Below are 448,400 nucleotides of genomic sequence, written 5' to 3'. Positions count from 1 at the left end.
CGGCGAGCCAGCCGATCGAGGGGCCGAGCGCGAGGCCGGTGGCCTCGATCGTCCCTTCCTCCTCGAGTTCGTCCAGCAACTCGAGGACGTCGGGTGTGATCTCCTCGACGTCGGCGTTATGGAGCTGGAGCACGTCGACCGACTCGAGCCCGAGTCGATCGAGGCTCTTGTGGACGGCCTCGCGGAGATAGTCGGCGTCCATCTCCTTCGGGAGTTCCCCGTGGCCGGCCTGCGGGTTGTCGTAGAAGTCGTAGCCGACCTTGGTCGCGATCGTGACCTCGTCGCGGATCTCGCTCAGCGCTTTCCCGACCAGTTCCTCGCTGCGGCCGTGACCGTAGACGTCGCCGGTATCGAAGTAGGTAATTCCCTGATCGACGGCGTACTGGAGCATCTCGATCGCGTCGTCTTCCGAGCGGTCGCCCCACCAGTCGGTGCCGACGGTCCACGCGCCGAAACCGATCTCACTGACCTCGACTCCGGAGTCGCCGAGTTCGCTGTGTTGCATGGACGACCCTTCGAAGCGGGGAAACTTATGGCGTGCGGAACGCTCGAGCAGCGGCCCGAACGGGTTCGGGATTTCGGCCGCCGGCTCGAGTCGAACCGCTCTTGGGGCTCGACTGACACGTTCGTGTATGGCCGACTCTCGCGTCCGGAACCCCACCCTGATCCTGCTGGCGGTCCTCCTCGTTATCGTTCCGTTCGGGCTCCTCGCCGCGAGGGCGCTCGCGTTCCCCGTCGACCAGGTCACGGTCGGCGCGGTCGTCGGCGGGGGCCTGCTGGTGATCGGCGCGCTCGCGCTGCCCGCGTTGCTTCTCTCCGGCTGGCAGTCCGAGCAGGAATGAGACCGACGACGCGCCGTGGATCCACTCGCGACCCGACCGTGACGGTGCCCTGCTCCCGCACGCCAGCGGGTCCGGCAACCGCATCCGGACAACCGAACCCCTATCAACTCGGCGGGTAATATCTCGAGGTATGACAAAGCGGTACGTGTCGCTCCCCGAGGAGGCGGAAGCGGGGATGCGTGAGTTCATCGACGAGGTCGATCGACGGCTCTCGGGCGACGAGGACACCTGCTCGGTCGTCGAGGACGTCCTGATCGACCTCTCGGGCGACCGCGAGGCCTACGAACGCTGGCAGCGCGGCGAGTCGGTCTCGGCGGCCGAGCGCGTCCGCCTCCAGAGCTACGATCCCTGTAACACGACCCTCGAGAGCGAGTACTACGCCGAGAAAGACGAGGAACAGTTCCGCCGCTCGAAACACCTCCAGTGGCTCTGGCGGCAGTTCGACAGTCTGCCGATCGCGGACAACGTCGAGTTCGCGCTGCGATTCCGACGGATGCTCGCCGACCACCTGTTCGAGGACTGCGGCGACGGCTGTCGCTTTTTCAAGGGTATCTCGTTTACCTACGGCCACAACATCACGATCGGGGACAACACGGTCATCCACGACGATGTCCATTTGGACGACCGCGGGAAACTCACGATCGGCGACCGCGTCTCGATCTCCGACGGCGTCCACATCTACAGCCACGACCACGACGTCGTCGACCAGACCGAGGTTCGCAACTACCACACCATCGTCGAGGACGACGTCCGGCTCACCTACGACGCGATGGTCCGCGCCGGCTGCAAGGTCGGCGAAAACGCCATCGTCGGCGCGCGCGGGATCGTTCAACACGACATCCCCGCCCACCACATCGCGATCGGAATGCCCGCCAAGAGCGTCAAGATCAAACCCGGCTGGGAGGACACCGCCACGCCGATCGACGACGCCGGCACCAACCGGCAGGAACAGCGCCACCGCGAATATGACCTCCCCGACGACCTCGAGGTCTTCGACGAGTTCCAGCGCGACCTGCAACAGCCGTAGCGTCGCTTCGTCTCGAACTGCCCGCACTCCGGCGAGCGGCGAGCGCCGATCGAATCCTTCTGTGACAGTCCTCGAGCGTCCCATCAGAGCCGTTGCAAGTGCAGGCTAGTCGCTCAGTAGTCGGCCGCCAGTGCGTTGCTGTGGTGACTCTCTATGCCACGGTGTAGGACCTGCGGTAATCCCGTTTCGTACGATTTCGCTCGCGCACACGGTGAGGACGGAGCCGTCGACTGGTGTCCGCGGTGTCAGAACGGGCGGTAGGACCGGTCGGTGAAAACGGAACGGCGCGAATCGGACTGCGCTATCGGTCGGTCAGCAGCCGCCGGAGGATGTCCCCGTAGGCGGGCCGGGTGATGAGGACCCCGATGAGCACGCCGAGGATGGTGATGATGGCGAACCCTTGGAGGTCGCCGAGGCTCATGACCGCGAGCGGCGAGAGCGCGATGATCGTCGTCGCCGCGGCGGCCCCGATGACCCAGAAGGCCTTGCGGAACCGCGACTGGAACACCCGCTCCGAACTGACGTCGCCTTCGTCCATCACCTCGTCGGCGATGATCACGAGGTCGTCGACCCCCGTCCCGACGACGGCGATGAACCCGGCGACGTGGGAGAGGTCTATCGGCATGCGTATCAGCGCGGTGAAGCCGAGCAGGATCACGACCTCCGCCACCGCCGTGAGGATCATCGGTAGGGCGACGCGCGTGTCCGTGTACCGGGAGTAGACGACGCCGCTGACGGTGACCACCGAGAGCAGCCCGATCAGCAGCGAGTACTGCTTGAACTGATCGGCGTGGGACGGCTGGATCGAGTAGACCTGATTGTTGTCCATGTCGAGCGGCGCGCGCAGGCTCCCGGCTCGGAGGTTGACCGAGAGCGACTGGGCGTCCTGCTGGTTCTGTGCGCCCATCTGGAAGGTCGGGTTGTCTACCCACGTCCCTTCCCGCATGTTGGTCGCGAGTCCGTTACCGCGCCGATCGCCCATGCTGTGGGCGTCGACGACTTCGTCGTCAACGACGGTCAGCAGACAGTACTGTTCGCCCTCGTGATCGAAGCTGATGGTTTCGCCGTCACCGCGGAGGTTACACATTCCGACCCCCTCGCTGGTGAATCCGAGATCGTTCATCTGCTGTTGGAACCCGGGTGCGGCGTCCTCACTGACTTGGATCGGGACCACGTATCCCGACCCTTCCTGCCGCTGTTCCGGCGGGTCGACGTTGACGATATCTTCGCCCGTCAGTACCGTCTCGTTCGTTTGGTTCGTCTGATTCCCGCTGTCATCCGGGTAGTAGGCTCTCACCTCGACCTGTCCGCGATCGGAGAGGATATCGCGGAGTTCGCTGGCACCCATGTTGGGTACTTCCACGACGATGTAGTGGTCGCCCTCGAGCGTCGACGACTCGTAGGCCGTCCCGCCCGAGAGGCCGGCCGCGTTGATCTTCGACTGGAGCGTACTGATCATGCTGTCGCGGGTCTCTTGGGTGACGCCCGGGCGAATGTCGTCCTCGGTCGCGTCGACGTCCGTCGCCTGCAACGCCGCGGCGAACTCGGCTTCGGTCACGTTCCCGTCGAACACTTCCGCGGTGACGGTCCCGTCGTCCTGGACGTTGATGTTGGAGTCGGCCGGGTCGAGGTCGAGTTCCTCGCGGACCGTCGCGTCGACCTCGTCGAGTCGATCCTGATCGATCTGCCCGTTGTCGCTGACAGCGCCGGTCTCGATGTCCTCGGCGGTCAGCCCGTCGACCGGGGCCCGCATTCGGGTCCCGCCCTCGAGGCTGAGACCGAACTCGAGGTTGGTGGGACCGTCGTCGATGCTGTCGTCGGCGAGGCTGTCGTCGGCGACGATCCCGCCGGGGATGAAGAGCGCGACGGCGGAGAAGCCGACGAACACCACGAGCAGGAGGACCCGCCAGTTGTGCTTGATCGCGTCGATCGGATTCATGAGCGCACCCCCTCGAATTTGTACCAGCGAAGCAGGCTCAGGTTCAACATGTAGGTGTTCAGCAGGTCGGTCGCGAGGCCGACGAACAGGATGATCCCGATCGAGGCCAAGAGGTCGATACCGAACAGGTACGCCGCGACGCCCATGACGAGCATCGCGGCCATCGATGTCACTGTCATCGTGACGCCGGTCCGCATCGCGCGGTACGTGCTCTCGTAGAAGTCACCGCTGCGGCGCAGAACGTGATTGTTTAACAGGATGTCGGAGTCGACCGAGTATCCGATCAACATCAGTAGGCCGGCGACGGTGCCGAGCGAGAGCGGGATCCCGGCGAGTCGCATGAACGCGAGCGGGATCACGAGGTCGGAAAACGCCGAGAGGACGATCGCGATCGACGGGACGAACGTCCGAAAGAGGAGGAAGGCGATCGCGCTCATCCCGACGAACGCGACGGCGAGTCCGATCATGGCCGTGCGCTGGCTCTGCTGGCCGAAACTCGCCGACGTGGACGAGACCGACTGGACGATCTCGGCGTCGCCGTCCTGTTCCAGTCCGTTCTCATCGTCCGTGGCCTGATCCTCCAAGGCCTGCGCGTCGGTCGAGGAGAACCGGACGATGTACTGATTGTCGCCGCCCGTTCCCGTGACGGATTCGGGTTGTTCGTCGAACGCCGCCGGAATGTCGCCTTCCGGCGTCGTCGTCTGGACGGTCAGCTCCGAACCGCCGGCGAAGTCCATCCCGAGCGGCACTGGCGTGCCGTACACGAGAAACGAGCCGCTGAGGACGAGCAGTGCAACCGCGAGAACCGCGAGCGGAACCGCCGCGAGCTGACGGTTACTGTACCGGGTGTAATCGATCTCCGGTACGTCGAAATACGCCATATACCGGACTACTCGAAGCGCCCCGAGGTAAGCCTTCTCAATTTCGGAAACGTGGTCGTTCGTCACACTCTGTCATTCTGATTTCCGGGATTGCTGCCCGCTCGAATCCTCCGAGTCACGCTTCGCGATGAATGATCGCCAGTCCTTGCGATCGCCGATCAGTCCGGCAGATAGCGAACGCTCAACACGCCGTCCTCGGCCGAGCGTCGCACTTCCACGCGGACCGCCTCGAGCCGGGCCGCTCGAGCGATGGTCTCCTCGTCGTCGAGAACGTCCTGTGCTGCGGATTCAACCTCACCGTCGGGGATCCGGAAGACGTGGAGTTCGCCCGTTCCGGCGCGTTCCTCTTGGACGAGGTCGCCGAGTTCGGCCTCGGCCGCCAGTTCCTTCTCGTGTGTGGTCGGCTCGAGGTCGCTGTCGACCAGTTCGATCGTCCGCCTGTCCTCGATGTCGACGACTTCCCACGCGACTTCCAGTGGCGGCTCCGGCGCGACGGTCGCCTCGAGAACGTCGTGGACCTCGAGGCCGGGGTTCGACGCGAGGGTGTGGACTTGTGCGGTCTCGGCGTCGCGGACGACGGCCGACTCGGCCTCGGCGTGGGTGACGACGAAGGTGCCGGTCTTTTCGGTCATGGGCGCTCGTAGGCGGGGGATCGGTTTCGGGGTTTCGGCTTCTACCTGTCCTCCGTGCCGCCGACTCCGTCACGGAACGCATTTATCGCAGGCGGTTGCGCCCTTCCGTATGAACGTCGACATCGGGAACGCACTCGAGTCGGTCGCGTCGCCGGGCGTCTCGCGGGACTCCCTCGAGCGCTTGGACGAGCAGGTCGCGGCCGCCCACGAGCGCATCGAGACGGGAATGGCGAACGGGGAACACGGCTACGAGGCACTGAACCTCCCCGAGCGAACCGATCCCGACGAAATCCGGGCGGCGGTCGAGCCGGTCGCGGACGCCGACGCGCTGCTCACCGTCGGGATCGGCGGCAGTTCGCTCGGCGCGGCGACGATCACGAACGCGCTTGATTCGGACACCGAGACGGTCTTTCTGGACAACGTCGATCCCGAATGGGTCTCGAGCCACCTCGAGCGACTGCCCCTCGAGCGCACGGCGATCAACGTGGTCTCGCGGTCGGGGACGACGGCGGAGACGCTGGCGAACTTCCTCGTCGTCCGCGACGCCTTCGAGTCGGCGGACGTCGACTGGACCGAGCGGACCATCGTCACCACCGGCGAGTCCGGCCCGCTTCGCGACCTCGCGAACCGTCACGATCTGCCGTCGCTGAAAGTTCCCGACGGCGTCCCCGGTCGCTTCTCGGCGCTGTCGGCGGTCGGCATGGTCGCCGCGGCCGTCTGCGGCCACGACCTCGAGGCGCTGCTCGCGGGTGCCGCCGCCGAAGCCGAGACGCTGTCCGGGTCGCTGTTCGACTGCCCCGCCTACGCCTACGGCGCGACGACGTACGCGCTGGACCAGCGCGGTGCCGGGGTAAACGCCGTGATGCCCTACGCGGAATCGCTCGAGACGTACGCGGAGTGGTTCGCCCAGCTGTGGGCCGAGAGTCTGGGGAAAGACGACCTCGGCCAGACCCCTGTGCGAGCGCTCGGCGTCACTGATCAGCACTCGCAACTGCAACTCTATCGCGCGGGCCCGCGTGACAAGCTCGTCACCTTCGTGACGACCGAGGACGGCGCGGACCGGCCGATCCCGGCCACCGACGTCGAGGACCTCGCGTATCTGGGCGACGCGACGCTCGGGGAACTGCTCGAGGCCGAGTTCGAAGCGACGGAAGCGAGCCTCGCGGCCGCCGGCCGACCGAACGTCCGCGTCGAACTCGAGCGCGTCGACGAGTACGAACTCGGCGGGCTGCTCTACGGCATGGAGGCCGCCTGCGTGCTCGCGGGCGAGCTTTCCGGCGTGAACACCTTCGAACAGCCGGCCGTCGAGTGGGCCAAGAAGGCCACCCGGGGCCTGCTCGGCGGCGGCGAGTTCGAGGAAGCGAACGCGGTCGCCGAAAAGACGGAGCTTCGAGTCGAGCGGTAGGCCGAGACGCTCGCGGTCGGCGGCGGCGCTCGAGCGACGGCCGTCGGACCGCCCTCGTCGTTCCCGCCTCGAAATTTGTATGAGCCCTCGCACGAATATCGACGTATGACCGAGACTGCACGGACCGACGACGCCGCCCCGGTCGCGTCCGGCGTGGTTCCCGGAATCGGGACCGTCCTCGCGGGAATCACGATGGTCGCCATGTTCGTCCCCGTTCGCCGCGGCGTCGACGACCCGGTCGTCTGGGCCGGCGCAGCGTTCGCCGTCGCCGCCGTCCTCGCGTTTCTGGCCCAACGCCACGGCTTTCTCGAGGGACGAATCGCCGGCCTCGTGGCCGCCGGCTCGAGCGTCGCCGTCGTGTTATTCGCCGGCTACGCGTTGAATCAGGGGGTGACAGCACCGACCGGCGTGCCGACGGTTACGCTGTCGATCCCGATCGTCTTCGTCGCGTTCCTCACGGCGGGACTCACCGCCGCCGCCGGGGTCGCGGATTACTACGGAATCGGTAGTATCGGGCTCAAGGAACGGAGTCTACAGGTCGTGATGCTGTCGGCCGTCGGTCTCGCGGGCCTCCTCATCACGCCGGTCGTTGTCAGCATCCTCGCGGTTCCGGTCCGCCCGCTGCTCGAGCCGATCTCCCAGATCGAAAGCACCGTCTTTACGCAGGTGTGCATGGCGATCGGAACGATGCTCGTCGCGGGTGCCTATCTCTCGGTGACCGACCGCGACCTGTCCTTTATCGACGTGCATCGACCGACGCTGCGGGACATCGGCTGGATGATCGGCGGACTGGTAGTCCTCTTCGGGGCGCTCTTTCTGATCTCTTTTGTCATGGAGTCGACCGGCGTGGAAAGCGCCGACCACTCGACGACCCAGCGGGCCCAAGAGAGCCCCGATCTAATGCTGGTACTGGTCCCGCTGGCCATCCTGATCATCGGCCCGTTCGAGGAACTGCTCTACCGGAACGTGATCCAGAAGTCGCTGTACGACACGTTTTCGCGGCCGGGTGCCGTCGCCGTGGCAAGCGTCATCTTCGCGGCGGTCCACGTGCTCGCGTACGCCACCGCCGGACTGGGCGCGGTGATCGCCAGTCTGGGGACCATCTTCGGGCTCGCGATCGTCCTCGGGACCATCTACGAGCGGACGGACAACCTCCTCGTCCCGGCGCTGATCCACGGTGCCTACAACGCGATCCTCTTCGCGAACCTCTACTTCGTCTACGGCTGAGGACTCTCGACCGGCGGCTGACTGAGTCGTAACCGACTGCGACAGAAACGATCGCGGACCGCGACCGCGGGCTACGACGGGTTCTTCCGTGCCAGTTCTGACCCACAGATCGGGCACCGATCTTTCTCCTCGTCGAACTCGCGACCGCAGCCCTGACACTGATACTTCCAGTGGCGCTGTTCGTCGATCCCCTCTCGGGCGATCACTTCGACCCCGACGTTGAGTTTCTCCGCGACGTTTTGCATCGCGTAGTCGTCGGTCACGAGGGTGGCGTCGAGTTCGAAACTCGCCGCAACGAGGCGAATGTCCGTTTCCGAGAGAACGTCGAGGTCACCGGATTCCCGGGCCGCGCGCTCGACTTTCTCGGTGGTGTCCTCGTTGGGAATGTGGATGTGCATCCCGGAGCCTTCCATCGCGTCGTAGCGATAGGCGCTCTCGTCTTCCAGTTCCTCGCGGACCAGCGGGATAGTTGCAGTCTGTTCTGTCGTATGGAAGTCGTGGATAAAAGCGGAGGAGTCGAGAACGTACATACCGTTAGCGCTGGACGACGATGTAGTCTTTCACCGCTTGGACGCGGTTGACGGGAACGAGAAACCGACCGGCGTCGTCGCTGTCGAAGTCGACTGCGCGGCGGGAGAGTTCCTCGTCGGGCTCGATAACGAGATCGTGGAGTTTGCCGGATTTCAGATCCATCGTGATGTTGTAGAGCAATCCGAGCTCGGTGCCGTCGGACCCCATGACGGACTTCCCCGAGAGGTTTTCAGCGAGTATATCGCTCATGCATCCCCGTACTTACTAATCGGTATTAAAGACCACGGGGAACGCGCACGGACGACGGAATCCCGGCCCCGCCGAAACGGACCGACCTGTGGCAGTCGTGACCGCGGCTCCCGCCCCAGCGTTCGGAACGCGGATGACGATGGGTTTAACTACGGCGCTACGGACGATTTAGGTAAGACCTTCTCGGGTGGTTCATCATGTCGGACACGGATACACGCGACCCCACATCTCTCAGAACGCCGATCGTCGCCGTCCTCGGACACGTCGATCACGGCAAGACCAGTCTCCTCGATAAGATCCGCGGCTCCGCGGTCATCGAGGGCGAAGCAGGCGCGATCACCCAGCACATCGGCGCGACCGCCGTCCCGCTGGACATTATCTCCACGATCGCGGGCGATCTCGTCGACCCGGACGATTTCGACCTCCCCGGCCTCCTCTTCATCGACACGCCGGGTCACCACTCCTTTACCACGCTGCGATCCCGCGGGGGCGCGCTGGCCGACATCGCCATCCTCGTCGTCGACGTCAACGACGGCTTCCAGCCCCAGACGCTCGAGGCCTTAGACATCCTCCGGCGGTCCGAAACCCCGTTCATCGTCGCGGCGAACAAGATCGACACCGTCCCGGGCTGGAACGCAAACGAGGACTCGCCGATCAACGACACCTACGAGTCCCAGTCCGATCGCGTCCGCGAACGGCTCGACGAGAGCCTCTACGAGATCATCGGCAACCTCTCGGACGAGGGCTTCTCCGCCGATCTGTACTGGCGGGTCCAGAACTTCCAGCGTAACGTCGGCGTCGTCCCCGTCTCGGCGATGACCGGCGAGGGCGTTCCCGACCTCCTGACCGTCATGATGGGCCTCTCCCAGCGCTACATGAAAGAGGAGATGGAGATCGACGTCGCCGGCCCCGGCGTCGGGACCGTCCTCGAGGTCAAAGAGGAGAAAGGGTTCGGGACGACGATCGACACCGTGCTCTACGACGGGACGATCCGCTCGGACGATCAGATCGTCGTCGGGGGCCAAAACGAGCCGATCGTCACCGACGTGCGCGCGCTGCTCCAGCCGCGACCCCTCGCGGAAATCCGCACCGAGAGCCGCTTCGAAAAGGTCGACGAAGTGTCGGCCGCCTCGGGGATCAAGGTCGCCGCGCCGGAACTCGCCGACGCCATGGCCGGCGCGCCGGTCCGGGTCGTCCGCGACCGCGACCTCGACGAGGTCATCGCGGAAGTGCAGGCCGAACTCGCGGACATCGCCGTCGACACCGCCGAGGAGGGCGTCGTCGTCAAGGCCGACACCCTCGGCAGCCTCGAGGCGATGGCCGACGCCTTGGACGACGCGGAGGTGCCGATCGTTCGGGCCGAAGTCGGCGACGTCGCGCCGCGGGACGTCTCCGTCGCCTCGACGGCCGACGACGGCAAACAGAAGGCCATCCTCGGGTTCAACGTCGACGTCCTCGACGACGCCGAGCAGCGCGCGGGGATCGAGGACGTGACCATCTTCACCGACGAGGTCATCTACCAACTCATCGAGGAGTACGAGGAGTACGTCGAGGGGATCGAGCAGGCCCAGCAGGACACCATCCTCGATAACATCACGCGACCCGCTCGGTTCCGCATCCTGCCGGATCACACCTTCCGCCAGAACGACCCCGCGGTCGTCGGCGTCGAGGTGAACTCCGGGACGGTCCAGAACAACGCGAACGTCGTCAAGTTCGAGGGCAACGAGCCCGACCGCGTCGGGCAGGTCAAGGGGATTCAAGAGCAGGGCGAGGACGTCGACGAAGCCCGCGCGGGCAACCGCGTCTCGGTCGCCATCGACGGCCCCACCGTCGGCCGCCAGATCGAGGAGGACGACGAACTCTGGATCGAGATCCCCGAGAAGCACGCGAAGATCTTAGAGCAGGAACTCGCGAGCGAGATCCCCGGCGACGAACTCGAGGCGCTGAACATGTACCTCGACAAGCAGCGCAGCCGGGACCCCTTCTGGGGGAAGTAGTATTTTTGCGTAATCGATTGTGGTTCGAATTCAATACTTTTGGCGATCGTTCAGTTATTTTCCTCTTTTTTGATATATGGGTAATTCCTTCGATCCATACTCTTCGTGGCACGCCCGGGTTCGTCTAATGACCCCGCCGGTCAAAGATGGGTTACGGGGAAGGTTATCAAAGGTCCTCAGGGGTGCATTTAACCTACATGCGTAGAGATTTTATGCAGATACCAACCCCTCCATTCCCATAACACAGGTACGATAATTCGTAAATATCCATTCCTTGGACATTTATATGCTTGATGTGTGACCAACTAAATGATGAGCCAGCACGAGGCCCAAACAAGAACAAGGTTAGCTTCTGCCCATCTAGATACAGAAGATCTCAGAAGATTGGAAGAAATTTTACACAACGCTGGCCAAATACGATCCGAAGAGATTGAAGTCGAGTGGGGGGACTATAATAGAAAATATGATAGCCTGGACCAATTTCTCAGTGAACCTCGTAAACCTAATTTCATTTATAAATATGAGTGGACGATTTTTTATGAAGACCAATACCTTTCTATAGATTCTCTAAGTTCTCGGTGGTTCCACACGAGAACAAGTGCCTATATAAGTGGAAATGAGAACTGGGTTCGGCAAATGGAACAGGACCTTTCAGGATTCTACAGTCGCGGAGGATCTCGTATCAGAACGTTTCTTGGTTCCTTCAAGGTTATAGCAATACTAAGTGCTATTCTGGCTATACTTCAATTAAGTGCAACAGCAGTAGTCGACTCACCATACTCCACGGCACTCTCCGCCTTCCAAATAATTGCAGTAGCAACCCTCTGGTTTGGGGTTCAACCCGCCTACCCATATTCTGCACTAGAATTTTCGGAGAAATCTGCGTTTACCACATCAAAAAAGATCCTTGCACTAGCATACTCGGCAGTTCTATTCTTTGGCTCTCTTGCCACTATCTACCTTGCACTAAACCAACTCTGAAAATTTCCAATATATAAACAGGTGCGATTTTTAACCCGAGGCTTGGGCTGATTTTACCTGCGATCCATCGACTCTCCAGGTCGCCTCGAGATCGCGGTCACCGACGGTGACGTGGAGATCGCTCATACGCGCAATTACGACCGGTCGACACTTCCCGGTGACGACCGCGGCAGGGTATCAGACCGCGGTCTCGACGCCGCTCGAGTCACGGCTCCGTTGCTCGTTCGCGGGCGCGCTCGAGTCGGCCCGGCGAGTTCCGGTATGAGAGTTACCACACAGCAGGTCGTAGGTGGTGTATGCTCGTCCAGCTCCGCCAGTACAAGCACGAGGAGGTCCAGTTCGACGACAACAGGACGACCGGCGAGTCCCAGACCGAAGACACGGTCAACCCGGAGGCGGAGGACTACTTCGGGGAAGAGATGGACGATCTCGACGTCGAGACGTGGGACACCGTCGAGCACGAGGACGATCCGATCCAGCGCCGCTCGCTCACGATCGACGGCGTCACCGCCGTCTCGGTCCCGCGGGAGCCGACCGACGAGGACGATCCGGATCTCCCCGGACAGACGCTTCAGTTGCGCATGGGCGGCGGGATCGAAAACATCGCACAGGCCGAAATCGTCGAGGTACAGGACCTCGAGGTCGAGGAAGAGGCGGCCGAGGGCAAGGCGTCGCAGGACGGCGAATCCTACGGCAAGGAATCGATGGACGACGAGCCGTAGGGCGTCCGCTCGAGGCGGCGTCCCTTTTTGGACGAACGTCGACTCGAGGAGGCGGTCGTCGAGGGAACCCGAACCGGCGGGGGATGACAACCTCTGTCGGAGTCGATGCAGTCCCGAAATCGTTTTCAAGCGGTCGCGCGCACACTCGGTATGCCGACGGAATCGGACACTCATTATGACCCCTCGCTGGGGAACAAGTTCATCTTCGTCACCGGCGGCGTCATGTCGGGACTCGGCAAGGGGATTACGGCCGCGAGCACCGGCCGACTCCTCAAAAACGCCGGGTTCGACGTCACCGCGGTGAAGATCGATCCGTACCTGAACGTCGACGCGGGGACGATGAACCCCTACCAGCACGGGGAGGTGTACGTCCTCGAGGACGGCGGCGAGGTCGACCTCGATCTCGGGAACTACGAGCGGTTCCTCGATATCGACATGACCTCGGACCACAACATCACCACGGGGAAGACCTACCAGCACGTCATCGAGAAGGAGCGTGCGGGCGACTATCTGGGCAAGACGGTCCAGATCATCCCCCACATCACCGACGACATCAAACGGCGCATTCGCGAGGCCGCCGAAGGCACCGATGTCTGTATCATCGAAGTCGGCGGCACCGTCGGGGACATCGAGGGGATGCCCTACCTCGAAGCCCTGCGCCAGTTCGCCCACGAGGAACCCGAGGAGAACGTCCTCTTTACCCACGTCACCCTCGTTCCCTATTCGAAAAACGGCGAGCAGAAGACCAAGCCGACCCAGCACTCGGTCAAGGAGGTCCGCTCGATCGGCCTCCAGCCCGACGTGATCGTCGGCCGCTGCGAGGACCGACTCGACCCCGAAACCAAAGAGAAGATCGCGCTGTTCTGTGACATTCCCACCGAAGCGGTGTTCTCGAATCCCGACGTCGAGGACGTCTATCACGTCCCGCTGATGGTCGAAGACGAGGGGCTCGACCAGTACGTCCTCGAGCGCTTCGGCCTCGCCGACGAGGCGCTGCCGCCCGAGGAACGAACCAACGACTGGCGCGAGATCGTCACCACCGAGAAAGACGGCGAGATCGACATCGCGCTGGTCGGTAAGTACGACTTGGAGGACGCGTACATGTCGATCCACGAGTCGCTGAAACACGCCGGCTTCGAGGCCGGCAGCGACGTGAACGTCCACTGGGTGGCCGCCGACGAACTGAGCGACGGCTACGACGGCCAACTCGAGGGCATGGACGGGGTCATCGTCCCCGGCGGTTTCGGCATGCGCGGCTCCGAAGGGAAGATCCGGGCAGTCCAGTACGCCCGCGAGAACGACGTTCCCTTCCTCGGGCTCTGTCTGGGCTTCCAGATGGCCGTCGTCGAGTACGCCCGGAACGTGCTCGGTCTCGAGGGCGCACACTCCGCCGAGATGGAAGAGGACACGCCGCACCCGGTCATCGACATCCTGCCCGAACAGTACGAGGTCGAGGACATGGGCGGCACGATGCGCCTCGGCGAGCACACGACCGTGATCGAACCCGAGACGCTGGCCTACGAGCTCTACGGTGACACGTCCTGTTCCGAGCGCCACCGCCACCGCTACGAGGTCAACCCCGAGTACTTCGACCAGTTCGAAGACGAGCCGCTCGTCTTCTCCGGGACCGCGGGCAACCGGATGGAGATCCTCGAACTCGAGGATCATCCCTTCTTCGTCGGGACGCAGTTCCATCCCGAGTACACGTCCCGACCCGGACAGCCGAGTCCGCCGTTCCTCGGATTGGTCGAGGCCGTCCTCGAGCGGACCGAAACCGGAACCGAGACCGACGGCGAGGCCGCGGATACCGACGCCGACGCAGAAACCGAGGTAACCCACTGATGGTAGACACCGAGACGTTCGTCCCAGACGCAGTCGCAGAGATCGACGAGGAAATCGACGACGCAAACGCCGTCATCGCCCTCTCGGGCGGTGTCGACTCTTCCGTCGCCGCCGCGCTGGCCTACGAGGCCATCGGCGACCGCCTCACGCCGGTCTACGTCGACACCGGCCTGATGCGGAAAGGCGAGACCGACCAGATCCGCGAGACCTTCGACTACATGGACTCGCTGCGGATCGTCGACGCGAAAGACCGGTTCCTCGAGGCCCTCGAAGGCGTCACCGACCCCGAGGAGAAGCGGTCGGTCATCGGCGAGCAGTTCATCCGGGAGTTCGAGCGCGAGGCGAAAGACGCGGACGCCGACTTCCTCGTCCAGGGGACGATCTACCCCGACCGCATCGAGAGCGAGGGCGGGATTAAGTCCCACCACAACGTCGGCGGTCTCCCCGAGGTCGTCGACTTCGAAGGAATTGTCGAACCAGTTCGGGACCTCTACAAGGACGAGGTCCGCGAGGTCGCCCGCCACCTCGGCCTCGACGAACTCGTCGCCGAGCGGATGCCGTTCCCCGGTCCCGGCCTCGCCGTGCGGATCATCGGCGAGATCACCGAGGAGAAACTGGCGGTGGCCCGCGAGGCCAACCACGTCGTCGAGGAGGAACTCGAGGAGTACGAGCCGTGGCAGGCGCTCGCGGCCGTCATCGGCAAGGCGACGGGTGTCAAGGGCGACAACCGCGTCCACGGCTGGGTCGTCTCCGTGCGCTCGGTCGAGTCCCGCGACGGGATGACCGCCCGCGCACAGGAGATCGACTGGGAGACCCTCCAGCGGATCCAGTCCCGAATCACGGGTGCCCACGAGAACGTCGCCCGCGTCGTCTACGACGTGACCCACAAACCGCCCGCGACCATCGAGTACGAATGAGCACCACTACGACCGCAGTCGTCGCCGGTTCCGACGAGGACGGCATCGCAGCGGCGCTCGAGGCCGAGGGCGTCGACGTGACCCGGCTCGAGGGCGTCATCTCGCGCCCGCAACTCGAGGAGGCGGGCGTCGTCGCCGCCGACCTGTACGTGCTGACCGATATCGGACAGGCGACGACGATCCCGATCGTCTGCGACCTGAACGAGGACGTCCGGACCGTCGTCTACGCCCGGCGGACCGTCCCCGAGTTCGTCAAGGGACAACTCGACATCGCGATCGACCCGCAGCTGATGGACGCGAGCGTCGTCGCCGACGAACTCGTCGCGTGATGCTAACGGCTCGCTGACTGCGACAGTTGTCGGTTTCCGGTGTCGAGTTCCGACCTGGATTCGACTATTTATTGCGCACATTGATAGCTGATGGCAATGGGGGCGGTATGAACTTTCTCGAGCGGCATTTCGGCGGAATAAATTCGGATTGAATCCGGCGGAATTCGGCGTAAGAGCGGTATACCATCACCCTCGTTCAAGTGGCAGCCGCCGCTACGTGGCAATGGAGGTCGACGGGCAGACCCCACCGATGGCACCCACCCCACCACCTGCACCCGCGACTTCCAGCAACCCCACCACAGCACCCTTCCCACCACTGCCAACCGATTCTCGCTGACGCGGGCCCACCCCCACCGGCTCGCGTCGCACCCTGCGATTCTGGCATCGGGGCGCGGCGGTTTCCGCCGCGTCCCGGGGATGACCCATCCCCTTTTGACGCGTCGCGACGGCTGGTAGCCGTAGCTCGGCACTTCGCGACCGACGGATTCGTTCTCGATAGTATCTCGGCGCGGAGTCGGCTACGGCGCGAACCGGTCCAGAACCGGGATCTCCTCGAGTCGCTCCTCGTCGAGCAGGTCCCAGTCGATGCCGGCCGGCTGCTCGTTCCCCTCGGGTCGCACTGTCCGCTCGGGCGTGACCACCAGGTCCATCGCGACGTCGTGGGCCCCGATCGCGACGGCGTCGTCGATCACCTGCCGTTCGTGGACCGTCGTCGCGACCGGCGTCGACTCGTCGACGAGCCCGAGTTCCCTGAGCACGGCGTACTCGAGGTCGCTGTAGCCCTCGCCCTTGCCGATCCGCCCGCCGTCTTCGGTGACCGCAACGCTGCCGGAAACGATCAGATCGACGCGATCGATCTCGTCCGGCCCGACCTGCTCGCCGTATTTCGAGGAGCCGGACACGGTCGTCGCGTCGTCGTAGTCCTCGAGTTCGTCGGGGTCGAGTTTCAGGAAACACTTCTCGTCCCGGAGCCGCGGGACGGCCATGTAGACCGTCTTGCCCTCGCGCAGTGCGCGCCGCCTGACCGGCAACTGCGGCGCGTCGGGATTGGCCTTGATCGTCGTCGCGTCCGTCCACGCCGGCTGCTCGGCCAGCCGATCGGCTGCCTCGCTCGCCCCCGCGAAATTGGGGATCCGGCCGTGGGGCGGGAACGGAAACCGGGCCTCGCCGCTCTCCTCTAGATCGTCCCAGACGCGCTCGCGGATCGATTCCTTCTCGACGCGATCGGCGCCGTCGCCGTCCCCCTCACTGTCGCCGCTTCCATCGGCGGAGCCCACGTCAGGCACCTCCGTCGGCCGCGTCGGCTTCGGTCGGGTCGCCGTTCGCCGTCTCTCCCGCTTCGTCGTCCGGTTCATCCTCGGTTGCGAGGTCGATGATCAACGGTGCTTCGGGGAGGATGATCTCCCCGAGCGCGAGCCGGACCGCGTCGGCGTGGCCGGGCAGACAGAAGACCGGCGTGCCGTCGGCGACGCCGGCGAGCGTACGCGCGGCGACGACTTTCGTCCCCACTTCCTCGTAGGCCAGCGCGGTGAACAGTTCGCCGAAGGCACTCAGTTCCTTCTCTAACAGCGGTTCGACGGCCTCGACGGTGATATCGCTCGGCTCGACGCTGGTCGCGCCGGCGGTGATCACGATATCGACGTCGTCCCGGTCGATCAGTCGCGAGACGATCGACTGGACCTTGTCGTGATCCGCGCCGACGTGTTCTCGCACCGTGATCTCGTCCCCGCTCTCCTCGAGCACCTCGGTGAGCACTTCGCCGGCCGCGTCGGTCTCGAGCGAGTTGCTCGAGGAGATCGTGACGACGCCGGTACAGAGCGTTCCGTCGCCCCCGTCGGCCCCGTCAGCGTCGCTGGCGTCCGTCTCGTTCATACGTCGTCTTCGAAAGCCGGCGGGTAAAAGCTACGCACGCGTCACGCCCCGGGACCCGGGCTCGGCCCCGGCCCCGGATCCCGGTCGCGGCCCGGGCTCGAGTCGGCGTCGTGCATCGGGTCCGAATCCGGCGACTCGGTCTCGAGGCCATCGATGAGCGACTCGAGGGTCTCGATGTGGTCCTCGAACAGTCGCTCGCCGCGCTCGGTGAGCCGGTAGGTCGTCCGGGCCGTTCCGTCGACGAGTTCCGTATCGACGGCGACGCAGTCCGCGTCTTTCATGCGATCGATGTGGCTGGCGAGGTTCCCTTCGGTGACCTCGAGCGCCGCGGTGAGGTCGGTAAATCCCGTCTCGCCGTTGGCGTAGAGGTGCGCGAAGATACGAAGTCGCGTGGGCTGGTGAACGAGTTTGTCGAATTCCATCTTAATAGCGTGAGAGGACGGCGTAGGTTCCAATGTGGTGCAGTGCGATCCCGGCTCCGAGAGCGGCGTACTCCCAGCCCTCGAGGTGGGGGACGTACGGAATCGCCGCGGAGAGGGCCATGATCCACGCGCCGCCGCCGATGAACGCGTACCGATCGACGGCCCTGATATCGTACGCGGCGAGCAACTGGCCCATGAGGACGTAGCCGACGCCGACGACGGCCCCGGCCGAGACGAGCGCCAGACGGACCGCGTTCGTCGCGTCGAGCGCGTCGAACACCGGGCGGAGTCCGACGATCAGAACGCCGAGACCGGCCAGTACGGCGAGGAACCAGTGCTGCTGGCTCGGCAGCCCCGTGGTCGGCGGTTCGTAGCTCGACTTGAAGCGTCGCTTCGCGAGTTCACAGCAGCCGATCACGCCGGCGAACGCGACGGCGATCCACGGCCGGAACCCCTCGCGGAGCCAGAACTGGACGACGGCGAAGACGATCCCGGTACAGATCCCCTCGACGATCCAGAACCGCCACCAGTAGGGATGCTCCGACGCGAGCCCCATCGCTCCCTTGATCTCCTCGAGGTCGGTCCGGAGCGCGTCCGCGTCGACGTCCTCGGATAGCTCTCGGCTCATCGTGGATCGGCGGCGGTCGTTGTCGACTCACCGTTCGTGTAGTACGTAAAGAGGTCGGTGTAGGTCGGGTCGACGATCTCGAGGGCTGCCTGATCGATCCCCGCAGCGTCCGCGATCGCGTCGCGAATCGATCCGCTGTCCGCAGTGGCTTCTTCGTACCGCTGTGGGACGAAGCCGCGAACGTTCCCGGCCACCGCGAACGGGGCTCCGTCGACGGCGTCCGCGAGGGCGCTCGCGTTCGACGCGCTCGTCTCGAGGACGGGCGGGACCGACGCCAACAGTTCGTCGGGCGGTCCCGTCGCGACGATCCGGCCGTCGGCGAGGAAGGCGATCCGATCGGCGATGTCCGCGTTCATCGGCCGGTGGCTGGCGACGACGATCGTCTTCCCCGCGTCGCGTTTCTCGCGAAACAGTTCGTGGATCGTCGGGATCGTCGCGAGATCCAGCGCCGCGGTCGGCTCGTCGAACAGGTACAGCGGCGCGTCGATACTGGCGGCGATCGCGAACTCGAGTTTCCGGACCATCCCGCCCGAGTAGTCCGCGACGGATTTCTCGAGGTCGTCGGCGATCCCCAGCCGCTCGACGTGGTCGCGCCACTCGTCGGTGAACTGCGGGTGCAGCCGGCGGTAGAAGTCGACGTTCTCGCGGCCGGTGAGATCCTCGAGTGCGAGCGCGTCCTGCAGGAGGAAACTCGTCGTGTCCGAGCGGGCCGTCGCCGGTTCGCCGAACACCTCGACGCTGCCCGCGGACGGCGTTTGGCTGCCGGCGAGACAGGAGAGCAACACCGACTTCCCGACGCCGTTTGGCCCCATCAGGACGAGGAGTTCGCCGTCCTCGACCGTGAGATCGACGCCCTCGAGGACGCCCGCTTCGCCGAAGGACTTGCTGACACCGCTGACGGTCGCGACCGGATCGCTCACGGCAGCCACCCCTGATCGTAGAGCGTTCGGTTCACGAGCATCGTTCCGGCGACGATCGCGAGAACGGTGTACGCGGCGAGCAGTGCGAGGAACGCCGGCCCGGTCGGCATCGCGGGCGGTGCGACGCCGAGTTCGGTCCAATTCTCGGCCGGGACGAGGTGGGAGACGAGCAGCCGCGTCGGGAGCGTGTTCGGGAGGAAGTTCAGTACCGGCCCGTCGATCGGCGACTGTGCCGGAACGGTCCCGTTGAGCCCGGTGAGGACGAACGCTCCGACGGCGACGAGCGTAGTCGTCAGCGACGCGACTCGCTCGTTGCCGGCGACGACGACGAACGGGATCGCGACGACCATCCAGAACAGACAGGTCAACGCGCCGGCAGCGAGGGCGATCGGCACCGATTCGGGGCCGCGGAGCCCGTAGGACGCGCCGGTCGCCAGTCCGGCGGCGATCGTCGCGGCGAACGCGCCCCCCGCGAGGACGAGCCCGGCGGCCATTCGGCCGGCCAGTTCGGCCGACGGGGCGATCGGCATCGAGCGATAGGCCACGTAGCGTCGGTCCTCGAGGTCGGTCGCGAGCTGATTGCCGAACAGATACAGACAGACGAACATCGATCCGAGAACGCCGGTCCCGATGGAGACGCTCGCATTAGCCACCGGCGACATCTCCGCTCCCTGCGTCGCCTGAAGCAAATACATGATCGCTGGGAACGCGATCACCCACGTCAGCATGAGCCAACTATTCCGGACCTCCCGGAGGCTCCGGCGAGCGAACGCACCGGCCTGCTCGAGCCAGACGCGCCGACCCCCGGTCGATCTCCGTTTGGTGCCGCGCGTCTCCCGCGTATCGATTGCCATCGTCTCGCGTCGTCCCGACGGCGGCCTGACAGATAATCCTTTGCACCGCAAAGTCACTTTGCAGTATAAAGTGAGGTTCCCGCCGGCCGTCACATGCTGGTAGCCCAACTGTTATGGACGCCGTTTCCGTTGGCTCGGTATATGCAGGCAGTCCAATTCGCGGAGCACGGCGACACGGACGTCATCGAGTACGGCGAGTACCCCGACCCCGAGGTCGGCCGGGACGAGGTCTTGGTCGACATCAAGGCGGCCGCGCTCAACCACCTCGATATCTGGACGCGCCGCGGGATGCCGGGGATCGACCTCGAGATGCCCCACGTGCCGGGCAGCGACGCGGCCGGCGTCGTCGAGGAGGTCGGCGAGGACGTGACCCGTTTCGAACCGGGTGATCGCGTCGCGCTCTCGGCCGGCGTCGGCGACCTGCGGATGGACGATCCGACCCTCGATCCGAAGTTCCATATCATCGGCGAGCACGTCCAGGGCGTCCACTCCGAGTACGCCGCCGTCCCCGAGGACAACCTGCTTCCCGTCCCCGAGGGCGTCGACTGGTCGGTCGCCGGCTCCAGTTGCCTCGTGTTCCAGACCGCCTGGCGGATGCTCATCGAACGCGCCGACCTCGAGGCCGGCGAGTCGGTGCTCGTCCTGGGGGCAAGCGGCGGGGTCGGCCACGCCGCCTTACAAATCGCCGACTACGCGGGCGCAGAGGTGTACGCGACGGGGAGCACGGAGGAGAAACTCGAGTACGCCGAGGAACACGGCGCGGACCACGTCTGTAACTACGAGGAGGAGGACTTCGCGGACTGGGTCTTGGAGGAGACCGACGGCCGCGGGGTCGACGTCGTCGTCGAGCACGTCGGCGCGCCGACGTGGCGGAACTCGCTGAAGAGCCTGACCAAGGGCGGGCGGCTCGTGACCTGTGGCGGCACCGGCGGCGGCAACCCCGAGACGGACATTCCCCGCATCTTCTGGGAACAGCTCACGATCATCGGGTCGACGATGGCCACGCCAGATCAGGTCGACGACGTGATGGAACTCGTCTGGGACGGTACCTTCGAGCCCGCGATCCGCGAGGAGCTGCCGATGAGCGAGACGGCACGCGCTCACGAGATCATCGAGAACCGCGACGGATTCGGCAAGGTCGTCGTCCGCCCGGACAGCGAACTCTAGGCCGACGACCGAGACGGTCGCCACGCCTTCGGCTCGAAACTGTCAGGGGAGGCAACCGTGAGGGCTTTCACGACGCGCTCGAAACCCCCAGTAGTGACCTCGAGCGACGACGGCGGTTACGTCCACGATCCAGCGACGTTCGACGCCGACGCGGACGGCGAAGGGGGAGCCGACGGGCCGGCGGCGGCCGGCCCCGACGAGGAACCGGCCCACCCGTCGACGGCCGACCGCGAGTTCGACTGGCGCGGCTGGACCCTCGTCGGCGTGCTGATCGTCGCGTTTCTCGTCGCTCCGACCGCGATCTACCTCGTCCCGCCGGGCGCAGAGGGGTATCGCTTTGCGCTGCTAATTTTGCCGCTCGCACCCGCCGTCTTGCTCGCGATTACGGCCGTCTGGGCGACGACGCGGCCCTGAAGACGAGTCTCTGCGGCGCTTCCTACTCTCTCGTCGATCGGCGCGAAAAGAAATCGCTTCGTTACGCTTGCGCGTCCGCTTCGCAGACGTCCTCGAGCAGGTCGAGGACGGCCGATCCGTCGTCGACATCCCGGGCGGGCGTCTCCTCCCGGTCGACGTACGCGGCGAGCTCGGTATAGATTCGATCGGCCTGCGAGCCGGTGAGTCGTTCCGTTCCGTCGCCCGCCTCGAGCGTCTCGATTCCCTCGAGTACCCACTCGGGCGGCGTTCCGTCCGCGTCGAGGGCCTCGTCGAGGCGGTTCGACAGGACGTGGTGGACGACCCATTGTTCGTCTCTGGAGAGCGTGACTTCGTACGTCTCGGTTTCCGGTTGTGAGGAGCTCATTTCGTCAGACGGGACCGGGTTCGTCGGTCCTCACCCATCGCTACGAACAGCGGCATAATAAGCCTTGTTACCGCATGCCATAGTTGCTGGATTCGATCGCCGGTGTCGATCGCACGAATCCGCACGGGACTCGAAGCCGATCGATCGTCCGTGTCGGGGCTGTGGACAGTCAGTCGCTCGATCAAAAGCTACTAACAGAATCGCGACCAGTGAACACACAGAGCGACGCTGATGGACTTCGCGACGTTATCCGGGGAAATCGCGACCGGCCGCATCGGGCACGCGCTCTCGCGGCTCGTTCCCGCGACGCCGATCTGGGAGCGCGAGTGGGACGTCTGCTGTGTCCTCGACGGCTGCCGGCTCGATCTCATGCGCGAGGCCGCCGCGGCCGGCCACGAGACGCTTCCCGACCCCGACTCGGTGGGTTCGCTGTGGTCGGTCGGCTCCCAATCCGCCGAGTGGATGGACCGGACCTTCGCCCCCGAACACCGCGAGGCGATGGCCCGGACCGCCTACGTGACGGGCAACCCCTTCTCCTCGCAGTCCTGCGAGCACATCCTCGTCACCTCCGACGAGGTGCTCCCGCTCACGGCCGACGATTTCGGCGTCTTCCACGAGGCGTGGCGCGAGGAGTGGGTCGACGACGACATCTCGACGATCCCGCCCGAGCCGCTGACCGACGCGGCGATCGCGATCTGGCGCAACCGCGAGGAACTGGGCGTCGACCGCGTGCTGGTCCACTACATGCAGCCCCACGCGCCCTTCCGGTCGCGGCCGGGCTGGTTCTTCGGCTCGGCCGATATCGAGCACTGGGGGCAGTTCACCGACGGGGAGGACGACGACGAGGAGGTCGATCTCGCGGACCTCGAGCCGGCCGAACGCGAGGCCCTCGAGGCGCTGGCGGAGGCCGAAGCCGAGAGCGACGAGGACGAGACGGACTCGATGAACGATCCGTGGATGCGCCTGCGCGACGGCGATCTCTCCTTCGAAGCGGTCTGGGACGCCTACCTGGACAACCTCGAGTGGGTGTTAGACGACCTCGCGCGCCTGCTCGGGAACTGCGACGGGCGGGTCGCGATGACCAGCGACCACGGGAACGGGCTCGGCGAATTCGGCGTCTGGTCGCACCCGCCCGGAACGCCGGTCCCCGCGCTCCGGCGGGTCCCGTGGGCGGTCCGCGACGGACGGGATACCGGAACCTGCGATCCCGCGCTCCCCGAGGAGATCCGCGAGGGACGCGGGGCGGGAGCGGGCGATTCCGACAGCGGTGACGAGATCGAATCGCGCCTCGAGGCGCTGGGCTACCGGTGACGAGCACTCTTCGAGACGCGATCTACGCCCTTCGCAAGGCGCGGCTGGGCCTCGAGCGCCGGCGACTCGATTACGGCGCGGAGACCGACGAGCGAGCCGAGCGGCTGGCCGCGGTGCTCCCGGCATCCGTTTCCGAACTGCGGGACTACGAACGGGAGTACGACGACCTCGAGTGGTTTCACGACAGCTACGCCGACCGCGTCGAAGAGATTCACGAGGCCGGCGTCGCCACTGACACGACCCACTGGCGCGACGGCGCGACCCTCTACGTGGTCTGTCGCGCGCTCGAGGTCGAGACCGCGGTCGAAACCGGCGTGCTGTTCGGCTCGTTCGACGCGCATATTCTGGCTGCGATGGCGGAAAACGGTGGTGGGACGCTGCACGCGGTGGACCTGCCCGGCGGGCCGCCCGGTCCCTTCGAGTACGGCCATCTAATTCCGGATCGCTGTCGCGACCGCTGGCGGCTTCATCGGGGGGACGCGCGTGAGGTGCTGCCGGCCCTGCTCGAGCGCGTCGGGCCGCTCGATCTGTTCTTGCACGATTCGGACCACCGGCTGCCCCACATGCGCTTCGAGTACGAGACGGCGCTGTCGCGGCTCGAGCCCGGCGGGGTCCTCGCGAGTCACGACGTGCGGCTCTCGCGGCTGTTCGATCGATTCACCGACGCGAACGGGCTCCAGTCGTGCGTGGTCTGTGATACGGGGATCGCGCGGCGGCCGCGCTAGCGTTCGTCTCGACTCTCCGTCTGGTCCGCTCGCTCCGCTCGAGCGGTCCTCTCGCCCGCCGCGTCGCCGTGCTCCCCGCGCAGGTCACAGAGGACCGCGAGGCGTTCGGCGCGCTGGATGAGCAGCGCGCGCCCGGCACCCGTCAGCCGGTAGGCGGGGAGTCGGCCGGGCAGTCCCTCGCGCCTCGCGACGAGGTTGCGGGCGACGAGCGCGCGCAGGGTCGGCTCGAGCCGGGCGCGACTGACCGTCGGATACCGGCGCTCGAGCGTCGCGATGATCCCCGCGGGAGACCGCGGGCGGTCGTCGCGCTCACAGCGGGCGACGGCCTCGAGACAGTCCCGTTGGAACCCGGTGAGGTCGACCCACGCGCGCCGGCCGTCGGTTATTGGGTCGTCTGGGGGCGATGCGTCTGCTCGAGCGGGAGGTTCAAGGTCCCGCGAATCGTCGTCGTGCATGGCTTTCGGTGGAGTACGGAAGCCACGCGGGCCGGTGTTCTGGCACCGGGTCCGCATTCTCTCTCGAGGACCAAATCGGGTAGATGTGGGTCCGTTCTGCTTCCGTTGACCCAGACAAAGATCGGATACTACTTAAAATTGATTACGGTACCGTAATTCAGAAATACGGTATCGTATTCACTTGATGACAATAATGGTTCTAGCACGAGTATTAGCATCTAATCGTGTCGATTCGAGAACGACCAAGTTGGATGTCGCGTGAAGATTTCCGTATCCTCGAAGCGTTAGGTGACCCCGAGATTCTCACAATACAATCGCCTGCGATAATCGCTTACAACCTCGATCTGACCCGTCCCCATGTCTCAAATCGTCTTTCTCAGTTCACACAGCATGGTCTCGTAGAAAAAATAGAGGATGGACGATATCAGATATCGGACCGAGGTCGCGCGTATCTTGAAGGCGAACTGGCTGCAGGAGAATTCGAATCCAACAAGAAATTCTCATAAACCACCGTCGATTCCCTGCTTATGAATTCGCTCGAGTCATCCAAGATCTCTCACTCTTCAGCCAAATCTGCTGAATGGTGAACACGGCCCTAAAGTCCTGGTTTTGACTCATTGAACGGTTCGTTTCGGACCAAATCGACAGAACGTATCGGTCCCTCGGAGAGGAATGGCGGATTCAGTGTGGACCGGTCTGGGATATGGACACGTCGAGACGCGGTTTGTGTGCATATTCCCAATGTGGATCCTATTGACGTGTAATCCTATATGGAAGCATCCGAAATGACCATGATAAAAGCATGGGAACAGTCAAAAAATATATAAATATTATACATCTATTTGAATATTTTAACTCCTGAATTATCAGGCTTCGTCTTGTATACTCTGTGGTCGATATTACTTGTGTCAACATTTTCAGGATGAATAGCGTACACTGTCGGTCCTAAAGAAGACATACCTGCTGCGTACCCTTTCTCTTCCATGTTTTTTATAATACGTTCTGAAGTAGGTTGCAGACTAATTTCTCTTCGTTTGAATCCCCATCTTTGAATTTTTTTGGTAGAGTCCCTAAAGGCGTTAAAATCACCCTCTAAAATTGAGGGTAGGAGTTTCATCAGGATTATTCGAGCTACCTTTTCTACTTCTTTTTCCGGGATGGGACAAAATTCATCGAAAATCGACACCTCCTTGGAACCATGTGCCCCTTCACCTTTTGGTAGAATTAAAGCGATCTCCCAATCTGGGAAGTCCAATCGAGAAGTAACTGGCGGTGGAGAAGCAGGTGAGTTTGACGATGGGAGAAAGTTGCCTTTCTCCTCTGATGAATGTCCACCATCTAGGATAAATCCTCCTCCTTCAAATGCAGCTGTTCCTATGCCAGATGTCCCTCCTCGGCCAGTTATCTTCGCAATAGTATTAATAGAGAGCTCTGCATCATTTAGCTCCGAAACTGCGATTCCACCTGCAATAGCAGCTTGTGTACCAGAACCCAGACCAACGTGTTGGGGGATCGCTTCTTCTATCTCGATGGAAACAGGACTTCCATTAAGATATTTTTGTACAGCCTTTGCTCCTTCTTTGATTCGATTCGATAGTGGTCCATTAACACAAAAGTTCCTTGATTTGTTCACATTTAGCGTAATAGAAGGACTATTCAGTGCTAATCCTATTCCACCATCGATACGCCCTAATTCACCGTTCATATCTATCAGACCAAAATGTAGACGGCTTACCGTTTCTATTTTCATTTTGTATCCTCATAATCTGTTGCTCAAGATTTAAGTGTTCAGGGAATAATTGTTGTCAGAGACAGCGACTGCGGTGTCCTATAACTCATCCAGCATGAATGAGAACATTCCTATTCTATTTGTTACGACAAGCAAACGAAAGTACGACCATTTAGCTTATTTGGGAGAACGAGAGGATATCGACGTATATCATGTCCCAAAGGAATATGAAGAACTTCAACGAGATAATCTCGATCATCTCCTATTTGATGCGATACAAAGAGAAGAGCTCGATCAAATCCGTGATTCGTTTTTCCTTATTGAACAAACATCAGTCTTCTTTGATGCATATGATGATGATCAGGGATATCCTGGGCAGTTCTTTAAAAGGTGGTGGAAGAACAATTCTGAAGCAAAACTGAAATCAGAACTTAGTAAGGAACGTGGTGTCCGCATTGAATCAGGTCTCGCTCTGAATATTCCTCAACATGACCCTCTCATATTCATAAATGAACAGACAGGTCGTGTGAGTTTTGATGGAGAAATACGTGATGGGAATGAAGAATATTCTTGGTTGAGCGCCGAGGATTTCAATCTATATTTCATCCCAGATGGAGCTACCAAGGTCTATAATGAAATGACAGTTGAAGAATCGCTCCAGTATGACTTCCGAAAGCCCAATCTTGACAGAATATGTCCTCGGATTAAGGAATATAGTTCCATTTTGAATGCCGAAATATCAATGGAATATTTGAAAGAAGAAGCCGAAAAACATGGTACCGTAGATAAGGATAAATCGTCCCGCCAATCACGCCTTGATTTCGACTATAATACATGATCCTTTGTATAGTCGGTCCAACGTGTGCTGGAAAGACTACCTCATCTAAGTATATTTCTTCTAATAAGGATATAGAGTACGTAGAGGCTAGTGACTACGTAAGGCAGTATTTTTCTGACATGGATGATAGAGAAAAATCACGTGACCGATCAAATGAAGAAGAAGGGCTGACTGAGCTTGTATCTGATAAATTTGAAGAAAGGGGAAAGGCCTTTTTTGCGAAAATGGTCTGGGAAGACATCAGAGACGTGAATTCGGACCAAATACTCATTTCCGGATTCAGAACAGTAGAAGAAGTTGAATACATACGGTCGGTGAATAGTAGCGTGATATGTGTAGGAATTCACTCAGATAGTAGAACACGGTATCAGAGGTACCTAGAAAGAGAGGAAGAAAGCAAGAAGACCTATAAAGAATTCATCCAAAAGGATTTTATTGAATATGAATTTGGGATTGCTGGACTCCTTTCAAGTAAGTGTGATTTCATAATTATGAATGATGGTCCTATGGAACATCTTTATGAAGAAGTCGATGGGAAGATAATTGCCCCGTATATAGAATAGCGGTTAGAACGATTCTATTACATTAATATGCGCATCTGGAACGTCTAATATTCGGTATATTACATCATCTATTTTGTCCCAATCTTTCTGAGAGACTAGTCTTATCATCTCGTCTCTTTGTTCGGCAGTATATATACTAGGGTCAATTACAGGGATCTGTTTTAGGTCCCGTTTCATTTGTCGCCAGTAGCCTGTGCGAATCTCCGGCATAGAGGATTTAAGCAAATATCGGAACACGGATGAATTTAGATAGCCGATCAGAAGCTCTAGATCTCCCTCATAATATATCGAGTAACAGGTGTTATGAGAAATGGATCCCTCAACAATAGCAAAACGATTATCAGAGGTTACATCTGGTGTGATAATTCGTCTCTTGGTTTCTTGATTATAATCAATCGTATCGTGAGTTTCGTACCACCGCTTATTTCGTTCTCGCACACAGTATCTGTCTTCCAATTTACTCTTATATTTTGATAGATAGCTCTTTGTTTTCGGATATTCGCTGATATTTACGACAGATTTATCATGTCGATAGGGATTAATTATATAAGAATCGTCCCAAGAGGTACTTCCTTTTTGCACATCACGTCCGCGAATGACTGGTACTAAGATATCATCTTCCAGTTTATTCGCTGTCTGTTTATTTATTATAAATACATCATCAGCTGCTGTTGCTATCCCTGCGCGAATGTCAATTGGAAGCTTATCAAACCTAATTAACTTGTCTTCGAGGGCGGATTTTACCTTCTTGATCTCTGGTTTCTGTAAATCCCACGCGCTTTGATCAAGATCCGATTGATTATATTCTACGCAATCCATACCATTGTCAAAATGCACCAAATCTTGGTCAAATACACTAATTTCCGAAAGGTCATCAGTTTCGGCCGTGCAGTAGTAGAAGGAGTTATCAACCTGATAACGAGGGAATGATTTATCTTCCTTTTCAAAAATAGTTATTACTGGATAAGCATCAACTTTCGGAAATGGGTCATCTTCCAAATCAATTAGCGCTTTGATATGGGTGTCAGATAATATTTTGGATCGAAGTGGTTCTCCGTAATCTGCTCGGAAAAAGCGGTCTGGCGTCACAAAGCCGAATTTACCACCGTTATTTAAGAGATCGATCCCACGTTCAAAGAACACCGAATAGAGATCGTATTTGCCTTTGGCAGTTTCATATTCTGACCGGTAAATGTCGTCAATTTCAGGCTTAATTTCGCTATTCTTTATATAGGGGGGGTTTCCAACAATAAAATCAAATCCATCAATACCATAGTTAAATGTGGGGAGGAGAGAGTTATCATTATAGAATTTGAGTTCAAGAACAGGATCATTCTGGTCTAGCAACTCTATTTCTTCGATAAGTTCATCAATGACAACCTGTGCAGTCCGCCATATGGCGATAGAATTTAAATCCGACGCATAGACGTTCTCTGTAATCGTATTTACGATAGTCTCTGCGTCCTCTGGATTAGAGGGATCTAGTCCTTTTTCAATTAATCTTGAACGGATCCTTCGAACAATTTCTCTGATAAATGAACCCGTTCCGCAGGATAGATCTATAATAGTTCTATCTTCAATATTAGCTTCCTTATTGAATCCAATATTATCAAGAATAAATGTTACAATTTCAACCGGTGTATAGACATCCCCGACGCCTTTAATCGGATGACCCTGATAACCGTCTAAGTCATCCAATTTCGGAGGATTGTTCTTCACCTCCTCAATAAGGTCTTTAGTCACTTCAAACTTATCTGGGTTCTCGCCAAACTGAAACTCGTTACTCATCTATTTCTCGACTATATTTTTCCCAGTGTTCCTCAAAGTTTCTTTTATAGCCCTCTGCGAGCGACTTATTAACATTCGATAGAAAGGTAGTAGTATTCCTACTTGGTTGTTTGGCAAAGTATGGGCCTGTGAAGACCTTATCATCGACTCTGAAGTAGTTTACGGGTAAGCCTCTATAATATCTTACTTCTAGATTGTCAATATCTCTGCCAATGAATTCTTCTGAAGAATCACGGATTTGTTCCTCAAGATTGGCATAATCAGAATCCGCCTCTCCATACCAGTCACATACTTCTGAGTCAGGGTCAAGAAGCAACAACTTTATTTCTACACCTTGTCTCCCTAACTCTTCTAACTCGTTCCCTAAGTCAGTTTGGAAGCGGCGCAATGAAATTGCTTGTATGTGGAGACACCCAGTACAGTCTAAGAGATAATTTCTATATCTCTCCTTATCAGCTCTACCTTCTTGAATATCTAAGAGGCCCCATTCGTCGACAATACGAACAGCTTCTTCATACCTCTTCTCCTTTCTCATATAAAAGTAATAAACAAATCCAACAAGCCCACTAGCAAGCACTGCAGAACTAATAGAACCTAGTGATGACCAAAGTTGGTTATTCGGATTAAGCACATGTATTACGAATATTACAGATCCAGCGAGAATTAATAGTGCGTTCCCAACTAAATAATTCTTCATCGATTCTGGAATCCTATCTAAAGACACTAACAGGCGATACTAATTTCTACATATTAATTACTTTTGTATTGTATGTTTGATGATTGGTCGCAACTGCTCAATGCTAGCTATGAATAGTTATCATCAAACCATTAAGAATCCCGTATAGGAAGAACAATTGGTTGAGCTGAGTTACTTTCCAAGGTTTTCACTATCTCCTTGAGAAAGGTGTCCTCTTACTTCCGCTGTCGCGGTGCAGGCGGTGTATTTTGATGATGTGGCTTTCGACACACAGGACTTATACGACCGAACCAGTCATTCAGATAGCGGATCAGTAAACAGATCTGCTGCCTCCGACAGCCCCGACAACGCATCGGCAGCCAGCACCGCGGCCCCGCCGGTCCACGTCGGCCGCTCGCCGGGCCAGAACGCCTCGTCCTCGAACTGGTAGCCCGTCCAGAAGACCCCCTCGTCGTCGGTCCACTGGAACAGCCACTCGTAGATCTCACGCGCACGCTCCACCCGCCCCACTGCGGCAAGTGAAACCACGAGTTCGCAGGACTCGGCGACGGTCACCCACGGCTCGTCCGCGACGCAGCGACAGCCCAACCCGTCCTCGAGGAACCGATCCATCCCGTCCTCGAGCCGGTCCCGCGCCGGGTCGCCGGTGATCACGCCACAGAGGACGGGATAGAACCAGTCCATCGCGTAGCGGGACTTGCTCTCCCACGTGCGGTCGAACCGGTCGGGTCGCTCGCGGATCGCCTCGCCGAGTCGGGTGCGGGCCTCGAGCCACCGGTCTCGAGGGGCGTCGCGCTCGAGTTCGGCCGCGATGGCGGCCCCGCAGGCCAGACTCTTGTAGAGCGAGGCACAGCCGGCGATCAGGGCGTCCTCGTAGACTGCGCCGTCCGCGCCGACGGTCCAGTAGATCTCACCGGTCGGGGCCTGCTGGCGACACGCGAATTCGAGGGCGTCCCGAACCGTGGGCCACAGCGACTCGAGAAAGTCCCGGTCGCCGGTACACAGGTAGTGGTGCCAGACGCCGACGGCGACGTAGGCGCTGCGGTGGGTCTCCTTGCGCGGCTCGTCGCCGTCGTGGGCACCCTCCTCGCCGTCGGCGTCGCCGTAGGTCGCCCACAGCGCGCCGTCGTCGTGTTGGGCGTCGGCGATCCAGCGGTACGCGCGCGCGGCGGCCTCGCGGCGGCCGGCGACCGACAGCGCCATCGCGCTCTCGACGTGATCCCACGGGTCCGCCGGCCCGTCGGGGTACCAGAGCACGAGCCCGTCTGATCGCTGGACGCGCTCGATGTAGTCCACCGCGGGCTCGAGCCCCCAGTCCGAAAGCGACGCCCGCGGCGAGCCGTCGCTCACGCCTGCCCCTCCAACTCGAAGTAGTAGACGACGCTCTTGCCCAGCGCGGGATCGAGCGCCCGCTCGAGCAGTCGCACCGGCCGCGGCGACTCGAGCACGTCCCACTCGAGGAAGCGGTCGTAGGCCCGCAGGGGCAGCGGCGGGTCGCCGCGCTCGTCGCGGTCCCACCAGAGACACTTCAGCCACCAGTACGGCGAGTGTAACGCGTGGGCGAAGTGACTATCAACTCGCCGGAACCCGCGCCGTTCGACGGCGGCCCGCAGCTCCTCGCGGTCGAAGATGCGGACGTGACCGCCCTCGACCTCGTGGTACTCGTTGGACAGCGCCCAGCAGACCCGTTCGGGACCCTCCCGCGGGACGCTGACCGCGAGCGTTCCCCCCGGCGCACAGACCCGCCGGAGTTCGTCGATCGCGGACTCGTAGTCGGGGAGGTGCTCTAACACCTCGGTACAGCAGACGACGTCGAACGCGCCGTCCTCGAAGGGGAGTCGGAGCGCGTCTCCCGAGAGAAACGTGACCGGCACGTCCGACTCCGGGGCGATGTACTCCTCGTAGTCTTCTCGGGCCGCTTCCAGATTCGACCGCTCGAGGTCGAGGCCGACGACCTCCGCGACGTTCTCGAGGGCGGCGGCGTGGACGTGTCGGCCTTCACCACAGCCCACGTCGAGGACGCGCATGCCCGGCGTCAGCGTCAGCCGGTCGAAATCGATCGTCTCCATCTCAGGTCCCGTTCCCCTGCGTTTCGATCGCGTCGCGGTACGTTCGAACCGTCTCTCGGGCTGCTCGTTCCCAGTCGAACTCCTCGACGATTCGCTCCCGGCCCCGCTCGCCGAGTCGCCGGCGGCGCTCGTCGTCCGCGAGCAGGTCGCGGATCGCCTCGGCCAGCGCGTCGGCGTCGCCCGGTTCGACGAGGACGCCGGCGTCGCCGACCACCTCCGGCAGCCCGCCGCCGGTGGTCGCCACCACCGGCACGCCACAGGAGAGCGCCTCGCCCGCGGGGAGGCCGAAGCCCTCGTAGATCGAGGGGACGACCGCCACGTCGGCGGTCCCGTAGAGGTCGACCATCCGCTCGTAGCTGATCTCGCTGTGGGTCTCGATCGCGTCTTCGATGCCCAGTTCCGAGACGAGTCGGTCGCAGTCGCCGCCCTCGTCGAACTCGCCGACGACGACGAGTTCGGCGTCGATCGAGTCCCGAACGGCCGCGAACGCCTCGAGCAGGTGCCGAGCCCCCTTCAGCGGGACATCGGCGCTGACCGTCGTCATCACGCGCAGTTGCTCGGCGTCGCGGTCGACGGGCTCGAACAGGTCGGTGTCGATGCCGTTGTGGACGACGCGGATCGAGTCGGGATCGGCACCGAAGTCGGCGACGGTGCGGCGTTTGGCCGACTCGGAGACGGTCAGCACGTGGGGCAGCTCCTGTACGACCTCGCGTTGCATCCGGAGGAATCGGTACCAGCGCCGGATCAGCAGCCGCTCGCTCCAGTCGTCGGCCGCGGCGAGGGCGGCGTCGCGGTCGACGGTGATCGGGTGGTGAACCGTCGCCACGACGGGGTGGCCCCGCTCGCGGAGCGTGTGGAGGCCGTGACAGAGCGACTGGTTGTCGTGGATCACGTCGTACTCGGGATCGCGCTCCTCGAAGTAGTCGACGACCTGCCGGCCGAAGACGTAGGGGTCGGGAAAACCGCCGGTGAGCGCGCTCAGCCACTCGTACAGCGCGAGCGGGTCGCGGAGATAGGACGCCTCGAACTGCCCTAGCCGATCGAGTTCGTCGACGATGTTCTCGCCGGGCAGTTTCACCAGCCCCACGTCGTCGTCGAGTTCGGGGTAGGGTTTCCCCGAAATCACGTCGACGGAGTGGCCGAGATCGGTCAGCGCCCGACTCAGGTATTTCACGTAGACGCCCTGTCCACCCGAATAGGGGTTGGAGCGATAACTCAGGAGACAGATATCGAGCGGACCGTCGGGACGACGCTCCGCCTCGAGTGACGGCTTCGACTCCGTCGTTCCCGCGGCGGTCGTTCCCGTCGCCGACGCGGACGAGGAAATCACACTCCCCGGGAGAAGCCGTCTCAGCGTACCAGTGACCATCGCAGTCTATCCGTCACGTGTAGGCACTCCCCTATAAACCTCCCGCTCGTGTACTGTTTCTTGATAGTGTTCGATCTCGAGACGTGGTCGGCTCGGACGGCGGATGCCGGACCCGAAGACGCCGGTTCCGTCCTCGAGTGCGCCTCTCGCTCGAATCTATCAAAAGCGATGGAAGCCGTTTCCGGGCTGGATAGTTCGACGTCGAGTCAGATCCCGGACTGGTTCGGTGTCGAGGCGGCTCTCGCGGCGCTCGTTATCGAGCGTCTCGACGCATGGCAATCTCGAACCACGGACAGAGTCGGAGCTGTCGGTACCACTCCGGGTTCGAGTGGAGTCGCTCGTAGGGGACCCACATCAGACCGGCGACCTCCTCCTCGTTGGGATCGAGGCTGCGGTCGGAGAGGGTCAGTTGCAAGACGGCACAGACCTCGTGTTCGACGCCCGCGTTCTCGAAGTAGCGCTTGTACTCGAAGCGGTCGGTCAGTTCCAGATCGTCGTACTGGTCGGGGGTGATCCCCAGTTCCTCCTCGAGACGTTCTCGGGTCGCCTCCTCCTGACTCTGGCCCTCGACGGGGTGGGAGGCGACGGTGCCGTCCCAGTAGGTCCCCCAGAGGCGCTTGCCCGGCGCTCGCTGGGCGAGCAGGACGTTCCCCTCGCCGTCGAAGACGAGCGAGGTGAACGCGCGGTGGCGGATCCCGTCGCCCGTGTGGGCGTCGAGTCGGTTGACTAACTCGAGTTCGGTGTCGTCGGCGTCGACGGCGATTACGTCCTGTCCCGCGTTCTCGTGTTGCAGGTCCTCCTCCGGCGTGCTCATACCTCCACAATTACGACGGCTCTTGAAACCAGTATCGTCTCGGCGCGGCTGTTTCGAATCGATAGCGTCGGTGACGCTACCGATTCGTCGGCCCCTCGAACGGCCACAGTTCTCCCCCGTCCGGATCCGGCTGATAGTCCTCGCCGACGGGGATCGTCAGCGTCTCCGCGTCCGTCTCGAGGTGTAGCGTTTCGGTTTCGAGCATCTCGCCGTCGAGACTGTACTCAACTGAGTCCTCGCGGCTCTCGATCGCGAGCGACGGCGTTCGCCGCCGGACGATATGCGTGCTGTCCTGTCCGAACAGTCCCTCCAACGCCGCCCCGCCGACCAGATTCGTCGCCGCGGCGTCCTCGACGATCGTGACCTCGAGCAGGCCGTCCTCGACGTGGGCCTGTGCGGTCCGTGCGCCGGTAAAGCGCCGACAGTTGCCGATGAGGACGAACAGCGCCTCGCCCTCCCACGCCCGCGCCGTCTCGCCGTCCGGCCCCGGGGCCGTCTCCACCCGGAGCGGGAGCGAGTCGAACTCGCCGACCGTCTCGAGCGTGTTCTTCACGTACGCGAGCACGCCCAACTCCGCCTTGCTCTCCGCGGACGTCTCGCCGCTCGCCTCGGCGGTGATCCCGCCGACACAGGAGTTGACGAAGGCCCGGCCGTTCGCCGTCGCGATATCGATCGCTCGTCGCTGGCCCTCCTCGATCACCGTAAAGCCGTGTTCGATCCCCCGAATTCCGATGTTCGTCGCGAAGTTGTTACCCGTTCCCGCCGGGACGACCGCGACGGTCGTCGTCTCGAGTTCGTCCGCCGCGGCCACGCCGTTGACGACGGCGTTGAGGGTGCCGTCGCCGCCGGCCGCCGCGACGAGGTCGGCGTCGGGTGCGGCCTCGCGGGCGAATCGCGTCGCGTCGCCGCCTTCCGCCGTTCTACGAATTTCGAACCCGCGCTCGTCGGCGAGTTCGACGACGGTGTCGACGTGGTCCCCGCTGCCGCTGACGGGATTGAGAACGAGAAGGCGGTCGCTCGACTCCGCGGATGCCATACTGCAGTGCATGCCGGCCGCACGCAAAAGGGTCTGCCCGGCGTTTGCACGACCATGTACGCTGTCGACCTCCACGCGCACACGCGATTCTTCCACGGTCGGCGATCGCTCGGCGACCGGTTCGACCCGCTCGGTGTCAGACTGCTCGCCGAAGCGGCCGACCGGCGCGGCCTCGACGGCGTCGCGACGACCAACCACGATTACTACACGGCGTTCGATCCGTCTCCCGATGTCGAGACGCTGCCGGGGATCGAGATCACGACCGATCAGGGCCACGTCCTCGTCGTCGGGCCGGATCCGCCGGCGGCGACGAAACCCGGGGCGCTCTCCCCCGAGGAGGCGGTCGCGCTGGCCCACGACCGCGACTGCGCCGCGATCGTCGCCCACCCGTTCCGGAACAGTACGGTGCGGGAACTCGAGGACGTGCCCTTCGACGCGATCGAAGTCAACGGCAAACACCCCCGTTCGCGGCCGCTGGTCGAACAGTTGGCCGAGGAACGCGATCTCCCGCTGGTCGGCGGCAGCGACGCCCACTACCCCTTCGAGGTGGGCCGGGCGTACACGGTCGTCGAGGCCGACCGGCTCACGCCCGAGTCGATCGTCGACGCGATCCGCGGTGGCGACGTCAACGCGCGCGTTTCCGAGTCGGGATTCGACCGCCTGCTCCGACGCGGCTACCGGGCGATCCACGAGCGCAAGCACGTGATCGACGCGATCGAGCGGCCGACGCCCGGCGTGGGAACGCCGCCGGGCGAGGAAGAGACCGAAGCCGATTGAGAGACCGGACTCGCTCGGCTCCGGCGACGACTGGCGCTCAACCTAGCCGAGTTCCTCGTCCAGAATGAGCCGCGTCTTCGTGCTCACGACCTCCTCCTGATCGCGGGCTTTCGTGATGAGATCGTTGACCCCGCGCGTGTCCGCGGCGTCGACCACGAGGACCACGTCCTGCTCGCCCGAGACCATCCAGACGAAGTCGACCTCGTCCCACTCGGCCATCCGCTCGGAGACCCCTTTGGTGTCGACGTCGACCGCGACGCTGATCTCGAGCATCGCTTGGACGTTGCCGGTCCGGGTCGAGATGGTAAAGCGTTCGAGGATGTCGTCGTCCATCATGCGCTCGACGCGGTTGCGGACGGTCCCCTCGCTGGTTCCAACCTCGTCGGCGATCTCGGTGTACGGCGTCCGGGAGTCTCGCCGGAGGATATCGAGGATCTGTCGGTCCAGGTCGTCCATGGAGATGCGTACCTACGTGTGACCCGCACTTACCGATTACGAAAATCGTAACTGAGCTTCGAAGACAACACTTATGATGGTCCATCCGATACGTAGATCGTAATGACGGAAGCCTACGTCGCACTGGAAGGCGGTCACGTACTCGAGGGACGTGGCCGTGCAGAAGGGACGGCTCGCGGTGAACTCGTTTTCACAACAGCGTATACCGGTTACGAGGAGAGTCTGACCGACCCCTCCTACGAGGAGCAGATCCTGACCTTCTCGTACCCGCTGATCGGCAACTACGGCGTCCGCGAGGAGCGGTTCGAGGACGACCGCGTCCACCCGCGTGCCGTGCTCGCGAAGGAACTCACCGAGGACGTCGTCGACTGGCTCGAGGGCGAAGGCGTCCCGGCCGTCGACCACCTCGACACGCGGGAGGTCGTCACCGACATCCGCGACGGCGGTGCGATGAAGTGCGGCATCGCCGTCGGCGAGGATGTCACCGAGGACGACGCGCTCGAGCAACTCGAGCAGTGCAAGGCCATGAGCGACCACACCGATATCGGCGCACAGGTCAGCGTCGACGAACCCGAGGTTCACGGCGAGGACAACGACGGCGAGACCGTCGCCCTGATCGACTGCGGCGCGAAGGGCTCGATCGTCGACTCGCTGCTCGCCCGCGACGCGACGGTCCACGTGTTCCCCTACGACGCGAGCGTCGACGCCGTCGAGGCCGTCGACCCCGACATCCTCTTTATCTCGAACGGCCCCGGCGATCCGGTCAACTTCGAAGGAGCGATCGGCCTCGTCGAGGCGTTCGTCGAGGACACGCCCGTCGCCGGCATCTGTCTCGGCCAGCAGATCGTCGCCGAGGCGCTCGGCGGCACCACCGAGAAGATGACCTTCGGTCACCGCGGCGTCAACCAGCCCGTCCTCGACCTCGAGTCCGGGCAGGTCGTCATGACCACCCAGAACCACGGCTACACGGTCGCCGAGCCGGGTGAGCACCTCGAGGTCACCCAGATCAACGTCAACGACGACACGCCGGAAGGGATCGACGGCATCGAGTACGACGTCATCACCCGCCAGTACCACCCCGAAGCGAACCCCGGCCCCGAAGACACCCTCGACTTCTTCGACGACGTGCTCGCTATGGCTTCCGAGCGAGCGGACACGCAGGCGGTTCCCGCCGACGACTGAACGTCGCCACTGACCGCCGACTGCAGCCGTTTTCCTATCCGTTTTGCTGCAACTGATCGACACCGGTAGCGCCGGTTCCGGTTCCATCTCGAGACGGAACCGTCCCCTGCCCGAGTCGATCCCTGGTCCGACGAGATGGCCGCCCGCGAGGCGGGCTGATCGCCGCTCGAGGTTGCGTTCCGCGCTTGCCGTCTCAGAAGTCGCCAGTAATGATGTTCGCGACGCGCTCGCGGTCGAACAGCGTCGCATCTGCGAACGCGTCGGGGTAGATGTCTTTCGCGGCACGTTCGGTCTGGTAAAAGTTGATGATCGGTCCCTGGTCGAGGTAGCCGCCGTTGTACACGGCTCCGTCCTGGACCGCCGTCACTTCGCTCGCGGCGGGATCCTCCCGCAGCGGTTCGATGATCGACTCCCGGAACGCCGACTCGGAGACGCCCTCCTGTCCGCGGACCAGTAGCACGTCGGGATCGACCTCGATGATCGTCTCGAGGTCGACCGTGCCCCCGTCGCCGGTGTAGTGGCCCACGTCGCTGGCCACGAGCGCGTCGGTCAGGCCGAGATCGCGCCACTGCTTGGTGCTGACCCCGCCGTCGTCGAACCGGTAGGGATGAAACTCCGTCGGCGGCAGGTCGGCCGGATAGACGAGCATCGCGTTCGGTCGCTCCTCGGCCGGCAGTCGCTCGTCGATCGTCGCGAGCATCTCGTCGTGGAGGTCGACGAACGCCTCGTAGCGCTCTCGTGCCTGGAAGACTTCGGCCATCAGCTCGAAGGCCTCGTAGAGGTCGTAGTACCGGTAGTCGTGCCACTCGTCGCTGCGTCGCCGGATGAAGTTGCCGAAGAAGGGGCCGAGGGCCGTTTCGATCTCCTCGACGTCGGACTCACTCCAGCCGTACCAGTTGCGCAACTGGTTCGGCTCCATGAAGTGGGCCTCGGCTTCCAGCTCGTAGAACAGTTCCTTATCGACGCCGTTGTCGTTCAGCTGCCGAACCGCGGACTCGTCGAACTCCACGCCCGGAAGCTCGTCGTAGGCCTCCGTCGCGTATCGATCGTGCCCCTGAATCCCGAGCGTCTGACCGCCGCCGAGCGCGAACCCCATGTCCGCGTAACTCGGCAGCAACGCCGTCCACTCCTCGGGCGGTTCGTCGAACTCGACGGCTCCCATCGGTTCCATCGAGACCGTGTACGGGCCGTCGCTCGAGTCGTTCGAGTCACTGGGTCCGTCGTCACTGACACACCCCGCCAAGAGCGCGCCGCCGATAGCCGCTCCGGTCCCCACCAATTGCCGCCGCGTTGTCTCAGTCCGTCGCATACCCACCATGTTTTAGGCTAGCCTAAAAACTATACCGGTTCGGTCGGGCGTAGTTCTGCTGAATTGACGTGAAGAGTCGTCTCAGTTCCCGTACCGGTCCGACTGCGATAGCGAACCGAGCATGAGGGTGACACCGGCGTCGGGTCGGCGATCGCGTTCGCAGTCCGCAATCCGCCCCGGTCTCAGAAGTCCCCGGTAACGATGTTCGCGACGCGCTCGCGGTCGAACAGCGTCGCGTCCGCGAACGCGTCGGGATAGATGTCGTTCGCAGCGCGTTCGGTATGGTAGAAGTTGATGATCGGTCCCTGATCGAGGTAGCCGGCATTATAGACGGCCTCGTCTCGGACGGCTTGGACCTCGCTCGCGACTGGGTCGTCCTGTAGCGGCTCGAGGACCGCTTCCTGAAACTCCGAGTCGGACTCACCGCCGTGATTGCGCACCAGCAACACCTCGGGATCGATGTCGAGGAGCGTCTCCAGATCGAGTGTCCCCCTGTCGGTGTAGCTGTAGTGACCCACGTCGGTCGCGGCGAGCGCATCCGTCAGTCCGAGATCGCGCCACTGTTTGGTGCTGATCCCGCCGTCGTCGAATCGGAAGGGGAAGAACTCGAGGCCCGAGCCGCTGGCCGGGTAGAGGAGCATCGCGGTCGGTCGCTCCTCGGCCGGCGGCAGTCGCTCGTCGATCGTCGCGAGCATTTCGTCGTGGAGGGCGACGTACGCCTCGTAACGCGCTCGTGCCTGGAACACCTCGGCCATCAACTCGAGGGCCTCGTAGAGATCGTAGTAGCGGTAATCGTGCCACTCGTCACTGTGGCGGCGAATGAAGTTGCCAAAGAAGGGCCCGATCTCGTCTCGTACTTTGTCGACATCGGACTGATCCCAATCGTACCAGTGTGTCAATATGTGTGGATCGATGAAATGGGCGTCGGCGTTCATCTCGTAGAACAGTTCCGTGTCGACGCCGCCTTCGGTCAGTTCCACGACGTCGTCCTCGTCGAACTCGATGCCGGGAAGTTCCTCGTACGCGTCGGTCCCGAACCGATCGCGGTCCTGAATCCCGAGTGTCTGCCCGCCGCCGAGTGCAAATCCCATGTCCGCGTACGTCGGCAGCAACGCGGTCCACTCCTCGGGCGGGCCGTCGAATTCGACCTCGCCCATCGGCGCGATCGAGACCGTGTACGTCTCGCCGCTCGAGGTGTCCGTGCCGCCGCCGCTGATACACCCCGCGAGGAGCATCCCGCCGGTGACGGCCCCCGAACCGATGAATTGCCGCCGCGTCGTTTCGCTCGATCTCATCGCCCTCAGATTTTTAGGCCGACCTAAAAACAATATCGGTTGCTGGGTCGTTGCGCCGATCGGCGTCCAACCCTGTGTCGCCGCCGTCGGAACCGTCGTCAGTCAGCTACGCTCCGTCGGTGACGATCTCGGCCACGCGCTCGCGGTCGAACAATCGTTCGTCCTCGGGTATCTCGGGGTAGGACTCGCCGTCCTCGTAGCCGGGCCACTCGCCGAACTGCTCGGGGTAGAGCTGCTTGGCCGTCATCTCGAGTTGGAACAGGTTCATGATCGGACCCTGATACCGCATGCCGCTGGCGACGACCCGGTCGTTCTCGACCGCGGTCAGGTCGCTGCCCGCGGGGTGGGACGCCAGTCGCTCGCGAATGTCGTCGATGGCGTACTGCGACGTGATCCCCCAGATGTGGAGGATGACGTCGGGATCGGCCTCGAGCATCGTTTCGTAGCCGATGTTGCCCCAATCGTCGTCCGGCCAGTCGACGTCTTCGAGCGCGTCGTGTGCGCCGAGCGGTCGCGTTTCGGCCTGCCAGAAGCCGGGCGTGTTGAGGTGGTAGGTGTAGAAGACGCCGTCCCCGAGCGTGACCCGCGCGACCGTGGGCCGTTCGCTCTCGGGGGGCAGGTTCGACTCGATGTGTGATCGGGTTTCCTCGTAGACCTCGTTGAGCGCCTCGTACCGCTCCGCTTCCTGAAAGACGGCCGCGACCTTCTCGAAGAGTTCCCAGAGCGTGTAGTACTCGTAGCTGTCCGCGTAGGCCTCGGCCGGCTCGCTGTGCACGCCGCTGTGGTAGCTGCCGATCCACGGGCCGACCGTCTCGGCGATCTCGTCGATGTCTCCCTCGCTCCAGTCGGGCTGGGTCGTCAGAACGTAGGAGGGATCGAGGAAGTGAACGTCGCTCTCCGCGTTGTAGAGCTGTTCTTTCGTCACGCCGCCGTCGAGCGGGTTCTCGAGGCCGTCCCACTCGAACTCGCTGACGCCCTCGAGCCGGTCGTAGAACTTGTTCATCGTGGTCCCCGACATCTCCGGGGCGAAGAGCGTCTGGACCGCGTCGCCGTGGCCGAGCGCGACCGCCATGTCGGCGTACTGCGTGAACGTGACGAAGGCGTTCTCCGGGACGCTGTCGAACTCGACATCCCCCATCGGTGCCATCGACACCGTATACGAATCACCTTCCCCCGAGTCGTCGCCGGTTCCGTCGAGACAGCCGGCCAGCGCCGCGCTCCCGACTGCGACTCCCGTTCCGAGGAATCCCCGTCGCGTTCGATCGAACTGCTGCGGTCTGTCCATACGCTTTAGGCTCCCCTAACAATTCAAAAAGCGTTCGGTTTAGGCTGGCCAAAACCATCTCGAACTGATACGGTGCGACCGCGAAGCGTCCGCTTTTCCGATCGGCGCGGTCACTCGGCGAACGCGTACGTCACCGTCGCGCTGGCGCTCACGCTGACCGGGTCCGCCTCGATCTCCGTGGGCGGCGCTGCGTCGTCCGCCGCGTCGCCGCTGGTGACGCTCTCCTGTACCGTCCGGACCTGTACGTCGCCGGTCGTTACCGCCGTCGTCCCCTCGAGCGTGACCTCGCGGTTATCGGCGATATGGGACGCCTCCTCGTCGGCGTTTGCGAGCGCGGCGTCGATCGCGTCTTTCCGCAGCGATGAGCGCGTCTCCTCCTGGAGCGTGAAGCTCACCCGGCCGATGTCGTCGGCACCGGCCTCGATCGACGCGTCGATGACCTCGCCGACGCGGTCGACGTCGGTGACCGTCACCTCGAAGGAGTGGGATCCCTCGAATCCCTCCGCGTCTCGCCCGCGTCTCGGGTGAACCCGGTAGCGTCCTTCCTCGATGTTCTCCTCGGGGATGCCGAGTTCGTCGAACGTCCCGCGAAGCCGCTCGGCACCCGTCGCCAGTTCGTCGGTTACGGCGTCGGCGCTCTCGCCCGTGGCCTGCACACCGACGCTGACGATCGCCCGGTCCGGGTCCGCGTCGACCTCGCCGCTCGCGCTGACCGTGATTTCGCCGGCGGCCGCGTTCGTGGCGGCGTCCGAGTCCGGCTCCGCGGAGTCGTTACTACTGAGAGGGTTGCCCGCACAACCCGCGATCGCCGCTGTCAGGCCGATACTCGAGGCCGCGAGGAACTGTCGTCGATCCATGGAGAATCGACTAGCGGGAACGGAAAAAAGCCCACCCCAAGCTCAAAGGGATCTTTCACTCTCGAGTCGCCGATTCGCCGGCAGCCTGCCCGAAGACGTTCGGGGAAACTGGGAGTGCGGTCCCGGCGGTCGAAGACGATAATGGACGGAACCGTCGAACCCGCGGCCGAGATCGATGCCGTCGAGAGCGTCGACGAACTGATCGGCGAGACGCCCCTGATTCGACTGGACGGCTTCGCCGACAACTGCTTCGGAAAGATCGAGTCGCACAACCCCTACTCGGTCAAGGACCGCATCGCGCGGGCGATCCTCGACGCCGCCGAGGAAGACGGCGCGCTCGAGCCCGGCGGCACCGTCGTCGAATCGACCAGCGGCAACACGGGGATCGGGCTGGCGGCCGTCGCCGCCGCGCGCGGCTACGACTGCGTGCTGACGATGCCGTCCTCGATGTCGACGGAGCGCCGGCAACTCCTGCGGGCGTTAGGGGCCGACCTCGAGTTGACGCCCGCCGAGGACGGGATGGGCGGCGCGAACGAGCGCGCCGCGGAACTCGCCGCCGACCGGGAGGACGCGATCCTGGCCCGGCAGTTCGAGAACGAGGCCAACCCCGCGGCCCACCGGGAGACGACGGGACCGGAGATCTGGGCGGCGACCGACGGCCGAGTCGACGCGGTCGTCGCGGGCGTCGGCACCGGCGGGACGATCACCGGTATTTCGGAGTACGTCAAAGAGGAGCGGGGAAAGAGCGAGTTCACGTCGGTCGCGGTCGAACCCGCCGAGTCGCCGACCCTCTCGACTCTCAGCACCGCGAGCCACGACATTCAGGGGATCGGTCCCGGCTTCGTTCCGGACATCCTCCGGACCGATCTCGTCGACGAGACCCGCGCCGTCGAGGCGAGCGAAGCGAAAGCTGCGGCCCGAAAACTGGGCCGCAACGAGGGAGTGCTAGTCGGCATCTCCTCGGGTGCCGCACTGGCTGCCGCCGCCGACTACGCGACCGCCAACCCGGACGACCTGACCGTCGTCGTCCTCCCCGACACCGGTGAACGCTACCTCTCGACTGACCTCTACGAGTTCGACTAAGTCGACGCGAGCGAACCGCTCGATATCACCGCCTCCCGAACCTCCCGACGGCGGTGATAGTCACCGCAGTCCTGACTCTCTCCGTTCCGGAAATCGGGGAATATCCAAGTGTCTCGAGAACGTACCACATGGTGATGGAGCTCTGGGGCTGGCTCATCGGCTACGTCGCGTTGTTCGCCCTGTTACACCTGTTACTGTACTACCTGTACGTCCGGCGTGACGACGAGGACAGCGACCGCGCGCCGTCGTTCGCTGATCCGGATCGTGCGAGCATGCGATCCTCGCCCGGTCCCGACCGCTATCCGCGCGCACCCGACGATATCGGCGACACGGATCGGGTGGACGAGGACCGCGAACCGGACCTCGAGGGGGAGACGATCCGGTGTCCCCACTGCGGCGCGCGAAACGAGGCCGATCAGACGTTTACGTACTGCTGGAACTGTATCTCGGGACTGCGGCAGTGACGGCGGCTCGAGCCCCGGCGACGAGAACCGAGCACTGCCGGCCGTGGCTCTCGACCGGAAATCGAAGCGACGCTGCGTCGCTCCGTCCCGCCTGCTCGACACTTCCTTTGCACACGGTTCGTTCCATTTGTAGAGAAATATAGCCCGATTGATCGCTATCTGCGTTCGATCTGACTAGTTCGACCAGTAATGAACGATTACGCTTTTGGTCTCCAAACAGAGAGTGGTAGGAGACGACCGCAATGTATGGACACGCTCCCCGCGCCTCGCAGTCTCGCTCTCCATCCCTGTATCGCGCCTCGCACGACCCGCACGGGCCGGCGACGCTCAGTACGACCGTCGTTCACGCGCTCGCGGACTGTCTGGGCGTCGACGTGACCGACAGCCGTATCTCGCTGTACGACACCGTCGATCCGGATGCACTAGACGCTCTCTTCCGGCCGCGCCACGACGGCTCGCCGCGAACCGGCGGGACGCTCTCGTTCGTCGTCGAGGGCCACCGCGTGACCGTCCACGGGGACGGCGAGATCCTGATCGAACCGCCCGCGCAGCGCTGACACCCCGGGTCCTGTTCTTACTCGAGTCGTGCGCTCGCCGCGAAAAATCGTCAGTCGCTACGCCGAGAGGTCCGTCACGAGTCGCTCGAGGTGGTCGACGCCGACGACGGCGACGACGTCGCCCGGCTCCGATCGGATCGCCTCGAGTCGCTCGACCATGCAGTGTTCGCGCGTGTCGTCCCGGTACGTGAGCGCGCTGCCGTCCGTCTCGACGCTGCCGAGCAGCGCCTGCACGCCGGCGACGTGCGAGCGCTCGTGGGCGGCCTGTTGCTCCGGCGAGTCGTCCGGCTCGCAGTCGTACTCGACTTGCTCTCCGGGAACGACGGTCATCGAGGTCGCGTGGGTTAGCGTCGCGGCGACCCGGCAGGCGAGCGCCTCGCGGGTCGCGCCGCCGACGCTCGAGAGGACGCGCCGGGCCGTCGCGGGCGAGACGCGGTCGGCGACCAACCGCGCCACGAGCCGTCGGAGGAACGACCAGTTCGGCGCGTCGATCCCGACGTGGTCCGCGTCGGGGGCGGCGCGGATCGCCGCGCTCATCTCGCCGCCGAACCGCGGCGGCGTCGGGTCGGCGGCGTCGCCGTCGCGGGCGTAGACGCGGTACAGCGGCATCGCGACGGGCGGCAGTTCGAGGGCGAGGGTCTCCGGGCCGACGCGCTCGAGGACGCGCTCGACGCGGGCGATGCTGGCGGGGTGGTCGTGGACGACGCCGAGGAGAACGAGGTCGCCGGCGTCGCCGGCGAGCCGGCGACAGAACTGGGGCGTGATCCGCGGGTCGTCGAACGATTCGGGAAAGGACGGGGACTCGTCCATTGCTCGAGTGGTAATACGAGACTACCGGCATAACCCTTCTGTTGTGTTGACTCGGTTCCGAGTCAGGGTTCGGCCGGCGGTTCGCCGCCAATTGAGAACCGTTGCGGCCGCACAAATCGTTCGTTATCCCGACGACGAACTTGCCCGCTCGGCGAGAAAACGGACTTCCATCGCGCTGACCGAATCGAGCACGGGAGCATCCAATATAAACGCACCGTCCGGACGTTCGATTGGGAACGAGTGACGATCGAATACCGACGGCGATAATCGTCGCCACCATCGCTCACTACGGTGGTTTTCGTCGTCAAATCGCGTTCCCGATCGTCACTGTGGTCGAAGCGATTGGGAAAGTTTTATGTAGAATCACAATCAATCATCCGCTCGACTATGAGTCAGCGAATGCAGCAGGGGCAGCCGATGATCGTAATGAGCGAGGACTCCCAGCGCGTCAAGGACAAGGACGCGCAGGATTACAACATCAGCGCCGCCCGTGCGGTCGCTGAAGCCGTCCAGTCCACGCTCGGCCCGAAGGGCATGGACAAGATGCTCGTCGACTCCATGGGATCGGTGACGATCACCAACGACGGCGTCACCATCCTCAAGGAGATGGATATCGACAACCCGACGGCCGAGATGATCATCGAGGTCGCCGAAACGCAGGAAGACGAGGCCGGCGACGGCACCACGACCGCCGTCGCGATCGCCGGTGAACTCCTCAAGAACGCCGAGGACCTCCTCGAGCAGGACATTCACCCGACGGCGATCATCAAGGGCTTCCACCTCGCGAGCGAGCAGGCCCGCGAGGAGATCGACGACATCGCGACCGATATCGACACCAGCGACGAGGACCTCCTCAAGAAGACGGCCGAAACCTCGATGACCGGCAAGGGCACCGAGGTCAACAAGGAGCACCTCGCCCAGCTGATCGTCGAGGCCATCCGACAGGTCACCGTCGAGGACGAGAACGGCGACAACGTCGTCGACCTCGAGTTCCTCAACATCGAGACTCAGACCGGCCGCAGCGCCGGCGAATCCGACCTCCTCGAGGGCGGCATCGTCGACAAGGACCCCGTCCACGACAACATGCCCCGCTCGGCGACTGACGCCGACATCCTCCTCCTGAACGAGGCCATCGAGGTCGAGGAGACCGACGTCGACACCGAGGTTTCGGTCACCGACCCCGACCAGCTCCAGAAGTTCCTCGACCGCGAGGAGAAACAGCTCCGCGAGAAGGTCGACAAAATCGCCGACCTCGGCGCTGACGTCGTCTTCTGCCAGAAGGGCATCGACGACCTCGCACAGCACTACCTCGCCAAGGAAGGCATCCTCGCCGTTCGCCGCGCCAAGAAGTCCGACCTCGAGTTCCTCTCGGAAGTCGTCGGCGCGTCGATCGTCTCCGACCTCGAGGGCGCGACCGAGGCCGACCTCGGCTTCGGCGATGTCACCCGCGACGAGGAAGACGAACTGTTCTACGTCGAGGGCGAGGACGCCCACGGCGTCACCCTCCTGCTCCGCGGCTCGACCGACCACGTCGTCGACGAACTCGAGCGCGGCGTCAACGACGCGCTCGACGTCGTCGCACAGACAGTCTCCGACGGCCGCGTCCTCGCGGGCGGCGGCGCAATCGAAGTCGAACTCGCCTCGCGCCTGCGAGACTTCGCCGACTCCGTCTCCGGCCGCGAGCAGCTGGCCGTCGAGGCCTTCGCCGACTCGCTCGAGCTCGTCCCGCGCGTCCTCGCCGGCAACGCGGGTCTCGACTCGATCGACACGCTGGTCGACCTGCGTGCGGCCCACGACGACGGCGACATCACGGCCGGCCTGAACGTCTTCTCGGGCGACGTCGAGGACACCTTCGAGGCCGGCGTCGTCGAACCGGCCCACGCCAAGGAACAGGCCGTTACCTCCGCTGCTGAGGCCGCAAACCTCGTGCTCAAAATCGACGACATCATCTCCGCCGGCGACCTGTCGACCGACAAGGGCGACGACGAGGGCGGCCCCGGCGGTGCGCCCGGCGGCATGGGCGGCATGGGCGGTGGCATGGGCGGCATGATGTGAGACTAAATTTTGCCGAGGGCGCGGCTTCGCCGCGCCCGCAGAGCAAAATTTAGTATAAAAGCACTCCTCGCTCCCGACGGTCGCTCGTCGGCCCGAACGCTTCGCGTTCGGTGAACGGCGTCGTTCGGGTTCTCTGAACCGCTCACTCGCCGATGCTCAGCCGAGAGTGGATCAACGGGCAGTAATTCGCTCTGAGTGAGGAGTTTTCTCTCGAGTCCGGCTCACTGTCTTTCTATTAGCTCCCTAAGAGCGTGTCATAGAATCCATCTCATAATATCTCACAGCCCGGATCGTTTCCTCGCTCGTAGTTGGTGATGGCAACGACGAGTCGTAGACAGAGCGCAACAAATACTTCTGTTCGTGCGTGAACGTGGCCTTGGGGCGGACGTGCCCGAGGTCGCAGTCCTTGACCGCGTCGTTGGTTCGTTCGACGCCTATCCGGTTGTTGTACGTCTCGTCCAAGATAGATTGCTTCAACTGAACGCCCTCGCTATGTTCCTCGATGCGATCTTCGACCCTGTACCCGATGTCTTTCGGGTCGTCAGTGTTTCGTGGATTGTACGGAGCGATTGGCACGACCCCTGCGGCCAGCAGGTGGTCGTGCCAATCGAGGACATCGTAGGCGCTGTCTCCCAGCATCCAGACCGCCGTCTCTTGAGATGCTTGCTTGGATTGGGTGAATTCTGCTGCAATTGGGATCTTTGAACCGGTTGAGACGATTGTACAACCGAAGCCGTAGTAGTAGTACTCCTCGGCTGTTGGGTCGTAGTTCCACGATGCAGCGTCGTTGTACTGGATCCCTTCGACGTGGGTTGAATCGATAGAGTATGTTGAGTCGAGCAGGCCGCGGACAGCGGCCTGCTCGACGAGCCTGCCGAAGACATCATCAACAATGTGTTCGAGGTCGGTGAGAAAGCGATCAATCCTGTCTCTAGATGGCGGTTTGTCGAGTCCGCAGTAACCAGACAAGGCCGTTCTGAAGTTCTCGTGTAACTGGGCGCGTACCGTAGACATCCTCGTAGTAGCAGTGCAGAAAGCCACGAAAGAGATCTGGTGGCTGATGCACTCGTATTCGCCCCCGGTAGGCGGGGGCGAACACGTCGTACTCCAGCAGAAACTCGAACGCAAGATGATCAAACAGCGGTTCTGTCTCGGTAGCCGCCGCATCCAAGAAGTCGTCTACCGAAGCTACGTCTTGCAGGGCGTTGGTACTGCTGGACACAGTTTCCAAACCCTGCGGCCTCCCACGGGAGGCTTTCCATGATATGGTCTAGTAGCATAATGGTAAGTTTTATACACAGTAAAGTACAAAATATTTATGAATTCATGAATGAAGGCTATAACGACATCAATAGGCGTAGTGTTCTCAAATCAGCTAGCGGTCTTATGGGTGGCAGTCTCATGGCTGGCTCCGCCGCTGCGGCAAAGGACAAGAAGCCGATTGGCAATCAGGAATCCAACAAGTTCGAAAAACTCACAGATTCGATCACGGTCGCCAACGGTAAGGCAAAAGTGAAAGGTCAGGTGAACGCACCTGGGAAGGAAAAAGCGAAACGTCGGACATCTGGGAAGGAAAAAGTTGAGATCTCTGCTAACGGGAAATCGCTCACATTCACTGCCCAAAAAATTGTTAAACAAATGAATGAGGGTGTAGAAAAAGGATACTGGAAAATAAAAAAGAGTGCCGGCGAACTTGACGTTGATCTAACCGAAAAAGGGCGTAGTAAATTTTTCAAGAGTGACAATAATCGCAAAGGTGGGGTCCAGATCCAAAGCCACTGTAATGGGAAATCAGAGATTGACGGCGACGTGGGCTATCTTGATGACGACGCTGTCGATGAGATTCAATGGGGAAGCGCATTAGCTGCCGGCACCTTCACTGTCGCTACTGCGATCGCCGCCTATTTTGGAGCAACTGCATTGGCGCCGATTGTGATGGCAATAGCGGCCGTCCTCGCGTCGTCGACTGCGATCTATATCGGTTTGACTAATGAAGGATGTGGTATTAAAATTGGGACTGAGTCAGAAATCATATCTTCACAGCATTGTGACTGCTAAGACTGGTACTTCCCAACCGACGTAATCCGCTGAATCGTATCGACGAGTTGATCATGAGAAAGTCTGCGTCTGGATGTGTTCAGCATCCGTTTACAGCCGTCGTCCGACCGCGAAAGGGTGGGCGCGACCTGCCCGAACAGTTCACATTCCAGACGTTCTGTGGCTGGATTCGCCACGAACTAGAAGCAGAGGTAGCGCGGCGGTGGAAGATCGAGACGAACGTATCGGCGTTCCGACGCGTACGCTCCGGTCGCGGGCTGACGGCCAGCCCGCGACCTTGGGCCGGCGAGTCTTCAGTAACAGCACTCATCAGAAACCGCTTCAACTCCCTCCTTCACGCTGAGGTCAACACTCAGTTTTCAGCATACCTAAACACTTTATATACCCCACATCAAAATCAAATATGAAATATAATACCGAAAACTCGGTAGTTTCACCGGATGAATTGGGTCCTCGATTCGGCGTGCTCGTCGGCAGCTACGTAGCCGCGCTGATTGCGCCGACGCTTACTCTGTTCACTGTGGAGTATTTGGGCTTGCGCAGCAAAGTGCTTGCATTCGCCGTTCTAGGAACGATCGGTATTACTATCTGTTCTGGGACGGCATTCCTAACAACCGACAACGGACAAATAGCCTCTTGGCTGAACTCAGGTTGGGTAGTCTGGCTCCTCCCGCTTTTCGGACTCGTTCCAATGATAGCTTACCATTTTAGTGTCGTTGAGGTGGTCGCTTTCTATCTCATCGACCCAGCTTCCATCCCCGTGTCAAGTCTCGTCGGTGCGACTGGGTTCCTACTCGGGATTGTCGCAGCTGTGGCAGGTGAGATTGCCATACTCACGGCTCGTAATCGGGTTGCGTCTTCCGCTATCGCATCCGAGAACGTCCTGATAGAATGGACTACCAGGTGGCCGCGGGCTCACAGAATAAAAGTGCAGATATTCACCATGGTCACTGGATTGGTCCCAGTTGGACTACTTTCATTTTGGCTTCCTCCACATCTGACTGTGTTAGCTGCTCTCATTGTCGTCGTCACAGTATCTGGTACAACAAACACACTGCTGTCTGATAGAGCGTATAAGCTTACTCCGGGTGGGTTAGAGCAGCGTCGGAGTGGAAGTGGAAAATTGGTAACCTGGCACCAATTTATACCAAAGTCACAGATGAAATATGTTACAGTATCGGAGAACGATGTGATATTACATCGATCAGGTCTTTTACCGAGTATTCGATTCGATCGAAACGATCTCCGGTTTGATGACGAAGAAATCATCAACAATCTCGAAGAATACCTTAATGGACGAGAATAAGGTAACACAGATTCGTCCCATAGCGTGATAACCCTGCCTCATGGAGCGTCTTCTTGCCCTATCCTTTCGCCTCGTCGTCGCTATCACAAACTACGAACGCGGAGACAATCCGGGAAGCACGATCATCACGATGTGAGAAGGGTTCTATGACACCCTCCCTTAATCTTACCTCGTTTCGTGGCAAGCTGGCAATTCTTTCGTCCGAGACAGATAGGACGACTATGTCGTCACAAACGACCTTCTGCTGGTCGCTGTTTACCTCCGGTATCGTCACACTCGTCCTGAAGGCGCTCCCCGGCGACTCGCTGTGGTGGGGGCTCGCGCTCCTCGCCGTCGGGCTGGTGTTGCTGTACTACCGGTAGCCGCGACAGTGCTATTGCGGACCTAACGGTCAATACCGTCAGTTGCCGAAATCATGGCGGCTTTCCGTTTCGAACCGAAACGCCCTCGCCAGTGAGTACCACCGAAGACGAAACGCCGTTCGATGCCTACCGTGAACACGTCGAGCGACCGCTGTGGCGACTCTTTCAGGAATACGCGCCCGATCGAGTCGGCTGGTTCACCTCAGGGATGCTCGCTAACTTCGTCGCTCGGATGGCGAGTCTCGTTCCGCCGCTGTTGCTGGGGACCGCCATCGACGCGATCTTCACCGGCAACGGCGCGTTCGAGTTGCCGATCGTGCCGAACGCGTGGCTGCCGACCGCACAGATGGCCCAGTTCTGGTTCTCCATCACCGCCATCGCCGTCTCGTTTCTCGTCGTCGCGCTCTTCACGTGGATCTACGGCGTCACCGCCAACCTGTTCGCCCACGGCGTGATGCACGCGGTCCGGGTCGACTCCTTCGAGAAAATGCAACGGTTGGACATGACCTTCTTCGACGACAAGGAGACGGGCGAGGTCATGGCGGTGCTGAACAACGATACCCAGAACCTCGAGATGTTTCTGGACAACGCCCTGATGAACTCTGCGCGGCTGCTGGTGATGGTCGGCGGGATCGCGGGCGTCCTCTTCTATCTCAACTGGCAGTTAGCGCTCGTCACCCTCGTCGCGATCCCGGCGATGGTCGGCTTTACGATCTGGTTCATGCGCGCCGTCGAACCCCGGTACGCCCGCCAGCGCTCCGCGGTCGGGTGGCTCAACACCCGCCTCGAGAACAGCCTCTCCGGCGTCGGCCTGACGAAGACGACCAACAGCGAGAGCTACGAGATCGACCGCGTCCGGCAGGCCTCGCGCCGACTCTACGAGGATACGATGGCCGTGCTCCGGCTCTCGTACTTCTACCGGCCCGGCATGGAACTGCTCGCCGGACTGGCCTTCGCCGGGACCTTCCTCGTCGGGGGGCTCTGGCTCGCGACGGGGACCGCACCCGGCCCGCTCACCGGCACCCTCTCGGTCGGCGACTTCGTTGTCTTCCTCTTCATGACCCAGCGGATCGTCGCCCCGCTCGCCGAGGTGTCGAACATCGTCGACCAGTACGAGAACGCCAAGGCCTCGAGCGAGCGCGTCTTCGGCCTGATGGACATCCCGGTCCACGTCGCGGACCCGGCGGAGCCGACGGCCATCGAACCCGTCGAGGGCCGCGTCGAGTACGAGGACGTCACCTTCGGGTACGAGACGAGCGCCGCGCGAAGCGCCGAAAGTGCCGACGCGACCGCGTTCGAGGAGCCCGTTCTCGAGGACGTCTCCTTCGAGGCCGAACCGGGCGAAACGGTCGCGTTCGTCGGCCCGACGGGAGCCGGGAAATCGACGCTACTCAAACTCCTGCTCCGACTATACGACGTACAGACGGGATCGGTCCGGATCGACGGCCACGACGTTCGGGACGTGGCCCTCGCCGACCTCCGCTCGGCGGTCGGCTACGTGAGTCAGGACACGTTCCTCTTCGACGGCACCGTCGCCGATAACGTCCGCTACGGTCACTTCGACGCGTCCGACGAGGCCGTTCGAGAGGCCGCGAAGGCCGCTCGAGCCCACGAGTTCATCACCGACCTCTCGGAGGGCTACGAAACCCGCGTCGGCGAGGAGGGGGTCAAGCTCTCGGGCGGCCAGCGCCAGCGGATCGCGCTCGCCCGCGCCGTCCTCACCGATCCCGCGGTGTTGATCCTCGACGAGGCGACCAGCGCCGTCGACACCAAGACCGAACTGCAGATCCAGCGCTCGATCGACCGGCTCACAGAAGATCGAACGACGCTCGTCATCGCCCACCGCCTCTCGACGATCCGGGACGCCGATACCATCCTCGTGCTCGAGGACGGCGAAATCGTCGAGCGGGGAACCCACGAGGCGCTACTCGAGGCCGACGGCGAGTACGCGACGCTGTGGACGGCCCAAGCCGGGGACCGCGAGGCGGCGGCCGACGCGCTGGTCGACGGGAACGACTGACGGGCCGATCTCGACCGCCCGACGGATCGTCGGCTCGTCGGTCATTAGAATGTCGTCACTCGCGTAGTCCCGAAAAAGGTCGTTCGAACGGATCGCGTTTCAGTCGTCCGTGACCTCGAGTTCGAACTGCTCGTTCTCGGAAACGGCGTTGAGAACGACGCTCGTGTTCGAGGCCTTGATGTCGGGGTCGGTCAGCAGCTGTTTGATCTGGTCGTTCATCCCGTCGGTGTCCTCGAACTTCCCGATGGCGATCACGTCGTAGTCGCCGGTGACCTCGTAGACGCTGGTCATCTGGCGGTGCTCGCGCAGCGTTTCGGTGACGTCGGGGAGCGCGTTCCCTTCGACCTGCAACTGGATGACGGCGGTCACGTCGTACCCGACCGCGTCGTAATCGATCTTCGGTGTGTAGCCCTCGATCACGCCATCCTCCTCGAGATCGGAGAGGTGATTCGAGACGGTCGTCACGGAGACGTCGAGGTCTTCGGCGAGGCTGCGCAGACTCGCTCGGCCGTCGCCGAGAAGTGCATTCACTAGTTTTGCATCGAGATTTTCGTACGTCATCACATCTATCCTCTCACTGAGCCCTTTAGAACTTTACGAATATGCAGTTTATCAGTGGTGAGAGAAGATTTGCTTAGAACAGCAGTGTTTTAGTAGACGGGTTACGAGGATACGACGACGAGAAAGATGACAAGCGGCAACCTCACTGACACCGAACAGGCGGTATTGGACGAGATCGAGGAGCAAGACGTCGACTTCCTCCGACTGCAGTTTACCGACATTCTCGGCACGGTCAAGAACGTCTCCGTGCCGGCCCGGCAGGCCGAGAAGGCGTTCACCGAAGGCATCTACTTCGACGGTTCTTCTATCGAAGGCTTCGTTCGCATTCAGGAGTCGGACATGCGGCTCAAGCCCGACCCGGACACCTTCGCAGTGCTCCCGTGGCGCCAGAAAGAGGAGAGCGCCGCCGCCCGAATGATCTGTGACGTCTACGATACGTCCACGGGCGAGCCCTTCGAGGGCGACCCGCGCCGCGTGCTCAAGAACGCGCTCGATCGCGCCGACGAGATGGGCTATACCGTCAACGCCGCGCCCGAGCCGGAGTTCTTCCTCTTCGAGGAGGACGAGGACGGCCGCGCGACGACCAAGACCAACGACGCCGGCGGCTACTTCGACCTCGCGCCGAAAGACCTCGCCAGCGACGTTCGCCGCGACATCATCTACGGTCTCGAGGAGATGGGCTTCGAGGTCGAGGCCAGCCACCACGAGGTCGCCGAGGGCCAACACGAGATCAACTTCACCTACGACGACGCGCTCACGACGGCGGACAACGTCGGCACGTTCCGCACCGTCGTCCGCGCCATCGCCGCCCAGCACGACCTGCATGCGACGTTCATGCCGAAACCGATCCCGCGCATCAACGGCTCGGGCATGCACACGCACCTCTCGCTGTTCACCGAGGACGGCGAGAACGCGTTCCACGACGAGGACGACGAGTTCGACCTGAGCGACGAGGCCCACTCGTTCCTCGCCGGAATCCTCGAGCACGCGCCGGCGATCACGGCGATCTCGAACCCCACCGTCAACAGCTACAAGCGACTGGTGCCCGGCTACGAGGCACCCGTCTACGTCGCATGGTCCGACCGCAACCGCTCGGCGCTGATCCGCAAACCGGCGGCTCGCACGCCGTCCGCCTCGCGCGTCGAGGCTCGCTTCCCCGACCCGTCCTGTAACCCGTATCTCGCCTTCGCCGCGCTCATCCACGCCGGACTCGACGGGATCGAGAACGATCTCGACTGCCCCGACCCGGTCCGGGAGAACATCTACGAGTTCGACGAGGAGAAACGCGAAGAATACGGCATCGACACGCTGCCGTCGAACCTCGGCGAGGCCGTCGAGGCCCTCGAGGAGGACGAAGTCATCTACGACGCGCTCGGCGACCACGTCGCGCCGAAGTTCGTCGAAGCCAAAGAACAGGAGTTCGAGGACTACCTCGTCGACGTTTCCGACTGGGAACTCGACCGCTACCTCGAGACGTTCTAAGCCGATAGCCGCCACCGGGCGGTTCCGATATTTTTCTCTCTCTGTCAGTCGTCACTCGACAGGTCGTGTTCGTGGCCCTCGAGCGCCAGCGTTTCGGGATCGAGCGTGTAGTATCGCTCCCACGCTGGGGCGAGACTGACGACGCGAGTGTCAGCGATCTCGGCCTCGCGGTGGCGATGGTGATGGCCGACCAGACAGAGGTCGGGCGAGATCGCCTCGAGCAGGTCGTCGATATACTCGCAGCCGGGATCGTAGCCGTAGGACAGCAGGCCGTTCGGCGCTTCGTGCGTGAGAAAGACGTCGATGTCCTCGAGATCGGTGGCTCGGTCGACGTCCTCGTGAGTGAAGTGGCGTCGTCGGTCACCAGAGAGTTCGCCCCGAGACAGATCGTACTTCGTCGGGGCAAAGTTACCGGAGAGACCGGCCACGCGCAGGCCGTCGACCGTCGCCGCCGTGCTCGCGAGGAGGTGGACGTTGGACGTTGTTTGGAGATCGTCGCCCGCCCGTAGCGCCTCGATCACGTCGAAGTCCTCGTTGTTGCCCGCGATGAACCACGTCGGTGCCGGCAGGTCGTATCGCTCGAGGTCGCCGAGCTGGAGCACCCGATCGGGCTCGAGGGTTCGGTAGAGCTCGAGCAGGGTGTCACACCGGTCGGGTTCGGACGCGTGGGCGTCGCCGAGGACGAGCATGGGTGCACGTAGGAACCCGATCCGGATAGTGTCGGTGCCGGACTCCGCCGGATCGGTCGGTTTCGATCGCGAGAGGTGGTCGCTGCCGTGTCGACCGAGCCGCGACCGACACATTCAGGGTCGTGATTTAGACGTGCCGCCCTCGGAGTCCCCGCTATGGCCGACACGCCAGATATCAATACAGTCGGAACGGAAGACGACTACACGCACGTCCGGTTTCGCGATCCCGATCGGGACGACGAGATACGAACCCCGGATTGGGCGGAGCAGCCGGCGGAGTCGGTCTCCGAAGGCAGCGAGGTTCGCACCGGAACGGTCGGCGGGGAGGACGACTGGGAAGTCACCAGCGTCCTGATCGACAAGCACGTCGGCGAGGACAAAGCGAAAGAGCAGGCCCGCGAGATCGTCGACAAGATCGAGTCCTGATCGGCGTCCGATTGACCTCCGATCGTCTCGGCCCCTCGAACCGAAACTCGCCGTGATCCGGCTTACGCTTCGGCCTGCTCGATCCAGTCCTCGGCCTGCTCCTCCGAGATATCGGCGGCCTCGGCGACGGCCTCGGGACCGGCGCGCGTGAGGTCGTCGATCGTCGCGATGCCGGCCTCCGAGAGCTGGTCGCGGGTGTCGGCGTCGATTCCCTCGACCGATTCGAGGGTGTGCTCCGGATCGGTTTCGATCTTCGTGTGCGGTTCGTCGGTCCCCTGTACCGGGATCTCCTGGGTGACCGCCTCCGCCTGCTCCTCGAGTTGCTGCTGGAACCGCTCGACCTGTTCGGCCTGCCGTTCGAGGAGCTCCTCGACGTCACCGGTCTGGCGCTCGAGTTGGTCCTCGAGTTGATCCTGCAGCTCCTGGGTCTGGTCGAGTTGCTCGCGGAGTTGCCCCGAGAGTTCGTCGACGTTCTGGACCGTCTGGTCCTCGACGGCCTCCGTGATCTCGAGGAGCTGGGCTGTCTGTTCGTCGAGGGTATCGACGAACTCTCCCGAGAGCTCGTCGGCGGAGTCGACGCCCCGCTCGAGTTCTCGCTCGAGCGCCTCGTAAACCTCCGCATGAGTCGTTTTCAGCTGCTCGAAGGTCTCGTCGATGGTCCGGTGGGCCTCGGGATCGTCGTCGCTCGGAAGCATCGCCGCCGTCGCGCTGAGGTAGCCGTGCGTCGCCGCCTGCGCGAGCTCGAGTTGCTGGCGCTGAAGCGACTCCTGACCTTTGAGCCCGGTCAGGGCCATCGTGTCGACGTTTCGTTGGGTGGCCATTCCCTGCTTGAACAGCTGCTGGCTCTGTTTGACTGCGGTTCGCTGGACGTCGAACATCGCACGGATCGGGGATTCTGACTGGCTCATTTCAATGAGGAGTTCGACTCGATCAGGGATAAGTCCCGAGCTTGCAAACCATTAGATGGCTTTGAATGGTATCAGGTGGTGTTGAAATCGGAAAGCCGGTTAGTTTCGGCTCGGGCAATCGTCGCTCGCTGGTGACCCTCGTCCGCGACGAGTATGCGACCTCGATTGAGTCGTTTCTCGTGGGGTTCTCGGGACGTTACGCCACTCGAGGCAACGGGTCGAGGAAAGGAGTCGTGGACTCACTGGTCCGGAAAAGCGGAAGACGTGGCGGCTCGAGCGCGACCTACGCTTGCTGGGTCGCCGATCCGATCTCGAAGATTTCCCGGTAGAGGCTCTCGGCGAGGCGGTCGATGTTCGCCTCGGCCTCGCTGGCGTCGATCGTATCGCCGATGCCCCGCCACTCGACGGACAGCCGAGCGATCGGGACCAGTGCGATGCCGCCGATGACGATCTCGCCGTCGGGGGTGTGGACTCGCCACTCGGTCTGCATACCGTTCGAGGACCGCGTGACGTCCTCGATCTGCCCACCGGCCGCAGCCCACCGCTCGACGAGATCGTCGGTGAGTCGGCGAAGCTTCCGTTCGCCGAGCAGGTGGAGCGCGACGCCGCACCCGGTCAGCAGCGCGAACGCGGCGCCCGCCATCGGGAGCCCGCCGTAGGGAACGTTTATCGACGCCGCGAGACCGGCCGTCACGGCGACCAGTCCGAGCACTCGCGCGTCGACCGCGCTCGGTACCGTGCCGCTCCAGGTCGTCCCCGTAGCGCGGGACGACTGCTCGAGTTGCATATCGACTGGACCTCGCGGCGAGACCCGGGTAGTCGTTTGCCTGTCCCAGTTTTGCGTTTATATGCTCGCCTCGAGACTCACTCGTCCTCGAGTAACGCCTCGTCGCCGTGGGTCTCCCGCAGGGCCGCGAGATCGTCTCGTGTGCCTCGAGTCACGGTGAGCCGACCGGGCCGGCAGGAACCTACTGATAGTCCGGCAGCCGGTCGGACCGATCCGACCCCGTGACGAACGGCAGTTCGGTGCGGGTCGCGGCCACCTCTTCGCCGCCGACCCGAACCGTCAACTCGTCGCTCTCGAGGTCGTAGTCGACGATCGCGAGCGCGATGACGTCGCCGAGCATCGGGCTCTCTCCCGCACGGGTTATCTCACCGACCGAGGCGTCGCCGTCGAAGACGGCCGCGCCGGACTCGGGAACCGGCCGATCCCCGCTCTCGTCGTCTCCGTCGCCCCCTCTCTCCCCCTCGAGGGTGAGCCCGACGAGTCGCCGACTCGGCTGGCCGCGATTCTCGACCCGGGAGACGACCTCCTGTCCGACGTAACAGCCCTTCTCGAAGTCGAGGGCGTTGCGCAGGCCGAGCACGTTCGGCAGCGTCCCCTCGAGTTCGGTGTGAAAGAGCGGCGAGCCGGCCTCGAGCGCGAGGCTCTCGAACGCCTGATAGCCGAATGGAGCGGCGTTGAGACCCTGATTGAGCAGCGTGTCGTGGACCGCCGCGGCGTCGTCGGCGCTACAGATCACTTCGTAGCTCTCCTCGCCGGTGAGCGCGTCGGTGCGGATGACCGAGACGCCCTCGTCACCCATCGTCCCGCGGACGAACGAGTAGCGCTCGTCGGGCGAGCCGGCACCGTTGAGCACGCTCGCGATCTTTTCGGTGGCCTGCGGGCCGTGGATTCCGAAGACCGCGTAGTCGTCGGTCGCGACGCGGATATCGACGTCCTGAATGAACACCTTCTCGGACCACTCCTCGGCGAGGGGCTCGGCGGTCTCGGGCTGGGTGAAAAGCAGGAGTCGCTCGCCCGCGTTGTAGACGTAGAGTTCGACGTCGATCCCGCCTTGGGGGTCGAGCACGAGCGCGTAACACCCCTGCCCGTCCTCGGTCGGGACTCGGTTCGAGACGACGTTATCGACGTACTCGACGCGGTCGTCGCCCTCCACGACGATCACGCCGTAGGCCGCCTCGAGCAGCCCGACGCCGTTGCGGACCGCCCGGTGGGTTCGCTCCGGTCGGCCGTAGTGTTCGACGACTCGCCGGTCGGCGCGCTCGCCGAAGGTGGCCCCGTGATCCTCGTGGATGGACTCGATGACGCTCATGCCTACTCCCTGGGGCCTGAGCGTATCAGGCGTTTCGATTCAAAAAGGGATCCGCTCGCGGAGCCACTCCCCGATCGACTGCTCCCCGTCCTCGTCTTCCGGCTCGTCGGGAACGACCCGCTCGGCGGGCTTGATGACCGTCTCCGAGCCCGAGTCGACGACGATCAGGTCGTCCTCCTTGAGCGTCGACAGGGCCTCCTCGAGCTCGTCGATGTCGACCTCGACGGCCGCGCGGAGCTCGAAGACGGTCATCCCGTCGTCGGCGCGATCGACCAGCGCATCGAGTACCGCCACCTCCGTCCGCTCCCGGTTCCGGTACTCCCGCTTTGCTCTCATCTGTGTTTCCATTCGACCACATGGGATTTGACGTTTGCCGTTCCCCCCACGCTGTGCGGTCGCGGGTCCACGAGACCCATCGGATCGTCTCGAGCAGGCGCTCCTCGAATTGCAGACTCGAGTCAGCCGCCCGACCGGACCGCTCGCGTGACTGTCACGGAACTGTGACTAACAGGCAGCACGTTTTTTATGGGATGGCTCGGTACGGTGGGACAATGGTCCTGCGATGTTCGCTGCTCGGACACGACTTCGGCGAGTCCGAAGTCGAACGCGAGCGCGAAGAACGGGGCAGTGAAGTCGTCGTAACCGTCCAGGAGTACGAAGAGTGTGTCCGCTGTGGCGAGCGATCCGTCATCAGCGAGAACACCGAAGTGACCAGCCTCACCGCTGGGACGGACGCCGGCGACTCGTTGCCCGACGAGCCCGAAACCGAACCGCCCGAATCAACAGCCGACACCGATGCCGCCCCCGCCGGCGAAACCGACGCGGACGCCGGATTCATCGATGCCGATGCGGACGACGGCATCGACCTGTCCGACGGTGACGACGCCGAATTCATCGACGCCGACGACACCGCCTCCGACGCCGACGAGACGGATGCACCGCGGCCGGAGCCGTCCCCGGACGCGGCGGACGCCGATATGCCGGCGGCCGACGCCGACACGGACGCCGACGAGGACGCGGACGATATCGACCTCCCGACCGACGAGAACGGCGATCCCGTCACGGACGACGGCGAAATCCTCGAGGACGACGAGGCGTCGCCCGACCGTGATCGAGACCGCGACCACGGCGAGTGGCCCGACTCGAGCGATGTCGGTCCGCCGGTCGGCGCGGAATCGACGCCGGCCGACTGGCCCGACGACGCGGCCGATACCGATTCCGAGGCCGAACCCGCCGGTGGAGCCGCGGACCCCGATCCGGCCGAGATCGACGACGATGCCGTCGTCCTCGATGACGACGGACCGACGAGTACCGTCGGTGCCAGCGGCGACGGCGCCGCCGCGGCCACGACCGACGCGCGATCGGTGACGGCGGAGCCCCCAACTGACGATCGAAGCGACGCCGACCCCGCCGCCGACGCCGATTCGGGAACCGGCATCGAGCGAGCCACGTCCGCGCCGACCCCCGCCGAGAGCGGCGGTGCGCCCGCCGACGACGTTCCGACCGAGTTCTACTGCCCGCGGTGTGACTACGTCGCCGCCGGCGACCGCGGTTCGCTTCGCACCGGCGATATCTGCCCCGACTGCCGGAAGGGCTATCTCAGCGAGCGCGAGCGACAGCGGTAACTCGACCGGGACGGCTCCGAATCTCGTTTTCTCCGCCGCTTGCCGTCCACCGACCGAACACGATTCGACCGATCGAGCAGCCATTGCTGGTCTCGCGTCGATCCGACTCTGCCCGTCATCTCGCGATATTTCCGGTCTCCGCGCTCGAGGACCCATCAGACACCCGAAACGTCGGGTATGAAAAGAGGTAAACACTCCCCCGTGTTTCTTCGAGCCATGAAGGAGTACAAGATGCGTCGCGGCGAATATCTCGAGGAGCGAATTCCCGACATGGAGTCGACCGTCGAGGACTACTTCGGTCCCATCACCGAAACGGAGGAGTACAAGGGCAGCGACCTCTTCGTCATCGGCGAGCCCGACAACCCCGTCTTCGAGAAGGTCGTCGTCGGGACCGTCGAGTACTCCGGCAAGAAGGACAAACTCGCCGTCGAGTTCTACGAGCGCGACCCCACCGAACTCGGCCCCGACGAACTCGAGGCCGCCGGCGAGGCCGTCGACGCGAAAAACGACTTCCTGCTCGAGGCGACCGGTCGCGACGCTAAGTCCCGTCGCGACTCGATGAAGCGGACGGTCGAAGACGATCCGGACCACGATTTCGACTAACGACCTTTTACGCTGCGGTCTATCGCGAGCGGAGCGCGTAGCGCCCCGCTCGCGATGTCCCTCGGCAAAAGGTCGATCAAAAGCACTCCTCCCTCCGTTTCGGCTCGCATAGCGAGCCTTCACATCGGTCGTCGGCCCGCTCGCTTCGCTCGCGGCGGGTTCGGTGGAGGGCCTGCCCTTCCCCGCTGAGCGGACGTTACACGTCCGCGAGGTCGTCGGCGCGAAGCGCCGACTGCTCGGAAGAGCTTGCTCTTCCGTTGGGTCAGCCGACTCACCGCGGATGCGGTGAGCCGGCTTCTGGGCCACGGCCTGCTGTGGACTGCGAACGGCTTCGAAACGGCTTTTATCGCAGCGTCGAATCTCTCGGCCGATGGAAGCACAGGCGTTTCTCGCCGCGACGCTGGCCGCCCACGTCGGGTTCGCGATCTTCGTGACTGCTCACGCGTTCATGACCGAGCGCGACGCCGGCAAGTGGCCGTTCGTAACGCTCGCGTTCGGCTTGGCCGGGATCGCCGCCTACTTCTTCTACGACGAGTCGGCGGACTCGAGTCCCTGAGTTCAGTCACCGACTGCGGCGCCGTCTTCGCCGTCGCCACCGCCGTGTGAGCCGTCGGCCCAGACGCCCTCCGTGAGGTCGATCCCGTCGGTCCACTTGCCGACGACGGAAGCGACGGCGAGGTCGCCAGTGACGTTGTTCGTCGTCGCGATCCGGCCGAGGATCGGGTCGACGCCCGCGACGAAGCCGACGATCTCGAGGGGGAGTCCGACGGCGTTCAGAATGACGGTCAGCATGATGAGTCCCGCACCGGGGACCCCGGCAGTGCCGATACTGATCAGGATCACGGTCGCGAGGACGATCAACTGATCGCCGAGGCCGAGCGAAACGCCGACCATGTTCGCGGCGAAGACCACCGTGACGGCCTGTCTGATCGCTGCACCGTCCATGTTGATCGTCGCCCCGAGCGGGAGGCCGAAGCCGTAGACCGACTCGTCGATCCGCAGGTTCCGTTCGGCGTCGGTGATCGTCACTGGCAGCGTCCCGCTCGAGGAGCGGATCGTAAAGGCCGTCAGCATCGCGTCTTTCGCGCCGTCGAGAAACGAAAGCGCCGACTGGCCGAGGATGCCGACGGTCATCAGGCCCAGATAGGTGACTGCCATGTGGATCGCGATGCCGATCGCGATCACCCCGACGAGCGCGCCGAGTTGCACGATCGCACCGAGCCCCTCGGTCCCGATCGCGGCGGCCATGAGTGCGAAGACGCCGACGACCCCGTACTCCATGACGCCCCAGACGATCTTGAACAGCGCCTGCGTGCCGGCGTCGATAAACGCGAAGAAGCCGTCGATCGCGTCCTCGATCGGCTCTTCCGTCGTCGACTCGCGGACGATCGTCAACGCCAATCCGAAGACGACGACGACGAAGATCGTCGCCAGAATCTCACCGTTGACCATCGCGGCCAGCGGATTCTCGGGGACGATACCGAGGACGACCTCGGAGACGGTCGGTGGCTCGGCCTGCTGGGCCTCGCCACCGGTGAACTCCACGGCCGTTCCGGGGTCGAACAGGTTCGCGACCGCGAGGCCGATCAGGGCCGCGATCGTCGTCGTCGCGGCGTAGAGCGCGACGGTCAGGCCGCCGACCTTCCCGAGCTTCGACGGCGTTAGCTCGCGCATCCCTCCGAGCAGCGTAAAGACGATCAACGGGATGATCAGCATCTCGAGCAACCGCAAGAAGAGGTCACCCAGCGGGCTGAGAACGGCGGCGCGTTCGCCGGCGATGGCCCCGAGTGCGGTCCCGAGGACGAACGCGACCGCGATACGGTAGATGATCGGAATCGATCGATACTGCCCCCACGCTCGTCGCGGTAACGACGTCTGTGCCGTACTCATCGACCCACCCTATGAACGGGACCGATCAACCCGTGTCGTTACCGGTGAGACTGTCCCACTCCTATGACGGTCCGGCGTGACGGGGGCGAGGACGGGACCCGGCCTCAGGCCAGGAAGACGTGTCGCGGTCGGTCCGCGAGGACGTCCCGCCCGAACTCGACGGTCTCCGAGAAGGCGTCGCTCCGGAAGAACGCCATGGCGTCCTCGCGGGCGTCCCAGCGGCTGGCGATGAACATGTCGTTCTCGTCCTCGCGGTTGACCAGCAGATCGGTCTTGCGGTGGCCGTCCATGTCGGCGAGAATCTCGCCGACGTCGTCGAACGTTCCGACGAAGTCACCGCGGTGTTCGGGTTTGACGGTGTAGAACATCCCCATCGTCCCCCACGAGTCGCCCTCGTCGTCGCCGGCCTGTCGGACGATTTCGGGTAACTCGGCGAGGAACCCGGCCGCCGTGTCCGCGGCGCGTGCGGTGTCCCAAAGGCTGACGACCGCCGTCTCGGCGTCGCCGTCGTGCGGTTCGTAGACCGCCGTCTTCACGTGGGTGTCGTAGTGGTCGAAGTTCTCCCGGTAGCCGTCGACCTCCGCGAACAGCTCGTCGGGATCGGCGTCCGAGTAGAGGACGACCGCGTGGACGTCCTCGCCGTGGGGCTGGCCCGCGTAGATGCCCTCGTCCTCGAGTTCGTCGCGGATGTCGCCCTCCTCGTCGCCGTGGCCCGACCCCGAGTCGTCGCCGTGGTGGTGCCCGCCGGAGCCGCCGTGGTGGTGGCCCTCGGCGTCACCGCCGGCGTGGGGGTGAGCCTCGTCGCCCTCGGCCGGCACTCGCTCGCCGGCGAGGAAGGCCCCGAGGTCTTCCGGCGGGAACCGCCGCGCCGAGAGGAACCGGCCGAACTCGGCGAAGCGAGAGCTCGAGGGGTCGAAGCGCATCTCGTAGAGCAGTTCCTTCACGTCGGTCGGGTCGTCGCCGAACAGGGTGACGCCCCACTCGAAGTCGTCGAGGCCGATGCTGCCGGTGATGATCTGGTTGACTCGGCCGGCGTAGTCCCGACCGATGTCCCCGTGCGAGGAGAGGTGTTCGGCCCGTTCGTCGAACGGGAGATCGTACCAGTTGTCCTCGGGGCCGCGGCGCTTGTCCATCGGGTAGAAGCTCACGAACTCGCTGTCGGGGAGTTCGGGCTCAAGCCGGGACTGGATGTAGCGCTCGAGGCCGGCGTCCTCGACCTCGCTGTCCTCGTCGAAGAAGTCCTGGGACATGTAGCCCGAGACCTCCGTCACCGAGAGATAGGAGTCGGCGCGCTCGGTGAACTCGGCGAGTGCCGTGTGTTCGAACCGCCGCTCGAGCGCGTCGATGTCGCCGAGGGTGGGGCGGAGGTGGAGGACGAGCAGGTCGGCCTTGTGGCCGAGGACGGCGAACGTCGCCGAGTCGCCCTCCTCGGCGTCGTCGACGGCCTCGCTGGCCGCGAGGTAGTCGATGCCCTCGTCGATCGCCTGCGAGCGTCGCCGCTCGGGGGCCGCGCGCCACGCGTCCCAGTCGATCGACCGGAAGTCGTGCAGAACGTACCAGCCTTCCTCCGTCTGTGGCGGTCGCCGTCGTTCCATGCGCGTGGGTTGGGTCGGGGACGCTAAGAAGGGCCGGGTTTCGGCTCGATTCTCCCCGCCGTCGCCGCGTCGGTCCCCGCCGAGAGCGCGCCGAATTCGCAGCCCTCGGCAACCAGTTCGACGGTTTCGACCGCGACCGAAACGCTTTACGTCCACCCGTTTAACTCTCGAGATATATGCGGAAAAGCGGGCCGCCGAAAGGACTCATCGCCTATCTCGTCCTCGAACTCCTCGAGGAGAAACCGCGCTACGGCTACGAGATCCTCAAGGAGATCCGCGACATCAGCGGCGGCCACTGGGAACCCTCCTACGGCTCGGTCTACCCGATCCTCTACAAGTTCGAGGAGAAGGGATGGGCCGAGCGCATCGAGCGCGCGGACGAACCCGATCGGAAGTACTTCGAACTCACCGCCGAGGGGCAGGCGGAACTCGAGGAGCGCCGCGAGAGCGGATCGGAGAAGGCTCGGGATTTCGCCGACGTGATCCTCGGCTTCTTCCACGTCTACGCGGCGTTCTCGACGGACGACCGGTTCGAAATCCCGGAGATGGACGGCGAGTGGCACTTCGACGAGGAGTTCAGCCGCTGGGTCGTCGAACAGGTCGTCCGCCACTACGAACACTACTTCGATACCGAGTTCGACCGGATCGACGAGACGGCTGAGGAGTTCTACGAGCGCCACGGCGTCGACACGGACGACTGACCTGACAGACCGACCGCTCTACAGGTGCGTAGGGACGGGTTCGGACGACCGGACTAGTTCTGCCGCGCTCGGACCGAGAAAGCGTACCGGATACAGCACAAAAACACCGGCCTCGAGCCGGATTCCGGTTCGGGGTCGATCAGTTCCCGAGCAGTTGCGGCCCGAACAGCAAGAGCAGGAAGCTCACGAGCATCGTCACCCCGATCGCGGTCGTCACCAGTCGGACCATTCCGCGGGTCGCGTCGACCGGTAACCGGGAGACGATCGCCTCGGTGCTCGTCCGGAGGATGTGGCCGCCGTCGAGGGGGAACGCCGGAATACAGTTGAAGAAGCCGAGCTGGACGTTGATCCAGCCGGTCCAGAACAGCAGGTTCGCGAGGACGAAGACGGTCCCGTCTCCGAACGCGCCGAGCATCCCCTGTGCTTCATAGAAGTTCTGAATGCCACCCGTGAAGCCGGCGAAATTGAACGGCATCGCACCGCTGACGCCGATGACTGGCAGCATCAGCGAGATCGCGATCTTTCCGAGGAAGGTGTCGGTGATCGGCCCGAACCGCGTCTCGCCGTCACCGCCCAGCAGTCCCAGATACTCGTCTGCGGGATAGAGCTGGACGCCGAGATCGCTCACTTCGATCCCGGACATCCCCCGGCTCCCCTGAATCCCGAGGAATCCGGTGTCCGATCGGGGATGCTCGCCGAGGGTCACGTTGTACTCCTCGCGTTCGTCGCCGAAGTAACCAGCCACCTCGACCTGCTGGTCGGGTTCGCTGTCCTCGAGCAGGGCGGCGAGGTCGTCGTACTCGTGGATTCGCTCGCCGTCGAAGCGGGTGATGACGAAGGTCTCGTCGGTCGGGCCGGTTTCGCGCTCGAGCGGGCCGTCGTCGGCGACCGAGACCGCCGCGCCGATCGTCACCTCGCGCTCGACCCGCTCGCCGTCGTTTCCGGGATCGATCGTCAGCGTGACTCGCTCGCTGTCACCGACGGCGTCTTCGAAGCCGCGTTCGGTCGCGACCTGCTGACCGTCGACCGCGCGGATCTTGTCGCCGGCGGCGAGTTCCGTCGGTCCGTTCTCCATCGCCGCGGTCACGAGCAGCGACCGATCGACGGGCACCGTTTCCTCGCCGTTGAGTTCGACGGAGACCTGCTCACCACCGGTCGCCTCGAGCCGATCCGCGAGGTCGTCGTTCCCTTCGACTGCGGTGCCGTTGATCGCCGTTATGCGATCGTTCGGTTCGATTCCGGCGTCCGCGGCCGGGGAGTCCTCCGCGACGCCGCCGACGGCGGCCCCGGGCGCGACGCCGATCGCGCCGACGATCGGCCCGAACAGCAGGGCGAAGGCCAGCAGCGTGACCGCGAAGTTGTTCGTGACGCCGGCGGCGAACATCCGCGTCTGGCCGCCCCGGGAGGCCGATTTACTGCTCTCGTGGTCGGGCTCGACGAACGCGCCGACGGGGAGGATAGCGAGCATCGCAACCCCCATCGAGTCGATATCGATATCCTCGACGCGACAGAGTAGCCCGTGGCCGCCCTCGTGGACGACGAGCCCGACGAGCAGCCCGAAGACGATGCCGGGCGTGGCCGACAGCGGCAGAAAGTCGTTGACGCCGGGGATGACGAGAACGTTGTGGGGTTGTCTCGCGGCTGAACTCGCCGGTTGGGGCGAGGAAAGCGCGACCATCGCCACGCGGATCAGCACCGCGAACATGCTGATCATCACGACGAGCGCGATGCCGACGCCGAAGTTCGACCACGCTCGCCAGAAGCGCTTCGGCCGCGCGAGTCGATCGAGAAGCGCCCGCCCGCGTTTCGTGTGGAACGTGAGAATCGGTCCCTGGGTTCCGATATAGTCGGGAAGATACCCGCCGTTTCGGAGCCCGACGACCGCGAGCCAGTAGAGGAGGAGCCCGATCAGAACCCACGTGAGGAGTTCCGAGCCGTAGATTGCGGGTGGCGAGACGACAGCGAAGGAACCGTGATCCATCGTTACTCTCTCCGGGCGGCGTTCTCAAATGGCTTTTGTCTATCGGGCCGGTCGCGGTCAGCGTTCCCGCCGGAGTCGCCCGACGACGAACTCCCGGTCGACCTTCGCGAGGAACGGCCCGAGCTTCGGCCCCTGCTCTTCGTCGAAGAACAGTCGGTAGCCCGCCGCGAAGAAGTCGCCGACGTCGACGTCGTGGCGCCGCGCCGTCTCGTAGATCTCGCCCTGAATTTCCTCGGGATCGTGGCCCTCATCGATGAAATCGGCGAGGTCGGCCAGCGCGGCCTCGGTGTCCGCGTCGAAGTCGTGCTCCGGGATCTCGGTGCGTTTGAGTTCATAATCGAACTCGTTGCCGGTCCGGCGCGCCCAGTTACGCGCCTGCTCGACGCGCTCGAGGGCTCCCTCGACGGCCCACTCCGGGGCGTCCTCGGGGATGTGGCCCTCTCGTCGGGCGATCTCCTCGCGCAGGTCGGGGTCGTCGGTCATCCCGAGAACCGCGGCGAAGGTGTAGGGGAGCCGAATCCGCTCCTCGCGCGGTTCATCTACGACGAACGGGTAAACCCGCTCGGCGAAGGCCTGCTCGTCCTCGCTCGCGTCGACCTCGCCGAAGTAGGTCGCCTCGAGCCGGTCGAACTCGTCGACTAACTGGTCTAACCGTTCGATGCTGAAGTCCCGCGCCTTCGCGGGGTCTTTCGCGAAGAAGTAACGCAGGACCTCGGGCTCTAAGAGTTCGAGCACGTCCGAGACCAGAATCACGTTCCCCTCCGAGGAGGAGAACGGCTCGCCCTCGAGGGTGAACCACTCGTAGACCATCGGGACCGGTGGCTCGATCTCGAGGACGTTGCGGGCGACGTCTTGGCCGCTGGGCCAGGAGCCCTCGGCGTGGTCCTTGCCGAAGGGCTCGAAGTCGACGCCGAGCAGTTGCCACTGGGCGGGCCACTCGAAGCGCCACGGGAGCTTGCCCTCGCGCAGCGTCGCAGTGCCCTCGTGGCCACAGCCGTCGATCGTCTGGTCGCCGGCGTCCATGTCGGTACACTCGTAGTCGACGGTCGGCGGCTCGTTCTCGAGATCGACGCTCGTCACGGTCTCGGTGATCTTGCCACACTCCGCACAGATCGGGTTGAACGGCACGTACTCGCCGTTCGCGTCGACCTTGTCCTGATACTGTGAGAGGACCTCGCGAGCCCGATCCCGGTGCTCGAGGACGAAGCGAGTCACGTCCTCGAACTCGCCGGACTCGTACAGTTCCGTGTTCGAGACCAGATCGATCGGCACGTCGACGGCGTCGGCGCTGTCTTGGATAATGGTCGCGAAGTGGTCGCCGTAGGAGTCACAGCAGCCGAAGGGGTCCGGAATGTCCGTGTAGGGCGCGCCGAGGTTGCGGCCGAGCGCGCCGGCGTCGACCTCGCCGAGATCGACGAGGTTCCCCTCGAGGTCACAGAGCGTGCGGGGCAGTCCGCGGAGCGGGTCGCGATCGTCGGCGGTGAAGACCTGCCGGACCTCGTGGCCCCGGTCGCGAAGCACCTCGGCGACGAAGTAGCCGCGCATGATCTCGTTGACGTTGCCGAGGTGGGGCACCCCCGAGGGCGAGATACCGCCCTTGACGACGATCGGCTCCTCGGGGTTTCGGTCCTCGATGCGGTCAGCGACGGTATCCGCCCAGAACGCGTGGCGCGTCTCGCTGGCTTCCTCGCTCTGGAGCGTGTAGGGACTGATCGCGTCCGACTCCGTCGCGTCCGCCCCGTCTCCGTCGACGTCCGCGTCGCCGTCGGCACTCATTGCTCGTCGCTCGCCCAGTAGGTCGGTTCCGCGCCGGCGCTCTCGGGGACGATGTCGGTCCCCTCGTGGTCGCCGTGGCGAACCGCGCGGGCGATCCGGTCGGGGTCCGTGCCGTCGAGCACGATCGTTCGCATCCCCGAGCGCTCGATGATCTTCGCCGCCAGCAGGTCCACGGGCGCGGAGGCGCCGGCGTTCATCTCGAGGCCGGCGATGGCGTCGACCAGGTCCGCGGCCGAGAGGCGGTCGTACTTGGTCGCGTCGTCGTCCTCGTTGGGATCGGCGCTGTAGACGCCGGGAACGCTCGTGGCGTAGACGAGCAGGTCGGCGTCGATGTACTCCGCCAGCGCGGCCCCGACGGCGTCGGTCGTCTGGGCCGGCGCGACGCCGCCCATGAGACAGATGTCGTCCCGACGGAGCGCCTCGCTCGCCTCCTCGTAGTCGAGTGCCGGGGCGGTCACGGACTCCTCGCTCAGTGCGGCGATCAGCAGCCGGGCGTTGAGTCGCGTCACGTCGATCCCCAACTGATCGAGTTCGATTTCGTTCGCCCCGAGGTCTCGAGCGGCCTCGATGTACTCGCGAGCGACGCCGCCGCCCCCGACGACGGCCCCGATCCGACACCCTTCGGCGATGAGGTCTTCGATGACGGCAGCGTGCTCGGCCACCCGGTCCGCCCCGGGCTCCGGGACGAGGACGCTTCCGCCGATAGAGACGACCACTTTCATACTACACCGGTGTAGCGGAGTTGCTATCTTAAGGGTTGTCAACTGCCCGGACGGCGTGGTGACACACCCCTCGAGCGACTGTCGAGGACTCTCCCGTCACGGCGAAATCGCGTCTCGATCTCACCCCTCGAGCGAGAGGACCAGCGCGTCACCGTCGCGGTCGAACTCGGTCCCGAACGGAGCCGATAGCGCTCGCATCCGCTCGCGGGACCACGCGGCCGCTTCCGGGCCCGCCTCGCGGACCGCACAGTCCTCGATTTCGGTCGGGTGCAGCCGGAGTTCGGTCGGCCGGCCGTCGGGCGTCACCGCGAGGACGAACAGGAAGCTTCGATCGTTGTGCAACTCCTCGTCGACCCGGTAGTCGTCGACGAAGTCGCCCGCGTCGTAGATGATCGGGCGGCCCTCGTGGACCTCGATCCCCTGAAAGACGTGGGCGCTGTGGCCGTGGACGATATCGACGCCCGCCTCGACCAGCCAGCGGCCGAACTCGCGGAACGCCGCGGGCGGCTCGGTGACCATGTTCGGCCCCCAGTGCAGCGAGGCGACCAGCAGATCCGGATTCGTCTCGCGTGCGCGCTCGAGGGCCTCCCCAACGCGCCGGCGCGTCTCCGGGACGTCGGTCTCGTCCCGAGTGCGCGAGTCTCGTCGTGCCTCGTCGATTTCGATCCGAGCCGTGCCCGGCGATTCCTCGTCGGCGGCGTACTCCGGCGTGTTGTCCGTCAGCGAGACGACCGCGACCTCGAGTCCGCCGTTGCCGTCCGTCTCCGAACGGGCGCCGCCCCCCTCGGAGCCGCCGATCGTCCGTACCGCCGGCTCGAGCGCTTCGTCGATCGTCTCCCCCGCACCCGTACGGGCGATCCCGGCCTCGTCGAGCGCCTCGAGCGTATCGCGTAGCGCCACTTCCTCGTAGTCCAGTACGTGATTGTTCGCCAGCGCACAGACGTCGACGCCCGCGCGCTCGAGGGCAGGGATCGCCCAGTCGGGATCCGCTCGGAAGTGAAACGGGCGGCGGGTGCGCTGCCACTCGCGCCCGCGCGTCGAGAGCACGCACTCGAGGTTGATCACCAGCCCGTCCAGTTCGCGCAGTCGCTCGAGGACGGTGCCCCACACTGCATCGACGGACCGACTGCGCTGGCGGTCATCGACCAGCCGTCCGAGCATCACGTCGCCCGTGAAGCCGATTCGGATGGACATAGGTGAGCGTTCGTGGCGCACGTGCAAAATCCCGGGTCACGGTCGGCGAGCCGTTCTCCGGCAGCGATGGCCGACCACCGACGAAACCGCGGGACTGGACGGCTGTGCGCGGTGCCGACTGCGTGGAGCGGCGCGCGGTACCGGCCGGGGCTGGAGATGCGCGGTAGCAGGTGTGACTGAAGACGTACGGTAGCGGATGGGTCTGGAGATGTGCGGTGCTGGGTGGGGGCGGTGTGCGGTGCCGGGTGGGACTGAAAGGGGCGCGCTGGGCGGGCGTCTCGCGCCCGCCCAGCGCGGGGCTTTCTCGGCGACAGCTACAAAGTCCGACCTGCCCATAGCTCGACCATGCACGTACTCGGTGTTCGCGAGGCGGGGGCCGACGGCGACGCGCTCGAGTCGGTCGTCGATCGGGTCGTCGACCGGCTCTCCGAACGGGGGCGCGTCGGTGTCATCAGATACGACGCGACGATCGCGGACGGAACGCACGCGCGCGAATCGACCACGCTCGGGGGCGACGTCACCTACGACCTCGGCGTCGACGGCGACTGGACCGCCTCTGGGACGGGACTGTCCGTCGGAGAGGCACTCGACAGGCTGGCGACCGACTGCGAGTACGCCGTCGTGATCGGCGCGCCGACGCTCCGGTATCCCTCGATCGTCGTCGGCTCGAGCGCCGGCGACCGAGAGTCCGACGAGAGCGCCCTCGCGACCGTTCGCGGTCCCGCCGATCTCGAGCTCGAGGAGCTCGTGACGAGCCTCGAGTCGACCGAGCCCCACGAGACCCTCGAGTCGCTGGTGGCACGTCTCAAGCGATCACCGCGGGCCGACCGCGCGGGCGCGATCGCGACGTTTACCGGCCGCGTTCGGGCGAAAGACAGCGCGGACGACGCGCGCACCCAGTACCTCGAGTTCGAGAAGTACGAGGGCGTCGCCGACGAGCGGATGGCGGCCCTCGAAACGGATCTCGAGACTCGAGACGACGTGTTCGCCGTCGAACTCTATCACCGGACGGGGATCGTCGAGGACGGCGAGGACATCGTCTTCGTCGTCGTGCTCGCGGGTCATCGCGAGGAAGCGTTCCGAACCGTCGAAGACGGGATCAACCGCCTGAAAGACGAGGTCCCGCTGTTCAAGAAGGAAGTAACAGTCGAGGACGAATTCTGGGTCCACGAACAATCCTGACCGTTACATTCGTTCGCCGACCGCTCTGAAATAGCGGAACGGTCGGGAAAGAGGATATTGTATCGGTCATGGTGGTCGAAACAGCGATAATGAGTTAGAGGCAGTTTTAAAACGTCTCGAGCAACCTGAGGAAACTATTAATAGTCATCTAAGGCAGAATAAAACGTCTATTACCCCCCAGATCGTTGAACACAAGCGAAATGCCACTAACGATCCTCCCTTTATAACAGATATCCCCGTCAAGGAGGTGATGTCGATGAGCACGACAGCCCAACCCTCCACGGAAAGCAAGGAACGCCGCCTCAAAAGCTACCTTCGCGACCGAGCCGAAGATGGCGAACTGTACTTCAAAGGCAAGTTCATCGCAGACGATGTCGGTATGTCCCCCAAAGAGATCGGCGCGCTGATGGTCAAGCTCTCGGATTCGGTCAGCGACCTCGAGATCGAGAAGTGGTCGTACACGAGCGCCACCACGTGGCGTGTCGCCCCCGCCTGAGTTCCGCCCAGTTAGTGCGAGCGAACCGCCCGGACGACTGTCCCCGCATCCTCCCCGGACCCGTGCCGGCGCGTCGTCGACGCCATCCGGCACGATCCACCCTGCAGCACTCTCGTCGACGAGACGCCGTCCCCTCTTCCAGTAGCAGTGGATCACGCGCTCCAGTAGCGCCGCTTCGCTATCGTGCCACCGTTCTCGAGTCGCCGACGCCGTCTCCTCGAACTCGGGAAACGGCCGCCCCTGCCGACGGCAGTCGATTTATACCCGGTGACGATGAACCTCCGGTGATGGAGGACATCGATCGGTCCGGATTCGGCACGGCGGGGCCCAGCGGGCCCTCGTCCGAGGACGGGCCGCCGATCGATCGCATCGAGTCAGTGTTTGCGGTCTACGAGGTGCAACGAGAGGACGGCCGGCTGATATACTACGGCGACCCGTTGATCCGGCCGGAGCGAGTGATCGGCGAACTCTGGTCTGACTTCCGCGAGCGCGGCTACGACGCCGACCTCGAGGTCCGCCACGGCGAGTACGTGCTCGTCGCCGAGCCGACCAGCGTCGGGATAAACGGGATCCCGTGGACGAACGTCTTCTTGCTACTGGCGACGATCGGGTCGACGCTGTTCGTCGGGGCGTGGTGGTGGTACCCCTCGCTCGATCCGTTCGCGAACCCGATCGATATCGCCCACGCGTGGCCGTTCTCGCTGGCGATCCTCGGCGTGCTCGGCGTCCACGAGATGGGCCACTACGTCATGAGCCGGTATCATCAGGTCGACGCCTCCCTCCCCTACTTCATCCCGGTGCCGACGCTCATCGGGACGATGGGGGCGGTCATCAGGATGAAGGGACGAATGCCCGACCGCAAGGCGCTGTTCGACATCGGCGTCGCCGGCCCGCTCGCGGGGCTGGTCGCAACGGTCGTCGCGACCGTGATCGGGCTTCACCTGCCGCCCGTGACCGTCGATCCCGCTCTGCTCCAGAACCCCGACGCGGTTCGGATCGAACTGGGCTATCCCCCGCTGCTCGAGTTGCTCGCGGCCGGGTTCGACCAGCCGCTGTACAGGGACGATCCGGCGACGGGGGTGAACCCGGTCGTCATCGGCGCGTGGGTCGGGATGTTCGTCACGTTCCTCAACCTGATCCCGGTCGGCCAACTCGACGGCGGCCACATCCTCCGCGCGATGGCCGGCGAGTTCCAGGAGACGATCGCGGCGATCGTCCCGGGCGCGCTGTTCGCCCTCGCCGGCTACCTCTACTACGTCCAGAATCACAGCGTGAACACGGTTTTCGTCTGGATCCTCTGGGGGCTGTTGACGACGGTGTTCGCGTCGGTGGGTCCGGCGACGCCGATGCGAGACGAGCGGTTGGGTCCCGGGCGAGTCCTCCTCGGAATCCTCACCTTCGGGGTCGGCCTGCTCTGTTTCATGCCGATCCCGGTCATGATCATCGAGTGATCGACGCGCGGGCACGACTCGCTTTTCGTTTCCGGCCTTTCCACTCGGCTTCGTGCCTACCCGTGCGTATAGCCCCGATCCGCGAGCGACTCGCCGTCCATCGTGACGCCGTCGCCGGCGTCGCGGACGGACCCGATCGCCGCAAGCGGGACATCGGTCGCGTCCCGAGCCGCGGGAAGCGCCTCCTCGGGGAGCGTCGCGACGAGTTCGAAGTCCTCGCCGAAGGTCGTCGCGAGCTCGAGCGCCTCGTCGTCGTCATCGGCGACATCGCGGACGGCGTCGGCGATCGGTACGCGGTCGGACTCGATCGCAAACCCGCAGTCGCTGGCCTCGGCGAGCTGGTGGAGCGAGCGGGCAAGCCCGTCGCTCGAGTCCATCATCGCGGTCGCGTGCGGGGCGAGTCCCTGCCCGGCGGCGATCCGGGGCTCGAACCGAAACAGGTCGTTCGCCCGGTCCACGGCTCCGCGATCGAACAGGCGAAGCGCGGCCGCGCTCCGGCCGAGCGTGCCGGTAACGCAGATCACGTCACCGGGACGAGCGCCGCTTCGCGGAACGGGATCGTCGGTCCGGCCGATCGCGGTCGTCGAGACGGTGAACTCGTCGTGACCGTCGAGGTCACCGCCGACGTACTCGGTCCCGACCCGCTCGCAGACGTCGCTCGCGCCCCGAACGAACGCGAGCAGCTCCTCGCGGTCGAACGTCGGCGCGGCGTAGGCGGCGACCGCGGCCGTGGCCGGCGCACCCATCGCCGCCACGTCCGACAGGGACGCGCCGACAGCCCGCCACCCGGCCGTGTAGCGGCTCGTTCCGTCCGGGAAATCGGTTCGATCGTGGAGCATGTCCGTCGTCACGACCAGCCCGTCGACGACCGCCGCATCGTCGCCGGCCGCCGCGAGTTCGTCCGACAGGAGCCGCAGGGCGGCGCGTTCGTCCATACCCCCCGTTTCGACTCGAGGGCGAAAAACGGTCCGGGCCGGCGCGGGGCTGCCGAGATACGATGGTCTTAAATGCCGCGGACGGAAATCACACGCCAATGGCTACGATGTACGACGTTCCGGCGGACGACCTCATCGAGGCGCTCGCCGACGATCTCGCGGATCGACTCGAGGAACCGGAGTGGGGCAAATTCGCCAAGAGCGGCGTCGCGAACGAACTCCCGCCCGAACAGGACGACTTCTGGGCCACCCGCGCCGCGAGTCTCCTGCGCAAGGTCGCCGACCGCGGCCCCGTCGGCGTCGAACGACTCTCGACGGAGTACGGCGGCGCGAAGGGCGGCTCCAACCGCTACCAGGTCGCGCCCGACAAGCGCGCCGACGGCTCGAAGAACCTGATCCGAACGATCCTCCAGCAACTCGAGGAGGAGGACCTCGTCGAGACCGCCGAGGGTGAGGGTCGCCGAATCACCCCCGAGGGCCGCAGCCTGCTCGACGACACCGCCGGCAGCGTCCTCGAAGACCTCGACCGACCGGAACTCGAGCGCTACGCGTAAGTTGGAAACCCGTTTTCGCGTCGGTTTCACCCCCCAGAGCAACGCTTCCGTCGTCCGTAATCATTTTCCCGCGCGCCGAACAAGTAGGGTACAACGATGAGTGGCTCACCGGACGAAGAAAAACTCGAGGAGCTCCGACAGAAGAAAATGGAGCAGCTACAGGACCGCGCCGAATCCCAGGGCGAGGGCGGACAGGAGGCCGCACAGCAACAGGCCGAAGCCCAGAAGAAGGCCGTGTTGCGCCAGCACCTGACCGACGACGCCCGCAAGCGGCTCAACACCGTCAAGATGAGCAAACCCCAGTTCGGCGAGCAGGTCGAGCGACAGGTCGTCAGTCTCGCCCGCAGCGGTCGCATTCAGGGGAAAATCGACGACGACAAGATGAAACAGCTCCTCAAGGAGCTGAAACCCGACTCGCAGAGCTTCGACATCCAGCGACGGTAATGGAGCTCGGACTGCTCTACAGCGGCGGCAAGGATTCGACGCTCGCCGCGCTCTTGCTCGAGGAGTTTTACGACGTGACGCTGCTGACGGCTCACTTCGGCATCAGCGACGACTGGAAACACGCCCGGGAGACGGCCGACGCCGCCGGTTTCGAGTTCGAACGACTCGAGTGCGACCGCGCGGTCGCCGAGGACGCCGTCGACCGGATTCGCGAGGACGGCTTCCCGCGAAACGGCATTCAGCTGGTCCACCAGCACGCCCTGGAGCGCCTCGCAGCCCGGGAGTTCGACGCCATCGCGGACGGGACGCGGCGCGACGATCGCGTCCCGACGGTGTCGCGAGCGCAGGCCCAGAGCCTCGAGGATCGCCACGGGGTCGACTACATCGCACCGCTGTCTGGCTTTGGCCGATCGGCCGTCGACCGGCTCGTCGAGTCGCGACTGGACGTGATCGTCGGGCCGAGCGAGGAGATCGACAGGGCCGATTACGAGGCCGAACTGCGGACGCTGCTCGCCGAAGAAGACGGTCCCGGAGCGATCGCGGAGTGCTTCCCCGATCACGATCAGACGTACGTGACGAAAGTACGCTGACACGACCGCAGTGACGACGATCGGCTAGCCGCCGGTCGGCCGGGTCGATCGACCGGTCGACTCCCGTTCTCAGCCGCCGCGGGTGAACTCGAACCGGGCCCCGCCGGCCTCGCTTTCGGTGATTGCGACCTGCCAGCCGTGCGCGTCGGCGACGGCGCGGACGATCGCGAGGCCGAGTCCCGACCCCTCCTCGGAGGTCGAGTACCCCTGCTCGAGGACCTCCTCGCGCTCGTCTTCGGGGATGCCGGGACCGTCGTCGGCGACGAAGAAACCGCCGTCGCAGGGGCCGACGCGGATGTGGACGTCCTCGCGGCCGTGTTCGATGGCGTTCCGAAAGAGGTTCTCGAAGAGCTGTTTCGCCCGGAGCGGGTCGACCTGCAGCGTCCGGTCGCCGACGGTCTCGTAAGTGGCCGCGTCCGTTTCGACGACCGTCCACGCGTCGCTCGCGAGTTCGACCAGCGGCACGTCGTAGGGGTCCTCGACCTGCGTGCCGCTCCGGGCGACCGAGAGGGTCTCCTCGATCAGTTCGTCCATCCGGGTGAGCGCCGCGTCGACTTCCTGTAGGTGCTCCGGGTCGCCGCTCGTAAACGCCGCGCGAAGCCGCCCCTGAGCGACGCTGAGCGGGTTTCGAAGGTCGTGGCTGACGACGCTCGCGAACTCCTCTAAGCGCGCACTCTGGCGCTCGGCTTCGCGGACGGCGGCCCGCTGTTGGATCTCGTAGATACCGGCGACGGTCCCCGCGCCGACCCCGACGGTTCCGCCCATCAGGAGCAGGTACAGCGGCGCTCTGGCACCGGTCCCCTCGAGATACAGCACGTAGAGGTGAAGCGCCGTCACGAGTACCGCGGCGAGGAAGCCGCCGAGTCCGTAGCCGAAGACGGTGAGTCGATCCCGCATCGACACGTCTCGGGACACCAGCCAGCGGTCGGCGGAGACGACCGCCGTGGCGGCCACGAGCGGAAAGACGCTCTCGAGGAGCGCTCGCGTCGAGGCGTGCTCGAGGGCGAGGCGAGCGCCGATGATCGCCGCGAGGAAGAGGCCGAGTGCGGACAGCGGCGACACCGGCAGTTGCTCGCCGATCTCCGCGACCCAATCGTCCTCGTCGGCCACGCGTTGCACAGTGACTCCTTGGCGCAGGTCGCTATCAATTTACGGGACGGTCTCAGGGCGGGGGGTATCGAACTAACGGGACCGGGTGCTGAACCAAACGTCCGACGGTCGACGCTCGCGGCGGCCGTGTCGGAACGAAAGGATAGAAGTTCGCCGTCCCCGAACGAGTTCCCATGTACGACCGGATCAAGGGCTTTCGTGACTTCTACCCCGGCGAGATGTCCGCACGGCGGGCGACCATCGACGTCTTAGAGGAGACCGCCCGCGAGTACGGGTTCCGGGAGATCGGAACGCCGGCCTTAGAGCGCGCGGAGCTGTGGACCGACAAGAGCGGCGACGACATCGTCGACGAACTCTACTCGTTCGAGGACCGGAGCGGCCGCCACGTCACGATGACCCCCGAACTGACGCCGACCGTCGCCCGGATGGTCGTCGCGAAACAACAGGAGCTGTCGAAGCCGATCAAGTGGGTCTCGACGCGCCCGTTCTGGCGCTACGAGCAGGTCCAGCAGGGCCGCTACCGCGAGTTCTACCAGACCAACGTCGACATCTTCGGCTCCTCGGAGCCGGAGGCCGACGCCGAGATTCTGGCGTGGGCCGCCGACGCGCTGACGAACCTCGGGCTCACCGGCGAACACTTCGAATTCCGCATTTCCCACCGCGATATCCTCGGCGGCGTCCTCGAGAGCTACGAGGCCGAGGTCGACACCGAGGCGGCGATCCGCGCGGTCGACAAGTCCGATAAGATTTCCCAAGCCGAGTACCACGACCTGCTGATCGACGCGGGGCTCACCGCCGAGCAGGCCGCCGAGTTCGACGACCTCATCGCCGAGGGCGACCTCGAGGCGGTCGAATCGTTCGCCGACACCGAGCGCGTGACGGCGGCGGTCGAAAACCTCCAGAACGTGCTCGCCGCCGCCGAGGACTTCGGCGCCCGCGAGTACTGTACGATCTCCCTCGAGACGGCCCGCGGACTGGACTACTACACGGGCGTCGTCTTCGAGTGCTTCGACTCGGCCGGCGAGGTCTCGCGGTCGATCTTCGGCGGCGGCCGCTACGACGACCTGATCGAAGGCTTCGGCGGGCAGCCGACGCCCGCGGTCGGCGTCGCGCCGGGACACGCGACGCTGCCGCTCCTGTTGCAGCGGGCGGGCGTCTGGCCCGAGGAGGAAGTGACGACCGACTACTACGTCCTGCAGGTCGGCGAGACGCGGTCGGAAGCGTCCCGGATCTCTCGAGCGCTCCGTGATCGGGGACACGTCGTCGAGACCGATGTCGCCGGTCGCTCGTTCGGCGCGCAACTTGACTACGCCGACTCGATCAACGCCGAGACGGTCGTCATCGTCGGCGAGCAGGATCTGGCGAACGACGAGGTGACGATCAAGGACATGGACTCGGGCGACCAGACGCAGGTGCCGGTCGACGAGTTCCCGGGCGACCGCGAACGGCCGACGTTCGAGGATCTGGCCTGAGCGGATCGACCGGCGACGCCGCGCGAGCGACTCCGCCGTTCGCTCTTCTTCTTAAAGTCCCTCCATCGCGTGGGGGTTTCGACGCTGCTCCCGGTAAACGGGAATTGAGGCCGGTATTAACGTTCGAGAGCGCCAATCCTCAATCGAAAGGTGACCACCAATGTCCACTAACGACGCCACCGTCCAATGGCTCGGCAGGCGGGAAGAGTTCGAGTACGCCGATTCGGTCGCCGGCTACACGCTGGTGGCGGTGCGGCTGCTCGTCGGGTACTGGTTCCTCCACTCGGGCTGGGGGAAGTTCGCGTTCGTCGCCGGGGAGCCGTTCAACGCCGCGGGCTACCTGCAAAACGCCCAGTCGCCGATCGCCGGCCTCTTCGAGGTCGTCGCCGGCACGCCGTGGCTGCTCGAGCTCACGAACGTGATGATCCCCGTCGGCGAGTTCCTCATCGGACTGGGGCTCGTCTTGGGCGCGCTCGTTCGGCTGGCCGCCTTCTTCGGTGGCGTCCTGATGGTGCTGTTCTACCTCGGGAACGCCGACTGGGCGAACGGCTACGTCAACGGCGACCTGCTCGGGTTCGTCATGTTCGTGATCGTCGGCGTCTTCGCCGCGGGCCGCATCCTCGGCGTCGACGCCTCCCTCGAGGGAACCGAGTTCGTCCGCCGCCGGCCGTGGCTGCGATACCTCCTCGGCTGACCGCGGGCGGCTCGGGACCCGTTACCGCTCTCGTTTTTTCGGCGGTTCGCGCCGTTTCGCCGCGTCGCTCGTTCGGTCGTCAGCAGCGCCCGTTCGTTCATCGCGGGGCCGTGTCCGTTCGTCTGCATCGCTCGAGGGGCTGGCTCGCTCGTCCGCCGGGAACCGGTCGTCTGCGTCACGGCGTTCGACCGGCGAGTGCCCGGTCTCGACGAAGTGGTCGATCATCGCCCGACTGAGTTCGCTCGCGTCGGCTCGGTCGACTCGGTACCGCCACTCACACTCGCCGCAGTACGCGCTCGGCACGCGTGGACCGTCGAACGGGGATCTAATGAACGGTGGGGTTCACACCGCGGTGTCTTATGTAGGGCCGCTTGCCGTCGGGGCCGCGTGCAGGTCCCACCCTTAACTTCGGCGGCGATGTACCACGGTCGATGGCCGACGCTGACGCCGACACCCGACCGAACGTCCTCTTCGTGCTCACCGATCAGGAGCGATACGACTGCAGCGCACCCGAGGGGCCGCCGGTCGAGACGCCGGCGATCGATCGGCTCTCGAGCGAGGGCGTTCGATTCGAGCGGGCGTGTACCCCGATCAGCATCTGCTCGAGCGCTCGAGCCTCGCTGCTGACCGGCCAGTTTCCCCACGGCCACGGGATGCTGAACAACTGCCACGAGCCGGACGCGATCCGGGCGAATCTCCCGGCCGACATGCCGACGTTCTCGGAGGAACTCGTCGCCGCCGGCTACGACCTCACCTATACGGGCAAGTGGCACGCCGGCCGCGATCAGACGCCCGCCGATTTCGGCTTCTCGTATCTCGGCGGCAGCGACAAACACCACGACGATATCGACGCAGCGTTTCGCGAGTATCGCGAAGACCGAGGGACGCCCGTCGGCGAGGCCGACCTCGAGGCGGAAATCTACACCGGTGACGACCCGAGAGACGGGGACGAGGGAACGTTCGTCGCCGCGAAAACGCCGGTCGACGTCGAGGACACGCGGGCCTACTTCCTCGCCGAGCGGACGATCGACGCGATCGATGACCACGCCGAGGGCGACGGTGACACCCCGTTCTTCCACCGGGCGGACTTCTACGGCCCCCACCACCCCTACGTCGTCCCGGAGCCGTACGCCTCGATGTACGATCCCGACGAAATCGAGCCGCCAGCGAGCTACGCCGAGACCTACGACGGGAAGCCCCGGGTTCACGAGAACTACCTCGCCTATCGCGGCGTCGCCGACTTCGAGTGGGAGCTCTGGGCCGAAGCGATCGCGAAGTACTGGGGGTTCGTCACGCTGATCGACCACCAACTCGAGCGGATCCTCGATGCCCTCGCGGAGCACGGTTTGGCCGATGAGACGGCCGTGATCCACGCGTCGGACCACGGTGACTTCGCCGGGAGCCACCGCCAGTTCAACAAGGGACCGCTGATGTACGACGATACCTACCGGATCCCGCTGCAGGTCCGCTGGCCGGGCGTGGCCGACGCCGGAGCGCGCAGCGAGACCCCGGTTCACCTGCACGATCTGGCGGCGACCTTCCTCGAGATGGCCGACGTTCCGGCCCCGGACAGCTTCGATTCCCAGAGCCTCGTGCCCTTGCTCGAGAACGGTGGCGAGCCGCCCGCGGACCTCGACTGGCGGGAGTCGACGTTTGCCCAGTACCACGGCGACGAGTTCGGCCTCTACAGCCAGCGGATGGTTCGCACGGAGAACTACAAGTACGTCTACAACGGCCCCGATATCGACGAACTGTACGACCTCGCGGCCGATCCCGCCGAACTGCGGAACCTCGTCGACCACCCCGAATACGAGGAGATACGACGGGACATGCGAACTCGATTGATCGACTGGATGGACGAGACCGAGGACCCGAACCGCGTGTGGGTAACCGACGTACTCGAGAACGGATCCTAATCCCGGTTACGGAGCCGGTGGCGGACGACAGAGAGACGCCCGTCGTCGCTAGACCTTGTCTAGCCCGAGCGACCGGATTCCCGTGATCGTGACGAGGACGACGAGCGAAAGGACCACTGCCAGCCCGACGACGTTCGTAACGATGCCGACGTGGGGAAACTGAGGAATCAGTGCGGAGACATCGAAGAAGTGCCGGACCGCAGCCCGGAGCACGAGGTAGACCAGAGCGCCGATTCCGACGCCCTCGAGCACGAAGATGAGGATATAGTAGTTCTTCATGATACGAAATTCCGGGACGGGGTTAGTAATTGTCACGGCCAGCTGTCATCTGTCGGAACCGTTGGCGTCCCGCCGGACGGCGAACGGAAGCGTACGTTTACGGTGTCGAAGCCGATACGTCCGTCCATGATCGCCGCCACCGACGGACCGGAGGGGAGCCGATGACGAGAGACGACGACCAGTCGCCCGCCGATCTCCGCGAGGAGGCTGCCAGAGCCGACGAGATTGCTGACGCCCTCGAGGACCTCCTCGCGGAACTGCGCGACGAGGAGATTAAGGACTCGCGGCTCGAGGGGCTGTTCGACGAGGCGAGTTCGAGCAATCCGAACATCTGGAACACCGTCACGGCGTTCATCGATGTCGAAGACGGCGAGGCGGTCGTCACTGACGAATCGAAGTTGGCACAGGGCAGTTGGGCACCGGAGATCGTCGAGGGCTGTGACGCGATGATCACGGTCGATATCGAGTACGGCATGATGCCGGACGACTTCACGTACATCGTCGGCAAGAAGTTGAGCCAGCGGATCGAGGAGTTCCGGGAGCAGGCAAACGAGGCGCGACAGCAAGCCGAGGACCTCGAGGACGAATCGGCTGACTGACCGCCGGCTCCGGTCAGTCGAGGACGAGTTCTTCTCGCTCGAATCGCTCTTGGTCACCCGTCCGCCAGCGCCACGACCCCACCCCGAGCGGCTCGAGCGAGACGATCAGATACGAGCGATCGGGCCACGTCGCCTGCGCCGCGTCGGTCGCGCTCGGCCGCGGCGGGCCGCGGGGATGGGAGTGATAGAAGCCGACGATCTCCTCACCGCGGTCCTCGAGTCGGTCGAAGATCGCCAACTGCTCCTCGGGATCGATTTCGTACCGCGTCCGCGGCGTCTCGGCGACGTTTTCGGCCGGGTACTGCGACCGCACGCGACTCCGGCCCTCGGGCTCGTACTCGCCGCCGAGGACGCCACAGATTTCCGCGGGCCGGCCCCCGCGGGCGCGCTCGAGGATCGCCTCGCGGATCGCGGTCGGGAGGGCGATCACGGGCTCGAGTCGACCTCGGCTCGCGCGTCGGAGTCGAGTGGTTCGCGCCCTGTCTCGGGCGTCTCGAGGGCCTCGAGTTCTCCGAACGGAACTGCGACGTCCGGATCCGGGCCGTCGAATCGGTCGGGAGACACGATCGGTGCCAGCGCCTCGAGCGTGTCCACCAGCCGCGGGCCGGGCCGATTGAGGTACTGGTCGCCGTCCATCGCCCAGACGCGGCCCTCGCGGACCGCCGTCAGTTCGTCCCAGCCGTCGCGGTCGGTCAGGTCGGTCCGGTTCGCCGCGGTCTGCTCGAGGTCGAAGCCACAGGGCGCGGCGATCACGATTTCCGGGTCGTACGCGCGGATGTCGTCCCACTCGCGGGGGCTCGAGGCCTCGCCGATGTCGGCCAGCCCGTACTCGCCGCCGGCCCAGTCGACCAGTTCGGCGGTCCAGTGGCCCGCGATCATGACGGGATCGGTCCAATCGAAGATCGCCACGCGCGGGCGGTCCTCGGCGGTGCGGTCGGCGGTCCGCTCTCGGACCGTTTCGATTCGGGCCTCGAGATCCCGTCGAACCGCTCGAGCCCGATCCTCGCACCCGACTGCGCGGCCGATTCGCTCGAGATCGTCCAGGACGTCCGCGACGCTGTGGGGGTCCGTCGGGACGATTTCGGGATCGGCGTCGATCCGGTCGACTGCGTCCTCGATCACCGCCACGTCGACCGCACAGACATCGCACATCCCCTGCGTGACGATTACGTCCGGCTCGAGCCCGTCGAGCGTCTCGACGTCGACCTCGTAGAGGCCGCCCTCGGTGTCGGCCGTCTCGAGCACCTGCTGGTCGATCTCGCCGCTCGAGCCAGCGGCATCGATCGGCGAACTGGTGACGGCGGGTGCGGACGCGGCGCTCGGCGGGTAGTCGCACTCGTGGGAGACGCCGACCGGCTCGAGACCGAGCGCGGCGACCGTCTCGGTGGCCGAGGGGAGCGTCGTGACGATTCGCATGGCTCCTCGTAGGGGGCGGGCGACCAAAAACGGCGGCCTCGAGATCGGGATTCATCGACGGCCGTTCAGACGAATGTCTACCCATAGTTTTAATCATCTTATAGAAATAGTGTTTTATATGAATGTTTTAATTCAAATCGCTGCCCTCGGAACGGTACTACTCGGAGTGGCCTACATCAGTATTCCGCGAAAAATGCACAGCTATAGTTTACACTACGTACTCAGCGACACATTGTCCGTAACCGAAGTCTGGCTCTATCGATTACTTGGAATCGGACTCATTGTAATCGGACTACCGCGACTACTGTGAGACAGTACCCTGCAACAACTCTCCCGTCAGTATTCCTGCAACGTGTGCTGGCTCCCAATATCGCTACTCGGGCGAGATATCCGACAGCGTCGCCTCGAGTTCCCGAACGCCCTCCTTCTCGGTGCGGTCGGGATTCGCCAGTACTCGTACGGGTTGCTCGCCGAGCGAGACGAAGCCGAGATCGAGCCGCTCGGCCGTTTCGCGCAGCCCGAGGCCGGCGTCGGCGTCGCCGGCGATGACCTTCCGGGCGGGGCTCTCGTGGGCGCGCAGGCCGAGATCGAAGCCGTCGATCGCGTCGACGATCTCGCGGCGATCCGATCCGCGGTCTTCGGCGAGGTCGGCCACCGCAGCGCCGAGACTCGAGCGCAGGCCGGAGTCAGTCGTCCGATTGACGAATCGCAGGTCGCGATCGATCAGGTCCTCGAGGCCCTCGATCTCGTCGGGGTTGCCGGGCCGGACGACCAGTCCCCACTCGCGAGTCCACTGGCCGAGTACCGTTGCGTCGCCCGTGTCTCGCTCGATCGGGCCCGCGGCGACGGCCACGTCGGGGACGCCGTCGCGGAGCCGCCGCAGCCCGGGTCTGCTGCCGACCGAGAGGTAGCGCGGGTTCTCGAGGCCGTCGAGTACTCGCGAAAACGTCGGGTCGTCCTCGCCGACGCCGAACAGCGTCGGCGGCCGGACGTCCGGCGAGAACAACGTCACCGTGAGGCGTTCGCCCGCCTCGAGGTAGTCAGTCTCGGGGCCGACCTCCACGACGCCGTCGGCGTCGGCGAGGCTGGTCGTCGCGCCGCTGCCCTTGTCGACGGGGTAGACGAGCGGTTCGCCGTTTCCGTCTTCAACCAACCCGACGGGCATGAGCCGGTGGCGACCCTCCTCGTAGCGCTCCTGCCGGGCGAGCCGTCCGGAGACGGTAGCGGCCGCCGGTTCCGGTCTCCCGGCGGCCTCGCGGATCGCCGGCGCGACGAAGGTTCGGAAGACCATCATCGCGGAGACGGGGTAGCCGGGGAGTCCGACGTACGCGGAGTCGTCCAGCCGGCCGATCAGCATCGGCTTCCCGGGCTTGACGCTCACGCCGTGGAGCAGCAACTCGCCTTCCTCCTCGATGACTCGGTAGATGACGTCGACCGCGCTCGCGCTAGTCGATCCCGAGGAGAGCACGAGGTCGCACTCGTCGGCCGCGGTCCGGAGGATCCGTTCCATTTCGTCCTGTTCGTCGTCGGCGTGGGGGTAGAGGACGGCCTCTCCGCCCGCGTCTTCGACCCCCGCGGCGATGGTGTAGCTGTTGACGTCGTAGATCTCGCCGCGCTCGCTCTCGAGGTCGTCGCCCGGCCGCACGAGTTCGTCGCCGGTCGAGACGATTCCCACGCGCGGTTTCGCCCGGACCGGCACCTCGTCGATCCCGAGCGCGGACAACAGCCCGATGTCGCGGGGCGTGATCGTCGTTCCGGGCCCGAGCGCGCGCTCGCCCGCAGCCACGTCCGCGCCGGCGAACATGACGTTGTCGCCGGGGGCGACCGCCGTGCGGACCAGGACCTCGTCGCCCCCCGCATCCGTATCGGTCCGTTCCACGGGTACCATCGCGTCCGCGCCGTCGGGCATCACTGCGCCCGTGGATATTTCGACGGCCTGTCCATCCTCGAGCGCCACGTCGGGCTTCTCGCCGGCGTGGACCTCGCCGACGATGTCGAGCCGAGCGGGATCGGCCTCGTCCGCACCGAACGTGTCCCGCGCGCGCAGCGCGTAGCCGTCCAGACTCGCCCGGTCGAAGCCGGGCACGTCGAGTTCGGCGTCGAGTCGGGCCACGAGCACCCGGCCGCGCGCGTCCTCGAGCGGGACGCGCTCGATACCGCCCTCGAGGGCCAGCGAGTCGATCGCTGCGCGGGCCTCGTCGGGGGTCGCGAGATCGCGGAACTCCTTGCGGTTCATACCGGCCCTTCGGCCGCCGCGGCTAAAAACGTCGGTCGATTCGGGCTGTCGTCCGCAGCCGCGGACCACGCTCCGCCCCCTCTCGCCATCATGTGTCATGTTCTCGTACGACAATAATTAAGCGTCCGCCCGGAGAGGTGCGAGCCATGTCACGGCTGTCCGAGACCGACCGCGAGCGCATCGCCGATCTCTTCGATCGCCACCTCGAGGTCGGCCTCCATCACGGCGCACAGCTGGCCGTCTACGTCGACGGCGAGTCCGTGATCGACCTCGCGGGCGGCGTCGCAGCGCCCGACGGCCCCGCGGAGACCCGCGAGACGCGACACGTCCTCTTCTCGAGTACGAAACCCTACGCCGGGGTCACGTTGCACTCGCTCGTCGAGGAGGGGGAACTCGCGTACGACGACCGCGTGGTCGACCACTGGCCCGAGTTCGCCGACGGGGGAACCGAGAAGGCCGAGATAACGGTGCGACAGGTTCTCAGTCACACGTCGGGGCTCAACCGGGGCGAGATCGACGACCGGCCCGACCTGTGGGGCGACTGGGACGCCGTCGTCGAACACCTCGAGGCGATGGAGCCCAATTTCCCGCCGGGCGAAGTCCCGGCCTACCACGCGCTCACCTTCGGCTGGCTCGTCGGCGAACTCGTCCGCCGCGTGTCGGGCACGCCAATCGAGGAGGCCGCTCGAGAGCGGGTCTTCGATCCGCTCGGACTGGACGACACCGGGATCGGCCTGCGGGAGGACGAAGACGACGCCGTCGCGACGCTGGTCGGCTTCGACCCGTTCGACCGCTGTCGTGACCCCGGCGAGGGCCTCGGGGACAACGCCGAGGTCGCCGCGCCGTTCAATTCCGAGGAGATCCACCGCGCCGTGATCCCCGCCGCCAACGGCATCGGGACCGCCGGGGACATGGCCCGGTTCTACGCCTGTCTCGCCAACGGCGGCGAACTCGAGGGCTCCCGAATTCTCGAGCCGGAGACCGTCGAGGAGATGACGACGGTACAGGCCGAGACGGAGTCCGACGGCACGATCGGCCGGGAAGCCCGGTTCGCGCTCGGCTTCTGGAAGGGCGGCACCACGGTCGCGCCGTACGGCTCGCTCTCCCCCGACCGCGCGTTCGGCCACGCCGGCCTCGGGAGCAGCGTCGGCTGGGCCGACCCCGCGGCGAACATCGGGTTTGCCTACGTGACGAACGGCGTGCGGGAGGGCTCCTACGAACACGTCGCCCGCGTGAACGCGCTGGCCGACGCGGTTCGGCAGGCGCTCGGGTGATCCAAACGCCGTCTCCCCTTCCCCGAGTACGCTGACCAAACGGTGATACGTCACCCGTTCCTACCCCGACTATGGCGGATTTCGGGACGGCCGCACTGCGCTTCATTCAACTGTACGGCCCGATCGCACTGTTGGTCTTTACGTTCCTCGAGACATCGATGCTCTTCCCGTTCTTTCCGAGCGAGGTCGTCGTCCCGGCCGCGGCCGCGCTGTTGATCGTCGATCCGATTTCGTTTCTCGTCTTCGTCGCGGCGGCGGCCGTCGGCGGGACCGTCGGAGCTTTCGTCCCGTTCTACGCGTTTCGCGGCCCCGGCTCGCGCGGACTCGGCCGCCTTCGCGAGCGGATCAACGTCTCCGAGGACGCGACCGAACGCGGCCGGCAGTGGTTCCGCCGCTGGGGACAGTCGTCGGTCTTCTGGGGCCGATTCCTGCCGGCGTTGCGATCCGTCGTCTCCATCCCGGCGGCGCTCGCCGGCATGTCGCCGGTCCGGTTCGGCGTCTACACGGCGGCCGGCACCGTCCTGTTCTACGCGGCCGTCGGCGCGGTCGTCTACTACGGGCGGCAGCGATCGCTCTTCGCCGCCGCCGGCTCCGTCGCCGCCGAGCGGCCGGTCCTCACTGCAGTATTCGCTGTCGTCGCCCTCGTAGCGGGGCTCCTACTCGTCACGCGACACCGACGAAAAGAACGAAGCTACTAGCTCAGGCGTTCGGTTCCCAGTCCTCGACGGCGACCGTTTCGCCGGCCGAAATCCCCTCGCGGTCGTCGTCGACGACCACCCAGCCGTCGGCCAGCGCGACGCTCGAGAGGACGCCCGACCCGCTGGTTCGCGTCGGAATCGCCGTGAAATTCGGCTCGTCGCCGCCCGGTTCCACCCCGTCGCCGTCGCGTTCCTCGAGTCGCACCCGTGCGAACGTCCGCGTGCCGGGCTCGCTCGGGATCTTGCGCTCGAGTCGGGCCCGCGTAGTCGGGTGGGGGTCGGAGGTCGTTCCCTCGAGCCAGCGCAGGACCGGCCGGACGAACTGGACGGCGTTGACGATACAGGCGACGGGATACCCCGGCAGTGCGAGGACGGGCGTCTCCTCGACGATTCCGAGACAGACGGGGTGGCCGGGTTTGAGGCCGACGCCGTGGACGAGCACCTCGCCGAGATCGTCGATCACCTCGGGTAAGAGGTCGCGTTCCCCGACGCTCGAGCCGCCGGTCGTGACGATCACGTCCTTCGTCAGATCCCGCTGGATCGCCACGCGAAGCGACTCGGGGTCGTCGGTGACGACGTCGCGGTAGGTCGCGCGAGCGCCCCAGCGCTGGGCCAGCCGCGAGACGGTGAGCCCGTTGGTTTCGACCACCTCGCCGGGGTCGGGGTCGCCCGCGACGAGTTCCTCGCCCGTCGGAATCACGCCGACCGTGGGCTGTCGGGCGACCGCGACGCGGCCGTAGCCCGCCGACCGCAACAGTCCCAGATCCGACGGCCGGAGCCGGTGGCCCGCGTCGTAGAGGTGTTGGCCCTCTTCGATGTCCTCGCCGACGGGCGCGACGTTTTCCCCCTCCGCGATCGCGTCCTCGACCTCGAGTTCGCCCGCCGACTCGAGTTCGGTGACCCGCTCGATCATGACGACGCCGTCGGCGCCCTCGGGGAGCGCGCTACCGGTGTGGACCCGCGCGGCCGTCCCGGGGTCGATGCGGTCGGCCGTGGCGTGCTCGCCGCCGGCCTCGGCCGGTTCGGCGATGCGCAACACCTCCGGCGACCGGTCGCTGGCCCCGAACGTGTCCGCGGCCCGAACGGCGTAGCCGTCCATCGCCGCCCGCTCGTAGTGGGGCACGTCTCGAGCGGACGTGACGGGGGCGGCGAGGACGCGGCCGTCCGCGCGGTCGACGTCGACGGTCTCGGTCCCGCAGGGGACGTCCGCGTCGGCGTCGCCACTCCCCTCGACTGCGTCCCGCAGGATCCGGCGCGCCTCGTCGACCGGCGTCCGAACCTTGAACCCGGCTTCCGTCCGCTCTCGGTCGGCACCTTCCATACCCTGAATCGGGTCGTCGGAGGGCAAAAGCGTGGGGGAACCCGTCGCCGACCGCGCGACTCGAGGGGCCAGCTTGGGGTGGCGCGCGCTGTCGGCCGTCTGAGCGCTAGCGAAGGCGGCCGATGACATTGCGCGAGGGATGAGCGAACGGAGTGAGCGAATCGGTTGGGGAGGGCGTGGCTCCTCCGTGTTGCCACGATAGCAGGACGCTGCCTTTTCCGGACGATTACGCTATCCCTTCCGCATGTATGGAATTATCTGCCCAGAGTTGACGTGATGGGTGAGAGCGTGCTGCTATCGTGGCAACAGGGTATTTCCTTATCCCTCGTACGAGTTCGGATCGCCGCGACCGCGGCCTTTTTCGTATCGGCGTTCGAACCAGTATCTATGTCAGCGCTCCGCGACGCGTTGCGGGACCTCTCCGATGACGTCTTTTTCGATCTGCTCGAGAGCGAGGACGCCTACCTGCTCGTGCTCGACGTGCCCGGCGTCTCCGCCGAGTCGCTCAACCTCGCGATCGAAGAGGGAGAGATATCCATCGACGCCCACCGCGACAAAGAGCCCACGGGTGACTACCGCTACCTCGAGGAGAACCGCTCGCTCTTTCTCGACGTCGACCTCCCGCTGCCCGACGACGCCTCCGACGCCGGGGCCGAGGCGACGGTCAACCGCGGCGTCCTCGAGGTGACGCTCCCGAAACGCGGCGCGGGTGAGGAGACGACGATCGATATCGTCGACGAGGACGCCTAACGCGGGGTGACCGAGGCTGGCCTCCCTCCGCGCCTATAAGCGGTTCGTCGTCGTCGCGTGGCAGTTCCTCCCGCTGTTGCTCGCCTACGCCCGCGACCGACGGCGCTTCCTGCTGTTCGGCCGGCGCCGGCAGGTCGATTCCGAGACGCACCGCCACCGGGCCGAGGTGTTGCTCGAGTCGCTGCTGACTCTCGGGCCGACCTTCATCAAACTCGGCCAATTGCTGTCGACCCGCCCGGACGTGCTCCCGCCGGCGTACATCGACGTGCTCGCGTCGCTGCAAGACGACGTGCCGCCGGCCCCCTGGCCCGGGGCGAAACGGGTGCTCGAGGCGGAACTCGGTCCCGTCGACGAGCGCTTCGCGGAATTCGACACCGAGCCGATCAGCGGCGCGAGTCTGGGACAGGTCTATCGGGCCCGCCTCGAGCCCGACGCCGAGACGGGAGACGGTGACGGCGTCGACGGCGATGCAGCGGCGACCCCTGCCGACGGCGAGCGGAGCCGCGACGTCGCCGTGAAGGTCCGCCGACCGGACATCGAGGCCCTCGTTCGGGCCGATCTGCGCGTCATCAAGTGGTCACTACCGATCTTGCTGTACTTCGTCGACGACGCCCGGTCGTTCTCGCTCGAGAACCTGGCCGAGGAGTTCTCGAAGACCATCCGCGAGGAGATGGACTACGAGCGCGAGGCCGAGATGCTCGCCGAGATCAGGGGCAACTTCGCGGGCGACGATCGCTTCATGATCCCCGACGTGATCGAGAGCCACTCCGGCCCGCGCGTGCTCACGATGGAGTACGTCGAGGGGACGAAGATAAACGATGTCGAGGAACTCGAGCGTAAGGGGATCGACCGGACCACGATCGCGGAGAACTTGGAGCGGTCGTACCTGCAGATGATCATGGACGACGGGGTCTTCCACGCCGATCCGCATCCGGGCAACCTCGCGGTGACCGACGACGGGCGGATCGTCTTCTACGACTTCGGGATGTCCGGTCGGGTCGATCCGTTCGTCCAAGAGAAGATCGTCGACTTCTACATCGCCGTCGCCAACCAAGATATCGACGGCATCCTCGACGCGCTCGTCGAGATCGGCACGCTGTCCCCCGACGCCGACCGCGGCGTGATGGCCGAGGTGATGGAGATCGCCATTCAAGACGCCCGCGGCGAGGACGTCGAGCAGTACCGCGTCAACCAGATCGTCGGCCAGATCGAGGACTCGATCTACGAGTTCCCGCTCCGGCTCCCGAAGAACCTCGCGCTCGTGTTGCGTGTCGCGACCGTGGTCGAAGGCGTCTGTGTCACGTTAGACGAGGACTTCGACTTCATCTCGGTCGCGACCGACTACCTGACCGAGCAGGGGTATCGCGAGGAGTCGATCCGGCAGTACATAGACGAGACGGGCCGACAGCTCCGTCGGACCGGTGAGTCGCTGACCAGACTCGCACCCAAGGCCGAGCGGGCGCTCGACCGGCTCGACCGCGACGACCTCCACGTCCGCATCGGCGTCGAGGACTCGGCGGACGTCTTCGAAGACCTCGCCAAACGGCTGGTCTACGGCATGTTGCTCACGATGTCGCTGTTCTCGATGGGCGTCCTCTACGCGCTCGAGGCACCGAGAGCGTCGGTCGTCGCGGCGGTCTTTGCGGTGTTCGTGACGATCCAGCTCTACCGATCCTTCCGCTCGCCGACATCGATCGGGACGCGACCGCAGTTCACGCGACAAAACCTGCGCCAGCGCCGCGACGAGTGATGACATACAGTTCATCGGCGACTGAATATCGCCTCGAGCGGAGTATCCATTCCATTACAATGTCCGATGTGCCGGTTCGGACGGGTAATGCCGACAGTACTGCTCGCGAATCCCAACGCCGAGGTCGTCAGTCGGGACGAGCGCCGGTGGATCCTCTGTGGAACGCACGCACACGAACTCCGCGCGGAGATCGACGCCGGAGCGGATTTCGAGGCGATCAAAGCACTCCACGACTCGCTGCCCGGTGAGGGAACGATCATCGTCCTCTCATCTCGCGCGGACGAGCCGACGATACGCGCCCACCGCGGCATCACGTCGGCCTACGAGGTGTTCTACTGCCTCGACTCGAGCGGCGAGCCCGTCCTCACCGACCTGTTCCGGAACGCCCTCGCCCGACTCGAGCCCGCCGATCGGACGGTTCCGGACCGGGCGAAGGCCGACCACCTGCTCTACCGGACGACGCCGATCGACTCCTACGTCGAGCGGATCCACCGCCTCGGCCACGGCGAGACGCTCACGTGGACGCCCGGAGAGACCACGCCCCGAACCGAACTGACGGAGACGCTCGAGCCCGAGCCCGATCTCTCTCCTACGAGCGCACACGACCGGCTCGACGAGGTGTTGTCGGCGGTCTGTGCCCCGATCGCGGACGACGCCTCGCTCATGCTCTCCGGCGGCGTCGATTCGACCGTCCTCGAGCCCTACCTGACGAACCCGACCGAGAGCGTCACCGGCGCCTTCGACACGCCCGAACTCGAGTTCGAACGGGAGTACGCCGACCGGGCGAACGACCTCGTCGAGACCGACCGCGAGGTCGTCGAAATGTCTGAATCCTCGTACCTCGAGCGTCTCGAGGTGGCCGTCGACGCGCTGGGGATGCCGCCCCACCAGCTCCAGACGCCGACGTTCGACGGGATCTACCGCGAGTTTGAGGGCTCCGACACGCTCGTCAGCGGACAGGTCGCGGACGCCGTCTTCGGCCTCGGCGGCTCGCTCGAGGTCGCTCGCAAAGTCTGGATGACACGCCATCTCGGGTACGTCCCGCCGGTCGTGGCGAAACTGCAGCAACACCGGGACGTGCTCGAGCGACTCCGCCGACATCCGTCCGATCCCGACGGGCAGGGACTCCAGTTCGCGGTCTACACGGACGTGCCCTCCGTCGTCGAGACGATCGGTCGCCGACAGTACGAGCGACGACAGCGCGAGCGCTACGAGTACGCGATGGACCGCGTTCCCGACGCCGGCGGGGACAGCTACGCACAGCACGTCCACGTCGGGCAGTGGATCGACTTCTTCTGTGAAGACGCCGTCACCGTCTGGCGGCAGGCCGGCCTCGCGCGAGGCTGTGAGATGTACACCCCGTTCGCGGGCAAGGCCGTCGCCGAACTCGCGCTCGGGCTCTCCTCGCCCGAACGGTACGTCCGCGACGGCGAGCCCAAACACGTCCCGAAGCGACTGCTCGGCGAGTGGTACCCCGAGTACGACCGGAGCAAGCCGAAGGGCAACGGCAACTTCCCGGCCGATCGCTTCCTCTCGACGGGGCCGCTCGCGTCCGTCTTCGACCGCTACGAGGTCCCGGAGTTCGCACCGGACATCTCCGGCGAAATCGTCGACCACTCGCCCGGCCTCGCGTGGAATCTGGCCGGCTACGCCGTCTGGCGCGACCGCGTCCTCCGAGCGGACGACCTCGAGCCGGTCTCTCATACTCGGACCGTGTCGGTGCCCTCGAGCGCACCCCGGTCCCCGGGAGAGACGGTCTAAATCGCGGTGGCCCCGAGCTTCTTTCCACGCCGGGATCGAACGGCCGGTATGGAGTACGAGGCAATCGCCGACCTGCCGCTGACGATCGAGGGGGTATCGACCGACCGCCTCGAGCGCGAGACCTCGAGCGAGTTTACCCGCGTCACGACGGAGGTTTCGCTTACCGGGCCAGCACCGGACGGCGACGGGACGGTGACCGGCCGCGGCGAGGACGTGACCTACGAAACCGAAGACCACGACCGGTTGGCGGAGTCAGGGCTGCCCGACCTGACCGGCGAGTGGACGATCGACTCGTTTTCCGCGCGGCTCGCCGACTGCGATCTCTTTCCGGGCGGTGCGCCCGACCGCGAGGTCTTTCGAAACTATCGGCGGTGGAGCCTCGAGAGCGCCGCGCTGGACCTCGCGCTCCGGCAAGCGGAGACCGACCTCGAGAGCGAACTGGGGCGCACGTCCGATCCCGTCCGGTTCGTCGCCAGCACCCGACTCGGCGAGCCGCCGACGACCGACCGGCTCGAGTCGCTGCGCGAGCGGGTGCCCGACCTCGAGTTCAAGCTCGATCCCATCCCGGCGTGGGACGCGGAGCTGGTGGCCGCCATCGGCGAGACCGTCGGGACTGACGCGGTCCGCATCCTCGATCTGAAGGGGCGGTACGAGGGAACCGAGGTGGACGTGCCGGCCGATCCGGACCTGTACGAGCGGGTGCTCGAGGCATTCCCCGAGGCCGTGATCGAGGACCCGGCGCTGACCGACGAGACGCGGCCGCTCTTCGAGGACTCCGCCGTGCGATCCCGCGTCTCGTGGGACGCCCCGATCCACGGGATCGCGGACATCGAGGCGCTGCCGTGGGAGCCCGACTGGCTGAATATCAAACCCTCGCGCTTCGGCTCGCTCGAGTCGCTGTGCGAGACGATCGCCTACTGCGACGAGCGCGACGTGCGACTGTACGGCGGCGGCCAGTTCGAACTCGGCGTCGGCCGCGGCCAGATCCAGCGGCTGGCGTCGCTTTGCTATCCCGACGGACCGAACGACGTGGCGCCGCGGGCGTACAACGACCCCGATGTCGGAGACGGCTTACCGCGGAGTCCGCTGGAGCCGTCGACGGAGTCCGTCGGATTCCGCTGAGAACGGTCGCGCCGGGTCTCTACTGGCGTCTGGTTCAAAAGGGGGGCTTGGAGTATCGGAACGGTGACTCGAGTGACTCGTCGGTGCCGCCGGCGTCGATACCGTCGTACGTAGCCAGTAGACTTTCGGGTTTCGGACTGTTTCGAAGAAGTCCGGGGTGGACTGGATGGATGTGAGTTCTGCGGTCCAGCCTGGATGTGAGTTTTTTACCCGGACATTCGTCCGGTTGCAGCCTCCAGATGAAAAGGATGAGGGTTTCGTCAATCTGCGAATCGCTGCACTGAGCCGAGTCGGATCGGCGCCTGAACCGGCCCTGTTAGCACATCGAACGCACGCCAGCGGCCATTCCAAACGGTTTATGCACGTCGATTGATTACGCCGGGACATGGCGAAACAGCAGACCGAAGTTCGCGAACTCCAGGAAGGAAGCTACGTCATGATCGACGACACGCCGTGTAAGATCAACGCCTACTCGACGGCGAAGCCGGGCAAACACGGCAGCGCCAAGGCTCGTGTCGAGGCCGAAGGCGTCTTCGACGGCAAGAAGCGCTCGCTCTCCCAGCCGGTCGACGCGAAGATCTGGGTCCCGATCATCGAGCGGAAAAACGGACAGGTCGTCTCCGTCGACGGCAACGACATGCAGGTCATGGACCTCGAGACCTACGAGACGATCACGATGCGCATCCCCGACGACATCGATGTCTCCCCCGACGAGAACATCGAGTACCTCGAGATGGAAGACCAGCGAAAGATCGTCTGATGTTTCCCGGGGCGACCGACGACGGCGAGGCGACCGACACGGCGGATCGACCGACCCGTGACGGCGCGAACTTCGTGGTCGTCGGTGCGCCCCTGGACGCAACGACGACCTTTCAGCCGGGGACCCGATTCGGGCCCCGACGGATCCGTTCTCTCGCCGAACCGTTCGACGATTACGACTCCCGAACGGACCAGCACTTTTCGACCCTCGGCGTCGCCGATCGCGGCGACGTTCGGGCGTGGAACGACGTTCCGGAGTACCTCGAGTACCTTGCGAGCACCCTGCGGGAAGCCGTCTGGAACGACGCCGTCCCGCTGGTGCTGGGGGGCGAACACACCGTCTCCCTCGCGGGCGTCCGCGCGGTCGAACCCGAGGTGTTCGTCTGTCTCGATGCCCACCTCGACCTGTACGACGCCTACGACGGGAATCCGCTCTCCCACGCCGCCGTCACCCGGCGCATCCTTGAGGACGTCGACAGTGTCGAGGAGGTCGTTCTCCTCGGGGCTCGCACCGGCAGCGAAACCGAGTGGGAGCGCGCCGCTGCGGACGACGTGACCGTCGTTCCGCCCGAGGCGGTGGGCGAGTGGTCGCCCGGCGACCGACTCGCGGACCGCGAGGTCTACCTGAGCGTCGACATCGACGCCGCCGACCCCGGATACGCGCCGGGAACCGGGACGATGGAGCCGTTCGGCCTCGAGCCCCGCGAACTCCGCGACGTGGTGCGATCGGTCGCACCCCACGCGAGCGGGTTCGACGTTGTCGAGGTCAACGACCGCGACGACGGCCAGACGGCCGCGCTGGCCGCGAAACTGGTTCGGGAGTTCGTCTTTTCGCACGCGGACGGGTGACATCGGCTCGTTCTTCGGCGGTGTACTGCCGTGGCGCGTGCTGAGCGACAGGTCGTCAGTGCGAGCGGTGACTGAAAGGAACCGCGAGTCGAGGGCGACCTGTCGCACAACCCCACGCGAGGGATGAGCGAACGCCGGTAGGCGTGAGCGAATCGGCTGGGGAGGGCGTGGCGATCCCCTGTTGCCACGATAGCAGAACAGCCTTTCCGGACTATCGTCTCCCCACGAACTCGAGTCCCCTCGGAGAGCGTACACCCTTTTCACGCTCCGAGCGAACCCCCAACCATGATCGAGGCGACGCTGTGTTTCCCGCTGCGAGACGGCGGTGACGCTGCGGCCGACCGCGAGGTGCTGCTCATCGAGAAACGCCGCGGGCTCGGCGAGGGCTGGTACAACGGTCCCGGCGGCAAGTGCGAACCCGGCGAGACGCCCCGGGACTGTGCGATCCGCGAAACCGAGGAAGAGGTCGGCCTCGAGGTCTCGGACCTCGAGAAGGCGGGCGAACTCCGATTCCTGCTCGACGGCGAGGTACACACCTTCTGTCACGTCTACCGCACCCGCTCGTTCGCCGGCGAGCCCAGCGTCTCCGAGGAGGCGTACCCGGAGTGGGTTCCCGTCGATGACGTGCCCTACGACCGGATGTGGGACGACGATCACCTGTGGCTGCCGGGCGTGCTCGAGGGGAAAACCGTCGCCGGCGAGTTCCGATTCGAGGGCGGCGAACCGCTCGACGAAGCCGAGTTCGTCGATCACGACCTCGAGTGGGACGTCTCGTTCTGATCGGTCGGTCGCTCCCGCTCGATTTACGATTCGATCACCGAGTTACGGCTTCAGTACGACCTTCCCGGAACTCTTCCGGGCTTCGATGTACTGGTGGGCGTCGGCCGCGTCCTCGAGCGCGAACGACTCGCCCAGAATGATCTCGAGGTCGCCGCCCGCGAGTCCCTCGGTCAACTCGGGGACGGCCTGCATGACTCGCGACGGATCGTGCATGGAGGCCTGCCCGAGGTGGAACCCTTTGACCGTCTTGTTCTCGAAGAGCAGGCGCTGGTTGCTCACTTCGGCGGGGACGCCGCTTGCCACGCCGTAGGTGACCATCCGGCCGAAGTGGGTCATCGCGTCGAGGCTGCGCTCGAAGACGTCGTCGCCGACGCTCTCGAGGACGAGATCGACGCCCTCGCCGTCGGTTTCGGCCTCGACGACCTCGCGGAAGTCAGTCTCGGTGTAGTTGATCGGGTGGTCACAGCCCAGATCGGCCGCGAGGTCGAGTTTTTCCCGCGTGCTCGCGGTGCCGAAGACTTCAGCGCCGGCGTTCGACGCCAGTTGGACGGCCGCGGTGCCGACCCCGCCGGCTGCGGCCTGAACGAGGACGGATTCGCCCTCCTCGAGGCCGCCCCACTCGAAGAGACACGCGTGGGCGGTGAGGAACTGGACGGGGAACCCGGCCGCCTCGTCGAAGCTCATCGCCTCTGGGATCGGGAAGAGCAGGTCCGCGGCGGCGGTGACGTACTCGGCGTAGCCGCCGGTGTCGAGCATGCCGACGACGCGGTCGCCTTCCGAGAGGTCCTCGACGCCGTCGCCGACCGCGTCGACCGTTCCCGCGGCTTCCATGCCGGGGACGTAGGGGGCGTCGGGGCCGTCCGGATAGTGGCCGCGCCGTTGCATGATGTCCGCGAAGTTGATCCCGGCCGACTCGATGTCGATTCGAACCTCGCCCGCGTCAGGTTCGGGGGTCGGCACGTCGACCACGGAGAGTTCGTCGCTGTCGCCGTAGGACTCGACTTCGATCGCTTTCATATCGGAATTATACCGGCGTGACTCGCATAAAGGTGTGAGAACCGGGGGAAACAGATGTTTCGTTTATAGTTTCCCGCCGCGGTGGTTCCGGCTCATGACAACGTGGCCCCTGCGATCGACTCGCGAGTCGGCGTTCGGCCTTCGCATGGTTTAAGCCCGCGCTGACTGCATGTCGTACTAATGAGCGACGAGAGTCAAGAACTCGGCATCACCGAGTCGAAATCGCACAAGCCCGGCGAGTGGTACGCCGAAGTCGTCCAGAAGGCCGACATCGCGGACTACGCGCCGATGGGCGGCTTCATCGTCACCAAACCCCGCGGCTACGCCCTCTGGGAGGCCATTCAGGACTCGCTGGACGGCTGGTTCAAGGAGACCGGCGTCGACAACGTCTACTTCCCGATGTTCATCCCCGAGAGCTTCTTAGAGCGGGAGAAAGACATCGTCGAAGGCTTCGACCCCGAGGTCGCGTGGGTGACCCAGGGCGGCCACGAGGAACTCGAGGAGCGACTGGCCGTTCGCCCGACCAGCGAATCGATCATCGCGCCCTTCATGGCCGACTGGACCCGCAGCCACCGCGACCTGCCGATGCGGCTCAATCAGTGGTGTTCGGTGGTTCGGTGGGAGGCCACGGAGACGAAGCCGTTCTTCCGGACGAAGGAGTTCATGTGGCAGGAGGGCCACACCGCCCACGCGAGCGACGAGGGCGCGTGGGACGAGGTCTGGACCCGACTCGGCCAGTACGAAGAACTCTACGAGGACGTGCTCGCGATTCCCGTGCTGCGGGGCAAAAAGCCCGAACACGACAAGTTCCCCGGTGCAGACACCACGACGACCGTCGAGGCACTGATGCCCGACGGCAAGTCCGTGCAGGGCGCGACCAGCCACAACCTCGGGCAGAGCTTCGCCGAGGCGTTCGACATCACCTTCGCCGACGAGGACGAGGAGGAACAGACGGCCTACACCACCTCGTGGGGCCTCTCGTGGCGCGCGCTGGGCGCGCTCATCATGACCCACTCCGACGATCAGGGGCTCGTGCTCCCGCCGACGGTCGCGCCCACGCAGGTCGTCATCGTCCCCATCTGGCAGGAAGACACCAAAGACGACGTCCTCGAGTACTCCGAGGAGATCGCCGACGACCTCGAGACGGCCGGCTTCCGCGTCGAACTCGACGACCGCGACGAGCGCAATCCCGGCTTCAAGTTCAACGAACACGAACTCAACGGCGTTCCCCTCCGGTTGGAGATCGGCCCCCACGAGGTCGAGGACGAGGAGGTCACGCTGGTCCACCGGCCGGATAACGCCGAAGCGGTCGAGGACCGCGACGAAATCGTCGACGCGGTCGACGAGCACCTCGAGGACATCTACGACAAGCTCTACGAGGCGGCCGAGGAGAACTTAGAAGAGAACGTCCGCGAAGCTCACAGCCCGGAGGACATCCTCGGAACGATCGGCAAACACGGCGGCTACGTGAAGACGCCGTGGTGTGGCGACGAGGCCTGCGAGGAGGCCATCAAGGAGAAGATCGCCGCCGAGATCGTCATGCAACCCCTCGAGGACGAAGGGGGATCGACGGCCGGCGAGGTGCCCGAACCCGACGCCGACGAGTGTGGCGTCTGTGGCGACCCCGCCGACGAGATCGCGTACTTCGCGAAGTCCTACTGAGCGGACGATTTTCGTCGCCGAACCGTGCGTGCCGTCGCTGCCGTTCGCGGTTCGACTCGAGGCATATCGACCGCCGACCGTGAGTGACTGTTTCACCTGAACCTAACTCTTTAACCCGAGATTGCTTAGCCCGGAAGACTAACTAGAAGCATGTGGTGTTCACTCTGGTGGGTGAACACTACGTGCCTCTGACATTTCCCCGTCGACGGGAAGTCGATCTTTCCGGACGGGGGTTTCGTCCAGTGACGCGGCCGACGGACGTTCTCGGTCGGCGACGAGTATCCGAGCAGCCGACAGTCCCGCGTCTGGTGATTAAGGGTTTCCCCACACCTTATACTAATATATATGTGTTAATAATACACTTAGCCATAATGGGTTAGCCTCTTATAGTTGTTCTCGCTAAGGGTGTGTATGACACAGCCACAGATAGCGCCATCCACCGAGCGTTCACAGGGGCTCGCTGACCCTGCGGACGCACGGTCGAACTGCGGCGTCGGCGTCGTCATGGACCTCGATGGGGATGGGGGCCACGATGTCGTCGCCGACGGACTCGAACTCCTTCGCAACCTCGAGCACCGCGGGACGACCGGTGCGGAGAAAAACACCGGCGACGGGGCCGGCATCATGCTCCAGACGTCCGATTCGTTCTTCGAGAGCGTTCTCGACGCCTCCCTACCTGAGACCTATGCCGTCGGCTCGCTCTTTCTGCCGCAGGATACCGCGGCTCGCGAGGAACTCGTCTCGCTCGTCGAGGAGACGTTCGACACCTACGACCTCGGCGTCCTCGAGTGGCGGGACGTTCCGACGGACAACGACGATCTCGGCCAGACGGCCGTCGACTCGGAACCCGACGTCTGGCAGGTCGTCGTTACGCCCGACGACGACATCTCCGGCGACGACTTCGACCGTCGCCTCTACGTCGCCCGACGCGCTCTCGAGAACGCGGTCGAAGACGCGGATATCGAGCACAAAGAGCGCTTCTACGTCGTCTCGCTGGACTCGAAGACTGTCGTCTACAAGGGGCTCCTGAAGGGCGTTCAGGTCCCGTCTTACTATCCCGACCTCACCGACGAGCGACTCGAGTCGACGTTCGTGATGGTCCACGAGCGGTTCTCGACCAACACGCTCGGCGCGTGGCACCTCGCTCACCCCTACCGGAACATCATCCACAACGGCGAGTTCAACACCATTCAGGGCAACATCAACTGGATGCGGGCCCGCGAGACCGACATCGAGAGCGACGTGCTCGACGACCTCGAGGCGGTCAAACCGATCATCGACGACCCCGAGCAGTCCGACACGGCGAGCGTCGACAACGCGCTCGAACTGCTGATGCAGGACGGCCGCGACTTAGAGCACGCCCTGCGGATGCTCGTCCCCGAAGCGTGGCGCGGCGACGACGCGATGGACCCCGATCGGAAAGATTGGTACGACTTCCACGCCTCGCTGGTCGAACCGTGGGACGGCCCCGCGCTCGTCGCGGCGACCGACGGCGAACGCGTCGGCGCGGTACTGGACCGCAACGGCCTTCGCCCCTGCCGGTATGACGTGACGACCGACAACCGCCTCATCATGGCCAGCGAGGCCGGCGCGCTCGAGACCGAACCCGAAAATATCGAGGAGCGCGGCCGCCTCCAGCCCGGCCAGCTGTTCCTCGCCGACCCCGAGGAAGGCCGCGTCATTCCGGACGAGGAGGTCTTCGATGACCTCACCGACGACCGCTACGGCGAGTGGGTCGCTCAGGAGCAGGTCCACCTCGACGATATCCGGACCACGGACGACCGATCGCCCCAGCAGCCCGTCGACGGCCTCCGCGACTACCAGGCCTCGTTCGGCTACACTCACGACGAGCTCGAGAACCTGATCGAGCCGATGACTCAGAAGGGGAAAGACCCCGTCGGTTCGATGGGCGACGACACGCCGCTGTCGGTGCTCACCGAGTTCAACCGGCCGCTGTTCTCCTACTTCAAGCAGCTGTTCGCACAGGTGACCAACCCGCCGCTCGACTACATCCGCGAGGAACTGGTCACCTCGATGGAGAGCCGGCTGGGCTTCCAGCGCAACCTGCTCGACGAGTCGCCCGAACACGCCCGCCAGCTCGTGCTCGACTCGCCGATCCTGACCGACGCCGAACTCGAGTCGGTTCGTGACTGCTCGGCTAACGGCATTACGGCGACGACGATCGACATCACCTACGAGCCCGAAAGCGAGGAGCTCGGTACCGACCTCGAGGCCGCACTCGAGCGCGTACGAGCGGACGCCGTCGAGGCCATCGAGGCCGGAACCGATGTGATCATCCTCTCCGACCGACGCGTCGACGAGGATCGGGTCGCGATCCCGAGCCTGCTGGCGACCGGTGGCGTTCACCACCACCTCGTCCGCAACGGGCTGCGAAACCACGTCGGGCTCGTCGTCGAGTCCGCCGACCCGCGTACCGTCCACCACTTCGCGACGCTGGTCGGCTACGGTGCCGGCGCGGTCAACCCCTACCTCGCTTACCAGACCATCGAGGACATCACCGCCGGCCCCGACGGTGCCGACACCGAGGTCGCCATCGACGCCTACGTCGGCGCGGTCGAGGACGGCCTGCTGAAGATCATGGCCAAGATGGGTATCTCGACGGTCGAGAGCTATCAAGGCGCCCAGATCTTCGAGGCCGTCGGGCTCGACAGCGGACTCGTCGCGGAGTACTTCGAGGGCACCGAGAACCGTACCGAAGGGATCGGCCTCGCCGAGATCGAGGAAGACCTCCGCGAGCGCCACGCGGCCGCCTTCGACCACGCCGACGGCGAGGAGTCGGACCTCGACCGCCACGGCGAGTTCGAACACCGCTCGGACGGGATCCACCACCAGTGGAACCCGGATACCGTCGGCGCGCTCCAGCAGGCCGTCCGCTCGAACGATTACGAGCGCTACGGGGAGTTCGCCGAGAAAATCAACGACCAGCAACAGAACCTCCAGACCCTGCGCGGGCTGCTCGAGTTCGAATCGGATCGCGACCCGGTTCCGGTCGAGGACGTCGAGCCGATCAAGGACATCGTCGAGCGGTTCTCGACCGCGGCGATGAGCCTCGGAAGCCTCTCGCCGGAGGCCCACGAGAACAACTCGATCGCGATGAACCGGCTGGGCGGCAAGAGCAATTCGGGAGAGGGTGGCGAACCGCCGGAGCGGTTCAACACCGAACGCGAGTGTAACGTCAAGCAAGTGGCCTCGGGTCGCTTCGGCGTCACTTCGACGTACCTCTCGAACGCCGACGAGCTACAGATCAAGATGGCTCAGGGTTCCAAGCCCGGCGAGGGCGGCCACCTCCCCGGCTCGAAGGTCAACGAGATGATCGCCCACGTGCGCAAGTCCACGCCGGGCGTCGGGCTGATCTCGCCGCCGCCGCTGCACGACATCTACTCGATCGAGGACCTCAAGCAGCTGATCTTCGATCTGAAAGCGGCCAACGAAGCGGCGGACATCAACGTCAAACTCGTCAGCGAGGCCGGCATCGGCACGGTCGCCGCCGGCGTCGCGAAGGCCAACGCCGACGTGGTCCACATCTCGGGCCACTCCGGCGGGACGGGCGCCTCGCCGCGCACCTCGATCAAGAACGCCGGCCTCCCGTGGGAACTCGGCCTCGCTGAGGCGAACCAGATGCTCTGTGCGACCGGCCTCCGCGACCGCATCCGCGTCTCCACCGACGGCGGGCTCAAGACCGGTCGCGACGTCGCCGTCGCCGCCCTGCTGGGAGCCGAGGAGTACATCTTCGGCACCGGGTCGCTGGTCACCAGCGGCTGCGTGATGGCTCGGCAGTGTCACAAGAACACCTGCCCGGTCGGGGTCGCTACCCAGCGCGAGGACCTGCGCAAGCGGTTCCCCGGCGAGCCCGAACACGTCATCAACTACATGACCTTCATCGCGCAGGAACTGCGCGAGATCATGGCCGAACTCGGCTTCGAGACCGTCGACGAGATGATCGGACAGGTCGACGTCCTCGAGCAACGCGACGACGTCGACCACCCGAAGGCTCGCAACGTCGACCTCTCGGAGGTCCTCGCGGACCCCGGCAGCGACGTTCGCCGGAAGATCCGCGAGCAGGACCACGAACTCGAGGAGCAACTCGACCGGGACCTCATCGAGGCCGCGGCCGACGCGATCGAGGACCAAGAGCCGGTCAGCCTCGAGGCCGAGGTCACGAACGTCGACCGCACCGTCGGCGCGATGCTCTCGAACCGCATCACCAGCCGCTACGGCGAGCCCGGGCTGCCCGAGGACACGATCACCCTCGACGTGGACGGGACCGCCGGCCAGAGCTTCGGCGCGTTCCTCGCAAGCGGCGTCTCGATGCACTTAGACGGCAGCGCAAACGACTACGTCGGCAAGGGGCTCTCGGGCGGCAAACTGACGATCCGAACGCCCGAAACCGCGGCCTACGATCCGACTGAGAACGTCTCGATCGGCAACGTCGCGCTCTACGGCGCGACCGACGGCCAACTGTACGTCAACGGCGTCGCCGGCGAGCGCTTCGCGGTGCGCAACTCCGGTGCCAAGGCCGTCGTCGAGGGCGTCGGCGACCACGGCTGCGAGTACATGACCGGCGGCGTCGTCGCCGTCCTCGGCGAGACCGGGACGAACTTCGCGGCCGGCATGTCCGGCGGCGTCGCCTACGTCTACGACCCCGACGACGACTTCGAGGCGAAGGCCAACACCGGCATGGTCTCGCTCCACGACGAACTCGAGGAGAAAGACGAGCGGATGCTGCGCCGCCTCGTCGAGAACCACGTCGCCTACACCGGCTCCGAGCGCGGGCAACTGCTGCTCGCAAACTGGGAGCGCGCCCTCGAGGCCTTCGTGAAGGTCATGCCCGAGGCCTACTACGAAGCGATCACCGAGCAGGGCAGCGACGACGTCCGCAACGAACTGCCCGGCGCGCCCGAGGCGACCGCTGAGGCCGAATCAGCCAATTTCGCAGCGAGCGACGACTAACGCGGCCGTCGGCGTCGACGCCCCGCTTTTTCTCGCGATTCGATTCCGATTCGCTTCCGATTGGTCCGCTGCCGAGACCGCACAGTACCTACTCGAGGACACCGCCCGCGTCGACCGCGGCCTCCCGAATCGCCGCCGCGTCCGGCGCTGCGAGCAGGTGCGTCTCGCAGTCGCAGTCCGAGGCGCCGAACGCGGGCACCAGGTCGCCGGGCAGCGACGCCGCCAGTTCGCACTCCCGGTCGGTGTCGGGGAACGTGATGGCGGCCTCGAGGCGCGTCTCGCCGTGCCCGAGCAAGTAGTCGATATGCCAGTGGCGCGTCTCGTGCTCGCCCGCGGCGAGTTCGCGGTGGCGGTCTCGCGAGCGCAGCGAGGGAGACCTCGTCAGAGCGTGCTCTGACGGCGGTCGACGCGACCGAAGCCGCCGGGGCCGAACGCGCTGCCGACGTAGGCGTACGCGCCGGCGGGGAACTCGCGGTCGCCCAGCGCGCCGACCTCGATCGATGTCGATCGGGCCACGTCGATGACGAGGACGTACGTGCCGCTCATATCGGCCGATCGGACGGCGGCGGAAAAACGAGTGTGTTTTCGGCTCGCAGCGACGGTTCCGCTCTCGCTCGCGGCGTTAGCTCGACCAGTCCTCGTCGCGGGCCCGATCCTCGTCCGCGGTGGGATCGCGTTCGTGGACGTGGCGACGGTTGCTCATGTCCTCGTCCTGTCGTTGCTGATTTCGGTCGCCGCTCGAGCCTCGGTCCGATTCGCGGGACTCCGTCCAGTCACCCTGCTCGGATCGCCGTCCCCGTTGTTCGTACTCGAGTCCGCCACCGGATTGTTGCTCTCGGTTCATGCGTCCGCCGGAGCGATCGTCGGTATCGCCGTACTCGCCGCCGCGGTCGTACTGCTGGGTGTCCCCGAAGTCACGCTGCGATCGACCTCCTCGCTGGTCGCCGCCGCGGTCGCGCTGCATCCCCGATTCGTGGCCTTCGCTCCGCTGGTGGCGACCGTACTCGGGCTGGCCCTGCTGGTACTGGCTGCCGTGTTGCTCGCCGCCCCGCCGGGACTGGTTCTGCTGTCCCTCGCCTCGAATTCCGCTCTGCTGGCCGCGGTGGTGGCGGTCCTGTTGGCCCTGCATGCGTCCCGTCGCATCGGACTGGGTATCCCGGTTCTCGTGCCAGCGCTGCTGGGCACCCATCCGTTCCTCGCCGCGCTGTGTGCCCTGTTGGCTCCGATCGGACTGGCCGCTGCGCTGTTGTCCCTGCTGTCCGCGATGGCCGTGCATGTCACCCTGTCGCTGCTGACCCTGTCGGTTCTGCATATCATGCTGCTGTCCGCGCTGGCCCTGCTGGTCTTGCATTCCTCCCTGCTGACCCTGCATACCGCCCTGCTGTCCGCCGCGGCGCTGCTCGTGTCGGGCCTCGCCACCGTACTCGAGGTTCGCCTCGTCCATCGCGTCGGTTTCGAACCCGCTGCGCTGCTGGCGACCGCCCTGCTGTTGGCCGGATTGGCCGCGCTGTCGGCCGGACTGCTGCCCGCGCTGTCGGCCGGACTGCTGCCCTCGCTGTTGTGTCTCCTGATGGCCGAACTGCTGGCCACGCTCATCGCGTTGCTGGCCTCGTTGGCCGCGCTGGGTCCCCTGTCCGTGTTGCTGTTGGGACCGGCCGCGCTGCGGGTAGTCGCCCTGCCCTCCGCCGGATTGCCCGCCGCGTTGCTCTCGATCGACGGTCGTGCCGGAACCACGCCCCCAGCCGGTATCGCCGGATGAACCCTGCTGGCCCTCCGTTTGCCGTCGCTCGCGCTCCCGCCGGTCGGGACCCTGCGCGCCGACATCGTCGCTGTCGCCGCGGCTGAACATGCCGTGGAGCCAGCCGCGGTCGCCGCCCTGCCGGCTCCGATCGGTCTCTTGGCCCTGTCCCTCACGTCGATTCTGACGGCGGTTCTCCGTATTGCTCGAGCGCTCGTCCCGATCGTCCGTCTCTCGTCGGTCGCTGTCGTATCGGTCGTTCATGGGTATGACTGTGTGGATCGTCGGCTGTGGATTCGATATCGATCGCTGACTCGCCCCGATCGACGCGCTGGTCGCTGGTGGTCGTAGTGCTGCGGTGGGTGCTAAATCGAACGAGCGGATAAACGCTGAGCGTGCGCTCGCATGCAAGACGGGGCCGATCGCGAGCGCGATTCGGATCGCTCGAGCGCAGTCAGGGTCCGAGACCGTCTCCGATCGGTGATTCCCTCCGAACGGCAAGTATCGTTATTACAGTCTAGTTGCTCCACCGAGACGATGGAGTCACGCAGTTCTCCCTACCGACGGCGAACGGTGTTCGCTGTCATCGGATCAGTCGCAGCTGCCGGTGTCGCCGGCTGTCTCGGGGAATCCGATCCGGAGTCGACGAATTCCTCGCGCACGGACGGCGACCAGCAACGTCGGACGATCGGTGACGATACCGTCGATCAGATTTTCGTCGACACTCGGAACAGTATGTACCAACAGGGGGCGACGGTCACGACGAGCGAACCGTCCCTCGCCTGGAAACGGGATCTCGACGTCGACTACTACAGCCGGATCGGTCGCGGACCGCTTCTCTCCGAAGACTCGCTCTTCATCAGTAACAACCGAGACATTCTCGCGGCGATCTCGCGGACCGACGGCGCGGTTCGCTGGCGCTTCAGCAAGACGGCCGTAGACCCGTATACCGCTCACCGCGCCTCGGTAGCGCGTACTAACGGCGTCGTCGTCACTCTCGTGTTGAACAAGCGGACGCGCGACTCGGAAGTGATCGGAATCGATCCCGAAACGGGCCGGAAACGGTGGGATCTCCCGATTCCCCTCGACGAGAGCGACGACGAACACGCAACGGCGTTCAAAGTCGACGGTGATCGAGCGTACGTCGGCACGACGACGCGGACCGACGACGGCGTTTCGAAACTGTACGTGGTCGACGTGGCGAACCACCGCGTCGAGTGGCAGGCGTCGCTCGCGGCCGGGAACCTGTATCCCGAGGACATGGCGATCGATGACAGGATGGTGTTCCTCACGACGGACGAGGCACCGGCCGACATGGCGAACGTCGTCGCGTTCGATTTGGAGTCACGGAAACGACGCTGGGACGCGACGCTCCCGATCGGCGAAGGAATTCCCGTCGTCGATACCGACCACGTCTACCTCCCGGTGAAGGCCGCGGACGGTCCGGACAGTATCACGGCGCTGTCACGGACTGACGGAACTGTGGCGTGGCGGTTCGAACAGCGGGACGCACCGCGAACGGGCGTGACCGTCGATGACGAGCACGTCTACGTCGTCGACGACAATCGACTGTACGCCCTCGACCCGACGGACGGGACCCCGACGTGGTCGTTTCAACCTGACGGCGGGCCCAGACTGGCGGGGAGCAGTGACACACTCCCCGTCGTCACCGAAAACCTTCTCGTCACCGGCTCGTGGCCCGGCGACGAGGCACGAATCCGTGCGATCGACAAAGCGAGCGGGGAACTGGTGTGGAGTTACGATGTCCCCCACGGAACGGTCACGTCGCCGTTCGTCGCTGACGAGACGCTGTGGGCCATCGGCAACGACCGTTCGGACGAGGGGCCGATCACGCTGTACGCACTGGCCGATCAGGCGACGGAGTGATGACGGCGACCGAACGAGAGCCGACGCTCCGGTGAACCGTCACCATTGGCACTCGCACCGTTCTCCGTTCGTCCGTCCGTGTCCGCGCCGGACGGCTACCGGGGCCGATCTGGCTGTGTGGTCCCGTTCCCGAAATCGTAGACCTGCCGCGCGTCCGTGTTCGGACCGAACGCGAACAGGCCGCGCGCGGGTTCGTGTTCGTAGGTCACCCACTGGGGCAGGAACTGGGCCCCGGTCAGTTTCCGGACGGCGAGCTGTTTGAGCCGCGCCTCCGGCGTGAGTTGGTCCGTCAGTCGCAGATCCACGATTCCGTCGAAGACGTGTGCCGCCACCGGCGGGCTGCCCTGCTCCGCCGTCGTCGCGGCGGCGACGATCGGCACGAACCGCGCCTTGCAGACCGTCGCCCGAACGTCCGTGAGGAACTCCCGAACCGACTGTTCGTTGAGCACCGACGCGAGGTCGTCCAGCGAGTCGATCGTGACCAGCCCGGTCTCGGTCATCTCGAGGTCGTCGAGCGCGCCGTGGAGCCCGTTCGCCAGCTCGCTGCGGTCGCTCGGATCGCGCACGTCGACGATGGCGTCTTCGGCGGCCTCGCCGACGAACGTCGACCAGTCGTTGCGGTCGGCGAGGAACCCGTCTCGGTCGTCGAGCCGATAGGTGAAGCAGTCGATGATCCGTAACCGGTCGTTTTCGAGCGCAGGAAGCACGTTCCAGCCGTTCTGGTAGAATCGCTCGAGCGTCGCCGTCGGCGGGTTGGCGACCGAGCAGACGACGGCGGGTTCGCCGCGCTCGAGGGCGCGCCACGCGAGTTCGATCCCCAGTTCGGCGCGGCGAGTCCCCTCGTCGCCCGAGAGGAGGACCAACGAGTCCGCGGGAATCCCGTTCGGAACGAGCGAGTCGAGCGGCTCGACGCCGGTCGCGACCCGTTTGTAGGCGTCGGGCTCGGCCATCGTCGAGTCGTCGCCGGCGGCGTCGCGGCACGCGGTCGAACAGTACCGCCCGTCGTCGCTCTCGACGGGGTCGTCCGGGATCGGATAGTGACAGTGGTCGCACTCGAGGGGATACGCTCGAGCGCGGTCCGTCCGGAGCTGGTCTGACATTCGAACCGCCCTACGACGGACGGACCAATAGAACCCTCCCCTGAGGGTCACCGCGCTTACCGGTCCGGCTCGGTCTCGGACGACGACTCGGAGTTCGTCGCCGACCGCCTCGGTCGGACCGAGACGCCGATCGGACGACGACGCGAGACGATCGAGCGTCGTCCGCCACCGTTTTCTCTCACAGCCGTGAGGGGCCACACATGGACAGCGCACTCGTTATCGGCGGCACTCGCTTTATCGGTCGCCACCTCGTGGAGGATCTGCTCGAGCACGAGTACGACGTGACGATCTTCAATCGCGGAACCAGCGAGAACCCGTTCGAAGACGACGACCGGGTCGACCACGTCGAGGGCGACCGCACGAACGACACCGCCCTCGAGTCGGCCGCGATGACGGTCAAGCCGGACGCCGTCTTCGACTGCGTCGCCTACCACCCGAAGGACGTCCGCGCCGCGACCCGGATCTTCGACGACTGCGAGGCCTACGTCTACGTCTCGAGCGGCGCGGCCTACGGCGCCGAAGAGATTCCGAAGCGGGAGGGCGAGACCTCGCTGCACCCCTGTACGGCCGAGCAGGCGACCGACGACTCCGTCGAGACCTACGGCAATCGCAAGGCCGAGGGCGACCGCGCCGTCTTCGCAGCGGCCGGCGACGGCGTCCGCGCCATGGCGGTCCGACCGCCGATCGTCTACGGCCCCCACGACCACACCGAGCGACTGGACTGGTGGATCGACCGGGTGAACCGATTCGATCGCGTCGTGGTCCCCGGCGACGGGACGAACCTTCGACACCGCGTCTTCGTCGAGGACGTCGCCAGCGCTCTGCGGATCGTCGCCGAACGCGGCGACGCGGGCGAGGCATACAACGTCGGCGACCGGCGCCTCGTCACGCTCGAGGAGATGGTCGAACTGATCGCCGACGCGCTCGAGACGGCGGTCGATCTCGTCCACGCCGGCCCCCGCGAACTCGCGGCCGGCGACATCGAACTCGACGACTATCCCCTCTACCGGACCTATCCGCACGTCCTCTCGACGGCGAAACTCGCGGCCCTCGGCTGGGAGTCGACGCCGCTCGAGACGGCGATGGAGCGCTCGGCCGCGGCTCACCTCGAGAGCGACCGCGACGGGGACGAGAACGGGCCGGACCGCGAGGCCGAAGAGCGCGTGTTGGGAATTCTGGAGACGCTCTAATCGGACTCCCGGAGGCGCTCGAGGCGTCGCGCCGTCGACGGCGTCGAGGCGAGCCGTTCGTGGAGCCGACTGCGACTATCGGTCAGGCCGGAGTGTGCTTCGTAGGCGCTCGCGAGGGGCCCAGCCCCGATTTCGCGAGCCCCACGGCGGTCGGCGGCGAACTCGCAGCGCTGGAGGTACCAGACGAGGAGCGGCCAGGAAACGGCGAGGCCGACGAGCGCGACGAGTACCGACGTCCAGACGGTCAGGGTCAGAAACAGCCCGAAGAGAACCGCCACGACGAGTGATCGGCGCTCGAGCAGTCGGAGGTCGTCCGCGGCGCGTTCGCGTGCACACAGCGCCGCCAGTTCCTCGTCGTCGAGGACGTCGAACGCGTAATCGGTCGCATATAGCTGCCGGTTCCAGAACGGGCCGTCGAGGTAGAGTCCGGCCGTTTCGGTTTCACGGCCGGAAAACACGCCGGCGACGGTCGCCGTCAGATCGGTCCGGTCGGCCGCGGTCTCGAGCCGTCGCCGCTGTTCGGCCGTCGGTTCGGAGATGTCCTGCGTGAGTCGAATACTGTACTGCAGCCAGGCGTAGACGCCGACGGCGAGGACGGCGAACACGACCGGAATCAACAGCGGACTCGGATCCGACGCGCCGAGAAGTGCCGTGAAGGGGGCGAGCAACCCCAGACAGAATATCGCGACCGCCACGAGATACTTGCCGAGACGGGTCACTGCCGTCGATGCGCTGATCTCGAGCCCTCGCCGCTCGCGAGCGGACGGAAATACGCCGAGGTACGCGACGAGGCTCGCGACGATCGTTCCGGCCGCCGCCGGTGCCCACGCGAGCGGCGTGGCGAGGCCACTGCCCAGTATCGGATGGACGGACGAGAGGGCCGTCTCAGTCGCATCGATGAGGCCGGAAAACGTGAGGACGAGAAGGGCGGCGATGCCGACGACGGCGAGAAACCGGTACGTCCCTCGCGATCCCTGACCGTCGGTACCCCTGCGTCGAATTGCGAACCGCCCGTACAGTCGACCGGCGATATAGCCGACGACGAGCAGGCCGAGCCAGCGCGCGAGCACGCCGATCATATCCCACCGTTCATATTAGTAAGTATATAAGATATCGTTTTCGACGCGACAGAACTCGAGCCGATGAGCGCGAAGCTGACGGATCGGAGTTCCGCCCACCCAGCGCGCCGACGAGGAAAAACACATGTCCCGGGGGTGTGTCAGGGCCACTATGTTCGAGAAGTCGACGTGGATTCGCCTCCCGCGAAACGTCGTCGTCGGTCACGGCGTTCGCGACGAGGTCCTCGACGTGGTCGATGATCTCCACCTACAGGGGCGGCCGCTGTTCATCACGAGTCCGACGCCTCGAGAGGTTGCCGCAGACCCCATCGCGGCCGATTTCGAGGCCGCTGGGATCGAGCCCGCGATCGTCACGATCGAGACGGCGACCTTCGACGCCGTCGAGCGGGTGATCGAGGCCGCCGAAGCCGAGGAGGTCTCCTACCTCGTCGGGATCGGCGGCGGGAAGGCCATCGACATCGCGAAACTGGCCAGCCACCACCTCGATATGGGCTTTCTCTCGGTGCCGACGGCGGCCAGTCACGACGGGATCGTTAGCAATCGCGGCTCCGTTCCCGATGGAGATTCCCGGCACAGCGTCGCCGCGGAACCGCCGCTGGCGGTCGTCGCCGACACCGGCATCCTCGCCGATGCGCCGTGGGACCTGACCACGGCCGGCTGTGCCGACATCATTTCGAACTACACCGCCGTGATGGACTGGCGACTCGCCCGACGACTCCAAGACGTCGAGTACTCCGAGTACGCCGCCGCGCTCTCGGAGATGACCGCCGAAATCCTCGTGGACAACGCCGATCTGATCCGCCCGGGCCTCGAGGAGTCCGCGTGGGTCGTCACCAAGGCACTCATGTCCTCGGGCGTCGCGATGAGCATCGCCGGCTCCTCGCGGCCGGCGAGCGGGGCCGAACACCTCTTTTCCCACCAACTCGACCGGCTGGCACCCGAGGCGGCTCTGCACGGCCATCAGGTCGGCGTCGGCTCGATCATAACCGCCTACCTCCATCAGGGCGAAGACGGGATCTGGCGGGACATCCGCGACGCGCTCTCGAGCATCGACGCGCCGACGACTGCCGAGGAACTCGGGATCGACGACGAGACGATCATCGAGTCGCTGACGACCTGCCACGAGATCCGGGACCGTTACACGATTCTGGGCAACGGGATGAACGAGCGCGCGGCTCGAGACGTAGCGACGAAAACGGGCGTGATCTGAGAGAACGGATGGTGAGTCAGTGGACCGAGCGGATACCGCCGATCCGTTCAATCCAGGTCGGTCCGGTTGAACCGCCACAGACCGAACGCGATCGGAACGACAAGCCAGGCGACCAGAATGGTGAAGGCGACTTCGGGTGTGAGGTAGGATGGGGCCGAGGGGTCCGCGTTCGCCGGGAACACCGTCACGTCGTTCGGCACGACGAGCGGGAGGGATTTCCTGAAGGCGATCGTCGGACTGAGCATGCGGATAAACTCGAACAGGTGATCGGAGATACCCATCCCGAGCCGACCGTTCAGCACGTACTCGAGCGCGGCGACGATCGAGAGGTTCGGACTGATCATCAGCAAGTTACTGACGAAGTAGAACCCGATCGTCCCGGTCATCGCCTGCGATCGCGCTCCCGTCGCCGCGGAGATGCCGATGGCGACCGAGACGTACGCAAGCGTGAGGAGCACCGTCAGGCCGGCGATGCCGCCGAAGACGGTCGCTTCGAGCGACGGGTACCACAAAACCGTCATCACCGCGCCCACGCCGAACGCGACGAGGATGACGCCGGTACCGACGGCCCCGCGGGAGAGGTACTTCCCGATGACGATGTCCCGTCGCGTGTTCGGAAGCGAAAGCAGGTACCTGATACTTCCCGACTCCCGCTCGCCGGCGATCGTGAGATACACCATCATGAGCGCGACGATCGGAACGAACAGCGTCCCGACGGTTGTGAGAGTCGACAACTGATAAATGACGTTCGGGTCCGTCGTTCCGTTCTGGCCGAAGTAGAACAAAAACGCCACGAGCAGCATGTACAGTCCACTGACGACCCAGACGCTCTTCGCCCGCCGGACATCGAGGAAGTCCTTCTTCGCCACGGCGAGGACGCTCATGCCGACACCTCCGTCTCTGCGTCGGCCCGCTCCGCGTCGGTGTCCTCCTCACGCGGCTGCTCGCCGTTCGTGTACGTGTTGAACAGCCGTTCGAGGGAGGCGTCCTCGGAGACGATATCGCGGACAGTCGTCGCCGCACCGATTTGTGTCACAACATCGTACTTGGTGTCCGTCGACGCACAGGAGACCGTTATAGTCGATCCGTCGACGGTCGTCGAGCGAACGCCCTCGTGGTTCTCGAGGTCGGCGACGAGCGCGTCGGGGACGGTGTCGACCGTCAGCGAGATCGAGGCGTCGAGATCGAGATTCTCGCGCAACGCGTCGAGAGTTCCCGTCGCGACGAGTCGTCCGTCGTTCATGATGCCGACACGGTCACAGACCGCCTCGACTTCCCCGAGGATGTGACTCGAGAAGAAGACGGTCGTGCCGCGGTCGGCTTCGGCAGTGATAATTTCGCGCATTTCCTGCATTCCCTTGGGATCGAGTCCCGAGGACGGTTCATCGAGGATCAGGAGGTCGGGGTCACCGACCAGTGCCATCGCGAATCCGAGACGCTGGGCCATCCCCTTCGAGTAGCCGCCGGCAGATCGCGCCGCGGCCTCGGGCTCGAGGCCGACCAGTTCGAGGAGTTCGTCGGCGTCGTCGTCGCTGCCTTTGTTGTCGATGACCCACTCGAGGTGTTCGCGGCCGGTCAGCCGATCGTACAGCGTCGCACCTTCGGGGAGGACACCGATGCGCGAGCGGATCGTTTTCGACTCTCGCTGGATATCGTGTCCGAGTACCGTCGCGGAACCTTCGGTCGGGCGGACGAAGTCCAGAAGCATGTTAATCGTCGTCGACTTCCCAGCCCCGTTGGGGCCTAAGAAGCCGAATATCTCGCCTTCCTCGACGACTAAATCGAGGTCGTCGACGGCGAGGACCGAGTCGCCGTACCGTTTCGTCAGGCTGGAGGTTTCGATAGCGGGCACGTGGTTCCCTATTTCGTGAACGTGTAAAAATCTCTGGATCTTATTCCAATGCTTTTCGTTGCCGATCCGGACGGCAGGTTGGTGTGCCCACGCCGATCACTCGAGGACTCAGACGTGCTCGTCGAGGAAGTCGGCGATCGCGGAGTAGGCCTCGATGCGGTTCTCGAGTTTCGAGAAGCCGTGGCCCTCGTCCTCGAAGATCAGCTTTCGGACGGGGACGCCCTGCTCGGCCGCTTTCTCCGCGATCTGTTCGGCCTCGCCGACGGGCACGCGGGGGTCGTTTTCCCCGTGGAGGACGAACAGCGGGGCCTCGATGTTCTCGACGTTGTTGATCGGCGAGATTTCCGCCAAGAACTCCCGATCGTCCTCGAGCGACCCGTACTCCGCCTCCCTGAGTTCGCGCCGCCAGTCGCCCGTATTTTCGAGGAAGGTGACAAAGTTGGCGATGCCGACGGTGTCGATGCCGGCGGCCCAGAGGTCGGGGTACTCGGTCAGCGCGGCGAGCACCATGAACCCGCCGTAGGAGCCGCCCTTGGCGGCGATCCGATCGGGATCGACGGCAGGGTGATCCTGCAACCACTCGACGCAGGCTTCGATGTCCGCAACCGAGTCCATTCGCTTTTCGACGTCGTCGAGGCTCGCGTAGTCGGCACCGTACCCCGACGAGCCCCGGACGTTCGGCTCGAAGTAGGCGTAGCCCCGGTCGAGGAAGTACTGTTTGACACTCGAGAAGGAGGGTCGCCGTTGGCTCTCTGGACCGCCGTGGATGTCGACGATAACCGGCGTCTCGCCTTCCTCGTAGTCGTCCGGAAGCGTGAAGAAGCCCGGCACGTCCAGTTCGTCGAAACTCTCGACGTGGACCAGCTCCGAGTCGTCGAACGATTCGGGGGGAATGCCCGCGGTCGGTGCGCTCGTCCACTGTTCGGCCTCGCCGGTCTCGATATCGACGACGAAGACGTTCGTATTGACCGTGTCGCCGCTCGTCGACAGCGCGAACCGCTCGGCGTCGGGGTCGAAGCCCACGCCGCCGGAGATCCCGCCCGGCAGGTCGGGCTCGGGGAAGGTCTCGAACTCGGTCGGCGCGTCGGGATCGAACTCGCCAACGGTGAGGTCGGTGTAGCCCTCGACGTTCCGCGAGTAGACGAACCGCCCCGTCTCGTCGTCCAGCGCGATGCCGCCGACGTTCCAGCCATCGCCGTCGGCGACCGTCTCAAGGTCGCCGCTCTCGCGGGTCGTTTCCCTCCCCGCTCGAGTTTCCGGGGCGCTTCGCGCCCCGCCCTCGAGGTCGAGATAGGCCAGATACAGGGTATCGGTGTCGCCCTCGTCGGTGACCAGATAGATCCCGTCGCCGTCGGGAGCCCAACTCGCGCTCTGATAGCGAACGTCGCCCTCGTGGGGCGTGAGGTGCTCGAGGTCGGGGTCGTCCGCCTCGAGGTCGAGCACGTACAGGTCCTGATCGAAGTTGGAGTAGGCCTGCGAGACGAGCAGCCGCGAGTCGTCGGGGCTCCAGCCGGACAGCGAGAGCCAGCCGTCGCCCTCGTACACCAACTGTGCCTCGTCTCCGCGCTCGTCGCGGCCCTGTACGTACACGTCGAAGACGGACTCATCGCGGCGGTTCGAGGTGAAGGCGAACCGCTCGCCGTCGTGGCTCCAGCCGCCCCAGCGGTGTTTCGCGTCGGGCATCGCGGTCACATTCTCGATTTCGCCCGTTTCGGCGTCCAACCGAAACAGCTGTGCGCGTTCGTTGCCGCCCTCGTCCATCCCGAAGATCAGCTCCGGGCGCTCCGGTGACCACGAGGCGAAGGTCACCCGTTCGTCGTAGAACGTCCGCTGCTCGGGCCAGCCGCGGGACTCCTCGAGGGTCCAGACCTGCGGGGTCCCGGTCGTGTTCATCAGGAAGGAGAGGCGTTCACCGTCGGGGCCGAACGAGGCACCGTAGGCGCTGCGAACGTTGAGATAGCGCTCGATGTCGTAGCTGCTCATGCCAGTGGCGTACGGACTCGAAGGGGTAGTCGTTTCGGTCGGTGGGATCGGTCGGCCCGGCGGACGCGGGCGAGTAGGGACCAGTTACGGTCCGCACGGCGGTATTCCACGACGCGCGTGACACGGGGTCGATCCCCCGCCGTCGTGTCGGGAACGGGGGACGATGGCGGCGCTTAACAAAGCCGTATAGCGTCCCGAACACGGTCAATGGCAGACGAGATCGACGAGTCGCCGGTCGGGACCGTCCTCGTGACGACCGTACTCATCCTCGCGGCGTTCGGGATGACCGTCGCGGCCGTCGGCCCGGAGCTGTTCGTGGCCGATTCGGTCGAGATGCCCGACTCCGACGGCGAAATAGAGTCGCTGGGGAGTCAGGGCGCTGACTCTGAAACGGCGGGTGGCGGCTCCGAGAATGAGAGCACCGACGGGGACGAGGAGGGCGACCTCGAGGACAACGAATCCGATCCCGACCCGATCGATATCGGCGGCAACGAGAGCAGTGGCAACGAGAGTATCGGTGGCAACGAGACCGACGGTAACGAGAGCGACGGCGGCAACGAAACCGAGGTCGGCTCCGGGGACGATGACGACGCGGGAACCGGAACCGATGAGGACGACAGCGATGACGGCGAGGGTGATGGTGACGATGAGAGCAGTGATGACGAGAGCGATGGGGACGACAGCGAGAGCGAGAGCGACGATGACGAGAGTGACGGCGATGGTGATGGGACGGATGATAGCACGGACGACGATAGCACGGCCAACGAGACGGACGATACCGATGATGGCTTTTTCTAGCCGTCTCGGCGACGCACGTTCGTGACCCGGTGACTGTGGGACCCGGATTCGACCGAAACAGGGAGTTTTTAACCTCTCGCTCGCATTCTGCGAGCAGATGCGAATCGCGTTCGTCTCGTTCGAAACGGCACACCACCGCGCCACCGAGACGAACGAGCGGTTGCGGACCGTCTGCGAACTCCTCGCGGAGCACGGCCACGACGTCCACTGGTACTGCGCCGGGTTCTGGGCCGGCGAGGAGTCCACGTTCGACGCGGACGGAATCACCTATCACGCGGTCTCGAACGGCCCCGAAGCCCGGAGTTCGTTCCTCCTGCGACTCCCGTTCGTTCTCGCGGCCGCGAGTCCGGATATCGTTCACGCCAGCGCACAACCGCCGAGTCAGGTCGTCGCAGCCAACTGGGGGGCGACGCTCGCGCGAGCGCCGCTGGTCCTCGAGTGGTACGGCGATGGCGGCGTTACCGACACCCGGTGGACGCGGTTCGCGACGGGTCGCCCGGACCGGATCGTCACGCCCTCGGAACTCGTGGGGACGTGGGTCCGAGAGCTCGGGGCCGACGGCGACATCGTCGAGACGATGCCGAATCCGATCGACTGCGATCTGATTCGGGACGTCGAACCGGACGAGGAAGTCGACGTGATCTACGCCCGTCGGCTCGACGAGGGTGCCAACCTCGAGAGCCTGCTGTTGGGACTTGCCGAACTCCGCGACCGGGACTGGTCCGCGAACGTCGTCGGGGACGGACCGGAACGGGACGCCTACGAGCAACTGACGCGGGACCTCCGGATCGAGGATCGGGTAACGTTCCTCGGCGACCTCGACCTCGAGGAGCGAATCGCGGCCTACCGCGGGGCCCACGTCTTCGCCCAGACGGCCGACCACTGCGTCTTCCCGACGGAGATGCTGTGGGCGATCGCCGCCGGCTGCGTGGGTATCGTCGAGTACCACGCGGACTCGAGCGCCCACGAACTCGTCGAGGGCTGGGACCGCGGGTTCCGGACCACCAGCGAGGACGAGTTGGCGGAAGCCATCCTCGCGGCGGGCGACTTAGAGCACCGCGAGTACGACGAGGCCTTTGCCGACTACGATCGCTCGGCGGTGGCAAACCGGTATCTCGAGTCGTATCGAACGTTACGGGACGAACGCGGTCTCCTGTAAGCGTCCAACGATACCGTCGGATGGAGATACCTATATGTCGGTTCGGAAGAGAGTTCGGCCATGCACGACGACTGTGACTTCTGTCGGATTCTCAGTGGTGATCGATCGGCGCACGTCCTCTACGAAGACGAGCGAACGGTTGCGTTTCTCGACCAGAATCCGGCCGTAACCGGACACTGCCTCGTTATTCCGCGCGTCCACGAGGAAGACGTGCTGACGATCGACGAATCGGACTCGGCCGCCGTCTTCGAAACGGTCCGGACCGTTTCGAACGCGCTGGAGACGGCGCTCGAGCCGGAAGGGTTCAGCGTCTTTCACACCAGCGGGCCGTTAGTCGGGACCGTCGATCACGCACACGTCCACCTCCTCCCTCGCTTCGGGGACGACGACGTGGCGCTGTCGCTGTCGCGGGATCGGCTCGAAGACGACGACGCCGCGGCCCTAATGGGTCGCGTTCAGGCACACCTCGAGCGCTGAGTCGACGGCCGACGGGATCGGAGTCGCCGCTCAGAGGTCGAACTTCGCGGCCGCCGTCTCCATGTCCTTGTCGCCGCGACCCGAGAGGTTCACGAGGATCGTGTCGTGCTCGCCCGCCTCCGCGAGGTCGATCGCTCGAGCGATCGCGTGGCTGGACTCGAGGGCCGGGATGATCCCTTCGGTCTCGCTCAGTTCGCGGAAGGCCGCCAGCGCTTCGTCGTCGGTGACGCCAGTGTACTCACAGCGGCCGACGGCCCGGAACATGGCGTGTTCGGGGCCGACGCCGGGATAGTCGAGCCCCGCCGAGACGGAGTGGACGTCGACGTCCTCGTCGAGGACCCGCGTCTTCATCCCGTGGAGCACGTCGTCTCTCCCCTGTGCGAGCGGGGCGGCGTGCCGGCTCGAGTCCGAGCCTTTCCCGCCGCCTTCGGCGCCGTAGAAGTCGACATCGTCCTCGCGGAAGGCGTGGAACAGGCCGATCGCGTTCGAGCCGCCGCCGACGCAGGCGACCGCGGCGTCGGGCAGGTCGCCCGTGCGATCCTGTATCTGCTCGCGGGCCTCCCGACCGATGACGCTCTGGAAGTCCCGGACCATCCGCGGGAACGGGTCGGGGCCGACGACGCTGCCCACCAGATAGTGGGTGTTCTCGACGTTTTCGGCGAAATCCTCGAGTGCGGTGTCGACGGCGTCGGCCAGCCCCTCGTCACCTCGGGTGACCTCGTTGACCTCGGCGCCCATCAGGCGCATCCGGAAGACGTTCATCTCCTGCCGTTCGACGTCTTTCCGTCCCATGTAGATCTCCGTCTCGAGGCCGAGCAGCGCGCCGACCATCGCGGTCGCGGTGCCGTGCTGACCGGCCCCGGTCTCGGCGATCAGCCGGTCGCGGCCGGCCCGCTTGGCCAGCAGGGCCTGCCCGAGCGCGTTGTTGATCTTGTGGGCCCCGCCGTGGAGCAGGTCCTCGCGCTTGAGGTAGATCTCGGCTCCGTAGCGCTCGCTCAGATTCCGTGCGTAGTACAGCGGCGTCGGCCGGCCGGCGAACTCCTCGAGCAGGTCGCGCAGTTCCGACCGGAACGCGTCGGTGTCGGCCACGTCGTCGTACGCCGTTGCCAGTTGCTCGAGCGGCTCTCGAAGCGGTTCCGGGACGTGTCGACCGCCGTATCCCTCGAACTCTCCGTTTTCCATACGTCGATCAGTTTCGCGCTCATCGCTAAGTATGTTCCGCGGTCACACCCGATCGCAGCGATCGGCATCCGGTCGGGGCCGTCTCCCGGACGGTCGGAGTGGAACATGTCACTGCGATCTCCGACACGTCCTGACTTCCGTCGGGCCGAATTGCGGTATTCGACGGCGTTACTGTCGAATCGGGATCGGCGGATTCGGTGAACGGTTTCAGAACAACACCAGCAGTGCCGTCAGCGAGAGCGCACTACTGCCGAACAACGCCAGCAGGACGACGATCGCGGGCAGCAGGCCGGTGCTCCGGAGATCGGCGAGTCGAATTTCGGTTCCGAGTCCGACGAACGCGAGGACGAACAGCCAGCTGTAGGCGTTCTCGATCGACGCCCGTTGTGCCGAGGTGAGAACGCCAGCGCTCGCGATAATCGCGAGCACGAAGAATCCGAGAACGAACGTCGGGAACTCGTTCCAGAGCGTTCGCACGGACGGGCGACGACCGCCCTCGGACCGACTGTAGTAACTCGCGTAGGCGAGAACGACGACCCCGATCAGCGCGTTTCTCGAGAGCTTCGTCATCGTCGCCCACTGTCCGGCCACGTCGGAGTGAGCGAAGCCGACCGCGACGACCGGACCCGTCGAGAACATGCTGACGCCGGCCCAGATCCCGAAGACCGGTCCCGAGAGGTTCAACAGATCGCCGACGATCGGGTAGACGACGATGGTAATCGCGTCGAACAGCAGGACCGTCGCCGCCGCGTAGGCGATCTGTTCCTCGTGCGCACGGATGGCACCGGCGACCGCGACGACCGCGGAGACGCCACAGATGCTGACGCCGGCCGCGAGCAGCGAGCCGAGTCGTTCGGTCAATCCGAAGACGGTTCGCGCGAGCAGTTCGACAAAGACGAGCGAGATCGCGGCGACGCCGATCACGAGGAGGAACACGGGCCCGCCGACCTCGAGGACGGTCCCGATCGATATCGATGCGCCCATGAGGACGATCCCAGCGGCGAGCCACAGGTTGTGCGTTGCGAGACCGGGCTCGAGTCGCGCCGGAACGCCGACGACGTTCGTCGCGACGAACCCGAGTGCGATGGCGAGTAGCAGCTGGTTAAACCCGAGCCACTGAGCGGCCGTCCGCGCGAGCAACGCACCGAGAAAGAGGGCGACGAAACCGGGGAGGAGGCGGCGAACAGCCATCTCGTCACCGCGGGATCTGCAGTTCGAGCGCGACGGTCGCGATCCCGATGGCGACGCGCTTCCAGTCGCGCTCCAGCGGCGACCAGCGGGTCATACCGATACCGACGTTCGACCGCCGTCCATCGATCGACATGTGTTCGGGTTCCCGACGCCGCCACAGTTAACGATTGTCGATTTCGTCAGGGATATCGGGGAATATCACCGGTACGTGCGGCGGAACCGTTCGAATATCCCGCGGGAATCGAGTTCACCACTGTGCCGACTCGAGCAATCCGCCTACTGCCGGCCGAGAGTCGGTACCGCCGGCCGGAAGTCAGTGCGGCGATTTGCTCGACCGGACACGGTCGATCGCACAATCGGGGGCAGCCGACGGTAGAAGAGACAGCCGGCAGTGTATTCAGGGGCCGTCCACTTCCGTCTTCGGCGTCTCGAACCGACCATGGCCGGCGACGATCACAGAGAGCCCGACGAACACTTGAAGCGAGTACGCGAGCACCTCCAGCAGGCGACCGATAGCGCGGACCGGACGGTCAAATCGCAACTGAACTCGATCACCGCGGGGGTCTTCGAGGAACAGGAAGGCCACCTGACTCAGCCGGAACCGGGACCGAAGGCCGACCGGATCGCCGAAATCGCAGAGAAACTCGAGGGACTCGCGAAAGAGGCCTCCGGCGAGACGGTCGACCACATCCTCGCTGCTCGCAGGCACTGTCTCGAGTATCTCGAGGCGGGCGGTGGCGAGTAGCTCGGCGGGTTTCGGTCAGCGGTCGACGCTCCCTAACACGATGTCGAGACTGCCGAGCGACGCGATCAGGTCGGCGACGTACTCGCCCTCGGCCATCTCGGGGAGCGCGGAGAGGTTGTGGAAACACGGACTGCGGATCTTGAACCGGGCCGGCGAGTTCGAGCCGTCCGCGCGGATGTAAATGCCGAGTTCCCCCTTCGCGCTCTCGACGGCGCGGTAGGTCTCGGTCCCCGGATCCGGTTTGAGCGTCCGCGGGACGTTGCTCTGGACCGTGCGCTCGTCCTCGGGCCAGTCCTCGAGCAGGTCGAGACACTGCTCGATGATCTTCGCGGATTCCTCGACTTCCCGAAGTCGGACGAGGACCCGCGCGTGGTTGTCGCAACTGTCCTCGGTGACCACGTTCCACTCGAGGTTGTCGTAGTAGCCGTAGGGGTCGTCGCGGCGGAGGTCGTAGTCGATGCCGGAGCCGCGGGCGACGGGACCCGTACAGCCGTAGTCTTTGGCCACCTCGGGCTCGAGCACCCCCGTTCCCATCGTCCGCCGCTGGAAGATTTCGTTGCCGGTCAGCAGGCTGTGATACTCGTCGACCTTCGCGGGGAGTTCGTCGAGGAAGTCCCGGCACTTCTCGACGAACTCCGCGCGGGGTTCGGGCAGGTCCCAGCAGACGCCGCCCAGCCGGAAGAAGTAGAACATCATCCGCTGGCCGGTCAGGTCCTCCAAGATGTCCTGGACGACCTCGCGGTCGCGCATGCCGTACTGGAAGATGGCGGTGAAGTCGCCGTAGACGTCCAGCGCGAACGTCGAGACCGCGAGGAAGTGGCCGAGCATGCGCCCGAACTCGGTTCCCATCGTCCGCAGGACCTGCGCGTACGCGGGGACCTCGATGTCGGCGATGTCCTCGATGGCGCGGGCGACCGCCCACTCGTTGGGCAGGTTCGCGGTGTAGTCCCAGCGATTCGAGTAGGGAATGATCTGGTGGCGGTAGGTCCCCTGCTGGCACATCTGCTCCTCGCAGCGGTGCAGGTAGCCGATATCGGGTTCGACGTCGGCGACCGACTCGCCGTCCAGTACCGTCTCGAGGTGGAGCACGCCGTGGGTGGCCGGATGGTGGGGGCCGATGTTGAGAAACATCGTCTCCGATTCCTCGTCGCGCCGATCCTCGGCGAGGGGGTTGGCGTGTTCGGTGTAGCTGACGACCTGCGGTTTGTCCTGATCGTAGTCCAGCGCGAGCGGGTGGCCCTGCCACGACTCGGGGAGGAGAATGCGGGTGAGGTTGGGGTGGCCCGCGTACTCGATCCCGACGAGGTCGAAGGCCTCGCGCTCGTGCCAGTCGGCGGTTCGGAAGACGGGTTCGGCGGACTCGCAGACGGGCGCCCCCGTCGGCAGCGGGACGATCAGCGTCACCTCGTGGGTCCGCCGATCGTACTTCGTCATGTGGACGATCGACTCGTAGCGATCCTCGTACTGCTGGGGCGTGATACACGAGAGGTGGTCGAACCCCGCCTCGTCGCGCAGTAGGCGAACCACCGCCTGCACGTCGTCCGGCCGGATCACGAACGCCGGCGCGTTCTCGTGGTCGTCCCGGCCGATCGCGTACTCGGAGAGCAGGGCCTCGAGTGCGGCCTCGTCGATGCCGTCCTCGCGCTGGTGGTCGTACTCCGGATCGATGCGTTCGCGCTCGGATTCGGGTTCTGGTTCCGATGTCTCACTCATTGCAGTCCCCTCGTGACGCCGACCCGTGGCGCGTCTCGAGAGGCTACAGCTGACACGGAAATGAGGGTTTTCCCGTGCTAGCGTGACTCTCTGCCGTCGTGAAACGGTTCCGGCAGTCGCGTTCGATGTCGGTCCCGACGTCCGGCCGAGCGGAATCGCTTATATGGCCCGTCGGTCCTAACGTGAGACATGTCCCGAGGAATCGGCTGGTTTGAGACGTTCCGTGAAGTCGCCCCCGAGTGGGTCGTCGTCGTGCTCGGGCTGGTGACCCAGCTCGGCGACGTGTGGTTTCTCGGCGTGCTCGTCGGTGCCCTCTACTGGAGGGAAACCGAACGCAGAGACGAGGTCGCCGCCATCGGCGGGCTCCTACTGGCGGGGCTCTCGCTCATCACGGGATTGAAACACGTCTTCGCGCTCCCGCGACCGGAGCGCGTCCTCGTCGAGGTCGGGGCGCTTCCGGAGACGGTCCACCCGCTGTACGAAGCCACCGCGACCGCGACGGGCTACGGCTTTCCGAGCGGTCACGCCCTGCTGACGACCATCGTCTACCTGAGTCTGGCCGAATACCTGTCCGTCGGCACGCGGCGGCGGCGATATCTCGGGGCCGTCGGAATCGTGACGATCGTCTGTTTCTCCCGGGTCGGCCTCGGCGTCCACTACCTCGTCGACGTCGTCGCCGGCATCGGGGTCGGGTTGGGCTTCCTGCTCCTCACGTGGGGGCTCCTGAACCGGTATCCGACCCACCGCGGGACGCTCGGATTCGGCCTCGCGGTCGGCCTCGCCGCCATCGCCGTCGTCGTGAGCGGCGCGGACCCCGACGCGGTCCTCCTGTTCGGCGCGTCCCTCGGCGCGTTCGCCGGCTGGCAACTCGCCGTCCTCGCTCGAGCGCTGGACTCGGGTCGCGGTCCGATTCGAGACAGCGGCCGGCTCACCGCGAGGGCCGTCGGTGCGGCGCTCGTGATCGCGGCTCTCATCGCCGCCACCGGCTACTACTGGCCCGTCGCGCTCTTCGCCGGGAGCGGTGCGCTCGGACTGGCCGTCGCCGCGTTGGTGGTGTTGCCCGTCCTCTACCGCTCCGAGCGTGTCAGCAGTTTCCGGCGACGATCACCGTCCCGCTCGCAGTAGCTCGTCCCCGTTGTGCGTCGACTGTTTCGTGTCGGCGGCTCGAGGCGATTATCCACCGTCAGTCAGAGAGACGGCACGCGGGCGAGACCGAGCGGCTACCGCTCGCTCTCGTCGTCAGAATCGTCGGCGTCGTCGGTGTCGGCGTCGCTGTCTGCCTCTTCCGACTCCGAATCGCCCTCGTCCGGTGGCTCGACCTTCATGTCGGAGGCGTCCTCCGCGGGGCTGTCCTCCGGTTCGGTGTCGTCGGTCTGGGTCGGCTGGGCCTGTTCGGGCGACGGCCCGGTCGCCTCGCTGGCCTCGTCGGCCATCGCCGGATCGGAGATGTCGACCGCTACGCCCTCGGTGTCGGTATCGCGCCGCGGCTCCTCCTCGTCCGCGCCGAGATCCGGCCGCGAGCGGGAGTCGTCCTCGTCCGGCGTTTCGGTGAACTCGATCTGCGAGCCCGAGTCCGCCGTCTCGTCGATTTCGGGTTCGTCCGAAATCTCGCCGTCCGGCTGGATCTCGGATTCCCGCCCGGAATCGACGCGCTCGGCGGCGGCGCTTGCCTGATCCGAGGTTTCCTTCCCCTCGGTTCCGCCCTCGACGTCCGGAACCCCAGAGGACTCCTCGTCGCTCGAGCGGCGTTGCTGAAGGCCGAAGCCGACCAGCCCGCTGCCGGCGATACCGAGCGGAATCGCCCGCGCCCGGTTGCGGGCCATCGAGCGGATCGCGGCGACCAGCAGGAGGCCGCCGCCGAGAACCGGGAGCGTCCCGCTCGAGACCGCGTCGGACGCCGCCGAAGCGGCTCGTCCCGCGGGAGCGTCCAGTTCATCGAGGGCCTCGAGGTCGTCTATCTCGTCGAATGCGCCCATCGAACCGTCCGTCGTCGCGTCGTGATCGTGGTGTTCAGTCATCGGAGTCTCCGAGCGACAGTGCCGGTGGCCGGCCGTCGGACTCGCGACCGTCGGGCCACCGGCGTCCGCTCACGGGGCCTACACCGTCCGGTCGGATGAAGATTCGACCGGCAGATGAATACCCGGCCCGCGTCGCACTCGCCCGTGGATGACTGCAGCGCGATATCAGATATTACCGCACTCAGGCGTGTTCGACCGAAAATCGGCCGGTGTCTCCGATTACGGCCCTGCATACTCCGGGCAGGCGACCTTCCCTGCCTGCGGATAACGTAGGGTATCCATGGCGGACTCTAACGGACGTGACGACGAGTCACATAGTACTGTGCGGAACGTCGTTCTCGTGGTTCTTGATACGGCCCGGGCGAAGAGCGTCGGAATGCAGCCGTTTCCGGACGACCGAAACGCGCCGACCGCCGACCGTGTCGGATCCCGACCTGCTCCGGGCGATCGAACGTCTTCGAGCGACGATTCCGTCGGCGCACACCCGACGCCGATGCTGACGCGCCTCGCCGAGACGGGGACCGCGTTCGAGAACGCCTTCGCGACCGCACCCTGGACGCTTCCCTCTCACGCCTCGTTTTTCACCGGCACCTATCCTTCCGAACACGGCACGCACGGGGGCCACACCTACCTCGACGACGGACTGCGAACCCTCCCCGAGGCGTTCGACGACGCGGGATACGAGACGATCGGCGTCTCGAACAACACGTGGATCACCGAGGAGTTCGGCTTCGACCGCGGGTTCGACGAACTCCGCAAGGGCTGGCAGTACGTCCAGTCCGACGCCGACATGGGCGCAGTGGTCCGCGGCGAGGACCTCCGAGAGAAACTCGAGGCGACCCGAAACCGGCTCTTCGACGGGAACCCGCTCGTCAACGCCGCCAACATCCTCTACAGCGAACTCCTCCAACCCGACGGCGACGACGGCTCCGCGCGAGCGACGGACTGGATCGGCGACTGGCTCGGGAGCCGGGACGAGAGTCGCCCCTTCTTCCTGTTCTGTAACTTCATCGAGCCACACGTCCAGTACGACCCGCCCAAGGAGTACGCCGAACGGTTCCTCCCCGACGGTGCCAGCTACGAGGAAGCGACCGCGATCAGGCAGGACCCCCGCGCCTACGACTGCGGCGACTACGCCATCTCCGATCACGAGTTCGCCCTGCTCCGCGGGCTCTACCGGGCCGAACTCGCCTACGTTGACCGGCAGGTCGGCCGGCTCAGGGACGCGCTCGAGGACGCCGGCGAGTGGGAGGACACCCTGTTCGTGGTCTGTGGCGACCACGGCGAGCACATCGGCGAGCACGGCTTTTTCGGCCACCAGTACAACCTCTACGACACGCTGCTCAACGTCCCGCTGGTCTGTCACGGCGGCCCCTTCACCGACGGCGGGCGACGCCACGACCTCGTCCAGTTGCTCGATCTCCCCGCCACGCTGCTCGAGACGGCCGGAATCGACGACCCCGAACTGCGCGAGCAGTGGTCGAGCCGGTCGCTCCATCCCGACTCGAACGCGGACTCGCGCGAGGCCGTCTTCGCCGAGTACGTCGCGCCCCAGCCTTCGATCGAACGCCTCGAGGCGCGGTTCGGCGAGATTCCGGATCGGGTCCGCGAATTCGATCGCCGGCTCCGGGCGGTCCGCACGGCCGAGTACAAGTACGTCCGCGGCGACGACGGCTTCGAGCGCTGCCATCGCGTCCGGACCGATCCGCTCGAGCACACCGATATCAGCGACGACGAACCCGAGCGGGTGCGGGCGCTTCGGCGGCGACTCGAGGAGCGGTTCGAGCCGCTCACCGAGGCTGGCGCGTCGGGCCAGGTCGAGATGCGCGAGGGGACCAAAGAGCGGTTAGCGGATCTCGGTTACCTCTGAGCCCGGAGAGCGAACGAATTCACGCCGCCACTGTGCTCTCCTGTCGCCCAGTACTCTCGCTTCGACGCCCCGGCCGTGCCAGCAGGTATCAAGCGCACAGTTGTTCAGGCGGGGACGTTTCCGTCCGTCGTCGGAACTGCGACCATGTCCTCTCCCTCCCAGCCTCGAGTAGCGTCGTTTCCCTATCCGATGCAGTTCGTCTACGAAGGGCCGGCCGACCGCCTCCGCGCCGCCGTCGACGTCGCCCCCGCGGCCATCGACGACGTGACGGTCGAAGTCGGCTCGCGTCGCGTCCGGATCGCGGTCGACTGCGACGGCGACATCGCCGAGCGAACCGTCACGCCGCTCCCGCCGGGGCTCGCCTTCGGCGACGACCGGCAGGCGAGTTACAACAACGGCGTTCTCACCCTCTCGATCGAGACGGAATCGTAGCTCCTGGGTCGACAGCGCCACCGTTGTCGCTGCGAGCGAACCGCCGGTATTCGCTTGCTCCACGTTGATCCGTCGCGGCGTCGAACCACGGCTACCGCGATGAGCGACGACTACTACACGAAAGACGATTTCGCGGACGACCTCGCGGTCGACGAGTCCCGATTCGATCGAGCGCCGGACGACGAGACGATCGAGCGCGTCGTCTCGAACGTCGAGGAGCGAAACGTCGCGGTCCACGTCTTCGACGACGGCGAGAGCGCACGCGAGCACCTCCGCGACCAGCTCCCCGACGGTGCCGAGGTGATGGACGGCCACTCGACGACCCTCGAGGAGATCGGCTTCACCGACGACCTCGAGGCCGAAGACGGGTTCGACTACCTCGGGGCCCGGTTACAGGAGATCGACGACGACGAGGAGCGGTTTCGGGCGCGCCGCGAGGCGACGACCGCGGACGTCTTCGTCGACAGCGTCAACGCCATCGCCGAGAGCGGCGAACTGCTCGGAGCTAACGCGCTCGGCAACGCCGTCGGCGCGTGGGCCTTCGCCGCCGAATCGCTCGTCCTGGTCGGCAGCACGAACAAGATCGTCGACGACTGGGAGACGGCCGTCGAGCGCGTCCGTGAGTACGCCTACCCGCTCGAGGACGCCCGCGCCGAGGAGGTCTACGGGCAGGGCAGCGTCGTCGGCAAGCTCGTCTCCCTCGAGCACGAGCGGGTCGACGACCGGACCCAACTCGTGCTGATCGACGAGCCCCACGGGTTCTGACCCCGTGCCTGCAGCACGCTTTTGCTCGCCAGTCGGATAGGTGGACCCACGCCCGGGGCTCGACCAATGGCTACCCACGATTCGCGATCCGGCGACGGCTTCGCCCCCTTCTTCCGCCGCTACGCGAAGTCGTGGGTTCACGCGGTCGCGGCGGCCGGTATGACCGCGTTCGGGACGCTGACGATCGTCCACCGCGGCTTTGCGGTGCTCGCGCTCGCATCCTACGTCGTGCCGCCGGTCGCGCTGTACCTGTGGCAACTGTCGAGCGACGGCACCGGCGGCGATAGAACGGGTGAACGGACCGGGAGCGACGGGACGAGCGATAGAGCGGACGCCGCGGCGACCGATACTCGAGCAACGGACGCGGAGACCGCACCGCGCGAGCAAGCGGATACCGGAGTCGGCCTCGAGACCGGTAGTGAAACCGAAATCGCCGATCGCACGGTGACCGAGGGCAGCGCCGGGACCGCCGACGGCACGGCGACCGCCGCGACGCCCGACAGCGCCGAGACCGAAGCGGGCAGCGGCGGTGGCTCGGCCGCCCCCTCCGAAGATGACGAGACCGCGGCCGAGCACGCGAGCGAACCAGCGCCGTCTCGCGACTGGCGTCTCGTCGACGCGCCGACAGAGACGACGCTCCGCGATGTCAGCGTGACCGAGACCGGCGCGGTCTACGCGGTTGGCGGCGGCGGACTGGTTCTCGCCGCGGGTTCTTCCGACGGCAGCGACGGCGACTGGTCGACCGTTCTCGAGGACGGCCCGGCCGCCGCGGGCGAGGACCTCGCGGGGGTCGACGCGACCGCCGCGGGCGAGGCGGTCTGGGTCGCGGGCGACAGCGGCTCGGTGGGTCGGCTCGAGGCCGAAACCGGAATCCACACGGATTACACGGCTCCCGCGGACATCACCGACAACTGGGTCGGCGTCGCGGTCGCCGGCACGAGCGGCGACGAGACGGTCCTGCTGATCAACGGCTCCGGGGCGGTCCTCCGCGGGCGCTATCGCGACGGGGACTGCTCGTGGGCCGAGCCGGTCACACCGGGCAGCGGCTCGAGTCTGAGCGGGATCGCCCTCGCCGACGCGTCGGTCGGCTACTGCTGCGATACGAACGATAGCGTCTTCGAGACGACCGACGGCGGGGAGTCATTCGAGCGCGTCGGGCTCGGCGACGCGAGCGGCACGCTCGAGAATCTCGCGACGCTGGGGCGGGGTGACTGTCTGGTGAGTGCAGACGACGGGATCGTCCACCGCTACGGCGGGTCGACGTGGACGCCCGAACGGGTGGGCGAGGAGGCGCTCTGTGGCATCGCCCGCCGCGAGGCGGAGACGATCGCCTGCGACGCGGACGGGGTGATCTACGAGCGAGCGGCGACCGGATGGGAACAGGTCGACGCGAGCGCGCCGGAACCGCTCATGGCCGTCTCGGTCTCGCCGGGCGGGGACCGGGCGGTCGCGGTCGGCGAGGACGGCACCGTCGTCGAACGGCGGTGAGTCGGCTGGCGGCGACAGCGAGGCGACCAGCAGCGACAGTGGATCGACGCCTGTGCCAGCCCGGCGGGATTTCCGCGTCTCGAGTTCCGATCGACCGGTATTTCGGAGCGCTCGAGCCGCCGGTCCCGGCGCATATTCGATCCGACCGGAACGACAGACCGTCGGTTCTCGTGACTGCTTCGCGAACCTGTCGGATCGGCGTATTCAAGGCCAACCGGCTTTTCGCTTCGTGGCGAATATCCACTTGTCACGACCGCACAGCGGGACGTCTCCGACGCCCCCGCAGACGGGCGTGAACGACCTCGATCATGAGTACACCTACACGAACGGCGACGCGATACACCGTCCGCACGTTCGAACCCGCCGATCGAGAGGCGTTCCTGTCGCTGTACGAGACGATCTTCGGTCACGACAGAGGCGCGGACTGGTTCCGCTGGAAGTTCCGCGAGAACCCGTACGTCGATCACGTCCCGATCCTCGTGGCGAGCGCGGACGGCGAGCCCGTCGGCTTCCGGTCGTTTTTCGCCCAGGAGATGCGCGTCGGCGATACCGTCCGTATCGCGTTCCAGCCCTGCGATACGATGGTCCACGCGGACCACCGCGGGCGCGGGCTGTTCGGGCGCATGAACGAGCGGGCCATCGAGCGCTACGCCGACGGCCGGCCGTCGTTCTTCTTCAACTTCCCGAACGAGAACTCGAAGCCCGGCAACCTCGCACACGGCTGGCGAGAGATCGGGACGGTCCCGGCCTATTACCGGCCCCAAAACCCCGTCTCCGCCCTCGGGGAGACCCGCGACGCCGAGCCGCGGGGCGGGAGTACCGAACTCCAATCGGCCGACGAGGGGGCCGCGAACGCCGTCGCCGACACGCTCGAGGGGGCGATCGCGACCTCACACCGGGCCGGCGACAAGTTGCTCGTCGACTCCGACGGCGATCTCGACGTCGAGCGCTACGAGACGCCGCCGGCCGACACGCTCGCGGCGATCTATCGGCGCTCGATTCCCGATTCGATCCACACCAACCGGTCCGCGGCGTTCTACCGCTGGCGGTTCGCCAACCCCGAGCACTCGTACGCGGCCTACGTCGCTCGACGGGACGGCGAGCCGGTCGCCGCGCTCGTCGTCTCGAGCGTGGACGACCACGCGCGGATCGTCGACACGCTCCCGCGGACGCTCGAGGGGGAATCGGACGCGCTCAACCGCCTGCTCGTGGCGGCGCTCGACCAGTATTCGGACCGGAGCTACGTCGAGGCGTTCGGGGAGACGGTGCCGGCCCCGCTCCGGTTCCGGTTCTATCCGGACACGCGATTGCCCCTGTCGGCGCTGATTCAGCCGACTGCCCGAACGCTGCTCGCGCGCGATCTCGAGGACGGGCTCGACCTCGAGTCGAGTTCGACCGCCGCGTGGACGTTCTCGCGGCTCGATCTGGACACGACGTGACGAGCGAGCCGCCGACTCGAGGTAGCCGCGCGATCGAGGGAGCGGCCGGATTCGGCCACTGTTATTGCCGTCGAACACGCAGTACCACGCGTGAGTAATCGACGCCCGAGCGACCGACGCGGCGGCTGTCGGCTGTGCGGGACGCCGCTCTCGGAGACCGCCGCGGGTGAGGCGGGAGCGGACGAGTTCTGTTCGCCCGGCTGCCGCGACGTGGCCGCCGAATTCGGGACGAGCGATAGCGGGGGTGAGGGCGACGAGCAGAGCGACGGCGATCGCGCCGACCCGACCGAGAGCGCGGGTACCGGTCGGCCCGAGCGCGACCCGACCGACCGGCCCGACGGCCCCGCCGGAGACGGGACCGTCCGCACGTTCTTCCGGGTCGACGGCATGCACTCGGCGACCTGCGAGGCGTTCCTCGAGGCCGTGGCCGAGGGCCGAGACGGCGTGACTGCGGCCGAGGCGAGTTACGTCACGGAGACGGTTCGCGTCGATCACGATCCGGACGAAATCACGACGGACGCGCTCGAAGACGCGCTGAGTACACTCGGGTACACGGCGTACCTGCGAGACGAGGCGACCGCCGACGAGGAAACGGGCGGGACCCAGCGCTCGCGCGAGATGTCCGGGCTCCGAAAGCGCCGATCGGACGACATGCTCGAGATGCGGTACGTCGTCGGCGTCGTCTTCGGCTCCTTCCTCCTGTTGCCCTTCGTGGCCGTCCTCTACCCGATGTTTCTGACCTCGTTTACCGACTGGGGGGCGATCGAACACTTCGAGGGCGCGTTCACCGGCTTCAGCGGCCCGCTGTACCTGCCCTTCTTCATCGTGATGACGGGTGCGATCGTCTACCTGACCGGCGGCCCCGTCCTGCGGGGCGCGTACGTCAGCCTGAAACTGCGGCGGCCGACCACGGACCTGCTCGCGGTCCTCACGATACTCGGCGCGTACGCGTTCAGCATCCTCGTCTCCGGGCTCGGGCGCAACGACCTCTACTTCGATCTGACGATCGCCGTCGCCGCCATCGTGATGGGCGCGACCTACTACGAGGCGACGGTCAAGCGCCGCGCGACGGACCGGCTGACCGACCTCACCGTCTCGCAGGTCGACACGGCGCGGCTCTACGCCGACGACGGCTCGACCACGGAGATCCCCGTCGCCGACCTCGAGTCCGACGACCGCGTGCTCGTCCGCGAGGGCGAACGCATCCCCGTCGACGGACGGCTGGCGGAAGGCGAGTGTGCGGTCGACGAGGCCGTCGTGACGGGGGAGTCGCTCCCGGTCACGAAACGCGCGGGGGACGACGTGGTCGGTGGCTCGGTCGTCACGACCGACGCGGCGGTGGTCGACGTCGGCGAGCGGACGACAAGCAGCATCGAACGGCTCACGCGAGTCGTCTGGAACGTCCAGAGCGCTGACCACGGCGTCACGCGCCGGGCCGACGAACTCGCCGCGGTCCTCGTGCCCGTCGTCCTCGCCGCCGCGGTCGTCGTCGGTGCGGGCTCTCTCATCACCGGCGCGGGCGAGGTGGCCGCCGCGTTGGCCGTCTGCATGACGCTCATGGTCGCGAGCCCGTGGGCGCTCGGGTTCGCGACCCCGTACTCCGTCGCCGCGAGCCTACAGGAGGCCCTCGAGCGCGGGATCGTCGTCTTCGACGAGACGGTCTTCGAGCGGCTGCGAGCGGTCGACACCGTCGTCTTCGACAAGACCGGCACGCTCACGACCGGCGAGATGACCGTCCGCGAGGCCGACGCGCCCGACGACCTGCTCGCGGCCGCCGCCGCCCTCGAGCGCCGCGCGGCCCACCCCGCCGCGGCGGCCATCGCGGACGCGTTCGGCGGCGACGAGGGCTCGGTCGACGGCGACCACGACGGCGAGCCGACGCGAGCGGACGGCGGGTCGACCACTTCCGGGGGGCTCGAGGTCCGAGACTTCCGAACCCACGCGACCGGGGTCGAGGGAACCGTCGACGGCAGCTCCGTGCTCGTCGGCCATCCGGATCTGTTCCGGGAGCGAGCGTGGGACCTCGAGCCCGACCTCGTGGAACGAGTCGATCGTGCACGCGAGGACGGTCACCTCCCGGTCGTCGTCGGCCGAGACGGGACCGCCGAGGGCGTCGTGATCGTCGGCGACGAGCCCCGCGAGGCGTGGGACGAGACGCTCACGGCGCTCGACGAGGACGGGGTCGACGTCGTCGTTCTGACCGGAGACGACGGGACGGCGGCCGAGGTCTTCGATCGCCATCCGGGCGTCGATCACGTCTTCGCCGGGGTCTCGCCCGACGGCAAGACGGCGGCGATCGAGCGGATGGGAGCCGACGACCGCGTGGCGATGGTCGGCGACGGGACGAACGACGCGCCCGCGCTCGCCGCGGCCGATCTGGGTATCTCGCTGGGCAGCGGCACGGCGCTCGCCGCCGACGCGGCCGACGTCGCGATCGTCGACGACAATCTGGCCGCGGTCGAGGAGGCGTTCGCGCTGGCGGGGGCCGCACGCGACCGACTCAGACAAAACCTCGGGCTCGCCTTCGTCTACAACGCGATCGCGATTCCCGCCGCCGTCCTCGGCGTCGTGAACCCGCTGGTCACGACCGCCGCCGTCGTCGCCGGCACCCTGCTCATCGTCGGGAACGCCGAGCGATCGCTCGTCGGCGACTGACCTCTCCTCTCTTACTTGAGGTGACGGACAACGCGCCGGCGGAACGCGCTTGCTGTTCTCCGCCGACTCCGGGGAGTCGTACCGCTACACCAAACTACACGGGCCGGCGTCACCCATCCACGAGCAGATGACCGAACGGATGGGTCGCCGCCGCGCGTACGGAGCCGTCGTCGTCGGGACGCTGACCTACACCTTCCTGATGTTCAGTTGGTTCTCGCTGCCGGCGTACCTCCCGGTGATCATCGACGAACTCGGGCTCTCGAGCACGCAGGCCGGCGTTGTCACAGGCGCGGTCCCGCTGACCTACATCCCGATCGCGCTGTTTACCGGCGTGGCCGTCGACCGGATCGGCCCGGGACGGAGCCTCGCGGCGGGCGTCCTGATATATGGCGTCGCACAACTCGTCCGAAGTTTCGCGACCGGCTTTCCCTCCCTGCTCGCGGCGACCCTGCTGCTCGGCGTCGGCGCGACGGCGATCACGTTCGGGCTGCCGAAACTCGTCTCGGTGCTGTTCCCGCCCGCCGAAACCGGCTTTCCGTCCTCGATCTACCTCGTCGGATCGGCGGCGGGGACCGCGAGCGCATTCGCGCTCGGCCGACCGATTCTGGGGCCGCTGCTGGGCGGCTGGCGCGGCCTCTTCTTCTGGACCGGTGTCGTCGCGATCGGCTACGGCCTGCTGTGGGCCGTCGTCTCGCGGCGACTGGGGATCGACGCCCGCAACCGCGCGGCCAACGACGCCGACGCGGCCGACTCCTCGCTCACGCTCGCGGCGATCCGCCGAGACCTGAAAGCCGTCCTCACCCACCGCGAACTGCAACTCGTGGTCGTCGTCGGGACCATGTACCTCATGATCGCCCACGGGATGCAGGGGTGGCTCCCGACGCTGCTCGAGGCCCGAGGCTACGCGCCGGATCGGGCGGGACGGATGACCAGTCTGCTCGTCGCCGCGAACGTCGTCGGTGTGCTGACCGTCCCCGCAGTGGGCGACCGGTTCGGCGCTCGCCGCACCGCGTTGCTGGTCTGCGGGCTGATCGCCGGCCTCGGGATTTCCGGCGTGATCGCGAGCGAACTCGGCCTGCTCCTGCTCGGGAGCGTCGTCGTCACCGGGTTCGGGTTCGGCGGGCTCTCGCCGCTGATCCGAGCGATCCCGCCGGAACTCGAGGGGATCGGCGCGCGGCTGACCGGCACCGCGGTCGGCTTCATCTTCGCCGTCGGCGAGATCGGCGGTTTCCTCGGCCCGGTGCTGGTCGGGACGCTGTACGATCTCACCGGGTCGTACGCGCCGGGACTGGGGTTGCTCGCCTCGGGAGGACTCGTCGTGGCGGTCGCCGGCGGCGTGTTGCGGTATCGGTACGGTGATTCCTGACACTGAGAGCGCACCCGCACGCGTCACTCCTTTGCCCGTCCGCGGAGTTACGGCCGAGTATGTGGCAGGGCGACGGCTACTGGCTCGTCCGCGTCGTCTTCCAGCGCGGCCTCGCGTTGCTGTACCTGCTCGCCTTCCTCGTCGCGGCCTCTCAGTTCCGGCCGCTTGCCGGCGAGGACGGCCTGTTGCCCCTCGAGCGGTACGTCGACGGCGTCTCGTTCCGCGACCGGCCGAGCCTCTTCTATTTCGTCCCGAGCGATCGCGCGATCGGGATCGCGGCGTGGACCGGCGTCGGACTGTCGGCGCTCGCGCTCGTGGGGGTCCCCTACTGGCTGCCGGCGGGGTACGCGACGCCCGCCTCGATGGCTCTCTGGGCGGCGCTGTGGGCCCTGTATCTCTCCTTCGTGAACGCGGGCCAGACGTTCTACGGCTACGGCTGGGAGTCGATGCTCTGCGAGACCGGCTTCCTCGCGATCTTCTTGGGCGCGGGGTCGGTCGCGCCGCCGTTCGTCGTCGTCCTGTTGCTACAGTGGGTGCTCTTTCGCAACATGTTCGGAGCCGGGCTCATCAAGCTCCGCGGGGACGACTGCTGGCGGGACCTGACCTGCATGGATTACCACTACGAGACCCAGCCGATCCCGAATCCGGTGAGCTGGTTCGCCCATCACCTGCCGGACCGCTTCCATCGCGTGGAGACCTTCGGAAATCACGTCCTCGAATTGCTGGTCCCCTTCCTGTACTTCGCCCCGCAGCCGCTGTCGGCGCTGGCCGGCGCGGCCACGATCGGTTTTCAGGGCTGGCTCGTGGTCACCGGGAACTTCGCGTGGCTGAACGCGCTCACGATCGTGCTGGCGATTCCGACGTTCAGCGACGGGACGCTCGCGGCCGCGCTCCCGATTTCCGCGCCGGCGACCGCCCCGACGCCGCTGTATCTCGAGGCCCTCGCAACCGTACTGGCCGCCGTCGTCCTCGTCCTGAGCGTGCGGCCGGTCCGGAACATCCTCTCCGAGCGCCAGCTGATGAACACCTCGTTCGACCCGCTCAACCTCGTCAACACCTACGGCGCGTTCGGGTCGGTAACGCGGGATCGGTACGAGGTCGTCGTCGAGGGGACCACCGACGAGGAGATCACGGCAGAGACGGAGTGGCAGCCGTATCGATTCAAGGGGAAGCCGACCGATCCCGAGCGCCGACCCCCGCAGGTCGCGCCCTACCACCTCCGGCTCGACTGGCAGCTGTGGTTTGCGGCCATGTCGCCGAGCCCGCGCCGGCATCCGTGGTTCCATCGGTTTCTGGCGAAGCTCCTCGAGGCCGACGCGGACACGCTCGCCCTGCTCGCCGAGGACCCCTTCGACGGGGAGCCGCCGACGCACGTCCGCGCGGTTCGGTACCGCTATCGGTACACGACGCCAGAGGAGCGGGCCGAAAGCGGCCGCTGGTGGTCCCGCGAGCGCGTCGGGACGTACGTCCACCCGGTCTCGCTCGAGGAGGTGCGAGTTCGCGAGCCGCGGCTGCGATGACTCGGCATCGGAACGGGACGGTTAGGTGTCGTCGGAATCCTGGCGCGCCGGCGGCGTCTTCGAGAGGTACTTTCCCCACCGGTCGCGGTTGTCCGCGACCCACCGGTAGGAGCGCTCGCGGAAGTGCTCGTAGTCCTCGAACTGCCGGAGGAACTCGACGACATCTTGTGCAGGCTCGGCGACGTCGGTACGGACGAACGCCTCCTCGATCGAGGCCCCACAGGAGTAGACGCCGTCCGGGGCGACCAGATGCGAGCAGTCCTCGTAGTCCTCGGGCAGTCGCTCGCGCAGGTCGTCCGTGAGGTCGCTGAAGCCGACGATGCGGAGATCCGTCCGCTCGTCGAAGTACTCCGCCCACCACGTACAGAAGCCGCAGTCGTCGTCGTAGACGAGTGTCGCCTCGGTCATATCCGAAGCAAGGGGCTCGAGATACAAACGCTTGGCTCGGCTCGAGGTCCGTGGCGCGCCGCGCGGAACGCCGCGGGATGTCGAGCGAGCCTCGGACGGGCGACTCGAGCGGCGGGATACTTGGGCCGGGGCAGCGAAGCGGTTCCCATGGAGCGGTTCGTGCAGTCGATCGTCGCCGGGGGCGTCGTCCTCGTCGGCGCGTGCTGGCTCGTGGCGCTCGCCGAGTCCGGCTCGGCGCCGTGGCTGGTCGGCGTCGCGCTCGCCTTGCTCGGAACGGGAGCCGTCTTCGCCGGTATTCTGACCGAACTCGAGTCGGGGGCGTTCACCGTCGGCGAGGAGTGAGCCGGTTTGCCGCCCTCTCGCCAGAACATTATTGAGACCGGTGGCCAATGCTGAGCCATGAGTAGCGCGGCCCGGCCGCTCTCGGAACCGCGGGTACTGGCCCACGCGAAGCGGCGGCTCTTTCCCGACGAGGACGAGCCGACCGCCTACGCGGTAGCCGACACCCAGTTCGCGCAGGCGGAGTGGCTCCCCGGCCGGCCGGTCGAGGCGGCCGTGCGGGACCGGTTGGCCCCGTTCAATCACGTTCGGATCGGCGGCGGCTACCCCGACCTCGTCGGCGTTCGCACCCTCGAGTCCGATCTCCTCGCCGTCGAGCGACTCGGGGACGACCCGCCGCTGATCGCCGTCGAGGCGAAAGGCGAGACCAGCGGCGGCGTCGATACCCAACGGGGAATCGTCCAGGCCTACGACCGGCTTCACGAGGCGAACGCGGCGTATCTGGCCGCACCGGCCGCGTCGATCTCCGAGACCGACCGGACGCTCGCCCGGGAGTTGAACGTCGGGGTGCTCGGCGTCGATTCCGCGGGGACCGTGGACGCCCTCGAGGTACCCCGCGTCGTCGGCAATCGAACGACGACCGAGGCGACGGCGATCCGGTTTCAGGCCAGCGCACAGGGCGTCGCGGACAAGTCGTTCGGTCTGAACCACCCCAAGAACTACCTCGGCTATCCGCTGGCTCACTACGCGGCCGGCGATACCGAGACGCTGCTGTCGGCGTACAAGGTCGTCAGCGCCGTCGATAGCGCTCGGCAGGGCGCTGCGTTCCTCGGATTGATCGAGGACGGCGTCGGCACCGAGGGCGTCGACCTGACCTCGCTCGGCGAGGAAGTCGTCCGATTCGCGACGGCCCGCTACGGGACCGTCGAGGCGGCTCTCGAGGAGTTCGAGAACTGGTATCGGTCGAGCAAGCGATTCGTCGATCTCGCGCCGGCGTGGGGGCAGTTAGCCCGTCGGGTCGTCTTCGACTACCGGGCGACGGAGTTGCTCGTCCGGGAACTCCAGTGCATGCACGAGGACGGGATCACGGAGCCGTCGCTGGTCGACCTCGTCGAGTACCTGCACGAACTCCACCCGACCTTTACCGTCGAACTGTTCGTCCGCGGCACCGACGGCGTCCGCAGTCGCGTCCTGACCGAAGACGGCGACCTCCGCCCGGCGGCGCTCGAGGACGGTTCCGTCTACCACTCGCCGACGGTGTTCCAGTTGAAGGCGATGCTGTTCCACACCGGCATTCTGACCGAACGCGGGGCAGAGCCGAGTCGGCTCGAGCCCCTCGAGGACGTCTGGGCGCTTCGCGAACCCGTTTGAGGTCTCGGGTTTCGGCCGCCTCGAGAAACGAACGTCTGGAAGCGAGTGGAGCTAGCCACTGCTGGCTGGGAGGCGAACGGATCTTACGCCGATTCGAACCCGTTCCGTTCCCGATGCGCGGCGAGGAATTTCGCGTGCGGGTGGCAGTCCTCGTCGTCGGGGAGCGTCAGCGGTTCGCCCTCGAGCGCCGCGAATTCCTCGTAGCCCTCGAGGTCGGGCCGGTCGGCGACCAGAATCCGGTAGTCGTCGGACACCGCGAGCCAGCCGGCGTCGAACGCCCAGTGGTGGAGCCGACAGAGCGCGAGGCCGTTCCGAACGTTGTCGCGGCCGTTCTCCCGCTTCGGATAGATGTGGGCGGCCTCGATGTCGACCGTCCCGTCCGGTGACTCGCGCGATTTCCCGCAGATAGCACACCGCGAGTCGTAGGCGGATTTGACCGTCGTCGGGAACGCGCTCGAGCGGACTCGCCGCTGGACTTCGGTGAACTCGTCTCCGTCGTCGGTCAGGGTCGGCTCTTCGGCAGCGTCGGCTTCGACTCCGGCAGACACCGATTCCGCGAGCGCTTCGAACCGCGCCGGCTCGACCTCGAGTCGGTCCATCGTGAACTGATAGACCATGCGCCCGTTCCGCGAGACGTACTCGGCGTCAGTCACGTCGACCAGTCCCTCGTATCGGAGGTCGTCGCTGTCCGCCGGCTGGTAGAAGAAGTACACCGGAACGGTCGACCGATCGGCCTGCTCGAGGAGCGCGCCGTTGGCGCCGGTCAGTTGCTGGTCGCCTTTCTCCGGGACGCCCTCGCCGATGTAGGTGAACCGCTCGCCGTCGATTTCGTCGCCGTACGGCCCGTCTTCGCGAGCTTTCACGATGATATACGCCAGCTCCCCCTCCTCGTCCGTTCGCGGACTGATCCCCTTGATGTACGAGCCGAAGCTCGTGTCGAACGCGTCCTCGAGGTCGGTCTGTGCGTAGAACGTGCCGCGCTCGAGGTGGGGATACTCGGACGAGCGGCGCGTCGCCAGTGTTCGGCCGCTGTCCGTGAGCGAATTCACGCCGTCGGCGCGCTCGACGTAGCCGAGACTCTGCAGCCAGCCCCTGTGTTGGGCGGGTCCGGAGTCGTCGTTCCAGCCGACGGCCGGATGGGCGGACGAGATCGCGTCGCCGAGTTCGGCGTCCGTTTTCGGCCCCTCGAGCAGCGCCTCGAGCATCGTATCGAATCCACGGACGGTGCTCGAGAGGAGTTCGTAGAGGATTTCCGGATCCGTTTCGGCCACCCATCTGAGTCCGCGCTGGGTGAGCCGAACGTCGCCGTCCAGTTCGAGCAGTCCGATCGCCTCGAGAAAGGCGAGCCGGTTCCGGATTCCGTCCTCGCTCGTCGCTCGCGTGTTCGATCGGATCCACTCGAGGACCGCCGCTTCGGTCGGATTTTCGGTAACGATATAGTTGCAGAGCCGCTCGAGGACGGCCGTGTAGTTCCCTGCACCGCCGAAGAATCGAACCGCGATAGTGCGTGTGTCCCCTCCCATCGTGACAGTCAGTACTGCTGTTGTGAGGACACGAGTATAAAACGAGCGACAGGGGCGACTCGGCGGCGAGGCCCGTGGAAATATCCGCGTCGCCGGGGACACACCGGCCTTACAAGTGAACCGGAACGGGACACACCACGGTTGCACGTGAAGGCGGCCCGACTCTCGAGTCCCGGTTCCCGACGGGACCACAGACACCACTCTTTCATGTGAACAGTCAACACTGCCGCTGCGATCGATTCCTGACAGCAGGTTGGCCGAGATCTCTCAGGGAGAACAAGGTCTGATGGCGGTGTACGGCTAGAATTCGACGCTCTATGACCCCACTGATACAAGTGAACGCTGACGGGCGTCACGACGCGGTAGCCGGGGACGGAATCGTGTTATCCCCCGTTCACTTGTAACGGTGGTGTGGGGCGGACTCAGACGACGCCGTTCATCCGCGCGATCTCCCGGATCGTCTCGATTTCCTCGTCGAGGTAGAGCACGTCGGCCATCGCGTCCACGGCGCTCGAGAAAGGTACGTCGAGTTCGTAGCTGTAGTAGTTTCCGCGGGAGCCGCTCCGGTTTTCCTTCGCCGAGAGGATGCCGAGCATCCGGAGATCGGAGAGGTGGTTGTGGACCGACCGCTGGGCGAGGGAATCGGTTCCCGACGACTCACAGAGCGCTTCGTACTCCTGATAGAGTTCGCGGGTCCGGCAGGGCGTCGACTCCTTGGCGGCCTTCGAGACAACCGCCAGCAGGGCGAGTCGCCCGTGGGTCGTCAGCTCCCGCATCCCCTCCTCGACTCGCTCTTGCTCGAGTTTGGAGCGCGCTTGCTCGACGTGGTGTTCCTGAATCACGTCGTCATCGTTGTTCTCCGCGACTTCACCCGCTAGCCGGAGCAGATCGAGCGCCTGTCGGGCGCTCCCGCTGTCGCGAGCGGCGAGGGCCGCACAGAGGTTCAAAACCCCGCCGTCACAGCCGTTCTCGGTGATCGCGACCTCGGCTCGAGACTCGAGGATGTTGGTCAGTTCCGAGGCCTCGTAGGGCGGAAACTGCAGTTCGCGCTCGCAGAGCGTATCCTGGACGCGGGGATCGAGTTGCTCACGGAATTTGAAATCGTTGCTGATGCCGATGAGGCCGACCTTCGTCGACTCGAGGTAGCCGTTCGACCGTGCTCGCGGCAGTTCGTACAGCAACTCGTCGCGGTCGCCGATCGAATCGATTTCGTCGAGGACGATGACGACGGTTCCGCCCAGTGCCTCGAGTTCGCTGTAGAGTTTCTTGAAGACGGTCTGTTGGGGGTAGCCGGTCGTGCTGATCTCGGCGCCGGCGGGGCGGAGCGTGTTGACCAGTTCGACCGCGACCTGATACGACGAGTTGAGCGTCTTGCAGTTGACGCCCAGCACTGAGAGGTCGACGTCGTCGTACTCGGTGACGTCTTCCTGGAGCACGTCGAGGAGATAGTCGGTGACGGCGGTCTTGCCGACGCCAGTGTTTCCGTAGAGAAAGACGTTGTTCGGCTCCCAGCCGTCGATGATGGGCTGGAGCGCGTCCATGTAGGCCTCGATTTCTTCGTCTCGCTCTTCGATCCGTTCGGGCTGGTACGACTCCCCCAGCGCGTCCTTGTTCCGGAAGATGTTCTGCTTCCGCTCGAACCGAGGCATGCCCGTATCAAGAGAGATGTACTATTTAAAGCCACTCTTTCATCTGATGCAAGTGAACTCAGACACACCACTCTTTCACGTGAAGACTAGTCTAGTAGGAGTCGTCTAGAGAACAGTCCACGTTTTCATCTAAAGCGATGACACTTCTCGCTCCATCGAGAGCGAACTCGCTACAGCACGAGTCCCGACCGTCTCTTTTCAACGCTCTGGGTCGAAATGAAAGTCGCGACGGAACGGACGTTCGCGGAGTCCCATCTGTCCCACGCCCCGTCACGCCGCTTCACTTGCAACAGTGGTGTGTGTCTGTCGATAGCGATCCGAGCCGCGGTCGATCGCATCCGAACCGAGCGACGTGTCCGCAACGTCCTCTCGAGAAAATAGTCGCAGAGGAGAGTCCCGAGAATACCGGTCGCGGAGGACGTTCCGAGAAAATCCGTCGCCGAGGAAGCCGGACCGCTTCCTCGTTTTCCCTACTGAAACACTATATCCGCGGGAAACCCCTTAGATCGCCCGTAAATCCCTTACGTCGATGACTCGGTGTCCATGAGTTCGCTCCGCGACGCGTCGGCGGAAATCTCCGCCCCCTCGAGATTCACGGTGACTTCGTCGTCGGTCTCCGTGACTGCGACGGTATAGCCCTGATAGGAAAATTCGAGCGTCGAAAAGCCCTCGGAGTCCGGAAGCGAATCGAGGAGATCGGGATCGATCGCATCGTACAGCGGGTTCAACTCGATGGGATCGGCGTCCTCGACCTGCGCGACGAGATCGATAACGGCCATGCTGAGTTGGTCGGTTGCTGTGACGGAAACGGATGTCGACTCGAGCGAATTCATAACTGCTGGTGTGGGACCGGGAGTAAAGAAGGTGTCCCAATATTTCACGCCACTGTTCCCGGAGAAAAGAACGATTCAATACGCCGGAATAGGCGGTCGAGTGAACCTGACTGCCACCGAGTATTCCGAAGTCAGATATACGTGTTCCGATATCGGATATGGTCGAGTCGCTACTCGCGGCGCGGGACTTCGTGGCGACCGAACCCGTACCGGAGCCGGTTCGCGAGCCGCCGCGAGAACCGGCCGTCGTCGGCCCGTGAGCCGAACCGTTCGGAGAGCGCGGTGTAGATCAGCGGCAGCGGCACCTCCTGCTCGAGCGCCTCCTGGACGGTCCACGTCCCCGTCGAGCCGCCCTCGATGCGGTCGGCGACGGTGCCCAAGTCGTTGCCCTCCTCGCGGAACGCCTCCTCGCAGAGTTCGAGCAGCCACGACCGGATCACGGCGCCGTTGTTCCAGACCGAGGCCACGCTCTCGAGGTCGAGGTCGTACCGGCCCTCGTGGAGGAGTTCGAAGCCCTCGCCGTAGGTCTGCATCAGGGCGTACTCGACGCCGTTGTGGATCATCTTGACGTAGTGGCCCGAGCCGGCGGCCCCCATCCGTTCGTGGCCGTCGGGACCGGTCGCGACGGCGTCGAAGACCGGCTCGAGTTCGTCGTAGGCCCACTGGGGGCCGCCGACCATCAGGGAAAAGCCCAGCTCGGCACCGGCGGGGCCGCCGGAGGTGCCACAATCGAGGTACGCCGCGGGACAGGACTCCGCGCGGCGCACCGAATCCTCGAAGTAGGAGTTCCCGCCGTCGACGACGATATCGTCGCCGTCGAGGTGGTCCGCGAGTTCCTCGAGGGTGACGTCGACCGCCTCGCCGGCGGGGACCATCAGCCAGATGCGCTTGTCCGATCCCAGCCGGTCGACGAGGTCGTCGATCGAGGCGGCGGGGTCAGCGCCGGCGTCGGCCGCCGTCGCGACGGCCTCTTCGTCCAAGTCGAAGGCGACGACATCGTGGCCCGCCGCGAGGGTTCGCTCGACGACGATCTGTCCCATCCGTCCGAGTCCGATCAGGCCCAGTTGCATGGATAGGCGTCGGCCGGCCGCTGTGGTAGTGGTTGCGGTTCCGCGGCGAACGCGGCCGCTATGGGAGATCGGCGGGTCGGTCAGCTGTGTGATGTCTGTCGGCCGGTCGAGTCACGTCGCGTCCACCGCGTCTGCCACCTCCGACGGGGCGGCCTCGAGGACGATTTCGACGCGGCTGCCGCCCAGTTCGGACGCCGAAAACGAGATGGAGCCGCCGTAGCTATCGACCATCCAGCGAACGAGCCAGAGGCCGAGCCCGCTGCTGTGGGTGAGCTGCGTGATGTCGCTCTCGCCGGTGATAACGTCGATCTCGGCGGGCGGGATCCCGGGACCGTCGTCGGCGACCGAGAGCCGGACCCGATCGCGCTCGCGATCGGCCGAAATTTCGACGGTCGGTGCCGGTCCCGCGTGTCGAACCGCGTTCTCGAGGAGGTTGTCGACGACGAGTCCCAGTCCCGCGTCGGCCCAGGCCCGGCAGTCGCCAGTCGTCGAGACGGAGACGGTCGCGGCTTCGTCCTCGACGGCAGCGACGGCGTCCGCCGCGACCGCGCCGATGTCGACCGGCCGCAGGTCGTCGTCCCGGTCGAGCGCGTCCTGGATGGCCCGCGTCTTCTCGCTGGTGCGGGCGAGATCGGTCGCGGTCTCCCGGAGCGTGCCGGCGGCGTCCGTGAGATCGCCGTCCTCGAGTCGCTCGCGGAGGAGTTCGGCGTAGCCGATGACGACGGTGAGATCGTTCCGGAGGTTGTGCCGGAGGACGCGGTTGAGCACCTGCAGGTACTGCTCGCGCTCCTTGCGCCGGGTGATGTCCCTGACGACGCTGACCGCGCCGCGGAACGTTCCGTTCTCGATCTCGTCCGCATCGCGGGGTAACAGCGAGCACTCGATCTCGACCGGAAACTGCTCGCCGTCGGCGGTCGCGTAGGTGGCCTCGAAGGCGCCGCTCTCTTTCTGGGGCTCCTCGAGCAGCTCTTCGGCGTGTTCGACCGCGCGATCGTACGACTCGTCCTCGAAAATGAGAGAGACGGATTCGCCGATGAGTTCCTCGCGGCCGTATCCCAGCCGCTCGGCGAGGGGGTCGGTCACCAGCGTCAGCCGGGCGTCTCCGTCGACCGCGTACACCATCCCCTCGACGGTCTCGAGGACCCGTTCGTGCCGGCGAAGCTCCTCGCCGCGATCGGTTCGCTCGAGCGCGGCGGCCGCGCTGGCCGTCAGCAGTCGTGCGAGCCGGACGTGGCGGTCGTCGAACGCATCGCTGACTGGCGACCCGACGTTGAGGAGTCCGTGGTCGCCGATCGGGACGCACATCATCTCGGGGAGCCGTTCGTACTCGTCTGCCCGGCCGGTCCGGATGTCCTCGAAGATGAGCGGCTCGCGGCGGCGGAACGCCTCGCCCATATCGCTGTCGCGAATCTCGACTCGTTCTCGCTCGTCGAACAGCTGGTCGAGGGCGTCGGAGGCGGCCGTCAGGGCCAACTCCTCCGCTTCCGGGTCGTGGAGGCGAACGGTGACCATGTCGAACCCGAGGACGCGCTCGGCGGCGTCGACGACGATGTCCGCGACGGCCGCGCGCGACTCACAGGAGAACAGCGCCCGCGTCGCCTCGAGCAGTTCGGCCTCTCGCTCATGGCGATCGGTGGTGTCGGTCGCGGGTCCGTGGCCGGCCGAGACGGCCGCGATACGATCGACGAGCGTCTCGTCGGTCCCGCGGACGAAATACTCCGTCGCCCCCGCACGCGTCGCGGCCGCCGCGGCGGTCCCGTCAGGCACTGCCGTCACGTAGATGATCGGTACCGCCGGCGCTCGCTCGCGTACCGCAGCGACGGTCTCGACGCGGTCGGCGTCGGTCCCGTCGATGACCACGCAGTCGACGGCGGCCGTTTCGAGACGGGCGATGGCCGCCGCTCGATCCGCCGGCGCGGCGACATCGAACGCGGCTCTCTCGAGATCGCGTGGCGGCGTCGCCCCGTCTCCGACGAAGACGACGTGCTGTTCGGTTCCGGTCACTGTCTATCCGACGAAAGTAGTCGTCGGTGATTACTGTTGTGGCACGCCGATACGAGGCAGACGAAAGTCGACGACTGCACCTACGGAATCGGTTCCTCGAGGTGAGCCCAGCCGATCGCGTCGAGCACGACGATTCGGTCGTTGTACCGGACGTAGACGCCGTTGTACTCGTCGCCGTCGGCGTCGTAATAGGGCAGCGTCTGGCGGATACTGTCGACGACGGACCACGCGCCGTCGCGTTCGAGCGTGATGTGTTCCCACTCCTCGTGTGCGCCGTGACGGATCGCCTGGTCGAGCGCTCTGCGCGCGCCGGGAATCTCGCCGAGTCGTTGTGCGGACGCGTCGACGACGATGGCGTCGTCCGGGACGTCTTCCGACTCGATGACGCGTGCGCCGAGGTTTGCCTTCGATCGTGATGTGCGGGCCGCTGACTGCTCCGAATGCAGGACGTAGCCGGCCACGGCAGCCGTCCCCACCGCGAGGAGCGACAGGGCCATGTCTTTACCCCTAATCATTAGCGAGTACCTTACAGTAACTGACTAAGTATCTTTCGCAAGAATGTTCGTTACTAAGGGGTTCGTCGCCGAAAAACCAACCGACTAAAGCAGGCGGCCGACGTTGGCCGAGAGCAGGCCCGCGACGACCAACAGCCCGAGTGCGGCCACCGCCGCGGCACGGAACACCGGCAGCGCATCGCGGGCGGGTTCGCGGATCTTCTTCCCGGTGAGGCCGGCCTCGAACCGTTTCGTCCCGATTTCGACGAGCGCGGTCAGGACCAACCAGAGCGCGACCATCGCGATCACCAGTCGGCCGTTAGTGGAGCCGAACAGCGTCTCAGTCGTGTACGTTCGGCCGGCCAGATGGCCGCCGGTGAGAAAGAGAAGGAGCGAACTCACCCGCGAAACCGTCGTCAGTTTCCCCGAGATAACCTCGAGCGGCCGGGTCGTGTTGAACGCGCCGTCGCGTGCGAGCGGGATGACGACGGCGGCGACGAAACAGACGCTACCGGCCCAGAGTGCGGCAAAGACCAGATGGATCGTTCTGGCGGCGAGCACGTCGACCATACGAGGTCGCTCGGAGAGCGGCCGTATCAGGGTTCCGACTTCCGACCGACTGAGAGTCCGCTCGAGGTGAACGTCGGCTAGCGGTCTGTCACTCGAGCCAGTCGGGCGTCCACGCGACCAGTCGTCGCCGGAGGAGCGCGTAGACCAGCGAGACGGCCACCCCGCCGACGATCGCGGCGGTGAGCCACCCGTCGAAGACGAGCAGCGCCGGGATCGCGAGCGCGATACCGAGAGCGGCGTCCTCGGGCGCGCCGTCGTAGCGGATCAACCGCCGGGGGCGGAGCCACCGCCCGCTGACGTGGTCGTAGACCGCGCGCTCCGTGCGCTCGTTCCACGGGTCCATTTCCGGGCCGCCGCCGAGGGAATCGCTCGCGGCGTGGAGCCACGCGGTGACGGCGAACGCGGCGACGCCGACGGTGAGCGCTGCGGGGACGATGGTGGCGATGACGACCGCAGGAACGGCGACCGCGAGTCCGGCGACTGGAAAGTGCAGCGTCCGCCGATGCGTGAAGACGAGGTCGAAATCGGGGGCGAGCCCGCCGAGGATCGCGCCGACCGCGAGCGCGACCGCGAACTCGGGAGCGACGTACGCCACCGGCGCGACGACCGCGAGCCCGGTAAACACGTGGGTCGTCGCCATCATCGGTGTCTTACTCGAGCGGAGGGTCGGGAACGGGAAAACGGTACGCGAACCGGCACGCTCGTGACAACGCCGCGTCGATCGTCGCCGAACGCGACGGCGGTCTCACGCGAGCCGCGAGGGCTCACTCGACGTTCTCGCCCTGATAGCTGCCGTCGTAGAGATCCTCGTGGTTCGCCTCGGCGAACACTAACTGCGCGATCCGGGCCCCGCGCTCGAGTTCGATGTCGTGGTGGACCTGTAACAGGCCCTCGCCGCGGCCCTCGTAGCCCGCGTCCCAGACCGCGGTGTTGAGCATACAGGAGTTGCGCATGAGCGACGAGCGAGGGTAGACAAAGCCGATGTGGCCCTCGGGGATCTCGATTCGTTCGCCGTACCGGACGATGTAGGCACCCTCGGGCAGGTAGTAGGTGGCGGGCTCTTTCTGCTCGAGTTCCTCGAGCGGGCGGGCGACTCGGTCGCCGATCTGTTTCCCGTCCCGGCCGATGCGGCCCGGTTCCAGTTGCTCGAAGACGACGTCGGCGGTGAGATCCACCCCGTTTGGCTGGACCTGCGAATCGGTCGTCGGCGAGACGTGGTCGGCGACGAAGGCACCGGATCGGAACATGACGGTCTCTGTCCACCTAACGCCGCGGCGACGGGAAAAGCGTATCCGTTCGCGACGACCCGTCGATACGCTAGCATCCCGTACGCCACGGGTCGCCATCGCACAGAATTATGCGAACATGTTGCAGTGTGGGCCGTATCGCCGGAACGAACGGTCACCTGCACGGCAATACTTACTCGAACCCGTTCCGTTTTGCGGGGATTGTAGCGGTCGTCCCTGACAGAAACACGCTGGATTTATCAGGACGGAAAGCCGAGTTCAGGGTGCTATGGGACAGACTCTCACCGAAAAGATTCTCGACGACCACCTCGTCGAGGGCGAACTCGAGACCGGCGAGGAGATCGGGATCGAGATCGACCAGGTGCTTACTCAGGACACGACCGGGACCATGGTTTGGCTCCAGTTCGAAGCGATGGGGCTGGACGAGGTCCAGACCGAGATCGCGGCGCAGTACTGCGACCACCAGACATATCAGTTCGACTTTAAGAATACCGACGACCACCGTTTCCTGCGTTCTGCGGCCGGCAAATACGGCGCTCACTTCTCTCGACCCGGTAACGGTATCTGCCACAACGTCCACCGCGAGAACTTCGCGGCCCCCGGCAAGACGCTGCTGGGTTCGGACAGCCACACGCCCACGCCCGGCGGCCTCGGCGAACTCGCCATCGGCGCCGGCGGGATCGACGTCACCGTCGCCATGGGCGGCGCACCGTACTACATCGAGATGCCCGAAGTCGTCAACGTCCGCCTCGAGGGCGAGCTCCCCGAGTGGGCCACCGCGAAAGACGTCATCCTCGAGCTGCTCCGTCGCCTTTCCGTCAAGGGCGGCGTCGGCAAGATCCTCGAGTACACCGGTCCGGGCGTCGAAACCCTGACCGCACCCGAGCGGATGACCATCACCAACATGGGCACGGAACTCGGCGCAACGACGTCGATCTTCCCGACCGACGAGCAGACGGAGGACTACCTCCAGCGCGTCGGCCGCGGCGAGGAATACACCGAGCTCCAGCCCGACGACGACGCCGACTACGACGACGAGATCGTCGTCGACCTCTCCGACCTCGAGCCGCTGATCGCACAGCCCTCGATGCCGGACAAGGTCGTTCCCGTCAGCGAAGTCGAAGGCGAGTCCGTCGAGCAGGTCATCGTCGGCTCCTGTACGAACGGCGGCTACGAGGACATCCTCCCCGTCGCCAAGATGCTCGAGGGTCGCGAGACCTCGATGGAAACCGACACGATCGTCGCGCCCGGCTCCAAGCAGGCCTCCGAGATGCTCGCCCGCGAGGGCTGGGTCGCGGAGATGATGGCCGCCGGCGTCAACTTCTCCGAGGCGACGTGCGGTGCCTGTATCGGCATCGGCCACGTCCCCTCCTCGGATTCGGTCTCCCTGCGAACCTTCAACCGCAACTTCGAGGGTCGCTCGGGTATCGAAGACGACAACGTCTACCTCTGCTCGCCGGAGGTCGCGGCCGCCGCGTCGCTCAAGGGCGAAATCGTCGACCCGCGTACCCTCGCCGACGAACTCGGCGACCTCGAGGCCCCCGGCGTCGAGCTCCCCGACGAGTACGACGGCTCCAAGACGGACCTCATCAGCCCCGACGAAGCCGTCGACGACGAGCTCATCAAGGGCCCGAACATCGGCGACGTCCCGCTGAAAGACCAGCTCGGATCGGACATCTCCGGTGAGGCGCTTCTGAAGATGGAGGACAACATCACGACCGACCACATCATCCCTGCGACGCAGGACATTCTGATGTACCGGTCGAACGTCCCCAAACTCAGCGAGTTCACCCTGAGCCGCGTCGACGAGACCTTCGCCGACCGCGCGCTCGAGGCCGACGGCGGCTTCCTCGTCGCCGGCGAGAACTACGGGCAGGGCTCCTCGCGAGAGCACGCCGCTCTCTGTCCGATGTACCTCGGTATCGAGGGCGTCCTCGCACAGAGCTTCGCACGCATCCACCGCGCGAACCTCTTCAACTTCGGGATCGTCCCGCTGACGATCGACGAGGACACCTACGAGAACATCGACCAGGGCGACGAGATCGAGATCGTCGACGACGTCTACGACGCCGTCACCAGCGGACAGGAGGAGTTCACCGTCCGCGTCAACGGCGACGAGTACACGGCGACGCTTGATGCCTCCGAGCGCGAGCGCGCAATCCTCGCGGCCGGTGGCAAGCTCTCGTGGACGAAAGAGCAGGCCGAAGGCGGCAGCGGCGCGACGCCCGCCGACGACTGATCGGTCTCTGACGACTCGGCTGCACGCACACTCGATTTTCATTTTTGTTCCGCCGGCGAGTGGCAACGCGCTCTCTCGCGGTCCAGCCGTCCGTCGCCGCGACCGGAATCGACAGCCGGCGCAGTCGAAACCGGCAACGGTGGTCGGACAGCGCCATCGTCATACCGCTGGGTCCGATAGCACGACCGAATGCCTGCCGGTGGACACGAGAACGCGGGCTACCGACGCCTGTTCGACAGCGACGGGCTGACCTTCGGCGTCGGCTTCCCGCTCACGGGGGCGAACCGCTCGACGCCGACCGTCGGCGACGAACTGGGGCTCGCGAACCACGCCGAGGCGGTCGGCTTCGACGGCCTCTGGGCCCGAGACGTCCCGACCTACTGGCCGAAGTTCGGCGACGCGGGCCAGTCCTTCGACACGTGGCCGTGGCTCTCACACGTCGCCGCCCGCACCGACGAGATCGCGCTCGGCACCTCGAGCGTCGTCCTCACGCTCCGTCACCCGCTCCACGTCGCGAAGTCCGCGGCGACGGTCGACCAGCTCTCTGACGGCCGGCTCGTCCTCGGCGTCGCCTCCGGCGACCGCGACCCCGAGTACCCCGCCTTCGGCGTCGACCGCGAGGAGCGCGGCCGGCTGTTCCGCGAGTCCGTCGACGCGCTCCGAACCGTCTGGCGCGAGGAGTTCCCGGAGTGCGAGGGCCAGTGGGGCAGCCTCGAGGGCGACCTCGAGGTGGTCCCGAAGCCGACGACCGAGACGCTCCCGCTGTTGCCCACCGGCCACGCCCGCCAGTCCCGCGAGTGGATCGCCGAGCACGGCGACGGGTGGCTGTTCTACCATCTCCCGGAGTCGACCCTCGAGAGCTATCTGACCGACTGGCGCGAGGCCGCGGGCGAGAAACCGTTCGCCATCGCGGTACAGGTCGAACTGGCCGACGACCCGACGGCCGAGCCCGAACCGCTCCACCTCGGCTTCCACGCCGGCATCGAGTGGTTCCGCGACTACTTCGCCCGGCTCGCGGACTACGGCCTCGATCACGCGATTATCGGAATCAGAAACGACGACAAAGAAGCGGCGCTGTCGACGTTCGCCGACGAGATCATCGACCAACTGTAGCCCGTCGCCGCTCACGAGCGACGCCAGCCGCCCTCGTCGCCACTCGAGGTTGCGAGGCCGGCCCCGGCCGCTTACTCCTCGCTCCGGGCGCGGTCCCGTAACTGCTGTTTCTGACGGCGTTCGGTCACGTGATCGACGCCGTCCGCCAGTTCGTCTCTGACGCGCGTCTCGAAGGCGTCGACGTCCTCGAGGAACGCTTCGGAGAACTCCTCGACGAGTTCGAACGTCCACTGATCGCTGATCGCCCCCGCGGGGAGGTGGTCGTCTCGGAGGTCGTTCGCCCACTCCTCGTGGCCGGCCTCGCGCAGTTCGGCCTCGGCGTCGCTCATCCGGTCCATCGCGTGGCCGAGTTCGTGGTGGAACTCGAGGAGGGTGCCGTAGGCCCGGTGGACGTGCTCGATTCCCAACTGGAGTTCGTGGAGCGCCGCCTGTTCGGCGTCGCTCAGTTCGAGTTCCGCCGGGTCGGTCTCCGTCTCGGGGCCGGCGTCTGAATCGGTGTCAGTCACGCACGCGACGACCACGACGCGAGGCAAAACCGTACCCGTTGAACGTGCCGGACCGGCGGTCGCCATCGCACCCGTCTCGGCCGCCCGATCAGCACTCGAGGCGCTCGCCCAGTTCGGGCGCGGACGCGTCGTAGCCGTCCGCCCGCAGTTCCGCGGCGAACGCCTCACAGCGGTCGCCGTGATTGACGAGCACTCTCGCGCCTTCGTAGGCCTCGAGGAACGAGCGCAACCCCTCGCGGTCCGCGTGCGCGGAGAAGTCGTACTGTTCGACCTGCGCGCTGACCGGCATCATCCGGCCGTCGATTTCGGCGCTCCCGGTCTCGAGCAGGTCGCGTCCGGGGGTGCCCTCGACCTGATAGCCCGTCATGGCGATCTTGTTCGTCGGGTGCGAGCGGATCGCGGGGACGTAGGTCATGGCCGGGCCGCCGTGGAGCATCCCGCTCGTGGTGACGATGACGGTGTTTTGTTCCGCGATCCGCTCGCGCTGGCCGTCCCGGCCGTCGACGAACCGGGCGTTGCCCTTCGCCCGGCGCAGTAGGTCCGGATCGCGCAGGAACTCGCGGTTTTGCTCGCGCAAGAAGAGTTCCGTGACGCGTGTGCCCATCCCGTCAACGTAGCACTCGAGGTCGTATTCCTCGCAGAGACAGAGTACCTCCTGCGTGCGGCCGATGCCGAACGCGGGGACGACGACGGTGCCGCCCTCCCAGATCGTCGTGCGCAGGCTCTCGGCGAACTCGCGTTCGATCTCCTCGCGCGGGGGCCGCGTCACGTCGGAGTAGGTGCTCTCACAGAGGACGACGTCGGCGTCGGGCCGCGCGGTGGTGCCGGCCAGCAGCCGCTGTCCCTCGATGTGAAAGTCGCCGGTGTAGAGCAGTCGCGTCTCGCCGTCATCGACGAGGACGTGGGCGCTCCCGGGAACGTGGCCGGCGTCGAAGAAGGTGACCTCGTAGCCGGCGACCTCGAACGTGTCTTCGTAGCCGTGGGTTTCCGAGACCTCCGCGACGCGGGCGAGTTCCGCCTCGGTGAACGGGCAGTCGTAGCTGCCGCCGTGGAGTTTCAGCGTGTCGCGGGCGAGGACCATCGTGAGGTCATAGGTCGGCGGCGTCCAGTGGATCGACGGCCGCGCGTCGCCCGACAGGAGCGCCGGGACCGAGCCGACGTGATCGAGGTGGCCGTGACTGACGACGACGGCCTCGGGATCGACGTCGCCGATCGGGAACGCCGGCGGATTCCCCGAATCCATCCCGAAATCGAGCAAGAGCGTCTCGTCGATATAGATCGCGCTCCGGCCGATCTCGCCGGCACCGCCCAGCAACTGAACGTCCATGACGACTCTCTCGGACCTCGCGCGGCTTGCCTCCGTTGGTTCCGGTCGACGGGTGTCGGGCTCTCGCGGACAGCGCCAGCCTACCGATCGCGGAGCCGCCGCGTCTCGTTCGTCGTAGTGTGAGCGCCCGACCGGTCGGTCTCGGGTCGGCCCCGTCGCTCGTCCGCGAGGAGCCGCTCGAGTTCGCGTTCGAACTCCTCGTCTTCGAGTTCGCCGGCGACGTACCGGGAGCGAAGGCGTTCCTCGGGATCGGGCTGGTCAGTCGACTGCCGTTGTGAATCCGGCTCCTCGGCGGGGCTCGAGCGACCGCTGAGCACCGAGAATAGTCCGACGACTGCCAACGCGAACAGACCCATGATCGCGAGCGACACGATCATCGAGAGGACGGCCGCGATGACCGAGAGCGCGATCCCGAGGATCGTTCCGACGACGCTCAGTACGATGAGCGCGAGCACGAGCACGCCGACTCCCTTCAGCAGGACGGAACTGAGTCGTCCCATACACACCGTTCGTCGGACGCGCACAAAAACCACGCGGCGACACCGGTCGGACAGCGGCCCGTTTGACTCGCGTCGCGGCTCGAGGAGTCGTCAGGAACTGTTCGAGCGGCGGTCGTCCGCCCCGGCCACCGGGACGCCGGCCCGTTCGGCCAGCCCGATGAGATACACGTCGAGCAGGCAAATAAGGAGGATCGCGAGCGGCACGGCCACGTCGGTGTAGCTCACCGCGTCGAACTGCAGGGCCGTCACGACGAACGGATTACCCGGCTCGAGCGCGCCCGACAGCGACCGCGCGCTCAGGAACGCGAGCGCGAGCCCGTAGCAGCCGAACCAGATCCCGCCGCGTTTCCACTGACCGAGGTAACAGTGGCCGAGGCCGGCAACGAGCGCGGACAGCGGATACGCCGGCCAGACCGGTCGCGACAGCTCACTCATAGGCCCCCGTACGTCACGGAGGACAATCGGTGTTGCCATCCGACCCGGGCGGCTATTTCCGATACGTCCGGATTCCGAACCGGCCGTAGCCGCCGTATGCGATCTCGAGCGACCCGATCCACCAGTTCCACCGCTCCGGCGGGGTCCCCTCGGGGGCGTCCGCCAACTCCTCGAGGACGAGGTCGTTCGTCAGCGTCTCCCCCATATCGGCCTCGTACTGGCCGGAATCGGCCAGATCGACGGCCTGTCGAACGACCACCCGCGACTGCCCGCTCGTCCCGCCGAACTCCTCGCGCAGGCGTACCTCGAGTCGCCCGGGATCGATGAACACGATTCCTCGTAGGCGTTCGACATACTTGACTGTTCGAGCGAATCGGACGCCGAACTGGACGATTTTACGTGCAGTGGCCGGGAGGACGGCTCGAGCAACGCGAGAGCCGTCCGACCCGGGGGAGGGCAGGCCGTTACCCGGTACCGACCGCGAGCGAACCCGAAGGGTGAGCGAGCGGGCCGACGACCGATGTGGAGACCCCGAAGGGGTCGAAACGGAGGGAGGAGTGCTTTTCATCGAAGTTTTGCCGAGGGCTCGGCGGAGCCGCGCCCGCAGAGCAAAAGTTCGGTGGGATCGATGTTCTTTTGAGCGACGGCCGTCTTCCGTCGGGCATGGCAAGTTTCACTGTCGTTGTCGGCGACCCCGAGTCCGGGTCGTCCCACCAGCTCGAGGCGGAGGATCAGGACGCGAACCGATTCATCGGCAAGTCGATCGGCGACGAGGTCGACGGCGGCTCGGTCGGACTCGACGGCTACACGCTCGAGATCACCGGCGGCTCCGACGAGGCCGGCCGCCCGCTCAACGAGGAGGTCGCGGGGCCGAACCTGAAGGAAGTCATGATGGCCGGCGAGCAGACCGGCTACAAGCCGTCCCGAGACGGCGAGCGCCGCCGAATCACCGTTCGAGGCCGCGAGGTCTCCGACGCCGTCGCACAGATCAACGCATCGATCACCGAGCGCGGCAGTACCGATGTCGACGAACTGCTCGGCGACGCCGACGACGAGTAAGCAGCGTCGATTTCAATCCGATTCGTTTTCATGTCAGACAGAATTGCGAGCGACCACCCCGCCGTAGACACGGTTAGATCGACGTGTACGGAGACGGCGACGGGGGTCAAACTCGAGGTGCCGGCCGACGACCGCGACCAGTTCCCGACCGACGAGGTCGTCCGGGTTGCACTCGACGGCGAGGAACGGTTCGCGCGGGTCGAACGCGCGCTAACGGGCGAGGAACTGTCGATTCCGGGTATTTACGACACGCCGGATCTGGCTCGAGACCCCAGCGGTGCGACCGACCGACTGGCCGAGTGGACCGACGACCACGACGTACCGGCGGGCGGCTCGGTGCTGATCGACGTCGTCGAACCCGAGTTCCTCTACGGCTGTCGCGCGCCCGGCGAGACGACCTACTACGACGCCCGCGAACCGCCAACCGAGAGCCTGAGTGAAATCGCGAAGGACCTCGAGGAGTCCTGACGGACGGGACCGATACCGGCGACACAGCGGCCGGTAGCGGCGCATCTCGTACTCGAGTTTCGCCGTCCGAGGAGCGATGCGGTCGCGGTTTTCGCTAGCTAGGTCTGTTTTCGGACAGCGAGTGTTCTCGGAGTTCGAAGAAACGGAAACCGCGACCGGCTCAGAGCCGGGGGAGGAAGGCGTACAGCAGGAGTCCGAAGGCGAGATGCTGGACCATCGTTCGCTCGACGGTCGCACGGACGTACTCCTCGTCGGCGATGGAGTACTCCTTGGTTCGAACCTTGGCGTGCATCGAGAGCACGTCGTCTTCCTCTAAGTTGTGCAGGCTCGGGTAGACGGTACCCGGGCTGAGCTGTGCACCGAAGAGGTGGGTCAGGTCCGAGAGGAGTTCCTTGCCGTGGGTTTCCTCGTGGAGCGCGATGAGCATCAGGAGGATTTCGTCGAGGTTCTCCTTGATGATTGCCTCGTCGAACTGGACCTCGTCGGTCGGGAGCGCGCTGTTTACCTGCTCCATCAGTTCGTCGAGTTCGCGTTCGATGTCTTTCGTTCCGTCCTCGGTCGATCCGAGGGAGATATCGTACGATTCCGACTGGTTGTCCGCAGTCGCCGCCCTCGACAATTCGTCGAGCACGGATTCGGTGTTGGGTGTTTCCTCACGCATTGACGATCACCAGATGGGGGTTTCGTGAGCGGCCCGTTTTCCGGCCGCCGACCACGCAGGCCGACGGGCGATCGAACACGGGGCGCATTCACGACTACTGAGTTCCTGACGCTGGGACGTATTAAGGGACAGGGAACCGAACGGTACGCTTTTGCTATAAATCAAGCCACCGAGAATGACGTAATAACTGACTACTGGTCGACTCGTATCGTGGTTGCCCGATGTAGGGATGAAAAGAAGACGAACGGTCGTCTAATTTCTATATCGTATGGATATATCCACTTCTGTGGTGGCGCAGAATACCCTTGATAACTGTTGTGGCCCTTCGTCGGGTATATGGTCAATGAGATGACGGGCCGTCGCGGATGATGCTGACCATCTCGTTGGGCTCGTCGGCGTCCGCATCGTCCTCGTTGTCGATCCGCCGTTCGACTCGCCGTTCGGCCATCCGCGCGATCATTACGTGTTCCTCGAGGTCGTCGCCCCGAATCGTCGCGATGTACTCGAGGCTCTGGGCGTGTGCGCTAAAGAGCGTCCCGCTCAGGGACTCGAGAGGGTACTCCAGCGTCGTCGGTTCGTCGTAGCGTTTGTTGTGAATCTCGCCGAGCGAGAGCCCGCGCAGGTAGGAGGTCATCTGCTCGCGGACGAGCGGGCTGATCCAGCCCAGGTCCTCGTAGTAGCGCAGGCAGTTCAGCGCGCCCGTCGTCCCGAAGGTCTCGCCGAGAAAGCGCGCCCACTGGATGGTGGCGTCGGTTCGCCCGGCCGATCGTTCGAGCGTCTCGAGGTAGGGCTGTGAGTCTGACATGGGGTGGCCGGCATCGCCGGTCTATTGCTGTTCCAGTCGCGGAACGGTCAAGAAGATTCGCGTCATTACGAGCGGTGAGTCGCCACCGGAAGCGGCTGCCGCACGGCGGCCGAGAGGCGGACCCGGCTCTCGAGTCGGTGTTTTGAGTCCACCCAAGAAGCGATTCCAACCCGAACCGACGGCCTCAGACGCTGATGACGACGTTGACGACGTACTGCGTGATGACGGCGATCACCGCACCGAGCCACGTCATGATGACGAAGTGGACCAGGGCGCTGATCATGTGGCCGCGGTCGGTGATGCGGATCATGACCGCCGAGAGCGCGGCGTTGATGAGAATCGTCAGGATAAGCAGATACTCGATGGTCTGAATATCGTACTGCTCGGTACTGAGCAGGTTCCCGGCGACGTCGCTCTGTTCCTCCAAGTTCATCTCGCTCGTGATGTTCATCATGATCTCGACGACCTCGAGGCCGACGAAAAACGAGAAGACGGCGGCGGCGGTGATGCCGTAGAGGACACCGATCAGCGTCATCGTCGCCTGCTGGCGTTGCTCGCGGACTTTGAGCACTTCGTTCTGGTTCTCGCTGATGACTTGCCCGAGCACCTGCGGGTCACCACCCATCTGGCGGCCGACGACGTACATGTCGCCGAACTTCTGGATGAGGTAGGAGCCGGTCTCCGCGGCGAACAGCCGCCACGAGCGGATGTCGTCGATCCGCATGTTGAGCCGCTTGTAGAGCGCGTCGACGTTGTCAGTCAGGGCCCCGAAGTCCTTGCGCCGCAGGCTCTCCAAGACGCTGCCGGTCGAGGTCTGTTTGACGCTCTCGACGGCCCCGAGTGCGCGGATGAAACTGGGGAACTCCCCGTCGCGGACCTTGACTTTCTGTTCCTCTTGGCGCATCCGCCAGCCGGGAAGCAACAGCGGCGTGACGGGGAGCGCGGCCATGAGCGGGAGCGGGACGCGATCGGCGATGACGGGAACGATCCCGAGCGCGGCGAGGACCATGACGAGCGCGAGGACGACGCTGCACCCGATCCCGATCGCGAGCGCCCGCGGGATCCGGGTCAGCGGGCCGGTCCCCTCGGTCTCCTCGATGTACCAGATGGGATCGTACGGCGAGACGACGTGGATCGCGTAGACGAACGCCACCTGCACGATCGAGAACATGACGATGGTACCGCCGATCAGCACCGTCGGATTGGTCCCGATCAGGATCGGCAGGACGATGGCGAATACGAGGATAAAGGCCACCGACAGCATCATCGACATGTACAGCTCCTTCATCACGTCGAGTTTCGCCAGATCGGCCTCGTAGCGGGTGACGAACTGCTGGATGATCGTGTCCTGTTCGTCCATCAGGAACTCGCTGATCTGCTGGCCGCCGCCGACCGTGTACGCGAGTCGCTCCAAGAAGTCGGTTAAGAGCGGGCTCGTGGTCTGTTTGGCGCGCAGCCGGCAGGCGTCGTCTAAGCTCTGATTCCACGTGTCGACCATCGCGACGAGATGCCCCATCTCCTCGGCGAGAGCGTCGTACTCGTCTTCCTCCGCCAACGTCCGGAAGATCTCGACGCGGTTGATGTTCGTCATCGAGAGGACCGTGATGTGGGTCAGGAAGAGGTGAAAGCGCTGGCGGACCTGCTTTCGCTTGCGGTCTTGGGCCAGCTTGGGGTAGATGATCGCGACGACCATCGCCAACAGCCCCAACAGGACGACCGGGAGCCCGATCATCAGCGAGAGCCCGAGCGCGAGGACCGCCACTCCCGATCCGAGGAAGAACACGAACGCGGGCGTGATAACGAGCAAGAGATACCGCGAGGCGGACATCTCCATGTTCGCGTACGCCATGTTGAGCGACTCGAGGACCGATCGAGCGCTCATATCGGGCGCGGACTGGGAGTCGGTCGACATGATGATCTCAGGCGAACTGATCGATGCCGCTGATCCGGATGGGAAGCCCCTCGAGGCCGTCGCGCTGGAAGTCGGCGATCGCGTCGTTGACCTCGTGGTAGCCGAGCACGTCGGCGTCGATGAGTTGGCGGATGATCTCCGCCCGGCGGTCGAGTTCGTCGTAGATCTTCCGGGTGTCCTCGTAGCCCAGCAGCGTCGCGATCTGTTCCTCGAGGACGAAGGAGTTGTTCCGGCCGGTGAAGGCGACCTCGTCGTCGCGGGGGTCCCACTTGAACGCCTGCCGGGTGACGACGCCGCCCTCGTAGTCGGAGTAGCCCTCGATCTCTTGGACCGAGGTCACCCGACGGAGGACGTCGTCGCCCTGTTTGACCCGGTTCTGGAACAGCGCGACGTCGCAGTTGTCCATGAACGTCTCGGGGACGTTGATCGGGGCCCCGGTAAAGCGCTGGATCATCGAGACGATGTCGCTGGCGTGGAAGGTCAGCATGACCGGGTGGCCGGTCTGGGCCGCCTGAAACGCCATCTGCCCCTCCGCTCCGCGGACCTCACCCACGACGATGTAGTCGGGGCGGGATCGCAGCGCGGCCGCGACCAGATCGAACATGTCCACGTCGGCCGACTCGTCGCCCGACCCCTCGCGGGTGAGCAGTTGCTGCCACGTGTTGTGGGGCGGAATGACCTCCGCGGTGTCTTCGGCCGTGTAGATCTTCGCGTCCCGCGGGATAAACGAGAGCGCGGCGTTCAGCGTCGTGGTCTTCCCCGACGCCGTCTCGCCGACGACGAAGACGGTCTGTTCGTTCTCGAGACAGAGCCAGAGGTAGGCCGCGAGTTCCGGGCTCAGGGTCCCCCACTTCGTGATCTGGAAGACTGACAGCGGGATCTCCTCGCCCTGTCGAATCGTCAACGAGGGCCCCTGCACCGACACGTCGTCGGAGTAGATGATGTTGATACGCGAGCCGTCGGGCAGGGTCGCGTCGATGACCGGATCGGAGTCGCTGACGGGGTGGTTCATCCGCTCGCCCATGTTCCGCAGCCACTGCTCGAACTCCTCGGGCGTGCCGAAGTCGACCGTCGCCGAGATCATCCCGTAGGTTCCGTGATCGAGATAGCACTGTTTGGGCCCGATCACGTGGATGTCCTCGTTGGCCGTGTCGACCATCACGGGTTCCAGCGGACCGAGCCCGACGATGTCGCGCTGGAGCTGGTATCGCAACCGGGTGAACTGGTCGCTCGAGAGCGCGATCTTGCTCGTCCCGAACGACTTGAGCCGGCCGATCGACTGCCCGGTGATTCCCGAGGTCACTTCGACGACCTCATCTAGGAGTTCGTCCAGATGCTCCTCGAACTCCTCGTCGTTGCCCGGTGCCGGCCGGGTGACGCTCTTGTCGAGGATTTTCTGGCGGATGCGGTTGTACAGCGCCTTGTCCTCGTCCTCGAGGGTCGGCTCGACGCAGTAGTAGGTGGTGTCGATCCCCAGATCGCCGTGGACGTGACAGAAGATCGGCGCCTCCGCCTCGTAGATGACGTTGGGTCGATCCGACTCCCACTCGCCGCTTGGCTCGTCGATGAGTTTCGGGTACTCGCCGTACTCCTCGTAGAACCACTCGAGGTGCTCCCTGAGATGCGGGTAGTCGTCGGCCAGCGCGTCGAGTTGGCTCTCGAGTCGGGCGGTGCCGAAGTCGGACATCTAGGCCACCGTCCTGCTGACGATCGAGACCCCGCGGCCCTGCTGGACGCTGAAGCCGATGGAGTCGTCGACCGGGTTCTTCATGTTCTGGAACCGCCGGACCAGGACCTTCCGTCTGATCTCCTGTCCGACCGTGTTCGTCTCGATCTCGAGGTAGATGTCGGCGACGTTTCGCAGCGGTCGCAACGCGTCGTCGCGAACGCTCGTCGGATCGACGGTCAGGACGACGGACTTGTCCCGCATGGTCACCTGCCGCAGGAACGTGACGAGCCGCTGGATGACGTGGTCCTCGTCGCCCTCGTTGATGACCGCCTCGTAGTTCGGATCGTTCCGCAGGAGCGACGACAGCGTGTCCACGAAGACGACGTCTGCCTTCCAGAGCGTCTCCGCGCCCGCGAGCCGACCCAGCAGTTGTCGTTCCTGCCCTTCGTTGCGGGTGTCGACGTTCGCGTGCAAGAATAGCAACTGCTCGTCCAACAGCAGGTCGACCACGTCGTAGGATAACGAATTCATCTGCTGGACGAACTCCCACGATTTCAGCTCCGTCGAGACGTACGTGACGTAGGCGTCCTCGGTCGCCATCCCGTAGGAAAAGCGCTGGGAGAGCGCGCTCTTGCCCGCGCCGTCTTGGCCTTCGATGAGGACGATACTCCCTGCTGGGATTCCGCCGCCGATGGCGTTGTTCACGCGGTCGCGATCGGTCAGTCCGATGGAGTGATACTCTGTCATGAGACGTAGAATTCGAACACCTCTTCCGCACCGTTGACGGTCACCTTCACCCGGTGTTCCTCGCCCGTCGCGAGCGACTGGTCGATCTCGAGTTCGGCGACCGTGCCCCGTCGCCACGGCCCGCCGCCGTCTTGCACCGTGACCGTCATCGCCTCGTCCGAGATGTACGAGCCGTTGACCAGCACGTCGAGACCGGTTCCGTCGTCGGCAAGGGTCTTCTGGCCGGTGTTTTTCACGAGGATCGTGACGTTCTCCGCGCCGTCCGAGTTGTACACCGCATCGCTCCCCGGATCGCTGATGATCTCGATGTCGGTATCGATCTTGTCCGTCACGTCGGCGCTCTGGGTATCGACCGAGTTGCTGAGTTCGTTGACGTTGGTCACCAGCGTCCCGGCGACGCCGGCCGCGACCAACATCGCGGCGATGAACAGGATCAGCGTCGAGACGGAGTCGCCCGCCATAGTTACCGCACCACCGTCTCGGCGATTCCGTGTTCGGTCACGAGCTTCACCCTGTTCGGGTCGGTCGAGACCGTGACGGTCAGTGTCTCTCCGGGCTGCCACAGCTCGCGGCCCGGGGCTCCGTCGACGCTCGTCTCGTAGGTACTCCGGCTTCGGTAGTTGCCGTCGATCAAGAGATCCGTCTCGGCGACCGAAAGCGTCGTCGAGCCGGTGTTATTCACGTGCATGATGAACTCCTCGTTTCCGCTCTGGTAGCCCTGTGAGTCGATCTCGATCGCCGTGTTTCGCATCTCGAGGCGTCGATCGTCGCGGTCGTCGATCGCCGTCGACCGGTTCTCGTGGGCCGTCTGGAACACCGGGTAGGCGATCCCCGCGGCGACGAGGACGCCCACGACGATGATCGCCGTCGCCCCGCTGGTACTGAATCCCACGTCGAATCACCGTCCTCCGTCGTCGGCTCGGGTCACGGCTACGTCCCCGTCTCGGCGTCCGGTTCGATCTCCCGTTTGGTCTCGTGGATCTCCTGGAGCTTCATGATGTACGTGTAGCTGTCGGCGTGATCCTCGGCGGTCAGTTCGTCCGGCGTCGTCCCCGGATCGACGTGAATGTCGAGGTCCGGACCGCTGAGCATCGCCTCGAGGTGGTCCCTGACCTCCTCGTCGATCCAGCCGATCTCGCTGTAGTACGAGATCGCACGCAGCGTCGCGGCCGGGCCGGCCGTCCGGACCAGTTCGGTCAGCCACTCGAGGACGATGATATCTGTCGCGTACGTGTCCGCGAGCGTCTCGAGGGTGACGTCGGAGCCACCCTCATCGGTCCCATCGTCTTCGTCCACGTCGTCCGCGTCCGGCCCGTCGACGCTCTCGGTGGCTTGCACTTCGACGGTGGTGTCGTCGGTGTCGCCGTCCTCGTCGAACGCGATCGTCTCACCACTGCCGTCACCGTCGGACTGGGCCGCCGCGTCCTCGATGACGTCTTTGAGGTCGTCGAAGGACACCGTCTCCTCCGCGCTCTTCGTACCGCCGTCCGCGACGCCGACGCCGCTCCGGGTCGGCTCCTCGGGCGGCGACTCGTCTTCGCCGAAGACGCCGAATCCGTTCCGTTCCTCGCCGGCTCCCGTAAACGGGTTCACGTCGTCGGTCAACATGTCGTAGACCCCGAGCAGCTGGCGGACCGTGTCGTTCATCTCCTCGACGCGATCCGCGACCTGCTGCTGGGAGTCCTGGACCGTGCCCAGCTCCGAACTCTTGTCCTCGAGTTGCTCCTCGAGTTCGTCGAGCCGGTAGTAGAGGTCGTCGAGTTCCTCCTCGTCGGTCGACGAGGAGCCGCGGCCGAACAGTCCGCCGCCACCGCCACCGCTGCCGCCCGAATCGGGCTCGGACTCGACGCGTTCGTCACTGTCCGCCCCGTCCGTCGACTTCCCCGTCTGCGCGTCGGCCGCCGTCTCCTCGAACGGGTCGTCCTGCTGTTGGCGCTGTTGTTCGCGCTCGCGCCCGCGGCGGCCGCCGCTATCGCTGAGGAAGTCTTCGATGAAGTCGCGGAGGGAATCGAGTCCGAACTCCATCTACTCCCTCCGCGAGCGCGTGCTTCGACGGCTCGCCGCGCTCGAGCGCTCTCGGCGGCGATCCTCGTCGGACGATACGGTCATACTACTCACCCGTAGTTGCGGTGTTCCTATAGATGTGCGCTCGAGTTCGCGCCGTGTTTCGAATCGTGAGTCGAGTCTCGATACGCGGTCTGAGGTGATACGGAGCTTGATAGTCCGACTGAGCGATGTGTCCGCTGGGGTGCATCCCCAGATACTGTGATGCCGAACCACTCGCCACACTCCGGCCTTCGACGGGACACGACTCGTGGCCCGTCGCCACGCCCACCGCGGGAGCGACGGGAGCATCCCGTCGAGTCGGGGACCGACGCCCGCGTGGGCGTCTCGAGGTTCCACGGTGGCGCCGAATGCCACGACGGAACCGACCGGGCGAGGTCGGCACTCAGGGTGTACACATAATGTTCGAAAAACTTACAGACGCAGACGAGCGCGGTCAGGTCGGTATCGGTACCCTGATCGTGTTCATCGCAATGGTGCTCGTCGCAGCGATCGCAGCGGGCGTACTGATTAACACGGCCGGACTCCTCCAGAGTCAGGCCTCGAATACCGGCTCCGAAACGCAGCAGGAGGTTGCGAACCAGATCGACGTTACGCACGCAGTTGGTGAGACTAACGGCTCTGCTATTTCGAATCTCAACCTCACTGTCAAGAAATCCGCAGGTTCGGAAGCGATTGATCTCACATCTGCGACTATCCAGTATACGAGTGGCTCTGCAGACCAAACACTCACATTCGGTGACACAAATGATGACCCCAGCTCAAATACATTCGTTACGGATGAAGTCGCTACTGACAAATCCGACGATTCGTTAACAAGCAGTGAAGAGCGGGTGGTAATCACGCTTGCTCTCGACGAAATTGAAGGCGGTGCTGGTCTAGCAACGGGTTCATCTGCGACGATCAACCTCGTTGATCAATCCGGTGCAACGACGGTATACGGCGTCACTGTGCCGAATACGTTCGGCAATGATGACTACGTTATCGTCTAAATAGGGTCTCTTTCCCACCGATTTTTATGGACCTAGAACACCAGTGCGTCGTCGTAACCGCGCTTTGCATACTACTCGTTACGTTCGCGGCCGGACCACTGGTTCCTGCGATCGATGCCACCGACTCCGCCGACAAATCGGTGGATCTCTATTCCTCGTTCGGGGGAAACGAAGAAAGTGTCTCCGTCGACCGAGAACTCTTCGTTTCGCCACAGCGGGTTCCCGCCGAAACCCTCTCGCTCGAGCGAACGAACACCGACTCGCACCGGCTCGAGATTCCCGACGCGCTGGTCTACGTCGAAACCGGCTCGGAACCGGTCGCGGTGACTTACCGCGTTTCGGTTCCCGAACTGAATTACAGCGAGAACGCGACCAGCAGCATTTCCCCGGGAACGGACCGTTCCGTTCCGCTCTCGATTCCCGACGGGTCGGTCGCGGATACCGAGAACTCGAGCGTCGAGGCTACAGTAACGGTCACCGCGGAGTCCGACGAGGTGGCCTTTACCGTGACCGAGGAAACCGTCGCCCTCGAGGTGCCCGAATGAGCACTGCCCATCGCGTCCGCGAGGAACTGACGGGTCTCGAGGTCGACCGAACGCTGCTGGTCCGAGTGCTGTTCGGTGATCGAACCGGACTCACCATCTACCTCGGGGCGCTCGTACTGTTCGCGCTCTACTGGCGCGTCGACATTTTCATCGTCGATACGTTCGCCATCGGGAACGCGCTCGTCGCCGTTTCGGAGGGCCACCTCCACATCACGCAAGCCGTTTACGGGCCGGCGGATCCGTCGACGCCCGGCATGAACATCGTAGACGGCCGGCTCTACGCGCGAAACTACGGCCACGTCGTCTTCGCGCTCCCGTTCCTCTGGGGGCTCGAGGCGATCGCGCTCGTCGCCGATGTGCGGATCGCCATCGCGGCGCTGTGGAGTTTGCTGGTGCTCGCTTTCTGCGTCCAGCTTGGTCGCCTGCTCGGACGCGGTCGTCTCGCGACGCTGGTCGGCTGTGCGCTCGCGTTCGGCCTCTTTCAGGCGAACCTCGCGACGGCGACCGAGCTGCCGCCCCGGCTGTTTCCGCTGCTCGCGCTGCAGGTGAGCACGATGGTCGCGGCCGGATTCGTGCCGGTCGTCCTCTACCGGTTGTTCGAACACGCACACGGCCGACGGGTCGCGACGGCGGCCGGGATCACCGGCGTCGTGCTCGTCCCGATCGGATTCTGGGCCTCGATCCCGAAACGTCACGCGCTGACGGCGCTGCTCGCCCTGATCGCGCTGTACGGCTTCTATCGGAGCCGCGCGGCCATCGCGGACGGCGACGAGGGGGTCACGTTCCGAGCGCTCTCCTACGCGGCCGTCGGCGGGACGGCGTGGATTCACGCTCCCGAAGCGCTCGCGTTGTTCGCCGTGCTCGTCCCCGCGGATCTGTTGACGGCCCGCTCGAGGGATCCGCGGACCCTCGGCCTCATCGGCGGCGTGTTCGCTCTCTCGCTGGTGCCGTTTTTCGCGACGAATACGCTCATCACGGGCAATCCGGTCAAACCGCCGCGATTGCTGTCGACCTACACCGGCGGCGACGTACTGGTCGATACCGTCGGAACGGACGCGGGCGGTGCCGAATCGGGCGGCGAGGCCGCTACGGGAGATGCCGGTGGAACCGCGTCCGGCGATGGCGGCTCGAGCGGTGGCGGAACGGAGTCGACCCCGGGCCGCGGCTCGACCACCGGCCTGACGAGTGTCTTCACGCGACTCGTCGGTGGGGCAGTCGCGATGGCGTCGGCGGGGATCGACGGCGCGCTGAACGCGCTGGACGTGTTCGGCGGACTCCTCAACACCGGCGTCGACTCGCTGGACACCGAGCGGCTCTCCCACGTTTTTCTCCGGAGCGGGCGCATTCCCGGCGTCGACTACAGTCAGACCGGCGGCCAGACCGTCGAGCTCACAATTCTCGAGTCCGCGCCGGTTCTGGGGGCGCTCGTCGCGACCCCGCTCGCGGTCGCCCGGCACGCGGTGAGTCGCCGCGATCTCCGTCGGCGACTCCGCGATCCGCTCACGCAGACGGACGTCTTCGCCGCCTGTTACATCTGCCTCTTCAGTCTCCTGTACCTCTCGCGGCTCCCGCTGCACTCGACGATCACGGTTCGGTATCTCGCCCCCATCGTCCCGTTCCTGCTGTACGGCGTGTTCCGACTCGAGCCGATCCGACGGGTCGCCGATCGGGAGTGGCGGTCGTTCGCGCTGGCGACGGGCGGGTTCACGGCGCTCGGAATCGCGGCCGCGATCGCCGCGTTCAACGCCGACCGGGCCGTCGGGAGCATCGTGCAGACGCACGCGGTCGTCAATCTCTGCGTCGCCGGCGTCCTCGCGTCGTGGGTCGTCGTCGCGACGCGAACCGAGAAAGGAGACCGCCTCGGGGCGCTCGCGCTCGCACTGGCTGTCGCGGCGATGGCGGTGTTCCTGCTCCTCTCGGGGCTCGAGTACTTCGGCAGCGGCCGCCAGTTCGCGCTTCCGATCGCGGAACTCATCGCGCAGTACATTCCGATCAGAAACCCATGACTGACACACGAGACACCGACACGGACACGGTCCTCGAGCCGGACGACCTCTCGCTCGAGGGAGATCACGTTCGCGAACTCGCCGAGAACCAGTACGTAATCAGGGCGGAGACTGACGAACTGAATACGCGTCAGTCGCCCGAGAGCGACGCGGCGGACGCACCGACGGAGCGGTCGGTCGACGCTCGAGGCGACGGCGGGACGCTCGCCGATGCGCCCGAACCCCACGGCGTCGATATCTCGCTGAAGACCGACGGGGCGGTCGCACACCACCGCGCGACGTCACACGACGTCCGCGAGGTGTTCGTCGATCTCCTGACGTGGTACGCCGGCCAGCTCGACGAGGACATGTCGCCCAGCGAGGCGCTACAGGTGATGCTGGCCGCGTCCGATCTCGAGGTCTGAACTACTGGGGACGCCACGGCGTGTACGCCGTTCGGTCGGCGGCCGAGCGAACGGCTGCGAATAACTCCCTTTTTCCACCTCGAGCGCGAATCCGCCGTCATGAGCAACCCACGTGCGGAGTTTCTGGCGGGCGACCGCCTCGAGGACGTCGCGCTGTTTCTGGCCGATTCCTACGTCTCCGACGAGCGACTCGAGCGGTTCGGCGACCGGGTCGACGACGGCACGCTGATCGTCGTCGACGGCGAGCGCGGGCGGGGCGCCTTTCAGGCGGCGACCGGCACCGGCGCGATGGAGTTCGCGAAATCCGCGATGAGCAATGAAGGAGAGATCGACGACGACCTGACGGGCGGGCAGTGTCCGGACGCGGACGACGACGAGAGCCACGCGGTCCAGTTCGTCTTCGCGTTCGCCGAAGCGCAGAACGAGGAGGTCGGCGGCATCTACGCCGACGGGGATGTCATCCACGCCTACGCCCAGTGTACGTGCGGGACGGCGTTCTCGGATCGGTGGACCGCGGGCGACTGACTCTGCCGTCGCCGCCACTGACCGGACGCGTTCGTCTACCACTGGGTCCCGCTCGAGTCCCGGTCTCTCGTTCCGCACTCGAGCACCGATCCACCGGTTCGGTTCCTGACACCGTCACCTGTCGGCCGTCTCCTTTTGCTCGAGGACGGCCTATCGAGGGCGAATGAGTTCGACCGAAACCCCGACCGAGACCGGCCGCGGGTTCGGTCTCTCGAGTCGCGAGGCACGCGTGATCGGCGGTGCGAGCGTCCTGATGGCGCTCAACGTGGTGGTGATGTACGGCCTCGTGAGCACGCCGCTCTCGAGTATCAACGACTACCTGTTCTCGTTCCCGATCATCGGTGCGATCGCCTACGGCGCGGCGATCATGGCCGGCCAGTTGGTCGCCGAGCGGGGCGTCGAGGGCGGCGATACGGGCATCGCGTTCGTCGGGATGGTGATCCTGCAGTTAGCGTTCGGAATCTTCGGGGCCGGGGTGCTCCGGTTCGCGCCCCGCGAATCTCAGGTGACGATTCTCGCCGTCACCGCGGTCGTGGTCGCCGTGTTGACTGCCGTCATCGCGGCCTACGTCTACGCGCGCTCGAAATCGTTCGAGCACTGGGGTTCCTACGCCAACTACGCGTTCATCGGCGGTCTCGTCGCCATCGCGGTCGGAACGTTCTACGCGCCGGTGTTGCTCCTCGGGTTCGTCCTCGTCTTTCTGGGATTCCTGCTCCGACTGGGCTGGGAGATCTGGAAGGTCCGCGACCGGCGGACCGAGTCGGTCGCGCTCCAGACGATCGGCGTCTACATCGCCGTCGCCGGCGTCTTCGTTCACGTCTTGCAACTCGTCATGCGATACTTCGCGTCTCGGCAGTGATTCGTCAGGTCAACTGACTGTCGGCGGATTTCTGAAGGAGGCTATATTCCGAGATATCTGACAGGGGTACGTACTCTGCTATCGTGGCAACGGGGAATCGCCGCGCCCTCCCCAACCGACTCGCTCAGTCACTCCGTTCCCGCGCTCGTCCACTGGAAGACGCGCTGCGTCTTCCATGCAGTCGCTCGTTCCACTCGCGACGACCTCGCACGGCTTCGGACCGCGGCTCACAGTCGTTCGCTGCGGTCCAGCGCGCGCCACCGCACCGGTTGATCAGTCCGAAGTGATACAGAGCGCCCCTATATCGATCGTTTAATAGTTGTGACAAAACGAATCGATCAGTCGTCGCTTGCGTCCGCGTCGTCCGCTTCCGCCGCTTGTTCTTCGGCTGCCTCGTCGACGACGTCGCGGAACGCGTCGAGGATGACCCGTTTCGTCACGGCACCGCGGGTCGTCCAGTGGTTCGCGTAGTCGAGCATGTCGTCGTAGATGTCGGGTTTACAGCCCGCGGCCTTGGGGTGGCCGCCGCCGTTTACCTTCCCCGCGACCTCGTGGCACAGTTCGAATTCGTCGGTGCCGCGGATGGAGGCCGAGCCGGCGGGTTTGACGATCACCGAGGCGTCGGCACCCTGCTCGCGCATGGCTTCCGCGACCTCGTTTTGCGAACAGCGGCCGTAGGTGATCCCGACCGTGTAGCCGCCGATCTCGCGGAGTTCCGCTCGGCCGACCGCCTGGTCGATGAGCGCCTCCTTCTCGACGCGGCGCTCGGCGATGTAGTCCGTGACCCACTCGGGGAGGTCGACGCCGTACTCGCGGACGACCTCGACGTACTCGGCGGGGTCGGTCCAGTAAGCGTAGTCCGCCAGGTCGTCGCTGCGCGGGTCCTCGCGAAGCCAGAGATCGTGATCCCGCGTGACCGCCGCGAGTTCCTCGTACATCGGATCGAACTCGTACTCGAGCGAGCGGTAGACCACGTCGGCGGAACACTCCTCGTCGGAGTCGCCGATCACGAGGTCGACGCCGGTCTCGCGGACCGCCCGCGCCACGTCGTCGCCCCACTGGTGGTGGTCGTACCACGCGATCGAGTCCGCGGTCTCGAGCGCGGCCGCGAGTTCGTCCTCGACGTACTCGTACCGGTCCGGCGCGAGGTCGCAGACGAAGATGTCGATCCCCTCATCGCCGTACTCGGCGACGCGGGCCAGCGCGTCTTCCACGTCGTGGGGGCTCGCGGGAACGAGCGCGACGGTGTGCGGCGTCGGTTCGGGCTCCTCGAGCGGCTCGTCGGCGTCTCCGGCCGCGATGACGACGTTCTCCTCGTCGGCGTCGTCGGTCGCGTCGGCGACCGGTTCCGGCCGGTCCGCGTCGTCCCCGTCACCGTCGTCGTCGGGGTCCGGAATATTCCGCACGTCGTCGTAGGCCTCTCGAAGGAGGGCGACACAGGCCAGTCCGTCGGCGTCCGGGTCCGCGATGACCGCGACCTCGGCCCCCTCGAGTGCGGCCTCGGTCTGCTGGTCTTCGAGGTCGTCCTCGAGCGTATCTGGCAGGAAGAATCCGGTTCCCGGCAGTACCGACTTCCGGGCGAGCGACAGATCGCCGCTCTGGATGAGTTCGTCGTACATGGGACGTACTGGGTGACCGGCGGGGAAGTAACCGCCGGTATCGCGAGACGACGCGGCCGAGCGCGTCCTCGATCAGGCGTTTGCGGCGATTTCGTCGCCGTCTTCGACGTCGCCATCGCCCGCCGGCTCGAGTTGGCGGACCGTCAGGACGGGCACGGGCGAGGTGCGGACGATCCGCTCGGCGACGCTGCCGAGCAGCAGGCGGTTCTCGCCGTGGCGACCGCGGGTCCCCGTCGCGATCACGTCGGCGTCGATCTCGCGGGCGTACTCGCAGATTTCGACGGCGGGCCGGCCCTCGCGGGTGGCGGTCGTCACGTCCCGCTCTGCCCGCTCCTCGACGGTAGCGAGCGCGGCGTCGGCTGTCGTCTCGAGGGCGGTGCGGAGTTCGGCCCGGAGCTGCTCGGGCGAGGCGTCGACCTCGCTGGCGTCGATCACCGAGAGCGCGTGAACCTCGGCGTCGAATCGGTCGGCGAGATCGAGCGCGATGTCGACGGCCCGTTTCACGCTGTCGGAGCCGTCGGTGGCGACCACGACCGTATCGAACATGACCGGGGATTGCGCTCGTACCCGCTTAAACGTCCCCGTTCTGCGGGGGCCGGTGACGACCGCACGCGGGAGCCGTGGGGTGGCTTTTTTGTGACGGGCCACCCACTGCCGCGTATGGACGCCAGCGAGCCGTTTACCGTCGACACAGTTCTCGCACCGGTCGACGGGAGCGACGAGTCCGCCACCGCCGTCGAGTACGCCGTCGCCGTCGCCGACCGGTACGACGCCTCCGTCCACGCGCTGTTCGTCCTCGGACGCGGCGTCGTCCGGGGACTGGACGCCGGGACGGTCGACGAAACCGACATCGCGGAGAACACGCAGGGCTTTTTCGACGACATCAGCACCATCGCCGACGACGCCGGCGTTCCGCTCTCGACCGCGGTCGACGACGGCTTCTCGCAGACGCGGAAGACGCGCCACCCCGGGAACGTCGTCCTCGATACCGCCGACGATATCGACGCCGACTTCATCGTCCTCCCCCGGGAACCCGTGACGCGAGCCGAGGCGGAGGTCCTCGAGAAGGCCGCCGAGTACGTCCTTTCGTACGCGAGCCAGCCGGTGCTGTCGGTCTGATCGCGCCGCTTGAAACTACTGCAGCAGGTGTTCAGCGGTCGTTGTCGCCGTTGCCATCGTCGCTATCGCCCTCGAGCAAAATCGCCATCTCCTGTTCGAAGCTCTCGGTGCCGGTCGATTCGAAGCCGACCCGCTCGTAGAGCGCGATCGCCGGGTTGTTCCAGCGCTCGACGGTCAGCCACACGCGCTCGATGCCGACATCGCTTGCGTGGCCGAGGAGGTTCTCGAGCAGCGTCGTGCCGATGCCGGCCCGCTGGTAGGCCTGCAGGACGAAGATCGCCAGCTCCCACTCGATATCTCTCCTGTGCTCGATCGCGGACGGATCGTCGGTATCGGGGACGAGCATCGCGTGGGCGATCACGTCGCCGTCGTGGCGGGCGACGACGTTGACGCTGTCCTCGCCGATCGTCTCGAGCCAGTTGCGGATGCGCTCCTCGCCGGTCGGCGGGATTCCCTGTGCGCGGTCGGTCGGGTCGAACTCGGTGTACATCTCGACGACGTCCGCGAGCGCCTCGTCGGCGAACGCCTCGGGTGCCCGAATCTCGACCGATCGCCCCTCGCGGTCCTCGACCGTCGTCGGCGGCGAGGGGAACGGCCCGGACGGGTCGTCCGGATACTGACGCGATCCGGACATCGTTATCGCACCAGTTTGACCGTCGTCGGCGCGTTCAACAGGACGAACTCGGTGATCGGGCCGAGCTGAATCTTCCCCATCGGGCTCAGGGTGCCGCCGCCGATGACCAACTGGTCGTACTCGCCCTGCTCGGCGTAATTGACGAGCGCGCTTCCGGGATCGCCCTCGAGTTTCTCGACCGCGACGTCGGTGATGTCACCCTCCTCGAGGGCGTCGACGGCTTGCTGATACATTTCGTCCTGCGAGCGTTTCGACTCGGGCTTGTCCAGGACGACGATCGTCAGGTCGTCACCGACCTCGCGCGTCCGCTCGATGGTCCGTCGGAGCGTCTTCACCGACTCGTCGCTGCCGCCCAGACCCAGCAACACGTTCATACTGGTGACTGTGAGCCGATACACGAAAACGGTTGTGCCGGTTTCCGTCGCTGAACCGCCACCGCGGGACCGCTCGGGATGGAACGCGGTCACATACGTTGCGCGGGACGACGCTGTTAAGAACGTGTAGCGAGTACGTTCACGGAATGAGTGACGCGGCGCTCGATGTCGTGGAATTTCTGCTCACGACGAGCGTGTATTCGGACGACCGGACGCTGGACGAGAACGACCTCCCGCCGTCGGTCCGCCGGGTCTACTGGACCGGCGGCGTCGACGAGGACGGGGACGACGGAGACGGCGGCGGAAGCGGGCGCAAACCCGCCGGGATCAGTCGCCCGCTGTCGGTGACGACGACGACCGCCCGCGAGGCGACCGGCGTCGACCGCCCGTGGGAGGCCGTCTCCGACCTCATGTTCACCGAACGCGACGAGTTCTCGGGAACGATCACCCTCGCCCAGCGGGGGATGGCCGAAGAGTGGTTCGCCGAGCGCGTCGACGACGAGCGCCTGCTCGAGAACCCGACGCTCGCGAAACACTTCGCGAATCACGACGACTACGACTTCGCGGTCACCCACGAGGAGGCCCGCGAGCGAAACCGGCCGATTCAGGCCGACCGCGTCTGGATCGACGGCCTCCTGAACGAGTACTTCGACGAGGAGGAAGACGAGGAGATGCTCGACCTCGTCGAGGTCCGCGCGCCGGAGGAAGTCGACATGTCGCTGGACGACCTCGTGCTCACCGAGGACCAGCAGAACGAACTCAACAAGATCTCGAAGGCGATCGAACACCGGGATTACCTCGCGAACATCGGCCTGCGCGAGATCGGGAAACTGCTGTTCGTCGGGCCGCCGGGCACCGGGAAGACCTCCACGGCGCAGGCGCTGGCACAGGACATGGACCTTCCCTTCGTCGAGGTCAAACTCTCGATGATCACGAGCCAGTACCTCGGCGAGACGGCCAAAAACGTCGACAAGACCTTCGAGGTCGCAAAGCGGCTCTCGCCGTGTATCCTCTTCATCGACGAGTTCGACTTCGTCGCGAAGACGCGGCGCAGCGACGAACACGCCGCGCTCAAACGGGCCGTCAACACCCTCCTCAAGAGCATCGATAACATCTCGCTCATCGAGGACGATGTCCTGCTCATCGGCGCGACCAACCATCCCGACCAACTCGACGACGCCGCGTGGCGGCGTTTCGACGAGATCATCAACTTCCCCAAGCCCGACCGCGGCATGCGGGCAGACATCCTCGGCCTGATCACCCGCACGATGGACATCGACGAGTTCGATCCGCAACTCATCGCCGAGGTCACCGAGGGCCTGACCGGCAGCGACCTCCGGATGGTGCTCCGGGAAGCGGTGCTCGAGGCGCTGACCGAGGACCGGACGACGCTGACACAGGAGGACCTCATGAACGCCGTCGAGGAGTTCGAGGAGCGGGACACGCTGAAGAACATGGACATGATGGAGGGCGACCACGACGCGCTCGTCGCGGGCGGCGACCTCGGCGACGCGGCCAGCGACGGCGGTCACTCGCACGATCACGATCACGACCACGATCACTGAAATCGCTTCGGAACGGGTCTCTGGCCGGAGCTATCGGTCTTTTTGCGAAACTGGGGTCTCGAGTGACGACACCAGTGAACCGTCCAGTAGAAGGCGGCCGAATTGGGGTCTATCGCACGCTCCCTATCGAAATACGTGGTAGAGCATCGTTACGATCGCGATAACTGGAACGAAAGCGAGGATGCTCGCTGTCTCAACGGCTCCGTATTCACCCGACAGATGAACTGACGCGGCAATAACCACCAGAACTCCCGAGACGGAGAGTCCCAGAACGCGAGGGTCGGTCCGGAGGGACGAATCGACGGACGTCGTCATTCGTGTCTCGCGGGGGTGCTGCTGGGGCTCCTCCGAGTGGCCGTCTGCGCGGTCATCCGCCATACAATTACAACTGTAGCTCATCCTATAAGTTTCCCACGCCTCGTCGTTTCCGCTGCGGATTGATTTTGACTGCCGGCAGGGAATAGGACCGTTCTGTACTCGAGGGAAGTTAGCCCTAAGTTCATCCGTCGTACGAACGGCCAGTTCGGAGGTATCGCGGTCGAACGAGTCTCGCGATCGACTCTCGACCCGACGACCGGCCGGTTGCCATGCCAATACAGGCGTCAGGTAGCACCGTCTCGAGGCAGTAGCCCAACTGCTATGAGTCCCGACCCGAATCTGAAATCGCTCGAGGAGCAGACAATCGTAATCACCGGCGCGTCGTCGGGGATCGGCCTGACGACGGCGCGGACGGCCGCCGACCGCGGGGCGCGAGTGGTCCTCGCAGCCCGCAGCGAGGACGCGTTGCGGGAGGCGACCGAGGAGATCCGCGATGACGGCGGGGAGGCCGAGTACGTCGTCGCCGACGTGGGCGACCGGGACGACGTCCGCGAAATCGCCGACACGGCCGCGGAAACCTACGGCGGCTTCGATACGTGGGTCAACGGCGCGGGCATCTCTATCTACGGCAAGCTGACCGAGGTTCCGGTCGAGGACATGCGCGAGCAGTTCGAGACCAACGTCTGGGGAGTGGTGTACGGCTCGCTCGAGGCCGCCGAGCACCTGAAAGGGAAAGATGGTGGCGGCGCGATCATCAATATCGGAAGCATCGTCTCCGATCGCGCGATCATCCTGCAGGGCAGCTATTCGGCGTCCAAACAGGCGGTCAAGGGCTTTACCGACTCGCTGCGCATGGAACTCGAGCGAGCCGACGAACCGGTGTCCGTGACGCTCGTCAAACCGAGCGCGATCGACACGCCGTTCGCGGAGCACGCGAAGAACTACATGGAGACGGAAGCCTCGCTGCCGGCCCCCGTCTACGCGCCGGAGACGGTCGCGCGGACGATCCTCGACGCCGCGGCCGATCCCCAGCGCGAGGTGACCGTCGGCGGCGGCGGGAAGAACATGGTCGCGATGGGGCGGACCCTCTCGAGCGCGATGGACACCCTCATGGAAACGGTGTTCGTCGACCAACAGCGGAAGGCGGAGCCGCCGACCGAATCGGACGGGCTCGAGGACCCGACCGGCGACCTCGAGGAACGCGGCGGCTACGAGGGCCACGTCGCCGAGTCGAGCCTCTACACGCGGCTCCGCCAGCGCCGGGTCTCGCCCGTGGTCGTCGCCGGCCTCGCGGCGACCGCCCTGTACGCGGGGTACAGGATGATCCGCGGCCGGTGACTGACGACGGCTGGGCCCTGCGTCGCGAACGCGACTGCGACGGCGGACCGATGTCCCGTGACGGATCGGGGGCCGGTCGCCCCGCGGGGAATACCCTTTATGTGACGGCTGCCAACCACCTGCTATGAGCGATAGCGCGCCAGAGGGGTCCGCCGCGGACGCGTTCGCCGACCGGGCGCAGGCGGCCCACGGCGACTCGATCAGTCGGCTCGTCGTCTTCGGGGACGCCGCCCGTGGCGACGACCGCGGCGTCCACGCGTCGGTGGAGGTACTGCTGGTCCTCGAGGACGCGACCGAGGACGTCGAACGCGAACTCGAGGCGCTCGGCGAGACCGTCGGGCTCGAACACGGCGTCGTCTTCTCGGTTCATATCCTGCCGGTCGACCGGTTCGAATCGCAGACGGACCACCCGTTCATCCGGACGGCGCTCGAGGAAGGGACCTCGTATGTGTAGGCGACGGCGGGTCGAGCGCGCTGACTGGGTCGAACGCGCCGACCGCGGCGGCCCGACGGCCGCTCGGTCGCCCGCGTCAACCGGAGGTGTCACCGCCCGATGCGGGTGACCCTGTTGGGAACGGGCGACACGACCGGGACGCCGACCGTCGGCTGCGACTGCGACACCTGCGAGGCCGCCCGCGAGCGCGACGTCGAGCGCACGCGGTTCTCGGTCCACGTCGAAAACGAGCGGACCGACGAGTCGCTGCTGATCGACTTCAGCCCCGACTTTCGCTCCCAGTTCCTCCGGGACGAGGTGCCCCTGCCCGACGCCGCCGTCATCACCCACATTCACTTCGACCACCTCGACGGACTGGGCAACGTCTTCCGCGTACTCGACTCCCTCGAGGTCTACGCGGCCGACGAGACCGACCCCGAGACCGGAAAGAGCGTCGCCGAGACGATCCGGGACGACTACCACTACCTCGAGCCCCTGACCGTGGTGCCGACGACGCCCCTCGAGACGGTCCGAACCTGCGGGCTCGACGTGACGCTGGTGCCGGTCGACCACCCGCCGCTGGTCTGCTACGGGCTCGTCGTCGAGGACCCGGTAACGGGAGCGAAGCTATCGATAACCGGCGATACGAGCTACGAGGTTCCCGCCGCGTCCCGCGATGTTCTCGCCGACGCGGACCTCCTGCTCGCCGACGCCATCGTCCCCGCGAGCCTCTGTGACCACCACCCCATCGGCGGCCGCCACGAGGACGCCGAGGGCACCCCGCGGACGTTCGGCACGAAACACATGACTCGAGAGGGCGCTCTCGCGATGGCGGAGAAACTAGACGCCGATCGAACGCGGCTGGTCCACCTCGCCCACTTCTATCCCGTCGAGGAGGCCTTCGCGGAGCCGCTCGCGGTCGACGGCGAGACGTACGTGTTGTAGGCGACCGACTGCGCGGTCGTTCGAACGCGCGAGTGAAACGAGCGCTGGAAGCCGATCGTCGTCAGCCGAACTGATCGAGTCCCGACTGTTGCCGGCGCTTGCCGTCGGGGTCGGCCTCCCACGCGGTCCGGCGATCGCGTTCGGCCTCGAGATCGACCGCGGGCTCGGTCTCGGTCCCCGAATCGCCCTCGTACCCCGGACACGAGGGGCCACACTCCGAGCCGGCGTCGACGACCCGTCCGTTCCACTCGCAGTAGGGCAGCGTCGCGCCGCTCGCGTCCTCGGGGCGACAGGCCCCGCAGTCCGGAAACGCGTACGTTCGCCAGCCCTTGCCGTAGGCCCGTTCGGCCAGCCGCCGGCGCGCTCGCGCCTTCGCGTCGGCGGAGACGGTCGCGATCTCGGTACGACCGGGGTGGGACTCGAGGGGTTCGATGCCGCGCTCGTCGACGGACAGCGGCGTCGGCTCCCGGACCACTTCGATCTCGAGCGCACTCGTCGGTGCCGTCTCGGCCGTCGGGTCGGCGCCGTCGCGGTGGACTCGCCAGACGCTGACTTCGTCGGGAATTCGGTTCAGGTGTGCGCGCGTGACGTAACTCTCGGTCGCGAGCACGATCTCGTCGACCAGCGCGAGGCTCGCGTCGGTTCGCAACTGGGCCTCGAGGTCGCCCGGCCGCCCGAGGTCGGGCTTGTTCTCGATCCCGACGATGCGGTCGTACCAGTCTGGGTAGCGGGCGACCTGCCGGACGTACTCGCGTCCGCCGGCCGCGCCGGCGCCGTGATCGCGCTCGAAGAACCCGATCTCGATGGCCCGCTCCGTGGCGCTGCGGGCGCGCTCGGGGTGGCAGTCGAAGGCGTCCTTCCAGTAGCGGGCCTGTCCGGTGCCGACGGCGGACTCGATCGCGGCGTCGGGGATCGCCTCGCTCGTAATCGCGACGCGGTCGTCGAATTCGGGGCCGGGCTCGATACAGACCGCGTCGAGAATCCGCCCGCCGGGATCGGCGACGCCGCCGCCGAGCTGGCGCGCGACGATACCGTCCCGTCGCTCCTCGAGACGGGCGCACAACTCGAGTTCGAACGCGAACTCTGACACGGTATCGGTGAGGGCGGCAGTCGAGATAAGTCGCCGGGTTCGGCGGTTCGCGGTCGACCGTGCGTGGGAACCTCACTGTCACTTCGCCGCCGGAGGAAGGGATAGCTCGCAACCTTTATCAAGCGCACAGCGGAATCACTACCCAAGATTACTCATCGTCTTATGGTAGGAAATCGACAACCGGAGGTGAACATCGGGCTCGTCGGCCACGTAGACCACGGCAAGACGACGCTGGTGCAAGCCCTCAGCGGTTCGTGGACGGACCAGCACTCAGAGGAGATGAAACGCGGTATCTCCATCCGACTCGGCTACGCGGACGCGACGTTCCGCCACTGCGAAGGGCTGGACGAACCCGAGTGTTACACCGTCGAGGAGGAGTGTGCGGACGGCACGCCGAGCGAGCCGCTCCGTACCGTGTCGTTCGTCGACGCCCCGGGTCACGAGACCCTGATGGCGACGATGCTCTCGGGCGCGTCGCTGATGGACGGGGCCGTGTTGGTGGTCAGCGCCAACGAGCCCGTCCCCCAGCCCCAGACCGAAGAGCACCTGATGGCGCTCGACATCATCGGGATCGACAACATCGTCATCGCCCAGAACAAGGTCGACCTCGTCGACCCCGAGACCGCCCGCGACAACCACGACCAGATCAAGGAATTCGTCGAGGGAACGGTCGCGGAAGACGCCCCGATCGTCCCCGTCTCCGCGGGTCAGGAGGTCAACCTCGATCTGCTCATTCAGGCCATCGAGGAGGAGATTCCGACCCCGGACCGGGACCCCGACGCGGATCCCCGGATGCACGTCGCCCGCAGTTTCGACATCAACAAACCCGGGACGACCGCCACAGACCTCGCCGGCGGCGTCCTCGGCGGCAGCCTCGTCCAGGGCGAACTCGAGGTCGGCGACGAACTCGAGATCCGACCCGGCCGCGAAGTCGAGGAAGGCGGGAAGACCGAGTACGTCCCGATCGAGACGACGATCCGCTCGCTGCAGGCCGGCGGCGAGGCCGCCGACACCGTCACGCCGGGCGGCCTGCTCGGCGTCGGGACCGGACTCGACCCCTCGCTCACCAAGGGCGACGCGCTGGCCGGCCGGATGGCCGGCCCGCCGGGGACGCTCCCGCCAACGTGGAACGAGTTCACCATGGACGTCGACCTGCTCGAGCGGGTCGTCGGCGCGGAAAGCGGCGAGACGGTCGACGAGATCAGCACCGGCGAGCCGCTGATGATGACCGTCGGCACGGCGACGACCGTCGGCTCGGTCACCAGCGCCCGAAGCGGCGAGTGCGAGGTCGCGCTCAAGCGACCCGTCGCCGCCGATCCGGGAACGAAAATCGCGATCAACCGCCGCATCGGCGCGCGCTGGCGGCTGATCGGCCTGGGAACGCTCACGGACTGAGGCGATGAGCACGCGGACGCGGGTCGCCCTCGATACGAGCGCGCTCATGATGCCGGTCGAACTCGACGTGCGGTTGTTCGAGGAACTCGAGCGGCTGTTGGACTCGTTCGAACCGACGATTCCGCAGGCCGTCCTCGAGGAACTCCGGCGGCTCTCCGAAAAGGGCGGCACGGAGGGGACGGCCGCGACCGTCGGTCACGATCTGGCGACCGAACGCTGTCTCGTCGTCGACACGGAGGCATCGTACGCGGACGACGCGCTGGTCGAACTCGCCCGCGAGGGCGCGGTCGACTACGTCGTGACGAACGACCGTCCGTTGGGCGACCGGGTGCTCGAAGCGAGCAGACCGGTAATTGCATTACGCGGGAGAAACAAGTTAGCGATCACTCAACCATAGATGTACAAACGGGTCAGATTGAAGGATACGGTAGAAGTGCCACCGGAAGAGCTCGGCGACGTGTCGCCGGATCGAGTCAAGCGACTGCTCCAGGACAAACTCGAGGGGCGGATGGACGAGGAGGTCGGCAGCGTCGTCTCCGTCACCGAAGTCCACGACATCGGCGAGGGAACGGTGCTGCCGAACCGGCCGGGCGTCTACTACGAGGCCGAGTTCGACGCGGTGACGTTCGATCCGGAGATGCAGGAAGTCGTCGACGGCACCGTCGTCGAAGTCGTCGAATTCGGCGCCTTCGTCGGCATCGGCCCCGTCGACGGGCTGCTCCACGTCTCCCAGATCAGCGACGAGTATCTCGCCTTCGACGGCGAGAACCAGCGGCTCTCCTCGAACGAGTCCGACCGCGCGCTCGGCGTCGACGACGCCGTCCGGACTCGTATCGTCACCAAGAGCATCGACGAGCGCAACCCCCGGGACTCGAAGATCGGGCTCACCGCCAAACAGCCCGGCCTCGGCAAACACGGCTGGCTCGAGGAAGAGCGCGAGAAACGCGAAGCGACCGCAGGTGAATAACCATGGCATCCGACCGTCTCGTCTGTCGCGAGTGTCACCGGGTCAACGAACCCGACAACGAGACCTGTGACGCCTGCAACTCCTCGTCGCTGACCGAGGACTGGGCGGGCTACGTCATCATCGCCCACCCCGAGGAAAGCGAAATCGCGACGGAGATGCAGATCACCGAACCGGGCGCGTACGCCCTGAAGGTCCGCTGACGCACGTGACCCGCGACGACGACCGACATGCGGCGTCCGCCGACGACGACCAGCTACTGGTTTTACCCGACGACCTGCGCCACGAACTCAAGGAGCCGATGGGTCCCATCGAGACCGACGCCGACCGGCTTCTCGAGACCGTCGACGGCCCCCTCATCGCCGTCGGCGATGTCGTCACCTACCACCTGCTCGAGGCGGGCCACCGACCCGACGTCGCACTGGTCGACGGTCGCACGAAACGCAGCGCGGTCGACGAGGAGATCCGCGAGGCGGTGACATCGGGCGCGAGCATCGAAGTCAGAAACCCCCCTGCGGAGCTTTCGGCACCGGTCGTTCGGGCGCTCCGACGCGCCCTCGCGGCCGACGAGCCGACGACGATTCTGGTCGACGGCGAGGAGGATCTGGTCGCGCTTCCGGCCATCGTCGCCGCGCCCGAGGGTGCGAGCGTGGTCTACGGCCAGCCCGACGAGGGGATGGTCCACGTCAAAGTCGCCGACGACCACCGGACCGAGATGCGCGCGCTCCTCGAGCGCTTCGAGGGCGACACCGAGCGGTTCTGGGCCCTGCTCGAGGGCTCGGACGACGGCGAGTAAGTCCTCGTTCTCTCCGGTATCCGCTGGATGTCTCGAGATTCGTCCTCGAGAGTCTCACCCGGATGAGACTCGTTTACCGGGATCGATTCGCGAAATTTACCACTCGTTCCGTCGGTTTCATTGTCATGAGTGTCCGAGCCCTCCCAGTCGCGGTCACCGTCGGCGTGAGTATCGGTGTGGCAGTCGCGATGATGGGGACAGCCAGCGTGGGTCGTCGTCATCAGTGTGAGCGCGCTGTATACCGGCTGGTCGTATTTCGTCGCCCGGGATCCGGGCCTGCTCTCGCTCGAGGGACTCACGTTCGAGGACACGAGGGACTCGATTGGGTACGCGGTCGGTCTCTTCGGCGCGAGCGTGTTCGGTGTCGGCATCTACGGCATCGATGCCGTCGTTTTCGTCGGCTACCTCGGTGTGATCGGCTTTCTCCTCACCGCGAGCGCCGCACACAGGCACGAGCAGGCGGCTCCTCGGAGCTAGCGACTCGCCACTCTTGGCGATCGGTCACTCGATAACGGTGTGCTCGAGCGTGCCGATCCCCTCGATTTCGAGCGCGACGGTATCGCCGTCCTCGAGCCACCGGCCTAACTCCAACCCGCAGCCCTCGCCGACGGTGCCGCTGCCGATGACGTCGCCGGGGTAGAGCGTCTCGGACTGCGAGACGTGCTCGATGATGTCGGCGAAGGAGTGGTACATCTCGTCGACGGTGCCGGTAGACCAGACCTCGCCGTCGATCCGGGCGGTCATCGGGGCGGAGAGCACGTCGATGTCCTCGCGGGGGACGAGGTACGGGCCGAGCCCGTTCGCGAAGTCCTTGCCCTTCGCGGGACCCAGCCGCCCCTCCATCTCCTCGCCCTGGATGTCGCGGGCGCTGAAATCGTTGAACACGGTGTAGCCGGCGATGTGCTTCTCGGCTTCTTCTGCGGGGATGTCACGGCCGCGCTCGCCGATCACTGCAGCGATCTCGAGTTCGTAGTCCATGATCTCCGAGTAGTCGGGCCACTGGACCGTCTCGCCGGGCTCGACCACGCTGTCGGCGTTGCCCTTGTAGTAGACCGGCAGGTCGTACCAGACGTCCGCGATCTCGCCGTCCATGCTGTTTTCCACGTGCTCCTCGATCGCCATGCAGTCCCGCAGCGAGTTGGGTCGCGGCAGCGGCGCGAGCAGTCGGTACTCGCCGGGCTCGTACCGGAGTTTGGCACCGCCGGGACCGCGCTCGGCGTCCGTCTCGGCCGCGTATTCGAGCGCCTCTCTGGCGTCCGCGATCGCCCGGTCGCCGCGCTCGAGGAAGGCGATCATCTCCGGCGGGACGTGCGAGCGAGCCAGATCCGCGGGCGCGGGTTCGCCTTCAGCCTCGAGAGTCGCCCCGTAGGCAGCGGTGAGATCGACGAGGGCGGCCTCGCCTGCGGGGGTATCGTCGGTGTCGGTCGACTCGTCGACGGCCCCGATGCGTTCGACGGGGCCGACGGGGGTGTCGACCGCGAACGTCGCGAGTTTCACGCCGTCTCACCGCTGGCTTCGGCGTCGGTCCCCTCGAGCCGTTTCGCGCCCGCCTCGTGGCCGAACGCGTCGATACTCGGCGGCGTCGGTTCGCTCGCTGCGCCGTCCTCGAGACTGATGCTGCGGTCGATCGGGGTGGTCTCGTCGGATGCTACCAGTTCGCTCATGGGGGTCACGACCAGCGGGATCCATTTAGTACTCCCTCCGCGAATATCTCGAGAAACTATTTACCGGCCGCCGTGAACGTGCCGGGTATGTACGATTTCGTCGTCGTCGGCGTCGGACCGCCGGGTGCGCGTTTTGCCCGCCGGGCCGCCGAGGAAGGCTACGACGTGCTCGCCCTCGAGAAGGGCACCGTCGGCGAGCCGCTCGCCTGTTCGGGCCACGTGAGTACGGACGTCTGGGAGTTCACGGGCGAGGGCGCTCGCGAGGAGCTGTTCCAGAACGAGGTCTACGGCGCGCGGTTCCACGTCGGCGGTCCCGACAGCGACGCCTACCCGTTCTACAAGCGCGAGGTCGCGTCGAACGTCATCGACCGCGTGGGACTGGATCGCCACCTCGCCGACCTCGCACGCGAGGCGGGCGCCGACGTCCGCGAGGAACACACCGTTACCGAGGTCACCGAACACCGCGACCGTGTCGACGTCGTCGCGAACGGCCCCGACGGCACCGTCGAGTTCGAGGCGAAGATGCTCGCCGGCTGCGACGGCCCGCGCTCGAGAGTTCGCGACGAACTCGAGTTGCCACAGCCCGAGGAGTTGCTCCACGGCGTGCTCGCCTTCTCCGAGGAGGTCGACTACGAGGACTTCGTCGACGTCCACCTCACGCCGCCGACGTTCTTCGCGTGGCGCATCCCCCGCGGCGAGGCCGGCGTCGAGTACGGCCTCGCGGCCCCGCCGGGCGTGCAGGTGACCAAACACTTCGAGGAGCTGATCGACGGCTACGAGATCGACGTTGCCCACCGCTGTTCCGGCGCGATCCCGATCGGGCCGCCGGACCGCGTGACGACCCGCCGGGCGTTTCTCATCGGCGACGCGGCCGCCCAGACCAAGCCGTTTACCGGCGGCGGGATCCTCTATGGCATGACCAGCGCGGACCACGCCGCCCGCGAGATCGACCCCGATCGGCCGACCACGCTCGCGGCCTACGAGCGCGCGTGGCGCGACGATCTCGAGCGCGAACAGGAACTGGGCCGCTGGATCCGGCGGGCCTACTCGCTGCCCGAGCCCGTCCAGCGGATCGGACTGGGTGCGCTGTCGGGCGAGATCGGCGTTCACATGGACCGACCGACGTCGCTCGTCTCGCTCGAGCACCTCAAGGCACTGCTCTCGCGGACGTAAGCCGTCACTCCCTGATTTCTATCACGACCGTTCCCATCCCGATCATCCCGATCACGAATCCGACCAGTCCGCCGAGGATGGGAACGAGTCCGACCAGCGCGGAGACGACGAGCGCGACGGCCAAGGCGGCCGGCCACGCGTCGGCCGCGAGTCGACCGACCGCGAGGTAGCCGAGTTCGCCGGCGACGTTCTCAGGGCTCGTCGCTCCCGACGATCCCGCAGGCGATCGCCTCGGGTTCGACCAGCGTCTCCCCCTCGACGGCCTCGGGATGCAACAGGAGGATCGTGTCGTCGGGCATCTCGCCCTCGACCCGGACCCGCCGACCGAGTACCTCCTCGAGTTCCGCGACGTCGTCGATGTCGAACTCCCGCTCGCAGAGCAGTTCGGCGTTGGCCCGCGAGAGGACGAAGACGAGTTCGCCTGGCTCGAGGTGCTCGCTCTCGGCAGCCTCGAGCAAGTTCTCGAGCGTGTCCGAGGAGACGCCCTCGAGCGAGCGGATCGTCACCCGTTCGGTGTCCGAGCCCGGCGCTTGCTGTGACTGCGTGCGGACGCGGGCGGCCAGTTCCTCGAAGTCGGTTTCATCGTCCAGACGCGAGGGCATGCGTCGTGCTCTGCGGTCGTCGGGCTTTAGGTTGTGGCCGGCCAGTTCCGGCGGTCGGTCGCGGCGGTTTCCGTCTGGGATGCCCGTTGAGCGAATTCGGGATCGGATCGATCCCGCCACGGTGTCACCGAGTCCGACAATCACTCCCAGCGCAACAGCGGTTTTTACGCGTCGGCGGTGTACGACGCCCGATGTCGACGATAGCCGACCTCCGGCTTCCGGCGACGGAGACCGCGCTGGCGACCACCTTCGAGCGCGCGCCGGCGGCCACGTTCGAACTCGAGTCGTCGGTCTCGAAGACGCGCCCGTCGCTGTGGGTGTCCGGCGTCGATCGCGAGACGGCTGACGCCGCCTTCGCGGCCGACCCCTCGGTCGAGGACGCCGAACTCCTCGTCGAAACGGGATCGCGGCTGCTGTACGACGTGACCTTCGCCGAGGGCGCGGGGACGAACCGACTCTGGGACGACCTGCTCGCGGACGGCGGCTCGCTGCTCGAGGCCCGGGCGAGCGACGGCTGGTGGCAGGTGACGGTGCGCTACCGCGATCGCGAGACGCTCTGTGACGCCTACGATCGGTTAGTCGACTGCGGCGTCAACGTCGATCTCCGACGGGTGACCGACGTGACCGACGTCGACGACCACGAGACGCGGCTGACCCCGGAACAGCAGGAAGCCCTCGAGGCGGCCCTCGAGTACGGCTACTTCGAAATCCCGCGCGGGATCTCGATGGAGGAGCTGGCCGAGGAGCTGGGAATCTCCCATCAGGCGCTCTCCGAGCGGTTCCGACGGGCCTACGAGACGCTGGTCGACGCCGAACTCGAGCCCGCGGGCGAGCGGTCCCGGTTCGACTGATGGCCGTCTCGACCGGTGATCGCCCGCAGGGAGGCGGAACACGACACAATCGTTATTTGGGTGGCTTACGTTCGGCTCCACATGGCTGACCTGCTTTCCGACGAGGAGATCGAGGAGCAACTCCCCGACGACTGGGACCGCGAGGACGACGAAATCGTCCGGACCTACGAGTTCGACGACTACCTCCGCGGCGTCAACTTCGCCCAGATGGTCGGCGAAATCGCCGAGGCGCAGTTTCACCACCCCGAGATCATCATTCGGTACGCCGGCGTCGAGATCCGACTGACCTCCCACGAGGAGGGCGGTATCACCGAGGACGACATCGAGATGGCGGAGCTGATCGAGTCCGAGCGCGACGCCTGATACAGACAACAGTCCGTCCGAGCGGACTCGAGATCGACACCGTCACCGAAATCGATCCGGGCCGCCCCGTCGATCCCACATGGATGCCAACTACACCTTCCGCGTTCGGCTTCGCATCGAACCCGCACAGGCGTTCGTCTCCCTCGAGCCGAGCAGCGCCGAGACGACGGTCACCCTCTTTCGCGACGCGCCGGAGCCGGGCACCGAGGGCTGGCTCTTCTTCCGAAACACGCTCTGGCGCGGCGAGGTTTCCGACGAGGAGTACGCCCGACAGCTCGCCGCGGAGTGGCTCGGGGTCCCCGAGCGGACCGTCGAGGCCGTCGACTTCCGCGAACTCCAGACCGACGAGGCCTATCTCGAGGCCCTCGAGTCGGAAATTGCGGCGGACCTCGAGCTATTCAAGGCCGAGAGCGTCTCCGAGGTACTCTCGAAGTATCTGGGCTCGAGCATCCGAGTGACCGATTCGTCGTGAGGGCGCGAGGACCCGGCTCGAGTCCGGGCTCGGGCGCTCGTCGTCACTCGACGTCCTCGTGAGTCAGTAGCTGCCGGGACCGCTCGCCGTCGGGCTCCTCGTACGTGACGACCTCGAGGAGGTTGCCGTCCGGATCGAGGAAGTAGAACCCCTCGAACGCCCCCCAGTCGTACGGCCCCTGTTTCGGGAACTGCTCGTCGAGGGCGGCCACCAGCGCGTCGTAGTTCCCGCGGTCGGTCTCGAACGCGAGATGAGCTTTGTCGAGCGGGTGCTCGAGCCCGCGGTCGCCCCAGTTCTCGGCGCGGCCGGTTTCGGCGAGCGTGACGACGGTCTCGCCGGCCCGGAACATCGCGTGTGCGCCCTGGAAATCCGCGGGTGGTCTGACCAGTTCGAGTTCGAGGGTATCGCGGTAGAACTCGTAGCAGGGCTCGAGGGCGTCGACATCGACGTTGATGTGATCGACGGCGTCCATGCGCAGGCGTACCACGGATAGCCCCAATATACTATCCGTGGCAGCGGCTGCGGGTCGGCCTGCAAACCGACCGTTTCCGCTCGGGCCGGCTTTCCGCGGCCGACACGCGTGTCGGCCGCGTCAGTCCTGATCGACTGCAGACGGCGTTCGCCGCCAGTCGGGTTCCTCCCGCGGCGGTGCGAGGACGCCGATGCCGACCGCGTCCTCGTCGGTCCGATTTTCGGCCCCGTGGCGCTCGTCGCTCGAGAACATGTACGCGTCGCCGGCCGTGAGCGGGTACTCCTCGCCCTCGACGATGGCGGTGAGTTCCCCCTCGAGGACGAAGCCGATCTGTTCGTTCGCGTGCGTATGAGACGGTAGCGTGGCCCCCGATTCGATTTTCCAGTAGACCATGCCTGCTTGCTCCCCAGCGGGAAGGTCCGCGAGGGAGACCCCGTCGGCGACCTCCTCGAACTCCGCGTGGCCCGTCGATATCCGTTTCATGGGAACGGGGCTCACTCACCACGTCTGCACTGATAAACGTATCATGAAAACGTTTTAAGCCGCTCTCCGATGTGCATTGTTCCATGTTAGCAGACCAATCGGTCCGGCTGTTCCACCTCCCGTTCTCGTTCATGCTGCCACAGACGGTGGCGGCCGAACGGGGCTACTACCGCGAGGAGGGGCTCGCGGTCGATCTCGTCGAGCGAGACAGACGCGACGTCTCGGTCAAGTACATCCCCGCGGAGGAGACGTTGACGGGCGACTACGACGTAGATCTCTACCCGATCTGCAAGTGGGAGAGCATCCGCCGGACGTGGGACATGGACGACGGGCGAGTTGTCGCGAACGGCACCTTCGCGAACCTCCCGTACACGGTCTTTACCCGCCCGGATTCCGCAATCGAATCGCCGTCCGACCTCGCGAGCGTTCCGGTCGGGGTCAATCTGCGGACCGGCCAAGAGTACACCGCCCGCAAAGCGCTCGAGGATCACGTCTCCCCCGACGAGATCGACCTCGTCGGCTGCGGGATGCCGACCGACCGACTCCGGGCGCTTCACGAGGGACGCGTCGACGCCGTGACGCTCATCGATCCCCACAGCACCCTCGCGGACCACCTCGGGTTCCGACGCCTCCTCGAGTACGACAACCACATGGGCATCGTCGGGAGCGAGGACATCGACCGGGACCTGCTCGAGGCGTTCCTGCGCGCTTACGGCCGTGCGGTCGCGGACATCAACGCGAACCCCGACGCCTTCCGCGGGACGTACCTCGAAATGCTCGAGGCCGACGCCGCGGTCGCGCCCGACCTGTTCGACGACGTCGACGTCGCGGCCGTCCGCGAGGAGATCACCGTGCCGCGGTACGAGGTCCCCGACCCCGTCGACCGCGAGGAACTCGACGACCACCTCGACTGGATGCGTGACCGCGGACTGATCGACGAGAACGCGGCGATCGACGACATCGTCGCGCCGCTGTAAGCGGTTCCGGCGACTCACACCCACTCCCCCCACACACCAACCATGACCGAAATCGACATCAGTTCACAACAGGCCGCGATCGACGAGTATCAGGGCGACCCCGGCGACCGCCCCGTCCTGCGGGCGCGATTCGAACACAACGGCAGCCCGCGGTATATGCTCTACACAATCAAGCGGTTCGGCTACGATCACGACCACGGCTTCCACCTCGACCTGCGACTCGTCTCCGACGAGTTAGACGAGGGCCGGGAGACCGTCGAGGCGAAACTGCAGGAGGGCGACGCTGACCTGATCGACATCGACTACATCTCGACGGCCCGCGAGCGCGCCGACGGCGCGCCGATCGTCGCGTTCCACCCCTACGGCCAGACCGTCGGCGGCCTCGTCGTCCCCGAGGACTCCGGGATCGAGGGCCTTGCGGACCTCTCCGGCCACCGGATCGGCGTCGTCAGACGCCTCGACAAGAACTGGATCCTCGTCCGGGCGGCCTGCCGGGAGGCCCACGGCTTCGACCCCGACGAGACGGCGACGCCGGTCGAAGCCGGTTCGAAGGTCGAACTCACGCGGCTGCTCGAGGACGGCGAGGTCGACGCCATTTTGCAGTTCTGGCAGATCGTTCCGGAGATCGTCGAGACCGGGCCGTATCGCGAGGTGCTGCCGATGTCGACGCTGGTCGATCGACTCGCCGGCACCGAAGCCGACGCCGATCGCCCGATCCCCGTCTCGACGTTCCTGACGAGCGAGACGTACCTGTCTGACCATCCCGATGCGGTTCGCGGGTTCCGCAGTGCGTTTCGGGACGCAGTGGAGCGATTACAGCGCGACGACGACCTCTGGGACGAGATCGGCGAGCGGCTCATGTACGAGGACGACCCCGAGGTCGTCCGAGCCGTCCGCGACCGGTGGCGCGCGATGGTCGTCGCCGACTGGGACGAGACTACCGTCGAGGGGATGGAACGGCTGTTCGACCACCTCGAATCGGTCGCCGGCGCGGATGCACTCGGCGTCGCGGAACTCCCCGAGGGGCTGTTCCGAACCGAACTCGAGGTGGAGGCATGACCGACGCCCCCCTCTCGTTTCAGCTCAACTGGGAGCCAAACGGGTTTCAGTCGCCGTACTTCCTCGCCCGCGAGGCGGGATTCTACGAGGACGAAGGCCTCGAGGTCGAGTTCGTCGAGGGCCACGGCTCGCCGTACGCGGCCGAACGCGCCGCCCGCGGCGACGCGGATATCGCGCTCGCCGGCGCGAGCGCCGTCTTGACGAAACAGAGCGAGGGGTTCGAGCCGCTCGCGGTCGCGGCGGTGACCCAGAAGACGCCGGCGGCCGTCTACACGCTGCGGGACGTCTTCGGCGAGAAGCTTACCGACCCCGCACAACTCGCCGGCCGAACCGTCGCGCCATCCGCGACGAAGACGCGGATCCTCACGGCCCAGTTGCTCGAGGACGCGGGCATCCGCGACGAGGTCGACCTCCTCGAGGTCGATCCGCACACGCACCACCGCGTCCAGCACAAGGTGATCGACGGGACGGTCGACGCCGCGGTCGGCGTGGTCACCAACGGGATCGAAATCGGGCGGGAGCACGACCGGACGCCCGACGAACTCCCGATCGGCGAGTATCTCGACATCTACGGGATGACGCTCGTCACCGGTCCCGAGTTCGCCGACGAACGATCCGAGACGATCCGATCGTTCCTCCGGGCGACCGCCCGCGGCTGGGCCGCCGCGACCCGCGACCCGGAGCGCGCGATCGACGTGCTGGTCGACCGCAACGCCACGCTCGAGCGCAACCGGGAGATCGAGCGACTGAAGTTCGAGACCGCCGCCCATCAACTCCAGTTCACGCCGTACGTCCGGGACCACGGCTGGGGCGCACAGGACGGGAATCGCTGGCAACGACTCGGCGAAACGCTCTCGGAGACGGCGCTGCTCGAGGGGGAGATCGATCCGGACGCGGTCTGGACCGACGAGTTCCGGCCCGCCGACGAGACGCTCGTCGCGGAGTACGCCGACCGCGTTCGGCCGACGGCGGACTGACGAACCGCCGGTCGCGGATCAGCCTCGCGGGCTCTCGATTCGGTCGACAGACATTTACTCGAGAACCACCTATTCCTGCGTCCGAATGGTGCTCGAGCGCGACTACGACTTCTGGCTGCTCGACCTCGACGGGACGCTCGTCGACGTCGAGTGGTCCTACACTCGCGACGTGTTCGACCGGGTCGGCGACCGGGTCGGCCGCGAGTTCACTGACCGGGAGGCAGATATCCTCTGGAGCGGCCTCACCGGCTCTCGCGACCGCCAACTCGAGGAGTGGGGAGTCGACCCCGTCGAGTTCTGGGAGGCCTTCCACGACGAGGAAGACCCCATGGTCCGAGCCGAACAGACTTATCTCCACGAGGACGCGGCGTTCGTCGCCGACCTCGAGGTGCCGGTCGGCCTGGTCACGCACTGTCAGGAGTTCCTCGCCGAACCCGTCCTGGACCACCTCGGGATCGGAGACTGGTTCGACGCGCGCCTGTGCTGTACCGAGGAGACGGGCTGGAAGCCCGATCCGGGGCCCGTCCAGTCGGTCATGTCCGATCTTGGCGTCGGCCACAACGGCCACCGAGGCGTGCTCGCGGGCGACGGCGCCTGCGACGTCGGCGCGGCGTGGAACGCCGGCCTCGACGCGATCCACGTCGAACGGGTCGGCCACGAGCGGCGTGGCCAGTGCGTGCTCGGCGACTACCGCGTCCAGTCGTTCGCGGAACTGTACTGAGCGATCGCCGCTCGAGAGCGCCGGCAGCGGAACCGGCCCGAGTCCGTCCCGACGATATTTCAAGGCCAGTACCCTTTTCGATCGACGGCGGACCGTCCGTATGGAACTCGACGGCACGGACCACGCGATCCTCTACCTCCTGCAGGCGGAGAGTCGTGCGGATTTCACCCACGACGAGATCGCCGAGCGGATCGACGTCTCCTCGAGCACCGTCAGCAACCGCATCCAGCGGCTGGAAGACGAGGGGGTCCTCGAGAAGTTCGATCCGGTAATCGACTACGAAAAGGCGGGTGCGCCCCACCACATTTTGTTCGTCTGTACGGCTCCAATCACCGAGCGCAGAGACCTCTGCGAGCGGACGATCGAGCTGTCGAACGTCGTCCACGCTCGCGAACTGCTGACCGGATCGCAGAACCTGCACGTCGAAGTCGTCGGTATGCAGGCCGGAGACGTCGAGTCGACCGCCGAAGAATTGGACGGCCTCGGCCTCGAGATCGAACGCTCCGAGATGCTCAGAACGGAGTACAGCCGCCCCTACGATCACTTCGGCTACGAACTCGTCGACGAACCGGACTCGGGATGAGAACGGCCGATAAATACTTGTGGAGATGGCTCGGAGCAGATTATTCCTTCCTTTTGTGGGCCGCAGCCAGAACCGATCTTTCCTGCTGGCCAGCAGCAACAAGATATACCACTATCCTTATGTATTTCACCGGCCTTACTCGGATAATGGATTCTCAGCCCTCGAACCGAACCGCCGACGATGCACAGGCTCCGGTGTCGGTCCGCGTCGTCGAAGCGGTCGCGGAACGCGAAGGGATCGATCCGCTCGAGCTTTCGCCACCGCTTCACGACGCGATCGATTCGACCGCGCTGGACGGCCTCTTCGAACCGACCCGATCCCAGCAGCGAGATGCCGGTTCCGTTTCGTTCACCTACTGCGGGCACAGCGTTCGCGTCGAGAGCGATGGCCGGGTCGTCCTCGAGACCGAGACCGAAAGGGATTCAGGAGTCCGGTCGGAGACGAATTCACGATGAAGTACTGTCTCGACTGCGACTGGAGTCTGAACGCGACCGACGAACCGTCCCAGCGCGACCGCTCGCAGGCGGCCATCGACCACCACGTCGACACGGGACACACGATCGACTCGAGCGAATCGATCGTCCGTCCGACCGCGCCAGATGTCGCCGGTGAGGTCCTCGTTCGCGATCTGGTTCCCTCGAGCGACTGAGCGGTCGATCGCGCGTCTCGGAGCGACAGTCCCTGACAGCGACCCCGTTACCCGTAGTGTTCCTCGAGGTAGTCGACGATGTCCTCGCTCTCGTAGAGTTGTTCCTCGCGGTCGGTATCGACGAGGAACGGGATCGCATCCTCGCCGCCGAGGTCCGTCATCGCCCGCTGGGCCCACTCGTTGAGCACGTCACCGCCCTCGTGGCCGGGCCGTCGCGGGTTGTGAATCACGTACGAGACGCCGAGGTCCGTCAGTTTCTCGCGGACGTCGCTGCTGTGCGGACAGCTCTCGGCCTGATAGAGTTCGAGCATGAGACTGTCGACCACGCCGCGTCGTGTAAACGTTGGCCGCGCACCGTCCGGCGGCTGCGATTGGTTGCCCATTCACCGTATTCATCCATTCTTACCATTCTATCGACAGGAAAGCTTATGCCGGGATACTCGGGTTATCGGAGCATGGCACGCGATACACCGGTACAGAACCGGACCGCCACGGACGCAACTGACAGTACACTTCCAAATCTCGTAACAATCGTTGGACGAGGCGTCCCCTCGAACTACGAGATCGCCGTCGACGGCGACCTCGAGATGCTCGCCGACGATCCCGTCGCCGAGGGAACCGTCGTCGCCGGCGGCGTCGCCGAGGGCGCGATCGACGTCGGCGTCCAGCGCTTCCGCTTTTCCGGTCAGATGGCGAACGTTCGTCTCGTCGACTGGAACGGCAACGAAGCGCCCGATTCCGCGAGCGTCCCGACGGTCCACGTCGAGTACGGCGCACCGGATCGGTAACACTTCGACACGGCCGACTCCGGGTAGGGGTTTCTGCGGTTCCGTACGACTCGATCGCTCACTCTAGAGCGCCGGCAGTGCGACCGCTACAGAGGAACTGATGGTCTCGAGTCACGACGATTCGAAAATCCGCTCGCTCGCCCGCCGATCGCTCAGTCGTCGTCGGTCGCGCCGATTCCCGAATCGGGGTTCGCAGTGATGGCCGACGGCGGTGCGAGCGGGCCGTCGTCGGCGTCGAACTCCGGATTGAACAGTTGCAGGGCGGTGTGGATGGTACTCCAGTCGTCCTCCGCCGCCGCCTCGCGTAGGCTCTTGGTCGGTGGGGCGAGCAACTGGTTGACCAGCGCGTCGGCCATCGCTTCGACGACCTCGCGTTGCTCCTCGGTAGTTTCCTCGCCGAGGTTCGAGAGCGCGGTCTCGACCTCTCGCTCCTTGATCCGTTCGGCGGACTCGTACATCGCCGCGATCGCCTCGTCGGCGCGGGCCCGTTTGTACTGCTCGGTCAGCAGGTCGAACTCCGCGTCGATCATCGCCTCGACCTCGCGGGCCGCGTCGGCCCGCTGCTCGCGGGTCTCCTCGGTAATCGACTCGAGGTCGTCCAGATCGAAGACCTGAACCGACGGCAGCGCGTCGGCCGCCGGGGACACGTCCCGTGGCTGGCCGAGGTCGACGACCACCTGCTCGGTCTCTGAGTCCCCCGCCTCGTCGGTCTCGCCCTCGAGTTGACGGGGGCCGAGGATCGGGTTCTCGCTTCCGGTCGCCGTGACGACGACATCGGCGCGGCTCGCGACGGTATCGAGCGCCTCGAGCGGCGCGGCCGTGGCGTTCGTCTCGTCCTCGATGTCGCCGACGAGGTGGTCGGCGTGGGCGACGGTCCGGTTGGCGACGACGAGTTCGTCGACCCCGGCGGCCGCGAGGCTGCGCGCAGCGAGTTGTCCCATCTCGCCGGCGCCGACGACCAGCGCGGTCGCCCCCTCGAGGGCGATTTCGGCGGCGGCTCGGCGCGTCGCGGCCGAGCCCAGCGAGACGACGCCCTCGTTGATACCGGTCTCGGTGCGGGCGCGCTCGCCGACGTGGATCGCCTTCGTGACGGCGGCCTCGAGCATCGAGCCGATGCCGCCGGCGTCGCGGGCGTCCTCGTAGGCGGTCCGGACCTGCCCGATGATCTGGTCCTCGCCGAGGATCACCGACTCGAGTCCCGCGGCCACCCGAAGCAGGTGCTGCAGGCTCTCGTCGTGGTCGGTCGTGACGACGGCCTCGTCGTCGACCCCGGCGAACAGTTCCTCGAGGGCGGCCCGACCGATGGCGTGGTCGGGAGCGACGACGTACGCCTCGACTCGGTTACACGTCGAGAGGACGTACGCCTCCTCGATATCGGGAACGGTCAGGAGTTCGTCTACGGCAGCCCCCTGACTGTCGGGACTGGCGACGGCCAGTTGGTCGACGCTACCGCTCTCGTGGGTCACCCGTGCAGCGGTCACGACCCCGGTCGACATCATGGCCGATCACCCCCAGTCGATAGTTCCTCGCCGAGCACGTCCTCAATCACTTGACGGTAGTTAGAAGTACCCGTACGTAAAGCTGTCCAAACATCCGGAGAATTGACGACATCCGTGACGATCTCTCGTCGTCGGCCCGCCGATACGTCCCGCGATTTGAGTTCCTCGCGCAGTCCCCCGCAGGCTCGAGCCATCTCGCCGGCCCCGTCGACCGTCTCCTCGAGTTCCTGTCGCAGGTACTTGCTCAGCGCGGGTGCCGTGCCGCCGGTCGCGACCGCGACGGTAACGGGGTCCTCGCGCACGGTCGCGGGAACGACGACGCTGTCGGACTCGCGCTCGCCCGACCGATCCGCCCGGTTGACGAGCACCCCCCGGTCGCGGGCCGCGTCGGCGACGGCTCGGTTGATCGCCGCGTCGTCCGTCGCGGCGACGACCAGGGCGGGTGCGGTCCGCTCGAGCCACGCCGGAACGTCGTCGGCGGCGGGCCCGGCCCGGATCAGTTCGGCGTCGCCGAAGTCCCGATCGGTAAACGCCGGGCTGACGACGATCACCCGCGCCTCGCGGGCGAACCGGCGGGCCTTCCGGGCCCCGACGGGTCCGCCGCCGAAGATCAGCACCGTCTCGTTCGTGAAATCGTGGAGAAGTGGAATCATTGGAGATACTCTGGCACGTCCGGCGGCGCTACTGCGCTCTGGTGTTCGCGTCGGCTCGCTCTGCCATCCGTATACCGGTCTTCTTCAATATTTGCGTCGAGTGCAAGGTGTCCCAGTCGTCGGGAGTTACGTCCCAATATTCCTCCATCCGTTCCCGAACCTGTTCGACGCGCTGGCGGCTCTCTTCCTCGCTGCGGCCGTGGGTCATCGCGAAGAAGTTGTACGGCCAGACGCCCTCGTGGCGCGGCCGCCGGTAACAGTGGGTGACGAACGGTAAGGCGGCGACCTCCGGGCCGACCTCGGGAACGACATCGTCCGGGACGTTCCAGACCGTCATCCCGTTTTCCGTGTATCCCAGCGCGTAGTGGTTCGGCACGACGCCGATCCGGCGGATCTTCCCCTCGCGTTCGAACCGCGTGATCGTCTCGAGCACCCAGTCGATCTCCTGCCCGATCGCATCGGCGATGTCCGCATACGGCGTTTCGGTCAGGGGGAACCCGTCCTGAATCTCGAGAATGAGGTCCCGTTCCGCTGGCGACAGCGCCGCGGCGTCGGTCGGCGCGACGTCGGGGCCGAGCGCCGAGCAGTCGACGCCGGCGGCCTCGATATCGCCCCCGCCGTCGAGGGGGCCGTCGACGTAGAACTTGGCCTCGACGCGGAACTCCTGTCGCTTGGGTAGGTTGTACGTTGGTTGGCCCGTCTCGTCCTCGATCTCGGCGAGCACCTCCTCGACGCGGTCCTCGTCGGCGACGCTCACGACGAACCAGACGTTCAGGTGCGGATGCTCGCGCTCGTAGTTGTGGGCCACCTCGCGGCGGTCGTTGACCGCCTCGACGATCTCGTCGAACCGATCGTCGGGGGCGTGCATGGCGACCAGCGTCGCCGCGCCGCCGATCTCTTGGGCGTTGACGAGGGCCCCGAACCGCGAGAGCACGCCCCGCTCGTCGAGGTCCCGAATCGTCTCGAGCAGTTCCGTCGCATCGATGTCGACCCCGCGGTCGCGCATGGCCGCCGCGGCGTCCTCGAACGGCCGTTCCACGACGGGAAACCCGCCCTGAAAGGCGTTGACGACCGCCCGTTCGCGCTCGGTGAGGTCGACGTCCGTAGTCATAGGAACTCCTCGGGACTGACGGTGTATAAGCGAATTGGAACCGCACCCGGCGAGAGCTATCTGACTGTCCGATCGGTCGCAGGCTCTCCCGAAAATACCGGCCCGCTCGACCCGTTATAGTCGCTCTTGAACGTCACTGCACACCCGATCGCAGGATAGCGTTGCGATCGGTGTGTAACTCGTTTCAAGAGCGACGATAGTTCACTCGCCCTCGACGCCCATCACATCGAAGCCCAGATCGCGAACGTCCTCGAGGATCGCCTCGTGGTCCGCGCTCGCCTTGTAGTAGATGACGATATCGAAACTGCCCTCCCGCAGCAGTTGCTGGCACTCCCAGACGAACTCCTCGTCCTCGAGGGTCAGACCCTGATGCTGGTTCGAGGAGAAGTCGGGATCGTCGTTGCCCGAGTAGACGTAGCAGTCTTTCGGGTCGTACCCGGAGTGTTCGGCGATGACGTCGCCGACGTCGATCGTCGCCTGCATCATCTTGACGTCTTCCTGCCCGTCGTAATCGGTTCGGACGACCGCCCCGTTGAGGGCGATGTCCCCGGGCTCGAGCAGTGCCTTGGTCCGCCGGTAGAGGTCGTCGTCGATCGCGTCTGGCATTGGCGGCCGTTCGCAGTCCGGACGGATAGCCGTCACGATTCCCCCGTCCGGCGGCCCCGACAAAAGACGGGACCGATTCTCACTGCGGACGGGTCACACGCAAGACACATAGTGTTCAATGACCTTTTGTCGAGTAATGAAGCGGTGGCTCCGTCAGCGCGTCGACACGGCCTACGAGCGGCTGCTCTCTCGGGAGATCTCCGGCGCACCGACGCACGTCGCGGTGATTCAGGACGGGAACCGACGGTACGCCCGCAGTCAGGGCGGCGACGCCCACGAGGGCCACCGTGCAGGAGCCGAAACGACCGAACGGGTCCTCGAGTGGTGTCAGGATATCGGCGTCGAGGAGCTGACGCTGTACACGTTCTCGACGGAGAACTTCGACCGCCCCGACGAGCAAAACGAGGCGCTGTTCGACCTGCTCTGCGAGAAGCTCCACGAGTTCGCGGACGCCGACCGCGTCCACGATAACGGGGTCTGTATCCGCGCGATCGGCGAGACGGACATGCTCCCCGAACGGGTCCAAAACGCTATCGACTACGCCGAACGCCGCACGCGCGACTACGACCGGTTCGTGCTCAATATCGCGCTCGCGTACGGCGGTCGCTCGCGACTGCTCGAGGCCACCCGCGGGGTCGCCGCCGACGTCGAGGCGGGCGACCTCGACCCCGACGCGATCGATATCGAGGACATCGAACGCCGGCTGTACGATCAGCCGATCCGGGACGTGGACCTGATTATTCGCCCCGCCGGCGAGGAGCGGACCTCGAACTTCCTGCCGTGGCACGCCAACGGCAACGAGGCCGCCGTCTTCTTCTGTACGCCCTACTGGCCGGAGTTCTCGAAAGCCGACTTCCTGCGCGGTATCCGGACCTACGAACACCGACAGGAGTCGTGGCGGCGGACCCGCGCCCGGCGCGCGTTGGCCCTGCTCGGAGCCGTCAGCGAGCCCGAACTCTCCGAGGCTCGCTCGATCGTCGACCGGTTTCGCGACTCGCTGCCCTCCTCGGAACGACCCGACGCCGGGGACCTCGAGGCGAACGACTCGAACAGCCGGATCGCGGACTGATCGGGCCGCGGTGTCGGCGTGGTCGCCGTCTCCCACCCCACCCAAAGACCTTTATTTGTCATTCGAACAACGATACGTACGATGTCGGCACCGACCAGCGCCCCAGCCATCGACGTCGAGCGGTTCGTTCGCCTCACGGATGTCCCGCTCGATGAGGCGTACGCGCTCCTCGCGAACCCCCGAACCCGTCTCACGCTCCACGTCCTCTCGGCGTGTGAACCACCGCTCTCGGTCGACAGGCTGACCGACGCCGTCGCCGGTCGAGACGACGCCGACGAACGCGCCGTCCGCCTTTCGCTCAACCACGTCGTCCTCCCGAAACTCGAGGCCCACGATGTCCTCGAGTACGACTGCAACTCGGACACCGTCCGGCTCGACAGGCCGGTCGTCGCCGCCGCTGATCCGGTCGCAGACCTCGCTGGCATTCCCGAATCGAGTTCGAATGACCCGCCGCGTGACTCGGCCGATTAGCGACCGAAGCGCCGCGACCGGTTGCAGTACTCGCGGACCGCCCGCAGGAAGTCCCGCTTGCGGAAGTCCCGCCAGTTCACGTCCGTGAAGTATAGCTCCGAGTAGACCGACTGCCAGATCATGAAATCCGAGAGCCGCTCCGCGCCGGTCTTGATCACCAGATCCGGCTCCGACGGAAAGACGAGGTGGTCCTCGACGCGCTCGTCGTCGATCTCGTCGGGCTCGAGGTCGCCGTCGTCGACGCGCTCGGCGAGGGTCCGGACCGCGCTGGTGAACTCGTGTTTGCCGCCGAGCCCGATCCCGATCCGGATCGGCGCGTCGGCCCGTGCCTTGTCTTCCGGGCCGCGGACGGCGACCGGTCGCGGCGCATCGATCGTCTCGAGTTCGCGCTGCAGGGCCGGCACCGCCGCCGCGTCGAGGACGCTCACGTAGACCGTGATCTGCGAGGCGTACTCGACCGCCCACTCGAAGAAGTCGGTGAGCGTCTCGTAGGCACCCCGCTCTAACAGGTCGCGTTCGGTGATCACGAGCGCGACGTGGTCGGGCGGGTCGGCCTCGTGGCGGCGGATCCGGAGGGCCAGATACCGTTCGTACAGTCCCACGCCAGCGACTTTCACGGCCGGTGGCATACCGGTTACGGGTCGTCGCCACCGATACCCGTGCGGCGAACCACCCCCGTTTCACGCATCTGAGCGGGTGCTACCCGACTCGAGCCGGGTTCACGAAGCTTCAAGTGAACGCCACAGAAAGGGACCGATATCGTGACAGCACCCGTTCGGCGAGCCGGCGTGTTCGCGGCCCTCTGTACCCTCTCGCTCGCGGTTCCGCTCTTCGATCCGCGGGCGGCGGCCGCGCTCGCCGGCGTCGTCCTGCTGGGTGCCTACGTGATCACCGGCGGACCGCTGTTCGACCTCCTCGCGTATCCGGGCGATTACGAGGATTCGCGCCTCTACGGCCTCATCACGTTCGTCCTCGCGGGGGTCGCGCTCGGCCTCATGGCGACCGCGGCGTCGATGCCGGTCGCCGTCTTCGTCGGCACGATACTGCTGGTCGGGTACGGCAACCTCGGCGAGCAACTCGTCCGACTCCGTACCGACGACTCGGTCGTCCGCGTCGCCTGCTTCTGTCTCGCCGCGATCGGGGCCGCCGTCGTCGGGCAGTCCGTCACCTACTCGGTCACCGGTGAGACCGCCGCGTCGGCACTGCCGGTCGTCGTCTTTCTGGCCGCCAGCGGGGCCCTGCTCGCCGCCCTCCTCCGCGACGTCCTGTTGCGGTCCGACGACCCGATCGTCGTCCTCTCGGTCGGCCTCCTACTCTGGCTGCTCGCGGAACTCGAGCCGGCTATCAATGGCGGCGAAATCGTCATTGCGCTCGCGATCACGGTCGCGTTCGGCTACGCCTCCTACGCGCTCGAGACGGCCTCCATCGCGGGGATGCTCACCGGCGTGTTGCTGGGGCTGTTGACGATCGTCCTCGGCGGCTACGGCTGGTTCGCCGTCCTCATCTCCTTTTTCGCCATCGGCGGCCTCTCGACGAAGTTCCGCTACGATCGGAAGGAGGACCTCGGCGTCGCCGAGGACAACAACGGGGCCCGGGGCAGCGGCAACGTCCTCGGCAACGCCGCCGTCGCGCTCGCCGCGGTCCTCGGCTACGCCGCCAGCGACGCCGGCTTCCTGCCCCGCGAGCCCGAACTGTTCCTCTTCGCCTTCGCCGGTTCCATCGCGACCGCGATGAGCGACACCCTCTCGAGCGAGATCGGCAGCGTCTTCGAGACGCCGCGGCTGATCACCACCCTCGAGCCGGTCGATCCCGGGACCGACGGCGGCGTCACGTGGCAGGGCGAACTCGCCGGTATGGTCGGTGCGGCCGTCGTCGCCGGCATCGCCTCCGGGCTCTTTCCCGAGGTCGGACTCCTCGGTGCGGCGGTCATCGCCGTCGCCGGCATCGTCGGGATGACCGTCGACAGCCTGCTCGGCGCGACGCTCGAGGGATCGTTGCTCGGCAATCAGAGCGTGAACTTCCTCGCGACGCTGTCCGGCGCGCTCGTCTGTGCGCTGCTGGTGCTCTCGTTTGCGATGCTCGGCTGAGTACGGGAGCGGGGCGACAAAACTCGAGTTCGAACGGTCGCGACTCAATCGTCAGCGGCGGGAAACGACGGCTCCGAGGAGCAGTCGTCCGCCGTTCCGTCGGACCGCCCGCGTCGCGCATCGGGACCGGGCGGATCGAACTGTTCGTCGGTTCGCGACTGGCCGGCCGCGGCGGTGCCCGTCACCCAGAGCGTCATGAGTGCCCAGACTCCGAGGAGCGCGACCGCAGCCATCGGCGGAGGTGTCATCGTGCGTCGCTCGGTACCGACGGTATATCAACGGCTCGGACCGGTACCGGCGACTGGGAATCGGTCGTCGATCAGTTCCCGTTCGGCGGCCGTTCCGCGACGTCGTCGATCGCGTGGATTCGAACCCCGGTCGGGCGCTTGGTGAACTGGCCGAGCGAGCGCGCGACGATTCGTTCGACGCCGCGGTCGGCGGCCAGATCGAGCAGCCGCTGGTCGAGGACCGTATCGAGCACGACCGTCGTCGGCACCGGCTCGAGCCCCTCGAGCTCGTCGTAGACATCGGCCGCGTCGGCTTCACCGATCGCCTCGCCGTCGGTGTCGAGGAATCGAACGCGACCGGTTTCCGACCGGATGATCGCAGTCGCGTGCCCGTAGACGGTTTCCGGCCCGGTCTCCGCGTCGGCCGCGGATGCGGATTCGGCCCGTGCCCCTGCGCTGGTCTCGTCAGCGTCGCCCGCTCTCGTTTCGTGCCCGTCGGCGGACTGCGCCGCGGTCCCCGTCGGCTCCGCGTCCGTTCGTTCGGTCTTCGCTCTCGCCGGCGTTCCGTCGGCGGCATCGGGATCCGTCGCGGCCTCGCTCGAGTCGGCCACCGCGTCAGTCGCGTCACTCGCTTCACTCGAGGCCGTCGTGGACTCTGTGCGGTCGTCTCGATCACCGTCGGGCTCGTCGGCGACCGCCGGAGACGTGGTCTCGCGTTCCGACGGCCGCGGTGCCGGCGTCGTACTGCCGTCCGTGGCCGCGACCGCCTCCCGGGGTTCGTTCAGTTCCGAGACGGTCTCGTAGGGGACCTTGTTCCGGAGCGCGGCGAACAGTTCGTGGTGATCCAAATCCTCCACCGAGCTGTCGGCGGGGGCGAACGCGACGTAATCGATGTCGCCGACTTGGGAGAGTTCTTCGAGGATCAGATCGCCGCCGCGGTCGCCGTCGAGGAAGGCCGTGACGGTGCGGTGGCGGGTGAGTTCGGCCACCGCGTCGGGGACGTTCGTTCCCTCGACGGCGATGGCGTTTTTGATGCCGTACTTCAGCAGCGTGAGCACGTCGGACCGGCCCTCGACGACGATGATGGCGTCGCTGTCCGTGACGCGGGGTCCCGCGGGCAGGCCCTCGTACTCGGTGATGTCCTCGACGCGGACCTGTTGGCGGACCTCCGCGAGGATCTCGTCGGAGGACATGATCGTGTCGTCGAACCCCGTCCGGAGGAGTTCCTTCGCGCGGTCGACGACTTCCTTGCGTTTGGCCGCTCGGACGTCCTCGATCTCGTCGACCTCGAGGTCGGCCCGACAGGGACCGACCCGGGTGATCGTCTCGAGGGAGGCGGCGAGGGTCGCCGTTTCGACTTTATCGAGGCTGGTCGCGATCGTGACGTGGCCGTGGGACTGGCCACCAGTGCTTGCGATTTCGACGTCTATGCGGCCGACTTTGCCGGACTGGCGGAGGTCGCGGAGATCGAGGTCGTCGCCGAGCAGGCCTTCGGTCTGACCGAAGATCGCACCGACGACATCGCTCCGCTCGACGATCCCGTCAGCCGTGACGGAGGCGTGAATGAGGTATTTCGACGTGTCTTCCATTGGAGATCTGTCCCCGGGAGGGGCGGTGACGCGGAGAGCGTACAGAGACCGATTTATATAGGATTTCGTTCGTGAGGGGCAAATAGCTGTTGACCTCCGCAGGAGTTGGTCGGCCGCGGCGTCCGCTGCCAGCAAACCTCGAGAGGCCGGGGCGCCGCGACGAGCGAGTGCCCGCTCTCGTGACAACAGAAAAGCGCCATACACACCCCGGCCGATTCGGTCGGCCACTGCGAATCGAACCGCCGCTCGAGGTCAATACGACGGCCGGTACCAGTACCAGTACGCCGTGATCGCGAGCAGGACGACTAGCCCGCCGAGGAAGAAGAGCAGCCCCGGGGGGACGGAGCCGAATACCGTATCGATCGCCTCCGCGCCCCCGTCGGTCGCGTTCTGGAGCGTCTCGTTGTCGGCGTCGAATCCGGGATCTGCGCCCCCGCCGCCGGCGTCGCCGTTGCTGGCGCTTTCGGACCCGTTCTGATCGGACGTACCGACGTCCGCGGCGCTGAGACCGTCGCCTTCGTCCGTCGCTCCGGCATTAGCATCGCCCCCATCCGTCGTCTCGGTACCAGCGTCACCCGCCGTCTCGTCGGTCGTCCTCTCACCGCTCGAGTCGTCGGTCGTCCCGGCCGGCTGTGTCCCCCCGCCCGCCGTCGACCCCGTTCCGGACGGAGCGAGCCACTGGGTCATCGCGTACTGAACCAGTAGACTGCCGCCCGCCAGCGCGCCGACGCCGCCGATAAACCGGGACAGCGCCTCCTTCAACTGCGTCGCCCGCGACTCGTCGCTCGTCACGATCAGCGGCCCGTCGGTCGTCGCGTAGACGCTCATCTCGTTGCCGCGCGAGGAGTACCACGTGTCGACGACCTCGACGAGCCCCGCGTCCTTGAGGTTCTCGAGGTGGTAGCGGACGTTCTGAATCGAGGAATCGACCGCGTCGGCGATGTCGCTAGGGGTGCCGGGTTCGTCGTCGAGTCGGGAGTAGATCCGTCGGGCCGTCGTCGAGGAGAGCGCGCCGAACACCGCGTCGGCGTCCTCGCCCTCGAGGTCGACGACGCGCGGTTGGCCCTCTTCGGCGGCCGTATCGGAGCGAAAGGGGAAGAGACGGGCCATACGAGGTTCGCTTCCTATTCGATGACAAACACATATACTCTTTTTCCTCGGTGAAAGAGCGATTTCAGCTACCGAAAACCGCACCACGAAGCCGGGGGCGGTAGTTCGATGAATATATCTCTTCGATAGCGTTGTTCGAACAGTAAAGGTTACCCATGTCGGGACAAACCGTCGCACATGCGACGGACCGAACTGGGGGGCTGGATTGCCGTCGGAATCGTCCTCGCCGCGCTCGCGATTCCGTGGTTCCTGTGGGGATCGGCGACCGTCGTCGCCGGCTTGCCGATATGGCTCTGGTGGCACATTGGCTGGATGGTGCTCGCGTCGGCCGTCTTCTGGGTATTCACCCAGCGCGCGTGGGGAATCGGCATCGAAACCGGTGGACGCGATACCGACTCGCTCGACGGGAACAGGACCCGAACTGAGCGCGCTCGAGACGGCCGACCCGGAGGTGACTCGCCGTGAACGCGGTCACGCTTCAGCTCTCGATTATCGTGGGCTACCTGTTGATCGCCCTCGCTGTCGGGCTGGTCGCCTACCGGCTGACCGACCGCACCGCCGAGGACTTCTACCTCGCGAGTCGAACGCTCGGGACGGTCGTCCTGCTGTTTACTACCTTCGCGACGCTCCTGTCGGCGTTTACCTTCTTCGCCGGGCCGAACATCGCCTACGCGCAGGGTCCCGAGTGGGTGCTCGTCATGGGCCTGATGGACGGGATCATCTTCGCGATTCTCTGGTACGTCGTCGGCTACAAGCAGTGGCTGCTCGGCCGGCAGTTCGGCTACGTCACCCTCGGCGAAATGCTGGGCGACCGCTTCGGCTCCGGGTGGCTCCGCGGCCTCGTCGCCGGTGTCAGCCTGCTGTGGCTTTTCCCCTACGTCATGCTCCAGCAGGTCGGGGCCGGCACCGCGCTCGAGGCCCTAACGGACGGCGCTGTTCCGTACGCCGCCGGCGCGGGACTGATCACCGCGTTCATGATCCTCTACGTCGTCGTCGCCGGGATGCGCGGGATCGCGTGGACCGACACGCTGCAGGGGGCGTTCATGCTCGTCACGACGTGGGTCGCCCTGCTGTGGGTGCTCGCGGCCGTCGGCGGTCCCGGGGCTGCGACGGACGCGCTCGCGTCGAACCCCGAAACCGGCGGCTTCCTCTCGCTGGGGAGCGACTACTACACGGTCCCGTGGATGCTCTCGACGGCGATCACGATCGGCTTCGGCGTCGCGATGTTCCCGCAGGTCAACCAGCGGTTCTTCGCCGCGGGCTCGAAAACCGTGTTCAAGCGCTCGTTCGCCCTCTGGCCGATCCTCTGTGTCCTGCTGTTCGTCCCCTCGTTCATGCTCGGCGCGTGGGCCGCCGGCCTCAAGGTCGCGGTTCCCGAGGGTGCGAACGTCCTGCCGCTGGTCCTCGCTGAGTACACGCCGACCTGGTTCGCCGCGCTCGTCATCGCCGGCGCGATGGCCGCGATGATGTCCTCCTCGGACTCGATGCTGCTCTCGGGCTCGTCGTACTTCACGCGGGACCTCTTCCGGCCGATCGCCGCGTTCTTCGGCGTCCGACTCTCCGAACGCCAGGAGGATCTGATCGCCCGCGGCGGCGTCGTGGTCTTCGCGAGCGCGGCGTTTCTCGCCAGCTTGGGTCGGCCCGCGACGCTGTTCGAACTCGGCGACGCGGCCTTTAGCGGCTTCGCCCAACTCGCGTTGCCGGTCTTGCTCGCGCTCTACTGGCGACGCATCACGCGAGCCGGCATCACCGCCGGCGTGGTGGCGAGTCAGGCCTTCTACGTCTCGAGTCTCTTCCTCAGCGTCGTTCCCGGTTCCTACGGGGGCTGGTCGGCCGGTCTCGTCGGGATGGGGCTCGGCCTCGTCGTCACCGTCGTCGCCTCCCTGCTGACCTCGCCGGCGGCCGCCGAACGGCGTGCGATCTACTTCGATCGGCTGGGCGCGGACTGAGACGGATCGCTGTACCGATTTCCCGGCACAACCCCGACCGCTCTGGGGTTGGGGTTGTGCCGGCAACGACTTCTCGCAGCCCGGATGACGCTGTCGCAACCGCCACGCCGAAAGGCCCCGGCCGCGTACGCACCGTCGATGGCCATCGATCTGCCGCCAGCGGTCGCCGACGCGTGGGACCGTCTCGGAGCCCGAACCGATCAAACCAGCATCTCGCTCGCGACGGTGACCGCCGAGACGACGATCTTCGAACACCGATCGACCGCCGACGCGCTCGAGTCGCTCCGGAGCGGCGGCGACATCCCGGCGCGGTCGCTGTTCACCGTCGATCTCAGCGTGTCGCCGTCGCTGTCTACCATCGGCCTCGACGCCGCCGACGCGCTCGAGACGGCTGCGCCGAAGGTCCGCGACCAGTTCGTCGAGACGCTCGAGGACGACGACATCGCGGTCGGCGGGGAACGAACGAGCGAGTACATCGATCGGCCGGACGGGGCGGTCGGGCACCTCACCGTGCTCGAGGCTGCGTATCCGATCAACGCCGAGAACGCGGCCGACGGCGACAGCGGTGACGGCGCACCCGACGGGAGCGCGACGATCGACGCCGAAGCGCACGTCGCCGTCTGGCCCGCCGCCGACGCGTACGTGATGGCCGGTGGCGTGTTGCCGCTCGAGGCACCCGACGGCGCGGACCTGCTCGGGGCCGCCCTCGACGTCGATCCGGCCCGCGACCGGGAGGCGATCGTCGACCTGTTCCGGGGGCTCGACCTCGAGGCCGCGGACGACAGTGCGACCGAGGAGTGACGGGGTCGGATTCGAACCGGACATCGGAATGTCGAAATAATTAATGGAGCGGCCGTGTACCACCACGTATGGGATACTATAGTGGCCCGGACTACTCGCGGCTCGCGAAGCGGGGGTTCTTCCTCGGACTCACCCTTTTCGTCATCGGCGCGGGCAGCGAGTTGGTCGGACACGCGTTCTTCGGATCGCTCCCCCAGTGGGAGAACACGCTGTTTTACGCGCTGACGATGATCGGCTTCGCCATCGGCTTCGCCTCGCCGTTCGTCTTCGGCATCATCATGCCGCTGACCGAGTAGCCGGCCGACGACTCGGAGGTTTTGTAACCGCCCCGCCTAACTGTCGACCATGCAAACCCACATCGTTCCGGTCGGCTTCGATTACGACCGGCTGATCGCGCCGCTCGTGCGCGATCAGATCGACGTCGACAGCGTCATCTTGCTCGAGGGGGCCGTCGGAAGCGAGGCCAACGTGGAGTACTCTCGCCACCTCTCAAAGAAACTCGAGACGGACTTCGAGAACCTGCTGGGGGCCGAGACCGAGCGGTTCGTCCTCGAGGACGTCTACGACTACGACGACGCCTTCGAGCAGGCCTACGAACTCATTACCGCGGAACTCGACTCCGGCAACGAGGTCTGGGTCAACGTCGCCGCGATGCCCCGAACCGTAAGTTTCGCATTCGCCAACGCCGCCCACTCCCTGATGGTCGAGCGCCAGGAGGACCGCGAGGGGATCCACACCTACTACACCGCCCCCGAGAAGTACCTCGAGACCGAACTCGCCGAGGAACTCAGGGAGCAGATCGCGCTGCTCGAGGATCTCCGGGAGACGGAGGAGGGGATCGAGAACGACCGGGTCGGGACCCGTCTCGAGAGCGCCCGCGACCTCCTCTCGGAGTTCGACGAGCGCGGGACGACCATCGGCGCGAAGGAGATCGACGGCAAGCACATCGTCGAGCTGCCGGTCGCCTCCTTCTCGAACGTCAAGCCCTTCGAGGAACTCATCCTCTACAAACTCGGCGAGGACGGCGAGTTCGACTCCGTTTCCGAACTCGCGGAGTCGCTGGCCCGCGAACTGAACGAGGAGTACACCGACAGCTTCCGGTCGAAGGTCATCTACAACGTCGATCGGCTGGGTCCGGGCGGCAAGGGCTACATCGAGCGCGAGGAACACGGCAAGTCCTATCGAACTCGCCTGTCGCGGATCGGCGAGCTGTGGGTACGGGCCCACTCCAACGACGAGTCGGAGTCCACGGACCAGCCGTGACCGCGGGTCGTCCGTCGCTCGACTCGGCCGATCGGTCCGCGCGCGGTTCTCCTTCCAGTCCGACACTCTCTCGAGCGAGCGGAAGCCCTGCGCGGTCGGACGACCCGCGTCGAATGGCCGGAACGCGCTGCGATCAGACGTCGTCCAGCAGGTCGTACAGCGCGCGCTCGGTGTCGATCGTCAGGAGGTGGGAGCGGTACTCGGCGGTCGCCTGCACGTCCGAAACGAACGCCTCGTCGTCGACCGTGGTTCCGGCCTCGGCCGCCGCCGCGGTGATCGTCTCCTCGGAAACCGCCGCTCCCTCGAGTTCGTCCTCGACGGCCGGCAGTCTCGTCGGCGTCGTCGTCGCGCCGGTGACGGCGACCCGAGCCCCCTCGATCGCCTCGCCGTCGGTGCGGAGCCAGACGCCGACGCCGACCATCGCGTAGCCCGAGAGCGGATCGCGACGCTTGCGGTAGGCGCTCACGGCGTCGTCGTCGGTCGGGAGCCGAACGGCAGTGACGATCTCGTCGTCGTCGACCGCCGTCTCGAACGGCCCTTCGAAGAGATCGGTCGCGTCGATCGTCCGCTCGCCGTCCGCCCCGCGCACCTCGAGCGCCCCGTCGAGCGCGAGCAGGGCGGCCGGCGGGTCCGAGCGCGCGTCGCCGTGGGCGAGGTTGCCGCCGATCGTGCCGCCGTTTCGGACCTGCGGGTCGCCCAACTCGGCCGCGGCGTCGGCGAGCGCGGCCGCGTGCTGCCGGACGGGTTCGGACTCGGCGATCTCGGCGTGTGTGGCGAGCGCGCCGACCGAGACGGCGGTTCCGTCGTCCGCCGCTTCGATCGCATCGAGCCCGCTCAGTTGGCCGATATCGACGAGCGCCGGCGGCGATTCGTCTCCCGTCTTCATCCGCGGCAACAGCCCGTGCGCGCCGGCGACCAGTTCGGCCCCGTCGTGGTCGCCGAGTAACTCGAGGGCGTCGTCGACGCTGTCCGCTCGGTAGTAGTCGAAATCGTTCACGTACATCAGCGATCGCCCTCCGTGGCTCGCCAGACCGATTCCGGCGTGATCGGCATGTCGAGGTGGTCGACGCCGAACGGCTCGAGCGCGTCCGCGACGGCCGACACGATGGTCGGCGTCGCCGCGATCGTCGCCGACTCGCCGACGCCCTTCACGCCGAGGGGGTTGTGCGGGCTCGGCGTCACCGTGCTGTCCGTTTCGAAATCGGGCAACTGCGTCGAGTGGGGGACGGCGTACTCGTCCATCCGACGGGTTTGGAGATGCCCGTCGTCGTCGTACGCTGCGCCCTCGTAGAGCGCGGCACCGATCCCCTGCGCGATCCCCCCGTGGACCTGTCCCTCGACGATCATCGGGTTGATGATCTCCCCGCAGTCGTCGACCGCGACGTAGCGTCGGATCTCGATATCGCCCGTTTCGGGATCGACCTCGATGACTGCGACGTGGGTCCCGAAGGGGTAGGTGAAGTTCTCCGGATCGTAGAAGTTGGTCTCCTCGAGGCCGGGGTCCATTCCCTCGGGCAAGTCGTGTCCGAGATACGCCTCGTGAGCGATCGTCTGGATGTGGAGCGACCGATCCGGTGCGCCGGCGACGCGGAACTCGCCGTCCTCGAACTCGATGTCGTCGACGCTCGCCTCGAGTTGATGGGCGGCGATCCGACGGGCCTTCTCGCGGACCTCGCGGGCGCCCCGGGCGATGGAGCCGCCGCCGACCGACGCGCTCCGGCTGCCGTAGGTCCCCATTCCCTGCGGGATCCGATCGGTGTCCCCCTCGACGACGTCGACGTCGTCGACGGAGACGCCGAGTTCCTCGGCGGCGATCTGGGCGTACGTCGTTCGATGGCCCTGCCCCTGATCCGCCGTCCCCGCGAGGACCGTCACCGATCCCGTCGAGTCGAACCGGACGATCGAACTCTCCCAGCCGCCGGCCTGCGCGCCGAGATCCCCCGCGAGTCCGGACGGCGAGAGCCCCGCGGATTCGACGAAGTTGCCGATGCCGATGCCGATGTATCGGTCCTCGTCTCGAAGCTCGCGCTGGCGCTCGCGCAAGTCGTCGTAGTCGACGTGCTCGAGCGCCAGATCCATCGCGCGTTCGTACTCGCCGCTGTCGTAGACCAGCGCCGCGGCGGACTCGTAGGGGAACTCGTCGGGCTGGACGAGGTTCCGCCGCCGCAGTTCGGCCGGGTCCATCTCGAGTTCCCGGGCCGCGGCGTCGACGAGTCGCTCGATCACGTAGATCCCCTCGGCTCGACCCGCACCGCGATAGGCGTCGACGGGCGTCGTGTTCGTGAACGCACCGACGACGCGGCAGTGGATCGCCGGAATCGCGTACTGGCCCGAGAGGACGGTCGCGTAGAGGTAGGACGGCGTCGCGGTCCCGAACTGCGAGAGCTGCGCGCCGAGCCCGGCGTGGGTTTCGACTCGAACCCCGCGGATCGTCCCGTCGTCGTCGAGCGCGATCTCGCCGGTCGTCGCGTGGTCTCGCCCGTGGCAGTCGGTCAGATAGCTCTCCGAGCGCGTCGCCTGCCACTTCACCGGCCGGCCGAGTTGCATCGAGCACCAGGCCGTCACGGCCTCGTCCGGGTAGTGGTAGATCTTGCTGCCGAAGCCGCCGCCGACCTCGGGAGCGATCACCTGAATCTTGTTCTCCGGAAGGCCCAGCGTCCCCGCCGAGAGCAGCATTCGATGGAGATGCGGGTTCTGACTCGTCATCCATAGGCGTAACTTCCCCGTCGCGTCCTCCCAGTCGGCGAGGGCGGCTCGCGGCTCCATCGCGTTCGGAATGATGCGCGGCTGTCGGAGGTCGACGGTCGCGACCCGATCGGCGTCGGCGAACGCTTCGTCGGTGGCCTCCTCCTCGCCCAGTTCGAAGTCGAAGGCCACGTTGTCCGCGGCCTCCTCGTGAACCGGCGGCACGTCGCGCTCGACCGCCTCGACCGGATCGGTCACGTGCTCGAGCGGTTCGTACTCGACCGCGATCCGCTCGAGCGCGTCGTGGGCGACGTGTGGCGTCTCCGCGACGACGGCGGCGACGGCGGTCCCCTCGTGGCGAACCTTGTCCGTGGCGAGCATGCGATACTGCGGCTGCACGAGGCCGGGGAGGTCCCACGCGGTCGGAATCGTGTTCGGAACGCCGCTTTCGACGACGTCCTCGCCCGTGTACACCGCGACGACGCCGTCCATCGCGGCCGCGTCGCTGGTGTCTATCCGCTCGATTCTCGCGTGGGCGTGATCGGACCGGCGGATAGCTAGATGCGTCGTTCCGCGCAGGGAGATGTCGTCGGTGTAGTCCCCGGACCCGGTCAGCAGCGGAACGTCCTCGCCGCGTTCGATGGCGGAGCCGAAGGCGCCACCGCTGTCGGCGCCGGACTCACCGGTCGAATCGGCGTCGCTCATCGGTGCTCACCCGACTGTTCGGCCGCGGCCTCGATCGCGTCGACGATGTTCTGGTAGCCGGTACACCGACAGAGGTTGCCCTCGATCGCCTCTCGAATTTCCTCGCGAGACGGGTCGTCGGCCTCCCGCAGGAACGTGTCGGCGCTCATGAGCATCCCCGGCGTACAGTAGCCACACTGGAGCCCGTGCTGTTCCTGAAACTGCTTCTGCAGGGCCGAGAGATCGCCGTCGTCGGCGAGTCCTTCGACGGTCTCGATCTCCGAGCCGTCGGCCTGCACGGCCAAGCGAGTACAGGACTTGATCGTCTCGCCGTTCTCTCTGACGGTACAGGCGCCACACCGCCCCGTCTCACAGCCGACGTTCGCCCCGGTATACCCGAGTTCCTCTCGAAGCGCCGTCACGAGCAACGTCCGCGGTCGGACGGTCAGGTCGTGCTGTTCTCCGTTCACTGTTACCGATATACCGTGTGTCGTCATTCATTTTCCTCCGGTTAGTAGCGTTACTCGAGTCAGTGGACTGTTCACGATACCCGTGATACAATCCCACACGACCTAGTCACCACATTACGGTAAATAGGTTCGCAACGGAATTCCGCCGCTGACCCGTACTGGTCCACGGGTGACGCCTCTCCGTCGCCGATTTCCGACCCGAGTTTTCGAGGCGGGTTTCCCGTCATTCGGACGCGGATGCCGTCAGTCCGGGTCATCGGACGGCTCGTCGATATCGCGGACGAGACCCGGGCCGCCGATCGCGACGAGTGCCGCGCGAGGAATCGTGACCGGCCGCCAGTGCCCGCTGTGAGTGCGACCCCGGCACCGATATCTCGGCCTGCTCGTTCGACCGACCGTTCGCCTCGGTGACTATTTCTCGAGGAAGATTTACCGTCTGGAACACCGTGGAACGAGACGAACTCCCAATGGATCTGCGAACCAATGACTATCGATGGCTCGGAGCGGACCGATGCCTGTTCACCGCGAGCGCGCATGACTGAGCCGACCGCCACCCCGTTCGCGGAGTATACCGAGGCGGATCTCAGACGGGTCTTCGACCGAACGGGGTACGTCGCCGAGGACGACATCCTGATCCCGGTGTTGCTCGCGCTCCGGCTCGGGAAGCCGCTGCTCATCGAGGGCGAACCCGGGAGCGGGAAGACGGAGTTAGGAAAGGTGCTCGCGGACGGGCTCGAGACCGACCTCGTTCGGTTACAGTGCTACGAGGGGTTGGCGGCCGAGAACACGCTCTACGAGTGGAACTACACGAAACAGCTGCTCTCGGTGCAGGCCGGTGAGCGCGGGGTCACCGACGACGGTTCGGTGTTCGACGAGGAGTATCTGCTCGAGCGGCCCCTGCTCCGGGCGCTCTCGGGCGACCGCGACCGCCCCGCCGTCCTCCTCATCGACGAAGTGGACCGCGCCGATCGGGAGTTCGAGGCGCTGTTGCTCGAGTTCCTCTCCGATTTCCAGGTCTCGGTACCGGAACTGGGGACGATCGAGGCGTCGGTTCCCCCGATCGTCCTGCTCACGTCGAACCGAACGCGCGGCCTCAGCGACGCGCTCAAGCGGCGCTGTCTGTACCTCCACGTGGAACCGCCGTCGTTCGAAAAGGAACGAGAGATCGTCCAGCGGAAAGTGCCGGAGCTGGACGGCGCGACCGCCGCGGAGATCTGTGGCGTCGTCCAGCGGCTCCGCGAGGAGCCCCTGCTGAAACGGCCGGGGATCGCGGAGACGTTGGACTGGTCTCGCGCGCTCCTCGAGCTTCGATCCGCGAGCGAGGACGGGAATAGCGAATCCGCGGCGTCGCTTTCGCCGCCGCTGATCGATCGGACCCTGTCGTGTCTGTTGAAGGAGGTCGAAGACGCGTCCCGTATCGACGACGAGCTCCTCGAGACCCTCGCCCGGGCGGCCCGCGACGCTCGGGAGCGGACGGAGGCGCAGTGACCGATCCCCCCGAGTCCGCCGGTCTCGAGATCGTCCGGGACCACGTCGTAGACGAGGTAGTGAGGCTCGCCGACGCGCTCCGGGCCGAGGGCGCGACCGTCCCGCCGACGGCGAGCGTGACGGCCGTTCGAGCCCTCGCAGCGCTCACCGAGTACGACGAGCCGACGGTCCGTGTCGCCCTTCGGGCGGCGCTGATCTCTCGACGGCCGGACATCGCCGCGTTCGAACGCTGCTTTCCGGCCTTCTGGGCCAGACTCACCGGCGAGGGGACCGCCGAATCGCCTCCGGCCCGCGACGGTGCGACGCAGCCCTTCGCGGTGCCACGGGGCGGTGCCTCGAGTCGGGACGGGGGTGGCGATACCGCGGACTCGCTCGAGCGGACCGAACGCGCCCGGTCGTCCGTGACGGAATCGAACGCGTCCGTCGGCGGAGACGACGAACCCGACACCGAAACGGACCGAAGGCACGGGTTCCACGCGCTGTCCACGCGGACCGGTCGCTCGGAACCGCTCGCCGTCGACGCCGTCACGGCGACGGCCGCGGACGTTCGGGACCCGCTCGATCGGATCGGTCGCGTACTGGGACGGAAACGGGGGCGACGCTTCACGGATGCGCCGACGGGCTCCGAACTGAACGTCCGCCGGACGCTGCGCCGGAGCTTCGGGACCGGCGGAACAGTTCTCGACGTCGAGCGATACGACTACGATCGAACGGCGGTGAACGCCGTCGTCCTCGTCGACGTGAGCCGTTCGGTCCTCGACAGCGTCGATCGCGGGTTTCTGCTGGGCGTCCTTCGGCAGCTGCACGCCGACTGGCGATCGGTCCGCATCTTCTTCTTCGATACCAGCCTGCGAGAGGTCACGGCGCAGTTCGACGAACCGTCGTCCGAACGCGCGATCGCGGCCCTCGAGCGGGCCGAGACCGAGTGGGGCGGTGGCACCAAGATCGGGCACGCGCTCTCGACGCTTCGGAACGACTACCCCGAGGTCGTCGACCGAGAGACGGCCGTGTTCGTGATCAGTGACGGCCTCGAGGTCGGCGAACTCGATCGGCTCGAACGGGGGATGAACTGGCTCTCGGCGCGAGCGGACGCGGTCCTCTGGCTCAATCCCTTGGCGGCCGACGCCGAATACGAGCCCGCCTGCCGCGGCATGGCGGTCGCCGCTCCGTTCGTCGACGGACTGTTCGGGTTCGCCCGGCCGACGGACCTCGAGGAGATCGCCAGACAGCTCTCGCTTCGCGGCGTTCACGGTCGGATCGGCTACGAGTACGACGGGCGCGGCGACGCGAACGCGGACCGGCCGTCCTGACCACGAGAAAGTATAATTATACGAGCGGCCAAGTCATGGTATGACTTCGCAAGACTGGAGCGTGCCCGAGACGGAAGTCCTCGGCGCGATCCGCGAGGCGTGTACGTCGGATCGGCGAGCGGTTCTCGCGACGATCGTCCGCGTGGAGGGAAGCGCGTACCGCCGGCCGGGGACGAAAATGCTGATCGACGGCGACGGGGACGGCGTCGGGAGCCTCACCGCGGGCTGCCTCGAGGACGAAGTTCGCTCGCTCGCGGCGTCCGTCCTCGAGTCCGGGCGGCCTCGGCTCGAGCGATTCGACTTGAGCGGAGACGACGACGTGTGGGGACTCGGTATCGGCTGTAATGGCGTGATCGATATCCTCCTCGAACCGCTCACCGACACACTCGAACCACCGCTGAGCGTAGTCGACGACGGCGGTGACTGTACGGTCGTCACGGTCCTCGAGAGCGAGGACGCGGCGTTCGCCCGCGGCGATCGTGCGTACTACCACGCCGACGCCGGCGAGTTCCGTGAGCTATCCGGGACCTGGCCCGACGACGTGACGGCCCGGCTCGAGGAGTCCGCATCGGCGCTCGCGCCGGCCGGCACCGCGGAGACGGTCACGATCGACAGGGGCGGTTCGGCGGTGACGCTCTTTCTCGACGGAATCGCCGCGCCGCCGGAGCTCGTGGTCTTCGGGTCGGGACACGACGTCGCCCCGGTCGTCCGGTTGGCGACGCTGGCCGACTTTCGGGTGATCGTCGTCGGCTTCCGCGGGGCCGTCGCGACGAGCGACCGGTTCCCCGCCGCGGATCGCACCGTCTCGACGGCGCCCGCACGCATCCGCGAGACGCTCGAGTTGGACGAGCGGACGTACGCCGTCGTCATGAGTCACAACTTCGTGGACGATCGGCTCGCCCTCGACGAACTCGTGCGGTCGCCGGTCCCCTACGTCGGTCTGATGGGACCGAGCAAGCGCTTCGAGGAAATGCTCGAGGCGTTCGCCGAGGAGGACCGAACGTTCACGGAGGCGGAACTCGCGTCCGTCTACACGCCGATCGGACTGGATCTGGGGAGCGAGACACCGCATCAGATCGCGATGAGCATCGTCTCCGAGGCCCTCGCCGTCCACAACGACCGCTCGCCGGCCCATCTCAGGGACCGGGACGGCGCGCTCCACGACCGAGCCGATATCGAACTCGACGACCCGCCACAGCAGTGACCGACGCCCGCGAGGCCGCCGTCGGGTCGCCGCGATCGGTGCCGTCGCGGCGGCGGGTGTGTGGCTTCGTGTGCTTTCCGACAGTCTGGTCCTCGTCCCGCGCGTGAGTACCCGTCTACGGCCCGGTCGCGGTCGCTGAGACGCGAAACACCTAACCCGGTCGCCGCTCGATAACGAACACATGGCGACGCCCGTCACGGCTGCGTTCGGTTCGTTCGACGGTCCGCGCGCCGGCGTTTTCGTAGGGGCGCACTAGCCCCGCGTTCACCACCCCGTTTCGACGGATGTATTGTCGCCGACCGGTATTCACCGAGCAACGGACCACTCTATGGACGACAGTCAACCGCACTTCCGGCGATCGACGCACCGACCACGCCCGCGACGGGCGGTGAGACCATGAGCACGGATACGCCCGAACACGTCGACGACGAGCCCAGCCTCGAGGGGGGCTACGATCCCGACGCCGTCGAATCGCGCTGGCAGCAGCGCTGGATCGACGAGGACGTTTACGCCTACGAGGGCGACGAAAAGCGGGATCCGAACACCGTCTACTCGATCGACACGCCGCCGCCGACGGTCTCGGGCAGCCTGCACATGGGCCACCTCTACGGCTCGACCCTGCAGGACTTCGCCGCGCGATTCCAGCGGATGCACGACGGCGACGTGCTCTTTCCCTTCGGCTACGACGACAACGGGATCGCCAGCGAGCGCCTGACCGAGTCGGAACTGGACATCCGCCATCAGGACTACGAGCGCCGGGAGTTCCAGGAACTCTGCCGCGAGGTCTGTCAGGAGTACGAGGACGACTTCACCCGCAAGATGCAGAACCTCGGAACCTCGATCGACTGGAACAACACGTACAAGACGATCGAACCCCGCGTCCAGCGGATCTCCCAGCTCTCCTTCCTCGACCTCCACGAGAAGGGCCGGGAGTATCGGAAGAAAGCGCCCGCGATCTGGTGTCCCGACTGCGAGACGGCCATCTCGCAGGTCGAGATGGAGGACGACGAGCGCGGCTCGCACTTCAACGACATCGCGTTCGAACTCGCAAGCGACGGCACGGACCGCGACGAGTTCGTCATCTCGACGACGCGACCGGAACTCATCCCGGCCTGCGTCTCCGTCTTCGTCCACCCGGACGACGAGGAGAATCAGGACCTCGTCGGCGAGACCGCTCGGATTCCGATCTTCGGCCACGAGGTGTCGATCATCGAGGACGAGCGCGTCGACATGGAGAAGGGCAGCGGCGTCGTGATGTGCTGTACCTTCGGCGACCAGAACGACATCGAGTGGTATCAGGCCCACGACCTCCCGCTTCGCGTGGCCATCGACGAGTCCGCGACGATGACCGACCTCGCCGGTCCCTACGAGGGCATGTCCACCGAGGAGGCCCGCGAGGCAATCGTCGAGGACTTAGACGACGAGGGCTACCTGCGCGACCGCTGGGAAATCTCCCACGCCGTGCAGGTCCACGAACGCTGCGAGACGCCCGTCGAGTACCGCGTCTCCAAGCAGTGGTACGTCGAAATCCTCGATCACAAGGAAGAGTACCTCGAGGCCGGCCGGGAGATGGACTGGTACCCCGAGAAGATGTTCACCCGCTACGAGCACTGGATCGAGGGCCTCGAGTGGGACTGGCTGATCTCGCGCCAGCGCGACTCGGGTATTCCGTTCCCGGTCTGGTACTGCGGGGACTGTGATCACCCGATCATGGCCGACCGTGAGGACCTGCCGGTCGATCCGCTCTCGGACGAGCCCCCCGTCGATCACTGTCCGGAGTGCGGTCACGACGAGTTCGAGGCCGAAGAGGACGTCTTCGACACGTGGGCGACCTCCTCGCTGACCCCGCTGATCAACGCCGGCTGGGACTGGGACGCCGAGAGCGAGGCGTTCACGATGGACAACCCCGAACTCTACCCGTTCGATCTGCGCCCGCAGGGCCACGACATCATCTCGTTCTGGCTGTTTCACACCATCGTCAAGTGCTACGAGCACACCGGCGAGGTGCCCTTCGACGCGACGATGATCAACGGCCACGTGTTAGACGAGAACCGCGAGAAGATGTCCAAATCGCGGGGGAACGTCGTCGCACCCGACGAGGTGCTCGCGGACTACCCCGTCGACGCCGTCCGGTTCTGGGCCGCGAGCGCCGCGGTCGGCGACGACTTCCCGTATCAGGAGAAGGACCTCCGGGCCGGCGAGAAGCTCCTGCGCAAGCTCTGGAACGCCTCGAAACTCGTCGACACGCTCGCGCCCGCCGATCCCGACGAGCCCGCCGACCTCGAGGCGATCGACCGCTGGCTCCTCGCCGAGCTAGACGACGCCGTCGCGGACCTCACCGCCCACCTCGAGGACTACGAGTTCGCGAAGGCCCGCGACCGGCTGCGGACCTTCTTCTGGAACACGTTCTGTGACGACTACCTCGAGATCGCCAAGACCCGAGAGGACAACCCCTCGACGCAGTACGCGCTGCGGACCGCCCACCGCACGTTCCTCGAGCTGTGGGCACCGTTCCTGCCCCACGCGACGGAGGAGATCTGGCAGGCCGTCTACGCGGATCCCGATGGGGACCTCGAGAGCATCCACACCCGCGACTGGCCCGCCCCGCAGGGCTACGACGCGGACCTCGAGGCCGGCGAGACCGCCATGGAAGTCATCTCGGCGCTGCGTCGCTACAAGAGCGAGAACCAGCTACCGCTGAACGCCGACCTCGAGTCGGTCGCCGTCTACGGCCCCATCGAGGGCTTCGAGGACGCGATCCAGCACGTGATGCACGTGCGGGAACTCGACGTGCTCGAGGAGCCGCCGGAGATCACGACCGAGGTCGCCGAAATCGACCTCGACTACTCGACGCTCGGCCCGAAGTTCGGCTCGAAGGTCGGCGAGATCGACGCCGGCATCGAGAGCGGCGAGTACGAAATTGACGACGACGCCGGCGTGCTGCGCGTCGCCGGCGAGGAACTCGAAGAGGAGTTGTTCGAGGTCGAACTCGAGCGCACCTACTCGGGCGAGGGCGAGATGGTCGAAACGGAGTCGGCCGTCGTCATCCTCGAGTAACACCGCAGCGCGCTCTCGCTGTCGCTCCACGAATTCTGACTATCCCGTTCTCGCGTCCGTCTCTCCGTGTTGAACGTCACGAAATACGGCCGAAAACCCCGCCAGTAACAGAATAGTTATGACGACACCGGACAATCGTGACGCGTGCTCTGCTGAAGTCGGAACGAGCCGCCATGTCGTTCGCCGCCGTGTAAGCCGAGTACAGAGCACCATGAAGACAGATACCTCGGACGCCAACCCCGTCGGAACCGACCGGTCCCTTCCCTCGAACACGATTTTCGAGCTCTTGCTCGAGGAACAGCGCCGATACGCACTGTACTACCTCTCCGAGAAAGTGGGGGCAGTCAGCCTCGAGGACCTCATCGACCGAATCGCCGATCGGGAGGGACAGTCGACTCGCGAGCGGATCGACCGGATCACCGTCGAGTTCCACCACAACCACCTGCGGAAGCTGATCGACGCGGACGTCCTGCGGTACGACGCGGACGCCGGCACGGTCGAGCGCCGGGCCGCCGCCCGCTTGCTTGATCCGTACCTCGAACTCGCGTCCGTCGACGGCCTGTAGACGACCGCCGTTCTCGAGTCGGGGCTACGCCCGACTCCGGGCGGCTTCGCACTTTTTGACCCGGATCGCGAGCGCGAGAAACACTGCGAGCAATACGAAGGTGACTTCGCCCGCAGCGATCACGCCGAGCGCGTCGGCCTCGAGGAACATGGCGGTGTCCCGCGGAACGGGGATGATCGTGTGGTGTGGCTCGCCGACGATCGGAACGAAGTAGTCGACGACGAGGTTGCTCCAGTACCAGACGGCGGCGACGCCGACGGCCCACACCGGAAAGTCGCTGATCCGGTGGAGGACCAGCGCCTGGACGACCATCGCGAGGTGGCTCCAGAAGAGGAAGTGAAACATCACCGGCGAGAGGTACGCGTAGGAGTCGGCAAAGGCGAGCAGCGTCATCGGCGTCCACAGCCCGAGCACGAGGTTGCCGAAAAACGCCAGCGCGGTGAGCCACGGCTGCTCGCGGCCCAGTTTCCACGCGGCGATCGCCAGCGCGACGAACAGCGTCGCGAGCGGGCTGTCCGGCACCCACGGCCACAGCACGGCCGCGGTCCGGGTGAACTGCCCCGAGTAGTACCAGAAGCCGAAGGCCGTCCCCGCGAGGTTGATCGCCACGACCAGCCACGCGAACCGCAGCCCCAACTCCTCGAGCGTCGTCGGAACCGGCGCGAGATACGCTGGCAACGACTCGTCGTCGGGCCGCTTGCGGTCCGCCGTCAGCGTCGACGCGGTCATTGTCCGGCGCGACGGCCGGAACCCGCAAAACAGTAGCGGTTGTCGCTGCGCCCGGTCCCGTACTACTACGATCGGTCCCGCCGTAGCCTCGACCATGACCACGGTCGACGAACGAACGCGAAAACGACTCTCGACCGGCCACGAGGTCGCGCTCCCGCTCGCGCTCTCGTTCGCGATGGGCGGCGTTACCGTTCCCGCACGACGCAGCCGGCTCGAGGCGGTCCTGCCTGCGGGGCTCTCGTCGCTCGCGATCGCACCCGGTATCGGCTGTGTTACGCTCGTCGGGATCCAGTACCATCGCGTCGGCGGTGGCGATCGAGGCGCGACCGGACTCGAGCCCTACGACGAGTTCGCCGTCATCGTCCCGGCGGTCCGCGGGAGCCGGACGAGCCTCCCCGGCGCACAGCTCGCCGACGGCGAGATCGGCGGCTACGTCCACTGGCTGCCGGTGACGACCGACCCGTCGGTCGCGCTCGGCCGAGAGATCTGGGGCTATCCCAAGGAACGGGCCGCTATCACGGTGACCGACGGGCCGGACGGCGTCCGTACCGTCGTCGACGGCGGCCGCTACGGAGACGAATCGGTCCGTCTCGAAATCTCCCGCCCGCGACTCGAGCCGACCGCGCGCGACTGGACGATGGCCAGTTACACGACGAAAGACGGCGCGCTTCTGCGGACGACGGCCCGAATTCGGGGCGACGTGGCGCTCGGCCTCGGGCCGTCGATCGGCACGCGACTCGAGGTCGCGCCGGAACTGGCCGAGGAACTCGGGCTGTGGCGACGACCCATCGCGCGGCTGTACGGGTCGTCCGTTCGTGCGCACCTGTTCGAGGGTGAGCGGGTGGACGGGTGACGCGGCCGCTCGAGCGCTCGAGTGTCCCGCGAACGTCGCGGCTCCCGAACCATTTCGGCCCCTGCGGCCGAATCGGCCACAACGAACACGCGTAAGTGGCGGGGCTCCAAACCGCGTAGTATGACCGAGGAAACCGACCTCGAGGAACTCAGACGCGGGACCGATCTCGTCAAGCGCGGCTTCGCACGGATGCAGAAAGGCGGCGTCATCATGGACGTCGTCGACCCCGAGCAGGCCCGCATCGCCGAGGAGGCCGGCGCGGTCGCGGTGATGGCGCTGGAAGCCGTCCCCGCGGACATTCGCAAACGCGGTGGCGTCGCCCGGATGGCCGACCCCGCGGACGTCGAGGAAATCGTCGATTCGGTCTCGATCCCCGTTATGGGCAAATCCCGAATCGGCCACACGAAGGAGGCCCAGATCCTCGAGGCCGTCGGGGTCGACATGATCGACGAGTCCGAAGTGCTCACCCCCGCCGACGACGCCTACCACATCGACAAGCGCGACTTCACCGCACCGTTCGTCTGCGGCGCGCGCAATCTCGGCGAAGCCCTGCGCCGGATCGACGAGGGCGCGGCGATGATCCGCACCAAGGGCGAGGCCGGCACCGGCGACGTGAACCAGGCCGTCCACCACCAGCGGACGATCAAGGGCGCGATCCGCGAACTCGAGGGGATGAAACACGAGGAACGGGAGGCCTACGCTCGAGAGATCGAGGCGCCCGCGGAACTGGTCCACGAGACCGCCGAGATGGGGCGACTGCCGGTCGTCAACTTCGCCGCGGGCGGGATCGCGACGCCCGCCGACGCCGCGCTCATGATGCACCACGAGTGCGACGGCATCTTCGTGGGCAGCGGGATCTTCGGCGCGGAGAACCCGCCGGAGATGGCCGAGGCGATCGTCGAGGCGACCAACAACTGGGACGACCCCGAGACCCTCGCCGAGATCTCGAAGAACCTCGGCAAGAGCATGAAAGGCGACGCGAACGTCGATCTCCCCGAGGAAGAGAAGATGCAGGGCCGGGGCGTCTGATCGGCGACTGACCGAATCCCAACCCGTACACTGACTTGCCGAACCGCCGACCGATCGGCACGCACGCTCGTTTTGTGGCTCTCCCGTCCGGAGCGTGTGAATCTGACCGCTACGCGTCCGACTCCCACCACGTCTCGAGCGGCGGAATAATACCCGTTCGGAGAAGCGCGAGAAAGACCAGATACGTTAGCGTCGCACCACAGCACAGTGACAGCACCGGCACCGGCGCGACTCGAGCGCCGACGGCGGCTCCGCCGATCGCCACCGCGAGCGACGCGATCTGGACCGGCCGCCGTTCCCAGTAGTCCCGAACGAGCGCCGGGTCTCGAGCGGCGAGCAGTTCGAAGACGATCGTCGCCGTCCCGCCGACGAGCAGGAAGTTAATCGAGAGCGATGCATCGGTGAGGAAGGCGAGACCGAGGAACGCGGCGAGCGCGATCAGCGCGAGGACGCCGTCGGTTCTCGTCCCCATCCGCGGCTACGAGTCGTCCCGGTACAGCGTCGCGCCCTGCCCGATCGCGGTCTGGTAGGCCCGGCTCTCGACGCCGACTGCGTCGAAGGCGTCGACCATCGCCGAGGCGATGGCCCGCTGGTCCCGCCGGTGACAGACCGCGAGGATCCCCGGCCCGGCCCCGCTGACCGTGACGCCGGTCGCGCCCGCCTCGAGGGCGGCCTCGCGAACCCGGTCGTAGCCGGTGATGAGCCGGGTGCGTTCGGGCGTGACGATATCGTCGTTCATCCCCCTGCCGACGAGGTCCGGATCGTCTCGAGTCATGCCGACGGTCAGCGTGGCGGCGTTGCCGACGGTGGTGACGACGTCGTCCATCGGGGCCGAGTCGGGGACGACGCCGCGCGCGTCGCGCGTCGACACGGAGATATCGGGCAGGCAGGCGACGACGGGGACCGACGCGTCGACCTGCGTGACGCCGTCGTCGGTGACGACGGTAAAGCCGCCGAGCAGTGAGGGCGCGACGTTGTCCGCGTGGGCCTCGCCGGAGACGAGCGCCTCGCCCTCGGCCGCGACGGGGACGAGTTCTTCCCGTGAGCGGCCGCGGTCGTAGAGCGCGTTCAACGCGACGGCGGCGGCGGCCGCGCTCGCGGCCGACGACCCCAGTCCCGAGGACGGTCTGACGCCCTTGTCGATCCGGATGCGGGCCGGGGCGTCGAGCGCCTCCGCGACCGCACCGACGGTGTTCTTGGCGGGGTCTTCCGGGATGTACTCGCTACCGGCACCGGTGATCGAAATCGTCGTTTCCGGGGCGCGTTCGACCCGGATCACGTCGGCGGGCGTTCCGAGAGCGACGCCGAAGACGTCGAAGCCACTCCCGAGGTTCGCACTCGTCGCAGGCGCCCGCACGGTGAGCATGCCGATTCCTTCCGAGACGGCAGTCAAAAAGGTAGCGAACGACGCCGACGACATCGCAGGAAAAGCGCCGACGGCATCGCACGAAGAGTACCGCCGGCGACCCGAATCGGGTCGAAGCCGCGGCGGTCCGTCTACTCGAGACCGTTCGCGGAGTTACTCGTCGTCTTCGGACGTGCCGAATGTGAACACGTCGTCGCTCTCGGTCCCGCTCTCGTCGGCATCGGTCTCGGTGTCGTTGTCCTCGCTCCCGTCGTCGCTCGCGAGGTCGTCATCGGCCGCCGAGTCGTCGCTATCGGTGCTCTCGTCGGCCACAGCGGCCGACTCGGTGTCGGCAGCCTCGGCGTCGACCGGTTCGAGCGGCTGGCCGGCCGACGCGTCAGTCCCGTCGTCGGGCTCGGTCACCGGTTCGACCGCGTGTGTTGCGTCCTCGGCCTCGGTCGTCGTCTCGAGGTCGGGGTCCGCGAGCGGATCTGCCGTCTCGTCCGCGGCCGACTCAGTCGTCTCGTCGGCGAGCGGATCGGTCGACTCGGTCGCTGGGTCGAACCCGTTGCCATCGTTCTCCTCGATTCCGAGGATCTCCTCTGCACCCATCTCGGCCGCGTCGGCCGGCTCCTCCGTCGCCGACGCGTCGCCGGCGTCGGGAGCCGTCACGCCGTCGGCCGACGGGTCGGTCTCGAGGGATTCGGCGGCCTGCTCGCCCTCGAGTTCGACCTCGGTTTCGGCCGACTGGTCGTCCGCGTCGTCCGCGCCCGGTTCGGCGTCGAACTCGATCGCGTCGTCGTCCGCGTCGTCCGCACCCTCGTCGAACGTCAGAGTCTCGTCCGGCTCGGCCTGCCTGTTGCCGGCATCCGCATCGAACGTGATCCCCTGCTCCGAGTCGTTCGTCTCGCCGGCATCGTCCACGTCGAAGTTCTGCTCGGCTGCGTCGAGTTCCGCGTCCACGTCGAACGCCGACTCGATGTCGACCTCGTCGCGGTCGATGTCGGTATCGAAGCGGTCGAGCGCTTCGGACAGCTGCGAGGCCTGTTCGGAGAGGCTCGAGGCGGACTTCGTGACCTCGGTCAGCGCGGTGGTCTGCTCCTCGGCCGCGGCGGCGACGTTCTCGGCTTCGGAGGTCGTCTCCTCGGAGATCGTCGCCGCGTCGTCGACCATCGCGACGACCTCTTGGGTGGAGGCCGCCTGCTCTTCGGTCGCCGCGGAAATCTCCTGGACGCCCACGTTCGTCTCCTGTGCGAGGGTGGCGATCTCCTCGAGTGCGGTGACCGCTTCCTCGACCTGTTCGCTGGCGTCTTCGATGTCTTCGCTCGTGCCCTCGACCTCGGCGGCGGACTCCTCGGTCCGCTCGCGGATCGCCTCGAGCCGGTCTTCGGCCTCGTCGGCCGCCTCGGCGACGTCCTCGGAGAGGGCCTTGACCTCCTTTGCGACGACCGAGAACCCTTCGTCGTCGCTGCTCCCGCCGGCGGAGCGGGAGGCCTCGATGTTGGCGTTGAGCGCCAGCATGTTGGTCTGACGGGCGATCTCGGAAATCGTGTTGATCAGTTCGTCGATCTGTTGGACCTCTTCCTCGAGCCGGCGGATCTCGCTAACGGCGCTGCCGGCCTCGTTCTCGATTTCGTCCATGGCAGTGATCGCCGCCTGCGCGGCTTCCTGCCCTTCCTTCCCGGTGTCGACGGTCCGCTCGGCGATGTCGGCCACCTCGTTCGAGGAGGCGGCGATCTCCTCGGTCGTCGTCGAGAGACCGCTCATCTCCTGGTTGACCGACTGCAGCGACTCGTTCTGTCGATCCGCACCGTCGGAAATCTCCTGAATCGACTCGGTGACCTGCTGGGAGGCCGAGCGAACCTCCTCGCTCGAGGCCGTCACCTGCTCGGAGGCGGTCGCGACGTCGGTCGCGAACCGGTTGAGCTCGGCGATGGTCTGCTCGATCTCGTCGAGCATCTCGTTGAAGTCCTCGGCAATCTCGGCCATCGCCTCGTTGTCGCCGTCGGCCTCCATTCGCGCGGTCAGATTGCCGTCGGCGGCCGCTTCCATCACGTCGCTGTAATCGGCGGCCGTCTCTTCGAGTTGGTCGTTGATCTCCTGGACGCGCTTGCGTTCGCGTTCGGCGTCCTCGCGGGCGGCTTCCGCTTGCTCGATCTGCTCGCGCAGGGCGACGCGCATCGAGTCGAAGCCGTCGTAGAGCCGACCGATGTTGTCGATCCGCTCGGTCTCGAGGTCGACATCGAGGTTGCCTTCCTCCATCTGGTTTGCCTTATCTGTGAGCCGGTCGATCGAGACGGCCGTATTCCGGCCGAGGACGGCCCCGACGACACCGATCATGAGCACGCCGAGAAGCGTCGCGAAGAGACCCCATTCGTTAATGCTGGTGACGAACCCGAGCGCCTGATCGGCGGGTTCGACGGTCAGGACGACCCAGTCAGTCCCGAACACGCGGGCGGAACTGGCGACGTAGTCGTTTTCGTTGTCCTCACCGAGGCCGTAGGCGTAGTTATCGAACGAGAGAGCCGAGCCGGCGACCTGTTGGGTAGTCGCGCCCTCGGTCCGTGCGGATTGGGCGAGGCTGGTGTCGTCGCTGTAGGTGTAGCCGAGCGTCTCGTGGTCCTCGCCGTAGCCGGCGTTGTCGAGCATGATCTCGTTGTCGCCGTTGAGGACCACCGTCGTGACTCCCGCCTCGTCCTGGAGCTGATTCGCGTACGCCTCGAGGTCGGCGGTGTAGACGACGGCTCGGTCGTCGTTTTCGGCCGAGAGCTGGACGTAGGTGATCACGGTCGTGTTCTGGCCGAACTCGCCGGAGGCGAGGTAGGCGTCCGAAACCCACGGAACGGTCTCGGATGCGCCCGAGTACGCGCCGCGGGGGACGTTACTGACGTCGTCGATCGATGCACCGCGGAGGTCCTCGTTGGTACTCGCGGTTACCGTTTCGTTGCTGATATCGACGTAGGTGATATCGAACGTATCAGTGTCTAAATGTTCCTCCCAATCGAGGAATCGCTGTTGGATCGCCGTCGGATCATCGCTGGCGACGACGTCCGAGCGGGCGATCGTCCCGATCGTGTGTTCGTTCTGTTCGTTCCACATCTGCAGGCTCTGGGCTTCCTGCCCGGCCGCGGATGCGTGGTCCTCCTGGACCCGATCCTCCATCTGCGTCGTGATTGCTCCCGTTGCGGCGTATCCGATCAGGCCGACCGACAGCCCGAGTATGAGCAGCGCGATCCCGAACTTGACCGCGTACCTGCGTCGGATAGCTTTCGGCACCAACCGTCGAGCGAAATCCATGGATAGACAACGCGTGATTTCGTCACTACATAAATTGTCAGCCATGGTTATCGGAGGTGATAATTGGATCTCGCCCCTATCCGTAGTCTTCGCGAGGGTATTTCTCCGTTACTCGCAACGTATCAGGATATATCTCGTAAAATTAACACTCACTATCGGATTCTCGGCTGGGATGGACGATTATCAAACGTGGATAGTAGCCGCCATCGGCTCATGACTCGATCCTGATATTATTCGCAAACGTTAAGAAACATAGGTCGAAACGACTGTCCAATATGGATGACGATGATCACGGACGGGGGAACGTGGGGTCTCCCACCGATGACGATCAACGACGCGGTCTCGACCGCCGCCAGATGCTTAAAACGACGGCGGGTAGCGCAGCCGGACTCTCGATAGCGGGCTGTCTCGAAACTGCCGGCTCGATCGTCGGCGACGACGAGGTCGAACCGGTCACGATCGGCGTGCTCGCGCCCGATCCGGGGAGCGATTCGACCGGCCGCTCGATCGTGCAGGGCGCGCAGATCGCCGTCAACGAACTCAACGATGACGGCGGCATCCTCGGCCGCGACGTCGAGATGGTCGTCGGCGACACGAACTCGAGTCCGCTCGAGGCGCGCCGACAGTACCAGCGACTCGTCCTCGAGGAAGGTGCCGACGTCACCGTCGGCATCTCCACGACCGAGGCGCTCGTCCCGCTGATGGAGGACATCGCCGAACAGGAGACGATCCATCTCACGGCCGGTTCCGCGACGACGACGGCGAGCCAGAACGTCGCCGACGACTACGAGAAGTACAAGTATCACTTCCGCGTCGGCCCGGTCAACGGAACCAATCTCGCACAGGCCCAGATCGACTTTCTCACCGACAAGAGCGATGATCTGGGGTGGGATTCCGTCGCCGTCCTCGCCGAGGACTACGCGTGGACCGACGGGCTGTGGGCGTTCTATCAGAGCCAGTTCCCCGAGACCGACATCGACGTCGAGATGTGGGAGCGATATCCGCCGGCGACCGACGACTTCTCCGACATTTACACCGAAATCGAGGAGTCGGGTGCGGACGCGGCGTTCATCTCAACCGCCCACACCGGGACCGCCGCGCTGCAAGACTGGCGGCCGGAAGAGAGGGAATTCGAGTTCGGCGGCATTCACGTCCCGATGCAACTGCCCTCGTACTATGAGGCGACCAACGGGGCCTGCGAGTACGCCGCCGGCTACGCCAGCGCGACGGCGACCGCCCAAATCACGTCCAAGACGCAGGGCTTCGCCAAGAAGTACCAGAACGAAAACGGCGGGACCAGCCCGGTCTACACCGGCTACATCGCATTCGACGCGATCAAGGTGTTCGCCGATGCGGCCGAGCGCGGCGAGACCCTCGAGTCCGAGCAGTTAGTCACTCCGCTCGAGGAGACCTCCTTTGAAGGAACGACCGGCAACATCGAGTTCCACGGGCAGAACGACGAACACCCCCACGACGTCATCTACGGCGAGGACAAGGTCCATCCGGTCTACTTCCAGTGGCAGGAAAACGACGCCGGCGAGGGCGAGCAGACGGTCATCTGGCCGGAGCAACACGCGGCCGAGGGCGACGAATACGAGACTCCGGACTGGTTGTAGGCCGCTCGAGCGGACCACGACTACAGTCGACGACCTGTTCTTGCGATGGTATTCGTTGCAGTGCCGCGTTCACAGCGTCCGCTTTCGTCAGTCATCCGCGTTCGTCTCGGCGGCCGGCTGCGTCTCTGTAAACCGACCGCCACCGACCAGCAGCGCGCCCGCGAGGAGTCCGCCGACGGCCGCGAACCCGGCTATCAACGCGAAAAACGCCGTCCGGGAGAGTTCGTCGAGCACGAAGCCGCCGACCGCGATGCTCGCCGCTCCGAACCCGAACTCCGCGAGGTAGGTAAAGCCGTAGGAGAGCCCGCGAGCGTCCGGCGGCGTGTAGATCGCGACGGCGTTCTGGTAGAACGGCTGGATGGCGAAGAGGAAGAATCCGAGGACGCCACAGAGGGCGATCACCGGGACGAGCCCGATCCCCGCCGCCGTCGCCGGGATAAACAGGACCGCGAGGACCGCGAGGACCGCGAAGATACCAGTGAGGCCGCGGGCCGGCGTCACGCGATCCGTCAGCTTCCCCCCGGCGTACTGGCCCGCGATCCCGACGACCAGCAGGCCGACGTAGATGTAATCGGCGGGCTCGATCCCCTCGAGGCCGGCGGGCAGCGCGAGGCCGTCCATCGCCGGGAGCCCGTGGAGGATCTCGGGGAGGTAGGTCAGCGTGCCCCGGTAGTAGAGCCCTTCGAAGGTGACGAGGACGAAGACGACCGCGAAGGCGCTCGCGAACAGCGTCCGCGTGTTCCCGACGAGTTCCGACAGCGACAGCGCCTCGTCGGGACCGGCGTCGGCCTCGTCCGTGACGGCCGCGGTCGGCTCGAACCCCGCGCTGAGTCCGTAGAGGACGGCGAAGACGCCGGGAATCGCGAGCAACGCGGCGACGATCGACCAGTCGAGATAGATCAGGAGGGTCGCGGCGACGAAGGGGCCGAGGGCGATGCCGGCGTTGCCGGCGATCCCGTGCCACGCGAAGACTGCGCCGCGGTCCTCGACGCCGGTACTGATGAGCGCGAGTCCGGCGGGATGGTAGACGCTGGCGGCGATCCCCCACAGAATCAGCCCGACGGCGATGGCGTAGATCGACGTCGCGAGCGAGAGGACGAGAAAGGAGAGGCTCATCCCGGCGAGACAGCACAGGATGAGCCGCTTGGTGCCGTATCGGTCCGCGAGGATCCCGCCGGGGAGCGCACCCAGCCCGAACGGGGCGTAGCCGAGCGCGACGATGAGGCCCAACAGCGTCGTCCCCACGTCGAACTCGGCCAACCAGACGACCAGAAAGATCGGAATCGAGGTCTCGAACCAGTGAACGAGCGCGTGCCCGGCCATCGTAAAGCCCGCGATCGACCGATCGTTCGCGTTCAGTGCCATGTGCGAATCGTTGTCTCAATCCGCACGCCCCGTCCACTTAGCGGCTTGGAAACCGGCGTCGCCTGTCTTCACGCGTTAGACGTCATACCAGTACTCGCGCTCGAGGTCCGCCGGGAGGATCACGTCCAACTCGCCGGCGGACTCGTATTCGTGGATCGCTTCCACCGTCGCCTCGAAGTCGGCGAGCAGGTCGCCCTCGAGTCGGTGGAAGAACAGCGAGGTGATCCCCCGCATCGACGCCGTGCGCTCGATGGCGGTGCGGGCTTGATCGGCGCTGGGCTCGCCGATTCGGGAAGTCTGTCGCGGATTCACGGCGTAGCCCTGGACTGGCCGGCCGCCCGCGAAGCCGATGTCATGGTGCTGCTCGACGAGGGCGAGCGTCCGTTCGTCGTAATCCCCGTGCGGGTAGGCAAAATACTGCGCTCCGTCCTCGAAGCCCTCCTTCTCGAGCCACGCTTTCCCCCGCTCGATTTCGGTTCGTTGGGCCTTGGACTCGAGTTCCGACAGGTGCGGGTGGGAGTAGCAGTGGTTGGCGATAACCCAGCCGGCGTCGTGGAGTTCGTGGACCTGATCGACGGTGAGTCTCGGGAACCCGCCGGGGTCGTCGGCACCGCGGGTCTCCGCTTCGATCCGGCCGGGGTTGACGAAGGCGACCGCGGGATAGCCGTACTTCTCGAGGATCGGCAGCGCGCGCGTGTAGTCGGTGACGTGGGCGTCGTCGAACTGGATCATCACCGCTCCGGTGTCGGGTCGCGGGACGAGGTGGAGGTCGTCGAGCCAGACCGTTCGCGACTCGCCGTCGCCCGTCCTGACGAGGACGTACACCTCCCGAACGGCCGCGGGGTCGAACCCGTTCGCGATCCCCTCGACGCCGAAGTTGTACCGCACGAGGGGAAGCCCGCCCTTGATCCCGCGGCGGTAATCGATCTCGTTTCCCGCGTCGTCGATCAGCCGGAGCCACGGGACGACGAGGCCGTCCGACGCGACGGCGAGGCCGGGTACGACGTCGGTGAGATCCCGCGGCTCCGAGAACGCGGTCGCGATTCCGCCGGTCCGCTCGCTCGCCGGCACGTCGAGGCGGGCGCTCTGCGTGCCGACGACCGATCGACTCGAGTCGGGCGACAGCGTGCCGCCGAAGACCTCCCACGAATCGAGGGTTTCGAAATCGTCGATCGTACCGGCCATCGGGCGGTCTCTCGGCGGCCGATCGCCGGACTCGGGTTCGGGTGACGGGTCCGGACCTGCGGTCGCGTTCGGATCGGGCTCCGTCGGCGGCGACTCGTCACTCGAGGTGAGACAGCCGGCCAGACAGAGCGATGACGTCAACGCGAGGTAGTGCCGCCGTTGCATTCACGGTCGGACACGTCGCTCGCGACTATTGTTACGATCTCGTTACCGTCACCGGTTCGGACGTAATCGGGTCGATACCGAGCTGGTATGTCACGTCTTCGACGCCGCGCGAATCAGTTGTCGCCGTCCTCGGCACCGACCGCCTCCGAGACGTCGACGTCGTCGGGTTCGTCCTGTCCGCCGACCACGAGTTCGCCGTCGTCCGTTTCGACGTACACGTCGTCGGCGAAGCCGCCCTCGGCGTGGGGATGCTCGGGGTCCTCGAGTCGCTCGGGCGTCGACGGGGCCTCGGGGAGTCCCTCCGGCGGCGCGAACTGGCCCAGTGGCTCGTCGATGGTCACGTCCCAGCGCTCGAAGAACTCCCGGTAGCGATCGTAGTGGGCCTCGAGTTCGTCGGCGGGGAACTCCATCATCTCGGTCCAGCCGTGGTTGTAGAAGTCGAAGTTGGCCTGGATGTGGGTGATCTCGCGGGCCTCGGCCTCGGAGTAGCCCTCTTGGAGCGCCCGCAGGTAGGCGTCCATCGTCGCGTCGAAGAGGCCGTCGAGGTGGGCTTTCCGTTCCTCGGCGTGGGCGGGATCGGCCTTCCCGGTGAAGATCTTGGTGTGGAGACGGACCAGCCCCGAGTTGGCGACCGAGCGGATGCCGGGGGTCTCGAGGGCCTTCCGATAGGCGAAGTGTTTCGCGTTCTGGCGGAGTTTCATAGCTCCGTCTTGGGCGCACGTCCTAAAGAACGGTTCGGACAACATTGTTAGATTCCGACGGATCGAGCGGCCGATCCGCCGATCCGCGCTCGCGGATCGCCATCCGCCGCTTCAGGACCGCTTGTCAGAGATGGCAGCAAAGATTGCTCGCTCGAGCGACGGGCTCGAAGCGGCGGCGGTAAAGCCACACGGGTGAACATATTCGGCGTTCAGTTTACGATCGTTGTGTCAGCCCACCCCGTCCGGCAAAATAGACGAGATAGCAACCCACTTTAACCCTCATTACGAACGTTCCGGATATGACTCAGTACGTCATCATCGGTGACGGGATCTCGGGTAGTTCGGCCGCCGAGACCCTCCGGGAGGAAGACCCGGACGCGAAGATTACCGTCATCACCGATGAGGGGGAGCCATTGTATAACCGGATTCTCATCAAGGAACACGCGAAGGGAAAGCTCCCCGAAGCCCCCATTTCGATCCACGACGAGGACTGGTACGCGGAACGAGATATCGAGCTCTCGTTGAACACCTACGTGACGAGCGTCGACACCGACGCGAAGATCGTCAACACCCACGAGAGCGGCGAAATTCCGTACGACAAACTGCTCGTTGCGACCGGCGGGACGCCGACGCAGCTGCCCGTCGAGAACAGCGACGCGGACGGAATCCATCACTTCTGGACGTTCGAAGACGCCCGCGGCATCCGCGAGCACGCCGAAAACGCCGACAAGGGCGTCATCGTCGGTGCCGGCCTGCTCGGCATCGACTTCGCGGCCGTCTGTGGCGCACAGGGCATCGAAGCCGACTACCTGATGCGCGGCGACCGCTGGTGGCGCTACGCGCTCTCGAGCGACGGCGCGGAGATCATGCACGAGGGCATGCGCGAAGTCGGCGTCGAACCGGTCTTCGACAGCGGCGTCGATCACTTCGAGACCGACGACGACGGGCACGTCACCGCCGCGGTCGACCCCAACGGCGACCGCTACGAGTGTGACTTCGTCGGGGCCGCCATCGGACTCACCTTCAACACCGAGTTCCTCCGCGGCGCCGGCATCGAACAGGACAACGGGATCGTCGTCGACGAGTACATGCAGACCAACGTCGACGATGTCTACGCCGCGGGCGACCTCACCCAGTTCCACGACGTCCTGCTCGGCGAGCAGGGCCAGAACGGTTCGTGGGGCTCGGCGAAAGAACAGGGCCGCGTCGCCGCGGTCAACATGGCCGCCGACGAGGAATCCGAAGGGTTCCAGTGGGTCTCCTCGTACTCGATTACCCACTTCGACTTCCCGTTCCTCTCCTTCGGACACCCGACGCTGGGCGACGAACACGCCGAACGCCGCTACAGCGACACCGAGTGGCGACGCATCGCCTTTAAGGACGGCAAGATCGTCGGCGGCGTCCTCATCGGTGATCTCTCGCCCCAGAGCAAGTTCAAGCAGCTAATGCGCGAACAGCGCGTCGTCGCCGATCAGGCCGACGTGTTGCTCGAGCAGTCCGTCGATCTGGACGAACTCGCACCGCCGCAGGAACAGTAACCGCGGTCGTTCGCGGTCGCTCACGCGGTCCGTTTTCGACACCCGGACTCGTTTCCATCCCGTAGCGTCGTCTCTGCGTTCGAGTGGGTCCTCGCCGGACCGATCGGTCGGTTACCCGGCATAACTGTTAAGTCACACCGAGACATTTGGTACCAATGAACATGGCTGCCAGTACACTCCGCCGTCGGTCGCTACGCCTCGAGCGCGTCGACTCGGTCGCGACGGACGCGACCGTTCGCCACGTCGATCAGCTCGATTCGGAGACACTGGGGGCCGTTTATCGCGCCGTTTCGGACGGGCGACCGGTCACGACCGCCGAAACCGACCTCGAACCGGGCGAGGTGATCGTCTTTACGGACTACTACCGCGTCGAACGCGTCTGAGTCGGTTCGTCGCTCCGGCCTGTCGGTACCCGTCGCGAGTGTGTGGTATCGAAGTCGTTTTCCCGTGTGCGCGCCTTCGATGACGCATGAACGGCGAAAGCGACATGACCCTGGCATTCGAACTCGAGGCGCTCAAAGAGGTCGCCTCGCCCGAGCGCGTGTTCGAAGACGCCAGAGGCTGGACCGAGTACATCGGCGTCGTCTCCGAGAAACCGACCTACGTCGTGACCAACTTCACGCGGAAAAACCGCATCCGACAGGACTTCTTCTCCGGCCCCCGCGGGAAAGCCGAGAGCCTCGAAGGTGTCAAAGACCAGTTCGAGACCGAGCGCTACGTCTACATCGGTGCCAGCGAGGAAGACGAGCAACTGGCCGACGAGGTCGGCTGGGAGTACCTCGCCGTCGAGGACGCCGCCGAGGCGGCCGACTGGATTCTGGCGAGCTCGGCCGAAGACGAGGAGGACGACGCGGAGCAGGTCCGCGACGACTGGCCCTGATCCAGACCGTCTCCTCACCTGTTAGCGACGGTCGTTTTGTCTCTCGTCTCGAGGTGAGTAGACGCGACTCTGCTGACGAACGATAAGCGGAATCCACACGCCTACGTTACGTATGGTTTCAGGGGACACAAACGGATTTTTTGCGTTTCCCTTGTGGGTCGCGGGTGCTATCGTAATCGCAAATCTCCTCCCGTTGATCGGGCTCGCAGGGTTCCAGTGGGGAGTCACCGAGTTGTTACTCGTCTATTGGGTTGAGGCAGTGATCGGCACCATCGTCGGGATACTAAAACTAGTCCCCGCCAGACTCGTCGATGTCCCGTTACCACACCCTCGTTCCAAGCCGTTGCTCAAGGCTCGGCACGGAACGCTGCGTATTGGCCCTCTCACTGGGTACGTTCGAAACGCATCAGTTATTGGAGCCCATTCGATGTTTCTCTTCGTGTTTTTCAGTTCGGGGCTCGCGCTGTTCATTCCAGCGTCTCCACTGTACTATGTATCACATGAGACGGTCGAGAGCGTAGCGATCGTTGCCGGAATTCTCGCCGGAACACATCTGGTAACCGCGAAGATCTATTTCGACGAGCAACAGTACGATCGAGCACCGGCGAAGCAGGCCTTTCAGTCGTGGTTCAGAACCGGTGTGGGCGTTACCGGACTCGTCGTCTTATTGTTGCTTCGAGACGGGAACGGCGCTGGTTCCGTGCTGACGACCTGGCCTGTGGCCCTGTCGTACGCCCTCGTCGGTGGAAAGCTCGCGATGACGTTGCTCTTCCGGTGTCGTGACCGGGGTCGGTTCGGGTTACCTGACCACGACATAAACCCGTTCGAGGATCGGACTGGCGGGAATCTCTTCCAGACTGCTGGCATAACAGCTACGACACTGCCTCGAGTGGAGCGACCGACTACGCGACCGCAAGCGACGGTCCGTCCCAGCACTCGGCGGATTCTCGGACTGAGCCCGATTCTCGGGGCATTCATTTCGCGCACTGGGGAACCGATCCTGTTCGGTCTCATGGGCGTTTTCGCTCTCGTCGCGGATTCGACTGATTCTGCCGCTCCTCGTATTCGCTATCGCACTGGTGTTTGCCGTCGTTCCCGTGCTGGTGTTCGTCGTGCCACGACACGCGACGCTGGTGTACGAATTCTACGACGATCAACTGGTCTGCTACGATTTCCGGCTGGAAGAACCGGTCTGGCGGCTCGCGTACGAGGACATGACGGCGGTATCCCTCGAGCGCGGGCTCGACGCCCGGATCGGGGGATACGGACGGGTAGTCGTCGAGACGGACGACGGTCCACCTGCCCGGCTGTCGTATCTCCGGGACTACGAGACGGTCAGTGACCGTCTCGAGCGAGTCATCGAGGATGGATCAGAGCGGGACTCACCAGACACTCGTTCCGGGTCTTGGATCCCCTCACAGTGATATTCCAGACGGATGTCAGTTTGCTACCAGCCAGTACATCCGGCTCGTGATGCGCCGTCCGAATCGTATGGAGAAGACGGCCCGAAGCGACGGTTACGACCACCAGTCTCGGTTGGCGGTAGCTTCAGTACGTTACGCTGCGAGTCGTCGCCCTTATGCCCGGCCCATCCGTAGCGCTGGCAATGGCAGGACCCAGCGTTCCGGGTTCCGACGACGGCGATCACCTCGAGCTTCCCTGCGGGGAGTCCGTCGATCCCCACGAGATCGATCTGGGCATGCGCGAGTACAACTGTCCCTGCGGCGAGACTCACGCGGTCGTGACCGACGTCCACCCGCCGTCGCGTTTCTTCCCGGAATCGCTCGTGGCCGTTCTACAGGAGACGATCGACACCGACGACGAGTTCGAGGAGTTCGGCACGCCCCACCTGATGGGCGTCGTCTTGGAGGAGTTCCCCGAAGCGGTCGCCGTCCACGACGCGAGCGACGACGGCGCGGTCGGCTACACGCTGTTGTGGATGACTGACTTCGACGCCCGGCGACTCCACGAGGTCGTCGTCGAACTCGTCGTCGAACTCATGGAACACGCGATCAGCCACGCCGAGAACGACGCCGCCGTCAGCGAGTTCGAGTCCCAGATGCTCGAGTTCGACGTGTCGGAGTTCGTCGAGCAGTACCGCCGACAGCGGGAGTTCGAGAGCGAACACGACCAGCCGCTGTAGCTCGGTTTTCAGTCTCGAAGATCGACCGCTGTTTTCCGGAATTAGCGAGTGACAGCCGGTTGCGACCCTACTCCTCGAACGAGACGGCTAACCGAAGCCCGCCGGCGTCGCTCTCGCCGACGGTGACCGACCAGCCGTGGGCCTCGACGACCTCGGAGACGATAGCCAGCCCGAAGCCGGTGCCGTCGGGGGACGTGCTGTACCCCGACTCAAGGATGTCGCCGCGCTCGCCGGGCGGAACGCCGGGGCCGTCGTCGGTGATGGCGAACCCGTCGTCAGTGTTCTCGACCGCGATCGTCACGTCGGTCCCGACGTGTTCGCGGGCGTTCCGGAAGGCGTTCTCGAAGCAGACCAGCAGGCGGTCCGCGTCGGCTTCGACCGTCGGTAGCGGCTCGTCTCGAACGAGTTCGAGGTCCGGATCGACGGTTCTGTGGGCCTGATCGACGACGTCGTCGATGTCGACCGGCTCCGTCGCCGTCAGCCGCTGGCCGCTCCGGGCGAGCGTGAGGACGTTCTCGATGAGATCGTCCATCCGTTCGAGCGCCCAGTCGATCTCCTCGCGGTAGCACTCGCCGTCGCCGTCGATGTGGGCCTCGAGGTTCTCGAGGTGGCCCGCTGCGAGGGTCAGCGGGTTCCGCAGATCGTGGGAGACGGTGCTGGCGAAGGCCTCGAGTCGGTCGTTCTGGCGCTCGAGTTCGGCCGTGCGCGTGGCTAGTTCGTCCTCCCGGCGGGCGCGCTTGAGCGCGGCTTCGACGTTGGCCGCGAGGATGCGAGCGAGCGTGATCGTCTCGGGATCGAAGTCGTTCGGCGTCGTCGAACTGGCGATGAAAATCCCCGTCGTCCCGAGCGGGATGTGGGCCTCGCTGCGGATCGCCGTCTCGGGGTTGCGAACGTTCTCGGCGCGGCGGACGTCGCCGTGAACGATGGTCTCGCCGGCCTCGAACGCGTCCCACGAGATCCCGTCGCCCGGGCCGATGGACGGAACGGAGCCGAACAGCGCTTCGGTGCGGTCGGTCGCCGCCGCGGGGACGAGGACGCCTCGCTCCCGCACCGAATCGGCGCTCGAGTCGGTCACGGCGGGCGGCTCGTCGGCGCTCACGGCGTGGTACTCCGCACGTTCCTCGTACAAGTGGACCGAGTTGATCTCGAGCGACAGCGCGTCGCGGGCGATCTCGCACGCGACGCGAGCGACCTCGTCAGTGCGTTCCGCGGCCATCAGTCGGCGCGTCCCCTCGTGGAGTTTCCGGATCCGGCGCTCGCGTTCCATTCGATCGCTGATGTCCCGGATCGCACCGACGCTGCCGGCGAGCGAGCCGTCCGCGGCGACCAGCGGGGCGACGTTGTTCTCGACCAGAAACGGCTCGCCGTCGAGGGGCCGGAACTCCATCTCGAAGGTGCCCCACGTCCGGTCGTCGTCCGCGAGGATATCGATCAGTAACTCCTTCGCCCGCTCGACGTCTTCGTCCGACATGTAGCTCGACGGGTGACCGCCGACGAGTTCGTCGCGCGTGGTCCCCAGAGCGTCGGCCATCGCGTCGTTGGCCATCTCGATCCGTCCCGTCGCATCGAGGACGTACATCGAATCGCCGACCGTATCGACGAGCGTGCGGTATCGCTCGAGTTCGCGCTCCCGGCGTTTCTGCTCGCTGATGTCGGTGTAGATCGCGTACTCGTAGACCTCGCCGTCGATGTCGGCCGCGAAGCCGCGCAGGAAGAAGTCCCTGCGCCCCTCGGCCGTTACCCGCTCGACGGTCGTCGAGATCACCTCTCCGAGGCCGACCGTCTCGGCGATAGACACCGGCCCCTCGTCGTCCGGGACGAGGATATCGTCGAGCGAGCCGCCGGCGATATCCTCGCGTTCGTAGCCGAAGATGTCCTCGAAGGCGGGGTTGACATCGACGATTCGATTGGGATCGGTGCGATGGGTCACGATGACCGCGTCGGGGCTGTACTCGAACAGCGCGGCGAATCGGTCGCGCTCGGTTCGGAGGGACCGTCGCTCCCCGTCCGGCTGAAGCGTGCCCCCATCCGTTTCTCCGCCGTTCGCCGCCGGCTCGTCGACGATCGCCCGAAGCTGTGCGACCAGCCGCTCGAGCGAGTCCGCGTGCCCCTTCGGGACGTACCCCGCAAATCCAGCCGTCACGGCGTCGCTGGCGAGCCGTTCGTCGCCGTCGGCGGTGTAGAGCACGACCGGCGTGTCCGCGATGCCGTCGGCTCGGATGCGGTCGTACAGCGACAGCGCGTCGGTCTCCGCGAACAGATCGGTCACGACGCACGTGCGCCCGCTCGCGTCCGCGACCGCGTCGCGGAGTTCGGTCGGCGTCGCGACTGGCTCGACGCCGAGCCCGTCGGTGGCCGACTCGAGGCCGTCGGCGATCAGACGGCGATCGTCGGGGTCCGGATCGGCGTAGACGACGGTGGTGGGTCGCTGGAAACGGGTGGGACCGAACGCGGCCATCTCGTTCGTCCAGACGGACGGAACGAGCCGTGATAAGGTGTCCGGCCCGAATCCGGTGATAACCGATCGCTCGAGTCGAACGCGTGTCTTCGGAGCACTGTGTGGGCTTCACACCCACCCGGTGAACAGCGGGTGCTATCGCGGCAACCGGACCGGTTCGGGCCGTCGCTCCCGCCTCGAGTTCGAATTTCGAAAAAGCATTTCGAGAATCGTATTGTATCGTGGGGCTTATTACGATGTGCGAACTCCGATTCGACAAGACAAATGAGTACGGACACCGCCGCAGACGGCGAGACGGGTGACGGTCGCACGATCTTATTGATCGGCAGCGGCCCGATCCAGATCGGACAGGCCGCCGAATTCGACTACTCGGGCGCACAGGCCTGCCGAGCGCTGCAGGAGGAGGGGGCTCGCGTCGTCCTCGTGAACTCGAATCCGGCGACGATCATGACGGACCCGGAGATGGCCGACGAGGTCTACATCGAGCCGATCACGACCGACGCCATCGCCGAGATCATCCGCAAGGAGCGACCCGACGGTGTCATCGCCGGACTCGGCGGTCAGACCGGACTGAACGTCACCGCCGAACTGGCCGAGGAAGGCGTTCTCGAGGAGTACGACGTCGAGATCATGGGAACGCCGCTGGACACGATCTACGCGACCGAGGACCGCGACCTCTTCCGCCAGCGCATGGAGAAGATCGGGCAGCCGGTCCCCGCCTCGACGACCATCTCGCTCGACGAGGGCGAGGAGGTCTCGGAGATGACCGAGGCAGGCTTGAAAGAGCGCGTGCAGGCCGCCGTCGACGAGGTCGGCGGGCTCCCGGTCATCGCCCGCACGACCTACACGCTGGGCGGCTCCGGCTCCGGCGTCGTCCACGAGATGGACGAACTGCTGCGCCGCGTCCGCAAGGGGCTGCGTCTCTCCCGCAACAGCGAGGTGCTCATCACCGAGTCCATCGCCGGCTGGGTCGAATACGAGTACGAAGTGATGCGCGACGCCGACGACTCGTGTATCATCATCTGTAATATGGAGAACATCGACCCGATGGGCATCCACACCGGGGAGTCGACGGTCGTCACGCCCTCCCAGATCGTCCCCGACGAAGGTCACCAAGAGATGCGTACCGCCGCGCTCGATGTCATCCGCGAACTCGGCATTCAGGGCGGCTGTAACATCCAGTTCGCGTGGCGCGACGACGGCACCCCCGGCGGCGAGTACCGCGTCGTCGAGGTCAACCCCCGCGTCTCCCGTTCCTCCGCGCTGGCCTCCAAGGCGACCGGCTACCCGATCGCCCGCGTGACCGCGAAGGTCGCGCTCGGCAAGCGCCTCCACGAGATCACCAACGAGATTACGGGCGAGACCACGGCCGCTTTCGAGCCCGCGATCGACTACGTAGTCACCAAGGTCCCGCGCTGGCCCAAAGACAAGTTCGACGACGTCGACTTCGAACTGACCACGGCCATGAAGTCGACCGGCGAGGCGATGGCCATCGGCCGCACCTTCGAGGAGTCCCTGCTCAAGGCGCTTCGCTCCTCGGAGTACGAACCCGACGTCGACTGGGCCGAGGTCTCCGACGAGGAACTCGAGGAGCGCTACCTCGAGCGCCCGTCGCCGGACCGTCCCTACGCGATGTTCGAGGCGTTCGAGCGCGGCTACACCGTCGAAGAGGTCCAGGAACTCACCGGCATCTTCGAGTGGTACACCGAGCGCTTCAAGCGCATCGCGGACTCCACGCTCGCCGCCCAAGCGGGCGACTTCACCGAGGCCGCGATCGCCGGCCACACCAACGCCAGCATCGCCGCGACCGCGGGCGCGGATGTCGATACTGTCGAGACGGAAGTCCCCGGCCGCACCTACAAGCAAGTCGACACCTGCGCGGGCGAGTTCGAGGCCGAGACGCCGTACTACTACTCCGCGCGCAAATCCGAGTTCGAGTCCGGTCCGCTGCTCGGCGACGCCGCAGCCGGCGAACTCGAGGTCGACCGCGATCTCGAGAGCGTGATCGTCGTCGGCGGCGGCCCGATCCGCATCGGACAGGGCGTCGAGTTCGACTACTGTTCGGTCCACGCGGTCCGCGCGCTGCGCGAACTCGGGATCGACGCCTACGTCGTCAACAACAACCCCGAGACGGTCTCGACGGACTACGACACCTCCGACGGCCTCTTCTTCGAGCCCATCACGGCCGAGGAGGTCGCCGACGTGGCCGAGGCGACCGGCGCCGACGGCGTGATGGTCCAGTTCGGCGGCCAGACCTCCGTCAACATCGGCGAACCGCTCGAGGACGAACTCGCGCGCCGCGGCCTCGACTGCGAGGTCATGGGCACGTCCGTCGAAGCGATGGACCTCGCGGAGGACCGCGACCGCTTCAACGCCCTGATGGACGAACTGGGCATCGCCCAGCCGGAGGGCGGCACCGCCTTCTCCGAGGAGGAGGCGCTCGAACTGGCCCACGACATCGGCTACCCCGTCCTCGTGCGCCCCTCCTACGTGCTGGGCGGCCGTGCAATGGACGTCGTCTACAACGACGAGGAACTCCAGACCTACATCGAGGAAGCGGTCCGCGTCGCGCCCGATAAGCCGATCCTCGTGGACGACTTCCTCGAGGACGCGGTCGAACTCGACGTGGACGCGGTCTCGGACGGCCGCAACGTGCTCATCGGCGGCATCATGGAACACGTCGAGAGCGCGGGCGTCCACTCCGGCGACTCCGCCTGCATGATCCCGCCGCGCTCGCTCGACGAGGAGACCTTGGAGCGCGTCCGCGAAGTCACCGAGGACATCGCCGAGGCGCTGAAGACGAAAGGTCTGCTGAACGTTCAGCTGGCGGTTCGCGACGGCGAGGTCTACGTCCTCGAGGCGAACCCGCGTTCCTCGCGTACCGTGCCGTTCGTCTCGAAGGCGACCGGCGTCCCGATCGCCAAACTCGCCGCGCAGGTCATGGCCGGCGAGACCCTCGAGAGCCTCGATGCCGACGAGCAGATCCCCGACCAGACCTCGATCAAGGAGGTCGTCCTGCCGTTCGACCGCCTGCCGGGCTCGGACCCGCGTCTCGGCCCGGAAATGAAGTCCACCGGTGAGGTCATGGGGACGGCAAGCGACTTCGGTACGGCCTACTGGAAGGCCCAGCAGGCCGCCGACAACGCCGTCAGCGAGGGCACCGCCGTCGTCGACCTCGACGTCGACGGCTTCGAGGACCACTTCGATGTCGCCGAGTTCGACGACGTGCCCCAAGCCATCCGCGAGGGCGAGGTCGACTTCGTCGTCAGTCGCGACCGCGACTCCCTCGAGATGGCCGTCGAGGAGGAGATCCCCTACCTCTCGACGGTCGCCAGCGCCGAGGCCTACGTCGAAGCTCTCGACGGCTTCGACGGCGAACTGGACGTCTCGTCGGTGTCCAGCCGCCCGAAGACGGTGTCCGGGTGGGGTAAGTCCGAGTAACGTCGCCCCGAACTGGTCCGTAATCGCGCCTGACACTGGTCTCTGAATAGCCGATCCGGCTATCGGTCGGCGCTCGGCTTTCTTCACTGCGCTCAGTTCCCTCGTCGTTCGTCTCGGCACAGAAATGTATACTATCTCACGTTCTTTTCCCCGCTCGAGCACTACCCCGGGTCGCGACCCATGTCCGAACAGACCAGACGCGACGTGCTTCGGCTCGCGACAGCATCGGCCACTGCCGGCGTCCTCACGCTCGGGTCGGCGGCGGCCGCCCAATCGAACGACGGCGAGTGGACGCAGGCGGAGTCGCCGACCGACAAAGCGCTGAACGACGCCGTCGATACCGCCGCGGGGCCGTTCGCGGCCGGTGCCGACGGGAACGTCATCGCTCGAGGCGAGGGCGGTTGGCGAAAAGTCGTCGACTACGGTCCGCAGGCCCGGAGTCGTCGCCTGACCGGCATCGACGCGACCGACGACGGCAGTGCGGTCTGGTTCGTCGGCGGAAGCGGCGTTATCGGCGAATACAATGTTGAGACACAGACGCTGACGAACTACTCCGCGCCGAAGGGGAAGACGAGCACGTGGGAGGACTGCGCCGTGCGGGGAACCGCCGGCGAGAACGAGCGCGTCTCCTTCGTCAACGGCTCCGGCGAACTCCTCGTCGGCGTCCGACAGGACAGCGGCGCGATGCAGTACGAGGCGGTGATCGAACCCGGCGGCGGCTCGACCATTCCGGGTATCGATTTCCACGCCCGCGAGGCCGGCCACGTCTGTACCACCAGCCAGTTCGTCGGCGAGACGACCGACGGCGGGCAGACGTGGGAGCAGATCGGTATCGACTTCGCGGGCGGCGCGTTCTTCGACCTCGCGAGTCGGGGCGAGCGAGACGTGAACGTCGCCGCCGGCTCCGGGATCGTCTATCGGTACGACGGCTTCCGCTGGACGCCCCACGTCGTCGACGACCAGCGACGGGCCATCCGCGCCGTCGACCGCGACGGGAGCGCCGGGCTCGCGGCCGGCGACGGCGGGACGATCTACGAGCGCCAGTCCGCCGGCCAGTGGCAGCAGTACGAGACCGCGGTCGAATCGAAACTCGACGGCGTCGCGACGGGGTCGGCGTACGACGTCGCGGTCGGCGACGGCGGCACGATCCTCGAGCGAGCGGTAGCGAGTTCCGACACCGACGCTGACGACGGGAACAGCACCGACACCGGCGACGAGAACGGGACGAACTCGACGGCGATCACGACCGCAACGGTCTCGACGAACACGCTCTCGGTCGACTCGCTCTCGGTCGAGAACTACGTCGAAGGGGAGTGGATCGAAGCGTCGGGGCAGTAGGCCCGATTAGCGTCCGAATCGGATATCGACCGTCGTGCCGTCGGTTTCGGTTTCCGTGACCCGTACCGCGGGGACGACCGCGCGGAGTCGCCTCGGGACGAGTCGGCCGAGCGTCGCCCCGATCGCCGCGAGTCGTTTCCGACACAGCGAGTAGAGGCCCGCGAACGCGACGAGCCCGACGAGAGCGGTGTCGGCCGCTGCCGGCGTGGCTCCCGCCGATATCGCGACGGCCGCGAACGCGAGACAGACGAGGAAGTCCTCCGGCGCGCCCGAGTACCGGACGTACCGGCGCGGGCGGTGCCACCGCCCGAGGGCGTGGTTATAGACGCCGTTCTCGGTCACCGGGTTCCAGGGTTCCCGCTCCGCGCTGCCGCCGAGCACGTCGGAGACGGAGTGCAGGGCAGCGGCGCCGACTGCGACCGTGAGGACCAGCAGTCCGGGCGACGATGTCAGGAGAAACGCGCCGAGCGAGACGCCGGAGAGGGCCGAAAAGCCGACCGGATAGTGCAGCGTCTTCCGGTGGCTCGCCAGCAGGTCCGCGTCGGGCGCGACCCCGCCGACGAACGCGGCCGCGAGCAGGAGGGGAACCCCGACGTGGTCGCCCAGGACCGGCAGGGCGACGACGGCGGCGGCGAGGGCCATAAATCCGTGCGTGAGCGCCATCATAGCGATACTGTTCCCTACATAGTGCTCAATGCCGATAAACAACGAGGCTTCGACCACAGGCACGCCTCGATCGAGCGGCCCGGAGACCGACCGCTGTTCGAGTCGAGACGGGCGTTGCGACTCGAGTCCGGGTTCGATCCGATCGAGAAGGAAGCCGCGAGGCTCAGCGCAACGACGGCGTCTTTCGTCTCGCGTTCCGGAGTTCCTTGGTCAGGTACTGCCACGCCGTCGTGCGCTCGCCGATCGCGGCGGTCCGTCCGGCCCGCATCGACTCGAGGATCGTCGCCGGGGTCGGGGACGCCGCCGCGGGCAGTCGGACCTCGGTGACCGCGCGGCCGACGTGGTCGGCCCGGTGGGCGTCGCTCCCGCCGAACTGCGGGTAGTCGTTGCGTCTCGCGAAGCGTTCGGACTGTCGGTTGCGGACGTTGGTGACCGCGTGGGCGTTGTAGACTTCGATGCCGTCGACGCCGTCGATCGCCCCCTCGCGGGCCCCGTGTCGGGACCGCTGGAAGGGGTGCGGGACGACCGCGATGCCGCCCGCGTCCTGAACCGTCCGCGCCGTCTCGACGAGGGACCGATCGGGTTCCGGCGCGGCGTCGATCCCGATCGCGAGCAAGTGTCCGTCGGCGGTCGAGACTTCACAACCGACGATGACGGCGAGATCGTCCGGTGCCAGCGCCGCGGCCCGCGTCGCGCCGTCGATCGTGTCGTGATCGGTGACGACGATCCCGTCGAGGCCGACGGACCGCGCCGCGCGGACCAGTTCCGCCGGCGTCGTCTCCCCGTCGTACGAGGCGTCGGTGTGGACGTGGGGATCGATGCGCACCGTCCGCGGCCGCCGCTCGTCGCCGCTCACCGCGCGACCGGTCATAGGTAGCCGAACTCGAGGCCGATCGCCAACCCGATCGCGGCCACCGCGGCGACCCCGGCCAGTACGTGGGTCGTGTCGGTCTTGTAGGCCTTGTAATCCGAGACCATCAGGGGGCAGACGACGCCGATGGTGAGTCCCGCGAGCCAGCCGTTCCAACTCCCGACGAGCGCGGCGAGGAAGTAGTTCGCGACGACGACGAGGTTCGTGTGGACGACGGTGGTCCCGTGGTAGAAGCTCGCACCGTCGTCGGACCCGAACCCCTCGCTGTTGTGACGAACCAACCGCAGACCGCCGAACGCGAGGACGAGAAAGCCAACGACGAGGCTCGCAAAGACGTTCGGCGCGAGGACGAAGTGATACAGGAGCACCGCCGGGACCAGATACGCGAAGATGTCGATGAACGAGTCTACCTGTCGGCCGAAGGGTGACGACGTTCCCGTGCGACGGGCGTACCAGCCGTCGGCTTTGTCCAACAGAAAGGCCCCGAACATGGCCAGCAGCGCCCAGTTCGGCTCCCCTCGAGCGAACAGGAGCGCACTGGCCCACCCGACGAAGAGCGCGCCGAGGCTGATGTAGTCGGCGCCCGTGAGCCGCTCGAAGACGTTCGTTCTGTCCGCCGCGTTTCCGACCCGCCGATCGGCGAGATCGAACCGGTTCCAGACCCCTCGTATCGCCTCGCGCAGTTCGTTGGGCATCCGCTCGGGTGGAGACACCACCGCGATCGGTATAAATCTGCTCTGGGAACTATTTACTTAGGAGAATTCTATATAGGTTTGTAGGGCTACGTTCCGCTCGAGAACGGTAGGGAGCTCACGCCGCTCGCGTCGTCCGGTGGGTGAACGGGCCGATTCGAACGTAACGTCGGGTCCGGCGGGGGACGAAGCCGTGGCGCTCGAACAAGGCGCGCGAGGGCGCATTATCGAGGGCGACGAGCGCGGTCGCCTGTCGGGCACCCCGCTCGCGGGCCTGCCGGCACGCCTCGGCGAGCATCGCGGTCGCGATGCCGCGATTTCGGTGGTCCGGTTCGACGAAGACGCGCCTGATGTAGGCTCCCTCGAACGCGAGCGTCCGCTCTAAGGGATGGATCTCGTGGGTCGTGTCGACGGAGCAAAAGAGGTAGCCCCGCGGCGTCCCGTTCTCGAGCGCCGCGACGACCATCTCGTCGGGACGGAGTTCCGCCACGGGCGCGTCGAGCCCCGTCACCCGCTCCGGTTCGCAGACGGCGACCTCGTACGAACTGTCCTCGATCGCAGCGACGGCGGCGTCCTCGAGCGTCGCGACGTACTCGTACATCACCGTCGCCGTGATACCGATTCGCGCGAGCGCATCGTAGACGGCCCGGCCGTACCGATTCCGGGTCAGCCGCCAGAGCTGTGGCATCGAGCGGGTGATTTCGTCGCCGATCGAATAAGTTTCCGGGTCGCTAAACGGCGGGCCCGCGGCTCCGGATCGAAACGGGAGCAGTCGTCTCGAGCCGGGAGACCGCGCCGCCGGCCGCCTACTCGAGTGCGTACCAGTCGAAGCGCTCGACCGCGTACCGGTAGGAGACGAGCGGCGCGATCAGGCCGCCGATCAGTACGATCCACGCCCCGACGGTGATCCCGTGTGCGGAGATCGAGAGGTCGGGAGCCGGCGACCACGCGGCGACCGACGCGATCAGCCCGGCGATCGCCTCGGGGGCCTCGAGATAGAGTACGAGCGCGGCAACCGTGGGGAGGACGATCGCGAGCGTGTAGACGAGGAAAGCGGTCTTGCTCGGCATCACGGCCTCGCGGTTGTTGGTCACGTTGACGCTGCCAAAGCGGGGGAACGCCGACCCGACTCCCGACGCCAGCGCCGGCGTGACGATCGCACCGACGGCGGTCCCGGCGACCAAGGCCGCGGTCCGCTCGAGCGAGAGCGGGCTGATGACCCCCAGGACGGCGGGGACGAGCAGTGCGAACGGGACGCTGACGAGCGCGGCGGCGACGATCCGGCCTCGAATCGCTTGGCGACCGGTGAGCGTCGATGTGACGACGGCCGGCAGGCCCGTCCCGAGGTCGCCGAGCGGGTTGAGCGTGAACAGGACACCGGCCGCCCAGACGACGTAGAGGGAGAACAGGACGGCCATGAACGACGGCACCGTCCCGGCCTCGATGATCTGCTGGATGAAGCCGAGCGTCCCGAGCAGCGGGTAGCCGACGTACGCCAGTCGAATCGGGGACCGCTTCGTTCGGCGGATCGCCGTCACTGCGACCGTCCGAACCGGCCGGGAGAGCGTTCCCGAGAGGAAACCGTTGAGCCGGTCGGACGACGTTTCCTCGGCGACTTCCTCGTCGCCGGTACGGGCCGGATCCGCGAACCAGTGTCGCCGTGCGGTGGGGACGCCGATCGCGACCGCGACGCCGGCGACGAGCGCCGAGCCGCCGATCGCGCCGCCGATCAGGGGCATCGACGGATCGACGCCCGGGATGCCGAGCAGGAGGACGTGTCCGGGCCAGCCGAGCGGGCTCGCCTGCAACCGCGTGAACAGCGTTCCCATGACCGTGTTGAAGCCGCCGGTCGCGACTGCGCCGAAGTAGACGATCCAGAACGCGGCGAACAGCAGCGTCCGATACCGGGCAACCGGCTCGTAGACGGTGATCAGATGCCGGACCAAGACGCCGATAACGAACCCGACGGGGACGACGGTGAGCAGGACGAGTCCGACCAGCAGCGGCGCGGCGATCACCGGGAGTATCGTTCCCGCACCGGACGCGAACGCGGCCCCGAAGATCACCGCGGGCGGCACCAGCCACGCCGCAAAGAGCGCGATCTCCGCAGCCACGACGCCGACGACCGTGTTTCGAACCGGCGTCGACAGCAGGAGGAAGGCCGGTTTGTCGATATCGGCGACCGCGGTCACCGCCCGCATGACCGACATGAGGAGCAAGAACAGCCACAGGACCGCGACGGCGCCGGTCACGACCTCCGTGACCGTGGTCGCGACTTCCGCCGATAGCGTTCCGGCGGCGGCCTGTTCCCCGAGCTCCGGGAAGAGAACCAGGCCGATGGCCGTAATCGGCCCGAGCATGAACAGCGCGACCAGGGCCATCATGAGCAGTTTGGTTCGGTCGCCGGCTACCGCACGAACCGTGCGCCGGACTTCCGTTTCGGCGACGGTGATCGATATCGGTACGTGTGCCATCACCCGCCACCTCGGTTCGGACGGACGTGGGACGAGCGGTCGTGACTCATACTCGAAACTCCGTGACGCGCTCAGTAAACTATTTGGATTTCTGTCATTCCGTGCGCACCGATCGACCCGTCGGGTTCGGCAGTCGATGGCGGTCTCTGACACTCGAGTCACGGGTTTCCGGGCTCGGTCTCGAGCGATGGTCGAGGGTCGGACGGCGACACCATCACTGCAGCATATGACACACATTTAATTATGCCGCGGTGAAAGGAATCCTATGAGCCCTGTCGACCGCCTCGCCATCGAAACCGACGGACTGACCAAACGGTACGGCGAGACGACCGCCGTCTCGAATCTCACGATGGACGTCGAGCGCGGCACGGTCTACGGATTCCTCGGCCCGAACGGCGCGGGGAAGACGACCACGATGCGGATGCTGACGACGCTGACGAAGCCGACCGACGGGACCGCCCGCGTCGCCGGCCACTCGATCGCGGACCGCGAGTCGGTCACCCCTCACATCGGCTATCTGCCCGAGGAACCGCCGGTCTACGACGAACTCTCCGGTCGGGAGCAACTCGAGTACGCCGCCGGCCTGCGGGACATGTCCGAGGCCGACGCCGAGGATCGCATCGAGTCGCTGCTCGAGCGGTTCGACCTGCTCGCGGACGCGAACAAGCGCATCGAGGACTACTCGAAGGGGATGCGCCAGAAGGTCGGCGTCATTCAGGCGGTCCTCCACGAACCGGCCGTGGCCTTCCTCGACGAGCCCACGAGCGGGCTCGACCCCCGCGCCGCGCGGACGATGCGGGACACCATCGCCGATCTGGCCGATCGGGAGATGACGATCTTCCTCTCGACGCACATCCTCCCGGTCGTCGACGAACTGGCCGACGAGATCGGCGTGCTCCACGACGGCGAACTCGTCGCGGAGGGCGACCCCGAGACGCTCAAGTCCCGCGCCGAGACCGGCGACGCCCGCAGCTTGGAGGACGCCTTCCTCGAGATCACTCGCGAGCACGGACAGGAGGGTATCGCGGCGGAGCAGACGTTCGAGTGAGTCGAGCCTGGCCCGACGCTGTCGGTGCTCGAGGCCGGAACGGCCGCCGACCAGCCGATAGCCCAATCGGCGAGACGGACAGAGAATTACGAAGCGGCCCGTAGCTGTCCGCTGTGGCGTTAGATATCCATATGATTTTAGTATCCGGCTGTCGTACTACCGTCCGGTGGTGAGACGGCATGGTGCAGAGAGACATCACCGGTATCGATCTCGAGTCCCGACTCGCCGACTACGCCGCGACGATCGACCGATACGATCTCCTGCTCGGACTGATTCCGGCAGGGTTCGCGGTCGCCGTTCTCGTCGGCCGCCTCCTCGATCTCCCCGTCGAAACGACCCTTCTCTGGGGCGTCGCCATCGCCGCTATCGCGCTGCTCGACGGGCTGTTCGTCCGTCCCCCGACGAAGCCTCGCAACGTTTGAACCCGCTCGTCGGTCCTCGCAGTCTCGCTCGAGTACGAACACGAGCATACGGAGTCGTTTCTCGAGTCGAGACGGTACGTCGGCCCTGCGCAGACGGCACCTCCGTCGGCCGGTTCCGGATATTCTCGGTTCGATCGGCTGGGTCAGGGATCGAAGACCCCGCGCTCGAGGCCCTCGCGGACGGGTTCGTGCTCGGCGTCCGTCGGCGGCGGACTCGTGACGAGCAGGGCCTCGAGTCGGCCGTCGTCGTCGGCTCGAACGCCGCGGTCGACATCGGCTTCGACGGCGACCACGTCGTCGGGACCGACGATGTGTTCGGTCTCGCCCTCGCGGACGACGCCGGTGCCGGAGCGGACACAGATCGTCACGTCGCTGCCGGGCGCGTGAACCGGGATGAACTGTCCCGGCTCGAAGTAGCCGAGGACGGCCTTCATCCGGTCGCTCCGGAAGACCGGTTGGGCGCTGAATCGATGCTCGTCGTACGTTCGTTCGGTGTCGAAATCCGTCGCTGGCATGGGTGATTGCCTCCGAGAGTCTCGATAGCAAGTCTCCGGTCCGGACGGGTCGCTCTTCTCCCGAACCTGTTCGTATCATTGGGGCTACGCTCGAGAAACGGGGACAGCGGACAGCTTTGATCACGACTATATTTCTATGTACCGAGCGGAACCCGAGTCGTATCGGTTCCTCTGGGTGAACTCGTGGCTCGTCGACGGCATCGAGGGCGTCCTGGGCTCGTCGCTCAACGTCGCGGCGAAACCGCAGTATCAGGAGCGGGCGGTCGAACTCGGCCAGCGGCTGGGTACGGAGGGCTACGACATCGTCGGGCTCTGTGAAGTGTTCAACGACGAACAGGAGACGGTCGAGACCGAGTACGTCGACGCTGCCGGGACCGGAACGGCGGTTTCGGGCCCCGAACCGGACGGCGGCGAGAAGGGTGCGGGATTGCTGGATCTGGTCTCGGGCGTCTCCGTCACCGATCGGGCGACACTCGAGTACGACGCGGAACCGGACGACAACCTGACCTACGTCGACGCACACGTCGGGAAAGGCGCACACTACGTGGAACTGGACCTCGGGCCCGGGAAGATAGACCTGTTCACGACGCATCTGGTGACCGGGTCGCCGCTCCCGTGGGCCGACGGCGGTGACGAGGACATCCCGGCACTGCGAGCCCAGCAACTCGACGAACTGGGGGTGTTCGTCGCCGAGCAGACCAGTCCGGAGAACGTGACCCTCGTCGCGGGCGATTTCAACATCGCGCCGGACGGCGAAGCGGCCGACGCCCTCGAGACGTTCGCGTCGACCGCCGGGCTGTCCGACGTGTGGCTCGACCACGGGAACGGGCCGGGCGGAACGAACGACGATGCGATCGTCAACGGGTGCGCCTTCGATTCGAGCGATGCACCGCCGGCGTACTGTCCCAGCGACGACGCAGGCGAGCGGATCGATTACGCCTTCCTCGAGGAGCCCTCGGCCGATCACGCGATGGAACTGAGCGTCGAAACGATCGATCGCCGCGTGTTCTGGCGGGAACTCGCGCCGCCGTCCCAGTTCTACGCCGACGACGACGGCGAGGTCCCCAATTACCTGACCGATCACGTCGGTCTGGAACTGTCGCTGACGGCGACGAGCGCGTGAGACGCGGGCCGATCGGCAGCCGTCGTATTCTTTCACACGCCGCGGACCGACGAGCGCCGAGTGCAACGCCGAACTCGGGCGTCGACCGGTCCCGCGGACCGCTCGAGACACGGCGCGAGAGCGGAGTCCGACACCCTAAAGCGGCCGGACTCTGTGGTTCGGATATGGAGTATCACGAGGCGGCGGACTTCCTCTTCGATCTGCGGCGGTTCCGCCCGAAGCCGGGCACGGAGTCGACGGCCCGGCTGCTGGCCCACCTCGAGGACCCACACGACGATGTCGACTTCGTCCAGATCGCCGGCTCCAACGGGAAGGGGAGCACGGCCCGAATGCTCGAGCGGACCCTGCGGGAAGCCGGCTATTCCGTCGGCCTCTACACCTCGCCACACCTCGAGGACCTCCGCGAGCGCGTCCGCGTCGACGGCCGGAAAATCCCCCGCGCCGCGGTCTGTGAGTACGTCGACGCTGCCCGCGAGTACATCACGGCGCGCGGTGCCGACGGCGACTCGCCGACGTTTTTCGAGACGATGACCGCGATGGCGCTGTGGCAGTTCGGCCGCGAGGACGTCGACATCGCCGTCCTCGAGGTCGGTATCGGCGGCAAGTACGACGCCACGAGCGTCGTCGATCCGGTCGCGAGCGCGGTGACGAGCGTGACCTTGGAGCATACGGGCATCCTCGGCGATACCGTCGAGGAGATCGCCCGCGACAAGGCCCACGTCGCGCCGGCCGACGCACCGCTCGTGACGGGCGTCACCGGGAGCCCGCTCGAGGCGATCCGCGAGGTCGCCGGCGACGTGGTGACCGTCGGACCGGAGCCGGACGAGAACGATGGCGACGACGAGGGCTCGCGACCGGACGTCCGCGTCACCTACGGCGGGCGGACCAACCACACCGAAGCCGCCGTCTCGATCGACGCCGACGACTGGGACCTCGAGACGCGGATTCCGCTGCTGGGCGCACATCAGGCCGAAAACGCGGGTATCGCCGCGACCCTCGCCCGGCAGGTCGGCGATGTCTCGGGGACGGACCTCGAGCGCGGCCTGCGGAGCGCCCACTGGCCGGGCCGGTTCGAGGTGCTCGACACCGAGCCGCTGGTCGTCCTCGACGGCGCGCACAACCCGGGAGCCTGCGAGGGACTCGCCGAGACGCTCGGGACCTACGACTACGACGACCTCCACCTCGTCTTCGGCGCGATGCACGACAAGGACCACCGCGAGATGGCCGCCGCCCTGCCGACGCCCGATATCGTCACCGCGACCGAACCCTCTCTCGATCGCGCCGAGGACGCGGCCGTCCTCGCGGACGTCTTCGCGGACGCCGGTGCCGGCACCGTCCGCACCGAGCCGGCAGTTCCGGACGCGCTCGCAACCGCGCTCGCCGACGCCGAGAGCGGCGACTGCGTACTCGTCACCGGCTCGCTGTTCGCGGTCGCCGAGGCCCGCTCGCGGTGGACCCGAACCGACGTGTCCAAGCGGGTTCGCGACCGTTCGGACGCCCGCGACGCGCTCGAGGCGGCGAACGTCGCCGCGGGCGACGTGGAACGGCTGGACGGCGACGCCGTCCACCGGGTCGTCAGGACGGCGCTGCGGGACCGGCAGGCGACCGTCCTCAAGGAGGAACTGCTCCGGGTCGGCGGCGAGTGCGCCCTCTCCGGCCTCGAGCGGGACGACGAGGCCGTCGACGCCGTCCTGATGGGAACCCTCGCCCAGTTCGAGGCGCTCGTCGGGGCCCTCGAGAACCGATCCCGGCCCCACGGGCTGGCCGACGTCGCCCGCGAGCTGCGGGCGACCCTCGAGATCGACGCCGGTTCCGGAGTCGAGCCCGGAGCCGAAGCGGAGACGGGTGCGGATGGCGGCGATGAAAAAAGCGACGCCGCGGCCGCCGTGACCGACTCCTCGGAAACGGATCGCCGGACGGATCCGGCTCGCACTCCTGGCTGGACGACCGAGGGCTCGAGCGGCCCGGACTACCCGTGGGCGGATCGAACCGCCGTGATGGGGATCCTGAACGTCACGCCCGACAGCTTCCACGACGGCGGCGAGTACGACGCGCTCGAGGACGCCGTAACCCGCGCCGAGGCCATGATCGAGGCCGATGTCGACGTGATCGATATCGGCGGGGAGTCCACCCGCCCGGGCGCAGAGCCCGTCTCGGTCGCGGAGGAACTGGACCGGGTCGTCCCCGTGATCGAACGGATCGCCGACCTCGACGCCCTGATTTCGGTCGACACCCGGCGGGCCGCCGTCGCCGACGCCGCGCTCGAGGCCGGCGCGGACATCATCAACGACGTTTCGGGGCTCGAGGACCCCGAGATGCGCTTCGTCGCGGCCGACCACGACGCGGGGCTGGTCGTCATGCACAGCATCGACGCACCGGTCGTGCCGGACCGCGACATCGAGTACGACGATGTCGTCGCGGACGTGATCGACCAGCTCTCCGAACGCATCCTGCTGGCCGAGAAGGCCGGGCTCGACCGCAGCCAGATCATCGTCGACCCCGGCATCGGCTTCGGCAAGTCCGCGGTCGAGAACTTCGAACTCCTCGATCGAATCGACGAGTTCCACGCGCTGGGCTGTCCCGTACTGTTCGGCCACTCCCACAAATCCATGTTCGAACGGGTCGGCCGCGAATCCGGCGACCGACTCGAGGCGACCGTCGCGGCGAGCGCGCTGGCGGCCGACCGCGGGGCCGACCTGATTCGCGTCCACGACGTGGCCGAGAACGTCGCCGCGGTCCGGACGGCGCTGGCGGCGCGCGATCCGGAGCGGTTCGATTGGGAACCGTAGGCCGCTCCCGCGGCCCGGCTGGATTCCGTCCCCGACCGCCGCTGGCCAGCAGCCGTTCGACGGTCGGCGCGAGATACTTCGTACCCGCACTGATGAGCGGCGCGAGCCGTCCGGGACGGGACTTATGCCGTTCGAAGACCACGTGCGCAGGTATGTGCGAACGGGCGGCGACCTCGGAGCGGGACTTCTGGGCGGACGCGGACGAATCCGAGGCGCTCCGACGGTATCGAACGCTCGTCGACATCGTCGACGACGGTATCTACCAGCTCGATGCCGACGGACGGTTCGTCGCGGTCAACGATTGCATCGTCGAGCTGACGGGCTACGCGCGCGACGACCTCCTCGGCGAGCACATCTCGCTCGTCCTCGCCGAGGACGATCACCGCCGAATCGAACGGGAAATTTCGACGCGGCTCTCGACGGGTGACCGGCGGCGACAAACGTTCGAATTGGCGGCCGAGACCGCCGACGGCGGGACGATTCCCTGTGAACTCCGGTTGAGTCTCCTGACCGACGACGGCGAGCTCCGGGGCACCGTCGGTATCGTTCGAGACATCACCGAACGGAAACGCGCCGAGGCCATCATCGAACGCCGAGAGCTCGAGGAGGAACTCGAACTGTTCCGGACCCTGCTCGATCACTCCACGGACAGCGTGCTCGTCATCGATCCGGAGACGGGCCGGTATCTGGACGTCAACGAAACCGCCTGCCGACGCCGCGGCTACACTCGCGAGGAGTTGCTGTCGCTAACGGTTCCCGACGTCGAGACCGGACTCCCCGACCGAGACGCGTGGGACTCCTTCGTCGCCGACCTGCGGGCCGAGGGGACGATCACGTTCGAGGGTCGTCACCGACGAAAGGACGGCACGACCTATCCCGTGGAGGTCAACGCCGTCGCCGTCGAACTCGACCGGGAGTACGTCCTCGCAATCTCGCGGAACGTCACCGAGCGCCGGGAGCGCGAGCGCGAACTCGAGCGCAAGGAGCGGCGATACGAGGCGATCTTCGAGGATCCGAACATTCTCGTCGGCCTGCTCGAGCCCGACGGGACGGTCATCGACATCAACCGGACGGCGATGGAGTACGTCGAGGCCGACCTCGAGGCGGTGAGGGGCGAGCCGTTCTGGGAGACCGCGTGGTGGGGCGAGAGCGACGACGTACGGGACGCGGTCGAGGAGTGGACCGAGCGCGCGGCCGCGGGCGAGTACGTCGAGTTCGAGACCGACCTCACCCGACCGGACGGCCAGTGGTACGCCCTCAGCGGCTACTTCCGTCCGGTCACGAACGACGACGGCGAGGTGGTATCGATCATCGTCTCGGACCGCGACATCTCCGCGCGCAGAGAGCGCGAACGCGAACTCCAGCGCTACGAGCGGATCGTGGAAACGATCGACGACGGCGTCTACGTCCTCGACGGTAACAGCCGATTCGACACGGTAAACGAAGCCTTCGCCGACATGCTTGGTCGCGACCGGGAGGCGCTGGTCGGGGAACACGCCGCGACGGTGTTTCCGGAATCGAAGGTCGATCGAGCCGAGCGGCTCCAGCGGGAGATGGTCACGGGCGAGACCGACATCGCGGAACTGGACGAACACGTCACCGCCGCCGACGGCGAGATTCCGGTCGTGACTCGATTTGCCCCCTTCGAGACGGACGACGAGGTCGGTCGCGTCGGCGTCGTCCGCGACGTTACGGACCGCGTCGAGCGCGAGCGCCGTCTCGAGCGGAACAAGGAGCAACTCGAGACCCTGTTCGAGGTGCTGCCGGTCGGGGTCGTCGTCGCGGAGGCCGACGGGGCGATCGTCGCGGCTAACGACACCGCACACGAGATCTGGGGCGGGGACGTGTTCGACGCCGAGTCCGTCGACGAGTACGAGCGGTATTCGGTGCGGTGGGCCGACTCGGGCGAGCGGGCCGACCCCGAGGAGATGACGCTGGCCCGGGTGCTCCGCGGCGAGGAGGTGCGGGACCCGGACGTCTTCGAGATCGACGCCGCCGACGGCGAGCGCCGGATCATCGAGGCGGCGGGCATGCCGATCCGCGGCGAGGCCGGCGAGGTGAGCCGCGGCGTGATCACGCTGAGCGACGTCACCGAACGCAGGGACGCCCAACGACAGCTCGCGGAGTCCGAGCGACGCTACCGGACGCTCGTGGAGAACTTCCCGAACGGTGCGGTCGGATTGTTCGACGAGGAGCTCAGGTACACGGCCGCCGGCGGGGCGATTCTGGAGGAGGTCGGCACCGCGGAGGAAGAGATCGTCGGGAAGACCCTCTGGGAGCGCTACCCGGAGGAGTTGGCCGCCCAGCTCGAGCCGAACTTTCGGGCCGCACTCGACGGCGACACCAACGCCTTCGAGATCGAGTTCCACGGCCGCCACTGGATCGCGTACACGCTGCCGGTCGCGGACGACGACGGCGACACGTTCGCCGGCATGGTCATGGTTCAGGACATCACGGAACGCCGGAAGTACCAGCGAAAGCTCGAGGAGTCCAACGAGCGCTTAGAGCAGTTCGCCTACGCCGTTTCGCACGATCTGCAAGAGCCCCTGCGGATGGTCACGAGCTATCTCAACCTCCTCGCGGACCGGTACGGCGACGCCTTCGACGAGGACGGCGAGGAGTTCCTCGAGTTCGCCGTCGACGGGGCCGAGCGCATGCGCGAGATGATCGACGCACTGCTCGCGTACTCGCGAATCGAGACGCGGGGCGATCCGCTGGAACCGGTCGATCTGGACGCGGTGGTCGCCGACGTGCGCACCGACCTCCAGCTCCGGATCGACGAGACCGACGCCGAGATCGAGACCGAACCGTTACCCGTCGTCGAGGGCGACGCGAACCAGCTACGGCAAGTGTTCCAGAACCTGCTGGCGAACGCGATCGAGTACAGCGGCGGCGAGCGGCCCCGAGTGCAGATCAGTGCCGAGCGCGACGGCGGGAACTGGGTGCTCTCGGTCAACGACGAGGGGATCGGCATCGATCCCGACGACCGAGAGCGCATCTTCGAGGTGTTCCAGCGGCTCCACACCCGCGAGGAACACGACGGCACGGGGATCGGCCTCGCGCTGTGCAAGCGGATCGTCGAGCGCCACGGCGGCGACATCTGGGTCGAGCCCGATCCCGACGGGGGGACGACGTTCTCGTTTACGCTCCCCGCCGCGAACGGAGACGAGGCGTAAGCGCCCCTCTCGAGCACCGATCGCGTCCGTCGAACGCCGCGAGCACCGTCAGTCGCCGTCCGCTGTGTCGGTTTCGGGCGAATACTCGTCCGGCCCGCAGCCAAGTGACCGGTGCGGACAGTGCCGGCAGTGCTCGCCCGGCGTCGTCTCCCGGAACGAGGGCTCGTCGACCGCCTCGAGCGTCTCGAGGACGGAGTCCCACGACGGCAGTGCGTCGGGCTCGAAGCAGTCGACGCGGGGGCCGTCGACGTCGCCGACGTAGACGTAGCCGACGGCCGCGATCGGCTCGTCGAACCGGTCCTCGCAGGCCCGCAGGTAGAGCGCCAACTGGACGGCCTCGTCGGGGGAGAGCCGCTCGGCGGTGGCCTTGTAGTCGAGGACCGCGAGGCCGCCGTCGGGCAGCCGCCGAACCGTGTCCACGTAGCCGACCACGTCGCCGGTCACGCCGGCCACGTCCTCGAGCGAGAAGGGTAGTTCCGCGGCCAGCGGCTCCCAGTCGGCGACCGGCCGGTCGTACGCGGGTGCGGTCGCCTCGAAGTAGCGGTCGACGCAGGCGAGGACGCCCTCCCGGTGTGCGAGCAGGTCGCGCGCGGTGAGCTGTCGGACGGCCGCCTCGCGCCACGCCTCGCGGCCGTGGTACTCGCGGTGGAAGGCTTCCTCCGCGACGTCGTGGAAGACGGTGCCGACGATCCGCGACGCCGAGTCGGCGGGCGCTGCGGTCTCGGTTCCGGCTCTTTCCGCCCACTCGAGCGGATCGGGGTCGTCGATCGCTCGGACGACGTGATCGAGATAGTGTTTCCGCGCGCAGGTCTCGTGGGTGTCCATCGCGGAGTAACTGTGACGCATCGCGACCGGGAGGTCGGTCGCCGTCGCCAGCGTCTCGACCGGGAAGCGGACGGTGTCGGTCGTCAGCGCGGAGAGCCGGCGGCCGCTGGGAACGCGAGCCGGCGGCTCCGAGCCGTCGGCCGACGCCGCCTCGAGCGGGCCGTGACTCGCGGCGTCGGCGGCCGACAGCAGGGTTCCGTCGCGAAGCTGTCGGCCCAACCGGTGGACGGTCTCGATCGCCTCGCGGGTCTCGAGCGGTTCGACGGGGCGGTCCCCGTAGTCGGCGTAGTAGGTGATCGTTCCCGGGCTCTCGCCGGCCGAGGCGGCGATCTCGTCGGTGCGGTCGACGATCGTTTCGGGGTAGACCTCGCGCACCCGATCGAAGCTCGCGGTCAGCGACGACCAGAGATCCATCCGCTGGCCGGTCACGGACCACTCGATATCGGTCGCCAGACACGCATCGGCCGTCGACGCCGCGAGTTCGTCCTCGTCGCCGTCGTACTCGTAGTCGGAGCCGAACACGAACAGGTGGTTCTCGGCCCGAGTGAGTGCGACGTGGAGCACCCGCCACTCCTCGCCGACCCGCTCCGCGGCGAGGTCGGCGTGCAGCGGGGAGTCGACCTCGTCGTCGAGCGTCGCGGCCAGCAGCCGGTACCGCGCTCGCTCGACGTAATCCCCGTCGACGCACCACTCCTCGTCCGAGAGGTAGGGCACGAGGACGGTGTCGAACTCGAGGCCCTTCGCCTGATGGACCGTCATCACGTCGACGCAGTCGTCGGATCTGGTCCCGCGGGTCCGGTCGCTCCCGCCGCTCCGAAGCGTCTGGGCGAGCGCGTCCACGAACTCGGTCGAGAGCGACTGGACGACGCCGTCGGAGTCGTAGGCCTCGACGAACCGCTCGAGGCGGTCGAACTCGTCTCGCTCCTCGCTCGCACAGAACCACTCGATCCGCGTCAGCTCTCGGAACCGGCGGACGAACCCCGAGAGCGGATAGACGTCCCGGACCCGCTCGAGTTCCGCGAGGTGGTCCCGCGCCGTCGCGAGCCCGTCTGGGTGCTCGAGGTCGAGCGCCGCCGGATCGGCCGCCATCACTGCATCGTACAGTGAGCCGTCCCGCCGTTGCAACGCCGCGAGGTCGTTCTCGGGGAGCCGGTACCGGTAGAGCAGCACGCGCCGGAGGTGGGCGTCGGCGTCCGGTTCGACGAGGACGCGCAGGTACGAGAGCACCGTTTGCATTCCGGGCGAAATCTCCCCGCGGGGCGAGCCGGAGATCTCGTAGGGAATCTGCAGGTCCCGCAGTTCGTCTGCGACCGTCTGCGCGTGGTGGTTCGTCCGAACGATGACCGCGATATCGCCCAGCGAGCGCTGGGGGACGTTCGCGGCCTCGCCGTTGAGCAGCCGCGAGACCGTCGTCGCGACCTGTTCGGGTGTCGACTGGGGCACCGCATCGCTCTCGACCTTGACGACGCGGTCCGGCGGCTCCGCCTCGTCGTAGCTCCCGCGCGTCCGGCCGTCCTCCCGCAGCGTCTTCGAGGACTGCGGGCCGTAGTCACAGCCGTTGGTCAGGTCCAGGATCTCCTGTCTCGAGCGGAAGTTGAGCTCGAGTTCGATCGCCTCGTGGTCGTCGTAGGCCTCTGCCAGCCGGTCGAGCCCCTCGCGGTCGGTACCGCGCCAGCCGTAGATCGCCTGATCCTTGTCGCCGATCGCGAGCAGGTCCGGCCGGTCGGGGCCGTCCGTGAGTTCGGTGACCAGCGAGAACTGGGTCTCGTCGGTGTCCTGAAACTCGTCGCAGTAGACCTGCGTCCACTGGCCGGTGATTTCGCTTGCAATCGCGTCGTCGTCCAGCAGCCCCGTCGCCGTCCGCACCAACTCGTCGAAGTCCATCGTCCGCTCGGCCGCGAGCGCCTCGTGGTAATCCGCGTAGACGTCGGCGTAGTGGCGGGCCAGCCGGAGGAACTCGACGTAGTGTTTCAGGCGGCCGAAGGGAGTCTGTTCGATCCGACTCGTCGCCTGCCCCCAGATCCGGTTGCCGAACAGCGCCCGCGGCAGGTGTTTCGTGGTCCGGTCGTCCAACGAGAGCGTCTCGATCGTGTTCGTCACGCACGTCTGGAGGGTCCGGAGATACCGGTCGATATCTCGAACCACGTCGTCCTCGCGGAACGTGTCCGGCGCTTCCGCGATCTTCTCCCGGCAGTAGGAAACGAGCTTGCCGTAATCGACCAGCGATTCTCGGGCCGTCTCGAGGTGCTCGTCCCGGTTGAAGTACCGGAACGACTCGTTGTCGAACGAGAGGTCGTCGCCGGCGGTTCGCTCGAGCCAGAGGACGAACTCGTTGCACAGCTCGAGGGTGCGAACCGGTGGCAGCCCCGACTGTAAGTCGTCTGGCGTGATGTCCTCCTGGCTCATCGATTGGATGAACCGGTCGACCGAGTCGACGAGGTCGGCCGGCGAGCCGTCGTTGCGGGTCGACGCGGCCGCGAAATCGTAGTCGTTGGTCGCGAGCAGGCGGCCGATGAGCCGCCGTCGCGTGCGCTCGGTGACGACGTCGAACTCGGGCGAGTAGCCCAGATAGTAGGCGTACTCACGGACCAGTCGGTAACAGAACGAGTGGTAGGTGTAGACGTCGATCGCCGCCGCGGCGTCGGGATCGAGCCGCTCGGCGACCGCCGTGCGGATGCTCGCGGCCGCCTCGTTGGCGAAGGTCAACACGAGCACGTCGTCCGGATCGACGTCGCCCCGCTCGACGGCGCGCTCGATTCGGACGAGCATCGTCGTCGTCTTCCCGGTGCCCGCGCCCGCGTCGACGGAGGTACAGGCCGCGCGGCTGTCGATAACCGCCTCCTGATTGCCCTTCGGTTCGATGTCCTCGGCCGCTCCGTCCCGCGGCGTCTCACCCATCGAACCGCACCTCCTGACTGATGTATTCCTGACAGCAGACGGTGTACTCGCAGTCGGGACAGGCGTGTTCCTCGATCTGATCCCAGCGGTCGGACGGATCGAACGGCCCGGAGACGAGGCTCGAGGCGACGGTTGCGAGTCGACTATCGACGGTCTCGTTTCGGTGGTCGTGGGTCATGCCGTAGGTGTGGTGATCGATGTAGACGTCAGTGAGATCGACGACCTCGAGGCTCGTCTCGACGGTGTCCCGGACCCAGTTCACCGCCGTCCCAGACCGGTCGGCCAGCGGAATCTGGACGTAGCGGCAGGTCCGATCGCCCAACTCGAGCCGGTCGCGGAGGGTACGGAGCCCGTCGATGACGACGGCGGTCTCGAAGAGCGAGCCCACCGGGTCCGGGTCGAACGCGTCCCGCTCGTCGTCGAAGTGGTCGGTGAAGAGGTCGGCCACGTCGCCCTCCCAGTCGGAGCGATAGCGCAGGCGGCCGAGCGGTGCGAGCGTCGGGACGAACCGGACGCCGACGATCGACGAGCCGTCGCCGTAGACGTAATCGACCGTCGCGTCGATCGTCACCGCGTCGGTCGCGGGTGGCTCCGACCCGTCCGCCGCGTCGGGGAGCGCGACCGTACTCGAGAGCGGGAGTTCCGGCCCGATCAGTTCGCCGCGGGCCGCATCGGCGTCGAGTCGTTCGAGTCCCGCGGCGTGGTCGACGCCGACGCGCTCGAGGTACGCCGAAAGCGTCGCCTCGAGCACCCGCCGCTCGTGGCGGCGCTGGGCGACGGAGTGGAACGGCTCGTCGTGGTCGGTCCACAGCGCCGAGAGCCGGTCGCGGGCGACGGTCTCGAGGGCCTCGCGGTCGGTCTCGCCGCTCCGGAGCGCGTCGCAGATAGCGGTCCGCAGGAGGGCGACGCGGTCGTCGACGGCGTCGTCGTCGCTCCCATCGAGTCCGTGGACGTGGGCGAACTCGTACCGGCGGGGACAGTGCAGCGCGGTGCGGAGCCCGTCGACCGAAAGCGAGGCGGCGCTCGAGTCGGCGTCAGTCATCGCGGACCACCTCGCCCGCGGCGAACTCGAACTGCGAGCGGACCGCCTCCGCGAGTTCGTCGTCGATATCGCCCTCCTCGAGCACGACCGCGATCTCCTCGAACAGCGCCTCGGTCTCGCCGAGATCGGCCTCGCCACCGGTGCTCGCCTCTCGGAGCACCCGCTCGAGTTCGCCCCGCGGCTGGGCCAGCAGCGCCTCGAGCGCGTTCGTCTCGCCGTGGATTGCCGCGTCCGCGGCGGCGGCGATCTCCTCGAAGGCGAGGCCGGGGGTCGACTCGATCAGTTTCAGGTAGCGCGACTCGTCGTAGGTCCGCTGCAGGCTTCCCGAACCCCGCTCGTAGGAACAGCAGTAGAGCGCGCGTTCGGCGGCGCGAGCCCCGAGCGCGAGCCGCCTGCGGGACCGCTGGGCGTGGTACGTCTCGAAGGGGTCCCCGAAACCGTCTGCGTCGACCGTTTCGAAGGTCTCCGCGATGTCCGCGTCCGAGGGGGCCGTGACCGCGGGGTAGGCCGGCATGTTCCGGAGCCACGCCGTCGGGAACAGTTGGGTGAGGAACTGTTCGCCCGGGTAGGTCTCGTCGATCAGATCCAGCAGGAAGACCGCATTCCGCGAGTCGTACTTGAGGTCGTCGACGGCACAGACGGTGACGCCGCCGGTCGGCGGCCGCGTCTCGACCGCGTGGACGTACGGCGCGTCGTACTGGATCGTCCGGCGGAGCATCCGGCGCAGCCCCTGCCAGTCCGGCCCCACCAGATCCGTCTCCTCGACGAACCGGGCGATCTCGAGGACGCGCCGGACGCCCTCGTACTGCTCGCGGGCGTCGATCCAGTCCTCCTCGAGGGCGATCCGCCCCTTCAGGTCCGTCTCCCGGATCCAGCGCTCGAGCGAGCGGCGCACGCTCGCCCCGGCGGTCGTCGCCAGCAGGTCCGGCGAGAACTCGGGGACGCGGGCGCGGAGGCGATCCAGTGAGACGTCCCGCGGGTCGCTCGAGCCCCGCCTGCGGTCGGGCGACTCGGCTCGAGCGAATCGGTCGCCATCGCCGTCTCGCTCGCGTTCGCACTGGAGCGTGACGACCGCGTAGAGTTCGTTCACCGCGGGATCGTCCGCCAGCGAGGGGGTGCCGATCGTCGCCGTCGGTACGCCGGCGTCCCGGAGCCGCCGTCTCGTCTCCGGTACCCGTTCGATCCGCGGGACCGCGACGGCGAACTCGTCGTGGGACCAGCCGTGCCGATCGCGCAGCGATTCGATTTCGGTCGCGACCGCCCGCACCTGTTCGCGGGCCGTCTCGGTCCGGACGCGTCGCGCGACGCCCGCCGGCTCGGCGTCTCCGGGTTCGGCCCCGGCCGCCGCGTCGAGCGTGGTTCGATCCGGCGTCTCGCCGGTCGCGAGGAATCGAGTGATGGCGCGATGTGGGGGTGAGGGAGGTGAACCCTCGGTACCGTCTTCGGCGGCGGCCACGGGCTCGAGCGGCTCGACCTCGAGGCCGGCCTCGGCCGCGATGGTCGCGACGCGGCCCGGTTCGACCCGCGTGCGCTCGACGCTGGCGTGGCGCTCGCCGAGACAGACGAGGTCGGCGTCGCGGGTCAGCGCCGCGAGGTACCGGCGGTCGAGCCGGCGGTACTCCTCGAATTCGACGGCGAGGACGGCGTCGAACGAGCCGGTGACGCGGGTTCGCAGGCCGTCGGCGTCCGCCTCGAGCAGGTCGACCGCCTGCGGGACCACGTCGGCCCGCTCGACGTAATCCCGGTCGTCGAGTTCTGCGTGGAACCGGTCGTTCATCGCGTACAGGAAGGCGAGACAGTCGTGCGGATCGTCGATCTCGAGGTCGTCGAGCCGGAGCCGTTGGCGGGTCGCCGCGAGCAGCAGTTGCCCCACGTCGCGCGAGAAGCTCTCGTGGGCGGCCGCGCGCTCGAGGTAGTCGGGCACCGCGCGGCTCGCGCCGTCGATCACCAGCGAGATGAGTTCGATACGTTCCTCGTACTCGAGGCGGGAGAGCGTGGGATCGTACTCCTCGATGGTCTTCGAGGCGTGTTCCGGCAGCGATTCGATCCGGGGCGAACGGGGTCCCCCGTCAGCCCGCTCGCGGTCGATCTCGGCCAGCGCGTCGGTCAGGGACTCGAGGCCCGTCGGATGCCGTTTCAGGACCAGGACGTTTCGCGGGCCGTGTTCCGCCGCGAGGGCGGCGTATTCGGCGGCGACGGTCGCGAACACGTCGCTACCGGGGGCGGGGCCCGGGAGGAGCTTGCAGGTTCCGTCGAGTGCGGGCGGCGGGGACGCCATCGGTTGTACGTCACCGTGTATGGCCGAATCCCTACTTAAATGTGGGCACGACCTGATCGCTGTCTGTCATCCCGGGACCGATCGACCGCCGATCGTCGCCCGCGGCCTCCCGCGCTCGTCCGGAGCGACTCCAGTCCGACAATCCTTATATTGTATACCGAATACGGTACAGTATGGAGGATATTTTCGTCGCTCGAGTCATGTCCTCGTCACTGCACACGGTGACGCCGGACACGCTCGTCGAGGACGCCGCACAGGAGATGCTCGCCAACGAGATCGGGTCGGTCATCGTCGTCGACGACGACAACCGGCTCGAGGGGATCCTGACGACGACGGACTTCGTCGAGATCGTCGCCGAACAGAAGCCGAAAGACCAGACGCCGGTCTCGACGTACATGAGCGCCGACGTCGTGACGGTCACGGCCCAAGACAGCATCCGCGACGCCGCGGACACGATGGTCGAACGGGGCTTTCACCACATCCCCGTCATCGACGAGGACGAGGGCGTCATCGGCATGGTCACGACGTCGGATCTGGCGGGCTACATTTCTCGCGTCCAGTCGCCGAGCCCCGAGTAATCGTCGCTCGGAAGCGGGCGGGCGAGGCCGGTCGCCGGGACTGCGGACCGCGGCCGCCTCGTGCGATCAGTTCGAGGCCCGCGGGACGAAGGGACCGAAATCGGCGGTTCGCGCGGCGATCGTCGCGATCCGGAGCGCGTAGCTCAGCAGGACCATAAACGGGAGGAAGACGAGCACGACGCCGCCGGCGGCGATCGCCAGCAGGAGCCAGTCGTTCGCGACCGCGTCCGCAATCTGCCCGTAGGAGACGAGCAGCAGGCCGCCGCCGACCAGCGTCGGGAAGCCGACGTACAGGAGCATCCGCGAGAGGACGGCGAGTTCGTGCTGGACGTACAGCGTCTTGAACGTCTGGCGGGCGACCGCGAGAAAGCCCAGCAATTCGATTAACTCCTCGAGCGGTTCCGTCTCGTCGAAGACGCCGTCCCACTCGTCTCGGAACGTCCGCGCCGCGTGGTAGTAGTTCCCCTGATGGTGGCCGAGCACCGCCGACAGCGCCTCGAACGTCCCGAACTCGGCGTCCTCGAGCGCGTTCGAGACCGTTTTCCCGTCCGACTCGAAGGTCTCGATGAACCGCTCGACTTCCGCCCGCTCGTCCGGGTCGGCGTCGTCCGCGAGCGCGTCGGGAAGCCGCCGGGCGCGGACGACGGTCGCGGTGACGATGACGTTCAGGAAGGCGGCCGGTGACGCCGGACTGACGCCCGACTCGGTCAGTTCCTCGACGTCCCGCTGAAACTCGGTCATGCCGTCGAATCGATCCCTGAGATCCGGCGTCCAGCCCAATTCCTGGGAGAGGACGAGCTGATTGATCGCCAGGACGATCGTGATGAACGGCAGCGTCCCGCCGACGAGCGAGCCGTAGAGCGTCACGACGGCTCCCGCGTCGGTCACCGGAAACAGCCCGCCGACGTACAGCGCGATGACGGCGACGTACAGGCCCGCCGTCAACAGGCCGGCGATTACCAGTCGGTGCCCGTCGAGCATCAGCCAGCGCCTGAGCGGCGACTCGGTTATTTTCTGGTAGGTCAACTGGCTCTCTTCGCCGTCCGCGGTCGTGGACAGCTCCCGGTCGCGTGCGCTCATGTCGGCCCGGTCAACGTCGGCGCTGAAAAGACCGGGCGCGCTACTGGACTCGCTGAGAAGCGCCCGAACCGCGGTCGCCCTGTGCTCTCCGTCGACGCGTCACTCGACGGCGAACATTTCCTCGTCCAGTCGGCGGCCGCCGGTCCAGCACTCGCCGGCGAACCACGCGAAGTAGCCGAGCGCGAAGACCGTCATCGCGGCGGTGAGCAGCCACGCCGCGCTCGCGACCTCGAGCCGGCGGAGCTGCGACAGCCCGAACGCGCCACAGCCCACTGCGAGGATCGCGATCCCGACCGCGGCCACGCGGGGCCAGCCGACGGTCCGGCCGCCGACGGACAGTCGCTCGCGGGTCCCGGCGAGCACCAATACGATACCGACGACGGCGAGCCAGCCGGTCAAAAGCAGCGTCGACGGAGTCGCGAGGTCACCGCCGACGAGGAAGAGCCCCGCCAGTAGCACCGTTGCGAACCCGCCGCCGGTGAACCCGCGGCGAACGACGGCCTTCAGTCCGCTCATCGCTCGGCCGGTTCGCCGGGCGCACAGTTAGGCGTTCTCACTCTCGCCCGGTTGCACCGGATCAGTCGTCGTCCATCGGCGCGCTCACGGGCTCGACGCGCTCGCCGCGGGGCCCCTCGAGGTCCACCTTCGGGAGCAGGTCCCGCAGGTAGCGGCCGGTGTGGGAGTCCTCGAGTCGCGCGACGTCTTCCGGGGTGCCGGTCGCGACGATTTCGCCGCCGTTCTCGCCGCCCTCGGGTCCGAGGTCGATGACGTGGTCGGCGTTCTTGACGAGGTCGAGTTCGTGCTCGATGACGGCGACGGTGTTGCCGTTGTCGGTCAGCCGGTGGAGCACGTCGATGAGCTTGCGCTCGTCCTCGCTGTGGAGTCCCGTGGTGGGCTCGTCGAGCAGGTACAGCGTCTCGCCCGAGTCCTTCTTGCCCAGTTCCTCGGCGAGCTTGATCCGCTGGGCCTCGCCGCCCGACAGCGTGGTCGAGGGCTGGCCGAGTTTCATGTAATCGAGTCCGACGTCTTTGAGCAGCTTGAGCCGGCGGCGGATCTGGCTCGAGGACTCGAAGAAGTCGTAGGCCTCCTCGACGCTCATCTCGAGGACGTCGGCGATGGTCTTGTCCTTGTAGGTAACGTCGAGCGTGGCGTCGTTGTAGCGCGCGCCGCCGCACTCCTCGCAGGGGACGTACACGTCCGAGAGGAAGTTCATCTCGATTTTCACCGTGCCCTGTCCGCCACACTCCTCGCAGCGGCCGTCCTTGACGTTGAAGGAGAACCGTCCCTTCTCGTAGCCGCGCTGTTTCGCGAGCTTCGTCGAGGCGAACAGCTCCCGGATGTAGTCGAAGACGCTGGTATAGGTCGCGGGGTTCGACCGCGGGGTGCGGCCGATCGGCGACTGGTCGATCAGGCGGACCGTCTCGATCTGGTCCAGTCCCTCGATGGCGTCGTGATCGCCGGGGATCACGCTCGTGTTGTCGTTCATCTCGCGCGCGAGGCCCTTGTAGAACACCTCGTGCATCAGCGTGGATTTCCCGGAGCCGGAGACGCCGGTAATCGCGGTGAAGCAGCCCAGCGGGATGTCCACGTCGAGATTCTTGAGGTTGTGCTGGCGCGCCCCGCGGATCGTTATCGCGCCGTCGGGATCGCGTCGCTCGTCGGGCACCGGAATCTGGCGCTGGCCCGAGAGGTAGTCGCCGGTGACGGATCCCTCGGTGGCTTTGACCTCCTCGACGGAACCGTTGGCGACGACCTCGCCGCCGCGCTTGCCGGGGCCGGGCCCCATGTCGATGACGTTGTCCGCCCGGCGCATGGTCTCCTCGTCGTGTTCGACCACGAGGAGGGTGTTGCCCAGATCGCGCAGTTCCTCGAGCGTGTCGAGCAGCCGGTCGTTGTCCCGCTGGTGGAGCCCGATCGAGGGCTCGTCGAGCACGTAGAGGACGCCGACGAGGCCGGAGCCGATCTGCGTGGCGAGGCGGATGCGCTGGCTCTCGCCGCCCGAGAGCGTCGAGGCCTCGCGGTCGAGCGTGATGTAGTCGAGGCCGACCTCGCACATGAATCCGAGCCGCGCCCGGATCTCTTTGAGGATCTCCTCGGCGATGACCTTCTCGCGCTCGGTGAGGTCGGCTTCCATCGACTCGAAGTGCTCGCGGGCGTCGCCGATGCTCATCGCGTTGATCTCGGTGATCGAACTGTCGTCGACGAGTACGGCGCGACTCGCGGGTTTCAGTCGGGTGCCGTCACAGGCCGGACACTCCGTGACCGACATGTAGTCCTCGATGTGTTCCCGGGTCGAGTCGGAGTCGGTCTCGAGGTACCGGCGCTCGAGGTTCGGGATGACGCCCTCGAAGTGCTTTTTCTTTCGACGGGTGCCGTTCTTGGTACTTCGTTTGAACACCACTTCGCCGTCCGTACCGTAGAGGAACGCCTGCTGGACGTCCTCGTCTAACTCCTCGAAGGGCGTCGAGAGCGGGACGTCGAAGTGCTCCGCGACGGCGTCGAGCCGGGTCCGGTAGTACGACCGGTTGTAGCTCCACGGCTCGAAGACGTGTTTGAGCGGCTTGGACTCGTCCTGCAGGACGAGGTCCTCGTCGACCTCCTTGGTCTCGCCCAGCCCCTCGCACTCGGGGCAGGCTCCGTGGGGCGAGTTGAACGAGAACGACCGGGTCTCGATCTCGGGGATATCGATCCCGCAGTGCGTGCAGGCGAGATCCTTCGAGAACTCGACGACGAACCGGTCGTTCTCCTCGGTCTCCTCGCCGAGCGCGCCGGTCCGGCGGGCCTCTTCGCCGAGGTCCGCGGCGACCGCTTCGGAGGCGTCCGGGAGGATGACCTTCAGGACGCCCTCGGCCTCGTCGAGCGCCGTCTCGACGCTGTCGATGATCCGCGGGCGGGCCTCGGTCGAGACCTTCACGCGGTCGACGATCACGTCGACGGTGTGATCGAAGTTCTCGTCTAAGTCGGGGTCGTCCATCGTGAGGTCGTACTCCTCGCCGTCGACCTCGACGCGGGCGTACCCCTCGGAGACGAGTTCCTCGAAGAGATCCTCGAACGCACCCTTCTGGTCGCGGACGACGGGTGCCGCGAGTTTGGCCTTGGTTCCCTCGGGCAGCTCGAGGATGCGTTCGACCATGTTCTGGGCCGACTGCTCGCCGACTTCGCGACCGCACTCGGGGCAGTGTGGCGTGCCGACGCGGGCGTAGAGCAGCCGCAGGTAGTCGTGGAGTTCCGTGACCGTCCCGACCGTCGATCGGGGGTTGTTCGCGGCGTTCTTCTGGTCGATCGAGATCGCCGGCGAGAGCCCCTCGACGGTCTCGACCTGTGGCTTGTCCATCTGGCCGAGGAAGTTCCGCGCGTAGGCGGAGAGGCTCTCGATGTACCGGCGCTGGCCTTCCGCGTAGACCGTCTCGAACGCCAGCGAGGACTTGCCCGAACCCGAGAGGCCGGTGACGACGGTAAACGCCTCGCGGGGGATCGTCACGTCGATGTCCTTGAGGTTGTGCTCCTCCGCACCGCGTACTTCGATGAAGTCCTTGCTCATCGTTCGGTCGCGTATAGAGACAGTCTCTTCTGTCGACGCAGTTCCAGATTCATTGTATCTGTGTCAGTGGCCGCAAGGACTTAACGGGTATGAAAGGCCGCTACCGTGCCGTTAGTTACCAGTTCTAACTCGAGGCGGGCGGTCCGTCAGCCGTCCGCCGCGCTCTCGCGTGGCTCCGAATCGGCCGAGCCGGAACCTCGATCCTGCCACCACTGGCCGAGTATCGCACCGGTCGCGAGGGCGACGAGACAGAGGGCGACGGCGACGTTCACCAGCGGCACCAGATAGAGGAGTTGAACGACGACCGTCCCGACGACGAGCGCGAGCCAGCGGTTCGGGTCCGTGCCGGAACCCACGCCGCGCAGCAGGAACGAGCCGACCGCGACGATCCCGATCGTATTGGCGACCGTCAACGCCGCTGAGGCCGCGACCATCGCGACGAGGGGGACCCGCTCGAGGATCTCGGGTGCACCAAACCCGACGAGCAGCGTCGTGGCAGCCGAGACGGTCGCGAGGAGGACGACCCCGCCGACGACCACACCGACTCCGATCACGCCCGCGGTCGCGGGGCGCTCGTCGAGTCGGTCCTCGACCGCCCGGACGGTCGACGGGGAGACGGCCAGCACGAGCGCTCCGACGGCGAGCGTGAGCCCGACGTAGACGCCGAACGCGAGCGCGAACTCCGTGGGCGTCGCGGGGTTCGTGACGGCGTCCGCGAGGTCGCGCCGTGCGGTGACGGCCGCGGGAACGGGCCCCGAGAGCGGAATCGCTGCTGTGGAAATCCGGTGACGGCTCGCAGCCATACTCACACTCGTGCGAGCCCGTTCCTCAATCCTGCGTTCGCCGTCGCCGGTTCGGTGCTGACTCGAGAATTGGCCCCTCAGTTCGATCCCCGGCTTCGGGCCGTCCGCTGCGGACCGGCACCCGGACCAAAGTAACTTCGGCCGGCAGCCCAAAGGACGAGTATGAGCGACGACGCCGCGGACGACCTCGCGGTCGACGAATTCGTCGAGTACTGCCGCACGCAGGCCGGCCTCCTCTCGGGCAGCGTCGAGACGATGGGCGAGGAAGCCGACGACCTGCTCGACGAGATCGATCAGGAGATGGCCGAGATCCGGTCGCGCCTCGAGGCGCTGCCGGACGAGGTGGAAGCGACCGAATCCCCGTCGACCGCGGACGTGCCGGACGCGAGCGAGGTCGACGTCGCGGCGATCGAGCAGTTACAGCAGGAACTCGAGGAGAAACAGCTGCTCGTCGAGGCGAAACAGGCCCGCATGCAGGCGTTTCAGGATCTCGCCGCCGGGTACACCGACCTCGCCGAGGAACTATCGTCGGCCGTCGACGACGGACAGGAGGCGCTGACTCGCGTCATCGAGTTCGAGGCCGACGCCGACGCGCCGGCGTACTTCGACGAGCGGGAGACGATGGTCGAGGCCGCGGCCGCGTCCGCTGAAGCCGAGTCGGAACCCGAACCCGAATCCGAATCTCGGTCCGAGTAACCGGTCCCGCGGTCAGTATTCGTTCTCGAGGGCCTCGAGCACCGCGTCTACGTCCTCTTCGCTGTTGAACGCGTGGACCGACGCGCGGATCGCGTCCGGCGTCGGCAGCGGTCGGACGACGATCCCCCGATCGGCGAGGCGTTCGACAGTCGCCTCCGGCTCGTCGACATCGATGGTCACCAGTCCGGATTCGTACTCGCGCGGGCTCAACAGCCGCTCGTCCGGAACGCCCGCTTTGAGGCGGTCGGTGAGCATCTCGATCCGCCGCTGGATCGCGTCGATCCCGACGTCCTCGAGCACCGCGATCGCTTCCGTCAGCCCGGCGTAGGGGGCTGGACTCGCGGTGCCGACCTCGAACCGCCGCGCGCCCGCTGCGTACCGATAGTCGCCGGCGTTCTCGTCCTCGACGCTTCGGTAGCCGATCGCGGCGGGGACGCAGTCCGTCTCGACGCCGTCGCGGACATAGAGGAAGCCGGCACCGAAGGGGCCGAGCAGCCACTTGTGGCCCGCCGCGACGACGAAGTCGGCACCCCACTCCTGCACGTCGACGGGCACCTGCCCGGGCGACTGGACGGCGTCGACCAACACCAATGCCCCGGCGTCGTGGGCGATGTCGACGATCTCCGAGACCGGCAGTCGCGTCCCGTGGGTCCACGTGAGCGAACTCACACAGAACAGCGTCGCGTCGTCGGCCGCCGCCTTCACGTCCGCGAGGTCGAGCCGTCCGCCCTCTGTCTCGAGCACCCGCACCTCGACGCCGTACTCGCGTTCGAGGCGCTGCCACGGCAGGATTCCGGCGGAGTGCTCGAGGTCGGTGCGAACGACGACATCGTCCTCGTCCCAGTCGAACGCGCCCGCGATCCGGTTGATCCCGTCGGTCGTGCTCTGGGTGAGCGCGATCTCGCTCGGCGCGGCCCCGAGCAGGTCGGCGACGGCCGCTCGCGCCTCGTCGTAGGCGTCGAACGCCGCGGGGTACATCCCCTCGGCCGCGGGAGCCTTGTACTCGTGGTGCTCGAGGGCCGATTCGGCCGCGTCGACGACGCGGCGCGGGCTCGGCCCGCCGGCGCCCCAGTTGCAGTAGACGGTCGACTCGAGGGCCGGGATCGCCTCGCGTAGCTCGATCGGATCCATCGGGTGGTCGTTCGTGCCGTCCCGTGTTCGTTCTGGCGGTTACTCCGCTGTCGGTCGTTCGGATCTATCTCGAGAATGAGAGAGTTCGACAGTATCCGAGCCGCTCCGCTCTCCGGCGAGCCCCGTACTGGGCGCTATCGCGGCCGAATTGTGCCGATATACGAAGTGGTATTTAAACACCCTCGATATGGTGGGACACATCATATCGCTTACCATCTCTCGAGAATCGTCGATACGACTGAACGGATGTCCCCCGTACGAGCAAGTGAGGAGAAGACCAATGACCACGACCCGACTCAACCGACGACACGTACTACAGTCGATCGGGGCGGCCGGTGTCGGTGCGGTGGCCGGCTGTCTCGATAGCAGCACGCAGGGGAACAGTGCGGAAAGCGACACGTCGGCGGGTGAGGAGGGGCTGCCAGCAGCGAAGGCCGTTGACATCGACCGGATCGCGCGGGATCCGACGGACATCCCGGACCCGGTCGACTGGGACGAGCCCCGCGAACACGACATCACGATCCGAACGGAGCGGGTGACCGCCGAGATCGAGCCCGGAGTCACCTTCGAGTACATGACATTCGAAGGGCAGGTGCCGGGGCCGATGATCCGAGTTCGGCGCGGCGACCGGGTGAACCTCACGTTCGAGGTGCCCGAGGACATGAACAAGGTCGGGCACAACATGGACTTCCACGCGGTCTACGGCCCCGGCGGCGGGGCCGACGCGACCACGATCGGGCCGGGCGACGACCCGACCGAAATCAGCTTCACGGCCGACTACGCGGGCGTGTTCATCTACCACTGTGCGATCCCGAACATGGACATGCACATCAGCAGCGGGATGTTCGGCTCGATCCTCGTCGAGCCCGAGGACGGCCTCCCCGAGGTCGATAATGAGTACTACCTCGGCCAACACGAGATCTACACCGACGGCGAGGTCGGCGAGGAGGGCCACCACAGCTTCGACTTCGACGCGATGCTGGCCGAACAGCCCACCTACGTGGTCTTCAACGGCCAAGCCTACGGCTTCACCAAGGACGGCGGCGTCCCCATGCAGGCCGAGACTGGCGAAACTGCCCGCGTCTACTTCGCCAACGGCGGCCCGAACCTGCTGAGCTCGCTCCACCCCATCGGGAACGTCTGGAGCCGCTACTACCGCGACGGCGACCTCCTGACCGACCCCGAGAAAAACATCGAAACCGCGCCCGTCGCGCCGGGAACCACCACCGCCGCCGAGATGGAGTTCCCCGTGCCCGGCCCGGTCAAGATCGTCGACCACGCGCTGACCCGCGCCGGCCGCCGCGGCGCACTCGGCGTCGTCAACGTCGACGGCGAGCCCACCCGCGATCTCTACGACGAAGATCCGTGATCCGTGAGCGGGAATCGCCCGCCCGCGCCGACTCTTTTCGATTCGTTGTGAGACCGACTCGAGAGGGTGAGAATGAGAGCCATCGGTACGATACCGCCGGTCAGTCCATCGCGCGTGATAGCACGGTTCTCACAGCAGGGAGAACGCAGAAACCGAACCGCCTTCCCGACCGATGGAAACAGGGTTGTATACTTATATCGGTTCGACTGCCAGTGTCACCCGATGGTGTTCGCCCCGATTTCGGCGATGACGTTCGATGCCAGCGATCCGGCCGCGACGGTCGCGATCGGACGGTTGTTCGCGTATCTCGCGATGGGTGTCGCAGCGACGGTGTTGCTCTACTACGGGACGATTTACGTCCGCGAGGTCCTCGCCGTCGAGGCCGGTACCGAACAGTGGTTCCTCCTGATCGGCATCGGTGCGGCGATCGTCTACGCCGTCGCCGGCGTCGGCTCGCTGCTGCTCGAGTCCGCGTGGATCGGCCGGTTCGTCGACGGTGCGATCCTCTTTTTCATCCTCTTTCTCGCGCTGGCGATCCGCGCGATGTACCACGAACAGCCGGATGCGGACGACCGCTCTCGGCTGCTGCCCGCGTGGGCGGACTACGTCGTCGTCGCCGGGTTCATCGCCGCCTGGTGGGGGACGTTCTTGGTCGAGACCTCCTCGAGCCGGCTGGTCGTCGCGGTCGGCTGGGTCGTCACGTCGGCGTGGGCGGTGCTCTACGCCGTCCGCGCCGTTCGCGTCCACGAAGGGACGACGTTCGCCGCGCTGACCCGCCACCTGCTGCCGGCGATCGTCTGCGTGACTGCGGTCGTCTTCGTCGACCTGCTCGCGACCCACCTGAACGGCTACGGCGCGCTCGCCGACGCCGCGTGGCTCGTCGGGACGACGCTCGTCGCCGCCTTCCTGTTCGACACCGCCGTGGCGATCCGCCAGCAGGGCGGCGAACTCGAGCGGCTCTACGACTGGACGACGTGGCGCGAGCAGTCGTTCGACGACCGGTCGGTCGAGTGAGTCGGCGAACGCGCCGAGTCAGAGTCAGAGTTCGCCGCGCAGGACGACTTCGTTATCGACCCGCTGGAGCATGTCTTCGGTGACGACGTAGTCCTCGTCGTCTTCGCCCTCCCAGCCGACGGAGGCGAGCACCTGTTCCGCGACGCTCGGGTCGGGGTCGACGTAGGCCCGCTGGCCCTCGACCTTCGCGACGATTCCGAGTTCCTTCCCCTCGACGTCGACGACCGTTTTCCCGACCGCGTCGTCGGTCAATGGTGCTGTCATATGCAGTCGCTACGACGACGAGCCGGGTAAACGAACGGCCGTCCCGTGCCGGTGCTACCGCCGATGGTCGGTGGGTTCGCTCGAGGCGCTGGAACTCGTGCTGACCGCCGGTGGCGGACGAACCCGGCTGCATACGCGGTGCTGTTTCGCTAAGCGTGAAACGTGAGGCGGCACGATTTTGTGCTGGTATATGGGGCACTGTCTAGTTCTGAACCTCCTTGGCTGGCGTGTTTCCGTCGGGCGCTTGATGCGGTCTTTAACGTTTGAAATTTCATATTGATCTCATAAACTTCTCATCATTCAAACTACTCAACTAGACAGTGCCTGCCATAGCGATTGTTGTTTAAGTGCATCGATCCCTCAATAACGCAGGAGTTGCGATTGAGGTTACTGTATTATAGGACTTCTCCAGAAAAGACCTTTTTGCAGGGACCTGGCACTGAGGGATACAGTTGCCACTCCCTATATCCACTATTAAATACAGCTACCGCATTCGTCACAATCTGAAAAGATTAAGCCAACATTGGTACCAGCAATACATGCCACACATAGAGCCGCAGTTGCCCCGCTAGCGGCGGTTGCACATGAGCCGTAACAGATTCCTTTACTAACAGCCCACTTAGCACAGCTCGCACAGTGGTATGTGCAGTTACCGTGGTCTTGAGTGGTTACTCCTCCTCCGGTCTGTATTGGGGTGAAGTTTTCATCAACCTTATACTGAGAGTGCTCTGTGGCAACTGTATACTCACCAGCTTGATCGCCAGCAGGCTTCGAGTATGTCGCTGTGACAAATTTCTCCTCTGCTACAGGAACTGCATTGATCAACTGTTGCTCTTCTTGGTCAGTTACTGTTCGTTGTAACTCAACTGATGACTCATGCCCAATCAGTGCCACCTCCGTTCCCTCAGGAACGTCACGATATTGTTCTGGAATATCTGACTTGCCTGACGGTATGAGTCTTGCTCCTGTCGTACCGTTCTCGGTTTCAGCGTACGTTAGCGTTCCCAGATTGGTCTTCACGGTTGTTGCCGTCAGTTCCATCTTGTCGACCGACTTTACATCCATCTGTTTAGCTTCAAACCCTCCAACTGCCTCACGGATAGATCTAACTTTAGGACTTGCCAAGACCTGTTCTTTGTGTTCATTCGTTCCGTTTGCCGAGACCATACCGGACCCACCTACGATAGCAGCTGTTCCTACCCCAACAGAATTCAACACTCTTCTTCTATTCACCTTTCCTCTAATGGAGTTATTTTATCCCATATACATCATTTAATATATAATACTATTTGAACCTTCCGCTATTGATTATAACTAACGCTATTAAGAGTGTGATGAGGTATGTATCCATCCGATATTCTTATTGGTTATTGAATTGTACAGAAAGATATGAAACGGATTTACTTCGCTCTCCTTGGCGTAGTGGGACTCATCAGCTCCGGTGGGATCATGATCAAATTCGGAGTAGGTGAAGGAATCACACTCTTCATGATGTTGTCATTATTTATCGCCGCTGATCTATTCATTATCGGGGGAATTAGAGAGAGCATCCCGATCGGATCAACGCAGATCAAATGGTATCATTTGATCGGGGTTGGTATCGTACTGATTGGGTTAGGAATCGGCGTCTCTAGTCTTCTGGATGTCAGCGGATCTAGTGCACTGTCAGCCCAAGTATTCGTGCGGACTGCAACGATGCTCATACTTCTCATCATCGGTATCGACTTCTTTCGAGGCGGTGTCCACCACGATCTATCAATGGTGGAATGATATTTTTCAAGTCCACGATTGGGTCCATACCTGCGATCTACAGCCACTGTTGACGGAGATCCGAATCACGCCGCGCTTGACGAGAGGTGATTCAACGTGACGAACATCGTTATTGGCTGTACAGCGCTGTTAATCCAGGAACAAACAGAATCCACCATATACGGCTGTATTTGGAGTCTATGACCGTGTTTACAGAATGATTTCTGCACGAACTCACTGAGAAACATGACCTCAACGCTGCCGTGTTTCTCGTCGATGGAGCAAAGTATCTTCAAACTGCACTCCGTCGAATTGGGTTCCGATTTCGAGACGAAAAGCATGGAGATCGAAACGCTTCTGAACGAGTCTTTCGTGAGATAAAATGACGCACTTCTTCGTTCTCAAACTGGTCCAGCATCGCAAAACCATCAATCGCAGAATCGTGGCCCCAAGCCTTCACCGTCTGGCACAATGTTACAACACACGACCGCACACGCGTCCCGGGACTATTTGATGCTGGTACCGGTACTAGAGCGGTGACGCGTGCGATTCCGGTACGCGTCTGACGTACGTCCACTATCACTGTCGCGGCCACGACCGTTCCACCACCTATGACACAGACACTCGAGATCAGCGACGACCTAAAGGATCGACTCGACAGCCACTGCGAGGAGGGCGAGACGCCCGAGGAGCTCATCGAGGAGCTGGTTTCGATGTACGAGACGGAAGGGGCGTTCCTGCAGGAAGGCTACTCGGAGTAGCGGATGGCTCCGCGTGTCGTCCCCTCGTTCTTTCGAAACCGCCAACGGGATGATCGACGCCGGTCGGGTAGGTATGAGTGATGATGATACTCAAGTAGCCCGTCCCCGTACCGACCGGTATGCACCTGCTGGTCGCGCTCGACGACTCGGAGCCGGGATGGGCGGCCCTCGAGTTCGCGTGCACCGAACACGTTGACGACGACATCACTGTGGTCCACGCCGTCGACCCGACCAATAGCAGCTACGGCGAGGTGGCACACCTCGGTCCGGACGTGTTGCTCGAGCGCCAGCAGGAGGCCGCCCGGGAACTGCTCGCGTCGGCCGAAGACCGTGCGGCCGACGAGGGCTGTTCACTCGAGACGGAGACGGTTATCGGCCAGCCGGCCGACGCGATCGTCGACTACGCCGCGACCAACGACGTCGATCGAATCATCGTCGGAAGCCACGGCCGGACCGGGTTCTCGAGGGTGTTACTGGGCAGCGTCGCCGAACGGATCGCCCGGCAGGCACCCGTTCCGGTGACGATCGTCCGGTAGTCGTTTCCGCCGCTGTTCGGGGCAACGGGAGCGTTCGGCCCCCACCTGTAAATGCCTCGAGCGGCGTAGTACTGCCCGCGAGCGCGCGACTCGGACGTGGACCGACCGACACTCGAGCGGGGCGGCGTCGACCGAACGACCGCAACAGGACAGACTAATTAAGGCCCACCACAGTCTCGATTACATGAACGATCGCTACGACGTAGTCATCGCCGGTGCCGGCCCCGCCGGCGCACAGTGTGCCCGCGATCTCGCCGCCAGAGGGTACGGCGTCGTCGTCCTCGAGACCGAGGCCGAGGACGAGTTCCCGCGCCAGAGCAACAAGTCCACCGCGGGGACGTTCCACTCCATGATGGCCGCGTTCGGTATCCCGGACGACGTCGTGATGCAGTACACCGACAGCGTCGTCCTCGAGTCGCCGACCGAACACTACGTCCGCGACCAGACCGGCGCGGTACTGGAGTTCGCGGACTTCAAGCGGTATCTCGTCCGCGACAGCCGCGACCGCGGCGCAGAGTACCGCTTCGACGCCCGCGTCACCGCGCCGATCATGGAGAACGGCGAGATCGCCGGCGTCACCTACAACGGCGACGAGGAGGTCTACGGCGACATCGTCATCGACGCGACGGGACCGAACGCGCCCCTCGCGAAGGAACTCGGCGTCGTCGACCTCGAACGCGAGAACCAGGCCATCGGCATCGAGTACGAGTTCGAGGGGATCGATATCGATCGCCCCGGCTTCGCCGACCTGCGCGACGCCATGATGTTGCGCCTGGACCACGATATCGCGCCCGGCGGCTACTCCTGGATCTTCCACACCGGCGAGGACACCGCCAAGGTCGGCCTCTGTTACATTCAGAACGACAGCCACGACCAGTACAGCCGGGACGATTTCACCATCGACGACTACCTCTCTCACTGGCTCGATACCGATCCGCGGTTCCAGGACGCAGAGCGGATCGAGGGCAAACAGCACCGCGGATCGGCCCACATTCAGGCGCCCGGCGACCTCCACACCGATCGGTTCATGGCGATCGGCGACACCGTTCCGAGCCTCGACCCGCTCTGGGGCGAGGGGATCAACAAGTGCATGCTGTCGGGTCGGGCCGCCGCCGCCACCGCCGATAGCGTCCTCAAACACGACGGCGTCGAGCCGACCGCCGAGAACCTCGAGGTCTACGAAACCCTCTGGCACCGCGACGTCGCACCCAACGCCAAGAGCCGACTGCTGATGACCCAACTCCTCTATCTCGCGCCGAACGACCGCTACGACAAGCTCATGCGGGACCTCCAGCGACTCGACGACGACACGCTGGCCAAAGCGAACAAGGGCGACACCCTCGCGATCGCACGCCTGCTCGAGCCCGGGGACGCGCCGCTGCTCGTCGACCTCGCGAAACAGCGACTCGATTTCGATCTCGGCTCCTTGCTGTAAGCCGTCGCGGCCAACCCGGTTACCGCCCGCTACTCGTCGTCGTTACGATTGTGACCGAAAACCCAGCAACGGCTTCGGAGAGCCGGCGGCGGCGAATTAGGCGAGAAACTGTGACTCGAAGGACTGAACGCTCTCGTCCGTGCCCGCGAGAACGACCGCGTCGTCGCTCTCGAGGACGAACGACGAGGGGTCGAACTCGACGATGGTCTCGCCGTCGCGGACGGCGGCGAGGACGGTACAGCCCGTCCGCGAGCGGACGTCGGCGTCGGCGACGGTCCGTCCCGCCAGCCGCCCCGCGGGGAGTTTCACGACGTCGATCTGCCTGTCGACGGCGAGCACCTCCTCGTCCTCGAAGACGGTCGAGGCGAGCATCCGCCCGCTGACGGTCGCCAGCGACTGCACGTAGTCCGCGCCGGCCCGGTACAGCTTCTGCTCGCTTTCCGCGTCGTTCGCCCGCACGACGATGTCGACCGACGGGTTCAGGTCCCGCGCGACGAGCGTCGCGAAGATCGCCGTCGTGTCGTCGTCGAGGGTGACGATCACCGCGGACGCGTCGTCGATGCCGGTCTCGCGGACCGCCGCCGGATCGCGGGCGTCACCGATCACGTCGACGCCCTCCTTGTCGGCGCTGTCGAGAACGGTCACTCGAGAGTCCGTCTCGGCGAGCGCCTCTCCCGCCGCGTCCCCCGCTTCGCCGTAGCCGGCGATCACGACGTGCCGGGCCGAGAAGGGTTGGACCGTCGACGCCGCCTCGGACCGCAAGGCGTCGATCCGGTCAGCGTCCCCCGCGACGAGCAGTCGCGTGCCCGTATCGAGTTCGCGATCCGGCGGAATCGGGCTCTCGAACTCGCCGTCGATCCACGCGCCGATGCCGTCGACGCCGAACCGCTCGCGGAGCCGGACGTCGCCGGCGGTCCGCCGGCAGAGGTCGCTCCCCTCCGCGATCGAGAGTTCGACCAGTTCCAGCCCGTTTCCGATTTCGACCCCCTCGTCGACCGCGGTCGTCACGGCCGTCGGCACCCGGTGGGCGAGGCTCTCGCCGAGCAACTGGCGCGGCGAGAGCACCTCGTCCGCGCCCGCGATCCGGTGGTACTCCCCCAGCCGCTGGTCCTCGACCAGCGTCGCGATCCGCACGTCGGGGTTGGCCTCCCGCGCCGAGAGGACGATGCTCGCGTTCGTGTCGTCGGCTGAATCGGCCACGACCGCCGTCGCCCGTTCGATGCCGGCGTTCTCGAGGACGTCGATCGACTCGGGGTCCCCGTGGACGACCCGCCGGTCCGTTTCGTGTAGTTCGGTCGCCGTCCCCTCGTCGGACTCGACGACGACGTACTCCTGCCCGCGGGACTCGAGTTCCTCGATGAACGCCTCTCCGCGGGACGTGTACTCGCAGATGATCACGTGATCCTCGAGGTCGGGAGCGGCCGTCGGGGCCGTCGTCGAGAGCGCGTTTCGAAGCCACGGGACGGCGAAGACGTCGACCGCGGTGAGGATCAGGCCGATCCCCATGACTTGCAACCCGATGGTCAAGATATACATTTGCGGCGTCGCCCAGCCCGCATCCTCGCCGTATCCGGTCGTGGTGAACGATTGAAAGACGATTCCGAGCGATCGAAAGAGCGGCTGCGGATCGTTCTCCCACGTCGCAATTCCGTAGTTGTACACCAGCGTGGAGACGACGGTCGTCACGACCACCAGCCCGATGTAGTAACCGGTGCGGCGGGACCTCCACAGTGACATACGCCACCTATTCGACGGACGGCTGTTGACGGTACCGGTCGATGCGATCGACGTAAATCCCGACCACGACCCCGCATACGAGGGCTCTATCGACACCGAAACGGCCAGAGAGACCGCCTCCGCCGCCGATTTATATCTCCGGTTCCACGTTCCGACGGATGGCGCTGCTCGAGAACCTCGTGTTGGTGTTCGTCGCCGGCCTGATCACGGCGCTTGCGACCGGTCTCGGCGCGCTCCCGTTTTTCTTCTTCGAGGGAGTCAGCGACCGGCGAAACGTGATCCTCTGGGGGCTCTCCTCCGGGATCATGGTCTCGGCATCGCTGTTCGGCCTCGTCGAGGAGGGGCTGGCCGAGGGGACACCCCTCGAGATCGGCATCGGGATGGCGGCCGGGGTCGCGCTCGTCGTCCTCGCACACGACGTGCTGATGGACACCGACATCGATCCCCACCAGTACGAGGCAGCCGACTTCAAGAAACTCGTTCTCATCCTCGGCATTCTGACCGTCCACAGCTTTCCCGAGGGCGTGGCGATCGGCGTCTCCTTCGCCGATCTCGGCCTCGAGGGCGGCACCGAACTCCTCGGCTTTACGGTCCCGGTCCTCGCGATTTTCATGACGATCGCGATTTCGATCCACAATATTCCCGAGGGGACCGCGATCTCGATCCCGCTGCGCTCGATGGACGTCGCCAACTGGAAACTGGTCTGGTGGGCCGTCTTCTCGAGTCTCCCCCAGCCGATCGGGGCCGTCCTCGCGTTCGGCTTCGTCCGCTACGCCCGGGAGTTCCTCCCCTACGGCTTCGGCTTCGCCGCCGGCGCGATGATCTATCTGGTGCTCACGGAGTTCGTCCCCGAAGCGCTCGAGATCGGGGAGCGACTGCCTCGAGGCGGGAAGCCCGAACTCGCGGGCGGCATCGCCGTCGGGGTACTCGTGATGGTGCCGCTCGCGTTCGTCTGAATCACTCGAGCACCCGCCCGTGCTCGTCGATCTCGTCCTTCACGATCCGGGTCGAGGAGATTCGCTCGCCGTCGTCGGCGTAGACGTAGGGCGCGACGATTCCCGACAGCGGCTCGAATCCGCGTTCGCGCCGTCGCTCGTTGATCGCCTCGAGTTCGGGGGCCGTCTCGGGGGAGACCACCAGCGCGTCGATCGATGGCTCGTCGGTCGCGATGCCGTACTCGGACTCGAGCGTGCGCAGTTCGACGTCCCGATTCCACTCGTCGAGGGCGGCGAGTTCCGCGGTCACGGCTCGGGTCCGCTCCTCGAGCGACGGGATCGGGCGGGGCTCGTGACGCGTTTCGACCGCCAGTTCGTCGCCCGTCACCGCGACGACGACGCCGTCCTCGCCGAAGCGCAGCGCGTGCTCGAAGAGGGATCGATGACCGTCGTGGAGCGGCCCGAACGTGCCGGCGACTGCGACTCGCATGGGCGAACCGAGTACGAGGGCCCCCATAACTGTGGTGCGGCTCGGCCGGCGGCGAGCCGAAGCAGAAACAGTCCGCTGCCGAGACAGACCGGCTCCGCTGCGACAAAGGCGACGCCTCAGACCCGTTCGACGCGCGTTCTATCTGTCACCGTACCGCCCTCGAGAATCCGCGCCCGAAGCCCGCCGCGGTGAACCAGCGCCTCGCGGACGCCCTGTTTCTCGAGGTGGGACTCGAGGTACGAACACGGTTCGCAGAGCTCTATGCCCTCGCAGAGGACCGCCCCGATCCGAAACCGCTCGCCGACCAGTCGGTTCAGCGCGACGCCCTCCGTCGTGAGATTTCGTCGGTGAACCCCCGGCTCGAGCGGGATGTCGTAGTCGCGCTCGACCGCTTCGAGGGCTTCCGATTCGATCAGGGTCAGATCACACCCCTCGCGGTCGGCGAACGTGCCCTCGCTGGCGAAGTAGCGGTCACCCTCGAGACCCCGCCCGGCGACCGCCTCGACGCGGTCGACTCGGTCCATCGGTGCGCCCTGTGCCGGCGCGACGTGGATCGCCCGGATTCGACCACTCATACGAGGGAGATGGAACTGCTCGGACGTAATCGCTCCGACATCACACCGACTCCGGCAACCAGCCGCCGTCGACCTCGAGGTTCTACACCCACCGTTTTACTGCGTCGGGGTCTCTCACTCCGTTCGAGACCCGCTCCTCGCAAAAATCTGGACCAAAAACTACCCGCGGCGCACTGCGCCGCGGTTCGACTGCGCGTCGCACTCACACCGACTCGGGCAACCAACCGCCGTCGACCTCGAGGTTTTCCCCGCTAACGTAGCCGCTCTCCGGGTCGAGGAAGAAGTACAGCGGCGCGATCAGGTCCTCGAAGCTCGCGGGCCGGTCGCGGGGCAGTTCCTCGGGAAATTCCGCGGAGTTCTCGACGACGTACGGCGAGATGGCGTTGACCGTGATCCCGTCGTCTTGCGTGTCGGCCGCGAGCATGCGCGTAAACATCAATACGCCCTTCTTCGCGACGAAATAGGGGAAGTTTTTCGGACTCACGAGGCCCTGTTCGCTCGAGGCGTAGCCGATATTCACGATCCGCCCGTACTCGCCCTCTCGCATCTCGGGCAGCGCCCGCTTCGAACAGAGATAGGTCCCGTTGAGATTGGTCTCGAGCACCCGGTTCCACGCCTCGAACTCGAGGTCGGCCCAGTGGGCGGGCGCGAAGTCGCCGACGTTGTTTACCAGCACGTCGACGCTCCCGAGTTCGGCCTCGACGGCCGAGAAGAGCCCGTCGACGCTCTCGGGATCGGTCACGTCGCCCTGAATCGTCATCGCTTCGGACCCGCTGCGTTCGCGGGCCTCGTCGGCCACCTCGCGAGCGGCGTCGGCGCTCGTGTGGTAGTGAACCGCCGTCCGCGCACCGCAGTCGGCCGTCGAAAGCAGGAGTTCGCGACCGACGCCGACCGCTGCGCCCGTAACGAGTACCGTCTGCCCGTCGAGATCCGGTCCCTCCATGTCCCAGCCGTCGGTGACGGCGTGGAAAAATCGACCGGTTACGCACACGCAAGTGCCCCGCTGCGGACGGTGTTCCCTAACCCGCGGATTTACGGCGGTGGACAGGTAACCCCTCTGCTATGTTAGACACAGTGTTGCTCGCCGTCGGTCCCGGTGACGCCGACCGCAGCGATCAACTGGCCGAAGCGGTCCTCGAAGTAGCGAAACCCGCCGACGCGACCGTCGTTCTCGCACACGTGTTCACGAGCAACGAGTACGACGAGGTACTCGACCGCCTCGAGTTCGATACGGACGCCGACACGGTCGACCCCGACGCGGTCGCGGCGCGCCATTCGACGATCCACGACCTCGAGTCGGTCCTCGACGAGCACGACGTCGACTACGAGGTCCGGGGGGCCGTCGGGGAACACGGGCCGACGATCGTCGATCTGGCGGCGAGTACCGCGGCCGACCGGGTCATCGTCGGCGGCCGGCGGCGGTCGCCGACCGGCAAGGCCGTCTTCGGCTCGACGGCACAGGAAGTGATGCTGTCGGCTCCCTGTCCCGTCACGTTCGTCCGTCACGACGAATAGGCCGGCGGGTCGGTCGCGTGGGGTGACCTCGCGCAGTACGCCACAGTGTCGTCCGAGTGACGACGCCACGCGACATGACGAGCGTGCTGTAATACCGCCTTGACGAGAATACTTAAGCGGGTGGCCAGACCATTGTGAGCGTATGGCAATCGATACGGTGCTTCTCGCGGTCGGCCCCATGGACACAGTGCGCGCGCCGGAACTCGCCGAAACGGTCCTCGAGATCGCGGACCCCCTCGAGGCGACCGTCGTGATCGGGCACGCGTTCACGGCGGACGAGTACGAGGACGTCCGCGAGGACCTCGGCTTCGACGACCGCGTCGAGGACGTCGATCCCGACGCGGTCGCCGCTCGGCGCGCGCCGGTGCCGGAACTCGCCGAGCGGTTCGAGGAGGCCGGCGTCGAGTACGAGATCAAGGGTGCGCTCGGCGAGATCAGCACGAAGGTCGTCGATATGGCGATCGACGTCGACGCGGACCGGATGGTCGTCGGCGGCCGGCGGCGCTCGCCCGCCGAAAAGGCCGTTCTCGGCTCCGTTTCACAGGAAATCATCCTGCAGGCACCCTGTCCGATCACGTACTTCCGCGACCTCGACGTGATGGAGTAGCGACGCCACCGCGAGGCGGTCACCGATTCCGCTCGCCGCCGTCTCGCTATCGGCTCCGTAACGTATCGAAATTGCTACTCGTCGCCGAGTATAATCTGGGTAGTTAAGTACGGTGACGGTCGTCGCTAGGACAACATGGTCTACTATGCGGGCGTCGATCTCGGCGCGACCAACGTCCGGGCCATCGTCGCCGAGGCCGACGGGACGACGATCGGCGTGAGTCGCCGATCCACACCACGCGGGCCGACGGGTATCGACGTGACTGAGGGTGTGCTTCGAACGCTTCGCGAGGCGTGTGGCGACGCCGGGGTCGACCCCGAGCGAATCGCCGCCACAGGGATCGGCTCGATCGGGCCGTTCGACCTCGCGGAGGGCGCGGTGATCGATCCGGCCAACCTCCCGAGTTCGATCGACCGGATCCCACTGACGGGACCGATCGCGAAACTGATCGACAGCGAGGACGTCTACCTCCACAACGACACCGCCGCGGGCGTCATCGGCGAGCGCTTTCACGCCGCCAGCAACCCGGACGACATGGCCTACATCACTATCTCCTCGGGGATCGGTGCCGGCGTCTGCTGCGATGGGTCCGTGATGAGCGGCTGGGACGGCAACGTCGGCGAAGTCGGCCACTACGTCGTCGATCCCCGCGGCCGCCTGACGTGTGGCTGCGGCCGCGAGGGCCACTGGGAGGCCTACTGCTCGGGCAACGCCATCCCCGACTACGCCCGGCTGCTCGCCGAGGACGACCCGACGATCTCGACGGACCTCCCGCTCGAGGGGGCGGAGTTCACGGCGAAGGACGTCTTCGAGCTGGCGGGGGAGGACGAACTGGCCGATTACGTCATCGAACAGCTCGCCCACTGGAACGCGATCGGCGTGACCAACGTGGTCCACGCGTTCGCGCCGATCGTCGTCTCCTTCGGCGGCGCGGTCGCCCTGCACAACGAGGAACTCGTCGTCGATCCCATTCGCGAGCGCGTCTCCGAGATGGTCATGACGAACGTCCCCGAGATCCGGGTCACCGACCTCGGCGACGATGTCGTCGTCGAGGGCGCGCTGGCGAGCGCGCTGACCGAGGGAACCGGCGATCGGCGACGGATGCGCGGCTGAACCGCTCGCGGACCCAGGGCCCGAGTGCTCTCGAGTCGGCATCGCCGAGACGAGAGACGAGCCCACGAGCCTCGAGTGCGGCCGCGAGCAGCCACCTTCTATGTACCTGCAGCACCCAGCTGTGGGTATGGAGCGGAGAGCGTTTCTCGCGACGAGTGGTGCCGCCGGCCTCGCCCTGTCCCTCTCGAGCGCGGGAGCGGGCGCGTCGTCTCGATCGAGTCCCGTCGTCCGGCAGGAAGGCGGGTACGAACCGCTCGGTCGAATCCCCGTCTCTGGTGCCGCGGAAGCCGTCGTCGCCGACGACGGCGAAACGGTCGCCGTCGCCGTCGCGACCGGGTTCGTAACCGTCGACATGAGCGATCCCGCCGACCCGACGATCCTCGCCGAGGAACGCGATATCGAACTACAGGGAGAGACCTTGTCCCAAATCCTCGACGTGACCGTCGACGGCGACCGACTGGTCGTCGCGGGCCCGGCCAACCCGGGTCCCGGAATCAAGGGATTTCGCTGCTACGACGTGAGCGATCCCGCCGATCCCGTCTCGGTCGGTGCGTACGAAACCGGCTACCACATCCACAACTGCTACCTCGAGGACGAGCTGCTGTTCGTCGCGGCGAACACGCAACGGGAGAATCCGCTCGTCATCTACGATGTCGGCGGCGACGAGATCACCCACGTCGGTACGTGGTCGCTGCTGGATCGCGAACCCGGATGGCGCGATACCAACATGTTCGCCCGCTACCTCCACGATGTCTACGTTCAAGACGGGATGGCCTACCTCGCCCACTGGAACGCGGGGACCTATCTGGTCGACGTGAGCGATCCGACCGAGCCCGAATACGTCTCGCACGTCGCGGAGACCACGCTCGCGGAGCAACGCGAGATCGACGACTGGCGGGACGCCGCCTACGGGTTGCCGGGCAACGATCACTACGCCGCGGTCGACGAGACCGGCGACCTCATGGCCGTCGGGCGGGAGGCGTGGGCGACCGGCGGCCCGGCCCCCGATCGGCCGGGCGGGATCGACCTCTACGACGTGAGCGATCCCGCGGAGCCGGTTCACCGCGGATCGATCGACCCCCCGCGGACGACCGACGAGTCACAGAGCGGGGGCACGTGGACGACGTCGCACAACTTCGAACTGCGCGACGGGCGGCTCTACTCGTCGTGGTATCGCGCTGGCGTGAAGATCCACGATGTCTCCGATCCCGCCGACCCCGAGCAACTCGCCTGGTGGCGCGACCCCGCCGAGACCGGCTTCTGGACGGCCCGCGTCCTCGAGCCCGGCGAAACGTTCCTCGCGAGCAGTACCGAGGCGATCTCGAACACGTCGCTCGAGGGGGCGCTCTATACCTTCCCGATCGAGGAGGGCGAACAGGCCGATCCGCCGTCGCTACAGGAACCCACTAGCTGGGGCGCCGACAGTTCCGAGACGAACGAGACGAGTGGGTCTGCCAACGAAAGCGAAGCCGACGGAGGCGACGACTCGATTCCCGGCTTTACCGGCCTCGGTGGCCTCGCCGTCGGCGGGATAGGGCTCGAGTGGCTGCGCCGGCGCGGAAACGTTCAGGATTAATCCGTGGAATTTCGGCGGCGTGACCGAACTTATACACCGTTCGAGTGCCTAGCACGGGGCATGACTGACTCCGAGGACGAGGCGTCGCTGAAAGAACGCGTCGAGCAGTGGATGGCCCGGGAGATGCCGATCATCCAGATGCACGGCGGGACCAGCGCGGTGCGGGCGGCCGACCCCGAGACCGGCGAGGTCATCATCGAACTCGGCGGCGGCTGCAAGGGCTGTTCGGTCAGCGACGTGACGACGGGCAACATCGAAGCCGAACTCATCACGTGGCCCGAAATCGACGAGGTCACCGTCCGCGTGCCCGACGCGCGCGACAGCCTCGGCGGCCCCGACCAGCCCGAAACCATCATGGGCGTCGACCGGACCGAGGGCGGCCGCGGCGACTGGGGCTCGTCGAACCCGGGCAAAGACCACCTCTGAGTCCGCTGGGAAATCGCCGTTCGCGGCTGCACGCCGCGTGGCCCTCGTTGACAGGGTCGGAGAGTTTTGGCAAGTCCTATATCCTTTTACGCGCCCGTTACGGACATCAGATATCATGACGACGAGTAGACGCCCGCAGAAAGGAGGTGTCGATGATGGGTAACCCGCCAACGGACGGCGACGAGGACGACCCCGACGCCGAGACCGACGGCGGCCTCCGAGCCTATACCGTCAGGCTCGAGCTCGTCGACGAACCCGGCGAGTTGCTCCGCGCGCTCGCCCCGATCGCCGACAACGGCGGCAATCTGTTGAGTATCCACCACGAGCGCGGCAACATCACGCCGCGCGGCCACATCCCCGTCCAGGTCGATCTGGAGTGTCCCCCCGATCGGTTCGACGACGTCGTCGAGGGGCTCCGCGGTGCCGGCGTCAACGTGATTCAGGCCGGCGCGGAACACTACGGCGAGGAAGTCAACGTCGTGCTGGTCGGCCACCTCGTCGAAACCGATCTCTCGAATACGCTCTCCCGCATCGAGGACGAAGCCGACGCCGTCGTCCTCGATCTCTCGCTCGCCGCGCCCGAGGGAACCGACGGCATCTCGAGTGCGCGCGCCCGACTCGCGATCGACTCCGGGCGGTCGTCGGAGGCGCTCGCGGCGATCCGCTCGATCGGGACGGACAAGGACCTGACCGTCGTCGAACCCCTGCTCGGAGGTGACGCCTGATGAAACTCGCAATCCTCGGTGCCGGTGACGTCGGTCGCTCTGTGGCCGATCTCGCCGCCGAATACGATCACGAGGTCATCGCGCTCACCGACTCGACTACCGCGACGGTCGATCCGAACGGAATCGCCGTCGACGACGCCCTCGAGCGCAAGGTCGGCGACGAAGCGCTCGGTTCCAGCGACCCCGAGGACGTCTTCGAGACGGAGTACGACGTGCTGGTCGAGGCGACGCCGACGACGCTGGGCGACGCCGAACCCGGCTTCTCGCACGTGAAACGCGCACTCGAGGCCGACCGCCACGTCGTCCTCGCGAACAAGGGCCCGGTCGCCGAACGCTACGAGGAACTCCGCGCGCTCGAGGCCGACAGCGCGGGCTCGATCCGGTTCGAAGCGACCGTCGGCGGCGCGATTCCGGTGCTCTCGACGGTCGAAGACTGCACGCCACAGGCCGTCACCGCGGTCCGGGGCGTGCTCAACGGCACGGCGAACTTCATCCTCACCCGGATGGCCGCCGAGGGACTGGACTACGAGCACGTCCTCGCGGAGGCCCAGGATCTGGGCGTCGCCGAGGCCGATCCCACCTTCGACGTCGACGGGACCGACGCCGCGCTCAAGTTCGTCATCCTCGCGAACGTGCTGGGAGACGGCGGGTTCTCGCTCGAGGACGCCACCGTCGAAGGCATTCAGGACATTCCCGGCAGCGCGCTCGATCTCGCCGCCGAGGACGGCCGCACGATTCGGCTCATCGGCGAGGCGACCCGCGACGGCGTCCGCGTCGGCCCGCGGCTCGTCCCCGAGAACGGGGCCCTCGCAGTCACGGGCACGCGAAACATCGTCCAGATCGAAACCCGCAACGCCGGCTCCCTGCACTCGAGCGGCCGCGGTGCCGGCGGTCCGGAGACGGCGACGGCGGTCCTTTCCGACGTCGGCCGACTCCCGCCGCTGTAACCCGCGATCGTCGTTTCTTTCGTCATCGTTCTCCGACCGCGCCGTTGTACTGGAACGTTCCGAAGTATGTGAAGGCTAGCCAAACCGCAAGAAGGCGGCGGGGTAGACCGAATACGCTATCGAAATGGTTTTAACCGCAACGAGCCAAAGAGACCGATATAAGCGCCTCTGCGCGTGAGCTACAACAATGAGCGACCAACACCAGAACCTGGCCATCATCGGTCACGTTGACCACGGGAAGAGTACGCTCGTGGGACGACTCCTCTACGAGACGGGGAGCGTACCCGAGCACGTCATCGAACAGCACCGCGAAGAAGCAGAAGAGAAGGGCAAGGGCGGCTTCGAGTTCGCCTACGTCATGGACAACCTCGCCGAGGAGCGAGAGCGTGGTGTCACCATCGACATCGCCCACCAGGAGTTCTCCACCGACGAGTACGACTTCACCATCGTCGACTGTCCTGGTCACCGCGACTTCGTGAAGAACATGATCACGGGCGCATCCCAGGCGGACAACGCCGTCCTCGTCGTCGCCGCTGACGACGGTGTCGCGCCCCAGACCCAGGAGCACGTCTTCCTGGCTCGAACCCTCGGTATCGACGAACTCATCATCGGCATCAACAAGATGGACATCGTCGACTACGAAGAGTCGACGTACGACGAGGTCGTCGAGGAAGTGAACCAGCTGCTCAAGCAGGTTCAGTTCAACACCGAGGACGCCTCGTTCATCCCGATCTCGGCCTTCGAGGGCGACAACATCGCCGAGGAGTCCGACAACACGCCGTGGTACGACGGCGAAATCCTGCTCGAGGCCCTGAACGACCTGCCGGAGCCGGAGCCGCCGACGGACGCGCCGCTCCGACTCCCGATCCAGGACGTGTACACCATCTCCGGTATCGGTACCGTCCCCGTCGGACGTATCGAGACCGGTCTCCTGAACACCGGCGACAACGTCTCCTTCCAGCCCAGCGACGTGGGCGGCGAAGTGAAGACGATCGAGATGCACCACGAAGAGGTGCCCAAAGCAGAGCCCGGTGACAACGTCGGATTCAACGTCCGCGGCATCGGCAAGGACGACATCCGACGCGGTGACGTCTGTGGCCCCGCCGACGACCCACCGAGCGTCGCCGAGACGTTCCAGGCCCAGATCGTCGTCATGCAGCACCCCAGCGTGATCACGGCCGGTTACACGCCGGTCTTCCACGCCCACACCGCACAGGTCGCCTGTACGATCGAGTCCATCGACAAGAAGATGGACCCCTCGAGCGGCGAGGTCGCCGAGGAGAACCCCGACTTCATCCAGTCGGGTGACGCTGCTGTGGTCACCATCCGACCGCAAAAGCCCCTCAGCATCGAGCCGTCCAGCGAGATCCCAGAACTCGGGAGCTTCGCCATCCGCGACATGGGTCAGACCATCGCAGCCGGCAAGGTCCTCGAAGTCCACGAGAAATAAATGCAGCAGGCACGCGTTCGACTCGCGGGCACGAGTCCAGACGACCTCGACGATATCTGTGACGACGTCCGTGAGATTGCGAACAACACCGGCGTCAACCTGAGCGGGCCGATCCCGCTGCCGACGAAAACCCTCGAAGTGCCGACCCGAAAGTCGCCCGACGGCGAGGGCACTGCAACGTGGGAGCACTGGGAGATGCGCGTCCACAAGCGCCTGATCGATCTGGACGCCGACGAACGCGCACTCCGACAGCTCATGCGCATTCAGGTGCCGAACGACGTCTCGATCGAGATCGTCCTCGAAGACTGACGATCGCGGTTTGCGGTTCCGATTTTGCCGTTTTTGGGTATCGCCCGTAGCCGTGCGTTCGTTACGCACGCGTCCCGGCATCTCCGGGTTCGTCGGAACCCGCCTCGAGACCGCTGTGCTTCAGCGGTCCCGAAATCCTCGGCGCGTCGGCGATTTCGAGGCCGGACGCTCCGACCCACCATCGACACTCACGGTACGCGACAGATAGCCGCCCGTATTGACGCGGGGACTTTTGGGGAGCGCCGTCCGAGTAGTCGGTATGGCGGATCGTTCGCGGACGGGAATCGGGACGCGGTCGGGGACCAGCGCGGAGCCGGGCACCGGCGACTCGAGCGGGCCTATCTTCGAACTGATGGTCCTGTTCGTGATCGTCTTCGTCGTCCAGCAGGTGGCGGCGCTGCTCAGTTTCGGGCTGATGGCCGGCCTGTTCGTACTGGCGCCGCCGCTGTCGACCAATCCGTGGACGATCGTGACCAGCGTCTACGCCCACGGCAGCCTCGGCCACCTGGTCTCGAACGGCCTCGCGCTGGTCGTCTTCGGCTGGCCGGTCGCCCGCGCGACGACGCGGCTGCGATTTCACCTGTTCTTCCTGGTGACCGGTGCGATCGCCGGGATCGTCCAGATCGTCCTCTCTCCGATGCTCGCGGCCGCGTTCGCGGCGTTGCCGGACGTGCTCACGATGTGGGTGGCGTGGCTGCCGTTCTTCCCGCCCGTGCCGGCCGGCGGCGTGCTCGGTGCCAGCGGTGCCGTCTTCGCCCTGCTGGGCTATCTCGTCGCCTCGAACCGGCTCTCGACGGGGCTGGCCTCGTTCGTCACCGTCCCGCAGTGGCTGTCGATCCTCGTCTTCGTCGGGCTCGCGATCGCGGTCACGTTCGCCACCGCCTCGCCCGGCGTCGCCCTGATCGCCCACTTCACCGGGTTCCTCGTCGGAGTGGGTGCCGGCCGCGCTCGCGTGTTGCAGGCCGGCTCGAGCGCTCGGTCGGACGCCGCGCGGCGCTGAGCGCTTTCGGGGCCTCAAAGGGCGCGCTCGAGTGCAGCGTTCCCGTGGTGATCGGTCACGATCCGTCCTCGAAACACAAGCTACAAATAGAAACCCAGGTTAGAAACGGGCGAGGGCTCGTAGATCAGTGGTAGATCGCTTCCTTCGCAAGGAAGAGGCCTCGGGTTCAAATCCCGACGAGTCCACTTCTTCACGTCGCTTCGCTCGTTCAGTCGTGGACTCGTCGAACATCGCAAACGCTTCGCGTTTGCTCAATCCCGACGAGTCCATTTCCCTCCGCTCACAGTTTGCGCCGCGAGTGACTCGAATTTGGATTTAGATCACTCGAGACTGCCGAGCACGGCTTGGCACTGGCTGTAGCGGTCAGTCGGCCAGTGGCAACGCTATTCTAAACCCCTTTTCCGTCGCTTTCAGCGTGCAATAGTCCCGAGTCGGTCCCGATCGGTGCGCGCCGCGCGGTGGCCGGGGATGAGCCCCGGCTACGCCTGACGGGGAACCACGACGGGGGCCGTCGGGTTCCCCGTTAGGAGTGTGGCTAAGAGCACATCATCAAAATACCTCGCATCGCTCCGCGACAGCAGAGCAGAAACAACGCCCACGGGGTGCGAGAAAAAATTTCCCTCTTTGTATGACTCATCCACAATCAATGGGAAAGACCATAAATCTTCAACATATGGAATTGTGATAGTGCCAGAGAATAATAGTAGTGGGCCTCAGGTAATTCACGGACGGAATATCGCTATATCCATTTCATCAGAATGTGACTATGAGCATGAGGGAACCTATTCTGATAATATCGACTCCTATGTCAAACAAAACTTCTCATACATTCCGCTCCTACCGGATGGGAAATATGTAGACATTGAAGAAGATGAAGTAAAGGAGTTGAAGGATGGACAGTGGATCCATGAAGACCATCCAGTTGCCATAGCAGTTGAACAATTAGCGAAGCATGATTTCTTACTCATGGCCGTGCATTCTTTTTTCTTCGTAGTTGAAAATGGAGAACTAAGAACTTCAAAAACACCCTCAATTGATGACAATGATATAGAGATATTCGGTCAGCCAAAGAGCCTCTTAAATGAATATCCTGAGTATAGAGAAACAGCTAGAGAAATAATGGAGAATGACATTTCAATCAGAATAATAACATTGGCAGATATAAACAAACGTCCTGTCCGAGATATGCTATACTCACTAATATCGTCCCTTGAAATGATGTTTCAGAGAGTAATTAAAACAAATGTCCATGAGAAGGATACGTTATTGAAGCAGATGGATCCAGTTAGCGTGGGTCGGTGGAAAAAATCTCAGTACCATGATGTACAAATGCACCCTTCAGAATATATGAACTTCGGAGAGATGAAAAAGATTATTGGGAAGTCTGATGAGTTGCGATCGGAATTTAACTATAGTTCTAGAAATCAATTCAAAAAGGGAACAAAAGGACTAGTTGATTTAAGGAATAATGTGATGCATTCCTCAAAAACGTTAGTCCGTGATCGAGACGAAATTGAAAGTCTAAACCGACGCATTCAGAGATTGGAAGAACTAATCAAACGTGGCGGTGGAGAAATTACGGGAAGGGATTATCCATTGCCTTTCCAAGATTAGTTGTATCCATTTAATCTCATTAATCGATATCTTTGCCTGTTTAGTCCCACGGTGATCGCCACCTCCATGCCACCGGAGTAGTGGCAGATTGCTTGAGTGAACCATCTTGTCCTGAAGAATCGTGAGACCAGAGCGTCCGTGCGGCTTGTAGACGACGAAACAGTACCAGCCATCGTGGCGGCGAAGTTTCTCGTGCTACTCTCGGAGACTTTCCAGTTCCTCGGTTGACCATCGAGGTGTTCGTGTATTGTTGATTTGATTTCGACGGGTGTCCCGTTCTGGAAGGTTGCGTCATGCCAGCTGGCCCGCTCGAGGTCGAACCGGCGCTTCTTGGCCATCTGCCTTTCGCAGATCGTGCCGAAGTGATTCGCACATTTCGAGAGCTACGACCCACGTTCCCCGCACTGAGATGCTAATAGCCCCGTTTCTGCTCCCGTTCACAAACCGGTTCCCCACACCGTTACTCGTCACTCGAGTCCTCGTCGTCAATAACCGCGACTTCGATCGTGCCATCTCCAGAAACAGTAACGAGGAACTCGTGATAGCGAAAGGAAACCGTCAGGTGCTGAGTGTGGCGCGTGCGCTGTGCGTGTTCCAGTACGGTATCGAGGCCCTCGGGATCGATGACCTCGTAGAGCGGGGGCAGCGTCGCCGACTCGCGCTCGGTGATCGACTCGAGCGTCTCGACCACGGCGACGCTGGGTTCGACCGACGCGAAGTCGTACTGCACGCGATAGGTATTCGTCTCGATGTCGTATTCGATCGGGCCGCGGTCACTCATCCGTCTCGTCGGCGACGATCTGTTGGCCGAAGTGATCGAACGGTTGCTTGTGGAAGCTCTTGAGGATCTTCGAGTTGATGACCTCGAGCCCGAGATCGGAGAGCTCGTCGCTGATCCGTGCGATGTCGTCCGTTTCGGTGCCGACGGCCTCGATCTGGATGTTCTGCTGGCCGTTGAGGACTTCCTGGATCGTGACGACGCCGCTCACCTCGCGGGCCGCTTTCGCCAACTGCTCGCGTTCCGGATTCGGCGCGGTACAGATAAAGAGGACGTGCAACTGGAGGCCCGCTTTGTCATAGTCGACGATCGGATGGTAGCCGCGGATGATGCCTTCCGCCTCGAGTTGCTCGATTCGATTCCGCACCGTGCTCGGCGAGACGCCGATTTTTTCGGCCATCTCCTTGGTCGTGAGTCGCCGTGCATCGCGTTGGAGCAGATAGAGGACGGCCTTGTTCGTTTCATCGAGATCCATTTGCTTGCATTCGCAAATGTTTGCGGTTCCCTTGTCCTTTTCGTACTACAAATCGGTATTTCTACAAATATCGCATCTTCGGCCGCGGAATATGTGGCCTTTCGCCGCGATTGTTGCGGAATAAGCAACGGCGATCGATCCGTCGGAACGGATCGGCACCACGCGAGACGGAACTCCATCCCGGCCCACGGCCCCCGCCGGAGCCGTGTCTACGGCCGCGACCGCGAGTCCCGTGGACAGCGGGGTGGAGCCCGAATCCCTGACTCGAGCGGGTGGTTATCGGCCGCCTACCCCGAAATTTCGTCGCTCCGAAACCGGTTGGCAGTCGTTACCGTCACGGGGCCGGTGAGGAATGGACGGACTACCAAATAGGGAACCCCTCTTGGCAACGAGCAATGGCACAAAAGACCGGCGGCAACGCTCGCTCGAGATTCCATCGACTCGGGTCGCTGTTCTCGAATCGGTACGGGCGATCCGTCACTGAGGGGTCAGATCTCGAGGTGAACGTCGTCGATTCCATCCGGGATGTGGGGAAAACACAGTGGAATGGCATCGTCGAGCGCTCGAGTCGGGGCAGCGTCTTTCACCGCTACGAGTGGCTCGACGCGATCGAGCAGGGGCTGGGGTACACGCCTAAACACCTCGAGGTCACCAAGGACGGAAACACGATCGGCGGGATGCCGAACTTCGTGGTGGAGATCGAGAAGACCCCGTTCAACCGCCTCTCGTCGCTCTATCCGGGATTTGGCGGCCCGCTGCTCCCGACGGACACGACGGAGTCGCTCGAGCGCGTGACGAAGGCCGTCCCGCAACTCTGTCGGGGGAAGACGATCGTCCACCAGATCCGCGGGCTCGATATGAGCTATCTGCGGTACAACGACGCGCTTCAGTCACAGGGGTATCAGCCGTACCGGCGGGAGTGTCGGTTCCTGCTCGATCTCACCAAGGGCCACGACGAGATCCTCGCGGACATGAGCCGGACCCGGCGGCGGGGGATCGAACACGGTCAGGACGTCGATTACGAGATCGTCGAGGAGGAGATCACGCGGGAGACCATGCAGCGATTCTACCGGAGTTACGAACGCGTCATGGACCGCGTCGGCGGGGAGGTGTATCCGTTCTCCTTCTTCGAACAGCTACAAGCGATGGACGATCGACTCCTCTTGCTGACGATTCGGATCGACGGCGAGTACGCGGGCGGGATGCTCGAGGTACTCGACGACGAGCGCGATTCGATTCACGGCTTCTTCGCCGCCGTTCCCCGGGAGTACTTCGACGATCACGCGTCGGAACTTCTCTACGATCACGTGTTCCAGTGGGGGATCGACCACGGGTACGAGACCTACGACTTCGGCAGCACGAACACGGACTTCGAGGACGGCGTCTTCCGGTTCAAGGAAGGCTTCGGCGGGCGATCCGTCCCGATCCTCGTCTGGGAGCGTGGGTGTAGCCCCCTCTGGCCGCTGGTGAAGGCCGGCCGCGCGTTGTACTGGCCGTATTACACGTGATTCGGCTCGCCGGGATCGAGCGGCCGTTCGGACCCGTTCGAGGACCTGGTCCAAACGGTCGCCGGCTCGCGGCTCATCGGCACAGGCGAGCCGACGGATCGGCGGTCACGCGACCCGGCGATCGATCCGGTGTGGCGGGCGTCAGCGGCCGCTTACTGCGTCGGTATCGATCCCCGCCGCGTCGGCCACAGCCGGAAACGATAGTCGAACGGTCGTTCCGCCCTCGGGGACGTCGCTAAAGGAGAGCTCGCCGCCGGTCGTCCGGACGATCCAGTTGACGAGCCACAGTCCGAGCCCGGAGCCGTGGTCCAGTGCCGTCTCGTGGCCCGCGAGCACCGCTCGGCGTTCGGTCTCCGGAATCCCCGGTCCGTCGTCGGTGATCGTAAACTCGAGTCGGGTGCGAGAGTCGGACTCGACAGTGGAGACGGCGATTTCGATGCTCGGACGCCCGCCGGACCGGGCGGACACATCGGCGTGGCCGTTGCCGTCGCCGTCGGTCGCGACGGGTTCCCGCGACCGCGTCGCGGTGTTGTGTTCGACCGCGTTGTCGACGAGTTCGTTCAAGGCATCGATCACCGTGTCATCGACGGTGGGCGTCGCGGACTCCGCTCCGCCGTCTTCCACTCGCGACACGATGTCGGCGTTCGGATAGACCGACAGCGCCCGGTCCGTGACCCGCCGGACCGCCTCGGCGGCGGCGATCCGCTCGGCGTTGCCGTGTTGATCGAGCGTCCGCTCGACGCCGCGGGCCTTATCGGCCGTCGCGAGCAGGTCGTCGATCTCCGCGCGGATCGGCTGCACGTGCCGGGCCTCGAGTTCGGGGTCCCGTTCGCCGATCATGTTGGCGTGGCCCCGGATGACGGTGAACGCGTTCCGGAGGTTGTGCCGGAGCACTCGGTTGAGGACTTGAATGCGCTGCTCGCGGTCGCGCTGGTTGGTGACGTCGCGGGCGACGACGACGTAGCCGTCCTCGAGGCTACTCACCGTCACGTCCTGTGGGTACGTCGTCCCGTCCGTTCGCGTGCCGGTCAGGGTGCCGCGCCAGTAGTTTCGGTCGGACAGCGCCGGGACGACCTCCCGCTCGATTCGGCGTTGGGAGTCGTTCGTGTACAGCGTACACCACTGCTGGCCTTCGAGGTCGGCCCCATCCCCCAGTCCGTAGAGCGCGGCATACGCCTCGTTGGCGTAGACGTGGCGGTCGTCGACGACGACCGCGATACCGTCCATCGAGGCGTCGACGGCCCGCGAGAGCCGCTCGTTCTCGCGGTACTGCTGTGAGAACTCGGCGTAGACGTGCCCGATGGCGGCCCCGAAAGCGAGACCGGTGCTCGAGGCGTTGATGACCGGCTGGGCGAACCCGCCGGAAAATCCCATTCGGACCGAGAGGAGAGCGATACTACAGAGACAGAAGAGCGCGACCAACGCCCCGCAGATACACGAGCCGATGGTGACGATCACCGCCCGGTCGGGGTCGTCCGCAGCGTCGGTCCGCAGGCCGTATCCGACGAGCGCGACGCCGATTGCCGTCGGGACGACCATCTCGAGTGCCAGCAACAGCGGGGGGCCGCCGAACGCCAGCGCGTAGGCTACGACGATGCCGAGCAGGCCGAGACCGACCAGCGACACTATGTGCGCTCGAACACGGCCGACCGTACGGCGAGTGAGAGCCCCCATCGAACTAGTAGGGGATCTGTCTACTGCTCTCATTAATGAATTGGCACGGCGGTTGACACGACCGGCGAGTCGAGACTCACGACTCCTCTGATGCGAGTGCGAACGGACGGCTAATCGATCGCCGGACGGCAGGGCGACGGGGGCTCCGATCGACAGTTCTGATCGAAGGCCCGTGCGACGGTATATCCGGCTCGCCCCCGTTCGGTCCCGTATGACGACGGTACTCGTCGCACTCCGAGACCGACTGCTCGTCTGTACGGGCGACGGACCCGCGGCCGGCGACTGGACGACGACGGCGCGACTCGAGGGCCACGACCTCGAGTGCGTCGCGGCGGATCCCGACGCGCAGGACCGCTACGTCGTCGGCACGTTCGAAAACGGCCTGTTCCGAAGCGCCGACGGCGGCGAGACGTTCGAGCGACTCGAGATCGACTCCGATGCCCTCGAGAGCGACGCCGTGATGTCGGTGACGGTCAGCTCGCACGATCCGCGGGTCGTCTACGCGGGCACCGAACCCAGCCGTATCTTCCGGTCGCGCGACGGCGGCGATTCGTGGACGCACCTCGAGGGGCTCGCGGCCCTCCCCTCCGCGGACGAGTGGTACTTCCCGCCGCGCCCGCACACCCACCACGTTCGCTGGCTCGAGGTGGACCCGTTCGACCCCGAGCGACTGGCGGTCGGAATCGAAGCGGGCGCGTTCGTCTACACGCCCGACGGCGGCGAGACGTGGCGCGAGCGGCCCCCGGGATCGCGCCGGGACAACCACAGTCTGGCGACGCACCCGGATCGGGAGGGGCGACTCTACGCCGCGGCCGGCGACGGCTACGCCGAGAGCGACGACGGCGGGCGGTCGTGGCGGCGGCCAGAGGACGGGCTCGCACACACCTACTGCTGGAGCGTCGTCCCCGATCCCGGCGATCCGGACCGCGTGCTCGTCTCGAGCGCGAGCGGCGCGTCGACGGCCCACACGGCGAGCAGAGCGGAGTCGTACGTCTACCGTCGCGAGGACGACGGCCCGTGGGAGCGGCTCGACGATCGGGGCTTGCCGACCGGCGACGGCGTCGTCAGAGCGGTGTTCGCGACGACGGGCGAGCCCGGCGTCGTCTACGCGGTAAACAATCGCGGGCTCTTCGCAACCCGGGACTTCGGCGACTCGTGGACGCCGATCGAGATCGACTGGCCGGCGGGGCTCGAGGCGCAGTCACCGCGCGGACTGGTCGCGCTTCCCTGAGTCTGACCTCAGTCGGAAACACCGGCTGTCTCGTCCGATTCCGCCCGCACCGTGACGGTCGAGACGGCGTGGGCCGCGCCGACGACGGTCGTGCTCAGCACCGTTCCGACGGACGGCAGGCTTCCGAGGAACCACGCCGCGAGGCCGAGACAGCCCACGAGCGCGAGCACCCGCAAGCCGATCCCGCGGGTCGCTCGCCAACTCCGGGAGAGCGCGGTCAGCGGGCCCGCACCGGCGACGACGAACGCGGGCGCGGCAAAGGCCCGAACGAACGCGGCGAACAGGGGAACGGCGAGCACTGCTCCGAGCAGGAGCCCGCCGTCGAACGAGCCGAGGACTCGCCCGACCGCATCGAACGAGACGATCAACCCGAAATACGCGAGCAGCCGTCGGCCGGAGAGCGCCTCGTCCCAGCGCTCGATGTCGTCGCTGGCTCGCGCGACGGTCGCGATCCCGGCGACCGCGACGGCGGCGAAGGCGAGAATCTCGAGGCCGATCCCCCAGACGAGATACGGGGGCCGCAGACCGACGAAGGCCTCGAGCGAGCGCGCCGTTTCGGGGACTCCGGTCGGATAGCCGGCGTACTCGATGCTGAGACGCGTCCATTCACCGCCCCCGGTCGCCAGCGTCGGAAGCGGGTCGGCGCGCCGGAGCCAGTCGAGGACGGTGAGGAAAACGCCCGCGATCGCGAACGGCAGCGCGAGCGTCGGCTCGCGCCGGAGACGCGCTACCGGCTGCGGAAGGGTTACGGACGGTCCGGCATCGTCGGCGTCCCGCTGTCCGTTCTCGTCTGCGGACACCGCCTCTCCGGTCGGCCTCACCGGCGAACGGTCGTCCGAGTCCGAACCGGCGACCGATTCCGAGTTCGAACGGTTCCCCGTCGATGTCGCCGCCTCGACCTCCCCGTCAGTCATCCTGTTCCTCCAGCGCGAGGACGCGGTCCCCGTCGACGACGTAGAGGGTGCCGTCGCCGACTGCCGGCATGGAGATCGCCCACTTCGCCCCGTAGGTACAGCCCGGGTCGCCCGTTTCCGCGTCGAACGCGGCCAGTTCGTAGCTGCTGTTGGTCACGTAGACGACACCGTCGGCGACGATCGGCGTGTCGTCGTGCCCGTACGAAACCGACCACGCCGGCTTTCCGGTCTCGAGGTCGAGCGCGTGCAATTCCCCGTCGACGCCGTCGTCGGCCACGAAGACCCGTCCCTCGGCGACCGCGGCGGCCCCGCGGGTCGCGTTTCCCTCGAGGGACTTCCGCCATCGCCGCGCGCCGCTGTCGGCCTCGAGCAGTCGGATGCCCGTTCTGGTCGGGACGACGACGCCGGCCTCGGTCGCCGTCGGCGGCCGAACGGTCGCGTCCTCGAGCGTTCGGTCCCACCGTTTAGTGCCGCTCTCGGCGTCGAACGCCGCCACCTCGCCCGGCCGGCCGGTGGCGAAGACGATGCCGTCCCGGACCGCGGGTCGGTGGGTGATGCCACCGGCCTCGTCGTCGTCTCGGTCGAATCCCCGTCGCCATCGCTCGTGGCCGCTGTCGGCCTCGAGGGCGACGATCTCCGCGGTATCCGGTATCGCGGTGTATACGGTGTCTCCGACCCGCACGGGCGATGGCGTTTCGGACCGGTCTCGGAAATCGATCTCCGAGACCTGACCGGGGCCGCGCCAGCGCACGTCGCCGAATCGCAGTCCGAACAGTTCGACCCCGCCGCCGGCGCTCAGGCCGATGACACCGTCTTTTGCGGTGACCGCCAGCGTCCCGGTCTGATAGACCGACGACGGGACGTAGGTCGGACTCGAGGCGTCGATCGCGTCGACCGAAAAGCGGGCGGCTCCGCGCTCGGTATCGATCGCGACGAACTCGTCGCCGACGGTGTAGAGGGTGTCGTCGACGAGGACCGGCGGCGTGACTTCGAACCCGCTGACGCTCTCGAGGGATTCGTCCCACGCGACGTGGACCTCGTCGCGCGGGCCCGACGCGTCGGGATTGTATCCCGTCCCGGCGGCGTCGTAGCGGGCCATCGGCCAGTCGGTATCAGTTGTGGCTGAGCGGTCGGCGAGGAGGGTCCCGCCGGCGAGCAGTCCCGCGAGGCTCAGACCACACCCCGCGAGGAGTCGGCGTCTGGAGGGCATCAGTCGAGAGGTCGCCGTGCCGTTATGTAATTCTTACTTTCAGTTCAGCGCGTAGTCAAATACGGCGGGTGCCGACCGCCGGCGGATCGTCAACCGGGCAAACGGGTGGGCGCTTCGAAATCCTTTTAGGCGCTACCCGGGGATAATAGGGTAACTGAGTGATATCATGGACGTCGACATCATCTCCGAAACGGAGAACCCCATGTTGCATCGAACGGACGTGACCTTCGAACTCGTCCACGAGGACGCCACGCCCTCCCGTCTGCAGGTTCGTGACAGCCTCGCGGCGAAGCTGAACAAGGACGCCGACGAGGTCGTCATCCGCACGCTCGACACCAAGTTCGGGATGCGCAAGACCGTCGGCCAGGCGAAAGTCTACGACACCGCCGACTACGCCCGCGACGTCGAGCAAGACCACATGCTCGAGCGAAACAAGATCGGCGCGGACGACGACGCCGAAGCAGAACCGGAGGAAGCCTAAATGGCGCGCTACGAACTCTACGGCGACGACGGCAGCACCGAGGGCGAACTGTGCCCCCGCTGTGGAGACGCCTTCCTCGCCGACCACGGCGACCGCAAACACTGCGGGAAGTGCAGCTACACCGAGTGGGAGTAGGCGCGATGTGGCGACCCGCGGCGGGTCGTACCGAACCGCGACCGGGCCCTGAGTCGGCCCGGCCGCGGGCGATACATCCGGTCTAACGCGATGTATCCACCACCGCAGATTCGTTCTAACCGTGAGTAACACCGCACGTATCCTCGGGATCGAAGGCACCGCGTGGGCCGCCAGCGCAGCCGTCTTCGACGCCGAGACCGACGACGTCTTCATCGAGAGCGACGCCTACCAGCCCGAGAGCGGCGGCATCCACCCCCGCGAGGCGGCCGAACACATGCACGACGCGATCCCGCGCGTCGTTGAGCGCGCACTCGAGCACGCCCGGGAAACCTACGACGGACCGGCGACGGAGCCGCCGATCGATGCCGTCGCCTTCTCGCGCGGCCCCGGGCTCGGTCCCTGCCTGCGGACCGTCGGCACGGCCGCTCGAGCACTGAGTCAAGCCCTCGACGTGCCGCTTATCGGCGTCAATCACATGGTGGCCCACCTCGAGATCGGCCGCCACTCCTCGGGCTTCGACTCGCCGGTCTGTCTCAACGCCAGCGGCGCGAACGCGCACTTACTGGCCTACCGCAACGGGCGCTACCGCGTGCTCGGGGAGACGATGGACACCGGCGTCGGCAACGCGATCGACAAGTTCACCCGCCACGTCGGCTGGTCTCACCCCGGCGGGCCGAAAGTCGAGGCGGCCGCCGAGGACGGGGAGTACGTCGATCTCCCCTACGTCGTCAAGGGGATGGACTTCTCGTTTTCGGGCATCATGAGCGCCGCGAAGCAAGCGTACGACGATGGGACGCCCGTTGAGGACATCTGCTACTCCCTCCAGGAGAACGTCTTCGGCATGCTCACGGAGGTCTCGGAGCGCGCCCTGTCGCTGACCGGCAGCGACGAACTCGTCCTCGGGGGCGGCGTCGGACAGAACGCCCGCCTGCGCGAGATGCTCACCGAAATGTGCGAACAGCGCGGGGCCGAGTTCCACGCGCCCGAGCCGCGATTCCTGCGGGACAACGCCGGCATGATCGCGGTGCTGGGTGCGAAGATGTACGCGGCGGGCGACACGCTCGCGCTCGAGGACTCGCGGGTCGACCCCGATTTCCGACCCGACCAGGTGCCCGTTAGCTGGCGGACCGACGAACCCGAACTCGCGGCCGGCCGCGGCGAGGATGCTGCGGACGAAAGTCAGGTCCGCGGCGCCGAAGCGCTCGTCTCCCTCGAGCCCGATGCGGGCCGCGTCACCAAGCGTCGCGAGGCGAAGACCTACCGCCACCCCGAACTCGACGACCGACTCCGCAGGGAGCGGACGACGCTCGAGGCTCGACTCACGAGCCTCGCGCGCCGGGAGGGAGTACCCACGCCGGTGCTCTCGGACGTCGATCCCCGCGAGTCGCGACTCGAACTCGAGTACGTCGGCGAGCGGGACCTCCGGGCGGGGCTGACGCCTGCGGGCGTCCGCGATGTCGGGCGACACCTCGCGCGGCTCCATCGGGCCGGCTTCGTCCACGGCGATCCGACGACGCGGAACGTTCGGGTCGACGACCGAACCTATCTCATCGACTTCGGTCTCGGCTACCACACCGACCACGTCGAGGACTACGCGATGGACCTGCACGTCTTCGATCAGAGCCTCGTCGGCACCGCCGACGATCCCGCCCCGCTCCGCGAGGCGGTCCGGGAGGGATATCGCGAAATCGGCGAGGAACGGGTGCTCGAGCGTTTACGCGAGGTCGAAGGGCGCGGCCGATATCAGGCTTAGTTCCGCTCGGTATCGCTGCACCCGGCCGCCGTCAGTCGCTCGCACCGATCGTCACGGCACACAATACTCTTATCAGGGGAGGACGTATCACCTGCCATGGCAGAGAAGCCGACTTCCGGTGAGATTCTTGGGGTCCCGTACAACTTCGAACGACCGAGCATCAGCCGCATGCTCTCGTCGTACTGGCAGCCCGGCGAAGGGATGCTCGTCGAGAAGCCCTTCGGCGTCGGCTACACCCTGAACCTCGCCAACTGGCGGTCGTGGATCGTCGTCGCCGTCGCCGGTGCGCTCCTCTGGCAACAGGAGTCGGGAGCCACCGAGGAAAGCGATGACACCGCGGACGAACCCGTAGAAGTCATCGTCGACGACAGCGAAACGGACGACTGAGCGTCGCTCAGCGCGATTTCTCTCGAGTACGTGTAGACTGCTGACTGCCCGAACAGGTGCTCGGCTCCCGATCGGCGGCCGAAGTCGGCCAACCGACGCCTATTTTCCGCCCCGGGACCCCGCCTCGTACATGACCGTTCGATTCGTCACCGGCAACGACGGGAAGGTTCGCGAGGCGCGGGAGTACCTCTCCGGGATCGAGCCCGTCGAGCAGATCGAGTACGACTACACCGAGGTCCAGAGCGACTCGCTCGCGGAGATCGCCGCACACGGTGCCGGCGAGGCCTACGCGGAACTGGGGAGCGACGAACCGGTGTTAGTCGACGACGCGGGCCTGTTCGTCGACGCGCTGGGCGGCTTTCCGGGACCGTACTCGGCCTACGTCGAGGACACCGTCGGCGTCGAGCGACTCTGGCGGCTCGCGAGCGAGGAGGAAAACCGGCGCGCGAAATTCCGAACCGTACTCGCCTACGCCGACGAGAACGGCACGGAGACCTTTTCCGGGTCGGTCGCCGGCACGCTCGTCGCGCCCCGCGGCGAGGGCGGGTTCGGCTACGACCCCATCTTCGAGTACAACGGCCAGACGATGGCGGAGATGAGTACGGAAGCAAAGAACGCGATCTCGCACCGCGGGCGCGCGCTGGCCGATTTCGCGGAGTGGTACGCCGGCCGCGACGAGTAACGGGCCGACTCGAGCGGTCGTCGTCCTCGAGCGGAACTCAGTCGTCGCTCTCGGCGGCGGCCGTCCCGGTCTCGTCGTCCGCGAGTTGCGAGTCGGTCTCGTCTTTCGCCTCGCTATCGACGCTGACGCCCTCCCAGTCCTGATCCGTGTGATAGCCCTCGCGTTCCTTCGCGCTCGGGGCGACGCGGATGAACTCGGCCTTTCGGCGCGCGTCGGCGACGGTGTGTCCGCCGCAGTAGGAGAGCCCCGACTGGATGCCGGCACAGAACTCACCGACGACGTCGGCGACCGGCCCCTTGTACGGCGTCAGGGCCTCGACGCCCTCGTCGGCGCGCACGTCGGCCTCCTTGTCGTCGCGGTTCTCGGCGGCCGTCGTGGTCGCCATGCCGCGCGAGCGCTTGTACCGATCGCCGTCGACTTCGACGACCGCGCCGGGCGCTTCCTCGGTGCCGGCGAGCAGACTCCCTAGCATCACGGTGTCAGCACCCGCCATCAGCGCCTTCGCCGCGTCGCCGGACGTGCGAATCCCGCCGTCGGCACAGATCGTCACGTCCAGGTCCTCGGCCGCCGTCGCGCAGTCGTCGACGGCGGTCAGCTGCGGGACGCCGGCACCCGCGACCTTCCGCGTGGTACAGTGGGAGCCGGGACCGATGCCGACTTTCACGCAGTCCGCGCCGGCGGCCGCCAGATCCGTGACACCCTCCGGCGTCGCGACGTTGCCGGCGACGAGGTCCGTCGACGGGAACTCCTCCCGGAGCGTTTCGACGGCCTCGAGCGTTCGCTCGAGGTGGCCGTGAGCCACGTCGACGACGAGCGCGTCGACGCCGGCCTCGACGAGCGCGGCGCTGCGGTCGACGTAGTCCTCGTTGATGCCCACCGCGGCGGCCACCCGTTCGCCGGCGGCTTTCACTTTCTCGACTTGTGCCGACTGCTCGTCGGCAGTGAGGAATCTGTGCAAGACGCCGAGGCCGCCGGCTCGAGAGAGTTCGATCGCCAGTTCGGCCTCCGTGACGGTGTCCATCGCGGCGGAGACGACCGGCGTGTCCAACTCGAGGTTCGGCGTGAACGGCGTCGAGAGGTCGACGTCGCTGCGGCTGTCGACGGGCGAGCGGTTCGGGACGAGGAGCACGTCACCGTAGCTCAATCCCGTGCGGAGATCGTTCATAACCCCTCAACACTCGGGGCTCGCCTCGCATAAGGGTGTCGGCAGCCGAACGGCACTGCAGAGCGGCGCTGCAAACCGGTCCTCAACCGGCCGATCGCAGTCGGACGGTGTGGCCGCTACGCTCGCGGGTCCCGATCCGGCCCCGGGTAGTCGCCGCCCTCGACGACCGCGTACAGGCTCTCGGGATCGAACAGCGTCGCGAACGCGTCCGGCGGGCGGACGCTGACGGAGACGCGGGGCTGCAGGGTCAGCCCGGCCTCTGCCGATCGAAGCCGCTCGTCGTAGGAAAGCAGGTGTGCCGCCTCGCCCCGATAGGCCGAGGCCAGTGCGGGGTGGTCGCCCTCGGGTTGCTCGACCGCGATACGCTCGGCCTCGAGTCGTTCCCGGTGGTCGGCGGCAAGATCGGCGTCGGCGAGGCTCGTCACGAGTCGCTCCGTTTCCTCGAGCAGCGGATCGCTCGCGATCAGTTCGACCCACGAGTGGCGGCGAACGTGGTCCAGCGCCTCGCGCGCGTCGCCACCCACGAGGAGATCCGCCGCGAGCACGTCGGCGTCCGCGACGACGCGGGCGGGGTTCGGTTCGTCTCGCTCAGGCATCGTCGTCCTCCCGGATCGACTCGCGTTCGGTTCGGATTCGCTCGAGGTCGCCGTCGTACGCCGCCCCGCGGTCGAACAGGTCGGCCCAACTCGCGCTCATTGGCGGCCGTTGGAACCACGGAACAAAAGGTCGTCCGGCTCGGGCGGACGGCGGCGGCGGTTCGATCAGACTCCTCGAGCGGACCGCGACAGCAGCCAGAACGCGACGGTTCCGAGGACGAACGCGACCCCGACGTTGCCCACGAGCCCGACGACCCCGACCGCCGTGACGACCGCGAGCGAGCGACGACCGTCGACGGGCGCGAACGCGGCGCGGCCGAGTTCGAGCGCCACGACGACGAGCAACACGCCCAGAATCGCCGTCGGGAAGGCCGCGAGCACGGCACCCGCAGCGACCAGCGCGAGCGCGAGGTAGCCGATCCCCAACAGGACGTTCGCGCCGCCGGTTCGCGCGCCGAAGGCGTACTTCCCGGCGAGGCCGCCGCTGCCGTGACACATCGGCACCCCGCCGAGCGGGATCGACGCGAGGCAGGTGACGCCCATGCTCTGCGAGAGGTCGTCCGGCGACACGTCCCGATCGTAGAGGTCGCCACAGAGCAGGGCGGTCGCGATCGCCGCGTTCCCGACCGTCATCCCCAACTGGGCGACGGTCCCCTCGAGCGCGGCGGCGCTGAGCGACGGCGCTCCGGCGGGAAAGACAGCGAGATCGGGGACCGCCGGCGTCGGAACGCCGGCTGTCACGACGGCCGCGACCGCGCCGAGTCCGAGCACGACGAGCACGCTCGCCTGCCGGTAGCCGACGAGCGCCAGCAGGCCAACGACGACCAGCCCGCCCGCCGCCATCGGGGGGTTTCCGAGCGAGAGGTCGACGGCCGCCTCGAGCAGGAGCAGCGCTACGGCGAGTTGCACCCCGCGGATGACCGGCTCGCCGACGACCCGCTCGAGCCGACCGACGAGTCCGAGCCGGCCGACGACGAGCAAGACGCCGCCGGCGAGCAACCCGGCGGCGGCGAGTTCGGCGTAGGAGAGCGTGCCGACGATGGCCAGCCCGACCAGCGCCTTCATCGGCTCGACGGAGAGCGGCATCCCGTAGTACAGCCCCCAGACGATCTGGAAGCCGCCGAAGCCGACCAACACGTGGGGCAGCGAAACGCTCGTCGTTGCAGCCAGCGCGACCAGCAGCGGCAATACCGTAACCGAATCACCTAGCGCACCCGTGAGTTCGCTCGCGGAAAACTCGAGGTCGGCGTCGGTCGGTGACCGGAACGAGTACGCCATCTATCCCGGGTAACTCGGCGACATCCTTCACTCTTGTCCGTAATCAAACTGGGTTTCGATCCCGGAAAGACGTTAGGGGATTTGGTTTCGAACCGTCGAATGACTGGCCCGTGTGACAGGTCCGTGTTGAGCGACGGGTACCGACCCGCAGCGACGGGTATCGCATCACGGGGCCGGCGTCACCGATCGTCTCTTCACAGGTAGGTAACGCTACCGTTGCCGCACGTGTTCGCCCGGCTGGAGCCCCAGAGCGGTGGTCTCGAGTCCCGGTTGCAACCCGCATTCGGGAGCTCGCGGCGACGAACCACTACGGATAAGGCGGCCGCCCGGGATCGATTAGCCGTGAGCGACCTCGGAAAAATCGATCGCGCGTTCTTCGACCGGCACGTCGCACCGAACCTCGGTGCCGACCGCGACGACGTCGCCGTCGGCCCGACTCACGGCGTCGATTTCGGCGTCCTCGATATCGGCGGGCAGGCGCTGGTCACCGCCACCGATCCGCTCTCGATCCTACCGGCAATCGGCCTCGAGCGGGCGGCCCGGTTCGCCCTCGACCTCGTGCTCGCCGACGTGGCCGTCAGCGGCGTCGCCCCGTCGCACCTCTCGATCTGTTTCACCCTCCCGGAGGGGCTGACCGACGAGGAGTTCGCGACGGTCTGGGAGACGATTCACGCGGAGTGTGCGGACCTCGGCGTCGCCGTCGTGACGGGGCACACGGCCCGCTATTCCGATGTCTCGCATCCGTGGGTCGGCGCTGCGACCGCGATGGGCGTCGGCGACCACGACGACATCGTCCGGCCCGACGGTGCCCGCCCCGGCGACCGACTCCTCCTGACGAACGGCCCGGCCGTCGAGTCGGTCGGCCTCCTGACCACCCTCTTCGGCGACCGGCTCGAGCTCCCCGACGACGTGATCGCGGCCGGTCGGGACCGCCTCGAGGAGGTGTTCGCCGTCCGAGATGCCCTCACGGCGGCTGCGTCGGGCCCGGTGACGGCGATGCACGACGTGACCGAAGGCGGCCTCGCCGGCGCGTGCAACGAGATGGCCGACGGCGCGGGCGCTCGGTTCGCGGTCGATCGCGCGGCCGTCCCGATGCGTCCCGGCGTCCGCGAGGTCTGTGACCACCTCGGGTTCGACCCGTGGGCGGCGACCAGTTGCGGCTCCCTGCTGCTCGCCGTCGATCCCGACGGCGTCGACGACGTGCGCGCAGCACTCGCGGAGCGAGACACTCCGGTCGCCGACATCGGCCGCGTCGAGGCCGCCGATGACGGCGGGAGCGAGGTGCTCGTCGACGGCGAGCGACTCGAGCACCCGTCCGTCGATCCGTCGTGGGACGCCTACGCCGCGTTGGCCGCCGACGCGGCCGACGACTCCGATTCGTAACGGCTGGGGGAGGGGTTCATGTCGGCTCGAGTCTGACCCTCTACCGCACGCGCTCTCACGGTTCCGTCCGCTGGTCTCCGGGTTCGGGAGGACTCTCATCCTCGCTGACCATCATCGCTTAGTATAACCGGGGAATACGGTTCGCTATGAGAACACCAGCACCCGAGAGTCGACCGGTCGCGCTGACGATCGCCGGCAGCGACTCCGGCGGCGGCGCGGGGATTCAGGCCGACCTCGCGACGATGGCCGCCCACGGCGTCTTCGGTACGTCCGCGATCACGGCCGTCACCGCCCAGAACACCCGCGGCGTCGAGTCTTCGTTCGTCCTCCCGATCGAGGAGATCGAGGCCCAGCTCGCGGCCGTCACCGACGACTTCGCGGTCGGCGCGGCGAAGACGGGGATGCTCGCGACGACCGAGGTCATCGAAACCGTCGCGAACCGCGCCGGCGAGTTCGACTTCCCGCTGGTGGTCGACCCCGTGATGGTCGCGACCTCCGGCGACCGCCTGTTAGAGCCCGAGGCCGAGCGCGCCTACGAGGACTTACTCGGCGCGGCGACGCTGGTGACGCCGAACGCCGACGAGGCCGAGGTACTGACCGATATCGCGGTCACCGACGAGGAGAGCGCCCGCGAGGCCGGCGAGGCGATCCTCGAGACCGGCGTCGATGCGGTCCTCGTCAAGGGCGGTCACGTCCCCGGCGAGCAGGTCCGGGACGTGCTCGTCACCGACGCCACCACCCGAGCGTTCGAGCACCCCCGCGTCGGCACCGACGCGACCCACGGCTCCGGCTGTGCCCTCGCCGCCGCGATCGCGGCCCGCCTCGCGAAGGGCGAACCCCTCGAGACCGCCGTCGAGGGCGCGACCGACTTCCTCGCCCGCGCGGTGCGGTACTACTACGACGTGGGCGAGGGCCACGGCGCGGTCAACCACGTGGCGCCGCTGCGAAACGAGGCCGCTCGAGAGCTGACCGCCGAGGAGGTCCACGCCGTCGTCGACCGGTTGGTCGACGCCGACGCCTCGGCGCTCGTTCCCGAGGTCGGCATGAACGTCGTCGGCGCGACGCCCTACGCCGAGTCCGTCGCCGAGACCGCCGCCGTCGAGGGCCGGATCACGCGGACGCTCTCCGGAATACAGCCCAACCGCGGGGTCCGGTTCGGAGCCTCGAGTCACGTCGCCCGCTTCCTCCTCTCGGCGCGGGAGTTCGTCCCCGACCTCCGGTTCGCGGTCAACTGCCGGTTCGACGCGGACGTAGAGACGGCGCTCGAGTCCCTCGAGTGGCCGACTGCGGAGTACGACCGCGGGGAACAGCCTGACGCCGTCGCGGACACGAAGGGCAGCACGATGGGCTGGGGTGCCCGGCAGGCCTTCGCGGACCGCGACGAGCCGCCCGCGGCCGTCGTCGACCGCGGCGAGGTCGGGAAGGAGGCGCTCGTCAAACTCGTCGCCGAGGACCCCGAAACGCTCGCTGAGCGGGCGCTGGCGCTCGAGGAGGCGGTGACCGAATGAGCGCCGCCGAACGCGACGCGACCGATCTCGAGGTCGGGCTGCTCCTCCCGCAGTACGGGACCGAGATCGGGACGGTTCGAGACGCCGCCCTCAAGGCCGAATCGCTGGGCTACGACGCGGTCTGGCTCGAGGACCACTTCCAGTCGTGGATCGGCGATCCACGGCGGGCCACCCACGAGTGTTGGACGACCCTGAGCGCCGTCGCCGAGGCGACCGACCGGATTCGGCTCGGCACGCTCGTCACGAGCCAGTCCTATCGGCATCCGGCGCTGCTCGCGAAGATGGCCGCGACGGTCGATCGCGTGAGCGACGGCCGGCTCGAACTCGGGTTGGGCGGGGGCTGGTACGCGGACGAGTACGACCGCTTCGGCTACGAGTTCCGGGAGCCGCCGGCCGAACGCCTCCGCCGGCTCGCCGAGACCGTCGGGATCCTGCAGGGGCTCTGGACCAACGAAACGTACAGCCACGAGGGCGAGCACCTCGAGATCGACCTCGAAAATGCGTTCTGCGAACCCCAGCCGGTCCAAGAGCCTCACCCGCCGATCTGGATCGGCGGCGGGGGCGAGGACTTCACCCTGCGCTACACCGCCGAACTGGCCGACGGCTGGAACTACGGCACCCTCGAGCCCGAGGGCTTCGCGGAGAAACTCGAGGTGTTGCGCGACCACTGCGAGAGCGAGGCCCGGTACGACGAGATCCGCAAATCCGCCGAACTGTTCGTCTTCGTCGGCGAGACGACCGAGGCAGCCGCTGAAAAGCGCGAGGCCTTCCGGGACGAGTTCCTGTCCGACGGTCCCAGCGAGCCCCGCGAGTTCTTCCTCTCGGGCTACCTCGAGACGGCCCCCACCGGGACCCCGGCCGAGGTCCGCGACCGGCTGGCGGACTACGCCGACGCCGGCATCGAGGAGGTCATGCTCGCGGTGCCGAACGCGGCCGACGACGGGGACGAGAGCCTGTCCCTGCTGGCCGACGAACTGCTCGCGTAGCTGGCGGGGCCGGCTCGCGCCGCGCCGATTCGGCGCTCGAGAACCGATACCTAATTTTCGGTGGGGCTGGTACCCCGGCGCATGGTCGAGAGTCCGTTCGACGCGACTATCGAAGTCGGCGAAGTGATCGACGCCGAACCGTTCCCCGAGGCAGAGAAGCCGGAGATGACGAAACTGTGGATCGACCTCGGCGACGAGGAGATCCAGTCCGCCGCGCAACTCGATTACCACTACGACGCCGCCGACCTCGAGGGGCGGCAGGTGCTGTGTGCGACGAACCTCGGCTCGGTGCGGATCGCCGGTTTCAAATCCGAGGCTCTGACCGTCGGCGTTCCCGGCGAGGAGGGGTATCCCGTGCTGGTGTCGCCCGACGAGGACGTGCCGCTGGGCGGACCGTTGTACTGACTCGGGCTCGAGGGTGTCCGTTCGCTTGCCCTGCCAACCAGACCGAATCGATCCGATTTCCCCCGGTGAGACCGGTTTAACTAGACAATAAGTATAGTCACGGGTCGCCACGGAACACACGTGGCGAGGCGGGGCAGATCCGGTCGTTGCCAACCGACCCGTCTGATCATCCGAGACATCATCGCCCCGCTCGCCACGGATCGGATATCGTTCCACCGTCAACCCCTCCCCCCTCGATTCCGATCCTCCATCACCTACCACAGCGCCGAACTGATTCGACGTCGGCTTCCGGCCGACGTTTTCGCGAGGCTCCTCCCCCGCTGAGCGACGCGCCTCGTCGCTGATCGACCACGTTCACCGCGGATCCCGCAGGGTTTTTGCGGTGGAGGGACAGTCACCGGATATGACCGAGGCGACGGGTATCGTCGGAGAGTTCTTCTCGTTGAAGGAGGGAACCGACGCCGAACTACTGGCGATGCAGTGTGGTGACTTCTACGAATTCTTCGGCGAGGACGCCGAGATCGTCAGCGAGGAACTCGATCTCAAAGTCTCCCAGAAGTCCTCCCACGGCTCGTCGTACCCCATGGCCGGCGTACCGGTCGATGACCTGACGCCCTATCTCAAGGCCTTAGTCGAGCGCGGCTACCGCGTCGCCGTCGCCGACCAGTACGAGACCGACTCCGGCCACGCCCGCGAGATCGTCCGCGTGGTGACCCCCGGCACCCTGCTCGAGACCAGCGACGCCGACGCCCAGTACCTCGCGGCGGTCGTCGACGGCGGTGACGACGCCTACGGACTCGCCTTCGCGGACGTGACGACCGGCCGATTCCTCGTGGCGGCGGCCGACGACGCCGACGACGCGCTGACGGAGTTGTACCGGTTCGATCCGGTCGAAGTGCTGCCGGGGCCCGACGTTCGGGCGGACGACGACCTGTTGAATCAGGTTCGCGAGCGCATCGGCGCGACGCTCACGCTCCACGAGACCGAAGCCTTCGCGCCCAAGCGAGCGAGACACGGGGTTCGCGAGCAGTTCGGTGCCGAAACCGTCGAGCGGCTGTCGGTCGGCGAGCCGACGATCGCCGCGGCCGGCGCGATCCTCTCCTACGTCGAGGAAACCGGTGCGGGCGTCCTCGCCTCGATGACCCGCATTCAGGCCCACCACGGCGACGACCACGTCACGCTGGACGCGACCACGCAGCGCAACCTCGAGCTCACCGAGACCATGCAGGGCGAGCGCGACGGCTCGCTGTTCGCGACGATCGATCACACCGAAACCAGCGCCGGCGGCCGCCTGTTGAAGGAGTGGCTCCAGCGCCCGCGGCGCTCGCTCGAGACCCTCGAGCGGCGACAGGAGTCCGTCGCCGCGCTCTCGACGGCGGCGCTCGCACGCGACGAGTTACAGGATTCCCTCGGCGAGGCGTACGATCTGGCGCGACTGGCCTCGAAGGCGACCCACGGCAGCGCGGACGCGCGAGACTTGCTCGCGGTCCGGGACACGCTGGCAGTGCTCCCCGAACTGGCCGATAGTATCGCGTCGAACCCGGATCTGGCCGACTCGCCGCTCTCGGAAATCGTCGACCGGCCGGATCGGGACGCCGCGAGCGAGCTTCGGGAAACTCTCGAGGAGGCTATCGCCGAGGAACCGCCCTCGACGGTGACCCAAGGGGAACTCCTCCAGCGGGGGTACGACGCCGACCTCGACGAGGTGATCGAGCGCCACGAGGAACTCAAGGAGTGGCTCGACACCCTCGCCGAGCGCGAGAAGGGACAGTACGGCCTGTCCCACGTCACCGTCGACCGGAACAAGACCGACGGCTACTACGTTCAGGTCGGCAAGTCCGCCGCCGACGGCGTTCCGGACCACTACGAGGAGATCAAGACGCTCAAGAACTCCAAGCGCTTCACCACCGACGAACTCGAGGAGAAGGAACGCGAAATCCTCCGGCTCGAGGAACGGCGCGGCGAACTCGAGTACGAACTCTTCGAGGAACTCCGCGAGACAGTCGCCGCGCGGGCCGAACTGCTACAAGATGTCGGCCGGGCGCTGGCGACGGTCGACGCGCTCTCGAGTCTGGCGACCCACGCGGCCGAGAACCGGTGGGTCAAGCCGGACCTGCACCGCGGCGATCGACTCGCGCTCGAGCAGGGTCGCCACCCGGTCGTCGAGCAGACGACCGAATTCGTCCCGAACGACGTTCGAATGGACGAGGATCGTGGCTTCCTCGTCGTCACCGGCCCGAACATGTCCGGGAAATCGACGTACATGCGACAGGTCGCCTGTATCGTCTTGCTCGCGCAGGTCGGGAGCTTCGTCCCGGCGAAGGAGGCCGAGATCGGTCTCGTCGACGGCATCTTCACCCGCGTCGGCGCGTTAGACGAACTCGCACAGGGCCGGTCGACGTTCATGGTCGAGATGAGCGAACTCTCGAACATCCTCCACACCGCGACCGAGGAGTCCCTGGTCATCTTAGACGAGGTCGGCCGCGGGACCGCGACCTACGACGGGATCTCGATCGCGTGGGCGGCGACGGAGTACCTGCACAACGAGGTGCAGGCGAAGACCCTCTTCGCGACCCACTACCACGAACTGACCGGGCTCGCGGAGAACCTCCCCCGCGTCGCCAACGTCCACGTCGCCGCGGACGAGCGCGACGGCGAGGTGACGTTCCTCCGGACGGTCCGTGACGGCCCGACCGACCGGTCCTACGGGATCCACGTCGCCGACCTCGCGGGGGTGCCCGACCCCGTCGTCGACCGCTCGAGAGACGTCCTCGAGCGCCTGCGCGAGGAGAAGGCCATCGAGGCCAAGGGCGGGACCGCGAGCGAGCCGGTACAGGCCACGTTCGATCTGGGGAGCGGAACGATGCGGATGCAGGACGGGAGTAACTCGCAAACCTCCACACAGACGGCGTCGACCGACGGCGGTCCCGCGGAGGCCGACGCCGCGGACGCGGCGATCGGCCCCGAGAGCGAAGCCGTCCTCGAGGACCTCGAGTCGCTGGACGTGAACACGACGCCGCCGATCGAACTCGTCTCGAAAGTCCAGCAGTTACAGGAGCGACTTGAGGACGCCACCCGGTCCGAGTGACGCGGTAACACACCGTCTTTCCGGTGAATCGCCGCAGATTGACGGCGGGGCGATTGCGCCGCCGTGATCGCGACCGCATAGCAGCCCGTTTTCGCCGTCGATCACCGTGCGAGTCGGTGGGAGACATCGTTCGGAGTGCTCCGATAGCGACCGTTTTACGTCCACTTTCACTGCGCTTGGCTCCCCCTTACGTTCGCACAGCCCGTGTCGTCTATACCGCAATCGCGTCGCTCACAACGGGCCGAACGGGGTCAGTCTGCGAGCGAGCGAACCCCCGGCAGGCGAACCGCGGATCGTTCCCGCGGCGGGGCTTCGGGCGACCGCCTGAGACACACCATGCCCGACGAAACTGAGTCTACGACCGACGGAGACGGAGCGACGAGCAAGTACGCCGGCAATCCGGACGGCGAGCGATTCACGAAAATCAGCGGGGCCGAGTACGACCGCGTCAACGAGTTCCTCAAAGCGCGGACGTCGTTCACCGCGCGAGAGTGGGCTATCGCCCGCGCCTGTCAGGACTTTCGCACCCCAACCGGCGTCCCGATGCAGACGGTCGGCGAGAACCTCCCCGATCTCGTCCCCTTCATGGACGATACCTACTCGGGACAGTCCGTCGGCAGCGCGAAACACCGGTTCGACGAGAAGGTCCAGAACGCGGCGAACACGATGCTGTACGGCGCGCTCTCCGGGTTCTACACGGCCGACGAACTCGACGCGATCCTCTACGAGGCCGTCGAGACCGCGAAACTCCTGATCGAAACCGAGGGCGGCACGATCGACCTCGAGACCGAGGAGCGCGTCGAGTCTCGACTCGCCGAGTCCATGCGCGAGGTTCGAGCGACGAGCCGGGAGGTATCGGCCGAGCTCGCTGACGAGAGCGATACCGACGAGAGCGACTCCGAAACCCGCGGAGCCGAAGCGAGCGTGGACTGAGACCGCTCGAGGGACGCCTGTCACCGATTCGCGGGACGAATCGGATCGGTACAAGTCAGTCCGAACGGGGCGGGTCGGTCGCGTCCGGCTACCCGTGAACGGAGCCGGTCGACTCCCGTTCGTTGCTGTCGGCGGGGCCCGCTTCGGGGTGGTACTCCCCGATCACGACGTTCACCGCCACGCCGACGAGGAGGACGAACGAGGTCCCGTAGAGCCAGATGAGCAGGAGGATGACCGCACCGAACGTGTCGAACGTGCCGACGGTGTTCACGAGGTCCGCGTAGACGCCGAACAGCGCCTCGAGGACGACCCAGCCCGCGGCGGCGATGAGGGTCCCGGGAAGGGCCTCCCGCGCCGAGACGTCCGGTTCGGGGAAGACGTAGTAGATGGGGAAGAACGCGACGACCAGGCCACAGAACAGGACGAGCGGGGTCACTGCGACGACGACGGGATGGTTCACCGTCGCCAGCGTCGCCGTCGCGAAACTGACACCGGTGGTGGCGATCACGATGGCGAGGAAGACCACGATACCGTCGACGAACTTGCCCGAAACGGAGCGCTCTCCCGCGCCGTACAGTTCGTCGAACGCGGTGTTCAACCCCCGGAAGATGCGCAGCATGCCCCACAGCAGCGAGACGATTCCGATGAGCGACGCCCCGGCCCGCTTGGACGCGTGGGTCAGCGCCTCGTAGACGAGTCCCTGACCGGCGGGACTGAGGTGGTCTCGAGCCACCGCGACGATCTGTTCGGTCAGGTAGTCGTTACCGACCGCGCCGGCGACGATAAAGAGGAGGAGCAAGAGCGGTAGCAGGGAGAGAAAGGCGGCGTGGGCGATGCTCCCCGCCATGAACGTCACGTTGTGCTCGTCGACGACGGCCACCACATCTCGAGCGACGGAGCGGGTCCGTCGCAGATCCATACCGTCCGGACGGCTGCGGGCAGCAAAAGCGCGGCGCTGGCACTCGCCATCGGAGTCGTCGACGCCGGACAGCGACGGCTCGGCTGGCGCGAATGATGCCGAGCGGCGACGCTACTCGAGAGCCATCGGAAGCGTTTTGCAACGCTGGGTTGCCCGTTAGCACGATGCACGAAGCAGACTTCGACGTCGCGGGCAAGACCGCGATCGTCACCGGTGCGAGCCAGGGAATCGGCCGCGCGATCGCGGAGACGCTCGCGGCCAGCGGCGCGGACGTGGCGATCTGTTCGCGCTCGATGGATCGCGTCGGGCCGGTCGCCGAGGGGATCACCGAGGATGCGGACGCGGGCGACGCGCTCGCCGTCGAGTGCAACGTCCGCGAGCGCGAGCAGGTTCAGAATCTGGTCGACGAAACGGTCGCGGAGTTCGGCGATATAGATATCCTCGTCAACAACGCCGGCGGGGAGTTCGTCGCCCCGTTCGAGGACATCTCCGCGAACGGCTGGGAGACCATCGTCGACCTCAACCTGAACAGCACGGTCCACTGCACGCAACTCGCCGGCGAGGTCATGCGCGAGGGGTCGGGCGGCGTCATCATCAACCTCTCGAGCGTGAACGGCCAGCACGCGGCCCCGGGCGAGAGCCACTACGGCGCGTCGAAGGCGGCGATCATCCGGCTGACCGAGACGCTGGCCGTCGAGTGGGCCGAAGACGGCATCCGCGTCAACTGCGTCGCGCCCGGCCTGATCCAGACCCCCGGCGTCGCCGAGACGCTCGGCATCGACAGCGAGGACATGCCGCCCCGCGAGGAGACCGACCGCCGCATCGGCCACGCGGAGGAGATCGCCGACGTGATCCAGTTCCTCGCGAGCCCCGCCGCCTCCTTCATGAACGGCGAGACGGTGACGGCGAAGGGCGTTCCGCGCGCCGGCAACTCGATGTCGCAGGATCTGGGCCTCGAGGACTGACGGCGGGCTCGAGCGGCCGTCACCGTCGAACGGCAGGGACGTAAGACCTAACCAGTCGCCTTCTGTACGGCTATCCAGTACTCGACGTCGGACGAGTCCCGACGCCGAATCATCATGAGTGACGAGAGCACACTACCACAGGACGACACCGGCATCCGCCGATTGGACGAGGACACCGTCGCCCGCATCGCCGCCGGCGAGGTCGTCGAGCGCCCCGCCAGCGCGGTCAAGGAACTCGTCGAGAACAGTCTCGACGCCGACGCGGACAGCGTCGACGTCACCGTCGAGGCGGGCGGCACCGAACTGATCCGCGTCGCCGACGACGGCCGCGGGATGAGCGAGGCCGATCTCCGGGCGGCCGTCCGCGAGCACACGACGAGCAAGATCGACGGGCTCGAGGACCTCGAGTCGGGCGTCGCGACGCTGGGATTCCGCGGCGAGGCCTTGCACACCATCGGCTCGGTCTCGCGGCTGACGATCTGCTCGCGGCCTCGCGAGGCCGAGGGTGCGGGAACGGAACTCGTCTACGAGGGCGGCGAGGTGACCAGCGTCGAACCGACGGGCTGTCCGGCGGGCACCACCGTCGAGATCGAGGACCTCTTCTACAACACCCCCGCTCGCCGGAAGTTCCTCAAGACGACCGCGACGGAGTTCGCCCACGTCAACCGCGTCGTCACCCGCTACGCGCTCGCGAACCCGGACGTTGCGGTCACGCTGACCCACGACGGCCGCGAGGTGTTCTCGACGACGGGGCAGGGCGACCTGCAGGCCGCAGTGCTGTCGGTCTACGGCCGCGAAGTCGCCTCGGCGATGATCCCGGTCGACGCCGACGGCGACGAACTCCCGCCCGGCCCCCTCGAGTCCGTCTCGGGGCTCGTCTCCCACCCCGAAACGAACCGCTCGAGTCGGGACTACCTCGCGACCTACGTCAACGGCCGCGCCGTCACTGCGGACGCCGTCCGCGAGGGGATCATGGGAGCCTACGGCACGCAACTGGGCGGCGACCGCTACCCCTTCGTCACGCTCTTCCTCTCGGTCCCCGGCGACGCGGTCGACGTGAACGTCCATCCCAGAAAGCGGGAGGTGCGCTTCGACGACGACGATGCGGTCCGCCGGCAGGTGGACGCCGCGGTCGAGAGCGCGCTGCTCGAGCACGGACTGCTCCGGTCTCGAGCCCCGCGGGGCCGCTCGGCACCCGGCGAGGCGCGAGTCGACCCCGGCGATCGACGCGGCGTCGAGAGCGGGACGGATTCGCCCGCCAGCGAGGCCGCGACCCTCGAGTCCGGAGCCGGAACCGAAGCCGGCTCGGGACCCGACGAATCAGCCGCCGGAACCGACGGCGAGCGATCGACGAGCGAGTCCGCGAACGCGGGGTCGAGTGCAGCGACCGACTCGAGCGGCTCTGACACTGCCGGTAGCGCAGGCGGCTCGGACACCGCCAACAGCGCGAGCGGTTCGGACGCCGCTGCCACCGCGGGCAGCTCGGATGCCGCCGTCAGCGATCGGTCCTCGAGTCCGCACTCTCCCTCGAGCGGCACGGGTCGCGAATCGACGACCGCGGCGACGAACGCTGACGCGGCCGGTAGCTCGGCACCCGATTCGTCCGGGATGCGTTCGGGCTCGAGTCAGTCCGATTCGAATCGCGAATCCGACTCGGTTCCGGATCGGGACCGCGACCCCGAGCGCAAGTTCGCGGCCGCCACCGAACAGCGGACACTGACCGGCGAGCCCGCGACGGGTGAGGAGACCGAGTTCGACTCGCTGCCCTCGCTGCGGGTCCTCGGACAGCTCCGCGACACCTATCTGGTCTGTGAAACGCCCGACGGACTCGTCCTGATCGACCAGCACGCCGCCGACGAGCGGGTCAACTACGAGCGCCTGCAGGAGGCGTTCGCGGACGATCCGACCGCACAGGCCCTCGCCGAACCCGTCGAACTCGAGTTGACCGCGGCGGAGGCGGAAGCCTTCGAACACTACAGCGAGGCGCTCTCTCGGCTGGGCTTCTACGCCGACCGGGTCGACGATCGGACGGTCGCCGTGACGACCGTGCCCGCGGTGTTCGCGGAGACCGTAGAGCCCGAGCGCCTGCGGGACGTACTCACCTCGTTCGTCGAAGGCGACCGCGAAGCGGGCGCGGAGACGGTCGACGCGCTGGCCGACGAGTTCCTCGGCGATCTGGCCTGCTATCCGTCGATCACCGGCAATACGTCGCTGACGGAGGGCTCGGTCATCGACCTACTCGAGGCGCTCGACGACTGCGAGAACCCCTATTCCTGCCCGCACGGACGGCCGGTGGTCGTCCGGTTTGACGAGCGCGAGATCGAGGACCGATTCGAGCGGGACTATCCCGGCCACGGCGGGTAGCCCGCTCGAGAGCCGTGGACGACCCAGTGGCACGCGATCCGGCGTCGGCACTGGTAGGTGACTCGAGGCCCAACCTTCGCACATGACGACCCCTCGCGAACTCGACGGCTCGAGCGCCGGCGGCCAGTTTCTCCGAACGGCGCTCGCGCTGTCGGTCCTCGAGAACGACCCGGTTCGACTCGAGCACGTCCGCGGCGACCGGTCGACGCCCGGACTCCGCCACCAGCATCTGGCGGTCCTCGAGACGCTGGCCGAACTCTGCGACGCCGACGTCTCGGGGGGCGAACTCGGCTCGGAGACCGTCGAGTTCGATCCGGGGCTCGAGGCGGGGACCGATCCAGCGGGCCGCCAGCGACTCGAGGGCGGCAGCTACGCCGTCGATATCGGGACCGCCGGCAGCGCAACGTTGCTGTGCAACGCCCTCCTGCCGCTGGCGACGATCCTCGAGTCACCGCTCTCGGTGACGGTCACCGGCGGGACGGACGTGGCGTGGTCGCCGCCGCTCGACTACCTCCGCTACGTTACACTCCCGCTGCTCCGCCGGCTCGGCGTCGAAGCCGCCTGCGAGGTCGATCGGCGCGGGTTCTATCCCGACGGCGGCGGGACCGCGACGCTTCGGCTCGCCCCCTCGCGCCTCGAGCCGATCGACCTCACCGAACGGGGACCGCTCGAGGGGCTCCGGCTCTACACCACTGAATCGGAGTCGCTGGCCGACCGCGATGTCGCCCATCGGCAGGCCGAAGGCGCGCTCGAGCGGCTGAACCCCGAGCCCGATCTCGAACTGACGAAACGCTGTGAGACGACCGTCGAGAGCCCGTCGCCCGGCTCCGCGCTGGTGCTCCGCGTCGATCACGGAACCGGCGTCGCCGGCTTTTCGGCGCTGGGCGAGCGCGGCAAGCCCGCCGAGCGGGTCGGCGAAGACGCCGCCGATGCGGCGAACCGGTTTCTCGAGGGCGCGGCACCAGTCGATCGGCATATGGCCGACCAGTTGCTCGTCTTTCTCGCGCTCGCCGGCGGGCGGGTGCGGATTCCCGCCGTGACCGACCACGTCGAGACGCGGTGTGCGCTGCTCGAGGCGTTCGGGATCGACGTAGGGCTCGAGCGGGAGGCCGAGGCGACGGTGGTGTCGGTCGCGTCGTCGGTGGACGGGGGTCAGTAGGTCGTCGCTTCTGGGATTACTGCCGGTCTCGGTTCAGCAGTCCTGTTAGCACAATTAGGAGGACAATCACGAGGAAACCGCCTCCAATGACCGCGAGCGCGAACGTCGGGTCCGTGGGCTCGATGTCCAAGTCCGTGAGCGGAAGCGTCCCCAGATACGCCACGAGTTGGCTGCCTGCGGCAGTGACACAGATAACCGCCATAGCGAGCCCCGCGAAGAGGAGTTGGTAGTCGAACCATGTCTTGAGTCCGTCTGCCGACACCATCTATGAACATGTTACCACAGCAACCATATAGACTTTCGGTCGGTTCGGCATCCGTCTGTGTGCTCCCCGAGAGGGCGCGGCAGTGAGACGTCCCCGCTCGAGCGGGCCGGTCGTCGATAACCGCCACAACTTATAGTATCGCCGACCGTCGCCTCGAGTATGATCGAGGGAGACACTACCATTCGCGGCCGATCGGTTCGGAGGGAAGAGCCGTGAGCGAGAGCGATATCGTCACGTTCGGCGAGACGATGCTTCGACTGTCGCCGCCGGGGAACGAACGCATCGAGAACGCGGACACGTTCGAGGTCCGGGCCGCCGGGGCCGAGAGCAACGTCGCCATCGCGGCCAACCGGCTGGGTGCGTCGGCGACGTGGATCTCGAAAGTCCCCGAGACGGAGTTGGGACGGCGCGTCGTCGGCGAAATCCGCAGACACGGTATCGAGGCCGATCCCGTCTGGAGCCACCGCGGTCGACAGGGGACCTACTACCTCGAGCACGCGGGCAAACCCCGCGGGACGAACGTGATCTACGACCGCGATAACACCGCGATCTCGACGGCGGAGGCCCGCGAGTTCGATATCGATCGGATTCAGGACGCGAAGGTCTTCTTTACGACCGGCATCACGCCCGCGCTCTCCTCGACGCTCCGGGACACGACGCTCAACCTGCTCAAAGCGGCCCGGAAGGGCGGGACCTCGACCGCGTTCGACTTCAACTACCGGCGCAAGCTCTGGTCGCCCGACGAGGCCAGAGAGACGCTGACGAAACTGTTCCCGGGCATCGATATCCTCGTGATCGCCGCCCGCGACGCCCGAACCGTCCTCGGATTCGAGGGCGATCCGCGCCAGCTCGCGCACAAACTCGGCTCGCAGTACGATTTCACCACCGTCGTCGTTACCCGCGGCTCGGAGGGCGCGGTCGGCTGGCACGACAACGTCGTCCACGACCACGACGCCTACGAGACCGACACCGTCGATCCCATCGGTACGGGCGACGCCTTCACCGGCGCGTTTATCGCCCGCCGGCTCGACGGCGACGACGTTCCCACCGCCCTCGAGTACGCCGCGGCGACGGCGTCGCTCAAACGGACGATCCCCGGCGACGTCGCGCTCGTCACCGCGGACGAAGTCGAGACGATCGTCAAGGAACAGGGCGAAGATATCTCGCGGTAGGGCCGGCGATACGCCCGGATCGGCTGTAAACCAGCGCGTCGCGTTCCGTTTTGCGTCGTTTCGAAGCGGGCTCGAGCGGATCGAACACCGCGTTCATCGCCTCGACTCGAGTTCCCGGACGATTGGACGGTTCTGCCAGAAGTCGTTTTATACGGGCGTCGAAAGCCACGACTCGTAATGAATCGCGGAGCCACACTGGTGATTGCACTGCTCGTGGCCACGAGCACCGTCACGATGGCCGCGGCCGCCGGTGCAACGCCGACGACGACTGCAGCAGGATCGAGTACGACCACTCAGAGCGATGCCTACGCTGGCGCCAACGTCGAGTTCGACGTGCAGGGCGATGCGATCGCTAACTACAGCGTCGACGGCGAACGGACGTTCTCCTCGGTCGCCGTCCAGTCCCAGAGCGAGGCCGACGCCGGTGCCGGACTCGACGCGAGCACCGGCCTCGAGGCCGTGACGGACCTGAACGGCGCGGAGCTGTCGCTCGCGACGGAGACGCAGGCGAGCGCCGAGATACAGGCGGACAGCGGCGCGACGCTGTCGGCCCACGACAATCAGCACGGGACCCTCGTCGTCGAGAGCGGCGACGAGGCCCAGTACGTCGAGGCCGACCTCGGGGCGAGCGCGGAGGCCCGTGAGGACGGCGACCGCGTCGTGGTCGAGACCGACGGCCGCGAGGGTGCCTTCCTCGTCGTCGGCGACGGCGAGGTGACCGTCTCCGACGGGAACGTGACGGCCGACCTCGGCGAGAACGCGACGCTCGCGTTCCGCTCCTACGAGGAGGGTGAGCGCGACGAGCGCGCGACTTACGAGGAGTCGCTGATCGCCGAGGGCAACGCCGCCGTCGAGGTCACGGCCGACCACCGCGACGGCGAGACGGTATCCGACGCCGTCACCTACGGACAGGAGACGTCCGCCGAGGCAGCGACGACCGCCGACGGGACCGTCGAGATGACGGTCGACCGGACGACCCACACGGGGACCGTCGTGTTGACCACCGTCTCCGAGGACGCCGTCGGGAGCCTCGAGAACCTCTCGGTGACCGTCGACGGCGAGGCCGCGGTCGAGGCCTCCTCGAAGAGCGACCTCGAGGGCGCGATCGGCAGCGACGAGTCCCGATACATGGTCGTACAGGATACACAGGCGGAGGGACAGGCGACGGTCTACGTCGCGGTCAACCACTTCTCCGAGCGCACGGCGACGATCGACGGCGCGTCCGCACAGGACGGGAGCACGGACGAGAACGACTCCAGTGACGACGAAACGAGTACCGACGAAGAGAGCGCCGACGGGTCCGCCGAGGACGAGACCGACGGCAGCGGCGACGACAGCGTGCCCGGCTTCGGTGCCGGCGCTGCGGTGCTCGCCCTGCTGACCGGCGTCGCGGCTCGAGTCCGCCGGTAACGAACTCCGGTTTTCCTCTTCCGATCGCTGCAGTGCGGACACATCGAAGGAACGCCTTTTTGCGTCGCCGTCGAACCACCGCTATGGTACACGTTGCGATCGTCGGTGCCTACGGCAGCGCTGGCGTCGCCGTCGCCGACGAACTCGAAGAGCGCCGCGACGAGTTCGACGGCGACCTCGAACTGACGCTGATCGACGACGGCGACCCCGGCGGCGGGCTCTGCATTCTCCGCGGCTGTATGCCCTCGAAAGAGGTCCTCTCGGCCGGCGAACACCGCTATCTCGCACGCCACGACGACCGACTCGAGGGGACGCCCGACCCCGATCCCGAGCGGGTCGTCGCCCGGAAGGACGAGCACGTCTCGAACTTCGCCGAACACCGTCGGGACCACGTCCACGACCTCGCCGAGCGGGAGGGGGTCGAACTCGTCCGCGACACCGCCCGGTTCGTCGACGATCGCGTCCTCGCGGTCGGCGACCGCCGGCTCGAGCCCGATTACGTCGCCATCGCGACCGGCTCGGTGCCAAACATTCCCGAGCTACCGGGAATCAACGAGGTCTCGTTCCAGACCAGTACCGATGTCCTCGACGCGACCGCGTTCCCGGACTCGGGGATCGTGATGGGCCACGGCTACATCAGCCTCGAGCTCGGCCCCTACCTCAGCGAGGTCGGGGACGTCGACCTCACCGTGATCGAGCACGACGAGCGCCCGCTCGAGGGGATGGAACCCGAATACGGCGACGCGCTGGTGGATATCTACCGTGACCACTTCGGGATCGACGTGCTGACCACCACCGACGAGAAGCGCCTCGAGCCGACCGACGACGGCGGCGTCCGGCTGTTCGCCGAGCGAGAGGACGGGACGGAGCGAGTGCTCGAGGCCGACGACCTCTACCTGTTCACCGGCCGCCGGCCGAACCTCGACGGGTTGGGGCTCGAGAACACCGCCCTCGAGCCCGGCGACGGCTGGGTCACGTCGACGATGCAGGCCCGCGACGACGACCGCGTGTTCGTCGTCGGCGACGCCAACGGCCGCGAGCCGATCCTCCACGTCGCCAAGGAACAGGGGTTCGCGGCGGGGGAGAACATCGTCAACCACCACCGGGGCGCTGCGTGTGACCCCTACACGAGCGTTCCCCACCACGTGATCTTCTCGGGGCTGGGCGTCTATCCCTTCGTCCGTATCGGTCACACGCCGGCGACCGCCGCCGAGACGGGCATGGACGAGATCGTCGTCACCCGCGAGGCGTCGGCGGACGGCGTCTTCGAGACGAAGGGCCACCCCGAAGGCCGCGCGACGCTGATCGTCAGCGCCGAGGACGGGAGCGTGCTGGGCTATCAGGGGCTGCACCGCCACGCCGACGTGATGGCCAAGACGATGCAGATCGCCGTCGAGATGGGGCTCGACGTTCGCGACCTGCCCAAGCGGGCCTATCATCCGACGACGCCCGAGATCCTCGACGGACTGTTCCGTGAGGCCTGTTCCGAACTCGCGGATCGACAGGAGTGCGTCGACGATACGGACTCGCCGGACATTGAACTGTGACAGCAGCGACGGCTCGCAGCCGCCGAGACGGCGTCGGAATAGAAGGGGACAGCGGGCGGGACAGTGGTGGTGGAGCCGCTCCCTCGAGAACGGTCGGTCCGCCCGCCACCGCATCGTTCAGCGATCGTCGGGATAATAGTACTGACAAAACCGTCCAAAGAACGGTACTGAAACCGCGCCCGCAGCGACCGCGAGCGACGAATCCATCGCGACGCGACCGTCCCGGATCGATGGCTGTCGGCCGCTGCTTTTTGACGGGCGCTGTGCTACGTCCCGTGTGACCCGAGACGTTCGACGGGCGACGGTCGACGACGTCTGGGCCGTCCACGAGGTCGCCCGCCAGAGCTGGCACGCCGCCTACGACGACGTGCTCGGCCCCGAAACGGTCGACGCGGTCGTCGACGAGTGGTACGCGATCGGCGACCTCGAGTCATCGATCACGGAGGCGAGCGGCCGCGACGACGCCGCCTTCCTCGTCGCCGAGGACTCACCCGCGACCGACCCCGCGTTCGAAACCGACTACGACGGCTTCGCACACGCCGTCCCGTGGCCGGAAGACCCCTCGGTCGCGTTTCTCGCGCGCCTGTACGTCCGACCCGACGGCTGGAACGAAGGGACCGGGACCGCGTTGCTCGAGGGCCTCGAGACCGAACTCTCGGCCGGATTCGATCGGCTTCGTCTGGCCGTCCTCGCCGCCAACGAGGTCGGCATCTCGTTCTACGAATCGCGTGGGTTCGACCGCATCGGGACGCGCCCGTCCGATCTGGCGGCGGGTCTCGAGGAGCACGTCTACGAGAAGCGGCTTTTCGAATAGTCCGTATCTGCGAATCGACGGATCGAACTCACACCGGAGTGACGGCGAAGACGAGTGTCCTGCTCTCGTGGCGGCGGGGAATCGCCACACCCTCCCCAGCCGATTCGCTCACTGCTCACGGTTTCCACAGGTCACCGTTCGCTTGCGAGGCCTCACCGTGCTCGGCCTCGCACCGCTCGCTCATCCCTCGCACGGCATTATCGGCCGCCCTCGTATCACTCGGACGGCCCACAGCGCGCGCCACCACTCTCTTGAGGAAATGCGCTGTACACCGTAGCGGAGCCCGCTATAGCGTTTTGTCAGCCTCGCTGTCGTCGACCACTTCGATCCCGCGGTTGTTGACCGCCATCGGATCGAGGCCGACCTCCTGCAGGAAGGTCTTGTACTCGCGCTCGCACTGCTCAGCGTCTTTCTGCTTGTCGCTGGCGCGGTCACAGAGTTCGATGAGGTTCTCCGGCACGTCGTTCTGGTAGACGATCCAGTGGTTGATCAGGTCCGAGAGCCGGCGGATGGGGCTCGTGAAGTGACCGTAGATCTCGAAGTTCAGCGCGTGGTGGCCGCCGAAGGGATCGTTCATGTACCGCGCCCGGGGCATCACCTTCATGACGGCCCACTGGATCTTATCCAGTTGGCGCTCCGGTGCGTCCTCGAGCGTCGCGTTGACCGCCTTTCGGGGGTCGTCCCACGTACTGCCGGGGATCGAGACGCCGTCTAAGTCCTGAATCTCTCGCAGCGCTTCGGACCACTCGTCGGGGCTGGGCTGGGGGTGGACCCGGTACATGGCCTCGACGCCGCGGTTCCACATGAGTTCGTGCGTGACGGCCTTGTTGGCCTTCAGCATACACTCTTCGATGATGGTGTGAGCGCGGTCGCGGCTCGGGTTCAGGACGAGCGACCCGTCCTCCTTGCGCTGTTCGTGCATCTGCTCTGCGAGGTCGTAGACCAGCGCGTTCTCCTCGTGGAGGGGCGCGTCGGGCTCCTCGAGTCGACTTTCAGCCTCGGCGTAGGTGAGCCGCTCGTCGGACTCGATGACGGACTTGTAAATCTCGATGTTCTCGTAGGTCAGGTTCTCCTTGTCGAGGTGCATCTCGACGGTGTGGGCCAGCCGGTCCTCGTTGGGGACCAGCGAGCAGACCGTCTCGGCGAGCACGGGCGGCAGCATGTGAACCGTGTAGCCGGGGAGATAGACCGTGTTGCCGCGCTCGACGGCCTCGTCCCACATCGCCGTCTCGGGGTTGACGTAGTGAGTTACGTCGGCGATGTGGACCCAGAGGACGTACTCGTCGTCCCGCTCCTCGATCGAGAGCGCGTCGTCGAAGTCCTGTGCGTCGATCGGGTCCGTCGTCCACGTCGTCAGCTCGCGGAGATCCTTCCGCTCGTCGATCTCGTCCTGTATCTCGGCCGTGACGCCCTCCGTTCGGGCTTCGGCCTCCTCCAAGACCTCCGGCGGGAACTCGTCGCGGAGCTCGAACTTCTCGAACAACTCCTCGCGCTTGTTCTCGAGATGGCGCGCGAGATCCTCCGAGACCTCGACGGGACCTTGGCCTTCCACGGTCCCGGCGTCGGCCTGTGCGTCGTCACTCATACCGAGGGGTACGGACGTGAAGGTCAAAGTCGTGTCGGGACGCGAATCCGTCCGGTCGCGATCGACCGGACCGCCGATCCGCGGGTCAGTGCGGTCCCGATCAGAAGACGTATTTCCCATCTAACATAACTGCGGACGAATGCCAGCGATATCCCTCCGGAATGTCACCAAGCGCTTCGGTGACGTTCACGCCCTCCGCGGTATCGATATGACCGTCGAGTCCGGCGAGGTGTTCGGTTTCCTCGGACCGAACGGTGCCGGCAAGTCGACGACGATCGACATCCTGTTGCACTACACGCACCCCTCGAGTGGCTCGGTCGACGTGCTCGGTCACGACGTTACCGAAGCACCGGTCGCCGTCCGGAAACGCGTCGGTATCCTTCCCGAGGGCTTCGCGCCGTTCGAGACGATGACCGGCCGTCAACACCTCGCGTACGCGATCGAGGCCGCCGACGCCGACGACGAGCCGGCGGCGCTGTTAGAGCGCGTCGGCCTCGCCGACGCCGCCGACCGGGCCGCCGCGGACTACTCGACGGGGATGACACAGCGCCTCGCGCTGGCGATGGCGCTGGTCGGCGAGCCCGACGTGTTGATTCTCGACGAACCCTCGACCGGGCTCGACCCCCACGGCGTCCGCCGCATGCGCGAGATCGTCCGGGCGGAACGCGACCGCGGCGCTACCGTCTTCTTCTCGAGCCACATCCTGGCGCAGGTCGAGGCGGTCGCCGACCGCGTCGGAATCCTCCGGAAGGGCGACCTCGTCGCCGTCGACACGATCGACGGACTGCGCGAGACGGCCGACGCCGGTGCGGAGTTGACCGTCGACCTGGCCGACGATCCGGCCGCGGTCGCGCCGGTCGTCGCTTCCGTCGACGGGGTCTCGACGGTCGAGGAACACGACGACGCCCTCGTCGTCGGCTGTACCGCCGACGCGAAACTCCGGGTGCTCGACGAGATCCGGGACGCCGGCGCGACGATCCGCGATTTCTCGACCGGTGAGGCGTCGCTCGAGGAATTGTTCGTCTCCTACACGGAGGAGGCGGCATGAACTGGCAGCTGATCGCTCGAAAGGAGATCGGCGACGCGATCCGGAACCGGCAGTTGTACGCGCTCGCCGCGACGTTCGCGCTGGTCTTCGCTGTCATGGCCGAACTCCACGTCAGGCAGGTCGATCGGGGATACGCGGTCCCCATCGACCTCGTCGACCAGTTCGCGCTTGCCGGCATGCTCCTCGTGCCGGTGACCGGACTGCTGCTCGCCTCCGGTGCGATCGTCAGGCGGCGCTCGAACGGCCAACTGACGCTCTTGCTCGGCCTGCCACACGACCGACGGGATATCGTCCTCGGAACGTACGTCGGCCGATACGCGATCTTCCTCGCGTCCCTGCTCGCGGGCGTCCTCGCCGGCGTCGCCGTCGTCTTCGTCACCGGACACGCGGTCCCGACGACCGCCGTCCTCGGCTATCTCCTCGCCAGCGCCGGCTTGGGGCTCGCGTACCTCGCCGTCGCGATCGCGATCTCGGCGACGGTCCGCACCCAGACGTGGGCGACGTTCGCCGTCTTCGGCACGTTGCTGCTCCTCCTGTTCGTCTGGCGGTTCGTGCCCGAGGGGCTCGCCTACGCCGCGGCCGGCTTCGAAGAACCGGCGACGCGACCGTGGTGGACGTCCTACGTCGGCGCACTCTCTCCGAGTCTCGCCTACGAACAGTTGCTGGAACCCGTGCTCGGATCGAACGCGGACCGCTCCCAGATCTGGTTCAGCGCCGCCGTCCTGCTGGGCTGGAGCGCGCTCGCCCCCCTCGTCGGCTACCGGCGGTTCGCGACTGACGACCTCTAGCGATCACCGCTCGCGTTCCTCGAGCGTGCCGTACCGCTCTTCGACCGTGGAGAGATAACTCGCGAGAAACGCGTCCCGATCCCGTTGGCCGGCCTCGAGGTCGACCAGTAGCTCCTCGAGTTCGCCGCGCGGGTGGTGACAGAGGTCGCTGTGACAGTCCTTACAGAGGTGTTCGAAGGTCTTGTCCTCGCGATCCCAGCGGTCGCCGTGCTTGTCGTACTCGCGGGCCTCGTCGCGCGCTCGCTCGGTGCCACAGGCGAGACAGGTGACCGTCTCCGTCCCGTTCCGAGAGGGCCACATACGCGGTCCGACGGCGTGGGTCCACTTAGCGATTGGCACACGTTTCCCTCGTCCTGACCGTCAGGCCAACCGATTCACCGGGTTCGGTCGCTCTCCGGAACGGGCCTTTTATCTCCGGACCGCTCGTTTGCCCGATCATGCAGGTCAAGTCTCGACATCACCTCCGCAGCGACGCGGTATCCGATCTCGAGGAGACGCTCGAGGAGCAACTGGGCGTCTCGCCCGAGGGAGACGCCTACGAGCGCGTCGAGTTCGAGGACACCGATTGGGAGGTCGTCCTCATCGACGGCGAACCGCAGGTCGCGGCGTTCGGCGACGACCTCTTTCTGACGGTCCGCGGCGCGAACGCCTACGAACCCGCAAAACGGCTGGTCACCGTCGACGCGGGTGCGGTCTCGTTCGTCAGCGACGGTGCCGACGTGATGCGCCCGGGGATCACTGACGCGACCGAGGACATCTCGCCGGACGATCTGGTGGTCATCGCCGAGGAATCCCACGGAAAGGTGCTCGCGGTCGGCCGCGCCCGCGTCGACGGCGCGGAGATGGCCGGCGACGAGGGGAAGGTCGTCGACTCGCTGCACCACGTCGGCGACGACCTCTACGAGTTTACCGGGTAAGCCCCACCGCGGGAGCGAGCCGAGTCACTTTTGCAAATCGTCCGTACAACCGCGCCATCACTTTCGACCATCGCATTTTTGGCTGTTTTACCACTGATCCGTCCTAGCAATACTAGTACCTAGGAGACGCTTGTCCACTAGCGTTATGTATTGGTTCGTGATACCGCATTTCAATCATGATCGAGACGACAGTCGAATCAATCGACCTTCGCTCGCCACCGAGGATCACCCCCGAAACGCCCGTTACCGAGGCGGCCCACGCTCTCCGTCGGCCGACAGTGTCCGCGCTCCCCGTCCTCGAGGACGAGTCAGTCGTCGGCATCGTCACCGAATCGGATCTCGTCGCGTTAGTCGCGGAAACGGACGAACGCCCGGCGACTCGAGCGATCATGTCGGCGCCGGTGACGACGATTTCGCCGACCGCGACGATCGCCGAGGCCGCCGAAACGATGCGAACGGACGGGGTCAAACACCTCCCCGTCGTCGACGACGGCGTCTACCGCGGCCTGCTTTCGGCCCGCACGCTGGCCCCATACCTGTCGCGTCACCGCCTCGAGATCGAGTGGCGGGACGAGCCGCTGCGTCTGGAGGCGTCCGAGGGTCGGGAACTCACCGCGGGCGACTGAGTCACGGTCACTCCGCGGCGTCCAGCGAGTCCGCCTCGAACGCGCCTTCGTACTGCGCGAGCATGTCTCTGTACCCCTGTTCCGCGAGGTCGTAGGTCTCCCGTAAGTCCGCGATCGGCGTCTCGGTCGCGTCGAGGCGCAGGTCGTTGTACGGCGGCTCGACGGCGTGGGACTCCGTCGTCTGGACGACCACCGCCGCGCTCTGAACCGACAGCTCCTCGCGCTTGTCCCCGCCCTCGAGGTCGCCGGCCGCCAGCGCGTCGATCAACCGCTTCGCGAGCGGGTCGGTATCGACGTCCTCCGTGACGGCGGCTGGCCCGGTCCCGTGGTCCGTCGTGTCGTGGACGGCGTTCGCCGCGTAGGCCTCGCTGACCGTCTCGAGGACGTCCTCGCCGGTCAGCATGTTGCCCGCGACGGTGTAGTGGTCGCCCTCGCGGTGGCCGTACTCGGCGACGCACTCCTCGCCCGAGAAGGCGAACGTCGACTCGCCGTCGACGCCGTGTAACTGCCGCTGGGGCGCGCCGTCGTCGGCGTTGAGCAGCGCCTCGAGCGCGTCGTCGACGGCCAGTCCGTCGTCGATGTACTCGATCCCGCGCGCGCCGAGGTCGACGTTGACCAGGCTCTGCGTGGCGACCGCCCCGCGGTCGCTGACGAACGGACAGAGCGTCCCGACGCCCGGCAACCGCGTGGTGACCGCGACGCCGAACCGGCGGTGGCGGTCGCCGTCTTCGGTTTCGTACTCCTCGCGAACGCAGATGCTGAACGTCATCGTTCGAACGGCAACGGTGTGGAATTAAAAGCTACCGGACTCGACAGATGCTCGCGGATCGACGCCGCTCGAGACGGGTCGAATCGGCGATCGACCGCGGAATCCGGCGTCGCTCGAGCCGTCGGTCGCCCGAACGGTCCCGGAGACGGGACCGTGTCTGACGTAAGAACTATACTGGCGGCGGCGGTGGATACCGCCAATGGGACTCATGAGCAAAATTCTCGGCGGCAACCAGTCCAGAACCGTCGAGGACTACGCCGAACTGAACCTCGAGGACGTCTCGGACGGCTCTGCAGAGGCGACGATGCAGGTACACATCGCGGAAGTCAGCGGGCAGGCCGACGCGATTGACATCAAAGACGCCGTCTACGACGGCGACATCGTCATCGCGGATATCACGCGCCTGCGGACCGAAGACAGCACCGTCGAACACATCGTCGACGAACTGCGACAGGTCGCCCAGGAAGTCAACGGCGACATCGTCCGGAAAGGCGAGGATCAGATGATCATCACGCCGACCGGCATCCACATCAGCCGCGAAAAGCTGGGCCAGAAACTGTAGCGGTCGTCCCGTTTTCGGTCTCATCGACCTCTCTTGCTGTCGCTACCGGACCAGTGCCAGCTCCGATAGTTGCGGGTGCACTCGCTCTCGATACGGCGTATACCGACGGCGATCACACCGCTATCAGTCGAGACTGTCGATAAAATAAACCGATAATTGGGCGTCGCTCGAGGCGACGCGCCGGTCGAACTTACGTGCGAACGACGTTCGTCGCGCGCGGGCCCTTGGGGGCCTGTTCGATATCGAATTCGATCTCCGTGCCTTCTTCGAGGTCAGGACCGCCGACATCCTCCATGTGGAAGAAAACGTCATCGTCCTCGTCGTCCGTCGAAATGAAACCGTAGCCGCCTGTGTCGTTGAAGAAATCAACGTTGCCTTTCGCCATTACAAACAAACGTACGGCCGAACGCGGGATAACCCTTCCGAGGGTCGTGGTACCACGACCGTCGACGCGCGTCGAGCGCGTGTGTCGGCAATCACTGCCGGCGCTCGTAACGATCCCGGTCGAGAGTTCCTCTCGAGGGAGAACCGCCGAGCGTCGCGTTCGGTCTCGCGGGGCGAATAAAAACGGTTCGTACGACGGGTAACGAAACTGTCAGTAACGGCGGCGGCCCGCTGCCGCCGTTCGGGAGCCGCGGTACCGCTTACCCGTAGGCGTATTTGAAAGGGATCTCGAGCGCTATCGCCGGGTACAGCATGAATACGACTGTGTCGAACGACCGATATGTCCGGTCGGGTCCGGTCTCGCTCGAGCGTCGGGCGGGCGGGGAGCGGGGCCGCCGGCACACGGGTGATCATCCGTGAGTGCAGATTTCAGTATCGTCTCGCCGTCGCGGCTCGAGGCCCGCCGCGAGTCGGACTCGGTCACCGTCGTCGACGTCCGCGAGGAGCGAGACTACGAGGAACTGGGGCATATTCCGGGCGCGGTTTCCGTCCCGGCGGACCGGTTTCGGGACCCGAGCAGCGTCGCCGACGGAGAGCTACCGGCCCCCGAGGAGTTCGCGACGCTGCTGTGCGAGGCCGGCATCGACCGCACGGACGATCTCGTCGCGTACGGGGACGACGGCGGCCCGCTCGCGGCTCGGTTCCTGCTCACCGCCGCCGTCTACGGCCACGAGGGATCGTTGCTCCTGCTGGACGGCGGGCTGGACGCGTGGCTCGAGGACGACGACCGCTCGCTGACGACCGCCAGTCCCAGTCCCGCGCCGACCGACTACGAGGCCACGCTGCGTGACGACGCGCCGATCATCGACCGCGAGGGCGTCGAAGCCGCGGTCGACGGCGACGCGACCGTCGTCGACACCCGCACCGCCGCCGAGTACGAGCAGTCCCGGATTCCGGGTGCCGTCCATCTCGAGTGGACGGACCTCCTCGCGGACGGCCGACTCCGGAGCGAGGGCGCGCTTGAGGACCTGCTCGCCGAGCGGGGAATCACGCGAGACGACCGGATCGTCCTCTACTGTAACACGGCCAGACGGCTCAGCCACACCTTCGTCACGCTCCGCCATCTGGGCTACGAGACGGTCGAGTTCTACGAGGGGAGCCTGACCGACTGGGTTCGCGCCGAGGCTCCCGAGTGGGACCTCGTCGAACTGCAGGACCAGGTCCGCCACTACGCCGCCAACGGCGGCTTCGAGGCGATGGTCGACGAGTTGGGGGAGGACGTGCTCGGTCGCCTGAAGCTGATCGGCCTCTACCACCAGAAACAGCGGGGGTACTTCATGCTCCGGACGCGGGCTCCGGGCGGGAGACTCACGGCCGAACAGGCCCGGACCATCGGCGAGGTGGCCGACGAGTTCGCGCGGGCTCCCGAGGAATACGGCGGCCCCGACCAGAACCCCGTCTTCGGCGACGGCTTCCTCGATGTCACGACGCGGCAGGACGTCCAGATGCACTGGATCGAGATATCGGATATCGCCGAGATCTGGGACCGCTACGACGCGGTCGGGCTCTCGACGATGCAGGCCTGCGGGAACTCCGTGCGGAACGTCGTCGGCTGTCCCGCGGCCGGACTCGATCCCGACGAAACCGTCGCCATCGAACCGGTCGTCGAGCGGGTGAGCCAGCGGTTCCTCGGCGATCGCCACTACGCCAACCTGCCCCGAAAGTTCAAGGTCAGCGTCACGGGCTGTCACGAGGACTGCGCCCGGTCGGGGATTCAGGACCTCGGGCTGACGCCGGCCCGCAAGGACGGCCGCGAGGGGTTCGTCGCGCGGGTCGGCGGCGGTCTCTCGGACGGCCCGCGCGTCGCCAGCGACATCGATCTCTTCGTCGAACCCGAGCAGGTCGACGACCTCGTCGCCGCGATGGCCGACCTGTTCGTCGACCACGGCAGCTACCTCGACACCGCGGTCAATCGCCTGCGCTTCCTCGTCGCCGAGTTCGGCCCCGAGAAGTTCCGCGAGGAACTCGAGTCCTACGCCGACTTCGCGTTCGAGGAACCCGACGAGACCCTGACGATGGACTATCGCGGGGACCACGTCGGCGTCCACGAGCAGGCCGACGGCCGCTCCTACGTCGGGCTGAACGTCCCGACGGGCCGGATGGGTGGCGACGAGTTTGCGGAGTTGGCCGAACTGGCCGACGACCTCGGCGACGGCGAACTCCGACTGACGCCCAACCAGAACGTCCTCGTGCCGCACCTGGACGACGCTGACCTCGAGGCGCTGCTCGAGGAGCCCGTACTCGAGCGCTACAGCCCCGATCCGGGGCCGTTCACGCGCGGGATCGTCACCTGCACGGGTCGGGAGTTCTGTAACTACGGGATCATCGAGACGAAAAACCGCGCGATCAGGTGGGCCCGCGAGTTGGACGACTGGGCCGAGTCGGCGGGGATCGCCGACGACCACGAGGCGATCCGTGTCCACATGTCAGGCTGTTCGGCCTCCTGCGCTCAGCCCCAGTTGGGCGACTTCGGACTGCGCGGCGAGGTCTATCGCGACGACTACGACTCCGGTCGGGCGGCCGACCTCGGACTCGGCGGCGATCTGGGCGACGACGAGTTCATCGACTGGCTCGTCGGGAAGATTCCGATCGACGACGTGCCCGCGGTCGTCAAGACCACAATGTGCGCCTACGACGCCGACAGCGAGCCCGGCGAGTCCTTCACCGAGTGGGCCCGCCGGTCCTCGAACGCCGACCTGCGCGAGATCATTACGGAGCGGCCGGCGCGCGACTCGCCCGCGATCGGCACGGAGGTGAGCTAGATGTCTGGAACGGACCCCTCCGCGACGAACGCACCGAAGCCGGGCGTCCCGCGGGAGGGCGTCAAGGGCGTCGGAAACGATCCGCGCGAGCAGGACCGCGACGCCGCCGAAGCACCGGGCAAGATCTGGTTCCGCGACTTGGACGAGGCCGTTATCGAGGCCGACCGCTGTATCCAGTGTGCCTCCTGTGTCGCCGCCTGTCCCTCCGACTCCATCGGCATCGACGAGGACGAGGGCCGGCCGACGCTCGTCAAGATGTGTACCGGCTGTTCGCGCTGTTGGGACTTCTGTCCCCGCAGCGGCCTGCGCTACGAGCGCCACCTCGAGTTGACCGGGGAGGAACGCGGCCTCGAGCAGCCGGCCACCTACGCGGCTCGAGCGGACGACGCGGCCGCCGAGGCGGGACAGGACGGCGGCGTCGTGACCGCGCTCCTCGCGGCACTGCTCGAGGCCGGCGAGCTAGACGGCGCGGTCGTCGCCCGGGAGCGCGACGACGAACCGCTACGCGGCGAGGCGTTTCTGGCGACCTCGCGAGAGGACTTGCTCGAAGCCGGCGGCAGCATCTACAACCAGACGATGGGGCTGGGGCGGATCGACGACCTGCTCGCCGACGCGGACCTAAGCGATGATCCCGACCTCGCGCTCGTCGGGACCCCCTGTATGATCCAAGGCGCGACTGCGCTCGATCGCTACGACCACGAGCCGGCCGATCCGATCGCGCTCACGGTCGCGCTGATGTGTACCCGTAGCTTCGAGCACGACCGGCTGCTCGCCCGCCTCGAGTCCTTCGATGTCGACCCCGAGGCGGTCGAGACCCTCGATATCAGCGACGGGATGCTCCGCGCCGTCGACGCCGACGGCGAGACGCTGCTCGAGGAAGGCGTCGACGCGTTCGACGCGGCGGGACTGCGCGGCTGCGACGAGTGTGCGGACTTCGTCGGCGACGCGGCCGACATCAGCGTCGGCAGCGTCGGCAGCCCGGACGGCTACACGACCGCCGTCGTGCGAACCGAAGCCGGCGAATCGGCGTGGACCCGAGCCGCGTCCGCGCTCGAGACGACCGCGATCGACCGCCCGGACGCGCTCGAGGGGTTGGCCGAGTGGAATCGGCGGCGCGCGGAATCGATCCTCCCGCGGGCGTTCGACCCCGAGGGGAGTATCGGGATCTCCTACGAGCACCACCGGGAGGCCTACGACGGGACCGACCGCGAGCCGGAGCCGCTGAACCCGGCCCGCGTCCACCAGTACGAGGAGTGGTGCTGAACGGGTCCTCGGCCCGCGCGAGGAATTTCCACCCGGTGGGAATTCCGGCGTCGGTTATCCGGCGCGGACGCGTACGAACCGATATGACGGGCTTTCGTGCAACGGTCGTCGTCCACGAACCGGCGGACTGTCCGGTGGCCGACGTCTCCGCCTCCGCCGACGAACCGGTCGACTCCGTCTCGCGGTCGTCCCAGACGACGGCCGACGGGACGGTCGTCGAGGAGTTCGGCGTCGCCGCCGACGCCGCGGTCGAGGGGGACCACGACGTCGAACTGACGCCGGTCCAGTCGAACGACCGCGAGGCGATCTATCGGTTCGAGCGCGACAGCGGGGCCGACTGCGCCTGCGAGATCATCGAGGGGACGGGAACGCCGGTCTCGTCGGTCCGCGCCCAGAACGGCTCGTTGCTCCTCTCCTTTCGCACCCTCGAGTTGGCGGAGATCGCCGAAATCGTCGACGAACTGCGGGCGTACTTCGACGGCGTCGTCGTGGAAGAACTCACGCAGGATCACGAGGATATCTCGGCCGATCCGGTCGTCGTCGACCGGGAGGCGCTCACGACCAGACAGCGAGAGATCCTCGAGACGGCCCACGAAATGGGCTACTTCGACTATCCGAAGGGCGCGAACGCGACCGATGTCGCCGAGGAACTGGGCGTCGCCCGATCGACGTTCACCGAGCATCTGGGGGCGGCCCAGACGAAGTTGATGGACGCGATCCTCGAGGACGAAACGTAGAACCGTAGTCGCAACCCGTTCTCGAGCCGCCACTCCCCGTTCGCGCCGTCACTCGGCGATGATGACCGGCCGGTCGGCGTCGATGATGACCTGCTGGCTGACGCTGCCGAAGAGCGCTTTGCCGACCGGGGACCGTTTCCGGCCGCCAAGCAGGACCGCGTCGGCGTCGACGTCCGACGCGACCTGCGTGATGCCGTCGGCGGCGTCGCCGACTAACTCCGCGCGATCGACCTCGATGCCGTCGGCTTCGAGTCGCTCCTCGACCAGCGACACGGTCTCGGGCACGTCCCGGATCTCCGACAGCGACTCGTTGAGTTCGTCGATGAACGTCGCCCCGCCCTCGTCGGGCATGGTGTCGATCTCCTCGAGGACGTGCAGTACCGTCACAGTCAGGTCGTCGGGATCGGCCGGCAGCGAGCGCAGGGTCTCGATCTGTGCGGTCACGCGCTCCTCGTCGGTGTCGACCGGAATGAGGACGTGATACATATCCTATCGTCGGGACCGGGCCATCAAAGTCGTACTGGCAGTTCCCACCGTCTGAGGGTGGGGACGGGGCGACGGCATCTCCGACCCGGAACCGGCGGACCGTCTCGAGCCCGGTCCGTCCGGATCGGCTCGAGGCCTGCCAGCCCCGACGAATGTCAGTAACCCTTTGACTGGGGGCGTCATCACCGATACCATGGATGTCATTCACACTGCGCTGTGGGTATCGGACATCGACCGGACACGCGGGTTCTACATCGACGGGCTCGGACTCACGGAGAACTGGTCGTTCACCGGCGACAACGGCGTCGAAAACGTCTACATCGGCGGCGAGAACGGCGAGTTCCAGTTCAAGTACGACCCCGACGGCGAGACCGAAATCGACGCGGGATCGATGGCCCACGTCGCGGTCGGCGTCGACAGCACCGACGAGACCTTCGAGCGATTGGTCGAGCGCGAGGACCCGCCGGTCGAGACGGAGCCGACGACGATGGACGAAATCGACGTTCGCGTCGCGTTCGTCGAGGACCCGAACGGCTACGTCGTCGAACTCGTCGAAGAACTCGAGTGAGCCGGCGGCGGCGTCGTGCGACTCGAGCGACTACTTTTCGGCGGCGTCGGTCGCGGCGGGGTTCTCGACGGCCGGCGGCGTCCGGACGACCTGAACGAGGAGCACGGCCGCGACCGTCACGACGGCGGCCAGAAAGAGCCACGAGGTGCGGTAGCCGACCGTGTCGGCGAGATAGCCGAATGCGGGCGGCGCGACGAGCGCGCCGCTGGTGAGCGCGAGTTGGCCGCCGGCGGTCGCGCCGCCCATCTCGTCGGCGCCGACGAGCGTCGCCATGACGGAGTAGTAGACGCCCGTGTAGCCGAGTACGAAGAAGCCGAGCACGCCGAACGCGACCGCGGCACCGAGTTCGGTACTCGTCGACGCGACGACGACGAACATGACGGCGCTGCCCAGCGACTGGACGACGAGCAGCAGCCCGATCCTGACGCGGGGCTCGCCGGGCAGGACGTCGCTCAGCCAGCCGGTCAGCACGCGGCCGACGCTGCCGAACAGTTGGACGAGCGCGAGGACGACGCCGCCGAAGCCGACGGACGCGCCGATCGACTCCTCGACGTAGAGGACGGTGTAGCCGGTCGTCGTGAACAGGGCCGCCCCGAGGAAGAGCCCGGCGGTCGTCAACACGACGTACGGTCGGTTCGAGAGCAGCGCGCCGAAGTCGGGGTAGTCGGCGACGCCGCCGTCGCTGTCGCTCGAGTAGCTCAGATAGAAGGCGACGGCGACGATCACGCCGACGCTCGCGGCGACGAGAAAGCCGGCTTGCCAGGCGAGCGCTCCCGCGAGACCGGTGATCAGGAGCGCGCTGATGCCGCTCCCGCCGGTGACGCCGACCTGTTTGATGCCCATCGCGAGGTTCTGGCGACCCGGTTCGATGTTGTCGAAGACGGCTTTGTTCGTCCCGGGGATCGCAGTCCCGTACGCCGATCCCAACACGAACACTGCCGCGAGCAACAGCGCGTACGTCGGAGCGCCCGCGACGAGGAGCGTTCCCGTCGCGAGCCCGATGAGACCGAGCGTCAGCGTCAGTCGCTCGCCGAAGCGGTCCGTCAGCGCGCCGAGGGGCAACAGGAAGACGGCGTAGCCGAGGGTAAGCGTCGTGACCACGAGGCCGACCGAGAACCGCGAGAGCCCGAACGCGTCCCGGAAAAAGGGCGTCGCGGCGAAGATCGCGTAATAACAGATGCTCGCGGAAATCTGCCAGATCGTGACGAGGGACACCGTCTTCCAGTACGACCGATCCATCACTCGGTGATCCTTTGCAAAGGGGTTCAAAAAGGGTACCGACGCGAGTCGCGCTCGAGCAACTCATCACGAAAGACAATTATAGTAATCGTCCCGACCATCGACTGACTATCTGTTCGTTCGATCACGAAACGAGCATTCGTCTGTAGTCGTAAAACCGGCAAAATGCGAACATCCGGGGTGTCGATCGACGCCACCGGGCAAACGATAATACTTTTCCATTGGCGTCCGAAATCCTTGACTATGTCTGACGACCTCAAGAAAGGGCTCGAGGGTGTGTTGGTTGCCGAATCGGAGCTCAGTTCGATCGACGGTGATGCCGGTCGGCTGATCTATCGCGGCTACACGATCGAGGATCTGGCTCGGGGCGCGAGCTATGAGGAAGTCCTCTACCTGCTCTGGAACGGCCACCTCCCGACCGAAGACGAACTCGAGCCGTTCGCGGACGCCCTGATGGACGAACGCGAGGTCGACGACGACATCCTCGAGACGATGGAGAAACTCGCCGCGGCCGACGAACGGCCGATGGCCGCGCTCCGGACTGCAGTCTCGATGTTCTCCGCCTACGAACCCGAAGCCGACGCCGATCCCGAGGACCTCGACGCGACGCTGCGGAAGGGCCGTCGGATCACGGCCAAGATCCCGACCGCGCTCGCGGCCTTCGAGCGCTACCGCCTCGGTGAGGAGCCCGTCGACCCCCACCCGGATCTGGGTCTCGCCGCGAATTTCCTCTACATGCTGACCGGCGAGGAGCCGGACGACATCGCCGCCGAGACGTTCGATCAGGCGCTCATCCTGCACGCGGACCACGGCCTGAACGCCTCGACGTTTACCTCGATGGTCATCGGCTCGACGATGGCCGACATCTACAGCGCCGTGACCGGCGGCATCAGCGCCCTCTCGGGGCCGCTCCACGGCGGCGCGAATCAGGACGTCATGGAGGTCTTGATCGAGATCGACGAGAGCGACCTCGACCACCGCGAGTGGGTCGAACAAGCAACCGCCGAGGGCCGTCGTATCCCCGGCTTCGGCCACCGCGTCTACAACGTCAAAGACCCCCGCGCGAAGATCCTGCAGGAACGCAGCAAGGAACTCGCGGAAAACGGCGAGGACAAGTGGTACAACTACACCACCACCATCGAGCAGTTCCTCACCGAGGAGAAGGGCCTCGTCGAGAAGGGAATCGCACCGAACGTCGACTTCTACTCCGGCTCGGTCTACTACCAGCTCGGCATCCCGATCGACATGTACACGCCAATCTTCGCCATGAGCCGCGCCGGCGGCTGGATCGCCCACGTCCTCGAGTACCAGGATGACAACCGCCTCATCCGCCCGCGCGCCCGCTACACCGGCCCGCAGGATCAGGCGTTCGTCCCGCTCGAAGAGCGGTAACGCACGCCCGAGTCCGATTCCGTTTTGCTCTCGGTTTCGCTGCTCGTTTTCGCGCCCGGTATCAGTACGCGCAAGCCCCTCGAGCCCGAACGAACACTCGTGGACGTCTTCGTCTACGGTACGCTGACGGACCCCGACCGCGTTCGGACCGTCCTCGAGACGGACGCCTCGACCGCGGCGGACGCGTTCGTCGGCCGCGCGACCCTTGAGGGGCTCCACCGGGTCGACGGCCGGTATCCGACGCTCGCGCCCGGCGGTAGCATCGACGGACGGCTGCTCGCGGTCGACGACGCGGGACTCGAGCGACTCGACCGGTACGAGGGAGTCGAGGACGGACTCTACGTGCGAGTCGCGGTGCCAGTGGCGGGTCAGGACGACGACCTGCAGGAAGCTGCGGAGCGGGGCCGGGACGACGAACGGTGCTGGGTGTACGTCGGCGACCCTGACCGACTCGGCGTCGACGCGACGTGGCCCGGCGACGGCCCGTTTCGCGAGCGAGTGCGATCGTTCGTTTCGCACACCGATCTCGCGGTTCGGAACCACGAATGACGCCCGTCTGTCCTCCGTCTGACGCCACCTCTACCCCGTCGCCCTCTCGCGGTTTCACTTCCACCGCGGGTGCATGAGATTTATATGGTCAGGGTCCCCTTCTCCAGTTGCACGTCACACGCCGTGCATTCCCTGTATTCCCTGTCGTGCTGTCCAGGTTTGACAGCACATCGCTGTTGGGGGGACGACGGTGCGGGCCCGGCGACAGGCTCTCCCGGTCCCCGACAGTAATCCTTACACCGCACGCCGAGTAGACGGTCGTATGCTGGAACTCGACGATATTCTCGAGGCGCGCGAGCGAGTCCGAGCGACGGCTCGGCACACGCCGCTCGAGCACTCCCACACCTATTCGGCGATGACCGGGGCCGATGTCCGCCTGAAACTGGAGACCTTCCAGCGGACGGGCGCGTTCAAGATCCGCGGGGCGACGAACCGGATCGCGACCCTCTCCGAGGCCCAGAAAGACGCCGGCGTCGTCACCGCGAGCGCGGGCAACCACGCACAGGGGGTCGCGCTCGCGGCCACGCGGTCGGGCGTCGACTCGAAGATCGTCATGCCCGAGCACGCGCCGATTTCGAAGGTCAAAGCGACCAAGAGCTACGGCGCGGAGGTCGTCCTCTCCGGCCGGGACTACAACGCAGCCGCCGAGCGCGCCCACGAGATCGAACGCGAGGAGGACCGCACCTACGTCCACGCCTTCGACGACGAGTACATCATGGCCGGGCAGGGAACGATCGGCCTCGAGATACTCGAGGACTGCCCCGAGGTCGAGACCGTCGTCGTCCCGATCGGCGGCGGCGGCCTCATCAGCGGCATCGCGACCGCGATCAAGGAGCAAAAACCCGACACGCGGGTGATCGGCGTCCAGGCCGACGGTGCCTCGAGCGCCGCGAAATCCCTCGAGAAAGGCGAGCGAATTTCGCTCGACGGCGTCGACACCATCGCGGACGGCATCGCCACCCGCAGCGTCGGCGAGCAGACCTTCCCCTACATTCAGGAGTACGTCGACGAGGTCGTCACCGTCTCCGATCCCGAGATCGCCGTCGCGCTGGTCTACCTGCTCGAGCGCTCGAAGACCCTCGTGGAGGGCGCGGGCGCGGTTCCCCTCGCCGCGGTCCTTTTCGAGAAATTCGACTACGCCGAGGACGAAGTCATCGTCCCCGCGCTCTGTGGCGGGAACATCGACCTCAACACGCTCACTAACGTCATCGTCCGCGGCCTCGTCGAGACCGGTCGCTACCTGAAGATCAGAACCGTCCTGAAAGACAGGCCCGGCGCGCTCGAGGACCTGCTGGACATCTTCACCGAACACCGGGCGAACATCTACGCCATCCACCACGACCGGACCTCCCGCGACGTCGAGATGAGCGATACGGAGGTCGAGATCGAACTCGAGATGCGCGGCCCCGACCACGTCGACGCCTTCCTCTCGGCGCTCCGGGACGCGGGGTACGAAGTCGACGTGCTCGCCTGAGTCCCTCTATTTGCCGGATTCGCTGTTGTCATCGACTGACTCGCGGCTCGGGTCGGCTGCCCGCCGATAGGCCCGTAGCGTCGTCAACGCTGTGAGCGGTTCCCAGCGCTCGAGAATCGCCGAGGACCCGTCAAACGGCGGCCGGTTATCTCCGATCGGGTAGTCAGCCCCGAGCTTCCAATGGTCGATCCAGCCCTCGCCAGTCGACTCCAGTTCGCGCTCACGACCATCGTTCACATTATCTTCCCCGTGATGAGCATGGGCCTCGCGCCCTTTCTCGTCTACTTCACGTGGAAGTCCATCCGTTCGTCCGACCCGCTCTGGGAGCGCCAGCGACGCTTCTGGACCCGGCTCTTCGCGATCAGCTTCGTCGTCGGCACCGTGACGGGCCTCGTCCTCGAGTTCGAGTTCGGGACGAACTTCGCGGCGTTTTCGACGTTCGCCGGCGAACTCTTCGGCGGTCCGCTGGCCGTCGAGGGGATGATGGCCTTCTTCCTCGAGGCCACGTTCCTCGGCGTCTTCGTCTTCGGCCGCGAGAAGGTCGGCGACGCGCTCTACATGTTCTCGGCGATCGCCGTCGGTCTCGGAACGTGGCTTTCGGCAGTCTGGATTCTCATCGCAAACTCGTGGATGCAGACACCGCGTGGCTACGAACTCGCCCAGCGGAACGGGCAACCGGTCGTGACGCTCGTCGACCCCGTCGCGGCCTACCTCAACCCCCGATTCCCGTGGCTGTTCGTCCACATGCAGTCCGCCGCCGTTCTCTCGGTCGCGCTCTTCATGGCCGGCGTCGCGGCGTACTTCGTCTATCGCTCGAGCGACGGTGGCACCGAGAGCGGCGAGACGGCGGATTCGGGCGACGAGAGGGCGGACTCGAGCCCCGATCCCAGCGCCGTCGAGACGACTGCTGGATCTGACGACGCCCGCTTCTGGCGAACGACGCTGAAGATCGCACTGGTCGTCCTCCTCGTGACCGCGCCGTTTCAGGTCGTCCACGGCGACTCCTACGCGCGCCACGTCGCCGAGACCCAGCCCCAGAAGTTCGCCGCCATGGAGGCCCAGTACGAAACCGAAGCGCCGGCCGCGCTTCACCTGCTCGCGATTCCGACCGATCCGAGCGCCTTCACCGACCCCCGCGCGGAGAACCTCTGGACGGTCGATATTCCGGCGATGGCGTCCGTGTTAGCCAGCGGGGGCGATCCGTCCTACGAGGTGACCGGCCTCGACGAGTTCGAGGGCTCGCCGCCGGTCGCGATCGTCTTCTGGTCGTTCCGCGCCATGGTCTTGCTCGGCTTCTGGTTCGTCGGACTGGCGCTGTGGAGCGGCTACCGCTGGCGGCGTGGCGACCTGTTCGACGATCAGCGGCTCCACCTCGCCTTGATAGGCTCTGCCCCGCTCGGTTTCATCGCCGTCGAGACCGGGTGGGTCGTCACCGAGGTCGGTCGCCAACCGTGGGTCGTCCAAGGCTTGCTCCGGACCGAAGACGGCGTCTCACCCGGACTCACCGGCACCGAAGCGACGCTGACGCTCGCTGGCTTCGCACTCGTCTACACCGCCCTGCTCGTCGGCTACGGCTACGTCGTCCGGCGGCTCGTTCTGGCCGGGCCGCCCGAAGTCGAATCAGCCACCGGGTCGACGGCGGGGCGGAAACCGAACCCGGAACCGACAGCGGACTCGAGCCCGGACGACGAGACGGCGTCGGCTCCGGAGGTGTCGACTGATGACTGAGCCCGTCAGCGCGACGCTCCCGCCGGTCGCGCTCTCGAGCCCGATCGACTTGCCGACGCTGTGGGTCGCCGTCGTCTTCGCGTTCCTCGGTACGTTCCTCTTCCTCGACGGCTTCGACTTCGGAGCCGGAGCGCTGTTCGCGACCCGAACCGACGAGAAAGAGCGCGAGCGTATCCTCGCGGCGATCGGCCCCTTCTGGGACGGCAACGAGGTCTGGCTGGTGGTCTTCGGCGGCGGCCTGTTCGCGGCGTTTCCGCCGCTCTATGCCTCTCTCTTCAGCCGCCACTACCTGCTGCTCTTCGGCGTGCTCGGGGCGCTCATCTGTCGCGGCCTCGCACCCGAGTTCTACGAGCAACGCGAGGACGAGGCGTGGCAGCGCTGGTGGGGCCGCGCGTTCGTCGTCGGCAGCGTCACAGCGCCGCTGTTGCTCGGCGTCTTCGTCGGCAACTGGCTGCTCGGAACGACCGTCACCGAGGCCCCCGCGACCGTGCTCGTCGGCCTCGCCGTCGTCGCGCTCACCGTCGTCACCGGCGGTGCCTTCGTCGCCCTGAAGACCGACGGCTCGCTCGCGGCCGACGCCCGGACGTGGGGGCTGCGCGCGCTCGCCGCCTATCTCCTCTCGCTCGTCGCGGTCTTCCTCGCACTGGTCGCTCGGCCTGCCGTTCGACCCGCCCTGCTCGAGCCCGTTCCGTTGGCGCTCGTCGCCGTCTCGAGCGCGGTAGGCGGCGGTTACGCCCTCGCGATCCGGCGCGAGCGAGACCGCACCGCGTTTTTCGCGGCCGGCGGACTGACCTACGCGCTGGTCGCGCTCGTCGCGGTATTGCTGTTTCCGACGCTCGACCCCGCGACCGGGCTTACCGTCACCGAGGCCGCGATCTCGTCGCCCGCGATCGGTCTACTGACGCTGTCCGCGGCCCTCCTCGTGCCGCTGGTCTGTGTCTACTTCGCGGTCCTCTACTCGACGTTTGCTGGACCGGTCGAGGCCGAAGGGTACTGACCGACCCATCGGTCTCGGATATTGACAGCGATCCGGACCTCGAGGCTTTAAGCGCGGTCGGATACACGCTTCGGGTATGAAACGAATCATCGAAACCGACGACGCGCCCGCTGCGGTCGGCGCGTACAGTCAGGCGGCCGGGAACGACTCGCTGCTGTTCACCGCCGGGCAGATCCCCATGACCGCCGACGGCGACCTGCTCGACGACGAGCCCATCGCAAACCAGACCGAGCAGGCGCTGTACAACCTCGACGCCGTCCTCGACGAGGCCGGCGCGAGTTCCGAAGACATCCTCAAGGTGACCGTCTTCCTCGACGATATCGACGACTTCGAGGCGATGAACGAGGCCTATGCCGACTACTTCGACGACCAGCCGCCGGCCCGCAGCGCCGTCGAGGTGTCCGCGCTGCCCAAGGGCGTCGGCGTCGAAATCGAAGCGATCGCGTCCCTCGAGGACGAGGCGTAGCCCACCGTGAGCGGCTATCCGGCCGGACGGATGGGGGTCGACCCGCGGGCGAAATCCGCCGCCCTGTGGGGTCTCGTCGGCTTCCTGTCCTTTCTGGTACTCGTCCAGAGCTACGCCCTGCTCGCGACACCGATCGTGACGATTACGGGCGCGCTGGGACTCGGACTGGTCGTCGGGCTCGCCGTGGGGATCGGGGCGTACGTGCTCGAGCCGCGACTCGCTGCGCGGGCGGCCGATCGCCGGACGGAGTAAACGTATCTCGTAAGGGTTAAACGACGGACCCGGTTAGGATGACGTGAGCCAGGATGGCCGAACGGTAAGGCGCACGCCTGGAAAGCGTGTTCCCTTTGGGATTCAGGGTTCAAATCCCTGTCCTGGCGTTTCTGTCGCGAACAACATCGTGAGCGACAGATACCCAACGAAGGGTTTGAACACGCGAGTCGCATGCGGTCGAACGAAGTGAGACCGATCGTCTCGCATCTGTTCAAATCCCTGTCCTGGCGTTTCTGCCGAAATCAACCGACGAGCAACGCGAGTCGCGATTTCGGCGAAACGTAACTGTCGGGATTTGAATCAGGGAGGTCGCGCACAGCGAGTGCAACGAGCGAGCACGTCCGACCGTGGTTCAAATCCCTGCCCTGGCGTTTCTGTCACTGTAAGTCAGTGAACGAATTCGCCGCGACGGCGCGGCGAATTCGTGTAACCGTTACAGTGACAGTATATTCTGTCGCGAACAACATGAGCAACGGCTCTCTCGAGCGAGACTGCGTCGACGAAAGGGTAGGGGTACGGATGGAGCGCGTTACCGCTCGAGTTCGACAGGGGAGTCGGTCGCGATCCAGCAGTCAGGGTCATCCGGGTCTCTGAGTTCCAGCCGACCGCTCTGACACACCACCATTTCGTATCGGTCGTTCACGATGACCCCGACGAGGACTCCACCGGGATCGGATATCGTAACAGGGCCCGTACCGGTTGCTCGAGTCGGCGTAAGGGCCGCATACTGACCATGGGGCGGCGATTGTCGGTCGGTCGTCGGAAACGCCCGAGACGGGACACGCCTTTGGTCCGGCGGCCCGAGGAACAGGTATGTGCGGTCGCTACACGCTCGTCGTCGAGCAAGCGGACCTCGAGTCGCGGTTCGACGCCCGGTTTCGTGAGGGCGAGTTCTCCCCTCGCTACAACATGGCTCCCGGACAGGAGCTCCCGGTGATTACGAACGAGGAGCCGGAGACGTTCCAGCGCCTCGAGTGGGGGTTGGTGCCATCGTGGGCCGACGACGACAGCGGCGGGCTGATCAACGCGCGGGCCGAGTCAGTCGACGAGAAGCCGAGTTTCGAGGCGGCCTACGACCGTCGGCGGTGTCTCGTCCCCGCGGACGGGTTCTACGAGTGGGTCGAAACTGACGACGGAAAACGCCCCTATCGGGTTACCTTCGAGGACGATCGGGTGTTCGCGATGGCCGGCCTCTGGGAGCGCTGGGAGCCGGAAACGACCCAGACGGGCCTCGACGCGTTCGGCGGCGGCGTCGCCGACGACGCAGAGAGCGGGCCGCTCGAGACGTTTACGATCATCACGACCGAGCCGAACGACCTCGTCTCGGAGCTGCACCACCGGATGGCGGTGATCCTCGAGCCCGATGCCGAACGGCGGTGGCTCTCCGGCGACGCCGGCCGCGAGGTGCTCGAGCCACACTCGGCCGACGGGATGGCGGCGTATCCGGTCTCGACGGCGGTGAACGATCCCGCGACGGACGAGCCGTCGCTGGTCGAGCCGCTTTAGGGACGGTCCTCGAGCCCGGCGAAAACAGCCGAATCGCTTACTGCAGTTCGTCGATGAGTTCGCGAGTCGACCGGCGGACCGCCTCGTCGCTCGAGAGGCGGGGCTCCCAGCCCAGCGCCGAGAGCTTCTCGATCGAAAGGCGCATCTTCGGTACGTCGCCGGTCCAGCCGCGCTCGCCGCCGGTGTACTCCCGCTCGGGGTCGACGCCCAGTTCCTCGGCGACGATGGTCGCGATTCGATCGACCGAGGTCGTCGTGCGGGTGCCGAGGTTGTAGGTGTTCATCGCGTCGTCGGCGGTATCGATTACGTGCAGCATGGCGTCGAGACAGTCCTCGACGTGGAGGTAGGACTTCTCCTGTCGCCCGTCGCCGAGGATGGTCAGCGACTCGGGATCGTCCTGCAACTTCTCGATGAAATCCGGAATCACCGCACCGCGGAGCCGCGGGCCGACGACGTTCGCAAAGCGGAAGTTCCAGACCGTGAGGTCGTGGCTGTGGGCCCGCGCCGAGAGCAACCCTTCGTCGGCCAGTTTGCTCGCGCCGTAGGCGCTGATCGGCTCGAGGGGCGCGTAGTCTTCCGGCGTCGGCCGCGGAGCCTCGCCGTAGACCGTCGACGAGGAGGTGTAGGCGATGTCGGTCACGCCGGCGTCGGCCATCGCCTCGAGGATGGTCCGGGTCATCCGCGTGTTGTCGTCGAACTGGCCGTGGGGCCGGTCCGTATCGACGTGTTTCGACGCCGCGAGGTGGAAGACGAGGTCGATATCCTCGAGGTGGCCGGCGATCGCGTCGGGCTCGGTCAGATCGCCCCTCAGGAAGTCGGCCTCGTCCGGAATCCGGTCGGCGTCGCCGTTCGATAGGTTATCGACGACCGTTACGGCTGTGCCGTCCGCGAGGAGGCGTTCGGTGAGGTGCGAGCCGATGAAGCCGGCACCGCCCGTCACGAGCACGCGTCGGTTCGAGATGGCCATGGTCGATGGATCACCGACGCGGTGTTAATCCCCATGTCAGATTTCGCTGGCAGAGAGACGGCGAAACGCGCCGCTCGTCGCGACTGCAACCCGAACGAACAGAAGAGTCGCTTAGACGCCCGTCGAGTACCGCAGGAGGCCGGCGAAGCCGCCGAACGCGTTCAGCAACTGTTCGCCCTTCTCGAAGTCCGTCGAGATGAACTTGGTCTCGGTGCCGCGCTGTTCGGCGATCTCGATGAGGTGGTCGATGGCGTCCTCGCGGTCCTCGTCTGCCGCCTCGACCTCGGTGCCACACTCGGTGCAGGTGTGGGTCGGCGTCGACTTCCGGCGGTCGACGACCTCGCGCTCGGTGGTGCCACAATCGGGACAGTCGTAGGTGATCACGTCCTTCCGGAGGTCCTCGCTGATGAGCAGTCGGTCGACCGACCCCATCATGAGGTTCCGGCGGGTCGGCTCGAACCCGTAGGTCGCCAGATCGCCGGCGTTGAGTTCCTCGAAGAACTCCTCCATCACCTTCTTGTCCTTCATCACCTCGGCGTCGGCCAGCGCGTCTTCGGCGTTGTCGACGAGGTCTTTCAGGCCGGACTCGTCGGTGTAGGCCACGTCGAACTTGCCCAGTACGGTGTCCTGCAGTTCGTGGTGGAGGTAGTCGCCGTCGAGGAACTCGTCTTTGGTCGGCGAGGGACCGCCGACGAGAATGCCGTCGAGTTCGTGGCGACGGGGGACGAACAGGTCGTTCGCCATCCCCGCGACCTCCTGATAGAAGTTGTCGATGGCCTCGAGGCGCAGGCGGGCGAATCGCTGGGCGGACTGGCCACCTTTTCGCTGCTTGCCGGGGACGAGCGAGGAGGCGGACTTGACCGGTTCGATGCGCTTGCCCTTCAGCCAGCCGACGTTCGCCTCGCGGCGATCGAGGACGATCAGGCCGTAGAGGCCCTTGTCGGCGAGCATCTCCTCTAGGGGCTCGGTCAGGAAGTCCGAGTCGCAGTGATAGCGGAACGACTCGATGGGCTGGGGCGGACTCTCGAGGACTTTCGTGACCATGTCGGTACGGCCGCCGCCGGAGTCGACGGCACCGGAAAAGAGGACGATGCCGTTGTCCGGTGGGAAGGTGTCGTAGTACCGCAGCCGGTCTTTGATACTCGTCAGCGCGTCCTGGACGGCCGTTCGCGTCTGTTTCGACTTGATGTTGGCCGCTTCGCTGTGTTCCTGCGTGACGTGTTGGACGACGTCACTGATCTGTCTATCGTCTGGAATGTAGATCGTCACGAGCTGCGTTCCGGAGCCGTCGTAGTCCTTGAGATCCTCGATGACCTTCCGGAACTCGTACTTTTTCCGGTCGGATTGCTCCTGCTCGCCCTCCTGGCTCATTACCCGTATAAAACGGGGCTGTGGGTAAGAATCCTTTGACACACCTGTCGACGTGGGACCGAGTCCCCCGGAGGCGCGGAACCGAATATCGGAACGAGATGTGTCAGATCCCGCTAAAACGGAGTCGACCGCGGCTCGCGGTACCCCCGTGTGGCCGATCTGTCGGCCGCTCGCCACGACTCGCGAGGTGTGGTGACGATTTAAGGTGTTCCCGTTCTAGGATCCGGACAGTACCCGAGTATGTCTCACGAGACGGTCTACGCCATCGCGAGCGGGAAAGGCGGCGTCGGGAAGACGACGACGACGGTAAACCTCGGCACGGCCCTCGCAGAGGCCGGCGAGCGCGTCGCGATCGTCGACGCCGACCTCGGCATGGCGAACCTCGCCGGGTTCGTCAGCCTCACCCCCGACTCGATCACCCTATACGACGTGTTAGCCGGAGATGCATCGATCGACGACGCCACCTATCGACTGGCGGACAATATCGTCGCCGTGCCGAGCGGCACCAGCCTCGACGAGTACGCCGAAACGTCCCCCGAGGGACTGCGCGAGGTCGTCGACGAACTGCGGTCCCAGTTCGACTACGTCTTTCTCGATGTCGGGGCCGGTATCAGCCACGAGACCGTCCTCCCGCTGGGGCTCGCCGACGCCGTCCTCCTCGTCTCGACGCCCGAACCCGCCGCCGTCCACGACTCGACGAAGACCCTCGAGTTGACCGATCGGTCCGGCGGAACCGTCGCCGGGCTCGTCCTCACCCGGACCCGCCCGGACGGCGATATCTCCCACGAGGAGATCGCCGACCGCCTCGAGGTGCCCCTGCTCGGCACGATCCCCGAGGACCCCGCGGCCCGCGACAGCGTCTACGCGGGGACGCCACTGGTCGTCTTCGAACCCGACGGACCCGCCTCGGCAGCCTACCGGCGGCTCGCAGCGGACCTGACCGGCGTCGACGTTCCGGTCCCGACTGGAGGCGACGGGAGCGGTGCGGACGACGACTCCACCCCCGCTGACTCTGCGCCGGATCAGGCGGGCGCTACCGCCGAGTCGACCGCGGCCGACTCGGAGACCGATGACGATACCGACGGTCGACAAGCGGCACACGACGACGTCTCGAGTGCGATCACGGAAGCCGAGTCCGATCCCTGATCTCGGCTCCGTCGACGGGCCCGATCGGTCCCGAAATCGGTCGGTAAGGAGCGCTTTCCGTCGTGAACTCGTCTCTCGGCTCGCTCGTTTTTCTCGAACGGAGCGATTACCACCGGCCCGTGACTGTCTTCGCCGGCTGACCGTCGTGACCGGACTCGCTCGATCTGTCGCCGGAACGCACTCTTTTCGATCCGTTTGTCGGTCGTTTCCGAGACGATTTCGACGCGCGCAATCGGCCGAACGAGTCGGCCTCGAGGACAGAAACGGTAACGAACTGATTACTAATCATGGCGGTTCCCGATGGGTCGTCCATGGAGCGACGAAAGATCCTCCTCGGCAGTGGCGCAGCGCTCGCAACCGTGCTCGCGGGTTGTTCCAGTGACGAGACCGGCGATGACTCCGAGTCGAACGATGACGACGACGAATCACTCAACAACGACGGCAGCGACGATACCAACGAGACCGACGATAAGACCGACATTCCCGGGCTCGACCGCGACAAGATGAAAGTCGACAGCGACAAGCTGTCGATCAAGGACGTCAACAAGGACTCCGACACGGTCGACGTCGTCGCGACGACGACCACGACGGATCCCGAGACGCTGCGAGCGGAACTCCAGTCCCTCGGCGAGACGGTCGCCGCGGCGATCACGGATCCCGAAGCGTTCGCCACCGAGGTCAACAGCGTCACGTGGGTACTCGAGTCCGACGGCGCGAAGGTGATGTCGTTCTACGTGGACGTCCAGTGGGCGCTCGCGTACATCAACGACGAGATGAGCGAAGACGAGTTCGTCGAGACCGTCCTCGCGACCTCCGACGAAACGCAGTAAGTGGCGACGCGGTTACAGTAACCGGTGTTGTTCTTTCGGCCCGAGACGGACAGCCGCGAGTCCGTCGAACGTGTCTGGTGTCGGCGGACAGTAGGAGTGGTAGAAGATCAGCGGCCGCTCACATCGACCGCGGCGCGGCCACGCCCATGATCGAGAGGGCGTTCGCGACCGCGTGTTTCGAGGCCGCGACCAGCGCCAGCCGCGCCTCGCGGACCTCGGGGTCGACGTCGTCGGCCAGCACCGGACACTCCCGGTAGAAGCCGTTGAACCGGTCGGCGAATTCGCGGGTATAGGTCGCGATCTGGTGGGGCTCGAGGTCGTCCGCGGCCTCGTCGACGACCGCCGGGAACCGCGCGATCGTCTCGAGGAGGTCCCGTTCGGCCTCGGTTGCGAGGAGGTCGGCGTCGACGGCGGTCTCGACGTCGTCCATCCCGGTCTCGGGGTCGATCCCCGCCTCCTCTAAGATGCCACAGCAGCGCGCGTGGACGTACTGGACGTAGGGGGCGGACTGGGCCTCGAAGTCGAGCGCGCGGTCCCACTCGAAGGTGATCGCCTTCGTCGGTTGCTTGGAGACGATGTCGTAGCGGACCGCGCCGATCCCGACCTGATGGGCGATGCGTTCGATGTCTGCCTCGTCCAGATCGTCGTCGCGGATGCGGTCGTCCAGCCGGTCCTCGACCTCGTCGCGGGCGCGGTCGATCGCCTCGTCTAACAGATCGTCCAGATCCACGCCGGTCCCGCGGCGCGTGCTCATCTTCCCCTCGGGTAGGTTGACGTAGGAGTAGAGGACCTGCCGGAGCCCGTCGGTGTCGTTGCCCAGCAACTCCAGGGTCGTCCGGACCTGCTTCGCTTGCAGTTTGTGGTCCTCGCCGAGCACCGTCACCGCGCGGTCGTAGTTGTCGAACTTCCACTCGTGGTGGGCCAGATCGCGGGTGGCGTAGAGGGACGTGCCGTCCGATCGCAGGAAGACGAGGTTCTTGTCGATCCCGTGGTCCTCGAGTTCGAGCTGCCACGCGTCCTCCTCGTAGACCGATTCGTCGAGGTCCTGCAGTCGGTCGACGAGGTCGTCGGTGTCGCCGTTGCGCATGAACCGCGTCTCCTTGACGAACTCGTCGAACTCGGCGGGCAGGCGCTCGAGACACTCCGTCATCCCGCCGAGCACCTGATCGACGACCTCGCTGACCCGCTCGTAGGCCTCGTCGTCGCCTTCCTCGAGCCCCTGCATGATCGACTCGATCTCGGCCTCGGCTTCCTCGACCTCGGCTTCCGGCGCGTTCTCGAGGTAGGCGTTGCCCTTGCGGTAGTAGCGCACGAGGTCGTACTCGATGCGGTCGCGCTCGGGTTCGCTCTCGAGGTCGTCCTCGTCGAAGGTCTCGTAGGCCCACGTGAAGACGGCCATCTGTCGGCCGGCGTCGTTGACGTAGTAGTGGCGGTCGACGTCGTAGCCGGCGAAATCGAGCAGATTAGCGACGGCGTCGCCGATGATCGGGTTTCGGGCGCGCCCGACGTGGACCGGCCCCGTCGGGTTCGCGCTCGTGTGCTCGACGACGACGCTGGTGTCGCGGTCGGACAGGTGGCCGTAGCCCTCGTCGGTCGCGTCGCCCAGCGTCTCGGCGAAGTACGCGTCGCTCGGCAGGAAGTTCAGATACGGCCCCTGCGTCTGAATCTCGGACACGTAGGTCAGTTCGTCGGCGTCGACCTCGTCGGCGATCTGCCCGGCGACTTGCGGCGGCGGCGCGCCGGCCTCGCCGGCGAGTCGGAACGCCACGCTCGAGGCGAGGACGCTCTCGACGTCCTCCGGGGGTTCTTCGATTCCGAGGTCGTCCGTCGGGAAGTCCAGTGTCGAGAGCGCCCGCTCGAGGGCGTCCTCGACCTCCGCGCGCAGGGAGAGGAACATACCCGCCCGTATTCAGGGCTCGAGTAAAGGAATGTCGGGTTTCGGTTGCGGCGGTCAGTTGATCGTCTGTCCGTCGAACGACAGTTCGCGGTCCGAGCCGTCGGATCGCTCCGAGTCGTTCGGCAGTTCGGCCTGTACCTTCTCGATCAGGAGATCGAGCGCCATCCGATTCGCACCCTCGGGAATGATCACGTCGGCCTGCTTCTTCGTCGGGGCGACGAACTGCTCGTGCATCGGTTTGACCGTCCCGAGGTACTGGTCGATGACGCCCTCGAGGTCGCGGCCGCGCTCGATGACGTCGCGTTCGATCCGGCGCAGGATGCGGACGTCCGCGTCGGTCATCACGTACACCCGCAGGTCGAGCATCTCGCGGATCTCCTCGTCGTAGAGCGACAGGATTCCCTCGAGGACGATGATGTCCGAGGGCTCGACGGTGACGCGTTCGTCGGTGCGGTTGTGCAGTTCGAAGTCGTACTGGGGCATCTCGATCGACTGGCCGGTCAACAGCGCGTCGAGTTGCTCCCGGAGCAGTTCCCACTCGAACGCGTCGGGGTGGTCGTAGTTGATCTGCTCGCGTTCCTCGAAGGCCAGATGCGAGAGATCCTCGTAGTAGTTGTCGAGCGGGATCCGCGTAACGGCCTCGCCGACGGTTTCCGCGACCGTGCGTGCGACCGTCGTCTTCCCGGCACCCGTGCCGCCGGCGATCCCGATTGCGAACGACGGTATACTCATCGTCCGGACCTGGGTCGGGTCGCTAATGAATCCCTTGATCCAGCCCTGTACCGCTCGTCCCGGAGACGTCGGCGATGAAATCTACTCGAACAGCGCGGCGGCCTCGCGGAACCGCGCCTCGTGAACCGGACGGAAGGTTTCCTCGGAGGCGTCGAACTCGGCCGGCGTCCAGAAGCGGGCGTCCGTCGCGTCGCTCCCCGCGATCGGTTCGCCCTCGGCATCGGCGCGGTCGGCCACGTAGTGGACCGTCACGACGTGTTTGCCCTCTCGAGGCGGCATCGCCGACGCGCCCAGGATCTCGAGGTCGGCGGGATCGACGACGACCCCGGTCTCCTCTCGGAGTTCGCGGGCGGCCGCCGTCGCCGGCTCCTCGCCGGTCTCCATGTGGCCGCCGGGGATCGTCCACTCGCCGACGCCCGGCGGGACGCCGCGTTCGACGCAGAGTACGGCGGGCTCGGGGCCGGTGGCGTCGACCACCGCGACGCCGGCACAGGGAACCGGGTTGTGCCAGACGATCGCCTCGCAGTTCGGACAGCGCATTCGCTCGCGGGTCTCGATCGGTGTCGACTCGAGGCGGGTACCGCAGTCGGGACAGAACGTCGGCGGTCGGCTGACCATGGTTAGAGGGTTTTCAGTCCGCTGCCGGTCAGCGGGACGACGACATCGTCGTCGGCGGCGATGGCGCCGTCCTCGCGGTACCGCTCGAGGGCCGCCGGCGCGACCGCGCAGGTGGGCTCGACGTAGAACCCGCCGCGGTGGAGCCGATCCAGTGCGGTCTCGATCGGGTCCGAACCGAGCGCGATCGCGTCGCCGTCGGTCTCCTCGATCGCCTCGAGGATCTCGGTGCCGCGGGCGGGTTCGGTGATCTGGATGCCGTCGGCGATGTCGGTTCGTTCCCCCTCCGCGTCGGTGGTGTCGCCGCCGAGCGCGGCGACGATGGGGGCGTAGCCGGCCGCCTGCGCGCCGAGTAGGCGGGGCATTCCGTCGACGATACCGGCCTCGTTCAGCAGCGAGAAACCGCGGTAGGCGCCCAGGAAGAGCGTTCCGTGGCCGACCGGGAGGACGACGGCGTCGGGTACGGTCCACCCCTGCTGGGCGGCCACTTCGAACGCGAACGTCATCGTCCCGGCGTAGAACGCGGGGTTCCACGCGTGGCTGGCGTACCAGCCCTCGCCCGTCTGATACGGGGCGTCGCCGTCGGCCGCCGACCCGTCGCCGCTCGCGTCGCCTTCGACGGCCTCGAGACAGGCCGCGGTCACGTCCTCCCGCGTCCCCTCGACGCGGACCGGCCGGGCGTCGGCCCGCTGGATCGCCATCAGCTTCGACTGCTTGACGTCCGCCGGGACGTAGATGTCCGCGTCCAGCCCCGCTCGAGCCGCGTAGGTCGCGATCGACGCGCCGGCGTTGCCCGAGGAGTCCTCGACGACTTTCTCGACGCCGAGTTCGACGGCCCGCGAGAGGGTCGTCGTCGCGCCGCGGTCCTTGAACGACCCCGTCGGGAAGACGTACTCGAGTTTGAACTCGGCGTCCCAGTCGGGGGCGTCGACCATCGGCGTAAAGCCCTCGTAGAAGGTGACGTGCTGTTCGATCGGGAGGAACTCGAAGAACGTCCAGAGCCCCTCGCTGGTGTCGAGGCTGTGCAGCGGGAGCGGATCGCCCTGCGGATGGGGCCGTTCGGTGAACTCCAGTGCGTGACCGCAGCCACAGCGCCACGGTTCGTCCGGGCCGGCCTCGTAGACGGCTCCGCAGTCGGGACAGGTGAGGTCGGCGGCCATCTCAGTACTCACCGATGTCGGTCCCGACCGAACAGACGTACTCGCCGGTTGCGACCTGCGGGAGCCGCCGCGCTCGCCAGAGGATGCCGTCGTTGTCGGCCGTCACCTCGGCTTTCGGCTCGCCGAAGGGCGTCGTCACCTCGAACAGCGTCTCGCCCGGCCGAACGCGGTCGCCGAGTTCTTTCCGGAGCGTCACGAGCCCGCCGGCGGGAGCGCCGTACTGCTCGAACCCTCTGGCCCGGGTCTGGGTCTCGAGCGGCTGGGCTCCCTCGAGGAAGTTGTAGTAGCGGAGCACGTTGAACACGCCCTCGACGCCCTTGCGGATGCTCTCCTCGTCCCAGCCGACGGCCCCGCCGAGTTCGGGGTCGACGGTCGGGATGCCGTCGTCGGGGGCCGCGCGGGCCAGTTGACCGTCGGGTCCCTTCTGGTCGAGCACGTAGCCGCAGCCGAAGGCCTTCGCCAGCTCGAGACACTGGTCGTGGAGCCGGTGGCGTTTGCCACAGCGGACCCGCACCTCGTCGAGCATCCGGCTGGTCGATCCCTGATGGAGGTCGAGGATCAGGTCCGCCCGGGTCGCGGCGTCGAACGTGGCGGCCGCGATCCGCTCCGTCGAGGTGCCGCCCTCGTTGCCCGGGTAGGCGCGGTTCATCTTCGTGTCGTCGATCGGATTGCGGTGTTCGGCGACCTGAAACGCGTGGTAATTGACGATTCCCACGATGAGGATCGTCCCCGAAATCTCCGCGGGATCGAGCCGCGGCACGACCCGCTGGATCACGCCGACGCCGTTGAGTTCGTCGCCGTCACTGGCCGCCTGCATATAGAGCGTTTTTCCGGAATCTGCCCCGTTCACTACGGCGACTGGCAGTCCGAACGGGCTCCCATCCCGCGTCTCGCCGACCTCGAGACGCCCCGTCTCGATCTCGCCGGGAGACGCGCTCGCCGTTCCGAGCGTCGTCGTCATATGTCCACCACGATGGAACCGTCTGCCTTTATACTATCCTTTGATCCCGCACGGCGGGCACTCGAGACGGGGACAAAGGGGCAATCCGAACCGCTTCCGTCGCCGCGGATGTCGGCCGCCTTGTGACACGCTCGAGGCCGCGTTCTCAACTGCTCAACACGGCCCGGAGCGCGAACCGGAGGTTCTCTCGTCGTTCCATGACTCGCCGGTAGAAGTAGGACTTCCAGCGGTCGCCGTAGGGGACGTACTGCCAGACCTCGTATTCGTCGGCCAACTCGTACTGGGCCTCCTCGCGTACACCCATGAGCATCTGGATCTCGAAGTCGGTGCCGTACCGCTCGTGGAGTGCCGTCGCGTGCTCGATCATCGCCGGATCGTGGCTCCCCACCGCGATGCCGCCGTCGTAGTGTTCGAACGCGTACTCGAGCAGATCCCGATACTCCCGATCGATCCGCGCTCCGTCCGTGTAGGCCACGTCGGCCGGCGGATCGTACGCCCCCTTGACGAAGCGGACCTTGCCGGGAACGTCGGCGAGCCGTTTCGCGTCCGCTCGAGTCCGTCTGAGGTTGGCCTGCAGGCAGATGCCGACGCCGCCTCCGTGTTCGCGGGCGAGCGCCTCGAACGCGTCGAGGGTCGCGTCGGTCGTCGTGTGATCTTCCATATCGATCCAGACGAAGACGCCGTGGTCGGCCGCGGCGTCGACGATGTCGGCCAGTTCGCTCCGAAACACGTCCTCGCCGATGTCGAGTCCCAGTTGCGAGGGTTTGACCGAAATGCAGGCCTCGAGCCCCGAACCCGTGATATCGGCGACGAGGCGGCGGTATTCAGCGGCGTCGGCTTCGACGGGCTCGCGGTCGTCGTAGTGCTCGCCGAGGAGGTTGACGATGGCCTTCACGTCGCGGACGTTCACCCCGCGGACGTGCTCGAGCGCTTCGGCAGGAGATTCCCCCGCGACGAACCGGTTCGCGATGGGCGGGATCATATCAGAACGAAAGACCGCCACGCGTAAGGCTGTTCCTCCGTTTCTCGAGCGCTCCGATTACGGGCCCGAAAAGAAGGGGACGACTACTCTTCTTCGACTCCCAGCAGCCGTTCGCGCATGGTCCGTTCCCGGGCCCGTTCGGCCAGCAGCACCGAACACTCGATGTCCTCGAGCACGTCTAAGATCAGCGAGCCGCGGACGATCCGGGAGAGCAGCCCCTCGCCGGTCGCCCCGATGACGACCAGCGTCGACTCCGTGGCGGCCTCGGCGATGGCCGTCTCGACATCGCCGTCCTCGAGCCGGAGTTTGGCGTCGGCGAGGCCGTTCTCGGCGGCCCACTCCTCGAGGAACTGCTCGCCCTCCTCGGGGGACTCGCCGTCGGTGAGGACGTGCAATAGCGTCACCTGCGAATCGAACTCCTCGCGGAGCAACCCGGCGACCTCGGCGCTGAGCTCCGAGTCGGGGCCGCCCGCGGTCGGGACGAGGATGCGGTCGGGGTCGAAGCCCCGCTCTTTCAACACGAGGAAATCACAGGGGAGGTCGTGGGTCAGTTCGTCGATGCGGGACTCGGCGCGGCCGTGTGCGGTCGGTCCCCAGCCCATGACGACCTGATCGGCCTCGAAGGCGCGGGCGGCGTCGAAGACCTCCTCGAACGAGCGATGCGAGAGGACGGTGTGGGTCTCGACCGGCGCGCCGAACGTCTCGGCGTCGGTCCGGGCCTGCTCGAGCAACTTCTGGGACTCGGCGTCGAGGCGGTCGTTCTCCTCGGCCCGCTCGAGCGGCGTCTGGTCGGGCACTTGCACGATGTGGACCGCGTGGACCGTGCCGCCACGTTGCTTCGCGACGGCGCCGGCGAGCGTGATGAGGTCCTTCTCAGTCCGCGGGTTCGAGAGGGGGACCATCACGCGGAAGTCCTCACCGGTCGCGCCCGCGTCGGCCGCCTTGGCGGCGTCGGGACGGACCGTGTCGGCCGCGGCCACCGCAGCGTCGGGCATCTCCTCGGACCGGTCGAGGATCCAGCCGGCGAAGACCCCGGCGCTCTCGACGTGCTGGCGGGCGTACAGCAGGTACCACACCGCCGCGAAGACGACGAGCCCCGCCGAGAGCGCGATGACGAGCGGTTCGATGTACGCGATCAGCGCGAACGACGAGATCGTCCCGATGATCGGGACGATCGGGTACAGCGGCACCTCGAAGTCGGGATCGTAGTCGGCGGGTTCGGCCTCCCGCATGACGATCAGCGCGATGTTCAACAGGCCGTAGACGATCAGGTGCAACACCGAGCCGGCCGTCGAGAGGATCTCGAGGTTGCCAAAGAGGAGGAAGACGATGATGAGTCCCCCGGTGATCAGGATCGACTTGTACGGCGTCCCGAAGCGGGGGTGGATCTCGTTGACCGACGGCGAAATGATCTTCTCCCGGCCCATCGCGAAGTTGATCCGCGACGACGAGAGGATCGACGCGTTCGCGCTCGAGGCCGTCGCCAGAAGACCCCCGAGCAGTAGTAGCCCCCAGCCGAGCGTCCCCAGACCGAATCCGAAGACGCTGTACTGGCCGAACAGCAATTCGGCGGCCTCGACGACGGCCGTGTCGTTGTTCGCCACGAGCTCGTTGGGCACCGCCGACAGCAGGACGAGGAGGAACAGGGCGTAGACGACCGTGACGATGACGACCGAGCCGATGACCGCCAGCGGGAGGTTCCGGCCGGGGTCTTTGATCTCCTCGGCGACGGAGGTGATCTGGACGAAGCCGAGGTAGGAGACGAAGACGATGGCGGTGACCGGGAGCACCTCGCCGGTCGTCCCCTCGGGCGCGAGCGGCCGCAGCGACTCGAGGTCGGCGTTCAGGAGCCCGACGATGGTGAACACGCCGAGGATCGCGAGCAGCGTGAGCACGATCCCGATCTGGAGGCCGCCGGTCTCCTTGGCACCCATGTAGTTGATCGCGATAAACAGCGCCGCGCCGACGAGGCCGATCGTCTGGGCCGCCGAGACCGTTACCGGGCCGAGCCCGAGCGCCGGTGCGCCCACGAGCTGGTTGACGTACTCGCCGAACCCGTACATGTAGAACGAGGAGGCAAACGCCAGCCCCAGCCAGTTCGCCCAGCCGCTGATCGACCCGAACAGCGGGCCGAGCGCGCGGTTGATGTAGAAGTAGGCACCGCCGGATTTCGGCATCGCCGTCCCCAGTTCGGAGGCCGACAGCGCCGTGAACAGCGCGGTGACGCCACCGATGACGAAGGTGAGCGCCGCGAGCGGCCCCGCTCGAGCGACTGCGGTTCCCGGCAGCACGAAGATACCGGCCCCGATCATCGTCCCGATACCGATCGCGATCGCCGAGAGCAGTCCGAGGTCCTTCGCGAGTTCTTCGTCGGCGCTCATGTGGGTCCACCCCACTCGTCTCCGCCCGCGTCGCGCCGTCTCGTTCCCGGTTCCCGTCGGCTCCTTGCGCTCGATACCGACTGTCGCGGCGGACCGCACGCGTGATTTCGGGCGTTCATTGATCCGAACTTGTGTAGGTGCCGGTGATAAACTCCCTGATTGGACTGCTGGATCCGTATTCTCGTGGCACTCTATTGACGATCACTGAGAATACGATCCCATCTCGTTCGGATTCGAAATTGGAACCGGACGACGAGAACGGGCGTGGTTCCGTGAGCGATTCGTCGTTCGGCCTGTCGTTCGAGTCGACCTGCGTAGTCAATAACTGTATACAGACTGCATGAATATTGTGGACAAGCTATTTATAATTGTTTCACCTGCCCATACGTATGACGGCAGGACCGCCGATAGACGAACTCCACTTCGCGGACGCACCGACCGTCGACGACGTGCCCGGGCCGAACACGCGGGCGCTGCTCGAGAAACAGCGCGAGATCGACAGCAGCGCGGTCGCCTACCCGGACGACATCCCGATCGCCTTCGATGAGGGCAAGGGCGCGACGGTCCGGGACGCCGACGGCAACACCTACATCGACCTCTTCGCGGGCATCGGCGTGCTCAACGTCGGTCACTCGAACCCCTACGTGCTCGAGGCGGTCCACGAACAGGCCGACAAGTTCGTTCACACGGTCGACTTCCCGACCGAAGCGCGACTCGAGTTGATCGAGAAACTCGACGAGATCGCGCCCGACGGCCTGCAGGGCCAGAACAAGGTCGTCTTCGGCGGCCCCACCGGCAGCGACGCCATCGAGGCGTCGATCAAACTCTCGAAGTACAACACCGGCGGCGACGGCCTGATCGCCTTCCGCGGCGCCTACCACGGCGCGACGACCGGCGCGATGAGCGTCACGTCGAACAAGAAATTCAAGGGAGAGTACACGCCGCTGCTCTCCGATGTCGTCCACGCGCCGTATCCGCACCCGTTCCGACAGGACAAGACCCCCGAGGCGGCGGTCGATCACGCGCTCGAGGAGGTCCAAGCCATCGTCGAGGACCCCTACGGCGGGCTCGCGAATCCCGCGGGGATCATCGTCGAGCCGATTCAGGGCGAGGGCGGCATCGTCACGCCGCCGAAAGGGTTCTTGCAGGGACTGCGCGACATCGCCGACGACAACGATGTCACGCTCGTCTTCGACGAGATCCAGAGCGGCCTCGGCCGCACCGGCCAGTGGTGGGCCAGCGACTGGGACGGGGTCACCCCAGACGCGATGACCTCCGCGAAGGCGCTCGGCGGCGTCGGCTTCCCGCTGTCGGCCACGATGTACCACGAGGAACTGGATACGTGGGGGCCCGGCGACCACGCCGGCACCTACCGGGGCCACGTCGTCGGCATGCGGGCCGGCACCCGCGCCATCGAGTACATTCAGGATCACGACCTGCTCGCCCACGCCCGCGACCTCGGCGAGTACATTCAGGGGCGGCTCCGCGAGGCCGGCGAGGGCAACGACCGACTCGCTGATATCCGCGGCAAGGGCCTGTTCATCGGCGCGGAGTTCGTCGACGCGGACGGCCAGCCGGACGGCGACCTCGTCGACGCCATCCAGCAGTACTGCTTCGAGCGCGGCGTCCTCGTCTGGACGGCCGGTCGACACGGCAACGTGCTCCGGTTCCTGCCGCCGCTGGTGCTCACCCACGATCTGGCCGAGACGGCACTCGACGTGGTCGTCGACGCGATCGACGAGGTGACCGCCGAAGCGAAACGGGCCGCCTGAGCCTCGAGCCGAGAGTCCATGTCCGATATCCACTCCATCGAAACCGACGACGCACCGAGCACCGACAACCCCTACTCGCAGGGCGTCCGCGCCGGCGACACGCTGTACGTCTCCGGCTACGGCCCCATCGATCCCGACACGGGCGCGGTCGTCGACGGCGACATCGAAGCCCAGACCGACCGGGTGCTCGACAACATCGCCGCCGTCGTCGACGAAGCCGGCGGCGACGGCCTCGCCGACGTGGTCAAAGTCACCGTCTATCTGACCGATCTCGAGGACTACGAGCGGGTCAACGAGGCCTACGGCGCGCGGTTCGGCGCGGACCCGCCGGCTCGAGTCTGCGTGGAGGTCGCGCGGCTCCCCGAAGACGTCCGCGTGGAACTCGACGCGACGGCGTCTCTGGGTTAACCGAACCAACGCCGGCCGCAGCGAGTCCAACGATTGCGGTCTGGGGCGCGGAAACCGTGACCAATCCGACTCGATCCGTGACGATCTCCATCGATACTGCGTAATCGGTGTACGATTATTGACTACGATTAAGTAGCTCCCGCGCGTAGAAGCGGCAAGAATGTCCTCTGACGTGCGAAACAGACTGAGCGATCTCCGGCGCGCGTTCCATCGCCACCCCGAACCCGGCTGGCGCGAGTTCCGGACGACGGCCCGGGTGGTCGAGGAACTCGAGCGGATCGGCGTCGACGAGATCGCCGTCGGCCGCGAGGCGTTGGCGACCGACGAGCGCATGGCCGTTCCGCCCGAGTCGGAACTCGAGCCGTGGCTCGAGCGCGCTCGCGAGGCGGGGGTTCGATCGGACATCCTCGAGCGCACCGCCGACGGCCACACGGGCGTTATCGCGGTGCTCGAGCAGGGCGAGGGGCCCTGCATCGGACTGCGCGTCGACCTCGACGCGATTTCGATGCGCGAGTCGGACGAGCGCGACCACCGACCGGCCGCGGAGGGCTTTCGCTCCGAACACGACGGCTACATGCACGCCTGCGGCCACGACGCCCACGTCGCGATGGCGCTCGGCGCGCTCGAGACGATAAAGGAGAGCGACTTCGAAGGGACAGTGAAGGTCTTCTTCCAGCCCGCCGAGGAAATCTCCGGCGGCGGGAAGGCGATGGCCGAGAGCGGCTACCTCGACGATGTCGATTACCTGCTCGCGCTCCACATCGGGCTGGACCACCCCACCGGCGAGATCGTCGCCGGCATCGAGAAACCGCTGGCGATGGCCCACCTGACCGCGACGTTCGAGGGCGCGAGCGCCCACGCAGGCAAGGCCCCGAACGAGGGGGCGAACGCCATGCAGGCGGCGGCGACCGCGATCCAGAACGCCTACGGCATCCCCCGGCACAGCGAGGGGATGACTCGCGTCAACGTCGGCTGCATCGAGGGCGGCACCGCGAGCAACGTCATCGCCGAGGAGGTCACCATCGAGGCCGAAGTCCGCGGCGAGACCACCTCGCTGATGGAGTACACGCGCACGGAACTCGAGCGCGTACTCTACGCTGCCGCCGAGATGCACGACTGCGACGTGACCCCGCGGGTGATCAGCGAGTCGCCCCGCGTCGACAGCCATCCCGCCCTGCGGGACCTCGTGGGGAACGTCGCGTGGGAGGTCGACGGCGTCGATCGCGTCGTTCCGAGCGAGGAGTTCGGCGTGAGCGAGGACGTGACCTATCTGATGGAACGGGTCCAAGCGGACGGCGGCCTCGCCTCGTACGTCCTCGTCGGCACCGACCACCCGACCAGCCATCACACGCCGACGTTCGATATCGACGAGGACAGCCTCGAGGTCGGCGTGGGGCTGCTGACCGAGACAGCCGTCGAACTCTCCCGCCGTCGACCGTAGCGGAACGGTCCGGTTCGTCGAACTGTTCGTCTGCGATCACGTTCGACGGATGGGAAACGTTAATTCGCGCGCTGTCCGTGTTTCCTGTATGAGTCAGGACGACGTGCCGGAGTCACTGCGACCGGCGGCGGACTCGGATCGCCCGCGCGGAATTCTTACGCCCTCCGACCGTGACTTCCTGCTCGGCCGGAAGACGGACTACACCGACCACTCGAAGAAACAGAAGCGAAACCGCATTCGGCGGCGGGTTCGGAACGCGATTCTCGATTTCAGCATCCTCTTCGAGTACATGGAAGAACGCGACCGGGAGACGGTCTTCGATCCCGATGACGAGGACCGCGACGCCTATACGCAGGGGATCACCGACATGCTCGCCTTCCTCCACCTCGGGACGATGGGGTATCACACCCCGTTCAAGGACATGCTCTCGGAGGGCGTCGGCAAGGCCGAACAGCGACTCGCCGGCTCGAACTACCGCATGGTCAACGTCGAGTTCAACGTCGATCCGGTCGGTCAGATCGACGTCGACGAGGTCGTCGAAAAACTCGAGAACGAGGAGTTCGCCAAGCTCACCGACGAGGAACTCCGCGCGTTCGTCCGATTGCTGACGATGTCCGACGACTTCTCGCCGGAAGACACCGGCGAGGAGATCAAGGACCGCGTCGACGAGTTCGCCGAGCGGGTGACCGAGAGCGCCGAGGCCCGCGAGGCGACGTTCGAAGAACTGACGAACCGTTGACATCCTCCCCGCCCTGAAGGGCAGGGTTTTAGCCTTATAACTTCCATAACCCGACGCGGGACCGCCCGGCTATCGAATTCCGTTTTCGGCCGTTCGCGTCCGATAACGAGGAGGGCTCTCGTCGCCCGTCGTCCGCGTCGCTCCGGCAGCTTCCACTCAGTTACTGTTCGTTCTAATAATTGTTGAAAACGGTGTTTGCAGGCCATTATTGCCATCTTGTATTTTAAAAATCTGTTTCGGGGGCCGTATGGGCAGAAAAGTTGCAAATGAGTCTGTCTTCTGTATACGCGTCTGATACACGGAAACTGTGGATATTTCCGCAATGTGAGAAACACTTATTGTATACGCCGTCAATGGTAGCGGTATGCCATCATGCAGCATGGCGAACGGTAGGTGGAGCCACGCACAATCAGCATGCCGTCGCCCACTTCCGGGAGGTGAGACGGGATGAGCGACGCCGAGAACGGAATGGTCGACGAGTTCCTCGAGGAACTCGATCTGGTCGTCTTCGCGTTCGGCGCGTTGCTCACCGTCGGCGTGATCGCGGCGTTCTTCGTCAACGAGACCCTCGTCACCGACACGATCGGAACCGTCTACGACTGGGTGGTCACGTACCTGAACTGGGCGCTGCTGGTGATCGTCTTCCTGATCGTCCTCTTCCTGTTGTTCCTGATCGTCGGTCCGTGGGGGAAGATCAAGATGGGGGACTCGGATCCGGAGTACAGCTTCCTGTCGTACTTCGCGATGTTGTACTCGGCCGGGTTCGCGGCGGGCGTCGTCTTCTGGGGCCCGACCGAGGCGCTGTTCTACTACGACTCCCCGTCGCCGCTGTTCGGCGTCGAGGGCGGAACGGCCGAGGCGATCCCGATCGCGATTCAGCAGACCCTGTTCCACTGGGCGCTGCCCCAGCTGGCCGTCTTCACCATCATGGGACTCGCGATCAGCTACTTCGCGTACAACTACGAGAACGTCCCGCTCCGCGTCTCTTCGGCGCTGACGCCGATCATCGGCGCGGAGAACCTTGACGGGCCGGCCGCCAAGGTCGTTGACATCCTCGCCGTCTTCGCGACGATCGGCGGCGTGGCGACATCGCTCGGCTTCATCGGGAGCCAGTTCATCGCCGGTCTGAACTACCAGTGGGGGATCGACCTCGGGAACGTCGGTATCCTCCTCGTGGTGACAACGATGACGCTCCTGTTTACGATCTCGATGGTGCTCGGGGTCGACAGGGGGATCCGCCGGCTGTCGAACTTCAACATGATCCTGTTTGTCGCGCTCATGCTCGCGACGTTCATTCTGGGGCCGACGCTGTTCTTACTCTTGCTCGGCTCACAGGCCATGGGCGGCATGATCGCCGACTTCACGTCCATGAGTCTCTACACCGGGGCCGGCTCCGACGGGGGCACGGGATGGATGAACTCCTGGACCGTCTTCTACTGGGCGTGGGCGCTCTCGTGGTCGCCCTTCGCGGGCCTGTTCATCGCCCGGATTTCCAAGGGTCGGACCGTCCGCGAAGTCGCCTTTACCGGGATCGGCGCGACCTCGGCCGCGACCATTCCGTGGTTTACCTTCGTCGGTGGCACCGCACTGCGGTACCACCACACCGGAACCGCCGACTTCAGCAGCGTGATCGCCAACAGCACGCCGGAGGTCTCGGGCTTCATCCTCTTCGAAGCGTTCCCCTTCGGGACCGTGTTCATGATCGCCTTCATGATCCTCGTGACGACGTTCTTCATCACGTCGGCCGACTCCTCGACGCTCGCCGTCTCGATGATGACGACCGGTGGCAAGGCGAGTCCGTCGACGATCAACCGGGTCTTCTGGGGCGTCGTCCTCGGGATGACCGCGGCGATCCTCATGATCATCGGCGGCGAGGGCGGCACGAGCGCGCTCCAAAATGCGGTCATCATCACTGGCGCGCCCTTCGCCTTCGTCTGCTTCCTCGCGATGTGCTCGCTGATCAAGGACTTCAGCTCGAGCTACGGGCGAGTCCTCCTGCAGGACGAGACCGTCCTTGTCGGCTCGAGCGCGAAAACCGAACCCGAACCGGAATCGCCCGGTCCCGGTGGCCCCGTCGAATCGGACGACGATTGAGACGGGTTCCTGTACCGATTTCCGGCCAATCCACCTCCCCGGCCGACGATCCGCGTCGGCCGTCATGCTGTCCGTTTTTCCGACGACCGATCGCGTCTCCTCGCCAATCTATAACAAGTTTTAATGTACGAGGTACACATAAACTGTGTATGGATAGGGACACCGCGGAGCCCGACGCGGACGCGCTTCCGGGACCGAACGCCCAGCAGTGGGTCGACTTCCACCACGAGTACTCCGCGCCCAGCGAGTACTCCCACGAGTTCGTCTGGGACGTGACCCGCGAGGCCGACGGGCCGTTCGTCACGGACGTCGACGGGAACGTCCTCCTCGATTTCACCTGTCACATCGGTGCGGCACCGCTCGGCTACAACAACGGGAAGGTCCTCGACAAGGTCCGCGAGTTCGATCTCGTCGAACCGATGAAGATCGCGGGCCAGGACATGTACTTCGGTGCCGGCCCCACCCCCGACGAGTCCGACGTGCCCGGCTCGAGTCACCTCATGGAGAAACTGACCGCGGTCTCGAGTCAGTACGGGATGGACACCGTCTTCCTCTCGAACTCCGGCGCGGAGGCCATGGAGAACTCGATGAAGATCACCCACGACTACCGGGCCCCCGCGAAGTACGGCGTCGCCTTCGCGGGCGGCTTCCACGGCCGCACGCTCGGCACCCTCTCGCTGACGAAGTCCAAGGAGGTCTACACGCGCCACTACCCCGAGATCAGCGGGATCGAGACGGTCCCGTTCTGCGCCGATCGGGGCTGTGACGCCGATAGCTGTGACTGCGGGTTCTTCGCCGGCGGCGACTCGCAACTCCGCTCCATGCTCTCACCCGAAGGCGGCCATATCAATCCCGACGAGATCGCCTTCCTCACCCTCGAGCCGATTCAGGGCGTCGGCGGCTACCGGTTCCCCAGCGAGGCGTTCATGGAGGAAGTCGCGGCCGTCACCGACGAGTACGACATCCCGCTGGTCGTCGACGAGATCCAGTCCGGCGTCGGCCGCACCGGCGAGATCTGGGCCTCGGATCACTACCCAATCGAACCCGATGTCATCGCCAGCGCGAAGGCGCTGCGCGTCGGCGCGACGATTTCGCGCTCCGAGGTCTTCCCCAGCGAGAAGAACCGGCTGGGATCGACCTTCGGCGGCGGCGACCTGCTCGGCTCGATGATGGGCGCGTTCACGCTCGAGGCGATTCAGGAACACGACCTGCTGGACAACGCAACCCGACGCGGCGAGCAGGCCAAAGAACTCCTGCGCGACGACGCACCAGAGTACGTCGAGGACGTCCGCGGAAAGGGGCTGATGCTCGCCGTCGAGTTCGACACCCCTGAACGGCGGAGCGCCGTCGTCGAGGCGGCCCTCGAGCGCGGCCTGCTCACCCTCGGCTGCGGCAAGAAGACCATCCGGCTGCTCCCGCCGCTCGACTCGACCGAACGCGAGATCGAGTTGGGGATCGGCATCTTCCTCGAGGCCATCGAGGCCGTCGGTCCGAGCGCGAAAGTGGCCGACTGAGCCGTTCGATTTCGATTGTCGTTTTCGCGGTCGTCTCGAGCGGGGTCGCTGATCGTCTCGAGGAGAGCCATAACCGAATCTGTGCTGCCGGACCGTCGCTGGTTCCTGTGAGCCGCGGTTGATGCGGTCCCTAGTCGGAATCGCTCGCCGCCGGCAGCGTGAACGTAAATGTCGACCCCTCGCCCGGGTCGCTCGTAACCCGGATTTCGCCGCCGTGTCGCTCGATGATCCGCTCGCAGATCGCGAGTCCGATCCCCGTTCCGTTGTACCTCTCACCCTCGTGATAGCTCTGGAAGACGTCGAATATCTGGTCGCTGTACTCCGGATCGATGCCGATTCCGTCGTCGCTGACCGAGATTTCCCATTCGGGGTCGCTCTCGGATCCGCGCTCGGCCGAGACGCGGATGCGAGGTGGCTCGTCCCCGCTGTACTCGATGGCGTTGTCCAGCAGATTCTGGAACACCTGTCGTAACTGCCCGCTGTCGCCCTCGACGGTCGGGAGGGACTCGGCAATCACCTCACCGTTGCTCTCTTCGAATCGAAGTTGGAGGTCGTCGAGAACGTCGTCGAGGACCGCGTTCAGGTTGACCGGTTCGAGCGGTTCACCCGCGGTCTCGACGCGAGAGTACGCGAGCAGGCCGTCGATCATCTCGCGCATGCGCTCGGCGCCGTCGACCGCGAACTGGAGAAACTCCTCCCCCTCGTCGTCGAGCTCGCCACCGTACCGGCCCTCGATGAGTTGCAGGTAACTCGAGACCATCCGCAGGGGTTCCTGTAAGTCGTGGCTGGCCGCGTAGGCGAACTGCTCTAGGCGCTCGTTCGAGGTCTCTAACCGTTCGATCAGACCCTCCAGCCGCCGTTCGCGTTCCACTCGTTCGGTGATGTCCGTGAAGAGTACCCCCACTTGCGCGTCCGTCTCGTCGCCGACCGGAAACGCGTAACACTCGAGAACCCGACCCTGCGTCGCCAGTTCGCGATCGAATCTGACCGGCTCACCGGTCTCCACGACGGTATCGTAGGTCTCGAACCACTCCCGTCGTTCTCCCGGCACCAGGTCTCGGATCGTCTTTCCGACGACGTCGGTCAGCCCCGTGTGCTCCTCGAACGCCGGGTTGGCCTCGATATAGCGGAAATCGATCGGCTCCGAGGGCGACGTGTCGACCCGCTCGATGACGCAGTACCCTTCGGACATCGAGGTGAACAAATCCCGGTACCGCTCTTCCCGCTCCCTGAGTTGCTGCTCGCGGCGCTTTCGGTCCGTGATGTCGGTGACAGCACCGTGCATCCGAACCGGGTCGCCGCTCGCGTCGTACTCCACCTCGCCGCGGGAGACCATCCACATGGTCTCGCCGTCGCTTTCGACGCGGTATTCGGCGCTGAATCCGCCGGTCTCCAGCGCGCGGTCGAGTCCCTCCCAGATCCCGTCCTTGTCCTCCTGGGGAACCGGTTCGAAGAACGCCTCGATCGGGGCGCCCGTCGTCACTACTTCCGGGTCCATTCCGTACGATTCCGCGAGGAATTCGTCGGCGGTGAAGACGTTCTCCTGGACGTCCCACAGCCAGAGCCCGATCGACGCGGCGTCGGTCGCGACGCTCAGTTGGGCCTCGCGCTCGCGGAGCTGGTCTTCCTTGTTCGCGCGATCGATCGCCGCCGCGAGGATGTTCGCGGCGCTTTGCACGAAATTGGCCTCGTGGGTCGTGAACTCCGTGCGGTCGGTCGCGTGCGTGCCGAGCACTCCCCACGGCTCCTCGACCGAGCCGATGACGACGCTGATCCCGCTGACCACGTCGTGGTTCGTGAGCAACTCGGGGCCGGAGAAGCGCTCTTCCTCGCGGAGATCGTCGACGATGACCGGTTCCTCGCTGATGAGCGTGTAGCCGGCCTGCGAATCGAGATCCGTCGGCACCGTCGCCGATCCGACCAGTCCCTCGCGCCAGCCGACGCCCTGTCGCAGGAAGACTTCGTCGCCGCCGGGCAACCGCTCGAGTACCTTGCAGTACTCGTTGTCGAGCGTCTCGGCGACGGCGACGGACACGTCGCGCATCAACTGATCGAGGTCGTCCGTCTCCAGCGCTCGCTGGCCGAGTTCCGCGATGACCTCTTGCTGCCGGATTCGGGCCTGCACTCCGGGGTCGGTCGAGGAGGGCGATCCCATTCTACTACCGTATTGCGACGCGGGTCACAAATCCCCTCGGTTACCGCGAGCGGTTCACCGCGACTGATCACTGTCGTCGCTTCCGCTGACCGTTCTCTGCTCTCGATTCAGCGGTCACTGCGGACTGAGGTGTTACTGTTTCGTCTCATCCATCCAATATACGGTGGCGCGCGCTTCCGACACGCCTGAGCGCTGCGAAGGTGTGTCGATGATTGCGTGCGAGGGATGAGCGAGCGGAGTGAGCGAATCGGTCGGAGAGGATGTGGTGATTCCCCGTTGCCACGATAGCAAGACGCTTCGTTTCATCATCGGCTCTCTCGTGCATGCCGCTCGACGGGCACGTAGCCGATCCGAAGTAACAGATTGCTCGGCCGGAGTGCTCGAGCGCGCTCGCCGACGCGATCACTCGAGCGAGCGCTCGAGCACCGAAACCCCCTCGAGCGAATCCAGCCCCTCCAGAACCCCCTCGAGATGTTCCGGGCCGCTGCCCTCGAGGCCGACGGTCACGGGCACTCGGTTCGGCTCGTCGACCGACGTGCGCCGGGCGCGCTCGAGGACGTCCAGTTCCGCGCCTTCGGCTTCCACGGTCTCCGCAACCTCGCCGACGCTCGTCGGCCAGCCCTCGAGCGCGAGTCTGGCCTCGGCGTAGCGCTCGAGTTCGTGGAGTCCGGTCCGTGTCAGTTCCGCGTGCTCGGTGAGGTTCACGTTGCCACCCGAAACGACGACGACGACGTGTTCGCCCTCGAGATTCAGTTCCGCCTCATCGGAGAGCGCGGCGGCAAGCGGCGCGGCCCCGGCGCCCTCGGCCACCGTCTTCGCGCGCTCGGCGAGCAGGGTCACCGCGGCGGCGATCTCTCGATCGCTCACGCTCACCACGTCGTCGACGACCTCGCGGGCGATGTCGAACGTGGTCTCGAGCATCCGCGTGTCCGCGATCCCTTCCGCGACGGTATCGATGTCGGACAGTTCACGGATCTCGTCGGCCTCGAGCGACGGCTTCGCGTGGGCCGCGCCCTCGGGCTGGACGCCGATCACGCGGATGTCCTTCTCAGCAGCCTTCAGCACCGTGCCGATCCCCGAGATGAGCCCGCCGCCGCCGATCGCCACGAGGACGGTGTCGATGTCTGGGTACTGCTCGAGCAGTTCGAGACCGATCGTGCCCTGCCCGGCGACGATGGCCTCGTCGTCGAAGGGATGGACGAACGTCTCGCCGGTGTCGGCGGCCCGCTCGAGGGCGTACTCGTAGGAGCGCTCGTAGATGTCGCCCTCGACGACCACCGCGGCCCCGTAGCCGCGGGTGGCCTCGATCTTCGCCGCCGGCGTCACCTCCGGCACCACGATCGTCGTGTCGATGTCGAGCAGGTCGCCGGCCAGCGCCACGCCTTGGGCGTGGTTGCCCGCACTCGAGGAGATAACGCCGGCCTCGCGCTCCGCGTCCGAGAGTTGCGCCATTTTGTTGTACGCCCCGCGGATCTTGAACGAGCCAGTCCGCTGGACGTTCTCGAGTTTGAGCCCGACCGAGGCCGCGCCACTCAGTTCGGCGAACGTCCGCGAGGTGTCGAGCGGCGTGCGGTGGACGATGTCCGCGATGCGCTCCCGTGCCGCCTCGATGTCGGCGAGCGTGACGCGGCCCTCGCTCATTCGCCGCCCTCCGCGACCGCTGTCGCGTCCCCGTCGTCGGGTTCCGCGACGTGGGGAACCGGATGCCGTGCCTCGAGTTCCCGGATCGTCTCGACCAGTACGTCGACGCCGTGCTCGAGACTGCGCTCGTCCACGTCGAAGGTGGGCGTGTGGTGGCTCGTCGGATGGTCGGTGCCGACGATCAGGTAGGTCGCCAATCCGCCGTCCTCTTGCACGCGCTCCATCAAGAACGTCGCGTCCTCGCTCGCGCCGAAGTCGGCGGCCGGCAGCACGCGGTCGATCCCGTCGACTCCGCCCGCGATCTCGCCCACCAGCGCCTGCAGTTCGGGATCGCTGTCAGCCCGCGGCGACTCGCTGACGACCTCGACCGCGGCCCGACAGCCGTGCATCGTCGCCGCCGATTTCATCGTGCGCTCGAGGCGGCGTTTCACGTACTCCATCAGCTCGGTCGTCTCGCCGCGGGCTTCGCACTCCATGTGGGCGCGCTCGGCGATGACGTTGCTCGCGGTGCCCGCCTCGGCCTTCCCGACGTTGACCCGTGTCATCCCGTCGCTGTGCCGGGGGATGCCGTAGGCGTTGACGATCCCGGCACCCATCGCGTGCATGGCGTTCGCCCCCTCGTTCGGGGCCTTGCCCGCGTGCGCGGAGGTCCCCTCGATCGTCACGTCGACGTGGCACATGGCCAGCGGCTTCTCGATCCCGGCGACGACCTCGCCCGTGGGATGGTCGAGGCCGACGTGGATCGCGAGGAGGTAGTCCAGGTCGTCGGCGAACTCGCTTTTCGCCATCGGGCAGCCCCCGCCGCTCGTCTCCTCGGCGGGCTGGAAGAAGACCACGAAGCGACCCGAGAAGTCGCTCTCTTTGATCGCCTCGAGGACGGCGAGCCCCCACGTCATGTGGGCGTCGTGGCCGCAGGCGTGCATCGTCCCGTCGATCTCCGAGCGAAAGCCCTCGTCCGCGGGATCGTGGTCCGGACTGGTCGATTCCTCGATGAACAGCCCGTCGATGTCGACGCGGAGCCCGATCGACGGTCCCTCGCCGCGCTCTAAGACTGCTACGGCACCCGTATTGCCGCCGGTCATCCGCTCGAGCAAGTCCTCGTCCGCGCCGCGCTCGCGGGCGCGCTCGAGCCACGGCTCGAGATCGTCGTCGGGGACGGCCATCCGGTCGGCGGGGTCGTAGGCGTCCGGGCCGACGGCGAGTTCGTCGACGCCGATGGTTCGGATCTCCTCGACGAGTCGGGCCGTCGTGAGGAACTCGCGCCACGCCGGCTCGGGGTGGCGATGGAAGCTGCGACGAACCGTCACGAGTCGGTCCTGAATCGGCTCAGTCATGCGAGTCACTGACGCGCCCCAGTGCCTTAATTATACACAATCAGTGTTTACGACGAGTACACAAAAGGAATAAGAGAACGGATACCAATCGTCCGGTAACGCATACCCGATATGAGCACGAATCCAGACGTCGTCGTTCTGAGAGAGGGGACGGAAGGGCTATCGATGGAGTCGTACGCCGAACGGCTCCGCGAGCGACTGCCCGACCGCACCGTCGCGCTCGCGCGGACGCCGAAGGAGGAACGCGAACTCGTCCCGCGGGCCCGGGTCGTGACCGGCATCACGATCGACGAGGCCCTCCTCGAGCGAGCCGACCGACTCGAGCTGTTCGCGTGTACCTTCGCCGGCACCGATCACGTGCCGATGGACGCCCTCGCGGACCGCGGGGTCGCAGTGACGAACGCGGGCGGCATCCACGCGCCCGGCATCGCCGAGCAGACGATCGCCAACATGCTCGTCTTCGCGCGCCGACTCCACGAGGGCTGGCGGCGGAAGGAGAACAGCGAATGGCGGCACTTCCAGTCGTTCGAGTTCACCGACAGCACCGTCACGGTCGTCGGCCTCGGTTCGATCGGACAGGCGGTCGTCCAGCGCCTCCAGGGGTTCGAGGTCGAGACGATCGGCATTCGCTACACCCCCGAGAAGGGCGGCCCGACCGACGAGGTACTCGGCTTTGACGAGGACGACGTCCACGAGGCGTTCTCCCGAAGCGACTACGTCGTGCTCGCGTGCCCGCTCAACGATCTGACCCGCGGGCTGGTCGGCGAGGCGGAACTGGCGACGCTCCCGCCGAACGCGGTCGTCGTCAACGCGGCCCGGGGCGGGATCATCGACACCGACGCGCTCGTCTCGGCCCTGCAGACCGAGGGGATCCGCGGGGCCGCCCTCGACGTCACCGACCCCGAACCGCTCCCCGCCGACCACCCGCTCTGGGACCTCGAGAACTGTCTGCTAACGCCCCACACCGGCGGTCACACGCCGAAACACTGGGACCGACTGGCTGACATCGTCGCGGGCAACGTCGACGCTCTCGAGACGGGCGGCGACCTCGAGAACGCCGTCTATCGTCCCGATTCGACTCGAGAGTGAGGTGCGGGGTGGGCCGTACTGAGCGCCACGCAACGCTCTCGAGCCATCTGTTTCCCATCCTCACGCAACTGTCACTCCGTCTCTTCCGACCGGTCGCCGGAGGTGTCGAAGGGCACGGTCGGGCTCGCTCCGTTCGGGCGTTTGGTCTCGCCGAACCCGCCGCTTAGCATCCGTGCGAGCGCTTCCTCGACGGAGTCATCGGTTTCAGTGACCCGGCTCGCCTCGGCCTCGACGACGAAGCCGGAGGTGACGTTCGGTGCCGTCGGAACGAAGAGCACGACCCGGCCGTCGGCGGTCGTCTGGCCGGTTTTGAACGCCGTCATCTCGACGCCGTCCCAGCTTTCGACCCTGACCGGTTCCTGCAGCGCCTGCTCCTCGCCGAGCGTGGTTTCGGCGGCGACCTTCGACGCGTTGTAGACGACGCGCAGCCCCGGGACGCGGTTCGCGATCCCGTCGACGCTCCGCGCGAAGAGATCGCCGATCGTCGTTCGGGTCAGGACGCCCATCGCGAGGGTCACGAGGAAAAAGAAGCTCAGAGAGGTGATCAGCCGGAGGACGCTGACGACGCGGACGCGGGTCGGTTCGTGGGCGATCAGGCCGCTCAGCACCGTTTCGTCGAGCACGAGCGTCGGCGTGACGCCGGTCACGATCGCGTAGGCCCGGTAGACGACGTACAGCGTGACGAGTATCGGCCCGAGGAGGATGAGCCCGCTCGCGAACACCCGCTTCCACGACGCCATACTCGGAGCATATGACCGGTGGGACATGAGCGCTTCCCTTCGTCCAGTCACGATCGGTGTCGATCAGTCGCGGCGACCTGATCTCGACCGCTGGCGACCGGGATCGATCAGGGCCAGAGCCCGCGGGTCTCCTTGGCCTCCGCGATCCGGGACAGCGCCACCACGTAGGCCGCGTCGCGCCACGTCAGCCCTTCGGCGTCGACCTCGGCCCGGACATCGTCCCACGCCTCGAGCATGTGATCCTCGAGTTCCTCGTGGACGCGCTCGAGGGACCACTGGCGGCGGTTGATGTCCTGGAGCCACTCGAAGTACGAGACCGTGACGCCGCCCGCGTTCGCGAGGATGTCCGGAATCACCTGCACGTCTCGTTCCTCGAGGATGGTATCGGCGGCGAAGGTGGTCGGACCGTTCGCGCCCTCGACGACGATGTCGGCCGCGATGGCGTCGGCGTTGTCCGCCGTGATGACGTTGCCGACCGCGGCCGGGATCAGTACGTCGACGTCTAACTCGAGGAGGTCCTCGTTCGAGAGCCGTTCGACGCTGTCCGCGTCGGCGATCTCGGTCGCGAAGCGGGTGACCGCTTCGGGCTCCTCGTCGTGGGAGGGAATCTCCTCGACGTCGATTCCCTCGGGATCGTAGATCGCGCCGTTGACGTCCGAGACGGCGACGACGGTTGCACCCCACTCCTCGAGGAGGCGGGCGGCGTTCGCGCCGACGCTGCCGAAGCCCTGGACGGCGACGGTCGTCTCGGAGAGTTCGCGATCGTAGTACTGGACGGCCTCCCGCGTGACGATCGCGGTCGACCGGCCGGGGGCCTCCTCGCGGCCGTAGGAGCCGCCGATGACCGGCGGTTTCCCGGTGACGACGCCGGGGATCGTCTCGCCCTGTTGCATCGAGTAGGCGTCCATGAACCACGCCATCGTCTGGGCGTCGGTGCCCATGTCCGGCGCGGCGACGTCTTTCGTCGGGCCGACCGCGTCGCGCAGTTCCTCCGCGAAGCGACGGGTGAGCCGTTCGGTTTCGTCCTCGTTCAGATCCTTCGGATCGACGGCGATACCGCCTTTCCCGCCGCCGAAGGGCAGATCCATCACGGCGCACTTCCAGGTCATCCACATCGAGAGCCCGGTACACTCCTCGGCGGACACTTCGGGGTGGTAGCGCAGGCCGCCCTTATACGGGCCGCGAACGTCGTCGTGCTGGGCTCGGTACCCTGTAAAGACCTCGACGTTACCGTCCTCGCGCTCGAGGGGAACCGATACCTGTTGGACTCGCGTCGGGTGTTTCAGCCGCTCGACGACTCCGGGATCGACATTGACGTGGGTCGCGGCCCGCTCTAACTGCCGGCGAGCGGTGACGAGCGCCGAATCGAGTTCGTCCGCTGATTCGCTTTCCGTCGCGGGTGATGAGGTGGTCATCAGTATGAGTGTTGTGTCGAAGGCAGTAGTATGGTTGGCGTTCCATGGACGGTATGGGTCGCGCTACGTTGTGAAAAGCTCTCGCGGGAAATCGGCGAGCGTCTCCGCGCCCTCGCTCGTCACGTGGAACGTCTCGCTGATCTCCATACCGACCTCCTCCGTCCAGATACCCGGAATCATGTGGAACGTCATGTCCTCCTCGAGGACAGTCTCGTCGCCGGGCCGGATGCTCGCGGTGTGCTCGCCCCAGTCCGGCGGGTAGCCCAGCCCCATCGAGTAGCCGATCCGGTCCGCTTTCTCCAGCCCGTACTGGGCGATGGTCTCGCGCCACGCTTCCTCGACCGACTCGCAGGTCACGCCGGGCTCGGCGGCGTCGAGCGCCGCCTCGAGCCCCTCGACGACGATGTCGGCGGTCTCCTCGAGTTCCGCGGGCGGGTCCCCGACGAACGTCGTGCGGGCCAGCGGGGAGTGATACCGGTGCCGACAGCCCGAGAGTTCGATGATGACCGGATCGCCGTCCTCGAACTCCCGGTCGGTCCACGTGAGATGCGGCGTGCCGGTGTGGTCGCCCGAGGGCATCAGCGGGACGATCGAGGGGTAGTCGCCGCCGTACTCGTCGGTTCCGGCGATGAGTGCGTCGTAGATCGCCCTGGCGGCCTCGTACTCGGGTACCCCCTCCTCGATGGCGTCGAGACCCGCCCGCATCGCGTTCTCCGAGATCCGAGCGGCCTCGCGCATGTACTCGAGTTCCCGCTCGGACTTCTTGATCCGAGCCCAGCCGACCAGCAGCGTCGCGTCCTCGAACTCGGCCTCGGGGAGGTTCTGCTGCAATCGGGTGTAGGACTTCGCGGTGAAGTAGGCGGCGTCCATCTCGAGGCCGATCCGGCCGTCCGCGACCTCGAGTTCCTCGAGGACGCCCGCGACGTAGTCCATCGGGTGGAGGTCGTGGGGCGAGTGGACGTGATCGTCGCTGTAGGCGCGGATGCTGTCGTCGCCGAGGTGGGTCGTCGCCCGCGCGCCGCCGCCATCCATGTCGCGGCCGATCCAGACGGGTTCGTCCCGATCGGGCGTGACCACCACGGCCTGATGGACGTAGAACGACCAGCCGTCGTACCCCGTCAGATAGTTCATGTTCGCCGGATCGGCGACGACGATCGCGTCGAGGTCTTCCTCGCGCAGTCGCTCTTTCGTCCGAGCGACCCGCCGCTCGTACTCGGCCTCGTCGAAGATATGCTCTCGTGGCATGGTAACAGGGCGTCTACGACGAGCATCGATCAGGAGTGCTAAAAACTTTTCGTGTATATTGAATACAGATATTGTGTACACTAACTGCCACTGTCTCGAGAACGGCCGTCAGCGTCCGTCTGCCGGGTCGTTGCGCCCCGGCTCGAGCGGCGCGATATCGCTCCGACCGAACCACCGCCGGTTAAGACACGCGGGTTCGTCCCGGCGAATATGGCAGTACTCGAGACTATCGTGATCGCGTTCTGGGCGATGTTGCCCGCCTACGTTCCGAACAACGCCGCGGTGCTGGCCGGCGGCGGCCGGCCGATCGACGGCGGTCGGACGTGGGGAGCGAAGCGCGTCCTCGGCGACGGCAAGACGTGGCGCGGTACGGCGATGGGAATCACTGCGGGCCTCGCGCTCGCGGCCGTGTTGACGGTCCTCGCGGAAGACGTCGGCAGCGCACTCGGCTTCGCCGTTCCGGAGTTCACCCCGCTCGCAGCCTTCGGCCTCGCCGGCGGCGCGATGCTCGGCGACATCCTCGCGTCCTTCCTCAAGCGCCGGACCGGCCGCCAGCGCGGCGCGATGTTCCCCGGCCTCGACCAACTGGACTTCGTCGTCGTCTCGCTCCCGCTGGTCGCCCTGCTCGACTTCGGGTGGTTCCGGAACTGGTTCACGCTCGAGGTCATCCTCGTCGTCGTGGTCCTGACGCCGATCCTCCACGTGACGACGAACATGATCGCGTACAAACTCGGACTGAAGAACGAGCCGTGGTAGCCGCCGCTCGAGTCGAACGCTCCCGTTTCGAAATTTTAGCGGGAACCAGCGCGTGGTGATACTTCCCCGTCGCCGACTATCGTGACCGTTCCCCGTCGCTACTCGAGCGCCGCGTGCAGATCAGAAACGGCGGCGTCGTGGGCTTCGTGGGCCCCATCCAGATTCACGGGATCGGAGATCATGCTGAAGAAGCCGTGAATCATGTCGTCGTAGTTGTGGTACTCGACGGGGACGCCGGCGTCCGCCAGCCGGTCGGCGTAGGCCGCACCGACATCGCGCAGCGGGTCGAAGCCGGCGGTGATGATCGTCGCGGGCGGCAGCCCCGAGAGGTCGTCCGCGAGCAGGGGGAACGCGTAGACGTTGCCCATGTCGATCTCGCTCTCGAAGTACTGGTCGCGGAACCACGCCATGTCATCCTCTGTGAGGAAGTAATCCTCCTTGTTCTGCTCGTAGGTCTCGGTCACAGTTGCATCGCCGGCGCTGGGGTAAACCAGCAGCTGATAGGCGATGTCGGGTCCACCCCGATACCGGACGAGCAGCGACAGCCCCGCCGCGAGACTGCCGCCCGCACTGTCGCCGGCCACGACGATCTTGTCCGGGGACGCGCGTAGTTCGTCTGCCCTGTCCGCGGCCCACTCGAGGGCGGCGTAACAGTCCTCGAGCCCTTCGGGGAACGGGTGCTCCGGCGCGAGTCCGTAATCGACGCTGACGACGGGATACCCCGAGTCGGCGGCCAGATTTCGGCAGACGCCGTCGTGGGTGTCGACGCTCCCGACGACCCAGCCGCCGCCGTGGAAGTACAGGATCACGGGCCGATCCTCGCCTTCGGTGCCGGGATCGTAGCTTCGAACCGCGAGGTCGCCGTGTGGGCCGTCGATGGTGTGATCCTCGACGCTCGCGAGCTCGATTTCGGGCTCCGCGGTCGCGCGCATCTCCTCGAAGTTCCGCCGCGCCTCCTCGGGCGTGATCTCGCTGAACGCCGGCGCGTCGAGCGAGTCGTAGAGTTCGAGAAACGCCTGTACGTCGGGGTGTGGCTCCTCCGCGCGCTGTGATGACATCGTGACACACACTCGTCGGCGCGAACAAAAAGATACCCGCACCCGTACGCTTACCGTGCGTCGCAGTCGGGTAATCCCCTCCGAGTCGCTGTCGGGTGCAGGCGGATCCGCTCCCGCGGGTATCCACTCGAGCGCTCCGTTCCAGCCGATCCCGTTCCACACCGCTTATTTCGATGCGGTGCGCTCTCTCGAGCAATGACGAATCAGGCACTCATCGATGCCCTCCGGGACGCCGACGCCGTCCAGTTCGGCGAGTTCGAACTCTCCCACGGCGGTACCAGCGAGTACTACGTCGACAAGTACCTCTTCGAGACCGATCCCGACTGTCTCGAGGCCATCTCGGAGGCCTTCGCCGACCGCCTCGCGGACGACGACAAACTCGGCGGCGTCGCGCTGGGCGGAGTGCCACTTGCCGCCGCGACGAGCGTCGCGGCCGGCGTCCCCTACGTCATCGCGCGCAAACAGCGCAAGGAGTACGGCACCGGGAACCTGATCGAGGGGCGACTCGAGGACGGCGAGGCGGTCGTCGTCGTCGAGGACATCGTGACGACGGGGACGAGTCTGGTCGAGGCCGTCGAGGCGCTCCGGGAGGCCGGCGCGACCGTCGAGCGCGCGCTCGTCGTCGTCGACCGCGAGGAGGGCGGCCGCGAGAACGTCGAGGACGCCGGCGTCGAGATGGAGTCGCTGGTGACCGCGAGCGATCTGCTCGAGAGCCAGTAACTCCCGCTCCGGGACTCCCTCGTTCGAACGAAGGGGCGACTCCCCACCGTCCGATCCCCATCACAATGCTTTTATTCCGCTCGAGAGTACCCGTAGCCACGATGGTAGGTGTCCGCTTTACAGGGGCGTTTGCCCGTTTCTAATTCCCACCTACCGTGTGTTGTGTCGACGGCGGTCGACCAGTGTGCGGGACGGCGCGGACACGCCACCGGATTTTCACTACATCCACAGCCATGTCAGAATCAGACTCACAGGAGCAGCTAGCGGTCGTACTGCCCGACGGATCCGAACTCGAAGTCGACGCCGACGCGACGGTCGAAGACTGCGCCTACGAGATCGGGCCGGGCCTCGGGAGCGACACGGTCGCCGGCAAACTCGACGGCGACCTCGTCGCCAAGGAGGAACCGGTCTACGACGGCGCCGAACTCGAGATCATCACCGACGGCAGCGAGGAGTACCTCGAGGTCATGCGTCATTCGGCGGCCCACTGTCTCGCACAGGCGGTCGAGCGCCTGTACGACGAGGACACGGTCAAACTCGCGATCGGCCCGCCGACGGACGAGGGCTTCTACTACGACTTCGACGACCTCGACGTCGACGAGGAAGACCTCGCCGACCTCGAGGACGAGATGGAGGCGATCATCGAGGCGGACTACGACATCGAGCGCGAGGTCGTCTCGATCGACGAGGCCGAGGACCGCCTCGCCGACGAGCCGTACAAACTCGAACTGCTCGAGGAGTTCGCCGAGGAGGCAGACACCGTCACGTTCTACACGCAGGGCGAGTGGGAGGACCTCTGTGCCGGCCCGCACGTCGACTCGACGGGCGAAATCGGCGCCGTCGAACTGCTCGAGATCGCGGGGGCCTACTGGCGCGGCGACGAGGAGAACACGATGCAGACCCGAATTTACGGGACGGCGTTCGAAGACGAGAGCGATCTCGAGGACTTCCTCGAACGCAAGCAGGAGGCCGAGAAGCGCGATCACCGGCGGATCGGCAACGAGATGGACCTCTTCTCGATTCAGGACGTGACCGGGCCGGGGCTGCCGCTCTATCACCCCGCCGGGAAGACCGTCCTCTCGGAACTCGAGGAATTCGTCAAAGACCTCAACGAGGACGCGGGCTACGACTACGTCGAGACGCCCCACGTCTTCAAGACGGATCTCTGGCACCGGTCGGGCCACTACGAGAACTATCAGGACGACATGTTCATCTTCGACGTCGGCGACGACGAGTTCGGCCTGAAGCCGATGAACTGTCCCGGCCACGCCGCCATCTTCCAGGACCACTCGTGGAGCTATCGGGACCTCCCCATCCGGTACGCCGAGAACGGCAAGGTCTACCGCAAAGAGCAACGCGGTGAACTCTCCGGACTCTCGCGGGTCTGGGCCTTTACGATCGACGACGGCCACCTGTTCATCCGGCCCGACCAGATCAGACAGGAGGTCGAGGAGATCATGGACATGATCACCGACGTCCTCGAGACGTTCGACCTCGAGTACGAGATGGCCCTTGCCACGCGCCCCGAGAAGTCGGTCGGCTCCGACGAGATCTGGGACCGCGCCGAGGAGCAACTCGAGAACGTCCTCGAGAATCGCGCCCACGACTACGAGGTCGAGGAGGGCGACGGCGCGTTCTACGGGCCGAAGATCGACTTCGCGTTCGAGGACGCCATCGGCCGCTCGTGGGACGGCCCGACGGTCCAACTCGACTTCAACATGCCCGAGCGGTTCGACCTGAACTACGTCGGCGAGGACAACGAGGAACACCGGCCGGTCATGATCCACCGCGCGCTCTACGGCAGCTACGAGCGGTTCTTCATGATGCTCATCGAACACTACGAGGGTCGGTTCCCGCTGTGGCTCGCGCCCGAACAGGTCCGCGTGCTGCCCATCTCCGACGACAACCTCGGCTACGCCCACCGAGTCGCCAACGAGTTCGACGACTTCCGCGTCGAGGTCGACGGCCGCGACTCCACCCTCGAGCGGAAGATCCGCGCGGCCCACGACGACCGCGTGCCGTACCAGATCATCGTCGGTGACAACGAGGAGGACGACGGCAACATCTCGGTTCGCGACCGCTTCGAGGATCAGGAGTACGACGTCGAGATCGACGAGTTCCACGCTCACCTCGAGAGCGAAATCGAGGAGCAGCGGACCCAGCCGGACTTCCTACAGTAATAGCCTCGATATCGCGGTTCCTGCTATTTAGTCGTCTGAGACCGCCCGCTCGAGTCGACTGCTGCGCGAGCGAACCACGTTCGTGCTGATTCCAGATTTGAATCCGATCGCAATACCCATAGTTGCGGAATCGTGCATACTAGTATGAACAGAGCCGAGAAGGCGGCCCTCCAGCTACGGGCCGTCGACGTGTTGCGGATGTTGAAGGAGACGCGGACCTACGACGAACTCGCCGAGACGACGGGGCTTCCGGCAGGCGATCTCAACCGGTACGTCAACGGGCACGTCCTGCCCGGAACCGAGCGCGCCCGCGAGGTCGTCGACGACCTCGGCCGGGAGGCGTTGAGCGAGGAACTCGAGGCGCGGATCCGCGTCGACGACGAGGGGTACGTCGACAACAGCGCGACGGTCTTCGACCAGTCCTTCCTCGATCTGGCCGCGCCGGTGGTGGCGAACGGGTTCGACTTCGACCGGCCGGACGTCGTCCTCACCGCCGCGACGGACGGCATCACGCTCGCGGCCGCGCTCGCGAGCTACTACGGCGTCCGCTGTGCCTACGCGAAAAAGAGCAAGGAGACCGCCGTCGAGGAGTTCATCGAGGCCCGCCAGCGCCTGCAGTCGGGGATCGAACTCACCTATTACCTGCCGGCCTCCGCGATCGAGCCCGGCGAATCGGTCCTCGTCGTCGACGACCTCATCCGCTCGGGCGAGACCCAGGAACTCCTCCTCGATATCGCTCACACCGCCGAGGCCGACGTCGCCGGCGTCTTCGCCCTCATCGCGGCCGGCGAGGACGGCATCCGACGCGCCCGCGAACGCACCGACGCGCCGGTCGGCGCGCTCACGAGCGTCTGATCGGCTGGCCGTTCGACTCGAGTCACTACTTCTCGCGAAACGCTCGAGCGACGATTTCCTTCGAGAGTAAACGACTGTTCGGCGACCGCTGTGGACGCCGAAAATCGTCACGTATTCGCAGGAGGGAGACCGTGTGAACCATTACCACATTATTAATCATTAGGTTTATGGTGCTCCCCGCGGTTTGTGGTGGTACGCACATGACTGAGACAGTCATCCTCGGCGTGATCGGGTCCGACGCACACGTCGTCGGGATCACCATCCTCGAACAGGCGCTGGAGGCAGCCGGATTCGACGTCGTCAATCTGGGGGTCCAGAGCTCCCAGGAGGAGTTCGTCGAAGCCGCGTCCGCCAACGACGCCGAGGCTGTACTCGTCTCGTCGCTCTACGGACACGCCAAACAGGACTGCGAGGGGTTCCACCAGCGGATCGCCGACTCCGACCTCGAGGTCACGACCTACATCGGCGGCAACCTCGCCGTCGGACAGGACGACTTCGACGAGACGCGCACGTATTTCCGGGAGATGGGATTCGATCGGGTCTTCGACTCCGAGACCGACCCCGAGGAGGCGATCGAGGCCCTGAAGGCCGATCTCGACATCCGCCCGCCAGAGAGCGAACGGGAAGGGCAGACCGTCTCGGTCTGATCGGCTCCGGTTCGGTTTTCCACGACCCGCAACTCGACCGCACAGCGACCGCTGTTCTCCGTTTGTCCTTCCGAAAACCGCGACCACGTAATCGCGATGGGAAACGGCGGCCGCGTCGCCGCCAGCAACGTGCTGGCTACCGAACGATCGTCACCGGTACCGGCGACCGGCGAGCGACCGTCTCCGCGACGCTGCCGAGGAGGATCCGGCTCGCGCCCGTCCGCCCGTGGCTGCCGACGACGATGTGGTCGACGCCGTTCTCGGCTGCGTAATCGACGATCGATCGCGAGACGCCGCCGACGACGTGCTCCGTCTCGAGTTCGACGCCGTGTTCGGCCGCCTGTTCGCGCGCCGTCTCGAGGACCGCCTCGGCCCGCTCCTCGTGGTGGCCCTGTATCTCGTCGTAGTTGGCCATCGCGGTCCCCTCGACGCCGCTGACCGCGTAGAAGTCGCCCGGATCGAGGACGTAAATCGCGGTGATCGTCGCCTCCGGATACTCCGTGCATGCGAACTCGAGCGCCTCGGTCGACTGCTTCGAGTCGTCGACCGCCACGAGAACGTGTCGTGCCATACGCCCCAGTACACCGGCCGACGGAATAAGTCCACCTCCGAGTCCCGCTCGCCGGGTGTGCTATGCGTCGAGTACCCGTTCGATCGCCGCCCCGATTCGATCCGGACCCGGCCGATAGGCGTCCTCGCGGGCCGGGAGCGGAACGGGAACGTCGTACCCCGTCACCCGTTCGATGGGTGCTTCGAGGTACCAGACCGCCTCGTCCGCGATTCGGGCCGCGATCTCGCCCGCGAACCCGCCCGTCCGCGGGGCCTCGTGAACGACGACGCAGCGGCCGGTCTTCCGGACCGATTCGAGGACGGTCTCGGTGTCCATCGGGCTGATCGTCCGCAGGTCGATCACCTCGATATCGGCCGCGAGATCGTCGACCGCGTCCTCGACCTCGGGAACCATCGCGCCCCACGCGACGACGGTAGCGTCGGCCCCCGAGTCGACCACGCGCGCCTCGCCCAGCGGGACGACGGTCTCCTCGGGAACCGGCCGTCGGGCCGCCCGATAGAGCACCATCGGCTCGAGGAAGAGGACCGGATCGGGGCTCCGAACGGCCGATCGGAGCAGCCCGGCCGCGTCCCGGGCCATCGAGGGAATTGCAACCTTCAGGCCGGGAATGTGGGCGTAGCCCGCCTCATAGCTCTCGGAGTGGTGCTCGAGGGCCGACACGCCGAGCCCGTAGGGGGCGCGGACGACCATCGGACAGGTAATTTCGCCGCGCGACCGAGCACGCATCCGCGAGAGGTGCTGGTGGATCTGGTCGAACGCCTGAAAGGTGAACCCGGCGAACTGGATCTCGGCGACCGGTCGGTAGCCCGCCGCCGAGAGGCCGACGCCGAGGCCGACGATGCCCGCTTCCGCGACCGGCGCGTCGTGAACCTGTCCGGGGAAGGCGTCGAGGAGCCCCTGTGTCGCCCGGAAGACGCCGCCGTCGACGCCGACGTCCTGGCCGTAGACGAGCACGTCGTCGTCCCGCTCGAGTTCGGCGTGCAGGGTCTCCCGAATCGCCTCGACCATGTTCAGCCGCTCGGCGTTCTCGAGGTCCGCGTCGGTGAGGTCGTCGGCGCTGCCGGAACCGTCCGCGTCGCCGCTCCCCACGTCCGCGGCCGAGGACCCGCCGTCGCTGCGCTGACTCCCCGTCGCGGGTGCGACCGTATACCCCTCGTCCGCGACGAACGCCTCGCGTTGGCGCTCGAGGTAGGGCGGTCGCTCCGCGTACGCGGTATCGAACATGTCGACCGGGTCGGCGTTTGCCTCCGTCTCCCGGGCCGCTTCGAGGGCCGCCTCGAGATCGGTCTCGATCTCGGCTTCGATCGAGTCGATCGTCTCGTCGTCGAGCACGCCGCGCTCGCGGAGGTAGCGCTCGAACCGCAGGATCGGGTCCAACGGCTCCCACTCTTCCTCTTCCTCGGTGGTGCGGTAGACGGAGGGATCGTCCGCCGTCGTGTGCATCTCCCGTCGATACGTAGTCGCCTCGATCAGCGTCGGAACGCCGCGGCGAGCGCGCTCTCTGGCCTCCTTCGTGACCGCGTAGACGCCGAGAATATCGTTGCCGTCGACCTGAACCGGCTCGATGCCCGCGGCGATGGCTTTCTGGGCGAGGGTCGCCGCCCGGGTCTGTTTCGAGAGCGGCGTCGAGATCGCGTACTGGTTGTTCTGGCAGAAAAAGACCGTCTGGGCCTCGTAGACGCCCGCCAGATTCATCGCCTCGTAGACCTCGCCCTCGCTTGTCGCCCCGTCGCCGAAGTAGGTGAGCGCGACCGAATCGGTGTCGTTCATCGCCTCCGCCCACCCGATCCCCGCGGCGTGGAGCGGCTGGGACCCGACGGCGATCGACGGCGGCATGATCGGCACGTCATCGGGCGGCTCGCTGCCCTCCTCGAGGCCCATCGCGTACTCGATGATCGCCTGTGCGGAGCCGCCGCGAGCCAGCGCCGAGGGATGCTCGCGGAACGCGGGCACCGTCCAGTCGGTCTCCTCGAGAGCCGCGGTGCTGCCGACCTGTGCGGCCTCCTGTCCCGTCGCGGGCGCGAACGTCCCCAGTTCACCCCGCCGCTGGAGCGCGATGATCCGCCGGTCGAGTCGCCGCGACCGCTTCATCGTCCGGTACCACTCGAGCAGCCGCTCGTCGTCGAGATCGGGCTCGAGCGACTCGTCGACGCGGCCGTCTTCGTCGAGTATCTCGACGCGGTCGACCGAGAACGTGGCGACCTCGGAGCGTGGCATACGGACGGTACGACGCTCGTACACTTAGTGCCCGTCTCGGCGATGGCGCGTCGCGGCCGTTCGGCTCGTCGGAGATCGCTGCTCGAGCGACGACTCGCGGCGCAGAAAAATCGGCGTGAAAACCGGTCGCAGTGACGACCCGCGTTACTTCGCGCGGCCTTGATCGCCGTTGTTGGACGGCCGGACCTTCTCCGCGCCCTTGCCGCGGTTGTTCAGACCGCGGTTCGCCTTGCCGGCGTTGGTGAGACCGCGGAACGCGCGGTTCGTGTGGTCGTCGTCGCAGATCCAGTTGAGATCGTCGTCGTTCTCGATCGCGGGATGGTTCGGATCGACGAGGATCGCTTCGAACCACTTCTGCGAGCCGTCTTCACCGACCCAGTAACTGTTGAGCACCCGCATGTTGGGGTACTTTCGGGAGACGCGCTCCTCACCGATGCGCTGGATGTTCTTGCGTCGCCCGATGCGGTTGACGCCCTGTCGCTTCGAGCGCCGACCGGCTTTGTGTCGCTGCTTCCGGGCGGTCCCTTTCCGGACCGAGACCCGGGTCACGATGACGCCCTGCTTGGCCTTGTAGCCGAGTTCGCGCGCTTTGTCGAGACGCGTCGGGCGATCGATCCGCTCGATCGCGCCCTGATCGCGCCACTCCTGCTTTCGCTGCCACTGCAGTTCCCCGAGCTTGCCGTCGTCGGGGTCCTTCCATGCGTCCTTGATGTGGGAATAGAAGCTTTCTGCCATTGTATTCACCCGCGGGCGTTTGCTGGTTCAATCCCGACCGGGGCTCGTGCCCCGCGGATCACATCCCGACCTGTGGCGGCGGTGCCGTACAGGTGCCCGCTGATGCCCGCGCGAACCAGCGAGTCTACTCACTCTTCCCAACTCTCGAGTATAAGGGCTTCGAACTCCGTGAGACGCCGTGCTAGCGGTTCCCGATGCAGTCGCCCGTTGGGGCCGATTGTCGATCACCGTACCGCGGCGAAATCGCGCACGCTGCCGGGTGCCACTCCGTTGACCGTCGCGAAAACGGATCCCAACACCAGTCCGTAGACGAGATGGCCGAAGCCGAACAGGAGCGCGCTGAACAGTTCCGCCGCGGGTCCCGTGATCGGGAGGAACGGCAGCGGTAACGCCGCGACACCGGCCCGCTCCATCGCTAGCGGGAACAGGACGCCGCCGGCGAAGAGCCCGAGGACCGAACCGAAGACGAGTCCCAGCACGACGTAGTCGCTGAACTCGTCCACCAGTTGCTGGACCGCCCGCCGCGAAGCGAGGGCGGCGAACAGCAACCCGAACGCGATACTGATCAGCAGGTGGATCGTCCAGCCGACGTCGACCGCCGTCCCGGGTTCGGCCGCGAGTCCGCCCAGTAACTCGATCTGGTTGCCGCCGAGGTGGAGGACCAGCCCCATGGCGATTCCGGCGATCAGTCCGCCGGTGATACCACCGCCCCAGACGCCGACGCCGTCGAGACTCTGTGTGGTATTCTCACCCATGATTGAGGCTACGGCCGCGACCGTGTTCAAGGTGACTATTCCTCGAGTGTCGTGACCGTCTCCGGAGAGAACGATAACCTTTAGGCCGGCCTAAACAAGTGCGTGATAGCAGAGACGATGAGCGAGAACTCAATCACGGGAGCACCGGAAAACGTGGGGGACGAGCCGATGGCCGACGCCGTCGAGGGAGCGGCGTTTCTCGCCCGGTCGGCGCACAGAGTTCGCGTGTTGGAACTCCTCTCGAGCGGACCGCGTACGCGTGACGCCCTTCTATCGGGGACCGACGTGACGCGTGTCACGCTCAGCCGGATCCTCGGCGACCTGACCGACCGCGGCTGGATCGAGCGCGATCACGCCGACGACCGGTACGCGATCACGGACACGGGCGCGGCGGTGTACGACGACTTCGATCGACTGCTCGAGACGATCACCGTCGGGCAGCGCTGTCCCGACGTGCTCGACGCGCTCCCGACCGAGTGGTTCGGCTTCGAACTCCGCTGTCTGGCCGACTGCGATATCGTCGCGACCGACAGCGCCGACCCGCTCGCCGGGATGCGGGTCATCGCGAACGCCGTCGGCCGCGCTACCACCGTCCGAGCGGTCGTCGGCTCCTTCGCGAGCCTCCCGATGTACACCCACTCCGAGTCGATCCGGTCCGGGGACGCCGCCGAGGCCGAGGTCGTCTTCGACAGGGACGCGACCGCGGTCAATCTCGAGAACCCGGACCTCGTCGATCGGTGGCGGGCGATCGAGGCCGAGAGCGCGCGGCCGGTGTACTACAGCGCCGATGAGCGATTCCCCTGTAACGTCGACATCATCGACGGCGAGCGGGTCTTCCTCTCGGTCACTGACGAGAACGGCGGGTTCCGCGTCGTCGAGAGCACGCATCCCGCTGTCGTCGACTGGGCCGAGGACCTGTTCCGCGAGAAACGAACCGAGGCAGTGCCGCTCGAGCAGTATCGCTCCGGTGTCGAACCGGTCGATTCCCACGCCTGAGACGCGTTGGTGTCATCGCCCCGGTCACTATACCGTCGTCTCACCGTTTCGATTTTCGCTGTCGCTGCCGCGTTTTGTCGAGCGAACTGTGTCGCTAGACGCGTCCGTCTCGCGTCTCTTCGTCCCTACCGTACGTACTGCGTTACGCGTAACACGGCGTGTAACATCGAACGCGGGAAATCACTAAGGTATTCTTAGGTCTGCCTAAAACCATGCCACAGAGACGGACGGTGCTCGCGAGCGGCGCGAGCCTCGTCGCGGCGACGGTTGCAGGGTGTACTGGAGATCCGACTGCCGATGAGGACGAGTCCGAGAACCCGGACGTCGATCCGTACACCGTGACGGTCGAACCGAACGGCAGCCATACGTTCGAGTCGGTGCCGGAGTCCTATGCGGCAATTCCGAGCGTCTGGCTCGACATCGGGATGGCGTTCGGGATCGAACCCGACGCCGTCGCGAGCTTCGACCGCGCGCCGCTGAAGTACTACGACCTGCTGCCCGACGTGTCCCTCGATCAGGACGCGGTCACCCTGCTCGCGGGCGACGCCGAGGAGGGGTATGACAAGGAGAACTTCTACACCGCGGACGTCGACGTTCACCTCATCGATCCGCAGGCACTGCAGTTCTTCGCCAACTGGAGCGACGACGATATCGCGGAGATAGAAGACGCCACCGGGCCCTTCCTCGGGACGACGATCCGCTTCGAGTCGGATGCGCTCACCGGCGGCGAGGAGCCGGCCTACGATCTCTACGGCGCGCTCGAGAAAGCCGCGGAGATCTTCCAGCGCCAGGAGCAGTTCGAGGCGTGGCAGTCCTTTTACGACGACTTCATCGAAGGCATTCAGGCGGACCTGCCGCCAGCGGACGAGCGGCCGTCGGTCGCCGCGATCTGGCGCGGAGTCAACCCGGACTCCGGGGAGTTCCGCATCGCCGAGATCAACGCGGTCGCGAACAATACCAGAACATACCGGGAACTCGGGCTCCGGGACGCCTTCGAGGGCCGCGTCCCCGACGGGCCGATCGGCTACGAGGAACTCCTCGACGTCGATCCCGACTACATCGGCGCCGTCGGCGGCCTCACGTCGCTCACCCACGAGGAGTTCGTCTCGACGGTCGTCGAACCGTTCGAGAACGATACCAACGGGCAGAACCTGAGCGCGGTCCGGAACGGGAACATCGTCCGGACCGGCGGCCAGTACATGGGGCCGATCGTCGACCTCTATTCGACGGAGGCGCTCGCGAAGCAGGTCTTCCCGGACCGGTTCGGCGAGTGGCCGGGCGCGGTCAGCGACGTTCCCGAGGACGAACAGCTCTTCGACCGAGAGGAACTCTCGGACATCATCAACGGAGAGTTCTAAGCGGGCGATGGCGGGATCATCAGCGACTCGGGAGAAGGGGGCAGAGACGGACGGGTGGAGCGTCTCGTGGGTCGATTCCAGACTGGTCTCGGTGATCCTCGGAAGCCTCGGCGTGCTCACCGCCGCGACGCTCTTGCAGGTGAGCTTTGGCGCGTACCCGCTGACGCTGAGCGAGGCGTGGCGGACCGTGTTCGACCCGCAGGTGATCTTTCACGTGGACATCTGGCGGGCGTTCCTGCTGGGCGGTGAGATTCCGGACTGGCTCACGCCCCAGCAACTCATCGTCTGGAACATCCGCCTCCCGCGGATTCTCGTGGGGATTCTCGTCGGTGCGAACCTCGCGATTTCGGGTGCGATCTTCCAGATCGTCACTCGAAACGAACTCGCGAGCCCCTACATCCTCGGCATCAGCGACGGCGCTGGACTCGTCGTCTTGCTGACCCTGACGATGTTCTCGGGACTGGTGTCGTGGCTCCCGATGCTCGCGGCCGCCGGTGGAGCCTTCGCCTTCCTCCTCGTCTACGCCATCGCGTGGAAGAACGGGACCAGCCCGATCCGGCTCGTCCTCGCCGGCGTCATCGTCGGCTCCGTGTTCGGCTCCGTCCAGCGCGCCCTGTTCTTCTTCATCGACGATCTGGGGATCGCGATGGCGGCCCAGACGTGGCTGTCGGGGTCGCTGCTGGGAACCGACTGGGAGCAGGTCCGCATCGCGCTTCCGTTTACGATCCTCGCGCTCGTGTTGGCACTGGCCGTCACGCGACAGCTCGACATCCTCCTGCTGGGGGAGAAAACCGCCCGATCGCTCGGGATGTCCGTCGAGCGGGTCCGCTTTCTCGTCGCCGGCATCGCGATCCTGTCGACGGCCGCCGCGATCGCCGTCGCCGGCCTCGTCAGTTTCGTCGGGTTGATCGTGCCCCACATGGTCCGGAACGTCGTCGGCGGCGACACGAAACGGCTCCTCGTCGGCTGTCTGTTCGTCGGCCCCGCATTACTGGTCGGCGCTGACGTGGGCGCGCGCCTCGCGCTGAACCCCGTCCAGCTCCCCGTCGGAATCATCACCGGTCTCATCGGCGGCCCGTACTTCCTCTACCTGATGCGAAAACAGGAGAACATGGGCGAGATATAGGATTCCGGCCTCGAGCGGTACCGGTTCTACACCGAGGCACCCGACGGCTCGCTGCGATACACCGATGTCGATCACGAGCCGTGGACGCTCTACCCGGCAACCGCCGACGTCGAAACGAACACGCTGCTTACCGCGAACGGGTTTCGACTGCCGGAAACGGAGCCGATCTACTACTACAGCCCGGGCGTGGACATCGTCGCCGGTCGGAGTAAGCGTTGGAAGCGCTGACGCGGGAGACGATCGGTTTCTGTGCCATAGTGAGTCAGTTCTCGAGCGTGCAGCGCTTTCTCCCATTTGATATCGCGATATTTGATTTATGTCGGTACAGACGGCGCGTTGACCGAATCAGCAAACGAGTCGCGAGCGCGTCGCTCTCGAGCGATCGCAAGCGTACTCGAGGTGAAAACCGGGAAAACAGCGAAATCGACGGCCGATCGAGCCGTACCCACAGAATTCGATTCCGGACTGCTACAGGTGAGCCTCGACCGACTCGAACGACTCGTCCTCGATGGCGCGAGCGATGTCGTCGCTCGCGAGATCCTCGGGCACGTGCTGGGGGTACTTGCGGCGGAAGTAGCCCACGATGTTCGTCAGATCGCGCCGCAGGAACTCCGCTGCGTTCTCGTGGTCCGTCGGCACGGCTTGGGGCCAGTCGAAGACTTTGACCCCCTCCTCGTTGACGAAGACGTTGTACTCGCTCATGTCGGCGTGGACGTAGCCGTTCGCGTACGCGCGTGACATCTCAGTCAGCAGCAACTCGAGGACGCCGAGTACCTGCTCGTCCTCGAGTCGCGTTTGGGAGAGCTCGACGCCGTCCATCTTCTCCATGACGATGGCGTGGCGGTTCTGGCCGATCGGCTGGGGGACCGCCACGTCGGGGTAGAGCTCCTCCAAGATGTCGTGTTCGCGCTCGGCGGCCTTTCGGGCGGTGTACATCCACGAGACGTGGTCGTTGTCCGAGGTGTAATCTCGTTCCTTGTGGACCTTCCGGAAGTTCGTATACCCCTCGCGGTGGTACTTCAGCGCGAGCGGTTTGTACGATTTGACCTCGTAGACATCGCTTTCCTTGCCGACGCCCAGCGGCGAGCCGAACTCCGAGATCGTGTCCTGCTCGACGAGCGCTCGCAAGGCGAGCGTATCGTAGCCCTCGAACTGGAGGGTATACCCCTCGTACTGGATCGTCTTCTTCTCGACTAATCCACGCTTGAGACAGCGCTCGAGCCGGTAGTCGACTTCCTCCTCGGTCAGATTGGCGAACTTCGGGAGCTTCTCCCGCTGGACCCACTCGGAGAACCGCATCCCCTGTTCGACCCCCGAGAGGAGATAGAAGTCCTCGTCCTCGAGTTCCGGGAGCAACCCGGCGACGTTTCGCACCATGGGAGGGGGTAGCCGGCGTGTACGTAAAAACGGCGTGACGGGCGGCGCCAGTGGTGGTGTCGGCGCCGTCGGACGATCGGATTCCGTACCGGAGCCGAGCGCGTCGATGCCGGTACCGTCCCGACGCGGTAGCTCGATACCGGCTCGAGTCCAGTCGCACGCGCCGTTCGGCCAGTCGTAAATCGGTTAGTGCTATACGAAATACTTGCCTGTCGGAATCACTTTCCACCTCGTCCGCGTGGCTTTTCGTATGACGGCACTGTCCGATCGGGACTGGCGGCTGATCCGGGATGAACCTCGGAACGGAGCGACGCAGATGGCCCTCGAGGAGATCACCGCGCAGACGGCCCTCGAGGACGACATCCGAACGGTCCGAACCTACTCGTGGAAGCCGAGCACGCTCTCGCTGGGGTACCGACAGGACGCCGATACCGTCGACTGGGACTTCTGCGAGCGGGAGGGGATCGACGTCACCCGCCGACAGACCGGCGGTGGTGGCATCTATCACGACCGGTTCGCCGACATCTCTTATACGATCGTGGCTCCCGCCGACGAGGTCCCCGGGAACCTGATGGACTGTTACGAACTGTTCTGTGAGCCGATCCTCGAGGCCTTCGATCGGATGGGCGTCGACGCCGCCTTCGCGTCGGCCGAACAGGACGCCATCTACCGGCCCTCGTGTTACCTGCGGGATATCAACCCGGCACACGACATCGTCGCACCGGCGGACGCGGGCGACGAGGCGAAAAAGATCAGCGGGAACGCTCAGTACCGCCAGCGCGACGTAGTCATCCAGCACGGGTCGATCAGTTACGCCCTCGAGCCCCGGGCACACATCGGCGTGTTCGACGCCGAACTCGAGGAATCGACCTTCACCGACCGGGTGACGAGCGTCCGCGACGAGGCGGGTCTCGACCGGGACGACGCGGTCGAGACGATCGCGAATTCGCTGCGGGACTGGTGTGACGCCGAGGCATCGACGTGGCGGGACGGCGAACTCGAGGCCGCGCGGGACCTCGCCGACCGGAAGTTCGGTACCGACGGGTGGATTCGGAATCGGGAGGTGCTCGAGGCCGGGGAGGGGTGACTGCCCGCAGTCGGCGGGCCGTCGTCCGGATCGCTTGAGCGCCTTCCAGCGCCGTCGATTCCGGTGACTCGACTCGCTCCGAAGTACCTATCACGAACCGGTACTGACGAGTGGCCATGAAGGTCGGTGCACACGTTTCGATCTCCGGTTCGCGCGTCTCGTCCGACGAGGAAACCCCGCCGTACGACGATCTCCGCAACGCGGTCCACCGCCAACTCGCCTTCGGCGGTAACTGCGGACAGATCTTCACCACCTCGCCGCAGGTCTGGCAACAGCCCGAAATCGGCGACGAGGCCGCCGCGGGCTTCCGGGACGAGACCGACGAGGAACTCGAGGGGCCGTGGGTCATTCACTCGTCGTACCTCGTCAATCTCTGCACGCCGAAAGACGACCTCCGCCGGAAGTCCATGGAGAGCATGCAGGCGGAACTCGACGCCGCCGAGCGACTCGGCATTCCGTACGTCAACGTCCACCTCGGGGCCCATACCGGCGCTGGCGTCGAGGGCGGCCTCGACAACGCCGCGAGCGTCATCGACGACCTCGAGGTGCCCGACGACGTGACGATCCTCATCGAGTCCGACGCGGGCAGCGGAACGAAACTCGGCGGCGAGTTCGAACACCTCGCGGGGATCATCGACCGCACCGAGACGGATATCGGCATCTGTATCGACACCGCCCACACGCTCGTCGCGGGCAACGACCTCACGACGCCCGAGGCGGTCGACGAGACGGTCGGCCGCTTCGACGACGAGGTCGGGCTGGAGTACCTCGAGTACATCCACCTCAACGACTCGAAACACGACGTGGGCACCCACAAGGACGAACACGCCCACATCGGCGAGGGCTACATCGGCGAGGACGGCATGAAAGCGATCGTGAACCACCCCGACCTGCGGGATCTGCCGTTCGCCCTCGAGACGCCGACCGAGGACGGACGCGGCTTCGCGTGGAACATCGAGAAGGTCCGGGAACTGCGGGACGACTAACCGATCTCGAGCGTTCGCGAAACCGACCCGTTTTTACTCGAGATGGTCGTAGGACGGTCCGTGCGCGAGTTCTCCGAATCCTACCTCAGCCGGACCCGAGAGGGGATGTGGGCCGATTCCCGGGCGGCCCTCGAGCCGCTCGCCCTCGAGTCTCACGACCGCGTTCTGGACGTGGGCTGTGGCACCGGCGAACTGAGTCGCGTCCTCGCGGCGGAGTCGCCGGGCGAAGTGATCGGCTGTGACGCCGACCCCGATCTGCTCGCGGCCGCGAGCGAGCACGTGCCGGTCGTCACCGGCGACGCCGTTCGGCTGCCGTTCCCCGACGACGCGTTCGACCTCGTCGTCTGTCAGGCCTTGCTGATCAACCTCCCCGAGCCCGCCGCGGCGCTGGCCGAGTTCGCTCGCGTTTCGCGGGACCTCGTCGCGGCCGTCGAACCCGACAACGCCGCCGTCGAGGTCGACTCGAGCGTCGACGCCGAAGACGACCTCGAGCGGCGGGCGCGGCGGGCCTACCTCGACGGCGTGCAGACGGACGTCTCGCTCGGAGCCGACGCCCGCGAGGCGTTCGAGACGGCGGGACTCGAGGTGTGCGAAACGCGCCGGTACGACCACGTTCGGACGGTCGAACCGCCCTACGGCGAGCCGGCGCTGGTCGCGGCCCGTCGAAAGGCGACCGGGGCGGGGTTGGCCGACGACCGCGAGACGATGCTCTCGGGGGCGTTGACCGAGGCGGAGTACGACGACCTCCGCGGGTCGTGGCGGGAGATGGGGCGGACCGTCATCGACCAGATGGAAGCGGGGGAGTACCGCCGCGAGGAAGCGGTTCCGTTCTTCGTGACCGTCGGCCGGGTTTCCGAGAGCCGGCCGTGATCACCGCGGAGCGCTCACTCAGTCGCCGGACTGAATGACGATCCGATCGTTCACCGTCTCGACGCGACTGACGGGGATCTGTAGCCGGTCATCGCCGTCGGCTCGAGCGGTGTCGCCCGTCGAAGCCCGTCCGCGAGCGTCGACGACGAGGTCGCGGAGCGCGCCGGACTCGAGGTCCATCGTGATGGTATAGAGCGTGCCGAAGTCAGTACCGTCAATTCCGACGACGGGCTTTCCGTCGAGGTTTCGTGCGAGTATCTCGCTCATACGTCCCCGGGCCACGTCCTGTAATAAATGATTTTGGTAACGAAAACTGTCAGGACCCCGCTCTAACGCGTCGGACCGCCACAGCAATGGTGTCACGACGCCACTAGCACGTATGGCCGCGATCGAACTCGAGGGGCTCACGAAATCCTACGGGGAGGTCCTCGCCAACGACGGCGTCACGTTCGACGTCGAACGGGGCGAGATATTCGGCTACCTCGGCCCGAACGGCGCGGGCAAGACGACGACGATCCGGACGTTGCTCGGACTCGTCTCGCCGACCGCCGGCTCGGCGCGGCTGCTGGGCCGCGACGTGACCGACGAGGAGCAACTGCTCGAGGCCAAGCGCCGAATCGGCTATCTGCCCGACAGCCCGGCGTTCGACGAGACGGCGACCGGTCAGGAACTCCTCGACTTGCACGGATCGATCAAGGGCGACGAGCGGAGCACGGAGTTGCTCGAGTTGTTCGACCCGCCGCTGGACCGCGAGATCCGGGCGTACTCGCGGGGGAACGTCCAGAAGTTGGGGCTCGTGACGACGTTCATGCACGATCCCGAGCTGGTGATTCTCGACGAACCCACCAGCGGGCTGGACCCGCTGCTCCAGCAGCGGTTTACGGAGTTTCTCCGGGCCGAACGGGAGCGCGGGCTGACGGTGTTTTTCTCCTCGCACATTCTGAGCGAGGTGCGAAAGCTGTGCGATCGAGTCGGCATCATCCGAAACGGGCGGTTGGTCACGGTCGAACCGGTCGAATCGCTGCTGGACAGAAGCGGCAAACTCGTCCGTTTACACGCCGCGGAGTCGATCCCGGTTCAGTCGCTCGAGATCGACGGCGTCCACGACCTCGAGACCGATACCGAGAACGTGTCGAGCGGCGGGAGCGAGTACGTGTTCACGTTCACCGGCGACGTCAACGCGTTGCTCGAGGTGCTTCGGTCATACCGGCTGCTCGATCTCTCGATCGAAGAAGCGCCGCTCGAGGAGGTATTCATGCGGTTTTACGGCGGCGACGGCGCGGCCGATGGATCGGACGGAAGCGATCGCGTGGCCGCCGGTGCCACTGTGACGGACGACGGGGACGACGATGTTTGAACTGACGCGGTACGACGGCCGACATCGAGTGCGGGGGAGCCTCTATCTCTCGATCGGGCTCTCGCTGCTCGCCGCGATGGTCATCTGGGTCTATCCCTCGTTCGAGGCCGAGGTCGATCTGGAGCAACTGCTGGCGGCCTATCCCGAGCCGATTCTGCAGGTGATGGGCGTCCAAACGATGGCCAGTCTGGGCGGGTTCCTCTCGTTCGAACTCTACACGTTCGGGTGGATCATCCTGCTGGGGCTGTATCTGGCCTACGCCACGGCGGGAACGATCGCTGACGATGTCGACCGCGGACGGATGGACGTGCTGCTGGCGATGCCGATCTCCCGGAGGCGGCTGGTCGGCGAGCGATTCGCCGCGATGGCGGTCCCGATCGTCGGCGCGAACGTCCTGCCGCCGATCGTCGTCTACGTCGGCGCGCGACTGATCGACCATCCCCTCGCCGCGACTGACGTGCTCGCGGTCCATCTCCTCTCGATTCCCTACCTCTTCGCCTGTGCGGGGATCGGCCTGCTCGCGTCGGTCGTCTTCGACCGCGCGGCGATCGCCCAGCGGGTCGCGCTCGGCGTCACGTTCGCGCTGTTCCTCTCCGAGTCGCTCCTGACCGGCACCGACGCCGAACCCGTCGGCGCGATCGCGCCGATGCGGTACTACGATCCGAACGAGATTCTGCTCGAGGGCAGCTACGACCTCGTCGGCGCGGGCGTCCTCGTCGCGATGACCGTCGTCCTCCTGATCGCGGCCCAGCTCTGGTTCCGCCGGAGCGACATCCCCTGAGTCGGCGTCTCGACTCTCGTTCGATCTCCGTGCGTGCTGAGAGACCGCGCCCCATTTACGGTTCTCGCACCAACGTCCGGTGATGCCTTCTAAAGAGTGGGTCCAACGCAACCAGATCGCCGTTTACGCGGTCTCGGTCCTGCTCGCCGTCGGCGTCGGCGTGGCACGGCCGGCGGCCGCGCCGTTCTTCGAGCGTCTCATCACTCCCGTTCTGGCGGTCCTCCTGTACGTGACCTTCCTCGAGATTCCGTTCGGTCGGTTCCGCGCGGCGTTTACGAACGGCCGGTTCATGGCCGGCGCGCTCGGGCTGAACTTCCTCGTCGTTCCGATCGTCGTCTACGGACTCACCCGAGTTCTCCCGCAGGAGCCGGTCCTGCTCGTCGGCGCGTTCATGGTGTTGCTGACGCCCTGTATCGACTACGTGATCCCGTTTACCGACCTGGCCGACGGGGACGCCGAGCAGCTCACCGCCGCGACGCCGGCGCTGTTGATCCTCCAGTTGCTCCTCCTGCCGGGCTATCTCTGGCTGTTCATGGGGGGTCGGATCGCCGCCGCCGTCGACCCCGAACCGTTCCTCGAGGCGTTCCTCCTGCTCATCGCGCTGCCGCTTACCCTCGCGTGGCTCACCGAACTGGGGGCGACGCGGTCGGCGACCGGACGCCGGTGGCAGGACGCGATGGGGTGGCTTCCCGTCCCGATGATGGGCGCGACCCTGCTGGTCGTGATCGCCTCGCAACTGCCTCGCGTTCGGGACTCGATCGGACAGATCGCGGCGGTCGTCCCGGTATACGTCGCGTTCCTCGTCGTCATGCCCCTGCTGGGTCGGGTGGCGGCCGGACTTCTCCGACTGAATACCGGCGAGAGCCGCGCGCTCGTCTTTACGTCCGTGACGCGGAACTCGCTGGTCGTGCTCCCGCTGGCGCTGGCGCTCCCGGCGGGCTACGAGCTGGCACCGGCGGTCGTCGTCACGCAGACGCTGGTGGAACTGACCGGGATGGTCGTCCTCACGCGAGTCGTCCCCGCGTGGCTCGTCTCGGAGCGTCCGGCGTCGCCTTCGGCTCGCGGTATCGCCGAGAACGAGTGACCGTGCGCTACGGCGACTGGTCGGCGGGGTACACCGTGTTCTCGATGAGCGTTTTCACGCCGCGGCGGAAGCGTTCCGAGGTCGCGTTCGGCGAAATATCGAGTCGCTCGCCGAGTTCCGCAAGCGAACACGATCGCGGAATGTCGAGGTAGCCGGCGTCGACGGCGGCGACGAGCGCCTCGTGTTGGTACTCCGTCACGCCGAACTCCGAGCGCGTCCCCGCACCGCCGACGCTCTCTCCTTTCTCGTACAGTTTCCGGAGTTCGACCTCCAGATCCTGCTCCACGAAGAAGGCGTAAAACCGCTCGAGCGCCTCGTCGCTGGGAAAGGCGACGCGAAAGCGCCACCCCTCGCTCGTCGCGGTCACCTCCTGTAAGACGCCGCCCTCTTCGATCACGAGCGGATACACGCTCGATCGGTGGCCCTCGGGCGTCAATTCGAGTTGGTAGAGGCGACGCTCGTCGAACTCGACCACTCGGACGGGAGCGGTGACGGTCGGATCGGCTTCGAGCGCGGCGTCGAACGCCGCGAACTCGTCGCCGTCGACCCAGACGAGCAGTTGGTGGTCGCCGTCTTCGGTGAGATCAGACTGTTCCCACGTGACCGTTACGTCCGGTGTGTGCGAGAGCGCTTCGCGGAGAATAGGATAGTCGACGAGGAGCGTAGCGAGTAGCATCGTGGCGAGATACCGTCGGTAGGTATCGGTGTGGCTTTTCGGTTTCGGCTCCGACGATCACGAACGATCCGGACGGATAAAGGACGTGAATACTTACGCGTCGGAGCTATCCGACGGATCCGTCCATTGATACGCAATGGCAGACCGGCATGCGGACGGGGACGAAAAGCGAAATTCGATAGATCTGTCGTTTGCCGCATTGAGTGACCCGTGTCGCCGGTCCCTCTGTCGATACGCGATGCGGACGGGGACAGAGAGCGTCGCATCCGAGGACCTCGTCGACTACGTCATCGAGCGAGCACCGGAGACGGGGTCGGCTGAGCCCGACCGGCGGGCCGTCGAGACGGAACTCCGCCACGTCCACCTGCCGAAACTGGACGAGGCCGGAATGGTCGACTACGACCGGCAGAGCGGCGTCGTCCACGTCGACCGCGCGACGGTCGCAAAGCGGCTCGAGGACGTTCGCGCGGCGGTCGCAGACCTACAGGACGGCGCGGCGGTCAGGTAGGACGGAGCGGCTGCAGGTAGGGGCCGATCGGCGCGTCAGACGACGTCGCCGCGAACCGTCACGCCGTCCTGTCGTTCGCGCCACGAGTGGAGCTCCCGGGCCGCCGCGTCGGCCTCCTCGTCGTCCATGCCGAGCATCTCGAGGGCAGCGGACAGCGTCGGCAGCGCCAGGTCGCTCTCCCGGAGCTTCCGGAACGCCTCGTCGCTTCTGGCCCCGTCGGCCCACAGACAGACTCCGCGCGGGTCGAGCAACTGGGTGTAGTCCTCCCGGAGCTGCGCGCCGCGCAGTCGCTGCGTGACGTTGTCCTCGAACGACGAGTTACAGACCTCGAGGTGGACCGGCTCGTCGTCCCCGAGGAGGTGCGCCGCGAGACACTGCTCGGGCGCGGCGTGTCCGTTCGCGTTGGCGCGCAGATATTCCGGGTGTTCGCGGGCCCAGTCGGCCCGCACCGATTTCCCGACGCCCTCGATGCCGTGGGACTCGCGGAACCGGGCGTTCGGGTCACCTGCGTTCGACTCGATTTCGTCGGTGCTCGCGGCCGTCGGTTCGCTGTCGTCGCGCAGCAACACGTCCTTGGTCACGTAGATATCCAGTCGCTCGACGGGATCGAGGCCGAGCGCGATATCGCCGAGCGCCCACACCTCGCGGACGGGCACCGGCAGCCGGTCGTCCTCGACGGTGTCGACGAATCGCTCGAGGCGATCGACCGCGTCACTGCGGTCAAATCCAGTCATCGGTCGCCCTTGGGCGTCGACGCGCAAAGTCGTTTCTCAGCGACGCCGGGGGCGCGGTCTCGAGCGGGTTGTCGAGAAATCAGGTTTTTTACCGGTTCCCGGTGAACGCAAGCCTATGCGACATCGGATCTTCAACGAGGACGGCGACGACGAACTCGTCTTCGTCATGGGCTGGGGTAACCGCTGGACCCACGAGAACGTCAGCTGGCTCATCGGGCAGTTGACCGAGGCCGGCTACCGGGTCCACGCCTTCGAACTCCCCACGAACATCGACGATTTCAAAGCCGACTGGCTCGAGCCCGTCGCCGAGTACGTCCGCGATCTCGAGGGGTACCAGTTGCTGGGCCACAGCGCGGGCGCGCTCGTCGCACAGGCCCTCGACGGCGCGGCCAACCACGTCTATCTGAGTCCGTGGTGGGGGTACGGTGAGGGGTTCCCGGAACCGGTGTTGGAGGCGGTGTCGAAACTCCCGACGACGTTCCCGTGTCTGCCGATCGACCTCGATCGGGAGGCGCTAGGTGAGGAAGCGACCGATCACCAACTCCAGACGACGCCCTCGTGGGTCTCGCCGGCCTTCGTTCGGGAAACCCGCCGCGCACAGGACGAACTGCTGACGATCGACCACGACGCCGTCGTCTTCTGTTCGCTGCGCGATCCCGTCGTGAGCCTCCGCCCGATCGGCGAGCGGGTCCCCGCCGAACACGTCGTTCTCTACAACGGCGGCCACGAACTGTTCTCCTCCCGCGACCGCGAGCGGTACGTCGACCTCCTGTTAGCTGCACTCGAGGAGGGGGCCGACACCGTCGAGGAGCGCTCGGCGGTACCGGTCTGAGTGGACGGGTCCGCCGTCTCCGCCAGACGAAACCGTGATTGGCGGCGACCGACAACGGACCGCTAATGGACTGTAATCGCTGTGACGAGGAGGCGGTCATGCACGCCGCCTACTCCGGGGCACACCTTTGCGAGGACCACTTCCGCGAGTCGGTCGAGAAGCGGGTGCGTCGCCGGGTCCGACGGGACGATCTCGTCCCCCACGACGCGACCCCCGAGAACCCACAGACGTGGGTGATCGGACTCTCCGGCGGCAAGGACAGCGTCGTCCTCACGCAGGTCCTCCACGACACGTTCGCCGACGACCCCCGCATCGAACTCGTCGGGCTGACGATTCACGAGGGCATCGAGGGCTACCGCGACAAATCCGTCGAGGCCTGCGTCGAGCTCTGCGAGGACCTCGACGTTCGCCACGAACTCGTCAGCTACGAGGACGAGTTCGGCGTCCGGATGGACGATGTCGTCGAGGACGACCCCGAAAACATGGCTCCCTGCGCCTACTGCGGCGTCTTCCGCCGGGACCTGCTCTCGGAGTACGCCGACGAACTCGAGGCCGATCTCCTCCTGACGGGCCACAATCTAGACGACGAGGCCCAGACCGCGCTGATGAACATCCTCGAGGGCGACGTCGAACAGATGGCGAAACACTTCGACGCCAGCCTCGGCTCGCTGTCGGACCGCGAGGAACAGGACGAGTTCGTCCCGCGCGCGAAGCCGCTGCGGGACGTCCCCGAAAAGGAGGTCGCGCTCTACGCCCACATCAACGACCTTCCGGCACACATCACCGAATGTCCCCACGCGAGCGAGGCCTACCGCGGCGAGATCCAGCAGCTCCTCTACGATCTCGAGGAGAACCACCCCGGCACTCGCCACTCGATCCTCTCTGGCTACGAGGAACTGGCCGATATCGCGGCCGAGAAGTACGCCGGCGACGACGGTGCCGACCTCCGGGAGTGCGTCGAGTGCGGTTCGACGACCACTCGAGAGGTCTGTCGAAAGTGTTCGCTCCTCGAGTCGCTCGCCTGACTCCCTTACGATAACGCCGCGTCGCAGTGTTTGCACGTCGTTCGATCCGGATCGTTCGGCGCACCACAGGCGGCACAGTTCGTCGGGCCGGTCGCCCGACGAGCGTCTCTCGAGTCGGCAGCGTTCTCGATGTCTCCGTCGGAGTCGATCGACTCGCCACAGTTCGGACAGTACCGAACCGATGGATCCGTCGGATCCGCGTGGTCTCCGCCCTCGCCATCACCGTCGGCAACCTCGAGACCGACCGTCACGCCGCAGTCGGCGCAATATCCGCTCACGTTGTCCGGTCGACTGGTCTCCGTCGCTCGCTTCCGATGAATCTGTATGACGCCGACCGCGAGTAACGTTCCGAACACCAGCCAGCCGATGGGCCCCATCGCGAGGAACGCCATAAACAGTAGATATCCGCCGACGAGAAGCCCGACGGCTTTCAAGACGGTCTCGAGCGACATACCGTCCCCTCAATGGATAACTCGATGAAACTCTTTCCCTCGCACGGGCTCGCTGTATCCTCGGACGAATCTCGAAGCACGGTTGTATACGACCGTAAACGGCCGCCGCAGGAGTAGCGACGCTGGCGAGTCAGTCCGGCGACTGGCGGTCGCTCGAGACGGACGCCACGCTGTGGCGAGCGATGACTCTCGAGGGAACGAATCGACGATAAAACGCGATCGACGAAACCGAGTCGGCACGAAGGTGGTGTGTCAGTGGTGTGTCCGTGCCGCGAACGGCCGATGGCCGACTATCGGATGACGTCGACGCCGTTCTGTCGATCGACTTCCTCGCGACCGCCGTCGCTCTGTGCGCCGAAGCCGGAGCCGCCGGTTTCGACGTTCTTGCTCGCGTCGAAGTCGGCCTCGCTCACGCCCTCGATGCTCTGGCGGGACTTGTCGGCCTGCTTCTGCGTGGTGGGGCCGAGCACCTGTGCGCTCTGGACGCCGGTCATGATCGCCATGACCCGCACCTTGCCCTTGTAGTTCTCCTGGATCCGGGCGCCCCAGATGACGTTCGCCGAGGCCTCGAGGCGCTCGGTGATGTTGTCGGCGATACCCTCGGCCTCTTTCAGCGTGAGATCGGGGCCGCCGGTGATGTGGACGAGTCCGCCGCTCGCGCCGCGGTAGTCGACGTCCAGCAGCGGGTGGTTCATCGCGTCCTTGACGACCTCGTCGGTCTTGTTCTTGTCCTGGGTCTCGCCGACGAGCATCACCGCGACGCCGCCCTGATTCATGATCGTGGACATGTCCGCGTAGTCCAGATTGATCAGGGACGGCTGGGTGATCGTCTCCGAGATCCCCTTGACTGTCTCGGCGATGATCTGGTCCATCACCGAGAACGCCTTGCCGATCGGCAGGTTCGGGACGTAATCGAGCAGTCGGTTGTTGTCCAACACGATGATCGAGTCGGCCTGCTCGCGCAACTTCTCGAGGCCTTCCTCGGCTTTCACCGTGCGGGCGCGCTCGACGTTGAACGGCGTCGAGACCATCCCGACGACGATCGCACCCTGCTCTTTGGCGATCTTCGAGACGACGGGGGCGGCACCCGTGCCGGTACCACCGCCCATCCCGGCGGTCACGAACACGAGGTCCGCGTCGCCGAGGACCTCCTTGATCGTGCCCTGGGCCATCTCGGTCGCGCGTTCGCCCATCGACGGGTCGCCGCCGGCACCGAGCCCGTTCGTGAGCGACTTGCCGACCAGGATCTTCGTGTCGGCCTCGATCATCTTGAGGTGCTGCTTGTCCGTGTTGATCGCCACGGTGTCGGCACCGTCGACGCCGATGTTGTACAGCCGGTTGATGGTGTTGTTCCCGGCACCGCCACAGCCGACGATGACGATTCGGGGCTCCCCGAACTCGTCGTCGTCCATCGAGGCGTCCATCTCCCGGGCCTCCTCCTCCGCGTTCTCGAGGGCGTCTTGAACGATATCCTGCATCGTTACACCTTGGCCCAGTTGCGTTTGCCGGTCTGTTCGCTGGGACCGTCTCCCTGTTCGTTGATCATCTCGCGGACGGCCGACCGGATCGCTTCGCTCCGGTTCGGGAACTCGCCCGAATCGACCAATTGCTCTACCTCTTCGATCTGCTGTTTCGGAATTCGCAGTGTCACACGCTCCATGGTTGTATTCCCCGTTGGGTAAGACGGTGGCGCGCCCCTGTCAGACGCGGCGTGTCTTACGTCGCAACCGCCCGACATCGGGCGATTTCCCGTCTTGTCGACGGGTGTAAGACGATCCGTCTTACGCGAATAGTGGGATGTCCGGCTTGAATAATAAAACTTTCGGCGAGGGTGACTTTCAGCGTCTTACACTGGTCAGTACTGGCTACTGTCGGACTCGAGCACGTCCGCTGCGGGCGTCCGACGACCGCAGCCCGGACAGAACGACCAGTCCGATCGGACCTCGTCGCCACAGTCACAGAACAGTCGCCGCGACGCCTTTTCGCCGCAGTTCGGGCAGTAGACGTGGTCGCCGTCGAGCCGGTCACCACACTGGTTGCAGGTCACGTCCGCCTCGGATTGCGTGTCCGGCTGTGCCTGCGTCCGACCGGGCTGTCGCGTTCCGTCGGTCGTCTCACGCGCGTGGTCGCGTTCGATCTGTACTGTCTCCTCGGACGCGGCCGTCGCTCCCTCGAGCGAGATCGAGATCGTGATGTCCTGTGGATCGGTGGAACTCGATCCACGCGCACGCGCGTCGGCGCGATCGTGGCCGAGTTCCCGCAACCGCGTCGCGAGTCGCTCGTCGACCCGTTCGCGAACCAGTTCGTCGATAGCACCCTCCCCCTCACGTCCCGTCGCTGACCGCTCGTCGCCGCTCCGTGCCGACCCGTCGCCCTCGAGATACGAGCGCAGCGCCTCTCGCATCGCTTCGCTCTTGGACGCCTCGAGTCCCTCGAGTTGTTCGACGAGGTCGTCGTCGGCGCGGAACGTGATCTTGCTCATAGGCGAGTTGTCCCCCTCTTCTCACGCCTCCCATATCAATCATGCTGCCGTTCGTGGCTCGTGACACGTCCGCGCCCGTTCCGAATAATAACCCTTATGTGCATTACGGCGGCTACGTTTGAGTGCGCCCGCCCTTAGCTCAGACTGGTAGAGCAGTCGACTGTAGATCGACTTGCCCCCCGTTCAAATCGGGGAGGGCGGATTTCTCCTGCGAACAACGTGAGCAGTGAGAAATTCATCCTGAGCCGATTTGAACACGCCAGTCGCAGCGCGCGAACGGAGTGAGTGCGACCGTCTGGCATCTGTTCAATCGGGGAGGGCGGACTTCCTTTCTCGTCACTGTCGAGCAGAGACCGAATAGCCCGCCGTCTTGCGATCTTCGCCCGCGACCGACCTCGAGCCGTTCGGTCAGCAGGAGGCACCGGTGATGTGGCGGGCGAGCCGGTAGTTTGTCAGCGTCCTCGAGTGGCCGTCGTAGCCGCCGGTTGGCTTGCACTGTTGGAGCGACGACCGCTCGAGGACATCCTCGAGGTCGGGGGTGACGTGCCACGATTTCTGGCCGGTCGGAGTGTCGACCCAGACGACGGGCCACTCGCCGTGCCAGTACCAGCCCGCGTTTTCCCGTCCCCAAGTAAGGTGGATCGCTCTCGCGAAGGCGATCGCGAGGAGGTTCCGGTCGTGGTAGACCTCGTCGATAGACTTCTCGTCAGTCGGTGGCGGGTTGTCTGCACCCATACTCAGATGGGACTCGAGAGCGAGTGATAGCGGTCGGGAATATCATAGTCTCGTACTGGTGAGACCAATGTTTAAACAGATTCAGTACCAGGTAGGAACGTAGCCATGCCGATCCACCAGTTGACACAAGTTGGTCGTACGTCGGGCGGTGTTGTACTCCCGAAGAGCGAACTTCGGGCGCTTGGATTGGTCGACGAAGAGGGTAACGTGAGAGATCATCCAGTCGAAATAAATAAAACAGGTGAGGGGACATGGAAGGTTTCACTCATAGACCCAGACACTTATCCGAAAACTAAGATGGAATAATACCAGACAGTTAATTAGAGTATTTCGATATTATATTTTCTATTATAGACAGGAGTTCCTGAACTTCGCTCGTGTCAATTTGACGCGCATCCTCATGTACTGCTTTATTTCGGATCTCTCTGAACCGGATAATAAGCTCTAGATCATTCTCACTAATTATTTCTTGAGTTTCTTCGGTTTGTAGCAAATGACCAAGGCTCCGGACATCAAGATCTTTATTGGGCGTCTCGTGACGGACTAGAGCCCTGACGAACTCTTCTAACCCATTATATCCTAAGACAGTTGCCTGAATATGTGCTTTTTCACCAAGTGCGTCTTTCGCTTGTTGAATCAGGACTAATGCAAAGGGCCGTGACGCTTTTAGCGTTAGTTGGTATCTTTCGGTTGAGTTCCTAAATTGAACCTTCCCATATTCTTTTCCAGGCGGTTCCTTCTGTGGATACTCTCTTCTAATCGAATCAATAACACTATTCAGCTTATCAATGCGCTCTGAAGTAGTTCCAGAAACCAATTCTTCCTTTGCATCGCTTGGCTCAACACCAAGATATTTTGATATATGGTTTCTGACTTCCACGTCTTCTCTCATATGACCAATTACCCTGCCTAATTCCTCGCCGACGACTTTATCAATATCTTCGTCATTTACCACCTTCTCTCTTCTCTCATGAACAAGATATGTCCTTGGCCCTCTGGATTCGATTTTCTGGATGTATCCCTCATCAACAAGTCGATCAATCATTTCTTTAGTTAAACCAATATCTGGATATTCGTCCTGAAGGTCTGATGATAGCTCAGCAAATGTCCATGGACTATATCCAAATAGGTCATGGATTGAATTTAGAAGCCTTGCTCGAATGGGTGAAATATTCTCTTCCTCCACGAAGAATTCCACAACCTCCGTAATCTCTGTTCCATCCTTCTCCCTTCCTAATAAATTCAGATTATTTATATCAATATCAACGTCTATTTTTGAGCTAAGCCAAAACCGTCCTCTTCCGAGAAGACGGATAATCTCAATTCCAAAGCCCGTTATTAGTCCGAACCCAATAACCACGAGAACTGCGTTCCTTTTCGAAGTGCTAGATAGATCAGATATTGTATCTGCTATAGTTAATGCAAAAAATAGTACTGTAGCTAACGATAGCCCGACGCTCATAGCCATTAAAATAGTATAACGGTTTACATTCTTTTCATATGTTTCACTATTATCTAGCATCTCATCTCGGAGATCAGGGTCTCGCCATTCTTTCACAATTGCTTGTTCAAGCAAATCGAATTGAGAAGTCGATTTTCCTCTAGCAATCCGATAAACAATAGTGGAGAGTATACTGGACATCACCCACGAAAGAGTTGCATATCGTAGAAACCGTGATTCAAATATAACTTCAGGTGATATATCATTTCCAAATATTGTACCGATAAATGGCGCAAACGCACCAAGAATCAATAGATTTATTTTTATGATGTCGACAGCATTGTTGGCAATGTCCTCTAATCGTTGTGTTTGGTGATCTAAAAGAGTATCAATTTGATCGCCTGGTTGTAGATCTCCGCTCTTGTCCATTCTATGTATTTGCGTCTCCTGCCGAGTATCTTATAGGTTCAGGAACTAATCTAGAGTGTATTTCTCTGTCCAAGAACTCCGGTAGAGTTAGACAAAATCCGCAGGTAGTAATGAGGTCTAATCTGTACTATTAGTTTCCGAACTGCGCTTTTGGTGATCGCTGTGTTACAAGATAGTGCGTACCAATCAGGTCAGTCTCAACCTCGGTCCGCTTGTGTCTTGCATCCATTCCGTCTGGAATGGCTACTGAGAAGAGCGCCTCACTGCCGAACGTATTCTCATGTTCTCGGAGTCGCCGTGTGAACGCTTTCGTCTCGCCGATATACGCCAGTGGTGGCGCATCACCTTCGTACCAAATCCGATAGACACCTGCGTCGGGTAGATCCGGCTCGAGTCGATCCCCAAGCCGATAGGGCTCACTCCACTCGAGGCCCATCCAGTCAGGTGCAGTCACGTCGTCGACGTTCCTCCAAGGGACTGGCCCACGGCCAGGTTCAGTATTCGGTTCGGTTTCTCCGTCTTCGAGCGGACCACCGACGTATCCATCACTTCGGTATCCCGACTGTGAGTAGCCGGGAATGATCCGGCCGAAGTTCGCGGTCGGGCTCTCACCCATTTCACGACGGGCGACCGCGATGAGTGCTTCCTCAAGGCCCTTCCGGTCTTGATCGTGGGTGGCGAACGACGGCGTCGCGGTCGACACTTCGAACGCCGGCCCGTCTCGATCACGAACTGCCCAGAGGCACGGTGCAGCTGTGTGCGGATCGCGGAACGGCATCTCTTCGGAGTAGACGTTCCGTGCCAGTGCGCTCACCCGTCCTCGTGTACTCCGACCAGTTTGACCAATGTATTCGAGGCCATCATGGTGACGGTGGCGAACGCGGTAGAGTCCTGGATCCGTCGAAATCGCGGTCAGATCACCGTCTACCGGATTGAGTGATAGCCATTCGCTCCAGTCAATACCCATCCAGTCGTCTGCATACAACTCCCGCTCGTTCATGTCTGCTAGTTGCACCATGTAAGCCACTCACCTATCATTAAATCCATAGTTGGAATCCGTATCCTGATGTGATACTTCTCCAGCCAATGAACTTACCGTGATATGCCAAGGTGGATGTTTGAGAAGACGAAGGTTATATGCCATTATAGTGGTTGACAGTTCCTATGACACAGGAGGATCTACGTGAAAATATTGCTTTTCGCCATATCGAGGATGAATGGCACCATCATAACTCGAACGTCATTTATCGCATTTTCAAACTGAAGGAAAGCTATGACGAAATAAGAGATCATATAGAAACCCTCGAGTGTTTTGTTGAACAATCTGAGTCAGAAGAGAAAGAACCATCAAAGGAACTGATCCGGGACTCCCGTCGCGCGATATTAAGGCTGATGAGAAATGTCGAAGCAATTGCTTGGAATTTTCCTCATTTAGCGCATGAAAGTTGGTTTGGTTCGTTCCAAGAAGATATTGCGCATGGATATTGGCGAATTGAAGAAATGCGTTACCAAAACGCAGAGTCTGATCCTGATGAACGAAGGCAACTCTGCGGCGAAGCTCGAAGAATATGTGAGAATACCTCTGAGGCTTTCTCTCAAGGTATCTTGGGTCGCTTAACAGAATTCTTTGAGTTCATGGATGTTGAATTCCATATGAAAGATACGCCTAAAGAATACAAGAGTACTATTCGAGAAGCTGCTGATCTTTATTGCTTAGGCTATTATTCAACAGCGTTACTGGTATTGGGCCGAGCAGTTGAAAAGTGCTTACTACAGCTGGGAAGAGATCGAAAGGTGAAATCTATCCGTGCATATAATGACGAAATTGATTGGGAAGATGCGAGATTTCACTTCCGGAACAAGGCGCTCAATCGAATAGATATGCCCAAAAAGCATGGGAAAGTACTTTCTGATCGCCAGTATCATCAGATTGCTATTCTAATCAAATATCGGAATAACGTAGCTCATTCCGATTATGAACAAGTCGGGAGAGATGAAGCACTCCGTCAGTGTATGGACGCACTCGACTTATTAGAAGAGTTGAACGAGCAGAGATCTCACTTGCAGAAATTAGATGATGAATCGATCCGGCCCGTCTCCAATCAGAAAGCGCAATAAAAGTATCCCAGAACTCATTAGTCCGGTTTAGTTTTCTGCCACCACAGTACCAGCCGGTTCCATGTAGATGTTGGGGGATGAGTCTCCCATCGTTCAACGACCTCGCCTATGTCTGAGTATTGATTCTCGTCCATCTCATCGCCATACTTCTTGAAGAACTCCATCATATCCTCGCCGCCAAGCTCGTAAACATCTCGCTCTACGGTCTTTTTCCGGTTAATAAGGAAGCACAGGTAGTCGTACTCTTTGAATTTCTCTTGCTTCAATATCGTCAAATCCTGCTTCACTTGATCGTCGTCCCGGTCGTTGGGATTATAGTTTGCAATTTGCGAATTTAAATCGCCGATATTACGAAAAACATCGTGCAGCATATCCATCTGCCGAGACTTCCTATCTCTCAACAGTGAAAGTGCCGAGATAAACAACGCTGAGGCAGCTGTGATGGCTTCCCAGTACTGAGCAATCTCTGCTATGGCGTCAACTAGCATCAATCATCATCTGCATCCGAAATTAGTTGGTCTAACTTATCATTCGCCTCTGAGGAGTCCAAAGACTTCTCAAAGGGTACTTTCCCTTTTTTCACTTTCTCTCCATTGTTGGTGACAAAGTAGTAGTCATCGCCAGATAGCCGAACGTAGAGATAATTACTGGGGTCGGAATAGCCAACGTGTTCTACCTTACTCAGCGAGAGTCTGTTTATGTCGATTGGCTCACTAATAGTTGCCATGTGTTTCCATCGCTCGCTACATCACATAAGGATTTATGACTGTAATCAGTCTCAACTCTGTCCGAGAACTGCAGTAGAATCGGACAGGTGATCGTGACCCAGCGGTAAGTACAGATGGAATACCCATTATTCAGTCCAGTAGAGAGACTATCATCCATTTTCGGTATAATCCTCTTCAACGCGCCGCAATAAAAACTGGATATGGCCGATTCACCGCTCGATGATGTTGATAGGAGTATTCTTCATCAGCTCCAAGAAAACGCTCGCAACAACGTCACAGACATCGCTAACGAGATAGGAGTGTCGGGCAACACCGTCAGGAACCGAATGAAAAATCTCGAGGAGAACGGCATTATCAAAGGATACAGCGTCGATATCGATTACAAGGAAGCTGGCCTCGATCTCCATTTCGCCTTTACGTGTACTTCCCCTATCAGTAAGCGCGAAGATCTAGCAAGAGACATTCTCGCGATCCCGGGTGTGATTGAAGTTCGGGAATTCATGACCGGACAAGAGAACATCTATCTTGAGGCGTTGGGCACAGATGCAGAAGATATCACCCGGATCGCGCACAAGATTGATTCGTTGGGAGCAGATATTCATATTGAGAAGTTAATTAGAAACGATTTCAGCAACTCCTTTAGCCCGTTCAACCCACCTGATGAGTAATCACGGTCTCAGGATGGTGTATTAATAATCCAAGCCTCGAAATTTTCAAGAACCGGGCATAGTGTGTCGACATTTCTAATACTATCCGCAATCTTTTACACCATTCGAGAAATACTGGAGTTGAATTCAACTTGCGGACGCCTACTAGGTGACATATGAGTAATACAGAAAAATTCGTAGTTCAGAGGAGAACGTGATTGTTGAGAGCGGGGGACAATACAATCATGCGACGTACGGTCGCGTGACGGTCACTGGAATTTGGAAAGGTGTTCAGCAAGTTGATAGAGCGCGGAATACAAACGATACTGGCACTATTATCGTTCGATACACAACGGATCAGGATGAAGAGGTAGGTGAGGAGGATGAGCTTACAGATACGCTCGACGAGTTTCTTGCTGCTATTGAATAGCGCTCTCTGATTCGCCTTGTAGAGGCGGAATCCGTGAGAAGGCGCTAATAGCATTCAGTTCGCACAGTGAGTCTTGTGTCCGAGAATTGCACCAGAGTCGGACAGGAGATCGTGAACCAGCGGTAAGTACAGGCGGAGACGTTACCGCCAGCAGCCGCGAGCGAACGGTGTGAGCGAGCGGGCCAAGGAATCCCTCGAAGCCGCGCCAACGGCGCGGCTGAGGGGGTGACGCTGTGCTTTTAATCAACATTTTGCCGAGCGACCGAGCGGAAGCGAGAGAGCGCAGAGCAAAATGTTGGCAGACGTAGTTACCGCGAGCGCGGTGTCCGAGAAGATTGATAGAGTCAAACAGAGTCGCCCCGATATCCCCCTCGAGTCCCACGAAAAACTAGATTCTCGGCGACTCTTATCCGGAATGCAGGTAACCCAGACGCCAGAAATCTGCACTGACACGAGAACCGCGACGACATGACGGGCTGGCTCAGGCCACATGACGGACCACAATTGTTCGAGGCGGCCGACGATATCCAGTGGCGGTCGCGTTTACATTCTGGACAGAGAAAGTCAGAGACATATGAGAGAATCACCCGACGTGATCGGATTCTAACCTGTACGTGCCGATTTCACTGACGGGACAGCGCACAATGGGCCCCCTACCACGTCCAACTCGCCTCGAGCACCCGAATCCTACCCAACGACCGAGACAGTCGCGTTTCCCGCCGCATCCGCCTTCCATTCGGGACCGTTTCGCTCGAGAAACGACGTGTAGCGGTCGTTTGACAGGGGTAGCCGGGTCGAAACAATGAGTCGGTGGGCGGTCACTGCGAGTGAGACCGTTGGGAATGTCAAACCAATCAGTACACGGTTCGCGATCGTCGGCGAGGGATCGGACGGACGAACGCGAATCGACGGCGGCCGTTCGCCTCGAGGGCGTCACCCACGAGTACGGGTCGACCGGCGGGCGGTTCCGCTCGGGTGACGAGCGGACGGTGACCGCGCTCCGCGACGTCTCCTTCGACGTGCCAGAAGGGATGATCGTCGGCCTCGAGGGACCGAGCGGGAGCGGGAAGTCGACGGTGTTACACGCGGTCGCGGGGCTGTTAGTTCCGACGAGCGGCAGCGTCGAACTGCGCGACACTGATCTCGCGGCGCTGTCCGACGCCGAGCGGACCCGGGTCCGGCGACACCATATCGGGATCGTCTTCCAGCGATTCCACCTCCTGCCGTCGCTGTCCGCCCGGGCGAACGTCGCCCTGCCGCTCGTCCAGTCCGGAGTGCCGCGAGCCGACCGGCGAGCGCGCGCGACGGCGCTGCTCGAGGAGGTTGGGCTGGGCGACCGCGCCACGCACCTGCCGGGCGAACTCAGCGGCGGGGAACGACAGCGCGTCGCGATCGCGCGGGCACTGTCGACGGACCCGGACGTGATCGTCGCCGACGAGCCGACGGGCGAACTCGACACGGCGACCGGGGCGGACGTCCTCGAACTGCTGACCGATGTCGGCCGCGAGCGGGCGGTGTTGGTCGCCTCCCACGACGAGGCCACGCTCGATGTCGCCGATCGGGTCGTCACGCTGTGTGACGGACGGGTGGACGATGTCCGATGACGACGTATTGCCCGAGGCGGTCGACTCGCGGCGGCGGACGCGCTGGTCCGGTATCGTCGGTCTGACCCTCGGCAGGTGGTGGCGGCGGGCGACGCGAACGACGAGGGGACGAATCGCGTCGACGATCGCCGCCGTCGCGCTGACGATCGCGCTCTTGGTGGTCGTCACCGGCGTCGCGCTGGCGCTCGCCGACGGCGGCGTAGCCAACGGCGATGACGCCGATGTCCGAGTCATCCCCGAGGAGAGCGGAACGCTGTCGTCCGTCAACGGGGTCGAGGACCCGCGGCTCGGCGCGACCAACGAACGGGCCGCGACGATCCGAGCCCAGGACGGCGTCGAACACGCATCGCCGGTACTCGTCGAAACGGCACAGCTCGAGGCGTCCGACGGCGAGCCGCGAACCGTCCGCCTCGTCGGCGTCGTCCCGGACGAGGAGTCACGAACCGTCGCGGGTCTGCCGGCCGGCGAACTCGAGGCGGGCGATCCCCATTACGCGAACGGTTCGTACGAGGGACCACAGGAGCGCGAGATCGTTCTTTCGTCGACCGCCGCGGAGCAACTCGGCGTCAACGCGGGGGACGACATCCCCGTTTCGATCGGTGGAACGGGCGGAACGGACCGAGTCGATACCGCCACACCCTCGGTCACGGTGACGGTGACCGCCATCGCGGACGAGGGTGCCCGCGGCAGCGACGCGCCCGTCGGCGTGGTTCATCTGAGCGAACTCCAGTCGTATTCGGGGAGCGACGACGGCCAGCTCGCGGATCGACTGCTGGTCTGGGGCGAGACCGAGGCGGCGCAGTCGGCGGCGTCCGACGCGTATCCGGCCGCCGCGGTCGAGGTGGCCGGCGGCACCGATCCGTCGGCGCTGTTCGACGACGGGCTGGCGTTCGCGACGAGCGTCATCGCGTTGCTGGTCGGCGTGACGATCTGTGCGTCGTTCGTCGCGACCACCATGGGGATGACCGTCAACGAGGACCGTCGCACCCTCGCCGTCCTCGAGTCGGTCGGGTTCCCGACGCACAGCCGGCTCGCCGTCGTCGCGGTGTCGACGGGGATCACGACGGTGGTCGGATCGATCGCGGGGATCGGACTCGGGATGGCCGGAATCGTCGGCGTCAACGCCGTCGCCGGCGCGACGGTCGCGCCCGGAGCAGTCGCCCAGTTCCACCCGCTACTGGTGCCCTACGCGATCGGCGTCGCCCTCCTGTCGGGACTGGTCGCCGTTCCGTACCCGCTTGCCGTGGCCGCGCGAACGTCCGTCCTCGAGGAGGTGGGCCGATGACGCTGAGCGGGGCGGTGGTTCGCCTGCGCGCCGTCGTCGGACTCGCGTTCGCACAGCTCCGCCGGTCGCCCGGTCGAACCGCCCTCACCGTGCTCGCGGTCACGCTGGCCGTGCTCTCGGTGACGGTGCTCGCGAGCCTCGGCGTCGGGGTCGTCGATAAGGGCGAACAGGGGCTGGACAACGCCGACCGGGACATCTGGATCTCGAGCGATCCGGTCGATCCGTCCGCGAGCGGCACCGAGAACCCGATCGTGGGGGCACACGCCAAGTCGGCCGAGATCACCGCGCGTGACGACGTTCAGAGCGCCTCGCCGATCGCGATGTACGACGTCTATCTCGGAACGAACGCGTCGGACCTCGAACGCAGGCCAGCGGTCGGCGTCCAGGAGACCCACGACGGGTTCAACTTCCGGGAAGGACGCGGGTTCGAGGTCGACGAGGAGACGGCCGCCAGTCCGCCGCCCGAAGAGCCGGAGGTGGGCGAAATCGTGATCGATCCGCGCGTCGCCGACTCGCTGAACGTCTCGGTCGGCGAGACGATTTACGTCGGAACCAGCAGACAGACGGCGGACGCAGCCGAGTTCACCGTCGTCGGGACCTCCGGCTACTACTCGCAGTATCTGGGCTCGCCGGGGGTGACGGTCCCGCTGGGCGATCTGCAGGCGGTCGCCGGTACGTCGGGAACCGACCGGGCGACGTTCATCACGGCCGACGTGACCGATGACGCCGATCGAACGACCGTCGCGAACGACCTCGACGAGGAGTACCCTGAGTACGATGTCCGGACCAGCGACGAACAGGTCCAATCGATGGTCGAGGAGCGCACGATCGTCCTCGCGAGCGGCGCGACGCTGGTCGGCCTCGCCGTCGTCGGCGGCGTCGTCCTGACGGCGAACCTGTTCGCGCTCGTGGCCCACCAACAGCGCGAGCAACTCGCGGCGCTCCGGGCCGTCGGGCTCTCCCGGCGGGTTCTCGCGGGCACGATCGGAACGCAGGGCCTCGTCATCGGGCTGCTCGGCGGTCTCGTCGGGCTCGCCACGACGCCGCTGGCCGTGATCGGAGTGAACCGATTCGCGGCGTCGGTACTCGGCTTCGAGGGACTCCTCCGGACCCCGCCCGCGGTCTATCTCGGCGGGTTCGCGCTCGCGCTCGTCGTCGGCACGGTCGTCGCGATCGTCGCCGGCTGGCGGGCCGGCCGCTACGCCCGCATCGAACACCTCGAGATCTGATCGCGAGCACCCGACGCCGCGGCCCGCGAGCGCTGCCGGCTTGCGCACGCCGAACCCACTTGCCGGCCGAGTGCGAACGACTCGTGATGCAACTTCGAACACCCGACCGCGACCGAGCGACCTCGGCCGCTGCCGACCCGCCGGCCGACGCATCTTCCTCGAGACGGCTCGCCAAACACCTGCTCACTGCGGCCGGCCTCTTGGGGTTCACGTACGCCGTATTGCGAGTCCTGGGCGGGCGCGACGACGTTCCCGTCCAGTCCGTCGACGAGGTTCAGGCCGGCGTCGAGGAGGCCGTTCCCGACGAGATCCAACGCCGAGCAGCGGATGCGGTCCCCGGGGATCGGATCGAGACGATCCGGAACCGGACCGCCGCCACCGTCCCCGACGATATCACCGAAATCTCCATCGACGGCCCCAGAAGCGAGGAGTCGGAGACCGACCTCGATGTCGACGGGTCCGCCGACGCGAGCGAGGGCGAGAGCGAGGACGCCGACGTGACCGGGCTGGACGAAAGCGGTGACGACGAGATCGGTGACTCCGGAGCGGACGAGGCAAGTGCCGACGCGCTCGAGGAAACCGAGACGAACGCGGACTACACCGACGAACGCTCGGACGAGGAGATCGCCGAACGCGCCGAACCCGACGTGCAGGACGAACCGGCCGAGCCGGGAGAGATGGCGGTCGACGAAGACGTTGCGGAGGAACTCGCCGACGCGGATCTCGACGGCGAGTCCGACGGCGAGAGCGACGAATCCGAGGAGTGAGTCGTCTCCGAGACCGATCCGACAGCCGCCGGCGTTCTCTCGGCGGCCGTCGGCACTGGCTCGAGTTGGTCGTCGATCCGGGTCGCGTTCACCGGAAACGTGGGCCTTATCCGGCGTTCGCCCCTAGCGCGTTTCGATGACTGACGGGGACGTCGCGGCCTTTACGCGCCTCGGACCGACGGTTCGGGGGGCGCTCTCCGAACGCGGATTCTCACAGCCGACGGCACCGCAGCGACTGGCGATTCCGCCGCTGTCGGCCGGCGAGAACACGCTCGTGATCGCGCCCACCGGCAGTGGCAAGACCGAGACGGCGATGTTGCCCGTCTTCGATCACCTCGTCGCGGGCGAGGGTGAGCCGGAGGGGTTCGGCGCGCTCTACATCACCCCGCTGCGGGCGCTCAACCGCGACATGCGCGAGCGCCTCGAGTGGTGGGGCGACTACCTTGATCTCGAGGTCGACGTTCGGCACGGCGACACGACCCAGTACCAGCGGGGGAAACAGGCCGAGGATCCCCCGGACGTGCTGATCACGACACCGGAGACCGTCCAAGCGATGCTCACCGGCGAGCGCCTGCGCGAGGCCCTCGAAGACGTCTCCCACGTCGTGATCGACGAGGTCCACGAACTCGCGGCCTCGAAGCGGGGCGCGCAGTTGGCGATCGGCCTCGAGCGACTCCGCGATCTCGCGGGGCGGTTCCAGCGGATCGGGCTCTCGGCGACCGTCGGCGACCCGGGGGAGGTCGGCCAGTTCCTCACGGGCGGCCGGCCCTGCGAGATTCGGGAGATCGACGTGGGAAGCAACGTCGACGTGACGGTCCGCGAGCCGGAGATCACCGACGAGGACGAGCGACTGGCCGGCGAACTCATGACCGAAGCCGACACGGCCAGCCACGTCCGCGTCATTCGGGATCTGGTCGCGGAAAACGAGTCGACGCTGATTTTCGTGAATACGCGCCAGACGGCCGAGGCGCTCGGCTCGCGGTTCAAGGAACTCGACCTGCCGATCGGCGTCCACCACGGCTCGCTCTCGAAGGAAGCGCGGATCGACGTCGAGGACCGGTTCAAGGCCGGCGAACTCGACGGGTTGCTCTGTACCTCGTCGATGGAACTCGGGATCGACGTGGGGCAAGTCGACCACGTGATCCAGTACAAGAGCCCCCGGCAGGTTACCCGCCTGCTCCAGCGGATCGGCCGCGCGGGCCACCGACAGGACGAGGTCTCGAGCGGGACGGTCGTCACGACGCGGCCCGACGACACCTTCGAGGCGCTGTCGATCGCCCGCCGGGCCCGCGACGGCGAAGTCGAGCCGGCCGCGATCCACGAGGGCAGTCTGGACGTGGTCGCGAACCAGTTGCCGGCGATCGTCCAGAGCCGCGGCGACACCTACGTCGACGAGGCCGTCGAGACGATCACGCGGGCGTATCCGTTCCGAAACGTCCCCGAGGCGACGATTCGGGAGGTTATCTCGGAACTGGACCGCAACCGCATCCTCTGGTTCGACGAGGGCGAGGACCGCATCGAGACCACCGGCGGCACGTGGCAGTACGTCTACGCCAACCTCTCGATGATCCCCGACGAGGAGACCTACGAGGTCCACGACATCGCTTCGGGCGGCCAGATCGGGACCTTAGACGAGCGGTTCGTCGTGAACTTCGCCCAGCCGGGCGAGGTGTTCATCCAGCGCGGCGAGATGTGGCGGATCGCCGAGATCGACGACGAGGAAGCGCGGGTCAAAGTGAGCCCCATCGAGGACCCCGCCGGCGAGGTGCCGTCGTGGATCGGCCAGGAGATCCCCGTTCCGGCCGCGGTCGCCGGCGAGGTCGGCGAGATTCGCGCCGTCGCGGAGCCGCAGTTCGAAGCGGGAGCCGACGCAGCCGCCGTCGGGCGCGAACTCGCCCACCGCTATCCCGCCGACGAGTACACCCTGACCGAGGCCTGTACCCAGCTCGAGCAGCAGGTCGAGAGCGAGTCGCCGATGCCGACGGCGGATCGGCTGGTCCTCGAGCGACAGGGGCGGACGATCGTGCTCAACGCACCCTTCGGCCACACGGCCAACGAGACGCTCGGGCGGATCTGTTCCGCGCTGCTGGGCCAGCGCGCCGGCTCCTCGGTCGGCCTCGAGACCGATCCCTACCGGATCGAACTCGAGGTACCGAACTCGATCGCGACCAGCGAGGTGATCGAGGTGCTCGAGACGACCGATCCCGATCACGTCGAGGCGATCGTCGAACTCGGGCTCAAGCGGTCGGACGCGCTCGCCTTTCGGCTCGCGCAGGTCTCGGCGAAGTTCGGCGCGCTCAAGCGCTGGCAGGGCAGCGGGTCGGGCCGGCTCTCGAACGATCGCCTGCTCTCGGCGCTCGAGGACACGCCGATGTACGAGGAGGCGATTCGCGAGGTGTTCCACGAGGACCTCGACATCGAGCGCGCGAGTGCGGTGCTCGAGGGGATTCAGTCGGGCGACCTCGAGTTGGTGACCCACCGCGGTCGGACGCCGATCGGACAGGGCGGGCGCTCCTCGGGCGGCAAGGAACTGCTCGCGCCGGAAAACGCCGACGCGAGCGTCATCAAGACGGTCCGCGAGCGGATTCAGAACGACCGCGTCATTCTGCTGTGTACCCACTGCAAGGAGTGGAAGGTGAAGACGAAAGTCAAGCGGGTGCCCGACCAGCCCGAGTGTCCCGAGTGTGGCTCGACTCGAGTCGCATCGCTGAACCCGTGGGCCGACGAGGCCGTCCAAGCGGTCCGCTCCCAGGAGAAAGACGACGAGCAACGGGAGATGACCGAACGCGCGTTCCGGGCCGCGAGCCTCGTCCAGAGCCACGGCAAGCAGGCGGTGATCGCGATGGCCGCCCGCGGGGTCGGCCCGCACAACGCCGCCCAGATCATCAACAAGCTTCGCGAGGACGAGTCCGAGTTCTATCGGGACATTCTCTCGAAGGAGCGCGAGTACGCCCGGACGCAGGCGTTCTGGGACTGACGGGCGACGCGAGGAGATGTGCGCGGTCCCGTCTTCCGCTCGAGGATCGCTCGACTCGAGTCTCTCGACCGGCCCCTCGCCGCCGAATCTCGCGACGATCGGGTATGTATAGTAGCCACTGAAACGATTTACACACTGATCGCAACGTCGTCCGGCGATCAGGAGCGTATTGACTTTCTGTGGCTACTATAATCAAGACCTACACATCACACGTTCCACAGCCCTTATCTACGGTACGGCCAAAGGGCTGCCAATGGAACCTGGCCCGTCAAATGACCCGTCCGTATCCGAGGAGGGGGCCACCGCCGGTCCGATAGCCGACCGGATGGAAGGGCTGCTCGAGGCGGCGGACATCGCCTGCTTCCGAGTGATGCCGGCGGGGACGATCGCCGCCGTCAACGACGCGTTCACGCGGTTGACCGGCTACACGCGGGCCGAACTCCGCGAGCGATCCTTCGAGACGCTTTTCGACGACGAAACGACCCTCGAGTCGCTCGGGTCCGATCTCGAGCAGGCGGGCTCGACACCGACCTCGACGCCGATCCCGATCCGAACGAAGACGGATGTCGTTCCCTGTACCGTCCACCTCGAGCGGCAACCGCAAGACGGGGACGGGGAGGGAGACGCCGGCCAGCAGCCGTCGATCACGGGGATCGTTCGCCGCCGCACGTCGGCGGCCGATTCGACGGTGAAGTCCCAGTCCGATCTCACGTACGGCCGCACCTTCGAGGCGCTCGCCGACGCGCTCCCCGACGGCATCATCGTCCTCGACACGAACAGCGACATTCAGTACGCCAATCCCGCCGTCGAGCGCATCCTCGGCTACGATCCCGACGAACTCGTCGGCTCGAGTAAGGTCAAGATCATCCCGGAGCGGCTGCGCCAGACCCACCTCTCGGCACTCCAGCGGTATCTCGACACCGGCGAGCGACACATCAACTGGACCTACGTCGAGTTACCGGGCCAGCACACCGACGGCCACGAGGTTCCCCTCGGGGTTTCGCTCAACGACTTCACGTACGAGGGCGACCGCTACTTCGTCGGCCTCTTCCGGGACATCTCCCCGCGCAAGGAGGCCGAGCGAACCCTGACTGAGAAAGTCGTCCAGCTCGAGTCGGTCTCGTATCTCGGTCGCAACGCACTCGAGAGCGCCGATACCGACGAACTGCTCGAGAAGGCGACCGAACTGGTCGCGGCGGCGCTCGACGCGGAGTACGCGGCCATCTTCGAACACGAGGTGGCCGGCCCCGACGGGGAGGCGCTTCGGCTCCGAGCCAACACCGGCTTCGACGCCGCCGACGGGACGACCGCGTCCGTGACGGACTCCATCGGTGCGGCCGCGATGGCGGACGACGCCCCCGTCGTGATCGAAGACTTCGAGACCGAGAACCGGTTCGACGGCCCGTCCGTGGTGGACGACCCCGACGTTCGGAGCGGGATCACCGTCACCGTCGGCCCGGCGACCGATCCGTGGGGCGTCCTCGACGTCTACGACACCCGCCGACGGGAGTTCGCCGATCACGACGTCGACTTCCTCGAGAGCGTCGCGACGATCCTCGCGACCGCGATCGAGCGCCAGCGGTACGAGCGACAGCTCAACGAGACCGTTTCGGACCTCGAGGCCTCGAACGAGCGCTTAGAGCAGTTCGCCTACGCCGCCTCCCACGACCTCCAAGAACCGCTGCGGATGGTCTCGAGTTACCTCCAACTCATCGAGGGCCGCTACGCCGACGAACTCGACGCGGACGGCCGGGAGTTCATCGAGTACGCCGTCGACGGCGCGGACCGCATGCGCGAGATGATCGACGGCCTCCTCGAGTACTCCCGGATCGATTCGCAGGGCGACCCGTTCGAACCCGTCGATCTCGACGCCGTCCTCGAGGACGTGCTGACGGACCTGCAGGTGATGATCGACCGGCAGGACGCCGAAATAACGGCCGAGGCGCTTCCGGAGGTTACGGGCGACTCGCGACAGCTCCGCCAGTTGTTCCAGAACCTGCTGTCGAACGCGATCGAGTACAGCGGCGACGAGCCGCCGCGAGTACACCTCAGCGCCGAGCACAACGGCAGGAACTGGGAGATTTCGGTCCGCGACGAGGGGATCGGGATCGACCCCGACGATCAGGACCGGGTCTTCCGGGTCTTCCAACGCCTGCACAGTCGCGAGGAGTACGACGGCACCGGCATCGGGCTCGCGCTCTGTCGCCGCATCGTCGAGCGCCACGGCGGTCGCATCTGGGTCGATTCCGAACCCGGTGAGGGGTCGACGTTTTCCTTTACGATCCCGGTCGAGGCCCCACAGTAGCCCGGTCGCCGGTTTCCGGTCGTTCGGTCGGTGGTCTCATCGACGCCGTTGACGACCGCTCCATCCGTAACGGCCATACGATTCGATCACGTTACCGCTCCTATGAACTTCGCGCCGGGGGCCTGGAAGTACGCCGTCCTTCCACTGCTCGCTGCCCCGTTCGCCCTTTTCATCAGTGTCACGGCGGGGATCGTCGCGTTCGCGGCCGGTGCCGGCACCCTCGCGTTCTTCCGCGACCCCGACCGCACCCCGCCGCCGACGGGCGTCGTCTCGCCGGCCGACGGGAACGTCTCCGTCCTCCGCGAGGAGGGCGATCAGGTCCGGCTGGGGATCTTCATGAACGTCTGGCACGTCCACGTCGTCCGCGCCCCCTTCGCGGGCCGCGTTACCGACGTCGAACACGTCTCCGGCGCGAACCGACCCGCCTTCTCGAAGGAATCCGACCGGAACGAACGCGTCCACGTCCGCCTCGAGACCGACGCTCCGACCCTGCCGTCCGACGGCGACGACGCGGCGACGATCGCGGACGACGGCGGGGACCCGGTCGCCGACGGCGAGGAGACGGCCGGTGACGGCCCCCCGAATTCCCACCCCGACGAACCCGCCCACGACGCCGAAGTCACGCTGATCGCCGGCGCGTTCGCCCGCCGCATTCACCCCTACGCCGAGCGCGGCGACGACCTTGAGCGCGGCGACCGCATCGGCCACATCGCCTTCGGGAGCCGCGTCGACCTGCTCTTCCCGCCCGCGGTCGACCTCGAGGACGTCGCCGTCGATATCGGCGAGTCGATGACCGCCGGGGAGACGGTCGTCCTCGAGTCCGCCGGCGGGTCGGTCGCCGGCGAGTTCGACCTCGGAACCGACGCCGGCGGCGACGGCGACCGAGCCGAGTAGCGGACCCCCGTGGCACCGCTACAGTCGCCCCAACAGCGATCACCTTTTTATCGGATCGGGCGGCCAAGCCGGCCGTGATCGAACTCGAGTGGGAGACGGACCGAACCGAGGGAGTGACGCTGGTCTCGGCGATCGTCACGAACGCGCTGACGACGCCCCAGATCGTCCGTATCGAAAATCGCGTCGACGGTCCGCTTTGGACCCCGAACGGCGAGCGACAGTCGGCCCCCGAGTGGAGCGACGGCGGTTGGGAGGGACTCGTCGAACCGAACCGCTGTCGCGGGTTCGGTTTCGCGAGCCCGATGGAACCGGCAGCGATAGCCGACCCGCCGCTCGCGGTGACCGAGACCCGCCGTGCCTCGAACGATCGGGCCCCGGAACCGACCGACGTGTTCGCGTCGATGGCCGACTGGCGACCGCCTCTCGACAGCCTCGAACGGGTGCGATGATCGTCGCCGTCAGCGGCGGGAAAGGCGGCGTCGGCAAATCGACGGTCTCGCTCAACCTCGGCCGCGAACTCGACGCGGTCGTCGTCGACGGCGATCTGACGACTGCGGACCTCCCGCGCGGTCACGGGCCGGACCTCCACGACGTGCTGGCCGGTCGGGCCGACCCGCTCGAGGCGATCGACCGGCACCAAGCCGTCCGATTTCTCCCGGCCGGGCGAACGCTCGCCGGTGCCCGAGCGGCGGACGTGACGACGCTTCCACGTGTCCTCGAGCGGATCGAACGCGAGTGCGGTCGCGTCGTCGTGGACTGTCCGGCCGGGCTGGCACGCGACGTAGGCCACCAGATCGAGAGCGCCCAGATGACGGTCCTCGTAACGACGCCGACCGAGCCGGCGCTGGCCGACGCGCTCCGCACGAGGCGACTCGCGATCGATCTCGAGACGCCGGTCGCAGCAGTTGTACTCAACAGGGCTGACGCCGCCGTCGACCGGCTCGCCGACCGCGTCGAGCGGACGTTCGGCGCGCCGGCGATCGGAATCGAAGAGCGGTCGGCGGTCGCCGACGCACAGCGCCGGTGGCGCGCCGTCCGCGACATCTATCCGAACTGTGGCGCAGTCGACGCGATCCGGACGGTCGCTCGACGGATCGAACGCTGTGAGAAGCGGCTGTCCGATCGAATCGGCGTCGTCTAACCGGTCTCGCTCGGTCGGCCGCTCCGCTCCCAGCTACTCAGGAGTCGTCTCCGACTGATTCGACCGGGCTCGAGGAGTCACCGAACTCGAGTTCGATCGGCTCTATCGACCGCCCACCGGCCCTGAACTTCGGGATCGAGAGGCGGTGCTCAAGGGTCGATCCGGCCTCGGTCGCGACCGCCTCCATCTCGAAGACCGCATCGACCGCGTGCGTCGTCGCGCTCCGATGGGCAGCGTCTCCCGGCTCGTCGAGGCAGTGTAACAGGCCGATACTCTCGGTCGCGACCAACTGCTCTTTGAGGTCGTCGAGAAAGGTGACGTAGGCGTCCCGATCGCCGCTCTCCAGTGCGTTTACGGGGTCGACGACGAGCGTCGACGCGGCGGGGAGTTTCTCGATCAGGTCCATCGCCGCCCCAGGCTCGTCACCGCCGTCGAGGCGGCGAACCGTCGGGTTTCCGGTCGTCGTCGCCGCGGCCTCGAGCGCTCGCTCGACGTTCGCGGCCGACCGTTCGGTCGAGAGATAGAGCGTCCCGCGGACGGCGGTCGCCTCGTAGAGGAGCTGCTCCGACTGGCTGGCCGGATCCGCGACCACCGCGACCAGCGAGCCCGGAGCCAGCCCCCCGCCCAAGCGCCGATCGAGTTCGTCGATTCCCGTCGGTAACAGGTCGCCGTCGTATTCTACCGGCGTTCGGTCCGGTGACGCCCTCCGCTCGAGCGTCTGTGCGAGTTCGTCGTATGCCACGCGGGTCGCCTCGTTCGTCAGGGGCGACGATTCGTCGGGAACTCGTCCCAACACCGGAACGTCGGTCCACGATTCGACCGCCTCCGGAACGCTGTCACATCGATTCAGTACCGTTCCGAGCACCGGGACCTCGAGTCGACGCGCCATCTCGATCGTCGTCTCGGCGGCACTGCAACTGCGCTCGCCGTCGGTCGTCACGACGATCACGCCGTCGGCCGCCGAGAGCGGTTCGACGACATCGGGACCCGCCCCCGACGGACAGTCCACGAACGTTCGGACGCCGTCGGCCTCGAGCAGTTCGAAGGCCGTCCCGAAGTCGACCTCCGTCGACGGCTCCGGAGCCGAGAGCAGTCCGACGTTCGAGACCCTCGGACTCGACTGTGCGACCGAATCGACGTTCGTGCCCGGCTCGAGCGCCTCGAGCGTCGGTTCCCGATCGACGCCACCCGCGACGTGGACGTTCGGCAGTTGCCGGTCGGCGTCGACGGCGATCGCCGCCGTCCCGCGCCGGCCGAACGCTTCGGCGAGCCCGATCGTCGTCACCGTCTTTCCACAGCCGCCTTTCGCACCCGCGATAGCGATCATACCGACAGTGGCTCGGCATCCCTTTTGAACCTCGGTTCGGGCATAGTCGTGGTCTTCGCCCCGTCTGTCGATGGTCGTTCGTCGGTGGCTTTCTCGAGATATATCACTCTCATTGAAATCTGAGATAGCGAGAGTTTTATTTGATTGAAGGAGAGAAGTGACGTATATTATGGATGATCGATCGATTCGAACTCGTCGCGGTTGGTTGGCGAGTTGTCTCGGTGCGACTGCTGGGATTTCGGGGCTCGCGGGGTGTATGAATACGGATAAGAGCAATACTACTGGGAACGGGACTGCTGATGAACTGCCTGCCAGCGAGTGGCCGATGTACGGAGTCGATCCGCAGAATACGGGGTATCATCCGACTGCGACTGGGCCGACTGGAGACGATGTGGAAAGAAAAACGTTCTACGAGGCTGAAGAAGCCGTCAGTAATAGCCCAGCAATCATTGGCGAGACGCTCTATACTGCTACCGATGACTATCTGTCCGCAGTTGACATCTCAACTGGGGAACGAAAATGGAAAAAACAAGTAACTGGTTTACAGGGATACTATCCGGTCGTGGATGACGAGAGAGTGTATGTTGGAACCGACAATGGAATCGCTGCAGTTGATCGAGGTGGAACAGAACTATCCTGGAGAAATGATGTCGGAATTAGCACTGTTGAACCGGTAGTCGCTGATAGTTCAATCGTCGGTGCGGAAAATATGATCTTGTATCGTTTCCATCCTGAAACCGGTACTGAGACAATACTCCATGATCTGCGCGATTATGAAGGAGGTCGGCCATATACCGACATTCCAGCATATGATGATGGGACGGTTTACTTCGCAGGCGGACACATTCTTTATGCTATAGATGTTGAAAATGGCGAAGTCAAATGGACATTTGAAAATCCAGAGGAGAAACCGATGGGCGAAAGTGACCCAGCAGTTGCTGATGAAACAGTTTACATCGGTGGTGAGGATCAGTGTCTCTATGCGATTAGTACTGAGGATGGCGAGGAAGAGTGGTCAATAGAAATTAATGCAAAAGTAGAGTGTAGTCCATCAATCGCGGATGGAACTGTTTATTTCGGGGGATCAGATTCTGGTAGACAACAATTCTTTGCTATTGATACCGATTCTCAGAAACATATATGGGATCCAAAGGAACTCCAGTACAGTGTCCGCTCAAAACCAGTAGTTGCTAATGACATAGTCTATATCACTAGTTATCGAGATATTTTTGCATTTAATTCGAAGGATGGATCTACCGAATGGGAGATAAAGAATATCGGGAATGGAGTGGAAGACTCATTGAGTACCACACCAGTTATCTCTGGTGGTAGTGTGTATGTTTCGACAAGAGATGGTAAGATCCATGAATTAGAAGGGATGTGATTTTTATATGATCGACAGTATAATTTAATCTCCTAACTACTATATTGGTTTAAACTGGAAGAGTTCCCGCCTTTTCATCAGATATACACGGAGTGTTTTCCTTCTTTTGAAAGCTAGCCCCAATATTTTCCCAAGTAGGTGAGCAATCTTCTCGCGGAGAATCTGTGTCTCTATATTTCCAGGTATCGCCAACCCCCGGTGTTCCTTTCGCCAGTAGTTGCGGACTTGGAACTACGATCGGAACTACAAGACTGCTATTAAATGAGATTGGTTCGACAGAACCAACTGCAAGTTCTTCCTGTTCAGCCCAGGATGGTGTGTCCATCGTGATTTTTGTTTCCTGTGAAGTATAGGTCATCTCGCCAGAACTTGTTGGATTCCCACTATTTGTGCGGACCTTAAATCGGGCATATTCCCCTTGTACTTCAAGATAATATGAATCAAGTTGCAGATAGAAGAGTGAGGGCCACGGCATAAGGGGAAAGCCTGGATGTCCGATCCCATCGAAGTAACCTGCACCCATAGGAGCATGTTTTGTACTAGTCTTATTGACTTCAAGCACATCGCTATCTTCTGGACGTACTGCTGGAACCTCTGTTCGATTAACAGTATCCAACGATAGGTACGTTGGTGCCGCCTCAACCTGATAATTCAGATCCGCCATCAATGGTGATTCATTAAGTGATTCTTTCGCATCTTCTGGACGGGTTTTTGGATCTGTCATTTTATCAATAAAATCCATCGGTTCTCCAAGAAGATCATTACTGGAATCAAGAAGTCCGCCAAGAAGATTATTGACTATAGCGCTGCTTTTTCCCAGTGTCTCATCATGCCAATCACTAATCTGGTCAATATTATCGTAGGTACCCTCAAAGTACTGTTTTCGGACTTCAGTTCGAAGGATATCTGCTGTATTATTATAAGGCCCTGTTGAATTTTGGTACACTAATTCTCTCTCTAGATCGCTCACATTCTTCCTCATTTCACTAAGTGGACTTGGTTTTTCAACCATATCCCACAGGTTCGTCTGGTGAGGTTCAACCTGTGTTACGACCTCATAGTGTGTCTGATTAAGTTCACCAAGAACCCATTCATAGATTTCATCTTTATTTCGTGGATTCATCTCAACATCTGGATTGGCAGAATAAGGAATTGACCTTTTGAAGTCTTGTTTGGTTATTATTTCATTGCTTGAACTTTCGATTCTACTTTCTATTTCACTCTCTTGTGACTGAATAGTCATCGAACTGAGACCAAATGTTTCTTTAACTGATTTCGCTTCAACACCCTCGAAATTTCCGACAATAGAATATTGTTCGTTCCAAGAATCCTGTTCAACTAGTGTTTGGATACCACGATTATCTCGTTCCGCTGAAATCGTGTCTGAGACAAAATCGCCAGTAATCTCATAGCTTGCGCTGTACGTTACATTCTTCCAATTCCAATTTGTGTGTGAAGACCTATTTTCGTTATCATGTTCCCACTTCGTTCTGACCCCAATTGAGGCCTCATAAATAATTTCTATTTCGGCAAGATTTCTATCATCAAATTGAGTGTTATTGTGATTAGATGTGATATGAATCGTAACATCAGCATCTTCAGATGAACCATCAGTGTGGTATGTTTTATCAACCGGCCCTGTCCAGTTTTCTGGGTTTTGAGCCCATTCATCTGGCGGCGATGGTTCTGGCAAACTGTCCTGTTTGGATAAACTCTTTTCTTTTGTTTTCACCTCTATGTTATATATCTCAGATATTATATTGCTAATCTTATCCTCATTAGGTGCATTCTCTGTATACAATGAGTTTATCTTATCAACAACTCCGTTTCCATTGTCGCTTAAACCACCAATGTCACCAGCTGTCCCCTGATTCTCTACTGAATCTGAGAAATAATTACTGAGATATTTGTCATTGAATCTCCCAGTCTTTATAAGTGATTCATTGAACTCCGATTCGACTTGATTCATATCCATCCCTGCCGCCATCTGCATATAGGAGACATCAGCGAACGGATGGGCCTGAATCTCGACATCGGTCTCGACATTGTCCTCGAGCATCGTCAAAACGATATCTTGGACGGTCGGCGCGTCCGGGAGCTCACCCTCGGCGTCGATCAGATCGGCGTTACAGAGGTTGCTCTCGTTGGCGAGTGAGTTGTTCTCGCCACCGGGAAGGAAGTCCTCCGTTTCGACATCGCCCGCGCTCGAGGCGAGATCGCTCCCCATACAGAGCGTCGGGAGGAGCATGGCGCGGTCCTTGTAGGGGTCGGTCGTGCCGAAGGTCTTCTCTTGGAGGCCGAAGACGGCGTCGTTGACCATCACTTCGGTGTGCTCGTTCGGGGTGAGGTTGTGGAAGGCACGGTCGCCGCTGGAGAGTCGGTCGTAGTAGGCTTTCCCCCACGTGTAGGGGTACATTCGTGCTGCGAAGTACCGGCCAAAGCCGTCGTAGCCGTCGGTTTCGAAGAACCCTTTGTTGAGTTGGCTCTGGAACTCCTCGGTTCGGTCTTTGAGCTGGTAGAGCGGCGTGCCGACCGTCACCGAAAGCGACCGCTGCTCGGTCACCGTCTCGCCGTCGCTTTCGGTGACGGTCAGTTCGATCCCGTCGACGTCGACGGTGAGGACGCCGGGTTCGCGCCTGTCGATCGAGACGCGGTCGATCGCTGCCTCGAGGTCGTCGCTATCGTCCCAGTCGATCCGCTCGACCGAGGCTCGAGCGGTGGTGTCTTGGTCGACCTGTTGCTCGGCGGTCGCAAATGATTCGGAGACTTCGCGGTAGATGAGAAGTTTGAAATACTGATCGAACACGGCTTCGTCCTCGTCGACGACATTGCTGAAGGCTGCATCCGCCCCCTCAGTCGAGGTGACGGGTGCGCTGGCGGCATCGTCGGCGGCACGGAGGACCGCCTGTCGCAGTTCGCCGACGGCGACGGACTCGGCGCGATCCATCGCGAGTGCGTTGTCGGTGTCGACGGTCGGTGTGTCTCTGGACTCCAGCACGCCGACGATCATGATGCTGCTGACCAGCAACAGGACGGCGATCAGGGCGAACGGAATGCGGGCGCGGTCATCGTCTGCGATCGAAACGGTGTGAGGTCGGTCAGTCATGGGTCCACGTTTGAATCGTAATCGTCACGTCGGCAGTCGATATCTCGTCGGCGAGCAGCGCCGCGATCTCCTCGTCTCGTCGTTGGCCGTCGTACTCCGCCTCGATCGCTGCGATCTCGGGAGCGAGAGCGGTCTGTAGGTCTGCCCCGATCCAGTGGCCCAGTCCGTCCCGACCGAACGCGTCAGCGTCCTCGAGTCCGCGGAGTACCTGTGCGTTAGCTTCGACGGCGTCCGCCTCGTTGCGCTTGAGCGGGCCGTGATGATCGGGGTTCGTCGTCCCGGTAAACTCGTACTCGAGGGGCGCGACCATCCGCTCGTAGCGAAAGACCGCGAGTTCGTGTGAGACGCCTTGGCTCTCGAGGGTTCGCTGGGTGTCGGCCGGCGGGAAGTAGCCGTCGACGATCGCCGACCCGACTACCATCCCAGCCGCCTCGAAGGACTTGTTCTGGGGCGTTTCGACGCGGTCGGTTCGATCGCCCAGATACTCGTTCCAGTCGGTACTGCCGTCCAGATACGCGCGTTCGATTTCGGCCGAATCGACCGCCGGGAGCCCGCTCGAGGCGGTCAGCGTCACGCTCGAGACGTCCGCGGTCGGCGGGGGTCGTTCGCCGGCGGTGGCGGTGCCGTTGATCGAGGCGTTGTCGTAGGGCTCCCACTCGGCGACGGCGTAGAAATCGCCGCTCGAGCCGACGAGGGCGCTTTCGACGGACGCGTCGACGGCGGTTTCGAACTCGTCGCCGGCGGGTCGGATTCGGGTCCCGTCGATGCGAGCGTTCGCGACGGCCGCATCCGCGAGCAGTCCGGTGGCCGAGCCGTACTCGGTCCGGTGGTACTCGCCGGCGCGGTCGTCGATCGGTGCGGTGTCGGCGAGACTGTACCGAACGCTGAGCGTCGACTCGCCGAGGAGTTCGGCCGTCCTGTCGGCGCGGTCGTCGTTGAACTCGTCGTCGGACTCGGAGAGGTGGAGCCCGACCAGCAACACGCTCGCGCTGATGAGCAAGAGCGCCATCGTGACGTCGACGACCGTACTCACGGCGCGGTCGCTGCTCATCCGTTCCACACCCCCACAGTCAGCGTTCCGCCGCGGACGGCACCGGGTCTCGTTTCGACGGCGACCGGACGTTCGGCCACGCCCGCTTCCGCCGGCGGATCCTCGAGTTCCCCGCTCTCGATCGGGCCCCGATCCGGCCGGCCGTCCGTCCCGAAGAACGCGTCGTCGACGACGGTCTCGCGGCCGTCCTCGACGGTCGTGACCTGTACGTAGACGTTCCGTCCGTGCGGAAGCGATGCCGTCTCGATCTCGTCTCCGAGCGGGCGGTCGCCGCCGGGAACGACGCCGTCGGTCTCGATGTCGTCCTTGATCCGGGTGACTGCCGTCGTCTCCGTCGTCCGATCGGTGGCACCGGGGAGCGTCTCGGTGATATAGAGCCCATACAGTCCCACGCCGACGAGGAGCGCCGAGACGGCGACGAGCGCGGCGAGCGGTTCGGTCTGCCCGCGCTGGCCGCTAGACATCGACAAGTGTGACATCGAACGTTTCCGTTGCGGCATTGTGTCTCACGTATCCCGGCGTCTCCGCGGGAGTCTCGATCGCTGCACCGCCCGAATCACACACCGGGACCATCTCGGTAGCGTGGTCCGCACGGAGCCCCTCAGACGCCTGAACGCCCTGTTCTGCGCTGATCGTCTCAGTGCAAACGTCCTCTCCGCCGACCCGGACCCGCACGTCGATCGGGAAATACAACGAATTGTGACCGCGGAGATCGTCGGATCCGAGGCGGTCGGTCTCCCTCGAGGGGTCCGCGTCGACGGATTTCTCGATCCGGCCGAGATCCTTCCCGCCGGTCGCCAGTATCTGTACGGTCGCGTCCGTGTTCGCCTCGTAGGCGAACCGAGCGTCGGACGTCAGCTCTCCCGGGTCGTGATCGAATTCGACGGCGACGCTGACGGTCGGTACCAGCGTGGTGCTGACGGTCCGGGTTCGGAGCCGCTCGTCCGCAGTCCGCCACTCCCCGGTGTTGTCCGCATACGCGTCGTCGACATCCTCGAGGAAGACATCGAACGCGTTCGTGTCCGCTCGATCGAGTTCCGTCGCGTACTCGTCCTCGAAGGCACGCCCTTCGGAGAGGTTCTCGAGGCGCTCGTGGCCCATGACGGGGACGACGTGTCCGTAGGTGAGACTCGCTCGAGCGGTGCCGTGCTCGTTTCGCATCGCGACCGTTCGGCCTTCGAACTTGATCTCGGTCGCGTCGTGGTCGTAGGTCGAACTCGCCTGGGCGGTGCTGCCGGCGGTTTCCTCGATGGCGTTTGCCGCCCGATTGGCATCCGGCGGTGGCCCGTTCGGCAACCCGACTGCGATACCGGCGACGGCGACGCTGACGATGGAGACGGCCAGCCAGACGTACCAGCCGTCGACCGCGGTTTCCAGATCCATGCTGCCTCTCGCCGCGTGTTCGTATTTAAATCCGAGTCCGAGACGGGCTCACAGGAGGACGTCGAGCGCAGTCACCGTCACGACGTACAACACCATCGAGGAAGCGAGCGTGCGGCCGATGTGGTAGCCGAAGAGGGCCCGATCGATCCCGTGACGCAGGGCGATCGAGAGCGGCGTGACGATGAAACACAGCGCGATCAGGTAGACCCCGATGACGACCGCGAGCGATTCGGCGGGGAACGCGGCGGCGTCGACCCCCTCCGCGCCGCTCAGATTCGCGCTGGACATCATCGCGGCCATCCCGACGGTCGCGCCGGCCACGAGCGGCGCGAAGTACGCCGCCGTGTTGTCGAGCGTGCCCGTCACCTGTTTGAGGTCACGTTTCGCCTCGGCTTCGACCTCCTCGAGCTCCTCGAGGTGGTCGGCCATCGAGACGATGGCTCGGCCGGCGGGTTTGCCCTCGTCGGCGGCGACCGCAAGCAGCGCGGCGGTCCCGCGGGCGCGCGGACTCGGGATGTCTCGAAGCGCGCCGTAGTCGCCGAGAAACGCCTCCCGGACGCCCGTGTGCAGCCGTCGCTGGAGGCCCGCCGCCCGTTCGAAGACCTCGCCGGTCTCGGCGGGGACGCGGTCGGCCGCCAGTTCGACCGCCGATTCGACGGACTCGCCCTCGGCGACCTGCCGTCCCACGATGTACAGCGCGTCGGTGAGGTGTGCTTCGACGTGGCGGACGTAGTGGCGGACCGCGAGGATAGGGCCGTACGTGGCCAGCAGTGCGATACCGACGCCGATACCGACGGCGGCGATCGGTGCGAGGTGAGCGGGGCCGAACGCGGCGATCAGCAGGTAGCTACAGAGACCGGCGAGCACGCCCCAGAGCGCCCGAAAGTGGAGCCGATCGGGGACGTCCGGATGATCGTGGCCGATCGTCGGCGGCGGAAACGCGACCGGGCGGCGAACGAGTAACCAGAGGCTCGCGCCGATCAACACGGCGGGGAGGACCGCGTTGTACAGGAAGACGAAGAGCCAGATGTTGACCGAGTAGCCGACCATCGGGACCGTCGGGACGAGCGAGACCAGCGCGAGCGGGATCATGATCCCGAACGCGAACAGCCCCGTCGCCGGCGCTCGGATCGCGGTCGTGAAATCGGCCATCTGACTGCGAGTGCCCGAAAGGATGGCCGAGAGCGATCGATCGAGCGTGCGGACGCGCTCGGCGTCCGGCGCGTCTTGGGCGGCCACGAGCAGGTGTGCCGACCGCCGGAGCGCCGGGAACCACTCGGCCCACTCGTCGGCGAAGGAGAGCAAGCCCGTTCCGGACGTGCCGATCGACCGGTCGATGTGGCCGTCGAGACTCCGCGAGAGCGGGCCGTGGCCCGTTTCGGCCGCGAACCGAACCGCGCCCTCGAGCGCCGGTTGGACCTGCATTCGCAGCACCGCTCGACCGATGAGATTCGGCGTGTCGCCGAGCGCCTCCGTTCGGCGAAACGCCGCCTGCAAGTGCGGCATCGAGTGAACGGTATGGATCGCCGCGAGCGGTGCGACGAGCACGAAAAACAGGACGATGGGGATCGGAGCCGACGTGACCAGTAGCGCCACCGGGAGAAACGCCGCGACGATCCCGGCCCCGTATCCCGCCCGGACGATCGTCTCGGCGTCGTGTGGCGAGTCGGTAAAGGAGAGCGACTCCTCGAGGTCGTCGCTCCCGTCGACGGCGGCTGGATACAGCGCGGCGAGTGCGCAGACGAGCGTCGATGAGAATCCCATTTTGCGATCACTCGTCCCCGTCGCCCCGATCGGCGTACACTGCGGCGACCGATTGCGGGTCCGTTCGGCCGTCGCGGGCGAGCGTCGACAGGAGCTCCGTTCTCGCCGAAATCGCCCGGCGAACGTCGGCGTAGTTCTCGGTCGGTCCGGCGAGTCGTTCGACGACTCGACTCTCGCCGCGATCGATCCGACCGGTCGCGACCGCCCGCTCGCCGTCTAACTCGTACAGCGGCTCGAACCAGATATCGTCGCCGCTGCCCACGACCTCCTCGATGCTGGCGAGGCGTCGCGTTCGCCCGTCGGGCGTTCGGTGGGCTTGGACGGTGACGACGAGATCCGTCGCACCGAACGACGAGGGTTCGACGGCGAGATCGGAGACGACGCGCTCGTAGACCGCGTCGGCGCCGTCGCCGTGAATCGTCCCGAGCACCGCGTTCGCGTTGGCACCGACCCGCATCGCCTCGTAGAGGACCTGGGCCTCCTCGCCGCGGATCTCGCCGACGACGAGCGCCCCGTCGCCGAGCCGAAGCGCCGTCCGGAGCGCCGTTTCGGCCGTTATCTCGGGGCCGTCGCCGGACCCCGTCCGCAGCGCCTGCACGTCCCGTCCGACCGACTGCAACGGACCGACCGGGAGTTCGGGCGTGTCCTCGATCAGGACCGTTCGGGTCCCCGCCGCGAGTTCGTACAGCAGCGTTCCCAGCAGGGTCGTCTTTCCGGACCCGCGGGTCCCGGCGATCAACGCGGCGGCGTTCCGTTCGACGGCGACCGAGAGAAACGCCGCGACCGCCGCCGACATGGTTCCGTTCGCGACGAGCGCCGGCAGGGTGAACTCGTCGTCGGGCTGTTCCCGAAACGCGAAGGCGATCCCGTCCGCGACCGGATCGGTGACGCCGGCGACCCGAATGCGGGTGCCGCTCTCGAGCGCGGCCGTCGCGTCGACCGTCGGGCTCGCCCGGGAGAACGCCCGGCCGCTCGTGCGCCGAACCCGCGAGGCGAGCGCCCGAGCGCCGCCGGATGTGAGGTGGACGTTCGTGGTCATCGACTCCCCGTCGACGACGACGCGGATGGGGTTCGCCGAGACCGGCGACGTGACGTACACGTCGGTGACGCGGGGATCGGCGAACAGGTCCTCGAGGACCCCGTAGCCGATCGTGTGCTTGCGCAAGATCGCCGTCAAGCGCGGGTCGGCCGGCTCGTCGCTGGCGGCCTCGATCGCCTGCGAGGCCGCGCGATCCCCTTCCACGGTTCCTTCCGCGATCGCTTCGTATCCCTCGATGAGGACCTGCCGTTCGTCACCGGAAAGAGTCGTGTCGATCACGTCGAGGGCGTAGCGCGCGACGCCGTCCGACCGTCCGTAGATCCGTGCGTCGCTCCCCGTCTCGAGCGATCGGACATCCCTGAGGCGCGCGCCGTTGGCGACCGTCCGGTCGACGAAGTACTGGCCGACGGTGAGCCCGACGGTCGGCGTCAGCGCCGATTCATCGCTCCCGGTCTCGAGCCCGCTCGCGGCCGCGACCAGTCCCGATTCGATGCCGATGTCGGCGATCGGGCCGACCCTCGTTCGCAGTTCCTCGCCGACCGCGAGCGGCTCCTGCGCGGCCGCCGTCGCCAACTGCTCGTCGCGATCGCCGAGCAGTGCGACGAACCGGCCGGCCGCGCCGAGGAGGTCGACGCCGCGACCGTCATACCGGAACTCGAGCCCGTTCGATCGGACGACGATCCGGGACGCTTCGCGGTCGGCGAGCGCTTCGACCGCCGTCTGCCGGCAGGCGCTCGCGCTCTCGAGGTCACCGTCGCAGTCGGCCGCATCGAGGAGCAGCGTCTCGTCCTCGAACGATACCCGACAGGCACACGGCGATAGTCGATCCTCGTTTCGGCCGAAGAGACCGCCCACTCCGGGGGCGTCCCGACCGAAGAAGTTGCGAACGCCGAGGCCGTCGATGACCGACCGGAGGTGTCCGGTCCCGTCCTGAGACATACCGATGCTGGCAGCGGCTTCCGATTTAAACTCACACACGGCTCGCGACGACGACCGGATCCCCGTTGTCGTCGGCCTGCAGCGTCAGCGCGAGCCGTACTCCGCTGGTTCCGCCGAGTTCGATCGATTCGTTGTCGGCGGGATCGTTCCGGACGATCGGCTCTCCGATGACCGTCTCTCGCGTCGTGCCGTCCTCGAGAACGTAGCGAACGGTGCTGTAGCTCCCGTTTTCTCGCGGCGTAATCTCGAAGTGATCGACGGATTCGGTCGTGAGCGACTCCCGCGGCAGCGTCACGTCGACGACTCTCCGGGGATCGGGATGACCGTCGGGCGAGAGTTCTTCGGATTCGGCGAGCGAGGTCGCCGCGTCGTCGATCGCAGCGATGCTCGCGTCGACCTGCCGCTGGCTGTTCATCGACGCTCCGCGTTCGATCGCCGGGACCGCGAGCACCACGAGCGCGACCGCGAGCACGATCGCGACGACGTACCGAATCACGGCAGTCTGGCGCGAAGCGACTGCAACACGCCCCCGGTTGACCCCTCGTCGCTGTCGGACGGTGAGTCGTGTGTCTCGTCTGGGCGGGACGCGCCGTCGACACAGTCATCGTCGGCCGCCCCGCCCCGACCGGCCGATTCGGAGAGCCGGGAGTCGAGGGCGGCCTGCGTCGCGCCGGCGGTGGTCCGTGGCTCTCGAGTCGTCGAGGCGTCTCCATCGGTCGTCGGCGAGACGATCTCCGAGACGGTTCGTTCGATGGCGGGCGGATCGCTGCCCGACTCGCCCGCATCGTCCGGTTCGCTCGAGACCGTGCTCGAATCGCGGTCGCCTCGAGCGGGGCTCGATCGGTTCGTCTCGGTAGCTCCGGTCCGGTCGTCGGACGTGGCATCGGCGGTGACCGGTCGCGGGTCGTCTATGTTGAGATCGGTCGCGTCGTCGACGGCTCGCTCGAGGTCGCCGAGGCGGTACTCGAGTCGATCGACGGCGGCGACGGCCGCGTCGGCGCGCCGTTCGACAGCTCCGTTGACCGATTCGACGTTGCCGACGACCCCATCGAGGGCGTCGATCCGTCCTTCGAGGGTGGCGATGCGGCGCTCGTGTTCCTCGACCCGCGCGGTCAGGTCCTCGAGGGCGCTGGCGACGGACGCGATGTCGGCGAGTTCGTCCAGTTCGATATCGCCGTCGACGACGGCGCGTTCGACGGCGGACAGTCGCCGCTCGATCCGCTCGATGTCGCTCATGGCGAGCGTTGCCGAGCCTTCGTATTTAAACGTGAGACTACGTCCTCCGGCGAACCGCTTGCCGAACGGTACCGCTGCCGTTCGCGTGTCAAACGACAGCCTTCGTCGGTAAATCGATCGTTCAGTCCGCCCGATTCCACTGAATTGGTCCGAATCGATCGAAACGGTCGGGCCGGTATTTGGGTCGCCGAGACCGAGACGTACACCCTCGGTGATCCCAATGGCGAGTCCCCCTTCCCTCCTCGATCGGCGATCCGCCGACTCGAGCCCGCCGAGCGACCGCCGTGACGACGAACACGGCGCACTCGAGCGCGCAGCACCGAGGATCGCGACACCGATCCGCGCGGCGGGGTTCTGGACGGCGATCGCGATGCCGATTCTGTACCTGCCCCTGCTCGCCGGCGGCCTGTCGTCGTCGCTCGAGGGGGGCGCGTTCCTCGGGCTGGTCGTCGCGAACCTGCTGGCGCTATACGTCGGACACGCGCATCGCCGGTGAGAGACACGTCGCGGAGCTCAGTCGCTCGAGCGCCGCGATCGAACGTGGCCGAACTCCTGTCGGATCGCCCGTCGCTTGACGAGGACGAATCCGACCGCGATGAGCCCGAACCCGAGCAACGTCGCGGTGTCGACGAGTTCGCCGAGATAGAGCCACCCGACGATCGCGGTGACGATCGGTGCGACGTACGACACCATATTGATCTCGACGGCACCCAGTCGCTCGAGCAGGTCGAAGTAGATGAGGAAGCCGACGGCGCTCGCGCCCACCGACAGGTACGCGATCGCGCCGATCGCCTCCGGATTGGTCCACGCGGCCGGTTCGACGGGCTCGCCGATCGCGAGGCTCGCGAGGTGCATCAGGAGCGCGCCGCCGAGCATCGACCACGCCTCCATCGTCTCGATGGGGAGCGAGGCGTCGATCCGCCGAGTGAGGACGCTGCCGAGTGCAAACGCCGCCGCGGCACAGAAGACGAGCCCCTTCGCGACCGCGTCGGTGGCGAGCAGATTGGACGGATCGGGGCGGACGATAACGGCGACACCGACGAGGCCGACGAGGACGCCGACGATGCCGACCGACGAGAGCGCGTCGGAGGGGACGAGCAGTCGGGCGAACCCGGAACTCAGGACCGGCGAGAGACTGACCAGGATCGCGGCCGCCGCGGCCGTCGTGTTCACCTGTCCGACGAACAGGAACGCGTGGTAGGCCGCGATTAAGAGCGTGGCTCCGACGGCAACTTGCGTCCACTCGAGTCGGCCGCGGGGCCGCCAGTTATCGACGGCGTACACCGCGTAGCCGAGCATCAGTAGGCCGGCGATATCGTATCGCAGCGCCGCGAACAGTACCGGTGGAATATACGAGAGTCCGGCGCTGATCGCGACGAACGCGGATCCCCACAGCGTTGCGAGCGTCAGGAAGAGGGCGAGATTTCGATATCGGCTCACGGTGGCTTCTCCCGGGAGAGATTGCCTTTGTCTTTCGATTCGAAGCAGCCGTGACGAGTAACGGACGGACGCTTCAGTCGTCGAAACGTCACGACTGTTTCAGGAACGTCGAAGCAGTAGAGCAGGGAGTGTCGATGGAACGGCGGAACGGTGGATCCGCGGGTCGGCGGTCAGCGAATCAGTGGGGTAGCGGGTCGGCGGGTCGGCGCGGTAGGTCGGCGGGTTGGTTGGTTTGTGGACCGGTTCAGAGCGGGGGCCGCTCGCGAATTTCGGGTTCCTCCTCGGTCTGTCTGAACTGCTCGAGCAGGGGTTTGATGTCGTCGAATCCCTCGGCCAGCACGATATCGCCGCTCCGCAGGTCGTACTCGATGATGTCGTAGTCCTCGAGTCGCGGCAGGTGGTTGTGGACTAACGAGACGTAGACGCGCTGTCTGGTCTCCTTGCCGACCGCGTCGGCACGGGCGTCGAGTTCCCATGCCGCGACCTGCGTGACGAGATCTTCGAGGTTCGCAGTGGCGTCGTCGGCTAACTGGTAGAGCAGATATCGCCGTTCGGATTCCGCGAGCAGGGAACAGGCCGCCTCCATCCGACTGGCGTTCGTCTGGTTCATAGTTCGTCCAAGCACCAAGTGGTATTACACCTACTGCCAACACAGATAGGGTCCGCGTCCCCGCCGATCCGGACGCGTTCTCGAGAGCGCTCGGGAGGAGACCGAAATCGAACGATTTCGGCGAATTCGGCGTTCATACGTCGTCTCGAGACTGTTTCGATAATCGGTCTTTCCGCCGTTGCTGTGAGTCGTGACGGTCGTATCGGTTCCTATGACTATGCTTGTCACATGTTATCAGGGACAGAATAGTTAAGGCGGCGAGTGACGTAGGCGGGAGCATGGCCGCTCACGGCCGGCCCGCACTACGGGATCTGTTCGACGAGTCGCCCACACCCCATATCGCCCATCCGCCGCGGACCCATCACCGTGACTTCTACGTCGCCACCGACGGGTCCTTCCGCGGATCGGGCGGTGGGCTGGGTGCCGTTATCGAAACGCGCGACGGTACCCGCGTCGCACGTGTCTCGACTGCGGACACGCCGCCTGACAACAACGTCGCGGAGTATCGGGCGCTCCACCTCGGACTGGACGTCCTCGCAGCGCGAGCGCCGCGAGACGCCGCCGTCGGCGTCCTCATCGATCACGACGCGCTCGCCAGTAACGTCAACAGTGCCATCCTCGCGACGCGGCACCCGGACGGAAAACCGCCCCGTCCCGTCTCCGTCCCGGCCGCGACGCGGTATCACTGGCGCGGGATTCAGGCCCGACTCAACGGGTTCGACGAGGTTCGAGCCGCGCGGATCGACAGCGATCAGAACCCCGCTCACCCGCTCGCGAACGCGCCGGACCAGTACCGCCACGTCAACCGCGAACTCGACCGCTGTGTCCTCCCCGAGACGCCGGAGCCGGCGGCCGGCGAGTTCCCGCCGCCGTCTCGAGCCGATCGGAACAGCGGTGGCAGCGCGTCCGACTGATCGCCGGCAGTCCGGTCGTCCGGTTCTTCGGTCGCCCGAGTCGGCCGGAACCGCCATCGTTTTCTCACCGCTCGAGGAAGTCGTCCCCGATGAGCCTCCGCGTCGCGGTCGCCGCCCCGTTCATTCAGAACGGGACCCGTCGGCTGAAGGAAAACGAGTTCGTCGTCGCCCTCTCGCTCGACCGGGACTGGTTCTCCCCCGATCAGGCCAAACGACTGATCGACATCGCCACCGGCGAGGGCCTGCTCGAGCGCGGCGACGACGGCCTCGAGGTCGAGTTCGATCCCGCCGAGGTGACGGTGCCCGAGGAGTTCGTCCCCGACGAGGACCTCCTGCGGGAACGGTCGGCGTTCGAACGCGTCCTCGACTCGCTGGTCGCCGAGGGGATGGCGAAACACGAGGCGGTCGGCGCGATCAACACTCTCCAACGGGACCTCGGGCTGACGATCGAGGCCGCCGCGGTGGTCTACGCCCGCCGCGAGGGGATCGATACCGACGACCTCGTTCCGATCGCCCGGGCGGCCGTCTTCGACACCGAAGAGGGTTAATCCCGCCGCCCGCACCACCGAGTATGGTCGAGGATCGCATCACCGACGGCCGCCGGATCGCCCAACTGCTCGCGAGCGAACTCGACGGCCGCGAGGACGGCGAACTCGCCCGCTTCGCCGTGACGAACGCCGATCGGGACGTCGAACCGACGGCCGACGGCGCTCGCGCCTACGACGTGACCCGCGACGACGAGCGGATCGCCCGCGCGTTCGTCCACGACGACCGGGCGCACCTTGAGTTCGAGGCCGCCCAAGACGCGGCGGCCGAGGCAGCCTCGGACGTCGATCTCCGAGTCCGTCCGAAGGCGACGAATCCGCCCCGCACGCTGGTTTTCGTGGAAAGCGGCGCCGAGGTCAAACGCGCGACGGACGTGGTACAGCGGGTGAGTCAGGCGCTCGCGGAAACCGACGAATAAGGGCTAGAATCGCCCACAGGAGAGGACCACTGCGGTGGCACGCGCTGTCGGCCGCCCGAGTGCGAGCGAGGGTGGCCGACGACGATGTGCGAGGGATGAGGACCGCAGCGACTGCGGGAGCGAGGACCGCAATCGGATGGGGAGGCTGTGGTTTTCCGTGCTGCCAGCCGGCGCAGAACGCCGTTCTTCGTCAGTACCACGATCGCCAGTACGACGATCGGCAGTACCACGAAACAAATCGTCCCGAAACGATCGTGATCCCATCGAACGGCGAAGTCGATCTCGAGTCCGGTCTCAGGACTCGACCTCTTACTCGAGATCCGCGATGATGTCCGGCAGCGTCGCGGCGATCTCCGCCTGCTCGACGTGTGCGACCGCGCGCGAATCGGGCTCCGAACCGTCCTCGAGCACCACCTGAATCGCTCGCATCCCCGCCTCGGTCGCGCCCCGAATATCGGCCTCGACCTCGTCGCCGACGTAGACCGCGTCGGCGGGATCGACACCTAACTCGTCGGTGATCGCCTCGAACGCGCGGGGGTCGGGCTTGCCGGCCTCGAGTTCGCCGGTGACCAGCGCGGCATCGAAGGCGTCCTCCCAGCCCAGCGTCTCGAGTTTGTCCCGCTGGGCTCGAACGGGGCCGTTCGTGAGCAGGCCGACCCGGTACTCGCCCCGCAGGTCGGCGAGCATGGCTTCGACGCCCGGCAGGGGCTCGAGGGAGTCCGAAATCGTCTCCCGGTAGGCCGTCGCGACGGCGGCCGGATCGGCGTCGCTCTCGGCCCCCTCGAGCAGGTCGGCGAAAATGGGTTCGCGCGTCTCGCTGGTGAGGTTCCGGCGATGGGCCTCGAGGTACGCGTCGCGAGTGAGCGACGGCGCACCCGTTGCGGCCGTGGCTTCCTCGAGGATGGTCGCCCGAGTCCGTCGGGGAACGGCGAGCGTGTAATCGAGGTCGAAGACGACCGCCTGTGGCATAGGTATGTGAGAGACCTCGAGCGGGTTGAAGCTATCCCTTCGAACGGGCGGGTCAGTCCTCGCTCGACTGGGCCGGCCCCGCGCGCCTGCGCTCGAGCGCCGAGACGACGACGGGTTCGATCCGACTCGAGTACTGCATGAGCGACGTGCCGAGGATGCTCATGACGAGGACGTAGCCGACGGTGAAGGCGTACAGCGTCTGTGCCGTCTCCGCGGCGATGCCGGTCCCGGCACCCGAGAGCGCGAGGCTGGCGATGATCAGCGAGAACTCGCCGCGGGTCGCCATCCCGAACCCGACCCGGAGCGATCGGCGGTCGTCGAGGTCGTAGATCCGGCCGCCGAGGTAGCCGCTGACGATCTTCGTCGGCGTCGTCACGACCACGCCGGCGACGATCATCCCGAGCACCGAGAGCGTGAACAGCCCCGGATCGGTGACGAGCCCGATCCAGAAGAAGAAGATCACCGCGAAGGCGTCCCGGAGCGGCTCGAGCAACCGCTCTAAGTCGTGGGCGTGGTCGGTCGACGCGAAGGCCATGCCGACGAAGAACGCGGCGACGGCCTCGCTGACGCCCAGCGCGAGCGCGGCGCCGGCGACCAGAATCGTGACGCCGAGCGCGCGGACGACGACGAACTCGTTGGTATCGGCGTCGAGAAAGCGTTGGAAGAAGTCGGTCCCAAACGTGACGAGCGCGAGCAGGGCGATGATGACGCCGATCGCGACCCCGATCTGCCCCATCGCTTCGCCGACGTCGCCGCCCCCGAGGACGAGCGCGGACACGATCGCCAGATAGACCGCGATAAAGAGGTCCTCGTAGACGAGCGTCCCCAGCAGCGGTTCGGCCTCGTCGTTCGCGATCCAGCCCAAATCGATCAGCGACTTCGTGATGATCGCACTCGAGGAGATGTAGACGATGCCGGCCGTGAGAAACGCCGCGAGGAAGCCGCCGAAGACGAGATAGCCGAAGCCCAGTCCGATACCGAAGTTGATCGCCAGATCGACGCTCCCCGCCTTGCCGATCCGATCCCTGCTCGCGAGCAGCCGGTCCAAGTTGAACTCGAGACCGAGGAAGAACAACAGGAGGACGATCCCGATCTCCGCGCCGATGACGATGAAGTCGGTTTCGCCGAGGGAGAGACCGCCGACCGCTGCCAGCACGTCGACGCCGCCGATCGTCACGTCGGGAACGGTGACCGT

426 protein-coding genes, 3 tRNA genes and 8 pseudogenes (2 of these 437 cut by a window edge) are annotated in these 448,400 nt (G+C 65.6%); 239 read left to right on the top strand and 198 right to left on the bottom strand.

Annotation, left to right across the window (positions count from 1 at the left end; all coding sequences use genetic code 11):
• Positions 1-505 carry the start of an aldo/keto reductase gene (locus tag ACT4ML_RS04180; protein WP_444719725.1) on the bottom strand. 551 nt of this gene lie to the left of the window's left edge, so the window shows 505 of its 1,056 coding nt (coding positions 1-505); the start codon lies at positions 503-505; its stop codon lies beyond the left edge, outside the window.
• A 127-nt stretch (positions 506-632) separates the two neighbouring features.
• On the opposite strand from ACT4ML_RS04180, the gene ACT4ML_RS04175 reads away from it, so the two are divergent.
• The 3 genes from ACT4ML_RS04175 to ACT4ML_RS04165 all read left to right on the top strand — a co-directional run bounded on the left by ACT4ML_RS04175 (position 633) and on the right by ACT4ML_RS04165 (position 2,130).
• Entirely contained in the window at positions 633-842 is a 210-nt protein-coding gene (locus ACT4ML_RS04175) for a hypothetical protein (protein WP_444719724.1), read from the top strand.
• Positions 843-972: 130 nt separating this feature from the next.
• Positions 973-1,869 carry an acyltransferase gene (locus ACT4ML_RS04170; protein ID WP_444719723.1) on the top strand — a complete coding sequence of 299 codons (897 nt, stop codon included), beginning with the start codon at positions 973-975 and terminating at the stop codon, positions 1,867-1,869.
• Positions 1,870-2,022: 153 nt separating this feature from the next.
• Positions 2,023-2,130 carry a DUF7563 family protein gene (locus ACT4ML_RS04165; RefSeq protein WP_444719722.1) on the top strand — a complete coding sequence of 36 codons (108 nt, stop codon included), beginning with the start codon at positions 2,023-2,025 and terminating at the stop codon, positions 2,128-2,130.
• Between the two features lie 40 nt (positions 2,131-2,170).
• Here the strand turns inward: ACT4ML_RS04165 and ACT4ML_RS04160 are convergent, their stop codons facing one another.
• The 3 genes from ACT4ML_RS04160 to ACT4ML_RS04150 all read right to left on the bottom strand — a co-directional run bounded on the left by ACT4ML_RS04160 (position 2,171) and on the right by ACT4ML_RS04150 (position 5,321).
• The gene (locus tag ACT4ML_RS04160; protein WP_444719721.1) at positions 2,171-3,808 is read right to left on the bottom strand and encodes a preprotein translocase subunit SecD; all 1,638 of its coding nucleotides are present in this window, start codon (positions 3,806-3,808) and stop codon (positions 2,171-2,173) included.
• Entirely contained in the window at positions 3,805-4,689 is an 885-nt protein-coding gene (gene secF, locus ACT4ML_RS04155; protein WP_444719720.1) for a protein translocase subunit SecF, read from the bottom strand. Before secF ends, ACT4ML_RS04160 begins: the two co-directional genes overlap by 4 nt.
• 158 nt (positions 4,690-4,847) lie before the next feature.
• Positions 4,848-5,321 carry a DUF5812 family protein gene (locus ACT4ML_RS04150; RefSeq protein WP_444719719.1) on the bottom strand — a complete coding sequence of 158 codons (474 nt, stop codon included), beginning with the start codon at positions 5,319-5,321 and terminating at the stop codon, positions 4,848-4,850.
• A 109-nt stretch (positions 5,322-5,430) separates the two neighbouring features.
• Here ACT4ML_RS04150 and ACT4ML_RS04145 point away from each other — a divergent pair, with 109 nt between their 5' ends.
• Both ACT4ML_RS04145 and ACT4ML_RS04140 read left to right on the top strand, forming a co-directional pair.
• Positions 5,431-6,726, top strand: a complete 1,296-nt coding sequence (locus ACT4ML_RS04145) for a glucose-6-phosphate isomerase (protein ID WP_444719718.1) — start codon at positions 5,431-5,433, stop codon at positions 6,724-6,726.
• Between the two features lie 105 nt (positions 6,727-6,831).
• Positions 6,832-7,953, top strand: a complete 1,122-nt coding sequence (locus ACT4ML_RS04140) for a lysostaphin resistance A-like protein (protein ID WP_444719717.1) — start codon at positions 6,832-6,834, stop codon at positions 7,951-7,953.
• A gap of 71 nt (positions 7,954-8,024) precedes the next feature.
• Here the strand turns inward: ACT4ML_RS04140 and ACT4ML_RS04135 are convergent, their stop codons facing one another.
• Entirely contained in the window at positions 8,025-8,483 is a 459-nt protein-coding gene (locus ACT4ML_RS04135; protein WP_138243724.1) for an NOB1 family endonuclease, read from the bottom strand.
• Between the two features lie 4 nt (positions 8,484-8,487).
• Complete coding sequence (locus ACT4ML_RS04130; RefSeq protein WP_138243725.1) at positions 8,488-8,733, bottom strand: PRC-barrel domain-containing protein; 246 nt, start codon at positions 8,731-8,733, stop codon at positions 8,488-8,490.
• Between the two features lie 197 nt (positions 8,734-8,930).
• On the opposite strand from ACT4ML_RS04130, the gene infB reads away from it, so the two are divergent.
• From infB to ACT4ML_RS04100, 6 genes are all read left to right on the top strand, one after another.
• A complete protein-coding gene (gene infB / locus ACT4ML_RS04125; RefSeq protein ID WP_444719716.1) occupies positions 8,931-10,730 on the top strand; it encodes a translation initiation factor IF-2 in 1,800 nt (599 codons plus the stop codon).
• Between the two features lie 312 nt (positions 10,731-11,042).
• A complete protein-coding gene (locus ACT4ML_RS04120) occupies positions 11,043-11,711 on the top strand; it encodes a hypothetical protein (RefSeq protein WP_444719715.1) in 669 nt (222 codons plus the stop codon).
• A 296-nt stretch (positions 11,712-12,007) separates the two neighbouring features.
• Positions 12,008-12,433: a hypothetical protein gene (locus ACT4ML_RS04115; RefSeq protein WP_444719714.1), complete on the top strand. Its 426-nt coding sequence runs from the start codon at positions 12,008-12,010 to the stop codon at positions 12,431-12,433.
• Between the two features lie 150 nt (positions 12,434-12,583).
• The gene (gene pyrG / locus ACT4ML_RS04110) at positions 12,584-14,275 is read left to right on the top strand and encodes a glutamine hydrolyzing CTP synthase (protein ID WP_444719713.1); all 1,692 of its coding nucleotides are present in this window, start codon (positions 12,584-12,586) and stop codon (positions 14,273-14,275) included.
• Complete coding sequence (gene guaA, locus ACT4ML_RS04105; protein WP_444719712.1) at positions 14,275-15,192, top strand: glutamine-hydrolyzing GMP synthase; 918 nt, start codon at positions 14,275-14,277, stop codon at positions 15,190-15,192. The genes pyrG and guaA overlap by 1 nt, the downstream gene beginning before the upstream one ends.
• Complete coding sequence (locus ACT4ML_RS04100; RefSeq protein WP_138243731.1) at positions 15,189-15,521, top strand: DUF7126 family protein; 333 nt, start codon at positions 15,189-15,191, stop codon at positions 15,519-15,521. Before guaA ends, ACT4ML_RS04100 begins: the two co-directional genes overlap by 4 nt.
• A gap of 518 nt (positions 15,522-16,039) precedes the next feature.
• Here the strand turns inward: ACT4ML_RS04100 and ACT4ML_RS04095 are convergent.
• The 6 genes and pseudogenes from ACT4ML_RS04095 to ACT4ML_RS04070 form a co-directional block, all read right to left on the bottom strand.
• Positions 16,040-16,876 (bottom strand): 5-formyltetrahydrofolate cyclo-ligase, encoded by an 837-nt coding sequence (locus tag ACT4ML_RS04095; protein ID WP_444719711.1) that lies wholly within the window; start codon positions 16,874-16,876, stop codon positions 16,040-16,042.
• Positions 16,800-17,393, bottom strand: coding sequence for a MogA/MoaB family molybdenum cofactor biosynthesis protein (locus ACT4ML_RS04090; RefSeq protein ID WP_444719710.1), 594 nt, complete (start codon positions 17,391-17,393; stop codon positions 16,800-16,802). Before ACT4ML_RS04090 ends, ACT4ML_RS04095 begins: the two co-directional genes overlap by 77 nt.
• Before the next feature lie 134 nt (positions 17,394-17,527).
• Positions 17,528-17,815: pseudogene (locus ACT4ML_RS04085) on the bottom strand (transcriptional regulator); the annotation flags it as partial.
• 1 nt (position 17,816) lies between these two features.
• Positions 17,817-18,443 carry a hypothetical protein gene (locus ACT4ML_RS04080; protein WP_444719709.1) on the bottom strand — a complete coding sequence of 209 codons (627 nt, stop codon included), beginning with the start codon at positions 18,441-18,443 and terminating at the stop codon, positions 17,817-17,819.
• Positions 18,440-19,363 carry an ABC transporter ATP-binding protein gene (locus tag ACT4ML_RS04075; protein WP_444719708.1) on the bottom strand — a complete coding sequence of 308 codons (924 nt, stop codon included), beginning with the start codon at positions 19,361-19,363 and terminating at the stop codon, positions 18,440-18,442. The genes ACT4ML_RS04080 and ACT4ML_RS04075 overlap by 4 nt, the downstream gene beginning before the upstream one ends.
• Positions 19,360-20,217: an ABC transporter permease gene (locus tag ACT4ML_RS04070; protein ID WP_444719707.1), complete on the bottom strand. Its 858-nt coding sequence runs from the start codon at positions 20,215-20,217 to the stop codon at positions 19,360-19,362. The genes ACT4ML_RS04075 and ACT4ML_RS04070 overlap by 4 nt, the downstream gene beginning before the upstream one ends.
• A gap of 141 nt (positions 20,218-20,358) precedes the next feature.
• Here ACT4ML_RS04070 and ACT4ML_RS04065 point away from each other — a divergent pair, with 141 nt between their 5' ends.
• Together ACT4ML_RS04065 and ACT4ML_RS04060 are read left to right on the top strand one after the other, a co-directional pair.
• The gene (locus ACT4ML_RS04065) at positions 20,359-21,384 is read left to right on the top strand and encodes a zinc-binding dehydrogenase (RefSeq protein WP_138243738.1); all 1,026 of its coding nucleotides are present in this window, start codon (positions 20,359-20,361) and stop codon (positions 21,382-21,384) included.
• Positions 21,385-21,477: 93 nt separating this feature from the next.
• Entirely contained in the window at positions 21,478-21,798 is a 321-nt protein-coding gene (locus ACT4ML_RS04060) for a hypothetical protein (protein ID WP_444719706.1), read from the top strand.
• Between the two features lie 61 nt (positions 21,799-21,859).
• Here the strand turns inward: ACT4ML_RS04060 and ACT4ML_RS04055 are convergent, their stop codons facing one another.
• Entirely contained in the window at positions 21,860-22,183 is a 324-nt protein-coding gene (locus ACT4ML_RS04055) for a DUF7853 family protein (protein ID WP_138243740.1), read from the bottom strand.
• A gap of 231 nt (positions 22,184-22,414) precedes the next feature.
• Here ACT4ML_RS04055 and ACT4ML_RS04050 point away from each other — a divergent pair, with 231 nt between their 5' ends.
• Both ACT4ML_RS04050 and ACT4ML_RS04045 read left to right on the top strand, forming a co-directional pair.
• Entirely contained in the window at positions 22,415-23,494 is a 1,080-nt protein-coding gene (locus ACT4ML_RS04050; protein WP_444719705.1) for a hypothetical protein, read from the top strand.
• Positions 23,491-24,219 carry a class I SAM-dependent methyltransferase gene (locus ACT4ML_RS04045; RefSeq protein WP_444719704.1) on the top strand — a complete coding sequence of 243 codons (729 nt, stop codon included), beginning with the start codon at positions 23,491-23,493 and terminating at the stop codon, positions 24,217-24,219. Before ACT4ML_RS04050 ends, ACT4ML_RS04045 begins: the two co-directional genes overlap by 4 nt.
• Here the strand turns inward: ACT4ML_RS04045 and ACT4ML_RS04040 are convergent.
• Entirely contained in the window at positions 24,216-24,674 is a 459-nt protein-coding gene (locus tag ACT4ML_RS04040; protein ID WP_444719703.1) for a PadR family transcriptional regulator, read from the bottom strand. The genes ACT4ML_RS04045 and ACT4ML_RS04040 overlap by 4 nt on opposite strands.
• Positions 24,675-25,512: 838 nt before the next feature.
• Entirely contained in the window at positions 25,513-26,424 is a 912-nt protein-coding gene (locus ACT4ML_RS04035; protein WP_444719702.1) for a beta-ribofuranosylaminobenzene 5'-phosphate synthase, read from the bottom strand.
• A 94-nt stretch (positions 26,425-26,518) separates the two neighbouring features.
• Here ACT4ML_RS04035 and ACT4ML_RS04030 point away from each other — a divergent pair, with 94 nt between their 5' ends.
• Together ACT4ML_RS04030 and ACT4ML_RS04025 are read left to right on the top strand one after the other, a co-directional pair.
• Entirely contained in the window at positions 26,519-27,241 is a 723-nt protein-coding gene (locus ACT4ML_RS04030) for a non-canonical purine NTP pyrophosphatase (protein WP_444719701.1), read from the top strand.
• Complete coding sequence (locus tag ACT4ML_RS04025) at positions 27,238-27,804, top strand: AAA family ATPase (protein WP_444719700.1); 567 nt, start codon at positions 27,238-27,240, stop codon at positions 27,802-27,804. Before ACT4ML_RS04030 ends, ACT4ML_RS04025 begins: the two co-directional genes overlap by 4 nt.
• A 3-nt stretch (positions 27,805-27,807) precedes the next feature.
• On the opposite strand, the gene ACT4ML_RS04020 is transcribed toward ACT4ML_RS04025, so the two are convergent.
• The 7 genes from ACT4ML_RS04020 to ACT4ML_RS03990 form a co-directional block, all read right to left on the bottom strand.
• Positions 27,808-29,592: an Eco57I restriction-modification methylase domain-containing protein gene (locus ACT4ML_RS04020; protein WP_444719699.1), complete on the bottom strand. Its 1,785-nt coding sequence runs from the start codon at positions 29,590-29,592 to the stop codon at positions 27,808-27,810.
• The gene (locus ACT4ML_RS04015; protein ID WP_444719698.1) at positions 29,585-30,316 is read right to left on the bottom strand and encodes a hypothetical protein; all 732 of its coding nucleotides are present in this window, start codon (positions 30,314-30,316) and stop codon (positions 29,585-29,587) included. The genes ACT4ML_RS04020 and ACT4ML_RS04015 overlap by 8 nt, the downstream gene beginning before the upstream one ends.
• 267 nt (positions 30,317-30,583) lie before the next feature.
• Positions 30,584-31,639: a prenyltransferase gene (locus ACT4ML_RS04010; protein WP_444719697.1), complete on the bottom strand. Its 1,056-nt coding sequence runs from the start codon at positions 31,637-31,639 to the stop codon at positions 30,584-30,586.
• Positions 31,636-32,358, bottom strand: coding sequence for a class I SAM-dependent methyltransferase (locus tag ACT4ML_RS04005; RefSeq protein WP_444719696.1), 723 nt, complete (start codon positions 32,356-32,358; stop codon positions 31,636-31,638). The genes ACT4ML_RS04010 and ACT4ML_RS04005 overlap by 4 nt, the downstream gene beginning before the upstream one ends.
• A gap of 1 nt (position 32,359) precedes the next feature.
• Positions 32,360-33,727 carry a glycosyltransferase family 4 protein gene (locus tag ACT4ML_RS04000; RefSeq protein WP_444719695.1) on the bottom strand — a complete coding sequence of 456 codons (1,368 nt, stop codon included), beginning with the start codon at positions 33,725-33,727 and terminating at the stop codon, positions 32,360-32,362.
• 253 nt (positions 33,728-33,980) lie between these two features.
• A complete protein-coding gene (locus ACT4ML_RS03995; protein ID WP_444719694.1) occupies positions 33,981-34,541 on the bottom strand; it encodes an NUDIX hydrolase in 561 nt (186 codons plus the stop codon).
• 76 nt (positions 34,542-34,617) lie between these two features.
• Entirely contained in the window at positions 34,618-35,577 is a 960-nt protein-coding gene (locus ACT4ML_RS03990; protein ID WP_444719693.1) for a diacylglycerol/lipid kinase family protein, read from the bottom strand.
• A gap of 54 nt (positions 35,578-35,631) precedes the next feature.
• On the opposite strand from ACT4ML_RS03990, the gene ACT4ML_RS03985 reads away from it, so the two are divergent.
• Positions 35,632-36,354 (top strand): PHP domain-containing protein, encoded by a 723-nt coding sequence (locus ACT4ML_RS03985; RefSeq protein ID WP_444719692.1) that lies wholly within the window; start codon positions 35,632-35,634, stop codon positions 36,352-36,354.
• A 42-nt stretch (positions 36,355-36,396) separates the two neighbouring features.
• On the opposite strand, the gene ACT4ML_RS03980 is transcribed toward ACT4ML_RS03985, so the two are convergent.
• Positions 36,397-36,810: an Lrp/AsnC family transcriptional regulator gene (locus ACT4ML_RS03980; RefSeq protein ID WP_138243755.1), complete on the bottom strand. Its 414-nt coding sequence runs from the start codon at positions 36,808-36,810 to the stop codon at positions 36,397-36,399.
• Between the two features lie 102 nt (positions 36,811-36,912).
• On the opposite strand from ACT4ML_RS03980, the gene carA reads away from it, so the two are divergent.
• Entirely contained in the window at positions 36,913-37,992 is a 1,080-nt protein-coding gene (gene carA, locus ACT4ML_RS03975; RefSeq protein WP_444719691.1) for a glutamine-hydrolyzing carbamoyl-phosphate synthase small subunit, read from the top strand.
• A 193-nt stretch (positions 37,993-38,185) separates the two neighbouring features.
• Here the strand turns inward: carA and ACT4ML_RS03970 are convergent, their stop codons facing one another.
• From ACT4ML_RS03970 to ACT4ML_RS03955, 4 genes are all read right to left on the bottom strand, one after another.
• Positions 38,186-39,154: an ABC transporter substrate-binding protein gene (locus tag ACT4ML_RS03970; protein ID WP_444719884.1), complete on the bottom strand. Its 969-nt coding sequence runs from the start codon at positions 39,152-39,154 to the stop codon at positions 38,186-38,188.
• Between the two features lie 329 nt (positions 39,155-39,483).
• Positions 39,484-40,458, bottom strand: coding sequence for an ABC transporter substrate-binding protein (locus ACT4ML_RS03965; protein ID WP_444719883.1), 975 nt, complete (start codon positions 40,456-40,458; stop codon positions 39,484-39,486).
• Positions 40,459-40,702: 244 nt separating this feature from the next.
• Entirely contained in the window at positions 40,703-41,881 is a 1,179-nt protein-coding gene (locus ACT4ML_RS03960) for an ABC transporter substrate-binding protein (RefSeq protein WP_444719690.1), read from the bottom strand.
• Positions 41,882-41,991: 110 nt separating this feature from the next.
• Positions 41,992-42,738, bottom strand: coding sequence for an SIMPL domain-containing protein (locus tag ACT4ML_RS03955; RefSeq protein ID WP_444719689.1), 747 nt, complete (start codon positions 42,736-42,738; stop codon positions 41,992-41,994).
• 141 nt (positions 42,739-42,879) lie between these two features.
• Here ACT4ML_RS03955 and cysK point away from each other — a divergent pair, with 141 nt between their 5' ends.
• The 3 genes from cysK (at position 42,880) to ACT4ML_RS03940 (ending at position 44,842) form a co-directional block, all read left to right on the top strand.
• Entirely contained in the window at positions 42,880-43,821 is a 942-nt protein-coding gene (gene cysK / locus ACT4ML_RS03950) for a cysteine synthase A (protein WP_444719688.1), read from the top strand.
• Between the two features lie 134 nt (positions 43,822-43,955).
• The gene (locus ACT4ML_RS03945; protein ID WP_444719882.1) at positions 43,956-44,285 is read left to right on the top strand and encodes a DUF7577 domain-containing protein; all 330 of its coding nucleotides are present in this window, start codon (positions 43,956-43,958) and stop codon (positions 44,283-44,285) included.
• Between the two features lie 242 nt (positions 44,286-44,527).
• A complete protein-coding gene (locus tag ACT4ML_RS03940; protein WP_444719687.1) occupies positions 44,528-44,842 on the top strand; it encodes a HalOD1 output domain-containing protein in 315 nt (104 codons plus the stop codon).
• Positions 44,843-44,899: 57 nt separating this feature from the next.
• Here the strand turns inward: ACT4ML_RS03940 and ACT4ML_RS03935 are convergent, their stop codons facing one another.
• Complete coding sequence (locus ACT4ML_RS03935; RefSeq protein ID WP_444719686.1) at positions 44,900-45,652, bottom strand: hypothetical protein; 753 nt, start codon at positions 45,650-45,652, stop codon at positions 44,900-44,902.
• 387 nt (positions 45,653-46,039) lie between these two features.
• On the opposite strand from ACT4ML_RS03935, the gene thsB reads away from it, so the two are divergent.
• Complete coding sequence (gene thsB, locus ACT4ML_RS03930; protein ID WP_444719685.1) at positions 46,040-47,707, top strand: thermosome subunit beta; 1,668 nt, start codon at positions 46,040-46,042, stop codon at positions 47,705-47,707.
• Positions 47,708-47,975: 268 nt separating this feature from the next.
• Here the strand turns inward: thsB and ACT4ML_RS03925 are convergent.
• A pseudogene (locus ACT4ML_RS03925) lies at positions 47,976-48,929 on the bottom strand (transposase).
• A 104-nt stretch (positions 48,930-49,033) separates the two neighbouring features.
• Here ACT4ML_RS03925 and ACT4ML_RS03920 point away from each other — a divergent pair.
• The 5 genes and pseudogenes from ACT4ML_RS03920 (at position 49,034) to ACT4ML_RS03900 (ending at position 53,453) form a co-directional block, all read left to right on the top strand.
• On the top strand, positions 49,034-49,765 hold the full coding sequence (locus ACT4ML_RS03920; RefSeq protein ID WP_444719684.1) for a hypothetical protein: 732 nt from the start codon (positions 49,034-49,036) through the stop codon (positions 49,763-49,765).
• Between the two features lie 89 nt (positions 49,766-49,854).
• Positions 49,855-50,052 (top strand): annotated as a pseudogene (locus tag ACT4ML_RS03915) (hypothetical protein); the annotation flags it as partial.
• Positions 50,053-50,168: 116 nt separating this feature from the next.
• The gene (locus tag ACT4ML_RS03910; RefSeq protein ID WP_444719683.1) at positions 50,169-51,071 is read left to right on the top strand and encodes a hypothetical protein; all 903 of its coding nucleotides are present in this window, start codon (positions 50,169-50,171) and stop codon (positions 51,069-51,071) included.
• Positions 51,072-51,292: 221 nt separating this feature from the next.
• Positions 51,293-51,433, top strand: a complete 141-nt coding sequence (locus tag ACT4ML_RS03905; protein WP_444719682.1) for a hypothetical protein — start codon at positions 51,293-51,295, stop codon at positions 51,431-51,433.
• Positions 51,434-51,524: 91 nt separating this feature from the next.
• A complete protein-coding gene (locus ACT4ML_RS03900; RefSeq protein ID WP_444719681.1) occupies positions 51,525-53,453 on the top strand; it encodes an ABC transporter ATP-binding protein in 1,929 nt (642 codons plus the stop codon).
• Between the two features lie 99 nt (positions 53,454-53,552).
• Here the strand turns inward: ACT4ML_RS03900 and lrp are convergent, their stop codons facing one another.
• Positions 53,553-54,014, bottom strand: coding sequence for an HTH-type transcriptional regulator Lrp (lrp, locus tag ACT4ML_RS03895; protein ID WP_138243762.1), 462 nt, complete (start codon positions 54,012-54,014; stop codon positions 53,553-53,555).
• A 126-nt stretch (positions 54,015-54,140) separates the two neighbouring features.
• Between lrp and glnA the strand changes: the two genes are divergently transcribed.
• Positions 54,141-55,496: a type I glutamate--ammonia ligase gene (gene glnA, locus ACT4ML_RS03890; protein WP_444719680.1), complete on the top strand. Its 1,356-nt coding sequence runs from the start codon at positions 54,141-54,143 to the stop codon at positions 55,494-55,496.
• 44 nt (positions 55,497-55,540) lie between these two features.
• On the opposite strand, the gene ACT4ML_RS03885 is transcribed toward glnA, so the two are convergent.
• Positions 55,541-56,185 (bottom strand): metallophosphoesterase family protein, encoded by a 645-nt coding sequence (locus ACT4ML_RS03885; protein WP_444719679.1) that lies wholly within the window; start codon positions 56,183-56,185, stop codon positions 55,541-55,543.
• Between the two features lie 156 nt (positions 56,186-56,341).
• Between ACT4ML_RS03885 and ACT4ML_RS03880 the strand changes: the two genes are divergently transcribed.
• Positions 56,342-56,611, top strand: a complete 270-nt coding sequence (locus ACT4ML_RS03880) for a hypothetical protein (RefSeq protein WP_444719678.1) — start codon at positions 56,342-56,344, stop codon at positions 56,609-56,611.
• 62 nt (positions 56,612-56,673) lie between these two features.
• Here the strand turns inward: ACT4ML_RS03880 and ACT4ML_RS03875 are convergent, their stop codons facing one another.
• The 4 genes from ACT4ML_RS03875 to ACT4ML_RS03860 form a co-directional block, all read right to left on the bottom strand.
• Positions 56,674-57,519, bottom strand: a complete 846-nt coding sequence (locus ACT4ML_RS03875) for a helix-hairpin-helix domain-containing protein (protein ID WP_444719677.1) — start codon at positions 57,517-57,519, stop codon at positions 56,674-56,676.
• 283 nt (positions 57,520-57,802) lie between these two features.
• Positions 57,803-58,306 (bottom strand): hypothetical protein, encoded by a 504-nt coding sequence (locus ACT4ML_RS03870; RefSeq protein WP_138243766.1) that lies wholly within the window; start codon positions 58,304-58,306, stop codon positions 57,803-57,805.
• A gap of 181 nt (positions 58,307-58,487) precedes the next feature.
• Positions 58,488-59,615 carry a CAF17-like 4Fe-4S cluster assembly/insertion protein YgfZ gene (gene ygfZ / locus ACT4ML_RS03865; protein ID WP_444719676.1) on the bottom strand — a complete coding sequence of 376 codons (1,128 nt, stop codon included), beginning with the start codon at positions 59,613-59,615 and terminating at the stop codon, positions 58,488-58,490.
• A 39-nt stretch (positions 59,616-59,654) separates the two neighbouring features.
• Positions 59,655-59,951 carry a DUF6432 family protein gene (locus ACT4ML_RS03860; RefSeq protein ID WP_444719675.1) on the bottom strand — a complete coding sequence of 99 codons (297 nt, stop codon included), beginning with the start codon at positions 59,949-59,951 and terminating at the stop codon, positions 59,655-59,657.
• Positions 59,952-60,166: 215 nt separating this feature from the next.
• Here ACT4ML_RS03860 and ACT4ML_RS03855 point away from each other — a divergent pair, with 215 nt between their 5' ends.
• The 3 genes from ACT4ML_RS03855 (at position 60,167) to ACT4ML_RS03845 (ending at position 62,399) form a co-directional block, all read left to right on the top strand.
• On the top strand, positions 60,167-61,240 hold the full coding sequence (locus ACT4ML_RS03855; RefSeq protein ID WP_444719674.1) for a DUF7093 family protein: 1,074 nt from the start codon (positions 60,167-60,169) through the stop codon (positions 61,238-61,240).
• A 216-nt stretch (positions 61,241-61,456) separates the two neighbouring features.
• On the top strand, positions 61,457-61,843 hold the full coding sequence (locus tag ACT4ML_RS03850; protein ID WP_444719673.1) for a DUF5611 family protein: 387 nt from the start codon (positions 61,457-61,459) through the stop codon (positions 61,841-61,843).
• A gap of 370 nt (positions 61,844-62,213) precedes the next feature.
• Positions 62,214-62,399, top strand: coding sequence for a hypothetical protein (locus ACT4ML_RS03845; protein ID WP_444719672.1), 186 nt, complete (start codon positions 62,214-62,216; stop codon positions 62,397-62,399).
• Positions 62,400-62,401: 2 nt separating this feature from the next.
• Here ACT4ML_RS03845 and ACT4ML_RS03840 read toward each other — a convergent pair whose 3' ends face one another.
• Together ACT4ML_RS03840 and ACT4ML_RS03835 are read right to left on the bottom strand one after the other, a co-directional pair.
• Positions 62,402-63,733, bottom strand: a complete 1,332-nt coding sequence (locus tag ACT4ML_RS03840; RefSeq protein ID WP_444719671.1) for a dicarboxylate/amino acid:cation symporter — start codon at positions 63,731-63,733, stop codon at positions 62,402-62,404.
• 104 nt (positions 63,734-63,837) lie between these two features.
• Positions 63,838-65,328 carry a heme-binding protein gene (locus tag ACT4ML_RS03835; protein ID WP_444719670.1) on the bottom strand — a complete coding sequence of 497 codons (1,491 nt, stop codon included), beginning with the start codon at positions 65,326-65,328 and terminating at the stop codon, positions 63,838-63,840.
• A 176-nt stretch (positions 65,329-65,504) separates the two neighbouring features.
• On the opposite strand from ACT4ML_RS03835, the gene ACT4ML_RS03830 reads away from it, so the two are divergent.
• Complete coding sequence (locus tag ACT4ML_RS03830) at positions 65,505-66,029, top strand: PadR family transcriptional regulator (RefSeq protein ID WP_444719669.1); 525 nt, start codon at positions 65,505-65,507, stop codon at positions 66,027-66,029.
• Positions 66,030-66,168: 139 nt separating this feature from the next.
• Here ACT4ML_RS03830 and ACT4ML_RS03825 read toward each other — a convergent pair whose 3' ends face one another.
• The 4 genes from ACT4ML_RS03825 to ACT4ML_RS03810 all read right to left on the bottom strand — a co-directional run bounded on the left by ACT4ML_RS03825 (position 66,169) and on the right by ACT4ML_RS03810 (position 71,702).
• Complete coding sequence (locus tag ACT4ML_RS03825; RefSeq protein WP_444719668.1) at positions 66,169-68,010, bottom strand: site-2 protease family protein; 1,842 nt, start codon at positions 68,008-68,010, stop codon at positions 66,169-66,171.
• 57 nt (positions 68,011-68,067) lie between these two features.
• Positions 68,068-69,786, bottom strand: coding sequence for a lysine--tRNA ligase (gene lysS, locus ACT4ML_RS03820; RefSeq protein WP_444719667.1), 1,719 nt, complete (start codon positions 69,784-69,786; stop codon positions 68,068-68,070).
• On the bottom strand, positions 69,783-70,508 hold the full coding sequence (gene pyrH / locus ACT4ML_RS03815; RefSeq protein WP_444719666.1) for a UMP kinase: 726 nt from the start codon (positions 70,506-70,508) through the stop codon (positions 69,783-69,785). The genes lysS and pyrH overlap by 4 nt, the downstream gene beginning before the upstream one ends.
• A 120-nt stretch (positions 70,509-70,628) precedes the next feature.
• Positions 70,629-71,702, bottom strand: a complete 1,074-nt coding sequence (locus ACT4ML_RS03810; protein ID WP_444719665.1) for a CapA family protein — start codon at positions 71,700-71,702, stop codon at positions 70,629-70,631.
• A 345-nt stretch (positions 71,703-72,047) separates the two neighbouring features.
• On the opposite strand from ACT4ML_RS03810, the gene ACT4ML_RS03805 reads away from it, so the two are divergent.
• The 3 genes from ACT4ML_RS03805 to ACT4ML_RS03795 all read left to right on the top strand — a co-directional run bounded on the left by ACT4ML_RS03805 (position 72,048) and on the right by ACT4ML_RS03795 (position 74,831).
• A complete protein-coding gene (locus ACT4ML_RS03805) occupies positions 72,048-72,884 on the top strand; it encodes a molybdopterin synthase (RefSeq protein ID WP_444719664.1) in 837 nt (278 codons plus the stop codon).
• A gap of 250 nt (positions 72,885-73,134) precedes the next feature.
• Entirely contained in the window at positions 73,135-73,380 is a 246-nt protein-coding gene (locus ACT4ML_RS03800) for a DUF7123 family protein (protein ID WP_436345990.1), read from the top strand.
• Positions 73,381-73,667: 287 nt separating this feature from the next.
• Positions 73,668-74,831 (top strand): site-2 protease family protein, encoded by a 1,164-nt coding sequence (locus ACT4ML_RS03795; RefSeq protein ID WP_444719663.1) that lies wholly within the window; start codon positions 73,668-73,670, stop codon positions 74,829-74,831.
• Positions 74,832-74,887: 56 nt separating this feature from the next.
• On the opposite strand, the gene thiL is transcribed toward ACT4ML_RS03795, so the two are convergent.
• On the bottom strand, positions 74,888-75,766 hold the full coding sequence (gene thiL / locus ACT4ML_RS03790) for a thiamine-phosphate kinase (RefSeq protein WP_444719662.1): 879 nt from the start codon (positions 75,764-75,766) through the stop codon (positions 74,888-74,890).
• Between the two features lie 98 nt (positions 75,767-75,864).
• On the opposite strand from thiL, the gene ACT4ML_RS03785 reads away from it, so the two are divergent.
• The 3 genes from ACT4ML_RS03785 (at position 75,865) to ACT4ML_RS03775 (ending at position 77,354) form a co-directional block, all read left to right on the top strand.
• Positions 75,865-76,320 carry a 30S ribosomal protein S19e gene (locus ACT4ML_RS03785; protein WP_138243783.1) on the top strand — a complete coding sequence of 152 codons (456 nt, stop codon included), beginning with the start codon at positions 75,865-75,867 and terminating at the stop codon, positions 76,318-76,320.
• Between the two features lie 96 nt (positions 76,321-76,416).
• The gene (locus ACT4ML_RS03780) at positions 76,417-76,764 is read left to right on the top strand and encodes a DNA-binding protein (protein ID WP_138243784.1); all 348 of its coding nucleotides are present in this window, start codon (positions 76,417-76,419) and stop codon (positions 76,762-76,764) included.
• Positions 76,764-77,354: a DUF7411 family protein gene (locus ACT4ML_RS03775; protein WP_444719661.1), complete on the top strand. Its 591-nt coding sequence runs from the start codon at positions 76,764-76,766 to the stop codon at positions 77,352-77,354. Before ACT4ML_RS03780 ends, ACT4ML_RS03775 begins: the two co-directional genes overlap by 1 nt.
• Before the next feature lie 69 nt (positions 77,355-77,423).
• On the opposite strand, the gene ACT4ML_RS03770 is transcribed toward ACT4ML_RS03775, so the two are convergent.
• On the bottom strand, positions 77,424-78,473 hold the full coding sequence (locus tag ACT4ML_RS03770) for a sensor histidine kinase (protein WP_444719660.1): 1,050 nt from the start codon (positions 78,471-78,473) through the stop codon (positions 77,424-77,426).
• A 164-nt stretch (positions 78,474-78,637) separates the two neighbouring features.
• Here ACT4ML_RS03770 and hisS point away from each other — a divergent pair, with 164 nt between their 5' ends.
• Entirely contained in the window at positions 78,638-79,936 is a 1,299-nt protein-coding gene (gene hisS / locus ACT4ML_RS03765; protein ID WP_444719659.1) for a histidine--tRNA ligase, read from the top strand.
• 160 nt (positions 79,937-80,096) lie between these two features.
• The gene (locus tag ACT4ML_RS03760) at positions 80,097-80,630 is read left to right on the top strand and encodes a DoxX family protein (RefSeq protein WP_444719658.1); all 534 of its coding nucleotides are present in this window, start codon (positions 80,097-80,099) and stop codon (positions 80,628-80,630) included.
• Between the two features lie 21 nt (positions 80,631-80,651).
• On the opposite strand, the gene ACT4ML_RS03755 is transcribed toward ACT4ML_RS03760, so the two are convergent.
• A complete protein-coding gene (locus ACT4ML_RS03755; RefSeq protein ID WP_444719657.1) occupies positions 80,652-80,933 on the bottom strand; it encodes a hypothetical protein in 282 nt (93 codons plus the stop codon).
• 128 nt (positions 80,934-81,061) lie between these two features.
• Between ACT4ML_RS03755 and ACT4ML_RS03750 the strand changes: the two genes are divergently transcribed.
• On the top strand, positions 81,062-82,546 hold the full coding sequence (locus ACT4ML_RS03750) for a sulfatase-like hydrolase/transferase (protein ID WP_444719656.1): 1,485 nt from the start codon (positions 81,062-81,064) through the stop codon (positions 82,544-82,546).
• Positions 82,547-82,594: 48 nt separating this feature from the next.
• Here the strand turns inward: ACT4ML_RS03750 and ACT4ML_RS03745 are convergent, their stop codons facing one another.
• Positions 82,595-82,825, bottom strand: coding sequence for a hypothetical protein (locus ACT4ML_RS03745; protein ID WP_444719655.1), 231 nt, complete (start codon positions 82,823-82,825; stop codon positions 82,595-82,597).
• Between the two features lie 161 nt (positions 82,826-82,986).
• Between ACT4ML_RS03745 and ACT4ML_RS03740 the strand changes: the two genes are divergently transcribed.
• Positions 82,987-83,424: a hypothetical protein gene (locus ACT4ML_RS03740; RefSeq protein WP_444719654.1), complete on the top strand. Its 438-nt coding sequence runs from the start codon at positions 82,987-82,989 to the stop codon at positions 83,422-83,424.
• A 13-nt stretch (positions 83,425-83,437) separates the two neighbouring features.
• On the opposite strand, the gene ACT4ML_RS03735 is transcribed toward ACT4ML_RS03740, so the two are convergent.
• The 3 genes from ACT4ML_RS03735 to ACT4ML_RS03725 form a co-directional block, all read right to left on the bottom strand.
• Positions 83,438-83,854: a desampylase gene (locus ACT4ML_RS03735; RefSeq protein ID WP_444719653.1), complete on the bottom strand. Its 417-nt coding sequence runs from the start codon at positions 83,852-83,854 to the stop codon at positions 83,438-83,440.
• Entirely contained in the window at positions 83,851-84,840 is a 990-nt protein-coding gene (locus ACT4ML_RS03730; protein WP_444719652.1) for an ABC transporter substrate-binding protein, read from the bottom strand. Before ACT4ML_RS03730 ends, ACT4ML_RS03735 begins: the two co-directional genes overlap by 4 nt.
• Before the next feature lie 373 nt (positions 84,841-85,213).
• Positions 85,214-87,076 (bottom strand): molybdopterin biosynthesis protein, encoded by a 1,863-nt coding sequence (locus ACT4ML_RS03725; protein ID WP_444719651.1) that lies wholly within the window; start codon positions 87,074-87,076, stop codon positions 85,214-85,216.
• 146 nt (positions 87,077-87,222) lie between these two features.
• On the opposite strand from ACT4ML_RS03725, the gene ACT4ML_RS03720 reads away from it, so the two are divergent.
• Positions 87,223-88,350 (top strand): serine hydrolase domain-containing protein, encoded by a 1,128-nt coding sequence (locus tag ACT4ML_RS03720; protein WP_444719650.1) that lies wholly within the window; start codon positions 87,223-87,225, stop codon positions 88,348-88,350.
• Positions 88,351-88,421: 71 nt separating this feature from the next.
• Positions 88,422-89,048 carry a DedA family protein gene (locus ACT4ML_RS03715; RefSeq protein ID WP_444719649.1) on the top strand — a complete coding sequence of 209 codons (627 nt, stop codon included), beginning with the start codon at positions 88,422-88,424 and terminating at the stop codon, positions 89,046-89,048.
• Position 89,049: 1 nt separating this feature from the next.
• Here the strand turns inward: ACT4ML_RS03715 and ACT4ML_RS03710 are convergent, their stop codons facing one another.
• A complete protein-coding gene (locus tag ACT4ML_RS03710; protein ID WP_444719648.1) occupies positions 89,050-90,369 on the bottom strand; it encodes a molybdopterin molybdotransferase MoeA in 1,320 nt (439 codons plus the stop codon).
• Between the two features lie 387 nt (positions 90,370-90,756).
• Between ACT4ML_RS03710 and ACT4ML_RS03705 the strand changes: the two genes are divergently transcribed.
• From ACT4ML_RS03705 to ACT4ML_RS03675, 7 genes are all read left to right on the top strand, one after another.
• Positions 90,757-91,119 (top strand): Hsp20/alpha crystallin family protein, encoded by a 363-nt coding sequence (locus tag ACT4ML_RS03705; protein WP_444719647.1) that lies wholly within the window; start codon positions 90,757-90,759, stop codon positions 91,117-91,119.
• A gap of 76 nt (positions 91,120-91,195) precedes the next feature.
• Entirely contained in the window at positions 91,196-92,869 is a 1,674-nt protein-coding gene (locus tag ACT4ML_RS03700) for an ABC1 kinase family protein (RefSeq protein WP_444719646.1), read from the top strand.
• A gap of 87 nt (positions 92,870-92,956) precedes the next feature.
• On the top strand, positions 92,957-94,630 hold the full coding sequence (locus ACT4ML_RS03695) for an asparagine synthase-related protein (RefSeq protein ID WP_444719645.1): 1,674 nt from the start codon (positions 92,957-92,959) through the stop codon (positions 94,628-94,630).
• 48 nt (positions 94,631-94,678) lie between these two features.
• On the top strand, positions 94,679-95,752 hold the full coding sequence (locus ACT4ML_RS03690; RefSeq protein ID WP_444719644.1) for a hypothetical protein: 1,074 nt from the start codon (positions 94,679-94,681) through the stop codon (positions 95,750-95,752).
• A gap of 385 nt (positions 95,753-96,137) precedes the next feature.
• The gene (locus ACT4ML_RS03685; RefSeq protein WP_138243805.1) at positions 96,138-96,512 is read left to right on the top strand and encodes a translation initiation factor IF-5A; all 375 of its coding nucleotides are present in this window, start codon (positions 96,138-96,140) and stop codon (positions 96,510-96,512) included.
• Complete coding sequence (gene speB / locus ACT4ML_RS03680; protein WP_444719643.1) at positions 96,512-97,360, top strand: agmatinase; 849 nt, start codon at positions 96,512-96,514, stop codon at positions 97,358-97,360. The genes ACT4ML_RS03685 and speB overlap by 1 nt, the downstream gene beginning before the upstream one ends.
• Before the next feature lie 285 nt (positions 97,361-97,645).
• Entirely contained in the window at positions 97,646-98,140 is a 495-nt protein-coding gene (locus tag ACT4ML_RS03675) for an 8-oxo-dGTP diphosphatase (RefSeq protein ID WP_444719642.1), read from the top strand.
• A 42-nt stretch (positions 98,141-98,182) separates the two neighbouring features.
• On the opposite strand, the gene ACT4ML_RS03670 is transcribed toward ACT4ML_RS03675, so the two are convergent.
• On the bottom strand, positions 98,183-99,157 hold the full coding sequence (locus ACT4ML_RS03670; RefSeq protein WP_444719641.1) for a quinone oxidoreductase family protein: 975 nt from the start codon (positions 99,155-99,157) through the stop codon (positions 98,183-98,185).
• A 180-nt stretch (positions 99,158-99,337) separates the two neighbouring features.
• Here ACT4ML_RS03670 and proS point away from each other — a divergent pair, with 180 nt between their 5' ends.
• Both proS and gltB read left to right on the top strand, forming a co-directional pair.
• Complete coding sequence (gene proS / locus ACT4ML_RS03665; RefSeq protein WP_444719640.1) at positions 99,338-100,819, top strand: proline--tRNA ligase; 1,482 nt, start codon at positions 99,338-99,340, stop codon at positions 100,817-100,819.
• A gap of 411 nt (positions 100,820-101,230) precedes the next feature.
• Positions 101,231-105,790: a glutamate synthase large subunit gene (gene gltB / locus ACT4ML_RS03660; RefSeq protein WP_444719639.1), complete on the top strand. Its 4,560-nt coding sequence runs from the start codon at positions 101,231-101,233 to the stop codon at positions 105,788-105,790.
• 88 nt (positions 105,791-105,878) lie between these two features.
• Here the strand turns inward: gltB and ACT4ML_RS03655 are convergent.
• Positions 105,879-106,336, bottom strand: a pseudogene (locus ACT4ML_RS03655) (GIY-YIG nuclease family protein).
• Between the two features lie 76 nt (positions 106,337-106,412).
• The gene (locus ACT4ML_RS03650; protein WP_444719638.1) at positions 106,413-107,792 is read right to left on the bottom strand and encodes a hypothetical protein; all 1,380 of its coding nucleotides are present in this window, start codon (positions 107,790-107,792) and stop codon (positions 106,413-106,415) included.
• Positions 107,793-108,263: 471 nt separating this feature from the next.
• Here ACT4ML_RS03650 and ACT4ML_RS03645 point away from each other — a divergent pair, with 471 nt between their 5' ends.
• A complete protein-coding gene (locus tag ACT4ML_RS03645; RefSeq protein WP_444719637.1) occupies positions 108,264-109,415 on the top strand; it encodes a PQQ-binding-like beta-propeller repeat protein in 1,152 nt (383 codons plus the stop codon).
• A 95-nt stretch (positions 109,416-109,510) separates the two neighbouring features.
• On the opposite strand, the gene ACT4ML_RS03640 is transcribed toward ACT4ML_RS03645, so the two are convergent.
• Positions 109,511-110,515 carry an RAD55 family ATPase gene (locus tag ACT4ML_RS03640; protein WP_444719636.1) on the bottom strand — a complete coding sequence of 335 codons (1,005 nt, stop codon included), beginning with the start codon at positions 110,513-110,515 and terminating at the stop codon, positions 109,511-109,513.
• 200 nt (positions 110,516-110,715) lie between these two features.
• Between ACT4ML_RS03640 and ACT4ML_RS03635 the strand changes: the two genes are divergently transcribed.
• Positions 110,716-111,705 (top strand): NAD-dependent epimerase/dehydratase family protein, encoded by a 990-nt coding sequence (locus ACT4ML_RS03635; protein WP_444719635.1) that lies wholly within the window; start codon positions 110,716-110,718, stop codon positions 111,703-111,705.
• Here ACT4ML_RS03635 and ACT4ML_RS03630 read toward each other — a convergent pair.
• Positions 111,702-112,784, bottom strand: a complete 1,083-nt coding sequence (locus tag ACT4ML_RS03630) for a peptidase (protein WP_444719634.1) — start codon at positions 112,782-112,784, stop codon at positions 111,702-111,704. The two genes, ACT4ML_RS03635 and ACT4ML_RS03630, sit on opposite strands and share 4 nt — an antisense overlap.
• A gap of 151 nt (positions 112,785-112,935) precedes the next feature.
• Here ACT4ML_RS03630 and ACT4ML_RS03625 point away from each other — a divergent pair, with 151 nt between their 5' ends.
• Positions 112,936-113,994, top strand: a complete 1,059-nt coding sequence (locus tag ACT4ML_RS03625) for an NAD(P)-dependent glycerol-1-phosphate dehydrogenase (RefSeq protein ID WP_444719633.1) — start codon at positions 112,936-112,938, stop codon at positions 113,992-113,994.
• A gap of 47 nt (positions 113,995-114,041) precedes the next feature.
• Here ACT4ML_RS03625 and ACT4ML_RS03620 read toward each other — a convergent pair whose 3' ends face one another.
• The 3 genes from ACT4ML_RS03620 to ACT4ML_RS03610 all read right to left on the bottom strand — a co-directional run bounded on the left by ACT4ML_RS03620 (position 114,042) and on the right by ACT4ML_RS03610 (position 117,829).
• Entirely contained in the window at positions 114,042-114,878 is an 837-nt protein-coding gene (locus tag ACT4ML_RS03620) for an ABC transporter permease (protein ID WP_444719632.1), read from the bottom strand.
• Complete coding sequence (locus ACT4ML_RS03615; RefSeq protein WP_138243831.1) at positions 114,875-115,846, bottom strand: ABC transporter ATP-binding protein; 972 nt, start codon at positions 115,844-115,846, stop codon at positions 114,875-114,877. The genes ACT4ML_RS03620 and ACT4ML_RS03615 overlap by 4 nt, the downstream gene beginning before the upstream one ends.
• A gap of 108 nt (positions 115,847-115,954) precedes the next feature.
• Positions 115,955-117,829: a S9 family peptidase gene (locus ACT4ML_RS03610; protein ID WP_444719631.1), complete on the bottom strand. Its 1,875-nt coding sequence runs from the start codon at positions 117,827-117,829 to the stop codon at positions 115,955-115,957.
• 207 nt (positions 117,830-118,036) lie between these two features.
• Here ACT4ML_RS03610 and ACT4ML_RS03605 point away from each other — a divergent pair, with 207 nt between their 5' ends.
• The 3 genes from ACT4ML_RS03605 (at position 118,037) to ACT4ML_RS03595 (ending at position 120,263) form a co-directional block, all read left to right on the top strand.
• Positions 118,037-118,627: a hypothetical protein gene (locus ACT4ML_RS03605; RefSeq protein WP_444719630.1), complete on the top strand. Its 591-nt coding sequence runs from the start codon at positions 118,037-118,039 to the stop codon at positions 118,625-118,627.
• A gap of 97 nt (positions 118,628-118,724) precedes the next feature.
• A complete protein-coding gene (locus ACT4ML_RS03600) occupies positions 118,725-119,786 on the top strand; it encodes a glycosyltransferase family 4 protein (protein ID WP_444719629.1) in 1,062 nt (353 codons plus the stop codon).
• A gap of 60 nt (positions 119,787-119,846) precedes the next feature.
• Positions 119,847-120,263, top strand: coding sequence for an HIT family protein (locus tag ACT4ML_RS03595; RefSeq protein ID WP_444719628.1), 417 nt, complete (start codon positions 119,847-119,849; stop codon positions 120,261-120,263).
• 30 nt (positions 120,264-120,293) lie between these two features.
• Here the strand turns inward: ACT4ML_RS03595 and trpB are convergent, their stop codons facing one another.
• The 3 genes from trpB to ACT4ML_RS03580 form a co-directional block, all read right to left on the bottom strand.
• A complete protein-coding gene (gene trpB, locus ACT4ML_RS03590) occupies positions 120,294-121,445 on the bottom strand; it encodes a tryptophan synthase subunit beta (protein WP_444719627.1) in 1,152 nt (383 codons plus the stop codon).
• A gap of 207 nt (positions 121,446-121,652) precedes the next feature.
• A complete protein-coding gene (locus ACT4ML_RS03585; protein ID WP_444719626.1) occupies positions 121,653-122,636 on the bottom strand; it encodes a YeiH family protein in 984 nt (327 codons plus the stop codon).
• Positions 122,637-122,640: 4 nt separating this feature from the next.
• On the bottom strand, positions 122,641-122,769 hold the full coding sequence (locus tag ACT4ML_RS03580; protein ID WP_444719625.1) for a hypothetical protein: 129 nt from the start codon (positions 122,767-122,769) through the stop codon (positions 122,641-122,643).
• Positions 122,770-123,075: 306 nt separating this feature from the next.
• On the opposite strand from ACT4ML_RS03580, the gene ACT4ML_RS03575 reads away from it, so the two are divergent.
• Complete coding sequence (locus ACT4ML_RS03575) at positions 123,076-123,381, top strand: DUF7553 family protein (RefSeq protein WP_444719624.1); 306 nt, start codon at positions 123,076-123,078, stop codon at positions 123,379-123,381.
• 15 nt (positions 123,382-123,396) lie between these two features.
• Here the strand turns inward: ACT4ML_RS03575 and ACT4ML_RS03570 are convergent, their stop codons facing one another.
• Positions 123,397-125,094, bottom strand: coding sequence for an NADH-quinone oxidoreductase subunit D (locus tag ACT4ML_RS03570; protein WP_444719623.1), 1,698 nt, complete (start codon positions 125,092-125,094; stop codon positions 123,397-123,399).
• Positions 125,095-125,283: 189 nt separating this feature from the next.
• Between ACT4ML_RS03570 and ACT4ML_RS03565 the strand changes: the two genes are divergently transcribed.
• Positions 125,284-126,219 (top strand): phosphatase PAP2 family protein, encoded by a 936-nt coding sequence (locus ACT4ML_RS03565; protein ID WP_444719622.1) that lies wholly within the window; start codon positions 125,284-125,286, stop codon positions 126,217-126,219.
• A gap of 95 nt (positions 126,220-126,314) precedes the next feature.
• Here ACT4ML_RS03565 and ACT4ML_RS03560 read toward each other — a convergent pair whose 3' ends face one another.
• Entirely contained in the window at positions 126,315-127,112 is a 798-nt protein-coding gene (locus tag ACT4ML_RS03560; RefSeq protein WP_444719621.1) for a hypothetical protein, read from the bottom strand.
• 280 nt (positions 127,113-127,392) lie between these two features.
• On the opposite strand from ACT4ML_RS03560, the gene ACT4ML_RS03555 reads away from it, so the two are divergent.
• From ACT4ML_RS03555 to ACT4ML_RS03520, 8 genes are all read left to right on the top strand, one after another.
• Positions 127,393-128,982: a sulfatase gene (locus ACT4ML_RS03555; protein WP_444719620.1), complete on the top strand. Its 1,590-nt coding sequence runs from the start codon at positions 127,393-127,395 to the stop codon at positions 128,980-128,982.
• Positions 128,983-129,126: 144 nt separating this feature from the next.
• Complete coding sequence (locus tag ACT4ML_RS03550; RefSeq protein ID WP_444719619.1) at positions 129,127-129,414, top strand: Hsp20/alpha crystallin family protein; 288 nt, start codon at positions 129,127-129,129, stop codon at positions 129,412-129,414.
• 99 nt (positions 129,415-129,513) lie between these two features.
• The gene (locus ACT4ML_RS03545; RefSeq protein ID WP_444719618.1) at positions 129,514-130,179 is read left to right on the top strand and encodes a lactate utilization protein; all 666 of its coding nucleotides are present in this window, start codon (positions 129,514-129,516) and stop codon (positions 130,177-130,179) included.
• A 66-nt stretch (positions 130,180-130,245) separates the two neighbouring features.
• Positions 130,246-131,667 carry a WD40/YVTN/BNR-like repeat-containing protein gene (locus ACT4ML_RS03540; RefSeq protein WP_444719617.1) on the top strand — a complete coding sequence of 474 codons (1,422 nt, stop codon included), beginning with the start codon at positions 130,246-130,248 and terminating at the stop codon, positions 131,665-131,667.
• A gap of 308 nt (positions 131,668-131,975) precedes the next feature.
• Positions 131,976-133,106 (top strand): GNAT family N-acetyltransferase, encoded by a 1,131-nt coding sequence (locus ACT4ML_RS03535; RefSeq protein WP_444719616.1) that lies wholly within the window; start codon positions 131,976-131,978, stop codon positions 133,104-133,106.
• Between the two features lie 90 nt (positions 133,107-133,196).
• Positions 133,197-135,761, top strand: coding sequence for a heavy metal translocating P-type ATPase (locus ACT4ML_RS03530; protein WP_444719615.1), 2,565 nt, complete (start codon positions 133,197-133,199; stop codon positions 135,759-135,761).
• Between the two features lie 127 nt (positions 135,762-135,888).
• Entirely contained in the window at positions 135,889-137,127 is a 1,239-nt protein-coding gene (locus tag ACT4ML_RS03525) for an MFS transporter (RefSeq protein WP_444719614.1), read from the top strand.
• A 59-nt stretch (positions 137,128-137,186) separates the two neighbouring features.
• Positions 137,187-138,647 (top strand): lipase maturation factor family protein, encoded by a 1,461-nt coding sequence (locus tag ACT4ML_RS03520; RefSeq protein WP_444719613.1) that lies wholly within the window; start codon positions 137,187-137,189, stop codon positions 138,645-138,647.
• Positions 138,648-138,668: 21 nt separating this feature from the next.
• Here ACT4ML_RS03520 and ACT4ML_RS03515 read toward each other — a convergent pair whose 3' ends face one another.
• On the bottom strand, positions 138,669-139,055 hold the full coding sequence (locus tag ACT4ML_RS03515) for a DCC1-like thiol-disulfide oxidoreductase family protein (RefSeq protein ID WP_444719612.1): 387 nt from the start codon (positions 139,053-139,055) through the stop codon (positions 138,669-138,671).
• A 147-nt stretch (positions 139,056-139,202) separates the two neighbouring features.
• Here ACT4ML_RS03515 and ACT4ML_RS03510 point away from each other — a divergent pair, with 147 nt between their 5' ends.
• Entirely contained in the window at positions 139,203-139,397 is a 195-nt protein-coding gene (locus tag ACT4ML_RS03510; protein ID WP_444719611.1) for a hypothetical protein, read from the top strand.
• A gap of 57 nt (positions 139,398-139,454) precedes the next feature.
• Positions 139,455-140,705: a hypothetical protein gene (locus tag ACT4ML_RS03505; protein WP_444719610.1), complete on the top strand. Its 1,251-nt coding sequence runs from the start codon at positions 139,455-139,457 to the stop codon at positions 140,703-140,705.
• 83 nt (positions 140,706-140,788) lie between these two features.
• On the opposite strand, the gene ACT4ML_RS03500 is transcribed toward ACT4ML_RS03505, so the two are convergent.
• From ACT4ML_RS03500 to ACT4ML_RS03460, 9 genes are all read right to left on the bottom strand, one after another.
• Positions 140,789-142,228: an HNH endonuclease gene (locus ACT4ML_RS03500; RefSeq protein ID WP_444719609.1), complete on the bottom strand. Its 1,440-nt coding sequence runs from the start codon at positions 142,226-142,228 to the stop codon at positions 140,789-140,791.
• Between the two features lie 422 nt (positions 142,229-142,650).
• A complete protein-coding gene (locus tag ACT4ML_RS03495) occupies positions 142,651-143,877 on the bottom strand; it encodes an orc1/cdc6 family replication initiation protein (RefSeq protein ID WP_138243855.1) in 1,227 nt (408 codons plus the stop codon).
• Between the two features lie 521 nt (positions 143,878-144,398).
• Positions 144,399-144,710 carry a HalOD1 output domain-containing protein gene (locus ACT4ML_RS03490; RefSeq protein ID WP_444719608.1) on the bottom strand — a complete coding sequence of 104 codons (312 nt, stop codon included), beginning with the start codon at positions 144,708-144,710 and terminating at the stop codon, positions 144,399-144,401.
• A gap of 170 nt (positions 144,711-144,880) precedes the next feature.
• Positions 144,881-145,780: a phosphogluconate dehydrogenase (NAD(+)-dependent, decarboxylating) gene (gnd, locus tag ACT4ML_RS03485; RefSeq protein ID WP_138243857.1), complete on the bottom strand. Its 900-nt coding sequence runs from the start codon at positions 145,778-145,780 to the stop codon at positions 144,881-144,883.
• Between the two features lie 111 nt (positions 145,781-145,891).
• Positions 145,892-147,784 (bottom strand): sensor histidine kinase, encoded by a 1,893-nt coding sequence (locus ACT4ML_RS03480; RefSeq protein ID WP_444719607.1) that lies wholly within the window; start codon positions 147,782-147,784, stop codon positions 145,892-145,894.
• 80 nt (positions 147,785-147,864) lie between these two features.
• Positions 147,865-148,299 (bottom strand): hypothetical protein, encoded by a 435-nt coding sequence (locus tag ACT4ML_RS03475; protein WP_444719606.1) that lies wholly within the window; start codon positions 148,297-148,299, stop codon positions 147,865-147,867.
• Positions 148,300-148,383: 84 nt separating this feature from the next.
• Entirely contained in the window at positions 148,384-148,848 is a 465-nt protein-coding gene (locus ACT4ML_RS03470) for a copper resistance protein CopD (RefSeq protein WP_138243860.1), read from the bottom strand.
• 88 nt (positions 148,849-148,936) lie between these two features.
• Positions 148,937-149,491: a metal-dependent hydrolase gene (locus ACT4ML_RS03465; RefSeq protein WP_444719605.1), complete on the bottom strand. Its 555-nt coding sequence runs from the start codon at positions 149,489-149,491 to the stop codon at positions 148,937-148,939.
• Between the two features lie 121 nt (positions 149,492-149,612).
• Positions 149,613-150,095, bottom strand: a complete 483-nt coding sequence (locus ACT4ML_RS03460) for a deoxyuridine 5'-triphosphate nucleotidohydrolase (protein WP_138243862.1) — start codon at positions 150,093-150,095, stop codon at positions 149,613-149,615.
• Between the two features lie 268 nt (positions 150,096-150,363).
• Between ACT4ML_RS03460 and ACT4ML_RS03455 the strand changes: the two genes are divergently transcribed.
• Together ACT4ML_RS03455 and ACT4ML_RS03450 are read left to right on the top strand one after the other, a co-directional pair.
• Positions 150,364-152,334: an aconitate hydratase gene (locus ACT4ML_RS03455; RefSeq protein ID WP_138243863.1), complete on the top strand. Its 1,971-nt coding sequence runs from the start codon at positions 150,364-150,366 to the stop codon at positions 152,332-152,334.
• Positions 152,335-152,523: 189 nt separating this feature from the next.
• A complete protein-coding gene (locus tag ACT4ML_RS03450) occupies positions 152,524-153,447 on the top strand; it encodes an LLM class oxidoreductase (RefSeq protein ID WP_138243864.1) in 924 nt (307 codons plus the stop codon).
• 71 nt (positions 153,448-153,518) lie between these two features.
• Here the strand turns inward: ACT4ML_RS03450 and ACT4ML_RS03445 are convergent, their stop codons facing one another.
• The 5 genes from ACT4ML_RS03445 to ACT4ML_RS03425 all read right to left on the bottom strand — a co-directional run bounded on the left by ACT4ML_RS03445 (position 153,519) and on the right by ACT4ML_RS03425 (position 156,546).
• Positions 153,519-153,953 (bottom strand): hypothetical protein, encoded by a 435-nt coding sequence (locus tag ACT4ML_RS03445; protein ID WP_444719604.1) that lies wholly within the window; start codon positions 153,951-153,953, stop codon positions 153,519-153,521.
• 88 nt (positions 153,954-154,041) lie between these two features.
• Positions 154,042-155,280: an MBL fold metallo-hydrolase gene (locus ACT4ML_RS03440; protein WP_444719603.1), complete on the bottom strand. Its 1,239-nt coding sequence runs from the start codon at positions 155,278-155,280 to the stop codon at positions 154,042-154,044.
• Positions 155,281-155,360: 80 nt separating this feature from the next.
• A complete protein-coding gene (locus ACT4ML_RS03435; protein ID WP_444719602.1) occupies positions 155,361-155,780 on the bottom strand; it encodes an SHOCT domain-containing protein in 420 nt (139 codons plus the stop codon).
• 90 nt (positions 155,781-155,870) lie between these two features.
• On the bottom strand, positions 155,871-156,215 hold the full coding sequence (locus tag ACT4ML_RS03430; protein WP_138243868.1) for a hypothetical protein: 345 nt from the start codon (positions 156,213-156,215) through the stop codon (positions 155,871-155,873).
• Between the two features lie 52 nt (positions 156,216-156,267).
• Positions 156,268-156,546, bottom strand: a complete 279-nt coding sequence (locus ACT4ML_RS03425; protein WP_444719601.1) for a hypothetical protein — start codon at positions 156,544-156,546, stop codon at positions 156,268-156,270.
• A gap of 332 nt (positions 156,547-156,878) precedes the next feature.
• Here ACT4ML_RS03425 and ACT4ML_RS03420 point away from each other — a divergent pair, with 332 nt between their 5' ends.
• Both ACT4ML_RS03420 and ACT4ML_RS03415 read left to right on the top strand, forming a co-directional pair.
• Positions 156,879-157,274, top strand: a complete 396-nt coding sequence (locus tag ACT4ML_RS03420; RefSeq protein ID WP_444719600.1) for a 30S ribosomal protein S6e — start codon at positions 156,879-156,881, stop codon at positions 157,272-157,274.
• 30 nt (positions 157,275-157,304) lie between these two features.
• Positions 157,305-157,742 (top strand): DUF7112 family protein, encoded by a 438-nt coding sequence (locus ACT4ML_RS03415; RefSeq protein ID WP_444719599.1) that lies wholly within the window; start codon positions 157,305-157,307, stop codon positions 157,740-157,742.
• A 160-nt stretch (positions 157,743-157,902) separates the two neighbouring features.
• Here the strand turns inward: ACT4ML_RS03415 and ACT4ML_RS03410 are convergent, their stop codons facing one another.
• The 8 genes from ACT4ML_RS03410 to ACT4ML_RS03375 form a co-directional block, all read right to left on the bottom strand.
• Positions 157,903-158,403: a helix-turn-helix transcriptional regulator gene (locus ACT4ML_RS03410; protein WP_444719598.1), complete on the bottom strand. Its 501-nt coding sequence runs from the start codon at positions 158,401-158,403 to the stop codon at positions 157,903-157,905.
• Positions 158,404-158,743: 340 nt separating this feature from the next.
• A complete protein-coding gene (locus ACT4ML_RS03405; RefSeq protein WP_444719597.1) occupies positions 158,744-159,208 on the bottom strand; it encodes a FlaD/FlaE family flagellar protein in 465 nt (154 codons plus the stop codon).
• A 184-nt stretch (positions 159,209-159,392) separates the two neighbouring features.
• Complete coding sequence (gene flaJ, locus ACT4ML_RS03400) at positions 159,393-161,120, bottom strand: archaellar assembly protein FlaJ (protein ID WP_444719596.1); 1,728 nt, start codon at positions 161,118-161,120, stop codon at positions 159,393-159,395.
• A gap of 7 nt (positions 161,121-161,127) precedes the next feature.
• Complete coding sequence (locus tag ACT4ML_RS03395; protein WP_444719595.1) at positions 161,128-162,807, bottom strand: type II/IV secretion system ATPase subunit; 1,680 nt, start codon at positions 162,805-162,807, stop codon at positions 161,128-161,130.
• Positions 162,808-163,536, bottom strand: coding sequence for an ATPase domain-containing protein (locus ACT4ML_RS03390; protein WP_444719594.1), 729 nt, complete (start codon positions 163,534-163,536; stop codon positions 162,808-162,810).
• Positions 163,533-163,997 (bottom strand): flagellar protein G, encoded by a 465-nt coding sequence (locus ACT4ML_RS03385; RefSeq protein WP_444719593.1) that lies wholly within the window; start codon positions 163,995-163,997, stop codon positions 163,533-163,535. Before ACT4ML_RS03385 ends, ACT4ML_RS03390 begins: the two co-directional genes overlap by 4 nt.
• Positions 163,998-163,999: 2 nt before the next feature.
• Positions 164,000-164,428, bottom strand: a complete 429-nt coding sequence (locus tag ACT4ML_RS03380) for a flagellin (RefSeq protein ID WP_444719592.1) — start codon at positions 164,426-164,428, stop codon at positions 164,000-164,002.
• 38 nt (positions 164,429-164,466) lie between these two features.
• Positions 164,467-165,561 (bottom strand): FlaD/FlaE family flagellar protein, encoded by a 1,095-nt coding sequence (locus ACT4ML_RS03375; protein ID WP_444719591.1) that lies wholly within the window; start codon positions 165,559-165,561, stop codon positions 164,467-164,469.
• Between the two features lie 440 nt (positions 165,562-166,001).
• On the opposite strand from ACT4ML_RS03375, the gene ACT4ML_RS03370 reads away from it, so the two are divergent.
• From ACT4ML_RS03370 to ACT4ML_RS03345, 6 genes are all read left to right on the top strand, one after another.
• Positions 166,002-166,592, top strand: a complete 591-nt coding sequence (locus ACT4ML_RS03370) for an archaellin/type IV pilin N-terminal domain-containing protein (RefSeq protein ID WP_444719590.1) — start codon at positions 166,002-166,004, stop codon at positions 166,590-166,592.
• 26 nt (positions 166,593-166,618) lie between these two features.
• Entirely contained in the window at positions 166,619-167,137 is a 519-nt protein-coding gene (locus ACT4ML_RS03365; RefSeq protein ID WP_444719589.1) for a hypothetical protein, read from the top strand.
• A complete protein-coding gene (locus ACT4ML_RS03360) occupies positions 167,134-169,143 on the top strand; it encodes a hypothetical protein (RefSeq protein WP_444719588.1) in 2,010 nt (669 codons plus the stop codon). Before ACT4ML_RS03365 ends, ACT4ML_RS03360 begins: the two co-directional genes overlap by 4 nt.
• The gene (locus tag ACT4ML_RS03355) at positions 169,140-169,547 is read left to right on the top strand and encodes a DUF7500 family protein (RefSeq protein WP_444719587.1); all 408 of its coding nucleotides are present in this window, start codon (positions 169,140-169,142) and stop codon (positions 169,545-169,547) included. The genes ACT4ML_RS03360 and ACT4ML_RS03355 overlap by 4 nt, the downstream gene beginning before the upstream one ends.
• Positions 169,548-169,646: 99 nt before the next feature.
• A complete protein-coding gene (locus tag ACT4ML_RS03350; protein WP_138243883.1) occupies positions 169,647-170,072 on the top strand; it encodes a DUF5807 family protein in 426 nt (141 codons plus the stop codon).
• 163 nt (positions 170,073-170,235) lie between these two features.
• The gene (locus tag ACT4ML_RS03345) at positions 170,236-170,931 is read left to right on the top strand and encodes a hypothetical protein (protein WP_444719586.1); all 696 of its coding nucleotides are present in this window, start codon (positions 170,236-170,238) and stop codon (positions 170,929-170,931) included.
• Between the two features lie 338 nt (positions 170,932-171,269).
• Here the strand turns inward: ACT4ML_RS03345 and ACT4ML_RS03340 are convergent, their stop codons facing one another.
• Both ACT4ML_RS03340 and ACT4ML_RS03335 read right to left on the bottom strand, forming a co-directional pair.
• On the bottom strand, positions 171,270-172,550 hold the full coding sequence (locus ACT4ML_RS03340) for a DHH family phosphoesterase (RefSeq protein ID WP_444719585.1): 1,281 nt from the start codon (positions 172,548-172,550) through the stop codon (positions 171,270-171,272).
• Between the two features lie 72 nt (positions 172,551-172,622).
• Positions 172,623-173,096 (bottom strand): universal stress protein, encoded by a 474-nt coding sequence (locus ACT4ML_RS03335; RefSeq protein WP_444719584.1) that lies wholly within the window; start codon positions 173,094-173,096, stop codon positions 172,623-172,625.
• Between the two features lie 114 nt (positions 173,097-173,210).
• On the opposite strand from ACT4ML_RS03335, the gene ACT4ML_RS03330 reads away from it, so the two are divergent.
• The gene (locus ACT4ML_RS03330; protein WP_138243887.1) at positions 173,211-173,669 is read left to right on the top strand and encodes a universal stress protein; all 459 of its coding nucleotides are present in this window, start codon (positions 173,211-173,213) and stop codon (positions 173,667-173,669) included.
• A gap of 31 nt (positions 173,670-173,700) precedes the next feature.
• On the opposite strand, the gene ACT4ML_RS03325 is transcribed toward ACT4ML_RS03330, so the two are convergent.
• Both ACT4ML_RS03325 and ACT4ML_RS03320 read right to left on the bottom strand, forming a co-directional pair.
• Positions 173,701-174,303 (bottom strand): GNAT family N-acetyltransferase, encoded by a 603-nt coding sequence (locus ACT4ML_RS03325; protein ID WP_444719583.1) that lies wholly within the window; start codon positions 174,301-174,303, stop codon positions 173,701-173,703.
• Positions 174,304-174,305: 2 nt separating this feature from the next.
• Positions 174,306-174,677 (bottom strand): universal stress protein, encoded by a 372-nt coding sequence (locus tag ACT4ML_RS03320; protein WP_138243889.1) that lies wholly within the window; start codon positions 174,675-174,677, stop codon positions 174,306-174,308.
• Positions 174,678-174,823: 146 nt separating this feature from the next.
• Between ACT4ML_RS03320 and ACT4ML_RS03315 the strand changes: the two genes are divergently transcribed.
• The 4 genes from ACT4ML_RS03315 (at position 174,824) to ACT4ML_RS03300 (ending at position 179,276) form a co-directional block, all read left to right on the top strand.
• Positions 174,824-176,242 (top strand): ATP-binding protein, encoded by a 1,419-nt coding sequence (locus tag ACT4ML_RS03315; protein WP_444719582.1) that lies wholly within the window; start codon positions 174,824-174,826, stop codon positions 176,240-176,242.
• 639 nt (positions 176,243-176,881) lie between these two features.
• Positions 176,882-177,898 carry an SDR family oxidoreductase gene (locus ACT4ML_RS03310; RefSeq protein ID WP_444719581.1) on the top strand — a complete coding sequence of 339 codons (1,017 nt, stop codon included), beginning with the start codon at positions 176,882-176,884 and terminating at the stop codon, positions 177,896-177,898.
• 124 nt (positions 177,899-178,022) lie between these two features.
• Complete coding sequence (locus tag ACT4ML_RS03305; protein WP_444719580.1) at positions 178,023-178,352, top strand: hypothetical protein; 330 nt, start codon at positions 178,023-178,025, stop codon at positions 178,350-178,352.
• A gap of 99 nt (positions 178,353-178,451) precedes the next feature.
• Entirely contained in the window at positions 178,452-179,276 is an 825-nt protein-coding gene (locus ACT4ML_RS03300; RefSeq protein WP_444719579.1) for an MBL fold metallo-hydrolase, read from the top strand.
• 61 nt (positions 179,277-179,337) lie between these two features.
• On the opposite strand, the gene ACT4ML_RS03295 is transcribed toward ACT4ML_RS03300, so the two are convergent.
• Entirely contained in the window at positions 179,338-180,366 is a 1,029-nt protein-coding gene (locus ACT4ML_RS03295; protein ID WP_444719578.1) for a DUF5787 family protein, read from the bottom strand.
• 162 nt (positions 180,367-180,528) lie between these two features.
• Here ACT4ML_RS03295 and ACT4ML_RS03290 point away from each other — a divergent pair, with 162 nt between their 5' ends.
• The 6 genes from ACT4ML_RS03290 (at position 180,529) to ACT4ML_RS03265 (ending at position 183,998) form a co-directional block, all read left to right on the top strand.
• Complete coding sequence (locus ACT4ML_RS03290) at positions 180,529-181,761, top strand: translation initiation factor IF-2 subunit gamma (RefSeq protein ID WP_444719577.1); 1,233 nt, start codon at positions 180,529-180,531, stop codon at positions 181,759-181,761.
• 4 nt (positions 181,762-181,765) lie between these two features.
• Positions 181,766-182,158: a PIN domain-containing protein gene (locus ACT4ML_RS03285; protein WP_444719576.1), complete on the top strand. Its 393-nt coding sequence runs from the start codon at positions 181,766-181,768 to the stop codon at positions 182,156-182,158.
• Complete coding sequence (locus ACT4ML_RS03280; protein ID WP_138243897.1) at positions 182,159-182,728, top strand: DNA-directed RNA polymerase; 570 nt, start codon at positions 182,159-182,161, stop codon at positions 182,726-182,728. It begins immediately after the preceding gene.
• 2 nt (positions 182,729-182,730) lie between these two features.
• Positions 182,731-182,928 carry a transcription elongation factor subunit Spt4 gene (gene spt4, locus ACT4ML_RS03275; RefSeq protein ID WP_076143095.1) on the top strand — a complete coding sequence of 66 codons (198 nt, stop codon included), beginning with the start codon at positions 182,731-182,733 and terminating at the stop codon, positions 182,926-182,928.
• Positions 182,929-182,933: 5 nt separating this feature from the next.
• Entirely contained in the window at positions 182,934-183,521 is a 588-nt protein-coding gene (locus tag ACT4ML_RS03270) for a GTP-dependent dephospho-CoA kinase family protein (RefSeq protein ID WP_444719575.1), read from the top strand.
• 225 nt (positions 183,522-183,746) lie between these two features.
• A complete protein-coding gene (locus ACT4ML_RS03265; RefSeq protein WP_444719574.1) occupies positions 183,747-183,998 on the top strand; it encodes a hypothetical protein in 252 nt (83 codons plus the stop codon).
• A 24-nt stretch (positions 183,999-184,022) separates the two neighbouring features.
• Here ACT4ML_RS03265 and ACT4ML_RS03260 read toward each other — a convergent pair whose 3' ends face one another.
• Both ACT4ML_RS03260 and ACT4ML_RS03255 read right to left on the bottom strand, forming a co-directional pair.
• Entirely contained in the window at positions 184,023-185,018 is a 996-nt protein-coding gene (locus tag ACT4ML_RS03260; protein WP_444719573.1) for a fumarylacetoacetate hydrolase family protein, read from the bottom strand.
• On the bottom strand, positions 185,015-185,185 hold the full coding sequence (locus ACT4ML_RS03255; RefSeq protein WP_444719572.1) for a hypothetical protein: 171 nt from the start codon (positions 185,183-185,185) through the stop codon (positions 185,015-185,017). The genes ACT4ML_RS03260 and ACT4ML_RS03255 overlap by 4 nt, the downstream gene beginning before the upstream one ends.
• Before the next feature lie 87 nt (positions 185,186-185,272).
• Between ACT4ML_RS03255 and ACT4ML_RS03250 the strand changes: the two genes are divergently transcribed.
• The gene (locus ACT4ML_RS03250) at positions 185,273-186,358 is read left to right on the top strand and encodes a geranylgeranyl reductase family protein (protein WP_444719571.1); all 1,086 of its coding nucleotides are present in this window, start codon (positions 185,273-185,275) and stop codon (positions 186,356-186,358) included.
• 191 nt (positions 186,359-186,549) lie between these two features.
• Here ACT4ML_RS03250 and ACT4ML_RS03245 read toward each other — a convergent pair whose 3' ends face one another.
• Positions 186,550-186,960 (bottom strand): hypothetical protein, encoded by a 411-nt coding sequence (locus tag ACT4ML_RS03245; protein ID WP_444719570.1) that lies wholly within the window; start codon positions 186,958-186,960, stop codon positions 186,550-186,552.
• A 191-nt stretch (positions 186,961-187,151) separates the two neighbouring features.
• Between ACT4ML_RS03245 and ACT4ML_RS03240 the strand changes: the two genes are divergently transcribed.
• The 3 genes from ACT4ML_RS03240 to lwrS all read left to right on the top strand — a co-directional run bounded on the left by ACT4ML_RS03240 (position 187,152) and on the right by lwrS (position 188,646).
• Positions 187,152-187,811: a helix-turn-helix domain-containing protein gene (locus ACT4ML_RS03240; protein ID WP_444719569.1), complete on the top strand. Its 660-nt coding sequence runs from the start codon at positions 187,152-187,154 to the stop codon at positions 187,809-187,811.
• Positions 187,812-187,892: 81 nt separating this feature from the next.
• Positions 187,893-188,174, top strand: coding sequence for a 4a-hydroxytetrahydrobiopterin dehydratase (locus tag ACT4ML_RS03235; RefSeq protein WP_444719568.1), 282 nt, complete (start codon positions 187,893-187,895; stop codon positions 188,172-188,174).
• 79 nt (positions 188,175-188,253) lie between these two features.
• Positions 188,254-188,646, top strand: a complete 393-nt coding sequence (gene lwrS, locus ACT4ML_RS03230) for an LWR-salt protein (RefSeq protein ID WP_444719567.1) — start codon at positions 188,254-188,256, stop codon at positions 188,644-188,646.
• 43 nt (positions 188,647-188,689) lie between these two features.
• Here the strand turns inward: lwrS and ACT4ML_RS03225 are convergent, their stop codons facing one another.
• Both ACT4ML_RS03225 and ACT4ML_RS03220 read right to left on the bottom strand, forming a co-directional pair.
• The gene (locus ACT4ML_RS03225) at positions 188,690-189,118 is read right to left on the bottom strand and encodes a VOC family protein (protein WP_444719566.1); all 429 of its coding nucleotides are present in this window, start codon (positions 189,116-189,118) and stop codon (positions 188,690-188,692) included.
• A 120-nt stretch (positions 189,119-189,238) separates the two neighbouring features.
• Positions 189,239-189,601 (bottom strand): cupin domain-containing protein, encoded by a 363-nt coding sequence (locus ACT4ML_RS03220; protein WP_138243908.1) that lies wholly within the window; start codon positions 189,599-189,601, stop codon positions 189,239-189,241.
• An 83-nt stretch (positions 189,602-189,684) separates the two neighbouring features.
• Between ACT4ML_RS03220 and ACT4ML_RS03215 the strand changes: the two genes are divergently transcribed.
• The 7 genes from ACT4ML_RS03215 (at position 189,685) to ACT4ML_RS03185 (ending at position 194,567) form a co-directional block, all read left to right on the top strand.
• Complete coding sequence (locus ACT4ML_RS03215; protein ID WP_444719565.1) at positions 189,685-190,578, top strand: ABC transporter substrate-binding protein; 894 nt, start codon at positions 189,685-189,687, stop codon at positions 190,576-190,578.
• A gap of 42 nt (positions 190,579-190,620) precedes the next feature.
• Positions 190,621-191,637 (top strand): ABC transporter substrate-binding protein, encoded by a 1,017-nt coding sequence (locus tag ACT4ML_RS03210; protein ID WP_444719564.1) that lies wholly within the window; start codon positions 190,621-190,623, stop codon positions 191,635-191,637.
• Positions 191,634-192,614, top strand: coding sequence for an ABC transporter substrate-binding protein (locus ACT4ML_RS03205; protein ID WP_444719563.1), 981 nt, complete (start codon positions 191,634-191,636; stop codon positions 192,612-192,614). The genes ACT4ML_RS03210 and ACT4ML_RS03205 overlap by 4 nt, the downstream gene beginning before the upstream one ends.
• A gap of 85 nt (positions 192,615-192,699) precedes the next feature.
• Positions 192,700-193,335 (top strand): HAD family hydrolase, encoded by a 636-nt coding sequence (locus ACT4ML_RS03200; RefSeq protein ID WP_444719562.1) that lies wholly within the window; start codon positions 192,700-192,702, stop codon positions 193,333-193,335.
• 100 nt (positions 193,336-193,435) lie between these two features.
• Complete coding sequence (locus ACT4ML_RS03195) at positions 193,436-193,918, top strand: Lrp/AsnC family transcriptional regulator (protein ID WP_444719561.1); 483 nt, start codon at positions 193,436-193,438, stop codon at positions 193,916-193,918.
• A gap of 146 nt (positions 193,919-194,064) precedes the next feature.
• A complete protein-coding gene (locus tag ACT4ML_RS03190) occupies positions 194,065-194,373 on the top strand; it encodes a HalOD1 output domain-containing protein (protein WP_444719560.1) in 309 nt (102 codons plus the stop codon).
• On the top strand, positions 194,370-194,567 hold the full coding sequence (locus ACT4ML_RS03185; protein ID WP_138243916.1) for a hypothetical protein: 198 nt from the start codon (positions 194,370-194,372) through the stop codon (positions 194,565-194,567). The genes ACT4ML_RS03190 and ACT4ML_RS03185 overlap by 4 nt, the downstream gene beginning before the upstream one ends.
• 47 nt (positions 194,568-194,614) lie before the next feature.
• Here the strand turns inward: ACT4ML_RS03185 and ACT4ML_RS03180 are convergent, their stop codons facing one another.
• Entirely contained in the window at positions 194,615-194,878 is a 264-nt protein-coding gene (locus ACT4ML_RS03180) for a glutathione S-transferase N-terminal domain-containing protein (protein ID WP_138243917.1), read from the bottom strand.
• 144 nt (positions 194,879-195,022) lie between these two features.
• On the opposite strand from ACT4ML_RS03180, the gene ACT4ML_RS03175 reads away from it, so the two are divergent.
• Positions 195,023-195,355 (top strand): hypothetical protein, encoded by a 333-nt coding sequence (locus ACT4ML_RS03175; RefSeq protein WP_444719559.1) that lies wholly within the window; start codon positions 195,023-195,025, stop codon positions 195,353-195,355.
• A gap of 152 nt (positions 195,356-195,507) precedes the next feature.
• On the opposite strand, the gene hemA is transcribed toward ACT4ML_RS03175, so the two are convergent.
• The 4 genes from hemA to ACT4ML_RS03155 all read right to left on the bottom strand — a co-directional run bounded on the left by hemA (position 195,508) and on the right by ACT4ML_RS03155 (position 199,224).
• The gene (hemA, locus tag ACT4ML_RS03170) at positions 195,508-196,851 is read right to left on the bottom strand and encodes a glutamyl-tRNA reductase (protein WP_444719881.1); all 1,344 of its coding nucleotides are present in this window, start codon (positions 196,849-196,851) and stop codon (positions 195,508-195,510) included.
• Complete coding sequence (locus ACT4ML_RS03165) at positions 196,851-197,507, bottom strand: precorrin-2 dehydrogenase/sirohydrochlorin ferrochelatase family protein (protein WP_444719558.1); 657 nt, start codon at positions 197,505-197,507, stop codon at positions 196,851-196,853. The genes hemA and ACT4ML_RS03165 overlap by 1 nt, the downstream gene beginning before the upstream one ends.
• Positions 197,508-197,535: 28 nt before the next feature.
• Entirely contained in the window at positions 197,536-198,618 is a 1,083-nt protein-coding gene (gene ahbB / locus ACT4ML_RS03160; RefSeq protein WP_444719557.1) for a siroheme decarboxylase subunit beta, read from the bottom strand.
• A gap of 201 nt (positions 198,619-198,819) precedes the next feature.
• Positions 198,820-199,224, bottom strand: coding sequence for a DUF5778 family protein (locus tag ACT4ML_RS03155; protein WP_444719556.1), 405 nt, complete (start codon positions 199,222-199,224; stop codon positions 198,820-198,822).
• Positions 199,225-199,360: 136 nt separating this feature from the next.
• Here ACT4ML_RS03155 and uppS point away from each other — a divergent pair, with 136 nt between their 5' ends.
• Positions 199,361-200,293: a polyprenyl diphosphate synthase gene (gene uppS, locus ACT4ML_RS03150; RefSeq protein ID WP_444719555.1), complete on the top strand. Its 933-nt coding sequence runs from the start codon at positions 199,361-199,363 to the stop codon at positions 200,291-200,293.
• A gap of 81 nt (positions 200,294-200,374) precedes the next feature.
• Positions 200,375-200,764 carry a DUF7344 domain-containing protein gene (locus ACT4ML_RS03145; RefSeq protein ID WP_444719554.1) on the top strand — a complete coding sequence of 130 codons (390 nt, stop codon included), beginning with the start codon at positions 200,375-200,377 and terminating at the stop codon, positions 200,762-200,764.
• Here the strand turns inward: ACT4ML_RS03145 and ACT4ML_RS03140 are convergent.
• Entirely contained in the window at positions 200,761-201,366 is a 606-nt protein-coding gene (locus tag ACT4ML_RS03140; protein WP_138246706.1) for an undecaprenyl diphosphate synthase family protein, read from the bottom strand. The genes ACT4ML_RS03145 and ACT4ML_RS03140 overlap by 4 nt on opposite strands.
• A gap of 159 nt (positions 201,367-201,525) precedes the next feature.
• On the opposite strand from ACT4ML_RS03140, the gene ACT4ML_RS03135 reads away from it, so the two are divergent.
• The gene (locus ACT4ML_RS03135) at positions 201,526-202,851 is read left to right on the top strand and encodes a DUF92 domain-containing protein (protein ID WP_444719553.1); all 1,326 of its coding nucleotides are present in this window, start codon (positions 201,526-201,528) and stop codon (positions 202,849-202,851) included.
• Positions 202,852-202,895: 44 nt separating this feature from the next.
• On the opposite strand, the gene ACT4ML_RS03130 is transcribed toward ACT4ML_RS03135, so the two are convergent.
• From ACT4ML_RS03130 to ACT4ML_RS03120, 3 genes are all read right to left on the bottom strand, one after another.
• The gene (locus ACT4ML_RS03130) at positions 202,896-203,099 is read right to left on the bottom strand and encodes a hypothetical protein (protein WP_444719552.1); all 204 of its coding nucleotides are present in this window, start codon (positions 203,097-203,099) and stop codon (positions 202,896-202,898) included.
• A gap of 71 nt (positions 203,100-203,170) precedes the next feature.
• A complete protein-coding gene (dnaG, locus tag ACT4ML_RS03125) occupies positions 203,171-204,667 on the bottom strand; it encodes a DNA primase DnaG (protein ID WP_444719551.1) in 1,497 nt (498 codons plus the stop codon).
• Positions 204,668-204,919: 252 nt separating this feature from the next.
• Positions 204,920-205,777 carry an ArsR/SmtB family transcription factor gene (locus ACT4ML_RS03120; protein WP_444719550.1) on the bottom strand — a complete coding sequence of 286 codons (858 nt, stop codon included), beginning with the start codon at positions 205,775-205,777 and terminating at the stop codon, positions 204,920-204,922.
• A gap of 177 nt (positions 205,778-205,954) precedes the next feature.
• On the opposite strand from ACT4ML_RS03120, the gene ACT4ML_RS03115 reads away from it, so the two are divergent.
• The 5 genes from ACT4ML_RS03115 to ACT4ML_RS03095 all read left to right on the top strand — a co-directional run bounded on the left by ACT4ML_RS03115 (position 205,955) and on the right by ACT4ML_RS03095 (position 209,790).
• Positions 205,955-206,242, top strand: a complete 288-nt coding sequence (locus ACT4ML_RS03115; RefSeq protein ID WP_444719549.1) for a DUF3311 domain-containing protein — start codon at positions 205,955-205,957, stop codon at positions 206,240-206,242.
• Positions 206,239-207,726, top strand: coding sequence for a sodium:solute symporter family protein (locus ACT4ML_RS03110; RefSeq protein ID WP_444719548.1), 1,488 nt, complete (start codon positions 206,239-206,241; stop codon positions 207,724-207,726). Before ACT4ML_RS03115 ends, ACT4ML_RS03110 begins: the two co-directional genes overlap by 4 nt.
• Positions 207,727-207,864: 138 nt before the next feature.
• Positions 207,865-208,527, top strand: coding sequence for a hypothetical protein (locus ACT4ML_RS03105; protein ID WP_444719547.1), 663 nt, complete (start codon positions 207,865-207,867; stop codon positions 208,525-208,527).
• A 68-nt stretch (positions 208,528-208,595) separates the two neighbouring features.
• Positions 208,596-208,823 carry a DUF7860 family protein gene (locus ACT4ML_RS03100; RefSeq protein WP_138243930.1) on the top strand — a complete coding sequence of 76 codons (228 nt, stop codon included), beginning with the start codon at positions 208,596-208,598 and terminating at the stop codon, positions 208,821-208,823.
• Positions 208,824-208,872: 49 nt separating this feature from the next.
• Positions 208,873-209,790 carry an HFX_2341 family transcriptional regulator gene (locus ACT4ML_RS03095; protein ID WP_444719546.1) on the top strand — a complete coding sequence of 306 codons (918 nt, stop codon included), beginning with the start codon at positions 208,873-208,875 and terminating at the stop codon, positions 209,788-209,790.
• Between the two features lie 133 nt (positions 209,791-209,923).
• Here ACT4ML_RS03095 and ACT4ML_RS03090 read toward each other — a convergent pair whose 3' ends face one another.
• From ACT4ML_RS03090 to ACT4ML_RS03080, 3 genes are read right to left on the bottom strand one after another with little or no spacing between them, the layout of a single operon-like run.
• Complete coding sequence (locus ACT4ML_RS03090; protein ID WP_444719545.1) at positions 209,924-210,793, bottom strand: FAD binding domain-containing protein; 870 nt, start codon at positions 210,791-210,793, stop codon at positions 209,924-209,926.
• Entirely contained in the window at positions 210,793-213,180 is a 2,388-nt protein-coding gene (locus tag ACT4ML_RS03085; RefSeq protein WP_444719544.1) for a xanthine dehydrogenase family protein molybdopterin-binding subunit, read from the bottom strand. The genes ACT4ML_RS03090 and ACT4ML_RS03085 overlap by 1 nt, the downstream gene beginning before the upstream one ends.
• Positions 213,177-213,656 (bottom strand): (2Fe-2S)-binding protein, encoded by a 480-nt coding sequence (locus tag ACT4ML_RS03080; RefSeq protein WP_138243934.1) that lies wholly within the window; start codon positions 213,654-213,656, stop codon positions 213,177-213,179. Before ACT4ML_RS03080 ends, ACT4ML_RS03085 begins: the two co-directional genes overlap by 4 nt.
• Positions 213,657-214,163: 507 nt before the next feature.
• Between ACT4ML_RS03080 and ACT4ML_RS03075 the strand changes: the two genes are divergently transcribed.
• From ACT4ML_RS03075 to ACT4ML_RS03055, 5 genes are all read left to right on the top strand, one after another.
• The gene (locus ACT4ML_RS03075) at positions 214,164-215,117 is read left to right on the top strand and encodes an AAA family ATPase (RefSeq protein WP_444719543.1); all 954 of its coding nucleotides are present in this window, start codon (positions 214,164-214,166) and stop codon (positions 215,115-215,117) included.
• Positions 215,114-216,427 carry a VWA domain-containing protein gene (locus ACT4ML_RS03070; protein WP_444719542.1) on the top strand — a complete coding sequence of 438 codons (1,314 nt, stop codon included), beginning with the start codon at positions 215,114-215,116 and terminating at the stop codon, positions 216,425-216,427. The genes ACT4ML_RS03075 and ACT4ML_RS03070 overlap by 4 nt, the downstream gene beginning before the upstream one ends.
• Before the next feature lie 40 nt (positions 216,428-216,467).
• Positions 216,468-217,631 (top strand): XdhC family protein, encoded by a 1,164-nt coding sequence (locus ACT4ML_RS03065; protein WP_444719541.1) that lies wholly within the window; start codon positions 216,468-216,470, stop codon positions 217,629-217,631.
• A gap of 396 nt (positions 217,632-218,027) precedes the next feature.
• Positions 218,028-220,688, top strand: a complete 2,661-nt coding sequence (locus ACT4ML_RS03060; protein ID WP_444719540.1) for a valine--tRNA ligase — start codon at positions 218,028-218,030, stop codon at positions 220,686-220,688.
• A gap of 211 nt (positions 220,689-220,899) precedes the next feature.
• On the top strand, positions 220,900-221,253 hold the full coding sequence (locus ACT4ML_RS03055) for a DUF7344 domain-containing protein (RefSeq protein ID WP_444719539.1): 354 nt from the start codon (positions 220,900-220,902) through the stop codon (positions 221,251-221,253).
• A gap of 24 nt (positions 221,254-221,277) precedes the next feature.
• On the opposite strand, the gene ACT4ML_RS03050 is transcribed toward ACT4ML_RS03055, so the two are convergent.
• Entirely contained in the window at positions 221,278-221,982 is a 705-nt protein-coding gene (locus ACT4ML_RS03050) for a DUF1405 domain-containing protein (RefSeq protein ID WP_444719538.1), read from the bottom strand.
• Positions 221,983-222,076: 94 nt separating this feature from the next.
• Here ACT4ML_RS03050 and ACT4ML_RS03045 point away from each other — a divergent pair, with 94 nt between their 5' ends.
• Together ACT4ML_RS03045 and pdxS are read left to right on the top strand one after the other, a co-directional pair.
• Complete coding sequence (locus ACT4ML_RS03045; protein ID WP_444719537.1) at positions 222,077-222,835, top strand: acetoacetate decarboxylase family protein; 759 nt, start codon at positions 222,077-222,079, stop codon at positions 222,833-222,835.
• Positions 222,836-222,955: 120 nt separating this feature from the next.
• The gene (pdxS, locus tag ACT4ML_RS03040; protein ID WP_138243942.1) at positions 222,956-223,864 is read left to right on the top strand and encodes a pyridoxal 5'-phosphate synthase lyase subunit PdxS; all 909 of its coding nucleotides are present in this window, start codon (positions 222,956-222,958) and stop codon (positions 223,862-223,864) included.
• A gap of 109 nt (positions 223,865-223,973) precedes the next feature.
• Here the strand turns inward: pdxS and ACT4ML_RS03035 are convergent, their stop codons facing one another.
• The 3 genes from ACT4ML_RS03035 to ACT4ML_RS03025 all read right to left on the bottom strand — a co-directional run bounded on the left by ACT4ML_RS03035 (position 223,974) and on the right by ACT4ML_RS03025 (position 228,506).
• Positions 223,974-224,336, bottom strand: coding sequence for a hypothetical protein (locus ACT4ML_RS03035; RefSeq protein WP_444719536.1), 363 nt, complete (start codon positions 224,334-224,336; stop codon positions 223,974-223,976).
• A gap of 6 nt (positions 224,337-224,342) precedes the next feature.
• Positions 224,343-225,230: a homoserine kinase gene (locus ACT4ML_RS03030; protein WP_444719535.1), complete on the bottom strand. Its 888-nt coding sequence runs from the start codon at positions 225,228-225,230 to the stop codon at positions 224,343-224,345.
• Positions 225,231-225,383: 153 nt separating this feature from the next.
• Positions 225,384-228,506 (bottom strand): methyl-accepting chemotaxis protein, encoded by a 3,123-nt coding sequence (locus tag ACT4ML_RS03025; RefSeq protein WP_444719534.1) that lies wholly within the window; start codon positions 228,504-228,506, stop codon positions 225,384-225,386.
• Between the two features lie 275 nt (positions 228,507-228,781).
• Here ACT4ML_RS03025 and ACT4ML_RS03020 point away from each other — a divergent pair, with 275 nt between their 5' ends.
• Positions 228,782-230,122, top strand: coding sequence for an ABC transporter substrate-binding protein (locus ACT4ML_RS03020; protein ID WP_444719533.1), 1,341 nt, complete (start codon positions 228,782-228,784; stop codon positions 230,120-230,122).
• An 87-nt stretch (positions 230,123-230,209) separates the two neighbouring features.
• On the opposite strand, the gene ACT4ML_RS03015 is transcribed toward ACT4ML_RS03020, so the two are convergent.
• From ACT4ML_RS03015 to ACT4ML_RS03005, 3 genes are all read right to left on the bottom strand, one after another.
• Positions 230,210-231,487 carry an MFS transporter gene (locus ACT4ML_RS03015; protein WP_444719532.1) on the bottom strand — a complete coding sequence of 426 codons (1,278 nt, stop codon included), beginning with the start codon at positions 231,485-231,487 and terminating at the stop codon, positions 230,210-230,212.
• A 75-nt stretch (positions 231,488-231,562) separates the two neighbouring features.
• The gene (locus tag ACT4ML_RS03010; RefSeq protein ID WP_444719531.1) at positions 231,563-232,837 is read right to left on the bottom strand and encodes a polysaccharide deacetylase family protein; all 1,275 of its coding nucleotides are present in this window, start codon (positions 232,835-232,837) and stop codon (positions 231,563-231,565) included.
• A gap of 113 nt (positions 232,838-232,950) precedes the next feature.
• Positions 232,951-233,538 carry a DUF6149 family protein gene (locus ACT4ML_RS03005; RefSeq protein WP_444719530.1) on the bottom strand — a complete coding sequence of 196 codons (588 nt, stop codon included), beginning with the start codon at positions 233,536-233,538 and terminating at the stop codon, positions 232,951-232,953.
• Positions 233,539-233,837: 299 nt separating this feature from the next.
• Here ACT4ML_RS03005 and ACT4ML_RS03000 point away from each other — a divergent pair, with 299 nt between their 5' ends.
• The 6 genes and pseudogenes from ACT4ML_RS03000 (at position 233,838) to ACT4ML_RS02975 (ending at position 238,099) form a co-directional block, all read left to right on the top strand.
• Positions 233,838-235,076: an NAD(P)/FAD-dependent oxidoreductase gene (locus ACT4ML_RS03000; protein WP_444719529.1), complete on the top strand. Its 1,239-nt coding sequence runs from the start codon at positions 233,838-233,840 to the stop codon at positions 235,074-235,076.
• A 155-nt stretch (positions 235,077-235,231) separates the two neighbouring features.
• Positions 235,232-235,459 (top strand): hypothetical protein, encoded by a 228-nt coding sequence (locus ACT4ML_RS02995; protein ID WP_444719528.1) that lies wholly within the window; start codon positions 235,232-235,234, stop codon positions 235,457-235,459.
• Positions 235,460-235,545: 86 nt separating this feature from the next.
• Positions 235,546-235,956 carry a DUF7124 domain-containing protein gene (locus tag ACT4ML_RS02990; RefSeq protein ID WP_444719527.1) on the top strand — a complete coding sequence of 137 codons (411 nt, stop codon included), beginning with the start codon at positions 235,546-235,548 and terminating at the stop codon, positions 235,954-235,956.
• Between the two features lie 112 nt (positions 235,957-236,068).
• Positions 236,069-236,578, top strand: a pseudogene (locus tag ACT4ML_RS02985) (DUF6498-containing protein); the annotation flags it as partial.
• A 490-nt stretch (positions 236,579-237,068) separates the two neighbouring features.
• On the top strand, positions 237,069-237,380 hold the full coding sequence (locus tag ACT4ML_RS02980; protein ID WP_444719889.1) for a hypothetical protein: 312 nt from the start codon (positions 237,069-237,071) through the stop codon (positions 237,378-237,380).
• 182 nt (positions 237,381-237,562) lie between these two features.
• Positions 237,563-238,099: a DUF5815 family protein gene (locus ACT4ML_RS02975; RefSeq protein ID WP_444719526.1), complete on the top strand. Its 537-nt coding sequence runs from the start codon at positions 237,563-237,565 to the stop codon at positions 238,097-238,099.
• A 67-nt stretch (positions 238,100-238,166) separates the two neighbouring features.
• On the opposite strand, the gene ACT4ML_RS02970 is transcribed toward ACT4ML_RS02975, so the two are convergent.
• Positions 238,167-240,557, bottom strand: a complete 2,391-nt coding sequence (locus ACT4ML_RS02970) for a PAS domain S-box protein (protein ID WP_444719525.1) — start codon at positions 240,555-240,557, stop codon at positions 238,167-238,169.
• Positions 240,558-240,821: 264 nt separating this feature from the next.
• On the opposite strand from ACT4ML_RS02970, the gene carB reads away from it, so the two are divergent.
• Complete coding sequence (gene carB / locus ACT4ML_RS02965; RefSeq protein ID WP_444719524.1) at positions 240,822-243,998, top strand: carbamoyl-phosphate synthase large subunit; 3,177 nt, start codon at positions 240,822-240,824, stop codon at positions 243,996-243,998.
• Between the two features lie 180 nt (positions 243,999-244,178).
• Positions 244,179-245,336, top strand: coding sequence for a hypothetical protein (locus tag ACT4ML_RS02960; protein WP_444719523.1), 1,158 nt, complete (start codon positions 244,179-244,181; stop codon positions 245,334-245,336).
• 6 nt (positions 245,337-245,342) lie between these two features.
• Here the strand turns inward: ACT4ML_RS02960 and ACT4ML_RS02955 are convergent, their stop codons facing one another.
• From ACT4ML_RS02955 to ACT4ML_RS02935, 5 genes are all read right to left on the bottom strand, one after another.
• Positions 245,343-245,978, bottom strand: a complete 636-nt coding sequence (locus ACT4ML_RS02955) for a metal-dependent hydrolase (RefSeq protein WP_444719522.1) — start codon at positions 245,976-245,978, stop codon at positions 245,343-245,345.
• A 187-nt stretch (positions 245,979-246,165) separates the two neighbouring features.
• Positions 246,166-246,873: a CehA/McbA family metallohydrolase gene (locus ACT4ML_RS02950; RefSeq protein WP_444719521.1), complete on the bottom strand. Its 708-nt coding sequence runs from the start codon at positions 246,871-246,873 to the stop codon at positions 246,166-246,168.
• Entirely contained in the window at positions 246,870-247,568 is a 699-nt protein-coding gene (locus tag ACT4ML_RS02945) for a CDP-alcohol phosphatidyltransferase family protein (protein ID WP_444719520.1), read from the bottom strand. The genes ACT4ML_RS02950 and ACT4ML_RS02945 overlap by 4 nt, the downstream gene beginning before the upstream one ends.
• Positions 247,569-247,683: 115 nt before the next feature.
• The gene (locus ACT4ML_RS02940; protein ID WP_444719519.1) at positions 247,684-248,253 is read right to left on the bottom strand and encodes a GNAT family N-acetyltransferase; all 570 of its coding nucleotides are present in this window, start codon (positions 248,251-248,253) and stop codon (positions 247,684-247,686) included.
• Between the two features lie 118 nt (positions 248,254-248,371).
• The gene (locus ACT4ML_RS02935; RefSeq protein WP_444719518.1) at positions 248,372-250,039 is read right to left on the bottom strand and encodes a hypothetical protein; all 1,668 of its coding nucleotides are present in this window, start codon (positions 250,037-250,039) and stop codon (positions 248,372-248,374) included.
• Between the two features lie 265 nt (positions 250,040-250,304).
• On the opposite strand from ACT4ML_RS02935, the gene ACT4ML_RS02930 reads away from it, so the two are divergent.
• Positions 250,305-251,087 carry an ABC transporter ATP-binding protein gene (locus ACT4ML_RS02930; RefSeq protein ID WP_444719517.1) on the top strand — a complete coding sequence of 261 codons (783 nt, stop codon included), beginning with the start codon at positions 250,305-250,307 and terminating at the stop codon, positions 251,085-251,087.
• Between the two features lie 179 nt (positions 251,088-251,266).
• On the top strand, positions 251,267-251,509 hold the full coding sequence (locus ACT4ML_RS02925; RefSeq protein WP_444719516.1) for a hypothetical protein: 243 nt from the start codon (positions 251,267-251,269) through the stop codon (positions 251,507-251,509).
• A gap of 143 nt (positions 251,510-251,652) precedes the next feature.
• Here the strand turns inward: ACT4ML_RS02925 and ACT4ML_RS02920 are convergent, their stop codons facing one another.
• Positions 251,653-252,024: a cupin domain-containing protein gene (locus ACT4ML_RS02920; RefSeq protein ID WP_444719515.1), complete on the bottom strand. Its 372-nt coding sequence runs from the start codon at positions 252,022-252,024 to the stop codon at positions 251,653-251,655.
• A gap of 136 nt (positions 252,025-252,160) precedes the next feature.
• On the opposite strand from ACT4ML_RS02920, the gene ACT4ML_RS02915 reads away from it, so the two are divergent.
• The 3 genes from ACT4ML_RS02915 to ACT4ML_RS02905 all read left to right on the top strand — a co-directional run bounded on the left by ACT4ML_RS02915 (position 252,161) and on the right by ACT4ML_RS02905 (position 259,112).
• Complete coding sequence (locus tag ACT4ML_RS02915) at positions 252,161-253,147, top strand: endonuclease/exonuclease/phosphatase family protein (RefSeq protein ID WP_444719514.1); 987 nt, start codon at positions 252,161-252,163, stop codon at positions 253,145-253,147.
• Between the two features lie 164 nt (positions 253,148-253,311).
• Complete coding sequence (folP, locus tag ACT4ML_RS02910) at positions 253,312-255,936, top strand: dihydropteroate synthase (RefSeq protein ID WP_444719513.1); 2,625 nt, start codon at positions 253,312-253,314, stop codon at positions 255,934-255,936.
• Positions 255,937-256,088: 152 nt separating this feature from the next.
• A complete protein-coding gene (locus tag ACT4ML_RS02905; protein WP_444719512.1) occupies positions 256,089-259,112 on the top strand; it encodes a PAS domain S-box protein in 3,024 nt (1,007 codons plus the stop codon).
• A gap of 48 nt (positions 259,113-259,160) precedes the next feature.
• On the opposite strand, the gene ACT4ML_RS02900 is transcribed toward ACT4ML_RS02905, so the two are convergent.
• Genes ACT4ML_RS02900 through ACT4ML_RS02890 form a run of 3 tightly spaced genes read right to left on the bottom strand, consistent with a single transcriptional unit; the run spans position 259,161 to position 266,155 of the window.
• A complete protein-coding gene (locus tag ACT4ML_RS02900; RefSeq protein ID WP_444719511.1) occupies positions 259,161-262,835 on the bottom strand; it encodes a UvrD-helicase domain-containing protein in 3,675 nt (1,224 codons plus the stop codon).
• Positions 262,828-263,877, bottom strand: a complete 1,050-nt coding sequence (locus ACT4ML_RS02895; RefSeq protein ID WP_444719510.1) for a hypothetical protein — start codon at positions 263,875-263,877, stop codon at positions 262,828-262,830. The genes ACT4ML_RS02900 and ACT4ML_RS02895 overlap by 8 nt, the downstream gene beginning before the upstream one ends.
• A complete protein-coding gene (locus ACT4ML_RS02890) occupies positions 263,870-266,155 on the bottom strand; it encodes a hypothetical protein (RefSeq protein ID WP_444719509.1) in 2,286 nt (761 codons plus the stop codon). The genes ACT4ML_RS02895 and ACT4ML_RS02890 overlap by 8 nt, the downstream gene beginning before the upstream one ends.
• Positions 266,156-266,328: 173 nt before the next feature.
• Between ACT4ML_RS02890 and ACT4ML_RS02885 the strand changes: the two genes are divergently transcribed.
• Entirely contained in the window at positions 266,329-266,733 is a 405-nt protein-coding gene (locus ACT4ML_RS02885) for a CBS domain-containing protein (RefSeq protein ID WP_444719508.1), read from the top strand.
• Positions 266,734-266,799: 66 nt separating this feature from the next.
• Here the strand turns inward: ACT4ML_RS02885 and ACT4ML_RS02880 are convergent, their stop codons facing one another.
• The 4 genes from ACT4ML_RS02880 to ACT4ML_RS02865 all read right to left on the bottom strand — a co-directional run bounded on the left by ACT4ML_RS02880 (position 266,800) and on the right by ACT4ML_RS02865 (position 272,157).
• A complete protein-coding gene (locus ACT4ML_RS02880) occupies positions 266,800-267,813 on the bottom strand; it encodes a hypothetical protein (RefSeq protein ID WP_444719507.1) in 1,014 nt (337 codons plus the stop codon).
• 99 nt (positions 267,814-267,912) lie between these two features.
• Positions 267,913-268,329 (bottom strand): hypothetical protein, encoded by a 417-nt coding sequence (locus tag ACT4ML_RS02875; RefSeq protein WP_444719506.1) that lies wholly within the window; start codon positions 268,327-268,329, stop codon positions 267,913-267,915.
• Between the two features lie 61 nt (positions 268,330-268,390).
• Entirely contained in the window at positions 268,391-271,354 is a 2,964-nt protein-coding gene (gene uvrA / locus ACT4ML_RS02870; protein ID WP_444719505.1) for an excinuclease ABC subunit UvrA, read from the bottom strand.
• Positions 271,355-271,500: 146 nt separating this feature from the next.
• Positions 271,501-272,157, bottom strand: coding sequence for a hypothetical protein (locus tag ACT4ML_RS02865; protein WP_444719504.1), 657 nt, complete (start codon positions 272,155-272,157; stop codon positions 271,501-271,503).
• A 162-nt stretch (positions 272,158-272,319) separates the two neighbouring features.
• Here ACT4ML_RS02865 and ACT4ML_RS02860 point away from each other — a divergent pair, with 162 nt between their 5' ends.
• Positions 272,320-272,853 (top strand): hypothetical protein, encoded by a 534-nt coding sequence (locus ACT4ML_RS02860; protein WP_444719503.1) that lies wholly within the window; start codon positions 272,320-272,322, stop codon positions 272,851-272,853.
• A 12-nt stretch (positions 272,854-272,865) separates the two neighbouring features.
• On the opposite strand, the gene ACT4ML_RS02855 is transcribed toward ACT4ML_RS02860, so the two are convergent.
• Entirely contained in the window at positions 272,866-273,984 is a 1,119-nt protein-coding gene (locus ACT4ML_RS02855) for an aminotransferase class V-fold PLP-dependent enzyme (protein WP_444719502.1), read from the bottom strand.
• 280 nt (positions 273,985-274,264) lie between these two features.
• On the opposite strand from ACT4ML_RS02855, the gene nirK reads away from it, so the two are divergent.
• A complete protein-coding gene (gene nirK, locus ACT4ML_RS02850; protein WP_444719501.1) occupies positions 274,265-275,353 on the top strand; it encodes a copper-containing nitrite reductase in 1,089 nt (362 codons plus the stop codon).
• Between the two features lie 222 nt (positions 275,354-275,575).
• Positions 275,576-276,367 (top strand): hypothetical protein, encoded by a 792-nt coding sequence (locus tag ACT4ML_RS02845; RefSeq protein ID WP_444719500.1) that lies wholly within the window; start codon positions 275,576-275,578, stop codon positions 276,365-276,367.
• A 24-nt stretch (positions 276,368-276,391) separates the two neighbouring features.
• On the opposite strand, the gene ACT4ML_RS02840 is transcribed toward ACT4ML_RS02845, so the two are convergent.
• On the bottom strand, positions 276,392-276,631 hold the full coding sequence (locus ACT4ML_RS02840) for a hypothetical protein (RefSeq protein WP_444719499.1): 240 nt from the start codon (positions 276,629-276,631) through the stop codon (positions 276,392-276,394).
• Positions 276,632-277,105: 474 nt separating this feature from the next.
• The gene (locus tag ACT4ML_RS02835) at positions 277,106-277,798 is read right to left on the bottom strand and encodes a hypothetical protein (RefSeq protein ID WP_444719498.1); all 693 of its coding nucleotides are present in this window, start codon (positions 277,796-277,798) and stop codon (positions 277,106-277,108) included.
• Between the two features lie 222 nt (positions 277,799-278,020).
• Between ACT4ML_RS02835 and ACT4ML_RS02830 the strand changes: the two genes are divergently transcribed.
• The 5 genes and pseudogenes from ACT4ML_RS02830 to ACT4ML_RS02810 all read left to right on the top strand — a co-directional run bounded on the left by ACT4ML_RS02830 (position 278,021) and on the right by ACT4ML_RS02810 (position 281,112).
• Positions 278,021-278,401 (top strand): hypothetical protein, encoded by a 381-nt coding sequence (locus ACT4ML_RS02830; protein ID WP_444719497.1) that lies wholly within the window; start codon positions 278,021-278,023, stop codon positions 278,399-278,401.
• 10 nt (positions 278,402-278,411) lie between these two features.
• Positions 278,412-278,859: pseudogene (locus tag ACT4ML_RS02825) on the top strand (IS6 family transposase); the annotation flags it as partial.
• A 132-nt stretch (positions 278,860-278,991) separates the two neighbouring features.
• Entirely contained in the window at positions 278,992-279,141 is a 150-nt protein-coding gene (locus tag ACT4ML_RS02820) for a DUF7557 family protein (RefSeq protein WP_444719496.1), read from the top strand.
• Between the two features lie 119 nt (positions 279,142-279,260).
• On the top strand, positions 279,261-279,677 hold the full coding sequence (locus ACT4ML_RS02815) for a universal stress protein (protein ID WP_138243980.1): 417 nt from the start codon (positions 279,261-279,263) through the stop codon (positions 279,675-279,677).
• 184 nt (positions 279,678-279,861) lie between these two features.
• Complete coding sequence (locus tag ACT4ML_RS02810; RefSeq protein ID WP_444719495.1) at positions 279,862-281,112, top strand: digeranylgeranylglycerophospholipid reductase; 1,251 nt, start codon at positions 279,862-279,864, stop codon at positions 281,110-281,112.
• A gap of 96 nt (positions 281,113-281,208) precedes the next feature.
• Here ACT4ML_RS02810 and ACT4ML_RS02805 read toward each other — a convergent pair whose 3' ends face one another.
• Positions 281,209-282,849, bottom strand: coding sequence for a potassium channel family protein (locus tag ACT4ML_RS02805; RefSeq protein WP_444719494.1), 1,641 nt, complete (start codon positions 282,847-282,849; stop codon positions 281,209-281,211).
• Positions 282,850-283,007: 158 nt separating this feature from the next.
• On the opposite strand from ACT4ML_RS02805, the gene ACT4ML_RS02800 reads away from it, so the two are divergent.
• Positions 283,008-283,805 (top strand): ZIP family metal transporter, encoded by a 798-nt coding sequence (locus tag ACT4ML_RS02800; protein ID WP_444719493.1) that lies wholly within the window; start codon positions 283,008-283,010, stop codon positions 283,803-283,805.
• A gap of 1 nt (position 283,806) precedes the next feature.
• Here ACT4ML_RS02800 and ACT4ML_RS02795 read toward each other — a convergent pair whose 3' ends face one another.
• The 3 genes from ACT4ML_RS02795 to ACT4ML_RS02785 all read right to left on the bottom strand — a co-directional run bounded on the left by ACT4ML_RS02795 (position 283,807) and on the right by ACT4ML_RS02785 (position 285,792).
• Positions 283,807-284,274, bottom strand: a complete 468-nt coding sequence (locus ACT4ML_RS02795) for a phosphopantetheine adenylyltransferase (RefSeq protein WP_444719492.1) — start codon at positions 284,272-284,274, stop codon at positions 283,807-283,809.
• A gap of 116 nt (positions 284,275-284,390) precedes the next feature.
• On the bottom strand, positions 284,391-284,849 hold the full coding sequence (locus ACT4ML_RS02790) for an MOSC domain-containing protein (protein WP_444719491.1): 459 nt from the start codon (positions 284,847-284,849) through the stop codon (positions 284,391-284,393).
• A 202-nt stretch (positions 284,850-285,051) separates the two neighbouring features.
• Positions 285,052-285,792 carry an SDR family NAD(P)-dependent oxidoreductase gene (locus ACT4ML_RS02785; protein ID WP_444719490.1) on the bottom strand — a complete coding sequence of 247 codons (741 nt, stop codon included), beginning with the start codon at positions 285,790-285,792 and terminating at the stop codon, positions 285,052-285,054.
• A 119-nt stretch (positions 285,793-285,911) separates the two neighbouring features.
• On the opposite strand from ACT4ML_RS02785, the gene ACT4ML_RS02780 reads away from it, so the two are divergent.
• The 12 genes from ACT4ML_RS02780 (at position 285,912) to ACT4ML_RS02725 (ending at position 296,131) form a co-directional block, all read left to right on the top strand.
• Positions 285,912-286,364 carry a universal stress protein gene (locus tag ACT4ML_RS02780; RefSeq protein ID WP_444719489.1) on the top strand — a complete coding sequence of 151 codons (453 nt, stop codon included), beginning with the start codon at positions 285,912-285,914 and terminating at the stop codon, positions 286,362-286,364.
• A 142-nt stretch (positions 286,365-286,506) separates the two neighbouring features.
• The gene (locus ACT4ML_RS02775) at positions 286,507-286,971 is read left to right on the top strand and encodes a universal stress protein (protein ID WP_444719488.1); all 465 of its coding nucleotides are present in this window, start codon (positions 286,507-286,509) and stop codon (positions 286,969-286,971) included.
• Positions 286,972-287,106: 135 nt separating this feature from the next.
• Entirely contained in the window at positions 287,107-288,084 is a 978-nt protein-coding gene (locus tag ACT4ML_RS02770) for an ROK family protein (RefSeq protein ID WP_444719487.1), read from the top strand.
• 127 nt (positions 288,085-288,211) lie between these two features.
• Positions 288,212-289,660, top strand: a complete 1,449-nt coding sequence (locus ACT4ML_RS02765; RefSeq protein ID WP_444719486.1) for an LVIVD repeat-containing protein — start codon at positions 288,212-288,214, stop codon at positions 289,658-289,660.
• Positions 289,661-289,720: 60 nt separating this feature from the next.
• On the top strand, positions 289,721-290,086 hold the full coding sequence (locus tag ACT4ML_RS02760; protein WP_444719485.1) for a NifU family protein: 366 nt from the start codon (positions 289,721-289,723) through the stop codon (positions 290,084-290,086).
• Between the two features lie 155 nt (positions 290,087-290,241).
• Entirely contained in the window at positions 290,242-290,811 is a 570-nt protein-coding gene (locus ACT4ML_RS02755; protein WP_444719484.1) for an amino acid-binding protein, read from the top strand.
• Complete coding sequence (locus tag ACT4ML_RS02750) at positions 290,811-291,758, top strand: homoserine dehydrogenase (RefSeq protein ID WP_444719483.1); 948 nt, start codon at positions 290,811-290,813, stop codon at positions 291,756-291,758. The genes ACT4ML_RS02755 and ACT4ML_RS02750 overlap by 1 nt, the downstream gene beginning before the upstream one ends.
• Before the next feature lie 187 nt (positions 291,759-291,945).
• Positions 291,946-293,208, top strand: coding sequence for a translation elongation factor EF-1 subunit alpha (gene tuf / locus ACT4ML_RS02745; RefSeq protein ID WP_444719482.1), 1,263 nt, complete (start codon positions 291,946-291,948; stop codon positions 293,206-293,208).
• A complete protein-coding gene (gene rpsJ, locus ACT4ML_RS02740) occupies positions 293,209-293,517 on the top strand; it encodes a 30S ribosomal protein S10 (RefSeq protein ID WP_004215311.1) in 309 nt (102 codons plus the stop codon).
• Positions 293,518-293,776: 259 nt separating this feature from the next.
• Complete coding sequence (locus ACT4ML_RS02735) at positions 293,777-294,517, top strand: rhomboid family intramembrane serine protease (RefSeq protein WP_444719481.1); 741 nt, start codon at positions 293,777-293,779, stop codon at positions 294,515-294,517.
• Between the two features lie 113 nt (positions 294,518-294,630).
• Positions 294,631-294,702, top strand: a tRNA-Ala gene (locus ACT4ML_RS02730).
• 346 nt (positions 294,703-295,048) lie between these two features.
• Positions 295,049-296,131, top strand: coding sequence for a hypothetical protein (locus ACT4ML_RS02725; RefSeq protein WP_444719480.1), 1,083 nt, complete (start codon positions 295,049-295,051; stop codon positions 296,129-296,131).
• A gap of 12 nt (positions 296,132-296,143) precedes the next feature.
• On the opposite strand, the pseudogene ACT4ML_RS02720 reads toward ACT4ML_RS02725, so the two are convergent.
• The 3 genes and pseudogenes from ACT4ML_RS02720 to ACT4ML_RS02710 all read right to left on the bottom strand — a co-directional run.
• Positions 296,144-296,469, bottom strand: a pseudogene (locus ACT4ML_RS02720) (hypothetical protein); the annotation flags it as partial.
• A gap of 122 nt (positions 296,470-296,591) precedes the next feature.
• Positions 296,592-296,912, bottom strand: coding sequence for a HalOD1 output domain-containing protein (locus tag ACT4ML_RS02715; protein ID WP_444719479.1), 321 nt, complete (start codon positions 296,910-296,912; stop codon positions 296,592-296,594).
• On the bottom strand, positions 296,905-297,384 hold the full coding sequence (locus ACT4ML_RS02710) for an Lrp/AsnC family transcriptional regulator (RefSeq protein ID WP_444719478.1): 480 nt from the start codon (positions 297,382-297,384) through the stop codon (positions 296,905-296,907). Before ACT4ML_RS02710 ends, ACT4ML_RS02715 begins: the two co-directional genes overlap by 8 nt.
• 395 nt (positions 297,385-297,779) lie before the next feature.
• Between ACT4ML_RS02710 and ACT4ML_RS02705 the strand changes: the two genes are divergently transcribed.
• Positions 297,780-298,892, top strand: coding sequence for a lipid II:glycine glycyltransferase FemX (locus ACT4ML_RS02705; RefSeq protein ID WP_444719477.1), 1,113 nt, complete (start codon positions 297,780-297,782; stop codon positions 298,890-298,892).
• A gap of 141 nt (positions 298,893-299,033) precedes the next feature.
• Here ACT4ML_RS02705 and ACT4ML_RS02700 read toward each other — a convergent pair whose 3' ends face one another.
• On the bottom strand, positions 299,034-300,518 hold the full coding sequence (locus ACT4ML_RS02700) for an ATP-binding protein (protein WP_444719476.1): 1,485 nt from the start codon (positions 300,516-300,518) through the stop codon (positions 299,034-299,036).
• A 259-nt stretch (positions 300,519-300,777) separates the two neighbouring features.
• On the opposite strand from ACT4ML_RS02700, the gene ACT4ML_RS02695 reads away from it, so the two are divergent.
• Complete coding sequence (locus ACT4ML_RS02695; protein ID WP_444719475.1) at positions 300,778-301,797, top strand: WD40/YVTN/BNR-like repeat-containing protein; 1,020 nt, start codon at positions 300,778-300,780, stop codon at positions 301,795-301,797.
• Between the two features lie 8 nt (positions 301,798-301,805).
• Here the strand turns inward: ACT4ML_RS02695 and ACT4ML_RS02690 are convergent, their stop codons facing one another.
• Positions 301,806-302,711: a hypothetical protein gene (locus tag ACT4ML_RS02690; protein WP_444719474.1), complete on the bottom strand. Its 906-nt coding sequence runs from the start codon at positions 302,709-302,711 to the stop codon at positions 301,806-301,808.
• The gene (locus ACT4ML_RS02685) at positions 302,704-303,921 is read right to left on the bottom strand and encodes an outer membrane protein assembly factor BamB family protein (RefSeq protein ID WP_444719473.1); all 1,218 of its coding nucleotides are present in this window, start codon (positions 303,919-303,921) and stop codon (positions 302,704-302,706) included. Before ACT4ML_RS02685 ends, ACT4ML_RS02690 begins: the two co-directional genes overlap by 8 nt.
• 166 nt (positions 303,922-304,087) lie before the next feature.
• On the opposite strand from ACT4ML_RS02685, the gene ACT4ML_RS02680 reads away from it, so the two are divergent.
• The 5 genes from ACT4ML_RS02680 to ACT4ML_RS02660 all read left to right on the top strand — a co-directional run bounded on the left by ACT4ML_RS02680 (position 304,088) and on the right by ACT4ML_RS02660 (position 307,359).
• Complete coding sequence (locus ACT4ML_RS02680) at positions 304,088-304,402, top strand: 30S ribosomal protein S24e (RefSeq protein ID WP_444719472.1); 315 nt, start codon at positions 304,088-304,090, stop codon at positions 304,400-304,402.
• On the top strand, positions 304,403-304,537 hold the full coding sequence (locus tag ACT4ML_RS02675) for a 30S ribosomal protein S27ae (RefSeq protein WP_138244004.1): 135 nt from the start codon (positions 304,403-304,405) through the stop codon (positions 304,535-304,537).
• A gap of 121 nt (positions 304,538-304,658) precedes the next feature.
• Positions 304,659-306,290: a bifunctional N(6)-L-threonylcarbamoyladenine synthase/serine/threonine protein kinase gene (locus tag ACT4ML_RS02670; RefSeq protein ID WP_444719471.1), complete on the top strand. Its 1,632-nt coding sequence runs from the start codon at positions 304,659-304,661 to the stop codon at positions 306,288-306,290.
• A 96-nt stretch (positions 306,291-306,386) separates the two neighbouring features.
• Positions 306,387-306,677, top strand: coding sequence for a DUF5808 domain-containing protein (locus ACT4ML_RS02665; protein ID WP_444719470.1), 291 nt, complete (start codon positions 306,387-306,389; stop codon positions 306,675-306,677).
• Between the two features lie 130 nt (positions 306,678-306,807).
• Complete coding sequence (locus ACT4ML_RS02660) at positions 306,808-307,359, top strand: XTP/dITP diphosphatase (RefSeq protein WP_444719469.1); 552 nt, start codon at positions 306,808-306,810, stop codon at positions 307,357-307,359.
• 37 nt (positions 307,360-307,396) lie between these two features.
• On the opposite strand, the gene ACT4ML_RS02655 is transcribed toward ACT4ML_RS02660, so the two are convergent.
• The 3 genes from ACT4ML_RS02655 to ACT4ML_RS02645 form a co-directional block, all read right to left on the bottom strand.
• The gene (locus ACT4ML_RS02655) at positions 307,397-308,524 is read right to left on the bottom strand and encodes a guanosine monophosphate reductase (RefSeq protein ID WP_444719468.1); all 1,128 of its coding nucleotides are present in this window, start codon (positions 308,522-308,524) and stop codon (positions 307,397-307,399) included.
• Positions 308,525-308,640: 116 nt separating this feature from the next.
• Entirely contained in the window at positions 308,641-309,120 is a 480-nt protein-coding gene (locus tag ACT4ML_RS02650) for a DUF7384 family protein (RefSeq protein ID WP_444719467.1), read from the bottom strand.
• 165 nt (positions 309,121-309,285) lie between these two features.
• Positions 309,286-310,398: a putative sulfate/molybdate transporter gene (locus ACT4ML_RS02645; protein ID WP_444719466.1), complete on the bottom strand. Its 1,113-nt coding sequence runs from the start codon at positions 310,396-310,398 to the stop codon at positions 309,286-309,288.
• Between the two features lie 342 nt (positions 310,399-310,740).
• Here ACT4ML_RS02645 and ACT4ML_RS02640 point away from each other — a divergent pair, with 342 nt between their 5' ends.
• The 6 genes from ACT4ML_RS02640 to ACT4ML_RS02615 all read left to right on the top strand — a co-directional run bounded on the left by ACT4ML_RS02640 (position 310,741) and on the right by ACT4ML_RS02615 (position 318,701).
• Complete coding sequence (locus tag ACT4ML_RS02640) at positions 310,741-311,781, top strand: AIR synthase family protein (RefSeq protein WP_444719465.1); 1,041 nt, start codon at positions 310,741-310,743, stop codon at positions 311,779-311,781.
• Between the two features lie 146 nt (positions 311,782-311,927).
• Entirely contained in the window at positions 311,928-313,289 is a 1,362-nt protein-coding gene (gene thiD, locus ACT4ML_RS02635) for a bifunctional hydroxymethylpyrimidine kinase/phosphomethylpyrimidine kinase (RefSeq protein ID WP_444719464.1), read from the top strand.
• On the top strand, positions 313,286-314,275 hold the full coding sequence (locus ACT4ML_RS02630; protein WP_444719463.1) for a TIGR03560 family F420-dependent LLM class oxidoreductase: 990 nt from the start codon (positions 313,286-313,288) through the stop codon (positions 314,273-314,275). The genes thiD and ACT4ML_RS02630 overlap by 4 nt, the downstream gene beginning before the upstream one ends.
• 81 nt (positions 314,276-314,356) lie before the next feature.
• Complete coding sequence (locus ACT4ML_RS02625) at positions 314,357-314,680, top strand: tRNA-binding protein (RefSeq protein ID WP_138244014.1); 324 nt, start codon at positions 314,357-314,359, stop codon at positions 314,678-314,680.
• Positions 314,681-315,083: 403 nt separating this feature from the next.
• A complete protein-coding gene (mutS, locus tag ACT4ML_RS02620) occupies positions 315,084-317,768 on the top strand; it encodes a DNA mismatch repair protein MutS (RefSeq protein WP_444719462.1) in 2,685 nt (894 codons plus the stop codon).
• A 336-nt stretch (positions 317,769-318,104) separates the two neighbouring features.
• Positions 318,105-318,701, top strand: a complete 597-nt coding sequence (locus ACT4ML_RS02615) for a DUF5806 family protein (RefSeq protein WP_444719461.1) — start codon at positions 318,105-318,107, stop codon at positions 318,699-318,701.
• 88 nt (positions 318,702-318,789) lie between these two features.
• Here ACT4ML_RS02615 and ACT4ML_RS02610 read toward each other — a convergent pair whose 3' ends face one another.
• On the bottom strand, positions 318,790-319,620 hold the full coding sequence (locus tag ACT4ML_RS02610; protein ID WP_444719460.1) for a YihY/virulence factor BrkB family protein: 831 nt from the start codon (positions 319,618-319,620) through the stop codon (positions 318,790-318,792).
• 164 nt (positions 319,621-319,784) lie between these two features.
• On the opposite strand from ACT4ML_RS02610, the gene ACT4ML_RS02605 reads away from it, so the two are divergent.
• From ACT4ML_RS02605 to rtcA, 3 genes are all read left to right on the top strand, one after another.
• Positions 319,785-320,585: an SDR family NAD(P)-dependent oxidoreductase gene (locus tag ACT4ML_RS02605; RefSeq protein WP_444719459.1), complete on the top strand. Its 801-nt coding sequence runs from the start codon at positions 319,785-319,787 to the stop codon at positions 320,583-320,585.
• A gap of 114 nt (positions 320,586-320,699) precedes the next feature.
• Positions 320,700-322,949: a DNA mismatch repair endonuclease MutL gene (mutL, locus tag ACT4ML_RS02600; RefSeq protein ID WP_444719458.1), complete on the top strand. Its 2,250-nt coding sequence runs from the start codon at positions 320,700-320,702 to the stop codon at positions 322,947-322,949.
• 82 nt (positions 322,950-323,031) lie between these two features.
• Positions 323,032-324,108, top strand: a complete 1,077-nt coding sequence (gene rtcA, locus ACT4ML_RS02595; RefSeq protein WP_444719457.1) for an RNA 3'-terminal phosphate cyclase — start codon at positions 323,032-323,034, stop codon at positions 324,106-324,108.
• A gap of 16 nt (positions 324,109-324,124) precedes the next feature.
• On the opposite strand, the gene ACT4ML_RS02590 is transcribed toward rtcA, so the two are convergent.
• Positions 324,125-324,373: a hypothetical protein gene (locus ACT4ML_RS02590; protein WP_444719456.1), complete on the bottom strand. Its 249-nt coding sequence runs from the start codon at positions 324,371-324,373 to the stop codon at positions 324,125-324,127.
• Positions 324,374-324,585: 212 nt separating this feature from the next.
• Here ACT4ML_RS02590 and kdgK1 point away from each other — a divergent pair, with 212 nt between their 5' ends.
• The 4 genes from kdgK1 (at position 324,586) to ACT4ML_RS02570 (ending at position 329,316) form a co-directional block, all read left to right on the top strand.
• The gene (kdgK1, locus tag ACT4ML_RS02585; protein WP_138244021.1) at positions 324,586-325,545 is read left to right on the top strand and encodes a bifunctional 2-dehydro-3-deoxygluconokinase/2-dehydro-3-deoxygalactonokinase; all 960 of its coding nucleotides are present in this window, start codon (positions 324,586-324,588) and stop codon (positions 325,543-325,545) included.
• A gap of 177 nt (positions 325,546-325,722) precedes the next feature.
• Positions 325,723-326,955, top strand: coding sequence for a hypothetical protein (locus ACT4ML_RS02580; protein WP_444719455.1), 1,233 nt, complete (start codon positions 325,723-325,725; stop codon positions 326,953-326,955).
• A gap of 83 nt (positions 326,956-327,038) precedes the next feature.
• Positions 327,039-328,502 carry a dihydrolipoyl dehydrogenase family protein gene (locus tag ACT4ML_RS02575; protein ID WP_444719454.1) on the top strand — a complete coding sequence of 488 codons (1,464 nt, stop codon included), beginning with the start codon at positions 327,039-327,041 and terminating at the stop codon, positions 328,500-328,502.
• Between the two features lie 277 nt (positions 328,503-328,779).
• Complete coding sequence (locus ACT4ML_RS02570) at positions 328,780-329,316, top strand: GNAT family N-acetyltransferase (RefSeq protein ID WP_444719453.1); 537 nt, start codon at positions 328,780-328,782, stop codon at positions 329,314-329,316.
• Positions 329,317-329,602: 286 nt separating this feature from the next.
• Here the strand turns inward: ACT4ML_RS02570 and ACT4ML_RS02565 are convergent, their stop codons facing one another.
• A complete protein-coding gene (locus ACT4ML_RS02565) occupies positions 329,603-330,901 on the bottom strand; it encodes an RNB domain-containing ribonuclease (RefSeq protein WP_444719452.1) in 1,299 nt (432 codons plus the stop codon).
• Positions 330,902-331,040: 139 nt separating this feature from the next.
• Between ACT4ML_RS02565 and ACT4ML_RS02560 the strand changes: the two genes are divergently transcribed.
• A complete protein-coding gene (locus ACT4ML_RS02560; RefSeq protein WP_444719451.1) occupies positions 331,041-331,949 on the top strand; it encodes an ABC transporter ATP-binding protein in 909 nt (302 codons plus the stop codon).
• A complete protein-coding gene (locus ACT4ML_RS02555; protein WP_444719450.1) occupies positions 331,946-332,737 on the top strand; it encodes an ABC transporter permease subunit in 792 nt (263 codons plus the stop codon). The genes ACT4ML_RS02560 and ACT4ML_RS02555 overlap by 4 nt, the downstream gene beginning before the upstream one ends.
• A gap of 3 nt (positions 332,738-332,740) precedes the next feature.
• On the opposite strand, the gene ACT4ML_RS02550 is transcribed toward ACT4ML_RS02555, so the two are convergent.
• Complete coding sequence (locus ACT4ML_RS02550; protein ID WP_444719449.1) at positions 332,741-333,037, bottom strand: DUF7562 family protein; 297 nt, start codon at positions 333,035-333,037, stop codon at positions 332,741-332,743.
• Positions 333,038-333,174: 137 nt separating this feature from the next.
• On the opposite strand from ACT4ML_RS02550, the gene ACT4ML_RS02545 reads away from it, so the two are divergent.
• Both ACT4ML_RS02545 and ACT4ML_RS02540 read left to right on the top strand, forming a co-directional pair.
• Entirely contained in the window at positions 333,175-333,654 is a 480-nt protein-coding gene (locus ACT4ML_RS02545; RefSeq protein ID WP_444719448.1) for an RNA-binding protein, read from the top strand.
• A gap of 176 nt (positions 333,655-333,830) precedes the next feature.
• Complete coding sequence (locus ACT4ML_RS02540) at positions 333,831-334,280, top strand: CBS domain-containing protein (protein WP_444719447.1); 450 nt, start codon at positions 333,831-333,833, stop codon at positions 334,278-334,280.
• A gap of 7 nt (positions 334,281-334,287) precedes the next feature.
• Here ACT4ML_RS02540 and ACT4ML_RS02535 read toward each other — a convergent pair whose 3' ends face one another.
• Complete coding sequence (locus tag ACT4ML_RS02535) at positions 334,288-335,049, bottom strand: DUF1028 domain-containing protein (RefSeq protein WP_444719446.1); 762 nt, start codon at positions 335,047-335,049, stop codon at positions 334,288-334,290.
• Positions 335,050-335,248: 199 nt separating this feature from the next.
• Between ACT4ML_RS02535 and ACT4ML_RS02530 the strand changes: the two genes are divergently transcribed.
• Positions 335,249-335,611 (top strand): cell division protein SepF, encoded by a 363-nt coding sequence (locus ACT4ML_RS02530; RefSeq protein WP_138244032.1) that lies wholly within the window; start codon positions 335,249-335,251, stop codon positions 335,609-335,611.
• Between the two features lie 190 nt (positions 335,612-335,801).
• Here the strand turns inward: ACT4ML_RS02530 and ACT4ML_RS02525 are convergent, their stop codons facing one another.
• The gene (locus ACT4ML_RS02525) at positions 335,802-335,996 is read right to left on the bottom strand and encodes a cold-shock protein (protein WP_444719445.1); all 195 of its coding nucleotides are present in this window, start codon (positions 335,994-335,996) and stop codon (positions 335,802-335,804) included.
• A gap of 433 nt (positions 335,997-336,429) precedes the next feature.
• Between ACT4ML_RS02525 and ACT4ML_RS02520 the strand changes: the two genes are divergently transcribed.
• The 3 genes from ACT4ML_RS02520 (at position 336,430) to ACT4ML_RS02510 (ending at position 340,817) form a co-directional block, all read left to right on the top strand.
• On the top strand, positions 336,430-338,817 hold the full coding sequence (locus ACT4ML_RS02520; protein WP_444719880.1) for a rhodanese-like domain-containing protein: 2,388 nt from the start codon (positions 336,430-336,432) through the stop codon (positions 338,815-338,817).
• Positions 338,818-340,080, top strand: coding sequence for a Coenzyme F420 hydrogenase/dehydrogenase, beta subunit C-terminal domain (locus ACT4ML_RS02515; RefSeq protein ID WP_444719444.1), 1,263 nt, complete (start codon positions 338,818-338,820; stop codon positions 340,078-340,080).
• 83 nt (positions 340,081-340,163) lie between these two features.
• Positions 340,164-340,817 carry a helix-turn-helix domain-containing protein gene (locus ACT4ML_RS02510; protein ID WP_444719443.1) on the top strand — a complete coding sequence of 218 codons (654 nt, stop codon included), beginning with the start codon at positions 340,164-340,166 and terminating at the stop codon, positions 340,815-340,817.
• A 48-nt stretch (positions 340,818-340,865) separates the two neighbouring features.
• Here the strand turns inward: ACT4ML_RS02510 and ACT4ML_RS02505 are convergent, their stop codons facing one another.
• A complete protein-coding gene (locus tag ACT4ML_RS02505) occupies positions 340,866-341,303 on the bottom strand; it encodes a universal stress protein (RefSeq protein ID WP_444719442.1) in 438 nt (145 codons plus the stop codon).
• 193 nt (positions 341,304-341,496) lie between these two features.
• Here ACT4ML_RS02505 and ACT4ML_RS02500 point away from each other — a divergent pair, with 193 nt between their 5' ends.
• Positions 341,497-341,871, top strand: coding sequence for a VOC family protein (locus ACT4ML_RS02500; RefSeq protein WP_444719441.1), 375 nt, complete (start codon positions 341,497-341,499; stop codon positions 341,869-341,871).
• Between the two features lie 30 nt (positions 341,872-341,901).
• On the opposite strand, the gene ACT4ML_RS02495 is transcribed toward ACT4ML_RS02500, so the two are convergent.
• The gene (locus ACT4ML_RS02495; RefSeq protein ID WP_444719440.1) at positions 341,902-343,110 is read right to left on the bottom strand and encodes an MFS transporter; all 1,209 of its coding nucleotides are present in this window, start codon (positions 343,108-343,110) and stop codon (positions 341,902-341,904) included.
• A 243-nt stretch (positions 343,111-343,353) separates the two neighbouring features.
• Between ACT4ML_RS02495 and citZ the strand changes: the two genes are divergently transcribed.
• The 9 genes from citZ (at position 343,354) to ACT4ML_RS02450 (ending at position 351,495) form a co-directional block, all read left to right on the top strand.
• Positions 343,354-344,502, top strand: a complete 1,149-nt coding sequence (gene citZ, locus ACT4ML_RS02490; protein ID WP_444719439.1) for a citrate synthase — start codon at positions 343,354-343,356, stop codon at positions 344,500-344,502.
• Between the two features lie 99 nt (positions 344,503-344,601).
• Entirely contained in the window at positions 344,602-345,051 is a 450-nt protein-coding gene (locus ACT4ML_RS02485; RefSeq protein WP_444719879.1) for a gamma-glutamylcyclotransferase family protein, read from the top strand.
• A 262-nt stretch (positions 345,052-345,313) separates the two neighbouring features.
• Positions 345,314-346,525, top strand: a complete 1,212-nt coding sequence (gene ilvA, locus ACT4ML_RS02480; RefSeq protein ID WP_444719438.1) for a threonine ammonia-lyase — start codon at positions 345,314-345,316, stop codon at positions 346,523-346,525.
• A gap of 180 nt (positions 346,526-346,705) precedes the next feature.
• Complete coding sequence (locus tag ACT4ML_RS02475) at positions 346,706-348,253, top strand: cytochrome ubiquinol oxidase subunit I (RefSeq protein WP_444719437.1); 1,548 nt, start codon at positions 346,706-346,708, stop codon at positions 348,251-348,253.
• Positions 348,246-349,250, top strand: a complete 1,005-nt coding sequence (locus ACT4ML_RS02470) for a cytochrome d ubiquinol oxidase subunit II (protein ID WP_444719436.1) — start codon at positions 348,246-348,248, stop codon at positions 349,248-349,250. The genes ACT4ML_RS02475 and ACT4ML_RS02470 overlap by 8 nt, the downstream gene beginning before the upstream one ends.
• A 76-nt stretch (positions 349,251-349,326) precedes the next feature.
• Positions 349,327-349,716: a Rid family detoxifying hydrolase gene (locus tag ACT4ML_RS02465; protein WP_138244043.1), complete on the top strand. Its 390-nt coding sequence runs from the start codon at positions 349,327-349,329 to the stop codon at positions 349,714-349,716.
• A gap of 6 nt (positions 349,717-349,722) precedes the next feature.
• Positions 349,723-349,968, top strand: coding sequence for a hypothetical protein (locus tag ACT4ML_RS02460; protein WP_444719435.1), 246 nt, complete (start codon positions 349,723-349,725; stop codon positions 349,966-349,968).
• Positions 349,969-350,015: 47 nt separating this feature from the next.
• Positions 350,016-350,096, top strand: a tRNA-Ser gene (locus ACT4ML_RS02455).
• Between the two features lie 706 nt (positions 350,097-350,802).
• A complete protein-coding gene (locus tag ACT4ML_RS02450) occupies positions 350,803-351,495 on the top strand; it encodes an SOS response-associated peptidase (protein ID WP_444719434.1) in 693 nt (230 codons plus the stop codon).
• A 37-nt stretch (positions 351,496-351,532) separates the two neighbouring features.
• Here ACT4ML_RS02450 and ACT4ML_RS02445 read toward each other — a convergent pair whose 3' ends face one another.
• Together ACT4ML_RS02445 and prf1 are read right to left on the bottom strand one after the other, a co-directional pair.
• Positions 351,533-352,462: an NAD-dependent epimerase/dehydratase family protein gene (locus ACT4ML_RS02445; RefSeq protein WP_444719433.1), complete on the bottom strand. Its 930-nt coding sequence runs from the start codon at positions 352,460-352,462 to the stop codon at positions 351,533-351,535.
• Between the two features lie 111 nt (positions 352,463-352,573).
• Entirely contained in the window at positions 352,574-353,833 is a 1,260-nt protein-coding gene (gene prf1, locus ACT4ML_RS02440) for a peptide chain release factor aRF-1 (RefSeq protein ID WP_444719432.1), read from the bottom strand.
• A 240-nt stretch (positions 353,834-354,073) separates the two neighbouring features.
• Here prf1 and minD point away from each other — a divergent pair, with 240 nt between their 5' ends.
• Both minD and ACT4ML_RS02430 read left to right on the top strand, forming a co-directional pair.
• Positions 354,074-354,979, top strand: coding sequence for a cell division ATPase MinD (gene minD, locus ACT4ML_RS02435; RefSeq protein WP_444719431.1), 906 nt, complete (start codon positions 354,074-354,076; stop codon positions 354,977-354,979).
• 311 nt (positions 354,980-355,290) lie between these two features.
• Positions 355,291-355,809 (top strand): hypothetical protein, encoded by a 519-nt coding sequence (locus ACT4ML_RS02430; protein WP_444719430.1) that lies wholly within the window; start codon positions 355,291-355,293, stop codon positions 355,807-355,809.
• Positions 355,810-355,927: 118 nt separating this feature from the next.
• On the opposite strand, the gene argS is transcribed toward ACT4ML_RS02430, so the two are convergent.
• The 7 genes from argS to ACT4ML_RS02395 all read right to left on the bottom strand — a co-directional run bounded on the left by argS (position 355,928) and on the right by ACT4ML_RS02395 (position 364,537).
• Positions 355,928-357,706, bottom strand: a complete 1,779-nt coding sequence (gene argS, locus ACT4ML_RS02425) for an arginine--tRNA ligase (RefSeq protein WP_444719429.1) — start codon at positions 357,704-357,706, stop codon at positions 355,928-355,930.
• A gap of 54 nt (positions 357,707-357,760) precedes the next feature.
• The gene (gene udk, locus ACT4ML_RS02420) at positions 357,761-358,438 is read right to left on the bottom strand and encodes a uridine kinase (RefSeq protein WP_444719428.1); all 678 of its coding nucleotides are present in this window, start codon (positions 358,436-358,438) and stop codon (positions 357,761-357,763) included.
• An 81-nt stretch (positions 358,439-358,519) separates the two neighbouring features.
• The gene (locus ACT4ML_RS02415) at positions 358,520-359,056 is read right to left on the bottom strand and encodes an NUDIX domain-containing protein (protein WP_444719427.1); all 537 of its coding nucleotides are present in this window, start codon (positions 359,054-359,056) and stop codon (positions 358,520-358,522) included.
• A gap of 2 nt (positions 359,057-359,058) precedes the next feature.
• Complete coding sequence (locus ACT4ML_RS02410; RefSeq protein ID WP_444719878.1) at positions 359,059-360,213, bottom strand: threonine synthase; 1,155 nt, start codon at positions 360,211-360,213, stop codon at positions 359,059-359,061.
• Between the two features lies 1 nt (position 360,214).
• A complete protein-coding gene (locus ACT4ML_RS02405; protein WP_444719426.1) occupies positions 360,215-361,174 on the bottom strand; it encodes a succinylglutamate desuccinylase/aspartoacylase family protein in 960 nt (319 codons plus the stop codon).
• 145 nt (positions 361,175-361,319) lie between these two features.
• Positions 361,320-362,156, bottom strand: a complete 837-nt coding sequence (locus ACT4ML_RS02400) for a proline dehydrogenase family protein (RefSeq protein WP_444719425.1) — start codon at positions 362,154-362,156, stop codon at positions 361,320-361,322.
• 83 nt (positions 362,157-362,239) lie between these two features.
• Complete coding sequence (locus ACT4ML_RS02395; RefSeq protein ID WP_444719424.1) at positions 362,240-364,537, bottom strand: amino acid permease; 2,298 nt, start codon at positions 364,535-364,537, stop codon at positions 362,240-362,242.
• Positions 364,538-364,926: 389 nt separating this feature from the next.
• Here ACT4ML_RS02395 and ACT4ML_RS02390 point away from each other — a divergent pair, with 389 nt between their 5' ends.
• The 6 genes from ACT4ML_RS02390 to ACT4ML_RS02365 all read left to right on the top strand — a co-directional run bounded on the left by ACT4ML_RS02390 (position 364,927) and on the right by ACT4ML_RS02365 (position 372,505).
• Positions 364,927-366,309, top strand: a complete 1,383-nt coding sequence (locus tag ACT4ML_RS02390; RefSeq protein WP_444719423.1) for an aspartate aminotransferase family protein — start codon at positions 364,927-364,929, stop codon at positions 366,307-366,309.
• Between the two features lie 18 nt (positions 366,310-366,327).
• Entirely contained in the window at positions 366,328-366,717 is a 390-nt protein-coding gene (locus tag ACT4ML_RS02385; protein ID WP_444719422.1) for a Rid family detoxifying hydrolase, read from the top strand.
• A gap of 160 nt (positions 366,718-366,877) precedes the next feature.
• Positions 366,878-368,158, top strand: coding sequence for an amidohydrolase (locus ACT4ML_RS02380; RefSeq protein ID WP_444719421.1), 1,281 nt, complete (start codon positions 366,878-366,880; stop codon positions 368,156-368,158).
• 88 nt (positions 368,159-368,246) lie between these two features.
• Positions 368,247-368,897, top strand: a complete 651-nt coding sequence (locus tag ACT4ML_RS02375) for a hypothetical protein (RefSeq protein WP_444719420.1) — start codon at positions 368,247-368,249, stop codon at positions 368,895-368,897.
• Positions 368,898-369,344: 447 nt separating this feature from the next.
• Positions 369,345-370,991, top strand: a complete 1,647-nt coding sequence (locus ACT4ML_RS02370) for a BCCT family transporter (protein ID WP_444719419.1) — start codon at positions 369,345-369,347, stop codon at positions 370,989-370,991.
• A 149-nt stretch (positions 370,992-371,140) separates the two neighbouring features.
• Positions 371,141-372,505, top strand: a complete 1,365-nt coding sequence (locus tag ACT4ML_RS02365; protein ID WP_444719418.1) for an aminotransferase class III-fold pyridoxal phosphate-dependent enzyme — start codon at positions 371,141-371,143, stop codon at positions 372,503-372,505.
• Between the two features lie 130 nt (positions 372,506-372,635).
• Here the strand turns inward: ACT4ML_RS02365 and ACT4ML_RS02360 are convergent, their stop codons facing one another.
• From ACT4ML_RS02360 to ACT4ML_RS02350, 3 genes are all read right to left on the bottom strand, one after another.
• Entirely contained in the window at positions 372,636-374,660 is a 2,025-nt protein-coding gene (locus ACT4ML_RS02360) for an ATP-binding protein (RefSeq protein WP_444719417.1), read from the bottom strand.
• Positions 374,661-375,062: 402 nt separating this feature from the next.
• Positions 375,063-376,301 carry a threonine ammonia-lyase gene (gene ilvA, locus ACT4ML_RS02355; protein WP_444719416.1) on the bottom strand — a complete coding sequence of 413 codons (1,239 nt, stop codon included), beginning with the start codon at positions 376,299-376,301 and terminating at the stop codon, positions 375,063-375,065.
• Positions 376,298-377,635, bottom strand: a complete 1,338-nt coding sequence (locus ACT4ML_RS02350; RefSeq protein ID WP_444719415.1) for an amidohydrolase — start codon at positions 377,633-377,635, stop codon at positions 376,298-376,300. Before ACT4ML_RS02350 ends, ilvA (ACT4ML_RS02355) begins: the two co-directional genes overlap by 4 nt.
• A 111-nt stretch (positions 377,636-377,746) precedes the next feature.
• On the opposite strand from ACT4ML_RS02350, the gene ACT4ML_RS02345 reads away from it, so the two are divergent.
• A complete protein-coding gene (locus tag ACT4ML_RS02345) occupies positions 377,747-378,724 on the top strand; it encodes an NAD(P)-dependent oxidoreductase (RefSeq protein ID WP_444719414.1) in 978 nt (325 codons plus the stop codon).
• A 71-nt stretch (positions 378,725-378,795) separates the two neighbouring features.
• Here the strand turns inward: ACT4ML_RS02345 and ACT4ML_RS02340 are convergent, their stop codons facing one another.
• The 3 genes from ACT4ML_RS02340 to ACT4ML_RS02330 form a co-directional block, all read right to left on the bottom strand.
• Positions 378,796-379,464: a DUF502 domain-containing protein gene (locus ACT4ML_RS02340; RefSeq protein ID WP_138244065.1), complete on the bottom strand. Its 669-nt coding sequence runs from the start codon at positions 379,462-379,464 to the stop codon at positions 378,796-378,798.
• 107 nt (positions 379,465-379,571) lie between these two features.
• On the bottom strand, positions 379,572-380,879 hold the full coding sequence (gene gdhB / locus ACT4ML_RS02335) for a glutamate dehydrogenase GdhB (RefSeq protein ID WP_444719413.1): 1,308 nt from the start codon (positions 380,877-380,879) through the stop codon (positions 379,572-379,574).
• Positions 380,880-380,942: 63 nt separating this feature from the next.
• Entirely contained in the window at positions 380,943-382,124 is a 1,182-nt protein-coding gene (locus ACT4ML_RS02330) for a M24 family metallopeptidase (RefSeq protein ID WP_444719412.1), read from the bottom strand.
• Positions 382,125-382,334: 210 nt separating this feature from the next.
• Here ACT4ML_RS02330 and ACT4ML_RS02325 point away from each other — a divergent pair, with 210 nt between their 5' ends.
• A complete protein-coding gene (locus tag ACT4ML_RS02325; RefSeq protein WP_444719411.1) occupies positions 382,335-382,880 on the top strand; it encodes a CDP-2,3-bis-(O-geranylgeranyl)-sn-glycerol synthase in 546 nt (181 codons plus the stop codon).
• A 98-nt stretch (positions 382,881-382,978) separates the two neighbouring features.
• Here ACT4ML_RS02325 and ACT4ML_RS02320 read toward each other — a convergent pair whose 3' ends face one another.
• On the bottom strand, positions 382,979-383,938 hold the full coding sequence (locus ACT4ML_RS02320) for an alpha/beta hydrolase (protein ID WP_444719410.1): 960 nt from the start codon (positions 383,936-383,938) through the stop codon (positions 382,979-382,981).
• A 195-nt stretch (positions 383,939-384,133) separates the two neighbouring features.
• On the opposite strand from ACT4ML_RS02320, the gene pyrE reads away from it, so the two are divergent.
• The 4 genes from pyrE (at position 384,134) to glmS (ending at position 388,340) form a co-directional block, all read left to right on the top strand.
• A complete protein-coding gene (gene pyrE, locus ACT4ML_RS02315; protein ID WP_444719409.1) occupies positions 384,134-384,658 on the top strand; it encodes an orotate phosphoribosyltransferase in 525 nt (174 codons plus the stop codon).
• Positions 384,659-384,891: 233 nt separating this feature from the next.
• Positions 384,892-386,838, top strand: a complete 1,947-nt coding sequence (gene thrS / locus ACT4ML_RS02310; protein WP_444719408.1) for a threonine--tRNA ligase — start codon at positions 384,892-384,894, stop codon at positions 386,836-386,838.
• 144 nt (positions 386,839-386,982) lie between these two features.
• Positions 386,983-387,693 carry a phosphoribosyltransferase family protein gene (locus ACT4ML_RS02305; RefSeq protein ID WP_444719407.1) on the top strand — a complete coding sequence of 237 codons (711 nt, stop codon included), beginning with the start codon at positions 386,983-386,985 and terminating at the stop codon, positions 387,691-387,693.
• Positions 387,694-387,893: 200 nt separating this feature from the next.
• Positions 387,894-388,340 carry a methylaspartate mutase subunit S gene (glmS, locus tag ACT4ML_RS02300; protein ID WP_444719406.1) on the top strand — a complete coding sequence of 149 codons (447 nt, stop codon included), beginning with the start codon at positions 387,894-387,896 and terminating at the stop codon, positions 388,338-388,340.
• A gap of 136 nt (positions 388,341-388,476) precedes the next feature.
• On the opposite strand, the gene ACT4ML_RS02295 is transcribed toward glmS, so the two are convergent.
• The 4 genes from ACT4ML_RS02295 to ACT4ML_RS02280 all read right to left on the bottom strand — a co-directional run bounded on the left by ACT4ML_RS02295 (position 388,477) and on the right by ACT4ML_RS02280 (position 392,618).
• The gene (locus ACT4ML_RS02295; RefSeq protein WP_444719405.1) at positions 388,477-388,911 is read right to left on the bottom strand and encodes a universal stress protein; all 435 of its coding nucleotides are present in this window, start codon (positions 388,909-388,911) and stop codon (positions 388,477-388,479) included.
• Positions 388,912-388,971: 60 nt separating this feature from the next.
• Positions 388,972-391,128 carry a pyruvate dehydrogenase (acetyl-transferring) E1 component subunit alpha gene (gene pdhA / locus ACT4ML_RS02290; protein WP_444719404.1) on the bottom strand — a complete coding sequence of 719 codons (2,157 nt, stop codon included), beginning with the start codon at positions 391,126-391,128 and terminating at the stop codon, positions 388,972-388,974.
• 144 nt (positions 391,129-391,272) lie between these two features.
• Positions 391,273-391,863 carry a 50S ribosomal protein L15e gene (locus ACT4ML_RS02285; protein WP_444719403.1) on the bottom strand — a complete coding sequence of 197 codons (591 nt, stop codon included), beginning with the start codon at positions 391,861-391,863 and terminating at the stop codon, positions 391,273-391,275.
• Between the two features lie 224 nt (positions 391,864-392,087).
• Positions 392,088-392,618: a hypothetical protein gene (locus ACT4ML_RS02280; RefSeq protein ID WP_444719402.1), complete on the bottom strand. Its 531-nt coding sequence runs from the start codon at positions 392,616-392,618 to the stop codon at positions 392,088-392,090.
• Positions 392,619-392,735: 117 nt separating this feature from the next.
• Between ACT4ML_RS02280 and ACT4ML_RS02275 the strand changes: the two genes are divergently transcribed.
• The 4 genes and pseudogenes from ACT4ML_RS02275 to ACT4ML_RS02260 form a co-directional block, all read left to right on the top strand.
• Positions 392,736-393,614 carry a helix-turn-helix transcriptional regulator gene (locus ACT4ML_RS02275; RefSeq protein ID WP_444719401.1) on the top strand — a complete coding sequence of 293 codons (879 nt, stop codon included), beginning with the start codon at positions 392,736-392,738 and terminating at the stop codon, positions 393,612-393,614.
• A 212-nt stretch (positions 393,615-393,826) separates the two neighbouring features.
• Complete coding sequence (locus ACT4ML_RS02270; protein ID WP_444719400.1) at positions 393,827-394,972, top strand: ABC transporter substrate-binding protein; 1,146 nt, start codon at positions 393,827-393,829, stop codon at positions 394,970-394,972.
• Positions 394,973-394,979: 7 nt separating this feature from the next.
• Positions 394,980-396,098 (top strand): FecCD family ABC transporter permease, encoded by a 1,119-nt coding sequence (locus ACT4ML_RS02265; protein WP_444719399.1) that lies wholly within the window; start codon positions 394,980-394,982, stop codon positions 396,096-396,098.
• A 9-nt stretch (positions 396,099-396,107) separates the two neighbouring features.
• Positions 396,108-396,326: pseudogene (locus ACT4ML_RS02260) on the top strand (DUF2071 domain-containing protein); the annotation flags it as partial.
• A 240-nt stretch (positions 396,327-396,566) separates the two neighbouring features.
• On the opposite strand, the gene ACT4ML_RS02255 reads toward ACT4ML_RS02260, so the two are convergent.
• On the bottom strand, positions 396,567-397,475 hold the full coding sequence (locus ACT4ML_RS02255; RefSeq protein WP_138244082.1) for a serine/threonine-protein kinase RIO2: 909 nt from the start codon (positions 397,473-397,475) through the stop codon (positions 396,567-396,569).
• A 250-nt stretch (positions 397,476-397,725) separates the two neighbouring features.
• On the opposite strand from ACT4ML_RS02255, the gene ACT4ML_RS02250 reads away from it, so the two are divergent.
• From ACT4ML_RS02250 to ACT4ML_RS02240, 3 genes are all read left to right on the top strand, one after another.
• Positions 397,726-398,562, top strand: coding sequence for a lipoate--protein ligase family protein (locus tag ACT4ML_RS02250; RefSeq protein ID WP_444719398.1), 837 nt, complete (start codon positions 397,726-397,728; stop codon positions 398,560-398,562).
• 116 nt (positions 398,563-398,678) lie between these two features.
• Positions 398,679-399,548 (top strand): deoxyribonuclease IV, encoded by an 870-nt coding sequence (locus ACT4ML_RS02245; RefSeq protein ID WP_444719397.1) that lies wholly within the window; start codon positions 398,679-398,681, stop codon positions 399,546-399,548.
• Positions 399,549-399,608: 60 nt separating this feature from the next.
• Entirely contained in the window at positions 399,609-400,418 is an 810-nt protein-coding gene (locus ACT4ML_RS02240; RefSeq protein ID WP_444719396.1) for a class I SAM-dependent methyltransferase, read from the top strand.
• Between the two features lie 18 nt (positions 400,419-400,436).
• Here the strand turns inward: ACT4ML_RS02240 and ACT4ML_RS02235 are convergent, their stop codons facing one another.
• Positions 400,437-400,685 (bottom strand): PRC-barrel domain-containing protein, encoded by a 249-nt coding sequence (locus tag ACT4ML_RS02235; protein ID WP_444719395.1) that lies wholly within the window; start codon positions 400,683-400,685, stop codon positions 400,437-400,439.
• Positions 400,686-400,797: 112 nt separating this feature from the next.
• Here ACT4ML_RS02235 and ACT4ML_RS02230 point away from each other — a divergent pair, with 112 nt between their 5' ends.
• The 3 genes from ACT4ML_RS02230 to ACT4ML_RS02220 all read left to right on the top strand — a co-directional run bounded on the left by ACT4ML_RS02230 (position 400,798) and on the right by ACT4ML_RS02220 (position 403,640).
• Positions 400,798-401,775 (top strand): ABC transporter ATP-binding protein, encoded by a 978-nt coding sequence (locus ACT4ML_RS02230; protein WP_444719394.1) that lies wholly within the window; start codon positions 400,798-400,800, stop codon positions 401,773-401,775.
• On the top strand, positions 401,768-402,556 hold the full coding sequence (locus ACT4ML_RS02225; RefSeq protein WP_444719393.1) for an ABC transporter permease: 789 nt from the start codon (positions 401,768-401,770) through the stop codon (positions 402,554-402,556). The genes ACT4ML_RS02230 and ACT4ML_RS02225 overlap by 8 nt, the downstream gene beginning before the upstream one ends.
• 82 nt (positions 402,557-402,638) lie before the next feature.
• Entirely contained in the window at positions 402,639-403,640 is a 1,002-nt protein-coding gene (locus tag ACT4ML_RS02220; RefSeq protein ID WP_444719392.1) for an arsenic resistance protein, read from the top strand.
• A gap of 7 nt (positions 403,641-403,647) precedes the next feature.
• Here the strand turns inward: ACT4ML_RS02220 and ACT4ML_RS02215 are convergent, their stop codons facing one another.
• Complete coding sequence (locus ACT4ML_RS02215; protein ID WP_444719391.1) at positions 403,648-404,316, bottom strand: helix-turn-helix domain-containing protein; 669 nt, start codon at positions 404,314-404,316, stop codon at positions 403,648-403,650.
• A gap of 136 nt (positions 404,317-404,452) precedes the next feature.
• Between ACT4ML_RS02215 and ACT4ML_RS02210 the strand changes: the two genes are divergently transcribed.
• Positions 404,453-404,824, top strand: coding sequence for a DUF7344 domain-containing protein (locus ACT4ML_RS02210; protein WP_444719390.1), 372 nt, complete (start codon positions 404,453-404,455; stop codon positions 404,822-404,824).
• Positions 404,825-404,859: 35 nt separating this feature from the next.
• Here the strand turns inward: ACT4ML_RS02210 and ACT4ML_RS02205 are convergent, their stop codons facing one another.
• Entirely contained in the window at positions 404,860-405,558 is a 699-nt protein-coding gene (locus tag ACT4ML_RS02205; protein ID WP_444719389.1) for a DUF7095 family protein, read from the bottom strand.
• A gap of 115 nt (positions 405,559-405,673) precedes the next feature.
• Between ACT4ML_RS02205 and ACT4ML_RS02200 the strand changes: the two genes are divergently transcribed.
• Both ACT4ML_RS02200 and ncsA read left to right on the top strand, forming a co-directional pair.
• Positions 405,674-406,390 carry an alpha/beta fold hydrolase gene (locus tag ACT4ML_RS02200; protein WP_444719388.1) on the top strand — a complete coding sequence of 239 codons (717 nt, stop codon included), beginning with the start codon at positions 405,674-405,676 and terminating at the stop codon, positions 406,388-406,390.
• Between the two features lie 65 nt (positions 406,391-406,455).
• Positions 406,456-407,415: a tRNA 2-thiolation protein NcsA gene (gene ncsA, locus ACT4ML_RS02195; protein WP_444719387.1), complete on the top strand. Its 960-nt coding sequence runs from the start codon at positions 406,456-406,458 to the stop codon at positions 407,413-407,415.
• A 5-nt stretch (positions 407,416-407,420) separates the two neighbouring features.
• Here the strand turns inward: ncsA and ACT4ML_RS02190 are convergent, their stop codons facing one another.
• From ACT4ML_RS02190 to ACT4ML_RS02175, 4 genes are all read right to left on the bottom strand, one after another.
• Positions 407,421-407,867: a hypothetical protein gene (locus tag ACT4ML_RS02190; protein WP_444719386.1), complete on the bottom strand. Its 447-nt coding sequence runs from the start codon at positions 407,865-407,867 to the stop codon at positions 407,421-407,423.
• A gap of 290 nt (positions 407,868-408,157) precedes the next feature.
• Positions 408,158-409,345, bottom strand: a complete 1,188-nt coding sequence (gene ftsZ, locus ACT4ML_RS02185) for a cell division protein FtsZ (RefSeq protein ID WP_138244096.1) — start codon at positions 409,343-409,345, stop codon at positions 408,158-408,160.
• 2 nt (positions 409,346-409,347) lie between these two features.
• Positions 409,348-409,527, bottom strand: coding sequence for a ribbon-helix-helix domain-containing protein (locus tag ACT4ML_RS02180; RefSeq protein WP_138244097.1), 180 nt, complete (start codon positions 409,525-409,527; stop codon positions 409,348-409,350).
• A 195-nt stretch (positions 409,528-409,722) separates the two neighbouring features.
• The gene (locus ACT4ML_RS02175) at positions 409,723-410,349 is read right to left on the bottom strand and encodes a double zinc ribbon domain-containing protein (RefSeq protein WP_444719385.1); all 627 of its coding nucleotides are present in this window, start codon (positions 410,347-410,349) and stop codon (positions 409,723-409,725) included.
• 128 nt (positions 410,350-410,477) lie between these two features.
• On the opposite strand from ACT4ML_RS02175, the gene ACT4ML_RS02170 reads away from it, so the two are divergent.
• A tRNA-Tyr gene (locus tag ACT4ML_RS02170) sits at positions 410,478-410,551 on the top strand.
• A gap of 206 nt (positions 410,552-410,757) precedes the next feature.
• On the opposite strand, the gene ACT4ML_RS02165 is transcribed toward ACT4ML_RS02170, so the two are convergent.
• From ACT4ML_RS02165 to ACT4ML_RS02155, 3 genes are all read right to left on the bottom strand, one after another.
• A complete protein-coding gene (locus ACT4ML_RS02165; RefSeq protein WP_444719384.1) occupies positions 410,758-411,084 on the bottom strand; it encodes a hypothetical protein in 327 nt (108 codons plus the stop codon).
• Positions 411,085-411,400: 316 nt separating this feature from the next.
• Positions 411,401-412,954 (bottom strand): hypothetical protein, encoded by a 1,554-nt coding sequence (locus ACT4ML_RS02160; RefSeq protein ID WP_444719383.1) that lies wholly within the window; start codon positions 412,952-412,954, stop codon positions 411,401-411,403.
• Between the two features lie 130 nt (positions 412,955-413,084).
• Entirely contained in the window at positions 413,085-413,972 is an 888-nt protein-coding gene (locus ACT4ML_RS02155) for a GIY-YIG nuclease family protein (protein ID WP_444719382.1), read from the bottom strand.
• 146 nt (positions 413,973-414,118) lie between these two features.
• Between ACT4ML_RS02155 and ACT4ML_RS02150 the strand changes: the two genes are divergently transcribed.
• Positions 414,119-415,072 (top strand): hypothetical protein, encoded by a 954-nt coding sequence (locus ACT4ML_RS02150; protein ID WP_444719381.1) that lies wholly within the window; start codon positions 414,119-414,121, stop codon positions 415,070-415,072.
• Between the two features lie 17 nt (positions 415,073-415,089).
• On the opposite strand, the gene ACT4ML_RS02145 is transcribed toward ACT4ML_RS02150, so the two are convergent.
• Both ACT4ML_RS02145 and ACT4ML_RS02140 read right to left on the bottom strand, forming a co-directional pair.
• The gene (locus tag ACT4ML_RS02145) at positions 415,090-415,560 is read right to left on the bottom strand and encodes a hypothetical protein (RefSeq protein ID WP_444719380.1); all 471 of its coding nucleotides are present in this window, start codon (positions 415,558-415,560) and stop codon (positions 415,090-415,092) included.
• Positions 415,560-415,799 (bottom strand): hypothetical protein, encoded by a 240-nt coding sequence (locus tag ACT4ML_RS02140; protein ID WP_444719379.1) that lies wholly within the window; start codon positions 415,797-415,799, stop codon positions 415,560-415,562. The genes ACT4ML_RS02145 and ACT4ML_RS02140 overlap by 1 nt, the downstream gene beginning before the upstream one ends.
• A 201-nt stretch (positions 415,800-416,000) precedes the next feature.
• Between ACT4ML_RS02140 and ACT4ML_RS02135 the strand changes: the two genes are divergently transcribed.
• From ACT4ML_RS02135 to ACT4ML_RS02090, 10 genes are all read left to right on the top strand, one after another.
• Positions 416,001-416,468 carry an Lrp/AsnC family transcriptional regulator gene (locus ACT4ML_RS02135; RefSeq protein ID WP_444719378.1) on the top strand — a complete coding sequence of 156 codons (468 nt, stop codon included), beginning with the start codon at positions 416,001-416,003 and terminating at the stop codon, positions 416,466-416,468.
• A 1,251-nt stretch (positions 416,469-417,719) separates the two neighbouring features.
• Positions 417,720-418,481, top strand: coding sequence for an ABC transporter ATP-binding protein (locus ACT4ML_RS02130; RefSeq protein ID WP_444719377.1), 762 nt, complete (start codon positions 417,720-417,722; stop codon positions 418,479-418,481).
• On the top strand, positions 418,471-419,766 hold the full coding sequence (locus ACT4ML_RS02125; RefSeq protein WP_444719376.1) for an ABC transporter permease: 1,296 nt from the start codon (positions 418,471-418,473) through the stop codon (positions 419,764-419,766). The genes ACT4ML_RS02130 and ACT4ML_RS02125 overlap by 11 nt, the downstream gene beginning before the upstream one ends.
• Positions 419,763-420,995, top strand: coding sequence for an ABC transporter permease (locus tag ACT4ML_RS02120; protein ID WP_444719375.1), 1,233 nt, complete (start codon positions 419,763-419,765; stop codon positions 420,993-420,995). The genes ACT4ML_RS02125 and ACT4ML_RS02120 overlap by 4 nt, the downstream gene beginning before the upstream one ends.
• Before the next feature lie 86 nt (positions 420,996-421,081).
• Positions 421,082-421,762: a hypothetical protein gene (locus ACT4ML_RS02115; RefSeq protein ID WP_444719374.1), complete on the top strand. Its 681-nt coding sequence runs from the start codon at positions 421,082-421,084 to the stop codon at positions 421,760-421,762.
• A gap of 136 nt (positions 421,763-421,898) precedes the next feature.
• The gene (locus tag ACT4ML_RS02110) at positions 421,899-424,739 is read left to right on the top strand and encodes a DEAD/DEAH box helicase (protein WP_444719373.1); all 2,841 of its coding nucleotides are present in this window, start codon (positions 421,899-421,901) and stop codon (positions 424,737-424,739) included.
• A 253-nt stretch (positions 424,740-424,992) separates the two neighbouring features.
• Positions 424,993-427,044 carry a PAS domain-containing sensor histidine kinase gene (locus tag ACT4ML_RS02105; protein WP_444719372.1) on the top strand — a complete coding sequence of 684 codons (2,052 nt, stop codon included), beginning with the start codon at positions 424,993-424,995 and terminating at the stop codon, positions 427,042-427,044.
• A gap of 102 nt (positions 427,045-427,146) precedes the next feature.
• Positions 427,147-427,938, top strand: coding sequence for a protein sorting system archaetidylserine decarboxylase (locus ACT4ML_RS02100; RefSeq protein WP_444719371.1), 792 nt, complete (start codon positions 427,147-427,149; stop codon positions 427,936-427,938).
• A 74-nt stretch (positions 427,939-428,012) separates the two neighbouring features.
• Positions 428,013-428,387 (top strand): DUF7857 domain-containing protein, encoded by a 375-nt coding sequence (locus tag ACT4ML_RS02095; RefSeq protein WP_444719370.1) that lies wholly within the window; start codon positions 428,013-428,015, stop codon positions 428,385-428,387.
• A complete protein-coding gene (locus ACT4ML_RS02090) occupies positions 428,384-429,079 on the top strand; it encodes a MinD/ParA family ATP-binding protein (protein ID WP_444719369.1) in 696 nt (231 codons plus the stop codon). The genes ACT4ML_RS02095 and ACT4ML_RS02090 overlap by 4 nt, the downstream gene beginning before the upstream one ends.
• A gap of 37 nt (positions 429,080-429,116) precedes the next feature.
• Here ACT4ML_RS02090 and ACT4ML_RS02085 read toward each other — a convergent pair whose 3' ends face one another.
• Positions 429,117-430,406, bottom strand: a complete 1,290-nt coding sequence (locus ACT4ML_RS02085; protein ID WP_444719368.1) for a DUF7125 family protein — start codon at positions 430,404-430,406, stop codon at positions 429,117-429,119.
• 256 nt (positions 430,407-430,662) lie between these two features.
• On the opposite strand from ACT4ML_RS02085, the gene ACT4ML_RS02080 reads away from it, so the two are divergent.
• The gene (locus ACT4ML_RS02080) at positions 430,663-431,790 is read left to right on the top strand and encodes an outer membrane protein assembly factor BamB family protein (protein ID WP_444719367.1); all 1,128 of its coding nucleotides are present in this window, start codon (positions 430,663-430,665) and stop codon (positions 431,788-431,790) included.
• A 49-nt stretch (positions 431,791-431,839) separates the two neighbouring features.
• On the opposite strand, the gene ACT4ML_RS02075 is transcribed toward ACT4ML_RS02080, so the two are convergent.
• Genes ACT4ML_RS02075 through ACT4ML_RS02040 form a run of 8 tightly spaced genes read right to left on the bottom strand, consistent with a single transcriptional unit; the run spans position 431,840 to position 442,308 of the window.
• The gene (locus tag ACT4ML_RS02075) at positions 431,840-434,896 is read right to left on the bottom strand and encodes a DUF7286 family protein (RefSeq protein WP_444719366.1); all 3,057 of its coding nucleotides are present in this window, start codon (positions 434,894-434,896) and stop codon (positions 431,840-431,842) included.
• Complete coding sequence (locus tag ACT4ML_RS02070; protein ID WP_444719365.1) at positions 434,889-435,947, bottom strand: DUF7284 family protein; 1,059 nt, start codon at positions 435,945-435,947, stop codon at positions 434,889-434,891. Before ACT4ML_RS02070 ends, ACT4ML_RS02075 begins: the two co-directional genes overlap by 8 nt.
• The gene (locus ACT4ML_RS02065; protein ID WP_444719364.1) at positions 435,944-436,411 is read right to left on the bottom strand and encodes a DUF7285 family protein; all 468 of its coding nucleotides are present in this window, start codon (positions 436,409-436,411) and stop codon (positions 435,944-435,946) included. The genes ACT4ML_RS02070 and ACT4ML_RS02065 overlap by 4 nt, the downstream gene beginning before the upstream one ends.
• Positions 436,404-437,330 (bottom strand): DUF7283 family protein, encoded by a 927-nt coding sequence (locus ACT4ML_RS02060; protein ID WP_444719363.1) that lies wholly within the window; start codon positions 437,328-437,330, stop codon positions 436,404-436,406. Before ACT4ML_RS02060 ends, ACT4ML_RS02065 begins: the two co-directional genes overlap by 8 nt.
• 48 nt (positions 437,331-437,378) lie before the next feature.
• A complete protein-coding gene (locus tag ACT4ML_RS02055) occupies positions 437,379-439,094 on the bottom strand; it encodes a secretion system protein (protein ID WP_444719362.1) in 1,716 nt (571 codons plus the stop codon).
• 7 nt (positions 439,095-439,101) lie between these two features.
• Positions 439,102-441,072, bottom strand: coding sequence for an ATPase, T2SS/T4P/T4SS family (locus ACT4ML_RS02050; protein WP_444719361.1), 1,971 nt, complete (start codon positions 441,070-441,072; stop codon positions 439,102-439,104).
• A gap of 31 nt (positions 441,073-441,103) precedes the next feature.
• Positions 441,104-441,568 carry a DUF7311 family protein gene (locus tag ACT4ML_RS02045; protein WP_444719360.1) on the bottom strand — a complete coding sequence of 155 codons (465 nt, stop codon included), beginning with the start codon at positions 441,566-441,568 and terminating at the stop codon, positions 441,104-441,106.
• On the bottom strand, positions 441,565-442,308 hold the full coding sequence (locus ACT4ML_RS02040) for a DUF7310 family coiled-coil domain-containing protein (RefSeq protein WP_444719359.1): 744 nt from the start codon (positions 442,306-442,308) through the stop codon (positions 441,565-441,567). The genes ACT4ML_RS02045 and ACT4ML_RS02040 overlap by 4 nt, the downstream gene beginning before the upstream one ends.
• A 220-nt stretch (positions 442,309-442,528) precedes the next feature.
• Between ACT4ML_RS02040 and ACT4ML_RS02035 the strand changes: the two genes are divergently transcribed.
• Positions 442,529-442,804 carry a hypothetical protein gene (locus ACT4ML_RS02035; RefSeq protein ID WP_444719358.1) on the top strand — a complete coding sequence of 92 codons (276 nt, stop codon included), beginning with the start codon at positions 442,529-442,531 and terminating at the stop codon, positions 442,802-442,804.
• 17 nt (positions 442,805-442,821) lie between these two features.
• Here the strand turns inward: ACT4ML_RS02035 and ACT4ML_RS02030 are convergent, their stop codons facing one another.
• Both ACT4ML_RS02030 and ACT4ML_RS02025 read right to left on the bottom strand, forming a co-directional pair.
• On the bottom strand, positions 442,822-443,748 hold the full coding sequence (locus tag ACT4ML_RS02030; RefSeq protein ID WP_444719357.1) for a DMT family transporter: 927 nt from the start codon (positions 443,746-443,748) through the stop codon (positions 442,822-442,824).
• A 244-nt stretch (positions 443,749-443,992) separates the two neighbouring features.
• Entirely contained in the window at positions 443,993-444,358 is a 366-nt protein-coding gene (locus ACT4ML_RS02025; protein ID WP_138244122.1) for a DUF7344 domain-containing protein, read from the bottom strand.
• 278 nt (positions 444,359-444,636) lie between these two features.
• On the opposite strand from ACT4ML_RS02025, the gene ACT4ML_RS02020 reads away from it, so the two are divergent.
• The 3 genes from ACT4ML_RS02020 (at position 444,637) to ACT4ML_RS02010 (ending at position 446,236) form a co-directional block, all read left to right on the top strand.
• Positions 444,637-445,272 (top strand): ribonuclease H, encoded by a 636-nt coding sequence (locus ACT4ML_RS02020; protein WP_444719356.1) that lies wholly within the window; start codon positions 444,637-444,639, stop codon positions 445,270-445,272.
• Positions 445,273-445,361: 89 nt separating this feature from the next.
• Positions 445,362-445,820, top strand: a complete 459-nt coding sequence (locus tag ACT4ML_RS02015) for a DUF2240 family protein (protein ID WP_444719355.1) — start codon at positions 445,362-445,364, stop codon at positions 445,818-445,820.
• A gap of 23 nt (positions 445,821-445,843) precedes the next feature.
• The gene (locus tag ACT4ML_RS02010) at positions 445,844-446,236 is read left to right on the top strand and encodes a hypothetical protein (protein WP_444719354.1); all 393 of its coding nucleotides are present in this window, start codon (positions 445,844-445,846) and stop codon (positions 446,234-446,236) included.
• A gap of 309 nt (positions 446,237-446,545) precedes the next feature.
• On the opposite strand, the gene ACT4ML_RS02005 is transcribed toward ACT4ML_RS02010, so the two are convergent.
• Both ACT4ML_RS02005 and ACT4ML_RS02000 read right to left on the bottom strand, forming a co-directional pair.
• On the bottom strand, positions 446,546-447,205 hold the full coding sequence (locus ACT4ML_RS02005) for an HAD family hydrolase (RefSeq protein ID WP_444719353.1): 660 nt from the start codon (positions 447,203-447,205) through the stop codon (positions 446,546-446,548).
• Between the two features lie 52 nt (positions 447,206-447,257).
• Positions 447,258-448,400, bottom strand: partial view of a cation:proton antiporter gene (locus ACT4ML_RS02000; protein WP_444719352.1) — the 3' portion only. It continues 189 nt past the right edge of the window; 1,143 of the gene's 1,332 nt are visible here — the last part of the coding sequence; the start codon falls outside the window, past its right edge — the gene reads right to left on this strand; the stop codon is at positions 447,258-447,260.

The organism is Natrinema sp. LN54, assembly GCF_052439245.1.
GTDB classification, from domain to species: Archaea; Halobacteriota; Halobacteria; order Halobacteriales; family Natrialbaceae; genus Natrinema; species Natrinema versiforme_A.
The sequence above is the reverse complement of the archived record's forward strand: the minus strand, read 5'-3'. Positions and strand labels throughout refer to the sequence as shown.

Excerpts from the sequence above, each read along its gene's own strand:
- ACT4ML_RS03965 (WP_444719883.1), bottom strand. The coding sequence starts at position 40,458 with ATGGGCGAGGTCGAATTCGACGGCCCGCCCGAGGAGTGGACCGCGTTG.
- ACT4ML_RS02805 (WP_444719494.1), bottom strand. The coding sequence starts at position 282,849 with ATGTCACTGTGGAGGTCCCGCCGCACCGGTTACTACATCGGGCTGGTG.
- ACT4ML_RS02125 (WP_444719376.1), top strand. The coding sequence starts at position 418,471 with ATGTCCGATGACGACGTATTGCCCGAGGCGGTCGACTCGCGGCGGCGG.
- pyrE (WP_444719409.1), top strand. The coding sequence starts at position 384,134 with ATGACGAATCAGGCACTCATCGATGCCCTCCGGGACGCCGACGCCGTC.
- ACT4ML_RS02235 (WP_444719395.1), bottom strand. The coding sequence starts at position 400,685 with ATGAGCGAGATACTCGCACGAAACCTCGACGGAAAGCCCGTCGTCGGA.
- ACT4ML_RS04000 (WP_444719695.1), bottom strand. The coding sequence starts at position 33,727 with ATGGTCACTGGTACGCTGAGACGGCTTCTCCCGGGGAGTGTGATTTCC.
- ACT4ML_RS02360 (WP_444719417.1), bottom strand. The coding sequence starts at position 374,660 with ATGGGATCGCCCTCCTCGACCGACCCCGGAGTGCAGGCCCGAATCCGG.
- ACT4ML_RS02810 (WP_444719495.1), top strand. The coding sequence starts at position 279,862 with ATGAACGATCGCTACGACGTAGTCATCGCCGGTGCCGGCCCCGCCGGC.
- thiD (WP_444719464.1), top strand. The coding sequence starts at position 311,928 with ATGAGAACACCAGCACCCGAGAGTCGACCGGTCGCGCTGACGATCGCC.
- ACT4ML_RS04115 (WP_444719714.1), top strand. The coding sequence starts at position 12,008 with ATGCTCGTCCAGCTCCGCCAGTACAAGCACGAGGAGGTCCAGTTCGAC.
- ACT4ML_RS02325 (WP_444719411.1), top strand. The coding sequence starts at position 382,335 with ATGGCAGTACTCGAGACTATCGTGATCGCGTTCTGGGCGATGTTGCCC.
- ACT4ML_RS03860 (WP_444719675.1), bottom strand. The coding sequence starts at position 59,951 with ATGAGAGCAAAGCGGGAGTACCGGAACCGGGAGCGGACGGAGGTGGCG.
- ACT4ML_RS03460 (WP_138243862.1), bottom strand. The coding sequence starts at position 150,095 with ATGTTCCGATCCGGTGCCTTCGTCGCCGACCACGTCTCGCCGACGACC.
- ACT4ML_RS03750 (WP_444719656.1), top strand. The coding sequence starts at position 81,062 with ATGGCCGACGCTGACGCCGACACCCGACCGAACGTCCTCTTCGTGCTC.
- ACT4ML_RS02040 (WP_444719359.1), bottom strand. The coding sequence starts at position 442,308 with ATGAGCGACATCGAGCGGATCGAGCGGCGACTGTCCGCCGTCGAACGC.
- ACT4ML_RS03335 (WP_444719584.1), bottom strand. The coding sequence starts at position 173,096 with ATGTTCGATACGGTCGTGGTCGCCACCGACGGCTCCGACAGCGTGAAA.
- ACT4ML_RS03715 (WP_444719649.1), top strand. The coding sequence starts at position 88,422 with ATGGCGGATTTCGGGACGGCCGCACTGCGCTTCATTCAACTGTACGGC.
- ACT4ML_RS02760 (WP_444719485.1), top strand. The coding sequence starts at position 289,721 with ATGACTGACTCCGAGGACGAGGCGTCGCTGAAAGAACGCGTCGAGCAG.
- secF (WP_444719720.1), bottom strand. The coding sequence starts at position 4,689 with ATGGCGTATTTCGACGTACCGGAGATCGATTACACCCGGTACAGTAAC.
- ACT4ML_RS03550 (WP_444719619.1), top strand. The coding sequence starts at position 129,127 with ATGTCCTCTCCCTCCCAGCCTCGAGTAGCGTCGTTTCCCTATCCGATG.
- glmS (WP_444719406.1), top strand. The coding sequence starts at position 387,894 with ATGACTGAGACAGTCATCCTCGGCGTGATCGGGTCCGACGCACACGTC.
- ACT4ML_RS02645 (WP_444719466.1), bottom strand. The coding sequence starts at position 310,398 with ATGGCGTACTCGTTCCGGTCACCGACCGACGCCGACCTCGAGTTTTCC.
- ACT4ML_RS03610 (WP_444719631.1), bottom strand. The coding sequence starts at position 117,829 with ATGAGCAGCTACGACATCGAGCGCTATCTCAACGTTCGCAGCGCCTAC.
- ACT4ML_RS02940 (WP_444719519.1), bottom strand. The coding sequence starts at position 248,253 with ATGCCACAGCTCTGGCGGCTGACCCGGAATCGGTACGGCCGGGCCGTC.
- ACT4ML_RS02605 (WP_444719459.1), top strand. The coding sequence starts at position 319,785 with ATGCACGAAGCAGACTTCGACGTCGCGGGCAAGACCGCGATCGTCACC.
- ACT4ML_RS02395 (WP_444719424.1), bottom strand. The coding sequence starts at position 364,537 with ATGAGCGCCGACGAAGAACTCGCGAAGGACCTCGGACTGCTCTCGGCG.
- ACT4ML_RS02155 (WP_444719382.1), bottom strand. The coding sequence starts at position 413,972 with ATGGTGCAACTAGCAGACATGAACGAGCGGGAGTTGTATGCAGACGAC.
- ACT4ML_RS03500 (WP_444719609.1), bottom strand. The coding sequence starts at position 142,228 with ATGGGAGGGGACACACGCACTATCGCGGTTCGATTCTTCGGCGGTGCA.
- pdhA (WP_444719404.1), bottom strand. The coding sequence starts at position 391,128 with ATGCCACGCTCCGAGGTCGCCACGTTCTCGGTCGACCGCGTCGAGATA.
- ACT4ML_RS02815 (WP_138243980.1), top strand. The coding sequence starts at position 279,261 with ATGCACCTGCTGGTCGCGCTCGACGACTCGGAGCCGGGATGGGCGGCC.
- ACT4ML_RS02450 (WP_444719434.1), top strand. The coding sequence starts at position 350,803 with ATGTGCGGTCGCTACACGCTCGTCGTCGAGCAAGCGGACCTCGAGTCG.
- ACT4ML_RS02110 (WP_444719373.1), top strand. The coding sequence starts at position 421,899 with ATGACTGACGGGGACGTCGCGGCCTTTACGCGCCTCGGACCGACGGTT.
- ACT4ML_RS02625 (WP_138244014.1), top strand. The coding sequence starts at position 314,357 with ATGGTCGAGAGTCCGTTCGACGCGACTATCGAAGTCGGCGAAGTGATC.
- ACT4ML_RS02565 (WP_444719452.1), bottom strand. The coding sequence starts at position 330,901 with ATGAGTGACGACGCACAGGCCGACGCCGGGACCGTGGAAGGCCAAGGT.
- ACT4ML_RS02665 (WP_444719470.1), top strand. The coding sequence starts at position 306,387 with ATGGCAGAGAAGCCGACTTCCGGTGAGATTCTTGGGGTCCCGTACAAC.
- ACT4ML_RS02505 (WP_444719442.1), bottom strand. The coding sequence starts at position 341,303 with ATGTATCACGTCCTCATTCCGGTCGACACCGACGAGGAGCGCGTGACC.
- ACT4ML_RS04055 (WP_138243740.1), bottom strand. The coding sequence starts at position 22,183 with ATGAGCTCCTCACAACCGGAAACCGAGACGTACGAAGTCACGCTCTCC.
- ACT4ML_RS02705 (WP_444719477.1), top strand. The coding sequence starts at position 297,780 with ATGGCACAAAAGACCGGCGGCAACGCTCGCTCGAGATTCCATCGACTC.
- ACT4ML_RS03290 (WP_444719577.1), top strand. The coding sequence starts at position 180,529 with ATGGTAGGAAATCGACAACCGGAGGTGAACATCGGGCTCGTCGGCCAC.
- ACT4ML_RS02145 (WP_444719380.1), bottom strand. The coding sequence starts at position 415,560 with ATGCTAGTTGACGCCATAGCAGAGATTGCTCAGTACTGGGAAGCCATC.
- ACT4ML_RS02265 (WP_444719399.1), top strand. The coding sequence starts at position 394,980 with ATGGCGGGATCATCAGCGACTCGGGAGAAGGGGGCAGAGACGGACGGG.
- ACT4ML_RS03390 (WP_444719594.1), bottom strand. The coding sequence starts at position 163,536 with ATGACAGAGTATCACTCCATCGGACTGACCGATCGCGACCGCGTGAAC.
- ilvA (WP_444719438.1), top strand. The coding sequence starts at position 345,314 with ATGCTGGAACTCGACGATATTCTCGAGGCGCGCGAGCGAGTCCGAGCG.
- lrp (WP_138243762.1), bottom strand. The coding sequence starts at position 54,014 with ATGACGTACGAAAATCTCGATGCAAAACTAGTGAATGCACTTCTCGGC.
- ACT4ML_RS04100 (WP_138243731.1), top strand. The coding sequence starts at position 15,189 with ATGAGCACCACTACGACCGCAGTCGTCGCCGGTTCCGACGAGGACGGC.
- ACT4ML_RS03065 (WP_444719541.1), top strand. The coding sequence starts at position 216,468 with ATGACTTCGCAAGACTGGAGCGTGCCCGAGACGGAAGTCCTCGGCGCG.
- ACT4ML_RS03570 (WP_444719623.1), bottom strand. The coding sequence starts at position 125,094 with ATGAGTGAGACATCGGAACCAGAACCCGAATCCGAGCGCGAACGCATC.
- ACT4ML_RS02750 (WP_444719483.1), top strand. The coding sequence starts at position 290,811 with ATGAAACTCGCAATCCTCGGTGCCGGTGACGTCGGTCGCTCTGTGGCC.
- ACT4ML_RS03525 (WP_444719614.1), top strand. The coding sequence starts at position 135,889 with ATGACCGAACGGATGGGTCGCCGCCGCGCGTACGGAGCCGTCGTCGTC.
- ACT4ML_RS03385 (WP_444719593.1), bottom strand. The coding sequence starts at position 163,997 with ATGGCGGGCGACTCCGTCTCGACGCTGATCCTGTTCATCGCCGCGATG.
- ACT4ML_RS03575 (WP_444719624.1), top strand. The coding sequence starts at position 123,076 with ATGGCCGGCGACGATCACAGAGAGCCCGACGAACACTTGAAGCGAGTA.
- dnaG (WP_444719551.1), bottom strand. The coding sequence starts at position 204,667 with ATGGAAGACACGTCGAAATACCTCATTCACGCCTCCGTCACGGCTGAC.
- ACT4ML_RS03190 (WP_444719560.1), top strand. The coding sequence starts at position 194,065 with ATGGATTCTCAGCCCTCGAACCGAACCGCCGACGATGCACAGGCTCCG.
- ACT4ML_RS04150 (WP_444719719.1), bottom strand. The coding sequence starts at position 5,321 with ATGACCGAAAAGACCGGCACCTTCGTCGTCACCCACGCCGAGGCCGAG.
- ACT4ML_RS02840 (WP_444719499.1), bottom strand. The coding sequence starts at position 276,631 with ATGACAGCACCATTGACCGACGACGCGGTCGGGAAAACGGTCGTCGAC.
- ACT4ML_RS03960 (WP_444719690.1), bottom strand. The coding sequence starts at position 41,881 with ATGGACAGACCGCAGCAGTTCGATCGAACGCGACGGGGATTCCTCGGA.
- ACT4ML_RS03885 (WP_444719679.1), bottom strand. The coding sequence starts at position 56,185 with ATGCTCGTCCTCGGCGACGCCCACGCGTCCGAACCCGACCGGTGTGAC.
- ACT4ML_RS03340 (WP_444719585.1), bottom strand. The coding sequence starts at position 172,550 with ATGTACGACGAACTCATCCAGAGCGGCGATCTGTCGCTCGCCCGGAAG.
- ACT4ML_RS03825 (WP_444719668.1), bottom strand. The coding sequence starts at position 68,010 with ATGGATCACGGTTCCTTCGCTGTCGTCTCGCCACCCGCAATCTACGGC.
- citZ (WP_444719439.1), top strand. The coding sequence starts at position 343,354 with ATGTCTGACGACCTCAAGAAAGGGCTCGAGGGTGTGTTGGTTGCCGAA.
- ACT4ML_RS02615 (WP_444719461.1), top strand. The coding sequence starts at position 318,105 with ATGCCCGACGAAACTGAGTCTACGACCGACGGAGACGGAGCGACGAGC.
- ACT4ML_RS02575 (WP_444719454.1), top strand. The coding sequence starts at position 327,039 with ATGGTACACGTTGCGATCGTCGGTGCCTACGGCAGCGCTGGCGTCGCC.
- minD (WP_444719431.1), top strand. The coding sequence starts at position 354,074 with ATGTCTCACGAGACGGTCTACGCCATCGCGAGCGGGAAAGGCGGCGTC.
- ACT4ML_RS04035 (WP_444719702.1), bottom strand. The coding sequence starts at position 26,424 with ATGAAAATAGAAACGGTAAGCCGTCTACATTTTGGTCTGATAGATATG.
- ACT4ML_RS03560 (WP_444719621.1), bottom strand. The coding sequence starts at position 127,112 with ATGACTGAACACCACGATCACGACGCGACGACGGACGGTTCGATGGGC.
- ACT4ML_RS03705 (WP_444719647.1), top strand. The coding sequence starts at position 90,757 with ATGTCAGCGCTCCGCGACGCGTTGCGGGACCTCTCCGATGACGTCTTT.
- hisS (WP_444719659.1), top strand. The coding sequence starts at position 78,638 with ATGTACGACCGGATCAAGGGCTTTCGTGACTTCTACCCCGGCGAGATG.
- ACT4ML_RS03695 (WP_444719645.1), top strand. The coding sequence starts at position 92,957 with ATGCCGACAGTACTGCTCGCGAATCCCAACGCCGAGGTCGTCAGTCGG.
- ACT4ML_RS02800 (WP_444719493.1), top strand. The coding sequence starts at position 283,008 with ATGGCGCTGCTCGAGAACCTCGTGTTGGTGTTCGTCGCCGGCCTGATC.
- ACT4ML_RS02015 (WP_444719355.1), top strand. The coding sequence starts at position 445,362 with ATGAGCCTCCGCGTCGCGGTCGCCGCCCCGTTCATTCAGAACGGGACC.
- ACT4ML_RS02010 (WP_444719354.1), top strand. The coding sequence starts at position 445,844 with ATGGTCGAGGATCGCATCACCGACGGCCGCCGGATCGCCCAACTGCTC.
- ftsZ (WP_138244096.1), bottom strand. The coding sequence starts at position 409,345 with ATGCAGGATATCGTTCAAGACGCCCTCGAGAACGCGGAGGAGGAGGCC.
- ACT4ML_RS04030 (WP_444719701.1), top strand. The coding sequence starts at position 26,519 with ATGAATGAGAACATTCCTATTCTATTTGTTACGACAAGCAAACGAAAG.
- ACT4ML_RS02580 (WP_444719455.1), top strand. The coding sequence starts at position 325,723 with ATGAATCGCGGAGCCACACTGGTGATTGCACTGCTCGTGGCCACGAGC.
- ACT4ML_RS02390 (WP_444719423.1), top strand. The coding sequence starts at position 364,927 with ATGACGGCAGGACCGCCGATAGACGAACTCCACTTCGCGGACGCACCG.
- ACT4ML_RS02100 (WP_444719371.1), top strand. The coding sequence starts at position 427,147 with ATGAACTTCGCGCCGGGGGCCTGGAAGTACGCCGTCCTTCCACTGCTC.
- ACT4ML_RS02415 (WP_444719427.1), bottom strand. The coding sequence starts at position 359,056 with ATGGTCAGCCGACCGCCGACGTTCTGTCCCGACTGCGGTACCCGCCTC.
- ACT4ML_RS02365 (WP_444719418.1), top strand. The coding sequence starts at position 371,141 with ATGGATAGGGACACCGCGGAGCCCGACGCGGACGCGCTTCCGGGACCG.
- argS (WP_444719429.1), bottom strand. The coding sequence starts at position 357,706 with ATGTTCCTCTCCCTGCGCGCGGAGGTCGAGGACGCCCTCGAGCGGGCG.
- ACT4ML_RS03980 (WP_138243755.1), bottom strand. The coding sequence starts at position 36,810 with ATGGACGACCTGGACCGACAGATCCTCGATATCCTCCGGCGAGACTCC.
- ACT4ML_RS03595 (WP_444719628.1), top strand. The coding sequence starts at position 119,847 with ATGCACGACGACTGTGACTTCTGTCGGATTCTCAGTGGTGATCGATCG.
- ACT4ML_RS03075 (WP_444719543.1), top strand. The coding sequence starts at position 214,164 with ATGACTGAGCCGACCGCCACCCCGTTCGCGGAGTATACCGAGGCGGAT.
- ACT4ML_RS02500 (WP_444719441.1), top strand. The coding sequence starts at position 341,497 with ATGGATGTCATTCACACTGCGCTGTGGGTATCGGACATCGACCGGACA.
- ACT4ML_RS02255 (WP_138244082.1), bottom strand. The coding sequence starts at position 397,475 with ATGGTGCGAAACGTCGCCGGGTTGCTCCCGGAACTCGAGGACGAGGAC.
- ACT4ML_RS02430 (WP_444719430.1), top strand. The coding sequence starts at position 355,291 with ATGGAGCGACGAAAGATCCTCCTCGGCAGTGGCGCAGCGCTCGCAACC.
- ACT4ML_RS03420 (WP_444719600.1), top strand. The coding sequence starts at position 156,879 with ATGGCAAGTTTCACTGTCGTTGTCGGCGACCCCGAGTCCGGGTCGTCC.
- ACT4ML_RS03870 (WP_138243766.1), bottom strand. The coding sequence starts at position 58,306 with ATGCAACTCGAGCAGTCGTCCCGCGCTACGGGGACGACCTGGAGCGGC.
- ACT4ML_RS02025 (WP_138244122.1), bottom strand. The coding sequence starts at position 444,358 with ATGAACCAGACGAACGCCAGTCGGATGGAGGCGGCCTGTTCCCTGCTC.
- ACT4ML_RS03030 (WP_444719535.1), bottom strand. The coding sequence starts at position 225,230 with ATGCTCACCGTGCGGGCGCCTGCGACGAGTGCGAACCTCGGGAGTGGC.
- ACT4ML_RS02540 (WP_444719447.1), top strand. The coding sequence starts at position 333,831 with ATGATCGAGACGACAGTCGAATCAATCGACCTTCGCTCGCCACCGAGG.
- ACT4ML_RS02220 (WP_444719392.1), top strand. The coding sequence starts at position 402,639 with ATGCCTTCTAAAGAGTGGGTCCAACGCAACCAGATCGCCGTTTACGCG.
- ACT4ML_RS03085 (WP_444719544.1), bottom strand. The coding sequence starts at position 213,180 with ATGAGCGACGCCGATTCGACCGGTGAGTCCGGCGCCGACAGCGGTGGC.
- ACT4ML_RS02225 (WP_444719393.1), top strand. The coding sequence starts at position 401,768 with ATGTTTGAACTGACGCGGTACGACGGCCGACATCGAGTGCGGGGGAGC.
- lwrS (WP_444719567.1), top strand. The coding sequence starts at position 188,254 with ATGGATGCCAACTACACCTTCCGCGTTCGGCTTCGCATCGAACCCGCA.
- ACT4ML_RS03325 (WP_444719583.1), bottom strand. The coding sequence starts at position 174,303 with ATGTCCGGATCGCGTCAGTATCCGGACGACCCGTCCGGGCCGTTCCCC.
- ACT4ML_RS02370 (WP_444719419.1), top strand. The coding sequence starts at position 369,345 with ATGAGCGACGCCGAGAACGGAATGGTCGACGAGTTCCTCGAGGAACTC.
- ACT4ML_RS03105 (WP_444719547.1), top strand. The coding sequence starts at position 207,865 with ATGGCCATCGATCTGCCGCCAGCGGTCGCCGACGCGTGGGACCGTCTC.
- ACT4ML_RS02055 (WP_444719362.1), bottom strand. The coding sequence starts at position 439,094 with ATGGGATTCTCATCGACGCTCGTCTGCGCACTCGCCGCGCTGTATCCA.
- ACT4ML_RS02060 (WP_444719363.1), bottom strand. The coding sequence starts at position 437,330 with ATGGATCTGGAAACCGCGGTCGACGGCTGGTACGTCTGGCTGGCCGTC.
- ACT4ML_RS02690 (WP_444719474.1), bottom strand. The coding sequence starts at position 302,711 with ATGACTGACGGGGAGGTCGAGGCGGCGACATCGACGGGGAACCGTTCG.
- ACT4ML_RS03970 (WP_444719884.1), bottom strand. The coding sequence starts at position 39,154 with ATGGGAGCCGTCGAGTTCGACGAACCGCCCGAGGAGTGGACGGCGTTG.
- ACT4ML_RS03835 (WP_444719670.1), bottom strand. The coding sequence starts at position 65,328 with ATGGAACGACGGCGACCGCCACAGACGGAGGAAGGCTGGTACGTTCTG.
- ACT4ML_RS02900 (WP_444719511.1), bottom strand. The coding sequence starts at position 262,835 with ATGGGTGAGACGCCGCGGGACGGAGCGGCCGAGGACATCGAACCGAAG.
- ACT4ML_RS03195 (WP_444719561.1), top strand. The coding sequence starts at position 193,436 with ATGGAACTCGACGGCACGGACCACGCGATCCTCTACCTCCTGCAGGCG.
- ACT4ML_RS02685 (WP_444719473.1), bottom strand. The coding sequence starts at position 303,921 with ATGCCCTCCAGACGCCGACTCCTCGCGGGGTGTGGTCTGAGCCTCGCG.
- ACT4ML_RS03430 (WP_138243868.1), bottom strand. The coding sequence starts at position 156,215 with ATGAGTGAGCTGTCGCGACCGGTCTGGCCGGCGTATCCGCTGTCCGCG.
- ACT4ML_RS03800 (WP_436345990.1), top strand. The coding sequence starts at position 73,135 with ATGTCGATGAGCACGACAGCCCAACCCTCCACGGAAAGCAAGGAACGC.
- ACT4ML_RS03450 (WP_138243864.1), top strand. The coding sequence starts at position 152,524 with ATGCCTGCCGGTGGACACGAGAACGCGGGCTACCGACGCCTGTTCGAC.
- ACT4ML_RS03850 (WP_444719673.1), top strand. The coding sequence starts at position 61,457 with ATGAAGGAGTACAAGATGCGTCGCGGCGAATATCTCGAGGAGCGAATT.
- ACT4ML_RS03200 (WP_444719562.1), top strand. The coding sequence starts at position 192,700 with ATGGTGCTCGAGCGCGACTACGACTTCTGGCTGCTCGACCTCGACGGG.
- ACT4ML_RS03240 (WP_444719569.1), top strand. The coding sequence starts at position 187,152 with ATGTCGACGATAGCCGACCTCCGGCTTCCGGCGACGGAGACCGCGCTG.
- ACT4ML_RS02245 (WP_444719397.1), top strand. The coding sequence starts at position 398,679 with ATGAAGGTCGGTGCACACGTTTCGATCTCCGGTTCGCGCGTCTCGTCC.
- ACT4ML_RS03465 (WP_444719605.1), bottom strand. The coding sequence starts at position 149,491 with ATGATGGCGACGACCCACGTGTTTACCGGGCTCGCGGTCGTCGCGCCG.
- ACT4ML_RS03910 (WP_444719683.1), top strand. The coding sequence starts at position 50,169 with ATGAAATATAATACCGAAAACTCGGTAGTTTCACCGGATGAATTGGGT.
- ACT4ML_RS03435 (WP_444719602.1), bottom strand. The coding sequence starts at position 155,780 with ATGGGACGACTCAGTTCCGTCCTGCTGAAGGGAGTCGGCGTGCTCGTG.
- ACT4ML_RS02925 (WP_444719516.1), top strand. The coding sequence starts at position 251,267 with ATGGTGCAGAGAGACATCACCGGTATCGATCTCGAGTCCCGACTCGCC.
- ACT4ML_RS03940 (WP_444719687.1), top strand. The coding sequence starts at position 44,528 with ATGTATGGACACGCTCCCCGCGCCTCGCAGTCTCGCTCTCCATCCCTG.
- ACT4ML_RS02780 (WP_444719489.1), top strand. The coding sequence starts at position 285,912 with ATGTTAGACACAGTGTTGCTCGCCGTCGGTCCCGGTGACGCCGACCGC.
- ACT4ML_RS02165 (WP_444719384.1), bottom strand. The coding sequence starts at position 411,084 with ATGGGTGCAGACAACCCGCCACCGACTGACGAGAAGTCTATCGACGAG.
- ACT4ML_RS02970 (WP_444719525.1), bottom strand. The coding sequence starts at position 240,557 with ATGGCCGCGTTCGGTCCCACCCGTTTCCAGCGACCCACCACCGTCGTC.
- ACT4ML_RS02070 (WP_444719365.1), bottom strand. The coding sequence starts at position 435,947 with ATGAGCAGCGACCGCGCCGTGAGTACGGTCGTCGACGTCACGATGGCG.
- ACT4ML_RS03775 (WP_444719661.1), top strand. The coding sequence starts at position 76,764 with ATGGAGCTCGGACTGCTCTACAGCGGCGGCAAGGATTCGACGCTCGCC.
- ACT4ML_RS02785 (WP_444719490.1), bottom strand. The coding sequence starts at position 285,792 with ATGGAGGGACCGGATCTCGACGGGCAGACGGTACTCGTTACGGGCGCA.
- ACT4ML_RS04080 (WP_444719709.1), bottom strand. The coding sequence starts at position 18,443 with ATGAGCCGAGAGCTATCCGAGGACGTCGACGCGGACGCGCTCCGGACC.
- ACT4ML_RS03690 (WP_444719644.1), top strand. The coding sequence starts at position 94,679 with ATGGAGTACGAGGCAATCGCCGACCTGCCGCTGACGATCGAGGGGGTA.
- ACT4ML_RS02320 (WP_444719410.1), bottom strand. The coding sequence starts at position 383,938 with ATGTCATCACAGCGCGCGGAGGAGCCACACCCCGACGTACAGGCGTTT.
- ACT4ML_RS02865 (WP_444719504.1), bottom strand. The coding sequence starts at position 272,157 with ATGGCTGCGAGCCGTCACCGGATTTCCACAGCAGCGATTCCGCTCTCG.
- mutL (WP_444719458.1), top strand. The coding sequence starts at position 320,700 with ATGAGTGACGAGAGCACACTACCACAGGACGACACCGGCATCCGCCGA.
- ACT4ML_RS03015 (WP_444719532.1), bottom strand. The coding sequence starts at position 231,487 with ATGGCACTGAACGCGAACGATCGGTCGATCGCGGGCTTTACGATGGCC.
- ACT4ML_RS02210 (WP_444719390.1), top strand. The coding sequence starts at position 404,453 with ATGGCAGACCGGCATGCGGACGGGGACGAAAAGCGAAATTCGATAGAT.
- ACT4ML_RS03315 (WP_444719582.1), top strand. The coding sequence starts at position 174,824 with ATGAGTGACGCGGCGCTCGATGTCGTGGAATTTCTGCTCACGACGAGC.
- ACT4ML_RS04095 (WP_444719711.1), bottom strand. The coding sequence starts at position 16,876 with ATGAACCGGACGACGAAGCGGGAGAGACGGCGAACGGCGACCCGACCG.
- ACT4ML_RS02975 (WP_444719526.1), top strand. The coding sequence starts at position 237,563 with ATGGCAGGACCCAGCGTTCCGGGTTCCGACGACGGCGATCACCTCGAG.
- ACT4ML_RS03805 (WP_444719664.1), top strand. The coding sequence starts at position 72,048 with ATGCACGTACTCGGTGTTCGCGAGGCGGGGGCCGACGGCGACGCGCTC.
- ACT4ML_RS03955 (WP_444719689.1), bottom strand. The coding sequence starts at position 42,738 with ATGGATCGACGACAGTTCCTCGCGGCCTCGAGTATCGGCCTGACAGCG.
- ACT4ML_RS02020 (WP_444719356.1), top strand. The coding sequence starts at position 444,637 with ATGGCCGCTCACGGCCGGCCCGCACTACGGGATCTGTTCGACGAGTCG.
- ACT4ML_RS02880 (WP_444719507.1), bottom strand. The coding sequence starts at position 267,813 with ATGAGCGCACGCGACCGGGAGCTGTCCACGACCGCGGACGGCGAAGAG.
- ACT4ML_RS02280 (WP_444719402.1), bottom strand. The coding sequence starts at position 392,618 with ATGGGTGAGAATACCACACAGAGTCTCGACGGCGTCGGCGTCTGGGGC.
- thrS (WP_444719408.1), top strand. The coding sequence starts at position 384,892 with ATGTCAGAATCAGACTCACAGGAGCAGCTAGCGGTCGTACTGCCCGAC.
- ACT4ML_RS02445 (WP_444719433.1), bottom strand. The coding sequence starts at position 352,462 with ATGGCCATCTCGAACCGACGCGTGCTCGTGACGGGCGGTGCCGGCTTC.
- ACT4ML_RS02085 (WP_444719368.1), bottom strand. The coding sequence starts at position 430,406 with ATGATCGCTATCGCGGGTGCGAAAGGCGGCTGTGGAAAGACGGTGACG.
- ACT4ML_RS02995 (WP_444719528.1), top strand. The coding sequence starts at position 235,232 with ATGAACATGGCTGCCAGTACACTCCGCCGTCGGTCGCTACGCCTCGAG.
- ACT4ML_RS02660 (WP_444719469.1), top strand. The coding sequence starts at position 306,808 with ATGACCGTTCGATTCGTCACCGGCAACGACGGGAAGGTTCGCGAGGCG.
- ACT4ML_RS03630 (WP_444719634.1), bottom strand. The coding sequence starts at position 112,784 with ATGATCGGCGTGCTCGCGCGCTGGCTCGGCCTGCTCGTCGTCGGCTAT.
- ACT4ML_RS03455 (WP_138243863.1), top strand. The coding sequence starts at position 150,364 with ATGGGACAGACTCTCACCGAAAAGATTCTCGACGACCACCTCGTCGAG.
- ACT4ML_RS03675 (WP_444719642.1), top strand. The coding sequence starts at position 97,646 with ATGATCGAGGCGACGCTGTGTTTCCCGCTGCGAGACGGCGGTGACGCT.
- ACT4ML_RS03440 (WP_444719603.1), bottom strand. The coding sequence starts at position 155,280 with ATGGACGTTCAGTTGCTGGGCGGTGCCGGCGAGATCGGCCGGAGCGCG.
- uppS (WP_444719555.1), top strand. The coding sequence starts at position 199,361 with ATGAAGCGGTGGCTCCGTCAGCGCGTCGACACGGCCTACGAGCGGCTG.
- ACT4ML_RS02080 (WP_444719367.1), top strand. The coding sequence starts at position 430,663 with ATGAATACGGATAAGAGCAATACTACTGGGAACGGGACTGCTGATGAA.
- ACT4ML_RS02400 (WP_444719425.1), bottom strand. The coding sequence starts at position 362,156 with ATGATCCCGCCCATCGCGAACCGGTTCGTCGCGGGGGAATCTCCTGCC.
- ACT4ML_RS03470 (WP_138243860.1), bottom strand. The coding sequence starts at position 148,848 with ATGGTCGACGTGCTCGCCGCCAGAACGATCCATCTGGTCTTTGCCGCA.
- ACT4ML_RS03115 (WP_444719549.1), top strand. The coding sequence starts at position 205,955 with ATGCGACGGACCGAACTGGGGGGCTGGATTGCCGTCGGAATCGTCCTC.
- pyrH (WP_444719666.1), bottom strand. The coding sequence starts at position 70,508 with ATGAAAGTGGTCGTCTCTATCGGCGGAAGCGTCCTCGTCCCGGAGCCC.
- ACT4ML_RS03300 (WP_444719579.1), top strand. The coding sequence starts at position 178,452 with ATGCGGGTGACCCTGTTGGGAACGGGCGACACGACCGGGACGCCGACC.
- ACT4ML_RS04070 (WP_444719707.1), bottom strand. The coding sequence starts at position 20,217 with ATGGCAATCGATACGCGGGAGACGCGCGGCACCAAACGGAGATCGACC.
- ACT4ML_RS02005 (WP_444719353.1), bottom strand. The coding sequence starts at position 447,205 with ATGCCACAGGCGGTCGTCTTCGACCTCGATTACACGCTCGCCGTTCCC.
- ACT4ML_RS03540 (WP_444719617.1), top strand. The coding sequence starts at position 130,246 with ATGGCTACCCACGATTCGCGATCCGGCGACGGCTTCGCCCCCTTCTTC.
- ahbB (WP_444719557.1), bottom strand. The coding sequence starts at position 198,618 with ATGACTACGGACGTCGACCTCACCGAGCGCGAACGGGCGGTCGTCAAC.
- ACT4ML_RS02295 (WP_444719405.1), bottom strand. The coding sequence starts at position 388,911 with ATGGCACGACACGTTCTCGTGGCGGTCGACGACTCGAAGCAGTCGACC.
- ACT4ML_RS04040 (WP_444719703.1), bottom strand. The coding sequence starts at position 24,674 with ATGCACGACGACGATTCGCGGGACCTTGAACCTCCCGCTCGAGCAGAC.
- ACT4ML_RS03625 (WP_444719633.1), top strand. The coding sequence starts at position 112,936 with ATGTTCGAGAAGTCGACGTGGATTCGCCTCCCGCGAAACGTCGTCGTC.
- folP (WP_444719513.1), top strand. The coding sequence starts at position 253,312 with ATGGAGTATCACGAGGCGGCGGACTTCCTCTTCGATCTGCGGCGGTTC.
- ACT4ML_RS02375 (WP_444719420.1), top strand. The coding sequence starts at position 368,247 with ATGAGTCAGGACGACGTGCCGGAGTCACTGCGACCGGCGGCGGACTCG.
- ACT4ML_RS02090 (WP_444719369.1), top strand. The coding sequence starts at position 428,384 with ATGATCGTCGCCGTCAGCGGCGGGAAAGGCGGCGTCGGCAAATCGACG.
- ACT4ML_RS03845 (WP_444719672.1), top strand. The coding sequence starts at position 62,214 with ATGGAAGCACAGGCGTTTCTCGCCGCGACGCTGGCCGCCCACGTCGGG.
- ACT4ML_RS03620 (WP_444719632.1), bottom strand. The coding sequence starts at position 114,878 with ATGAGCGTCCTCGCCGTGGCGAAGAAGGACTTCCTCGATGTCCGGCGG.
- ACT4ML_RS03995 (WP_444719694.1), bottom strand. The coding sequence starts at position 34,541 with ATGAGCACGCCGGAGGAGGACCTGCAACACGAGAACGCGGGACAGGAC.
- cysK (WP_444719688.1), top strand. The coding sequence starts at position 42,880 with ATGGACGGAACCGTCGAACCCGCGGCCGAGATCGATGCCGTCGAGAGC.
- ACT4ML_RS03210 (WP_444719564.1), top strand. The coding sequence starts at position 190,621 with ATGACCGAAATCGACATCAGTTCACAACAGGCCGCGATCGACGAGTAT.
- ACT4ML_RS03725 (WP_444719651.1), bottom strand. The coding sequence starts at position 87,076 with ATGAACCGCAAGGAGTTCCGCGATCTCGCGACCCCCGACGAGGCCCGC.
- ACT4ML_RS02475 (WP_444719437.1), top strand. The coding sequence starts at position 346,706 with ATGGTCGATCCAGCCCTCGCCAGTCGACTCCAGTTCGCGCTCACGACC.
- ACT4ML_RS03415 (WP_444719599.1), top strand. The coding sequence starts at position 157,305 with ATGTCAGACAGAATTGCGAGCGACCACCCCGCCGTAGACACGGTTAGA.
- ACT4ML_RS02345 (WP_444719414.1), top strand. The coding sequence starts at position 377,747 with ATGAGCACGAATCCAGACGTCGTCGTTCTGAGAGAGGGGACGGAAGGG.
- carB (WP_444719524.1), top strand. The coding sequence starts at position 240,822 with ATGAGTACGGACACCGCCGCAGACGGCGAGACGGGTGACGGTCGCACG.
- ACT4ML_RS03360 (WP_444719588.1), top strand. The coding sequence starts at position 167,134 with ATGAGCACTGCCCATCGCGTCCGCGAGGAACTGACGGGTCTCGAGGTC.
- ACT4ML_RS02885 (WP_444719508.1), top strand. The coding sequence starts at position 266,329 with ATGGAGGATATTTTCGTCGCTCGAGTCATGTCCTCGTCACTGCACACG.
- ACT4ML_RS02050 (WP_444719361.1), bottom strand. The coding sequence starts at position 441,072 with ATGTCTCAGGACGGGACCGGACACCTCCGGTCGGTCATCGACGGCCTC.
- ACT4ML_RS02890 (WP_444719509.1), bottom strand. The coding sequence starts at position 266,155 with ATGGCGTCCCCGCCGCCCGCACTCGACGGAACCTGCAAGCTCCTCCCG.
- ACT4ML_RS02135 (WP_444719378.1), top strand. The coding sequence starts at position 416,001 with ATGGCCGATTCACCGCTCGATGATGTTGATAGGAGTATTCTTCATCAG.
- ACT4ML_RS02205 (WP_444719389.1), bottom strand. The coding sequence starts at position 405,558 with ATGACTGGATTTGACCGCAGTGACGCGGTCGATCGCCTCGAGCGATTC.
- ACT4ML_RS03180 (WP_138243917.1), bottom strand. The coding sequence starts at position 194,878 with ATGCTCGAACTCTATCAGGCCGAGAGCTGTCCGCACAGCAGCGACGTC.
- ACT4ML_RS02515 (WP_444719444.1), top strand. The coding sequence starts at position 338,818 with ATGTCTGGAACGGACCCCTCCGCGACGAACGCACCGAAGCCGGGCGTC.
- ACT4ML_RS02590 (WP_444719456.1), bottom strand. The coding sequence starts at position 324,373 with ATGGTGTCGGCAGACGGACTCAAGACATGGTTCGACTACCAACTCCTC.
- ACT4ML_RS04165 (WP_444719722.1), top strand. The coding sequence starts at position 2,023 with ATGCCACGGTGTAGGACCTGCGGTAATCCCGTTTCGTACGATTTCGCT.
- ACT4ML_RS03355 (WP_444719587.1), top strand. The coding sequence starts at position 169,140 with ATGACTGACACACGAGACACCGACACGGACACGGTCCTCGAGCCGGAC.
- ACT4ML_RS03685 (WP_138243805.1), top strand. The coding sequence starts at position 96,138 with ATGGCGAAACAGCAGACCGAAGTTCGCGAACTCCAGGAAGGAAGCTAC.
- ACT4ML_RS02650 (WP_444719467.1), bottom strand. The coding sequence starts at position 309,120 with ATGCCTGAGCGAGACGAACCGAACCCCGCCCGCGTCGTCGCGGACGCC.
- ACT4ML_RS03985 (WP_444719692.1), top strand. The coding sequence starts at position 35,632 with ATGTACGCTGTCGACCTCCACGCGCACACGCGATTCTTCCACGGTCGG.
- ACT4ML_RS03350 (WP_138243883.1), top strand. The coding sequence starts at position 169,647 with ATGAGCAACCCACGTGCGGAGTTTCTGGCGGGCGACCGCCTCGAGGAC.
- ACT4ML_RS02820 (WP_444719496.1), top strand. The coding sequence starts at position 278,992 with ATGACACAGACACTCGAGATCAGCGACGACCTAAAGGATCGACTCGAC.
- ACT4ML_RS03370 (WP_444719590.1), top strand. The coding sequence starts at position 166,002 with ATGTTCGAAAAACTTACAGACGCAGACGAGCGCGGTCAGGTCGGTATC.
- ACT4ML_RS02175 (WP_444719385.1), bottom strand. The coding sequence starts at position 410,349 with ATGAGCAAGATCACGTTCCGCGCCGACGACGACCTCGTCGAACAACTC.
- pyrG (WP_444719713.1), top strand. The coding sequence starts at position 12,584 with ATGCCGACGGAATCGGACACTCATTATGACCCCTCGCTGGGGAACAAG.
- ACT4ML_RS02230 (WP_444719394.1), top strand. The coding sequence starts at position 400,798 with ATGGCCGCGATCGAACTCGAGGGGCTCACGAAATCCTACGGGGAGGTC.
- ACT4ML_RS03830 (WP_444719669.1), top strand. The coding sequence starts at position 65,505 with ATGCGGAAAAGCGGGCCGCCGAAAGGACTCATCGCCTATCTCGTCCTC.
- ACT4ML_RS02710 (WP_444719478.1), bottom strand. The coding sequence starts at position 297,384 with ATGGATCTCGATGAAACGAACAAGGCCGTCCTCTATCTGCTCCAACGC.
- ACT4ML_RS02920 (WP_444719515.1), bottom strand. The coding sequence starts at position 252,024 with ATGCCAGCGACGGATTTCGACACCGAACGAACGTACGACGAGCATCGA.
- rtcA (WP_444719457.1), top strand. The coding sequence starts at position 323,032 with ATGACGACCCCTCGCGAACTCGACGGCTCGAGCGCCGGCGGCCAGTTT.
- ygfZ (WP_444719676.1), bottom strand. The coding sequence starts at position 59,615 with ATGAGCGTCATCGAGTCCATCCACGAGGATCACGGGGCCACCTTCGGC.
- ACT4ML_RS03795 (WP_444719663.1), top strand. The coding sequence starts at position 73,668 with ATGGAGGACATCGATCGGTCCGGATTCGGCACGGCGGGGCCCAGCGGG.
- ACT4ML_RS03510 (WP_444719611.1), top strand. The coding sequence starts at position 139,203 with ATGGAGCGGTTCGTGCAGTCGATCGTCGCCGGGGGCGTCGTCCTCGTC.
- ACT4ML_RS03120 (WP_444719550.1), bottom strand. The coding sequence starts at position 205,777 with ATGGCCCGTCTCTTCCCCTTTCGCTCCGATACGGCCGCCGAAGAGGGC.
- ACT4ML_RS02845 (WP_444719500.1), top strand. The coding sequence starts at position 275,576 with ATGGTGTTCGCCCCGATTTCGGCGATGACGTTCGATGCCAGCGATCCG.
- ACT4ML_RS03100 (WP_138243930.1), top strand. The coding sequence starts at position 208,596 with ATGGGATACTATAGTGGCCCGGACTACTCGCGGCTCGCGAAGCGGGGG.
- ACT4ML_RS02405 (WP_444719426.1), bottom strand. The coding sequence starts at position 361,174 with ATGACGACGACGCTCGGAACGGCGAGCGCGTCTCCCGGCGAGATCGAG.
- ACT4ML_RS02150 (WP_444719381.1), top strand. The coding sequence starts at position 414,119 with ATGACACAGGAGGATCTACGTGAAAATATTGCTTTTCGCCATATCGAG.
- ACT4ML_RS02495 (WP_444719440.1), bottom strand. The coding sequence starts at position 343,110 with ATGGATCGGTCGTACTGGAAGACGGTGTCCCTCGTCACGATCTGGCAG.
- ACT4ML_RS03320 (WP_138243889.1), bottom strand. The coding sequence starts at position 174,677 with ATGAACGTGTTGCTGGGTCTGGGCGGCAGCGACGAGTCGGTGAAGACG.
- ACT4ML_RS03055 (WP_444719539.1), top strand. The coding sequence starts at position 220,900 with ATGAAGACAGATACCTCGGACGCCAACCCCGTCGGAACCGACCGGTCC.
- ACT4ML_RS03515 (WP_444719612.1), bottom strand. The coding sequence starts at position 139,055 with ATGACCGAGGCGACACTCGTCTACGACGACGACTGCGGCTTCTGTACG.
- ACT4ML_RS02775 (WP_444719488.1), top strand. The coding sequence starts at position 286,507 with ATGGCAATCGATACGGTGCTTCTCGCGGTCGGCCCCATGGACACAGTG.
- ACT4ML_RS02560 (WP_444719451.1), top strand. The coding sequence starts at position 331,041 with ATGCCAGCGATATCCCTCCGGAATGTCACCAAGCGCTTCGGTGACGTT.
- ACT4ML_RS02140 (WP_444719379.1), bottom strand. The coding sequence starts at position 415,799 with ATGGCAACTATTAGTGAGCCAATCGACATAAACAGACTCTCGCTGAGT.
- ACT4ML_RS04005 (WP_444719696.1), bottom strand. The coding sequence starts at position 32,358 with ATGGAGACGATCGATTTCGACCGGCTGACGCTGACGCCGGGCATGCGC.
- ACT4ML_RS04025 (WP_444719700.1), top strand. The coding sequence starts at position 27,238 with ATGATCCTTTGTATAGTCGGTCCAACGTGTGCTGGAAAGACTACCTCA.
- ACT4ML_RS03405 (WP_444719597.1), bottom strand. The coding sequence starts at position 159,208 with ATGTCAGACTCACAGCCCTACCTCGAGACGCTCGAACGATCGGCCGGG.
- ACT4ML_RS02765 (WP_444719486.1), top strand. The coding sequence starts at position 288,212 with ATGGAGCGGAGAGCGTTTCTCGCGACGAGTGGTGCCGCCGGCCTCGCC.
- ACT4ML_RS02115 (WP_444719374.1), top strand. The coding sequence starts at position 421,082 with ATGCAACTTCGAACACCCGACCGCGACCGAGCGACCTCGGCCGCTGCC.
- ACT4ML_RS03875 (WP_444719677.1), bottom strand. The coding sequence starts at position 57,519 with ATGAGCCAGTCAGAATCCCCGATCCGTGCGATGTTCGACGTCCAGCGA.
- ACT4ML_RS03330 (WP_138243887.1), top strand. The coding sequence starts at position 173,211 with ATGGACGCCAGCGAGCCGTTTACCGTCGACACAGTTCTCGCACCGGTC.
- ACT4ML_RS02545 (WP_444719448.1), top strand. The coding sequence starts at position 333,175 with ATGCAGGTCAAGTCTCGACATCACCTCCGCAGCGACGCGGTATCCGAT.
- ACT4ML_RS02530 (WP_138244032.1), top strand. The coding sequence starts at position 335,249 with ATGGGACTCATGAGCAAAATTCTCGGCGGCAACCAGTCCAGAACCGTC.
- ACT4ML_RS03555 (WP_444719620.1), top strand. The coding sequence starts at position 127,393 with ATGGCGGACTCTAACGGACGTGACGACGAGTCACATAGTACTGTGCGG.
- ACT4ML_RS02350 (WP_444719415.1), bottom strand. The coding sequence starts at position 377,635 with ATGACTGAGCCGATTCAGGACCGACTCGTGACGGTTCGTCGCAGCTTC.
- ACT4ML_RS03375 (WP_444719591.1), bottom strand. The coding sequence starts at position 165,561 with ATGGAGTTCGGACTCGATTCCCTCCGCGACTTCATCGAAGACTTCCTC.
- ACT4ML_RS03000 (WP_444719529.1), top strand. The coding sequence starts at position 233,838 with ATGACTCAGTACGTCATCATCGGTGACGGGATCTCGGGTAGTTCGGCC.
- ilvA (WP_444719416.1), bottom strand. The coding sequence starts at position 376,301 with ATGAGCGAGGGCCGCGTCACGCTCGCCGACATCGAGGCGGCACGGGAG.
- ACT4ML_RS02105 (WP_444719372.1), top strand. The coding sequence starts at position 424,993 with ATGGAACCTGGCCCGTCAAATGACCCGTCCGTATCCGAGGAGGGGGCC.
- ACT4ML_RS03495 (WP_138243855.1), bottom strand. The coding sequence starts at position 143,877 with ATGCCTCGGTTCGAGCGGAAGCAGAACATCTTCCGGAACAAGGACGCG.
- ACT4ML_RS03990 (WP_444719693.1), bottom strand. The coding sequence starts at position 35,577 with ATGGCATCCGCGGAGTCGAGCGACCGCCTTCTCGTTCTCAATCCCGTC.
- ACT4ML_RS02715 (WP_444719479.1), bottom strand. The coding sequence starts at position 296,912 with ATGAGTGACCGCGGCCCGATCGAATACGACATCGAGACGAATACCTAT.
- ACT4ML_RS02535 (WP_444719446.1), bottom strand. The coding sequence starts at position 335,049 with ATGACGTTCAGCATCTGCGTTCGCGAGGAGTACGAAACCGAAGACGGC.
- ACT4ML_RS02380 (WP_444719421.1), top strand. The coding sequence starts at position 366,878 with ATGTCCTCTGACGTGCGAAACAGACTGAGCGATCTCCGGCGCGCGTTC.
- ACT4ML_RS03810 (WP_444719665.1), bottom strand. The coding sequence starts at position 71,702 with ATGTCCATCCGAATCGGCTTCACGGGCGACGTGATGCTCGGACGGCTG.
- ACT4ML_RS03060 (WP_444719540.1), top strand. The coding sequence starts at position 218,028 with ATGAGCACGGATACGCCCGAACACGTCGACGACGAGCCCAGCCTCGAG.
- ACT4ML_RS02950 (WP_444719521.1), bottom strand. The coding sequence starts at position 246,873 with ATGACCGGTCGCGCGGTGAGCGGCGACGAGCGGCGGCCGCGGACGGTG.
- ACT4ML_RS03310 (WP_444719581.1), top strand. The coding sequence starts at position 176,882 with ATGAGTCCCGACCCGAATCTGAAATCGCTCGAGGAGCAGACAATCGTA.
- ACT4ML_RS02465 (WP_138244043.1), top strand. The coding sequence starts at position 349,327 with ATGAAACGAATCATCGAAACCGACGACGCGCCCGCTGCGGTCGGCGCG.
- ACT4ML_RS03785 (WP_138243783.1), top strand. The coding sequence starts at position 75,865 with ATGGCTACGATGTACGACGTTCCGGCGGACGACCTCATCGAGGCGCTC.
- ACT4ML_RS03580 (WP_444719625.1), bottom strand. The coding sequence starts at position 122,769 with ATGTCGATCGATGGACGGCGGTCGAACGTCGGTATCGGTATGACCCGC.
- ACT4ML_RS04065 (WP_138243738.1), top strand. The coding sequence starts at position 20,359 with ATGCAGGCAGTCCAATTCGCGGAGCACGGCGACACGGACGTCATCGAG.
- gnd (WP_138243857.1), bottom strand. The coding sequence starts at position 145,780 with ATGCAACTGGGCCTGATCGGACTCGGACGGATGGGACAGATCGTCGTC.
- thsB (WP_444719685.1), top strand. The coding sequence starts at position 46,040 with ATGAGTCAGCGAATGCAGCAGGGGCAGCCGATGATCGTAATGAGCGAG.
- glnA (WP_444719680.1), top strand. The coding sequence starts at position 54,141 with ATGACAAGCGGCAACCTCACTGACACCGAACAGGCGGTATTGGACGAG.
- ACT4ML_RS03205 (WP_444719563.1), top strand. The coding sequence starts at position 191,634 with ATGACCGACGCCCCCCTCTCGTTTCAGCTCAACTGGGAGCCAAACGGG.
- ACT4ML_RS03025 (WP_444719534.1), bottom strand. The coding sequence starts at position 228,506 with ATGGATTTCGCTCGACGGTTGGTGCCGAAAGCTATCCGACGCAGGTAC.
- thiL (WP_444719662.1), bottom strand. The coding sequence starts at position 75,766 with ATGGACGAACGCGCCGCCCTGCGGCTCCTGTCGGACGAACTCGCGGCG.
- ACT4ML_RS03520 (WP_444719613.1), top strand. The coding sequence starts at position 137,187 with ATGTGGCAGGGCGACGGCTACTGGCTCGTCCGCGTCGTCTTCCAGCGC.
- infB (WP_444719716.1), top strand. The coding sequence starts at position 8,931 with ATGTCGGACACGGATACACGCGACCCCACATCTCTCAGAACGCCGATC.
- ACT4ML_RS02795 (WP_444719492.1), bottom strand. The coding sequence starts at position 284,274 with ATGCGAGTCGCAGTCGCCGGCACGTTCGGGCCGCTCCACGACGGTCAT.
- ACT4ML_RS02960 (WP_444719523.1), top strand. The coding sequence starts at position 244,179 with ATGTCCGAACAGACCAGACGCGACGTGCTTCGGCTCGCGACAGCATCG.
- ACT4ML_RS02830 (WP_444719497.1), top strand. The coding sequence starts at position 278,021 with ATGAAACGGATTTACTTCGCTCTCCTTGGCGTAGTGGGACTCATCAGC.
- ACT4ML_RS02930 (WP_444719517.1), top strand. The coding sequence starts at position 250,305 with ATGAGCCCTGTCGACCGCCTCGCCATCGAAACCGACGGACTGACCAAA.
- ACT4ML_RS02675 (WP_138244004.1), top strand. The coding sequence starts at position 304,403 with ATGGCGCGCTACGAACTCTACGGCGACGACGGCAGCACCGAGGGCGAA.
- ACT4ML_RS03840 (WP_444719671.1), bottom strand. The coding sequence starts at position 63,733 with ATGAGTACGGCACAGACGTCGTTACCGCGACGAGCGTGGGGGCAGTAT.
- ACT4ML_RS03945 (WP_444719882.1), top strand. The coding sequence starts at position 43,956 with ATGGAGCTCTGGGGCTGGCTCATCGGCTACGTCGCGTTGTTCGCCCTG.
- ACT4ML_RS03935 (WP_444719686.1), bottom strand. The coding sequence starts at position 45,652 with ATGGACGAGTCCCCGTCCTTTCCCGAATCGTTCGACGACCCGCGGATC.
- ACT4ML_RS03635 (WP_444719635.1), top strand. The coding sequence starts at position 110,716 with ATGGACAGCGCACTCGTTATCGGCGGCACTCGCTTTATCGGTCGCCAC.
- ACT4ML_RS03395 (WP_444719595.1), bottom strand. The coding sequence starts at position 162,807 with ATGTCCGACTTCGGCACCGCCCGACTCGAGAGCCAACTCGACGCGCTG.
- prf1 (WP_444719432.1), bottom strand. The coding sequence starts at position 353,833 with ATGAGCCAGGAGGGCGAGCAGGAGCAATCCGACCGGAAAAAGTACGAG.
- ACT4ML_RS02120 (WP_444719375.1), top strand. The coding sequence starts at position 419,763 with ATGACGCTGAGCGGGGCGGTGGTTCGCCTGCGCGCCGTCGTCGGACTC.
- ACT4ML_RS03410 (WP_444719598.1), bottom strand. The coding sequence starts at position 158,403 with ATGCGTGAGGAAACACCCAACACCGAATCCGTGCTCGACGAATTGTCG.
- ACT4ML_RS03645 (WP_444719637.1), top strand. The coding sequence starts at position 108,264 with ATGTACCAACAGGGGGCGACGGTCACGACGAGCGAACCGTCCCTCGCC.
- ncsA (WP_444719387.1), top strand. The coding sequence starts at position 406,456 with ATGGACTGTAATCGCTGTGACGAGGAGGCGGTCATGCACGCCGCCTAC.
- ACT4ML_RS03720 (WP_444719650.1), top strand. The coding sequence starts at position 87,223 with ATGTCACGGCTGTCCGAGACCGACCGCGAGCGCATCGCCGATCTCTTC.
- ACT4ML_RS03130 (WP_444719552.1), bottom strand. The coding sequence starts at position 203,099 with ATGACACCTCCGCCGATGGCTGCGGTCGCGCTCCTCGGAGTCTGGGCA.
- ACT4ML_RS02160 (WP_444719383.1), bottom strand. The coding sequence starts at position 412,954 with ATGGACAAGAGCGGAGATCTACAACCAGGCGATCAAATTGATACTCTT.
- lysS (WP_444719667.1), bottom strand. The coding sequence starts at position 69,786 with ATGAGTGCCGACGGCGACGCGGACGTCGACGGAGACGGGGCGGACGCG.
- ACT4ML_RS03505 (WP_444719610.1), top strand. The coding sequence starts at position 139,455 with ATGAGTAGCGCGGCCCGGCCGCTCTCGGAACCGCGGGTACTGGCCCAC.
- ACT4ML_RS03220 (WP_138243908.1), bottom strand. The coding sequence starts at position 189,601 with ATGAAACGGATATCGACGGGCCACGCGGAGTTCGAGGAGGTCGCCGAC.
- ACT4ML_RS03020 (WP_444719533.1), top strand. The coding sequence starts at position 228,782 with ATGGATGACGATGATCACGGACGGGGGAACGTGGGGTCTCCCACCGAT.
- ACT4ML_RS02470 (WP_444719436.1), top strand. The coding sequence starts at position 348,246 with ATGACTGAGCCCGTCAGCGCGACGCTCCCGCCGGTCGCGCTCTCGAGC.
- ACT4ML_RS03880 (WP_444719678.1), top strand. The coding sequence starts at position 56,342 with ATGGCCGACACGCCAGATATCAATACAGTCGGAACGGAAGACGACTAC.
- ACT4ML_RS03855 (WP_444719674.1), top strand. The coding sequence starts at position 60,167 with ATGGTCCTGCGATGTTCGCTGCTCGGACACGACTTCGGCGAGTCCGAA.
- ACT4ML_RS03780 (WP_138243784.1), top strand. The coding sequence starts at position 76,417 with ATGAGTGGCTCACCGGACGAAGAAAAACTCGAGGAGCTCCGACAGAAG.
- ACT4ML_RS02855 (WP_444719502.1), bottom strand. The coding sequence starts at position 273,984 with ATGGATCCGATCGAGCTACGCGAGGCGATCCCGGCCCTCGAGTCGACC.
- ACT4ML_RS02695 (WP_444719475.1), top strand. The coding sequence starts at position 300,778 with ATGACGACGGTACTCGTCGCACTCCGAGACCGACTGCTCGTCTGTACG.
- ACT4ML_RS02835 (WP_444719498.1), bottom strand. The coding sequence starts at position 277,798 with ATGGTCTCGGCAAACGGAACGAATGAACACAAAGAACAGGTCTTGGCA.
- ACT4ML_RS02655 (WP_444719468.1), bottom strand. The coding sequence starts at position 308,524 with ATGAACGATCTCCGCACGGGATTGAGCTACGGTGACGTGCTCCTCGTC.
- pdxS (WP_138243942.1), top strand. The coding sequence starts at position 222,956 with ATGACCGAGGAAACCGACCTCGAGGAACTCAGACGCGGGACCGATCTC.
- spt4 (WP_076143095.1), top strand. The coding sequence starts at position 182,731 with ATGGCATCCGACCGTCTCGTCTGTCGCGAGTGTCACCGGGTCAACGAA.
- ACT4ML_RS03490 (WP_444719608.1), bottom strand. The coding sequence starts at position 144,710 with ATGAATTCGCTCGAGTCGACATCCGTTTCCGTCACAGCAACCGACCAA.
- ACT4ML_RS03050 (WP_444719538.1), bottom strand. The coding sequence starts at position 221,982 with ATGACCGCGTCGACGCTGACGGCGGACCGCAAGCGGCCCGACGACGAG.
- ACT4ML_RS02790 (WP_444719491.1), bottom strand. The coding sequence starts at position 284,849 with ATGAGTGGTCGAATCCGGGCGATCCACGTCGCGCCGGCACAGGGCGCA.
- ACT4ML_RS02250 (WP_444719398.1), top strand. The coding sequence starts at position 397,726 with ATGACGGCACTGTCCGATCGGGACTGGCGGCTGATCCGGGATGAACCT.
- ACT4ML_RS03165 (WP_444719558.1), bottom strand. The coding sequence starts at position 197,507 with ATGATTCCACTTCTCCACGATTTCACGAACGAGACGGTGCTGATCTTC.
- ACT4ML_RS02895 (WP_444719510.1), bottom strand. The coding sequence starts at position 263,877 with ATGACTGACGCCGACTCGAGCGCCGCCTCGCTTTCGGTCGACGGGCTC.
- ACT4ML_RS02410 (WP_444719878.1), bottom strand. The coding sequence starts at position 360,213 with ATGGCCGCCGACCTCACCTGTCCCGACTGCGGAGCCGTCTACGAGGCC.
- ACT4ML_RS03225 (WP_444719566.1), bottom strand. The coding sequence starts at position 189,118 with ATGGACGCCGTCGATCACATCAACGTCGATGTCGACGCCCTCGAGCCC.
- carA (WP_444719691.1), top strand. The coding sequence starts at position 36,913 with ATGACGGAAGCCTACGTCGCACTGGAAGGCGGTCACGTACTCGAGGGA.
- ACT4ML_RS04050 (WP_444719705.1), top strand. The coding sequence starts at position 22,415 with ATGGACTTCGCGACGTTATCCGGGGAAATCGCGACCGGCCGCATCGGG.
- ACT4ML_RS02875 (WP_444719506.1), bottom strand. The coding sequence starts at position 268,329 with ATGAGCGGACTGAAGGCCGTCGTTCGCCGCGGGTTCACCGGCGGCGGG.
- hemA (WP_444719881.1), bottom strand. The coding sequence starts at position 196,851 with ATGTCGACCGGGGTCGTGACCGCTGCACGGGTGACCCACGAGAGCGGT.
- ACT4ML_RS02680 (WP_444719472.1), top strand. The coding sequence starts at position 304,088 with ATGGACGTCGACATCATCTCCGAAACGGAGAACCCCATGTTGCATCGA.
- ACT4ML_RS02340 (WP_138244065.1), bottom strand. The coding sequence starts at position 379,464 with ATGGCGTCGTGGAAGCGGGTGTTCGCGAGCGGGCTCATCCTCCTCGGG.
- ACT4ML_RS03080 (WP_138243934.1), bottom strand. The coding sequence starts at position 213,656 with ATGACGACACACGGTATATCGGTAACAGTGAACGGAGAACAGCACGAC.
- ACT4ML_RS02130 (WP_444719377.1), top strand. The coding sequence starts at position 417,720 with ATGTCAAACCAATCAGTACACGGTTCGCGATCGTCGGCGAGGGATCGG.
- flaJ (WP_444719596.1), bottom strand. The coding sequence starts at position 161,120 with ATGTCGACCGACTCCCAGTCCGCGCCCGATATGAGCGCTCGATCGGTC.
- ACT4ML_RS03090 (WP_444719545.1), bottom strand. The coding sequence starts at position 210,793 with ATGTACGTGAACGATTTCGACTACTACCGAGCGGACAGCGTCGACGAC.
- ACT4ML_RS02550 (WP_444719449.1), bottom strand. The coding sequence starts at position 333,037 with ATGTGGCCCTCTCGGAACGGGACGGAGACGGTCACCTGTCTCGCCTGT.
- ACT4ML_RS03145 (WP_444719554.1), top strand. The coding sequence starts at position 200,375 with ATGTCGGCACCGACCAGCGCCCCAGCCATCGACGTCGAGCGGTTCGTT.
- ACT4ML_RS03285 (WP_444719576.1), top strand. The coding sequence starts at position 181,766 with ATGAGCACGCGGACGCGGGTCGCCCTCGATACGAGCGCGCTCATGATG.
- ACT4ML_RS02630 (WP_444719463.1), top strand. The coding sequence starts at position 313,286 with ATGAGCGCCGCCGAACGCGACGCGACCGATCTCGAGGTCGGGCTGCTC.
- ACT4ML_RS03920 (WP_444719684.1), top strand. The coding sequence starts at position 49,034 with ATGAATGAAGGCTATAACGACATCAATAGGCGTAGTGTTCTCAAATCA.
- ACT4ML_RS02270 (WP_444719400.1), top strand. The coding sequence starts at position 393,827 with ATGCCACAGAGACGGACGGTGCTCGCGAGCGGCGCGAGCCTCGTCGCG.
- ACT4ML_RS03565 (WP_444719622.1), top strand. The coding sequence starts at position 125,284 with ATGTCCCGAGGAATCGGCTGGTTTGAGACGTTCCGTGAAGTCGCCCCC.
- ACT4ML_RS04160 (WP_444719721.1), bottom strand. The coding sequence starts at position 3,808 with ATGAATCCGATCGACGCGATCAAGCACAACTGGCGGGTCCTCCTGCTC.
- ACT4ML_RS02075 (WP_444719366.1), bottom strand. The coding sequence starts at position 434,896 with ATGACTGACCGACCTCACACCGTTTCGATCGCAGACGATGACCGCGCC.
- ACT4ML_RS03585 (WP_444719626.1), bottom strand. The coding sequence starts at position 122,636 with ATGGCTGTTCGCCGCCTCCTCCCCGGTTTCGTCGCCCTCTTTCTCGGT.
- ACT4ML_RS02330 (WP_444719412.1), bottom strand. The coding sequence starts at position 382,124 with ATGCCACGAGAGCATATCTTCGACGAGGCCGAGTACGAGCGGCGGGTC.
- ACT4ML_RS03670 (WP_444719641.1), bottom strand. The coding sequence starts at position 99,157 with ATGAAAGCGATCGAAGTCGAGTCCTACGGCGACAGCGACGAACTCTCC.
- ACT4ML_RS03045 (WP_444719537.1), top strand. The coding sequence starts at position 222,077 with ATGACCACGGTCGACGAACGAACGCGAAAACGACTCTCGACCGGCCAC.
- ACT4ML_RS03345 (WP_444719586.1), top strand. The coding sequence starts at position 170,236 with ATGAGTTCGACCGAAACCCCGACCGAGACCGGCCGCGGGTTCGGTCTC.
- uvrA (WP_444719505.1), bottom strand. The coding sequence starts at position 271,354 with ATGAGCAAGGACTTCATCGAAGTACGCGGTGCGGAGGAGCACAACCTC.
- ACT4ML_RS03745 (WP_444719655.1), bottom strand. The coding sequence starts at position 82,825 with ATGAAGAACTACTATATCCTCATCTTCGTGCTCGAGGGCGTCGGAATC.
- ACT4ML_RS03740 (WP_444719654.1), top strand. The coding sequence starts at position 82,987 with ATGACGAGAGACGACGACCAGTCGCCCGCCGATCTCCGCGAGGAGGCT.
- ACT4ML_RS04140 (WP_444719717.1), top strand. The coding sequence starts at position 6,832 with ATGACCGAGACTGCACGGACCGACGACGCCGCCCCGGTCGCGTCCGGC.
- ACT4ML_RS02305 (WP_444719407.1), top strand. The coding sequence starts at position 386,983 with ATGAACAGAGCCGAGAAGGCGGCCCTCCAGCTACGGGCCGTCGACGTG.
- mutS (WP_444719462.1), top strand. The coding sequence starts at position 315,084 with ATGACCGAGGCGACGGGTATCGTCGGAGAGTTCTTCTCGTTGAAGGAG.
- ACT4ML_RS03010 (WP_444719531.1), bottom strand. The coding sequence starts at position 232,837 with ATGCAACGGCGGCACTACCTCGCGTTGACGTCATCGCTCTGTCTGGCC.
- proS (WP_444719640.1), top strand. The coding sequence starts at position 99,338 with ATGAGCGACGAGAGTCAAGAACTCGGCATCACCGAGTCGAAATCGCAC.
- ACT4ML_RS02735 (WP_444719481.1), top strand. The coding sequence starts at position 293,777 with ATGGCGGATCGTTCGCGGACGGGAATCGGGACGCGGTCGGGGACCAGC.
- ACT4ML_RS02945 (WP_444719520.1), bottom strand. The coding sequence starts at position 247,568 with ATGCCCAACGAACTGCGCGAGGCGATACGAGGGGTCTGGAACCGGTTC.
- ACT4ML_RS02385 (WP_444719422.1), top strand. The coding sequence starts at position 366,328 with ATGTCCGATATCCACTCCATCGAAACCGACGACGCACCGAGCACCGAC.
- ACT4ML_RS04120 (WP_444719715.1), top strand. The coding sequence starts at position 11,043 with ATGAGCCAGCACGAGGCCCAAACAAGAACAAGGTTAGCTTCTGCCCAT.
- ACT4ML_RS02035 (WP_444719358.1), top strand. The coding sequence starts at position 442,529 with ATGGCGAGTCCCCCTTCCCTCCTCGATCGGCGATCCGCCGACTCGAGC.
- ACT4ML_RS02610 (WP_444719460.1), bottom strand. The coding sequence starts at position 319,620 with ATGGATCTGCGACGGACCCGCTCCGTCGCTCGAGATGTGGTGGCCGTC.
- ACT4ML_RS03475 (WP_444719606.1), bottom strand. The coding sequence starts at position 148,299 with ATGATTAGGGGTAAAGACATGGCCCTGTCGCTCCTCGCGGTGGGGACG.
- ACT4ML_RS03305 (WP_444719580.1), top strand. The coding sequence starts at position 178,023 with ATGAGCGATAGCGCGCCAGAGGGGTCCGCCGCGGACGCGTTCGCCGAC.
- guaA (WP_444719712.1), top strand. The coding sequence starts at position 14,275 with ATGGTAGACACCGAGACGTTCGTCCCAGACGCAGTCGCAGAGATCGAC.
- ACT4ML_RS02915 (WP_444719514.1), top strand. The coding sequence starts at position 252,161 with ATGTACCGAGCGGAACCCGAGTCGTATCGGTTCCTCTGGGTGAACTCG.
- udk (WP_444719428.1), bottom strand. The coding sequence starts at position 358,438 with ATGAGTATACCGTCGTTCGCAATCGGGATCGCCGGCGGCACGGGTGCC.
- speB (WP_444719643.1), top strand. The coding sequence starts at position 96,512 with ATGTTTCCCGGGGCGACCGACGACGGCGAGGCGACCGACACGGCGGAT.
- gltB (WP_444719639.1), top strand. The coding sequence starts at position 101,231 with ATGACACAGCCACAGATAGCGCCATCCACCGAGCGTTCACAGGGGCTC.
- ACT4ML_RS03175 (WP_444719559.1), top strand. The coding sequence starts at position 195,023 with ATGGCACGCGATACACCGGTACAGAACCGGACCGCCACGGACGCAACT.
- ACT4ML_RS03605 (WP_444719630.1), top strand. The coding sequence starts at position 118,037 with ATGGCAGACGAGATCGACGAGTCGCCGGTCGGGACCGTCCTCGTGACG.
- ACT4ML_RS02190 (WP_444719386.1), bottom strand. The coding sequence starts at position 407,867 with ATGTCGCTCGAGACCGTCTTGAAAGCCGTCGGGCTTCTCGTCGGCGGA.
- ACT4ML_RS03760 (WP_444719658.1), top strand. The coding sequence starts at position 80,097 with ATGTCCACTAACGACGCCACCGTCCAATGGCTCGGCAGGCGGGAAGAG.
- nirK (WP_444719501.1), top strand. The coding sequence starts at position 274,265 with ATGACCACGACCCGACTCAACCGACGACACGTACTACAGTCGATCGGG.
- ACT4ML_RS03235 (WP_444719568.1), top strand. The coding sequence starts at position 187,893 with ATGGCTGACCTGCTTTCCGACGAGGAGATCGAGGAGCAACTCCCCGAC.
- ACT4ML_RS03905 (WP_444719682.1), top strand. The coding sequence starts at position 51,293 with ATGTCGTCACAAACGACCTTCTGCTGGTCGCTGTTTACCTCCGGTATC.
- ACT4ML_RS02200 (WP_444719388.1), top strand. The coding sequence starts at position 405,674 with ATGCGACATCGGATCTTCAACGAGGACGGCGACGACGAACTCGTCTTC.
- ACT4ML_RS03650 (WP_444719638.1), bottom strand. The coding sequence starts at position 107,792 with ATGAACGACCGATACGACAGCGACCGACGAGAGACGGACGATCGGGAC.
- ACT4ML_RS02935 (WP_444719518.1), bottom strand. The coding sequence starts at position 250,039 with ATGGCACACGTACCGATATCGATCACCGTCGCCGAAACGGAAGTCCGG.
- ACT4ML_RS03245 (WP_444719570.1), bottom strand. The coding sequence starts at position 186,960 with ATGCCCTCGCGTCTGGACGATGAAACCGACTTCGAGGAACTGGCCGCC.
- ACT4ML_RS02525 (WP_444719445.1), bottom strand. The coding sequence starts at position 335,996 with ATGGCGAAAGGCAACGTTGATTTCTTCAACGACACAGGCGGCTACGGT.
- ACT4ML_RS02065 (WP_444719364.1), bottom strand. The coding sequence starts at position 436,411 with ATGTCTAGCGGCCAGCGCGGGCAGACCGAACCGCTCGCCGCGCTCGTC.
- ACT4ML_RS02755 (WP_444719484.1), top strand. The coding sequence starts at position 290,242 with ATGGGTAACCCGCCAACGGACGGCGACGAGGACGACCCCGACGCCGAG.
- ACT4ML_RS02990 (WP_444719527.1), top strand. The coding sequence starts at position 235,546 with ATGAACGGCGAAAGCGACATGACCCTGGCATTCGAACTCGAGGCGCTC.
- ACT4ML_RS04175 (WP_444719724.1), top strand. The coding sequence starts at position 633 with ATGGCCGACTCTCGCGTCCGGAACCCCACCCTGATCCTGCTGGCGGTC.
- ACT4ML_RS03255 (WP_444719572.1), bottom strand. The coding sequence starts at position 185,185 with ATGAGCGAACTGGTAGCATCCGACGAGACCACCCCGATCGACCGCAGC.
- ACT4ML_RS03730 (WP_444719652.1), bottom strand. The coding sequence starts at position 84,840 with ATGCGAATCGTCACGACGCTCCCCTCGGCCACCGAGACGGTCGCCGCG.
- ACT4ML_RS02275 (WP_444719401.1), top strand. The coding sequence starts at position 392,736 with ATGAGCGAGAACTCAATCACGGGAGCACCGGAAAACGTGGGGGACGAG.
- ACT4ML_RS03155 (WP_444719556.1), bottom strand. The coding sequence starts at position 199,224 with ATGCCAGACGCGATCGACGACGACCTCTACCGGCGGACCAAGGCACTG.
- ACT4ML_RS02285 (WP_444719403.1), bottom strand. The coding sequence starts at position 391,863 with ATGGCAGAAAGCTTCTATTCCCACATCAAGGACGCATGGAAGGACCCC.
- ACT4ML_RS02555 (WP_444719450.1), top strand. The coding sequence starts at position 331,946 with ATGAACTGGCAGCTGATCGCTCGAAAGGAGATCGGCGACGCGATCCGG.
- ACT4ML_RS04170 (WP_444719723.1), top strand. The coding sequence starts at position 973 with ATGACAAAGCGGTACGTGTCGCTCCCCGAGGAGGCGGAAGCGGGGATG.
- trpB (WP_444719627.1), bottom strand. The coding sequence starts at position 121,445 with ATGGAAAACGGAGAGTTCGAGGGATACGGCGGTCGACACGTCCCGGAA.
- ACT4ML_RS02180 (WP_138244097.1), bottom strand. The coding sequence starts at position 409,527 with ATGGAGCGTGTGACACTGCGAATTCCGAAACAGCAGATCGAAGAGGTA.
- ACT4ML_RS03250 (WP_444719571.1), top strand. The coding sequence starts at position 185,273 with ATGTACGATTTCGTCGTCGTCGGCGTCGGACCGCCGGGTGCGCGTTTT.
- ACT4ML_RS02955 (WP_444719522.1), bottom strand. The coding sequence starts at position 245,978 with ATGGCCCTCGCCGCCGCCGTCGTCGCCCTGCCGGTCCTGGGCGACCAC.
- ACT4ML_RS03710 (WP_444719648.1), bottom strand. The coding sequence starts at position 90,369 with ATGGAAGGTGCCGACCGAGAGCGGACGGAAGCCGGGTTCAAGGTTCGG.
- ACT4ML_RS03005 (WP_444719530.1), bottom strand. The coding sequence starts at position 233,538 with ATGAAACTCCGCCAGAACGCGAAACACTTCGCCTATCGGAAGGCCCTC.
- ACT4ML_RS04020 (WP_444719699.1), bottom strand. The coding sequence starts at position 29,592 with ATGAGTAACGAGTTTCAGTTTGGCGAGAACCCAGATAAGTTTGAAGTG.
- ACT4ML_RS03185 (WP_138243916.1), top strand. The coding sequence starts at position 194,370 with ATGAAGTACTGTCTCGACTGCGACTGGAGTCTGAACGCGACCGACGAA.
- ACT4ML_RS04145 (WP_444719718.1), top strand. The coding sequence starts at position 5,431 with ATGAACGTCGACATCGGGAACGCACTCGAGTCGGTCGCGTCGCCGGGC.
- ACT4ML_RS03640 (WP_444719636.1), bottom strand. The coding sequence starts at position 110,515 with ATGTCAGACCAGCTCCGGACGGACCGCGCTCGAGCGTATCCCCTCGAG.
- ACT4ML_RS03035 (WP_444719536.1), bottom strand. The coding sequence starts at position 224,336 with ATGGGGACGAGAACCGACGGCGTCCTCGCGCTGATCGCGCTCGCCGCG.
- ACT4ML_RS02215 (WP_444719391.1), bottom strand. The coding sequence starts at position 404,316 with ATGCTACTCGCTACGCTCCTCGTCGACTATCCTATTCTCCGCGAAGCG.
- tuf (WP_444719482.1), top strand. The coding sequence starts at position 291,946 with ATGAGCGACCAACACCAGAACCTGGCCATCATCGGTCACGTTGACCAC.
- ACT4ML_RS03280 (WP_138243897.1), top strand. The coding sequence starts at position 182,159 with ATGTACAAACGGGTCAGATTGAAGGATACGGTAGAAGTGCCACCGGAA.
- ACT4ML_RS03365 (WP_444719589.1), top strand. The coding sequence starts at position 166,619 with ATGGACCTAGAACACCAGTGCGTCGTCGTAACCGCGCTTTGCATACTA.
- ACT4ML_RS03535 (WP_444719616.1), top strand. The coding sequence starts at position 131,976 with ATGAGTACACCTACACGAACGGCGACGCGATACACCGTCCGCACGTTC.
- ACT4ML_RS03545 (WP_444719618.1), top strand. The coding sequence starts at position 129,514 with ATGAGCGACGACTACTACACGAAAGACGATTTCGCGGACGACCTCGCG.
- ACT4ML_RS02860 (WP_444719503.1), top strand. The coding sequence starts at position 272,320 with ATGAGCGACGACGCCGCGGACGACCTCGCGGTCGACGAATTCGTCGAG.
- ACT4ML_RS03095 (WP_444719546.1), top strand. The coding sequence starts at position 208,873 with ATGCAAACCCACATCGTTCCGGTCGGCTTCGATTACGACCGGCTGATC.
- ACT4ML_RS02510 (WP_444719443.1), top strand. The coding sequence starts at position 340,164 with ATGACGGGCTTTCGTGCAACGGTCGTCGTCCACGAACCGGCGGACTGT.
- rpsJ (WP_004215311.1), top strand. The coding sequence starts at position 293,209 with ATGCAGCAGGCACGCGTTCGACTCGCGGGCACGAGTCCAGACGACCTC.
- ACT4ML_RS04130 (WP_138243725.1), bottom strand. The coding sequence starts at position 8,733 with ATGAGCGATATACTCGCTGAAAACCTCTCGGGGAAGTCCGTCATGGGG.
- ACT4ML_RS04135 (WP_138243724.1), bottom strand. The coding sequence starts at position 8,483 with ATGTACGTTCTCGACTCCTCCGCTTTTATCCACGACTTCCATACGACA.
- ACT4ML_RS04090 (WP_444719710.1), bottom strand. The coding sequence starts at position 17,393 with ATGAACGAGACGGACGCCAGCGACGCTGACGGGGCCGACGGGGGCGAC.
- ACT4ML_RS03215 (WP_444719565.1), top strand. The coding sequence starts at position 189,685 with ATGTTAGCAGACCAATCGGTCCGGCTGTTCCACCTCCCGTTCTCGTTC.
- ACT4ML_RS02770 (WP_444719487.1), top strand. The coding sequence starts at position 287,107 with ATGGTCTACTATGCGGGCGTCGATCTCGGCGCGACCAACGTCCGGGCC.
- gdhB (WP_444719413.1), bottom strand. The coding sequence starts at position 380,879 with ATGACCACCTCATCACCCGCGACGGAAAGCGAATCAGCGGACGAACTC.
- ACT4ML_RS02905 (WP_444719512.1), top strand. The coding sequence starts at position 256,089 with ATGTGCGAACGGGCGGCGACCTCGGAGCGGGACTTCTGGGCGGACGCG.
- ACT4ML_RS03600 (WP_444719629.1), top strand. The coding sequence starts at position 118,725 with ATGCGAATCGCGTTCGTCTCGTTCGAAACGGCACACCACCGCGCCACC.